This is a genomic window from Phyllobacterium trifolii, from assembly GCF_014192095.1.
In the GTDB taxonomy this organism is placed as follows: domain Bacteria; phylum Pseudomonadota; class Alphaproteobacteria; order Rhizobiales; family Rhizobiaceae; genus Phyllobacterium; species Phyllobacterium trifolii.
Window position 1 is genome coordinate 170175 of sequence record NZ_JACHXN010000001.1, and the last position, 404224, is coordinate 574398.

The 404224-nt window shown below is 56.1% G+C and carries 406 protein-coding genes, 10 tRNA genes and 4 pseudogenes (1 of these 420 running past the window's edge); 197 read left to right on the plus strand and 223 right to left on the minus strand.

Annotated features, from left to right (window positions below):
- From rpoB to FHS21_RS00910, 12 genes are all read right to left on the minus strand, one after another.
- Window positions 1-280, minus strand: partial view of a DNA-directed RNA polymerase subunit beta gene (gene rpoB / locus FHS21_RS00855; RefSeq protein ID WP_112531267.1) — the beginning only. It extends 3878 nt beyond the left edge of the window; only the first 280 of its 4158 coding nucleotides appear in the window; it begins with the start codon at window positions 278-280; the stop codon falls past the left edge of the window.
- Between the two features lie 186 nt (window positions 281-466).
- On the minus strand, window positions 467-844 hold the full coding sequence (gene rplL / locus FHS21_RS00860; protein WP_112531268.1) for a 50S ribosomal protein L7/L12: 378 nt from the start codon (window positions 842-844) through the stop codon (window positions 467-469).
- Between the two features lie 47 nt (window positions 845-891).
- On the minus strand, window positions 892-1410 hold the full coding sequence (gene rplJ, locus FHS21_RS00865) for a 50S ribosomal protein L10 (RefSeq protein ID WP_112531269.1): 519 nt from the start codon (window positions 1408-1410) through the stop codon (window positions 892-894).
- A gap of 344 nt (window positions 1411-1754) precedes the next feature.
- Complete coding sequence (rplA, locus tag FHS21_RS00870; RefSeq protein ID WP_112551524.1) at window positions 1755-2453, minus strand: 50S ribosomal protein L1; 699 nt, start codon at window positions 2451-2453, stop codon at window positions 1755-1757.
- 4 nt (window positions 2454-2457) lie between these two features.
- Window positions 2458-2886: a 50S ribosomal protein L11 gene (rplK, locus tag FHS21_RS00875; RefSeq protein ID WP_112531271.1), complete on the minus strand. Its 429-nt coding sequence runs from the start codon at window positions 2884-2886 to the stop codon at window positions 2458-2460.
- 142 nt (window positions 2887-3028) lie between these two features.
- Window positions 3029-3559 carry a transcription termination/antitermination protein NusG gene (gene nusG, locus FHS21_RS00880; RefSeq protein ID WP_112531272.1) on the minus strand — a complete coding sequence of 177 codons (531 nt, stop codon included), beginning with the start codon at window positions 3557-3559 and terminating at the stop codon, window positions 3029-3031.
- Between the two features lie 37 nt (window positions 3560-3596).
- On the minus strand, window positions 3597-3797 hold the full coding sequence (gene secE / locus FHS21_RS00885) for a preprotein translocase subunit SecE (protein WP_106716822.1): 201 nt from the start codon (window positions 3795-3797) through the stop codon (window positions 3597-3599).
- A 228-nt stretch (window positions 3798-4025) separates the two neighbouring features.
- A tRNA-Trp gene (locus FHS21_RS00890) sits at window positions 4026-4101 on the minus strand.
- Between the two features lie 116 nt (window positions 4102-4217).
- Window positions 4218-4823, minus strand: coding sequence for a hypothetical protein (locus FHS21_RS00895; protein WP_162713633.1), 606 nt, complete (start codon window positions 4821-4823; stop codon window positions 4218-4220).
- Window positions 4824-5593: 770 nt separating this feature from the next.
- Window positions 5594-6769 (minus strand): elongation factor Tu, encoded by a 1176-nt coding sequence (gene tuf, locus FHS21_RS00900; protein ID WP_114429373.1) that lies wholly within the window; start codon window positions 6767-6769, stop codon window positions 5594-5596.
- 89 nt (window positions 6770-6858) lie between these two features.
- A tRNA-Gly gene (locus FHS21_RS00905) sits at window positions 6859-6932 on the minus strand.
- A 122-nt stretch (window positions 6933-7054) separates the two neighbouring features.
- Window positions 7055-7139 (minus strand) — tRNA-Tyr (locus FHS21_RS00910).
- A 240-nt stretch (window positions 7140-7379) separates the two neighbouring features.
- Between FHS21_RS00910 and rlmB the strand changes: the two genes are divergently transcribed.
- From rlmB to FHS21_RS00950, 8 genes are all read left to right on the plus strand, one after another.
- A complete protein-coding gene (gene rlmB / locus FHS21_RS00915) occupies window positions 7380-8240 on the plus strand; it encodes a 23S rRNA (guanosine(2251)-2'-O)-methyltransferase RlmB (protein ID WP_112530957.1) in 861 nt (286 codons plus the stop codon).
- Between the two features lie 94 nt (window positions 8241-8334).
- Entirely contained in the window at window positions 8335-8928 is a 594-nt protein-coding gene (locus FHS21_RS00920) for a cytochrome b (protein ID WP_112530956.1), read from the plus strand.
- Window positions 8925-9518, plus strand: coding sequence for a YceI family protein (locus tag FHS21_RS00925; protein WP_112530955.1), 594 nt, complete (start codon window positions 8925-8927; stop codon window positions 9516-9518). The genes FHS21_RS00920 and FHS21_RS00925 overlap by 4 nt, the downstream gene beginning before the upstream one ends.
- Before the next feature lie 91 nt (window positions 9519-9609).
- Window positions 9610-9685, plus strand: a tRNA-Thr gene (locus FHS21_RS00930).
- 167 nt (window positions 9686-9852) lie between these two features.
- Entirely contained in the window at window positions 9853-10248 is a 396-nt protein-coding gene (locus FHS21_RS00935; RefSeq protein WP_158482206.1) for a hypothetical protein, read from the plus strand.
- Window positions 10249-10887: 639 nt separating this feature from the next.
- A complete protein-coding gene (locus tag FHS21_RS00940; protein ID WP_183660781.1) occupies window positions 10888-11112 on the plus strand; it encodes a hypothetical protein in 225 nt (74 codons plus the stop codon).
- 191 nt (window positions 11113-11303) lie between these two features.
- The gene (locus FHS21_RS00945; RefSeq protein WP_246410710.1) at window positions 11304-12077 is read left to right on the plus strand and encodes an NAD kinase; all 774 of its coding nucleotides are present in this window, start codon (window positions 11304-11306) and stop codon (window positions 12075-12077) included.
- 205 nt (window positions 12078-12282) lie between these two features.
- A complete protein-coding gene (locus tag FHS21_RS00950; RefSeq protein ID WP_183660783.1) occupies window positions 12283-13794 on the plus strand; it encodes a DEAD/DEAH box helicase in 1512 nt (503 codons plus the stop codon).
- A 22-nt stretch (window positions 13795-13816) separates the two neighbouring features.
- On the opposite strand, the gene FHS21_RS00955 is transcribed toward FHS21_RS00950, so the two are convergent.
- The gene (locus tag FHS21_RS00955; RefSeq protein WP_112530950.1) at window positions 13817-14137 is read right to left on the minus strand and encodes a TfoX/Sxy family protein; all 321 of its coding nucleotides are present in this window, start codon (window positions 14135-14137) and stop codon (window positions 13817-13819) included.
- Between the two features lie 10 nt (window positions 14138-14147).
- Complete coding sequence (sufA, locus tag FHS21_RS00960) at window positions 14148-14522, minus strand: Fe-S cluster assembly scaffold SufA (RefSeq protein WP_112530949.1); 375 nt, start codon at window positions 14520-14522, stop codon at window positions 14148-14150.
- A 107-nt stretch (window positions 14523-14629) separates the two neighbouring features.
- On the opposite strand from sufA, the gene FHS21_RS00965 reads away from it, so the two are divergent.
- Window positions 14630-15202 (plus strand): hypothetical protein, encoded by a 573-nt coding sequence (locus tag FHS21_RS00965; protein WP_112530948.1) that lies wholly within the window; start codon window positions 14630-14632, stop codon window positions 15200-15202.
- 151 nt (window positions 15203-15353) lie between these two features.
- Here the strand turns inward: FHS21_RS00965 and FHS21_RS00970 are convergent, their stop codons facing one another.
- The 7 genes from FHS21_RS00970 to FHS21_RS01000 all read right to left on the minus strand — a co-directional run bounded on the left by FHS21_RS00970 (window position 15354) and on the right by FHS21_RS01000 (window position 22257).
- Window positions 15354-15770 carry an SUF system Fe-S cluster assembly protein gene (locus tag FHS21_RS00970; protein WP_112530980.1) on the minus strand — a complete coding sequence of 139 codons (417 nt, stop codon included), beginning with the start codon at window positions 15768-15770 and terminating at the stop codon, window positions 15354-15356.
- A 5-nt stretch (window positions 15771-15775) separates the two neighbouring features.
- Window positions 15776-17017 carry a cysteine desulfurase gene (locus tag FHS21_RS00975; RefSeq protein ID WP_112530979.1) on the minus strand — a complete coding sequence of 414 codons (1242 nt, stop codon included), beginning with the start codon at window positions 17015-17017 and terminating at the stop codon, window positions 15776-15778.
- A gap of 32 nt (window positions 17018-17049) precedes the next feature.
- Window positions 17050-18321 carry a Fe-S cluster assembly protein SufD gene (gene sufD, locus FHS21_RS00980; RefSeq protein ID WP_112530947.1) on the minus strand — a complete coding sequence of 424 codons (1272 nt, stop codon included), beginning with the start codon at window positions 18319-18321 and terminating at the stop codon, window positions 17050-17052.
- Window positions 18322-18332: 11 nt separating this feature from the next.
- Window positions 18333-19088: a Fe-S cluster assembly ATPase SufC gene (gene sufC / locus FHS21_RS00985; RefSeq protein WP_112530946.1), complete on the minus strand. Its 756-nt coding sequence runs from the start codon at window positions 19086-19088 to the stop codon at window positions 18333-18335.
- 89 nt (window positions 19089-19177) lie between these two features.
- Window positions 19178-19384 carry a hypothetical protein gene (locus tag FHS21_RS00990; RefSeq protein ID WP_112530945.1) on the minus strand — a complete coding sequence of 69 codons (207 nt, stop codon included), beginning with the start codon at window positions 19382-19384 and terminating at the stop codon, window positions 19178-19180.
- Window positions 19384-20913, minus strand: a complete 1530-nt coding sequence (gene sufB / locus FHS21_RS00995) for a Fe-S cluster assembly protein SufB (protein ID WP_112530944.1) — start codon at window positions 20911-20913, stop codon at window positions 19384-19386. The genes FHS21_RS00990 and sufB overlap by 1 nt, the downstream gene beginning before the upstream one ends.
- 168 nt (window positions 20914-21081) lie before the next feature.
- Window positions 21082-22257, minus strand: coding sequence for a cysteine desulfurase family protein (locus FHS21_RS01000; protein WP_112530943.1), 1176 nt, complete (start codon window positions 22255-22257; stop codon window positions 21082-21084).
- Between the two features lie 195 nt (window positions 22258-22452).
- On the opposite strand from FHS21_RS01000, the gene FHS21_RS01005 reads away from it, so the two are divergent.
- Window positions 22453-23127: an alpha/beta hydrolase gene (locus FHS21_RS01005; protein ID WP_027231414.1), complete on the plus strand. Its 675-nt coding sequence runs from the start codon at window positions 22453-22455 to the stop codon at window positions 23125-23127.
- Here FHS21_RS01005 and FHS21_RS01010 read toward each other — a convergent pair.
- Window positions 23124-24254 carry an anhydro-N-acetylmuramic acid kinase gene (locus FHS21_RS01010; RefSeq protein WP_112530942.1) on the minus strand — a complete coding sequence of 377 codons (1131 nt, stop codon included), beginning with the start codon at window positions 24252-24254 and terminating at the stop codon, window positions 23124-23126. The two genes, FHS21_RS01005 and FHS21_RS01010, sit on opposite strands and share 4 nt — an antisense overlap.
- A 101-nt stretch (window positions 24255-24355) precedes the next feature.
- Here FHS21_RS01010 and tyrS point away from each other — a divergent pair, with 101 nt between their 5' ends.
- Complete coding sequence (gene tyrS / locus FHS21_RS01015; protein ID WP_112530941.1) at window positions 24356-25609, plus strand: tyrosine--tRNA ligase; 1254 nt, start codon at window positions 24356-24358, stop codon at window positions 25607-25609.
- A gap of 194 nt (window positions 25610-25803) precedes the next feature.
- Here the strand turns inward: tyrS and FHS21_RS01020 are convergent, their stop codons facing one another.
- Entirely contained in the window at window positions 25804-29067 is a 3264-nt protein-coding gene (locus FHS21_RS01020; RefSeq protein ID WP_183660785.1) for a YhdP family protein, read from the minus strand.
- Between the two features lie 270 nt (window positions 29068-29337).
- Between FHS21_RS01020 and FHS21_RS01025 the strand changes: the two genes are divergently transcribed.
- On the plus strand, window positions 29338-29811 hold the full coding sequence (locus FHS21_RS01025) for a peroxiredoxin (protein WP_112530939.1): 474 nt from the start codon (window positions 29338-29340) through the stop codon (window positions 29809-29811).
- A 117-nt stretch (window positions 29812-29928) separates the two neighbouring features.
- Window positions 29929-31212 (plus strand): M23 family metallopeptidase, encoded by a 1284-nt coding sequence (locus FHS21_RS01030; protein ID WP_112530938.1) that lies wholly within the window; start codon window positions 29929-29931, stop codon window positions 31210-31212.
- Between the two features lie 12 nt (window positions 31213-31224).
- Here the strand turns inward: FHS21_RS01030 and prfB are convergent.
- The 12 genes from prfB to FHS21_RS01090 form a co-directional block, all read right to left on the minus strand.
- Window positions 31225-32353, minus strand: a protein-coding gene (prfB, locus tag FHS21_RS01035; RefSeq protein ID WP_112530937.1) for a peptide chain release factor 2 whose coding sequence is annotated in 2 segments (ribosomal slippage) — window positions 31225-32283 and window positions 32285-32353 — 1128 coding nt in all. Because the reading frame shifts where the segments join, the coding sequence is not laid out codon by codon here.
- A gap of 105 nt (window positions 32354-32458) precedes the next feature.
- On the minus strand, window positions 32459-34918 hold the full coding sequence (locus tag FHS21_RS01040) for a penicillin-binding protein 1A (protein ID WP_112530936.1): 2460 nt from the start codon (window positions 34916-34918) through the stop codon (window positions 32459-32461).
- A 318-nt stretch (window positions 34919-35236) separates the two neighbouring features.
- A complete protein-coding gene (locus FHS21_RS01045; protein ID WP_112530935.1) occupies window positions 35237-35416 on the minus strand; it encodes a hypothetical protein in 180 nt (59 codons plus the stop codon).
- A 75-nt stretch (window positions 35417-35491) separates the two neighbouring features.
- Window positions 35492-35938, minus strand: coding sequence for a GNAT family N-acetyltransferase, cg3035/Rv0428c family (locus FHS21_RS01050; protein ID WP_183660787.1), 447 nt, complete (start codon window positions 35936-35938; stop codon window positions 35492-35494).
- Between the two features lie 10 nt (window positions 35939-35948).
- Entirely contained in the window at window positions 35949-37127 is a 1179-nt protein-coding gene (locus FHS21_RS01055; RefSeq protein ID WP_112530932.1) for a BaiN/RdsA family NAD(P)/FAD-dependent oxidoreductase, read from the minus strand.
- Window positions 37124-37918 carry a YdcF family protein gene (locus FHS21_RS01060; RefSeq protein ID WP_112530931.1) on the minus strand — a complete coding sequence of 265 codons (795 nt, stop codon included), beginning with the start codon at window positions 37916-37918 and terminating at the stop codon, window positions 37124-37126. Before FHS21_RS01060 ends, FHS21_RS01055 begins: the two co-directional genes overlap by 4 nt.
- A gap of 1 nt (window position 37919) precedes the next feature.
- Window positions 37920-38399, minus strand: coding sequence for a GNAT family N-acetyltransferase (locus tag FHS21_RS01065; RefSeq protein WP_112530930.1), 480 nt, complete (start codon window positions 38397-38399; stop codon window positions 37920-37922).
- Window positions 38390-39871 (minus strand): Asp-tRNA(Asn)/Glu-tRNA(Gln) amidotransferase subunit GatA, encoded by a 1482-nt coding sequence (gene gatA, locus FHS21_RS01070; RefSeq protein ID WP_183660789.1) that lies wholly within the window; start codon window positions 39869-39871, stop codon window positions 38390-38392. Before gatA ends, FHS21_RS01065 begins: the two co-directional genes overlap by 10 nt.
- 15 nt (window positions 39872-39886) lie before the next feature.
- Window positions 39887-40369: a GNAT family N-acetyltransferase gene (locus FHS21_RS01075; RefSeq protein ID WP_112530928.1), complete on the minus strand. Its 483-nt coding sequence runs from the start codon at window positions 40367-40369 to the stop codon at window positions 39887-39889.
- Window positions 40370-40377: 8 nt separating this feature from the next.
- Entirely contained in the window at window positions 40378-40665 is a 288-nt protein-coding gene (gene gatC / locus FHS21_RS01080; RefSeq protein ID WP_112530927.1) for an Asp-tRNA(Asn)/Glu-tRNA(Gln) amidotransferase subunit GatC, read from the minus strand.
- 90 nt (window positions 40666-40755) lie between these two features.
- Window positions 40756-42372 carry a hypothetical protein gene (locus tag FHS21_RS01085; RefSeq protein WP_183660791.1) on the minus strand — a complete coding sequence of 539 codons (1617 nt, stop codon included), beginning with the start codon at window positions 42370-42372 and terminating at the stop codon, window positions 40756-40758.
- A 48-nt stretch (window positions 42373-42420) separates the two neighbouring features.
- Window positions 42421-43125 carry a metal-dependent hydrolase gene (locus FHS21_RS01090; protein ID WP_112530925.1) on the minus strand — a complete coding sequence of 235 codons (705 nt, stop codon included), beginning with the start codon at window positions 43123-43125 and terminating at the stop codon, window positions 42421-42423.
- 97 nt (window positions 43126-43222) lie between these two features.
- Here FHS21_RS01090 and ruvX point away from each other — a divergent pair, with 97 nt between their 5' ends.
- Window positions 43223-43723: a Holliday junction resolvase RuvX gene (ruvX, locus tag FHS21_RS01095; protein WP_112530924.1), complete on the plus strand. Its 501-nt coding sequence runs from the start codon at window positions 43223-43225 to the stop codon at window positions 43721-43723.
- On the opposite strand, the gene FHS21_RS01100 is transcribed toward ruvX, so the two are convergent.
- The gene (locus FHS21_RS01100) at window positions 43687-44022 is read right to left on the minus strand and encodes a DUF6105 family protein (RefSeq protein WP_112530923.1); all 336 of its coding nucleotides are present in this window, start codon (window positions 44020-44022) and stop codon (window positions 43687-43689) included. The two genes, ruvX and FHS21_RS01100, sit on opposite strands and share 37 nt — an antisense overlap.
- 248 nt (window positions 44023-44270) lie before the next feature.
- Complete coding sequence (locus FHS21_RS01105; protein WP_246410714.1) at window positions 44271-45203, minus strand: LysR family transcriptional regulator; 933 nt, start codon at window positions 45201-45203, stop codon at window positions 44271-44273.
- A gap of 138 nt (window positions 45204-45341) precedes the next feature.
- On the opposite strand from FHS21_RS01105, the gene FHS21_RS01110 reads away from it, so the two are divergent.
- Window positions 45342-46205 carry an NmrA family NAD(P)-binding protein gene (locus FHS21_RS01110; RefSeq protein ID WP_183660793.1) on the plus strand — a complete coding sequence of 288 codons (864 nt, stop codon included), beginning with the start codon at window positions 45342-45344 and terminating at the stop codon, window positions 46203-46205.
- Window position 46206: 1 nt separating this feature from the next.
- Here FHS21_RS01110 and FHS21_RS01115 read toward each other — a convergent pair whose 3' ends face one another.
- Window positions 46207-47838, minus strand: coding sequence for an acyl-CoA dehydrogenase family protein (locus FHS21_RS01115; protein WP_162701972.1), 1632 nt, complete (start codon window positions 47836-47838; stop codon window positions 46207-46209).
- A 262-nt stretch (window positions 47839-48100) separates the two neighbouring features.
- Between FHS21_RS01115 and FHS21_RS01120 the strand changes: the two genes are divergently transcribed.
- From FHS21_RS01120 to dprA, 4 genes are read left to right on the plus strand one after another with little or no spacing between them, the layout of a single operon-like run.
- Window positions 48101-49066 (plus strand): aspartate carbamoyltransferase catalytic subunit, encoded by a 966-nt coding sequence (locus FHS21_RS01120; protein WP_112530921.1) that lies wholly within the window; start codon window positions 48101-48103, stop codon window positions 49064-49066.
- Window positions 49063-50349, plus strand: coding sequence for a dihydroorotase (locus tag FHS21_RS01125; protein WP_112530920.1), 1287 nt, complete (start codon window positions 49063-49065; stop codon window positions 50347-50349). The genes FHS21_RS01120 and FHS21_RS01125 overlap by 4 nt, the downstream gene beginning before the upstream one ends.
- A gap of 20 nt (window positions 50350-50369) precedes the next feature.
- The gene (plsY, locus tag FHS21_RS01130; protein ID WP_112530919.1) at window positions 50370-50984 is read left to right on the plus strand and encodes a glycerol-3-phosphate 1-O-acyltransferase PlsY; all 615 of its coding nucleotides are present in this window, start codon (window positions 50370-50372) and stop codon (window positions 50982-50984) included.
- Window positions 50981-52114, plus strand: a complete 1134-nt coding sequence (dprA, locus tag FHS21_RS01135) for a DNA-processing protein DprA (RefSeq protein WP_112551339.1) — start codon at window positions 50981-50983, stop codon at window positions 52112-52114. The genes plsY and dprA overlap by 4 nt, the downstream gene beginning before the upstream one ends.
- Here the strand turns inward: dprA and FHS21_RS01140 are convergent.
- Window positions 52082-52282: a hypothetical protein gene (locus tag FHS21_RS01140; protein WP_112530918.1), complete on the minus strand. Its 201-nt coding sequence runs from the start codon at window positions 52280-52282 to the stop codon at window positions 52082-52084. The genes dprA and FHS21_RS01140 overlap by 33 nt on opposite strands.
- A 327-nt stretch (window positions 52283-52609) precedes the next feature.
- Here FHS21_RS01140 and topA point away from each other — a divergent pair, with 327 nt between their 5' ends.
- The 6 genes from topA to rpmG all read left to right on the plus strand — a co-directional run bounded on the left by topA (window position 52610) and on the right by rpmG (window position 60618).
- The gene (gene topA, locus FHS21_RS01145) at window positions 52610-55222 is read left to right on the plus strand and encodes a type I DNA topoisomerase (RefSeq protein WP_112530917.1); all 2613 of its coding nucleotides are present in this window, start codon (window positions 52610-52612) and stop codon (window positions 55220-55222) included.
- Window positions 55223-55233: 11 nt separating this feature from the next.
- Complete coding sequence (gene rnr, locus FHS21_RS01150; RefSeq protein WP_112551338.1) at window positions 55234-57555, plus strand: ribonuclease R; 2322 nt, start codon at window positions 55234-55236, stop codon at window positions 57553-57555.
- The gene (locus FHS21_RS01155) at window positions 57555-57986 is read left to right on the plus strand and encodes a DUF983 domain-containing protein (RefSeq protein WP_112530915.1); all 432 of its coding nucleotides are present in this window, start codon (window positions 57555-57557) and stop codon (window positions 57984-57986) included. The genes rnr and FHS21_RS01155 overlap by 1 nt, the downstream gene beginning before the upstream one ends.
- Entirely contained in the window at window positions 57983-58720 is a 738-nt protein-coding gene (locus FHS21_RS01160) for an NUDIX hydrolase (RefSeq protein ID WP_112530914.1), read from the plus strand. Before FHS21_RS01155 ends, FHS21_RS01160 begins: the two co-directional genes overlap by 4 nt.
- Before the next feature lie 3 nt (window positions 58721-58723).
- Window positions 58724-59899: an MFS transporter gene (locus tag FHS21_RS01165; protein WP_112530913.1), complete on the plus strand. Its 1176-nt coding sequence runs from the start codon at window positions 58724-58726 to the stop codon at window positions 59897-59899.
- Between the two features lie 551 nt (window positions 59900-60450).
- Entirely contained in the window at window positions 60451-60618 is a 168-nt protein-coding gene (gene rpmG, locus FHS21_RS01170) for a 50S ribosomal protein L33 (RefSeq protein ID WP_008122896.1), read from the plus strand.
- An 82-nt stretch (window positions 60619-60700) separates the two neighbouring features.
- On the opposite strand, the gene FHS21_RS01175 is transcribed toward rpmG, so the two are convergent.
- Together FHS21_RS01175 and FHS21_RS01180 are read right to left on the minus strand one after the other, a co-directional pair.
- On the minus strand, window positions 60701-62080 hold the full coding sequence (locus FHS21_RS01175) for a PleD family two-component system response regulator (protein WP_183660795.1): 1380 nt from the start codon (window positions 62078-62080) through the stop codon (window positions 60701-60703).
- A gap of 18 nt (window positions 62081-62098) precedes the next feature.
- Complete coding sequence (locus tag FHS21_RS01180) at window positions 62099-62470, minus strand: response regulator (protein ID WP_008122893.1); 372 nt, start codon at window positions 62468-62470, stop codon at window positions 62099-62101.
- Between the two features lie 307 nt (window positions 62471-62777).
- Here FHS21_RS01180 and FHS21_RS01185 point away from each other — a divergent pair, with 307 nt between their 5' ends.
- Both FHS21_RS01185 and FHS21_RS01190 read left to right on the plus strand, forming a co-directional pair.
- Complete coding sequence (locus FHS21_RS01185; protein WP_112530911.1) at window positions 62778-63065, plus strand: DUF3572 domain-containing protein; 288 nt, start codon at window positions 62778-62780, stop codon at window positions 63063-63065.
- Between the two features lie 84 nt (window positions 63066-63149).
- Window positions 63150-64481 carry a DNA polymerase IV gene (locus FHS21_RS01190; protein WP_376772050.1) on the plus strand — a complete coding sequence of 444 codons (1332 nt, stop codon included), beginning with the start codon at window positions 63150-63152 and terminating at the stop codon, window positions 64479-64481.
- Window positions 64482-64585: 104 nt separating this feature from the next.
- Here the strand turns inward: FHS21_RS01190 and dnaE are convergent, their stop codons facing one another.
- The 27 genes from dnaE to FHS21_RS01325 all read right to left on the minus strand — a co-directional run bounded on the left by dnaE (window position 64586) and on the right by FHS21_RS01325 (window position 94532).
- Window positions 64586-68083: a DNA polymerase III subunit alpha gene (gene dnaE / locus FHS21_RS01195; RefSeq protein WP_112530909.1), complete on the minus strand. Its 3498-nt coding sequence runs from the start codon at window positions 68081-68083 to the stop codon at window positions 64586-64588.
- Window positions 68084-68465: 382 nt separating this feature from the next.
- A complete protein-coding gene (locus tag FHS21_RS01200) occupies window positions 68466-69149 on the minus strand; it encodes an ABC transporter ATP-binding protein (protein WP_112530908.1) in 684 nt (227 codons plus the stop codon).
- A gap of 1 nt (window position 69150) precedes the next feature.
- A complete protein-coding gene (locus FHS21_RS01205) occupies window positions 69151-70437 on the minus strand; it encodes a lipoprotein-releasing ABC transporter permease subunit (protein ID WP_112530907.1) in 1287 nt (428 codons plus the stop codon).
- A complete protein-coding gene (gene proS, locus FHS21_RS01210) occupies window positions 70434-71774 on the minus strand; it encodes a proline--tRNA ligase (RefSeq protein WP_112530906.1) in 1341 nt (446 codons plus the stop codon). The genes FHS21_RS01205 and proS overlap by 4 nt, the downstream gene beginning before the upstream one ends.
- 581 nt (window positions 71775-72355) lie before the next feature.
- A complete protein-coding gene (locus tag FHS21_RS01215; RefSeq protein ID WP_112530905.1) occupies window positions 72356-72625 on the minus strand; it encodes a DUF1467 family protein in 270 nt (89 codons plus the stop codon).
- Window positions 72626-72627: 2 nt separating this feature from the next.
- On the minus strand, window positions 72628-73032 hold the full coding sequence (gene mce, locus FHS21_RS01220) for a methylmalonyl-CoA epimerase (protein WP_183660797.1): 405 nt from the start codon (window positions 73030-73032) through the stop codon (window positions 72628-72630).
- 10 nt (window positions 73033-73042) lie between these two features.
- The gene (locus FHS21_RS01225; protein WP_112530903.1) at window positions 73043-74716 is read right to left on the minus strand and encodes a ribonuclease J; all 1674 of its coding nucleotides are present in this window, start codon (window positions 74714-74716) and stop codon (window positions 73043-73045) included.
- 20 nt (window positions 74717-74736) lie between these two features.
- Window positions 74737-75576 (minus strand): biotin--[acetyl-CoA-carboxylase] ligase, encoded by an 840-nt coding sequence (locus FHS21_RS01230; RefSeq protein ID WP_112530902.1) that lies wholly within the window; start codon window positions 75574-75576, stop codon window positions 74737-74739.
- Between the two features lie 7 nt (window positions 75577-75583).
- Window positions 75584-77020, minus strand: coding sequence for an NADH-quinone oxidoreductase subunit NuoN (gene nuoN, locus FHS21_RS01235; protein ID WP_112530901.1), 1437 nt, complete (start codon window positions 77018-77020; stop codon window positions 75584-75586).
- Between the two features lie 19 nt (window positions 77021-77039).
- Window positions 77040-78545 carry an NADH-quinone oxidoreductase subunit M gene (locus tag FHS21_RS01240; protein WP_112530900.1) on the minus strand — a complete coding sequence of 502 codons (1506 nt, stop codon included), beginning with the start codon at window positions 78543-78545 and terminating at the stop codon, window positions 77040-77042.
- Window positions 78545-80536, minus strand: a complete 1992-nt coding sequence (gene nuoL / locus FHS21_RS01245; protein ID WP_162701970.1) for an NADH-quinone oxidoreductase subunit L — start codon at window positions 80534-80536, stop codon at window positions 78545-78547. Before nuoL ends, FHS21_RS01240 begins: the two co-directional genes overlap by 1 nt.
- A 7-nt stretch (window positions 80537-80543) precedes the next feature.
- On the minus strand, window positions 80544-80852 hold the full coding sequence (gene nuoK / locus FHS21_RS01250) for an NADH-quinone oxidoreductase subunit NuoK (protein WP_112530899.1): 309 nt from the start codon (window positions 80850-80852) through the stop codon (window positions 80544-80546).
- The gene (locus FHS21_RS01255; protein ID WP_112530898.1) at window positions 80852-81484 is read right to left on the minus strand and encodes an NADH-quinone oxidoreductase subunit J; all 633 of its coding nucleotides are present in this window, start codon (window positions 81482-81484) and stop codon (window positions 80852-80854) included. The genes nuoK and FHS21_RS01255 overlap by 1 nt, the downstream gene beginning before the upstream one ends.
- A 202-nt stretch (window positions 81485-81686) precedes the next feature.
- Window positions 81687-82190, minus strand: coding sequence for an NADH-quinone oxidoreductase subunit NuoI (nuoI, locus tag FHS21_RS01260; protein ID WP_112530897.1), 504 nt, complete (start codon window positions 82188-82190; stop codon window positions 81687-81689).
- The gene (gene nuoH, locus FHS21_RS01265; RefSeq protein WP_112530896.1) at window positions 82187-83233 is read right to left on the minus strand and encodes an NADH-quinone oxidoreductase subunit NuoH; all 1047 of its coding nucleotides are present in this window, start codon (window positions 83231-83233) and stop codon (window positions 82187-82189) included. Before nuoH ends, nuoI begins: the two co-directional genes overlap by 4 nt.
- An 18-nt stretch (window positions 83234-83251) precedes the next feature.
- Window positions 83252-85333: an NADH-quinone oxidoreductase subunit NuoG gene (gene nuoG / locus FHS21_RS01270; protein WP_112530895.1), complete on the minus strand. Its 2082-nt coding sequence runs from the start codon at window positions 85331-85333 to the stop codon at window positions 83252-83254.
- Window positions 85333-85641: a pentapeptide repeat-containing protein gene (locus FHS21_RS01275; RefSeq protein WP_112551335.1), complete on the minus strand. Its 309-nt coding sequence runs from the start codon at window positions 85639-85641 to the stop codon at window positions 85333-85335. Before FHS21_RS01275 ends, nuoG begins: the two co-directional genes overlap by 1 nt.
- Window positions 85641-86261, minus strand: a complete 621-nt coding sequence (locus FHS21_RS01280) for a helix-hairpin-helix domain-containing protein (protein WP_112530893.1) — start codon at window positions 86259-86261, stop codon at window positions 85641-85643. Before FHS21_RS01280 ends, FHS21_RS01275 begins: the two co-directional genes overlap by 1 nt.
- 10 nt (window positions 86262-86271) lie before the next feature.
- Window positions 86272-87573 (minus strand): NADH-quinone oxidoreductase subunit NuoF, encoded by a 1302-nt coding sequence (gene nuoF / locus FHS21_RS01285; RefSeq protein ID WP_112530892.1) that lies wholly within the window; start codon window positions 87571-87573, stop codon window positions 86272-86274.
- 64 nt (window positions 87574-87637) lie between these two features.
- Window positions 87638-88807: an NADH-quinone oxidoreductase subunit E gene (locus FHS21_RS01290; RefSeq protein WP_112530891.1), complete on the minus strand. Its 1170-nt coding sequence runs from the start codon at window positions 88805-88807 to the stop codon at window positions 87638-87640.
- Window positions 88807-89997 carry an NADH-quinone oxidoreductase subunit D gene (locus FHS21_RS01295; protein ID WP_112530890.1) on the minus strand — a complete coding sequence of 397 codons (1191 nt, stop codon included), beginning with the start codon at window positions 89995-89997 and terminating at the stop codon, window positions 88807-88809. Before FHS21_RS01295 ends, FHS21_RS01290 begins: the two co-directional genes overlap by 1 nt.
- Before the next feature lie 42 nt (window positions 89998-90039).
- Window positions 90040-90648 carry an NADH-quinone oxidoreductase subunit C gene (locus FHS21_RS01300; protein WP_112530889.1) on the minus strand — a complete coding sequence of 203 codons (609 nt, stop codon included), beginning with the start codon at window positions 90646-90648 and terminating at the stop codon, window positions 90040-90042.
- A gap of 9 nt (window positions 90649-90657) precedes the next feature.
- Window positions 90658-91239 (minus strand): NuoB/complex I 20 kDa subunit family protein, encoded by a 582-nt coding sequence (locus FHS21_RS01305; protein WP_112530888.1) that lies wholly within the window; start codon window positions 91237-91239, stop codon window positions 90658-90660.
- Window positions 91230-91595: an NADH-quinone oxidoreductase subunit A gene (locus FHS21_RS01310; protein ID WP_112530887.1), complete on the minus strand. Its 366-nt coding sequence runs from the start codon at window positions 91593-91595 to the stop codon at window positions 91230-91232. Before FHS21_RS01310 ends, FHS21_RS01305 begins: the two co-directional genes overlap by 10 nt.
- A gap of 408 nt (window positions 91596-92003) precedes the next feature.
- Complete coding sequence (locus FHS21_RS01315; protein ID WP_112551359.1) at window positions 92004-93215, minus strand: MFS transporter; 1212 nt, start codon at window positions 93213-93215, stop codon at window positions 92004-92006.
- A 334-nt stretch (window positions 93216-93549) separates the two neighbouring features.
- Window positions 93550-93936, minus strand: a complete 387-nt coding sequence (locus FHS21_RS01320; RefSeq protein ID WP_112530886.1) for a hypothetical protein — start codon at window positions 93934-93936, stop codon at window positions 93550-93552.
- Between the two features lie 158 nt (window positions 93937-94094).
- Window positions 94095-94532: an SRPBCC family protein gene (locus FHS21_RS01325; protein WP_112530974.1), complete on the minus strand. Its 438-nt coding sequence runs from the start codon at window positions 94530-94532 to the stop codon at window positions 94095-94097.
- 123 nt (window positions 94533-94655) lie between these two features.
- Between FHS21_RS01325 and FHS21_RS01330 the strand changes: the two genes are divergently transcribed.
- The gene (locus FHS21_RS01330; protein ID WP_112530885.1) at window positions 94656-95726 is read left to right on the plus strand and encodes an adenylate/guanylate cyclase domain-containing protein; all 1071 of its coding nucleotides are present in this window, start codon (window positions 94656-94658) and stop codon (window positions 95724-95726) included.
- Window positions 95727-95775: 49 nt separating this feature from the next.
- Here FHS21_RS01330 and FHS21_RS01335 read toward each other — a convergent pair.
- Window positions 95776-95852, minus strand: a tRNA-Asp gene (locus FHS21_RS01335).
- A 190-nt stretch (window positions 95853-96042) separates the two neighbouring features.
- Between FHS21_RS01335 and FHS21_RS01340 the strand changes: the two genes are divergently transcribed.
- Window positions 96043-96118 (plus strand) — tRNA-Val (locus tag FHS21_RS01340).
- Between the two features lie 146 nt (window positions 96119-96264).
- On the opposite strand, the gene lon is transcribed toward FHS21_RS01340, so the two are convergent.
- The 3 genes from lon to FHS21_RS01355 all read right to left on the minus strand — a co-directional run bounded on the left by lon (window position 96265) and on the right by FHS21_RS01355 (window position 101134).
- A complete protein-coding gene (gene lon, locus FHS21_RS01345; RefSeq protein WP_112530884.1) occupies window positions 96265-98685 on the minus strand; it encodes an endopeptidase La in 2421 nt (806 codons plus the stop codon).
- Window positions 98686-99019: 334 nt separating this feature from the next.
- Entirely contained in the window at window positions 99020-100294 is a 1275-nt protein-coding gene (gene clpX / locus FHS21_RS01350) for an ATP-dependent Clp protease ATP-binding subunit ClpX (RefSeq protein WP_008120789.1), read from the minus strand.
- Window positions 100295-100504: 210 nt separating this feature from the next.
- Entirely contained in the window at window positions 100505-101134 is a 630-nt protein-coding gene (locus tag FHS21_RS01355; RefSeq protein ID WP_112530883.1) for an ATP-dependent Clp protease proteolytic subunit, read from the minus strand.
- 159 nt (window positions 101135-101293) lie between these two features.
- On the opposite strand from FHS21_RS01355, the gene FHS21_RS31805 reads away from it, so the two are divergent.
- A complete protein-coding gene (locus FHS21_RS31805; RefSeq protein WP_512699162.1) occupies window positions 101294-101722 on the plus strand; it encodes a UCP034077 family protein in 429 nt (142 codons plus the stop codon).
- A gap of 8 nt (window positions 101723-101730) precedes the next feature.
- Here the strand turns inward: FHS21_RS31805 and FHS21_RS01360 are convergent, their stop codons facing one another.
- The 4 genes from FHS21_RS01360 to FHS21_RS01375 form a co-directional block, all read right to left on the minus strand.
- Window positions 101731-102075, minus strand: a complete 345-nt coding sequence (locus tag FHS21_RS01360; protein ID WP_112530881.1) for a cupin domain-containing protein — start codon at window positions 102073-102075, stop codon at window positions 101731-101733.
- A gap of 4 nt (window positions 102076-102079) precedes the next feature.
- Window positions 102080-103366 (minus strand): O-acetylhomoserine aminocarboxypropyltransferase, encoded by a 1287-nt coding sequence (locus FHS21_RS01365; RefSeq protein ID WP_112530880.1) that lies wholly within the window; start codon window positions 103364-103366, stop codon window positions 102080-102082.
- A 263-nt stretch (window positions 103367-103629) separates the two neighbouring features.
- Window positions 103630-104067, minus strand: coding sequence for a CoA-binding protein (locus FHS21_RS01370; RefSeq protein WP_112551333.1), 438 nt, complete (start codon window positions 104065-104067; stop codon window positions 103630-103632).
- A gap of 24 nt (window positions 104068-104091) precedes the next feature.
- Window positions 104092-104640: a hypothetical protein gene (locus FHS21_RS01375; protein WP_112530878.1), complete on the minus strand. Its 549-nt coding sequence runs from the start codon at window positions 104638-104640 to the stop codon at window positions 104092-104094.
- 90 nt (window positions 104641-104730) lie between these two features.
- Between FHS21_RS01375 and FHS21_RS01380 the strand changes: the two genes are divergently transcribed.
- Window positions 104731-105171 carry a PaaI family thioesterase gene (locus FHS21_RS01380; protein ID WP_112530973.1) on the plus strand — a complete coding sequence of 147 codons (441 nt, stop codon included), beginning with the start codon at window positions 104731-104733 and terminating at the stop codon, window positions 105169-105171.
- A gap of 57 nt (window positions 105172-105228) precedes the next feature.
- Here the strand turns inward: FHS21_RS01380 and FHS21_RS01385 are convergent, their stop codons facing one another.
- From FHS21_RS01385 to FHS21_RS01400, 4 genes are all read right to left on the minus strand, one after another.
- Window positions 105229-105600, minus strand: a complete 372-nt coding sequence (locus FHS21_RS01385; protein ID WP_112530877.1) for a hypothetical protein — start codon at window positions 105598-105600, stop codon at window positions 105229-105231.
- 11 nt (window positions 105601-105611) lie between these two features.
- A complete protein-coding gene (locus FHS21_RS01390) occupies window positions 105612-106223 on the minus strand; it encodes a hypothetical protein (protein ID WP_112530876.1) in 612 nt (203 codons plus the stop codon).
- Window positions 106220-106450, minus strand: coding sequence for a hypothetical protein (locus FHS21_RS01395; protein WP_112530875.1), 231 nt, complete (start codon window positions 106448-106450; stop codon window positions 106220-106222). The genes FHS21_RS01390 and FHS21_RS01395 overlap by 4 nt, the downstream gene beginning before the upstream one ends.
- A 151-nt stretch (window positions 106451-106601) precedes the next feature.
- Window positions 106602-107033, minus strand: coding sequence for a winged helix-turn-helix transcriptional regulator (locus FHS21_RS01400; RefSeq protein WP_112530874.1), 432 nt, complete (start codon window positions 107031-107033; stop codon window positions 106602-106604).
- Window positions 107034-107122: 89 nt separating this feature from the next.
- Between FHS21_RS01400 and FHS21_RS01405 the strand changes: the two genes are divergently transcribed.
- Together FHS21_RS01405 and FHS21_RS01410 are read left to right on the plus strand one after the other, a co-directional pair.
- Window positions 107123-107938 carry an oxidoreductase gene (locus FHS21_RS01405; protein WP_183660799.1) on the plus strand — a complete coding sequence of 272 codons (816 nt, stop codon included), beginning with the start codon at window positions 107123-107125 and terminating at the stop codon, window positions 107936-107938.
- A 60-nt stretch (window positions 107939-107998) separates the two neighbouring features.
- Window positions 107999-109000, plus strand: a complete 1002-nt coding sequence (locus FHS21_RS01410; protein ID WP_183660801.1) for an NADP-dependent oxidoreductase — start codon at window positions 107999-108001, stop codon at window positions 108998-109000.
- A 109-nt stretch (window positions 109001-109109) separates the two neighbouring features.
- Here FHS21_RS01410 and FHS21_RS01415 read toward each other — a convergent pair whose 3' ends face one another.
- Window positions 109110-109763: a hydrolase gene (locus tag FHS21_RS01415; RefSeq protein WP_112530871.1), complete on the minus strand. Its 654-nt coding sequence runs from the start codon at window positions 109761-109763 to the stop codon at window positions 109110-109112.
- 152 nt (window positions 109764-109915) lie between these two features.
- On the opposite strand from FHS21_RS01415, the gene FHS21_RS01420 reads away from it, so the two are divergent.
- The 8 genes from FHS21_RS01420 to FHS21_RS01455 all read left to right on the plus strand — a co-directional run bounded on the left by FHS21_RS01420 (window position 109916) and on the right by FHS21_RS01455 (window position 115799).
- Entirely contained in the window at window positions 109916-110803 is an 888-nt protein-coding gene (locus FHS21_RS01420) for a LysR family transcriptional regulator (RefSeq protein WP_112530870.1), read from the plus strand.
- 285 nt (window positions 110804-111088) lie between these two features.
- A complete protein-coding gene (rplM, locus tag FHS21_RS01425) occupies window positions 111089-111553 on the plus strand; it encodes a 50S ribosomal protein L13 (protein ID WP_112551331.1) in 465 nt (154 codons plus the stop codon).
- Window positions 111554-111555: 2 nt separating this feature from the next.
- A complete protein-coding gene (rpsI, locus tag FHS21_RS01430) occupies window positions 111556-112035 on the plus strand; it encodes a 30S ribosomal protein S9 (protein ID WP_112530868.1) in 480 nt (159 codons plus the stop codon).
- Between the two features lie 113 nt (window positions 112036-112148).
- Window positions 112149-113105, plus strand: coding sequence for an agmatinase (speB, locus tag FHS21_RS01435; protein ID WP_112530972.1), 957 nt, complete (start codon window positions 112149-112151; stop codon window positions 113103-113105).
- Window positions 113106-113310: 205 nt separating this feature from the next.
- On the plus strand, window positions 113311-114246 hold the full coding sequence (gene argC / locus FHS21_RS01440; protein ID WP_112530867.1) for an N-acetyl-gamma-glutamyl-phosphate reductase: 936 nt from the start codon (window positions 113311-113313) through the stop codon (window positions 114244-114246).
- Entirely contained in the window at window positions 114239-115090 is an 852-nt protein-coding gene (locus FHS21_RS01445; RefSeq protein WP_112530866.1) for an aminoglycoside phosphotransferase family protein, read from the plus strand. Before argC ends, FHS21_RS01445 begins: the two co-directional genes overlap by 8 nt.
- Before the next feature lie 80 nt (window positions 115091-115170).
- Entirely contained in the window at window positions 115171-115410 is a 240-nt protein-coding gene (locus FHS21_RS01450; protein WP_210002326.1) for a type II toxin-antitoxin system Phd/YefM family antitoxin, read from the plus strand.
- Window positions 115410-115799, plus strand: a complete 390-nt coding sequence (locus FHS21_RS01455) for a type II toxin-antitoxin system VapC family toxin (RefSeq protein WP_112530865.1) — start codon at window positions 115410-115412, stop codon at window positions 115797-115799. The genes FHS21_RS01450 and FHS21_RS01455 overlap by 1 nt, the downstream gene beginning before the upstream one ends.
- Here FHS21_RS01455 and FHS21_RS01460 read toward each other — a convergent pair.
- Window positions 115796-116866, minus strand: coding sequence for a COX15/CtaA family protein (locus tag FHS21_RS01460; protein ID WP_376772056.1), 1071 nt, complete (start codon window positions 116864-116866; stop codon window positions 115796-115798). The two genes, FHS21_RS01455 and FHS21_RS01460, sit on opposite strands and share 4 nt — an antisense overlap.
- Window positions 116867-117079: 213 nt before the next feature.
- On the opposite strand from FHS21_RS01460, the gene FHS21_RS01465 reads away from it, so the two are divergent.
- Window positions 117080-117961 (plus strand): hypothetical protein, encoded by an 882-nt coding sequence (locus FHS21_RS01465; RefSeq protein ID WP_112530863.1) that lies wholly within the window; start codon window positions 117080-117082, stop codon window positions 117959-117961.
- A 129-nt stretch (window positions 117962-118090) separates the two neighbouring features.
- On the plus strand, window positions 118091-118309 hold the full coding sequence (locus FHS21_RS01470) for a DUF2842 domain-containing protein (RefSeq protein ID WP_112530862.1): 219 nt from the start codon (window positions 118091-118093) through the stop codon (window positions 118307-118309).
- On the opposite strand, the gene FHS21_RS01475 is transcribed toward FHS21_RS01470, so the two are convergent.
- Window positions 118301-118684, minus strand: coding sequence for a nuclear transport factor 2 family protein (locus FHS21_RS01475; protein ID WP_183660803.1), 384 nt, complete (start codon window positions 118682-118684; stop codon window positions 118301-118303). The genes FHS21_RS01470 and FHS21_RS01475 overlap by 9 nt on opposite strands.
- 71 nt (window positions 118685-118755) lie before the next feature.
- A complete protein-coding gene (locus FHS21_RS01480; RefSeq protein ID WP_183660805.1) occupies window positions 118756-119772 on the minus strand; it encodes a polysaccharide deacetylase family protein in 1017 nt (338 codons plus the stop codon).
- Between the two features lie 167 nt (window positions 119773-119939).
- Here FHS21_RS01480 and FHS21_RS01485 point away from each other — a divergent pair, with 167 nt between their 5' ends.
- Window positions 119940-121067, plus strand: a complete 1128-nt coding sequence (locus tag FHS21_RS01485; protein WP_183660807.1) for a GNAT family N-acetyltransferase — start codon at window positions 119940-119942, stop codon at window positions 121065-121067.
- Here the strand turns inward: FHS21_RS01485 and FHS21_RS01490 are convergent.
- Complete coding sequence (locus FHS21_RS01490; RefSeq protein WP_183660809.1) at window positions 121064-123301, minus strand: GumC family protein; 2238 nt, start codon at window positions 123299-123301, stop codon at window positions 121064-121066. The genes FHS21_RS01485 and FHS21_RS01490 overlap by 4 nt on opposite strands.
- 242 nt (window positions 123302-123543) lie before the next feature.
- Between FHS21_RS01490 and FHS21_RS01495 the strand changes: the two genes are divergently transcribed.
- The 5 genes from FHS21_RS01495 (at window position 123544) to FHS21_RS01515 (ending at window position 128313) form a co-directional block, all read left to right on the plus strand.
- Window positions 123544-124065 (plus strand): polysaccharide biosynthesis/export family protein, encoded by a 522-nt coding sequence (locus FHS21_RS01495; RefSeq protein ID WP_162701976.1) that lies wholly within the window; start codon window positions 123544-123546, stop codon window positions 124063-124065.
- A gap of 8 nt (window positions 124066-124073) precedes the next feature.
- Window positions 124074-125195, plus strand: coding sequence for a glycosyltransferase family 4 protein (locus FHS21_RS01500; protein WP_112530856.1), 1122 nt, complete (start codon window positions 124074-124076; stop codon window positions 125193-125195).
- Window positions 125196-125259: 64 nt separating this feature from the next.
- Entirely contained in the window at window positions 125260-126801 is a 1542-nt protein-coding gene (locus tag FHS21_RS01505) for an undecaprenyl-phosphate glucose phosphotransferase (protein WP_112530855.1), read from the plus strand.
- Window positions 126798-128066 carry an O-antigen ligase family protein gene (locus FHS21_RS01510; protein ID WP_112551328.1) on the plus strand — a complete coding sequence of 423 codons (1269 nt, stop codon included), beginning with the start codon at window positions 126798-126800 and terminating at the stop codon, window positions 128064-128066. Before FHS21_RS01505 ends, FHS21_RS01510 begins: the two co-directional genes overlap by 4 nt.
- A gap of 7 nt (window positions 128067-128073) precedes the next feature.
- A complete protein-coding gene (locus tag FHS21_RS01515) occupies window positions 128074-128313 on the plus strand; it encodes a hypothetical protein (RefSeq protein ID WP_112530853.1) in 240 nt (79 codons plus the stop codon).
- A 43-nt stretch (window positions 128314-128356) separates the two neighbouring features.
- Here the strand turns inward: FHS21_RS01515 and FHS21_RS01520 are convergent, their stop codons facing one another.
- A complete protein-coding gene (locus FHS21_RS01520) occupies window positions 128357-130519 on the minus strand; it encodes a mechanosensitive ion channel family protein (RefSeq protein ID WP_246410718.1) in 2163 nt (720 codons plus the stop codon).
- 207 nt (window positions 130520-130726) lie between these two features.
- On the opposite strand from FHS21_RS01520, the gene FHS21_RS01525 reads away from it, so the two are divergent.
- Window positions 130727-131047: a hypothetical protein gene (locus FHS21_RS01525; RefSeq protein WP_112530852.1), complete on the plus strand. Its 321-nt coding sequence runs from the start codon at window positions 130727-130729 to the stop codon at window positions 131045-131047.
- 140 nt (window positions 131048-131187) lie between these two features.
- Here the strand turns inward: FHS21_RS01525 and FHS21_RS01530 are convergent.
- Window positions 131188-131264 (minus strand) — tRNA-Pro (locus FHS21_RS01530).
- Between the two features lie 202 nt (window positions 131265-131466).
- On the opposite strand from FHS21_RS01530, the gene FHS21_RS01535 reads away from it, so the two are divergent.
- The 5 genes from FHS21_RS01535 (at window position 131467) to FHS21_RS01555 (ending at window position 134787) form a co-directional block, all read left to right on the plus strand.
- Window positions 131467-131718, plus strand: a complete 252-nt coding sequence (locus FHS21_RS01535; protein WP_183660811.1) for a hypothetical protein — start codon at window positions 131467-131469, stop codon at window positions 131716-131718.
- Window positions 131699-132292 (plus strand): hypothetical protein, encoded by a 594-nt coding sequence (locus tag FHS21_RS01540; RefSeq protein ID WP_183660813.1) that lies wholly within the window; start codon window positions 131699-131701, stop codon window positions 132290-132292. The genes FHS21_RS01535 and FHS21_RS01540 overlap by 20 nt, the downstream gene beginning before the upstream one ends.
- Before the next feature lie 58 nt (window positions 132293-132350).
- Window positions 132351-132686: a hypothetical protein gene (locus FHS21_RS01545; protein WP_183660815.1), complete on the plus strand. Its 336-nt coding sequence runs from the start codon at window positions 132351-132353 to the stop codon at window positions 132684-132686.
- A gap of 788 nt (window positions 132687-133474) precedes the next feature.
- Window positions 133475-134140, plus strand: a complete 666-nt coding sequence (locus tag FHS21_RS01550) for a nitroreductase (protein WP_183660931.1) — start codon at window positions 133475-133477, stop codon at window positions 134138-134140.
- A 74-nt stretch (window positions 134141-134214) separates the two neighbouring features.
- On the plus strand, window positions 134215-134787 hold the full coding sequence (locus tag FHS21_RS01555) for an NADPH-dependent FMN reductase (RefSeq protein WP_183660817.1): 573 nt from the start codon (window positions 134215-134217) through the stop codon (window positions 134785-134787).
- Between the two features lie 60 nt (window positions 134788-134847).
- Here FHS21_RS01555 and FHS21_RS01560 read toward each other — a convergent pair whose 3' ends face one another.
- Window positions 134848-135369 carry a GNAT family N-acetyltransferase gene (locus FHS21_RS01560; protein WP_183660819.1) on the minus strand — a complete coding sequence of 174 codons (522 nt, stop codon included), beginning with the start codon at window positions 135367-135369 and terminating at the stop codon, window positions 134848-134850.
- Between the two features lie 251 nt (window positions 135370-135620).
- Between FHS21_RS01560 and FHS21_RS01565 the strand changes: the two genes are divergently transcribed.
- The 6 genes from FHS21_RS01565 (at window position 135621) to FHS21_RS01590 (ending at window position 142224) form a co-directional block, all read left to right on the plus strand.
- Window positions 135621-136982 (plus strand): DUF1254 domain-containing protein, encoded by a 1362-nt coding sequence (locus FHS21_RS01565; RefSeq protein WP_210283308.1) that lies wholly within the window; start codon window positions 135621-135623, stop codon window positions 136980-136982.
- Window positions 136983-137229: 247 nt separating this feature from the next.
- Window positions 137230-140343 carry an autotransporter outer membrane beta-barrel domain-containing protein gene (locus tag FHS21_RS01570; RefSeq protein ID WP_183660827.1) on the plus strand — a complete coding sequence of 1038 codons (3114 nt, stop codon included), beginning with the start codon at window positions 137230-137232 and terminating at the stop codon, window positions 140341-140343.
- Window positions 140344-140452: 109 nt separating this feature from the next.
- The gene (locus tag FHS21_RS01575) at window positions 140453-140806 is read left to right on the plus strand and encodes a hypothetical protein (protein ID WP_183660829.1); all 354 of its coding nucleotides are present in this window, start codon (window positions 140453-140455) and stop codon (window positions 140804-140806) included.
- Between the two features lie 27 nt (window positions 140807-140833).
- A complete protein-coding gene (locus FHS21_RS01580) occupies window positions 140834-141598 on the plus strand; it encodes a membrane-anchored protein (RefSeq protein WP_183660831.1) in 765 nt (254 codons plus the stop codon).
- 45 nt (window positions 141599-141643) lie between these two features.
- The gene (locus FHS21_RS01585) at window positions 141644-141895 is read left to right on the plus strand and encodes a hypothetical protein (protein WP_112551317.1); all 252 of its coding nucleotides are present in this window, start codon (window positions 141644-141646) and stop codon (window positions 141893-141895) included.
- Window positions 141896-141912: 17 nt separating this feature from the next.
- Complete coding sequence (locus FHS21_RS01590; RefSeq protein ID WP_183660833.1) at window positions 141913-142224, plus strand: hypothetical protein; 312 nt, start codon at window positions 141913-141915, stop codon at window positions 142222-142224.
- 151 nt (window positions 142225-142375) lie between these two features.
- On the opposite strand, the gene FHS21_RS01595 is transcribed toward FHS21_RS01590, so the two are convergent.
- The 6 genes from FHS21_RS01595 to FHS21_RS01620 all read right to left on the minus strand — a co-directional run bounded on the left by FHS21_RS01595 (window position 142376) and on the right by FHS21_RS01620 (window position 146782).
- A complete protein-coding gene (locus FHS21_RS01595; RefSeq protein WP_112530843.1) occupies window positions 142376-142933 on the minus strand; it encodes a MerR family transcriptional regulator in 558 nt (185 codons plus the stop codon).
- Window positions 142934-143067: 134 nt separating this feature from the next.
- Window positions 143068-143388 (minus strand): integration host factor subunit alpha, encoded by a 321-nt coding sequence (locus FHS21_RS01600; protein WP_106716952.1) that lies wholly within the window; start codon window positions 143386-143388, stop codon window positions 143068-143070.
- Window positions 143389-143510: 122 nt separating this feature from the next.
- Window positions 143511-144482 (minus strand): beta-ketoacyl-ACP synthase III, encoded by a 972-nt coding sequence (locus FHS21_RS01605; protein ID WP_112551315.1) that lies wholly within the window; start codon window positions 144480-144482, stop codon window positions 143511-143513.
- Window positions 144479-145564 carry a phosphate acyltransferase PlsX gene (gene plsX / locus FHS21_RS01610; protein ID WP_183660835.1) on the minus strand — a complete coding sequence of 362 codons (1086 nt, stop codon included), beginning with the start codon at window positions 145562-145564 and terminating at the stop codon, window positions 144479-144481. The genes FHS21_RS01605 and plsX overlap by 4 nt, the downstream gene beginning before the upstream one ends.
- Before the next feature lie 76 nt (window positions 145565-145640).
- Window positions 145641-146210: a YceD family protein gene (locus FHS21_RS01615; RefSeq protein WP_183660837.1), complete on the minus strand. Its 570-nt coding sequence runs from the start codon at window positions 146208-146210 to the stop codon at window positions 145641-145643.
- Between the two features lie 14 nt (window positions 146211-146224).
- Entirely contained in the window at window positions 146225-146782 is a 558-nt protein-coding gene (locus tag FHS21_RS01620; RefSeq protein WP_183660839.1) for a ubiquinol-cytochrome C chaperone family protein, read from the minus strand.
- Window positions 146783-146907: 125 nt separating this feature from the next.
- Between FHS21_RS01620 and FHS21_RS01625 the strand changes: the two genes are divergently transcribed.
- Complete coding sequence (locus FHS21_RS01625; RefSeq protein ID WP_376772051.1) at window positions 146908-147432, plus strand: outer membrane protein assembly factor BamE; 525 nt, start codon at window positions 146908-146910, stop codon at window positions 147430-147432.
- Between the two features lie 57 nt (window positions 147433-147489).
- Here the strand turns inward: FHS21_RS01625 and FHS21_RS01630 are convergent, their stop codons facing one another.
- The 11 genes from FHS21_RS01630 to FHS21_RS01680 all read right to left on the minus strand — a co-directional run bounded on the left by FHS21_RS01630 (window position 147490) and on the right by FHS21_RS01680 (window position 159638).
- Window positions 147490-149643 (minus strand): sodium-translocating pyrophosphatase, encoded by a 2154-nt coding sequence (locus tag FHS21_RS01630; protein ID WP_112551310.1) that lies wholly within the window; start codon window positions 149641-149643, stop codon window positions 147490-147492.
- Window positions 149644-150239: 596 nt separating this feature from the next.
- Window positions 150240-150746 (minus strand): transcription antitermination factor NusB, encoded by a 507-nt coding sequence (gene nusB, locus FHS21_RS01635; protein WP_112530836.1) that lies wholly within the window; start codon window positions 150744-150746, stop codon window positions 150240-150242.
- 3 nt (window positions 150747-150749) lie between these two features.
- On the minus strand, window positions 150750-151211 hold the full coding sequence (locus tag FHS21_RS01640; protein ID WP_112530968.1) for a 6,7-dimethyl-8-ribityllumazine synthase: 462 nt from the start codon (window positions 151209-151211) through the stop codon (window positions 150750-150752).
- A 166-nt stretch (window positions 151212-151377) separates the two neighbouring features.
- On the minus strand, window positions 151378-151992 hold the full coding sequence (locus tag FHS21_RS01645; protein ID WP_112551309.1) for a riboflavin synthase: 615 nt from the start codon (window positions 151990-151992) through the stop codon (window positions 151378-151380).
- Window positions 151993-152002: 10 nt separating this feature from the next.
- A complete protein-coding gene (gene ribD, locus FHS21_RS01650; protein ID WP_376772052.1) occupies window positions 152003-153109 on the minus strand; it encodes a bifunctional diaminohydroxyphosphoribosylaminopyrimidine deaminase/5-amino-6-(5-phosphoribosylamino)uracil reductase RibD in 1107 nt (368 codons plus the stop codon).
- Window positions 153106-153588, minus strand: coding sequence for a transcriptional regulator NrdR (gene nrdR / locus FHS21_RS01655; protein WP_112551308.1), 483 nt, complete (start codon window positions 153586-153588; stop codon window positions 153106-153108). Before nrdR ends, ribD begins: the two co-directional genes overlap by 4 nt.
- Window positions 153589-153734: 146 nt before the next feature.
- Window positions 153735-155027 (minus strand): serine hydroxymethyltransferase, encoded by a 1293-nt coding sequence (gene glyA / locus FHS21_RS01660; RefSeq protein WP_112551307.1) that lies wholly within the window; start codon window positions 155025-155027, stop codon window positions 153735-153737.
- 175 nt (window positions 155028-155202) lie between these two features.
- Entirely contained in the window at window positions 155203-156483 is a 1281-nt protein-coding gene (locus FHS21_RS01665; protein WP_112551306.1) for a L,D-transpeptidase family protein, read from the minus strand.
- A 1006-nt stretch (window positions 156484-157489) separates the two neighbouring features.
- Window positions 157490-158005 carry a transcriptional regulator LdtR gene (ldtR, locus tag FHS21_RS01670; RefSeq protein WP_112530830.1) on the minus strand — a complete coding sequence of 172 codons (516 nt, stop codon included), beginning with the start codon at window positions 158003-158005 and terminating at the stop codon, window positions 157490-157492.
- A gap of 138 nt (window positions 158006-158143) precedes the next feature.
- Complete coding sequence (locus tag FHS21_RS01675) at window positions 158144-158572, minus strand: DUF6163 family protein (RefSeq protein ID WP_112530829.1); 429 nt, start codon at window positions 158570-158572, stop codon at window positions 158144-158146.
- 10 nt (window positions 158573-158582) lie between these two features.
- The gene (locus FHS21_RS01680; RefSeq protein ID WP_183660843.1) at window positions 158583-159638 is read right to left on the minus strand and encodes an enoyl-CoA hydratase/isomerase family protein; all 1056 of its coding nucleotides are present in this window, start codon (window positions 159636-159638) and stop codon (window positions 158583-158585) included.
- Between the two features lie 152 nt (window positions 159639-159790).
- Between FHS21_RS01680 and hemB the strand changes: the two genes are divergently transcribed.
- The 6 genes from hemB to FHS21_RS01710 all read left to right on the plus strand — a co-directional run bounded on the left by hemB (window position 159791) and on the right by FHS21_RS01710 (window position 164144).
- On the plus strand, window positions 159791-160828 hold the full coding sequence (gene hemB / locus FHS21_RS01685) for a porphobilinogen synthase (protein ID WP_112530827.1): 1038 nt from the start codon (window positions 159791-159793) through the stop codon (window positions 160826-160828).
- An 80-nt stretch (window positions 160829-160908) separates the two neighbouring features.
- Complete coding sequence (locus FHS21_RS01690; RefSeq protein WP_112551305.1) at window positions 160909-161379, plus strand: RDD family protein; 471 nt, start codon at window positions 160909-160911, stop codon at window positions 161377-161379.
- A gap of 50 nt (window positions 161380-161429) precedes the next feature.
- Window positions 161430-161849 carry a hypothetical protein gene (locus FHS21_RS01695; protein ID WP_183660845.1) on the plus strand — a complete coding sequence of 140 codons (420 nt, stop codon included), beginning with the start codon at window positions 161430-161432 and terminating at the stop codon, window positions 161847-161849.
- A gap of 114 nt (window positions 161850-161963) precedes the next feature.
- Entirely contained in the window at window positions 161964-162710 is a 747-nt protein-coding gene (locus FHS21_RS01700; RefSeq protein WP_112530824.1) for an arginyltransferase, read from the plus strand.
- Between the two features lie 9 nt (window positions 162711-162719).
- A complete protein-coding gene (locus FHS21_RS01705) occupies window positions 162720-163151 on the plus strand; it encodes a hypothetical protein (RefSeq protein ID WP_210283296.1) in 432 nt (143 codons plus the stop codon).
- Between the two features lie 90 nt (window positions 163152-163241).
- Window positions 163242-164144, plus strand: coding sequence for a DMT family transporter (locus FHS21_RS01710; RefSeq protein WP_183660847.1), 903 nt, complete (start codon window positions 163242-163244; stop codon window positions 164142-164144).
- A gap of 6 nt (window positions 164145-164150) precedes the next feature.
- On the opposite strand, the gene FHS21_RS01715 is transcribed toward FHS21_RS01710, so the two are convergent.
- From FHS21_RS01715 to parC, 4 genes are all read right to left on the minus strand, one after another.
- Complete coding sequence (locus FHS21_RS01715; RefSeq protein WP_183660849.1) at window positions 164151-167297, minus strand: efflux RND transporter permease subunit; 3147 nt, start codon at window positions 167295-167297, stop codon at window positions 164151-164153.
- Window positions 167294-168499 carry an efflux RND transporter periplasmic adaptor subunit gene (locus FHS21_RS01720; protein WP_112530966.1) on the minus strand — a complete coding sequence of 402 codons (1206 nt, stop codon included), beginning with the start codon at window positions 168497-168499 and terminating at the stop codon, window positions 167294-167296. Before FHS21_RS01720 ends, FHS21_RS01715 begins: the two co-directional genes overlap by 4 nt.
- A gap of 26 nt (window positions 168500-168525) precedes the next feature.
- Complete coding sequence (locus FHS21_RS01725; RefSeq protein WP_112530820.1) at window positions 168526-169248, minus strand: TetR/AcrR family transcriptional regulator; 723 nt, start codon at window positions 169246-169248, stop codon at window positions 168526-168528.
- A gap of 109 nt (window positions 169249-169357) precedes the next feature.
- Window positions 169358-171637 (minus strand): DNA topoisomerase IV subunit A, encoded by a 2280-nt coding sequence (gene parC, locus FHS21_RS01730; RefSeq protein ID WP_112530819.1) that lies wholly within the window; start codon window positions 171635-171637, stop codon window positions 169358-169360.
- Window positions 171638-171831: 194 nt separating this feature from the next.
- Between parC and FHS21_RS01735 the strand changes: the two genes are divergently transcribed.
- Window positions 171832-173031 carry an aq_1923 C-terminal domain gene (locus FHS21_RS01735; RefSeq protein ID WP_183660851.1) on the plus strand — a complete coding sequence of 400 codons (1200 nt, stop codon included), beginning with the start codon at window positions 171832-171834 and terminating at the stop codon, window positions 173029-173031.
- A 75-nt stretch (window positions 173032-173106) separates the two neighbouring features.
- Here the strand turns inward: FHS21_RS01735 and aspS are convergent, their stop codons facing one another.
- A complete protein-coding gene (aspS, locus tag FHS21_RS01740) occupies window positions 173107-174897 on the minus strand; it encodes an aspartate--tRNA ligase (RefSeq protein WP_183660937.1) in 1791 nt (596 codons plus the stop codon).
- A 149-nt stretch (window positions 174898-175046) separates the two neighbouring features.
- On the opposite strand from aspS, the gene rnd reads away from it, so the two are divergent.
- Entirely contained in the window at window positions 175047-176246 is a 1200-nt protein-coding gene (rnd, locus tag FHS21_RS01745) for a ribonuclease D (RefSeq protein ID WP_183660852.1), read from the plus strand.
- Between the two features lie 322 nt (window positions 176247-176568).
- Window positions 176569-177489 (plus strand): DMT family transporter, encoded by a 921-nt coding sequence (locus FHS21_RS01750; protein WP_112530815.1) that lies wholly within the window; start codon window positions 176569-176571, stop codon window positions 177487-177489.
- Window positions 177490-177716: 227 nt separating this feature from the next.
- Here the strand turns inward: FHS21_RS01750 and FHS21_RS01755 are convergent, their stop codons facing one another.
- Both FHS21_RS01755 and FHS21_RS01760 read right to left on the minus strand, forming a co-directional pair.
- Window positions 177717-178769 carry a serine hydrolase domain-containing protein gene (locus tag FHS21_RS01755; protein WP_112530814.1) on the minus strand — a complete coding sequence of 351 codons (1053 nt, stop codon included), beginning with the start codon at window positions 178767-178769 and terminating at the stop codon, window positions 177717-177719.
- 68 nt (window positions 178770-178837) lie between these two features.
- Window positions 178838-179602, minus strand: coding sequence for an HpcH/HpaI aldolase family protein (locus tag FHS21_RS01760; protein ID WP_112530813.1), 765 nt, complete (start codon window positions 179600-179602; stop codon window positions 178838-178840).
- 188 nt (window positions 179603-179790) lie between these two features.
- Between FHS21_RS01760 and FHS21_RS01765 the strand changes: the two genes are divergently transcribed.
- On the plus strand, window positions 179791-180750 hold the full coding sequence (locus FHS21_RS01765; protein ID WP_112530965.1) for a GGDEF domain-containing protein: 960 nt from the start codon (window positions 179791-179793) through the stop codon (window positions 180748-180750).
- A gap of 21 nt (window positions 180751-180771) precedes the next feature.
- On the opposite strand, the gene FHS21_RS01770 is transcribed toward FHS21_RS01765, so the two are convergent.
- Window positions 180772-181476: a class I SAM-dependent methyltransferase gene (locus FHS21_RS01770; RefSeq protein ID WP_112530812.1), complete on the minus strand. Its 705-nt coding sequence runs from the start codon at window positions 181474-181476 to the stop codon at window positions 180772-180774.
- A gap of 86 nt (window positions 181477-181562) precedes the next feature.
- The gene (locus tag FHS21_RS01775; RefSeq protein WP_112530811.1) at window positions 181563-181883 is read right to left on the minus strand and encodes a DUF1476 domain-containing protein; all 321 of its coding nucleotides are present in this window, start codon (window positions 181881-181883) and stop codon (window positions 181563-181565) included.
- Window positions 181884-182192: 309 nt separating this feature from the next.
- Between FHS21_RS01775 and purC the strand changes: the two genes are divergently transcribed.
- The 3 genes from purC to purQ are packed head-to-tail and all read left to right on the plus strand — an operon-like array spanning window position 182193 to window position 183885.
- Window positions 182193-182957 (plus strand): phosphoribosylaminoimidazolesuccinocarboxamide synthase, encoded by a 765-nt coding sequence (purC, locus tag FHS21_RS01780; protein ID WP_112530810.1) that lies wholly within the window; start codon window positions 182193-182195, stop codon window positions 182955-182957.
- Between the two features lie 19 nt (window positions 182958-182976).
- Entirely contained in the window at window positions 182977-183216 is a 240-nt protein-coding gene (gene purS, locus FHS21_RS01785) for a phosphoribosylformylglycinamidine synthase subunit PurS (protein ID WP_112530809.1), read from the plus strand.
- Window positions 183217-183885, plus strand: a complete 669-nt coding sequence (purQ, locus tag FHS21_RS01790; RefSeq protein ID WP_112530808.1) for a phosphoribosylformylglycinamidine synthase subunit PurQ — start codon at window positions 183217-183219, stop codon at window positions 183883-183885.
- 188 nt (window positions 183886-184073) lie between these two features.
- On the opposite strand, the gene ppx is transcribed toward purQ, so the two are convergent.
- Together ppx and FHS21_RS01800 are read right to left on the minus strand one after the other, a co-directional pair.
- A complete protein-coding gene (gene ppx / locus FHS21_RS01795; RefSeq protein WP_112530807.1) occupies window positions 184074-185582 on the minus strand; it encodes an exopolyphosphatase in 1509 nt (502 codons plus the stop codon).
- Window positions 185579-187810, minus strand: coding sequence for an RNA degradosome polyphosphate kinase (locus FHS21_RS01800; RefSeq protein ID WP_112530806.1), 2232 nt, complete (start codon window positions 187808-187810; stop codon window positions 185579-185581). Before FHS21_RS01800 ends, ppx begins: the two co-directional genes overlap by 4 nt.
- Before the next feature lie 522 nt (window positions 187811-188332).
- Here FHS21_RS01800 and FHS21_RS01805 point away from each other — a divergent pair.
- From FHS21_RS01805 to FHS21_RS01815, 4 genes are all read left to right on the plus strand, one after another.
- Window positions 188333-188716, plus strand: a complete 384-nt coding sequence (locus FHS21_RS01805; protein WP_112530805.1) for a cupin domain-containing protein — start codon at window positions 188333-188335, stop codon at window positions 188714-188716.
- 255 nt (window positions 188717-188971) lie between these two features.
- Entirely contained in the window at window positions 188972-189223 is a 252-nt protein-coding gene (locus FHS21_RS30400) for a hypothetical protein (RefSeq protein ID WP_112530804.1), read from the plus strand.
- 185 nt (window positions 189224-189408) lie between these two features.
- A complete protein-coding gene (locus tag FHS21_RS01810; protein WP_112530803.1) occupies window positions 189409-189654 on the plus strand; it encodes a zinc-finger domain-containing protein in 246 nt (81 codons plus the stop codon).
- Entirely contained in the window at window positions 189651-190928 is a 1278-nt protein-coding gene (locus tag FHS21_RS01815) for an FAD-dependent monooxygenase (protein ID WP_183660853.1), read from the plus strand. Before FHS21_RS01810 ends, FHS21_RS01815 begins: the two co-directional genes overlap by 4 nt.
- 3 nt (window positions 190929-190931) lie before the next feature.
- Here FHS21_RS01815 and FHS21_RS01820 read toward each other — a convergent pair whose 3' ends face one another.
- From FHS21_RS01820 to FHS21_RS01850, 7 genes are all read right to left on the minus strand, one after another.
- Window positions 190932-191096, minus strand: a complete 165-nt coding sequence (locus tag FHS21_RS01820; RefSeq protein WP_183660854.1) for a hypothetical protein — start codon at window positions 191094-191096, stop codon at window positions 190932-190934.
- Window positions 191096-191395, minus strand: a complete 300-nt coding sequence (locus tag FHS21_RS01825; protein WP_183660855.1) for a hypothetical protein — start codon at window positions 191393-191395, stop codon at window positions 191096-191098. Before FHS21_RS01825 ends, FHS21_RS01820 begins: the two co-directional genes overlap by 1 nt.
- A gap of 111 nt (window positions 191396-191506) precedes the next feature.
- Complete coding sequence (locus tag FHS21_RS01830; RefSeq protein WP_112530964.1) at window positions 191507-192310, minus strand: amino acid ABC transporter ATP-binding protein; 804 nt, start codon at window positions 192308-192310, stop codon at window positions 191507-191509.
- A 12-nt stretch (window positions 192311-192322) separates the two neighbouring features.
- Window positions 192323-193480: an amino acid ABC transporter permease gene (locus FHS21_RS01835; RefSeq protein ID WP_112530800.1), complete on the minus strand. Its 1158-nt coding sequence runs from the start codon at window positions 193478-193480 to the stop codon at window positions 192323-192325.
- A 2-nt stretch (window positions 193481-193482) separates the two neighbouring features.
- A complete protein-coding gene (locus FHS21_RS01840) occupies window positions 193483-194679 on the minus strand; it encodes an amino acid ABC transporter permease (RefSeq protein WP_112530799.1) in 1197 nt (398 codons plus the stop codon).
- A 102-nt stretch (window positions 194680-194781) separates the two neighbouring features.
- The gene (locus FHS21_RS01845; RefSeq protein WP_112530963.1) at window positions 194782-195810 is read right to left on the minus strand and encodes an amino acid ABC transporter substrate-binding protein; all 1029 of its coding nucleotides are present in this window, start codon (window positions 195808-195810) and stop codon (window positions 194782-194784) included.
- A 238-nt stretch (window positions 195811-196048) separates the two neighbouring features.
- Complete coding sequence (locus FHS21_RS01850; RefSeq protein WP_162701965.1) at window positions 196049-196843, minus strand: phosphatase PAP2 family protein; 795 nt, start codon at window positions 196841-196843, stop codon at window positions 196049-196051.
- A gap of 245 nt (window positions 196844-197088) precedes the next feature.
- Here FHS21_RS01850 and FHS21_RS01855 point away from each other — a divergent pair, with 245 nt between their 5' ends.
- From FHS21_RS01855 to copM, 3 genes are all read left to right on the plus strand, one after another.
- The gene (locus FHS21_RS01855; RefSeq protein WP_112530797.1) at window positions 197089-198264 is read left to right on the plus strand and encodes a cystathionine beta-lyase; all 1176 of its coding nucleotides are present in this window, start codon (window positions 197089-197091) and stop codon (window positions 198262-198264) included.
- Window positions 198265-198320: 56 nt separating this feature from the next.
- A complete protein-coding gene (locus tag FHS21_RS01860) occupies window positions 198321-198674 on the plus strand; it encodes a hypothetical protein (protein WP_112530796.1) in 354 nt (117 codons plus the stop codon).
- An 80-nt stretch (window positions 198675-198754) separates the two neighbouring features.
- The gene (gene copM / locus FHS21_RS01865) at window positions 198755-199141 is read left to right on the plus strand and encodes a CopM family metallochaperone (protein WP_112530795.1); all 387 of its coding nucleotides are present in this window, start codon (window positions 198755-198757) and stop codon (window positions 199139-199141) included.
- A 62-nt stretch (window positions 199142-199203) separates the two neighbouring features.
- On the opposite strand, the gene FHS21_RS01870 is transcribed toward copM, so the two are convergent.
- Entirely contained in the window at window positions 199204-199542 is a 339-nt protein-coding gene (locus tag FHS21_RS01870) for a BRA0787 family protein (RefSeq protein WP_112530794.1), read from the minus strand.
- Window positions 199543-199877: 335 nt separating this feature from the next.
- Here FHS21_RS01870 and FHS21_RS01875 point away from each other — a divergent pair, with 335 nt between their 5' ends.
- The 3 genes from FHS21_RS01875 (at window position 199878) to FHS21_RS01885 (ending at window position 201787) form a co-directional block, all read left to right on the plus strand.
- A complete protein-coding gene (locus FHS21_RS01875; protein ID WP_112530793.1) occupies window positions 199878-200720 on the plus strand; it encodes an FkbM family methyltransferase in 843 nt (280 codons plus the stop codon).
- 102 nt (window positions 200721-200822) lie between these two features.
- Entirely contained in the window at window positions 200823-201149 is a 327-nt protein-coding gene (locus FHS21_RS01880; protein ID WP_112530792.1) for a hypothetical protein, read from the plus strand.
- A gap of 122 nt (window positions 201150-201271) precedes the next feature.
- Window positions 201272-201787: a hypothetical protein gene (locus FHS21_RS01885; protein WP_246410719.1), complete on the plus strand. Its 516-nt coding sequence runs from the start codon at window positions 201272-201274 to the stop codon at window positions 201785-201787.
- 1034 nt (window positions 201788-202821) lie between these two features.
- On the opposite strand, the gene FHS21_RS01890 is transcribed toward FHS21_RS01885, so the two are convergent.
- Window positions 202822-203808 (minus strand): MlaD family protein, encoded by a 987-nt coding sequence (locus FHS21_RS01890; protein ID WP_112530791.1) that lies wholly within the window; start codon window positions 203806-203808, stop codon window positions 202822-202824.
- 182 nt (window positions 203809-203990) lie between these two features.
- Here FHS21_RS01890 and FHS21_RS01895 point away from each other — a divergent pair, with 182 nt between their 5' ends.
- Window positions 203991-204620, plus strand: coding sequence for a LysE family translocator (locus FHS21_RS01895; protein ID WP_112530961.1), 630 nt, complete (start codon window positions 203991-203993; stop codon window positions 204618-204620).
- A 101-nt stretch (window positions 204621-204721) separates the two neighbouring features.
- Window positions 204722-205231 (plus strand): GNAT family N-acetyltransferase, encoded by a 510-nt coding sequence (locus FHS21_RS01900; protein ID WP_112530790.1) that lies wholly within the window; start codon window positions 204722-204724, stop codon window positions 205229-205231.
- A 5-nt stretch (window positions 205232-205236) separates the two neighbouring features.
- On the opposite strand, the gene FHS21_RS01905 is transcribed toward FHS21_RS01900, so the two are convergent.
- Window positions 205237-205893, minus strand: coding sequence for a phytochelatin synthase family protein (locus FHS21_RS01905; RefSeq protein WP_112551288.1), 657 nt, complete (start codon window positions 205891-205893; stop codon window positions 205237-205239).
- Window positions 205894-206186: 293 nt separating this feature from the next.
- Here FHS21_RS01905 and FHS21_RS01910 point away from each other — a divergent pair, with 293 nt between their 5' ends.
- Both FHS21_RS01910 and FHS21_RS01915 read left to right on the plus strand, forming a co-directional pair.
- Window positions 206187-206426 (plus strand): hypothetical protein, encoded by a 240-nt coding sequence (locus tag FHS21_RS01910; protein WP_112530788.1) that lies wholly within the window; start codon window positions 206187-206189, stop codon window positions 206424-206426.
- A 137-nt stretch (window positions 206427-206563) separates the two neighbouring features.
- The gene (locus FHS21_RS01915; RefSeq protein ID WP_112530787.1) at window positions 206564-206773 is read left to right on the plus strand and encodes a hypothetical protein; all 210 of its coding nucleotides are present in this window, start codon (window positions 206564-206566) and stop codon (window positions 206771-206773) included.
- A 941-nt stretch (window positions 206774-207714) separates the two neighbouring features.
- Here the strand turns inward: FHS21_RS01915 and FHS21_RS01920 are convergent.
- Window positions 207715-208125, minus strand: coding sequence for a lysozyme inhibitor LprI family protein (locus FHS21_RS01920; protein WP_183660856.1), 411 nt, complete (start codon window positions 208123-208125; stop codon window positions 207715-207717).
- Window positions 208126-208518: 393 nt separating this feature from the next.
- Window positions 208519-209415 carry a LysR family transcriptional regulator gene (locus FHS21_RS01925; RefSeq protein ID WP_183660858.1) on the minus strand — a complete coding sequence of 299 codons (897 nt, stop codon included), beginning with the start codon at window positions 209413-209415 and terminating at the stop codon, window positions 208519-208521.
- A gap of 166 nt (window positions 209416-209581) precedes the next feature.
- Between FHS21_RS01925 and FHS21_RS31760 the strand changes: the two genes are divergently transcribed.
- Window positions 209582-211045, plus strand: coding sequence for an FAD-dependent oxidoreductase (locus tag FHS21_RS31760; protein ID WP_446686523.1), 1464 nt, complete (start codon window positions 209582-209584; stop codon window positions 211043-211045).
- 13 nt (window positions 211046-211058) lie between these two features.
- Here the strand turns inward: FHS21_RS31760 and FHS21_RS01935 are convergent.
- The 3 genes from FHS21_RS01935 to FHS21_RS01945 all read right to left on the minus strand — a co-directional run bounded on the left by FHS21_RS01935 (window position 211059) and on the right by FHS21_RS01945 (window position 211647).
- Window positions 211059-211135, minus strand: a tRNA-Arg gene (locus tag FHS21_RS01935).
- Between the two features lie 53 nt (window positions 211136-211188).
- Entirely contained in the window at window positions 211189-211494 is a 306-nt protein-coding gene (locus FHS21_RS01940; RefSeq protein WP_112527958.1) for an ETC complex I subunit, read from the minus strand.
- Window positions 211495-211570: 76 nt separating this feature from the next.
- Window positions 211571-211647, minus strand: a tRNA-Pro gene (locus tag FHS21_RS01945).
- Between the two features lie 308 nt (window positions 211648-211955).
- Here FHS21_RS01945 and yghU point away from each other — a divergent pair.
- Window positions 211956-212831 (plus strand): glutathione-dependent disulfide-bond oxidoreductase, encoded by an 876-nt coding sequence (gene yghU / locus FHS21_RS01950; protein WP_183660860.1) that lies wholly within the window; start codon window positions 211956-211958, stop codon window positions 212829-212831.
- A 54-nt stretch (window positions 212832-212885) separates the two neighbouring features.
- On the opposite strand, the gene FHS21_RS01955 is transcribed toward yghU, so the two are convergent.
- Complete coding sequence (locus FHS21_RS01955) at window positions 212886-213887, minus strand: diguanylate cyclase domain-containing protein (RefSeq protein WP_112527955.1); 1002 nt, start codon at window positions 213885-213887, stop codon at window positions 212886-212888.
- Window positions 213888-214040: 153 nt separating this feature from the next.
- Window positions 214041-214622, minus strand: coding sequence for an HdeD family acid-resistance protein (locus tag FHS21_RS01960; RefSeq protein ID WP_112527953.1), 582 nt, complete (start codon window positions 214620-214622; stop codon window positions 214041-214043).
- 339 nt (window positions 214623-214961) lie between these two features.
- On the opposite strand from FHS21_RS01960, the gene FHS21_RS01965 reads away from it, so the two are divergent.
- From FHS21_RS01965 to FHS21_RS01975, 3 genes are all read left to right on the plus strand, one after another.
- Window positions 214962-215822 (plus strand): Hint domain-containing protein, encoded by an 861-nt coding sequence (locus FHS21_RS01965; protein ID WP_112527951.1) that lies wholly within the window; start codon window positions 214962-214964, stop codon window positions 215820-215822.
- 281 nt (window positions 215823-216103) lie between these two features.
- Complete coding sequence (locus FHS21_RS01970; protein ID WP_376772053.1) at window positions 216104-216865, plus strand: potassium channel family protein; 762 nt, start codon at window positions 216104-216106, stop codon at window positions 216863-216865.
- Window positions 216866-216950: 85 nt separating this feature from the next.
- On the plus strand, window positions 216951-217334 hold the full coding sequence (locus FHS21_RS01975) for a YciI family protein (protein WP_112527949.1): 384 nt from the start codon (window positions 216951-216953) through the stop codon (window positions 217332-217334).
- 110 nt (window positions 217335-217444) lie between these two features.
- Here the strand turns inward: FHS21_RS01975 and hdaA are convergent, their stop codons facing one another.
- Genes hdaA through FHS21_RS01990 form a run of 3 tightly spaced genes read right to left on the minus strand, consistent with a single transcriptional unit; the run spans window position 217445 to window position 219888 of the window.
- Window positions 217445-218137 carry a DnaA regulatory inactivator HdaA gene (gene hdaA / locus FHS21_RS01980; RefSeq protein WP_112527947.1) on the minus strand — a complete coding sequence of 231 codons (693 nt, stop codon included), beginning with the start codon at window positions 218135-218137 and terminating at the stop codon, window positions 217445-217447.
- 34 nt (window positions 218138-218171) lie between these two features.
- Window positions 218172-219359, minus strand: a complete 1188-nt coding sequence (locus FHS21_RS01985) for an AI-2E family transporter (protein ID WP_112527945.1) — start codon at window positions 219357-219359, stop codon at window positions 218172-218174.
- Complete coding sequence (locus tag FHS21_RS01990) at window positions 219334-219888, minus strand: CDP-alcohol phosphatidyltransferase family protein (RefSeq protein ID WP_112527943.1); 555 nt, start codon at window positions 219886-219888, stop codon at window positions 219334-219336. Before FHS21_RS01990 ends, FHS21_RS01985 begins: the two co-directional genes overlap by 26 nt.
- Window positions 219889-220232: 344 nt before the next feature.
- Between FHS21_RS01990 and purM the strand changes: the two genes are divergently transcribed.
- Both purM and purN read left to right on the plus strand, forming a co-directional pair.
- Window positions 220233-221318, plus strand: coding sequence for a phosphoribosylformylglycinamidine cyclo-ligase (purM, locus tag FHS21_RS01995; protein ID WP_112527941.1), 1086 nt, complete (start codon window positions 220233-220235; stop codon window positions 221316-221318).
- Window positions 221315-221932, plus strand: a complete 618-nt coding sequence (gene purN / locus FHS21_RS02000) for a phosphoribosylglycinamide formyltransferase (RefSeq protein WP_112527939.1) — start codon at window positions 221315-221317, stop codon at window positions 221930-221932. The genes purM and purN overlap by 4 nt, the downstream gene beginning before the upstream one ends.
- Window positions 221933-221937: 5 nt before the next feature.
- Here the strand turns inward: purN and FHS21_RS02005 are convergent, their stop codons facing one another.
- From FHS21_RS02005 to FHS21_RS02015, 3 genes are all read right to left on the minus strand, one after another.
- The gene (locus tag FHS21_RS02005; protein ID WP_246410763.1) at window positions 221938-222192 is read right to left on the minus strand and encodes an addiction module antidote protein; all 255 of its coding nucleotides are present in this window, start codon (window positions 222190-222192) and stop codon (window positions 221938-221940) included.
- 47 nt (window positions 222193-222239) lie between these two features.
- Window positions 222240-222548, minus strand: coding sequence for a type II toxin-antitoxin system RelE/ParE family toxin (locus tag FHS21_RS02010; RefSeq protein ID WP_112527935.1), 309 nt, complete (start codon window positions 222546-222548; stop codon window positions 222240-222242).
- Window positions 222549-222621: 73 nt separating this feature from the next.
- The gene (locus tag FHS21_RS02015) at window positions 222622-224736 is read right to left on the minus strand and encodes a molybdopterin oxidoreductase family protein (RefSeq protein WP_183660863.1); all 2115 of its coding nucleotides are present in this window, start codon (window positions 224734-224736) and stop codon (window positions 222622-222624) included.
- Window positions 224737-224860: 124 nt separating this feature from the next.
- On the opposite strand from FHS21_RS02015, the gene FHS21_RS02020 reads away from it, so the two are divergent.
- On the plus strand, window positions 224861-225508 hold the full coding sequence (locus tag FHS21_RS02020) for a glutathione S-transferase family protein (RefSeq protein WP_112551282.1): 648 nt from the start codon (window positions 224861-224863) through the stop codon (window positions 225506-225508).
- Window position 225509: 1 nt separating this feature from the next.
- Here FHS21_RS02020 and FHS21_RS02025 read toward each other — a convergent pair whose 3' ends face one another.
- Both FHS21_RS02025 and FHS21_RS02030 read right to left on the minus strand, forming a co-directional pair.
- Window positions 225510-226307, minus strand: coding sequence for a hypothetical protein (locus tag FHS21_RS02025; protein ID WP_112527929.1), 798 nt, complete (start codon window positions 226305-226307; stop codon window positions 225510-225512).
- 88 nt (window positions 226308-226395) lie between these two features.
- Window positions 226396-227238: an EamA family transporter gene (locus tag FHS21_RS02030; protein ID WP_112527927.1), complete on the minus strand. Its 843-nt coding sequence runs from the start codon at window positions 227236-227238 to the stop codon at window positions 226396-226398.
- 163 nt (window positions 227239-227401) lie between these two features.
- Between FHS21_RS02030 and FHS21_RS02035 the strand changes: the two genes are divergently transcribed.
- The 4 genes from FHS21_RS02035 (at window position 227402) to FHS21_RS02050 (ending at window position 230202) form a co-directional block, all read left to right on the plus strand.
- Window positions 227402-228262 carry a 23S rRNA (adenine(2030)-N(6))-methyltransferase RlmJ gene (locus tag FHS21_RS02035; RefSeq protein WP_112527925.1) on the plus strand — a complete coding sequence of 287 codons (861 nt, stop codon included), beginning with the start codon at window positions 227402-227404 and terminating at the stop codon, window positions 228260-228262.
- 57 nt (window positions 228263-228319) lie between these two features.
- Window positions 228320-228766, plus strand: coding sequence for a hypothetical protein (locus tag FHS21_RS02040; protein ID WP_112527923.1), 447 nt, complete (start codon window positions 228320-228322; stop codon window positions 228764-228766).
- A 12-nt stretch (window positions 228767-228778) separates the two neighbouring features.
- The gene (locus tag FHS21_RS02045) at window positions 228779-229519 is read left to right on the plus strand and encodes a ribonuclease T2 family protein (protein WP_183660865.1); all 741 of its coding nucleotides are present in this window, start codon (window positions 228779-228781) and stop codon (window positions 229517-229519) included.
- Window positions 229520-229605: 86 nt separating this feature from the next.
- Window positions 229606-230202, plus strand: coding sequence for a glutathione S-transferase (locus tag FHS21_RS02050; protein WP_112528129.1), 597 nt, complete (start codon window positions 229606-229608; stop codon window positions 230200-230202).
- 56 nt (window positions 230203-230258) lie between these two features.
- On the opposite strand, the gene FHS21_RS02055 is transcribed toward FHS21_RS02050, so the two are convergent.
- The gene (locus FHS21_RS02055) at window positions 230259-230903 is read right to left on the minus strand and encodes an outer membrane protein (RefSeq protein WP_112527919.1); all 645 of its coding nucleotides are present in this window, start codon (window positions 230901-230903) and stop codon (window positions 230259-230261) included.
- Between the two features lie 502 nt (window positions 230904-231405).
- Here FHS21_RS02055 and FHS21_RS02060 point away from each other — a divergent pair.
- The 7 genes from FHS21_RS02060 to FHS21_RS02090 all read left to right on the plus strand — a co-directional run bounded on the left by FHS21_RS02060 (window position 231406) and on the right by FHS21_RS02090 (window position 236486).
- Window positions 231406-232173, plus strand: a complete 768-nt coding sequence (locus FHS21_RS02060; RefSeq protein ID WP_112527917.1) for an SDR family oxidoreductase — start codon at window positions 231406-231408, stop codon at window positions 232171-232173.
- Entirely contained in the window at window positions 232170-234269 is a 2100-nt protein-coding gene (gene uvrC, locus FHS21_RS02065; RefSeq protein WP_112527915.1) for an excinuclease ABC subunit UvrC, read from the plus strand. The genes FHS21_RS02060 and uvrC overlap by 4 nt, the downstream gene beginning before the upstream one ends.
- A gap of 109 nt (window positions 234270-234378) precedes the next feature.
- A complete protein-coding gene (gene pgsA, locus FHS21_RS02070) occupies window positions 234379-234963 on the plus strand; it encodes a CDP-diacylglycerol--glycerol-3-phosphate 3-phosphatidyltransferase (protein ID WP_112527913.1) in 585 nt (194 codons plus the stop codon).
- A gap of 43 nt (window positions 234964-235006) precedes the next feature.
- A complete protein-coding gene (locus FHS21_RS02075) occupies window positions 235007-235324 on the plus strand; it encodes a hypothetical protein (protein WP_158482180.1) in 318 nt (105 codons plus the stop codon).
- Entirely contained in the window at window positions 235321-235575 is a 255-nt protein-coding gene (moaD, locus tag FHS21_RS02080) for a molybdopterin converting factor subunit 1 (protein ID WP_183660867.1), read from the plus strand. Before FHS21_RS02075 ends, moaD begins: the two co-directional genes overlap by 4 nt.
- A gap of 3 nt (window positions 235576-235578) precedes the next feature.
- Window positions 235579-236052, plus strand: a complete 474-nt coding sequence (locus FHS21_RS02085) for a molybdenum cofactor biosynthesis protein MoaE (protein ID WP_112527907.1) — start codon at window positions 235579-235581, stop codon at window positions 236050-236052.
- Window positions 236049-236486, plus strand: coding sequence for an META domain-containing protein (locus FHS21_RS02090; RefSeq protein WP_112527905.1), 438 nt, complete (start codon window positions 236049-236051; stop codon window positions 236484-236486). The genes FHS21_RS02085 and FHS21_RS02090 overlap by 4 nt, the downstream gene beginning before the upstream one ends.
- A gap of 60 nt (window positions 236487-236546) precedes the next feature.
- Here the strand turns inward: FHS21_RS02090 and ndk are convergent, their stop codons facing one another.
- Together ndk and FHS21_RS02100 are read right to left on the minus strand one after the other, a co-directional pair.
- Window positions 236547-236969 (minus strand): nucleoside-diphosphate kinase, encoded by a 423-nt coding sequence (gene ndk / locus FHS21_RS02095; protein WP_112527903.1) that lies wholly within the window; start codon window positions 236967-236969, stop codon window positions 236547-236549.
- Window positions 236970-237067: 98 nt separating this feature from the next.
- Window positions 237068-237760, minus strand: coding sequence for a glutathione S-transferase family protein (locus FHS21_RS02100; RefSeq protein ID WP_112527901.1), 693 nt, complete (start codon window positions 237758-237760; stop codon window positions 237068-237070).
- Between the two features lie 66 nt (window positions 237761-237826).
- Between FHS21_RS02100 and FHS21_RS02105 the strand changes: the two genes are divergently transcribed.
- Window positions 237827-238339, plus strand: a complete 513-nt coding sequence (locus FHS21_RS02105; protein WP_112527899.1) for a DinB family protein — start codon at window positions 237827-237829, stop codon at window positions 238337-238339.
- Between the two features lie 91 nt (window positions 238340-238430).
- Complete coding sequence (locus FHS21_RS02110) at window positions 238431-240332, plus strand: ABC-F family ATP-binding cassette domain-containing protein (RefSeq protein ID WP_112527897.1); 1902 nt, start codon at window positions 238431-238433, stop codon at window positions 240330-240332.
- Window positions 240333-240340: 8 nt separating this feature from the next.
- Here the strand turns inward: FHS21_RS02110 and FHS21_RS02115 are convergent, their stop codons facing one another.
- Both FHS21_RS02115 and FHS21_RS02120 read right to left on the minus strand, forming a co-directional pair.
- Window positions 240341-241006: a GNAT family N-acetyltransferase gene (locus FHS21_RS02115; protein WP_112527895.1), complete on the minus strand. Its 666-nt coding sequence runs from the start codon at window positions 241004-241006 to the stop codon at window positions 240341-240343.
- Window positions 241007-241013: 7 nt separating this feature from the next.
- Entirely contained in the window at window positions 241014-242450 is a 1437-nt protein-coding gene (locus tag FHS21_RS02120) for an MFS transporter (RefSeq protein WP_112551273.1), read from the minus strand.
- 87 nt (window positions 242451-242537) lie between these two features.
- Between FHS21_RS02120 and FHS21_RS02125 the strand changes: the two genes are divergently transcribed.
- On the plus strand, window positions 242538-243203 hold the full coding sequence (locus FHS21_RS02125; RefSeq protein WP_312879828.1) for a helix-turn-helix transcriptional regulator: 666 nt from the start codon (window positions 242538-242540) through the stop codon (window positions 243201-243203).
- Here the strand turns inward: FHS21_RS02125 and FHS21_RS02130 are convergent.
- Genes FHS21_RS02130 through FHS21_RS02145 form a run of 4 tightly spaced genes read right to left on the minus strand, consistent with a single transcriptional unit; the run spans window position 243182 to window position 246335 of the window.
- Window positions 243182-243733, minus strand: coding sequence for a GNAT family N-acetyltransferase (locus FHS21_RS02130; RefSeq protein WP_112551271.1), 552 nt, complete (start codon window positions 243731-243733; stop codon window positions 243182-243184). The genes FHS21_RS02125 and FHS21_RS02130 overlap by 22 nt on opposite strands.
- On the minus strand, window positions 243730-244323 hold the full coding sequence (locus FHS21_RS02135) for a hypothetical protein (protein ID WP_112527887.1): 594 nt from the start codon (window positions 244321-244323) through the stop codon (window positions 243730-243732). Before FHS21_RS02135 ends, FHS21_RS02130 begins: the two co-directional genes overlap by 4 nt.
- Window positions 244324-244333: 10 nt before the next feature.
- Window positions 244334-244783: a DNA polymerase III subunit chi gene (locus tag FHS21_RS02140; protein ID WP_112551270.1), complete on the minus strand. Its 450-nt coding sequence runs from the start codon at window positions 244781-244783 to the stop codon at window positions 244334-244336.
- Between the two features lie 55 nt (window positions 244784-244838).
- Window positions 244839-246335: a leucyl aminopeptidase gene (locus FHS21_RS02145; RefSeq protein ID WP_112528127.1), complete on the minus strand. Its 1497-nt coding sequence runs from the start codon at window positions 246333-246335 to the stop codon at window positions 244839-244841.
- Between the two features lie 285 nt (window positions 246336-246620).
- On the opposite strand from FHS21_RS02145, the gene FHS21_RS02150 reads away from it, so the two are divergent.
- The 6 genes from FHS21_RS02150 (at window position 246621) to rsmA (ending at window position 254207) form a co-directional block, all read left to right on the plus strand.
- Entirely contained in the window at window positions 246621-247823 is a 1203-nt protein-coding gene (locus tag FHS21_RS02150) for an LptF/LptG family permease (protein ID WP_112551269.1), read from the plus strand.
- Window positions 247823-248911 carry an LPS export ABC transporter permease LptG gene (lptG, locus tag FHS21_RS02155; RefSeq protein WP_112527881.1) on the plus strand — a complete coding sequence of 363 codons (1089 nt, stop codon included), beginning with the start codon at window positions 247823-247825 and terminating at the stop codon, window positions 248909-248911. Before FHS21_RS02150 ends, lptG begins: the two co-directional genes overlap by 1 nt.
- 1 nt (window position 248912) lies before the next feature.
- Window positions 248913-251276 (plus strand): LPS-assembly protein LptD, encoded by a 2364-nt coding sequence (locus FHS21_RS02160; RefSeq protein WP_112527879.1) that lies wholly within the window; start codon window positions 248913-248915, stop codon window positions 251274-251276.
- A 140-nt stretch (window positions 251277-251416) separates the two neighbouring features.
- Window positions 251417-252370, plus strand: coding sequence for a SurA N-terminal domain-containing protein (locus FHS21_RS02165; protein WP_112527876.1), 954 nt, complete (start codon window positions 251417-251419; stop codon window positions 252368-252370).
- Between the two features lie 5 nt (window positions 252371-252375).
- On the plus strand, window positions 252376-253389 hold the full coding sequence (gene pdxA, locus FHS21_RS02170; protein ID WP_112528125.1) for a 4-hydroxythreonine-4-phosphate dehydrogenase PdxA: 1014 nt from the start codon (window positions 252376-252378) through the stop codon (window positions 253387-253389).
- Window positions 253386-254207 (plus strand): 16S rRNA (adenine(1518)-N(6)/adenine(1519)-N(6))-dimethyltransferase RsmA, encoded by an 822-nt coding sequence (gene rsmA / locus FHS21_RS02175; protein ID WP_183660869.1) that lies wholly within the window; start codon window positions 253386-253388, stop codon window positions 254205-254207. Before pdxA ends, rsmA begins: the two co-directional genes overlap by 4 nt.
- On the opposite strand, the gene gmk is transcribed toward rsmA, so the two are convergent.
- From gmk to fabD, 7 genes are all read right to left on the minus strand, one after another.
- Window positions 254204-254851, minus strand: coding sequence for a guanylate kinase (gmk, locus tag FHS21_RS02180; protein WP_112527872.1), 648 nt, complete (start codon window positions 254849-254851; stop codon window positions 254204-254206). The genes rsmA and gmk overlap by 4 nt on opposite strands.
- Window positions 254852-254853: 2 nt before the next feature.
- A complete protein-coding gene (locus FHS21_RS02185) occupies window positions 254854-255741 on the minus strand; it encodes a YicC/YloC family endoribonuclease (protein WP_112527870.1) in 888 nt (295 codons plus the stop codon).
- 50 nt (window positions 255742-255791) lie between these two features.
- Complete coding sequence (gene mltG / locus FHS21_RS02190; RefSeq protein WP_162701870.1) at window positions 255792-257018, minus strand: endolytic transglycosylase MltG; 1227 nt, start codon at window positions 257016-257018, stop codon at window positions 255792-255794.
- Between the two features lie 72 nt (window positions 257019-257090).
- Complete coding sequence (gene fabF, locus FHS21_RS02195; RefSeq protein ID WP_112527867.1) at window positions 257091-258353, minus strand: beta-ketoacyl-ACP synthase II; 1263 nt, start codon at window positions 258351-258353, stop codon at window positions 257091-257093.
- A gap of 105 nt (window positions 258354-258458) precedes the next feature.
- Window positions 258459-258695, minus strand: a complete 237-nt coding sequence (locus FHS21_RS02200) for an acyl carrier protein (RefSeq protein ID WP_091880344.1) — start codon at window positions 258693-258695, stop codon at window positions 258459-258461.
- Between the two features lie 261 nt (window positions 258696-258956).
- Complete coding sequence (fabG, locus tag FHS21_RS02205) at window positions 258957-259694, minus strand: 3-oxoacyl-[acyl-carrier-protein] reductase (protein WP_112527865.1); 738 nt, start codon at window positions 259692-259694, stop codon at window positions 258957-258959.
- Window positions 259695-259707: 13 nt separating this feature from the next.
- Window positions 259708-260652, minus strand: coding sequence for an ACP S-malonyltransferase (gene fabD / locus FHS21_RS02210; RefSeq protein WP_183660871.1), 945 nt, complete (start codon window positions 260650-260652; stop codon window positions 259708-259710).
- A 416-nt stretch (window positions 260653-261068) separates the two neighbouring features.
- On the opposite strand from fabD, the gene rpsF reads away from it, so the two are divergent.
- From rpsF to FHS21_RS02270, 12 genes are all read left to right on the plus strand, one after another.
- Window positions 261069-261494: a 30S ribosomal protein S6 gene (gene rpsF, locus FHS21_RS02215; RefSeq protein WP_106717052.1), complete on the plus strand. Its 426-nt coding sequence runs from the start codon at window positions 261069-261071 to the stop codon at window positions 261492-261494.
- Complete coding sequence (rpsR, locus tag FHS21_RS02220) at window positions 261494-261742, plus strand: 30S ribosomal protein S18 (RefSeq protein WP_008128538.1); 249 nt, start codon at window positions 261494-261496, stop codon at window positions 261740-261742. The genes rpsF and rpsR overlap by 1 nt, the downstream gene beginning before the upstream one ends.
- 201 nt (window positions 261743-261943) lie before the next feature.
- The gene (locus FHS21_RS02225; protein WP_183660873.1) at window positions 261944-262915 is read left to right on the plus strand and encodes a DUF2232 domain-containing protein; all 972 of its coding nucleotides are present in this window, start codon (window positions 261944-261946) and stop codon (window positions 262913-262915) included.
- Window positions 262916-262941: 26 nt separating this feature from the next.
- On the plus strand, window positions 262942-263511 hold the full coding sequence (gene rplI / locus FHS21_RS02230; RefSeq protein WP_112527859.1) for a 50S ribosomal protein L9: 570 nt from the start codon (window positions 262942-262944) through the stop codon (window positions 263509-263511).
- A 193-nt stretch (window positions 263512-263704) separates the two neighbouring features.
- Window positions 263705-264985: a cyclopropane fatty acid synthase gene (locus tag FHS21_RS02235; RefSeq protein ID WP_112551262.1), complete on the plus strand. Its 1281-nt coding sequence runs from the start codon at window positions 263705-263707 to the stop codon at window positions 264983-264985.
- Between the two features lie 275 nt (window positions 264986-265260).
- Window positions 265261-266754, plus strand: coding sequence for a replicative DNA helicase (locus FHS21_RS02240; protein WP_183660875.1), 1494 nt, complete (start codon window positions 265261-265263; stop codon window positions 266752-266754).
- Between the two features lie 4 nt (window positions 266755-266758).
- Window positions 266759-267925, plus strand: coding sequence for an alanine racemase (gene alr, locus FHS21_RS02245; protein WP_112551356.1), 1167 nt, complete (start codon window positions 266759-266761; stop codon window positions 267923-267925).
- Complete coding sequence (radA, locus tag FHS21_RS02250) at window positions 267925-269325, plus strand: DNA repair protein RadA (protein WP_183660877.1); 1401 nt, start codon at window positions 267925-267927, stop codon at window positions 269323-269325. The genes alr and radA overlap by 1 nt, the downstream gene beginning before the upstream one ends.
- A 41-nt stretch (window positions 269326-269366) precedes the next feature.
- Window positions 269367-269972 carry a CvpA family protein gene (locus FHS21_RS02255; RefSeq protein WP_112527851.1) on the plus strand — a complete coding sequence of 202 codons (606 nt, stop codon included), beginning with the start codon at window positions 269367-269369 and terminating at the stop codon, window positions 269970-269972.
- A 53-nt stretch (window positions 269973-270025) separates the two neighbouring features.
- A complete protein-coding gene (locus tag FHS21_RS02260; RefSeq protein ID WP_162713608.1) occupies window positions 270026-270256 on the plus strand; it encodes a hypothetical protein in 231 nt (76 codons plus the stop codon).
- Window positions 270257-270391: 135 nt separating this feature from the next.
- The gene (purF, locus tag FHS21_RS02265; protein WP_112527847.1) at window positions 270392-271885 is read left to right on the plus strand and encodes an amidophosphoribosyltransferase; all 1494 of its coding nucleotides are present in this window, start codon (window positions 270392-270394) and stop codon (window positions 271883-271885) included.
- A gap of 9 nt (window positions 271886-271894) precedes the next feature.
- On the plus strand, window positions 271895-272647 hold the full coding sequence (locus tag FHS21_RS02270) for an SDR family NAD(P)-dependent oxidoreductase (protein WP_112527845.1): 753 nt from the start codon (window positions 271895-271897) through the stop codon (window positions 272645-272647).
- Here FHS21_RS02270 and FHS21_RS02275 read toward each other — a convergent pair.
- Window positions 272644-273729, minus strand: a complete 1086-nt coding sequence (locus FHS21_RS02275; RefSeq protein ID WP_246410727.1) for a helix-turn-helix domain-containing protein — start codon at window positions 273727-273729, stop codon at window positions 272644-272646. The two genes, FHS21_RS02270 and FHS21_RS02275, sit on opposite strands and share 4 nt — an antisense overlap.
- A 206-nt stretch (window positions 273730-273935) precedes the next feature.
- Between FHS21_RS02275 and FHS21_RS02280 the strand changes: the two genes are divergently transcribed.
- Together FHS21_RS02280 and FHS21_RS02285 are read left to right on the plus strand one after the other, a co-directional pair.
- Entirely contained in the window at window positions 273936-274556 is a 621-nt protein-coding gene (locus FHS21_RS02280) for a hypothetical protein (RefSeq protein ID WP_162713606.1), read from the plus strand.
- A 43-nt stretch (window positions 274557-274599) separates the two neighbouring features.
- A complete protein-coding gene (locus FHS21_RS02285) occupies window positions 274600-275598 on the plus strand; it encodes an alpha/beta hydrolase family protein (RefSeq protein ID WP_183660879.1) in 999 nt (332 codons plus the stop codon).
- Window positions 275599-275617: 19 nt separating this feature from the next.
- Here FHS21_RS02285 and pssA read toward each other — a convergent pair whose 3' ends face one another.
- From pssA to FHS21_RS02310, 5 genes are all read right to left on the minus strand, one after another.
- On the minus strand, window positions 275618-276460 hold the full coding sequence (pssA, locus tag FHS21_RS02290) for a CDP-diacylglycerol--serine O-phosphatidyltransferase (RefSeq protein WP_112527839.1): 843 nt from the start codon (window positions 276458-276460) through the stop codon (window positions 275618-275620).
- Window positions 276461-276470: 10 nt separating this feature from the next.
- Window positions 276471-277169, minus strand: a complete 699-nt coding sequence (locus tag FHS21_RS02295) for a phosphatidylserine decarboxylase (RefSeq protein WP_112527837.1) — start codon at window positions 277167-277169, stop codon at window positions 276471-276473.
- A gap of 105 nt (window positions 277170-277274) precedes the next feature.
- Complete coding sequence (locus FHS21_RS02300; RefSeq protein WP_112527835.1) at window positions 277275-279161, minus strand: ABCB family ABC transporter ATP-binding protein/permease; 1887 nt, start codon at window positions 279159-279161, stop codon at window positions 277275-277277.
- 2 nt (window positions 279162-279163) lie between these two features.
- Entirely contained in the window at window positions 279164-279535 is a 372-nt protein-coding gene (locus FHS21_RS02305; protein ID WP_112527833.1) for an ArsR/SmtB family transcription factor, read from the minus strand.
- A 90-nt stretch (window positions 279536-279625) separates the two neighbouring features.
- Complete coding sequence (locus FHS21_RS02310) at window positions 279626-280873, minus strand: LysM peptidoglycan-binding domain-containing protein (RefSeq protein ID WP_112527831.1); 1248 nt, start codon at window positions 280871-280873, stop codon at window positions 279626-279628.
- 174 nt (window positions 280874-281047) lie between these two features.
- Here FHS21_RS02310 and FHS21_RS02315 point away from each other — a divergent pair, with 174 nt between their 5' ends.
- Window positions 281048-281653: an LOG family protein gene (locus FHS21_RS02315; protein WP_112527829.1), complete on the plus strand. Its 606-nt coding sequence runs from the start codon at window positions 281048-281050 to the stop codon at window positions 281651-281653.
- 17 nt (window positions 281654-281670) lie between these two features.
- Window positions 281671-282684, plus strand: a complete 1014-nt coding sequence (locus tag FHS21_RS02320) for a CorA family divalent cation transporter (RefSeq protein ID WP_112551256.1) — start codon at window positions 281671-281673, stop codon at window positions 282682-282684.
- On the opposite strand, the gene rarD is transcribed toward FHS21_RS02320, so the two are convergent.
- The 4 genes from rarD to cysS all read right to left on the minus strand — a co-directional run bounded on the left by rarD (window position 282681) and on the right by cysS (window position 287334).
- Window positions 282681-283577: an EamA family transporter RarD gene (gene rarD / locus FHS21_RS02325; RefSeq protein WP_162701878.1), complete on the minus strand. Its 897-nt coding sequence runs from the start codon at window positions 283575-283577 to the stop codon at window positions 282681-282683. The genes FHS21_RS02320 and rarD overlap by 4 nt on opposite strands.
- A gap of 192 nt (window positions 283578-283769) precedes the next feature.
- A complete protein-coding gene (gene cimA, locus FHS21_RS02330; protein WP_112527823.1) occupies window positions 283770-285383 on the minus strand; it encodes a citramalate synthase in 1614 nt (537 codons plus the stop codon).
- Entirely contained in the window at window positions 285380-285886 is a 507-nt protein-coding gene (locus FHS21_RS02335; protein ID WP_112527820.1) for a GFA family protein, read from the minus strand. The genes cimA and FHS21_RS02335 overlap by 4 nt, the downstream gene beginning before the upstream one ends.
- Window positions 285883-287334 (minus strand): cysteine--tRNA ligase, encoded by a 1452-nt coding sequence (cysS, locus tag FHS21_RS02340; RefSeq protein WP_183660881.1) that lies wholly within the window; start codon window positions 287332-287334, stop codon window positions 285883-285885. Before cysS ends, FHS21_RS02335 begins: the two co-directional genes overlap by 4 nt.
- Window positions 287335-287708: 374 nt before the next feature.
- Here cysS and FHS21_RS02345 point away from each other — a divergent pair, with 374 nt between their 5' ends.
- Window positions 287709-287876, plus strand: coding sequence for a transcriptional regulator (locus FHS21_RS02345; RefSeq protein WP_112527813.1), 168 nt, complete (start codon window positions 287709-287711; stop codon window positions 287874-287876).
- On the opposite strand, the gene FHS21_RS02350 is transcribed toward FHS21_RS02345, so the two are convergent.
- On the minus strand, window positions 287853-288467 hold the full coding sequence (locus tag FHS21_RS02350) for a LysE/ArgO family amino acid transporter (RefSeq protein WP_112527811.1): 615 nt from the start codon (window positions 288465-288467) through the stop codon (window positions 287853-287855). The genes FHS21_RS02345 and FHS21_RS02350 overlap by 24 nt on opposite strands.
- A 37-nt stretch (window positions 288468-288504) precedes the next feature.
- On the minus strand, window positions 288505-289269 hold the full coding sequence (locus tag FHS21_RS02355) for an SOS response-associated peptidase (protein ID WP_112527809.1): 765 nt from the start codon (window positions 289267-289269) through the stop codon (window positions 288505-288507).
- A 104-nt stretch (window positions 289270-289373) separates the two neighbouring features.
- On the opposite strand from FHS21_RS02355, the gene FHS21_RS02360 reads away from it, so the two are divergent.
- The 7 genes from FHS21_RS02360 to FHS21_RS02390 all read left to right on the plus strand — a co-directional run bounded on the left by FHS21_RS02360 (window position 289374) and on the right by FHS21_RS02390 (window position 293696).
- Complete coding sequence (locus FHS21_RS02360; protein WP_112527807.1) at window positions 289374-289799, plus strand: NUDIX hydrolase; 426 nt, start codon at window positions 289374-289376, stop codon at window positions 289797-289799.
- Window positions 289800-289886: 87 nt separating this feature from the next.
- On the plus strand, window positions 289887-290255 hold the full coding sequence (locus FHS21_RS02365; RefSeq protein WP_112527805.1) for a TIGR02301 family protein: 369 nt from the start codon (window positions 289887-289889) through the stop codon (window positions 290253-290255).
- A 102-nt stretch (window positions 290256-290357) separates the two neighbouring features.
- A complete protein-coding gene (locus FHS21_RS02370) occupies window positions 290358-290615 on the plus strand; it encodes a hypothetical protein (protein WP_112527803.1) in 258 nt (85 codons plus the stop codon).
- 13 nt (window positions 290616-290628) lie between these two features.
- Complete coding sequence (locus FHS21_RS02375) at window positions 290629-291438, plus strand: hypothetical protein (protein ID WP_112527801.1); 810 nt, start codon at window positions 290629-290631, stop codon at window positions 291436-291438.
- 100 nt (window positions 291439-291538) lie between these two features.
- On the plus strand, window positions 291539-291997 hold the full coding sequence (locus FHS21_RS02380; RefSeq protein WP_112527799.1) for a carboxymuconolactone decarboxylase family protein: 459 nt from the start codon (window positions 291539-291541) through the stop codon (window positions 291995-291997).
- 58 nt (window positions 291998-292055) lie between these two features.
- Window positions 292056-292853, plus strand: coding sequence for a sigma-70 family RNA polymerase sigma factor (locus tag FHS21_RS02385; RefSeq protein WP_376772057.1), 798 nt, complete (start codon window positions 292056-292058; stop codon window positions 292851-292853).
- A 54-nt stretch (window positions 292854-292907) separates the two neighbouring features.
- Window positions 292908-293696: a PhzF family protein gene (locus tag FHS21_RS02390; RefSeq protein ID WP_246410729.1), complete on the plus strand. Its 789-nt coding sequence runs from the start codon at window positions 292908-292910 to the stop codon at window positions 293694-293696.
- Here FHS21_RS02390 and FHS21_RS02395 read toward each other — a convergent pair.
- Window positions 293684-295018: a dihydroorotase gene (locus FHS21_RS02395; protein ID WP_112527794.1), complete on the minus strand. Its 1335-nt coding sequence runs from the start codon at window positions 295016-295018 to the stop codon at window positions 293684-293686. The two genes, FHS21_RS02390 and FHS21_RS02395, sit on opposite strands and share 13 nt — an antisense overlap.
- A 76-nt stretch (window positions 295019-295094) precedes the next feature.
- Between FHS21_RS02395 and ygfZ the strand changes: the two genes are divergently transcribed.
- Genes ygfZ through FHS21_RS02420 form a run of 5 tightly spaced genes read left to right on the plus strand, consistent with a single transcriptional unit; the run spans window position 295095 to window position 298604 of the window.
- A complete protein-coding gene (gene ygfZ / locus FHS21_RS02400) occupies window positions 295095-295946 on the plus strand; it encodes a CAF17-like 4Fe-4S cluster assembly/insertion protein YgfZ (protein ID WP_112527793.1) in 852 nt (283 codons plus the stop codon).
- Between the two features lie 12 nt (window positions 295947-295958).
- The gene (locus FHS21_RS02405) at window positions 295959-296603 is read left to right on the plus strand and encodes a YfbR-like 5'-deoxynucleotidase (RefSeq protein WP_183660883.1); all 645 of its coding nucleotides are present in this window, start codon (window positions 295959-295961) and stop codon (window positions 296601-296603) included.
- 4 nt (window positions 296604-296607) lie between these two features.
- Entirely contained in the window at window positions 296608-297123 is a 516-nt protein-coding gene (locus FHS21_RS02410) for a tyrosine phosphatase family protein (protein ID WP_112527790.1), read from the plus strand.
- Between the two features lie 2 nt (window positions 297124-297125).
- Entirely contained in the window at window positions 297126-298082 is a 957-nt protein-coding gene (locus FHS21_RS02415) for an NUDIX hydrolase (protein ID WP_112527788.1), read from the plus strand.
- 9 nt (window positions 298083-298091) lie between these two features.
- Entirely contained in the window at window positions 298092-298604 is a 513-nt protein-coding gene (locus FHS21_RS02420; protein WP_112527786.1) for a cupin domain-containing protein, read from the plus strand.
- Between the two features lie 3 nt (window positions 298605-298607).
- Here FHS21_RS02420 and panB read toward each other — a convergent pair whose 3' ends face one another.
- The 6 genes from panB to FHS21_RS02450 all read right to left on the minus strand — a co-directional run bounded on the left by panB (window position 298608) and on the right by FHS21_RS02450 (window position 304259).
- Window positions 298608-299423 (minus strand): 3-methyl-2-oxobutanoate hydroxymethyltransferase, encoded by an 816-nt coding sequence (panB, locus tag FHS21_RS02425; RefSeq protein ID WP_112527784.1) that lies wholly within the window; start codon window positions 299421-299423, stop codon window positions 298608-298610.
- A 23-nt stretch (window positions 299424-299446) separates the two neighbouring features.
- Window positions 299447-300292: a pantoate--beta-alanine ligase gene (panC, locus tag FHS21_RS02430; protein WP_112527782.1), complete on the minus strand. Its 846-nt coding sequence runs from the start codon at window positions 300290-300292 to the stop codon at window positions 299447-299449.
- Window positions 300289-301152: a carboxylating nicotinate-nucleotide diphosphorylase gene (nadC, locus tag FHS21_RS02435; RefSeq protein ID WP_112528121.1), complete on the minus strand. Its 864-nt coding sequence runs from the start codon at window positions 301150-301152 to the stop codon at window positions 300289-300291. Before nadC ends, panC begins: the two co-directional genes overlap by 4 nt.
- 11 nt (window positions 301153-301163) lie before the next feature.
- Window positions 301164-302723: an L-aspartate oxidase gene (locus FHS21_RS02440; protein WP_112527780.1), complete on the minus strand. Its 1560-nt coding sequence runs from the start codon at window positions 302721-302723 to the stop codon at window positions 301164-301166.
- Window positions 302724-302737: 14 nt separating this feature from the next.
- A complete protein-coding gene (gene nadA / locus FHS21_RS02445; protein WP_112527778.1) occupies window positions 302738-303811 on the minus strand; it encodes a quinolinate synthase NadA in 1074 nt (357 codons plus the stop codon).
- 229 nt (window positions 303812-304040) lie between these two features.
- Complete coding sequence (locus FHS21_RS02450; protein ID WP_183660885.1) at window positions 304041-304259, minus strand: hypothetical protein; 219 nt, start codon at window positions 304257-304259, stop codon at window positions 304041-304043.
- Window positions 304260-304392: 133 nt separating this feature from the next.
- Between FHS21_RS02450 and FHS21_RS02455 the strand changes: the two genes are divergently transcribed.
- Window positions 304393-305631, plus strand: coding sequence for an MFS transporter (locus tag FHS21_RS02455; protein ID WP_112527774.1), 1239 nt, complete (start codon window positions 304393-304395; stop codon window positions 305629-305631).
- Between the two features lie 54 nt (window positions 305632-305685).
- Here FHS21_RS02455 and FHS21_RS02460 read toward each other — a convergent pair whose 3' ends face one another.
- From FHS21_RS02460 to rpoZ, 12 genes are all read right to left on the minus strand, one after another.
- A complete protein-coding gene (locus FHS21_RS02460; RefSeq protein ID WP_112527772.1) occupies window positions 305686-305973 on the minus strand; it encodes a PTS sugar transporter subunit IIB in 288 nt (95 codons plus the stop codon).
- 29 nt (window positions 305974-306002) lie between these two features.
- Window positions 306003-306464 carry a PTS sugar transporter subunit IIA gene (locus FHS21_RS02465; protein ID WP_112527770.1) on the minus strand — a complete coding sequence of 154 codons (462 nt, stop codon included), beginning with the start codon at window positions 306462-306464 and terminating at the stop codon, window positions 306003-306005.
- A 21-nt stretch (window positions 306465-306485) separates the two neighbouring features.
- Window positions 306486-307892, minus strand: coding sequence for a PTS galactitol transporter subunit IIC (locus FHS21_RS02470; RefSeq protein ID WP_112527769.1), 1407 nt, complete (start codon window positions 307890-307892; stop codon window positions 306486-306488).
- Window positions 307893-308057: 165 nt separating this feature from the next.
- On the minus strand, window positions 308058-308825 hold the full coding sequence (gene recO, locus FHS21_RS02475; RefSeq protein WP_112527767.1) for a DNA repair protein RecO: 768 nt from the start codon (window positions 308823-308825) through the stop codon (window positions 308058-308060).
- Between the two features lie 15 nt (window positions 308826-308840).
- The gene (gene era, locus FHS21_RS02480; RefSeq protein WP_112527765.1) at window positions 308841-309782 is read right to left on the minus strand and encodes a GTPase Era; all 942 of its coding nucleotides are present in this window, start codon (window positions 309780-309782) and stop codon (window positions 308841-308843) included.
- Complete coding sequence (gene rnc, locus FHS21_RS02485; protein ID WP_112527763.1) at window positions 309782-310492, minus strand: ribonuclease III; 711 nt, start codon at window positions 310490-310492, stop codon at window positions 309782-309784. Before rnc ends, era begins: the two co-directional genes overlap by 1 nt.
- A gap of 7 nt (window positions 310493-310499) precedes the next feature.
- Window positions 310500-311282, minus strand: a complete 783-nt coding sequence (gene lepB, locus FHS21_RS02490) for a signal peptidase I (protein ID WP_112527761.1) — start codon at window positions 311280-311282, stop codon at window positions 310500-310502.
- Window positions 311283-311361: 79 nt separating this feature from the next.
- A complete protein-coding gene (acpS, locus tag FHS21_RS02495) occupies window positions 311362-311766 on the minus strand; it encodes a holo-ACP synthase (RefSeq protein ID WP_112527759.1) in 405 nt (134 codons plus the stop codon).
- Window positions 311763-312326 (minus strand): DUF2062 domain-containing protein, encoded by a 564-nt coding sequence (locus FHS21_RS02500; protein ID WP_112527757.1) that lies wholly within the window; start codon window positions 312324-312326, stop codon window positions 311763-311765. Before FHS21_RS02500 ends, acpS begins: the two co-directional genes overlap by 4 nt.
- Window positions 312327-312402: 76 nt before the next feature.
- Entirely contained in the window at window positions 312403-312981 is a 579-nt protein-coding gene (pyrE, locus tag FHS21_RS02505; RefSeq protein ID WP_112527755.1) for an orotate phosphoribosyltransferase, read from the minus strand.
- Window positions 312982-312990: 9 nt separating this feature from the next.
- Window positions 312991-315210, minus strand: coding sequence for a RelA/SpoT family protein (locus FHS21_RS02510; protein WP_112551241.1), 2220 nt, complete (start codon window positions 315208-315210; stop codon window positions 312991-312993).
- A gap of 161 nt (window positions 315211-315371) precedes the next feature.
- Window positions 315372-315770, minus strand: coding sequence for a DNA-directed RNA polymerase subunit omega (rpoZ, locus tag FHS21_RS02515; RefSeq protein ID WP_112527750.1), 399 nt, complete (start codon window positions 315768-315770; stop codon window positions 315372-315374).
- A 299-nt stretch (window positions 315771-316069) separates the two neighbouring features.
- Here rpoZ and FHS21_RS02520 point away from each other — a divergent pair, with 299 nt between their 5' ends.
- Window positions 316070-316645 carry a LabA-like NYN domain-containing protein gene (locus FHS21_RS02520; RefSeq protein WP_112527748.1) on the plus strand — a complete coding sequence of 192 codons (576 nt, stop codon included), beginning with the start codon at window positions 316070-316072 and terminating at the stop codon, window positions 316643-316645.
- An 11-nt stretch (window positions 316646-316656) separates the two neighbouring features.
- Window positions 316657-317310, plus strand: coding sequence for a uracil-DNA glycosylase (locus tag FHS21_RS02525; RefSeq protein WP_183660887.1), 654 nt, complete (start codon window positions 316657-316659; stop codon window positions 317308-317310).
- 3 nt (window positions 317311-317313) lie between these two features.
- Here the strand turns inward: FHS21_RS02525 and smpB are convergent, their stop codons facing one another.
- The 3 genes from smpB to FHS21_RS02540 form a co-directional block, all read right to left on the minus strand.
- Window positions 317314-317802 (minus strand): SsrA-binding protein SmpB, encoded by a 489-nt coding sequence (gene smpB / locus FHS21_RS02530; RefSeq protein ID WP_112527746.1) that lies wholly within the window; start codon window positions 317800-317802, stop codon window positions 317314-317316.
- 24 nt (window positions 317803-317826) lie between these two features.
- Window positions 317827-318708, minus strand: a complete 882-nt coding sequence (gene dapA, locus FHS21_RS02535) for a 4-hydroxy-tetrahydrodipicolinate synthase (protein WP_112527744.1) — start codon at window positions 318706-318708, stop codon at window positions 317827-317829.
- A 452-nt stretch (window positions 318709-319160) separates the two neighbouring features.
- Entirely contained in the window at window positions 319161-320228 is a 1068-nt protein-coding gene (locus FHS21_RS02540) for a calcium-binding protein (RefSeq protein WP_162701868.1), read from the minus strand.
- 1133 nt (window positions 320229-321361) lie between these two features.
- On the opposite strand from FHS21_RS02540, the gene FHS21_RS02545 reads away from it, so the two are divergent.
- From FHS21_RS02545 to FHS21_RS02555, 3 genes are all read left to right on the plus strand, one after another.
- Complete coding sequence (locus FHS21_RS02545; RefSeq protein ID WP_183660889.1) at window positions 321362-322462, plus strand: calcium-binding protein; 1101 nt, start codon at window positions 321362-321364, stop codon at window positions 322460-322462.
- Between the two features lie 427 nt (window positions 322463-322889).
- The gene (locus FHS21_RS02550) at window positions 322890-324998 is read left to right on the plus strand and encodes a lytic transglycosylase domain-containing protein (RefSeq protein WP_112527738.1); all 2109 of its coding nucleotides are present in this window, start codon (window positions 322890-322892) and stop codon (window positions 324996-324998) included.
- A gap of 4 nt (window positions 324999-325002) precedes the next feature.
- Window positions 325003-325887: an alpha/beta fold hydrolase gene (locus tag FHS21_RS02555; RefSeq protein WP_312879831.1), complete on the plus strand. Its 885-nt coding sequence runs from the start codon at window positions 325003-325005 to the stop codon at window positions 325885-325887.
- A gap of 204 nt (window positions 325888-326091) precedes the next feature.
- Here FHS21_RS02555 and FHS21_RS02560 read toward each other — a convergent pair whose 3' ends face one another.
- The 3 genes from FHS21_RS02560 to FHS21_RS02570 form a co-directional block, all read right to left on the minus strand.
- Entirely contained in the window at window positions 326092-326757 is a 666-nt protein-coding gene (locus FHS21_RS02560) for a helix-hairpin-helix domain-containing protein (RefSeq protein ID WP_112527736.1), read from the minus strand.
- Window positions 326758-326913: 156 nt separating this feature from the next.
- Entirely contained in the window at window positions 326914-327579 is a 666-nt protein-coding gene (locus FHS21_RS02565) for a BON domain-containing protein (protein WP_112527734.1), read from the minus strand.
- Between the two features lie 314 nt (window positions 327580-327893).
- The gene (locus tag FHS21_RS02570; RefSeq protein ID WP_112527732.1) at window positions 327894-329009 is read right to left on the minus strand and encodes a porin; all 1116 of its coding nucleotides are present in this window, start codon (window positions 329007-329009) and stop codon (window positions 327894-327896) included.
- A 402-nt stretch (window positions 329010-329411) separates the two neighbouring features.
- On the opposite strand from FHS21_RS02570, the gene FHS21_RS02575 reads away from it, so the two are divergent.
- From FHS21_RS02575 to FHS21_RS02585, 3 genes and pseudogenes are all read left to right on the plus strand, one after another.
- Window positions 329412-329741: a DMT family transporter gene (locus tag FHS21_RS02575; RefSeq protein WP_112527730.1), complete on the plus strand. Its 330-nt coding sequence runs from the start codon at window positions 329412-329414 to the stop codon at window positions 329739-329741.
- 81 nt (window positions 329742-329822) lie between these two features.
- Window positions 329823-330836, plus strand: a complete 1014-nt coding sequence (locus FHS21_RS02580; protein WP_112527728.1) for a porin — start codon at window positions 329823-329825, stop codon at window positions 330834-330836.
- Window positions 330837-331297: 461 nt separating this feature from the next.
- Window positions 331298-332101, plus strand: a pseudogene (locus tag FHS21_RS02585) (tyrosine-type recombinase/integrase); the annotation flags it as partial.
- A 50-nt stretch (window positions 332102-332151) separates the two neighbouring features.
- Here the strand turns inward: FHS21_RS02585 and FHS21_RS02590 are convergent.
- Complete coding sequence (locus tag FHS21_RS02590; protein ID WP_112528115.1) at window positions 332152-333330, minus strand: GAF domain-containing sensor histidine kinase; 1179 nt, start codon at window positions 333328-333330, stop codon at window positions 332152-332154.
- A gap of 335 nt (window positions 333331-333665) precedes the next feature.
- Between FHS21_RS02590 and FHS21_RS02595 the strand changes: the two genes are divergently transcribed.
- Window positions 333666-333995 carry a hypothetical protein gene (locus tag FHS21_RS02595; RefSeq protein ID WP_112527722.1) on the plus strand — a complete coding sequence of 110 codons (330 nt, stop codon included), beginning with the start codon at window positions 333666-333668 and terminating at the stop codon, window positions 333993-333995.
- Window positions 333996-334007: 12 nt separating this feature from the next.
- On the opposite strand, the gene FHS21_RS02600 is transcribed toward FHS21_RS02595, so the two are convergent.
- The 3 genes from FHS21_RS02600 to FHS21_RS02610 form a co-directional block, all read right to left on the minus strand.
- A complete protein-coding gene (locus tag FHS21_RS02600; RefSeq protein WP_112527720.1) occupies window positions 334008-334514 on the minus strand; it encodes a DUF2380 domain-containing protein in 507 nt (168 codons plus the stop codon).
- 780 nt (window positions 334515-335294) lie between these two features.
- Entirely contained in the window at window positions 335295-335885 is a 591-nt protein-coding gene (locus tag FHS21_RS02605; RefSeq protein ID WP_112527718.1) for a sulfocyanin-like copper-binding protein, read from the minus strand.
- A gap of 97 nt (window positions 335886-335982) precedes the next feature.
- Window positions 335983-337977 (minus strand): adenylate/guanylate cyclase domain-containing protein, encoded by a 1995-nt coding sequence (locus FHS21_RS02610; RefSeq protein WP_246410733.1) that lies wholly within the window; start codon window positions 337975-337977, stop codon window positions 335983-335985.
- Window positions 337978-338219: 242 nt separating this feature from the next.
- Between FHS21_RS02610 and FHS21_RS02615 the strand changes: the two genes are divergently transcribed.
- The gene (locus FHS21_RS02615) at window positions 338220-338372 is read left to right on the plus strand and encodes a hypothetical protein (protein WP_162701866.1); all 153 of its coding nucleotides are present in this window, start codon (window positions 338220-338222) and stop codon (window positions 338370-338372) included.
- 69 nt (window positions 338373-338441) lie between these two features.
- Here FHS21_RS02615 and FHS21_RS02620 read toward each other — a convergent pair whose 3' ends face one another.
- Both FHS21_RS02620 and FHS21_RS02625 read right to left on the minus strand, forming a co-directional pair.
- Window positions 338442-339254, minus strand: coding sequence for a class I SAM-dependent methyltransferase (locus FHS21_RS02620; protein WP_112527716.1), 813 nt, complete (start codon window positions 339252-339254; stop codon window positions 338442-338444).
- 146 nt (window positions 339255-339400) lie between these two features.
- Window positions 339401-340312: an alpha/beta fold hydrolase gene (locus FHS21_RS02625; RefSeq protein ID WP_112551226.1), complete on the minus strand. Its 912-nt coding sequence runs from the start codon at window positions 340310-340312 to the stop codon at window positions 339401-339403.
- 242 nt (window positions 340313-340554) lie between these two features.
- On the opposite strand from FHS21_RS02625, the gene FHS21_RS02630 reads away from it, so the two are divergent.
- Genes FHS21_RS02630 through FHS21_RS02640 form a run of 3 tightly spaced genes read left to right on the plus strand, consistent with a single transcriptional unit; the run spans window position 340555 to window position 343835 of the window.
- Window positions 340555-341013, plus strand: a complete 459-nt coding sequence (locus tag FHS21_RS02630; RefSeq protein WP_112528111.1) for a (2Fe-2S)-binding protein — start codon at window positions 340555-340557, stop codon at window positions 341011-341013.
- A gap of 3 nt (window positions 341014-341016) precedes the next feature.
- Window positions 341017-343173 carry a xanthine dehydrogenase family protein molybdopterin-binding subunit gene (locus FHS21_RS02635; protein WP_183660893.1) on the plus strand — a complete coding sequence of 719 codons (2157 nt, stop codon included), beginning with the start codon at window positions 341017-341019 and terminating at the stop codon, window positions 343171-343173.
- 11 nt (window positions 343174-343184) lie between these two features.
- Window positions 343185-343835: an Isoquinoline 1-oxidoreductase subunit gene (locus tag FHS21_RS02640; protein WP_112527710.1), complete on the plus strand. Its 651-nt coding sequence runs from the start codon at window positions 343185-343187 to the stop codon at window positions 343833-343835.
- 4 nt (window positions 343836-343839) lie between these two features.
- Here the strand turns inward: FHS21_RS02640 and FHS21_RS02645 are convergent, their stop codons facing one another.
- Window positions 343840-345318 (minus strand): pyridoxal phosphate-dependent decarboxylase family protein, encoded by a 1479-nt coding sequence (locus tag FHS21_RS02645; RefSeq protein WP_112527708.1) that lies wholly within the window; start codon window positions 345316-345318, stop codon window positions 343840-343842.
- A gap of 13 nt (window positions 345319-345331) precedes the next feature.
- Window positions 345332-346420 carry a PLP-dependent cysteine synthase family protein gene (locus FHS21_RS02650; RefSeq protein ID WP_112527706.1) on the minus strand — a complete coding sequence of 363 codons (1089 nt, stop codon included), beginning with the start codon at window positions 346418-346420 and terminating at the stop codon, window positions 345332-345334.
- Window positions 346421-346610: 190 nt separating this feature from the next.
- On the opposite strand from FHS21_RS02650, the gene FHS21_RS02655 reads away from it, so the two are divergent.
- Together FHS21_RS02655 and FHS21_RS02660 are read left to right on the plus strand one after the other, a co-directional pair.
- Window positions 346611-348584 (plus strand): transcriptional regulator, encoded by a 1974-nt coding sequence (locus FHS21_RS02655; RefSeq protein WP_112551348.1) that lies wholly within the window; start codon window positions 346611-346613, stop codon window positions 348582-348584.
- A gap of 63 nt (window positions 348585-348647) precedes the next feature.
- Entirely contained in the window at window positions 348648-351044 is a 2397-nt protein-coding gene (locus FHS21_RS02660) for a glycosyl hydrolase family 28-related protein (protein ID WP_183660897.1), read from the plus strand.
- Window positions 351045-351056: 12 nt separating this feature from the next.
- Here the strand turns inward: FHS21_RS02660 and FHS21_RS02665 are convergent, their stop codons facing one another.
- Window positions 351057-351431, minus strand: coding sequence for a hypothetical protein (locus tag FHS21_RS02665; protein ID WP_112527702.1), 375 nt, complete (start codon window positions 351429-351431; stop codon window positions 351057-351059).
- Window positions 351432-351639: 208 nt separating this feature from the next.
- Here FHS21_RS02665 and FHS21_RS02670 point away from each other — a divergent pair, with 208 nt between their 5' ends.
- On the plus strand, window positions 351640-352410 hold the full coding sequence (locus FHS21_RS02670; RefSeq protein WP_112527700.1) for a pyrroline-5-carboxylate reductase: 771 nt from the start codon (window positions 351640-351642) through the stop codon (window positions 352408-352410).
- Between the two features lie 44 nt (window positions 352411-352454).
- Here the strand turns inward: FHS21_RS02670 and chrA are convergent, their stop codons facing one another.
- Window positions 352455-353864, minus strand: a complete 1410-nt coding sequence (gene chrA, locus FHS21_RS02675; RefSeq protein ID WP_112551223.1) for a chromate efflux transporter — start codon at window positions 353862-353864, stop codon at window positions 352455-352457.
- Window positions 353864-354682: a chromate resistance protein ChrB domain-containing protein gene (locus tag FHS21_RS02680; RefSeq protein ID WP_112527696.1), complete on the minus strand. Its 819-nt coding sequence runs from the start codon at window positions 354680-354682 to the stop codon at window positions 353864-353866. Before FHS21_RS02680 ends, chrA begins: the two co-directional genes overlap by 1 nt.
- On the opposite strand from FHS21_RS02680, the gene FHS21_RS31120 reads away from it, so the two are divergent.
- From FHS21_RS31120 to FHS21_RS02690, 3 genes are all read left to right on the plus strand, one after another.
- Entirely contained in the window at window positions 354681-354803 is a 123-nt protein-coding gene (locus FHS21_RS31120) for a hypothetical protein (protein WP_281385840.1), read from the plus strand. The two genes, FHS21_RS02680 and FHS21_RS31120, sit on opposite strands and share 2 nt — an antisense overlap.
- Before the next feature lie 59 nt (window positions 354804-354862).
- Window positions 354863-355909: a DMT family transporter gene (locus FHS21_RS02685; protein ID WP_112527694.1), complete on the plus strand. Its 1047-nt coding sequence runs from the start codon at window positions 354863-354865 to the stop codon at window positions 355907-355909.
- 94 nt (window positions 355910-356003) lie between these two features.
- A complete protein-coding gene (locus FHS21_RS02690; protein ID WP_112527692.1) occupies window positions 356004-356525 on the plus strand; it encodes a hypothetical protein in 522 nt (173 codons plus the stop codon).
- Window positions 356526-356707: 182 nt separating this feature from the next.
- On the opposite strand, the gene FHS21_RS02695 is transcribed toward FHS21_RS02690, so the two are convergent.
- The 5 genes from FHS21_RS02695 to FHS21_RS02715 form a co-directional block, all read right to left on the minus strand.
- A complete protein-coding gene (locus tag FHS21_RS02695; protein ID WP_183660899.1) occupies window positions 356708-357646 on the minus strand; it encodes an adenylate/guanylate cyclase domain-containing protein in 939 nt (312 codons plus the stop codon).
- A gap of 213 nt (window positions 357647-357859) precedes the next feature.
- Window positions 357860-358855 (minus strand): zinc-binding alcohol dehydrogenase family protein, encoded by a 996-nt coding sequence (locus FHS21_RS02700; protein ID WP_112551221.1) that lies wholly within the window; start codon window positions 358853-358855, stop codon window positions 357860-357862.
- A 13-nt stretch (window positions 358856-358868) separates the two neighbouring features.
- On the minus strand, window positions 358869-359681 hold the full coding sequence (locus FHS21_RS02705; RefSeq protein WP_210283299.1) for an ATP-binding cassette domain-containing protein: 813 nt from the start codon (window positions 359679-359681) through the stop codon (window positions 358869-358871).
- A 62-nt stretch (window positions 359682-359743) separates the two neighbouring features.
- The gene (locus FHS21_RS02710; RefSeq protein ID WP_112527686.1) at window positions 359744-360685 is read right to left on the minus strand and encodes an ABC transporter substrate-binding protein; all 942 of its coding nucleotides are present in this window, start codon (window positions 360683-360685) and stop codon (window positions 359744-359746) included.
- A gap of 33 nt (window positions 360686-360718) precedes the next feature.
- Complete coding sequence (locus tag FHS21_RS02715; RefSeq protein ID WP_112527684.1) at window positions 360719-361741, minus strand: ABC transporter permease; 1023 nt, start codon at window positions 361739-361741, stop codon at window positions 360719-360721.
- A 194-nt stretch (window positions 361742-361935) separates the two neighbouring features.
- Between FHS21_RS02715 and FHS21_RS02720 the strand changes: the two genes are divergently transcribed.
- The gene (locus FHS21_RS02720; RefSeq protein WP_246410740.1) at window positions 361936-362775 is read left to right on the plus strand and encodes a GntR family transcriptional regulator; all 840 of its coding nucleotides are present in this window, start codon (window positions 361936-361938) and stop codon (window positions 362773-362775) included.
- On the opposite strand, the gene FHS21_RS02725 is transcribed toward FHS21_RS02720, so the two are convergent.
- The 3 genes from FHS21_RS02725 to FHS21_RS02735 form a co-directional block, all read right to left on the minus strand.
- A complete protein-coding gene (locus FHS21_RS02725) occupies window positions 362767-363741 on the minus strand; it encodes an aldo/keto reductase (RefSeq protein ID WP_112551220.1) in 975 nt (324 codons plus the stop codon). The genes FHS21_RS02720 and FHS21_RS02725 overlap by 9 nt on opposite strands.
- A 266-nt stretch (window positions 363742-364007) precedes the next feature.
- The gene (locus FHS21_RS02730; protein ID WP_112527678.1) at window positions 364008-364772 is read right to left on the minus strand and encodes an SDR family oxidoreductase; all 765 of its coding nucleotides are present in this window, start codon (window positions 364770-364772) and stop codon (window positions 364008-364010) included.
- A 471-nt stretch (window positions 364773-365243) separates the two neighbouring features.
- A complete protein-coding gene (locus tag FHS21_RS02735; RefSeq protein ID WP_112527674.1) occupies window positions 365244-366278 on the minus strand; it encodes a LacI family DNA-binding transcriptional regulator in 1035 nt (344 codons plus the stop codon).
- 164 nt (window positions 366279-366442) lie between these two features.
- Here FHS21_RS02735 and FHS21_RS02740 point away from each other — a divergent pair, with 164 nt between their 5' ends.
- The 10 genes and pseudogenes from FHS21_RS02740 to FHS21_RS02790 all read left to right on the plus strand — a co-directional run.
- Window positions 366443-367465 (plus strand): Gfo/Idh/MocA family protein, encoded by a 1023-nt coding sequence (locus FHS21_RS02740; protein ID WP_112527672.1) that lies wholly within the window; start codon window positions 366443-366445, stop codon window positions 367463-367465.
- Window positions 367466-367476: 11 nt separating this feature from the next.
- The gene (locus FHS21_RS02745) at window positions 367477-368373 is read left to right on the plus strand and encodes a sugar phosphate isomerase/epimerase family protein (protein ID WP_112527670.1); all 897 of its coding nucleotides are present in this window, start codon (window positions 367477-367479) and stop codon (window positions 368371-368373) included.
- A gap of 68 nt (window positions 368374-368441) precedes the next feature.
- Complete coding sequence (locus FHS21_RS02750) at window positions 368442-369650, plus strand: ABC transporter substrate-binding protein (protein WP_112527668.1); 1209 nt, start codon at window positions 368442-368444, stop codon at window positions 369648-369650.
- 74 nt (window positions 369651-369724) lie between these two features.
- A complete protein-coding gene (locus FHS21_RS02755; protein WP_112528105.1) occupies window positions 369725-370627 on the plus strand; it encodes a carbohydrate ABC transporter permease in 903 nt (300 codons plus the stop codon).
- A gap of 15 nt (window positions 370628-370642) precedes the next feature.
- The gene (locus tag FHS21_RS02760) at window positions 370643-371455 is read left to right on the plus strand and encodes a carbohydrate ABC transporter permease (protein ID WP_112527666.1); all 813 of its coding nucleotides are present in this window, start codon (window positions 370643-370645) and stop codon (window positions 371453-371455) included.
- Window positions 371456-371460: 5 nt separating this feature from the next.
- Window positions 371461-372528 (plus strand): ABC transporter ATP-binding protein, encoded by a 1068-nt coding sequence (locus tag FHS21_RS02765; protein ID WP_112527664.1) that lies wholly within the window; start codon window positions 371461-371463, stop codon window positions 372526-372528.
- A 512-nt stretch (window positions 372529-373040) separates the two neighbouring features.
- Window positions 373041-374000 (plus strand): sugar-binding protein, encoded by a 960-nt coding sequence (locus tag FHS21_RS02775; RefSeq protein WP_112527662.1) that lies wholly within the window; start codon window positions 373041-373043, stop codon window positions 373998-374000.
- Window positions 374001-374078: 78 nt separating this feature from the next.
- Window positions 374079-375620, plus strand: a complete 1542-nt coding sequence (locus FHS21_RS02780) for a sugar ABC transporter ATP-binding protein (protein WP_112528103.1) — start codon at window positions 374079-374081, stop codon at window positions 375618-375620.
- Between the two features lie 24 nt (window positions 375621-375644).
- Window positions 375645-376628 (plus strand): ABC transporter permease, encoded by a 984-nt coding sequence (locus FHS21_RS02785; RefSeq protein WP_112527660.1) that lies wholly within the window; start codon window positions 375645-375647, stop codon window positions 376626-376628.
- A gap of 80 nt (window positions 376629-376708) precedes the next feature.
- A pseudogene (locus tag FHS21_RS02790) lies at window positions 376709-376798 on the plus strand (DDE-type integrase/transposase/recombinase); the annotation flags it as partial.
- 22 nt (window positions 376799-376820) lie between these two features.
- On the opposite strand, the gene FHS21_RS02795 reads toward FHS21_RS02790, so the two are convergent.
- Window positions 376821-376912 (minus strand) — tRNA-Ser (locus FHS21_RS02795).
- A gap of 76 nt (window positions 376913-376988) precedes the next feature.
- Between FHS21_RS02795 and FHS21_RS31765 the strand changes: the two genes are divergently transcribed.
- The 3 genes from FHS21_RS31765 to FHS21_RS02810 all read left to right on the plus strand — a co-directional run bounded on the left by FHS21_RS31765 (window position 376989) and on the right by FHS21_RS02810 (window position 378630).
- Window positions 376989-377315, plus strand: coding sequence for a hypothetical protein (locus FHS21_RS31765; RefSeq protein ID WP_446686524.1), 327 nt, complete (start codon window positions 376989-376991; stop codon window positions 377313-377315).
- A gap of 474 nt (window positions 377316-377789) precedes the next feature.
- Entirely contained in the window at window positions 377790-378179 is a 390-nt protein-coding gene (locus FHS21_RS02805) for a DUF930 domain-containing protein (protein WP_112551216.1), read from the plus strand.
- Between the two features lie 82 nt (window positions 378180-378261).
- Window positions 378262-378630, plus strand: a complete 369-nt coding sequence (locus FHS21_RS02810; RefSeq protein ID WP_112527652.1) for a hypothetical protein — start codon at window positions 378262-378264, stop codon at window positions 378628-378630.
- Between the two features lie 43 nt (window positions 378631-378673).
- Here FHS21_RS02810 and FHS21_RS02815 read toward each other — a convergent pair whose 3' ends face one another.
- On the minus strand, window positions 378674-379012 hold the full coding sequence (locus FHS21_RS02815; protein ID WP_112527650.1) for a hypothetical protein: 339 nt from the start codon (window positions 379010-379012) through the stop codon (window positions 378674-378676).
- 236 nt (window positions 379013-379248) lie between these two features.
- Between FHS21_RS02815 and FHS21_RS02820 the strand changes: the two genes are divergently transcribed.
- Window positions 379249-379410 (plus strand): hypothetical protein, encoded by a 162-nt coding sequence (locus FHS21_RS02820; protein ID WP_162701865.1) that lies wholly within the window; start codon window positions 379249-379251, stop codon window positions 379408-379410.
- On the opposite strand, the gene FHS21_RS02825 is transcribed toward FHS21_RS02820, so the two are convergent.
- Window positions 379404-380090 (minus strand): CerR family C-terminal domain-containing protein, encoded by a 687-nt coding sequence (locus tag FHS21_RS02825; RefSeq protein WP_112527648.1) that lies wholly within the window; start codon window positions 380088-380090, stop codon window positions 379404-379406. The genes FHS21_RS02820 and FHS21_RS02825 overlap by 7 nt on opposite strands.
- Window positions 380091-380181: 91 nt before the next feature.
- Here FHS21_RS02825 and FHS21_RS02830 point away from each other — a divergent pair, with 91 nt between their 5' ends.
- From FHS21_RS02830 to FHS21_RS02845, 4 genes are read left to right on the plus strand one after another with little or no spacing between them, the layout of a single operon-like run.
- Window positions 380182-381216: an HlyD family secretion protein gene (locus FHS21_RS02830; RefSeq protein WP_112527646.1), complete on the plus strand. Its 1035-nt coding sequence runs from the start codon at window positions 380182-380184 to the stop codon at window positions 381214-381216.
- Entirely contained in the window at window positions 381213-382973 is a 1761-nt protein-coding gene (locus FHS21_RS02835) for an ATP-binding cassette domain-containing protein (RefSeq protein WP_183660905.1), read from the plus strand. The genes FHS21_RS02830 and FHS21_RS02835 overlap by 4 nt, the downstream gene beginning before the upstream one ends.
- On the plus strand, window positions 382973-384112 hold the full coding sequence (locus FHS21_RS02840; protein ID WP_112527642.1) for an ABC transporter permease: 1140 nt from the start codon (window positions 382973-382975) through the stop codon (window positions 384110-384112). The genes FHS21_RS02835 and FHS21_RS02840 overlap by 1 nt, the downstream gene beginning before the upstream one ends.
- Window positions 384113-384119: 7 nt before the next feature.
- Window positions 384120-385241 carry an ABC transporter permease gene (locus FHS21_RS02845; RefSeq protein ID WP_112527639.1) on the plus strand — a complete coding sequence of 374 codons (1122 nt, stop codon included), beginning with the start codon at window positions 384120-384122 and terminating at the stop codon, window positions 385239-385241.
- 26 nt (window positions 385242-385267) lie between these two features.
- On the opposite strand, the gene FHS21_RS02850 is transcribed toward FHS21_RS02845, so the two are convergent.
- The gene (locus tag FHS21_RS02850) at window positions 385268-385855 is read right to left on the minus strand and encodes a TetR/AcrR family transcriptional regulator (protein WP_112527637.1); all 588 of its coding nucleotides are present in this window, start codon (window positions 385853-385855) and stop codon (window positions 385268-385270) included.
- A gap of 182 nt (window positions 385856-386037) precedes the next feature.
- Here FHS21_RS02850 and FHS21_RS02855 point away from each other — a divergent pair, with 182 nt between their 5' ends.
- The 3 genes and pseudogenes from FHS21_RS02855 to FHS21_RS02865 form a co-directional block, all read left to right on the plus strand.
- On the plus strand, window positions 386038-387261 hold the full coding sequence (locus FHS21_RS02855; protein WP_183660907.1) for an efflux RND transporter periplasmic adaptor subunit: 1224 nt from the start codon (window positions 386038-386040) through the stop codon (window positions 387259-387261).
- A 36-nt stretch (window positions 387262-387297) separates the two neighbouring features.
- Window positions 387298-390516, plus strand: a complete 3219-nt coding sequence (locus FHS21_RS02860) for an efflux RND transporter permease subunit (RefSeq protein WP_112527635.1) — start codon at window positions 387298-387300, stop codon at window positions 390514-390516.
- A 670-nt stretch (window positions 390517-391186) separates the two neighbouring features.
- A pseudogene (locus tag FHS21_RS02865) lies at window positions 391187-391432 on the plus strand (hypothetical protein); the annotation flags it as partial.
- A gap of 68 nt (window positions 391433-391500) precedes the next feature.
- Here FHS21_RS02865 and FHS21_RS02870 read toward each other — a convergent pair.
- Window positions 391501-392022, minus strand: a complete 522-nt coding sequence (locus FHS21_RS02870) for a DUF1236 domain-containing protein (RefSeq protein WP_183660910.1) — start codon at window positions 392020-392022, stop codon at window positions 391501-391503.
- Window positions 392023-392185: 163 nt separating this feature from the next.
- Here FHS21_RS02870 and FHS21_RS02875 point away from each other — a divergent pair, with 163 nt between their 5' ends.
- Window positions 392186-393292, plus strand: a complete 1107-nt coding sequence (locus tag FHS21_RS02875; RefSeq protein WP_162713615.1) for a pyridoxal phosphate-dependent aminotransferase — start codon at window positions 392186-392188, stop codon at window positions 393290-393292.
- 37 nt (window positions 393293-393329) lie between these two features.
- Complete coding sequence (locus FHS21_RS02880; RefSeq protein WP_112527629.1) at window positions 393330-393695, plus strand: DUF423 domain-containing protein; 366 nt, start codon at window positions 393330-393332, stop codon at window positions 393693-393695.
- 95 nt (window positions 393696-393790) lie between these two features.
- Here the strand turns inward: FHS21_RS02880 and FHS21_RS02885 are convergent, their stop codons facing one another.
- Both FHS21_RS02885 and FHS21_RS02890 read right to left on the minus strand, forming a co-directional pair.
- Window positions 393791-394177 (minus strand): hypothetical protein, encoded by a 387-nt coding sequence (locus FHS21_RS02885; protein ID WP_112527627.1) that lies wholly within the window; start codon window positions 394175-394177, stop codon window positions 393791-393793.
- A 13-nt stretch (window positions 394178-394190) separates the two neighbouring features.
- The gene (locus tag FHS21_RS02890) at window positions 394191-394691 is read right to left on the minus strand and encodes a hypothetical protein (RefSeq protein WP_246410742.1); all 501 of its coding nucleotides are present in this window, start codon (window positions 394689-394691) and stop codon (window positions 394191-394193) included.
- 134 nt (window positions 394692-394825) lie between these two features.
- Between FHS21_RS02890 and FHS21_RS02895 the strand changes: the two genes are divergently transcribed.
- From FHS21_RS02895 to FHS21_RS02915, 5 genes are all read left to right on the plus strand, one after another.
- Complete coding sequence (locus FHS21_RS02895) at window positions 394826-395482, plus strand: TetR/AcrR family transcriptional regulator (RefSeq protein ID WP_112527625.1); 657 nt, start codon at window positions 394826-394828, stop codon at window positions 395480-395482.
- Window positions 395448-396611, plus strand: coding sequence for an isovaleryl-CoA dehydrogenase (locus FHS21_RS02900; protein ID WP_183660912.1), 1164 nt, complete (start codon window positions 395448-395450; stop codon window positions 396609-396611). Before FHS21_RS02895 ends, FHS21_RS02900 begins: the two co-directional genes overlap by 35 nt.
- A gap of 44 nt (window positions 396612-396655) precedes the next feature.
- Complete coding sequence (locus tag FHS21_RS02905; protein ID WP_183660914.1) at window positions 396656-398263, plus strand: carboxyl transferase domain-containing protein; 1608 nt, start codon at window positions 396656-396658, stop codon at window positions 398261-398263.
- Window positions 398264-398286: 23 nt separating this feature from the next.
- Window positions 398287-400293, plus strand: coding sequence for an acetyl-CoA carboxylase biotin carboxylase subunit (locus tag FHS21_RS02910; protein WP_183660955.1), 2007 nt, complete (start codon window positions 398287-398289; stop codon window positions 400291-400293).
- A 95-nt stretch (window positions 400294-400388) separates the two neighbouring features.
- Window positions 400389-400916 (plus strand): Dps family protein, encoded by a 528-nt coding sequence (locus FHS21_RS02915; protein WP_112527619.1) that lies wholly within the window; start codon window positions 400389-400391, stop codon window positions 400914-400916.
- A gap of 54 nt (window positions 400917-400970) precedes the next feature.
- Here FHS21_RS02915 and FHS21_RS02920 read toward each other — a convergent pair whose 3' ends face one another.
- Entirely contained in the window at window positions 400971-401207 is a 237-nt protein-coding gene (locus FHS21_RS02920; protein ID WP_158482185.1) for a hypothetical protein, read from the minus strand.
- A gap of 121 nt (window positions 401208-401328) precedes the next feature.
- Window positions 401329-401595, minus strand: coding sequence for a sel1 repeat family protein (locus FHS21_RS02925; protein ID WP_112527615.1), 267 nt, complete (start codon window positions 401593-401595; stop codon window positions 401329-401331).
- Between the two features lie 438 nt (window positions 401596-402033).
- Between FHS21_RS02925 and FHS21_RS02930 the strand changes: the two genes are divergently transcribed.
- Window positions 402034-402381 carry a DUF2147 domain-containing protein gene (locus FHS21_RS02930; RefSeq protein ID WP_112527613.1) on the plus strand — a complete coding sequence of 116 codons (348 nt, stop codon included), beginning with the start codon at window positions 402034-402036 and terminating at the stop codon, window positions 402379-402381.
- Between the two features lie 395 nt (window positions 402382-402776).
- On the opposite strand, the gene bla is transcribed toward FHS21_RS02930, so the two are convergent.
- A complete protein-coding gene (bla, locus tag FHS21_RS02935) occupies window positions 402777-403667 on the minus strand; it encodes a class A beta-lactamase (protein ID WP_246410744.1) in 891 nt (296 codons plus the stop codon).
- Window positions 403668-403864: 197 nt separating this feature from the next.
- Here bla and FHS21_RS30540 point away from each other — a divergent pair.
- Window positions 403865-403972, plus strand: a pseudogene (locus FHS21_RS30540) (GFA family protein); the annotation flags it as partial.
- Window positions 403973-404224 lie beyond the last annotated feature (252 nt).

The following is a 404224-nucleotide window of genomic DNA, read 5'->3' on the forward strand; positions in this document are numbered from 1 at the left end:
GCTGACGGCATTCGTCAACGTCGAATTTTGGAGCCTCGAACTCGTACTTGACGAATTCGAGCATGGAAGCGCCCGAGAAATCCTGGATCGGGAAAACAGACTTGAACACAGCCTGCAGACCTTCATCCAAACGCCCGCCCTTGGGCTCTTCCACCATCAGAAACTGATCGTAGGAAGCTTTCTGAACCTCGATGAGGTTCGGCATCTCTGCGACTTCCGGAATCTTACCGAAAAACTTGCGTACGCGCCTACGACCATTGAAAGAATGGGTCTGAGCCATCGTCGCTCCTCGTCTTTATGCCAGAAACTGGCCTGTTTCTTAAAACCGCTCATGCGGCCCCGTGAACGGGACAAAACCCGTTTCCTGAAAGCATCGAAATTGCCGTCAGGAAAAGGGTTCAGTACCGGATTCCCCGAGGGGAGTAGTTGGCGGGCAGATCGCCCTGCCCGCCAATCAGTGCAAGGCTTACTTGAGTTCGACCTTGGCGCCAGCTGCTTCGAGCTGTGCCTTGATCTTGTCAGATTCTTCCTTGTTAACGCCTTCTTTGACTGCCTTGGGAGCAGCTTCAACGAGGTCCTTGGCTTCCTTGAGGCCGAGACCGGTGATAGCGCGGACTTCCTTGATCACGTTGATCTTGTTAGGTCCGGCTTCGGTCAGAACGACGTCGAATTCAGTCTTCTCTTCAACTGCAGCAGCAACTGCACCACCGCCGGCAGCGGCAGCAGCAGCCACAGGAGCAGCAGCAGAAACGCCCCACTTCTCTTCAAGAAGCTTCGAAAGTTCAGCAGCTTCGAGAACAGTCAGGTTGGACAGGTCATCTACGATCTTTGCGAGATCAGTCATTTTGGTATTCCTTTACAAGGTTCGATATATTGACAGCGAGAACGGCCTTATGCCGCTTCGTCCTTCCGGGCATAGGCGCCAAAAACGCGGGCAAGCTGAGCTGCCGGTGCGTTGACGACCTGAGCAATGCGAGAAGCCGGTGTCTGGATCATACCAACCAGCTTTGCGCGCAACTCGTCGAGAGATGGAAGTGCAGCAAGTGCCTTTACCCCATCCGGATCGAGAGTTGTTGCTCCCATCGAACCACCGAGGATGACGAGCTTTTCGTTTCCCTTGGCAAATTCAATGGCGATCTTTGGTGCCGCTATCGGATCGTTGGAATAAGCAACGAGTGTCTGACCTGTGAACAGGTCAGCGATGCCTTCCGAATCCGTGCCCTGAAGAGCGATCTTGGCAAGGCGGTTCTTCGCGACTTTAACGGTGCCACCAGCATCACGCATCTTGGAGCGAAGGTCGCTCAGTTGCGCAACGGTGAGACCGGTATAGTGGGCCACGACAACTGAACCAGAGTCCTTGAAGACCCCATTCAGCCACGCGACGAATTCGCGCTTTTCCGCTTTTTCCACTGTCTCTCTCCATTTGGCAGAAACGCGAGATTGCGTCACTGCCGGGTTGCCTTTTGCTGCAAGCTTTCAGTCCGAAGACCGAAACCACACAGCACTTGAGGATCCTGTCCCCCCTGCTTCGCCGAGATCGGCTGCAAGCGAAAGGCAACTACGGTTCGAACCTTGTTCATCGGGCTAAGCCCTTTAACCAAAGTTTTTCCACGTCTCATGCGGGTTCTGACGAATTAAGGCGAACCACCCGCAATCTCGGACAGGATAACCGGACTTGCATCCGGTTATCCAGGCCCCGAAGGGCCTGGAATTCTTTTGTTTCAAACAGCTAAGCCTGAAACTTCAATCAACACTTACGCAATGCGTACTGTTGCTGGATCGATCTTTACGCCAGCACCCATCGTCGAGGAAATCGCGACGCGCTTGACGTAGTCACCCTTGGCGCCAGTTGGCTTTGCCTTGGTGACGGCATCGGCGAACGCCTTGATGTTCTCTTCCAGCGCCTTGGCATCGAAGGATGCCTTGCCGACGCCGGCGTGAATGATGCCGGCCTTCTCGACGCGGAACTCGACTGCACCGCCCTTGGAAGCCTTAACGGCAGCTGTAACATCGGTCGTGACCGTGCCAACCTTCGGGTTAGGCATCATGCCGCGTGGGCCGAGAACCTTACCGAGACGGCCAACGAGCGGCATCATGTCCGGTGTGGCAATGCAGCGATCGAAATCGATCTTGCCGCCATTGACGATCTCGAACAGGTCTTCCGCACCGACGATGTCTGCACCGGCAGCCTTGGCTTCATCAGCCTTCGGACCACGAGCAAATACGGCGACGCGAACTGTACGGCCGGTGCCATTCGGCAGATTGACGACACCGCGAACCATCTGGTCCGCATGGCGAGGATCAACGCCGAGGTTCATTGCAACTTCGATCGTCTCGTCGAACTTGGCAACAGCACGCTCCTTGACCATGGCAATTGCCGAGGTCAGGTCGTACAGCTTGTTACGGTCAACGCCTTCACGAACTTTCGCTACACGCTTTGATAGTTTTGCCATCGTCTTAGCCCACCACTTCCAGGCCCATCGAACGGGCAGAACCTTCAACCATGCGCATGGCGGCTTCAACGTCCGCTGCGTTCAGGTCTTTCATCTTCGCCTGCGCGATTTCACGCACCTTGTCGCGCGAGATCTTGCCGGCAACGACCTTGCCTGGCTCTTTCGAACCCGACTTCAGGTTTGCGGCCTTCTTGAGGAAGTAAGACACCGGCGGCGTCTTCATCGCAAATGTGAAGGACTTGTCCTGATAATATGTAATCACGACCGGAATGGGCGAACCCTTTTCCAGTTCCTGCGTGGCCGCATTGAAGGCCTTGCAGAATTCCATGATGTTGATGCCACGCTGACCAAGCGCCGGTCCGATCGGCGGGGACGGTGTTGCCGATCCTGCCGAAACCTGCAGCTTGAGCTGGCCTGCTACTTTCTTAGCCATAACTTCCTGCCTTTAATCAAAGTGCCGGATAACCGGCGGTTGCAGTTTGGTGGTGCGGATCGAAAGCCCGGCTAAAGGCTGCCTTACCTCCCACCATGTTTGCCGCTGACGCAGCAGGCGGCTTCAGAGAGCCGCCGATTGATCAGACTTTTTCAACCTGACCAAATTCCAGATCGACCGGGGTGGCCCGGCCAAAAATCGAAACCTCGACCTTGAGGCGCGAACGCTCTTCGTCGACTTCCTGTACAGTGCCGTTGAACGAGGCGAACGGACCATCGGCAACGCGAACACTTTCGCCAATCTCGAACGAGATTGAAGCTTTTGGACGCTCGACACCTTCCTGGACCTGCATCAGGATGCGGTCGGCTTCCTTATCGGAAATCGCAATCGGCTTGTTGTCCGAACCGAGGAACCCCGTCACCTTCGGTGTGTTCTTGATCAGATGATAGGCATCATCTGTCAGATCGGCACGAACCAGGACATAACCCGGAAAGAACTTGCGCTCGGCATCGACCTTGCGGCCACGGCGGACTTCGACCACTTTTTCGGTCGGCACGAGAATCTTCTCAAAAAGGTGCGACAGACCCTTCTGCCTTGCCTTTTCTTCGATCGACTCGGCGACCTTCTTTTCAAAGTTCGAATAGGCGTGAACGATATACCAGCGCGCGGTCATTGCTATTTCCCAATCCCGATTTTCTTGTCAGCCTGCGTTAACGACCAAGACCGAGAATCATATCGATTCCGTATGCCATCAACTGATCAGCTGCGAAAAAGAAAATCGCAGCAAAAAACGCCATTACCATCACCATCGCGGTGGAAATGAGCGTTTCGCGACGCGAAGGCCATGTGACCTTTGCGGTTTCAGCGCGCACTTGCTGAAAAAAAGTTATTGGATTCGTTTTGGATGCCATTTACCGCTCGTGCATGTCATGTTGCTGTAAACATGCTGTGCTGCAACTTAAACAACACCATCTGTCCACACCATTGCGGCCCGTAAAGCTGATCGTTCAGCTCCACGCACCGCGTGTCTGTTAAGCCTACATAGAACCGATTCCGGAAAAACACAAGGCCCCCGGATTCGTTTCTTTCCAAACATCTGCCCATTGCACCATCCAATCGTGCACCGGCAGACTATGTGTTGGCAGGGGAGACAGGATTCGAACCTGCGACCTACGGTTTTGGAGACCGCCGCTCTACCAACTGAGCTACTCCCCTATGTTCGGGGCGTACATTCCACAAAGCGGAGAGCTTTTCAAGTCCCAAAGGTATGATCAAGCTGTCATTGACAAACTTCTCGAACTGATCCCACTGCCGAGACGCTCGATAATTGTTTATTTAGTGACGATTGCGCTTAATTCAATACAGTTTGCTGGTTTTGGCTCTTGTGCGCAGGTGCTCGCGCTGGAGAAATCACCCACATCGCCGGGACCGGTTGTCATTCGAAAATTCAACAACTCATCATGGTCCAGAATGGAAATATCGCTTGCCGGAATTGAAAGCATTTTAGCGACAATGCCAGCGTCGACACCCATTTCATTGAAGTAAGCGTTGAGTCGTTTGCGATAACCTTTGGATAGTTCGGTTGTCTTGTACGTTCCGGTCGATCTACGCCCAATGATTTTCGTATCGACGATTTTCTTTTTGCCTTTTACGATCCGGTAGCGTGTCTGATATTTTACCATCGTTTTGGTAACTGTGGTGGTGATCTGATGGACACCCAGCTCTGCCCACAAACCGACAAAACGTTTGGAGCCGCCGGCAACGATAAATGGGCAAGCTGACATGCAGGCTGCCCAACCGGGATAGGCAAAGCCCGCATAGGCGCCATCCGAATATTTTGGCTTGCACCCTTTCTGGTCAGGATCACATTCATAGAAGCTGGTTTTTCCAACCGCAACGTCGAGCCCTCGCTTTCGGATCAAACGTCCTATTTCCATGGCCGCGTCCACCGCTCCGCCATTCGATTCTATCACAATGGGCAATCGCCGCTTGCCCAGCTGTCGCAGGACCTTGCGCAATCTTGAGGGGCTATCCGCTGTAATCGTACCTGAGGCCGCTATCCACTCGGGACAGGCTGGTTCGCAGCTTGCGGAAGCGTTCCGCACGATAGCAAATCGCATGGTCTGATCGGCGAGCTTGAAGGGCTTGGGAGCCTTGTCTGGCGCCGAAAGCTTCGCGGGAGCTTGCGGCTCAGAAGGTACAGCACTTTTTGCGGGGAGATCGGGTAATCGAACCGGCGTATAGGGTACAGAAGAAACCCCACTGTTCTTGGGGAGATCAGGAAGCCGAACGGGCGTATAGGGCTCAAAAAGCACCACGCCATTTTTTGGAGGCCGAACCTGCTTGGGGGGACGATTGGTCTCGGAGGGCACGAAGGAACGTCCCAATAGTCCGCCAGGAGTGTAAGGGCGGCTGATATTTCCTGGTGTGGTAAAGCCTGGCTGATCCTCCGCCATGGCAGCAAGCGCCGGTGCCGTCGCTATGTATTGCAGAACCAGGACCATCCGGGAGACGAGGAAGAAAAGCGGGTAGCGATATTTAACGGGTACTATCTGGAACACTCTAACTCCGCAAATATCTGGACTGGCTTTGCGTCAATTAGATACCAGAAGCTGTAACGGAGAGAAGTTAGACTTTGGTGCTAAGGCCAGCATAAAAAAGGGCGGCCCGATGGACCGCCCTTCCCGATTCTAACGATCAGAAAGTCTTATTCGATAATCGAAGAAACAATCCCAGCACCGACGGTGCGGCCACCTTCACGGATAGCGAAGCGCAGCTTCTCTTCCATGGCGATCGGCACGATCAGCGTCACATCAACTGCGATGTTGTCGCCGGGCATGACCATTTCCGTGCCTTCCGGCAAAGTCACAACACCCGTCACGTCGGTCGTGCGGAAGTAGAACTGCGGACGGTAGTTGGAGAAGAATGGCGTGTGACGGCCACCTTCGTCCTTCGTCAGGATATAGGCTTCTGCCTTGAACTTGGTGTGCGGCTTGACCGAACCTGGCTTGGCAAGGATCTGGCCGCGCTCGACGTCTTCACGGCCAACGCCGCGGATCAGCGCACCGATGTTGTCGCCGGCCTGGCCCTGGTCGAGCAGCTTGCGGAACATCTCGACGCCGGTCACCGTCGTCTTCGTCGTCGGCTTGATGCCGATGATCTCGACTTCTTCACCAACCTTGACGATACCGCGTTCAACGCGGCCCGTTACAACCGTACCACGGCCGGAGATCGAGAAAACGTCTTCGATCGGCATCAGGAACGGCAGGTTGATCGGACGCTCTGGCGTCGGAATGTACTTGTCGACTTCCGCCATCAAGGCACGGACGGCGTCTTCGCCGATTTCCTTGTTTGAGTCTTCAAGCGCAGCCAGAGCCGAACCCTTGACGATCGGAATGTCGTCGCCCGGGAAATCGTACTTCGACAGAAGCTCGCGTACTTCGAGCTCGACGAGTTCGAGAAGTTCGGCATCGTCAACCTGGTCGACCTTGTTCAGGAACACGACGATCGCCGGAACGCCAACCTGACGGGCAAGCAGGATGTGCTCGCGGGTCTGCGGCATCGGGCCGTCGGCAGCCGAAACGACCAGGATCGCGCCATCCATCTGTGCCGCGCCGGTGATCATGTTCTTCACATAGTCGGCGTGGCCGGGGCAATCGACGTGCGCATAGTGACGGGCTGGCGTCTCATATTCGACGTGTGCCGTCGAAATGGTGATGCCGCGCGCCTTTTCTTCCGGCGCTGCGTCAATCTGGTCGTACGGCTTGTACTCACCGAAATACTTCGTAATCGCTGCCGTCAACGACGTCTTGCCATGGTCAACGTGACCAATCGTGCCAATGTTGACGTGCGGCTTGTTACGTTCAAACTTGCTCTTAGCCATAACTGTCGTTCTCTCGTCATCACAACCGGTCTAGGGCCGGCACCATGTTTGTAGGTCAGACGAGACAGCGCGCCGTCCGTCAGCAAATCTGGAGCGGGTAGCGGGAATCGAACCCGCATATTCAGCTTGGAAGGCTGCTGCTCTACCACTGAGCTATACCCGCATATCTCGCTGATCCGTGCATCTTTTTGGACGCGGCAGAATACAGCAACACATAGATAGCGCATAACCGTTCCAAAACCGAATCGGGCTTTGAACTATGCGCCAGGCGGTCGGTTCCGGCAGTGGTGGAGGAGGTTGGATTCGAACCAACGTAAGCCAAGCTAACGGATTTACAGTCCGTCCCCTTTAACCACTCGGGCACTCCTCCGGTCACTGCCGATGGAACCGCGCCATTTGGCACTCTGCACACAACTTTCCGGAGATAACCGGGCGGCTGCTTGCGGAGGGCCTTATGCCGACTAGCCTCCATGGTGTCAACACTTCCCTGCAGAAAATGAACGGCTTGTGGAAATAGGCTAAAGAAATATGACGGCGGAGCAACCAGCACGCGCAATTTTCCGCCACAAGCATGTATCGCGAGGGGCCATGAACGGTTATATGTCGCGCCATGGCCGATCAAAAACCCACTCATACACAAAAAGATTCACACTACGCGACGCTGCGTCGCCAGTTCCGCGATCAAAAGGCCGGGGGAGCACCGCAGGCGGAGCGCGCATCACGGCCACCCGTCAGCGGCACGCCAGCGCCGGAAGGTCTGATACGACTCTACGGCTTGCATACGGTACGCGCAGCACTGGACAATCCGGCTCGCAAGATCAAGCGGATGCTCGTTACCAAAAACGCCCTGGACCGGCTGGAAATCACCAACACCGATGCCCTGCCCTTCGACGTTGACATCGTCGAGCCTCGCGCCATCGACAAGGAGACCGGCTCAGAGGCCGTGCATCAGGGCGTGATGATCGAAGCTCAACCGTTGAAGGCGCAATCGCTGAAAGCGCTGCAGGAGAGCCCGCTGCTGCTTATTCTCGATCAGGTGACCGATCCGCACAATGTCGGCGCTATCATGCGCTCGGCCGTCGCCTTCGGTGCCGGTGCTATCATCACGACGGCTCGCCACAGCCCGCAAGAATCTGGCGTTCTGGCGAAAGCCGCGTCTGGCGCCCTCGAACTCATCCCCCATGTCGAGGTACGAAATCTAGCTGACGCCATCGCCGAGCTACATGAAATCGGATTCATCACCATCGGCCTTGATTCGGAAGGGCCGTTAGAGCTGGAAAATACGATGTCCAAGGGCCGGATCGCCCTGGTGCTTGGCGCGGAAGGCAAAGGCCTGCGGCAGAAAACACGTGAAACCGTCACGCACCTTGCGCGGCTCGATATGCCCGGCGCAATCAAATCATTGAATGTATCGAACGCAGCGGCCATTTCGCTTTATGCAGCGCAGCGTTTCTTGAGCAGCAAAGATTAAATAAAAGACACGTTCGAATTTTTTTTGAGCAAGTAGTGTTCACCTCGCATCGGGACCATCGATCAACAATCGAATCCCGTCACGGAGTGTACATATGCTGCGCAACAACAAAGAGTCTTTCGGTCTTATATCGATCCTTTTCCACTGGGTCATCGCACTGATTTTCCTCGGTCAGATCCCGCTCGGTTATTGGATGGTAAGAACAAGCGATTTCACGCTGCAATTCAGCCTGTATCAATGGCACAAATCCTTCGGCTTTCTTGTTCTTGGTCTCTCAGCGCTCCGCCTTGTCTGGAAATTCGCGAACACTCGTCCAAGCGATCCCGCAACTATGGGCCCGTTGGAGCGTGCAACTGCTCACGCAGCCCATGTCATCCTCTATCTCAGCCTGTTCATTATACCGGTGACAGGCTGGGCCATAGCCTCAAGCTCGCCCCTGCAGATACCAACATTCATGTTCAACCTTGTGGTGATCCCGCCACTTCCGTTGGGCATATCCGACAGTGCGGAAGCGTTCTGGACCGCTATTCACGCTTATTTGGCCTATTTTTCCGCCGCAGTGGCCGTTGGTCACATCCTTGCGGCGCTGCACCACCATTTCTGGAAGAGGGATGCAATCTTAACGCGCATGCTCAATCCCCACCGCAAGGCGCCGGAGCGGCAGCTAACTCAGAAAGTCAAATCATGAAAACTACTACCCAACTGTTGTCGACGGTCACCCGGATCGCGATTGCTGTTACGCTTGCCTCCATCCCGCTCGTCGCAAAGGCCGATACACTCTCCCAAGTCGCCGGCAGTTACAAAATACAGCCGTCCTCCCGCATCGGTTTCTCGGTTGGGCAAGTGGGCGGCGGCGGAATCAAGGGAGACTTCAAGAAGTTCTCTGGCGTCTTCAAGCTCAACCCGACCAGTATTGGCCAGTCGTCAATCAACTTCACACTCTATCCGGATAGTGTTTCTACCGGGCAAGCTCGTATCGAGAATTTTCTGCGCTCCGACGCGGTTTTCGACTCCGCCAATTTCCCGACGATTACGTTCAAATCAACCCAGGTTACCCAAACCAGCCCGAATACCGCCGAGATCGCCGGGATGCTGACGGCGCGCGGCAAGACCAGCCCTGCAAGCTTTCAGGCGAGCCTGGCGAACCACGGCAAAAACTCGATAACCTTTCAAGTAGAAGGCAAGATACTTCGCTCGCGCTACGGCATGGATGTTGGCACGCCAATCTACTCCAACGTCGTCCAGTTCGATATGCAGATAGATGGCCAGCGCTCGTGAGGCGATCTTGTCGAACAGAAGACGCATTTATTTGGCGTAAACGACATTTTCCATTTTACAGATAGAAGGTTTGTGCTAAGCGGACGCCGCTGCCCTTGTAGCTCAGTTGGTAGAGCATCTGATTTGTAATCAGAGGGTCGGGAGTTCGAGTCTCTCCGGGGGCACCATTTTCTCTTGAAATGACAAGTGAACAGTGGCGGCGTTATCCGCCTCTGCCACTGTCGTGCTACCTCCATGGCCAATCATCGATGCCTTCAAGCGGCAAGGTTGTCGTCAACCTGTGCATGTTGCTATGATGTATTTGAACCAGCCGATTGGCTTATTGGAGGTTGCCATGACATCCGGAAGCAGCAAGACCGACAGTGAAGCCTACGAGTTGGCAAGCAGAACAGCCGATGCGCAACGAGCCAAGCTTCCCGACTGGCAGCGCAATCAAATCAGCGATGCCGATATGCAAACTGGAGAAACGTGGTTTGTTTGGGGTTTTTACGGCGCGATGACCGATGACATCGAGCGGCGGAGACGGCTGCTGGTTGCTTATGTCAACAACAGATATACCGACGGAAAGAGTAGCGAACAGCTCTTCGACGAAATCTCCAAAGCAGCGCAAGAAGGAAACCGTTTGTTCGATGCGATAGCGGCAGCGGGCGGTCAGGCGTACCGGGAAGGCGGCGACGGCCATCTGGCGAACATCGCGACAATCTTTCTGAACGTGAGCAGAAACCACTAGGCGGGCGCACGCTGAGGAAAAAATTAGCGAGACCCGCCATATGGGGCTTCTGCAAAAATGGGGAGGAAAAAGACGTAACGTTTGCGTCTCTTCTCCTCCCAGCTAGGCTGACCGTTAAATCGGGGTGCAATCAAGGTCGAAAGTCGGTCAGTGCGGCGAGAATACACCCGCTGCGGGTCGTGGTCTGTGTAGCCATACGGCTATCCACCGAAAGGCGTAATTCCGCCTCCTGCGCGGCTTTCTCAGAGGAAAAAGGGAGGAGAGAGACAAACGCATGGCGGGGGGATGCTGTGCGTTCGTAGATCTCTATCTCCTCCCAGTCCGGCCGATCAGTGGCGGGACTTGGGAGTCCTTCTGATCGACCGAGGCAATAATACAATGCAACATTGAGAACGTATGTGTGACAAAGGAACTCCCTATCTCAAGTTGCATCAATCCTAATGCTACAACTTGCCGGACGGTCGCCATAAGTCGTTTGGACGAAAGTGATGCTGCGCCCGCACAAAAACGTCCGACGCTTGCAAAAATATAGTGGTTATCAGCCTCCCCTACCCACTATGGGTTGATTTCAGACGGCCGAATCAGGTCAAATCCTCAAATGACGCGGTAACTGCGGCTGGAAGGATTGAAGAGATGACCATGAGCTTCGAGGAGTTTCAAGGTTCGCGTGATTACAGTGACGATCTCCATGCGGAAGGTTTGTGTGAAGGCGAAGGCTTCGTCTACGCCGATGGACTTTGTTGCATCGAAAAGAGTGGCGCCGTGTACTTGCTGCACAGCGATGGCCGGACACTGGTGAATGCCGATCTCGCCGAACTTGAGCGGGAACTGTATCAGCGATTTTATCTGGCTGCTGCGGCTTAGGCACCACGCTCGCAGCACATTGGAGATTCATTCATTGGCGGCGGCCACCTGTCGCCTGATTGACTTGCAACAGCATTCCTTCGGTGTCTTCCCGTAGCGCTGGCCATTTTCCAGAATGTTTTGCGGTCTTTTTGCCAGATCGCTTCCGGCGTGTTAGGCACGTTGCCAGTCGTTCGGATATGCAGGCAGTTATGAACCGGAAAATCGAAACATTTGCTTTTCTTTCCTCCGGCACGCCGGATTCAGACGCAGCATTGCATGATCTCACCAATATTTATGGGCAAGCCGAGGCCAAGGATGCCGATGTCATCATCGCGCTTGGCGGCGATGGCTTCATGTTGCAGACGCTGCAGAACTACATGAACCAGGGCAAAATGATCTATGGTATGAACCGTGGATCGGTCGGCTTCCTTATGAACGAGTTCAGCGATACCGCGTTGAAGGAACGGGTAGAAGCCGCGCAGTCGGAGACAATCCGGCCATTGAAGATGGTAACGGAGTCCGCCGAAGACGGTATGTTCACGGCGTTTGCGCTGAATGAAGTTTCTCTGCTGCGTCAGTCATACCAGGCGGCAAAGATCAGGATCAGCGTCGATGACAAGGTGCGGCTGGAAGAACTGATCTGCGACGGCGTCATGGTCGCAACGCCTGCCGGCTCGACAGCGTATAATCTTTCAGCGCAAGGACCCATCCTGCCACTCGATGCACGGCTCCTTGCCCTCACCCCGGTTTCCGCTTTTCGCCCCCGGCGCTGGCGCGGTGCACTGCTACCGAACAAAGTGACAGTGAGGTTCGATATCCTCGAGCCAGAGAAACGGCCGGTAAATGCCGTCGCCGATCATATGGAAGTAAAATCCGTTCTATCGGTCACAGTTGAAGAAGCATCTCAACTCAGGGCGACCATTCTGTTTGACAAGAACCATTCCTGGAACGAACGAATTCTCAAGGAACAGTTCCTTTATTGACAACATCAGAATAAAATGATGCACAATTGTAACGAACTCTTAAATCTGAGCTGATCCAAGAGTTGACTTTTGCTGGCATGCGCCGTAACGCCATTGTCAGCAAACGCTGTGCAAATCGAGAGTGCCTGATGCTTTGATGCAGATGACGCCCTAGCCGACAACAGGCATGCGCAGCACCGACTGCAGATAGAAAGTTAAATCTCCATTGACCACCTTTGCTGACCTGGGCCTTTCGCCGAAAGTGCTCGATGCTGTAGAAGCAGCAGGATATACAATACCAACACCGATCCAGCTTGGCGCGATCCCGCATGCGCTGCAGCGCAAGGACGTTCTTGGCATCGCCCAGACCGGAACCGGCAAGACCGCCTCTTTCGTTCTACCGATGTTGACGCTGCTTGAACAGGGCCGCGCACGCGCTCGCATGCCACGCACACTCATCCTTGAACCGACGCGCGAACTCGCGGCGCAGGTTGAAGAAAACTTCGTCAAGTATGGCAAGAACCATCGCCTCAACGTTGCGCTGCTGATCGGCGGCGTTTCTTTCGACGACCAGCTACGCAAGCTTGAACGCGGCGCTGATGTGTTGATCGCCACGCCCGGACGGCTGCTCGACCATTTCGAACGCGGCAAGCTGCTTTTGAGCGCCGTCGATATTCTCGTCATCGACGAAGCCGACCGCATGCTCGATATGGGCTTCATTCCCGATATCGAACGCATCTGCAAGTTGATCCCGTTCACGCGCCAGACGCTGTTCTTCTCGGCAACCATGCCGCCGGAAATTACCAAGCTGACGGAACAATTCCTGCATTCTCCCGTCCGCATCGAAGTTGCAAAGGCAGCGACGACGGCGAAAACGGTTGAGCAGCAGCTGGTCAAGTCAGGGAAGAAGGATTGGGAGAAGCGTGCGGTGCTGCGCGATCTCATTCGCGCCGAGGCTGACGGACTGAAAAACGCGATCATCTTCTGCAATCGCAAGAAGGACGTGTCCGAGCTTTTCCGCTCACTGGTGAAGCACGAATTCGATGCTGGCGCCTTGCACGGCGATATGGATCAGCGTGCGCGCACGACAATGCTGGCGAATTTCAAAGACAACAAGCTGAAGATTCTGGTCGCGTCGGATGTTGCGGCGCGGGGGCTGGACATTCCCGATGTCAGCCACGTGTTCAATTTCGACGTTCCGATCCATTCCGAAGACTACGTCCATCGTATTGGCCGTACAGGGCGCGCCGGACGCTCCGGCAAGGCCTTCACGCTGGTGACGCCAGCCGACGTCAAATATCTTGCGTCGATCGAAAAACTGATCGGCGAGGACATCAACTGGTACGATGGTGACCTTTCCACCCTGCCCGTCTCGACCGAGCCGGACGAAGCGCCGCGCCGTGGTCGCAATAGTCGCGACAAGAGCGCCCCAAAGCGCCGACCTCGCAATGAGGGCCGTGAACGCGAACGCCCGCAGTCCGAAATCGATATCATCGCAGCGGCTGAAAAGGCCAAAGACGTTGATGCGCAACCCATAATCGATGACCAGCCGATCATTCGTACCGCTGAGAAGCCGCAAAAAGCCGCGATCAAGGCGGAAAACGAGCAGCGCCGTGCCCGCGTTCCGCATTCCGAGCCGCGCCGTGATCACCGTCGCGACCGCGATGACATGGGTTTGGCACCGATTGGCTTCGGTGATGAAATCCCGGCTTTCATGCTGATTGACACCAAGGTCTGAATTTTTATTGCAGGCGCGAGCGTTATCTGGCGACACGCAGTGACGCTTCGTACGCCCGCTTTGCCCATTCCGTCATGATGTCGGGGTCATCGAAAGCATCTGCCGGGACAGACCAATAGGGCATACCGACGGGCTTCCTGCCCTCGCGGGCGTAGGTCCATTGGCGGCAGTTGGCTGCCTCAAATTCGGGCGCTGAGATTTTATCTGCCTTCAAGAGAATTTCGTCACTGACTTCGAGCGCAATGATGGTGCCCTCGAAATAGATGCCCTTGCCGCCAAACATGCGTTTGATCGTGACCGGCCCTAGTCCTGAAAACAAATCTTGAATTGCGTCATTATCCATGACGAAAAGGTCAGGAAGCGGCTGATGCCAGCGTTTCCGGCTTGGCCGGCGTCAATTCAACCGACTCTCCACAACCACAGGCTGAAGTCTGGTTTGGATTGTTGAAGACGAAGCCTGTGCGCAGCTTGGTCACTTCAAAATCCATCTGCGTGCCCAGGAGGTAGAGCACAGCTTCCGGCGCGACGAAAACCTTCGAGCCGTCTTTTTCGACCACATCATCACCGGCTTTTGCTTCGGTAACGAGATCGATCATATATTCCATGCCTGCGCAGCCGCCCTTCTTGATGCCGACGCGAATGCCGAGCGCGTTTTCGCGCGTCGCCACGATTTCGCCCACGCGCTGTGCGGCGGCGTCAGTCAACGTCATGACAGAAAAACGACCCATTTCTCATCTCTCTTGTTCGAGATCGCTGGAACGATCACTCGAATAACATAGTTAGTGTTACACAACCGTCACTGCAAGTGTTCAAACTGTTCAAGAGGGCTGAAAGCATGAATTATCGCCATCTCGTTCTTTGCAGCGCAGCAGTGTTATCGCTGCATATTGTACCAGGGCTCGCGCAAGAAGCGAAACAGCCTGAAGCAACCACGCCTGCACCCGCGGAAACACCAGTACCGAAGGAACAAGCGGCAACTGCAACGCAGACGCCCCCGGAATATCTTGATGATCGGAGCAACCCCGAGGCCCTGATCAAGTCGTACTACAATGCCATCAACAGGCAAGAATATGCTCGCGCCTACAGCTATTATGCTTCGGACAGCCCGCCGCAACCATTCCCGCAATTTCAGGCGGGATATGAAACCACCGCAACGGTCAGCGTGCTGTTTGGCAAGGCTGTCGGCGAAGGCGCGGCCGGTTCGGCCTATTGGAGCCAGCCAATGGCGATTAAATCCGAGGCCAAAGATGGTAGCGTCACGGTGTTCAACGGCTGTTATCGTCTAAGATTGGCAAACCCGGCGATCCAGGGCGTTCCCTACGTGCCGCTCTCCATATTGGACGGAACACTGCAGAAATCAGAGCAGCCATTCGAACAAAGCGTGCCGGAAGGCTGCGAAGCGCCTTAGAGCCTGCTTAGGGTGCGTTGAGATTTGCGATCATGACGAGTCGAAAACGGTGGTTTTCGAGAACCGGAGCGGAGCGTACTTGAAGTACGTGAGCACCGGATCGCAGAAAAATGCCTTTTGCAGATCGTCAGGGCGTGAATATCAACCCACCCTAATACCAGCCGACCGCGACTTGCGCCTCTTCTGACATGCGATCGGGCGTCCAGGGTGGATCGAATGTCATGGTGACATCGACAAAGCTCACGCCTTCTACGGCGCTGACTGCATCCTGCACCCAGCCAGGCATTTCGCCGGCAACCGGGCAGCCAGGTGCCGTCAGTGTCATTTCGATCTTGACCGAGCGGTCGTCCTCGATATCGATTTTGTAGACAAGACCGAGCTCGTAGATATCGGCAGGAATTTCCGGGTCATATACGGTTTTCAAAGCACCGATGACATCATCGGTCATCCGCGCGAGCTCATCCGCCGGGATAGCCGACACAGGCGCGGTCTCGACCTCAGCCTTTGTAGAACCGGTTTCAACGACCGGCGTTTCAGCTTTTTCCAGTGTCTCGACTTTGTCGGTCATCGTCATCACCCAAAGAATTTCCGCGCCTTTTCCAGCGCATCGGCGAGAACATCGATCTCGTCTCTTGTATTATACATCGCAAACGATGCACGGCATGTGGATGTTACACCGAAGCGTTTCAATAGCGGCTGGGCGCAATGGGTACCTGCCCGCACGGCAACGCCTGCACGGTCGATCACCATTGATACGTCATGGGCATGGATGCCCTGCAGTTCAAAGGAAATAATCGCACCCTTGCCCTTGGCATCGCCAAAGATACGCAGCGAATTGATTTCGCGCAGACGTTGGTGTGCATAGTCGCGCAAATCTTCTTCGTGGGCGAGAATAGCGGCGCGGCCGATCTTCTCGACATATTCGATCGCTGCACCAAGCCCGATAGCCTGGGCGATCGGCGGGGTGCCGGCTTCAAACCTGTGTGGCGGATGGTTATAGGTGACGATATCCTCCGTCACCTCCTCGATCATTTCGCCGCCGCCCTGGAACGGCCGCATCGCTTCGAGCATTTCCTTGCGCCCATAAAGCACGCCGATGCCCGACGGTCCGTAGATCTTGTGGCCGGTAAAGACGTACCAGTCGCAACCGAGATCCTGCACATCGACCGGCAGGTGCACCGCACCCTGACTGCCATCGACCAGCACCGGAATACCGCGAGCATGGGCGATGCGGACGATCTCCTTGATTGGCGTCACAGTTCCGAGCACGTTCGACATGTGGGTGATCGCGACAAGCTTCGTGCGGTCGGTCAGCCGCTTTTCGAATTCCTCGATGTGGAATGCACCCTGTTCATCGACAGGCACCCAGACGAGCTTGGCGCCCTGGCGTTCACGTATGAAATGCCATGGCACAATATTCGAGTGGTGTTCCATGATGGAAAGCACGATCTCGTCACCCTCGCCTATATTCGGCATGCCATAGCCATAGGCGACGGTATTGATCGACTCTGTCGCAGATTTGGTGAAAACGATTTCGTCGACCGATGCTGCATTCAGAAACCGGCGAACGTTTTCCCGTGCTTTTTCATAGGCATCGGTCGCAGCATTCGACAGGAAATGTAGCCCGCGATGCACATTGGCGTATTCGTTGGAATAGGTGTGTGTGATCATATCGATCACTGCACGCGGTTTCTGAGCCGAAGCGCCATTATCGAGATACACCAGCGGCTTGCCATAGACTTCGCGCGACAGGATCGGGAAATCCTGGCGAATTGCCTCTACGTCATAGCCGCTTTGAATGATCCTTGTATCCATGATAGCCGCGCTTTCCATATAAGTTCAGTCGATCAGACGTGTGCCGCGAGCCATTTGTCGAGAATGGCTTCAAGCGCCTCGACCAGTGGTTCGTTTTCCAGCTCTTCGACGATTTCGGCAACGAAAGCCTTGATCAGAAGACCTCGCGCTTCATTTTCCGGGATGCCGCGTGCACGCAGGTAGAACAGATGATTGCCATCGATCTCTGTAACCGTTGCACCATGGCCGCAGGCCACATCATCCGCAAAAATCTCCAGCTCCGGCTTGGCATCGAATTCGCCATCATCTGAAAGCAGCAGCGTATTGCATGCCATGCGGGCATCGGTCTTCTGGGCCATCTTGTTGACCTTGATCTGACCCTGAAACACCCCGCGCGCGCGATCAGTGACGACATTTCGGATGATCTGCACCGATGTTGTATTTTCGACCAGATGACCGAGTGTCATGGTGACGTCCGTATGGCTGTCGCCGCCGAGCAAGTTGACGCCGCGGAGCTGGAAGTCGGAACCTTCACCCTTTACCAGCACATGCACTTCCTGACGGACGAGCTTGCCGCCGGCATTGACGACGTAAACCGTCAATTTGGCATTCGAGCCAATCTTGGCAATGAACTGCGCCAACTGCGTTGCCTCGACACCCTGCTCGCGGAGGATGATCCACGTGATTTCGGCATCATCAGCGACTGTCACATTGCTGACGCTGGTTGAAAAACCTTCACCCTCGCCGCCGGTTTGGCGCTCAATGACTGTCGCCTTGACACCCTTGCCGAACTTGACCGGAAAACGCACATGTCCCTGGCCGCGAAGTTGGGCGTTCTGTAATTCGAGCGGCGTTTCCAGTTCTACGCCATCGGCAAAGGCAATCGCCCAGCCATCGGTGACATAGGCCGCATTGATCTGGCCGATCGCATCGTCGCCATCACGAATGGCAAGCTCGCGGATCACCGAGCCATCGGACAGTTTATCGCCGAACTTGGTGAATTCGACACCTTCGAGACGTGGATGGGTCAACGCAACGCCGTTGGAAACGGTCGCCACCGCAGATCCTGCGATAATCGCCGGCAAGGCGTTGGTTCCAGCTGTCCCGTCATAGGCGGGTACGCTGCGCAGCAATGTACGCAGATCAGTGTAGTGCCAAGCCTCGACGCGACGCGACGGAAGGCCCTGAGTCTTCAGCGCTTCAATGGCGTTGTCGCGGGCGCTGGCGATCTCACCGTCGCCCGGCAGCTCGCCCATCCGATCGACAAAAGCATCGACCAGTGCCGATTCAGCAGGTGTAGGCTGGCGTCCTGTATGAACATTCATGACGTTATTCCTCAGGCTGCCTCACCGATAATATCGGCATAGCCATTCTCTTCCAGCTCGAGTGCGAGATTCTTATCGCCCGACTTGATCACTTGCCCCTTGTAGAGAACATGGACAGTATCCGGCACGATATAGTCGAGCAAACGTTGGTAGTGGGTGATGACGATCACAGCGCGATCGGGCGACCGCAACGCATTGACGCCATCGGCAACGATCTTGAGCGCATCGATGTCGAGACCGGAATCGGTCTCGTCGAGAACGCAGAGCTTGGGCTCCAGCAGCTTCATCTGCAGGATTTCCGCACGCTTCTTCTCGCCGCCGGAGAAACCGACATTGAGCGGGCGCTTGAGCATGGCGATATCCATGTCGAGCGAGGTGGCTGCCGTCTTCACGCGCCCGATGAACTCGGGAATTTTCAGCGGCTCTTCACCGCGTGCCTTGCGTTGCGAATTCATCGCTACCTTCAGGAATTCCATCGTCGCAACACCCGGTATCTCCATTGGATACTGGAACGCCAGGAAAATGCCCTTTGCTGCACGCTCGGACGGGTCGAGCTCCAGAATGGATTCGCCATTGTAAAGAATGTCGCCTTCGGTGACTTCGTAGTCACTACGGCCCGCGAGAATATACGACAGAGTCGATTTTCCGGAACCATTCGGCCCCATGATCGCAGCGACTTCACCAGCCTTGACGGTGAGATTCAGGCCGCGAATGATCTCGGTGTCCGTGTCTGCGATCTTCGCATGAAGGTTTCTGATTTCCAGCATTGTACTACCTTTTAGATTCCGGGAATCAGCCTTGGCGATCCCTAACTTTTAATCTTTGTTCTGTCGGCCAATGACACGTGCCGTGCCGACTATGATGAGCTCTCGCCGCTGAGGGTCTTAAGGCGCTCGACCACAGATGCGAGTTCCTTGCGCGCTCTGATCAGTTCCGGCTCAAGTACGCTCTCGGTCGCGGTAGACGAACGTGCAATCGTATCAGTCAACTCGTCGATCACTTCGCCCAGCTCTTCGTAACGTCTGCGCAGCCTGTCGAGTGCGTCAGTGGTAATTGGTGCCATTATCCGACGCTCCCCTCAAGGCTGATGCCGATAAGCTTCTGAGCTTCAACGGCAAATTCCATTGGCAATTCCTGGATGACTTCCTTGACGAAACCATTGACGATGAGTGCAATCGCCTCTTCTTCCGGAATGCCGCGCTGCATTACATAGAACAGCGCATCTTCCGAGATCTTCGAGGTCGTCGCCTCGTGCTCGAATTGTGCAGTCGCATTCTTGGCCTCGATGTAGGGCACCGTATGTGCGCCGCAATCATTGCCGATCAGCAGCGAGTCGCACTGGGTGAAGTTGCGGGCGTTCTCCGCCTTGCGATGGGCTGAAACCTGACCGCGATAGGTGTTGTTCGACTTGCCCGCCGAAATACCCTTGGAGATGATGCGGCTCGACGTGTTCTTACCGAGATGCAGCATCTTGGTACCGCTGTCGATCTGCTGATGACCATTGGAAACGGCAATCGAGTAGAACTCGCCGCGTGAATTGTCGCCGCGCAGAATGACGGAAGGATATTTCCAGGTGATCGCGGAACCGGTCTCGACCTGCGTCCACGAGATCTTGGAATTGACGCCGCGGCAATCGCCCCGCTTGGTGACGAAGTTGTAGATGCCGCCCTTGCCTTCCGCGTCGCCGGGGAACCAGTTCTGCACCGTCGAATATTTGATCTCTGCATCGTCAAGTGCAATCAGCTCGACAACAGCCGCATGCAGCTGGTTTTCATCACGCTGCGGTGCCGTGCAGCCTTCGAGGTACGAGACATAAGCGCCTTCCTCGGCGATGATCAACGTCCGCTCGAACTGGCCGGTATCCCGCTCGTTGATGCGGAAATAGGTGGACAGCTCCATCGGGCAGCGCACGCCCTTCGGCACATAGACAAACGAACCGTCAGTGAAGACAGCCGAATTCAGCGTCGCGTAGAAATTATCCGAAACCGGAACAACCGTTGCGAGATACTTCTTCACCAGATCCGGATGTTCGCGGATCGCTTCGGAGATCGAGCAGAAGATGACCCCGGCTTTTGCCAGTTCGGCCTTGAATGTCGTGACCACCGAGACACTGTCGAACACAGCGTCAACAGCAACGCGGCCGGACTTGTAGACATTGTCGCTGGCTTCTTCATCTTCGTCGCTGGGGCTTGCCTCGCCAACCTTGCGCACACCCGCGAGGATTTCCTGCTCTTTCAGCGGAATTCCGAGCTTCTCATAGGTGCGCAGCAGTTCCGGATCGACATCGGCAAGCGACGTGGGACCGGTCTGGTTCTTCGGACCGGCGTAATAGACCATGTCCTGGAAGTCGATCTTTGGATAATTCACACGCGCCCAAGTGGGCTCTTCCATCGTCAGCCAGCGTTCATAAGCCTTCAGACGCCATTCAAGCATCCAATCCGGCTCATTCTTCTTGGCAGAGATAAAGCGAATGATATCTGCATTAAGGCCCTTCGGCGCCTTATCCATTTCGATAAGGGTTTCAAAGCCATATTTGTACTGGTCCACGTCAAGCGTACGGACCCGGTCAATGGTTTCCTGCACTGCAGGCATTGGCGTTCTCCATCCACGCGGGGTTCAAGGTCCCGCAGTTGCAAACGTCAAGGCAGTATGTCGTCTTGAATATCTGCCTCTATGTAGTGCGCAATCGCACGATTTAACACCGGTATTCACCGGATTTTTTTCAATTAACGGCGATAATCTGCCGATAATCGAATTTCTTTAGGCGGCATCGGCCGCGGCTGGTTTCGAGCGGTCGCGTCGCGCGACCATAATCTTTAGGGCTTCCAGAAAGAGCGCGATCTCCTCGTCACTGGTATCCGGCGCCGTCGAGACCCGAAGACCGCCTGTTCCATCGCCATATCCCATCGCCGCAAGCACCTGGCTTGGCCCGACTTTTCCGGATGAACAGGCGGACCCGGCCGATAGCGCGATTCCGGCAAGATCGAAAGCGATCTGAACGGTCTCCGCTTTCATCTCAGCCAGTGAAAACATCGTGGTGTTGGGCAGGCGGTCAACAGCCTCACCATAGATAGTTGCGTCAGGCGCTATCGCTCGAACGCTCTGTTCTATCATTTCGCGTTTTTGTGTTGGCCAGCCGCCAGAATCCAGACGTTCCTTGGCCACGCGTGCCGCAGCACCGAATCCGGCAATTAGTGGCAATGCTTCGGTACCGCCACGATGGCCCTTTTCCTGTCCACCGCCGCGGATGATGGGCTTCGGCATCACCAGATCAGATATGGTCACGATTGCGCCAACGCCTTTTGGACCGCCGATCTTGTGCGACGACAAGATGAGATAATCCGCAGTAGATGTTGTAATATCAAGCGGAATTCGTCCTGCGGCCTGCACCGCGTCAACAACTAAGAGCCCGCCAAATTCCTTCACCAGCGCACCAATCGTTTCGATCGGCTGCAAGACGCCAGTTTCGTTATTGGCCGCCTGTACGGCAACAAGCGGCAGCCCCTGGCTGCGATCATGGGCAACAAGAAGCGCACGCAGCTGCTCCAGATCAAGCAGGCCGCTCTGGTCAACACCAATTACGTCGACCTGATCTGCCGGAAACTGTCCGCCGGCAAGGATGCAAGGATGCTCGCTTGCGCTGACATAAAGCCGCGAAAGGCGCATCGCCGCCCGTCCCATCGTATAATGTGGCGTCAGGAGGGTTGAAGCTGCCTCGGTCGCACCCGATGTAAAGACCACATGATCAGGCTTGGAGTTGACCAGCGCGGCGACATCGCGGCGCGCAGCTTCAAGAATTGCCTTGGTCGCACGGCCTTCCAGATGAACGGATGACGGATTGCCGGTCTGCATCAGCGCATTGACCACAGCATCGCGCGCTGCCGCAATCAGCGGCGCACTTGCATTGTAGTCGAGATAGGCGCGATTGCGGGCCATGCTTCTCCTGATTCCTGTTCTTTTGGCAAAAAGCGCAATTTTCTTGAAATTCAGCCTCGTACCAGCCTATTAAGCCGGTTCGAGATTAGTTTTACACCAGTTTTGAACGGTTCTAAACTGGTTTTATGGTCGCTGTTGATTGCCGTCAAGCCCGGCTGGTCAAGAAGCGCCCAATTGGCGAAGACTGGAGTATATATGCCTGAGGTAATTTTCAATGGACCAGCGGGACGCCTTGAGGGCCGATATCAGCCTTCGACGGAAAAAAATGCCCCGATCGCGATTGTCCTGCATCCGCATCCGCAATTCGGCGGGACCATGAACAACAAGATCGTCTACGATCTGTTTTACATGTTCCAGCAACGCGGCTTTACGACCTTACGGTTCAACTTCCGTGGCATCGGCCGCAGCCAGGGCGAGTTCGATCATGGTTCAGGCGAATTGTCGGACGCCGCCGGCGCGCTTGACTGGGTACAGTCGCTCCATCCGGATTCCAAGACCTGCTGGGTTGCCGGATATTCCTTCGGCGCCTGGATCGGCATGCAATTGCTGATGCGCCGCCCGGAGATCGAAGGATTTATCTCGGTTGCGCCGCAGCCAAACACCTATGATTTCTCCTTCCTCGCACCTTGCCCTTCTTCCGGGCTGATCCTTCATGGCGATCAGGACAAGGTTGCACCGCCCAAGGATGTACAGGGCCTGGTTGATAAGCTGAAGACGCAGAAGGGTATCACCATCACGCAGAAGACGATGGTCGGTGCCAATCACTTCTTCTCGGGCATGACTGACGAGGTCATCGCGGAATGCTCCGATTATCTCGATCGCCGTTTGAATGGCGAATTGGTCGAGGCCAAGCCGAAGCGCCTGCGCTAGGCAGGTTTGACGAGCACGCCCCCGGACATGGGGGCGCTGCAACCGGTTGTCGTTGGCCAGGTCAACGGCAACCCGTCCAACGCCCGCACGGCGAGATAAGCCCAGGCTTCGGCCTCCATCGAATCGCCGTTGAACCCCAGATCCTCAGCAACGATAACCTTTGCCCCGGCATTGGCTGCGCCTTGCGTGAGATCGGCCATGATCGTCGCATTCTTGCGGCCGCCGCCGCAAATCACCCAGAGCGATGGTGTTTCTGGCGAATAGGCGCTGGCCCTGAGGATTGCATCGGCGGTCACTTTGGCCAAGGTCCGCGCGCCGTCTGAAAGTTCCATATCGCCCAGGTCGGCAAGCGTAAAATCATTGCGATCGAGTGATTTCGGAGGAGCGAGATCGAAAAACGGTTTCGCCAGATAGCGTGTGACCGCATGGCCTACCACCAACCCTTCGCTGGCAATCATACCGCCCGCATCGTAAGCGATGCCTGCCTTTTCGGAGACCCACTGATCGATCAGCGTGTTACCCGGTCCTGTGTCGAACGCGATCGGATCCGAATTGCTGGAAACAATGGTGACGTTGGAAATCCCGCCAATGTTAACGAAGACGACAGGCCTGCCATCGCTGAGTTCCGACGGAACCCGCGAAGCCAGCGCCTGATGATAGGCAGGCACCAATGGTGCGCCTTGCCCGCCATGCACCATGTCATTGGCCCGCATGTCATAAACGACGGGAATACCTGTCCTGTCAGCCAGCATTTTCCCATCGCCGAGCTGCACCGTCAGCGCCTGAAGCGGTCTGTGCAGGACTGTCTGACCATGAAAACCGATCACATCGACGTCGGCCTTGCCCAGCCCATGACTCGAAAGAAAAACCGAGACCGCATCGCCGTGACGCTTTGTCAGCTCTCTTTCGATCAGCCCAAGTTCACCTGGCCTCTCGTTTCTTGAAGTGATGGATTTCGCATCGTTGAGACTGGCTTCGATCCGGCGCTGGAAAGCCCGTTCGTAAGGCATGAAATCCGACGGACCGCGCCGTACTTCGCTTCCGCCATCCGTTTCCAGGTGCGCGATGTCGATTCCGTCCATCGACGTTCCGCTCATCAGGCCGATTGCGCGCCGTATCGTTGCCAAAGCACTGCCTTTCTTGTGATTCGATAGAGAATGATGTTAAACGGCTCCGTCTCTCACGGCACGCATTTCGTGCACGCCGATTCAATCTCAGGAAAATATCGATGTCTGCCTTCAAATCCGAATTTCTGCACACGCTTTCAACGCGCGGCTTCATCCATCAGACCTCCGACGATGCGGGTCTGGATGCTCTCTTCGCCAAGGAAACCGTGTCGGCATATATCGGCTTTGACCCTACAGCCTCCAGCCTCCACGCCGGCAGCCTGCTGCAGATCATGATGCTGCACTGGATGCAGAAGACCGGTCATCGCGCAGTGGCGCTGATGGGCGGTGGCACCGGTATGGTCGGCGACCCATCCTTCAAGGATGAGGCGCGCAAGCTGATGACGCCGGAGATCATCCAGAGCAATATCGATAGTCTCAAGAAGGTTTTCGCCAACTATTTGTCCTTTGGCGAAGGTCCGAAAGACGCGCTGATGGTCAATAATGCCGAATGGTTGTTGCCGCTCAATTACCTCGAGTTTCTGCGCGATGTCGGCCAGCATTTTTCCGTCAACCGCATGTTGTCCTTCGATTCGGTGAAGCAGCGGCTCGACCGCGAGCAGTCGCTTTCCTTTCTTGAATTCAACTACATGATCCTGCAGGCTTACGATTTCGTCGAACTGAACAAGCGCTATGGCCTGCGTCTGCAGATGGGCGGCTCTGATCAGTGGGGGAATATCGTCAACGGTATCGACCTCGGTCATCGTCTTGGCACGCCGCAGCTCTACGCCCTCACCTCGCCGCTTTTGACCACCTCGTCAGGCGCGAAGATGGGCAAGTCGATGAATGGTGCGGTCTGGCTTAATGCCGATCTGCTGAGCCCCTACGATTTCTGGCAATATTGGCGCAACACCGAAGATGCCGATGTCGAGCGGTTCCTGAAACTCTACACGACGCTGCCGTTGGATGAGATCAGCCGTCTGGCCTCGCTGGGCGGCGCGGAGATCAACGAGACCAAGAAGATCCTCGCCACAGAAATCACTGCATTGCTTCATGGCCGTCAGGCTGCGGAAGAAGCTGCGGAAACGGCCCGCAAGACTTTCGAGGAAGGCGCTTTGGCAACTAATTTGCCGACCGTCGAAATTGCAGGCAGCGACCTCGATGCTGGAATTGGCATTCTGACGCTTCTCGTCAAAGCTGGTCTTGCCGGATCGAATGGTGAAGCGCGCCGCCACATCCAGGGCGGTGCTGTGCGGGTGAATGATGCCAGCGTTTCCGATGAGAAGTCCCAAGTTGGGACGTCTGAAGTAACGGCCGAGGGCGTGATCAAACTCTCCCTCGGTAAGAAAAAGCATATTCTGGTGCGGCCGGTTTAAAAATAGCTGGCATTACTGCCATGCGTGGTTCGACGGGGCTCACCATGAGGGAGATTAGTGAACTGCAAAATGGTCAGCAACGTTGGAGATAATGTCTCCCTGCAATCATCAGCCTCCCTCATGGTGAGCCCCGTCGAACCACGCACAGCGGCGTTGCTACCCGGCAAAGTCCCAAGCCTGTGCAAGGCTGGCCTTTACTGAAACTCGAAGATCGAACGGAAAATACCCGGCGCGATCACCGAAATCGGATTGACGATAATCTGCGGCTGTTTCAATGGCCCGATCAACTTGTAGGTGATGCCGATCAACCCGCCATCGCGGCCATTGCCAAGGAAAAGGCCAAGGATCGGGACGTCACCGAAGATGCGGTTGATGCCGTAGGCGGGCATGAATGTACCTGTCAGTGACATGTTGCCCTGCGGATCGCTGAGCACGCCCTGGAACGTCGTGCCGATCGTCGAACCGCGGATAACGCCATTGGCAAGGTTGATGTAATTTGCGCCCTTTTCGATTTGCGAGAAACCGCGGTCGAACGTCACTTTCGACACGTCGATATTCTTTTTCACCGCATCGTTGAGGCTCGTACCATTGGGCGCTGTGGATACAAGCTTGGCCAGACGCGGTTCGTTGATTAGTGTAAAATCGCGCGCGTCGATCTGTCCCCGCAAAGGACCGTCACCCTTGGAATCGAGTGCAACATTGATGCTGCCCCCGGACATCTTGTCGTAAAAACCGAAGAAGCGCAGCACCGCGCCGGCATCTTTCGACTGCAGGCTGATCGAACGCGCACCGCTCTCTGAACTATCGGCTGCCACTACCTTCTGTCCGGTTTTGGTTACGGCGTTGAAGGCAAGACCCGAAACATTTGAGCCAACGCCCTCAAAGGACAGGGAGACATTGCCAAAATTTTCGGAGTAAAAACCGGTCACGTTATCGATGTCGGCGTTGACCAGCACGCGCTGCTTGCTGTCATTGCCTCCATTTTTTTTCTTGTCTGTTATCTGATTGAGCAAAGGGCGGGCGTCGAATGAACTGCCTTGCACACCGACCCGGTATCCATATTTGGTGCGGTCGACCTTTACCGCGATATCGTCACCGCGATTTAACCTGACGGTACCGAAGTCAGCCGAGGTCATGTCCCCATCCACGACATTCACATCGCCCTGCAAGCGGAAAGTGTCGCCGGAAATGTCAAGGTTGCGGATACTGGCGTTGTCCCCATCTTGCTGGAGCGAGAATTTTGCGGTCGCTTTTACGCCCGCTCCCTTGGTCCAACCGAGCTGTGCAAGTTTGATTTCGGCCTTCGTCAGGTCGGCGGTAGCGACCCGCGACCCATCAGCAGCCTTGTCGATTTCTACGGATATCGGGCCGGAAAGCAACGGATCTAGCGCCGGAAACAACGCGTTCCGGGTCTTGTCATCGAGTTGTAAAGTTACACTCTGTTCGCGCTTCGCTGTGTTTTTCCCTAAAGGCTCAAACATCGTCACTTCGGCCGGAATGCCATTCACCTGCGCGGTGGCCTCTATGCGCGCCTCATCCTGATTGACGGAAAGCGTTCCGTCAGCATCGGTTATCGTCTGCCCATCGATCTTTTTTGCGATCGAGACATTGGATAATTGCATGTCAGCGGACCATTTCAGGCTGCCGTCCGGTGCGTGCCGCGTCACCGGAAACGTCACGAGCACGTGTGCCTTCACATCGCCCTTTATGTCCTCCGGAGCAAAAGGAAGGTTCTTCAAGCCGTTGATGGGTTTAAACCCGATAAACTCGGAGACGGCGGAAGCGTCGCCAACAACATTCAAATCAAGGTCGGAGAGGACTGGACGCTGCGGCCCCCACGGAATGACAAGCTTTCCATCGACGATCTTCACCTCGCGATTGGCGGGCGTGATTGACGACCCCTTCTCTAGATTGATCGTCGTATAGGCGCCTCGAACGCTGATTTGCCCGGCGGCGTTCCGAACAGCCGGTAGTTCTCCGATAATATCAAATCCCGCGTCCGTGACATTGAAATCGACTTGAACTTCATTATCCTCGAGGGGTCGCGGCTTGCCTGGTCCGTTGAATCGTCCCGCCGGAAACGTCACTTTGATTGTGCCGTCCTTCGCCTCACCGTCGTGCATCTTATCGATAAGCCAGCGTCGAGCACCCGTAGCGACCCAGATGGGCCAGAGCTGCTTCACATCCGCGACCGGCATTTGAGGTATCTGCAGGTCAAGGTTCATCGCAGGTGAACCGCCGCCGAAAGTAACGCTGGCGTTGCCGGACAGCGAATTTTCCTTGTTTGCCAGCACTTCTATCTGCGAGACATCGAGGTGCTTCAACGCCAAATCATACCGGCCCGCAAGACGGGCATCGAAGGGAAGCGCCGGGACCGGAGAATCGGCAGGAGCTGATTTGGCGTCTTTCGTGGTAAGTTCGAACTGGTAACCCGGATTGGCCGCTGGCGCAGGAACCGGCGGCAGTGTCTCCGGTCCGATTGCTCCTTCGACAATACCCGTGAATCCACCGAAATGAATGTTCGACGGTTTGATAGCAATCTGGTCGACCCCGGATACGTGCTCGAAATTGATCTGTGATTCCACCGCCATATCTTCGACATTGCCGATCGTAACCGGGCCCTTGCCGATATTGAGCGCGCCCCAGACCCGTGAGGGCTCGGAAGCGGTCGCCGCCAGGCCATCCAGTTTGATCTCAGCCAGATTGTCGTAGGTTAGATAAGCGCCATCGGGCTTGATGCCATCGATGTCGGGGACAGGAGGCGTACCAAATTTTCCTGCGAGCGGAATCTTGCTGACAGCCAGCGAAAACGCTTCGATCTTCGCTCCGATCGCCGAACGCTTGGCCTGAGCATTGATATCGATTTGCTTTCCGCGCCACTCCACCGTGCCATTGATGGCAACCGGGCCACCGGTTTCCGATAGATCGAGATTGACGATGCGTAAACGTTCCGGCGCCCCGGCGAGCATAAAATCAAATGTTGTATCTGCAATGGAAATATCGCGCGTCTCGCGCTGATCGAGCAGCGATACCGCACTTTCGAGACCTGAAAAAATCGCCGCCGATGCACCGTCGAGATCGACAAGGCCGCGATCGTCCTTGGGCACCAAAGACATGAAATCGAACGGCACAACCGAGGTGACCTTGATCTGTGCGCCATCGAGTTCCAGCCGCTCGACCCGGATATTCCCATGTAGCAGGGGTAAGGTTGCGAGGCCGATACGCACTGACCTCACATTGTTTATCTGGATACCGCGTTTTGCATCGGTGATATTTACGTCTCGCGCCTCAAGTGCAACGTGGTGGCGCTGGTCTAGAGAAATTTGTGCGGAATTGATCGTGGCATCTGCGTCCGGCCCGAGAACCGTTTGCAACGCGGTTTGCGCGCGCTGTGTCAGCGCCTCTCCCCCAATGCCGACGCGTAATATGACGAAAGCGATGCCGGCCAACACCGCCATAAGGATGGCAAAGGAACATGTGGCACCGGCGGCGAAATGCAGCCGCGATCGCCTTCGAGGCGTCGCTACGGGAACCTCGTCTTGCTCGCAAGCAGAAGGATATTGGTGCAGTTTCGTGAAGTCCCGCTTTGTAAAGCGGACTCTTTTCGGTTTCTCTGTCAAATTCCAAAGCCAATTGAGGAATCAATTGGGAAACCGTAGACGATTCCCGCACCTCTCTATAGTTGCGTAAGTAGCGATCGCGTTCAATCATCAAAGAAAGGCATTCCTATGACTATTTTGGATATCGGTAGCACCCCGCCGGACTTCACCTTGCCGCGTGATGGTGGCGGTACAATCACCTTGTCGGGCCTGCGCGGAAAGCCTGTCGTTCTCTATTTCTATCCGAAAGACGACACGAGCGGCTGCACCCAGGAAGCGATCGAATTCTCCGGTCTCAGACCGCAGTTTGAAAAGCTTGGTGCGAAGGTCATCGGAATGTCGCCAGACCCCGTCAAAAAACACGACAAGTTCAAGACCAAACATGATTTGAAGGTCGATCTCGTTGCAGACGAAGACAAGGCTATCATCGAAGCCTACGGTCTTTGGGTCGAGAAGAGCATGTATGGCCGGAAATATATGGGCGTAGAGCGGACCACGTACCTCATCGATTCGGCTGGCAAGATCGCCAAAATCTGGAACAAGGTGAAAGTTCCGGGACATGCAGCCGAAGTGCTCGAAGCAACCAAGGCACTTGGTACCTGATTTGCCCGCTTTGGTTGCAATTTGATTGAAATACAGTGCAGTTGTCAGGATTTGTTAACCCTAACGGAGTGTAATCGCTGTATAAATTGAAGCTGCAAATCAACGGGCGTAGCCGCAATGAAGAAGCCTCAAAATACCAGCATCTTCGGCAGCACCAAAGAGCCTCACACGATTATTATCGCGCGGGGCGAAACCATCCGTCATTTCACCATCAAGCCGTGGATGGCATTTCTGGGTGGCACGCTCGCCCTTGGCTTCGCTGGCAGCTATCTTCTCGCGACATCCTATCTGGTCTTCCGCGATGATCTCATAACCGGCAGCGTCGCCCGTCAGGCACGCTTGCAACAGGCTTACGAAGACCGGATTGCCGCGCTGCGCATTCAACTCGATCGGATCACAAGCCGGCAATTGCTCGACCAGAAATTGATGGACGGCAAAGTCAGTGAGCTCATTCAACGGCAAAGGGCACTGAGCGAGCGGCATGACAAGCTTGCGCCCGTGCTGCAGCGCGCCGAAAAAGCCGGGGCCGTAGTGCCAGGAGAGGCCGACAATACTCTTTCGATGGATGGCAGCGGTCAGGACGTGGTGAATTCCGACGATGCAGAAGGCTTTTACGGCATCGATCCGATTATTACGGGACCAACGACTTCAACACGCAAGCCCGTGCCGCGCGATGACAAGGCCAAAACCAGCGTGGACAAGGCCGAGCTTCTGCTCAAATCCGTTGATCATTCCTTGACCGGGATAGAATCCCGGCAGACTCAGCAAATGCAGAAGCTCTCCAACAATGCCTATGAGAGCGCCGACAGGATTATGGAAGCCTTGGGAGCGGCCGGCGTCAAACAGGTCTCTGACGATGAAACTGCGGGTACCGGTGGGCCATTGCTGCTGGCAAGCACAAATCCGACATCCGGTTTCGACACAAAATTTGCCGATCTCGATGAGGCAGTACAGCGGCTCGAGAGTGCCAAGAGCCTTGCGAAATCCATTCCTATCGCCAATCCGGTCCCCGGAATGCCGGTTTCGAGCCCGTTCGGTTCACGCGCGGACCCGCTTCTTGGAATGATCGCGTTTCATTCCGGTATGGATTTTCGCGCCATATCGGGAAGCTCGGTGCATGTCACCGCCAACGGAACGGTGACCGCCGCCGATTATACTGGCGGCTATGGCAATATGGTTGAGGTCGACCACGGCAACGGACTTACAACGCGTTATGGCCATCTGAGTCTGATTCTCGTAAGCGTTGGCCAGCGCGTGAAACTTGGCGATACGATCGGCAAAGTCGGCAGCACCGGCCGCTCAACCGGTCCTCATCTGCATTATGAAGTTCGCAGAAACGGCAGCGCGGTTAATCCTGTCGGGTATCTGGCGATCGGCCGAAAGCTGGCAGCCGAACTTTAGCGCCAGCCTGAATCAAGCTATGTCTTCGACTTCGACATCCGATCCGTGCACGCGGTGGGCCAGAGCGGCCTCCATGAACATATCGACGTCGCCGTCGAGCACATCCTGCGGGCTTGTGCTTTCAACGCCGGTGCGCAGATCCTTCACCAGCTGATAGGGTTGCAAAACGTAGGAACGGATCTGGTGTCCCCAGCCGATATCGGTCTTGGAGGCTGAAATCGCATCCGCGGCCTGTTCACGCTTTTCCAGTTCCGCCTCATAAAGACGAGCGCGCAACATCGACCAGGCCGTCGCGCGGTTCTTGTGCTGCGAACGCTCTGCCTGACACTGCACGACAATACCCGTGGCGATATGCGTGATACGAACCGCCGAGTCGGTCGTGTTGACGTGCTGACCACCTGCACCGGATGCGCGATACGTATCGATGCGTACATCTGCTTCCGTTACAGCGATATCGATATTGTCATCGACGACCGGGTAGACCCAGATGCTCGAAAACGACGTGTGCCTGCGTGCATTGGAATCGTAGGGTGAAATACGGACGAGCCGGTGTACGCCGGATTCCGTCTTCAAGAGGCCGTAAGCATTGTGCCCTTTGACCAGGATGGTGGCAGATTTGATGCCAGCTTCTTCGCCGTTGTGGACTTCGAGCAATTCGACTTTCATGCCCTTGCGCTCGGCCCAGCGTGTATACATGCGCAAGAGCATGTTCGCCCAGTCCTGGCTTTCCGTACCTCCTGCGCCCGAATGTACTTCGAGATACGTGTCGTTTGCGTCGGCTTCGCCAGAGAGCAACGTATCGATTTGGCGACGGTCGACTTCCTGCTTGATCGCACGGATATTCTCTTCCGCCTCCGTCACGATCGACTTGTCGTCCTCCTCCTCGCCCATGGCGATGAGTTCGACATTGTCATCGAGAGACTGCGTCAGCGTACGAATCGAATTGATGCCGTCTTCCAGCTGCTGGCGTTCACGCATCAGCTTTTGTGCTTCCTGCGCGTCGTTCCAGAGTGTTGGGTCTTCGGCAAGCTGATTCAGATAGCCCAGGCGTTTGATTGACGTATCCCAGTCAAAGATGCCTCCTCAGCAGGCTTATGGCCTGCTTGATCTCATCGACTAAGGTCTCGATTTCGGCGCGCATCGGCAATCCGTTCCTTCTCTATGCTCAAATTTCGGCGGACCATATTGACTGGTCCGCGCGATGTAAAGTCTTGAGGTTTTCAGCGAATGCTTGGCAGCAAAGCGGTTAAAACAGGCCGCCGCCTCCGCCCTGTATCGCCCGGTTGACGTTCGGAGACTGCACGCCGACAGGCGAGCCCTCGGAGAACGTATCCATGCCGATGACGGAATAGCTGTCGGCAGGTCCTGTACCCGGCTTGAAGGCTTCCATGATCACATTTGGACCACCAGGCGATGCTCGCATGCCTGTCTTGCGATCGATCGGGAGGACAGCCATGCCTTCCGGTACGCGGAAATCAACGGAGCGCTGCCCCTGGAGCGCAGCTTCGGCAAAGTCCTTGAACACTGGTGCCGCAAGACCGCTACCGGTAAAACCGTGCCCCATGGGCGAAGGATTGTCATACCCAAGGTAGACACCGAAGACCAGATCCGGCGTGAACCCGATGAACCAGGCGTCTTTTTCATCGTTGGTGGTTCCGGTCTTGCCGGCAATCGGACGATTAAGGCTTTTCAGGATCGTCGCAGTCCCACGCTGAACCACGCCTTCCATCATGGAGGTGATCTGATAAGCGGTCATCGGGTCGAGCACCTGATCGCGATCGTCGATCAGCTCGGGTTCCGGCTGGTTTTTCCACTCGTCCGCCGAACAATTATCGCACTTGCGCTCGTCATGCTTGAAAATCGTCTTGCCGTAGCGGTCCTGTATCCGGTCGATCATCGACGGCGTTATCTTGCGACCACCGTTTGCAATGATCGAGTAACCCGTGACCATACGCAGAACCGTCGTTTCGCCGGAGCCAAGCGCCATAGCGAGAACCGGGAGCATCTTGTCGTAAATGCCGAACCGTTCAGCATATTCGGCCACAAGTTTCATGCCCATGTCCTGCGCCAGTCGCACAGTCATCAGGTTGCGCGACTGCTCGATACCGTAGCGCAATGTCGATGGCCCTGCGAATTTACCGCCGTAGTTCTTCGGCGCCCAGATTCCAAGACTACCGCCCTGATCGACGGAGATGGGCCCATCGAGCACAACGGACGCCGGTGTGTAACCATTGTCGAGCGCGGCCGAGTAGACGAAAGGTTTGAAAGACGAGCCCGGCTGACGCATCGCCTGCGTCGCCCGGTTGAATTCGGATTCAGCAAAGGAGAAGCCGCCGACCATCGCCAGCACGCGCCCCGTATGTGGGTCCATCGCCACCGCGCCACCTTCGATCTTCGGCACCTGATGCAGGTCGAATTCGGTATCGCTGCCGTCCTTCTTCTGAACGAAGATCACATCACCGACGTTGAAAACGCTCTCCAGAGACTTGGCAGTGGTGCGCTTTTCATCATTGAGCAAGCGGAAAGCCCATTTGACATCGGCCGCTGCGATGGTGCCCCTCTTGCGTTCAGTGACAAGCTTGTCCGATGCGTCGCGCTCCGGCTGGAGCCCTATGGTGGCCTGCTCCGGTGTCACCTCAAGAACGACGGCCAACTGCCAGTCGGGGACATCGGAAAACGCTTTTATCTCGGAAAGAGGAATGCCCCAGTCGCCGTTTGTCGAAATGGTCTTATAGGCGCCGCGATAACCTCGCGCTTCATCGTATTTGAACAGGCCGTGCTGCAGCGCTGCGCGTGCCTGCACCTGCATTTTCGGATCAAGCGTGGTGCGAACCGACAAGCCGCCCTCGTAAAGCGCATTTTCGCCATAGCGGGCGATGATCTGACGCCGCACTTCTTCCGTGAAGTATTCGGAAGCAAAGAGATAATTGCCGGTGTGGCGCGGCGTGACGCCAAGCGGTTCCGCCTTGGCTACTTTTGCTTCCTCGGCGGTCACATAGCCATTTTCAGCCATGCGGTCGATCACCCAGTTACGGCGTTCGACAGCCCGATCCGGCTGCCGGAACGGGTGATAATTCGATGGTCCCTTGGGCAGCGCTGCGAGGTAAGCGGCTTCGGCTACGGTCAGTTCATTGACTGATTTGTTGTAGTAAGTCAACGCAGCGCCGGCGATACCGTAGGAGTTCAAGCCGAAGAAAATTTCGTTCAGGTAGAGTTCGAGAATACGATCCTTGGAATAGGCCTGCTCGATGCGAAAAGAAAGAATCGCCTCCTTGACCTTGCGCCCGATGGTCTGGTCGTTGCTCAGGAGGAAGTTCTTTGCCACCTGCTGCGTAATCGTCGATGCCCCGACCGGCCGGCGTGAGCCCCAATTCTGCACATTGGTGATGACTGCACGGGTAAGACCAGCAATATCCACACCGGGATGCTGATAGAAATTCTTGTCTTCGGCCGAGATAAATGCCGCCTTGACGCGATCGGGAACTGCCTGAATCGGCAAATAGAGCCGGCGCTGGCGCGCGAATTCTGCCATCAACGAACCGTCGGACGAGTGAATACGTGTCATGACCGGCGGCTCATATTTCGCCAGCACTTCGTAGTCGGGCAAGTCTTTCGACATGTTGACAACGTAGAGCGCGACGGCACCCGCTCCCAGAAGCGCCATGACAGTGCCGATTCCGAAAAAATATCCGATCAAGCGTATCATTTGTATCCGGAACCCATTTCACCTGTTGGCATGTGCGTTACCAATGCATGAGCAGATCATGCAGATTGCATCGTGGAAGACACCAACCCCGAAAGTCTTCCCGGTCGGGCAATCGAATAGTGCAATGCCGGTAACTCGTTGACGCAATTGAGCGACAAATGTGACAAAGGCAAGGACAACCCGCGCGTGTTCACAATATAAATACCAATTGTGGGGTTTGGGCAACGCACGGAAGAGTAATTTTCTTTACAATCTTAAGGCAATGAGCGGTCGCAAGGGCCTCCACTGCCCCTCTCTTCGCTGAACAGTACGTATTGCCTAACTGGTCGTGATTCCGACTTTGCGCTGAATTTCTTCGGTGGTTTCCTTCACGAAGAAGGTTAACCCCGCCGTGGTTGTCACAATGTGCGTCCCTGTTCCATACGGGTTGAAAGAGACGACATGAGCGAAGTTAAGTGTAATGTGATCGCCATTGACATCAGTCAGATTGATCCACATGGCCGTACCTCCCTGCTTGCAACGACCGTTAGGTCGTAAACCAAGGAAGCAGGATTCCCTCGTCGAGGCAATGACTTACCAGAGATTTCTCCCGTCCAGCGTTTCCACCGGTAACGAACCTATATCGAAATTGTCGAAGAGGCTATGCCAGTCGTCGTTCATTTCCGTTTCAACGATAACATCATCGGACATGGCAGTGGTATGCGTAGCAAGCTCGCAAAGACGGACCGCGGACGCGCCCTCAAAGCCATACCCCTGTGCCGTCAGGGATTGGTCGAGATCGTCGGCGATCTGCGGCACACGAAAAATTGGCGTGCGTCCCAAGGACCGATACAGCGTCTCGGCCAATTCAATAACGCCTTTAGGCTTTTCCCGATGGCCACGCAGTGGATTGACCGAGTTGGTTCGGCGGATAGTTCCACCGGAAAAGCGCATTATCCATCCGCGATAGATCAGCTCGCGTGACGACGGCCACGCATTTCTGCATGCTTCCTCGACTCGCCAGTTCAGATCATCGTCCATGATAGCATTCCTATACGGCCTGCCCTGAAACCCAGCCAGATGACCACGCCCATTGGAAATTATAGCCGCCGAGCCAACCGGTTACATCGACAACTTCACCGATGAAATAAAGACCTTTTGTGGATCTGGTTTCCATCGTTTTCTGGTCAAGCATATCCGTATCGACGCCGCCGAGCGTCACCTCCGCTGTACGGTAGCCTTCGGACCCTGCTGGTCTGACTTGCCATTCATTGACCGATTTTTCCACGGCGAGAAGCTGTTTGTCAGAAAGGTCGGCCAGATGCATTTCTATACCGCTGTTTTCCGCGATCAGCTGTGCGAGGCGTTTTGGCAATAGTTCACTGAGCGCCGTCTGCAGCGCTTGCCGGCCGTTGCGGGTGCGTGCGGCGCGTAGTGCCTCGAAGACCTTGACGCCCGGAAGCATGGCAACAGAAATCGCATCGCCTTCCCGCCAATAGGATGAAATCTGCAAGATAGACGGACCGCTTAGACCGCGATGGGTGAAGAGCATGGCCTCACTGAACCTGATTTTGCCGTGACTGACGACTGCGTCGACCGAAATGCCGGACAGGGGTTTGAGCGGCGCCAAGGTATTTTCGTCGAAGGTCAGTGGCACCAGCGCCGGCCGTGTCTCGGTGAGCGAAAGCCCAAATTGTCGGGCAATATCGTAACCGAAACCAGTCGCGCCCATTTTCGGTATGGATTTTCCGCCGCAAGCAACGACAAGCGACGAACACCGTACGCGTTCGCCCGACAGATCGAGTTCAAATGCATCGCCTGATTTCGCGATGGAATCGACGGTTGTGCGCAAACGGAGCTCAACCCCTGCCCGTTTCATTTCCGCGACCAGCATATCGATGATCTGCCTGGCTGAGCCATCGCAAAAAAGTTGGCCGAGCGTCTTTTCATGCCAGGCAATGCCATGGCGATCAACGAGACCGATAAAGTCGCGCTGGGTGTAGCGGCGCAGGGCCGAAATGCAAAAATGCGGATTCTTGCTGATAAAGTTCGGGGGTGCCGCATTGAGATTGGTGAAATTGCAGCGGCCACCGCCCGATATGCGGATCTTTTCACCGGGCGCGGCGGCATGGTCGACAACAAGCACCGAGCGGCCCCGCTTACCTGCCTCAATGGCGCACATCATGCCTGCGGCGCCAGCACCTATGATGAGGACGTCCACCTGTTTCATGGCGATGGCAAAAGCTCGCCCGTCCGTCCCGTCAGCCGGTAGGCGACCAGTCCGATCCACTCCCTGAGCGCTATCGACACGTTCTGCAGTGAATCCTGCGGATTATCATGCGTAACGCCTATGCCCTCGTCACCCGAGGTCCGGTAATCGGATGGCCAAGGCACGACATCGAACCCGACCGTGCGAAAGATCCCCACGGAGCGCGGCATATGGAATGCCGACGTTATCAGCACCCAGGTCTCGCCGGGTTTCGGCTTCACCATTTCCTTCGTGAAAACCGCATTTTCATAGGTGTTGCGCGACTGGCTTTCCATGATGAGCCGATCCGGGGAGACGCCGAGCGCCGTCAGCAAACGGGGTGCCGTCACACCATCGCCCTCGCCCTTGAGCAACAAATTGCCCGATCCACCAGTCACGACGACCTTGACCTGCGGATGGCGCGCTGCAAGAACAGCCGCCTCGACAAACCGGTCACCGCTGGAGTTCATTTCATAACCGCCGCGGACCAGATTCACACCGCCCTCGAGGCCGCCACCGAGCACGATGATCCCGTCGATCTTCTCCGGCAACGAGGCCGGGCGTTGAAAACGGTCCTCAAGCGGATGCATCATCAGCGCACCCACCGACGTCCACGCACCAAGGCCGAGTATCAGAAACGCACCCGCCGCTGTCACCAGAGCGAAACGCCGCCGAGCCAGCAGCAGCAGAAAAAACGTCAGACCGATCAGCAATATGGAGAAATTCAGCGGCTCGGCGAAGAACCAGAGGATTTTTGACAGATTGAAGAACATTCTATCTCAGCTCCGCCAGCATTTTTACCTTGTCCATCTCACGCTCGAGGCTCGTTGACCACTCCGGCCCCTGTTCGATGACAGTGAAGCCTTCGCGCTCGTAGAGACGGATGGCCTTCACATTGCGTGCATGGGTACTGATCCGCGCACGCAAATACCCCGCATCACGAATATTGGCCATCAAGGTTCGGAGAATTGCCGAACCTATCCCTTGGCCCTGAACGACGGGGTCGACCCACAGATCGGAGATATAGTCGTTGTCCTCTTCCCGGGCGCCCCAGCCAAGCACGACCTTGTCCATTTCACCGACCAGAACGTTCCCGTAGGATGTTTCTGCGAAGGCGCGGAATGCCTTTTCGACGTGCATTCGCATGCCGGGCAATTCGGGTTCGAACGAAAAAACGTTTGACGCCCAGGCGCGGGCGCCGACCGCAGCGATGGCTGCAATGTCGGCTTCTATTGCACGCCTGACTACCACCATTTCGGAGCGTGGAACTTGCCTGCTGCCTGTTCGATGACATAGGCGGTCTGGAAAAGCGTTTCCTCGTCGAACGGCCGCCCGATCAGCTGCAGGCCAAGCGGCAGTCCGCGCGCATCGAGGCCAGCGGGGACAGCGATCCCCGGCAGACCAGCCATGTTCACGGTGACGGTGAAGATGTCATTGAGATACATTTTGACCGGGTCTGCCGCCATATCCTGGTCGGCAATGCCGAATGCGGCGGAAGGCGTGGCTGGCGTCAGGATTGCATCGACACCCGCGTGGAAGACGTCCTCGAAGTCTTTCTTGATCAGGTTCCGCACCTTCTGCGCCTGGAGGTAGTAGGCGTCGTAATAACCAGCCGAAAGCACATATGTGCCGATCATGATGCGGCGCTTGACCTCTTCGCCGAAGCCGGTGGCGCGGGTCCTTTCGTACATGTCGACGATGTCCTTGCCAGGGACGCGCAGGCCGTAGCGTACGCCATCATAGCGGGCAAGGTTCGATGAAGCCTCGGCAGGCGCCACGATATAATAGGCAGGCAGCGCATATTTCGTATGCGGCAGCGAGATATCGACGATCGAAGCGCCGGCGTCTTTCAGCCATGCAATGCCCTGCTGCCAGAGCTTTTCGATTTCTTCCGGCATACCATCGACGCGGTACTCCTTGGGAACACCGATCTTGAGGCCGGCAAGCGGCTTGCCGATGGCCGACTCGTAGTCCGGCACGGCTATATCGACCGAGGTTGTGTCCTTGGCGTCGACCGAAGCCATGGATTTGAGCAGGATCGCCGCATCACGCACGTCGCGGGCGATCGGCCCGGCCTGATCCAGCGATGATGCGAAGGCAACGACACCCCAGCGCGAGCAGCGGCCGTAGGTCGGCTTGATGCCGACAGTGCCAGTGAATGCAGCCGGCTGGCGGATCGAGCCACCAGTATCGGTGGCCGTCGCACCGGCGCAAAGCCGTGCGGCGACCGCTGCGGCTGAGCCGCCAGAGGAACCGCCGGGTACCAGGTCGGCGTTGGAGCCCTTGGCGCGCCACGGGTTCTTTACCGGACCATAGTATGAGGTTTCGTTCGACGATCCCATGGCAAACTCATCCATGTTGAGCTTGCCGAGCATGACCGCGCCATCCGCCCAGAGATTGGCGGTGACGGTCGACTCATAATGCGGCTTGAACCCGTCGAGGATATGCGATGCAGCCTGGGTGTGGATGCCTTCGGTACCGAACAGGTCCTTGATGCCAAGCGGAATGCCCTCGAGCTCTCCGGCATTGCCCGAAGCAAGACGCGCATCCGAAGCTTTCGCCATCTCCAGCGCCTTTTCCGGCGTGGTGACGATATAGGCGTTCAGCGCCTCGTTAGCGTTCTCGATCGCCTGGATATAAGCGCCAGTCAGCTCCGTAGCGGTGATCGCCTTGGCGTTCAGCTGCTCGCGCGCCTCGGCAATGGTGAGAGCGGTCAGATCGGTCATAGTCTTTTCTGGTCCTTATTGAGCTGGCGCGAGGGTCAGCCACTTTTCGTAAAATGCACTGTGTTCGGAGTCCGGATAGTCGAGCAGGACGCCGCAACGCGTGAACCCGGATCGCTCATATAGCCGGTAAGCGTCCGCAAATCCCTCGCCAGCGCCCGTCTCGAGAACAAGCCGTGTGACACCCTTTGCTTTGGCGAGTGTGGTTATGGCCTCGAGCAAGGCCGACCCGACGCGCTGACCTCGCACCGTCGGCCGGGTGAACATGCGCTTCACCTCGCCAACATGGTTTCCATGGTCTTTCAAAGCGCCGCAACCGACTGCCGCACCATTCCCGTCGCGCGCCACGAAAACCGTCGTATCTGCACCCGCCATCTGCTCCACAGACATCTTGAACTGGAACTCGATGGGCGACAGCGGCAATAGATGGTCATTAAGGTCGCTAACCAGCGCCCTGACGTCATCCTGCAGCGGCGTTTCAATGGCAACGGAAATAGCCATCGCTCCGCCTATTCCACGACTTTCGGCACCACGAAGAAATTCTCTTCATGGATCGGTGCATTGGCGACAATATCAGCCGCCTTTTCGCCATCGTCGACAACATCCGGGCGCTTCTTCATCGCCATGGGGGTGACGGACGTCATTGGCTCTACACCATCAACGTTCACTTCGTTCAGCTGTTCGACAAAGCCGAGGATGGTGTTGAGCTGCCCTGTCATACGGGCCGCATCGTCTTCGGTCACGGCAATACGGGCAAGATGCGCAACACGTTTGACGGTGGAAATATCGACAGACATTCGGGATTCCTGAAAATTCGGATCTTTGATTACGCAGCTATAGTGTCCGTTGCGGCCAAGCGCAACGGACAAGACGATTTGAAAATGGTGCTATTGCGGGGCTGGCGGGGCAGGATCCGAATTGTCCTCCTCGTCGTCAGGCACGATCACATTGTCATCCTGCGTTGGGTCGTCGGGCATCGTCGTCGTGTCGTCGTCGGGCGCCGTGACACCCGCACCGTCTGTTGCCGGATCGACGACGGGATCCGGGCCCTTCACCGGATTCCCGTTGACGCTCACCGATCCGTCGGATTTCTGGTCGACGATCCATTGTATGTGTCCGTTTGGCAGCAGCGTGCCGAAATCCTTGGCGAGTTTGGCGAACACGATGTAATTCTTGATCTCAGGCTCCTGTTCGGAGGCCGTCGTCAACCGAGAAACAACCGCATCGAAATTGCTCATCTCCCAGATGGTGTGGCTCTCCGGTTTCAGAGCTGTGAACGAGACCTCGCCTTCAACCGAAAGCTCGGTATCAGTTGTTCGGACAAAGCTCCTGTTAATCACCATCTTCGGCGGTTTGGCCATGAATGCGGCAGCCGTGTTTGCTTCAAATTCGCCGGAAAACGGCTTTGCACGGTTCAAATCCATGTCGGCGACTGCTGCCCGGACAACCGTGTCGAGATCAAGACCTTCCGTACCAAACACGAATTCCACATCAGTCGGCAAAAACGGCACGCTCCACGCAGGTATCGGCAACGCAGGATATCTGAGACCGTTGGTCCGCAGCGCATAGTGATAGCCGCCGCTCTTGCTGATGCCATCGAAGTCGATTTGCTGAGACATGGTCTTGGCGGCAAATGGTCCAATAGGAGTCTCGACGTTGAGATCGGAAAACTGGTACGCGCCCGAAAGCTTGTCCCAAAATGGCAGAGCGGCGAGGAACTTTGCCTTCAGATCGGCCTGCTCCTGATCCTTCAGCGTTGTCTCGTCTACATGCGCGATGAAAAATTTCCAGAGCTCCAGAAACTCCAGATTGCGAAGGCCCTTGCCTTCCGCATTGGCGCCGATCTGGCCGCCGCTCAGAACGATCTTCATCGGCTGCGCGGCAGTCGCGACATCTCCTGACGGCGGCGATTTGACAGTCACAGTCTCCAGAAAGTTTGTCGCGGAATGGTTGCTGCTGAAATTAACACCGCCGGATGGCGCAGCCATGCCAAGCACTTCACCCTTGGCCGAATTGACACTCGCTTCGACGTCCTGGGTAGGACTTGTCGTGTTCATTTTCACGGCGCCATAGGAAAACGACGCATTCGAGAAAGCGCCGATTTTGGGATCGAACGTTCCGTTGATATTCGCATTGTCAACGGACCACTGAACCGCCTCTCGCCCCTCCGGGGTTGTTACCTCGACTGAGCCACCGGGAATCGCAGTCGATGAGACATTCCAGGACCCGTCGGCAACTGGCTTTATCAGCAGGCTGTATTCACCGAAATCGCCCTTGAAATAATCCTGCTTGGGAAGTGTTTCGATCAACTTCGCTGTGCTGAAGGTAATGCGGTAGCTGTCTCCATCGGGGACAACCGAGACGATATTCTTCTCGATCGCTTTCTTTCCAAGATAGTTGGACAGGAGTTCGGTAAGCGCTTTTGCGCCGGAGACATCGACAGCCTGTGCATGCACCGGCGTCGTGGCAACCAGCAAACACGAGATCAGAAACAGTTTACGCACTTGCGCTCCAAGGATTGTGAATTGACGAACGTGCTGTAGCACTACGCGTCAAACCGTAAAATGCTCATTCGCGGTCGCAACGATAACTTCGCTTGTACCGCCTTCCATACCGGCGACGAATTTATCCGCCGTCTGATCGATGATCGGAAATGACCCGTAATGGCAAGGTATGACTTTGTTGAATTTGAAATAGCGCCGGCTCGCGAGCGCAGCAACTGCACCACCCATGGTGAAGCGGTCACCGATTGGAACGATACCGATTTCCGGCTGATGCAATTCATTAATCAGCGCCATATCGGAGAAGATGTCCGTATCGCCCATGTGATAAAGTGTCGGTTCATCGTCGAAATGCAACACAACGCCGTTGGCGGAGCCCAACGAATGGGAAACGCCGTCCTCGGTCATTTGTGCGGAAGAATGCAACGCGTTGACATAGGTTACCGTGAAACCGTCATAGGTAACCGTGCCGCCTGTATTGGTCGGATCAACGCGATTGACACCGCGCGAGCCGAGCCACGTTACCAGATCGGCATTACCGGTCACCAGCGCGCCTGTCTCCTTCGACAGATCAATCGTGTCGCCCACATGATCGCCGTGGCCGTGGGTCAGGATGATGTGTTTGACGCCCCTCGCGGCTTCCTTCACGTCCACGCCATTGGCGCTCGGGTTCCCGGTCAGGAACGGGTCGATAAGAATGGTATTTTTTGCTGTTTCAATCCGAAAGGCCGAATGGCCAAGCCAAGTAATCTTCATATCCATATTCCTTCAACTGCAAGTGAACCCTCGCCATAGGCTTCTATTGCCGGTATGTGACAATAAAGCGATCCATGAAAGTGCGGAACCTATCAAATTGACGGTACTGACAATTGAACAGCTCGAAGAGCACGTCGCGGATGGCAAGACGGTAGCCGGCCTTGACCTCGGTACAAAAACGATCGGCATCGCCATTTCCGATCGCGGATTCTCCTTCGCCAATCCCCGTCCCGTGCTGAGGCGCAGCAAATTCACCCATGACGCACAGGATCTGTTGAAGGCTTTGAGTGCTGACAATGTCGGCGCAATCGTCATCGGACTGCCGGTGAATATGGACGGCAGCGAAGGTCCGCGGGTGCAAGCCACCCGCGCTTTTGTCCGGAATATGGAAAAGCTGACCGAGCTTCCATTCGTTTATTGGGACGAGCGCCTGTCGACCGTTGCGGCGGAGCGCGCCTTGATCGGAATGGATGTTTCGAGACAGAAGCGCGCCGAGCGGATCGATTCAGCGGCAGCCGCCTTCATCCTGCAAGGCGCTTTGGACCGTCTGCAAACTCTGCGTCAGGAAGCCGATGTGGACGGCAATTCCTCGACATAGGTTGCTGCGGTTGCTGCACGTGCAGCACGCCAGGCCTGCACCCAGGCAATGATCTGGCGACGGCGGCGGAACGCTATCAGACACAGAACGAGGCCGGTATCGACGATGCAGGCACGTGCAACCAGTGGTGGAATCGTTTCGGGCGGAATGCCCAGGATGTTTCCGTAGATAGTGAAAACCTGATCGTGCATCTCGCGGCTGAAGAAAAACATGCCCATGCTCAGGTCATAAAGCGAGAGAAAATACCAACCCCACAGGAAGCCCAGAGGCCCAGCCCAAAAAATCAGGAAGCTGCGCATTCAGTTTCTCCTCGATCGAGCTGGTCTAATCATTTCGTCTTAACCCTGCGTTTTTGCAGTGCATTTTCAGGTTGTAGTGATATCGTTTAAGAAACTCACCGCAACGTAAACCTTTTGTTAAGGTTAATTTATAAAAATTTAATTCAAATTGAAGGCATTAGCGAGCCCCCTTCCGCGTCGCCGATGCGATTTTTTGGGTAGTCAGCAGATTTTTTGACAATGGAGGGCAGCACACGCAGCGCGTGCACTTATTTCGCTGCGATTGTCTCGGCGACGAAGTCGATAAAAGCGCGAACCTTCGCCGCCGGCAGATGACGCGAGGGATATAAAGCGTGCAGAGGAAACGTTTCGCCCTGCCAATCAGGAAAGAGTTCGATAAGAACTCCCTCGTCGAGCAAATCCTCAACACCTGTCGATTTAACGCGAGCAATGCCGACCCCGCCGAGGCAGGCACCCAACATTGTTCCAAATTCGGTGACCACCAATCGGCCCGCCGTTTTGACAGACACAATTTTTCCCGCTCGCCGGTAGTCCCAATTCCCGAGCGCTTCGCCGGTCAGAGAATCTCTGACTTGGATGCATTCATGACTCGCGAGTTCCAACGGATGAATCGGTCGTCCGAATTTTGCCAGATATGCTGGCGAAGCCAGGGTGATCGTGCGCGTTTCCAGCAGCTTGCGGACGATGAGAGAGGATGCAGGCGGCTGGCCAAAGCGCACAGCGATATCGAAACCCTCGCCGACGAGATCGCCGAGATGTTCGCGAGTAATCAGTTCCAGCGAAATTTCCGGATAGCGATCGAGAAAGCGCCCGATATGGGAAGCTAGCATCATCCTTGAAAAGAACGCATCCACGTTGACTCGCAGGCGGCCCCGCACAACAGCCGAAGATCCCGCAGTATGGGTGAAGGCGTCCTCAATACCCGACAGAAGAGGGCCAATCTCGGTATAAAGCCGGCGTCCCTCGTCAGTCAGGGTGACAGATCGCGTCGTCCGATCGAGCAACCGGACGCCAACGCTCCGTTCAAGCCGCGCCACGGCTCTGCTAACGCCCGATGGAGATAAGCCCAATGCGTCGGCTGCGCGGGCAAAGCTGCCAGCTTCAACGATTGCCGCCAACACACCAACATTGGCCACCAAGCGTCCGTCGAAAGCCATCTCACTGCCTGTCATATTATTCATGATCCAACGTCATGAATGATATGACATAATCGCACTTTCAGCAAGAACAATAGAGCCCTTATAAATCTGGCAGCAGATACTCGTCGGGAAACATTTGTCTCGATGTATCTCGAAACCCAGCAATGTCAGGAGATCTCGATGTACGCCATTACAGGAATAACGGGCCAGGTCGGCGGTGCGGTGGCGCGCACGCTTTTGGAGGCAGGCCAACCAGTCAGGGCTGTCGTGCGGAATTCTGAAAAAGGTCAATCGTGGTCGGCTAAGGGCTGCGAAGTTGCTGTCGCGGAAATGGAAGATCCGATTGCGCTCGCCGCTGCCTTCAAAGACGCTCGCGGCGTGTTCATATTGCCGCCTTCGGAATTCGATCCGGCACCCGGCTTTCCCGAGGCACGTGCCGTCATCGATGCAGTCTACAAGACGATCAAGCTAGCCCGTCCGGGAAAGGTAGTCGTTCTTTCGACCGTGGGCGCACAGGCAACGCAGCCGAATCTGCTGACACAAAGAACGCTCATGGAGCAAAAGCTCGGTACACTGGAAATTCCCGTGACCTTCCTTCGGCCGGGGTGGTTCATGGAAAACTTCGCTTGGGACATCCCGTCTGCGCGCGACAACGGCGTCATTTCGACATTTCTGCAGCCTGTCGACAAGACATTTCCCATGGTCGCTACGGCGGATGTCGGTCGCGTGGCAGCTGAACTTCTGCAGCAGGAATGGCAGGGACGGCGGGTCGTCGAGCTCGAAGCTGAACATCGTATCAGCCCAAGCGAAGCCGCAGCCACATTCTCCAAGATTTTCGACCGGCAGGTTCGGGTCGAAGCTGTCCCACGCGAGACATGGGCCAGTCTGTTCAAATCACAGGGAATGAAGGACCCTGTGCCACGTATTCAAATGCTCGAAGGCTTCAACGAGAGCTGGATCGACTTCGAAGGCGGAGAGCAAAACTCGCTGAAAGGCAAGGTTACCCTGGAAACCGTACTCAAGGGGTTGATCGAAGCCGCATAATTCAGCCCGCCGCCGGATAAAGAGAGCTGATAATATCCTTGGCGTTGTGGCGCGCATCGAGCATGCCGTAGGTTGTGCGCCACTGTCCGCCCAGACGGGTTTCGATGAAGGCGTCGGCGATATCTTCGGACTGCAGATGCCGCAGCTCCGCACCAGCGGCCGCGAGCGCCAGTTGCTCGGTCAATATGCGCGCTGCACCTTCATCGTTCTCGGCGACGCGCATTGCTGCGCGCAGGACTTCAACCGTCCCCTGCCCGCCACGCCCGAGTTGCGCGCCGATCCAGTTAAGCACTTCGTCGAAAAGCTGCGGACCGCGTTTCAGCACACGCAGCACGTCGAGTGCCATGACGTTGCCGGATCCTTCCCAGATCGCGTTGACCGGAGCCTCGCGGTAATAGCGCGCAAGATTGCCTTCCTCGATATAGCCATTGCCGCCGAGACACTCCATCGCCTCGTAGAGCATCGCAGGCGCAATCTTCGCCACCCAGTATTTGACAACCGGCGTCATCACACGCGCAAACGCAGCTTCGCCGCGGTCTTTTGCAGCATTGTCGAACGCTCGCGCCAAGCGAAGCGACAATGCTGTCGCGCCGGCCACGTCCAGTGCCATATCTGCCAGAACCCGCAGCATCAATGGCTTGTCGATCAGTGGCCCTTCGAAGACGATGCGATGCCGCGCATGGTGTACGGCCTCGGCCAAGCCCGCGCGCATCAAGCCGGCCGAAGCAATCGCGCAGTCGAGGCGGGTCAGCGTCACCATATCGATGATCGTCTTGATGCCGTCGCCGGGGTTCCCGACCATCTGGCCAAGCGCATTGTCGAATTCGACTTCCGAGGAGGCATTGGAGCGATTGCCCAGTTTGTCTTTCAAACGTTGAAAGCGAAAGCCGTTCGAAGAGCCGTCTGGAAGAATCCGCGGCACGAGAAAACAAGATAGCCCCTCACGCGCCTGCGCCAGCACCAGAAACGCATCCGACATCGGCGCTGACATGAACCATTTGTGGCCGGTGATACGATAGAACCCGCTTCCGGCCGGTTCCGCCTTTGTGGTGTTGGTGTGGACGTCGGTACCGCCCTGCTTCTCGGTCATCCCCATGCCGAGGGTGAGACCCGTCTTCTTCGCCGGCGATTTATTGCTGGAATCATATTTGCGCGGCAGGATCAGCGGTGACCACTCGCGATAGAGATTAGGCGCGGCCATCAATGCCGCCAGCGAGGCACTCGTCATGGTCAGGGGGCACAGATGCCCGCACTCCAGCTGCGACGTCAGGTAAAAACGCGCCGCGCGCGACTGATGACGCGATCCGGCTTCCGGCTTGCCGTCCTCCCATATAGATGAGTGCAGGCCTTGGCTCACCGACCGGCGCATCAATGCATGGTATGCCGGATGATAGTCGACGACGTCGATACGATGCCCCTGACGGTCATGCGTCCTGAGCTTCGGCACCTCGATATTGGCAAGCCTCGCCAGATCTTGTGCGTCGCCGGAGAGTACGAATTTGCCGTTCTGTTCCAGCTCCGTGCGCACGGATTGCGGCAATCGCTTGGTGATCTGCATCATCAGTGGATCGCCGAGATAGGCGTTGAGGCCGGTCATCGGTGGCGTCTGGTTGAGAACGTCGTGGGTTTTCAAGAAACTGTCCTGATTCAAATTTCAATGGTCGCGCAAAGTTTCTGCTGTGCGATTGACTGCGCGTCGAACTCTTTATGGGATGAAGACTCTGACAAGCGGTTAACTCGCTTAATATATGGACTCCCGCCCTTTAGTCGATATTCATCATTGCAAATCCTTTTCGCACTTTCAGCTTTTCCGATCAAATTATTGGGGAACGAAGCATGTTAGCGCGCAGACCGCTTGCGACAGCAGGGCATCGAGCCTATAGGGGGGACTTGATATGACATCAAAAGAGCCCCCTCTCCTGTTTCCCCATCGCCACTTGCTTGGCATCAAGGGCCTTTCGCCTCAAGACATCGTCCAGCTGCTTGATCTTGCCGAGAGCGAGATCGCGGTTTCACGCCAGTCCGAGAAGAAAAAGGCGACCTTGCGCGGCCGCACGCAGATCAATCTGTTCTTTGAGGCGTCGACCCGCACCCAATCATCCTTCGAACTTGCCGGAAAGAGGCTGGGCGCGGACGTCATGAACATGGCGGTCGGAAATTCCTCGGTCAAGAAGGGCGAAACGCTGATCGATACGGCGATGACGCTCAATGCCATGCGCCCCGATATCCTGATCATCCGCCATGGCTCGGCCGGAGCCGCAGCGCTTCTCGCGCAAAAGGTCGGCTGTTCGGTGGTGAATGCTGGCGACGGCGCACATGAACATCCGACGCAGGCGCTGCTCGACGCGCTGACGATCCGCCGCGCCAAGGGCAAGATCGCGCGGCTGACCGTTGCCATCTGCGGTGACGTTTTGCACTCTCGCGTGGCGCGGTCGAACATGATCCTTCTCAACGCCTTAGGCGCACGCGTTCGCGTTGTCGCCCCCTCGACCCTCCTTCCCGCGGGCATTGCGCATATGGGCGCGGAAGTCTTCCACACCATGGAAGAAGGGCTGAAAGAAGCCGACGTGGTGATGATGCTGCGGCTACAGCGCGAGCGCATGACAGGCTCATTCGTACCATCGGTGCGCGAATATTTCCGCTATCACGGCCTCGATCGCGAAAAGCTGAAATACGCCAAGCCCGATGCGCTGGTCATGCATCCCGGTCCGATGAACCGCGGCGTCGAAATCGCATCGGATGTAGCCGATGGCTCGCAGAGCGTCATCCAGGAACAGGTCGAGATGGGTGTTGCCGTGCGCATGGCGGTGATGGAAGCGCTGCTCGATCCCCGCCGGAATGCTGAAGGAGTGGCCGGATGAGCGCCGCCGTCCTGCAAAATGCCCGTATCGTCGATCCCTCGCGCGGGCTCGACGAAACCGGCACGATCATCATCGAGAATGACAGGATCGTCGCCAGCGGCGCCAATGCCCGCAATCAGGGCACACCTGAAGGTGCGACAATCATCGACTGCAAGGGCAAGGCGGTGCTTCCGGGTCTGGTCGATGCGCGCGTCTTCATTGGTGAACCCGGCGCGGAACATCGCGAAACCATCGCGTCTGCCAGCCATGCCGCGGCAGCGGGTGGTGTTACATCGGTTATCATGATGCCGGACACCGATCCGGTCATCGATAATGTCGCGCTGGTCGAGTTCATCAAGCGAACGGCCCGCGATACGGCGATCGTCAATGTTTATCCGGCGGCCGCGGTCACCAAGGGCTTGCACGGCGAGGAAATGACCGAAATCGGCCTGCTTCGTGAGGCTGGTGCCGTGGCGATTACTGAAGGCCGCAACTCAATCGCCAACACGCAACTGATGCGCCGCGCCCTCACCTATGCCCGTGATTTCGGTGTGGTCCTCGCGCACGAAGCACAGGACCCGCACCTCGGTAGCAACGGCGTCATGAATGAAGGGCTCTATGCAAGCTGGCTGGGGCTTTCCGGCACGCCGCGCGAGGCCGAAGTGATCCCGCTGGAGCGAGACATGCGTCTGGCAGCGCTGACGCAGGGCGCCTACCACGCTGCGCAGATTTCGACTGCCATGTCGGCGGACGTGATATCACGTGCCAAGCAGAATGGCCTGAATGTTACCTCGGCAGTTTCGATCAACCATCTCTCCCTGAACGAAAACGATATCGGCGAATTCCGTACGTTCTTTCGCTTGCAGCCGCCGTTGCGGCTCGAAGAAGACCGCCTCGCCATGGTCGAAGCGCTGCGCGACGGCACGATCGATATCATCGTATCCGCCCATGATCCCCAGGATGTCGATACCAAGCGACTGCCATTTGCCGATGCGGCAGCTGGCGCGATCGGCCTTGAAACGCTGCTTGGCGCGGCACTGAGATTGTACCACAACGGCGACGTCCCGCTGCTGCGCATCGTCGAAGCGATGTCCAGTGCCCCCGCCAGGATTTTCGACCTCGATGCAGGTTCGCTGCGCCCGGGTTCGAAGGCGGATATGACCATAGTCGATCTTGACGAACCGTGGGTAGTGAAGGAAGAAGATTTACGGTCGCGTTCCAAGAACTCGTGTTTCGAGGGCGCTCGTTTTCAAGGCCGGGTTGTACAGACATTTGTTGCAGGGAAGTCGGTCTTCACGATCTAATTCATCTAAGGGGACGATGCATGTCGGATTTCTTCAATGGGCAGGCAGGAGTTCCGCTCCTCCTCTTTGCGCTCGTTTTCGGCTACCTGCTCGGATCCATCCCTTTTGGTCTGATCCTGACCCGCATGGGGGGGCTTGGCGACGTGCGTAGCATCGGTTCCGGCAATATCGGCGCCACCAATGTGCTGCGCACCGGCAACAAAAAACTGGCCGCCGCAACATTGGTGCTGGACATGCTGAAAGGTACCGTGGCGGTGTTGATCGCCGGCATTGCCAGCCCTGAAGCAGCCATTGTCGCAGGCTTCGGCGCTTTCCTCGGCCATATTTTCCCAGTCTGGTTGAAATTCAAGGGCGGGAAAGGTGTCGCGACCTATCTTGGCGTCCTGCTCGGGCTGTTCTGGCAAGGTGCACTGATCTTCGCCGCCGTCTGGCTGATAGTAGCCTACACGTCTCGCTATTCTTCTCTCGCCGCCCTTGTCGCGGCCATCATCGTTCCGATTGCACTCTACATAATAGGGGTGCATCAGATCGCAGCGCTTTTCCTTGTCCTAACGATCATTGTCTTCATCAAGCATAGGGCCAATATCCAGCGTCTTGTCTCAGGCACCGAAGGCAAGATCGGCGCTAAAGGATGAATGAAGAAAAGAAGGGCATACGCCTTTCTGACAGCCAGCGCTTGAGCTGGCTTCGGTTGATCCGCAGCGAAAATGTTGGTCCCGCGACGTTCCGCGACCTGATCGTTCATTGCGGTTCTGCGAGCGATGCATTGGAAATGCTGCCCGAACTTGTCAGGCGCGGCGGCGGCGGCCGGCCAATTCGAATTGCCAGTTTGCAGGACGCTGAACGCGAAATGCAGGCGGCGACAAAAATGGGCGCCGTTTTCGTCGGCATTGGTGAGCCCGACTACCCCCGCTATCTTCGCCAATGCGACAATCCCCCGCCATTGGTCGCGATCAAAGGAAATCCCGAGGTGTTCAGGCTACCGCCCGTTGCTATCGAGGGCGCTCGCAACGCATCGTTGGTGGGGATCAAGTTTGCGCGGATGATCGCACGGGAGCTGGGTGAAGCCGGTTATGCGATTATCTCCGGTCTTGCACGTGGAATAGATACGGCAGCCCATGAGGCCAGCCTGGACTACGGAACAGTGGCCGTCATGGCAGGCGGGCTGGACGTCCCCTATCCCCCGGAAAACCTCAATCTCTATAAGGCGATAAGCGCGCGCAATGGGGCCGCGATCAGTGAAATGCCATTCGGTTGGGATCCCCGTGCCCGGGATTTTCCGAGGCGCAACCGTATTATCGCCGCTCTGTCGCTGGGCCTGGTTGTGGTTGAAGCCGCCGAACGCTCCGGCTCACTGATCAGTGCCCGGCTGGCGGGAGAACTTGGCAGGCTTGTTTTCGCGGTCCCTGGCTCTCCTCTCGACCCGAGGGCCAAGGGCACCAACGGGTTGTTGAAAAACGGAGCCATTGTGACAACCAGTACCGAAGACATATTAACTGCATTGACGCCACTGGTCGAACGGCCTGCTTTCGACGATGCAGCGTTTCTTGCACCAGATATGGATTTCCCGCCAATCAATCCACCCGACGAAACCGATCGGGACCGGTTCGTCAATCTACTCGGCCCCGTTCCAGTCGATATCGACGACCTAATCCGTACCAGCGAACTACACCCGTCGGTGGTAATGCTGATTCTGCTCGAACTCGATCTAGCCGGACGTTTGCAGCGTCACTCAGGCGGACATGTTTCGCTTGTTTACGCGTGAAGCTGTCCCCAGTTCCTTCTGCAACTGGTCACTGCTTTCGATATGTGCAATTTCTATAAGATACGCCAACATCTCCAGCCGGTTCGTTTTGGCCATTGCTCGTAACTCACCGAGCATTTGCTGAATAAATCTGGCGTTTTCAATTTGATCAATTCGACTTTCGCTCATAATTTGATCCTTAAATATAAATTTATATCGAAAATATGCGCTATACTTTGACTCAGAATATCTTAATTTATGCCTATATAAGCTGCTGTTTTTTATACTCTATATACGAAACCATAAATGACTCACACAGGAATTCACCATAGGCTTGAACCCATAAGGAAAATACCATTAATTGCATAAGTTATGCGAGCAACCATAGGTTGTAATTCACGATTTTTGATGTACAGACCTTGACGTTGTGTCGAAGCCTGTTCATTTCACAGGCCTGTTCCGAAGCTAAATTAGTGCTTTTGCAATCTGACAAGGGCAGGAAAGCTCAAATCTGTAATGAATGTTGTCGTCGTCGAATCGCCTGCCAAGGCCAAAACAATCAACAAATATCTCGGTTCGGGTTATACGGTCCTGGCCTCGTTCGGCCATGTGCGCGATCTGCCGGCCAAGGATGGATCGGTGCGCCCTGACGATGATTTCTCGATGTCGTGGGAAGTCGACTCGGCCTCGGCCAAGAGGCTAAGCGACATTGTCAAAGCTTTGAAAGAGAGCGACGGCCTCATTCTCGCAACCGATCCGGATCGTGAAGGCGAGGCTATTTCCTGGCATGTGCTCGAAGTACTGCAGCAAAAAAAGGCTATAGGAAAGAAGAGCGTCCAACGCGTTGTGTTCAACGCGATCACCAAGAATGCGGTGCTCGAGGCCATGGCCAATCCACGCGACATCGACATGCCGCTCGTCGATGCTTATCTCGCACGCCGGGCTTTGGACTATCTTTTCGGCTTCACCCTCTCCCCGGTGCTTTGGCGCAAACTCCCGGGCGCGCGCTCCGCTGGCCGAGTCCAATCGGTAGCATTGCGGCTTGTCGCGGATCGCGAAGCGGAAATCGAACGCTTTATCCGCGAAGAATACTGGAATATCGCCGCGCTCCTGAAAACACCGCGCGATGACGGGTTCGAAGCACGGCTTGTATCAGTCGATGGCAAGAAACTCGGCAAGCTCGATATCAAGAATGGTGAACAGGCCGGTGAGATCCGCGGCATGCTGGAAGGCGCGTCCTTCAAGGCAGCCTCGGTCGAGGCGAAGCCGATCAAACGCAGCCCTGGCCCGCCCTTCACCACATCGAGTTTGCAACAGGCGGCCTCCGGTCAGCTCGGATTTTCCGCATCACGCACGATGCAGATTGCGCAGAAGCTGTACGAAGGTATGGATCTCGGCAGCGAAACCGCTGGCTTGATCACTTATATGCGTACTGATGGCGTGCAGATGGCGCCCGAAGCCGTTCAGGCGGCGCGCCAGACGATCGGTAAGGTTTTCGGCGAAAAATATGTGCCGGATAAGCCGCGCTTTTACGCCACGAAGGCGAAAAATGCTCAGGAAGCGCACGAAGCGATCCGCCCCACCGATTTCAATCGGCATCCCAAGGACATGCGCCAGTTTCTTGATGCGGATCAGGCACGGTTGTACGAGCTGATCTGGAAGCGCGCAATCGCTAGCCAGATGCAATCCGCGGATATCGAACGAACGACCGTCGAAATCGATGCGCAAAATGGATCACGTTTCGCACAACTGCGCGCGACTGGCTCGGTCATCAGGTTTGATGGTTTTCTCGGTGCTTATACGGATCACCGCGAGGAAGAAGACGTCGATGAAGATGGTGGACGCCTTCCGGAAATCCGCTCCGGAGAGGCTCTGGCCCGCGAGAAAATCAACGCAACACAGCACTCGACTGAGCCGCCTCCGCGCTATTCGGAAGCAACACTCATCAAGAAGATGGAAGAGCTCGGCATCGGCCGTCCTTCCACCTATGCATCGACGCTCGCGACCCTTCGCGATCGCGAATATATAACCATCGACAAGCGCAAGCTCATTCCAGAAGCCAAAGGCCGGCTGGTCATTGCCTTCCTGGAAAGTTTCTTCAAGCGCTATGTCGAATATGATTTCACCGCTGATCTAGAAGAAAAGCTCGATGAGATTTCCGATGGAAAGCTGAAGTGGAAGGATGTTCTGCGGGCTTTCTGGACCGATTTCTTCGGCTCTGTCGATGGAATCAAGGAACTGCGCGTTACCAATGTGCTGGATGCTTTGAATGACCAGCTTGGCCCGCTCGTGTTTCCGCCGCGTGAAGACGGCAGCGATCCGCGTATCTGTCAGGTCTGCGGCACGGGCAATCTATCGCTGAAGCTCGGCAAGTATGGCGCGTTCGTCGGCTGTTCGAACTATCCGGAATGCAAATTCACGCGCCAGCTTGGTGGCAGCGAAGCGGCAAACGAAAACGGCAATGGCGGCGATGAGCCAAAACTGCTCGGCAAAGACCCCTATACGGACGAGGATATTACCGCACGCAACGGCCGGTTCGGGCCTTATGTGCAGCGTGGCGATGGCAAGGAAGCCAAGCGCGCCAGCCTGCCAAAGGGCTGGACGCTCGATGCGCTGGATCATGAAAAAGCTCTGGCTCTGCTCTCGCTACCTCGCGATGTAGGCCAGCATCCCGAAACGGCGAAGATGATCTCGGCCGGAATCGGGCGCTACGGCCCTTACATCACGCATGATGGGACCTATGCGAATCTGGAGAATGCGGAAGACGTGTTCTCGATCGGCCTCAACCGGGCGGTTACCGTGCTTGCGGATAAGCAGGCAAAGGGCCCGGGGCGCGGTCGAGGTACGCCTGCAGCGCTCAAGGATCTTGGCGAGCATCCCGATGGCGGCGTGATCACCGTTCGCGACGGCAAATACGGCCCCTATGTGAACTGGGGCAAGGTCAATGCCACGCTGCCGAAGGGCAAGGACCCGGCGGGCGTGACCGTTGAGGAAGCCCTTGCTATGATCGCTGAAAAGGCGGGCTCCAAGGGCACCAAGAAAGCACCGGTCAAGAAGGCAGCAGCGGCCAAAAAACCTGCCGCGAAAAAACCGGCTGCGAAGAAGACTGCAACCAAAAAAGCAAGTTAGGAAAAAATCGATTGGCACGCCGTATCTCTCCCCCCAACGGAAAAAAGCGGTCTGCCAATTCTGACGCTTCCGGTCGCGAACAGCATATGCCAAGCCGCGATGAGATTCTCCAGTTTATCAAGGAAAATCCGGACCTTACCGGCAAACGTCACATCGCCAAAGCATTCAATATCAAAGGTGATGCTCGTATTGCCTTGAAGGATATTTTGCGGGATTTGGCTGGCGATGGCTTGGTCGAAAAGCGCGCCAAGCGGCTCGCCGTACCTGGCAGCTTGCCGAGCGTGGCAGTCCTCGACATTACCGGACGTGACGGCGATGGCGGGCTGATCGCCAAGCCTGCTGAATGGGACGCAAACCACCAGGAACGGCCGCCTGTTGTTTTCATTCGCGCCTCGCGCAATCAGAAAGGTCCGACTCCCGGCGTGGGCGATCGTGTTCTGGCGCGTATTTTTCATGGTGCTGACCCTACCGGCCCCGTTTATACGGGACGTGTCATCAAGAAGATCGAGCATCGCAAGGACGCTGTTTTGGGCGTGTTGCGCAAACTCGACAATGGTGAGTGGCGCCTTGAACCCGTCGAACGGCGGCAAGTCGAACTCGCCATCGATCCTGCCCAACTGAACAACGCCAAGGCAAATGACCTCGTCGAAGTCGAGGTTTCAAAAGTCAGCCGCTACGGGCTTGCACTGGGCCGGATCACGCAGGTCGTGGGTTCCGTTGCGAGTGAAAAAGCCCTGTCGATGATCGCCATCCACGAGCATGAGATCCCGCATGTCTTTCCCGATAGCGTGATTGCCGAAGCGGAGAAAGCCAAGCCCGCGACTATGGCGCATCGCGAGGACTGGCGTCATGTTCCATTGGTGACCATCGATCCGGCCGATGCAAAAGATCACGACGATGCGGTCTGTGCCGAACCTGATCCGGACGAGAAAAATCCGGGCGGCTTCATCGCCACTGTCGCCATCGCCGATGTCGCGGCCTATGTAACCCCACGTTCGCAGCTCGACCGCGAGGCATTGAAGCGCGGCAATTCGGTGTATTTCCCTGACCGCGTCGTGCCGATGCTGCCTGAGCGCATTTCCAACGATCTTTGTTCGCTGAAAGAACTGGTGGACCGCCCTGCCCTTGCCGTCCGCATGATCTTTGATGCCGAAGGCCGCAAGATTTCGCACACGTTTCACCGCGTCATGATGCGCTCGCACGCCCGGCTCTCCTACCCGCAGGCGCAGGCAGCAATAGATGGCGCGACGGACGAGAAGACAGCGCCGATCCTCGATACGATCCTGAAGCCGCTCTGGGCGGCCTATGCCGTGCTCAAGCGCGGTCGAGACGCACGTGAACCGCTCGAACTCGATCTTCCGGAGAAGAAGATCCTGCTTACACCCGAAGGCAAGGTCGACAAGGTCGTGATCCCGCCGCGGCTCGATGCGCACAAGCTCATCGAAGAATTCATGATACAGGCCAATGTTGCCGCTGCCGAAACGCTCGAGCGCAAGAAACAGCCACTGATCTTCCGCATCCACGACGCGCCGTCGCTGGCCAAGCAGGAAACGCTGCGTGAGTTCCTGCGGACAATGGATATATCGCTGGCTCGCGGCGCAGAACTGCGTCCGAACCAGTTCAACCATATCCTGAAGCGCGTCGAGGGCAGCGAGCAGCAGGATCTCGTCAATCAGGTCGTGCTGCGCTCGCAATCGCAGGCGGAATACAACCCGGCAAACATTGGGCATTTCGGCCTCAATCTTCATCGCTATGCGCATTTCACTTCGCCCATCCGCCGCTATGCCGACCTTATCGTGCACCGCGCGCTGATCTCGGCATTGGGCCTTGGACCGGATGGCCTGACGCCGGACGAAGAAGCGGCATTGCCCGAAATCGCCGCCCTGATCTCGACATCCGAGCGTCGCGCCATGGCCGCCGAGCGCGACACTGTCGACCGGCTGATCGCGCACTATCTGGCGGACAAGGTGGGCAGCAGTTTCGAAGGCCGCGTCCAGGGTGTGACCAAGGCCGGCCTGTTCGTCTCCCTTGCGACATATGGCGCGGACGGGTTTATCCCCATTTCAACTTTGGGCGATGATTACTATCTTTACGACGAAACCAACCACGCTCTATCCGGCGAACGCAGTGGCAAGGGTTTCCGCCTCGGTGACGTTGTCGAGGTTCGTTTGGTCGAAGCCTTGCCAGTTGCTGGCGCATTGCGGTTCGAGATGCTTTCAGAACCGCACCCGGTGCCGAGCGGCGTTCGCTCGCACCACAAGGCAAAGCGTTTTATACGCGGAAACCAGAAGCGTCCGTCTACCGTATCGCGGGGCGGACGAAGAGGCAGGTAATGGCAGAACAGATTTTCGGCGCCGATACGGCGCCCGCGAGAGAGCGCCGGCCGGTGTGGCAGGCGATGTGGCGCGGATTGCGCTGTCGCTGCCCGCATTGTGGCGAAGGCAAACTATTTCGCGCTTTCGTCAAGCCGGTCGACCAGTGCGCCGTATGCGGAGAGGACTACACCCATCAGCGGGCCGACGATTTTCCGGCCTATATCACCATCACGATCGTCGGCCACATCGTCCTCGGCGGATTTCTGGCGGTTGAAACCCTGGTCATATTGTCCAATTGGGTGCATCTGGCCATCTGGGTTCCCTTGACGATCCTCCTGTCGATAGGTTTGCTGCAGCCGGTCAAAGGCGCCATCATTGGGTTGCAATGGGCAAATTACATGCATGGTTTTGGCGGCGAGACTGACGATCAGGAGCCACGGGAACAGTGAATGATCAAGGCAATGCCATCCCGATCCAAAAAGATAAGCCGGTAGTTCCCATCCGGCCACGCGATGCTGCTTCGCTGTTGCTCATCGACCGTTCCGGCAAGGATCTGCGCATCCTCATGGGCAAGCGCCATATGCGTCACGTGTTCATGCCGGGAAAATTCGTCTTTCCGGGTGGGCGGACGGAACCAGCGGACGGCCGCATATCCGCCATTGCCGAACTCTCCGATGTTGATCAAGCAAAACTGCTGACCGGCATGGGCAGTCGCTCAAGCGTTCAACGCTGCCGGGCACTCGCGCTCTCTGCCATTCGCGAAACCTATGAAGAGGCAGGGCTTCTTCTCGGACGCCGGCGTCCGGATGCCGTTTCGATATCGCACCCCGACTGGGCCGCTTTTGTCGAACGGAGGATTCTTCCTGACCTTTCCGTGCTGCGCTATTTCGCGAGAGCCACCACGCCGCCCGGTCGCTCCCGCCGTTTCGATACACGGTTCTTCCTTGCTTTTCGCGATGCCGTCGCCGATACCCTTCCCGAAGCAACCGGGCCATCACAGGAACTCGAAGAACTGTGCTGGCTGCCCTTCCATGAGGCCAACCAGCTGGATATTCCCGAGATCACCCGGACGATCATAATGGAGGCCGAGGCGATTCTTGCCGCAAATCCTGCCTTAGACCCGGGCAACGCCGTCATTCGTTACCGCATGAAATATGGACGATTCGTCCGAGAGGTTTTTTGATTTATGGATGCAACGCCGACCACTGACCAGACAACCGTCCGGTCTTCCTGGCGCGCGCTTGTCGCGGCCATCGCCACCATCAGTTCCGTTGGTGTCGCCATCGGACTTGGCATTCCACTCCTGAGCGTCATTCTGGAAAGCCGCGGCCATTCGGCCACCATGATAGGTTTGAACGCCGCGGTCGCGGGCATCGCATCGATTGTCGCCGCTCCTTTCGCTGCTCCCATCGCAGCACGGTTCGGTGTGGTGCCCACCCTGCTTGGAATGCTGCTGATCGGCGGCTTCTCGTTCGTCGGCTTTCACTTCTTTACCGAGTTCTGGATGTGGGTCGTATTGCGGGTTTTCCTGCATTTCGCGCTGACAATGCTGTTCATCCTTTCCGAATACTGGATCAATGCTGCAGCTCCTCCCGAAAAACGAGGACTGGTGCTTGGTATTTATGCCACCGTCCTTTCCGTGGGATTTGCGCTGGGGCCATGGCTGTTCTCGCGCATCGGCAGCGTCGGCATCATGCCGTTTGCTGTCGGCTTCGGCATCATCATTTTCGCCATGTTGCCGGTGCTTTTCGCGTGGAAGGAAAGCCCGGATTTCCATGAAGAGGAGCATGTTCCTTTCGCTCCGTTCATTTGGGCTGTGCCCACTGCGACGGCGGCCGTCTTTGTCTTTGGCGCAGTTGAAACCGGCGGCTTCGCGCTGTTTCCCGTCTTCGGCTCCCGCATTGGGTATAGCGAGGCAAATGCCGCGCTCCTTCTTACCACGATCGGTTTGGGCAATGTTCTCCTGCAAATTCCTATCGGTTTGCTCAGCGATCATGTCAATGATCGCCGCAAGATCCTGCTTGTCTGCGCGTTGATCGGCTTGGCGGGCATGTGCGTCCTGCCATTCATCTATTCCAACTGGTATCTCGTCGCGGGATTGCTGTTTGTCTGGGGCGGCGTTGTGGCCGGCCTTTATACGGTTGGCCTGGCCCACCTGGGCTCGCAGCTTACGGGGCGCGAGCTCGCCTCGGCCAATGCCGCCTTCGTCTTCTGCTACGCAGTCGGTATGCTAGTCGGTCCACAAGCCGTCGGTATCGGCATGGATCTGATGGGCCCCGCGGGCTTTGCAGTCGCCCTCGCAATATTTTTTGCGGCCTACGCACTTTTGGTGGGCTCACGCTTGATCAGCCGCAGAGGTTAGGGTTCGGGACTCTCAGCGAGTACAACTACAGCGCGCTTGGAATTATTCGCCACGGTGTTATATTGACCCCGGAGTGAGAGACGAGCTTTTGCCCGCCTCTCTCTTCCTTATCTTTGAAAGTGAACCCGGATTGCTATTGACCAGCTGGTCCGGGTTCTTTTCACAGTAAGGCTGATGCTAAACGGCAAATACCGCATAGATTCAACTCCAAGGTTGAAGGCAAGGCTCTTGCCGCAGTCGGGGGAGCCTATCTCCCCCGATACACCGGCTGGCTCGGTGTTGCTGCTTTTGCCTTCAAATCTCGAAGTTCGACTCATCGCGTGATTTGGGATACTCGGCAACGAACGCAGGGTTGAATCACATCTCGGCAAATGTGGCATGAGGTTGTCCTGCAGTGACGACATGCCGACTTATCGATTATATTGGTGGGATGACCCACCTAGGCTTGACTTTTCGCCCCGTTCGGTTAAGTGTCCGGCCGAATTTCCGCTTATGGCCACGTTGCTGGACTTGAATAGCGGTCCTCAATAATCAGAACAGGTAAACTGAAAATGGCCAAGGCTGCGAATATCAAGATCAAGCTTCTGTCGACCGCTGACACCGGTTTCTTCTACGTTACGAGCAAGAACAGCCGTACCAAGACGGAGAAGATGTCTTTCCGCAAGTACGACCCGGTCGCACGCAAGCACGTTGAATTCAAGGAAACCAAGATCAAGTAATCTTGTTTTTCCGGAAACAAAAATGCCGCCTTCAGGGCGGCATTTTTGTTTGCAAATTCCATGGCCTGTTGATGTTTATTTGTCAGGCCGCGGCCGACACAACGCGATTGCGTCCGGCAGCCTTTGCGCCATAGAGAGCGTCATCAGCACGCTTCAGCAGATTCTGCACAGTGTCTTCCTTATGCAGAACGCTGGCAATACCGATGCTGATTGTCACGGGAGCGCCGGTCCCGTTTTGATTGACAACAAAAGGTGTCGCTGCGACTTCGCGCCTGATGCGCTCGGCCACAACGGCAGCGAGCGCCGAATCGGTGTCCGGCATCACTATGAAAAACTCCTCGCCGCCATAGCGGCTCGCAAGATCGCTCCCGCGCACATTCCGTCGCAGGCGCCTTGCAAATTCCCGCAACACTTCATCCCCGCCGTCGTGACCATGCGTATCGTTTATCAGCTTGAACCGGTCGATATCGGTCATGAGAATGGACAAGGGCCGCCGGCGTTCTACAGCGCGCTTGAATAGGGTTGCCAGATGCGTCTCAAGATAGAGACGATTATGCAAACCGGTCAGGCTATCCGTCACCGCCATTTCGTAGGTCTTGACGACGCTGGCGCGCAAACCATCATGATAAGCTTTTCGTCGAAGCTGTGTGCGCAACCGCGCCAGCAATTCATTCGGGTTCAGCGGTCGCACCAGATAGTCGTTGACGCCCAATTCCAAGGCGCGCCGGATTAATGGCTCTTCACCCCGATCCGCCAAAAGGATGATAGGCAGCGACCGCGTGTTGTCGAGCGACCGCAATTGGGCGCAAATGCGCAGCGGGTCAAAATTTGTGAAGCTCGACGAGATGATCAGGCAATCATGGTTGCCTTGGATAGCGTCGAAGAATCCGGTTTGCGGATCCGTTTGAACATCGACGACCCCTTCGTCGGCCAATATACGCTGAATCCGCTCGACGCTTTCGGGTCGTTCGTCGATCAGCAGCACACGGGCGTTCTTGGCGCTGCCCTCGCTGCCAATTGGGAAACGCAAGATCGACTCCAATCCGACATCGCGGGTAGTAGCCACACGTAACCGCAGCTCGTCGGTCAGGTTCTTCAACCGCACCAAGCTCTTCACGCGCGCAAGAAGTTGCAAGTCATTCACGGGTTTGGTCAGGAAATCGTCAGCGCCGAAGTTCAATCCGCTAATGCGGTCTGTGTCCTGATCCAGAGCTGTGACGAGCACCACAGGGATATGTGCGGTAGAGGCTTGCGACTTCAGTCTGCGGCAAACTTCGAAGCCGTCCAACCCTGGCATCATGATATCAAGCAGAATGAGGTCAACATTGCTGTTCTCGCATATCTCCAAGGCCTGATAGCCGTCCGATGCCGTGACGACTTCATAATATTCCGCGCTCAGCCGTGCTTCGAGCAGCTTCACATTGGCGGGAACATCGTCAACGACTAGTATGCGGGCCGTCATATTTAACTCCCCTGACGGTCAAGCGTCGCCAAGATAAGATTTGATGGTTTCGATGAACTTCGGCACCGAGATGGGTTTTGAAATATAAGCCTCGCAACCGCCTTGCCGGATACGCTCCTCATCGCCCTTCATGGCAAAAGCAGTAACGGCGATGATCGGGATTACATGCAGGTCGTCGTCCGCCTTCAGCCACTTCGTGACTTCCAAACCCGACACCTCGGGCAGCTGAATATCCATGAGGATCAGATCTGGCCGATGTTCGCGAGCCAGATCAAGGGCTTCCAGCCCATTGCGGGTCCGGATGGTTTCATAGCCGCTGGCTTCAATAAGATCGCGGAAGAGCTTCATATTAAGCTCATTATCCTCGACGATCATCACTTTCTTTACCATCGGCAATTTCCTGTTGATCATGCTTGAAAGACGCGCGCCGTCCGTGAAGAACTATGGGACAAAGATCAGGTCGCAGCCCCAACTGTATGGATGCATTTGATAGCCTGTGATGATTGATGAAAAGGTAACTCTTCAGCCCAATCCCGAAATGCTGCTGATCATGTTTAACCAAGGATTTATTGAACATCTTCTTTTGATCATATTCAACCGGCTACAGCGAAATTTGGGCACACGAAATAGCATGTAAGACTGTAAGACGTACTATTCTGGGTTGCAGGACCCGGCAAACCATGGACAGGCGGTGTAAATGAGGAATCAGATCAATCTCGGCGACGCGGAAACCTTGGCAATCAATGCTTTGATATTCCTGGCCGACGACAGTGAGTTGCTTGCCCGGTTCCTTGCTTTGACCGGAATTACCGCCGATCAGATTCGGACGGCAGCCGGCGAGCCGGGATTTCTGGCCGGCGTTCTCCAGTTCTACCTTGGGCACGAACCGACGTTGATGCGTTATTGCGAGGCAACAGGAACTGATCCTGCCCTTTTCCAGGAAGCACTGCGGCTCCTTCCCGGTGGCCGGCAAGATATCGATTGAACGGTTAATAGGCTTCGGCTGGTCGTTGCAAGGTAAAGGCACCTTCGCTAAGGTCTGCTCGTTCCTTTTATGTTCCGGACCCCAATGGCAACCCTCAACGATCCGAGATTTGGTTTTTGCCGTGACTGTCTGGCGACCCAGACATCGGAGGGTAAACGCTGCCATGTCTGCGGCAGCCCCCGTCTCTTGCGCCATCCAGAGCTCTATAGCCTCAGCATCGCCCATGTGGACTGCGATGCGTTCTATGCTTCAGTCGAAAAGCGCGACAATCCGGAATTGCGAAACAAGCCTGTCATTATTGGCGGCGGGAAACGCGGCGTCGTTTCAACAGCTTGCTATGTAGCGCGCATCCATGGCGTGAAGTCAGCGATGCCGATGTTCAAAGCTCTGGAGGCTTGTCCGCACGCTGTCGTCATCAGTCCCAACATGGAAAAATATGCGAGGGTCGGTCGCGAAATCCGCCAGATGATGCGCGATTTGACTCCTTTGGTCGAGCCGTTATCAATCGATGAAGCCTTTCTGGATCTGTCGGGGACCGAGCGCCTGCATCACGATCCACCTTCCCGTGTGATGGCGCATTTTTCAAATCGTGTAGAACGAGAAATGGGGCTTTCCGTTTCGGTCGGCATTTCCTACTGCAAGTTCCTGGCGAAGATCGCCTCGGACTTCGAGAAGCCACGCGGCTTTTCTATCATCGGACAACAAGAGGCACCCGCTTTTCTCGCCGATAAACCGGTTACGATGATTTGGGGCGTCGGCAAGGCGTTCAACGCAACGCTGGAGCGCGATGGCATCCGCACCATAGGCCAACTTCAGACGATGGAACTTGGCCCCTTGATGGCCGCCTATGGAACGATGGGGCAGCGCCTCTACCGCTTGTCGCGGGGACTTGATACGCGCCGCGTCGAACCTGACAGCGAAAGCAAAAGTGTATCTGCTGAAACAACCTTCAATGAAGATATCGCATCACTTGAAGAGCTTACACCGATATTGCGGTCTTTGTCGGAAAAGGTCTCGAGGCGCCTCAAAGCGGCTGACATCGCTGGAAGGACTGTCGTTCTTAAATTGAAGTCTCGGGATTTCAAACTCAGAACCCGGAACCGGCAGTTGGCTGATCCGACACAACTGGCCGACAGGATTTTCCGCACTGGCTTTTCCTTGCTTGAAAAAGAAATCGACGGCACGCGATTTCGTCTACTCGGGATCGGCGTCAGCGACCTTGGTAACGATGACCGCGCTGACCCGCTCGACCTCGTCGATATTCAGGCGACTAAACGTGCGGTTGCCGAAACGGCGATAGACAAGCTTCGCGGGAAATTCGGCAACAATGCTGTCGAGACCGGATACACGTTCGGCAGGGTCAAATCTCGAGTCGAAGCTCTGCCAGATGATACGGATTCAAACGAAAACCGGTGAATATGAGACAAGACTCTCCGAATCTGGAACAAGAATGGTCAAATCTGGAACAAGAATTTCCACTCGGAATTGCAATTCAGTTGTGACTGGTTGAACTGCACCCCTCAGGCCATCTCGACTTCCACAATTCCCGGTATGGCTTTCATGGCACTTGCGACCTGCGGACCGACACGATAGCGGTTCGGCAATTCGATTTCGACTTCGGATGCACCGTTCTCCTTGATCAGGATCAGACTCACCACCTGGCCGTCGTTTTGCGGCACCAGATAGGGAGTAATGGCACTTAGCGGCTCGCTGGAACGCATATAAAGGCGCAGGGCCTTCTGCATGCGGGTCGCCTCGTCTTCGAGCGATTGGGCCGTCTGGATGCGCAGGCTAATGCCTTCCGGGCGGTCCTCGGCACCAACAGTGACCACCACCGACCGACCGGGCTCAAGTAGATCGCGGTACTGCGACAGAGCTTCAGAAAAGAGTACCGCTTCAAATTGTCCTGAGGAATCAGAGAATTGGATAATTCCCATCTTGTTGCCGGTCTTCGTCTTGCGCTCCTGCTTAGCCGTAATTGTCCCGGCAAGACGTCCAGCATTGGCGCCGCGCTTGACCGCCGCTGAAAACTCCGACCAGGTCTGGACGCGCATCTTTTCAAGCACTGCCCGGTACTCGTCGAGCGGATGGGCCGAGAGATAGAAACCCGCCGCTTCGAATTCCCGTCGCAACTTCTCGGCCGAAAGCCAAGGTGCAGCCGCGGGAAGTTGGATGGTTTGGGCACCTGCGGCCATTCCCCCGAATATATCCGCCTGACCGCTAACGCTGTCTTCCTGTGTACGTTGTGCATGGCCGATAATCCGGTCGAGCCCGGCAATCAGCGCAGGCCGTTCACGCCCGAAACAGTCGAAAGCCCCAGCATTTATAAGGCTTTCGAAGACGCGGCGATTGACGACACGCGGGTCGATCCGCTCGCAGAAATCCTCAAGGCTGGCGTAGGGCGTCGCACCGCGCTTCTCGACAATATGATCGACAGCCGCTTCGCCAACGCCCTTGATGGCCGCCAGAGAATAGAAGATACGGTTCTCGCCTACCTCGAACAAACGATAAGACGTATTGACCGATGGAGTGACGACTTCGATGCCAAGCCGTACCGCCTCCCGGCGGAAATCGTTGAGCTTGTCCGTATTGGACATGTCGTATGTCATTGATGCGGCAAGGAATTCCACTGGATAGTGGGCCTTCATGTAGGCCGTCTGGAATGATACGATCGCATAGGCGGCGGCATGGGATTTGTTGAATCCGTAGTCCGCGAACTTGGCCAACAGATCGAAGATGAAGTTGGCTTGCGGCTTGGTCACACCACGCTCGACGGCTCCATCAACGAATCGGACCCGCTGCATGTCCATTTCGGCACGGATCTTCTTGCCCATGGCACGGCGAAGAAGATCGGCCTCGCCGAGTGTATAGCCCGACATTTCCTGCGCGATCTGCATCACCTGTTCCTGATAGATGATGACGCCTTGGGTCTCCTTGACAAGATGATCGATCTTCGGATGGATCGATGCCATCTCTTCATCGCCATTCTTACGTGCATTATAGGTCGGAATGTTCTCCATCGGGCCCGGCCGATACAGCGCGACAAGCGCGATGATATCTTCAATCCGGTCGGGCCTCATGCCGATCAGCGCCTTGCGCATGCCGGTACTTTCCACCTGAAACACGCCGACCGTCTCACCGCGGGACAGCATCTCGTAAGTAAGTTTATCGTCGAAGGGCAGATTCGAAAGATCTACCGTGATATCGCGCCGCTTGAGGAGGTTGACGGCGGTCTGCAGAACGGTGAGCGTTTTCAGACCAAGGAAATCGAATTTGACCAGCCCAGCCTCTTCAACCATTTTCATGTTGAACTGCGTAACCGGCATATCCGACCGCGGATCGCGATACATCGGTACAAGTTCCGACAAAGGCCGATCACCGATGACGATACCCGCCGCGTGAGTCGACGCGTGGCGATAAAGCCCCTCCAGCTTCAAGGATATGTCGAGCAATCGCTCGACGACTGGCTCCTTGTCACGTTCCTCCCGCAATCGTGGCTCATCTTCGATTGCCTTGGATAGTGTTACAGGATTTGCCGGGTTTGCTGGCACCATTTTGGTCAGACGGTCGACCTGACCATACGGCATTTCCAATACACGTCCGACATCGCGCAATACGGCGCGAGCCTGGAGCGTACCGAAGGTTATGATCTGAGCTACCTGATCACGGCCATATTTACCCTGAACATAACGAATAACCTCATCGCGCCGCTCCTGGCAGAAGTCGATATCAAAATCGGGCATCGAGACGCGGTCCGGATTAAGAAAGCGCTCGAAGAGGAGGGAGAAACGAAGGGGATCAACGTCCGTGATCGTTAGGGCATAGGCGACAAGTGAACCCGCGCCTGATCCACGTCCGGGACCGACCGGGATATCATGAGCTTTGGCCCATTTGATAAAGTCGGCAACAATGAGAAAGTAACCCGGATATTTCATCCGGGTGATGATAGAAATCTCGTATTCCAGCCGTTCCGAATATTGCACGGCTGTATGGCCACCGGCTAGCCCCAAGGTCTGGATCCGCTGCGCAAGGCCTTCCCGCGCCTGACGCGCCAACTCATGCGCCTCGGCTTGCAACGCCGCTTCCGGGTCAGCACTCTCGCCCGTAAAGCGCGGCAAAATCGGCGCACGGTTCTTCGGATAGTAGGAACAACGCAGTGCGATCTCGACAGTATTCTCAACCGCCTCAGGCAGATCGGCAAATAGCTCCACCATCTCGTCTTCGCTCTTGAGATAGTGATCCGGTGTTAACCTGCGGCGATCGTCAATCGACAGAAGAGAGCCGGAGGCAATCGCCAAAAGTGCATCGTGCGCTTCATAATCAGCACTCTTAGAAAAAAACACATCGTTCGTGGCAACGAGCGGCAGTTCCAATTCGTAGGCAAGTTCGACTTGCGCTGCTTCCAACGCGCGATCGTAACCGCGATGACGCTGGAGTTCGACATAGACTCGATCGCCGAACAGCGATTTCAAATAGTTCAGCCGCTGCCGCGCACGATCAATCCGATCGTCCTTGATCGATTTTGCAATGGGACCTTCAGGACCGCCAGACAAAGCGATGATACCGTCCGTACGACCGTTGAGCCATGCCGACGTTATGTGTACCGGATCACCGGCCGCCGTTTCCAGGTACGCACGACTAACGAGGCGCACGAGATTGGCATAGCCTGCCTCCGTGGCAGCAAGGAGCACGAGTGGCGCCAGTCCCAGCGCTTCGCGTCGGTTGGCGCTGCGGCTTTCCTCCGCCTGGTCATGAAAGGCGATATCAAGCTGACAGCCGATAATGGGCTGCAGACCTGCCTTCGATCCTTTCTGGGCAAATTCAAGAGCCCCAAAAAGATTATTCGTGTCGGTAATCGCAATCGCCGGCGCCTTGTTGGCAACGGCGAGATCAATGACTTTCGGAACCTGCAGGGCGCCTTCAAGTAAGGAATACGCAGAATGGACTCGAAGGTGGACGAAGCGCAGCGCTTGTTTGCTCGCGACGCTTAGACTGCTGTTGGTCTGTCCATCTGCCAATTATCTGTCTCCGAAACCTGAACGGAGAAACTGATTCACCGCACATTTATAGTCGGACATGCGCGATGAGGTGTCCACCAGTATTGGGGATTCTCGTATTTCAACGGTGGACAAGAATCGGGATCGCAAGCACTCAAACGTTGAGTTGCAGTGATCTCGGCTTCGTCAGATTGCGCTCACCCACATTGCAAACGTCGCAATGAACAGGCTGACTGTAACGAATGACATAACATCCTGAAAAAGTTCGCTCATCGGTAAAACCCTTCTTAGTTGTCTGTATGTATATCTTTTGTTCTATTTTTGTTCCAAAGTCAAGCACACCCAACCACCCATTGGCGCTATGGTTTTCGAAATATTAATGGAAGGTAAAATGGAGTCGCGATCAGAGGTTGGTGATTTTGCCGTCCTTGAGCGTCACCCGCCTGTCCATGCGACGCGCCAGCTCGAAATTATGAGTGGCTATCATGGCTGACAGCCCCGACTGTCTAACAAGCGCTTCAAGTGCTTCGAACACATAGGAAGATGTCACCGGATCGAGATTGCCTGTCGGTTCGTCAGCGAGAAGCACCAAGGGTGCGTTCGCCACAGCACGGGCAATAGCCACGCGCTGTTGCTCGCCGCCGGAGAGTTCGCTGGGACGGTGCGAAGCACGCGCGCCAACCTTCATATAATCGAGTAGCTGCTGGGCGCGCTCGGATGCCACAGCTGGCTTCATGCCGCGGATTAGTTGCGGCATCATAACGTTCTCCAATGCCGTGAATTCAGGGAGAAGATGATGGAACTGATAGACAAAGCCGATGTCGTTTCGCCGTATGGCCGTACGCTCTTCATCGGAAAGCGAACCGCAGGACCTGCCGTCCAGAATAACATCGCCGCTGTCAGGCCGCTCCAGCAATCCAGCCGTATGCAACAGTGTCGACTTGCCCGCCCCGGAAGGCGCGACAAGCGCCACCATCTCGCCTTTGCCAAGCGAAAAGCTGGCGTCGTTGAGAATGACCAACTCACGGCCAATCTCGTCATAACGGCGGCCGACATTCGTCAGCTGCAAAATTGGCCCTGCCACCATTTTATTCGTACCTCAAGGCTTCAACGGGATCGAGCTTGGCTGCGCGCCATGCTGGAAACAGCGTTGCCAGAAATGACAGGACCAATGCCATGAGGATGACCGAGAAGGTCTCGTTGAAATCCATTTTGGCGGGCAAGGTGCTCAAGAAATAGAGTTCAGGATTGAACAGCGTGGTGCCGGAAATCCAGGAAAAGAATTCTCTGATTCGTTCGACGTTGAGGCATACAACGACGCCAAGAACCACACCTGCAATCGTTCCGGTCACACCGATCGCAGCACCCGTCATAAGAAAGATGCGCAGGATCGAGTTTCGCGTCGCCCCCATGGTCCGAAGGATGGCAATGTCATGCCCCTTGTCCTTTACCAGCATTATCAGTCCGGAGATGATATTGAGAGCCGCGACGAGAACGATCAGCGTCAGAATCATGAACATGACATTACGCTCAACCTGAAGGGCGGAAAAGAACGTCTGATTGCGCTGACGCCAGTCGGTGAGCATGATCGACCGCTGTGCCGCATCCTCGATCGGTTTCTTCAACGCGTCGATATTGTCCGGATTATCGGCGAATATCTCGATCGATTGAACCTTGTTTTCCTGGTTGAAATAGAGCTGCGATTCATCGAGCGGCATAAGTACGATCGATGCGTCATACTCGGACATGCCGATCTCGAATATGGCCGTAACTGGATAGGATTTGACACGCGGAGCCATGCCGAGCGGCGTCACATCCCCATCCGGAGATATCAAGGTAAGTTTATCACCGAGACCGAGACCCATATTTTCAGCCATACGCGTCCCGATAGCGACGCCGCCAGCCGTGTTGAATCCCTGAAACGTACCTTGGCGCACGTTTTTGGAAACAAGCTGCAGTTTCGCGATGTCTTCCTCGCGCAAGCCGCGCACCAGGGCGCCAGCCCCTGCCCCGACATTACCTTTGGCCAGCACCTGTCCCTCGACAACCGGAATGGCAAAGGAGACGCCGGGGACAGCGTCGACGCGTTTGATGACCGCATCGTAATCGTCGAAAGGCCGATCCATCGGCTGCATGATAACATGACCGTTGATGCCGAGGATGCGCGTCAAGAGTTCAGCGCGAAAGCCATTCATCACTGCCATGACGATGATCAACGTCGCAACGCCAAGCATGATCCCGGTAAAAGAGAATCCGGCAATCACGGAAATGAACGTTTCCTTGCGCCGGGCGCGCAAATAGCGCCAGGCGATCATACGTTCATAGGCTGAGAACGGCTTGGAACCGTTCGGCGCGGTGACTGCCTTTTCGCTCATAAAATTCCTGCCTGAACGCCTGCGAGCTTGTTAAGCGCAGCTTCAATACTCAAGGACTCACGCTCGCCAGTCGCTCGGTCCTTGATCTCGACCTCACCGGCAGCAACGCCGCGCGGGCCGACTATGACCTGTGTGGGCAGACCGATCAGATCCATTGTGGCGAACTTGGCACCCGGGCGATCATCCGTGTCGTCAAGCAGAGGCTCAAGGCCAGCATTTGTCAACGCATCGTACAATTTGGCCGAAACGGCGTCGCAGGCCGCGTCGCCGGGTTTCATATTCACAATACCCACACCGAAGGGCGCAACGGCTTTTGGCCAGATAATGCCGTTCTCGTCATGCGACGCTTCGATGATTGCAGCGACCACACGTGACGGCCCAATACCGTAGGAGCCCATTGAAACCGGGTAGTCCTTGCCGTCTGGTCCGGTTACCTTGGCGCCCATTGGTTCGGAATATTTCGTTCCAAAGTGGAAAATGTGGCCCACTTCGATACCGCGAGCAGCGAGTTGCTCCGAAGCACCGACCTTTTCCCACGCCGCCTCGTCATGCATTTCGTCGGTGGCAGCATAAGGCGTGGTCCAGCGCTTAACGATATCGGCAATCTGCGCATCATCATTAAAGTCGGTATCGGGATCGGGCACGGGCAGATCGAGATAGGCGCGATCGCAGAAAACCTGGCTCTCGCCCGTATCGGCGAGAATGATGAATTCATGGCTGAGATCGCCGCCGATCGGACCCGTATCGGCCCGCATGGGAATGACTTTGATACCCAGTCGCGAAAACGTACGCAGATAGGCAACGAACATGCGATTGTATGCCGCCTTCGCACCCTCAAAATCCAGATCGAAGGAATAGGCATCCTTCATCAGGAATTCGCGCGACCGCATCACCCCGAAACGCGGACGGCGCTCATCGCGAAACTTCCACTGGATATGATAGAGATTGAGCGGCAAGTCTTTGTAAGATCTGACGTAGGCGCGGAAAATCTCGGTGATCATTTCCTCATTCGTCGGACCAAAAAGCATGTCGCGATCACCGCGATCCTTGATGCGCAACATCTCGTCGCCATAGGCGTCATAACGTCCGCTTTCGCGCCAAAGATCAGCGGACTGGATTGTCGGCATGAGGAGTTCAATTGCACCGGAACGATTCTGCTCCTCGCGAACAATGGCGCTCACCTTGTTCAGAACCCGCAGACCCGCCGGCAACCAGGCATAGATGCCCGCCGATTCCTGGCGTATCAGACCTGCACGCAACATCAGGCGGTGGGAGACGATTTCCGCCTCCTTGGGGTTTTCTTTCAGGATGGGTAAAAGGTAACGGGAAAGCCGCATGGAGAATCACCAAATTGAACATCGCCTGAGTGCTTTAAGAATCAGGCAAAACCAAGTGCAAAAGTGATGTTTCTTTACCGGCTTCCCGGCGGATTGGGAACCCGTAATGCCAAATGAAACGGGTGGGGATTTATAAGAGATTCACTGCCTTGCTGGATTTGTAAGCAAAAAATGACAAGAACGAATATTTTTCGTGACATTTCGCAGGCAGTCCGCTATTTTTTTAATCATAAGGAGAAAGTAAGAATATTTCTGCTTTCCTACGCGGTCAAAGTCTTGGGAGGATGTGACCTGGGCGCGGTTTTCCGCAGCCGCCACGCAAGTGGATTTGGTCAGACGCGATCTTCAAAATGCAGGGTGAAAGCCTTGCATTTTTTTTGTCTGATTTTGTGGAATCAATACGTTACTGTATTTTCTTGAAGTAACATATAACTTGCCTCTTGGGCTTCAGCCTCCAACACTTCATTGTAAATAAAATGGCGGTAGGAACGATGTGAGAGATTACTGGTGCGCGCCGCCTCCAATTTCTTTAGCAAGCTAATTTGATTTTTTTCGTGGCGGGTAATTCTAACTGGCGAAATTCAGTCCAGTTGCGGGAAAAAAACCGGCAGATCGTTTACTCCGTAGCCCAGCACCTCATTCACGACATAGAAGATGGCAAATATGATTGTGGCCACAATCGTCGTCAGCAGGAAAACTCGGCCCATGCGGTGCTTATGCGGTGCGCTCGGCGTTGTTCCCAACGTCACATCATCTTCGTCAGCTTGTGTGCGAAGGCCAATTGGCAGCATTGTAAAAAGAGTGAGCCACCAAAATATGAAATACACCGCCATTGCTGTCGCGATTGGCATTCTTATTCTTGCTCCAGTTCAATCAGCGTTCCGCCAAAATCCTTCGGGTGAAGAAAAATAACGGGCTTGCCGTGCGCGCCGATCTTCGGTTCGCCATCGCCAAGAATGCGCGCACCCTGCTTTTTTAACCGATCGCGCGCCGCGTGGATATCGGGCACTTCGTAGCAGACATGGTGCATACCGCCTGACGGGTTTTTGGCCAGAAATGCGGCAATGGGCGAGTCTGCACCCAAAGGTTCCAGCAATTCGATCTTGGTGTAGCCAACATCGATGAAGACGACGGTGACGCCATGTTCTGGCAAAGCTTGCGGCTGTGTCAGGTTTGCCCCAAGCGTATCGCGATAAATCACGGAGGCTGCCTCCAGGTCAGGCACGGCGATCGCGACATGATTGAGACGTCCGAGCATGGGCGTTTCCTTATGGGCGGGTCACGAAAACCGTAACCACCGGCTTTTTACCCCAGACCTCATTGGCCGCGGCACGAACTGCCCTGCGCACTGCTTCGCGCACCATGGCAATATCCTTGCGTTTTTCGCGCGGAATACTTTGCACCGCACTCACCGCTGCATCGTACAGCAGATCCTCGAGCAGCTCACCTTCGGCGTCATTTTCCGGAAGCCCGATCGGAACGATTTCAGGGTCCTCCATGATGTTGAACTTCTCGTCAAGCAGCATCGAAACCGCAACATGTCCGACATAGGAAAGCTTGCGACGATCAACGATGCCAACCTCTTCCTCGTCGCCAATCAGCTTGCCGTCCTTGTACCACCGGCCAATCGGAGCTTGATCAATGATTTCCGCCCTGCCCGGCGCAAGACGCAGTACGTCACCATTACGCACCTGCGGCACCTCCGGAATTCCCGCCATCGCCGCCAGCGAACCCTGTCCAACGAGATGCGCGGCCTCGCCATGCACAGGTACAAGGATGCGCGGACGCACCCACTCATACATGCGCTTTAATTCATTGCGGCGCGGATGACCGGAGACGTGTACCAACTGATCGCCGTCGGAAATGATGTGGATTCCCTGCTCGATCAGCAGGTTCTTCGTGTCGATAATTGGCTTTTCGTTGCCGGGAATCGGGCGCGAAGAATAGATCACCGTATCGCCCGCCGATAATGCAACGTTGCGCATTTCGTCGCGCGCAAGCTTGGCAAGCGCCGCGCGCGGCTCGCCTTGGCTGCCAGTCAAGATGATCACCATGTTTTCGCGCGGGACGTAGCCGTAATCGTCTTCCGACAGGAATTCGGGAACGCCATCGAGATAGCCGAGTTCGCTGGCCACATCGATCATTCGCTTCATCGATCGGCCAAGAACCAGCGTTTGTCTGCCGGCATCGCGCGCTGCCAAAGCTATGGAGCGAATGCGCCCGACATTCGATGAGAAAGTCGTTATCGCAACGCGGCCACGGGCATTTTCTATGATCTCACGCAAGCTTTCGCCTACCTCGCGCTCGGACGGGGACTCACCATCGCGCAAAGCATTGGTGGAATCGCACATCATCGCGAGCACGCCCTCGTCGCCAAGTGCGCGAAACCGCGCTCCGTTGATGAGCGGTCCGAGCGATGGTTCCGGATCCATCTTCCAGTCGCCGGTATGAACTACCGTACCCAGCGGTGTCTTGATCGCCAGCGAAACGGGCTCGGGGATCGAATGCGTCACGGCAATCGCTTCGAACTCGAATGGCCCCACGTTAAAAGTCTCGCCTGCACGGTAAATGGTCACCGGAATGTTTGGCGCGCCAGGTTCCGACTGGCGCTTGGCAGCAAGCAGACCCGCCGCGAAGGGCGTCGCATAAACGGGAACGTTCAGTAAGGGCCAAAGGTCAAGCAACGCGCCGTAGTGATCCTCATGCGCATGCGTAATGACGATGCCCTTGAGATTGTGGCGTTCCGCTTGCAGGAAACGAATATCCGGCAACACCAGATCAGCGCCTGGAAGGTCGGGGCCGGCAAAGCTCACGCCCATATCGACTACAACCCATTCGCGTTTATGCGCAGGACCATAGCCATACATAGCCAGGTTCATCCCGATCTCGCCGACGCCACCTAGGGGCAGGAAAACAAGTTCTGCTTGATCGGAATTGGTCATTTATACTCCTAAACTAAAATCTACTCAGCGCTTGCCGACGCCACTGCACCAAAATGAACGTCGCCAGCGGCAATCCTTACCCGTTCGCCTTCATTGTCGCGAATGACAAAGCGGCAGTCTTCATCGATAGTCTCGAATATACCACGCAGCACCGCTCCGTCGACTCGGACGGCGACTTCGCTGCCCACGCCTGCCGCCCGTGCAAGCCAGCGCTTGCGAATCTCCGCCAGCCCCCGGCCTTCGCTCCAAATTCTGCTGTTTTCTTCCCATGCATCTGACAACGCCAGAAAAAGTGTTTCTGCATCGCAATTTGCGCCGAGCTTCATCAGCGAAGTAGCTGGATAAGGGACATCGTCAGGGTAGACGACTACATTGACACCAATACCAACAACAATCGCCAACCGATTGTTCGGCAGTTGTGTCGATTCCAAAAGAATGCCCGCAAGCTTTGCGCCGTCGGCCAAAAGATCATTCGGCCATTTCAGTTCAACTCGCAAAACGGATTTGCCGCTCCCGCGATTTCCTGCTCCATCGATTCCTACTTTGAATGCCGCCGCGGGACAAACAGCATCCAAGGCATCGGCAAGGGACAGCCCAGCGACGAAGCCAAGTGTCGCGGCGGTTTTCAGCTCGAAGTTTCCGGTCAGTAGCAGCGAAGCAGCAAGATTTCCATGTGAGGTCGCCCAGGCGCGTCCCCGCCTTCCGCGACCGCTCTCCTGCTGTTTGGAGACGATCCAAAGTTTTCCGGGATCGCCCGCCTGCGCACGTTCCAATGCCACGGCGTTGGTCGAGCCGATCGTATCGAATGCCTCCAGCCGAAAGCCGTCTTGCTCTGCCAGAGGCGAAAGTGAGAATCCCATCGGGCTCCTAGAAAAACGTCTTGGCGGCGGCGTTGGCAAACGTGCTGACCGGGCCGCCCACCAGGACGTAGAATAGCACCAGCATGCCAGATACTCCAAGGACAAGCCGCAACTCGCCCGCCATGGGAACGAAGGCGCCGACTGGTTCGTCGAACCACATGATCTTGATGATACGCAGATAGTAAAACGCACCGACGACCGACGCCACGATACCAATAATAGCCAGCGCATAAAGGTTGGCCTGCATGGCTGCGAGAAAAGTATACCATTTTCCCCAGAACCCAGCCAGCGGGGGAATACCGGCCAACGAGAACATCAGGATCGTAAGGATAGTCGCCATGATCGGATTCGTCCGTGACAGGCCGGCAAGATCGCCGATCGACTCGACATTGCCCTCCTTGCGGCGCATGGCAAGAATGAAGGCGAACGTGCCAAGTGTGGTGACCAGATAGATCAGCATATATATCGCGACGCCCCGCACACCGACGAGTGTACCGGCCGAGAGCCCGACAAGTGCGTAGCCCATGTGGCTGATTGACGAATAGGCCATAAGACGCTTGATATTCCGCTGGCCGATAGCAGCGAATGCACCAAGAACCATAGATGCGATCGCGATAAACACGATGATCTGCTGCCAATCATGGGTGATAGGCTGGAAGGTCTCAACGGCAACACGTGTAAACAGTGCCATGGCGGCCATTTTAGGTGCAGTCGCAAAGAAGGCGGTGACCGGCGTAGGCGCCCCCTCATAAACGTCCGGTGTCCACATGTGGAACGGTACCGCCGAAATCTTGAAGGCAAGACCCGCAAAGATGAATACCAGGCCAAACACAACGCCAAGCTGCCGCTCCGAGCTGCTTAGTGCCTGTGCAATGGCTTCAAAACCGGTGTGGCCTGTAAAGCCGTAAACCAGAGAAATGCCGTATAGCAGCATGCCCGAAGAGAGCGCACCGAGAACGAAATATTTGAGGCCAGCTTCCGTCGAGCGCGCGCTGTCACGGTTGATGGCAGCGACGACATAAAGTGCAAGCGACTGCAGTTCCAGACCAAGGTAGAGCGATAGTGTGTCATTGGCCGAAATCATCAGCAGCATGCCGAGCGTCGCCAGAAGGGCAAGAATCGGGAACTCGAACTTGTCGAACTTCTCCGATTTAGCAAAACCGACCGACATGACGAGCGTCACTATAGATCCGACCAAAGTCAGGACCTTCATGAAGCGAGAGAACGGATCGGTGACGAAAGCACGACCGAAGACGTGACCGTCCTGCGGGAACAGAACGACAAGCGCCAGCGCTACGAGTAAGATGGCTACCGTAAGACTGTTGACAAGCGAATAGGCCCGCTCCCCAGAAAACGCCCCGATCATCAGTAGCGCCAGTGCGCCCACCGTTATCAGGAGTTCAGGAGCCATGAGCGTCAGGTTGGCAATCATATCGGTCTGCATCGGCCTTGGCCTCTTCCTGCTATTTCAACGCCAGTGTGGCCGCTGACGAAAGCGCGTTATTATATTGATTGATCAGAGCGTGTACGGAGCTTGCCGTCGCATCAAAGATGGGCATCGGATATACGCCGTAGAAAATTGTCAGGATCACGAGCGGGTAGATCACTGCCTTTTCACGCGGCGACATATCCAGGAGCGACTTCAGACTTTCCTTGTCCAAGGCCCCGAATATGACGCGCCGATAGAGCCAAAGCGCATAGGCGGCCGAGAAGATGACGCCGCTCGTTGCGAAGAGGGCAACCCAGGTGTTTACGCGGAAAACGCCGAGCAATGTCAAAAACTCACCAATGAATCCTGATGTACCCGGTAGACCAACGTTGGCCATGGTGAAGATCATAAACACGACTGCATATTTCGGCATGTTATTGACAAGGCCGCCATAGGCCGCGATCTCGCGTGTATGGGTTCTGTCGTAGACAATACCGACGCAGAGAAACAGCGCGCTGGATACCAGGCCGTGAGACAGCATCTGGAATATTGCGCCCTGAATGCCCTGCTCGTTGGCTGCGAAGATGCCCATCGTGACATAGCCCATGTGTGCAACGGATGAATAGGCAATCAGCTTCTTTATGTCTTGCTGTGCCAGCGCAACGAGCGATGTGTAGATGATGGCGACCACGGAGAGCGTATAGATCAGTGGTGCAAAATCAGCCGAAGCGTTCGGGAACATGGGAAGGGAGAAACGTATGAAACCGTATCCACCAAGCTTCAACAGGATGCCAGCCAGAATGGCGGACGCCGCCGTCGGCGCTTCAACGTGGGCATCCGGCAACCATGTGTGCACCGGCCACATGGGCATCTTGACCGCAAACGAGGCGAAGAAGGCGAACCATAACCAAGTCTGCAACGACGCCGGGAACTTGTACGCAAGCAAGGTCGGAATATCCGTCGTACCGGCCTGCCAATACATCGCCATGATGGCAAGCAGCATCAGCACGGAGCCGAGCAAGGTATAAAGGAAGAATTTGAAGCTGGCATAGACGCGTCTCTTACCACCCCAGACACCGATAATGATGAACATCGGCACGAGAACGGCTTCGAAAAACACGTAGAACAGCACGATATCGAGCGCACAGAACACGCCAATCATCAGCGTTTCGAGAACCAGAAACGCGATCATATACTCCTTGACGCGTGTCTGGATCGCTTCCCAGCTAGCCAGAATGCATAGCGGCATCAGGAATGTGGTGAGGATGACGAACAGCATTGAAATGCCGTCGACGCCCATATGATAGGAAATTCCGGAGTCGAGCCAAGCAGCCTTCTCGACAAACTGAAAGCCGGCTTGGCCATTGTCGAAATAATACCAGATCGGCAATGAGAGCAGGAACGTAATGATCGTCGTCCACAGGGTCACATTGCGGATGTTGCGGCGCGCAGCATCGCTATCGTCCCGGATCATCAGGACAAGTAAGGCACCGACCAATGGCAGGAAGGTAACAGTCGAGAGAATTGGCCAGTCGGTCATCAGAAATTGCTCCCGAGCATCATCCACGTGACGAGTGCGGCGACCCCGACGAGCATCGCGAACGCATAGTGATAAAGGTAACCGGACTGCAGGCGAACGACCCGGTTGGTGACGTCAACCACGCGGGCGGAAATTCCGTCCGGACCATGCCCGTCGATCAGCCAGCCATCGCCCTGCTTCCAGAGGAACCGGCCAAGTGCCTTTGTCGGACGCACGAACAGGAAGTCGTAGAGCTCGTCAAAATACCACTTGTTGAGCAGGAACTGGTAAAGGCCAGGATGCTGTGCGGCGAGCCGTCTCGGTGTCTCGGGTGAGCGAATATAGAAGTACCAGGCAACGATGAACCCCACCGCCATCGCAAGGAAGGGCGACATCGCCACCAGGAATGGCACGTGATGATGCTCTTCGAGGATTTCGTTTTCCGGCCCCGTGAAGATCGCACCCTTCCAGAATTCGGCATATTCATGGCCGAAGAAATACTCGCGGAATATAACACCGGCGAACAGCGCGCCCGCCGCCAGAATGAACAGCGGAACCAGCATGACATAGGGTGACTCATGCACATGATGCATTACGTCGTGGCTGGCGCGTGGCTTGCCGTGGAAAGTCATGAAAATGAGACGCCATGAATAGAAGCTGGTGAAGATCGCCGCGACGACAAGAAGGATAAAGGCGTAACTGGCCATAGGACTGTGCGACGCGAATGCGGATTCGATAATCATGTCCTTCGAGAAGAACCCAGCCGTACCGATAAGTGTCCCTGGAATACCCAATCCTGTCAGGGCAACAGTCCCGACGATCATCATCCAGTAGGTTTTGGGGATCAACGTGCGAAGACCACCCATATGGCGCATATCTTGCTCATCGGAAACAGCATGAATGACGGAACCTGCACCAAGGAACAGCAGCGCCTTGAAGAAAGCGTGTGTGAACAGGTGGAAGATTCCTGCACCGTAAGCACCGAGACCCAAGGCAACGAACATGTACCCGAGCTGCGAACAGGTCGAGTAAGCGATCACGCGCTTGATATCATTCTGCACAAGGCCAACAGTTGCGGCAAAGAACGCTGTGGTTGCGCCGATGAATGTCACGAAAATCAACGCAGTGTGCGACAATTCGAAGATTGGCGACAGGCGGGCAACCATGAATACGCCGGCCGTAACCATGGTCGCAGCATGGATGAGCGCAGAAACCGGTGTCGGGCCTTCCATGGCGTCCGGCAACCAGGTGTGCAGGAGGAATTGCGCAGACTTACCCATCGCGCCCATAAAGAGCAGCAGGCAGGCAATAGTGATCGCGCCCTGTTTGTCGAGGGTATAGCCAAGGAAGTTCAGAACTGTCTGAGCACTCTCGGCAGCGCCCTCTGCCGGAAGATACTGCGCAGCGGAAGCAAAAAGCGTGTCGAACTGAACCGTATCGAAAAGCACAAACAGCGCGAATATGCCGAGCAGGAAGCCGAAATCGCCGACGCGGTTGACAACGAAGGCTTTGATGGCCGCTGCATTTGCCGAAGGTTTCTTGAACCAAAAGCCGATCAGAAGATAGGAAGCAAGGCCGACACCTTCCCAACCGAAGAACATCTGAACCAGATTATCGCCGGTCACCAGCATCAACATCGCGAAGGTGAAGAGTGAAAGATAGGCGAAGAAGCGCGGCCGATCCGGATCATGGTGCATGTAGCCGATCGAATATGTATGGACCAGCGCCGAGACAGTGTTGACGACAACCAGCATTACCACGGTCAGTGTATCGATGCGCAGAGCCCAGTCGAAGCTTAACGAACCCGACTCGACCCAGGGTGCAACTGGAACTTTGAACGCCTCGCCATGACCAAGTGCCACCGTTGCAAAAGCAATCCAGGACAGAACCGCGCAAACGATCAACAGTCCAGTCGTAACATACTCGCTCGCCTTCGCACCGATCGATGAGCCGAAAAGGCCAGCAATCAAAAAGCCAAGCAGCGGAAGGAAGACAATCGCCAGATACAGCATGCCCCCGTCAACCTTTCATCATGTTGACGTCTTCCACGGCAATCGACCCGCGATTGCGATAGAACACGACGAGAATAGCAAGACCGATCGCTGCTTCTGCAGCGGCAACGGTCAAGACAAACAGTGCAAACACCTGGCCGACCAAATCGCCCAGAGCAGCGGAAAACGCCACGAAGTTGAGGTTAACTGCAAGCAGGATCAATTCGACCGACATCAGAATGATGATGACGTTCTTCCTGTTGAGGAAGATGCCGAAGATCCCAAGCGTAAACAGCAGGGCAGAAACAGTCAGATAATGTGCGATACCGATTTCCATCATGACACCTCTGTCAGGCCCTTGCCTGTTTCAACCTGTTTGACCTCGATGGCCGTTGCCGGCGTACGTGCGACCTGCTCTGAAACATTCTGGCGCTTGATGTTCGGTTTGTGACGAAGTGTCAGCACGATCGCCCCGATCATCGCAACCAGAAGGACGAGACCAGCAATCTGGAAGAAGTAAACGTAGTCTGTATAGAGAATATCGCCGAGCGCCGCCGTATTGGTGCGCGTCGCTACGTCAGGCGTTGGCTGGAATGCCACTGTTCCCAGTTTCGGTGCAAAGACCGATCCGCCCAGAACGATAATCAGTTCAGCAGCAAGGATCAGACCGACGAGTGCGCCGATGGGTGCATATTGCAGCGCGCCGCTTTTCAGTTCAGCGAAATCGACATCAAGCATCATGACAACGAAGAGGAACAGAACCGCGACCGCCCCAACATAAACGACCAAAAGGATCATCGCCAGGAACTCGGCGCCGGTCAAAAGGAACAAACCTGCCGCATTGAAAAATGCGAGGATCAAGAACAGCACGGAGTGCACGGGATTGCGCGCCGCAATCACCATGAACGCACTGGCGACGGTTATGAAGGCGAATAGATAAAAAAACGCCGCCGCGATACCTGTCAGCATGGGTTCCCCCGATTTCCATTCCGGCAGGGCTTTCCTGCCATTTCTAACTTCTTCTTTACGCAATTCCGGACGGGAAACCGGTTCCCACTTTCCGGAATTGCTCTGATGCGATTCACGCGATTTCCGCGCGTTCGCAGCCTCTTAGCCCATGTTCCGGTCCGATAGAAGCTATCGTCCCAAGGACACAAGCGCGCACGCATTTTTACCGGTAAGGCGCGTCCATCGCGATGTTGCGCGCCAGTTCCCGCTCCCAGCGATCGCCGTTAGCGAGCAGCCGGTCCTTATCGTAGTAAAGTTCCTCACGGCTCTCCGTGGCGAACTCGAAGTTCGGTCCCTCGACAATGGCATCTACTGGGCACGCCTCTTGGCAAAAACCGCAATAAATGCACTTCACCATGTCGATGTCATAGCGCACGGTACGGCGGGTACCGTCATTACGGCGCGGGCCTGCTTCGATCGTGATGGCCTGCGCCGGGCAGATCGCTTCGCAGAGCTTGCAGGCGATGCAACGTTCTTCACCGTTGGGATAGCGGCGCAGCGCATGCTCACCGCGAAAACGCGGGCTGAGCGGACCCTTCTCGTATGGATAATTCAAAGTCGCCTTCGGAGCAAAGAACTGCCGCATCGACAGAAAGAACGCCCCGACGAATTCCAGAAGCAGAAGGGATTTGGCAGCTTGTGCCAAGGAACCGGTATTCGAACTCATGGCGTAAGACCCGTGATTTTAAGGAAGGCCGCCGTCGCGATGACCATGAAGAGCGAGATAGGCAAGAACACCTTCCAGCCCAGGCGCATCAATTGGTCATAGCGATAGCGCGGAACGAATGCCTTCACCATGGCAAACATGAAGAAGCAAAAGAACAGCTTAAGGAGGAACCAGACGACCCCCGGCACCCAGTTGAGGAACCACACGTCCACTGGAGGCAACCATCCGCCCAGGAACATGATGGTCATCAGTGCGCACATCAGTGTAATCGCAACGTATTCGCCAAGGAAGAACAACAGGAAGGCAGTAGACGAATATTCGATCATATGACCGGCGACCAGTTCCGATTCCGCTTCAACGAGATCGAAGGGCGGACGGTTGGTTTCTGCCAGTGCCGAGATGAAGAAGATGATGAACATCGGGAACAGACCGAGCCAGTGCCAATCCAGAAATGAGCTTGGCAGCCCGACAATCGTGCCCAGGCCATCCCTTTGTGAATTGACGATGTCTGTCAGGTTCAATGAACCGACGCAAAGCAGAACAGTGACGATGACGAAGCCGATAGAAACTTCGTAAGACACCATCTGCGCTGCAGAGCGCAAGGCGCCGAGAAAAGGATACTTCGAATTCGACGCCCAACCGGCCATGATCACGCCGTAAACTTCGAGCGAAGAAATGGCGAGGACATAAAGAATGCCAACGTTAACATTGGCGACCGCCCAGCCCTCGTTGACGGGGATAACCGCCCACGCTGCCATGGCAAGTACCGACGAAACCAGCGGCGCCAGCAGGAAAATTCCCTTGTTGGCGCCGGATGGAATGATCGGCTCCTTGACGACGAACTTCAGCAGATCGGCGAACGACTGCAGCAAACCGAATGGCCCAACAACGTTTGGGCCCCGACGCAGCTGAACTGCTGCCCAGATCTTGCGATCCGCATAGAGCAGATAAGCGATGATCAGCAGCATTACGACCAGCAACAGAAGTGATTTTCCGAGGATGATCAGCAGCGGCAGGATATAGGTTGCGAAAATTTCTTCCATGTCAGTTTTCTTCTCCGCCTACTCGGCCGCCTGCTTGAAGCCACTCTTGGCAAGCGCGGAACATTCGGCCATGACGGCTGATGCGCGTGCTATCGGATTGGTCAAGTAGAAATCCTTCACCGGCGATACAAAGGCAGTTTTCTCAACGGAACCAGATGCATTTGCCAGCTTCTTGACATCTGCAGGATCACCGGCCTCGATGTGATCGATCATGGCAAGATGCGGATACTCCGCGTAGAGGACAGAACGCAAGGCTGCCAGCGAGTCAAACGGCAATTTCTTGCCGAGCACATCCGACAACGCCCGCACGATCGCCCAATCTTCCTTGGCGTTACCCGGAGCAAACCCAGCACGATTGGTCATCTGCACGCGACCTTCCGTGTTGACGTACGTACCAGACTTCTCGGTATATGCCGCACCGGGCAGGATTACGTCGGCGTTATGTGCGCCCTGATCGCCATGAGTTCCGATATAAACTGTGAAGGCTTTGCTTTTCTTTTCCCAGTTCAGTTCGTCGGCGCCGAGAAGGAACAGCACGTCAAGCGCACCCTTCATCTCCGCGACTGTCTTGCCGTTTGTCCCCGGCACAAACCCGATGTCGAGCGCACCAACCCGGCTAGCAGCCGTATGAATGACACCAAAGCCGTTCCATTCGGCGCTGAGCGCGCCGGTGTCGGCGGCAATCTTGGCCGCAAGACCGAGCACGGACGCGCCGTCTGCACGGGATAGAGCGCCTTGCCCGATGACAACCATTGGGTTCTGGGCTTTCTTCAGTACAGACAGGAACTTCAGAGAACCGTTGGCGAGATCTGCTAAGGTCTCGGCACCGCTTCCAAGGTACTCGTATTTGTAGCGGAGATCAGCTTGCTCTCCTATCACGGCAATTGGCGTTCCAGCGGCCCGCCAATGTTTGCGGATACGAGCATTGAGCAATGAAGCTTCGAAACGAGGATTGGAGCCGATAATCAGGATAGCATCAGCAAGTTCGATGCCATCGATTGCCGGGTTGAATATATAGGACGCGCGCCCATTGGCAGTATTCAACACCGAACCATCCTGCCGTGCATCAATGTTTGGAGATCCAAGCGATTGCATCAGCAGCTTTAGAGCGTACATTTCCTCGACCGTCGCCAGATCACCGGCAACAGCGCCGATCTTGCTACCCTTCGTCTTGGCGACGGCTGTTTTGATTGCCTCAAAGGCTTCCGGCCAACTTGCAGCGACGAGGCGACCGTCCTTCCGGACATAGGGTCGATCAAGACGCTGGGTACGCAAACCGTCCCAGATGAAGCGGGTCTTGTCGGAAATCCATTCCTCATTCACCTGTTCATTGACGCGCGGCAGGATGCGCATCACTTCACGGCCCCGCGTATCGACCCGGATAGCCGAGCCGACCGCATCCATCACATCGATGGACTCGGTCTTGTTCAATTCCCATGGACGCGCCTGGAATGCGTATGGCTTGGAAGTCAGTGCGCCGACCGGGCAAAGGTCGATTACGTTACCCTGTAATTCGGACGTCATTGCATGTTCGAGATATGTGGTGATCTCGGCGTCCTCGCCGCGCCCGATCAGACCAAGCTCGGAAATGCCCGCGACCTCTGTCGTAAAGCGGACGCAGCGCGTGCAATGAATGCAGCGTGTCATGATCGTCTTGACGAGTGGACCGATATACTTGTCCTCAACGGCGCGCTTGTTTTCCTTGTAGCGCGAGGAATCGACGCCAAAGGCCATTGCCTGATCCTGCAGATCGCACTCGCCACCCTGATCGCAGATCGGGCAATCAAGCGGATGATTGATAAGCAGAAACTCCATCACGCCCTCACGGGCCTTCTTGACCATGGGTGTATTGGTGAAAATTTCCGGTGTCTCACCATTGGGACCAGGGCGCAGGTCGCGTACGCCCATCGCGCAGGATGCAGCCGGCTTGGGCGGCCCGCCCTTCACTTCAATCAAGCACATGCGGCAATTGCCAGCGATCGACAAGCGCTCATGAAAACAGAACCGTGGCACCTCTGAACCAGCCGTTTCCGCAGCCTGCAGAAGCGTGTAGTGATCCGGTACCTCGATTTCTTTACCGTCGACTTTGATCTTCGCCATTATTCTTCTCCGGCACGGTTGGCCGATTCATAAGCTGCAAACAGGTCTTTCACAGAAACGCCATTGATCATTCCTGCGAGCAAGGCGCTCTCAATCTTCACATTGCTCATGTTAACATTTCTGAACAACACATTGGAAAGATTGACATCCTCAATCTTTGAATTGCTCAAATTCACCTTTTCAATCACGGCAGCGGACAGATTGACGTTGTGAAAACGGGTATTCGACAAATTCACGTCATCAAATTTGGAATTGGCAACGCTTGCGTCGCGCACATCAAGTACGTCATGTGTCGCATGCATCTCCATCACTCACCTGCTCCGTTCGACATCATTAGACCATTTGCCTGTCCCACCCAGTCGTCACGAGAAATTCGCCCGCCAAGTTTGATCTGATCGTCAACCTTGGCTAAATCATCGACCGTCCATGCCGCTATTTGAGCATAAGTCCGAATACCCATGCCATTCAGGACCTGTTCAAGCTTGGGACCTATGCCGGAAATGCGCTTTAGATCATCTGCTGCGATCTCTGATGCAGTCGCAACGGCATGAGCCAATGGATTGGTTGCGATCGAGGTGTTCATTTTATTTGCAGGCATTTTTCCAATTGAAACGGTCGCCTTTTCCTTAATTGTCCCAGCTTTCTTGCGGATGATCGTCTTCAGCGCATCTATATCAGGCGAAGGTTGCGGCTCGGCTACACGCGATTGGCCGGGTACAGCGGTCAACCTTGTATTCATGTCGAATGCACTTGCCATTGCACCGGCCCAGAAACCCCATATCTGGCTGGCGACACCAAAGCCAAGCGCAGAAGCCGCTGCTGCTGCGCCAAGCTGAGGCGTCAACAAATTCGCCGCTGGCAACACATGCTTTGGCATCAGTGCCGCCCAATCGGCGCTGGAGTTCTTGGTTGTTCCGGTATCTGACATCGTCCTTCACCTATTCCGCAGCGACAAGCACTGGGCTCGCGGCGGCGTTGCGTGAAAATTCATCGATTCGGCGTTCGATCTCCGGACGGAAATTGCGGATGAGACCCTGGATGGGCCATGCAGCAGCATCACCAAGAGCGCAGATCGTGTGACCTTCGATCTGCTTGGTAACGTCAAGCAGCATGTCGATTTCACGTTTCTGAGCGTTGCCCGTAACCATGCGTTCCATCACGCGCCACATCCAGCCAGTCCCTTCACGGCATGGCGTGCACTGGCCACAGCTCTCATGCTTGAAGAAGTAGGACAGGCGCGCAATCGCGCGGACAATATCGGTCGATTTATCCATGACGATGACAGCGGCTGTACCGAACGACGATTTGACGTTGCGCAGTCCGTCGAAATCCATCGGGCAGTCCATGATGTCTGCCGCTGTTACCACGGGGCAGGATGCACCGCCCGGAATAACGGCCAGCAGATTGTCCCAACCGCCGCGAATACCGCCCGCATGCTTCTCAATCAGCTCACGGAACGGAATGCCCATGGCTTCTTCGACGGTGCAGGGGTTGTTGACGTGCCCGGACACCATGAACAGCTTGGTGCCGACATTGTTCGGACGACCAATGCTGGAGAACCATGCCGCGCCGCGGCGCAGGATCGTCGGAGCCACTGCAATGGACTCGACATTGTTTACTGTGGTCGGGCAACCATAAAGACCCATATTGGCCGGGAATGGCGGCTTCAGGCGCGGCTGACCCTTCTTGCCTTCCAGGCTTTCGAGCAGCGCAGTTTCCTCGCCGCAAATATAAGCGCCGGCACCATGATGAACGAAAATATCGTAATCCCAGCCATTCTTGTTGTTCTTACCAATAAGACCCGCATCGTAGCATTCGTCGATAGCGATCTGCAGCGCTTCACGCTCGCGGATATACTCGCCGCGGACGTAAATATAGCAAGTATGGGCAGCCATGGCGAAACCGGCAATCAGGCAGCCTTCGATCAGCGTATGCGGATCGTGCCGCATGATATCGCGGTCTTTGCAGGTGCCTGGCTCGGATTCGTCGGCATTGATGACGAGATAATGCGGACGGCCGTCGCTTTCCTTCGGCATGAATGACCATTTCAGACCGGTCGGAAAGCCGGCGCCACCGCGCCCGCGCAGGCCCGAGGCCTTCATCTCGTTGATGATCCAGTCACGGCCTTTGGCAATAATCCCCGCAGTGCCATCCCAGTGGCCGCGCGACATCACGCCCTTCAACGACTTGTCGTGAATGCCGTAAATATTATTGAAGATGCGGTCCTTATCAGCAAGCATTTCGCACCGGTCCTACTCTCTTCGTCCATTCTTGCGGATGCGAAATCTGCATCCACCAATCCATTTATCTCGGCTTCTTGCCGAAAACCTTGATGTACTCGGCTTTGCCGCCCTTGGCCAAGGCCTTGGCTTGCTTGACCCAGTCGTCTCGCTCGATGCGGCCGCCGAACTTCATATAGCTGTCGACCCAGTCGCGCTCGGCCCTCTTCCACGCCGCAACCTGCGCGAACGTATAGATGCCAAGCTCGTGCAGGAGGATTTCGAACTTCGGACCGACGCCGGAGATCATCTTGAGATCATCGACAAGCGCAGGTCTTTCGATACCGGCAGGACGATCCTTGTCCTCCAGCGAAACAACCTTCACGGGAGTCTTGATCGTCTGCACGGAAGGCTTTTCGCCCAGCGAACCTTCGGCCAGGGGGGGATTCTTGATTGTCCACGCGGCAGGTGCTGCAGCAGCAGCTGGCTTCGAAGTCGCCTCTTCCGCTGCTTTGGTCGTCTTCACCTTGGATGGTGATCTGATCGCGGCATTGGTTACTTCATCATGCGTAACAGGTTTACCAGCATTTGACGGCGGCACACTTGCCTTGTCCGAATTGGCAGCTTTCGCACGCTTGGGTTTTTCATCGCCATTAAGCGAAGTCAGGCCAGTCTGCGGTGCAGAGAAAATACGCTTGATTTGCGGTCCGACTGGTATGGAATCGCCCTTCCCGGCATCGAACGCATCAATGATTTCCTCGAGCCGTTCGGGCGTCAGATCCTCGTAAGTATCCTTGAACACCATGATCATCGGGGCGTTGACGCAGGCGCCGAGGCATTCGACCTCTTCCCAGGACAGGGTGCCGGACTCGTTCAGCTGAAACTGGTCATGATGGATCTTGTGCTGGCAGACCTTTTTAAGATCTTCCGAGCCACGCAACATGCAGGGCGTCGTGCCACATACCTGGATATGAGCGCGGGTGCCCACTGGCTTCAACTGGAACTGCGTATAGAACGTCGCAACTTCGAGGACACGGATCAGGGGCATATCGAGCATGGTCGCAACATGTTCAATCGCCGCCTTGGTAACCCAGCCATCCTGTTCCTGCGCGCGCATCAACAGCGGAATTACTGCCGACTGTTCACGGCCTTTTGGATATTTCTTTATTGCAAGCTTTGCCCAAGCGCTGTTTTCGCGATTAAACGCGAACGCTGCTGGTTGGACGTTATCTTCTGCGAGACGGCGGACGGACATTAACGATCAACCTCACCAAATACGATATCGAGCGAGCCAAGGACGGCGGAAACGTCGGCTAGCATGTGGCCACGGCAAATGAAATCCATGGCCTGAAGATGGGCAAAACCCGGCGCGCGTAGTTTGACGCGATAAGGCTTGTTGGAACCATCCGAAACGATGAATACGCCGAACTCGCCCTTAGGCGCTTCGACAGCGGCATACACTTCGCCAGCAGGCACGTGATAGCCTTCTGTGTAGAGCTTGAAGTGATGGATCAATGATTCCATCGAGCGCTTCATTTCGCTGCGTTTTGGCGGCACGATCTTGGCGGAGGTATTGGAAACAGGCCCTACCCGCTCCTTGCCAAGCAGCTGCTCTACGCATTGGCGCATGATGCGAACGGACTGGCGCATCTCTTCCATGCGGATCAGATAGCGATCATAGCAATCGCCATTCTTGCCGATCGGAATGTCGAATTCCATTTCCGAGTAGCACTCATAGGGCTGCGACTTGCGCAAATCCCATGCGGCACCGGAACCGCGAACCATAACGCCAGAGAAGCCCCAGGCCCAGGCATCTTCCAGCTTCACGACACCGATATCGACGTTGCGCTGCTTGAAAATGCGGTTCGGCGTAATCAGATCGTCAAGATTCTTCACCGTTTGCAAGAATGGATCACACCATTTGCCGATATCTTCAATCAGCTGGTCCGGCAGATCCTGGTGAACGCCGCCTGGACGAAAATAAGCAGCGTGCATGCGAGCGCCACAAGCACGCTCGTAGAACACCATCAGCTTCTCACGCTCCTCGAAACCCCACAGCGGCGGTGTCAGCGCACCAACGTCCAGGGCCTGTGTCGTGACATTCAAAAGATGCGACAGGATGCGCCCGATTTCCGAAAACAGAACGCGGATAAGCTGGCCGCGCTTTGGCACTTCGATCTCGAGCAGGCGCTCGACTGCTAGCGCATAAGCGTGCTCCTGGTTCATCGGCGCGACATAATCGAGGCGATCAAGATAGGGCACTGCCTGCAGATAAGTCTTGGCTTCCATCAACTTTTCGGTGCCGCGATGGAGCAAGCCGATATGTGGATCAACACGCTCGACTACCTCACCATCCAGTTCAAGCACAAGCCGCAAAACGCCATGTGCGGCCGGATGTTGTGGGCCGAAATTGATGTTGAAGTTGCGGACGCTGTGTTCAGTCATGGGTAAATTCCCGGTGGGCGGCGTCAAATGTTATCGGCACGCTCAATTTGTCTTCGCCTTCTCATCGCCCGGGAGCACATAATCAGTGCCTTCCCACGGGGACTGGAAGTCAAAATTGCGAAACTCCTGCCTCAGTTCGACCGGTTCATAGACAACGCGTTTGACCTCGTCGTCGTAGCGAACCTCAACGAAGCCGGTAAGCGGAAAGTCTTTACGCAACGGATGACCTTCGAAACCATAATCTGTGAGGATACGGCGAAGGTCCGGGTGACCGGAGAACAATACGCCGTAAAGATCGTAGGTCTCACGCTCGTACCAGTCCGCACCCAGATAAACCGGCGTCGCCGATGGTACTGGCGTATCCTCGTCGGTCGCTACCTTGACACGTATGCGCAAGTTCTGACGCGGCGAAAGCAGATGGTAAACGACATCGAACCGCGCGGCGCGCGATGGATAGTCAACGCCACTGATGTCGATCAGCGAGATGAACTGGCACTGGGCATCATCACGCAGGAAAGTCAGTGTCGCGATGAGTTCGCTGACCTCGACCTCAACAGTCAGTTCGCCATAGGCAAGCTCGACTGATTTGAGGGAGAAACCCGCCTTGTCTTTGAGATAGTTGCCAAGTTCACTCAATGCTTCTTCAGCCATCGCCGTGTCCTATCGCTCTATCGTGCCGGTGCGGCGAATTTTCTTTTGCAACATTAACACGCCATACAGAAGCGCTTCTGCAGTAGGCGGGCAACCCGGCACGTAGATGTCGACGGGAACGACGCGATCGCAGCCCCGCACCACAGAATACGAATAGTGGTAATAGCCGCCGCCATTGGCGCAAGAACCCATCGAAATCACATAACGCGGCTCGGGCATCTGGTCATAGACCTTGCGCAAAGCCGGTGCCATCTTGTTGGTCAGCGTGCCGGCAACGATCATCACGTCCGATTGGCGCGGTGAAGCGCGCGGCGCAAAACCAAAACGCTCAGCATCATAGCGTGGCATGGAAGTATGCATCATTTCAACGGCGCAGCATGCGAGGCCGAAAGTCATCCACATCAGCGATCCGGTTCGCGCCCAAGTAACCAGTGCATCAGCCGAGGTGACGAGAAATCCCTTGTCAGCGAGCTCATTGTTGATCTCACCGAAGAAAGCATCATCGGAACCAACCGGCTTGCCGGTGTTCGGATCAAGAATACCCTTTGGTTGTGGTGCTACGAGGGTAGTGTTGCTGTCGGTCAATCCCATTCCAGCGCTCCCTTTTTCCACTCATAAATAAAGCCGATCGTCAGGACACCCAAGAAGGCCATCATCGACCAGAAACCGAACCAGCCAATCTTGCCGAAGGAGATTGCCCACGGGAACAGGAAGGCCACTTCCAGATCGAAGATAATGAACAGGATCGAAACGAGGTAAAAGCGTACGTCGAATTTCATACGAGCGTCGTCGAAGGCGTTAAAGCCGCACTCGTAGGCCGACAATTTCTCGGGGTCCGGTGCACTATATGCGACCAGAAAAGGCGCAACCAACAGTGCCAGACCGATTACCAGCGCTACCCCGATAAAGATAACGATGGGCAGGTAGGAACTTAACAACTCGTTCATGATCCGTCTTTTTCCGCCTTGTGAACTCAGGCTGACAAGAATGCCATGTTATGCACATGACTGCCACAAATACGCGACAGATCACACCATTCTTGAAGAGGGTGCGATAGGCCGAGGGTTAGCGCGTTAGCGCCATGCGCGCAAGTGCAACAAAAATCGTGACAACGTCCATATATTGACTGCATGGGCTACCTGATTTGTCTGCAAATTGCCAAAATATGGCGTTTTTTCCCATATTACGCTTCAAAATCGCGTCAATTTGCTCTTTAGAACGATATTAATCTGCAGCGACCATCAGGAGACCTGCAACACGAGCCTGTGACTGCGACATTCGGTCCTACAAACGATTTAGGTAGAGAATTGTGTGCCTTTCAGCGCCATCCGTTTTAGCTGAGCAAAGCCACCTCATTAGAGACCAGCGAGCGGCTCGAGGCTGAGCCTTTCCCGTTCGTCGGAGTCGAGCCTGGCTTGGCCCGCTCTGCGGTCAAGAACCCATGAGCCAACAGCAACCAGAACGGCAATCACGGCGAGCGCTGATCCAACGAAAGGCAGATTTTGGTACGACACGCCCCAGGTCAGCGCCGCCCCGCCAATCCATGCGCCAGATGCGTTGCCAACGTTGAACGCCCCTTGATTGAGTGTTGCCGCCAGATTTGGCGCCTCTTCAGCCGTCTCGACCACCCGCATTTGTAGCGGTGGAACGATGACGAACGTCAAGACACCCCAAACGAATACAACAACGATTGCAGCAACGGCGTTGCCGCTGACTTCGGCGAAAATTGCGTGGATGAACATGAGCGCGACGAGCGTGCCAATGACAGTCGGCATAAGCTTCCAATCGGCAAGTTTGCCACCAATGATGTTGCCAACCGTCATACCTGCGCCAAAGAGCAAGAGCACCCACGTGACCGCAGATGTCGAAATGCCCGAAACATCAGTCAGGATCGGCTTTATATAGGTGAACACGGCAAAGAGGCCGGCGGATGCCAATGCCGAGATAAGCATGGCTAGCCAGACCTGCAATTTCCCAAGCACCTTGATTTCACTTATGAAGCCCCCACCCTTCTGTTCTTCCTTGGTTGCAGGGACAAGCAAAACGATAGCTACTACAGCAGCAATACCGATCGCCACCACCGCGTAGAAGGTTGCGCGCCAACCATAAATTTCCCCGAGCGCAGTTCCTGCCGGCACGCCGAGGATATTGGCAAGCGTCAAGCCTGCAAACATCAATGCGATAGCGCTGGCCCGCTTATGGCGAGGGACAAGATTTGCAGCCACCACTGAGCCAATTCCGAAGAACGCACCATGGCCGAACGCGGTTACCACTCGCGCAATCATGAGCATCCAGTAATTGGGCGCAATCGCACAGAAGAGATTGCCAACGACAAACAGCATCGCCAATCCGATCAGCACTGATTTACGCGGCAGCGCTGCCGTGGCGATCGCTATGATCGGGGCCCCGATGACAACGCCGAGCGCGTATCCGGTAACCAGCAGGCCCGCACTTGGAATGGACACACCGAGATCGGCCGCTACTTCCGGTAGCAAGCCCATGATCACGAACTCGGTTGTACCGATACAGAATGAGGCTATGGCAAGGGCTAGAATCGGTAGGGGCATGAGGCGACCGCGCATCTGGAGAAAGAACGATGCTGCATACAGTTGAAATGTTTCACAAATGATTTTTGTGCAATGCAGCAATGCATTTGCGCGGGTTCTAGCTACTCGGATATGGAACGCGTTTTAGTTTTGATCTTAGCAAAATCCTCATTCTTCAGATGGACACTCATGTTAATCTAACAGTTAGGTGCTCCATGACCCGTTACTTGCTACCATGCCTAGTGTCGTTTTGCCTGACGTATGTGCTGCTTTATCTCGTGAGCACATACGGCAATTCTCTGTCCGGCAAAAACGGCAAGAGGTGAACCATTATGGGCGCAAAAGCGCCGCGATCTTATGGCTTTGATCCGCAATATTCCATGAGAGCGCGCTTATTCTGTAACTCTGCATTCATGATGCTTTCAAAAGCGCGGATGTGCCGATCAACTACCCTCTGCGGTAGCGATGTCTCTTCGAGCGATTGCCGATAGCTGCTATATACCAGACTCTTCGGAAACAGATGATCGCCACACATTTCGTACGAAGCACGAGCCAGGGCAGCATAAGCAATATAGTCGGCATTCCTACGCGTGATGCCGTCTGCAACCATCTCCCGGATGTGAACTTCGAACTTCTCCTTAAACAGGATTTCAGCGTAGCTTCCAGCGTGAGCACCGCCTGATAGGGCGATGAACACGCCAATTCCAAACATCGCATGTCGTACTCTGATAGTTGTTGCCATTGATCGCTCCCTTCCAGTCAGGCCGAGCTCGCAAGTGCGTCTGCCACATATAATATCACTGCATGGCCATTACATGGAAAAAACCATCATCGGCGGAGAGACTACCAGCAAGCTCGGAGCTTCTTTGGCCATCTTCTATTTGACCGCACTTGTAGCCCTCATGCCTCGGGAGATGTATCAGGTCCTGGGTCGCCGCCAGCTGCTGCTACGGCCAGTCTGCGCAAATAGTGGTTCCAGCCCTTTTCGTGGCTGTCCCGTTCCTTCTCATCTGGCAGTCCGCCATGGGTGAAGCGCACCAGCGTTCCCCCATCCTTCTCGATGAGGTCGATCTCAATAAGGCCTGATCCCGGCGGCACATTCTCGTGGTCCTCCCAGCCGAAGCTGTAGGCCAGACGGTGGACTGGTATCACTTCCGTGAAATGCCCGCGAGCAGTGTGAGTATCGTTCATGCTGAGGAGATAAATGCCGCCCGGATGCGGCTCGACCGTCGCCTTGGTGCCCATCCAGCGCAATATCTTGTCGGGATCGGTGAGGAAGGCGAAGACTGTTGCTTGGGGGGCTGCGATCTCAATCTCACTGTGAAACGTCTCGGTCATCGGTGCTTCCTCCCGGTGCGGCTCGATGTCATTACAGCTTTGGCGCAATGTAAGCCAATCGAGATTTCGCGCAAGAAACAAAAGCTCGTGACAGGTGCCTGACATTGGCTGCATGATGACACTATGCAGCTGCCGTCCGCTCTTTCCTTTCTGGTTGACAAAGCGATTGATGCGCCAGACGGCGACGCATTTCTGACTGCGCTCGCCACACGACTCGTCGCCGACGGTATGCCACTGTCCGGCGGTGCGCTCACCCAAGCCGCGACGCACCCGGTCATCGAGCGGCGCACATGGCTGTGGCGCGCCGACACAGGAAGCGTGATAGAGGCACTGGCTTTGGCTAGGCCTCTCGATCTCGAGCATACCCATGTCGCTCGCAACTGGCTGGCCAGCATTGGCACCGGTGCCGTGCAGGAGGATTTCGCCGGCGGCCCCTCTGACGGCGCCGTGCTTGCCTGGACCGGCACTCGGCCATTCAGCGTTTCCGAATCGGAGTTGTTGCGCCAGGTTGCGCGCTTTGCCGCTGCACCGCTTGCCTTACTGGCCGCGCGTTCGACGCTAGCCGCCCTGCTGACGACTTACCTTGGCCGGCGCAGCGCGGCACAGGTTCTGGCCGGCCGTCTGCGGCGCGAGCCCGGTGAAACCATACGGGCAGCCCTGCTTTTTGCCGACCTTCGCGGCTTCACCGAGTTGTCGGAGTCGACCGAGCCGCAGGAGGTAATAGCCGCCCTCGACGCCTGGTTCGACCGCATCGCCGGCGCCGTCCATGCCTTCGGCGGCGAAGTACTAAAATTTATTGGCGACGGCGTGCTGGCGATCTTCCCGATCGGAGAGCGCGACGCTCCTGCTGCATGCGATGCGGCATTGCGCGCAGTCGCCGCTGCCCGCGCCGGGATGGATCACCTCCAATGGACCCGCGCTGCACAAGGCGCGCCGCCTCTGTCGTTCGGTATGGCGTTGCATCTCGGCGAGATGCTTTGGGGCAATATTGGCACTGCCGACCGGCTGGACTTCACAGCAATCGGCCCCGCGGTGAACCTGGTGAGCCGACTGGAGGGCCTGTGTCGGCCGCTCGGCCGCACAGTATTGCTCTCCGGAACCTTTGCAGCGGAAACGACGCAGTCGCTGATCCCGCTCGGCGAGCACAGGCTGCGCGGCATCGCTGCCCCGTGCGCGGTGTTTGCGCTGCGATAGTCAGCGGTCCCCAAAGGGAATTATCTACTTGAAATCACTGAGGGAAAAGTGGCGCGAGTGACGGGGCTCGAACCCGCGACCTCCGGCGTGACAGGCCGGCACTCTAACCAACTGAGCTACACCCGCGCACTTTCGTACCGTACTATTTGTACGGCGTGAGCGGTCGTTTAAGGGGTTCGCGGGGGTGTGTCAAGCACAACTGGAGATGAAAGATGCGATTGTGAAAAACTCATCCGACAAATCATAAAAGTGTCGCATCCCCTCTTGCCAATATCAGCGGAAACGCATAAACGCTCCGGAACGCACCCTTTGCGAAGGGCGATTAGCTCAGTTGGTAGAGCGCTTCGTTTACACCGAAGATGTCGGGAGTTCGAGTCTCTCATCGCCCACCATTCCCTCATCAGCATTCATTGACATCCGACGCGCAGGCTCGCCACCATAGGCATTGTGCCGTGTGCGCGCGTCATCGGATCGCCTCATTGCTTACGAATCAAAAAGGCCGGGCAATTTCTTGCCCGGCCTTTTCCTTCAACGCTGCTCAATGAGCGATCTGAGCGCCCGCTTCATCCTCGACGACCGAAGATGGCACGTGGGCCGGTTCGGTCCATTCGATTGGCTCCGGCTGGCGCACCAGTGCGTGCTTGAGCACTTCATTGGCGTGGCTGACTGGAATGATCTCAAGGCCGTTCTTCACATTGTCCGGAATCTCCACCAGATCCTTGGCGTTTTCTTCCGGGATCAGAACCGTCTTGATGCCACCGCGCAGTGCGGCGAGCAGCTTCTCCTTCAGCCCACCGATGGGCAGGACCCTACCCCGCAGCGTGATCTCGCCGGTCATGGCGATATCCTTGCGGACCGGAATGCCCGTCAGTATCGAGACGATGGCCGTGACCATCGCAACGCCGGCTGATGGACCATCCTTGGGCGTCGCACCTTCCGGCACGTGCACGTGGATGTCGCGACGATCGAACAGTGGCGGCTCGACGCCGAAATCGATGGCACGCGAGCGGACATAGGATGCCGCTGCCGAGATCGATTCCTTCATCACGTCGCGCAGATTGCCTGTTACCGTCATGCGACCCTTACCGGGCATCATGACGCCTTCAATGGTCAGCAACTCGCCGCCCACTTCGGTCCAGGCGAGGCCGGTGACCACACCAACCTGGTCTTCGCCATCGATCTGTCCAAATCGGAATTTCTCAACCCCGAGATATTCATCGATGTTTGCATCCGTGACCTTCACCGACTTCTTCTGAGTCTTCATGATTTCGGTGACGGCCTTGCGAGCCAGCTTCATCAACTCGCGCTCAAGGTTACGAACACCGGCCTCTCGCGTATAATTGCGAATGATGGCGCGGATAGCGTCCTCGGAGACAGAGAACTCCTTCGGCTGCAATGCATGATCGCGGATGGCCTTTGGCAACAGGTGCCGTTTGGCGATTTCCAGCTTCTCATCTTCCGTGTAACCGGCAATACGGATGATCTCCATGCGGTCCATCAAGGGACTTGGGATATTCAGCGTATTAGCTGTCGTCACGAACATCACATTCGAGAGGTCATACTCGACCTCGAGATAGTGATCCATGAACGTGGAGTTCTGTTCTGGATCGAGCACCTCCAGCAGAGCTGATGATGGATCGCCGCGGAAGTCCTGGCCCATCTTGTCGATCTCATCGAGCAGGAAGAGCGGATTTGACTTCTTCGCCTTCTTCATCGACTGAATGACCTTGCCGGGCATCGAACCGATATAGGTGCGGCGATGACCGCGGATCTCGGCTTCGTCACGCACGCCGCCAAGCGACATGCGAATGTATTCGCGGCCGGTAGCCTTGGCGATCGAACGGGCGAGCGAAGTCTTGCCGACGCCGGGAGGACCAACGAGGCAGAGGATTGGACCCTTGATCTTGGTCGAACGAGCCTGCACCGCCAGATATTCGACAATGCGATCCTTGACCTTGTCCAGGCCGTAGTGCTCGGTATCTAGAACTTCGTCAGCGAGGTTCAGATCGTTCTTGATCTTCGACTTTTTGCCCCACGGAATGGACAGCAGCCAGTCGAGATAGTTGCGAACGACGGTCGCCTCGGCGGACATCGGGCTCATCTGACGCAGCTTCTTCAGCTCCGCATTGGCCTTTTCGCGGGCTTCCTTCGACAGTTTCGTCTTTTTGATGCGGTCTTCCAGTTCGGCGGACTCGTCGCGGCCATCTTCGCCATCGCCAAGTTCCTTCTGGATCGCCTTCATCTGTTCATTCAGATAATATTCGCGCTGCGTCTTTTCCATCTGGCGCTTGACGCGCGAGCGGATACGCTTTTCGACCTGAAGAACGGAGATTTCCGATTCCATGAAGGACATGGCCTTCTCCAACCGCGCACGCACGGAAAGGATGGACAACATATCCTGCTTTTCAGGAATCTTGATCGCAAGATGCGACGCGACTGTATCGGCCAGCTTCGAATAATCCTCGATCTGTCCGGCGGCGCCAACAACTTCAGGCGAAATCTTCTTGTTCAGTTTTACGTAATTTTCAAAATCCGACACGACCGAGCGAGCAAGAGCCTCGATCTCGACCGGATCTTCTTCCGGTTCTGTGAGCGTCACGGCAGAGGCTTCGTGATAATCTTCGCGCTCGCTGAAACTGGTGATCTCAGCGCGGGCAATACCTTCAACCAGCACCTTGACCGTACCGTCTGGCAATTTCAGCAATTGCAGGACGTTGGCAATAGTGCCGACCGTATAGATCGCGTCAGCCTGCGGATCGTCATCCGCAGCGTTCTTCTGTGTGGCAAGCAGGATTTGCTTGTCGACGCCCATAACTTCCTCAAGCGCGCGAATGGATTTTTCGCGGCCAACGAAGAGTGGAACGATCATGTGGGGGAAGACAACAATATCGCGCAACGGCAGAACGGCATAAAGCCCGTTCTCGCCACCCGCCGGTGTCTTCTTGCTTGCAACCGTCATTTTATGTCCTTTCTCAGGCCATTCGGCCAGATCGCCACGTCCGGGTACCCTTTAAGCTGCATGGCCAAATCCAAAATCGAGATCCACTTTGGCGGCTCATGCATTGAGCGGCGTACTACCGTTTATGCAGCTTAACACTTACTTGGAGTGGAGGCCCGCTTGTTTCAAGCACCCACGCTCCAGGCTTATTCACAGAATCGTAATCTATCCTGCGCTCACGACAGTCCGAGCGCAATCGCTCGCAAGGCCATGCACAGAATTCGACCCAAATACAAAACAGAAAAGCTCCGCGAGACGCGGAGCCTTGCCGTTAGACTGCTCTATTTCCGATAGCTTACGCGGAAACATTGCCTTTTTCTTCCTTGCGCTCGGCATAGATATACAGAGGCCTTGAGTTGCCTTCGACGACGTCACCGGAGATCACCACTTCCTGGACGCCATCAAGCGTTGGCAACTCATACATCGTGTCGAGAAGAATCTTCTCCATGATCGATCGCAGACCACGCGCACCGGTCTTTCGAGCAATCGCGCGCTTGGCAATAGCCTTCAACGCATCCTCATGGAACGTCAACTCGACGTTTTCCATGTCGAACAGGCGCTGATACTGCTTGACCAGAGCGTTCTTCGGTTCGGACAGAATCTGCACCAGCGCGACCTCATCGAGATCCTCGAGTGTCGCGATAACGGGCAGACGACCAACGAATTCGGGGATAAGACCGAATTTCAGCAGATCTTCCGGCTCGAGTTCGCGGAAAATAGCGCCGACACGACGATCGTCCGGGGCCTTGACCGCAGCACTGAAGCCGATGGACGTCTTTTCACCACGGGCCGAGATGATCTTGTCGAGACCGGCGAAAGCGCCACCGCAGATGAACAGGATGTTGGTCGTGTCCACCTGCAGGAACTCCTGCTGTGGATGCTTGCGGCCACCTTGTGGCGGCACGGAAGCAACGGTGCCTTCCATGATCTTCAACAGCGCTTGCTGAACGCCCTCGCCCGACACGTCGCGTGTAATGGACGGGTTGTCCGATTTACGGCTGATCTTGTCGACTTCGTCGATGTAGACGATGCCGCGCTGCGCCCGCTCAACATTGTAGTCAGCCGACTGAAGCAGTTTCAGAATGATGTTCTCGACATCCTCGCCGACATAACCGGCTTCCGTCAGCGTTGTCGCGTCTGCCATCGTAAACGGCACGTCGATGATGCGGGCAAGCGATTGTGCCAGATAGGTCTTGCCGCAACCGGTCGGCCCAACGAGAAGGATGTTGGACTTCGCCAGTTCGACTTCATTGTTTTTCGATGCGTGGGCCAACCGTTTGTAGTGGTTGTGCACCGCGACGGAGAGAACACGCTTGGCATGGTTCTGACCGATGACATAATCATCGAGAACAGCCATGATTTCCTGCGGCGTCGGGACGCCTTCACGGGATTTCACCATCGAGGATTTGTTTTCCTCGCGGATGATGTCCATGCACAATTCGACGCATTCATCGCAGATGAAGACAGTCGGGCCCGCAATCAACTTGCGAACTTCATGCTGGCTCTTCCCGCAAAACGAGCAATAAAGCGTATTCTTTGAATCGCCGCCGCCGTTGCTGACTTTGCTCATTGCAGTTTCCTTTCAGTATCGGTCCCGCTCTCCCGGGTCCGCCACTTCCTCCAGGTGGAAGTGAATAGTCATTCGTAGAATAGGCTTCTCTAACTCACCAATGGCTTAACGTAACGTCTGCTCCGCTCTATGCAAGCTGCATGTGTGGCAGAAAGTCCGCATCGGGGTCAAAAAAACTTCATTTTTGACCCCGATGGGCGATTTAGCCGGTTACTTAGTGTCACCTTCGAGCACAGCGCGCGATTCAAGCACCTTGTCGATCAGGCCGAACTCGAGTGATTCCTGCGCAGTCATGAAATGATCGCGATCGAGGGTACGTTCAATCGACTCGTAGTCGCGGCCGGTATGCTTGACATAAATCTCATTCAAGCGGCGCTTCATTTTGATGATATCCTGGGCATGACGCTCAATATCTGACGCCTGTCCCTGGAAGCCACCTGACGGCTGGTGCAGCATGATGCGAGCGTTGGGAAGGACGAAACGCATGTCCTTCTCGCCAGCGGTAAGAAGCAGCGATCCCATGGATGCAGCCTGGCCGAAACACAGCGTCGACACGGCTGGGCGGATAAACTGCATCGTATCGTAGATCGCCATGCCGGAGGTGACGACACCGCCCGGCGAGTTGATATACATGTTGATTTCTTTTTTCGGATTCTCCGATTCAAGGAAAAGCAGCTGCGCGCAGACAAGCGTCGCCATGCCGTCCTCGATCGGCCCGGTTATAAAAATGATGCGTTCTTTCAGCAGGCGCGAAAATATATCATAGGCCCGCTCGCCCCGATTGGTCTGTTCGACGACCATTGGCACGAGATTCATAGCTGTTTCGATTGGGTCTCTCATCGGTGGGCCTCAGCGTTTTGGAGAATAAGGGGCTTAACCACCCCAGATTCGTGGAAGACTAACCGATACATAGGGCGTCGCCACCCGGTTTCGCAAGATGTTCAACACATGAACCTTGTCTGACCAAACTTCCGAACGTAACATGGCGTTTTTAGGCGTATGTTTCGGAGGTATATTTTGTTCATTTTCAATTGCAGAAAGTTTGGATTGTCAGTTCTGGTCTGTATAACGCTGAGTAGCTCATTGACGAATGCTAGCGCCCAGACCTCCACGTGCGGCAACCGGCAAGCAATCAATTCCCTGGATGAAATGTGGTCCGCACTTTACGCCTGTTGGCAGCCACCGGCTGACAGCAACGGGATGGCGATAACGTTGCGATTTTCTCTGCGCCGTGACGGGACTCTGATCGGTAAACCTGTGGCGACCTATTCGAATTTGTCAGGCGATGATTTCAAGAAAAGAGTTTTTGTTGCGTCAGTTATCGAGGCGTTGGACAAAGTCGTTCCTCTGCCACTAACCGATAGTATGGGAGGGGCGATTGCTGGACGACCTTTGGCGCTTTTATTCACGTCCGCGAGCGAAAGCTGACGCTTAGCTTATAACCTGATCACATATTCTTTGCGCGTCGTCTCGAGCACTTCCCAAGTTCCGCGGAACCCCGGACGCAGCACGAAACTGTCGCCGGCCTCGACACGCCACTCGCCACCATCCTCTTCGGTGATAATCGAACGACCGGAAAGGATGTGGCAGAACTCCCATTCGTCATAGGCGATGCGCCATTTGCCGGGTGTAGCTTCCCATATCCCCGCATAGATATTGCCTTCGGCTTCCTCGCAATTCCATGTGCGGAACTGGGGATCGCCAGAAATGACGCGCTCTGGATTCGGCGCGCCATGCTCGGGGTCGATATTGCCAAAATCTATTTTAACAAAACTTTTCATGGTGTTACCCTGCCTTTGCCAGCGCTTGTTCAAGATCGGCGATGACGTCCGCAACGTTCTCGATGCCGATCGAAAGCCGTACCACATTGGGACCGGCGCCTGCCGCGATCTTCTGATCGTCGCTGAGTTGCCGGTGCGTCGTCGACGCAGGGTGAATGACAAGCGATCTCGTATCGCCGATATTGGCGAGGTGCGAAAAGAGCTCCAGATGCTCGACGAGTTTGACGCCGGCGTCATACCCACCCTTCAAACCGAAGGTGAAAACCGAGCCCGCTCCCCTCGGAGAATACTTCTGCTGCAGTTCATTATAGGGATCGTCGGCCAATCCTGCATAGCTGACCCAACCCACTTTCTCATTTTGTTTCAACCACTTGGCGACTTCAAGCGCGTTGTCGCAATGGCGCTGCATGCGCAACGGCAAGGTTTCGATGCCGGTCAGAAGCTGGAAGGCATTGAACGGCGAGAGCGCTGGTCCGAGATCACGCAGACCGAGCACGCGGCAGGCGATGGCAAAGGCGAAATTGCCGAAGGTTTCGTGCAATACCACCCCATTATATTCGGGACGCGGCTGCGACAGCAGCGGGTAGTTTCCGGATTTCGACCAGTCGAAAGTTCCGCAATCGACGATGATGCCACCCATGGAATTGCCATGGCCGCCGAGAAACTTCGTTGCAGAATGTACAATGATATCAGCACCATAGTCTATCGGGCGGATCAGATATGGTGACGCCAGCGTGTTGTCGACGATCAGCGGAAGGCCATGCCGATGGGCGATTTTTGCGATGGCTTCGATGTCGGTGATGATGCCGCCGGGGTTGGCGATGCTCTCGACGAAGATAGCGCGCGTCCGGCCATCGATCTGCGCCTCGAATGCCGCGGGATCAGTCCCATCTGCCCAGCGCACCTGCCAGTCGAAGGATTTGAACGACTGGCCGAATTGGTTGATGGACCCGCCGTAAAGCTTGTCCGACGAGACAAAGTTATCCCCAGGCTGCATCAATGTGTGGAATATCAGAAATTGTGCCGCGTGACCGGATGCAACCGCCAGTGCGGCCGTTCCACCTTCAAGTGCCGCGACACGTTCTTCCAGTACCGCATTGGTTGGATTGGTGATTCGGCTGTAGATATTGCCGAACGCCTTCAGGCCAAACAGGGACGCCGCATGCTCTGCGTCATCGAAGACGAACGCCGTCGTTTGATAGATCGGCGTCACCCGCGCGCCCGTTTCAGGGTCGGGCCTGGCGCCGGCGTGGACCGCCAATGTTTCGATTCCGGGGGCCCGATGCGCCATGTTTGTCCTCCTGTTGCCAACCTTCCTACAAGGCTATGGGATTGCGACGCTGGGGCCAAGTGCGCATTTTCGCAACCAAGGACAATCTAATTACAGCCGGCGATTGAGATTCCTGTGCCATTTTCGGGGTTCTTGCATAGGAATCGTCACTTCTTGCATGAGAATCGCCTAAAAGCGTTTAACTCGTGCACCGGAACGGCACCCGGGCATTTCATTTTCAGCGCTCGACGAAAATGAATCTGCGCGGGCGGGAAAATCCCGTCCTAGACGCGCATGCCAAGCCGGGGAATTTCGATGGCCGGGCACCGGTTCATGACCACCTGGATCCCGGCTGCTTCCGCCTTGCGCGCGGCAGCTTCATCCCAAACACCGAGCTGAGTCCAGATCACGCGCGGCGGCGGTATGAGTGCAAGCGCCTCATCGACCACACCCGGAACGGCAGACGAGTTGCGGAAGACATCCACCATATCGATCGGCTCAGGAATGTCGGCGAGCCGTGCATAGACCCGTTGGCCAAGAATGGTCTTTCCCGCCTGCCCCGGATTGACGGGTATGACGTGATATCCTTGGCCGAGAAGAAATCTCATCACAGAAAAACTCGGCCGCGTTTCATTGGGCGAAGCGCCGGTCAAAGCGATGGTTTTGACCGAAGACAATATCTCGCGAATATAGTCGTCGGAATAGTGGTCATGTTCCTGCATCAGCACGCATATCCTGTTCTGCGTTTATCCGGGCGGCGCCGCCCAAAGTTCATAGAATGGTTTCAGCGTGCGCAAATGCTTCTGGACAATCGCCATGTTCTCCGGCGTCGGTTTTGCATTTTCGACCTTGGCAAGCCCGGTTTTCAATCCCGCGATCATATCGGACTTTTCCTGATCGGAAAGATTTGGCATGGCGGGAATTGCGGCGATCGCTTTATCCACTTCGGCGCGCGGATCGGGGTTGGTCACCCAATGATAGGTCACCATGATCGTATTGGTTGTATCTACCCAGTCCGAGAAGCTCGCAAAACCATATTCCGCTGCTTTCACATCGAGGATCGCCGTTCGTTCCGCGGTCTCCCCTCTGCCATCCACTTCACGTGCTGTCGCAGCCACGGGCGCAAACCCGAAAAGGAAACGTTTGATCGTATCCTCCGTCAGAGACACCGGTCGCTCCGGCAGACTGAATGTCTCAACAGCTTGTATCGGGGTTGTTGTCCTCTGTGTCGCGATAGTCCCCGCATAGGCAAGCGCGAAAACGCAGCATGCTGCGACCAATCCAGGCGGTTTCATAACGTCCTCCGTCTTGAAAAGACGATGCAGAAATAGGAGCGTCAAGAATAACAGTTAAGTGTAAAGAAAAAACAGCAAAGGATGGATTTTATGGCTGTAACGATGGACGTGGAGGCGTTGACTTCCTTTCTGGAACGCGAATTTCCACAGGTGAACGCGGAAGGAATGGCCTTCACGGTGACTGACGCGGGCGAAGGTTTTGCGTCCATGCGGCTCGATCCGTCAGACCGGCATTTGCGACCCGGCGGGACGGTCTCTGGGCCCACATTGTTCGCACTCGCCGATATCACCGCATATGTGGCGATTCTCGCGCAGATCGGTCCGGTGGCCCTCGCCGTGACAACAAACCTCAATATCAATTTCCTGCGCAAACCGGAAACGGGACCCGTCGATGCCAAAGCGACAATCCTCAAACTCGGCAAGCGTCTGGCGATTGTGGAGATTTCCATGACAAGCGGTTCAACAAGCGAACTCGTAGCGCATGCAACGGCCACCTATTCAATCCCGCCCCGCCCCGTGCCTTCGCAATAAGCCACTCTTCACCAAACAACCTTGCGTGTCTTCACCGGCTGCCGCCTACTTGGCCGTCTACTCCACAACCTGCACCTTTGCCGCAGCTCTTGTTATGGCGGCAGGCAGGGGCGAGCGGGCATCGAAGAAGGCCTGCACTTCATCGAAACTGGCGTAGCCGTCATGATTACCGTCGATCTGGTCAAAATGATCGGCGACAAAGCCCCAACCGGCATCGTTGGCGGCTTGCGCGGTCAAAAGGTGCCTGGACTTCGCCGCAGCCTCGAATTTGGCACGCAGTTCCTGATCGAGTTGCTTCTGGATCGAAGCCGCATCCTGCTTTTGCGGTTTGGCTCCAGGTTCCGGGTCCCAAATGCGATCCCCGGCATGGGTTGAACCGGCCATTGCGGTGAAGAGAAGCGCGATGATGATTGTGCGTGAAATGGTCATGGATCGCTCTCCTAATGTAGGGAAATGGCAGAGACAGGCGCACGCTGCGCCGGCGCGGCAGCGACAAGATCGCGGGCTTTGACAATTGTCGGCCCCGTGCCATACGGCGGCGCATCGTAGAATTCGTCGAGCGTCTTCTTCAGCGGCGCCCGCGCTTCTTCCGAATAGTAGATCATGTGCCCGCCCGCAAAATTCTTCACCGGAACCCGGTCGAGCAAGGTGCGATTTGTCGCCGGGTCGATGATCACGCCCTTGAGATCGAGTTCGGATTGGAAAAACGTTGTTATCGTATCGTAGTAACCAAGTACGGTGAGAAGCTTGAGAGAAGGCGCATATTTTATGCTTTCAACTATTCGTCGCGCGTATAGGCGGTGTAGAAGATAGAGGCTTGCGGGTCCTGTTTTTCCGGTTTTTTGGCAAAGGCGGTCAAATGACCTGGCCGAGGCTGTGTACCAGAAGGTCTTACCGTCCAGCATCATCTTGTGGCGCTTGACCGAAGGCTTCCCATCGACGGCAGCAACGAGTTGTGCATCCGCCGAGTCATCATATTTTGTTTTGTCCTCAAGCACAAAATCTTCCGGCGCAAAGATCGCATAAGCTTCCTCATCGAGCCCAATCCTCAACCTGTCTGCCGCCTCGAAAAGTTTCCCTGCGCCTTGAGCGCGGCCGCCTCTTTCCGTGCAAGCTCCAACTTGTCGGGCTTGACTAATGGCTGCTCCGGTTCGGGGTCGACATGCTTGAATACCGGCGGTACCGGGTCAGGGAAGGTACGCTCCGCCACTTCGCCTGGGGTATCCTTGCAAGCGGTCAGCCCCAAAAGGGCAATGCACAATAAAATTCTGAAAATCATCGACGCCTCTCAAAAATCCGCAAAAAATTGAGTTATGCGGATTTGAGGGAGGCGTGGTCAATTCAACGAAAGTTGCGCTTTGCCCATTATCTCATCAAGAGTTGGTGCTGATTCTTTATTAAGCAATCCCGTACCAGCATAATCGGGGCGGCTACCCGGGTAAGACAGTGCGAATGGCACGCGTACCAACCGGAGCGCCGGTCTCGCGGTCGATGGTGACCGGATCGATCTCCGTTCCAGTCTCGGCGTCGAAAAACCGCGTCACCTCGCCCCCGCCGCGATGCTTGCGTCCCCACGCGCCGATCGCAAACAGCACCGGCAGAAAGTCTCGGCCGGCTTCCGTCAGCACATATTCGTCCCGTGGCGGACGTTCGGAGTAGCGGCGTTTCTCCAGCAGCCCGTCCTCAGTCAGAGCTGAAAGCCGCGCCGTCAGCATCGTCGGCGCGATCTGGAGGCTCTTGCGGAATTCATCAAAGCGAGTGAGCCCCGCATGGGCATCCCGCATGATGAGCATACTCCATGCATCCCCCACAAGCGCGAGGCTGCGGGCGATCAGGCATGGCTGGTTTGAAAGATTTTTCATGTCGGTATCTTTTTGATAGTGACTTACTACTAAATTCATAGTAACTGATTGTTCATCGATATTCCACGACAAAATGAAAGCAGAAGGCAATGAACAAGACACAACCCCGCGTCGCCCTGGTAACGGGCGCTTCCTCCGGCATTGGGCTGGTAACGGCAAAAGCAATGCGGCGCGATGGCTACCGTGTATTCGGTACCAGCCGAAAGCCAATGTCGGATACCACGGACGGGATCACGATGCTGATCTGCGATGTGACCGATGACGCATCGGTGCAGGCGGCCGTCGACGATGTTCTCAGCCGCGCCGGGCGGGTCGATCTTCTCGTCAACAATGCCGGGATCGGGTTGCTTGGCGGCGCTGAAGAGTCCTCGGCGGCGCAGGCGAAGGCTGTGTTCGACGTGAACGTTTTCGACGTCCTGCGGATGACAAATGCAGTCCTGCCGGTGATGAGACGCCAGCGCAGCGGCCGAATTGTCAACCTGAGTTCAATACTCGGGCTCATCCCCTCTCCCTATAATGCCCTCTATGCATCGACCAAACACGCTATCGAGGGCTATTCGGAATCCCTTGACCACGAAGTTCGAACGCAGGGCATCCGCGTTGTACTTGTCGAGCCCGGTGTGACCCGCACATCCTTCGAAGAGAACATCACCCGGCCGGACCAGCCGCTTCCCGTCTATGAAACCATTCGTGCCAACGCGGAGAAGCTGATGCGCGAAATCATCGCGAAGGGTGACGCGCCGGAGGTGGTCGCCGCAACGGTCGTAAGGGCCGCCAATGCCGCATCACCCAAAAGACGCTACACTGCAGGCAAAGCGGCGGCGCAAGTCCGGTTTATGCGCCGCTTCCTGCCGGAGTCCTTCGTCGACAAGAACTTGCGGAAATTCAGCGGGCTTCCTGCCTGAGCGCCGATAGTGCCCCTGTTTGGCTTGCCCGCTGACCACCGAAACGAAAGTTGGCTCAAAATGAAATCATTCCTGATCGATCGTTATGTGAAAGGTGGGCCTCTTCGTTTCACGGAAAGTCCCGAGCCGGAGCTGCGTGAGAATGATGTGATGGTGGAGATTCGCGCCGCCAGTGTGAATGTTCTGGACAGCAAGATCAGAGATGGTGAGTTCAAGCTCATCCTGCCATACCGACTTCCGCTGGTCCTCGGCAACGATGTAGCGGGAGTCGTGGTCCGGGTCGGGGCCAATGTCCGGCGGTTCAAGCCCGGTGACGAGGTCTATGCACGTGCGGCGCAGGATCGCATCGGGACATTTGCCGAATATATCGCCATGGACGAGGCAGATGTGGCGATGAAGCCGAAAAACCTGACCATGGAAGAGGCCGCGTCCATTCCGCTTGTCGCCCTGACAGCATGGCAGGTGCTTGTGGAGCGTGCCAACCTGCAGAAGGGGCAGAAGATCCTGATCCATGCCGGCTCGGGCGGCGTGGGCACGATTGCGATCCAGCTTGCCAAGCATCTCGGGGCATATGTGGCAACGACCACAAGCACGGTAAACATCGATCTCGTCAAAAGTCTCGGCGCAGATGTCGTGATCGACTACAAGAAGGACAACTTCGAGGAGGTCCTACGGGATTACGATGTCGTATTAAACAGTCTCGGCACGGATACGCTGAAAAAATCCGTTGGCATGCTGAAGCCGGGCGGGGAGCTGATTTCGATTTCCGGTCCGCCGGACCCGGATTTTGCAAAGGAGAATGGTTCCGGCTGGCCGCTTCGACTGGTCGTGCGCCTGCTGAGTTTCGGCATCAGGAGAAAATCGAAACGCCAAGGCATCAGTTATTCCTTCCACTTCATGACGGCCAACGGCGCGCAGCTTGGTCAGATCACCTCCCTGATCGAGGCAGGTGTCATACGACCGGTAGTGGATCGGGTCTTCCCGTTCGAGAAGACAAATGAGGCGCTGGCGTACGTCGAGACTGGTCGTGCGAAGGGGAAGGTAGTCGTCGCTGTGAAGTGACGCCTCGGGCCAATAAGGGGGCCGCTCCATGACCGAGAGGGGGTGACGAGGTTCGAGAAGCAAACCGCTTTTTCGCAACGTCGCTCGAAAACCTTCACCCCCGCTCAGATCATCCTGCGTTGCTGGGTACAGGCGTGTTGAGCAGCTGCTGCTCCCAAAGATACGCGATGCCGCTGCCGCTCATATGCGAGATGAGCACTTCGGTCAGCTCTTCGACGTGCTCGGTGCGAGCCCAGTCACGCTGCCATTCGCCAGCAAGAGCCATCCAGGTCATCATGTTAACGCCGGCCGCGATCATCCGCTGTATGGCGACCTGGTGAGACTCGGTTGAACTTCCGCCCGATGCGTCGGTAATGACGGTCACGTCCCAGCCTTCGCCGGCTGCCTGAATCGCAGGCATCGCTACGCAAACTTCGGTCCACAGACCTGCGATGATCAATTGCTTGCGGCCGGTCGCCTTGACCAGGTCCACCACCTTCTCGTCCTCCCAGGTATTCACCCAGGTCCGATCAATCACTTCCTGCCCCGGGAAGACGTCAGTGATTTGCTTGAAGAGCTTGCCACCACGATCCGCTATCACGCTGGTGAGGATCGTCGGAACATTGAAAGCTTTTGCCAGCTTTGCCAGGGCGGTCGAGTTGTTGACCACTGCCTGAGGATCGTGGCTGTTCAGGTTCGCGAGCTGGTAAGGCTGGTGGTCGATCAGAACAAGTACGGAGTCTTCGGGACGTAGAAGAGAATCAAGGCCGTTACGAAAGGTCATTATTACTTCCTATGCTGTCGTTGTTAGTGAGGTTGGTTTGCGGGAAGACATGCGCCAAGGGCGACGTTGCCTAAAAGGGACATTGCCGTTCCCAGACACGATGCGGTAGTGTCGATTTGTGGCAAGCTGTGTCGCGAAATGGGGAACGCTGAATGGATATCGAAGAACTACGGACCTTCGTAGAAGTTGCTGATGCTGGAGGAGTTTCGGCCGCCGCGCTCCGGCTCGGCGTCTCCAAGTCGATCGTCAGTCGTCGGCTCTTCCGGCTTGAAGCCGAACTTGGCGTCCAGCTTCTTGCACGAACCACCCGCGGCGCTGCTCTCACAGAAGCCGGGGCCACGTTTCGAGACTACGCAGCAAGAGTCTCCGCCGAGATCGACGTGGCCAAGGAAACGATCCTACCCGCCGGTGACCTTCGCGGCCGCTTGCGCGTTGCGGTGCCGCTCTCTTTCGGACAGACCCACTTCGCTCCCATCCTCGCGGAAATGGCGCGACGCCACCCCCAACTCCAAATCCACACCTGCTACAGTGATCGGTTCGTCGATCTCATCACAGAGGGTTACGATTGTGCGATACGTGTGGGCTATCTTCAGGACTCCAACTTGATCGCAAGACGCGTCGGACCGATCTACGGGAAGCTCGTCGCGAGCCCGGACTACATCGAGGCGCATGGGTCGCCCGAAACGCCGGAGGAGCTCGTCGCTCATGAGGCCCTCATGCAGGGCACCGAAGCCTGGCAACTCATGGAAGGCGACAAGATCATCACGGTTCGTCCGCAGGGGCGCTTCAAGGCCGACAACGGCACTGCTCTCGTCGCCGCCGCGGCAGCAGGACTCGGGATCGCTTACCTGCCCGATTGCCTTACCCATGAATATATAGCCTCCGGCGCGCTTGTGCCGGTCATGGAGCATTATCCACCGCCTCCGGCAGGTGCATATGTCATCCGCCCGCCAGGTCAGCATCCCGCACGGAAGATACGGGTCCTCACCGAATTGCTGATCGAGTATTGCGAACCTGCTCCGCGTGAAAATGAGACTTGAGTCAGTCTTCTCGCTACAGCCCCCCATTCTTCCAGCGGTCAAATACTGCCCGAAATTATGTGGTAATATAATACCTTTTCAATAAGTATCTGTATTTGCTATGTTATTTCTGGTATGACGCGAAAATCGTCACTTGACGCGAGCGCCCGGCCCCTTTATTGAAACCCTCGACTGCGGTGGGTTCTCCCGCCGCTTTTCATTGTTATGCGAAAATTCAAGCTTCCGCATAACCCAAGCAACAAGAAAAGCCTTCTTTTATGAAGGATGATCTCAAGGACGAACACAATGGCTACCTTCACACAGAAGCCGGCAGATGTGACGAAAAAGTGGATCCTGATCGACGCCGAAGGTCTCGTCGTCGGCCGTCTTGCTTCCATCGTCGCCAACATCCTGCGCGGCAAGCACAAAGCAACCTTCACCCCGCACGTGGACGATGGCGACAATGTCATCATCATCAACGCCGACAAGGTTGCGCTCACCGGTAAGAAGTTTACCGACAAGGTTTATTACTGGCACACCGGCCATCCAGGCGGAATCAAGGAACGCACTGCCCGTCAGCTGCTCGAAGGCCGTTTTCCGGAACGCGTCGTTGAGAAGGCTGTCGAGCGCATGGTTCCCCGTGGCCCGCTCGGCCGTCGCCAGATGAAGAACCTGCGCGTTTACGCCGGTTCCAACCACCCCCATGAAGCTCAGGCACCTGAAGTCCTCGACGTTGGCGCGCTGAATTCCAAGAACAAAAGGAGCGCATAAGAATGGCTGAGCTCAACTCGCTCGCAGAACTCGGTACCTCTGCCGTCGCCCCGACGCAGGCCGCTGCACCGGTTCATGTACAGAAGCTCGATGCCAAGGGCCGTGCCTACGCAACCGGCAAGCGCAAGGATGCGGTTGCCCGCGTCTGGATCAAGCCAGGTTCCGGCAAGATCGTCATCAACGAAAAGGAATACGGCAAGTATTTCGCCCGTCCGGTTCTGCAGATGATCCTGCAGCAGCCGATCGTTGCTGCCAACCGCGCCGGCCAGTACGACGTTATCGCTACCGTTGCCGGTGGTGGTCTGTCCGGTCAGGCCGGTGCCGTTCGTCACGGCATCTCCAAGGCCCTCACCTATTTCGAACCTGCACTGCGCGGCGTTCTGAAAAAGGGTGGCTTCCTGACACGCGACAGCCGCGTCGTCGAACGCAAGAAGTACGGCAAGGCGAAAGCCCGTCGCTCGTTCCAGTTCTCGAAGCGCTAATATCGCTTTATATGGACACGAACAGAAAGCGGGCCTTCGGGTCCGCTTTTTTGTTGCGCTAAGACACGCGAATGAGCAAAACGCATATCGGATTGCAGGAACGGGAGCAGCAGATGCCATCGAAGTCCATCGACCATGCCTTTACAGCGCGCAATCTGACCAGCGCGGCCACTGATCCGACCCATGCGGGCGCCCTCTCCTTCATGCGCCGCCGCTATACGAAGAACCTGAATGGTGCCGAAGCGGTCATATGGGGCATTCCGTTCGATGCCGCTGTCTCCAACCGGCCCGGCGCGCGGTTTGGTCCGCAGGCGATACGGCGGGCATCGGCGATTTTCGACAATGATCCGCAATATCCGTTCCAGCGCGACCTGTTTGCCGATCTGGCGGTCGTCGATTATGGCGATTGCCTGCTCGACTACGGCAATCACCAGAAAACCCCAGCTACGATCGAGCGGGAAGCTGCAAAGATCATCACGTCCGGCGCGTTCCTTCTGTCGCTGGGTGGCGACCATTTCGTGACGTGGCCGATCCTCAAGGCGCATGCGGCAAAGCATGGTCCGGTGGCGCTGGTGCAGTTCGATGCGCATCAGGATACCTGGTACGATGACGGCAAGCGCATCGATCATGGATCCTTCGTTGGCCGCGCCGCGCGCGACGGGGTGATCGACCCTGCTCATTCGATTCAAGTCGGTATTCGCACCCATGCTCCAGACGATTGCGGGTTGAAGATCGTTTATGGCTACGAGGTCGAGGAAATGTCCGCAGCGGACATCGCCAAGCAGATCATTGCCCGGACGGCAGGCAGGAAGGTGTATCTGACCTTCGACATCGATTGTCTCGACCCGGCCTTCGCGCCGGGTACGGGAACGCCTGTCGCTGGCGGGCCTTCCTCTGCGAAGATACTCTCCGTTCTGCGGCATCTGACGGAACTGAACATTGTCGGCGCGGATGTGGTTGAGGTTGCGCCCGCCTATGACCATGCGGACGTGACGGCGATCGCAGGTGCCACAATCGCGATGTATTATCTGGGTATACTGGCAGAGCAGAAGGCCAAGCAAAAACGATGATGATCCTGGCAATGCTGCCGTGCGTGGTTCGACAAGCTCACCATGAGGTAGAACGGTGGGTTGCAAGATAACCGCCAATCTCCCAAATGAGGGTGATAACGTTGCAAGGTTAGTTCCCTGGTGAGCTTGTCGAACCACGGACAGCGCTAAAGCCAATTTGAAAAAACTGAGCTAATCTGAATTCAAAGCTTCCAAGGGCATTCCCATGAAACCGAAAATCTTCATCGATGGCGAACACGGTACCACCGGCCTGCAGATCCGCACGCGGCTTGCAGGCCGTGATGATCTCGAGGTGCTTTCCATTCCTGAAGCCGAGCGGCGCAACAAGGATATGCGCGCGGACTTTCTCAAGGAATCGGACGTCGCCATCCTCTGCCTGCCGGATGATGCGTCGAAGGAAGCCGTATCGATTCTCGAAGGGCATAACTCGACAAAGATCATCGATACCTCGACCGCGCACCGCGTGCATCCGGACTGGGCCTACGGCTTTGCCGAGCTCGACCGCGACCAGCGGCAAAAAATCGTCGATGCGCGGCTCGTCGCCAATCCCGGTTGTTATCCGACCGGCGCTATTTCGCTGGTTCGGCCGTTGCGCGATGGGGGCATCCTGCCCGGCGATTATCCGGTCACGGTCAATGCGGTCTCCGGCTATACCGGCGGCGGCAAGCAATTGATCGCACAGATGGAGAATCCGGATGCGTCTGATCATATCGACGCAAACCATTTCCTCTATGCGATGCCGCTGAAGCACAAGCATGTGCCGGAGTTGCAGGTGCATGGGCATCTGGATCGCAAACCTATCTTTTCGCCAAGCGTCGGACGTTTTGCACAAGGCATGATCGTTCAAGTGCCGCTGTTTACCGCGGACCTAGATGGCAATCCATCAATGGCGGATATCCATGCAGCGCTCAGCGCCCATTATGAGGGGCAGAACATCGTGCAGGTGGTGCCGCTGGCCGAAAGCGTTATGTTGCCCCGCCTCGATCCGGAAGAGCTGCGCGATACGGACATCATGAAGCTCTATGTGTTCGGTACTGAAGGCACCGGTCAGGTCAATCTCGTCGCCCTGCTCGACAATCTCGGCAAGGGCGCTTCGGGGGCTGCGGTGCAGAACCTGGACTTGATGCTTGGAAATGCTTGATGCAATAGCGGAGACTTTCCCACCGGAGTGGAAAGTCTTCTCCCCCGAACTCGTCGCCGAGACCGCCACCAGCCGGATCGTCAAGGTGCGGCTGGAAGATGGCGAGCCCGCAATCATCAAACATCTGACACCGCTCGGTGTGCGGGAAGAGTTGGGTGGCAGGCGCTATCTGGACTGGCACGACGGCAATGGCTGTATTCGTTTGCTGGCGCAGCGGGGTAATAACCTCCTGCTTGAATATGCCGGCGCGCGCACCCTGCTTGATCATCTCAACGAACACGGTGACGACGACGCGACGCAGATCTTTGTCAATGTGTTCCTGCGCCTCATGCAGTCGAAACTGCAAAACCGGCCCTTCCCCCCGGGACTCATACCGTTGCGGACGCATTTCGCCAGCCTGTTCAAGAGGGCTGAGGCGGACCGGACACGTGGGGTGAACAGCCAGTTCGTCGAAGCGGCGGCCGTTGCAGACATGCTCCTGAACAATCAACAAAACGTCCAGCCGCTGCATAGCGATCTGCACCACGAGAACGTACTGCGCGGGAAACGCGGCTGGCTGGTGATCGATCCCAAGGGCCTGATCGGCGACCCGATGTTTGACACCGCCAACATGTTCTACAACCCGCTGGATCGCGATGATCTGCGGATGAGCGAGCGTCGCATTGCAACCATGGCGCAGACGTTCTCGCAAGCTTTCAACCGCGATATAGAAACCATTCTGGGCTTTGGCATGACCCATGCCTGCCTCTCGGCCTCATGGCATGACGAGGACGGGAATTTCGACGAGTCGAAGCGCAGCCTTGGCGTGGCAGAGGCAATCCGGCGTGTGCTGCAAACAATTTAAGCCCGTATTGACCAAGTTGACCAAGTTGACCAAGTGGTGTGCCCATGGTACCTTTGGTCTACTTGGTCAAGGAGAGAATTGTGAACCAGATCAATCTCTATGATGCGAAGACGAACCTTTCAAGTTTGGTGGATCGTGCTGCGTCCGGCGAAGAGGTCATCATTGCGAAGAATGGTATCCCGCTCGCAAAACTCGGCCCTTTGCCGAAACAGCAGGAGCCGCGCAAGCCTGCTCATGCGCTCGGGATTTCCTATATTGCCGAAGACTTCGACGCGTTAGATCCGGAGATCGCAGCCCTGTTCAACGATGACACATTGTAATGCAGCTGCTGCTCGACACACATGTTCTTCTCTGGTGGGATGAGGGTGCCGACAAACTCGGCTCTGTAACCCGCGACGCAATTGCCAATCCTGACAACCAAATCTACATCAGCGCAGCATCGATCTGGGAAATCGCCATCAAAAGTGCCAAGGGCAAATTACGATTTTCCGGCTTGCCCCACGCAGCCATCGAGCGAAATGGCTTTTTGCCGCTCTCCATATCGCCGCATCATGCCGAACTTGCGGGGCACCTTGCTTGGTCACATCCAGACCCCTTCGACCGGATGCTGATAACTCAAGCGCAATCTGACGGTTTGATATTGGTCCACGCCGACAGTGTAATTCACACCTACAAGGAAGTCCCCCAGCTTTGGGCACGCGATACTTAGCGCTCAGCGACGACTTCTGTCTCACGCGGATAAGCGCCTTTGGTGCCGCGCCAATGGGCGACGGAAAACCCGAGAATGACAATGGCGAAGAACTGATGCAGCAGCCCGAGGCCGATCGGCACCTGCATCAAAAGCGTCGTGATGCCGATCGCCGCTTGCAGGGTTACCAGGACGACAAGAAGCACGGCGCGGCGCGCATGGGTGGTGCCGGGGGCTTGCCGGACTGTCGATACAGCCTGCCAGATAGCCGCGATCAACACGAAATAAGCAAAGCAGCGATGGACGAATTGCACTGTCTTCGGGCTTTCGAAGAGATTGTGCCAGATCGGCTGGATCGGGAAAAGATCGCCGGGGATGACTGCCCCGTCCATCAGCGGCCAGGTATTATAGGAAAGGCCTGCGTCAAGGCCAGCGACCAACGCTCCGAGATAAATCTGGATGAAGACAAAGAGCACGAACCAGCCGGCGAGGCGCTGAGTCTGGCGATTGGCCGGCGCTTCGGAGTAGACGGCAAGGCCGCGCGCCACATACATGACCGCCGCGAAAATGATGCAGGCGAGCGTGAGATGCGTGGCGAGCCGGTACTGGCTGACATCGACACGGTCGACAAGCCCCGAGGCGACCATCCACCAGCCGACTGCGCCTTGCAGAGCGCCAAGCGCCAGAATGAAGATCATGCGCGGCTTCAACCGGCGCTCCAGCCGGCCGGTGAGCCAGAAGAAGGCGAGCGGTAGCGCGACGAGAAAGCCGACGCCGCGCGCGAGAAAGCGATGCGCCCATTCCCACCAGAAGATTTGCTGGAACTCCGCAAGGCTCATGCCCTTGTTCAGCTGCTGATATTGCGGGATCTGCCGGTATTTATCGAATTCCTCCATCCATTGATCATGGCCGAACGGCGGTATGATGCCGTGGATAGGCTTCCATTCGGTGATGGAAAGGCCCGAGCCGGTCATCCGCGTTGCACCGCCGACGAGCACGATGGTCGCCAGAACGATCAGCACCAGATAAAGCCAGATGCGGATATATTTGCGGTTTCGCGCTTCGCGGTCCTGAACCGAGACGACCATGCCCTGGGATAGTGTATTGGCAGCCATGCAAGACGCTCCTTATTGCGCCGATAGGTGCAGCATAAGCGGTTGCATGACAAGCGCAGTTCACGCGACACGCCGTCGCGTCCAGGTCTGCGCCGTCACGAAGGCGTCATCGCTTATTCGCCACACTGCCAGAGCAATATTGCGCCTGGCATCGTGCCCGGCAATATCCCTTTAATCTGAGAGGTTATGATGTTTAATTGGTTGAAAATCGCAGCCGGCACGGCTGCCGCCGTCGTCTATATCACCTGTGCTGCTCAGGCTGCAGATGCGTTGGCGAGCAAGGAATACAAGATCCTGCTCACACCATCCCTCTTCGACAAGCAACCCGCAACAGTTGCCAATCAGTTCCTGGCTGATCTGAAAGCCCAACTGAAGACGGTAAATTTCGATCGCAGCGTTGACGGCAAGTTCACCGAAGATGAAACGCGCACCGTGCGCTTCTATGATTCGCCCGGCACCTGCCACCTGAATGCGTCGGGCTACATGCTACGCACACGCGGCGACGACGCGGCCAGTGAAATCACGCTCAAATTCCGCTCGTCCAGTCAATCGACGGCCGCGACCACTGATGTCAGCGGTAGCGTTTCAGGCGCCAAGACCAAGCTCGAAGACGACATCGTGCCGCCTTTCAAGGAAACCTTCTCGCACTCGACGACAGAACCGCTCGCTGCGACGAAAAAACTGAACAGTCTGGATGATGTAACCGGCCTCTTCCCCGCCATCAAATCACTCAATCTGCCAAAGAAGGATACTTTGAGTCTTGTCGGCAAGCTCGATATTACCGAACTTACCTATACCGGTGTCGATAGCGACCTTGGCGCAAAGGACGCGGATTTCTCGCTGACGCTATGGTATGTCGGTACTGCCGCAAAGCCTGCGATTGCCGAACTTTCCTTCAAGGTCAAATCCGATGGCGGGGTGTTTTCCGCCAAAGTGACCGACCGTTCGAAACTCATCTTCGACACGATGCGCGGCATGACCCAATGGGTGTCCAGCAGCAGTACCACGAAGACACAGTGGGTCTACCAATATCAGCCAGGATTTTGCTCAAGCGTAAAACTGCTTTAGGATTCCCCCGAAAAGGCTGGCCGCTCCGCCTGGAATGGCCAGCTTTTTATCACCGCAATGGCTTTTTTGCTTTCCGGCAGTTTTGTTTAACGTTAGAGGATGGCCGGAAAAGATAAACTGGATAGCGCAATGCCTGTAAGGCTGAAGAAACTCATCGGAACATTTCTGCTCGTGGCGCTCGTCTGCGTCTATGCAATCGTCGCAACGATCTTTGCCGTTGCGCTGCTTGGCAATTCCGGTCCGTGGGTTCACTTGCTCTATTTCTTCGGGACAGGATTCCTTTGGGTCGTACCGGCGATGTTCATCATCAGCTGGATGGAAAAGGCGCCGAAGAAGAATTCACCCTGATACTCGCTCGACAAGATGCGCGCGTGAGGGTGCCGGATCAAACCGATCGGCGAAATATTGCGTTTCGTTTGCCACAAGTCCTTCGTGGAATTCCATGATGCTCACCACATAAGACGGTACGCCGTCGTAAGTAAGCATATATTCAGTCACCCAGAGATCGCCGCCACCGATAATTCGCCGAACCGTAAAACGTTTTTTGTTTGGCTGGACGAACCGACTCTCTTGGATGTTGTTTCGCCCGCGAATCCGTTCGCCCGATTGAGGATAATAGAGCACGGCATCCTCGCGGTAGATTTCATGTTCGACCTTGAAATCGCTCGCGTCCGAAGCATCCCAATGGCGCTGCAGCGCCATTCGCACGGTTCGATCATCCATCTCAATCTCCCAACTACGCTGATTGAGGATACGCCTGTGGGGAGGCCCCGACAATGTGCCTAAAACCTGCTCTAGGCCTGGACCACTCGCCTTCCCGCATTGGCGATCGGCGTCGTCACGCCGCTCATCATCGTCCTGGCGTAGACCAGTTTCTGGAAGCGGCCGTTGATGGAGATGCGTGGCAGCGCCCACATATTGGCCCGATGTTCAGCGTGGATGGTGCCGTGCCGTGTCGTGACGGCGGAGACAAAACCTTCTGCGGCGGCTATCTCTGCTTCGCGTCGACCTGCAGCTTTCGAAGAGCCGTAGGGATAGGCGAAATGAGCCGGCCGCTTGCCGAGTTCTGCTTCCAGCATATCGGCGGACAGGCGCATTTCCTGCGCGACCATATCCGGAGTCAATTTCTTAAGGTTGTAGTGATGAACGGTATGCGCGCCGATCGTGCATAGCGGATCACTGGCGATCTGGCGCATTTCCTTCCAGTTCATGACGTCCTGATCGGCGGACGCGCCGCAGATCATTCCCTCCTGCGCACACATTTCACGAAGGACCGGCAACTGTTCCAACTCGGTCAGCGTGAACGAAAAATAGCGCATCAAGGAATGAAAAGTTGCGCGTTTTTGAAATAGAGTCCGGCAACGCCATTCCGGCCCGCCGGGGATCCTTATCGAATCTGCCTTGGCAATGAGTTTTTCGGCGATCTCCCACCAAAGTACCGCAGCACCCTCGATCAGGCCAGGAGCAGCATATATCGTGAACGGCGCATTGTGCTTCTGGAAAACCGGATAAGCGTGATTGAGGTTGTCGTTATAGCCATCGTCGAGCGTGATGGCGACAAAGCGCCGTTTGCCCGGTAGTCCAGCTTTGACGCGTTCAGCCATCTCGTCCATGGAGACGATTTCCGTGCCTTCGGATTTCAGCGACACGATGATTTGATCGAGAAAGACGGGCGTGATCGCCAGTGACCGGGTGACGCCGAGCGGACTGATACAATCCGGACGTACCCGGTGCAGCATGATGATGGAACCAAGCCCGCCAAAGCGGTCGCGTGTGCTTGAGGCAAAGCCGCTATGCCAAGCCAGTCTCATCACGGCTTTTCGTATCAAGTCAGCCGCGTGGACCATTCCTTCACCAATTCGCGTTATTTGAGATATCCGAGAGGTTGTGTTCATCAACTCTTGCGACTTAAACGTTTATATATGGTTGATCAACAAAACCTCGCCGCCTTTCGCATCTCCTCCAATGGAACGCAAGAATGTCCATCACTTCACGACAAGCAAAAATAATTGCACCGCTTGAAGCCAAAGCATTGTGGAATGAACTGGGCGAAGATTTTCTTGCCGGTCCAGCACAAACCGCCAACTGGTTTTCATTCTGGCAGTCGTGCGTCAATGCAGACTGTCTTGTGGCGGCGCTCTTTGAAGCGGAAAGGCCCGTTTTCCTTTTGCCGTTGGAGATTGTGAAAAGAGGTCCCGTCCAGATTGCCGCGTTTCCCGGCGGACCGCACGCTAATTGCAATTTTCCTGCACTGGCGACTGACGCGCGCATTACGGCAGCCGATCTCACCACTCTATTCAAAACATTGCGCAAAGCCCGGCCGGATATCGATGTTGTCTCGCTTGTACGACAGTTGGGCGAGCTTGACGGCAAAGCCAATCCGTTGATGCAGCTGCAACGTCGCGAGAATGCCAATGTCAGCCTGGGTATTACGTTGGATCGCGATTTTGAAATCGTGGTTGGCCGACACAATGCCAAACGCAAGAAGAAGAAACATCGTCAGAACACGCGACGGTTCGAGGATGCAGGCGGATATCGCATCGTGACGGCAACGACTCTCGTCGAGACCAACGCGATGCTCAACAATTATTTCGAGTGCAAGTCAGCGCGGCTCGCCAAGGCTGGTATCAAGAACACCTATGAACCCGCGGGAACCATGGAATTCTTCCAGCAGCTGTTCGCCCACGAAGTTCAATCGGCAATGCCAGGCTTTCAACTCAAAGCACTTGAAGTGGGTGGGCAGTATCGCGCGGTTCTCGGCAAGTCCTATGGGAGAAAACAAACGTTTATCGATTTCATCGGCATCACAGAGGATGAACTGGTCAGCGCCAGCCCCGGTGAGTTCCTGTTTTTCGAAGACATTCAGGACAGTTGCAAGACAGACCTTGCCGTTTACAGTTTTGGCATTGGCGACGAACCGTATAAACGCAGCTGGTCCGATATCGAAGTGCCGAGCTACGACACCGATGTCAGCCTTACGGCGAAGGGGCGAATGTTCGCAGGATATCTCGATGCGCGCGGCAAGCTGGTGCGCCGCATCAAGAAAAACGAAACCGTCTGGGCCGCGGTGAAAAAGGCCCGTTCGCGTCTCTTCGGTAAACGTTAGGCCGAACGTACAATCCGGCCGGAATCCAGGCGCAGATGCTCTTTTTCGAAGGGTGTCAGCAATTCGGGCTCAAGCAGCTTCGCGTCGTAAACAGCCTTGGCCGTAGCGGCTACGTCAGGATCGTCAGGGTCGACAACGCCGAGAATGAGTTCCGTTCCGTCGGCCAGCAAATGCTTCAGCTCGACAACAGTCGCCGGACCGGCATCGACAACGACAAGATCATAGGCCGACTGCAAGGCATTGAGGATCATCGGCAAACGGCCGACGGACTGCATGGCTTTCGCCGGGTCGTGATTGCCGAGCGGGATGATCTCGGCTTGCGAATAGTGATCCGGATGGATGACATCGCTGAAATGCTTTTCCGAAACCAGAAGATTGGTGATGCCCGGAAGGTTCTTGTCGTCCAGCATGGAACGGCCGATTTCGCCCGACCCCGTCATGTCGACGAGGATGACCCGCACGCCCCGGTCCGCAAGTTCGCGCACGAGCAGGATGGTCAATGCCGAGGCTTCATCGCCTTCCGGCGAAACCACCACGGCGCGGGCTGCGCCGCTCGCCATCAAACGCGTCGCGACATTGGCAATGCCCGAATGACCGGTGGGAATTGCCGGCGCTTCCGCTGGAGCCTCCACGGCCGATGTGTCCAATTCCGCCTGCTGCTCTTTCGCTTCGGAGACCGCCGGCTCTTCAGGCATTTCATGGATATCAGCGGCAAGGGGCGCGACCGGCTCTGCCATGGGCTGAGCGGCTTCGACGACAGGCCGAGCCGGTTCAGGGATATCGCGAACGGCCACCGGGGCTGTTATTGCTTCCGCAACGACTGGCTGCGTATTGGCCGCGGGGCGAAGCGCCTGCCCGCTGAACAGAGCCCGCAGCAAAGTGATGATGCTGAGGAGCAGCAGCGATGCAACGAATGCCGCAATCGTCATCGGGATCTTCTTCGGGAAGTACGGCTCGATCGGTCTGTCGGCGCGGGAGAAGATACGCGCATCCGCTGGCAGATAGCCGCGATCCGTGCGGGACGACGCTTCGCGATACCGGGTCAGGTATGATTCGAGCAATTGCCGTTGGGCGGTGGCTTCACGCTCCAGCGCGCGCAACTCTACCTCTTCTTCGCCCGCTTTCGAAGATTGCTTCTTCAACTCATTGAGCGAGCTCGTCAATTGGCTTTCACGCAAACGTGCGGTTTCCGCTTCGGCTTCGAGGCTGCCAAGCACCTTGCGCGCCTCGAGGCGGATCTGATTGTTAAGATCGGCGAGCTGCGAACGCAGTGCCCGGATGCGAGGATGGCCACTGAGCAGGGATGCCGAAAGATCGGCGATATCGTTGTTGAGCTGTACCTGACGCTCGCGCAGGCGCTGGATCAGGGGTGACGCCATGACAGCGGGCAGCGTTTCGACAGGTGCACCCTTGGCCAGCGCAGCACGGACACTCTGGGCGCTTGCCTCGCTTGCCGCCCTGTTTGCCCGTACGCGCGACAGTTCCGTGGAAAGCTCGGAAAGCTGCTGGGTGGCGAGAACAGCATTGTTCTGGCCGATCAGAAGGTCCGAGGAGCCACGATAAGCCGCTACCTTCGCCTCGGCATCCTTGACGCGCTGGCTGAGGTCGGCGATCTCCGGCTGCAACCAGCCAGCTGCATCGGTGTTTGCCCGGGACTTCGCAGATTGCTGCGTGGCGACGTATTCGTCCGCGATGGCGTTGGCGACCGATGCGGCAAGCGCCGGATCCTTGGAGGAGAACTGAATGACGATGACGCGCGAAGCCGCGACATTATAAACGAGCAAACGATCGCGTACGGACTGGAGAATATAGTCGTCACGCGTCTCTTCATCCGGATTGTTGCCGATACCAACAGCGCCAAACAGACGCGACAGCGCCGAGGGTTCAGCGCCAGCGGAAAGTTCGGGGTTTTTCGCGAGGTCGAGCTTGACGATAACGCGTTTCAGCAGATCGGACGAACCTATGAGTTCGACCTGGCTCTTGATACCCTCCTGATCCAGCACCGGACGATCGTCCGCCTGCTGGTTTGCCGGACGGGTGAAAACCGATTCACCCGTTTCGATGAGGATGCGGGTCTCGGCGCGATATTTTGGCGAGACCAAAGACATGAGTAGGAATGCCAGCGCCGTCAAAAGCAGCGAGCCGACGAGTATTCGCAGCTTGTTGCGCCACAAACTGGCAAACAACGCGCCTATATCAATGTCCACATCGTTTCCGACAGAGCTCGCGGGCATTCCAGAACACTCCAATACGAATGGTATAATGGTAAAGACGCATGGTAACCAGCGAGTTAAGAAGTTGTGGTATTCAACCACAGCGTGCAGTTACCTGCCTGGCGCTGCTAAACTTTACCAGCCATTAACCCTAATGAACTGATAATCCCGCACAGAATCGAGAAAACTTCTCCGCAACGTTTGTTAGGGTTCGTGACGTGTTCAGCAAGCAGATCTTTCTGGTGGCCATCGGCGTTGTTTCCATGACGCTGGGCGGATGCGCCAGTTACCGCCCGGCCCCGGCAGCGTTCAACGAAGCCATCAACAAGCCTTACATGCTGGACGCGGGCGACCGCATCCGGCTGACTGTGTTTGAGCAGGAAGGCATTACCAACACCTATAGCGTCGACCAGGCTGGATATATCTCCGTCCCGCTGATCGGCAGCGTCCCTGCGCGCGGCAAGACCATCCAGCAGATCGAAAAGGAAGTCGCCGCCAAGCTGCGCAAAGGTTATCTGCGCGATCCGGACGTCGCGGTCGAGATCGATCGCTACCGCCCCGTCTTCATCATGGGTGAAGTCGGTGCGGCCGGGCAATACTCCTACGTTCCGGGCATGACGGCGCAGAAAGCCATTGCCGCGGCCGGCGGCTTTACCCCGCGCGCACAACAGAACGACGTCGATATCACGCGGCAGTTCAACGGCGAAAGCCTGACCGGCCGCGTTACCATTTCCGATCAGGTGCTGCCCGGCGACACAATCTACGTGCGCGAGCGGTTTTTCTGATCACGGGAATGGCCGAAAAACCATCCCTTCGCATCGTTCACTGTTTTCGCGCGCCTGTGGGCGGAATATTTCGCCACGTGCGCGATCTCATCGAAGCGCAAGTGAAAGCCGGTCACAAGGTCGGCGTGATCTGTGACGCATCGACGGGCGGTGACTTCGAAGAAGCGTTGCTGGCAGGGCTGCGCGACAGACTTGAGCTCGGTCTCAAACGCATTGCCATGCAGCGCCAGATCGGTCCGGGCGATGCAATGGCGGCGCTGCGGACATACAGGATCATCAAGAAATTGCAGCCGGATGTCCTGCATGGGCATGGCGCCAAAGGCGGCACCTATGCGCGGCTCTTCGGCTCGTGGCTGCGGGTATCCGGTTCGCGCGTTGCCCGGTTTTACTCTCCGCACGGCGGCAGTTTGCACTACGATCCTAACAGCCTGCAGGGCCGTGTGATTTTCCGGGTCGAACGCGCGATGGAGAAGATGACCGACAGGATCATCTTCGTTTCCGCATTCGAACAGAACGTTTATACGAAGAAAGTCGGTGAGCCGCGGTGCGGCTTCGCGCTGATTTATAACGGCTTGGCAGACAGTGAATTCGAACCGATCGTGACATTGCACGACGCCGCCGATTTCCTTTTCATCGGCGAGATGCGCGTATTGAAGGGACCCGATATCTTCATCGCCGCCCTTGCGAAAGCGAACAGCCAAAGCGGCCAGAACCTGACAGCAGTCATGGTTGGCGACGGTAAGGATCGAACTCGCCTCGTCAAACAAGCCGGTGCAGATATCCGTTTTCTCATGCCGATGAAGGCGCATGAAGCATTCAGGCTGGCCAAAGTGGTCGTGATCCCTTCCCGCGCCGAGGCCCTGCCCTATATCGTGATCGAGGCTCTCGCCGCAGGGATGCCGGTTATTGCCAGTCGCGTCGGTGGCATTCCGGAAATTCTCGGCGATGATTCCCCTGCCCTGGTGCAGCCGGATGCCAATGATCTCGCGATCAAAATGACCTATGTCATCGGCGATATCAGAGCCTATAAGCAGATGCTTCCAAGTATCGGAACCCTCAAGCAAAAGTTCGGTATCGAGGCAATGGCTACGCGGCTGGAAGCCGAGTACTTCGCAGCATTAAAGCTTTAGATTCCTCAAGCCTTTCTTAGCGCATATGTGGTATTGACAGGCAATTCGGGCTTTCAGGTGAATCATGACAGACAGAAAAGCGGAATCAAAGCTTTCGCGCGAGGTTGTTCGCAACCTTACGCCCGACACGCCGCGCACTTCCAGCAAGAAGCCGGTGCTGAGCCCGGTCGCCTATCAGATCGCCTCGCAATATGCCAAGGACACCAATTCTCCGGTGATGATCAGCGGCATCATGCGGATCATCGAATTCCTGATCATCGTGCTGGCGGGCATTGCTGTCTTCATCATTTATGTCGGCCCGTCGGCTTACACGTTCCTGCACTATTCGCTTGCGATCCTCGCCACGGCAGTGGTCACGGTCATGCTCCTTGAGCTCACCGACAGTTACCAACTCGCCGTCATGCGCGACCCCTTCAGCAAGTTCGGAAAACTCATCCTCGTCTGGTCCGGCGCCTTCGCGATGATGTCGCTGGCGGCGTTTTTCCTCAAGACCTCGGAAGACTATTCGCGAGTGTGGTTTGGCACCTGGTACGGGTCTGGACTGATCCTTTTCCTGATGTTCCGCATAGTCATGTCGCGCCTGATCCGGCGTTGGGCCCGCAATGGCAAGATGGAACGGCGCGCGGTTATCGTTGGCGGCGGCAAGCCGGCGGAAGACCTTATCCGGTCGATCGAACAACAGCCCTATAACGACATTCGCATTTGCGGCGTTTTTGACGATCGCGATGCCAAGCGGTCACCGCCGATCGTCGCCGGTTATCCAAAACTCGGTAATATTTCCGAATTGATCGAGTTCGCGCGCATCGCCCAAATCGATATGCTGATCGTTTCCCTGCCGATCACCGCGGAAGCACGGGTACTGTCGCTCCTGAAGAAGCTGTGGGTTCTGCCCGTCGATATCCGCCTGTCGGCGCACAACAACCATCTGCAATTCCGCCCGCGCGCCTATTCCTATATCGGCTCCGTCGCCATGATCGACTTGTTCGACAAGCCGATCAACGACTGGGATTCCGTGGCCAAACGCGCCTTCGATATTTTCTTCAGCCTGTTCGGCTTGATCGTCTTCAGTCCGGTGATCCTCGCGACTGTCATTGCTATCAAACTTGAGAGCAAGGGACCGGTGATATTCAAGCAGCTCCGGCATGGCTTCAACAACGAGATCATCGAAGTCTGGAAGTTCCGCTCGATGTTCACCGAGATGTGCGACCCGACAGCGCGCAATGCAGTGGTCAAGAACGACCCGCGCGTGACCCGCGTCGGCCGCTTTATTCGCAAGACCTCGATCGACGAACTGCCGCAGTTCTTCAACTCGTTGATGGGAACGCTGTCACTCGTCGGGCCGCGGCCGCACGCGATCGCGGCGCATACCCGCAATCTCCTTTATAACGAGGTTGTCGACGGCTATTTCGCACGGCACAGGGTCAAGCCGGGCGTGACCGGTTGGGCGCAAATCAATGGCTGGCGCGGTGAAGTCGACACGGACGACAAGATCAAGATGCGCACGGAATTCGATCTTTACTACATCGAGAACTGGTCGTTGTGGTTCGATCTGAAAATCCTGTTCCTCACTCCCTTGCGACTTCTCAACACGGACAATGCCTATTGAGCGCGGCAAGTGATCAGAACCGGCAGGCCAGCGTCGATCACGCCGCAAAAAACCGCGCTCTGATCAAGTTGATTTCGACTTTTGCCGTGGGCTTCGGGGTTTTCCTCAGCGGCTTCGTCATCGATGAACCAGCGCCATACGAGCTCTACATGGCTGGCCTTATCGCCGTCTGGGCCCTGTTCGGCCTGAGATTGTCACGCACGGTCGCCGCCCTCCTCGCCATTCTGGTGGTCTTCAATCTCGGCGGCCTTGTCTCCCTCGCGCAGATGCCCGACCTCAAAGCGGCGCCAATGTACATCGCCGTTTCGCTTTTTCTCGGCTTTACGGCGGTTTTCTTCGCAGCGATCATCGATGCCGACCATCGCGTCCTGCGGGTCATCTTCAAGGCCTATATTCTCGCTGCGATCGGTACATCGCTGCTCGGTATCCTTGGCTATTTCGATGCCTTTCCCGGAGCAGAACTGTTCACGCGCTATGGCCGCGCAATGGGTGCTTTCCAGGACCCGAATGTTTTCGGACCGTTCCTCATGCTGCCACTTGCCTGGCTGGTGCATGGCGTCCTTGTGGGCAACCTTCGAGCGCTGCCGTTGCGCCTGATCCCGATCCTCATCCTGACGCTTGGTATCTTCCTGTCTTTCTCGCGTGCAGCCTGGGGAATGGCCGCACTGATCATTGCCGGCCTGGCCCTGCTTTTGTTCATCAGAAACCCCAATCCGCTGTTCCGGACGAGGATTATCCTGCTTGCAGGCCTTGCTGTCGTGTTTGTTCTGCTGGCTGTTGTCGTCGCGCTGCAGATCCCGAGCGTTGCCGACCTTTTCACCGCGAGAGCGCAGCTGGTGCAGGATTATGACGATGCGCAATTCGGACGCTTTGCCCGCCACTGGTACGGCCTGCTCATGTCAATCGATCATCCGCTCGGGATAGGCCCGCTGGAGTTTGGACCGATCTTCGGCGAAGATACGCACAATATCTGGCTGAAAGCGGCGCTGGACTATGGCTGGATCGGATTTATCAGCTATCTGACCCTTACCATGTTGACGCTGGGCCTCGGACTGCGCATCCTGTTTCGCGAGCGCCCCTGGCAACCCTTTCTGCTCTGCGCCTATCTTGTTTATATAGCGCATGTAGCCATCGGCAATGTCATCGACACCGACCATTGGCGGCATTTCTGGCTGCTCATCGGCATCATCTGGGGATGTGCCGCATTGGAGGTCCGCCACCAAAGAAATGGTCGTTTGCCAGTTCCTGATAGAAGAACGAATTGACCAGCAAATGATGCGTTTTAAAAACAACAAGAACAACTATTCGGACGCTGATGCCGAACTTATGCAGCGCGCCCTGGACTTGGCCGTCCGGCAGTTGAATGACCAAGACATATCAGACGACGAAATCAACACGCTGGCACGTTTTGTGCGCGCTGCCTTCATCATTGGCAATCGGGATGTGGAGTCCATGGCGAAGTTTGCGGTGAAGGCGGTTCTCATACGACGCAAGAGCCGCGCGAAGCGCTAGGGCCAGGACCAGATTAACAGGTTCTGACCCTAGGGTCGTGATCTCAATTCTCCTGCAGCTTAGCTGCTTCGGCAGCCTTTTTGCGGGCTATCGCGTCATTTGTGGCTGCCGCGGCGACATTTGCCGTATGATCCTCATTACCGGCAACCTGTACCGTTGGTGACGCAAAGCCGATGCCATTGGCTCCGAACGCTTCCCTGATCATGGCATAGGCGCGGCGGCGGATCGTGGACTGATGCCCCGGTTTTGTCATCATGGCGAAGCTCAGGTTGATACCGTAGTCGCCGAAAGCCTCGACGCCCTTCATCTTGACCGTCTCGATGATCTGCGGGCCGAATTCCGGATCCTGCAGCAGTTCGGCACCGACGGCTTTCACCAGCTTTTTGACCTTGGCGATATCCGTGTCGTAGCTGACCGAAATAAGGAATTTGTCGATGACCCAGTCACGGCTCATGTTCTGCACGGCACCTAACGTGCCGAACGGCACGGTGAAGATCGGGCCGCGATGGTGCCGCAATTTGACGGAGCGGATGCTGAAGGATTCGACTGTGCCCTTGTAGCTGCCGCTCTGGATATATTCTCCCACCCGAAACGCGTCGTCGGTCATGTAGAAGATGCCGCTGATGATGTCCCTGACGAGAGCCTGCGAGCCGAAGCCGATGGCGACGCCGAAAATGCCGGCGCCCGCGATCAACGGGCCGATTGCCACGCCGAGACCGGACAGAACCATCATCACGGCAACCGCAGCGATGAGCACAGCAAGAAAATTGCGCAGAATCGGCAGCAAGGTCATAAGCCGCCCGCTGCGGGCCAGCGCAGCTTCATCGCCGCCTTCGATGCGAGCTCGTTCGATACGCACGTTGATAAGACCTTTGAGCATATGCCAGATCAGATCTGCGGCGAGCAATATCACCACGCCGCCCAACACGCCGCGAATCATGCGGCTCGCGGCCTCGTCCTCCATCAATCCGATTGTGCGAAAACGAATGACAGCGCCGAGCCAGGCGACTGCAAGTATGATGATGATCACCCTTGCTCCCCGCTCAAGGAGGACTTCGAAGACCGGGCTCCTGGCTTTTGGCGCATCATCAGGGCCGGCGAAGAACGACTTTACGATTGTGCTGGTTGTCTTCAAAATCGGAGGCAGGATTATGACATAGATGCCGACCCAAAAAGCCAGGCTCATGCCGGCAACCCATAACAACCAAAGTACACATAGATAGAGTGTGAGCAGCCACTCCTTGGCGCGGTAGGCCCGGGATGCAACGGGGGCTTCCGGGCGTTTCCAGACGGTTTCCAGCGCCACCACCAAAAGGCCAAGGCCGAGTGTGTAAACAATCAGGCTCCTGACGTTGGGGCTGAAATTCAGCGCGGTCATCCATCCCGCCACCGCCCAACCTGTGAAGAAGATGCCCGTGAACCAGGCAACACGGCGATACCAGAACGCGGCCTGCACATCGTCCATTGGAATGAGACGCGCCACGATCACGCCGCCGTCTGCTTGCCTGCGGTCGGTTGCAAGCACAATGACGGCCAATCGCATGATCACGCGCCAGGCAATCAGGGCGACAAGCATGGGCAGGACAAGCATGGCCAGGAGTGGCGGCCACGTAAAGGCGAGGAAGGCACCGATACTGGCCAAAGCAAAGACGACCAGCGGTGCCATAGCGGCGAAAATCGATCGGCCGATCACATGATGCCGTTTGGGCGTATCTGCCTCGGTTGCGGCGGGCACCGCCATTTTCCGACTTGCCCGGGCGAGAATACGCCGAAAGACAAATTCGGCCCCGAAGCCGAGTGCAGCAAACGCAGCAAAGAGCAGCAGGATCGCCCCCGGACGTCGACCGTTGATTTCGGTCATGATCGTGGAGCGTGCCCCAGCAAATTCGCCGGGAACTGCCGGAATGGCCTGTGCGATGCCGCGCAAGTGCGCCCGAATGGCGTTCGACCATTGCATGAAGTCGCTTGCCGATGGCGCCACGGAATCCTCTTCCACCGCCGCAGGCGGAGCACCCTTGGCGGCGATCCATGCTTTGATTTCGGGGTCATCCAGAAGCTTCAAAAGCTCTTCGACTTTTTTGGGTGGCGGCTGGGTAGCCGCAGTCTGCGCCTGCGAAACTCCGGCAAGGCTCAGGAAAACAACGCAACTCAATGCAAGCAGGATGCGCATTTTGGCGGTCATGGCTTGAAACACGGCAGTACTCATGCGTTTGCCCCCGGACAGACGTTTTGGTATATTATGAACGCAATATAATGACCTGTCTCACGAATAGTACAGCATTGCGTGCATCGGAATAACGTTGCCGGCTCTATTTACCAGTTCCGCCAAAATAAATGGTGCCATGGCCGTCCCGCCCTATTGCTGCCAACCGTACAGGTTTACATATAAGCTCTGCCAACACGAGGAACGGTCATGACCCGGATCGAATACAGGTTGCATGCATTTGATCTCGCGAGCCCCTTCGGCTTCGCAGACGGCAATATGTTCGGTCACCTTTTGCGGGAAAAACTCGGAAAGCTCGCCCCGGACAAGCGGGCCGTTCTGATCGAATGCGTCAAAAGATTTTTGCTCCCCGCGCTGCCGCGGCGGATAAAGACTGTTCTGGTCGGCACGCACAATCCCATCCGCATTCCTGACGGCGAGACGATCGACGATATCGAGGATTTCACGGTCGGCATCAGGGAAGATCAGGTGCTGGAAGTGGCCGCGGAACTCGCTTCGAAACACGATTGATCCAAAAACACCAAACCGGATGCGCGGTTGAGGGCATTTCGGATTTTACGCAATTCCGGCCGCGAAACCGGTTCCCACTTTTGCTAGAATTGCTCTCGTCTGCTCCCGGAGCAGGCGTATAGCCGATATTGCGGCTATATTGGTCGGAGTGGCCGGATTCGAACCGACGACCCCTTGACCCCCAGTCAAGTGCGCTACCGGGCTGCGCTACACTCCGAACCGGGAAAAGCCCTAGATTACCGGGCTTTCTTTAGCAATACCCCAAATCACAGAAAAAGAACAAACTGCACACAAATGCACCTCGGAGAACGATCGGCTCGGAAAGTCCCACGGATGTTCCCTCGACGTTCCGCAATTGGCGTGCAAAGTTGCAAGATCAACTAGTGAGAATGGTACGATGCAGGCAGGGGTAGTGCAAAATGACGTTCGAACCACCACACATCAATAAGCTTTCGCGTACGAATTGGACGAAGGAATTTCTCTGTTTTTTATTCGTTGTCATAGTACTCGCACTCGGTTTTGAGCCTGGGTTTCAGTTAATTCGCGAGTTGATGGTTGGCGAGCGTTTTTCGGCATGGGCAACCCTTGCAGCGGCCGCGATCGGGTTTACTGCAGTTGCCTTTCAAACACGAAGAGGTTTTGAACACCTGATTGAAAAAAAACCAAGCTGAACTGGACCGTGAGGCGCGCGCCGATCAAGCAGAAATCGCGAGACGCTATATCGTCGATCAGCGCCGCGAAAAGCGGAAAATGCTGGCATCAGCCTTGGGTGGGGAGCTTTCAGCAATATCGTGGAGCGTTTCCAATTGCTTGGGTCCCATCAAGGAGGCAAAGCAGATGTTCGAAGCCATTGGTAACGCAAAGATCGGCCAGAATTTTGATACAACAGTAACGATGCCGAAGATTGATCCCATTGTTTACAAAGCCAACATCAGTGATCTTGGAGTACTTGGGCCATCCACCGCCGCCGACGTTGTTCATATTTACCAGCTGATTCTGGCTTCTCGGACGCCTGTTGAGAACGCATTGCTAACCGGCGCTCATCTCGCGAAAATGTTTGAACTACAGCATAGTGTTTTGGAGAAATGGATAGACAGTACCCAACACGTCCAGCAGAGGTTGCTGAGCGTTTTGAACAGCGAGATCGAAGATCCGGGACCTTTATACTTTGTAATGCATGCGGATGCTATTGCGGCCATGACCAGCGATCTTGCCCCCTTGGCTCGACGCAAAAAAGGCGAATAAAAGACAACCTGCCCCGTTTTCGCCCATAGTGATTATCCCCTGCCGGTCGGAAGTCCAGATGAAATATGCTATGGTTTGCTTGGAGGAACGGAGGGACAGAACGTTGCCCAATCACGAGGAGAAGATTGCGTCCTACAAAACGCTGATTGAGTTGCACTATAGTAATGTCGAGAAAGCACAATGGAGACTGTTTGAATTGCGAACCGGATCGATAGCGACTGCCGGGGATGAAGTCGCTTTCAGCAGGTCATTAATTGCAGATGAAATGTCCGAAATCCGCAAGCTGGAGATGCTTCTGAAGCGGCTTGAACACCCCAAGGAAAACGACACGACAGTGTTATGGCGTATGTTGCGTCTAGGGGGCAGTTTCGGCTGGAGCCGTAGAATAAACTGAATCGCTAGGCCTCATCTGGGGTGAGAAGAAGGAGGAGAGCAAGACAACGAGCCCCCACGCGGCTGTCTCTTCTCCTCTCTCTCCCCCAACTGGCCGCTTTAGCGGAGGAAACATTTGTCCCAAGACCGGGGTGCTAACAGCGGTCAGCGGGGTCAAGTTACACCCGATTTGGCGTGCCGTATAAATGGCTTTATGGCCAACCACCGAAAGGGGTACTCGCGAAAATTCGGGCAATCGCCGGGAGAGCTATTCAAAAAAATGGCCGAAGCGCCAAAGCAGTGCTTCACAGGGGACTGTGGAAATGCTTCGTCGGCTCCGGCCTATTGCTGCCAATGGGCATTGGGGTAGTTGAGTTCAGGCAGCAGCGGTAGTGTCGCCCACCCTCGCCCATGGGTCCAATCACACTTCCCCACCGCTCGAAACAAAGAGGGAGAAGAGAAGGCACATCGCCCCCAATCCTCCCCCAGATGGCGGGTTGTATAGTTTGGCATGCCATCACAACCAGCGCGGGCAATTTACACGAGTTTACGGGATTTCCACTTTATTTTTAACTTGTTATGCGGTGAGACTATTGGCCTTGACCCTCGCCCACATGCCCCTCGGACGCATCGATCCCTATATACGTTGGATATACGTCTCCTAGACCACGGTGTGATTACGTCTCCATTGAGAATGGAGATAATGAACCACATCACAAACGGAACAGGCAGGAGGAGACGACCATGAACATGGACAGTACCTCATACCCCGGCAGATCGAAACGAATGGCCGGCGGTATGGAGCCGATCATGGACGTATATGAAGCAGTCACAAGCCGACGGGCGGTGCGCGGATTCACCGACGAGCCTGTGTCGAGGGAGGTGCTTGAGCGCGTGCTGTCTGCCGCAGCTTGGGCGCCGTCCGGATCGAACATCCAGCCGTGGAACACCTACGTGATGACCGGCGCGCCGCTGGCCGAACTCAAGACGACCGCCGTCGAGCGCGTGGCCCACGGCGACCCCTGGGACAAGCGGCAGTACAAGATGTACCCGTCCGAGCTGAAGTCTCCGTACGCGGAGCGCCGATCCGCCTTCGGCAAGGAGCGCTACAGCGCGCTCGGCATTGCGCGCGAAGACTGGGAGGCGCGCCAGCGGGCAGCAATCGCCAACTGGAACTGTTTCGGTGCGCCCGCCGCCCTGTTCTGCTACATCGACTGTGACCTGGGCCGGCCCCAATGGGCCGACGTCGGGATGTATCTGCAGAGCATCATGCTGCTGCTCCGCGCCGAAGGACTGCACAGTTGCACGCAAATGGCGTGGTCGCAGGTTCGCGAAACGGTCGCGGAGGCCTTGTCGCCCCCGGACGGGCTCATCCTCTTCTGCGGCATGTCGATCGGATACGAGGACCCCGCAGTAAGTTCTCCCCGTACGGGCCGCGCCCCGCTCACCGAGACGGTCACTTTCGTCGGCGATTAGTTACTGGACAAGAGACCCTTCTATGATTCTTGCGTATGATACGTCCTTTATCATGCGAGATATTGGAGAACGCCATGACCACGCATAAAGTAGGCTATTTCATCGGCAGTCTCGCCAAGGGCTCGATCAATCGCAAGCTCGCCAAGGCGTTGGTGCGGTTCGCCCCGCCGGAACTTGAAATGTCGGAGATATCCTTCAAGGACCTGCCGCTCTACAGCTACGACTATGACGCCGACTACCCTCCGGCTGGCAAGGCATTCAAGGCGGCGATCGCGGCCGTCGACGCCGTGCTGTTCGTCACGCCCGAATACAATCGATCGATACCCGGCGGGCTGAAAAACGCAATCGACTGGGCGAGCCGCCCCTACGGCACCAACTCGTTCACACGCAAGCCGTCAGCGGTGATCGGCACGTCGCCGGGCGCGATAGGCACAGCAATCGCCCAGCAGAATTTGCGCAGCGTGCTTAGTTTCTGCAACTCTCCCCAGATGAATGCCCCGGAAGCCTATATCCAGTTTACACCGGGGCTGATCACCGATGACGGCGAGGTCACGAACGACAAAACCGCCGATTTCCTTCGCACTTTCATGCAGGACTTTCATGTCTTCATCGCAAGGGTTCGCTCGGTGCTGCCGAAAGATGCCTAGAGCTGGCCTACGCACCATCCTGGAAGTGCACTTGCTCCTGGATCTGATTCAACCGGCCGGTCAGTCGGGATCGGACACTCTCTCGAATAGTTCCACAGGATTGCCGCGATATGTCGTGGCTTTGAACATCTTGAAGTCCAGGCGTGCGGCGACGCTTTTCGAGGTATCGTTCCACATATCGATCATGCAAACTGTCCGGGTTGAAATTTTCCTGGAGTCGAACCAGACAAATACGGCTTGCATCGCCTCGGTTGCTATACCCCGGCCGTGGCGGGAATATTCCACCCTCCACATGGCCTCTGGAAAACCATCGTAGGGAACGCCGTGACCTCGATGAAAGTGCGCCAGACCCACCTCGCCGATCACAACGCCAGATATGCGGTCGACAATGGCAAAAGGGCCGAACTCAAACGTCGCCCAGTGTCCGATCCAACGTAGCAACCGATACCAGATATCTTCCTCGCTCAGTTGGGGGTGGCCGGGAGAACCGTCCGTCATCGGCTTGTTCACCCACACGGTCTTGTAGCTTTCAAAATCACCGATGACGAGCGGACGCAGGAGCAGACGGTCTGTTTCAATCATGGTTTTGCTTGCTACGTGATGGGTTTCGCAATTGAGTTTAATATCTGCATTCGAAGGTAGCGCCAAATTCTAAACGCGCATGCTCAATCTTTTGATCCGTGAATTAACAGTTACGTACTTGTTCTTTCCTCGCGGCGAGACTTCTCTTGATAAGACGGCATTTGAACGCCGCAGCATTTGCGACTTAAATCAACCGGGGGATCAAGTTCGTGACAAACATTACACGCCGAGGCTTTGCTTGCGGGATTGCTCTGATTCCGGCTTTACGCTTCACATCGGCGCTGGCCCAGTCCAGCGTCCCCCCCGAGGAGGCGCGCGCCATCGCCAAGGAAGCCTACATATACGGTTTCCCCATGGTGGACGACTACCGCATCGAGCACGCCTATTTCGTCGATACCAAAAGTCCAGAATACAAGGGGCCTTGGAACCATTTGGTCAACATTGCGCGAGTATACACGCCAGCCGATACGGCCATCCAGTCACCCAACTCCGATACGCCATACTCCTTCATCGGCTTGGACCTGCGTGCCGAACCCATGGTGCTCACCGTGCCGCCCATCGAGAAGCACCGATATTTCAGCATCCAGTTCATCGACGCATACACATTCAATTTCGCTTATATTGGTAGCCGTGCGACCGGCAATGATGGCGGTAGTTTCCTCGTCGCCGGGCCCGGCTGGAAGGGCGAGACACCAAAGGGCATCAAGGAGGTCATCCGCTCCGAGACGGAGCTTCTGCTTGCCGCCTATCGCACGCAGCTTTTCAATCCGGACGACATCGACAGCGTCAAGAAAATACAAGGCGAATACAGGGCCGAGCCGCTATCCAAATTCCTCGGCCAGCCCGCACCAGCGGCAGCGCCCGCCATCGATTTCATCAAGCCGCTATCCCCTGCCGATGAGAAGACCTCGCCCGAGTTCTTCAACATCCTGAACTTTGTCCTGCAATTCTGCCCGACCGATCCGTCCGAAACCGGACTCATGGCACGCTTCGCGAGGATTGGTGTCGGCGCGGGGAAGACGATCGACGTCAGCTCGCCCGAAATGAAGACGGCCATTGAACAGGGCATGGCCGACGCTTGGGTCGATCTTGAAGCTCTGAGCAAGCAGATTGATGCGGGCAAGATAACCTTCGGAGAACTGTTCGGCACGCGGGAATATTTGAAGAACAATTACCTCTACCGCATGGGGGCCGCCGTGCTCGGCATCTACGGCAATTCGAAGCAGGAAGCGATGTACCCGGTCTATGCGGTCGATACCGAGGGGAAGAAGCTCGACGGCGCGAGTAAGTACACCGTGCATTTCGAAGCGGACAGGCTGCCACCGGTCAATGCCTTCTGGTCACTTACGATGTATGAACTGCCACAGAGCCTGCTTGTCGCCAATCCGATCAATCGCTACTTGCTCAATTCGCCGATGCTGCCTCAATTTGTCAAGGACACCGATGGCGGGCTGACATTCTACATCCAGAACGAAAGTCCGGGCAAAGACAAGGAGCCGAACTGGCTGCCTGCGCCCAAAGGCCCATTCGTTATAGCAATGCGTCTCTACTGGCCCAAGCCGGAAGCGCTCGATGGTAGTTGGAAGCACCCGCCGATGAAGCAGACCACGTAGCAGTGGTACATCGCGCTTGATCACGGTGCATCTGTGCCTGCCCCAGCCATTAAGTAACAATTCCGCAACACCTTTCCCCAAAGATGAATGCTCGGCTCGATTGTATTCGAAAACTAAACCTTTCGACTTATAGTAGAGCTTTGACTCGCACGACTAATGACCGTTTTATGCATTTTCTAAAAGCCAGGTGCGGCAGAGGGGGATCCTTGACAGCTGCGTCCGAAGAAAAGGTGGGATAGGTATCGGCATGACTCTACGCAAAGCTCTTCGCGCATCGACTGCGCTGACCGTAGTCTCGATTCTCGGCATGGCTGCCACGGTCTCCCTCTCGATTTTCGACGAAGCAAATGCGCAGACGTGGAATGGGGCGGGGCCGGACTATGGTATCGGGACAAACTGGACGCCGAACGATGTACCGGACGCTGCCGGAGAGACCGCCACGTTTGATGACACTGGGTCAGCTCAATCAACGGTAAATCTTGGGGGAGTCACTTACTCGGTGGGCAGCTGGAACGTCAGCGGCATCACGACCTACTCAATGGAAAACGGCACCGTAAACTTTGTCACTCCTGGTGGAGGCTTGACGAACACGTCGTCGGGCGGCCTGGGAATATCAGCAAATATTACTGGTGTTGGCGGCGTAACGCAGGATGGCCCCGCTACGCTCTTTCTCCTGGGCAACAATACCTATAGCGGCGGCACGACCGTGTTGTCTGGCATAGTTGAAGCAAGGGGAACTGGCAGGCTTGGCACCGGTCCTGTGGTCGTCGGTGATCCCGGCGGTGGTGTTTCTGCGGAGCTGCAGTTGACCAATGGGTTCAATGCAGAATCACTGTCTATTACCAACAACACCACAGGAAACACAGTTTTCAATGGTGGGAACGCTGGCAGTGCCATCATCAGAAACAGTCAGGGCGGCGGTACTACCTTCATGAACAACAGCACCGCGGGTAATGCCACGATTACCAACGATGTTAGCATCGGCCAGCCAAGTGTCACGTTGTTCAGCGATACCAGCACGGCCGGGAATGCCACGTTTTTGCTGCCCGGCGGTGATGTCCGGTTTCAGGATAACAGCACGGCGGGGGATGCTAGGCTAAGCGGAACTGCAACAATTATATTCCAGCAGAATGCGACCGGCGGCAATGCTCAGATCAGTCTCAATTCCTTTACCGGGTTGATTCAATTTCTGGATAGCAGTACGGCGGGCGCGGCCACGATTTTGAATGATACTGGCAGCCAAATTCGGTTTGACGGCGCAGGGACGTCTGCCGGGACAGCCACCATCACCAATCGCGGCTCCTCTACAACACCGGCCGTCCAGAATTCGACAACGATATTCGACACCACCAGCACGGCGGGCAGCGCATCAATCATTAATGAGAGTGATGGCCGAACACAGTTCCTCGCGAGTAGTAACGCCGGAAGCGCCACGATCACCAACAATGCCGGGGGCGGCACGTTCTTCGAAGGCACCAGCACCGGCAACAGCGCACAGCTCATTACGGTCGGCACCGGTTTCGTAGACTTCTCGCGAAGCGCTTCTGCCGCGAATACTGCCGGCTCCATCGCGGGCAGCGGTGAATTGCGGCTCGGTTCCATTGATTTCACGGTCGGCTCAAACAATCTGTCGACCACATATTCCGGTGTGATCCAGGACGGGGGCGACAACGGTGGCACCGGCGCATCGCTGACCAAGACCGGTACGGGAACCCTGACGCTTTCCGGTATCAATACTTACACTGGCGGCACGACCGTCAATCAGGGAACGCTTTCCGTCAACGGCACCATCGGTGCCGTCAATGTTTTGAGCGGTGGGACGCTCGGCGGTATCGGTACGGTCGGCAGTACGGTTGTGGCCTCCGGTGCTACAATTGCTCCGGGCAACTCGATCGGTACGCTGAATGTCGCCGGAGACATAACTCTTGCTGCCGGCTCGATCTATAGTGTTGAACTCGCCGGCTCGGGCGCATCCGATCTGATCGCAGCTTCCGGCGTTGCGACCCTGCAGGGTGGTTCGGTCGCAGTCACGGCACTTGACCCGCAGACGAGCTACCAGACTGGACAGGTCTACAGGATCTTGACGGCACAGGGCGGCGTCAGCGGAGCATTCGATCCGAATGTGCTGAGCAACTCAGCATTTTTGAGCGCGACGATTCTCAACTCCGCCAATGCAGTGGATTTAACCATTGCGGTCCAGCAGACACCACCGAACCAGGGGCCTTTCGCGTCGGTCGCGCAAACCCGCAACCAGCTGGCGACGGCTGGCGCCCTTGATACGCTGGTTCAGAGCGGCAGCTCGCTGGCACTCTACAACAGCCTTCTCGTGCTCGATGCCGCCACGGCACGCGGAGCATTTGATTCATTGTCGGGCGAGATTTACGCTTCGACGAAGACAGCTTTGATCGAGGACAGCCGTTTCATCCGCGACGCTGCGATCAACAGGGTTCGCAGTTCCTTTGGCGGCGTGGCTACCCCTGCTCTGCCGGTCATGGCCTATGGCGAAGGCGGCCCAGAACTTGCTCCCGCAACAACCGACAAATTCGGCGTATGGGGTACAGGCTTCGGCAATTGGGGTTCGACCGACAGCGATGGCAATGCCGCGTCGCTCGACCGTACGACCGGCGGCTTTGTCATTGGAGCCGACGCACTCGTCTGGGAAAACTGGCGGCTTGGTATGCTTGCCGGATATAGCCGCACATCGTTCGATGTCGATGATCGCTCCTCGTCGGGGGATAGCGACAATTATCACCTCGGCGTCTATGGCGGCACGCAGTGGGGCAATCTCGGCTTCCGTGCCGGTGCAGCCTATACGTGGAGCAATATCGATACGCATCGCTCGGTGGAGTTCCCGGGCTTTTCCGAGGACCTGAACGCCGACTACGACGCCGGAACAGCCCAGGTCTTCGGTGAACTTGGCTACCGTATCGATACCAGCCGCGTCGCGTTCGAACCTTTCGCCAACCTCGCCTATGTTAACTTCCGGAGCGACTCCTTCTCCGAATCCGGTGGCGCAGCGGCACTATCCGCATCGAGCGAAACGACCGACACGACTTTCACCACGTTGGGTCTGCGGGCGTCCACCGATTTCACGATGGGAAGCATGTCGGCGACGGCACGCGGCATGCTGGGCTGGCGGCATGCATTTGACGATGTAACGCCGCAATCCCGCCTCGCCTTCACTGGAAGCGACGCCTTCACGATATCGGGCGTGCCAATCGACCAGGACGCCTTTGCAGTCGAGGCCGGACTTGATGTCAAGCTCACGCATAGCGCGACGCTTGGTCTGTCCTATAATGGTCAGTTCGGCAGCAAAGCACTGGACAATGGCTTTAAGGCCGACCTTTCGTTCAAGTTCTAAGAGCCTGAACGAAAATTCGCCATGAAGGGCTGCAAATGGCGTTTTTGCACCCCTAACGAATTTGCGTCGGGGCTTTAAGACGTTTGGCTCCGGCCTCTGAGGAAATACAATGGAACGGCCGGAAACAGAGCATATCGACCAGGATGCGAATCTCGACGCCTTGGCGAACTTTGTGGACTATTCAGGCATTAACCGCGATCGGGGCGGCAGGTGCCGTTTTGACGCCGACATCCTGTTCAGCAGCGACAGGACTGTTGACGAGCGCACGCGCGTCCATATCAGCTTTCGCGACGATGACGTTTCAGTGGTGCGCTTTACGGAGAAAGGTGAGTTGAACCCTGTCAATGTACATACGGAATTCAGACTTGCGTCATCCGTTTTCCGGTTTGAAGATGAAGAGCTGCAGATTTTCGGATCGTCACCGAAAGTTGGCCAATACAAGGTCCGTATTCGGCCATTGTAGAATTATTTCGGACTGGAGAACTACCGAATGACCGCTTCGTTTGCAGAAACCAAGCTGCTTCTGTTCCGGAGACTCAAATACATACTGCGCCGCCCAAAGCCTCCTGTGCTGGCCATTCCCTTTGCCGGACCAGTCTTGATTGTCGGCTCGGCTCCGGTTTCTCATAAGCCCATCGATTTTGACGAAACATTTCGTGTGATCACCATCAATGGTTCCCAGGCAGTGACCCGGAAATGGGGCATAGAAGTGCCCGACGTCACGCTCATGCAATACAGGCAGCTCGATGGCACGAACACGAACGCCGTCGAGGTTCGCCGCGTGCTCAAGGGAGAGCGCACAGGCATGCTTTACGTGCTGTTGTGGCGCAAGGGACTGGCGAGCCTGAACGAGCACCTCAACGCGTTTGACTATCACTATGACAGGGTTCAGATCGTCAACCGCTACGAGCGCATTGCGCTGGTGGAAAAAATCTGCGGGCTGAAGGTGCTTGAAGTGGATGCAATCTCCAAATGTTCGAACGGGGTGATCGCGGTACTCTTCGCGCTATTGAACGGCGCTACAGCCGTCATCATCAGCGGAATCAACCCGCAGTCGACGGGACATGTCTATAACCAGGAAAATTTGTCCCGCCTCCACGTCGAGATGGACAGCGAAATATTGTTGACGCTGCTGCGTCAGGGATATCCCGTTTATACGGCGGACCCCGAAGTAGCGAAGTCGATAGGATTACCGCTCTGGGAGGGCAAAGCGTCGATCAATTCCGCACCTGTCTCGCATTACCGCGGAACATAAGCGCTGACGATCCGTTATAGCCCTGTAATGAACAGGAGCTTCAAAATGGCAATGTTTTCCAGAAATGCAGATGATATCCAGGGCGACGTCGAGGCGCAGATCGCGGCCTTGCGCAAAGAGATTTCCAAGATTTCGGCCAGTCTTTCCGATTTGGGATCTGAACGATTTGACGAGATGAAGCGTTCCGCATCAAGGCAGGCTCGTTACGCTGCCGATACCGCCAAGGAGAATCCTGTGGCGACGGTCGCGATCATTGCGGCTGCAGCTTTGCTACTCGGGCTTTTCTCGCGCCGTTGATACAAGGATGACTTACCATGGACGACATGACCGAAGCTATGCAGGGCGAGACGGACAAGGAGAGACTACGCAGTGAGATCGCCGATTTGAAGCGCGATCTGGCGGCGATCACCAAAACCCTATCCGACCGCGGTATCGAATTCATCGATAATCTGTCGGATGACGACGAAAGCTCGACTTTCAATGAAATCAAGGAACGCGGGGCGCGCGCTGCAAGTGCTCTGGGTCATCGGGCTCAAAAAATTGCCAATACCCCAACACAAAATTCGGTGTCTACGCTGATGATCATCGCTGGCCTCGGCGTGATTATCGGGATGCTGGCTCGCTAGAAAAAAAATTATTTTTTGCGGAACCTTTGCGACGCATCTGCGTTTCTACAAAACTGGTCCCCCAACCAGCTAGGCTGCAACCCCACAGCCAACCCCGAGTCCCAGCTTCTGCTCCGGTAGAAGCTGGGCTTTTTTTTAGGACTATATGAATTCAGCGGACCTGATCAAGCAGACGCTTGCATTCAAGCAGATCAAACAGCGTTTCCTGAAGAAGTGTACGATTGTCTTTGGAGAGCCGTTTGCCATCGGCAGCAACCGGCCCCTCGTCGTCCCCCTTGATCAATCCGAAGAGACGTCTGCCTTGGGGCGCGGATTTCGACGTTCCCATGACGGCAGCTTCCTCGTCGGCGTCGACGCGATCCTGCTCGGCGGCAAGCGCTTCTTCCTGACGGGCCGAGGCCTGTTTTTGCTGGCTGATCGCTTCGGCTGCTGCAGTATCGCCGCTGCCGAGCGCTATGATGAATTGGGTACCGTTTTCCCGGAGAAGCCGTTGCACGCCCTTGATCGTATAGCCCTGATCATAGAGCAGATGGCGAATCCCCTTCAGCAGATCCACGTCCAGAGGGCGGTAATAACGACGGCCGCCGCCGCGTTTCATCGGTTTGATGTGCGTGAAGCGTGTTTCCCAGAAGCGCAGGACGTGCTGGGGCAGATCGAGATCTTCTGCAACTTCGCTGATGGTTCTAAATGCGTCGGGACTCTTGTCCATGATTTCACCCTCTCAGGAGAAATTCTGATTCGACCTCTATTTCAGCGGTTTATCGACCATTTTTCAAGCGCGGCGCTAAACTACACCACAGCAATCTTGCATCCGGAGCGTGCAGAACGCAAATTCAGCCATGTTCAGGCTGTTTTTTTCTTGCGCGTCTGGTGCGAGCGCAAAATTCGCTGCTTCAGCACGTTCGACGCCTTGAACGTCATTACCCGGCGCGGCAGGATTGGAACCTCTTCACCCGTCTTGGGATTGCGGCCGATGCGTTCGTTTTTATCTCGTACCTGGAACGTGGCGAAAGACGACAATTTGACGGTCTCGCCACGAACAATTGCGTCACACACTTCGTCGAGAATTGTCTCGACAAGCGAAGCTGATTCAGTTCGTGAAAGCCCTACCTTGCGATAGACCGCTTCAGCCAGATCAGCGCGCGTAATGGTCTTACCCCCCATACGATCTCAAAGCTCTCGTTTGTTGCAAAACTACCAGGTGACAGCGGAAGTTACAGAATGAAACCGGATCGGGCAAGCACGTTGAGAAAGTTCGTGAACTAATTCAATGCTTAACCTGCCTGCTACCACCGTAGCAGAACTGCACCCCACGTAAACCCCCCACCCATGGCTTCGAGTAGGACGAGATCGCCTTGCTTGATCCGGCCGTCGGCCACAGCGGCCGCAAGAGCTAAGGGTACTGAAGCAGCTGAGGTATTTCCGTGTTGGTCGACAGTGATGACGACCTTCCCGGCAGGCAGGTCGAGCTTCTTCGCGGTAGCGTCGATGATGCGCTTGTTGGCTTGGTGCGGGACGAACCAATCAATGTCCGCGGCAGTAATTCCTGCCTCGGAAAACGCCGCTTCGATCACATCGGTGACCATGCCGACGGCATGCTTGAACACCTCCCGACCTTCCATCCGCAGATACCCCACCGTCTGCGTCGTGGATGGTCCACCATCTACGTATAGTTTCTGTTTGTGCGACCCATCGGAACGCAGATTGGCGGTGAGGACGCCTCGATCCGAGGTCAGACCACGGCCCTCACCCGCTTCCAGAACAACAGCACCCGCACCATCACCGAACAACACGCATGTCGTGCGGTCTTTCCAGTCGAGGATACGGGAAAACGTCTCCGATCCGATGACCAGAACACGTTTGGCCATGCCGCCGCGAATATAAAGATCGGCGGTGGTCATCGCATAGACGAAGCCGGAGCACACCGCCTGCATGTCGAATGCAAAGCCGTGCGTCATGCCAAGGCGCGCCTGAATATCGACCGCGGACGCTGGAAATGTGTTGTCCGGCGTCGAAGTAGCCAGGATGATCAGATCGATATCGTCCGGCGTGAGACCGGCATTGTCCAGCGCGGCCCGTGCTGCTGCCTCGCCGAGCGAAGCCGTCGTCTCACCCTCACCAGCGATATAACGCTGGCGGATACCCGTGCGCTGGACGATCCATTCGTCGCTCGTCTCGACAATGCCTTCCAGATCAGCATTCTTGACCAGGCGTGCCGGCTTGGCCGCCCCTATACCTTTAACAACTGATCTGATCATTTAACTTCCTGTTGTATTTCGACTTCTGTGTCGTTGTCGGCTTCGTCCTTGAAGGCGACGCCGACCGGACCCTTGTGGAAATGCGTGAGATCCGCAGCGATCTTGTCGAGGAGCTTGTTGTGAGCCATGTCATAACCAACATCGATGGCGGAGGCAAAGCCCAGTGCGTCGGTGCCACCATGGCTCTTGATGACGACACCATTAAGGCCAAGGAACACGCCGCCATTGGTCTTGCGCGGGTCAAGCTTCTCGCGCAGACGGTTGAACGCGCCCCTGGCGAAAATATAGCCAATCTTCGCCATCAGTGTGCGGTTCATGGCCTCGCGCAGATATTGCGCATATTGCTTGGCCGTGCCTTCTGCCGCCTTGAGCGCGATATTCCCGGTGAACCCTTCCGTCACAACGACATCCACCGTGCCCTTGCCGATGTCGTCACCCTCGACGAAGCCGTAATATTCGAGGCTGGGCAACGGAATTTCGCGCAGGATACGCGCCGCGTCCTTGACGTCATCCTGCCCCTTGATCTCTTCCACGCCGACATTCAGAAGGCCAATCGTGGGGCGCTCGATGTCAAAAAGGGAGCGCGCCATGGCGGCTCCCATCACAGCGTAGTCCACGAGTTGCTGCGCATCGGCACCGATCGTCGCGCCTATGTCGAGTACAATGCTTTCACCGCGCAAAGTCGGCCATATGCCAGCGATGGCGGGCCGCTCGACATTTGCCATCGTACGCAGGCAGAACTTCGACATCGCCATGAGAGCGCCGGTATTGCCGGCGGAAACGCAGACATCTGCCTCGCCCGTCTTTACGGCCTCGATAGAACGCCACATGGATGATTTCCAGCGGCCGTTGCGCAAAGCCTGGCTCGGCTTCTCGTCCATACGCACGGACACATCGCAATGGTGGAACGTCGAGGCGTTGGACAATGCCTGATGTTTTGCCAGATGCGGCTGGACCTCTTCTTCTCGTCCAAAAATCACGAACCTGATATCAGGATGGCGCTCCAGCGCCGTTGCCATGCCGGGAATGACGATCGATGGACCGAAATCACCGCCCATGGCATCAATGGAAATTCTGATCACTCTCGATTGTCCTGTCCTGTTCAGTACGGATGCGCCTATCCGGGCGGCATTACTTATGCCGAGGACATACCACCAATCAAGTGTTCTGTTTCCAATCCTTCAGACCAGCGAACGGATTGGCAGGTTTTTCCGCCTCGTCCGCTTCGCCAAAACGCGCCACGACCGGTGGCGCATCCTCGATTTCGGGCTTGCGTGGATAGGGATCGATCGCAAGTTCAAAAAACTCCTCGGCGATAGCGCCTGCATCGAGCCTGTCGCCGGAAAACGTCTCCGGTGCATCGGGCCCCTCGGCGTCGATGATGAGTTCGCCATTCTCATCAAGCGGCAAACGGGCAAGCCGAGAATTTTCCGGCACGAAAAGCGTGTCGATCTCCGCATTGACGGTCGCATCGATCGGCTCCAGAGTTACGATACATGACTGGACGATCTCTGCTTTGATGGTACCCAGAACGCGAATGCCGTCCTTTTTCCAAGGCACGATCTGCAGATCGGCCTTGAACGATTTGACATCCTCCAATTCGTGAAAGTCGCGCAGTGCATCGCGCTCACGTTGATCGGCATCGATCTTTATCGTGACCCCTTTTTGCGGCAGGCGGTTGATGGAAACAGGAAAGCTTAAGGCTCCATCGGTTTTTCTTGTCGTCATCTTGCTTCCCCCTTTCAATTCCGCGGTGTTTCAAGAGCGCCCGCGTCAGGAAATATCACTTTCCCGCTTGCGAGTACTTCGTCAGGCTGGCTCTCCAGCAACCGGACCGCCCGTCCTACATAATCTGCCAGCGCAGCTGCGCCTGACCAGCTATCGCTGTCAGGCCGAATATTGCGCGCAAGCGCGGCAACCAAGGCCGGGTGATCGTTGGCTTCAAGCGCCTTGTCGTAGGATTCGATACGGCCGTAAAACATCCGCGCCAGTTTCTTCATGCGCTTGGGTACACCCGAATCCCCTATGCCGAGCTCGCGCAAGGAATGATCGACATCCCTGAAAAATTCGTCCGTCACTTCCTGGCCGATTGCTTTCAGTGCCGGGCTTCTGCCCTTGATACGCCTGACAAACAGATAAACATGCAAAGAGAGCATTTCATACCGGCCAAGCGGCGAATCCGGTACATCCAGGTCCGAATAAAAGTATGGCTGCCGCGCCGCTGCCACGATCGCATCGTAGAGGGCAATGGTAATCGCCTCATTTGCTTTGGCCTTGCGGCTGAATAGACTGAGAATCATGTAGTTAGGCCCTAACTTGAGTCTCCCATGCATCACGAGTCGCGTGTTGCATCGGACTTCAAGGTGGTTTACCGAAGTTCTGCGGGCAGCGAAAGACTTGCGCCCAGTTTGAAATGGAGATGTCGTTGCTGCAGCGGATTTTCAAGACCGGTTGTTCAAGGGAATACCTTCTCGCCGGAACCTTTTTATTGGCTACGGGGCTCGCTGGCTGCAATACTGCCAACCTCAATCCATCAGAGACACTGACACAGGGCTATGTCATTGACGACAAGGCGCTGGAGTTCGTTCCTGTAGGCTCCAGCCGTGAGCAGGTGATCCTGTCGCTGGGCAGTCCGTCAACGACAGCGACATTCGACAATGAGGTTTTCTACTACATCTCGCAAAAAGCTCATCGCAGCGTCGCCTTCATGCAGCCCAAGGTCACGGAACGCCGCATTCTGGCCGTCTATTTCGACAAGGACAGCAAAGTTTCCAGCGTCTCCAATTATGGATTGCAGGATGGCAAGGTATTCGACTTCATTTCCCGCACCACGCCGACAGGCGGCAAGGATCTCTCCTTCCTCGGCCAGTTGCTGCAAGGTGTCGGCAAGACCCCGTCAATGCCCTCTGCCTCAGGCACGCCCACCGGAGGCGCTCCGGATAACCCTTAAAAAACAAAACCCGCGAAACATGTTTCGCGGGTTTTTTTGTTGGGCGAGTATCAGCAATCAGTGCGCAAGCACGGCCAAAAGCAGCAAGGCAACGATATTGGTGATCTTGATCGCCGGATTGACAGCGGGACCCGCCGTGTCCTTGTAAGGATCGCCAACGGTATCGCCCGTTACCGACGCCTTGTGCGCTTCCGAACCCTTCATGTGGCGCGTTCCATCCTTGTCGACGAAGCCGTCTTCGAAGGATTTCTTTGCGTTGTCCCAGGCACCACCGCCTGACGTCATCGAAATGGCGACGAATATGCCATTGATGATAACGCCCAGGAGCGAAGCACCGAGAGCAGCGAAGGCAGAAGCCTTTGAGCCCGAAATCAACAGCACGCCGAAATACACGACAAGCGGTGCCAGCACAGGCAGGAGCGAAGGAACAACCATTTCCTTAATCGCAGCGCGGGTGAGAATGTCCACTGCCCTCGCATAGTCCGGCCGTTCCGTGCCCTGCATGATGCCTGGCTTTTCGCGGAACTGGCGGCGCACTTCCTCCACAACGGAGCCTGCTGCACGGCCAACTGCCGTCATCGCAATACCGCCGAAGAGATAAGGAATGAGGCCGCCGAAGATGAGACCAGCAACCACGTAGGGGTTGGACAGCTCAAAGTTGACGGCACCAATGCCTTTGAAGTAGGAAAACGCCGTCGCGCCGGCCTTATCGGCCTCCGCTATGAAGAACTTCAGGTCGTTCGAATAAGCGGCGAACAGCACCAATGCGCCGAGACCGGCAGAACCGATCGCATAGCCCTTGGTGACCGCCTTTGTCGTGTTACCCACCGCATCGAGCGCATCGGTAGACTTGCGCACTTCCGGATCGAGACCCGCCATTTCGGCAATACCGCCGGCATTGTCAGTGACAGGTCCGAAGGCGTCGAGCGCCACGATCATACCGGCGATACCGAGCATCGCTGTGACTGCGATGCCAGTGCCGAACAAACCCGCGAGCTGATAGGTCCAGATGATGCCACCGACAATGACAAGAGCTGGCAAGGCGGTCGATTCGAGCGAGACCGCAAGTCCCTGGATCACGTTGGTTCCATGACCGGTAACCGAAGCCTGCGCGATTGAATTGACCGGGCGCTTATTGGTGCCAGTATAATACTCCGTGATGACCACGATCAGCGCCGTCACCACCAGACCGAGTATTCCGCAGAAAAACAGGTTCCTTCCGGTGATCAACTGACCATCGACTGTACCTATCTCACCCCAGCCGACCGTTGCGGAAGTTGCCGCCGCAAGGCCGAGGATCGACAGAAGCCCCGTCACGATCAGCCCCTTGTAGAGAGCACCCATGATGGAGTTATTTGCGCCAAGCTTAACGAAGAACGTGCCGGCGATAGAGGTGACGATGCACGCGCCGCAGATGGCCAATGGGTAGAGCATGACCGCACTGAGGACAGGCGTTGCGGCAAAAAAGATTGCACCGAGAACCATGGTTGCGACAATCGTCACCGCATAAGTCTCGAACAAATCGGCCGCCATGCCGGCGCAATCACCGACATTGTCGCCGACATTATCGGCGATCGTCGCAGGGTTGCGGGGGTCGTCCTCAGGGATGCCAGCCTCGACCTTGCCAACGAGATCACCACCAACGTCAGCACCCTTGGTAAAGATACCACCGCCGAGACGCGCGAAAATGGAAATGAGGGAGGCGCCGAAACCGAGTGAGACAAGCGCGTCGATCACAGTGCGATCGGCGGGCCCATAACCCATCGGTCCAGTCAGTATCCAGTAATAGACGGACACGCCGAGCAAGGCCAAACCCGCGACCAGCATGCCGGTAATCGCGCCCGACTTGAAAGCGATTTCAAGGCCCGCGGCAAGACTGCGAGATGCGGCCTGTGCCGTACGGACATTGGCACGGACAGAAACGTGCATGCCGATGAAACCGGCAAGCCCTGACAGCACTGCGCCAATCAGAAAGCCGATCGCAGCCGTTCCGGTAAGCAGAAACCAGACTGCAAGGAAGACGACGACGCCGACGATGGCGATCGTGGTGTACTGACGTGTGAGATATGCCTGTGCGCCTTCACGAATTGCACCGGCGATTTCTTGCATGCGCGCATTGCCCTGGTCCGCCGCGAGCACCGATTTGGTGGCTAGAAACGCGTAGACAATAGACAGCAGACCGCAGGCAATGACCAAAAACAGTATTGTCATGCCACTCCCTCAGATTTTGACCGGAAAAACCCCTCCCCGGGTCACGTTCGGTACGGCACACAAAGAAATCCGCCAGGCCGGCAGAAACGCGACCGTATGTGTAAGGAGTAGCGAAGCAAATGTGAAAACGTCAAGGTCTTTCGCATCTTAGCGAAACGCAAGACGAAAGTAGGGCTAGCCGCCGCACGGATGGCAGGCCAATGTTCAAGGCGGCGTAGTAGTTGTGTGAGACAATGCGTGGATGCAATTTATAACGAACGAGTCAAATTGTTTGCGACGTTCGTGAATAGCGTAGGCGTCGCGATTTTTGCAGTTGGTGGCGTAGCTCCGATGGTGTCGGCTCTATATGGTCCTACCGGACCGACATTGCTCTTGGCTTCTGTCAGCACCATTTGTATCGTAGTTGCAGGTATCATACACTACAGCGCAAGCACTTTCCTCAAGAGGATGAGGCCGTGACCACTCTGCAAATGCTCTCGTTTTTTATAATGCCCGTGGCAGGTTTAATTCTTGCAGGCGCTGTACTTTTCTATGATTGGAAGTACCCCCCCAAGCATCATCGCCCTCACGACTCAAAATAGAAAATTAGAATTCTCTTAACGCCGTGGGCCTTTAACGCCCTTGCTCTCACCGCGAAGTTCAAAAGCCAGTCGATCCAGAACAGCATTGACTAGCTTGGGTTCTTCTTCCGAATAAAACGCCTTGGCGATGTCGACATATTCCGACACGATGACAGCCGTTGGGACATCAGCCTTGTTCTTCAGTTCCCAGATGCCGGCGCGCAAGATCGCACGCAGCGTCGAATCAAGACGTGACAGCGGCCAGTCCTCGGTCAGAGCCTGACGGATCATTGGGTCCAGCGTAGTCTGATCGGCAACGACGCCTGAGACAATGGCGCGAAACCATTGCGGGTCGGCATCGAGATATTGCTTGCCATCCACTTCCTTGCCGAGACGGTGTTCCTCGTATTCTGCCACGACCTCAAGCACGCCTGTACCCGCTACATCCATCTGATAGAGGGCTTGAACTGCAGCCAGCCGAGCAACGCCACGTTTATTCGCGGTCTTCACGAGAGGGCTTTGCTCGTCTTTTGGAGAAGGCATCGATCAGGCTCCGAGCTTGTCCTTGAGGGCAATCATGGTCAGTGCAGCGCGTGCCGCAAAGCCACCCTTGTCCTTGTCTTCACGCCGTGCGCGCACCCATGCCTGCTCTTCATTTTCGACAGTCAGGATGCCGTTACCGATGGCAATGCTTTCCTCGACAGCAAGGTCCATCAGCGCGCGGCAGGATTCATTGGCGACGATATCAAAATGATATGTCTCGCCGCGGATGACCGTGCCCAGCGCTACATAACCATCATACTCGGTCCCGCCATCCTCCGCACCATCAAGCGCAAAGGAAATGACAGCTGGCACCTCAAGTGCGCCGGGAACGGTAACGACATCATAGGTGGCATTGGCTTCATCGAGGGCCAATTTTGCACCATTTAGCAAGGCATCCGACAAATCTTCATAGAATCGCGCTTCCACGATCAACAGATGTGGCGCGTGCGTCTTTTTTTTCGACATGATAGCTCCGAAGGGAATAAATCCACCCCGATGGTCATCTGAAGCGATCGTCTGCGCTCCGGTGCTCATGAACCCAAAAGTTCACTGCGCTCCGGTTCTCGAAAACCGCATCAGCTAACCTGTCAAGGTGAATTTCAAAAGGTCTCTTTAGTTGTTGGTTCAGGTCCTAGGCTGATTTCGGATATTCTGCAAGCCGTGCAGCGTATCGCGCCATCTGATCTATTTCGATATTGACCTTGTCGCCAACCTTGCGATCGCCCCAAGTGGTCACTTCCAGCGAATGACGAATGAGGAGAACATCGAACTCGTTGCCATTGACACCGTTGACCGTGAGCGACGTACCATCCAGCGCGACGGAACCCTTCTGTGCGATGAACCGTGCAAGTTGCCCGGGCACACGCAGTGTGAAACGAACGGCATCGCCCTCGTCCTCACGCTTGATGATTTCCGCCATCGCGTCGATATGGCCGGATACGAGATGGCCGCCCATCTCGTCACCGAGTTTCAGCGAGCGCTCGAGATTGATGCGTGTTCCGGTCTTCCAGCCGGAAATGGTGGTAAGCCGCAGCGCTTCTTCCCAGGCTTCGGCCTCAAACCAGCGCGCATTGGAGCCTCTTTCGGGAAGGGTTGTTACGGTGAGGCAAACGCCGGAGCATGAAATGGATGCACCGATCTCGATCGTTTCCGGGTCGTAATTGGTCTCGACACGCAGCAGCACGCCTTCATTGAGCGGCTTCACCTGACCTATCCTGCCAATATCCGTTACAATTCCCGTAAACATCCGCGATTCCCTAGAGAGGTCTGACATATTCGCTGTAGCGATCTTCACCGAAGCGATATTCATGTGACAGGTTGAAACCACGAGCCATATGGGAGCGCAGTGCAGGCACTACAACCCCGCCTTCACTACCAATTGCAGACAGACCTTCGAACAGGGCCAGACGATCCACCAGATCTTCCTGCAGCAACGAGCCGGCGACGGTCGCACCACCTTCAACCATCAGGGTTGCCATGCCCTGTGCCGCAAGATCGTCCAGCAGCTCCGGCAGTGCGGTCGCACCGCAATCGGTTTCGGTCGCTAGGATGCGGCAACCAGCGGCTTCCAATGCTTGCCGTTTGGCTGAATCAGCTTCTGCATTGGCGGCGATCCAAACCGGAACAGTGCCAGCAGTTCTGACCAGAGAGCTATCAAGCGGTAAACGAAGCCGGCTATCGAGCACGATGCGGGTAGGAGAACGGGCCTCCAGGCCCGGCAAGCGACAGGTCAGCAGGGGATCATCGGTAAGAACCGTTCCGATACCGACGAGGATCGCATCGGACTCGGCGCGCATGAGGTGAACCTGCGCGCGCGATACCGGACCGGTGATCGCAACCTGCCCATGCCCCTTGTCGCCGATGAAGCCGTCGCTCGAAAGCGCAAGCTTTAGAGTTACTTCCGGGCGCTTTTTGGAAGATCGAATCAGGTAACCGGCGAGATAATCGGCGGCTTCTGCCCGAAGCACGTTTTCCTCGACTTCGATGCCGGCAGTGCGCAGGATGGCATAGCCCTTACCAGCCACACGTTCATCGGGATCGCTTGCGGCCGAAACCACCCGGATGACACCAGCCGTGACCAGTGCATTGGCGCAAGGGGGAGTCCTGCCGTGGTGGGCACACGGCTCCAATGTAACGTAGGCTGTGGCGCCTCGGGCTTTCTCGCCAGCTTCGAGCAGAGCCTGTGTTTCCGCATGCGGGCGTCCGCCTATGGCGGTAACTCCGCGCCCCACAATCACGCCGTCCTTGACGATCAATGTTGCGACGGAGGGATTTGTTCCAGTCAGCCCCTGATGGGTGCGTGACAAGCGAATGGCCGCTGCCATGTAGCGGTGATCAAGAACAGAAGCTGCCATCGGATTCATTCATCCTTGACAGGTTCGGCTGCTATGTCACCGGCGGTAATCTCATCGATAACATCGTGAAAGTCCTTGGCTTCGCGGAAATTGCGATAGACCGAAGCAAAGCGGATATAGGCAATGTCGTCGATGCCCTTCAGCGCGTCCATCACCAGCCGGCCAATCTCATCGGAGCTGACCTCCGGCTCGCCAGAGCTTTCCAGCTGGCGAACGATACCGGATACGGCGCGTTCCACTCGCTCGGGATCGACCTGCCGCTTGCGCAATGCGATTTCAACCGAACGCATCAGCTTGTCGCGGTCGAAAGCAACCTTGCGGCCGCTTTTCTTGACGACGGAAAGGTCACGCAGTTGCACGCGTTCGAAGGTGGTGAAACGTCCGCCGCAATCGGGACAGACGCGCCGACGCCTGATTACGGCACCATCTTCCGCAGGGCGGGAATCTTTCACCTGAGTATCTTCGGACTGGCAATAGGGACAACGCATCGATGAGCTCTCTGAACACGATTCTAAAATCGCTGCAAAGATAATGTCTTTCGGTGCGAGATTAAAGCGTTCCTGCGATACGAACTGTCAACCAATAGACGTAGGAGAACAATCTCCCCGCTGCCGGGGAGATTGTTGCCACCGTATTATCCAAGGTATGGATAGAGCGGGAAGCGGTCCGTCAGCGTAACGACCTTCTGCTGAACCGCTTTTTCAACGGCAGCATTCCCCTCGTCGGAATTGGCCACCTTGAGGCCGTCCAGAACTTCCGAAATCAGATTGCCGATTTCGGTGAATTCTGCCGCACCGAAACCACGTGTCGTTCCGGCCGGTGTGCCGAGGCGAACGCCGGACGTAACAAAAGGCTTCTCCGGATCGAAAGGGATGCCGTTCTTGTTGCAGGTGATATTGGCCCGTCCGAGCGCTGCTTCGGCACGTTTGCCGGTTGCATTCTTCGGGCGCAAATCGACCAGCATCAGATGATTGTCGGTGCCGCCGGAGACGATATCGAGGCCGTTCTTCTTCAAAGTCTCGGCCAGCGTTTTCGCGTTGGCGGCGACATTCTGGGCATAGGTCTTGAATTCCGGCTTCAACGCTTCACCGAATGCAACGGCCTTTGCAGCGATGACATGCATGAGCGGGCCACCCTGAAGCCCGGGGAACACGGCCGAATTCATCTTCTTGGCGATCTCCGGGTCATTGCTGAGGATCATGCCACCGCGCGGACCGCGCAACGATTTGTGTGTCGTCGTGGTGACGACGTGCGCGTGCGGGACAGGAGACGGGTGCACGCCAGCAGCAACGAGACCAGCAATATGCGCCATATCGACCATAAGATAAGCGCCAACGCTATCTGCGATTTCGCGAAAACGCTTCCAATCCCAGATGCGTGAATAGGCGGTGCCGCCGGCAAGGATCAATTTTGGCCTGGTCTCATGCGCTTGTTTCTCGATCGCATCCATGTCGAGGAGGTGATCGTCCTGGCGTACGCCATAGGAGACGACCTTGAACCATTTGCCGGACATGTTCACGGGGGAGCCGTGGGTAAGGTGACCGCCTGAATTGAGATCGAGACCCATGAACGTATCGCCCGGCTGCAGGAGGGCCAGGAAAACCGCCTGGTTCATCTGGCTGCCGGAATTCGGCTGGACATTGGCAAATTCGCAGCCAAACAGCTGCTTGGCACGCTCGATCGCCAATTCTTCCGCGATATCAACGAACTGGCAGCCGCCATAGTAGCGCTTGCCCGGATAGCCCTCGGCATATTTGTTGGTCATGATCGAGCCCTGTGCTTCGAGCACCGCGCGCGACACGATGTTTTCCGATGCGATCAGCTCAATCTCATGGCGCTGACGGCCAAGTTCCTTGCGGATGGAGCTGAAAATCTCCGGATCGATTTCTTCGAGCGATGCGTTGAAAAATGTATCTGCATTCGACATGGTGACAGGACCCTCATTTGCCGGTGGGGAATTCATAGGTAATTGCGGCGCATTATCATACTTAAATACCCAAGGCCAATGGCCGGTACGCGAAAAGCAATAGCCCGAAACCGCCCTAACAAAAAGACCGCCCGAAGGCGGTCTGTTTGTTAGGCATGTGGGCTGCTGCTACCGATCAGGTGTTCGTTCCGATCGACAGGGCGGCCTGCCCGTCCATCTCGTAGATATCATCGCGCAGGTGGACGACACCGTCGCCTGTCGACCAAGCGCTCACATAAACAAAATGCAAAGGCACCGGATTGGTGACTGCAATCGGCGTATTGACGCCGGTCTTAATTGTCGCTTCCATCGTCTGGCGATCCCAGCCCGGCGTGTCGCGCAACAGCCAGACGTTCAGGTCGCGAACGTTCTGCACGCGCACGCAGCCCGAGGAGTCGAAGCGCATAAGCTTGTTGAAAATGCCCTGCTGCGGCGTGTCATGCATGTAAACCGCATATTGATTCGGGAAGTTGATCTTCGTCGAGGACATGGCGTTGATCTTGCCCGGATCCTGGCGGAACATCAGCTTGACAGCATCGTCAGTATTCCAATCGATGGTCTCCGGCGCAATTTCCTCGCGTGTCTGCTCGTTGAACAGCCGGATCTTGTTGCGCGTCAGATAGGTCGGATCCTTGCGCATCAGCGGAATGATATCCTTCTGGATAATCGACTTTGGCGCCGTCCAGTAAGGATTGAGGATGACTTCCTGAATCTTGGAGTCGAGAATTGGCGTCTGGCGATCAATCTTGCCGACGATGGCTGTGTGGCGTTGGGCGACACGGCCAGTTTCCACGGCTTCGATCTGCGCTGCCGGAATGTTGACCATGACATAGCGCGGGCCCTGGTCGTCGCTGGCGAGCTTACGCAGGCGCTCAAGGTTGGTGTGCAGCTGGCCAAGGCGAATATCGGCCGGCACATTCATTGCCGCGAGCGAATATTGCCCCATGACACCATCGGCCGGGAGACCGTGACGTGACTGGAAACGCTTCACTGCGGCGTCGACATACGTGTCGAAAGAATTTGACAAGCCGGCTGTTTCGGCAAGGTCACCGGAAATCATCAGGCGCTTGCGCATGGCGGGAACGGAAGGATCAACAACGCCGAGCTGCAACTTTACCGTCGGCTGCACTGTGGGCCAGCCGCCGCCGCTGACAATCTGATTGTATGTATTGATCGCGCTTTCGGTGAACGAAACCGTCTCCGGGCTTGCGATTGGCTGAAAACCCGCAACTTTTGCACGTGTCGTCGAGCGAGCGTCAAACTGGTCATCCCAGTTACCGCGACGCGGAGCGGCAAGAATTTCGCCAATATCCGTCTGCTGTGCAAAGGCCGATGTTGTTACCGCGGCAAGACCAGCAGTTGCCACGCCAGTTAAAAAGGCGCGGCGATCAAGTGCTGATGATCCAAATTTCTTCATATTTTGTCCAACCCAACTGGAAATCTGCCGTCAACCCGCCGCTTACCAAGAAAAACAGCTTCGGTCGCGAAAATTATCAGGAACACTCTTAACAAACAGCAACATTCACACTGATCGCGCAATTGTGATGGTTCAAATGCCGACCAGCCCTCCGGCTGTCTATGGAACTTCACTGAATATGTGTTGTGGCATTTCCACGGCAATATGGCGGATTAATGACTGCGGGACGAGGGTCCTGACCCCATCCCGCTCTTGGCCAGAGTCTGTCATGTCGTGGCGAGTGGTCCTTGGCAACGAAACCTATGACTGAACAGGCCGTCTCTCGCTAACGTCTCCCCGCTCCTCCATGCCCGCCATGACCTCCCGACCCACCAGAGCCACCGAACTCATGATGACCATAGCCACCATTGTCATGAAGACCGCGATGATCGCCGATAGCTCTATCGAAGTTCCCGTCATCCCAAAACGGGATACCACCAGGTTGGTCATACTGGTAAGAATACCGACCGCCATCAGTACACATGCACGCAGATAACGGTAAGCCAGATAGTCCTATCACAGCGATGATAACTACAGATTTGATAGACATCGCACATCTCCTGAACGAAGTTACTATGCGGCGCTCGGCGAAGGATCTCGGTAGTGGCAGCGCAGTTCATCCCGGACGAGAACCGGAATAAAAGCCGGCTCAGCCGTGAAGGTTTTCAGACCTCGTGGGGGAATCTTCTGCACCACGTTATCGGGGCACGATCGTGCGCCATTCCCGAAATGGGTACACAAACCGCTCTCTACAACTCAGTTTGTTGTGATCGATATGTGAGGAGCACGCACGAGGTAAATTTGTGGAGCGCGATGCTCTGCTGTGAGAATTCAATGGTTAATATCTGGAGACAGTCGCGTTTGACCCCGCACCATCTAACTCAAGCATGAAACTCCTTGGTTTTAAACAAACAAAGCCCGCCTTCGTTTTGCGCGAAGCCGGGCTTTTGCTGTGGATTGCATGGTCTTACATGCGGTAGGCGATAGAGTCGTTCCAGAAGCGGTCGAGGCGCTGGAGTGCCTTGTTCATCGACTGGAATTCTTCCGCCTTGATGCCGCCGACATGTTCGATCGATGCGACGTGACGTTCGTAGAGACCTGCGACCAGTTCCGCGACTTCCGTTCCCTTTTCGGTCAGGCTGACCCGGACCGAACGGCGGTCGGTGCGTGAACGCTCATGGGAGATGAAGCCGAGCTCGACGAGTTTCTTCAGATTGTAGGAAACATTCGAGCCTAGATAATAACCGCGGCTGCGTAGTTCGCCGGCAGTCAGTTCCGCATTGCCGATGTTGAAAAGCAGCAACGCCTGGATGGCATTGATGTCGCTGCGGCCATTGCGGTCGAACTCATCCTTGACCACATCAAGCAGACGACGATGTAACCGTTCGACCAACTGAAGTGCTTCAAGATATAGTGTACGCAATGCTGTATCACTTGGTGTTGAACGCTGGCTCTCACCAGACTTTCTCTGTGTGTTGTTCATAGTACCTGCCTCACTGTTGTTTCGGTGTATTTTTCTCACCGTTGAGGAGACACTATCGAATACGCATAAAATTCGACTTAAAACACAGACTTAACAGTGCGTTACCGCGAATGAATCAATTTCAATCTTAATGAAGACTTACCTGATGGGCTTTGCGTGCTGGCGCTTCTGCACGAAAAGCACAATCCGGAAGAGAATATAAAGTAGCGCCACGCAGCCATGGACGATGGCGATCTGCGGCCTGTAGAAAAAGTAATTGGAGAAAACCGTGAACATCAGCGTTTCGCCCAATGCGGCCACAAACCATATGACCGGGCCCCAGGAGACCATCATCCACAACCCGGTCGACGCCACGGGATAGAGCATGGCAAGCGAGACGGTCGCGACCTTCCATTGCCATGGCATCAGGTCGAAGCGCCAGAGCATGCCTTCATAGTAGCCGCTGAGCTGCGCCCAATAGCCGACGCCTGCGACGAGGCAATAAATGGAGACAAGTCGCAGGAACCACACGAAGCCGAGTTGGGCCATTGTCGCGTCGAATGGCAGATGAGTCGGCCTATCGCTCATGTATGTCTATTCATGTCAGTTGTAGTTCCCGCTCGCCCAGTGATGCGAAATAGGCATCGACCATTTCGGGCGTTATATCGTCAATTTTCGCGGGCTGCCACACGGGCATATTGTCCTTGTCCACAAGTAGCGCACGTATACCCTCATAAAAATCATGGTTCTCGAGCATGCGGCATAGAATGCGGTACTCCATCTGCATACATTGATCCATGTCGAGATCGCGGCCGTCTTCGATCTGCCGGAACGTCACATGCAGGCTCGTCGGCGAACGGGTCTTGATGAGATCGAGGAGCTTTTGCGCTTCCTCGCTGCTATTTACGCCGGCGGCAGCCAGGCGGATCACGCAACCGCCCAGTGTTTTCGAATCGAACAGCACGCCGATCATATCGCGGGTTTTTTCGGGCGTTTCATAGTCCGGATTGATGGTTTTGCCGCGCAGTGCCGTTTCGGGATTGCCGGTTCTGATCAGGCTGCGCCGCAGCTTCTCCTTGTTTTCCGCCTTGATGGCGTGGGTGGCAATGCCACTTTGAAGGCAATCGCCCTGGCGGATACGGTTGCCCGTCAGCGCAAGATAAGTGCCGAAATGTTCGGGAAGATGCGGAAGAAAGGCACTTCCTCCAACGTCGGGAAAAAAGCCGATGCCGACCTCCGGCATTGCGAACACGATATTTTCTGTGACGATCCGATAAGAGCCGTGGACGGAAATTCCAACGCCGCCACCCATGCAGATACCATCGATCAGCGAGATATAGGGCTTCGGAAAGTGCCTGATGTAGGCGTTGAGGCGGTACTCTTCGGCAAAGAATTCATAGAAGGGCCGACCGGACCGGCCGGCATGATAGACCGCGAGAATATCGCCGCCAGCGCAAAAGGCCCGCCCCTCGCCCTCGACAAGGACACAATGGACGTCGGAATCGGACGACCACGCGACAAGTGCACGATGCATCGCGCCGACCATGTTCCGCGTCAGGGCGTTCAAAGCCTTCGGCCGCGTCAGGCGAATGAGGCCAGCCTTGCCTCGGTGCTCGAATACGACTTCTCCCTCGCCGCCGAAATCGATCTCCATGCTCCCCTCCGAACCTTCGTAACAGAGGTTAGGAAACTCTGGCACACCGCGTCAATGGATCACATCTAAGGCCGGGCATCTTGGTCAACAGGACGTTCCCTGTTAAAACAATTCCAAACAACGAGGAAATGCCAACGTTCGGCTGAGCAATCATGAACAAACATCCAACGTTTCAAACACGTGCGGCAAGAACAGTCGATGAAATCACGCAAGGCCGCCGCTTGCGACGCATGCGCAAGGCGGATTGGTCGCGACGTCTGGTTCAGGAAAACCAGCTGACCGTCGATGATCTGATATGGCCGATTTTCCTGTGCGAGGGCACGAACCGGCGCGAGGACATCAACGCCATGCCGGGTGTTCAGCGTTTTTCCGTCGATATGGCGGTGCGTGAGGCGGAGCGCGCGGCCAAGCTCGGCATCCCCGCTATCGCCACGTTTGCCAATATCGACGCGGACCTGCGCGATGATGCAGGTTCCGGCATTCTCGATCCCGATAATCTCATCAACCGTGCAACGCGAGCGATCAAGAGCGCGGTGCCGGAAATTGGCATGATCACCGACGTTGCGCTCGATCCTTTCACGAGCCACGGCCATGATGGCATCCTGCGCGATGGTATCATCGTCAATGACGAGACTGTCGAGCAGATTACCCGAGGCGCCGTGCTGCAGGCAGCAGCGGGTGCCGATATCATCGCGCCGTCGGACATGATGGACGGACGTATTGGCGCTATCCGCGATGCGCTGGACCAGAACGGCTTTCAGGACGTGGCGATCATGGCCTATGCCACGAAATTCGCCTCGGCCTTCTATGGCCCTTACCGCGAGGCGATCGGAACGTCAGGGCGTTTGAAGGGTGACAAGAAGACCTATTATATCGACCCGGCAAACAGCGATGAGGCGGTACGCGAGGCCGAGCAAGATCTGGCCGAAGGCGCGGATTCGCTTATGGTCAAACCTGGCCTGCCCTATCTCGATATCATCCGACGGCTGAAAGACACCTTCGCCGTGCCGACCTTCGCCTATCAGGTGTCAGGCGAATATACGATGATCAAGGCTGCCGGCGCCAATGGCTGGATCGACGAGGAGCGGGTCATGATGGAAACGCTCCTTGCCTTCAAGCGGGCCGGCTGCGATGGCATCCTGACTTATTTTGCACCGACTGTGGCGGAACGTTTGAAAGCCGGTTATTGAAATCTTATTGATATTTTGTTCTCGAATTCCCAATTTCAACGCAAACGCCAATGTGTCCGTCTTGTGAAACAGGAAATGAAATGAACACGAAGACCCTTGATGGCGAAATTGTCACCAACCGCCTCGATGATTGGCGGCTGTATCAGGGTGTGCGCACGAGCCGCATCTTTGCGTTCTTGATCGACTATGTGATCGTTTTCTTCCTGTGCATTCCCGTTGCGATCCTCATTGCCATCATTGGTGTGGCGACGCTTGGTCTCGGCTGGATACTGTATGGCATCATGTTTCCTGTTGTTGCCCTTGCCTACGTCGCAACGACACTGGGCGGACCACGCCAGGCGACAAAAGGCATGCAGATGATGGGCCTGAAGCTGGAACGGCTTGACGGGCAGAAGGTCGATGGCTTGCTTGCGATCGTTCATACCGTCCTGTTCTGGGGGCTGAATGTGGTCCTGACGCCGCTCATTCTGCTGGCAACACTGTTTCTCGATCGCAAACGCACTGTCCACGACCTTTTGCTCGGCACAGTTGTCGTTCGCGCTTATAACTAATCTCAAGGGCTCCTGATCTGGAGCCCTTCTCCATTTGGCTTGGTAATATCATGAACTTACGCTCCTCCGCGTTCGCTTTTGCGGCGCTTATACTCTATGGCCTTGGCACCACGACCAGCATTGCAGCGTCACCTGCAGGACGTTTTTGCGGCGAGATGATCTCCAGCGGGGACTATCGTGATGTGGAGACCAATCTGAATGTCGCCAGAGATGGCCATCTCTCCGGCACCTATGAACTCGATGAGCCGGATGGCCGCGTCGAAGGCAACCTGATAGAGAAGGACCTTGGAAGTGGCACGTCTCGCGCCCTCGTCTGGACTGACAAATATGGGACCGGGCTTCTCTACCTCGATTTCTCCAGTGATTTTGACGGCTTCAACGGAAGCTGGGGCGGCTCGGTCAATGGCAAGTTCGATGCGCCCAGCCATTCATGGAATGGCGCGCGCTGCGGCGGCGGTTCGGTCAGATAACAGCTACTGAACCTAACTCGCCCAAGACATACACATCTGAATACAATATAATTGAATTGACGTTTCAGGCGGTCATAGGATTCTATAGGTGTTACGACCGTCTCAGGACCTTGGATGACCCATCAGCCGCAGCAATCACCGCAGTTCTTCCTGACAGCGCCTTCGCCCTGTCCTTACCTGGAGGGTCAGCTTGAGCGCAAGGTCTTCACGCATCTCGTAGGCGGTCGCGCCGCAGAACTCAATGAGCTGCTGACACAGGGCGGCTTTCGTCGCTCGCAAAACATCGCCTATCGCCCGGCCTGCGAGAACTGCAGAGCCTGCGTATCGGTACGTATCCTGGCGGGCGAGTTCAAGCAGGACAAGTCCATGCGCCGGGTCTGGAACCGCAACCGCGATTTGATTGGGAATATCCACCACGCCGAACCTTCTACCGAACAATATTCGCTGTTCCGGCATTATCTCGATGCGCGCCACAACAAGGGTGGTATGTCGGAAATGACGGTGCTCGACTATGCGATGATGGTCGAGGATACGCATGTGCCGACACAAATCATCGAATACAGGCGGCGCGGACCGGATTCCTTCATTACCAAAAAGGGCGAAGGCGAACTCATCGCTGTCGCCCTGACGGACGTGATGGGGGATGGGCTGTCGATGGTCTATTCTTTCTTTAACCCGGAGCATGCAACCCGCTCACTCGGCACATTCATGATCCTCGATCATATAGAGCGCGCCGCGGCTGCCGGTTTGCCGCATGTCTATCTCGGCTATTGGGTCGAGGGCTCGCGCAAGATGCAATATAAAATCCGTTACAAACCGCAGGAACATCTCGGCACAAAAGGCTGGGAACGCCAGGATTAGATCGCCTCGATGAGCTTTGTACCAGCCAATTTTGTGCCCCCAGTCGGACTTGATGGGCAAGGCTTCCGGCTCGAGCCCCTCGGGCCGCAGCACAATCTGTCGGATCACCAGGCGTGGTCCTCGAGCATTCCCCACATCCTTGCAACGCCGGGTTTCAGCGACTGGCCGCCACTGCAAGGCATGAGTCTCGAAGCCAATCTTGGCGATCTCGAAGAGCACGCTCGCGATTTCACCAACCGCACCGGCTTTACCTATACGGTGCTGGAAGGTTCGCAGGTGATCGGCTGCGTCTACATCTATCCCTCAAAGCAAGACCCGGCGATAACGGTTGTGAAGTCATGGGTCACCGCCGACCGCGCGCATCTCGACACTCCGCTGTACGAGGCGGTTTCCGTCTGGCTCAAAACATCCTGGCCATTCGAGCACGTCCTGTATCGCTGAACTTCGGTTTACGTTCTTGCGGCCTCTGGACGAAGATTGTCCTTCCGGCTAGACCACGCGGCATAACAAAAATACGGGAAGCGCCGCCGCATGTCTCAACTTCATCTCGATCACCGCAAAGGTCTGCTTATCACTGGCCTCGGCGGATTGATCCTGTCCGCCGATATTCCCCTGCTGAGGCTCGGTGAAGGCGAGACGTGGTCGACGCTGCTTTTGCGCAGCGGCACGACATTTATCAGCGCTTTTGTCATCTGGGCGCTGTGGAGTCTTGCGACAGGCCGCGCGCGTACGATTGTTCCGGGCCGCGTCGGGTTTTTGGTCGCGGGCCTCTACGGGCTCACCTCGATCTGTTTCATGATCGCGGTCTACAATACGAAGACGGCTAACCTTGTCTTCATCCTGGCTTTCAACACCGTGTTTTCAGCATTGTTGTCCTGGGTATTCCTGAAAGAACGGCCGAAGACCGTCACATTCATCGCCATGTTCTTCATGCTGATCGGCGTCGGTATAATTGTTCGCGAAGGGCTATCGTCGGGCCATGTGTTCGGCGATCTGGTGGCGCTGCTGTCCACCTTCATCCTTTCGACGGCGATCACGGTCAGCCGCTCTTCGGGCAAGGATATGGGTTTCGCTGCGATCATCGGCACGATATTGCCGATGATCGTCGCCGCCTTCATGGTCTCGCAGAATGGTTACACCGTCGCAGTACCCGGCTGGATCATTTTCAACGGCGCGGTCGTGACGACCCTCGCCTTTCTCTGCCTCGCCGCTGGCCCACGGTTTCTTTCGGGACCTGAAGTTGCCATGTTCTATTTGCTGGAAACCGTGTTGACGCCAATCTGGGTCTGGCTGGTCTTTGCTGAAAAGCCCAGCGATCCGACCCTTGTGGGCGGGATCATCATCATCGCGTCACTTGTTGGTCATTCGCTTTGGCAGATGTATCACGTGCGCAAGAGGTCACGGATGGCAGGCCTGGTTCGCCATCCGATCTGATCTTACCTACTCTGCCGCCTCAATCGCAGGCTTCGAAGGAAGCAGGGGAACGGTGTGTATCCCGGGTCTAACGGTGATCCCCGGCTCATCCGGCTTGTTCGGACGGAACGACCAATGGAATACACTCGCTGTCCAGCGGCTGACATCATCCATGATCGTGTAGAAAGAGGGCACGAACACCAGTGACAGGACGGTCGAGATCAACAGGCCGCCAATCACCGCAATCGCCATCGGCGCACGGAATTCGCCGCCATCACCGAAAGCCATGGCTGCTGGCAGCATCCCGGCCGACATGGCAATCGTGGTCATGACAATCGGGCGGATACGCTTGCGGCCTGCATCGATGATCGCTTCATCGCGCGGTATGCCATGTTTCACCTCTTCGATCGCGAAATCGACGAGCATGATAGCGTTTTTGGTGACGATACCCATCAGCATCAAAATACCGATGACGACCGCCATGGAGACCGAATTATTGGTCAATAGCAGCGCGACGGCGACACCGGCGATCGACAGCGGTAATGACATCAAAATGGTGAAGGCGTGGAAAATACTGCCGAACAGCAGGATAAGCACGACGAACACCAGCATCAGGCCCATGATCATGGCATCGCGGAACCCGGCAAAAACCTCGCCCATGACTTCGGCGTCGCCGGTTTCCTGAATACGCACGCCTTCCGGCATGGATTTCGCCTCCGGAAGGTTCTTGACGATGGAGAGCCCCTCGCCGATCTCCTTTCCGTTCGCCATATTGGCGCCGACAACGATACGCCGTTCGCGATTAAAACGCTCGATCGAGGATGGTCCCTGCCCGAAACTGATCTGGGCAATGGATTCCAGTGGCACCACGACTCCCGATGGTGTGGTTACGGTCAGCGTACTGAGAATCGACAGATCGCGCCGCGATTCTTCGGTCAGCTGAACGCGGATCGGTATCTGGCGATCGCCGACGGTGTATTTGGCAAGGTTAGGATCGAGATCTCCTTGCGTTGCAACACGCAACGCATCCGACAGCGCTGTCGTGGAGATGCCCAGCTCCGCCAGCTTGTCCATGCGCGGCGTCACGATGATTTCCGGTCGATCAAGCGCTGCTGTCGACGAGACCGCCTGAAAGTCGCCAGTCGCGGTCATGGCACTCTGCAGTGAGCGAGCCTGTTCGGTGACCTTGTCGCCATTGCTGCCGATGACGCCGACAGCGAATTCCCGCTCGCCGCGATCATTGACGAAATTTGCCCGCAAATCAGGTACTTGCGACAGTTTGTTGAAAATATCGACCTCAACCTGCTTCTGCGTGCGTTCTCGCTCGCTCTTGTGGCTGAGCTTGACGATCATCGTTGCGCGGCGGGTGTCGAGGGAGCCGGTTGGCGAGGCGCCGCCGGTTATATAGGTTTGCTGGACTTCGGGAATTTCGCGTACCAGCGATGCCGCTTCGTCAGTTACCCGGCGTGTTTCATCGATGGGTGCGCCGGGCGGCAGCTCGAGACTGACGGCGACGCGCGCTTCATCCTGCGGCGGCACGAAACCAGCCGGCAGAAAGCCCATGGCCCAGATGGAGACGGCAAATATGGCCACCCCACTGAGCAACGTCAGCCATCGATAGCGCAGCGTGACGGTGAGGAAACGTGTATAGGCCTTGATCCAGCCGGTCTCCTGCTCACCGTGGTGCAGGCTCTTGCCATCGCGTAGAAGATAGGCCGTCATCATCGGCGTTATCAGACGGGCGACGAGCAGCGAAAAAAACACTGCGACGGCCACCGTCAGGCCGAACTGCTTGAAGTATTGCCCGGCGATGCCGCTCATGAAGCTGACCGGCGCGAAGACAGCGATAATGGTCACCGAAATGGCGATAACGGCGAGGCCAATTTCGTCGGCGGCTTCGAGCGACGCACGATATGGCGATTTGCCGGAACGCATGTGCCGGACGATGTTTTCGATCTCGACGATGGCATCATCGACAAGGATACCCGTCACCAGCGTGATACCAAGCAAGCTGATCAGATTGAGCGAAAATCCGAGCATGTCGATCGCCCAGAAGGTCGGGATTGCCGACAACGGCAAGGCGATGGCTGCAATCAGGGTAGCTCGGATATTGCGCAGGAACAGGAAGACCACGACGATCGACAACAATGCGCCTTCCACCAATGAACTCATTGCGGATTCATAATTGCCATAGGTGTAGTTCACCGAATTATCGATGATGCTGAAACGCGCGTCGGGATATTTCTGCTGCAGCTGATCCATTCGGGCTTGCACGAGCGCATAGACATCGGCATCGCTCGCACCCTTGGCGCGGAAGACGCCAAGCGATACCACCGTCTGGTTGTTCACACGCGCAAAGGACTTTGGCTCTTCATAGGCATCGGTGATCGTTCCGAGCTGATCGAGCCGTACGGAGCGTCCACCAGCAATAGGGATTTCCACCGCTCGCAAATCATCAAGCGTGCGCGAGGCGCCAAGCGTGCGGATCGTCTGCTGGGTGGTGCCGAGATCGCCGCGCCCGCCAGTCAGATCGGCATTCATCGACTTCAGCGCACGATTGACATCGGCAGCCGTCACACCAAGTGCGGTCAATCGATCGGGATCCAGCGCGACACGGATTTCACGCGTGACGCCGCCATAGCGCTCGACACGGCCAACGCCTTTCAGGCCCTGGATATCGCGGAGGATCTTGTCATCGACGAACCAGGAAAGCTCTTCCGACGTCATTGTCGGCGCCGAAACGCCGTAAGTCAGGATCGCAGACCCCTCCACGTCGACGGAATTGATTATCGGTTCCTTGATCGTTGCGGGAAGGTCATCGCGGATACGCGAAACTGCGTCCTTGACGTCGTTCAACGCTTTTTGTGTATCGACCTCGAGCCGAAATTCCACGAGCGTCGTGGAATTGCCTTCGGTCAAATTGGTCGTGACATTCTTGACGCCGGTGATATTCGCCACCGAATCCTCGACCCGCTTGGCGATCTGCGTTTCAAGTTCTGTCGGCGCCACGCCTGGATCGGTGACTGAGACCGAGATCAAAGGCACATCGATATTGGGAAAGCGTGTGATGGGCAGCTTCGCAAAGGCCATCAGGCCAAGCACCACCAGCACGACGAACAGCAGGATCGACGGAACGGGGTTGCGGATGGACCAAGCGGAAATGTTCCAGTTCATTTGATGGCCCCCGTCGCCTCGTCGGCTATCCGGACAGGCGTGACGCGATCGCCATTGGCTACGAACGTACCGGCACGCGCCACGACATCTTCGCCCTCGCCAAGGCCTTGCAGCACTTCGACAGCACGATCATTGCGAATGCCAAGTTCAACCTTGCGGCTTTCGATGACACCATCCTTGACCACCTGCACGAGCGCCGAAGTGCCATGGTAGACCACGGCAGAAAGGGGAACGTTGACGCCTTCACGACGGGTCAACTCGACTACCGCGCGGGCAAAGTTGCCGGGCCGGATCGATGCATTCCTGTCGAGCGCGATTTTGACCGAACCGAGACGCGAGCTTGCGGTGATCTCCGGCGATATCAGGCGGACACGGCCGGCGACAGGGTCGTCCAAGCCGGACACCCGGACGGAAACCGGCATGTTTTCTTTCAAGCGCGGCAGATCGACCTCAGGAATATTGGCCGCCAGCTCGAAATCGCGATCACGGGCGATGCGGAACAGAGGGCCGGCATTGAAAGAGACGATACCACCGAGAAGTGCATTGCGGCTCAAGACCACACCGCTTGCGGGCGCCCTCACATCGGCTTTCTCCAGTCGCAACAGGACATCGCGCTTTTGGGCCGCAACGAGCTGCAATTGCGACTTGGTGGCTGACAGAGCCTGCCGGGCCGTGTTGAGACGGGCATTGGCGCTGTCATGCGCGTTCGTGGCATTGTCCAGTTCCATTTTGGAGTTGATGCCCTTCATCGACAGGGCACGCGCCCGCTCCAGAGCTTCCTGAGCCTGGCGAACGGCAATCTCGGCGTCGACGATCTGCGCCTCGGATTGGGCAATGGATGCATCGGCCTGGGCGCGTTGCGCTTCGATCTGAGCCAGCTGGATTTCGAGCGAGGATTTATCGAGGCGCGCGAGGATATCGCCCTCTTTCACCACGTCGCCTTGATCGGCATTAAGCTCCAGAACAAGCAAACCGGCGACATCGGTACCGACTGCCACTTCCTGACGAGGCACAATAGTACCCGTAACGGTGAGCGTTGCGACCATTTCATTGATGCCGGCAGGGATGACATTGATGACCGGCGGCTTGGCTTCGTGAATTGCTGCCGTTTTCTCCTCTGCGAATCCGCTGGTGGCCGTGGACGATGAAAGGCCCAAGGCAAGAGCCAGGGAAATCAGTACTTTTTTGCTATTCTGGCTCATTGGAAGACCCGGGGTGAGAGCAATATTCATTTGTTTGCCAAAGATTTTGTCGGTCGCAGCAAGCCGACGGCGAGCGCGCGGAACACCGGCTCCAGCGCCTCAAGCGGTACGCCTTGCGCGGGAAAATTACGCATTATGATCCCCTCGCCCATGGCAGCCAGTGACGCCACAGCGAGGTCCAGATCGGTGACAGGATCGATCTCGCCGCGTTCCTTCGCTGCAGAAAATGCTGCGAGAAGCTCTTCGCGCATCAGGCCTTCATGAAGTTCACAGATGGCGGCAACGCTTTCGTTTCGCATGGATTCGGCGCGCACCTCGACGAAAAGACGGGCGCTGGAATCGCGAGGGCCTGGCCCCTCGTCATTCATCGACATCTTGCGTACGTGATCGAGGCCAACATTCGTGATGGCATCAACGATATTATTTGACTGCGACATCCGTGCGAGAATTTCCGCACTTTGCTGGCGGTGAGTCGCGGCGATCTTCTCGATGATCGCTTCTTTCGAAGGGAAATAACGATAGAGCGCTCCCGGGCTCATGCCGGCTTCCGAGCAGATCTCGTTCATGGAAGCGCCACGAAAACCGGAGCGTATGAAACAATTCATGGCAGCGGTGAGGATGCGTTCTTCCTGCGCCTCGCGATTGCGCGCTCGCTTGCCGAAGAGTTTGGCGACGAAACAACGAGGTTCGTCGTCCGCAGCATCCGCTGAAATGTTTGCAGCCTGCTTTGGCAGGACGTGATCAACCATAGAGCACCGAAAAAAGAGAGAACGTTCTCTCTCATTTACACGATGGACAATGGAAGATCAATACGAGAATGATCGCTCTCGTTTCATTTTCGACAAACTGAACGAGTCGTCAGGAAAACTTGCCGGAGCGCGGGAAACCCTTTGGCACCATGCGCCCTGCAGTCGCGCGCGGGCCAGCCCATTCCAGTAGTTCCAATTTGCCGCGGGTGAAGCTGCGGCCGGAAGCGTCCTGCCATGTCAGCCCCTGCTCCATCGTGAAAACGCGGATATCAGCGACGCCGCCATCCTTATAGCGTTGCAGACGAACACCCTTTCCGCGTGCAAGTTCTGGAATTTCGGTAAGGGGAAACACGAGCATCTTGCGGTTTTCGCCGACGATCGCAACGCTATCGCCGCTGATCGGGATGCAATGACGAGCTTCATCAGGCGCTTTGACGTTCATCACCTGCTTGCCCTTGCGCGTGTTGGCGATTACCTCGGCCTCGGGCACAAGGAAGCCATTGCCCACATGTGACGAAAGGAGCAGCTTTCGCTCCGGATTGTGCACGAAGGCCATCACGATATCCTGGTCGTTCTCCATGTCGACGATGATCCGGATCGGCTCACCGTGACCCCGCCCGCCCGGCAGGCTGTTCGCTCCGATGGTATAGAACTTGCCGCCGGTCGTCAGGACGAGGATACGGTCCGTGGTCTCGGCGTGGAAGGCGAGCTTGAGCTTGTCGCCCTCCTTGAAGGTCAGCGTCGAGAAGTCCGCCAGATGCCCCTTCATGGCGCGCAACCAGCCTTTTTCGGAGACGACGACCGTTACCGGCTCCTTCTCGATCATGGCATGGTGCATGTCTGTCAAATCATGCTGCGGTGCATCGGCGAAAGTGGTCCGGCGTTTGCCGAGGGGCGTATCCGCGCCGTACTTTTTCTGCATCTCGGCGATCTGCCAGGAAATCGTCTGCCATTGCTTGGCGTCGGATCCCAGCAGTTCCTCGATCTGCTTCTTCTCGCCTGTCAGGCCGTCAAATTCCTTGCGGATCTCGAATTCCTCGAGTTTACGCAACGAACGCAAACGCATGTTGAGGATGGCTTCAGCTTGGTTGTCGGTGAGTTCGAAGCGGCGGATCATTTCCTGCTTCGGCTCATCTTCCTCGCGGATGATGCGAATGACCTCATCGATATTGAGATAGGCGATCAACATGCCGCCAAGGATTTCCAGCCGGCGCTCGATCTCGCCAAGACGATGGCGGGAACGCCTTATGAGGACGTCCTTCCGGTGTTCTAGCCATTGCTTCAGCACATCGCGCAGCGACAGGACGTTCGGTACCTTGCCGTTCGAAAGCACATTCATGTTCAATGGGAAGCGCGTTTCAAGCTCGGTGAGTTTGAACAGGGATTCCATGAGGATTTCTGGATTGACGCTGCGGCTCTTGGGCTCCAGTACGAGGCGCACGTCTTCCGTGGACTCATCGCGCACGTCGTCCAGCAGCGGCAGCTTCTTCGCAATCAGCAGCTCGGCGATCTTTTCGATGAGCCGTGATTTCTGCACCTGATACGGAATTTCGGTGACGACGATATTCCAGGTGCCGCGCCCCTGATCCTCGACCTGCCAGCGTGCACGCAGGCGAAACCCGCCGCGCCCGGTTTTGTAGGCATCGAGAATGGCCTCCGGCGTCTCGACCATGATGCCGCCAGTCGGGAAATCCGGACCGCGAACTTTGGTCTTTAGCGGGTCCTCATCCTCGGTCTGCGACATCAGTTCTTCGACCGTCGCATCCGGATATTTGATCAGGTGCAGCGCTGCCGCACAGAGCTCCGACACATTATGCGGCGGGATGGAGGTGGCCATGCCAACTGCGATGCCCGAAGAGCCATTGGCAAGCAGATTGGGAAATGCGCCGGGAAGGACGATCGGTTCTTCGTCTTCCTCGTTATACGTCGGGCGGAAATCAACTGCGTCCTCAGTGATGCCTTCGAGCAGCAGCATGGCAACATCGGTCATCCGCGCTTCGGTGTAACGCATCGCCGCTGGATTATCGCCATCGATATTGCCGAAATTGCCCTGCCCGTCGACAACGGGATAACGCACGGCAAAATCCTGCGACAGCCGCACCAGCGCGTCATAGATCGACTGGTCGCCATGCGGGTGGAACTTACCCATGACCTCGCCGACAATACGCGCGCATTTCGCATAGGACTGATCGGGCGAGAGACGCAACAGGCGCATGGCATGCATGATGCGGCGGTGAACCGGCTTCAACCCGTCGCGCACATCCGGCAGGGCGCGGTGCATGATCGTCGATAAAGCATAGGCAAGATAGCGCTCTTCCAGCGCCGCCTTCAGATCGACCGGTTCCACATTATCATCGCCATTGTCTGGCGGAATCAGGCTTTTTCCCATGCCAATGGACTATCAACTCGCGGAATCGCGGGCAAGCAATGATTCGCCAAGATCACAGGCTGGTGGCGATCATTGCAACGTTCAATTGCATACACCTTGCGTCCACACCTCAAATCTGACTTTGTAACGCCCAAATTGCATCACAGTCTTACCGCTCCTGATGCGTTATGGTTGAAAACAACAGGGATCAAAACATGCCTCCAATCCATCCTGTGAAGTCGGGTTTGCGCGTTCTTGCAGCAGCCTCGGCTCTCTCCGTTTTATTTGCGGGTTCGGCCTATGCGGTCGATGGCGACGCGGTTGCAGCCCGCTTGAAGGCTCTTTATGGCGAACAGGGCGGTACGATGGAGTACAGCCATGTGGAAACGCATGACTCCACCGTCATTCTTCAGGACACGAAACTGTCGACCGCAGGCATGAAGGAAACCTTCAAAGTCGGCGATATTACGCTTAGCGACGTCACGGACGTGTCGGGAGGCGGTTTCAAGATCGGAACATTGGCTATGCCGGATATCAATTACACTCCGCCAGCCAAGCCAGACAGCAAAATAAGCGTTCAGGGAATCAACCTCCAGGGCATTACACTTCCACCCGAGGGTGCGGCGGAGCCATTGGCCAAGGTTTTTCAATACGAGAAAGCCGAGATCAAGCACATTGCTGTCAACGCCAAGGGCAAGGACATTTTCGCGGCCGATGATTTGATTACGACGATCTCTCCGCTGACAGAGACGTCTCCCATTACGTTCACGAGCAATGTCGCGAGCTTCAAGGCGGATCTCTCTGATGTCCAGGACCCAAAGACCAAAGACGCGCTGAAAGCGCTCGGATACGAGACCATTTCTGGAAAGATCGATGCCGCGGGGACATGGAATATGTCTGATGGGCGGCTGAATATGGAAAAAATGGACTTTGTCGCGGACGATGCTGGTACGCTTGGCATCAAGGTCGACATCTCGGGCTATACCCTCGATTTCATCAAGGGAATGCAGGAAGCCACCAAGAACATGGACGGCAAGGATGATAACGCCAAAAACATGGCCATGCTTGGCCTGATGCAACAGCTGAGCTTTACCGGTGCGTCCATCCGTTTCGATGATGCCTCGCTCACCAACAAGGTGCTCGACTATGTCGCCAAACAGCAAGGTGCCAAGCGCAGTGATCTCATCGGTCAAGCCAAGATGATACTGCCAATGGCGGCGGCGCAACTCGGCAATGCCGAATTCGCCCAATCGCTTGCGGCCGCCGTCAACGCCTATCTCGATGATCCCAAAAACATCGAGGTCAAGGCAGCTCCGGCAAAGCCGGTGCCCTTTGCGATTATCGCTGCCGGCGGCATGGCCGATCCGAAATCGCTGATCAAGACCCTCGGCGTCACGGTTAACGCAAACCAGTAATCGAAACTAATCAATGAAAAAGCCCGGCAGCAATGCCGGGCTTTTTGTTTTACTGGAGTCAGTTAGAAGAGGTTTTTAAAGCTCTTTCTTCACCGGATTGAGCCGAATGTTCAGATCGCGCAGCTGAGCCTGCGATACGTCCGACGGGGCATTCATCAAGAGATCATTTGCCTGCTGGTTCATCGGGAACATCGTGATCTCGCGCAGGTTCTTTGCGCCGACGAGCAGCATAACGATACGATCGATGCCAGCCGCCATGCCGCCATGCGGAGGCGCGCCATACTGGAAGGCGCGATAGAGAGCGCCAAAACGTTCCTCGACCGCCTCCCGCGAATGACCGACAGCCTCAAAAGCCTTGACCATGGTTTCCGGCAGATGGTTGCGGATGCCGCCCGAGGCGATCTCAAAGCCATTGCAGACCATATCGTACTGGAAAGCCTTGATCGTCAGCGGGTCCTGGTTTTCCAGCGCATCGATTCCACCCTGCGGCATGGAGAATGGATTGTGAGCGAAATCAATCTTCTTCTCGTCTTCGAGCCACTCGAAGAACGGGAAGTCGACAATCCAGCACAGCTTGAACTGATCGCGGTCGATGAGGTTCAGTTCTTCGCCGGCGCGTGTGCGGGCGGCGCCTGCAAAGGACACAAACTTCTTGGGATCGCCAGCAACGAAGAAGGCCGCATCGCCGTCGCCGAGACCGAGCTGCATGCGCAGCGCTTCGGTGCGTTCCGGACCGATGTTCTTGGCAAGAGGGCCTGCCCCTTCAAGGTTGTCGCCTTCCTTGCGCCAGAAGATATAGCCCAGGCCCGGCTGGCCTTCGCTTTGCGCCCAGGAATTCATGCGGTCGCAGAAAGCGCGCGAACCACCGGTTTTGGCCGGAATCGCCCAAACCTCGACCTTCGGATCGTTGGCGATCATGTTGGCGAAAACCTTGAAGCCGGAACCGGCGAAATGTTCGGTCACCGCCTGCATTTCGATCGGATTGCGTAAGTCAGGCTTGTCCGAACCATATTTACGCATGGCGTCGTCATAGGTGATCCGCGGGAATTCGTGTGTAACAGGCTTGCCGTCGGCAAATTCCTCGAAAACGCCGCGTAATACGGGCTCCATGGTCGAAAGCACGTCATTCTGCTCGACGAAGCTCATCTCGATATCGAGCTGGTAGAATTCGCCTGGAAGACGATCGGCGCGCGGATCTTCATCGCGGAAGCACGGCGCGATCTGGAAGTAGCGGTCGAAACCGGACATCATGATCAGCTGCTTGTACTGCTGCGGTGCCTGCGGCAGTGCGTAGAATTTGCCGGGATGAATGCGGCTCGGCACGAGGAAGTCGCGCGCGCCTTCCGGGGACGACGCGGTGAGGATCGGCGTCGAAAACTCGGTGAAACCGACATCGGTCATACGGTGGCGCATGGCGGCGATGATCTTGGTGCGCGACATGATGTTCTTGTGCAAACTATCGCGGCGCAGATCGAGGAAGCGATATTTCAGGCGAATGTCTTCCGGATAGTCGAGCTCGCCGAATACCGGCAAAGGCAGTTCCTTTGCGGCAGACAGCACCTCGATTTCCCGGGCAAAGACCTCGATCTCACCAGTCGGCATATTGGGGTTGATCGTGTCGTCCGTGCGAGCCTTGACCTCCCCGTCAACGCGAATAACCCATTCACCACGCACGGTTTCTGCCAGTTTGAAGGCTGGCGAATCCGGATTGGCAACGATCTGCGTCAAGCCATAATGATCGCGGATATCGATGAAGAGAATGCCGCCATGATCGCGGACGCGATGAACCCAGCCGGAAAGACGAACAGTTGAACCTACGTCCGATTTACGCAAGGCGGCGCAGGTATGGCTGCGGTAACGGTGCATGATAAGTGCCTCTGATAGTGGGATGGACATGCGTGGAAAGCCCCGCAAGCGGTCCAGGAATTTGCGCGGACAAGCGCATTTTGAGGGTGATTTGTCAAGATCAGGATTGGGACGGAGACAAACGCATATCCATTCGCTATAGAAATTTCATGACCATGATTACAACCACTGATCAGCTTGAACAGGCTGTTGCCGCCCTCACCCAATCCGATTTCGTGACAGTCGATACGGAATTTATCCGGGAGACCACGTTCTGGCCGGAGCTTTGCGTTATACAGCTCGCCTCGCCTGACCACACGGCGATCGTCGATGCTTTGGCGCCGGGCCTTGATCTTGCTGCGTTTTTCAAGCTGATGGCCGACGAAAAAATCGTCAAGGTTTTCCATGCCGCGCGCCAGGACATCGAAATCATCTTTCACCTCGGCAATCTGATCCCGCATCCCGTGTTCGACACACAGGTTGCGGCGATGGTCTGCGGCTTCGGGGATGCAATCGCTTACGACCAGTTGGTGCAACGGATCGTTGGAGCGCAGATCGATAAATCGTCGCGATTCACCGATTGGCGGCGGCGCCCACTCTCGGAAAAGCAGCTGGACTATGCGCTGGCCGACGTCACCCATCTGCGCGACATTTACCTGCATCTGAAGAGCAGTCTCGAAGCGGAAGGCCGCACCGAGTGGGTTCTCGATGAGATGAAGATCCTCACCGCACGCGAGACCTACGACATGCATCCGGATGACGCCTGGAAGCGGCTGAAGATGCGGCTGCGCAAGCCGGTGGAGCTCGCCGTCCTGCGCAGTGTTGCCGCCTGGCGCGAACGGGAAGCGCGCGAACGCAATGTGCCGCGCGGCCGTGTCATCAAGGATGACGCCATATACGAAATCGCCCAGCAACAGCCGCGCGATGCGGAAGCGATGTCGCGTTTGCGAACGATTCCAAAGGGTTGGGAGCGTTCGAACATGGCAACGGGCCTGCTCAATGCCGTCAATCTTGCGCTCGATCTGCCTAAGGAAGACATGCCGCGCCTGCCAAAATCCGTGCAGTCACCAGAAGGCGCAGGTGCAGCGGCCGAGCTTTTGAAGGTGCTGTTGCGGCTCGTTACCGAGGAGCACGGCGTTGCCGCAAAGGTCGTCGCGACCACCGACGAGATCGACAGGATCGCGGCGGAAGGCGATGCGGATGACATTCCGGCGCTGCAGGGATGGCGGCGCGAAGTGTTTGGCGAGAAGGCGCTGCAGCTCATCAATGGCGAGCTCTGCCTCAAATTCGAGAACAAGAAGATACGCGCCGTGGAATGGCCGGACGCCAAAACCGCAACCGAAAACAACCAAATTTCTACTGCCGATTGAAATTCTTGCGCCGGATTCGATGATTCTTGCATAGGAATCGATCATTCGTGTGCAGGATTCGCAAACTCTTGTGTGATTTCTGTCCCGGACCAAAACAGGTTTTCTCGAGACTTATAGTTCGGTCCTGATCGAAGCATCGAGCCACCGATTTCTTGCATGGATCATGTGCGTGGTTCGACAAGCTCACCATGAGGGAGAAGGGTTGATTGCAGTGATAATCGTTAAGGTTGCTGTTCTCGGCTCTTGCAACTCACTCACTCCCTCATGGTGAGCTTGTCGAACCACGCACAATATTCACGCAGCAAAAATTGAGTAAACCATCATGACCACATCGATGCTCCCTGCCCCGTCGCTCGCCAAAGAAGTTGCCCTCCTCGCCGTTCTCGCGACGCTCTGGGGCGCGTCCTACACCTTCATCAAGATCGGCGTCGAAACCATTCCGCCGGTCACCTTTATCGCGGCGCGGACGCTCATCGCCGGCGGGTTGCTTCTGGCGATCATAAAGCTGCGCGGACTATCGCTGCCACGAGACCCTGTCATCTGGAAGCGCTTTCTGATTCAGGCCTGCATCAACAGCGTCGTTCCGTTCACGCTCATCGCTTGGGCCGAGTTGACGGTGAATGCCGGACTTGCAACGATCCTCAACTCGACGACGCCGATCTTCGCCTTCCTTTTGACCGTCCTGATCACGCGTCATGAAGCCGTGACGGCCCGTAAGCTCTTCGGCGTGGTAGCCGGTGTCATCGGCATCAGTCTCATCATCGGTCTTGAAGCGTTTCACGGAGTGGGCAAGGAAGCGCTCGCGCAACTGGCGATTGTGGCCGCGACAATATCCTATGCCGCGGCGGCGATCTTCGGGAGAGGTTTCAAGGGGCTCGATCCGATGATGCCGGCCGCCGGCTCGCTCCTCTGCGGCGCGGTGCTGCTCATTCCGGTCAGCCTCGTCATCGACCAGCCCTGGACCATCGTGCCATCGACACACTCGATCCTGGCACTGCTTGGCCTGTCGATTTTTTCGACCGCCCTCGCCTTCGTGATCTATTTCCGGTTGATCCACACGCTGGGTTCAGTCAGCACCACATCGCAAGCCTATCTGCGTGTGCCGATCGGCGTCGGTATCGGCGTACTCTTCCTTGGCGAAAGCCTCAATCCGACCGCTTGGATTGGCCTTGTCTGCGTCATTGCGGGCGTCGCAGCAATGACGCTGCCGACACGCCGGAGAGCGGCAGTCACATCGGCTTGAAAAAGCCCATCCCTAGAGGGTTTCAAGTTTTGACTGAAACATACCTTCTACCGCTATCTCTCCTTCATCCCATCCCGACCTCTCCGTCATCCTCGGGCTTGACCCGAGGACCCACACTTTCTGAAGAAACACGAACACAGCACTTTGATTTGAGCATCCCAATGGGTCCTCGGGTCAAGCCCGAGGATGACGGAGAGGGATGTGCATTTCAGTCGAAACCTAGTGCACTAGCTGTCGAGCGCTTCAGCAGCAGGCACGATACGCTCGCGCACCACATCATGCAGCTGCCGTACATAACCCGATCGTCCGGAGGGTGTTGCAGGGTCGGACGTCATCACAACCACAAGCGAGACGTGCGGCACCACATAGATCATCTGGCCGCCATAGCCCCATGCGTAGTAGACCGGCTTGCCGCTGGCGGCGCTGGACACAAACCAGCCAAGCCCGTAGGCGTCGCCCGTAAACGGTGAACTTGTTCTCGGCTTCCACGATTCCTCGATCCATACCTTCGGTACTATCTGCCTGCCACCGCTTGCGCCAGATGCCAAAAACATTTCACCGAATGCGCGCATGGCCCGGGGCGAAAGCAGCATGTCGTTGCCGCCGAAATAGATGCCCTGCGGATCGCGCGGCCAAGGCGGGATATTGATTTCAAGCGGTTTGCCCAGCCACTCCCGGGCGTTCTCCAATGTCGAACGTCCGGTTTGGCGCGTCAACAACGCTGAAAGAAGGTGAGAGTTGCCGGTAGAATAGAGCATCCCGCCGCCGGGCTCATCGACGAACTCGCGCGACAGGGCATAGCGGACCCAATCATTGCTTCCGACCCAGCGGCCATAATTTGGCCCCGAGGTGCGATCGAGACCCGATTGCATCGACAACAGATTGCCAATCGTCACGGCCTGCAATCTTGGGTCGGCGTCGCGCGGCAACTTGTCCGCGAGCATGGGCGCAATGGGTTGATCCAGCCCTGCGAACACGCGGCGATCGATGGCAATCCCAATAAGCGTCGCGATAATGGTCTTGGAAACGGATTTCACATTCACCGGCCGGTCGGCGGCAGGGCCGCGAAAGACGTGTTCGAGCTCAAGATCGCCATGCCGCGAGATGATCAGGGCATGGAGGGATGGGAAGCCGTTTGCCGCCTCCATGATGGTGTCGATGGTAGCCTTGTCCAACTTGGCGGCAGCGGGTTGGGACATGGCCCTTCGCGGTGCCATGGCGATAGCGGCAAGAGACGTGATCAGGAATGCCCGGCGGCCGATTGGAGACAAGTTTTTCATTCGCCGAGATTGATGAAAGCGTTAAGCGGCAGCAACACACAAGCTCTCACATGCATGTGATCGTGGACCTACGCCTCGATCGCATCAAGGAACGTCTGCACGCCAAGGGTCAGATAGGCTGTGTCGACGGAAAGAGGAATATAGGTATAGCCGAGACCAGCGAAGCGTTTTGCCAGCGCTGGCGTCGCAGCGTAGATCGCGCAGAGCTTGCCTGCCGCCTTGGCCTTCGCGGCGATCTGCGTCAGCGGTTCGATGATGGCCTCGGAAGCTGCATCCACTTCCTGCCCGTCACTCCAGGCTATGGAGAAATCCGACGGGCCGACGAACACGCCATCGATACCATCCACCTCAAGAATGTAATCGAGCGCCTCATAGGCGGCGCGGGTCTCGATCATGGCGAAGGAAAGCGTCTCATCATTCACCTCGCGCAAATATCCGCCGGAGCCGCCAGCGCCATAGCTCGCGGGGCGTCCGCGCATCTGGCCCCAGGAGCGTTCGCCGAGCGGCGGGTATTTCATCGCGGCTGCAAAAAGCTTTGCATCATGAACGCTGTTGATCATCGGCGCGACGACGCCTTCGACACCGAAATCCAGCGCGCGGCTCGCCATGTCGAAACGACCGACCGGAATGCGCACCAGCGCATGTTTTTGAGCGCTGCGCAGGATGCCGGTGAGCGCGGCGACGCTCGCCGTATCGTGCGGGCCATGCTGCATATCGAAGAGCACAGCATCGAGCGGTGTGCGGGCAAGCGCCTCCATGGCAAATGGATCGGTCAGATGCGACCAGCCAGAATAAATGATTTCGCCGGATTTCAGACGCGATGCGAGCGACATGGGAGATTCCTCGTGTGGTGTTTTGCGCGAGTATGGGAAGCTGAGAGCAGACTGGTCAAGGGCGATGGTGAAATTCTGACATTTGCCAAGCACGTTTGGAACGAATGCGTGACGGAATCGATTGTAAGATCGAAATCGTGTAAACTAACCGTGATGTGAGTCCTATCACCAATGCAATTATGGTGCAGATGACAGTTTTCCATGATGGAAACGAGCAGAAATTCATAGAAGAGACTGGGCTAAGAGACGAAATTCTCTACAACCTCCTGCTATCGCAGGATGAGAGCCAGGTTCTCATCGCTCTTTACGACCAAAATGATGTTTTGCGCTACGCCAACAAGGGCTGGCGGGCGGCCTTCCATCTGGCGCCGGGGGAGCAGCCGAGCTGGGGCGATCTCATGCGGCGCAACTACGATGCCGGTCTCGGGACAGTGCTCACGACAAAGAATTTCGAAGAGTGGTTGATATCGACTCAGTCGCGACGCGGAAAGATACCGTTTCGTGCCTTCGAGACAGATCTGGTCGATGGCCGCTGGCTCTGGATGACAGAGACAGTCCAGGCGAATGGCTGGATGCTCTGCATCGCCAACGATATCACGCCATTACGCACGGATGATCGCCGCTTGCGGCAGGACCGCGATCTCGCATTGCGTGCTTCGCAGACGGACGAGCTGACCGGCGTCGGCAACCGGCGTTTCATCATGACCAGGCTCGAAGAACTGACACGGCGCGAATTGCCAGCCGACGGGGTCGTCAAAGGCTGTGTTGCGGTGCTCGATATCGACCACTTCAAGGCGATCAACGATCGTTACGGGCATCAGGCGGGTGACCAGGTTTTGCTCGATTTCGCCCGGCACGCGCACAGTTTCGTGCGGCGGCTCGATTGTTTCGGACGGATCGGCGGTGAGGAATTCATGCTGATCCTGCCCGACACCCCGCTCGAAACCGGCATCGGCATTCTTGAGCGCGTGCTGGAGCGGATCAGATTGGCCCGCCCTTTGCAGAACTGGCCGGACCTTGCTTATACATGTTCGGTCGGGATCACGGCATTGCGGGCGGACGATACGGCACAAGACCTTTTCGCCCGCGCTGACCTTGCGCTCTATGAGGCGAAGCTCGGCGGGCGAAACCATATCAGCGTAATTTGACGTGATGAATGGACCATGCGCCTAGACTCGCTGCACAAGCCATGCGCCCCAGAAAAGGCTCGAAAAGAAACGCAAAGGGGCTTCGAAACGCGCAGCCGACAGAAGCGAAAATACGGCTTCTTCGGATACAGGCGGGTCAGCGCCTTGCAGAATCTTTGCCATTTTCGCCTCTATCCCGGAGGAACTCGCACCATGCAGCCGCCATCGCTCAGCCCATGCCGCCATGAGCAAGGGCTGAGACGCATATGTGCGATAGTTGCCCGCGAGCACGAATGGCGCACCCGGCTTCAGCCGTATCGATATCTGTTTCAGGACATCGGCCTTCATCTGCGCGCCCGGCAGATGGTGCAGCACGCCGATCATCACCGCCGCATCGAATGGCTCTTGTGCCGGTATGTCGGAGACGTTGCCCAGCATGCACTGCACGCGGGTTTGAATGCCGGCTTCGGCAATATTCCTCTGCGCAAGCTCCAGCATCGGCTCGGATGGGTCGACTGCGATAAAATCCCAATTTGGCCCGAGCTTGGCTGAGGCGATGATCTCGCCCGCGGTTCCTCCGGCGCCTACGACCAGAATTCGAGCCGGTCGGTCATGGCCGAGATGTGCAGCCAGCATGCAGGCGGTAAGTTCGTGGCATGCATCGTAGCCTGCGAGTGCGATGCGGCTTTGGCGCGCATATTCATTGGCACGGACTGCGTCGAACTTTGCAGCGGAATCTTCTGGCACGGGGAATCTCCAAACGGCCGAGGCGTCCTATGGACAAAAAGCCGCCCAGTGGGCGGCTTTTTGCGGTTCTAAAGGGCGGCAGGAAATCAGGGAGCACCTTCGATCTGCTGTATCGCCTCGATCATCAGTTCTTCCATCTTGCGGCGGATGCGATGGTCGGACGTGTCGATACCGGCAGCATCGAAATCCGCACGGATCTTGCGGAAGACATCGTCGTCGCCGGCTTCCTGGAAATCAGCCTTGATGACCTCTTTCACATAGGCGTCGGCGGCTTCATCGGCCTTGCCGAGCTTTTCCGCCGCCCAGATGCCGAGAAGCTTGTTACGCCGGGCCTCCGCCCTGAAACGCACTTCTGCGTCATGCGCATACTTGTTTTCAAAGGCGTTTTCGCGATCTTGCATTGTCATCCTCTCTTGCTCCCGCAAATTGTGTCGTTAACTAGTAATACAGTCATGTATCAGGCGTTTTTCAGGCAGGTCCCGATGTTTTTGTCTTTGTCGATTCCCATATAACCATTCCGTGCAAAATCAAAAGGCTCAATCGACCATCCCTGCATCGACTAGTTTCATATTGTCGTAGAACCAGCATATAACCCATAAAACGGGGGAGCTCCATAAAGGATCATTGTAGAATGCTTGCTTTTGCGATAGTTAGCGCGCCAACATGACGGCCAAGACCCAAGGCCGACCGATAACTCCAATACCAGAGAATCCGCAATGAACCGTCGCCGCCGTGTCTACGAAGGCAAAGCAAAGATCCTTTACGAAGGACCAGAACCAGGCACACTCGTCCAGCATTTCAAAGACGATACAACTGTGCTTCACCCCAAGAAAACCCAAGTAATCGACGGCAAGGGCGTCCTCAACAACCGCATTTCCGAATATATATTCACGCAACTCAACCGCATGGGCATTCCGACGCACTTTATACGCCGCATGAACATGCGCGAGCAGCTGATCAAGGAAGTCGAGATCATCCCGCTGCAGGTCGTCGTGCGCAACATCGCGGCCGGCTCGCTGGCAAAGCGCCTCGGCATCGAGGAAGGCACCGTGCTGCCCCGCTCGATCATCGAGTTCTACTACAAGAACGATGAGCTCGATGACCCGATGGTCTCCGAGGAGCACATTACGGCCTTCGGCTGGGCTGCACCGCAGGAAATCGATGACATCATGGCGCTCGCCATCCGCATCAACGACTTTTTGAGCGGACTGTTTCTTGGCGTCGGTATCCAGCTCGTCGATTTCAAGATTGAGTGCGGCCGGCTTTACGAAGGCGAAATGATGCGTATCGTTCTTGCCGACGAATTCTCGCCGGACAGCGCCCGCCTATGGGACGCACAGACCAGCGAGAAGATGGACAAGGACCGGTTTCGCCGCGATATGGGCGGCCTGATCGAGGCCTATCAGGAAGTCGCGCGCCGTCTCGGCATCATGAATGAAAACGAACCGACGCGGCCTGCGGGGCCCGTATTGGTCAAGTAACACCGGAGAAGACAGATCGATGAAGGCACGTGTCACTGTAACCTTGAAGAATGGCGTTCTTGACCCGCAGGGCAAGGCGATCGTCGGTGCACTCGGCAGCCTCGGTTTCGAGGGTGTCGGCTCGGTTCGCCAGGGCAAGGTTTTCGACGTCGAACTTGATACGAGCGACAAGGCAAAGGCCGAGGCGAATCTCAAGGCAATGTGCGAAAAGCTCCTCGCCAATACGGTGATCGAGGATTATGCGGTGGAGCTCATCTAGATGAAATCAGCAGTCGTACTCCTTCCCGGCCTTAACCGCGACCGCGACATGATTGCGGCGTTGACGAAGATTTCCGGCGTTGCACCGCATACGGTGTGGCAGACGGATACGGAAATTCCCGACGTCGACCTGATTGTGATCCCCGGCGGCTTTTCCTATGGCGATTATCTGCGCTGCGGCGCCATCGCAGCGCGCATGCCTGTGATGGAAGCGATCCGCGAGAAGGCGAACAAGGGTGTCATGGTGATGGGCGTATGCAATGGCTTCCAGATTCTGGTGGAAGCCGGTCTCCTGCCCGGCGCGCTGATGCGCAATGCCTCGCTGAAATTCGTTTGCCGCCAGGTGAAACTCGAAGTCACCAATGCCAATACGCCGTTCACCCGCGGCTATTCGCATGGCCAGATCATCCAGTGCCCGGTCGCGCATCATGACGGCAACTATTTCGCCGACGCCGAGACGCTGGCCCGCATCGAGGGCGATGGCCAGGTGGTGTTCCGTTATGCCGAAGGCACCAACCCGAACGGCTCGATGAACGATATTGCGGGTATCATCAACAAGAACGGTAACGTGCTGGGGCTGATGCCGCATCCGGAGAACCTGATCGAAGCGGCTCATGGCGGCACCGACGGACGTGCGCTGTTTACGGGCGTGTTGGGGATCGCCGCCTAGGCCTGTCGGTATTCACGCTCTGACGGCCTGCAAATGGCGTTTTTCTGCGCTCCGGTGCTCACGTACCTTTAAGTACGCTGCGCTCCGGTTCTCGAAAACCACGCCATATGTCTCGCTGCAGCGACTTTCCAAACAGGCTCTAAAGGCGATGTTTGTAGCTATATGCCCACCGCGTCTCGTCGGCGTTTTTAGCTGATAACCATCTTGATATTCTTGCCCGTCAGCCTTGCCAGCTGCTGCAGGCGGCCCTCCGGCACATCGCCGATCAGGTCAGCCTTGCTCTTGTCGATCACAAGCTCGAGCCCTTCCGCCGTCGTCTTCCAGGAAAGCTTCGGAACCACACCTGACATGGATGCGGAAAACGGATAGGTGATACGCATGATTCCGGCGAGAATCTTCGAATATTCCAGCAATCGCGGCGTGGCTATGGCAGCAAGTTCCGGATCGGCAACACTAGTGGAAACGCCCTCATGCCGGAAGAAATTGGCGAGCGCGATATAGGCGCGTCCGGGATGATCGATGCCGATGAAGGAGGCGTTTGAAATCATGTTCAGCGCCTGGCTTCCGCGATAATCCGGATGCGCGCGCCAGCTGATATCCGCAACCAGACAGGCGGCGCGACGATAGCGTTTTTCATCCTCGGTTTCATCATAGCCAAGGGCGGCAAATGCCTCCCCACTCCAGTCTGCCAGCTCCCGTGCGTAGGACGGAGACCGGGCACGTAGAATAGCCAATTCGTCTGCTGCCGAGATCAGCGGGTCTTCCAGTTGCTCGCTCTCCGACAGGAGCGAGTAGAGGAAGCCCTCGCGCACGCCAATCGCCGAGAAGACGACCTTGGAGGGCCGCATCAACCGGATGGTTTCGAGAAGGGCTATGGCACCGTAGGACAGGAGCGAACGGCGGTTTTTGGAGACGTCCTCGATGCCGCGCATATAATCGAGATCGCCGGCCGCAACGAGCTTGAGGAAGCGTTGGGCTTCATCAAACGGGATCTCATAATGATGCATGACATGGAGCGGGTAGTGTTTTGCGCTCATGTGCAGCTTGGCGAGATTTCGCCATGTGCCGCCAACCGCATAAAAAGCCCTGCCCTTGCCATTGCCGAGCAGCTTGGCCGAGGCGAGATGTTTCCTTGCAATCTCCACAGCCTTGTTCAGATCGCCGTCGGACATGTCCTGCAGGCGCAATCCGCCGAGCGGAAGGGTGATGCCATCACCAATCTTCCTGCCCTTGACATCGACAAGCTCAAGACTGCCGCCGCCAAGATCGCCGGCAATGCCGTCCGGATCGTGGAAGCCAGAAATAATGCCAAGCGCGGAGAAATAGGCTTCTTCCCTGCCCGAAAGAACCTTTATCGGCTCCTTGAGTAACGCCTCGGCTTCCCGGATGAATTGTGAGCCGTTCTCAGCCTCGCGCGCTGCAGCTGTCGCCAGAACGTCCAGTGAAACTGCCCCGGCCTGATCGGCCAGCGCGCGAAAACGACGCAAAGCACGCAGCGCGCTTTGTACTGCCTTCGCATTCAGCTTGCCGGTTTTCGCCAGCCCCTTGCCGAGGCCGCAGAGTATCTTCTCATTGAATAGAACGGTGGGAGACCGGTTTACGCCTTCATACACCACCAAACGTACAGAGTTCGAACCGATATCGATGACAGCAGCTGGTTGACGCCCCTGCACGCGTCCTTGTGCAGCCGATATCATGCAGCCTTATTTCTCTTTGACCGCTTGCGATGCGCAATCAATCGCGGTGCTGAAGACTTCAGCGACTTGCCACGGCCTGAAAGGCTGGGATTTGTCATGAAATATTCCTGTGCGTTAAAAGCTTCTTCCCCGTCAGCAGGTGTGATCCGGCGCGACGTTCCGTCTGCTAGTAACTCGTAACTCTGCTGATTGTCGAGAAGGTTGGCCAACATAATCTGTGAAAGAACCTGTTGATGCACTGTTGGATTGGTGATCGGCACCAGCGTCTCGACGCGGCGATCGAGATTGCGGGTCATCATGTCGGCGGAGCCGAAATAAACTAGTGCCTTTTCCGACGGCATCGCTTCGCCATTGCCAAAGCAGAAGATGCGGCTGTGTTCGAGAAAGCGTCCAACGATGGATTTCGCGCGGATATTGTCAGAAAGGCCTGGAAGCTGCGGGCGCAGACAGCAAATGCCACGCACGACGAGATCGATCTCTACCCCTTGCCGGCCCGCGTCATAGAGCGCGTCGATGATTTCCGCGTCGACCAGAGAGTTCATCTTCATCCAGATCGAAGCCGGCCGCCCGGCTTTGGCATGAGCGATTTCCTCGGCAATGTGCTGCATGATGCGCGGGCGAAGCGTGATCGGCGAAACGGCAATGCCCATCTCGCCGGAAGGCGGCGTGTAGCCCGTGATGAAGTTGAATATCTGCGCCACATCGCGACCGATAGACGGCTCGCAAGTAAAGAATGACAGGTCGGTATAGATCTTCGCGGTGATCGGGTGATAATTTCCCGTACCCAGATGCACGTAACTGCGCAACTTCGCCTCTTCACGGCGCACGACCAGAGACATTTTAGCGTGGGTCTTCCATTCGATGAAGCCAAAGACGACCTGTACACCGGCACGTTCCAGATCGCGGGCCCAGCGAATATTGGCTTCCTCGTCGAAGCGGGCCTTGAGTTCGATAAGCGCCGTCACGGACTTGCCGGCATCGGCAGCATCAATCAGCGCACGCACGATCGGGCTGTCGTTCGAGGTACGATAGAGGGTCTGCTTGATCGCCACGACGTCCGGATCGGCTGCAGCCTGTCGCAGGAACTGGACGACCACGTCGAAGGATTCATAAGGATGGTGAACGACGATGTCCTTTTCGCGAATAGCCGCAAAACAATCGCCGCCATGCTCGCGCACGCGCTCGGGGAAACGTGGATTGTAGGGAACGAACTTCAGATCGGCACGCGGGATGCTGACGATTTCCGAAATCATGTTGAGCGCAAGCAGTCCATCGAGAACGCTGATGCGATTATCGGGAACACCTAGCTCGGTGGCGACGAAACTGCGCAGTGATTCCGGCATTTCATCGTCGAATTCGATGCGAATGACCTGACCGCGACGGCGACGCTTGAGCGCGGTTTCGAACAGGCGCACCAAATCCTCGGCCTCTTCCTCGACCTCAATATCACTGTCGCGGATGATGCGGAAAGTACCGGCACCTTTAACCTCGTAGCCGGGGAAAAGCCGGCCGGTAAACAGGCTGATCGCATCCTCAAGCGTGAGGAAACGGAAACGTCCCCTGTCATCCGGAATTTGGATGAAACGCTTTAGTGCCTGAGGCAGACGCAGCAAGGCTGTCATTGGACGATTGTCGGTGCTCCGGTTGAGGAGCATGGCGATCGAGAAACCGAGATTGGGAATGAATGGAAAAGGATGCGCCGGATCGATGGCAAGCGGCGTCAGAACCGGATAGATGGTTTCAAGGAAATGGTCTTCCAGCCAGGACTGCTCATTGGCGGTCAACCTGTCCGGACGAACGATCTCGATGTTTTCCTTCAGCATTTCCGCGCGCAAATCATCAAACCGGTGCTGCTGGGCAATCTGCAGCTTCACGACCTCATCGAGAACGAATTCAAGCTGTTCCTGGGGGGTGCGCCCATCGTCGCTGCGGTCTGAAACGCCAGCGCGTACCTGCCCTGCAAGACCGGCGATGCGCACCATGAAGAATTCATCGAGATTGGCCGCCGAGATGGAGAGGAAACGCAAACGTTCAAGCAATGGCTGATGCGTGTTCTCGGCTTCTTCCAGAACGCGGCGATTGAACTGCAACCAGGAAAACTCGCGGTTAACGAAGCGATCGACGCTTGCGTGCAAATTCGCCAGATCCACTTTTTCCAGGGCTTGTGGAATCGCAGTCGAATCCACTTTTTCCAGGGCTTCCGGAATCGCGGATGATTGTTCGTTCATTGGTATTCTCCGACAAAAACGTCCTGTTAAAAATGGAGACCATTCGGCGCCTTTGGAAATGGTCTTAGTATCCGTCTTGAAACTCTACTGCGGCGGTCATCTGACACGATTTTCTGCGCTTTCGGTGCTCACGTACCTTAAGTACGTTGCGCTCCGGTACTCGAAAACCACGCCATGTGTCTCGCCGCAGCGACTTTTAAGACGGACACTTAGGCGCTCACCCTAGACAAGTCTTTTGACAGTTTGATAGCAAGCGTCTTGAAATCGTCATACCAGTCAAATCGCACTCTAGGGCATCGGTATTGCGAATGACAGTCTTTCAGAAGGCACAACATTTTTCTTTGGGCACCGCAAACGTCTTGTCTGCGACCTCACGACGGGGAGTAAGGCAAAGCATCGATCTTGGCACCCCGCCATCTGCCGATATGTCAAAAGAGACGCGAATGACCACTTCGAACACAGACGCTTCTAATGCGGTCATGGCAATGTGGCGTAGGTGTAACTGAAGGAACGGAGGCTAAGATGAAGTGTCTGCGCGTTTACTCGACGGCCGACGGCGAGTCCCATTTCGATGAGGTCGAAATCCCGACAACCTCTCGACAGGTTCACCCTAATGCCGCTGCATTCGAAGTGTCAGCGAAGTACGCGGCGTCGGGCATCCGCTTCACTCATATTCCGGCGGGTGCGCGACAGGTCGATTGGCATACAGTGCCGGAGCGCGTGCTGACAGTGAGGCTTGATGGAGCTGCAGAATACCAGACAAGTGACGGAGATGAGAGGCACGTACCGGCCGGTAGCTTCGTCCTGTTTGAGGACGTGTATGGCAAAGGACACAAATCGCTACATTCCCCGCAAGAACAGACAGTGCTCTGGATTAGTCTGCCGCAAGGTCTCGAGAACCTCTGAACTTACTTACTTGTTAAAATAATTATCAAATTTAAGCTAAATTACACTTGGCATATTAACAATATCTGACAGATTGCCTCGACAATAGACGAAGATAATGGTCATCTATCAGCGGGGCAATGAATGCCCGTGGCCGGGACCGGCCGAGGGCAATGTTTAATCCGATGCCCAAACCTTTGATTGGACTTTTGATAACGTATCGGCGTTAACCTATTGGAATTCTTGCTTGAATGCATGAACTTCACTGGAGCGGCTATGGAAAAATTTATTTCCGTTCTTCGTGCCTTCGTCCTTATCGCACCATTTTTTGGCATCCCTTCGGCGCATGCCCAAACATTAAACGTCGGCCTGACAATTGTGCCCGCAGATCGCGCTGTCGTAACAGACGGGGCCCGAAGGCCCGACACCAAACGCAATGGTCATGTTCGCATTGTGGAATATGTCTCCCCGGGCTACGCAGCCATTCCAAAGTCCCGGCAAAAGGCATCGGCTTTTACTTTGAAATAAACCATTCAAGCAGTCCGGTTTGACTGGATAATTGACCTCCCGGCGGGACGCCTCCAGGATTCGCACTGTTTCGCGAATGCAGCGACAATACTGCGACATAGAACGCGTTTCCTTTGCGCGCCTTTTGTTTTAAGACAAAGCGAATGGGCGCTATGCGCGCTTGGCGAAGATTTCAGGAGCGAATAATGGCTGGACACAGCATCCCTCATTTCCAGAACAGCGCAGGACATGCGAGCATTGCCATCGGAGTGAAGGAATTCATGTGCGTCGGCGCCAATTCGCCTTTCGACCACCCGCATGTTTTCCTCGATCTCGGCGACGATAATGAGAAGGTGTGTCCCTATTGCTCTACGCTTTATCGATATGACGCATCACTTGCCGCCGATGTGACCGTTCCCGAGGGCTGCACCTATGTGGACGAGGCCGCTTGAAAGCAGCACTCATCGATCTGAAAACAGAACGAAACAGGCGAATACCAAATCCTGACCAGATCATCATTGCCGGTGCAGGTATTGCTGGCCTCACTCTTGCCCTTGCACTGAGCGCCAAGGGCTTTCACGTCCAGATATTCGAAAAAAGCGCGGCGCTCGCCGAAATCGGTGCTGGATTGCAGCTTTCCCCCAATGCGACGCGGCTTCTCGGTCGGCTCGGCGCGATGGAACAGCTGCAATACGCATCCGTCGAACCGCAAGCCGTCTGCTTGCAGGATGGAACAAGCGGCGGCGAGTTGCTGCGGTTGCCGATTGGCGAACAAGCGACGGAACGCTGGGGTGCGCCCTATATCGTTTGTCACCGCGCCGATTTGCAGAACACTTTGCTCACCCTCGCGCGCAGCCGGCCCAACATCGCCATACAGTTGCAGTCGACCGTGACGCAGCGCAAGGCAGACAGCCAGGGCATGCTCGTCCGCGTGCAATATCATGACCGCATCGAGGAACACCGCGGCGCGCTGCTGGTCGGCGCAGACGGCGTGTGGTCGAACCTGCGCACCGCTGTCTCCGACGCGGACCGTGCGCGTTATACCGGCATGGTTGCATGGCGATCATCACTAGGGGTCGATCAGCTGCCGGAATCGTTCAAGACACTGTTGCCACAAGGGGTCAACGTCGTCGCCTGGACTGGCTCCAACGCGCATCTGATCGCCTATCCTATCCGTTCGGGCCAGATGATCAATTTCGTAGCGGTTGCGCCCGACCATGAGGCCGGCAACCGATGGCCCGTTCCTGTCGATCCGGAGAGCCCGAGCCAGAATTTCATCCGGGAATTCGCCAGTTGGCATGTGGGACTACGCGATGTCATGCGAGCGGGTCGTCCCTGGACACCGTGGCGGCTGTTCGAGATGAAGAAATGCCGATTCCTGACCGAGGAGCGTGTGGTGCTGATTGGCGATGCTGCGCATGCCATGACACCTTATGCGGCGCAGGGTGCGGCGATGGCCATCGAAGACGCATGCGCATTGGCTGGCGCCTTGAGCGCGGATCGTGCCGCCTGGCCATCTGCCCTCGCCCGGTTCAGCAGAGCCCGGACGAAACGTATCAGCGCAGTTGTCAGGCGCGGAGCGCTCAACCACCTGGCCTATCATGCAAAGGGACCGGTGGCCGTTGCGCGCAATATCCTGCTGCGCAACCGTCCGGTGGAAAAGTTCATCGAGGGATTTGACTGGCTGTATGGATTTGACGCGGAAGAGCGAAAAGAACAGGTTTGAGTTTCATTCGGCCGGAGTGCCACGCAATCTTGCCATGGCTCGGGCAATTTCTTGCTTGGATGCTTCAGTCTCTTTCTGCAGTTGGTTCAATTCATGCCGACCAACGAGAAAGGCACCGATCCCCACCAGCGTAACCCAAACCATCGTATAAATGCTGTACTCCAGCATTACTGCCATCCATTTCTGAGTTTCGTTCTACCATACAGATGGAGCCCATAAGATACCATTGATGCCTGAATCATCATAGCGAAGACCGATATCCTTTCGAGCCAATCATAATGCTGGAAAAGCGACGGGTTTGTGATCATTCCCGCGATCGGCCCCAAAAAACCCACGACAAGCAGGGCCGTAGACAAACGATCAAATGCAGCCACCACATATTTGAGAACCTCGTTGTCGCGGATCTTGCGAGTGGCATCCAGCGCTTTGAGCTCTTCTTTTGTAAGATCCTGAAAACTCTCGTTCATTAGAAAAATCCCGATGAAATGGCTTTGTCAAAAATCTGGAATTGAAAATCGTAAAGAGACGGCGGCCGGTTTGGCCGCCGCAATAAATCGGGAAATTTCGTTCCAGGACTGCTAGTGCAGGATCTGGCTGAGGAACAGTTTCGTGCGCTCGTGCTGCGGGTTGTCGAAAAACGCTATCGGTTCATTCTGCTCGACGATCTGACCCTGATCCATGAATATCACGCGGTTTGCGACCTGACGGGCAAAGCCCATCTCGTGCGTGACGCAAACCATCGTCATGCCTTCTTCAGCTAACTGGACCATAGTATCCAGCACTTCCTTGATCATCTCCGGATCGAGTGCCGAAGTCGGTTCATCGAACAGCATGATACGCGGATTCATGCAGAGCGACCGGGCGATTGCCACACGCTGCTGCTGACCCCCGGAGAGCTGGCCCGGATATTTATTGGCCTGTTCCGGGATCTTGACGCGTTCCAGAAAGTGCATCGCCACCTCGTCGGCCTTTTTCTTCGGCATCTTGCGCACCCATATCGGAGCGAGCGTGCAGTTTTCGAGGATCGTTAGATGCGGGAAAAGATTGAAGTGCTGGAACACCATGCCGACTTCGCGGCGCACCTCGTCGATCTTTTTCAGATCACTGGTGAGCTCGATGCCGTCGACAAGGATTTTACCGCTTTGATGCTCTTCCAGGCGGTTGATACAGCGGATCATGGTGGACTTGCCCGAACCGGACGGACCCGCAATGACAATGCGCTCGCCGCGCATCACCTTGAGGTTGATGTCCTTCAGAACGTGAAAGTCGCCATACCACTTGTTCATGTTGATGATTTCAACGGCTACGTCCGTCTTTGAAACGTGGAGGAGCGAGCGGTCGACATGGATTTCTTCCGGGTCGATGATGTTTTCAGTGGTCATAAGCATAGCTCCTTAGCGTTTGTGCCCTGTATCGAGCCGGTTTTCCATGAATATGGAATAACGCGACATGCCGAAACAGAAAATCCAGAAGACAAATCCGGCGAAGATCAGGCCAGATATAGGTGTTTGCGGAGATGCCCAATTGGCATCGGAAAAGTGCTGTTTCACGGTTCCGAGCAAATCGAACATACTGATGACGGAAACGAGGCTCGTATCCTTGAACAGGCCGATGAACGTATTGACGATGCTCGGTATGACCAGCTTCAACGCTTGTGGCAGGATAATCAACCGCGTCTTCTGCCAGTAGCCGAGGCCAAGAGAGTCGGCTCCTTCATACTGTCCTTTCGGGATCGCCTGCAGCCCCCCGCGCACCACCTCTGCCATGTAGGCGGAGGCAAACAGCGCCACACCGATCAAAGCCCTAAGCAATTTGTCGAATGTTACCCCCGGCGGCAAAAACAGCGGCAGCATGTAGCTCGCCATGAACAAGACGGTTATCAGCGGAATACCGCGGATTGTCTCGATGAAGATGACGCAAAACATCTTGATGACTGGCAGTTGCGAACGCCGCCCCAACGCCAGAATGATTCCAAGCGGCAAGGAGACACAGATACCCACGAAAGATATGACCAGCGTAACCAGCAATCCGCCCCATAATGGTGTCTCGACGTAGGTAAGACCGAACCAGCCGCCCACGAGCAGGAAAAAACCGACGATGGGAAATATGAAGAAGAACGTGATCGCATTCGCCACTTTGTATGGTGCTTTGGGAATCAGCAGCGGGATGAGCAGCAGTACGAACATGATGCCGACGAGATTGACCCGCCAAATCTGGTCCTGGGGATAGGGCCCATACATGAACTGTTTGAAGTTGGCATTCACATAGGCCCAGCAGGCGCCTGACCATCCTTCCGGTTGGATACCGCCCTGCGCCACTGTCGCGCAAACGGACCGATCGGGTCCCACCCATGCCGCCTGGACAAACATCCAGTTGATTACCGGGGGCAGGTACCACGCAATGAGCAGAAGGGCGAAAATGGTCAGGGCGGCGTCAATCGGCGTGGCAAAGAGATTGATACGCATCCATCGGACGATGCCTCTCTCTGCCAGAGGCGGTGTCTGTCCCTGAAGCATCTCGGTACGGACAAAGCTTAAATTGCTATCCACCATGATCAGCGCTCCACCAGTGCCATTTTGGCGTTGAACCAATTCATGAAGAGCGAAGTCAGCACGCTAAGGCTGAGATATACGATCATGAAGATAGCCACCACTTCGATGGAGCGGCCAGTTTGGTTGAGGATCGTTCCGCCGACTGCAACAAGATCAGGATATCCGATCGCGACAGCCAGGGACGAGTTTTTGGTCAGGTTGAGATATTGGCTTGTCAGTGGCGGAATGATGATGCGCATCGCTTGCGGCACTACCACCAGGCGAGTGGTCGGACCAGCCCGCAGTCCAAGTGCATGAGATGCCTCGCTTTGCCCCTTGCCAACACCACGAATGCCGGCGCGGACGATCTCGGCGATGAAGGCAGCGGTGTAAAAGGACAAGGCCAGAAAGAGCGACATGAACTCTGGACCGATTTGAGAGCCTCCCCTCAGATTGAAGGCGCCGAGAACCGGGTAGTCGAATGACAGCGGAAAACCCTTGATGACCAAAGCCAGTAGTGGAAAACCAACGATGAGAGCCAATGCGGTCAAACCGACAGGAAATTGCTGGCCGGTCGCCATCTGCCGCTTATGCGCCCAGCGCCGGACAAGGAGCGCCCCGACGATGCCGGCAATGAGGCCAACACCGGCCAGCCAAGCGCCGTCCCCGAACACCGGTGCCGGGAAAAAGAAGCCTCGATTGTTCAGATACATGTTGAATGGCAGCGTGATGCTTTGCCGAGCCTGCGGAAGCACCGACAGAACACCCAAATACCAGAAGAAAATGACCAGCAATGGCGGAATGTTACGGAAAACTTCCACGTAGACGGTGCAAAGCTTGCGGATAAGCCAATTGTGCGAAAGGCGACCGATGCCGATGACGAAGCCGAGGATCGTCGCGGTGATGATCCCGGCGAAAGCAACTGTCAGCGTATTGAGAAAGCCGACCATCAAAGCCTTTAGATAGGTCGAGTCACTCGAATAGGCCAGAAATGGGCTACTGCTGATATCGAAGCCTGAGCGGCCATCGAGAAATCCAAACCCCGTTGCCAGGCGAGCACGTTGAAGATTGGCAATTGTGTTGTCGACGATCCAATAGCCGAGACCTGCTATTGCAAGCACTGCCACCGCCTGAAAGATGTAACCGCGGACTTTCGGATCGTTTAAAAGTGATACTTTGGCGCTGTCTTTGCCGACAGGCGTAATATCCTGCGATGCCATTGACCCCTCATTTCTTTTAAATGCTTGTTCTTATTATTTTTTATTATTGTAGGTGAGGAGGCCAAGCCTCCTCACCCGATTTTCTAAATTTATCGGGGCCGATCAGCGGATCGGCATTGCGTACTGCAGGCCACCCTTGCTCCATTGAGCATTGATACCACGTGCAATTTTCAACGGGCTTCCGGAACCCAGGTTCTTTTCGAAAACCTCACCGTAATTGCCAACGGCCTTGATGATGTTGACAACCCAATCATTGGTCAAACCAAGATCGGTACCAAGCTTGGTATTGGCTTCCTGGCCAAGAACACGCTTGATTTCCGGATTGTCGCCGTTCTTGACTTCATCAACGTTGGCCTGAGTGATGCCAAGTTCCTCGGCTGTCAGCATGGCATAGTGAGTCCAGCGAATAATGTCAGCCCATTGCGGATCACCCTGGCGTACGACAGGTCCCAGTGGCTCCTTTGAAATGATCTCAGGCAATACAATGTGATCATCCGGCGCCGTGAGTGCAAGGCGGTATGCATACAGACCTGACTGATCGGTCGTGTAGGCATCGCAACGTCCTGAATCATACGCCGCATTGACCTCTTCAACTTTCTCGAACACGACGGGATTATACTCCATCTTGTTGGCTTTGAAATAATCGGCAAGGTTGAGTTCCGTCGTCGTGCCAGCCTGCACACAAACAGACGCGCCAGAGAGCTGAAGCGCGGAATTGATACCGGAAAGCTTCTTGGAGTTGATCATGAACCCTTGGCCGTCATAATAGTTGACGCCAGTGAAATCAAAGCCCTGCGTATCGCGGCTGAGAGTCCAGGTTGTGTTGCGGATGAGAACGTCGATCTCGCCTGACTGCAACGCGGGAAGGCGGTCTTTCGCGGACAATGGCGTAAATTTGACCTTTGTTGCATCGCCAAAAACCGCAGCAGCAACTGCGCGGCAATAGTCGACGTCAAAACCCGACCACTCGCCTTTGTCATTCGGCGAAGCGAAGCCCGGAAGACCGGTGTTCACACCACATTGAAGGAAGCCCTTCTTCTTGACGTCGTCCAGCGTGGCAGCCGAGGCCGCGTTCGCCAGAAGGACGAACGCCGAGGCTGCCAGTGCGCCCTTCAAAACAAGATTTTTCATAACGATTTGACCCTTTAGGTTGGTGCCCATAGTTCCCACAGAGGAAAAATCATATTGGCGGATCGCTCCCCACGCCCCCAAAAAAAGGGCCCAATATGTCTCCCATTCACGCAGCTATCGAAGGCCATTCTGACGCTTTGGTCAAGCGGTAATCTTTGCTCAATATTATAGCAATGTTAGACTTTCGACTGCTCACGAAGAGATTTTTGGATCATTTGTTGTTCAGACCTGCGTTTTGTTACCAAAAACGCTCGCTGAACCGCATATCCGGCCAGAATTGGCTTTTCCCGAAGACGAAGGCTGTACGGCGTCCGGCCAAGAATCTGGCCAGCACAATCGTGAATAGAAAACCGAGTGTATAACCGGCCACGACATCTGTCGGATAATGAGCGCGGGCAAAGACGCGGGTCAAGGCGATGAACATCGTCGCCAGGATGATTGGTATGCGCCAGCGCGGGAACCACAGAGCCAGTACACCACCAACCGCGCCCATGGTGGTTGAATGACCAGATGGAAAACTCGCAAAATTATACCCCGCTACGAACGGTGAAAAACTGTTGGCCCCCAGCGTATCGATGAATTTTGGGCGCGCCCGGCCGATAAGAAACTTCGCAATATTGGTCAGTATCCCCGATAAAGCGATGGCCCAGAAAGCGAAGGTCGCCTGTGCATAGACGAGGCCAAAGCGGATACGCCGGTCTCGGGCAATATTCCCCCAATCGATGCCGATCAGGCACACGCCGATGACGAAAGCCGGAATGAGATACCATTGCGACAGGCCGATATCAGTCAGATGCCGCACACCATTAAGCGGCTCATAGGTCGACAGCGTGCGCGACAAGAGCGCGTCATAGGGATGAATCAGCAGAATGAGGAAGAAGATGAGAACGACAGCCATGAACATGCCGTTCGTCCACGCGGGCGGAGAACCCGGAAAAGCGGGAGAATTGATGCGGCGCAGAAAGCGGACAACGGACTGACCGACCCGGCCCAAGGCGGATTGCGTTTGCCCCTGATTGCGTGGCTTCGTCATCTTGTCTTTCCCGTCAATCAGCCTGCTCTCCTGTTGCAACAAGCACGCGGTGGCATTATCGACTTCTGCGACACCCGTCTGCAAATTCATCCCCGACGATCATCTGATGCGATTTTCTGCGCTTCCGGTGCTCACGTACGATGTGTACGCTGCGCTCCGGTTCTCGAAAACCACCTCAGCTGACACATCAGGGATGAATTTTCAAACGGTCTCTGACAAGGCACACAAAATATGGAGACGATCTCATGGAGAAGCAACCGGGCAAGGTGGCGCAAACCGGAATCAATACGAGGCTTGCCCATGGTGGCTATGATCCACGCGACTATCACGGCTTCGTCAATCCGCCGGTCGTCCATGCGTCGACTGTGCTGTTTCCAGATGCGCAAACCATGGCTAATCACAGCCAGCAATATACCTATGCCACGCATGGAACACCCACCACCGATGCTTTGTGCCGCGCGATCGATGAGCTGGAGGGCTCTGCCGGCACTGTTCTCGTTCCCTCGGGTCTTGCGGCAGTGACGGTACCGCTTCTGGCTTTCCTCTCGCCGGGTGATCATCTGCTGATGGTCGACAGCTGCTATGGCAATACCCGCCATTTCTGCAAAACCATGTTGAAGCGATTGGGTATCGAGGTCGAATTCTATGACCCGCTGGTTGGCGCTGGCATCGAGAAACTGATCAAGCCGAACACCCGTGTCATCTTCACCGAATCACCGGGCTCCAACACGTTCGAAATCCAGGACATCCCGGCCATCGTTGAAAAGGCCCATGCGGCAGACGCCATCGTCATGATGGACAATACCTGGGCGACGCCGATCTATTTCAAGGCGCTGGACTATGGCGTCGATATCTCGATCCATGCGGCGACCAAATATCCTGCCGGTCATTCCGATATCTTGATGGGAACCATTTCGGCCAATGAGAAATGCTTCAAGACATTGGATGCGGCGCATTCCGCACTCGGGCTCTGCGTGAGCGGTGACGATGCCTATCAGGTTTTGCGCGGGCTGCGCACCATGGGCGTGCGCATGGAACGGCATGCGGAGAGCGCGCTGGAAATCGCCAGATGGCTCGAGGCGCAGGACGGTGTCATCGAGGTGCTGCATCCCGGTCTTGAGAGCCATGCGGGAAACGCCTTGTTCAAACGCGATTTTTGTGGTGCGGGCGGAGTGTTTTCGATTGTCATCCAGGGCGGAGTTGCACAGGCACAAGCCTTCCTCAACGCATTGAGGATTTTCGGCCTGGGCTATTCGTGGGGTGGATATGAAAGTCTCGCGTTGCATGTCCATCTCGGCGGCCGGGAGATTACGGGCAAGAATTATGCAGGACCGGTCATCCGGCTGCAGATCGGACTTGAAGACAAGGCCGATCTTATTGCCGACATTGAAAACGGATTGGCCGCAGCAAAGACGGTTTGACGCGGATAAATACAAGGTGATTTCAATCCCGGTGACTTGACCGCTATAAGGGGCAAATGAAAAGGCTCGCTGCAATCCTCGCTCTTCTGACCGCGCTCAGCATTGGCTGGGTTCCGGTGTTTGCGGCGCCCGGCCGTCTGGCTGCAGAACTGGGTTTGCAGGACGTTGCGACCGGGGCTTCGCAGTCGTCTGGCCATATTCATCACACCCATGGCTGCGCCGGCAAACATCATTGCCCGGGGGACGTCAAACAACAGCATCCAGCGGTGTGTGCTGCCTGTATCGGCGTACCGGCAATCTCGTTTGTGGTGCCGGTCATCCCGCAACCCAAGATCATCATTCCGCGAGCCGGAGAATTGCCGCTTGTCGCGCTCGACAATGCGCCGCTCCCGCGCCCTCCCCGCATATAATTGATCATTCCTTTCATTTTACGCGCAGGTGAGCGGGCCACAGCCTGCGCCGGTTTGACTGGCCCATGGAAAGATCAACGATGAAAATCACATATATTCACAGTGCGGTGCTGATCTGCGCCCTCGCCTTTACCTCACCGGTGCTGGCGCAGGATCACACAACGCATAAAACCAAGCAGAACGACATGATGGCGATGCCCAAAGGCGATCAAAGCGCATCCTCCAAGGCGTTTGCTGAAGCCAATGCGAAAATGCACAAGGACATGGCAATCCCCTTTACCGGCAATGCCGACAAGGATTTTGTGTCGGGTATGATCGCCCATCATCAGGGTGCCATCGACATGGCCAAGGTCGAGCTCGAATACGGCAAGGATCCGGAAATCCGCAAACTGGCCGAAACGATCATCGCAGCACAGGAAAGCGAGATCAAACAAATGAAAACTTGGCTGGCCAAGAACGGCGGCTAAACAAACAAGAATCACCCGCCGGTTTTGGCCGGCGGGTGATTTTCACAAAACCATTTTCCAGTTTACTGGCGTATCTCGTTCGTTGCAGCGCGTTTCTGCATGCTCAACTGCCAAAGACTATGGGCGGCATCGGCATAGGTCGATGATCCGATTCTGAATTCGGCTGAACGCAAAGGCAACAAATCCTCCACGACGGCAAGCGTGCGCGCCGGAAGGATATCCGTGCAGGTCCATAGACGCCGGAACACAGCACTGATCGGGACCCGTTTCTCGTTGACGTCAATCTGGGGCTCTTCACTGCCGAGCTCCCAATCCTCCAAGGCGTCAATCGCATCCTGAAAGGCATTGTGCAATATGATGGGCGCATGGCCCTCATGAAGTGGGTGCAGCAAACCAGGCATTCCTGTCTCCTCACTCTTGTGTTGCAACTGCCGGGGGCTCCCGGAAGTGGAATCATAAGGGCGAGACGGCACTTATCGCAAGCCTAAACTGCTATACCATACCATTTTACTAGTCATTCTTGATTAAATTGAGTTTTCGCTACAGTTTTAAGTTCCGTCATTCAACCAAAAACTGCGCTCAATTGGCCATGCCTTTGAAAATACTTAATTTTCTAAGGATAGTAGTCCATATAACTCTAATTATTGAGTTGCGCTGGTCTGAGCGCATCGTCGATAACATCAAATAGAACTGCATTTTGCTTTTATCGATCATTGTTTTGAACTGGATTTTTTCAATGACCTATTTTCAACGCACGGCGGCGTTCGAGCCGCGACCAAATTTTTCGGCCAATTTCATACAACGTCTCGGTGGTTTTTTGACCGCCCGCATCCAGCCGCTTGCGGGGCGTTTTCGTTCTTTCAAAGCAGCCCCATGGAGTGAGCTAAGCAGTGCCTCGGACAGGCGTATCGACTTTGGTGAGCTCCCCGAAAGCGAAGTCGCGAAAGTTCGTCATATCCTGAGCACAACGGGCACATTTCGCGATAATGCGACATTGCTGGAACTCGGTGCCGGATCCGGAGTGCAGACCATCGAGATGGCAACATGCGGCGCATTTGCGCGCATACTCGCCGTCGAACCGGAGGCAGTCAATTTTTCGGCCTTGAAACGTAATGTCGACGACAACGACCTACGGAACACGGTTTCCTGCTTCCCATGTGCAGCTGGCGTCATCGATGGAATGGCCAATTTCTACGTGGGCCGCGACGACAAGCAGCGAAGCGGTATGAAACAGCGAAGGCCCAACGATACCAAGACCAGAATCCCGATCAACACGGTCGAAACCATCCTGCAGGACGCGTGCGTTCCGCTTGAAAAGATCGGTCTCGTATGGATTGATATCGAAGGCTATGAGGCGATCGCCTGCCTGTCCATGACCGCGCTCATGGAGCGCAATATTCCAATTTATGCGGTGCTTTCGCCGGAACTCTATCACCGCGATCATGGTTCGAGCTTCGTCCGCTATCTCGCCACATATTATCGCCGCTGCGTCTTGCTGACTGACGCCGAGCCACGAATCGTCAACGTAGCGGACATCCCCCTCGACCTGGGAAGCGTGCGCGTCCTGCTGATCGACTGACGTCGATTAACCAATTGGATGCTGCATTTTTCGCATCCATCTTGCCAAACTGGCGCCATTGCCGCATTCATGTCCCCTATTCGTTATCGAGGATATTGGCACATGACGACAAGGCACCTTCAGGTGATCATTCTTTCCGCGCTGCTCTCGGGCTGCGCAGGCATTCAAAGCCAGCTCGATAATGAAAAAATTTCATCCCTGCGTTATGACAATGTCGCCTGCCCCGCACTTGTGGCGCAGCGCAACCAGGCTGTGGCCGAGATCAGCCGGCTTACCAATGGCCGCGGCTACCAGGACCCGAACGTGGTCACCGGCTTCGGTCCCTTCCTGCCCGACTATCGCACGGCCAACCAGAAACAGGCCGGTGCCTTGCAGGGACAAGCCGATTCAATGACGCGGTCAATCGATCGCCGCAAATGCACCGGATAGCCCACCATTTGTTGATTTGCTTGAAGAATTATTGAATAATTTTCTCATATTTTCTCATCTGACAGAAGGATTTACAATCGGCCGCAAACGTTGTTTCGTGTTGCCACGTCCGGATTGAACATATGGACGGATCGCAACTTGGGGGCACGATCATGATCTTCGGTATGACGCCGTTTACACTTTTCCATGTGATTCTAAGCCTGATCGGTATTGTTTCAGGGCTGATTGTTCTGGCGGGTCTTATTGGCTCCGACAGGAAGGAAAGCTGGACGTTGATCTTCCTGATAACGACAGTAGCCACGAGCGTAACCGGCTTCCTGTTTCCCTATAGCGGCTTCACGCCGGCCATAGGGGTGGGTATCATATCTATGATCTTCCTCATCGCGGCGATCGTTGCGCTCTATATCTATCGTCTCGCCGGTTCCTGGCGCTCGGTCTATGTGGTCAGCGCAATCGTGTCGCTCTATCTGAATTGCTTTGTTCTCGTTGCACAGTCTTTCCAGAAGATACCTGCACTCAACGCACTTGCTCCGACAGGGTCAGAACCTCCGTTCGCGATTGTGCAGGGTATTTTGCTGGTGTTGTTCGTCATCGCGGGCTTTCTTTCGTTGCGACGGTTTCGCCCGATTTACGCCTAAGAGCTGAAGCCTTCAGACCTCGCGAAAACAGGTGCAAGCGGCGCCCTTTTCAAGGAACGCCGCTTGTTTCACAGCATGTTGATGATCTGCAAACGCAGACACGATCACCCGACGCTGCAAATCCAGTTGAATAACCGCAAAACTAAGCGTACACCTATTAGCTTAAGCGAATAGTTTGCTTTCAGCCTTTCGGATAAGCCCGCTAGGTCAATTGTTCTTCTAAGGGAGTGACAAATGGGAGACGTGACGCTTCATACCCCCCACAATGCCTGCTGCGCTACACCGCAGATTCTACAAAAAGTCCGCGAAGAAATGCCAAACAAGCCTACCAGCCCCAACAGGCTTTCGGACATTCTGAAACGAGCCAAAGGCGGTTTTGCGCATCGGCGTTTTAAGCAGCATACGAAATAGCCCGCGACGGAAGTCACGGCAGAATTGACATGAAGATCGCCGTGGCCGGGCTGCAGCGATCTTTCTGTATTTACCTTGTTATTTTTGTCCGCTTGCCTGCACTGCGGACTCACCGCATCATTATCGAGGCTCATCGATGGATGATTGATCCTATGAAGTGCTTTCGAGCTAGTTATATAGCCATTATTACTAAGTTGTTTTCGCACTGCCGCTATGGCCTGATGCGATCTGAGCCGTAGTTTATTGCAGCTCGAAGTCCTCTTAATCACTGTTTTCATTGGCAGATGTGGGAGGCACCAATGGAAGAGGATGAAAAAAAAGAAAAGGAGGATTATGCGCCCTACATGACGTCCATCTGGGGCTATCTCATAATCTTTTTGATCATCATACCAATTGTCTTGTATTTAGGCCGTCAGTTCGGAAGGTGAATTCTTGTGTCGTTAACGAGCTTCAATAAGAGGGCGAAGTCCCCCGCAACAATGACATATGCCCCATCGAATGATGAAAACGGGTACGCAGCCGATAATGGAATGAAGTTCTATCTGTACTGGCCGCCAGCGATGATCATGGTTCTCCTGGCCGTCGGAAGCTATGCTGTCGGAATGTATTTTTCCTAGAATTCCCTATCGGGGTGCTTCGTAATCGGGGGCAGTCTTGGTGGGCCCGAAGAAATATTTGTGCGGATCCTCCGCAATTTCGGAAACGCTGCGATCAATGCCTTCGACCGTGCGCCGGCTATTCGAGATGAAGCGCTGCGCATTTTTTAGCGGTTGACCCGTCAAATTGCTGAGATTGTTGAGGACGGCGACAAGCTGGGTATTCAAGTCCTTGGCTTGCTGCTGATAGGACTGAAGCTTGGAGCGTATTTCGCTGGCCGTGCTGTCCTTGTCGTCCGAAAGCTGCTTGTCGACCTTGGCCAATGTCTCATCAACGCGCACAGAAGACTTGTTGACCCGCGAGATGACGTCGCGCGCGTCATTCATAAGTTCTCCGACGCTGCGAGCCTTTTGGCCATACTCGTTTATCATTTCGGTTTTGCCGGCAAGGCCGTCGGTGAATTCCTTAGCCTGTTGAATGCTTGCAAGCAGCGGTCCCCGCGTTCTCGCGACGTATTCCTCGGTGGCGGTCGTCGCCTTGTCGACACGGTCGATCCAGTCCTGCGCAGTCTGTACCAGCGTCTTCAGCGACGATGGATCGACGTCCATACGTGCGATTGTGTCCTCCTTGTCCGCCTCTTCCAAAAGCCTTGGCTCATAGGCCTTGCCGCCCGTCAATTCGATGCGCGCCTGTCCGGCCAGTATTTCGAAGGCAAGTGTTGCCACGGTCGAGCGCGTGATCGGCGTGGTCGAGTCGATCGCAGTCTGAACGATAACGGCGTCTGGATTGGTCGAATCAATAAAGAGACGCTTCACCTCACCGACCTTCAGACCGTTGAAGAATACCGGGCTGTTCGCGGCCAAGCCTGTGACGGAACCTGGAACCCTGATTTCCAGCGTCGACGTTTCACGCGTATCGCCATAACGACCGACCCAGTAAAAGAATCCGAACGCCAGCGCACAGACGACAAGGCTGAAAACCGTAACGAGAAGATAGTTGGCCTTGGTTTCCATTGATTCTTTTGAGGCGACTCCACGGTTGGTATTAGCGATCCATTCATTACCGCCTTACGAGACGGCAAATCAATGGCGAACCAATATCGTTCTCGCCGGCTGATAATGTTGACAACTGAAAAAAGAGAATGATGTTTGACGCGAGTGGACTGGTAAAACTGGATTTGATCGGGGGGCGGGTCATGACGAACTTGACGATTTTGGCATTTGCATTGGTGTCATTCATCGGCATTGCAACACCAGGGCCGACCGTGCTGCTGGCGCTGACGAACGGCTCGCGTTTCGGAATCAAGGCAGCTTGTCTCGGTATGGCCGGCGCAGTGCTGTCAGATTTCGTCCTCATCGGCGCGGTGGCGCTGGGGCTCGGCGCCCTCCTCGCTGCGTCGGAATTCTGGTTCGCCGTGGTCAAGTGGATCGGCGTCGGCTACCTCACCTTCCTCGGCATCATGCTGTTGCGGTCCAAGGGAACGCTCGATGTCTTGCACACGGGAGGCAGTGCAGGCTCTTCATCGCGTGCAATATTTCTGAAGAGTTTCTTTGTTGCCGTGACAAATCCGAAGGGATATCTGTTTTTCTCGGCGTTTCTTCCGCAGTTCGTCGCGCCGGAATTGCCGCAGGTTCCACAATATCTGGCATTGGCGGTGACCTTCGCACTGATCGATTTCGCCGTCATGTTCGGCTATGCCGTTCTGGGTTCGCGTGCAGTGCGCCTGCTGAAGAAATCCGGTGCGCTCTGGCTTGACAGGATCTGCGGCGGCGCATTGCTTGCCCTTGCTGGTTCGCTCGCGTTCTATCGACGGGCGAACGCATAAGGTCCTGCCCCCGGCGCTTACACCAAAATAATTACCCGACGCGCAGCTGTCATGAACGAGTCTTATGATTCCGATGATTCTGCGCGTCGGGAAATTCAACAATGGACCATCACGACCTCAACCTGCGACCATTTCGCTTCGAAGAGATCGAAACGTTGCGATCGATAGAGAAATCCGCTCGCTTGCGTTATGCCGGATGGGACGGTCTCGAGATGGTGGTGGACGCTCCGTCTATCGCCGCGGAACGTTTTCTCAGTGGCGAAACAGTCGTCGCCGAAGTTGATGGTGAATGTGTTGGCTATGTCCTGATGCAACCGCTGGACGGCATGATGTACATTGCCAATATCATGGTGGCTGCCGATTTCTCCGGGCACGGCATCGGCGCAGCATTTCTCGATATGGCCAAATCCAGGGCCAGAGAGTTAAAACTATCCGGCGTTATGCTGACAACCTTCCGGGCACCGCGCTGGAACGGCCCATGGTTTCGTAAATATGGCTTTGAACCTATGCCGGAAGAGCGGATCGGTCCTTGTCTGCGGGCAATACTCGACCGTCACGCAACGGTTCTCGACATGTCGAAACGCGAAACGCTGTGGGTTGAATGGGCATAGATTATTCATTGTATTAGTAGCAGCCCGCGCTTCCTGTCGCCATCGAACGTGTCCATCGCCTTGAACAAACGTTCTCTCTTGACCAGCCAAGGCTTGTAGTTTTCATTCACGTCGAGAACGAAAACAGCGTCCTCCGCCTCCAGATATCCACCGATGGGCGAATGATGACCACCGCCGCCGCCGAAAATCTCTTCCCGGGTAAAGTTTATGATGTAGCGGCGATCCGGATCATTGGCGTGTTTCATATGCTCGTGAAATTGCTCGGCGGTCAGGTCGCGAATGACCGAGACTTTTCGCTCAGTATGGGCACGCGCGACTTCGGCGAGCTCGTCCAGGGTGAGCCCGATGATGCAGAAGCCTGTCCAGCATTTGCCCGTGCCTTCGAGGACCTGCGCTTCCGTGGTTTCCTCCTCGCCAATGGAGCGGAAAGCGTTTGCGATGCTTGCCGGGCCACAGCGGGAACCGTTGGACTGCCAGGTCACGTCTGAGTTGAATGCAGCGGCGACCGGAAGGCGCCATGCCCGCTCTAAAAGAGCCGGCGTACGGATTACCGATGCCTCTATTGCCGCGGGTGAAACACTGGATTGGCTGCCAATAAAAGCAGCGCCGCCGCCCAGCAGACCGGCGCACACGGCTAAACCGAAAATGAGGCCACGTTTCATCACCGGCACTCGCAGATTGAGCAAGGACGAAGGTTACCGTATGGAGTACGATGCAGCAAATTTTGGCTGTTCCTGCTCGTCGCCGGGTCTGTCAACGGCACGCTAGCGATTGAGGGCCCATCGCTCAGTGCGGAGCCTGAAATCGACCTTCATTGATCGCTATGGCTATAGAAATACTATTGACGCCGGCTCAAGTGAGTTTTTTCATATGCCGGTCGAGGGGTCTGTCAACGGCACACCAGCGATTGAGAGACGCACAAGTGCTCCCGCCATTGATGGTGAGAGGAGCCATCATGTCCCTGCATTTCTTTGAAAAACTCACCTATGACGAAGACGATTGGTGCATTTTGGAGGATGCCCACATCAGGGCTTGTGACCTTCTCGGCGAGCCGCCGGTGTCCTACAAAAATGCGGATCGCTTGGCACGCCACATCATGAAACTGTTCGATGCGGGCGTCCGCGACTTTGAGGTAATTGCGACGATTGCGGCCCATCGCGAAATCATCCTGGATCGCAAAGCCACATACCACTGATTGCAGCCTAAAACTCTCCTTATAGCTCTTGGTCAGCAGGATCGTCATTCCAACTGATTAGCCGCTGGTGAATTGCTCGGGACTATCCTCAGGAGTAGAATCCTACCCAAATAATAAGAAAAAGACTGGGTGGGGTCATGAGGAGAACTCGAAACTATACTGATTTTGAAGAAAGACGCACGCGGTCATTCCTGGTCAAGGTCTGCGATTATGGCGTTGCCATATTGTTGCTGGTCGGCGTCGGCTACTCGACTTACCTCGATATTGAAGCCCGTTTCAAGCCCAGCGCTCATGAGCAGTTGGCGGCAAAAGGCGTCGAAACCAACACCAAATTGGCGATCAAATAACTTCATTGCCTGATCAATTATCTCTCAGGCTAGGCGGTCTAGAAGGCGTGTTTGAGCTCCCGACGTCCTTTGGACACGCTGACGATCGCTCCGCTGCGCCAGCTTGACACGTATTGTCCGCGGGCAGACAATTTATCGTGGGGTCGCAGATCCTGCAGGTGGGGTTCGGGCGTAGGTGGCACACTTCGACGGCCCGAGCCTCACTGCCCCAATTTGAGGGCCGTCCGCTGTAGTAACAAATCACATCGCTTTTCCTGTAGAACCAACCCCTGAATATCCGTTGTGTAGGCGAGTCGACCGCCAAGTCGACAGAGTGTCCGGCGTCCATCATCCGAGCCCAAGGAGGGCGCCGGACCTCACCTAGCTCCCGATCGGCATCAGACTTAAGACTTTGCAAGACTGGACCTTAGTCCGAGCATTTGCAGGCATTTGGTCCATATTGCCATTGCCATTTTGAGAGTATTTTAGGAGCGTCGGCACCTCCCCCGGGCCGGCAAGGCCTGCTAAAGGATACCGCTTCTTTTTCACAGCAGACCAACCGACGCTCGATCCTCCGGTTATTTGCGTTCCGGAGGGTCGGGCTTTGGGCAGTTGCAAATCAACGGCCTGACGTAATCCAGTCCAAGCGCAATGGCCAAACGGCGGATATAGTCGAAGGTCTCTTATCCCTCAGGTCTTTGGTCATAATCAAATTTATCGAGCCCCAGATTAATTGTTATCTTCCGGAAATCATTACATAATTCCTTTGTGCCATCCACCCTAAGTGGCATGAGGCTCGGCGTTGAAGTGTGCGACCAAAATGTACTCCGCCGAGCCTCCTTTTTTAGCCACAGCAGCGGTGATGGATTGTCCGCCGAGGCGGTTGGAGCTCCTGTAACATCGCGCCAGGGGCAGGATGTCGCCCGCGATCACTCTGGTGATCCTTTGTTGCCTGGCGCTGGTCAATTCGAGGCCGGAACGGGGCAGCTCATATCGCCTTCCTGGCATTTCAGGTAACCCTCGAAGTTTTTGACACGCAATTGCGTGAGGTCGTCCATGCACTGCGCGACGAGCATTGGCAGCATGCTTCCTCCGGCAGCCAGTGAAGTCTGGAAATTGCACTCTGCATCACGAAATGTGTTCCAATCCCGCTGTGCCTGAACGAGAAGCTTCTTGGTACTTGCGTCGTCCTTCAGGCGGGCTTCGATTTGCGCGTAAAGCTCATTGAGCTTTTTGTCGGATTTACCGAGAGAAGTACCGGCGCACCGGTTCAAATCGTACTGAGTCTTGGCGTCGTCGTAGCACTTGTCTTGCGCAAAAGCGAAAGTCGGCATGGTCAGAACCATGGCGCCAGCCAGTGTCACGGTTTTCATCGATTGTCCTCCGTTTAGAATCCAAAAACAGCTCGTGCGCCTTCAGTAAAGCCCTTCATGATCCGGCTCATACTACTGACCTAAAGGTTCAACTTGCCAAAATGTTGCATGAAAGGGCGGCATAAGGCAAGTTTATCTCGATGCAGTTGGTCAAATTTTAAATTAGAATTTGCTAACAAATTCAAATCCTCCTCAATTCTATGTAACAGACGGATGGACGACTGATCACAAACGCCAAAACGAGACGCTATCTCGTCTGTTTGCCACAATTATTCTCGGAGCGGTGACTTTTATTCTTCCAATCCTGATGCAATCTGATACAGAAATTGATACTCAACTGTTGGATTATTGCCGAATGAGCTTGGCGTCGGATCGTCGTGAGACAACGCCTGGCTAGAGGGTTGCAGCTTCCACCAGCTGCCTTTCGATGAAGTCGACAAAGGCCCGGGCCTTGGCACTTGCCTGCCGCCCGGTTGGAAATACTGCCCACAGGTCAAGCAGGGGCAATGACCAATCCTGAAGCACGGGCCTTACCCGACCGGATTCGAGCTCCGGCGAGAACATCCACTCGGATGCGATGGCGAGCCCAAGTCCGGAAAGTACGGCTTCCCGGATGCCCTCTGCCGCGTTGACGCGGACACGGCCGCCCACTGTAACGGATGCCTGCCTGCCGTTTTGCTGGAACGTCCAGGCCGTTCCGCCGCCGCGCTGGTCGTAGACAATCGTTTGATGCCCGGCGAGATCTGCCGGCACAAGCGGCTCGCCCGCCGTTTCCAAATAAGACGGCGCGTCAAGAACCAAACGTTTGCACTCGGCCAGTTTCCTGGCGGTCAGGCTCGAATCCGTGAGTTGTCCCATACGCAAGGCTATGTCTATACCACCCTCGATCAGATCGGTGTTTCGATCGTCGAGGATAATGTCGACATCGAGGGAGGGATACTCGGCCAGGAAAGCGCCAAGGCGCGGCACCACATGCAGCCGCGCAAAGGTCACGGCGGCACAGATGCGGATGCGGCCTGACAAATTGGCGCCCGCGCCGCGGGCCGCCATATCGGCTTCGTCCGCCGCCTCGAGAGAGCTCCTTGCGTGTTCATAGAAGCTCCGTCCGGCTTCTGTCGGCGTCAGCCCGTGAGTCGAGCGGAGGAGCAGACGCACGCCCAGCCGGTCTTCAAGCTGCGCGACCGTTTTGGAAACAGCGGGTTGGCCAATGCGCAACTGTCGCGCGGCGAGGGAAAAAGACCCGGTATCGACGACACGAACGAATGTTTCCATGGACGTCAGGCGGTTCATGGTTATTCCCTTATGAGCGGACGATACCGTTTTGTATGCCGTCCCGCGCAAATCTAGCATTGCTTATTCCTGTTTGGAATAAACCATAGTCGTGCAGCATCGCTACTCTTGATCCCGGCCCCACGGCGTAATCAGCAAATCGGCATAAAATTTCAGGAGATCCACCATGTCCCAATCTGAACATTTCGACACCGTGATCCTTGGCAGCGGCCAGGGCGGAAAACAGCTTGCCTGGCATCTCGCCCGCTCGGGTCAAAAGGTTGCCGTCGTGGAACGTCGTTGGGTTGGCGGTTCATGCCCTGCAGTCGCTTGCCTGCCCAGCAAGAACGAGATCTGGAGTGCAAGGGTTGCGCACCTCGCTCGCAACGCCGCTCGGTTCGGTACGCTGACGGGGCCAATCAAGATCGACATGGCCAAGGTTCGAGGCCGCAAGCAGGACATGATCGACCGGGAGATCGCCTTTCACCTGAAGGCCTACAAGGAAAGCGGTGCGAAGTTGATCATGGGCAGCGGGCGTTTCGTTGAGCCCAAGACGATCGAGGTGGCGCTGAACGATGGCGGAATGCGGCTGCTGACAGGCAAAGAGGCTGTTATCAATGTCGGATCGCACGCAGCGATCCCGAACATTCCCGGACTTGAGGCAGCCCGGGCACTCACGCATATAGAAGCGCTGGAACTCGATTATGTGCCGGCCCATCTTATCGTGCTCGGCGGTGGTTACATCGGTGTCGAAATGGCGCAGGCCTATCGCCGTTTCGGCAGCCGCGTCACAATCATCGAACCGGGCTATCAGCTCATGAGCCGGGAAGACGCAGACGTTGCGACCGAGATGCAGCGCGTTTTGACCGGGGAAGACATTGAAATTTTGCTGGACGCTCAGCCCGTCAATGTCCATGGCCTTTCAGGAGATGAAGTCAGCGTTACCATTCACACGGCTTCCGGGGAGCGGACGATCACCGGCAGCGATCTGCTCGTAGCAACGGGGCGCATACCGAATACCGCCGATATCGGGCTTGAACAGACGGGCGTCGAGCTCGATGCCCGTGGCTTTATCCGTGTCAACGAGCGATTGGAGACGACAGCATCCGGTGTCTGGGCAATCGGCGAATGCGCCGGCAGCCCGCAATTCACGCACGTTTCCGTCGACGACTTCCGGATAGTCAGGGACAATATGGCGGGCGGCAATCGCAGGACAGATGAACGACTGGTGCCCTACGTCATGTTCACCGACCCGCCCCTCGCCCGCGTGGGTTTAAGCGAAGGCGAAGCGCAGCGGAAGAATATCCCGGTCCGCGTCGCAAATGCCGATGGGCAATGTGTTGCGGACGGAAGCGACGGACGAAACCGAGGGCTACATGAAAGTGCTTGTGAGTGTGACGGACGACAGGATATTGGGATTCACCATGATCGGCTCCGAGGCGGGCGAGGTAATGGCTGCGGTTCAGATGGCGATGCTGGCGGAACTTCCATATATGCGGATGCGCGATGCGGTTATTACCCATCTGACAATAGCCGAAGGGCTGGGACCGCTCCTCGGCGGCATCCCTCCACGCGCTGCAGGTTAGATCACGCAGCGAAGCAAATGGAGGGCGGGCAAACCTCGGGTTATTCCCGACGCTCAATCGACTAACTTATTGAAAAGATGGCGATCCCGACTGGATTCGAACCAGTGACCGTCGGCTTAGAAGGCCGGTGCTCTATCCAGCTGAGCTACGGGACCAATATGTGTTCCTGCGGAAAGTGATCTTCCCGGGAAAAATCGAAAACGCTATTTTAGTGCGTCCAAGGCTGCTTGCGGTCGAAGCGGAAGTTTTCGGAATAAGACACGATACGCCGGCGTGTTTCCTTGGGCTCGAGCACGACATAGTCGATGGCATTTTTCTGCGCATAAGCGATCGCCTCTTCTTTCGTCTCGAAAGTCAGGCGGATCTGGCTCTTCATGTCGCGCGATGAAGTATAGCCCATCAGCGGTTCAATCTTGCGTGGCTGCTCCGGCTCGAACTCAAGCGTCCAGGTATCGGTCTTTGCCTTGCCGGATTGCATTGCGGTCTTTGCCGGGCGGAAGATGCGTGCTGCCATTGAAGAGATTCCTTTGTCTGCAATCCCGATATATTACAGGCTTCAATTCAGTTCCAGCAGCATTTGCTTGGGAAAGTGGTCGGAGCGGCAGGATTCGAACCTGCGACCCTCTGGTCCCAAACCAGATGCGCTACCAGGCTGCGCTACGCTCCGTCCTTTGTTGACGCTGCTGTCCCTAGAGATATTGGCCTGAGAACGCAATAGCTCAAAACACGAAAAAAGCAGAAAACCGAACGAATGGTTTGCAAAGGCAACGTGTGACACCAAAAGTCCCACATAAATTGCAAACCTCACTGGTTTGGCCGATAGTCAACGATCGGCTTCTCGGCCCATCAGGTGGCGACTTGACAGAAAAGTGAAGTCGGGAACCACAAAAGTTGACCTTTTCGTCTAGTCATCACGAGCAATAAGGCTAGATCGATGGTCAACGCAATTCACCATCGAATCCCCGGAGTTTGCAAATGAGTGCTTCCAACGACTATACGCCGCCGAAGGTTTGGACTTGGACTAAAGAGAGCGGAGGTCGCTTCGCAAATATCAACCGGCCGATAGCGGGGCCGACACATGAGAAAGACCTGCCGATCGGTCGCCATCCGCTTCAGCTCTATTCTCAGGGTACGCCGAATGGTGTGAAGGTTACGATCATGCTCGAGGAGTTGCTGGCGCTTGGCCACCGGGGCGCGGAGTATGACGCCTGGTTGATCAATATCAATGACGGTGACCAGTTCGGTAGCGGTTTTGTCGCGGTCAACCCAAACTCCAAAATACCTGCTCTGGTGGATCGCAGTGGCCCGAAACCCATCCGGGTCTTCGAGTCCGGTTCTATCCTCGTTTATCTCGCCGAGAAATTCGGTGCGTTCCTTCCGACGGAAACGGCGGCGCGCGCCGGATGTCTGTCATGGCTGTTTTGGCAGATGGGGAGTGCACCTTATCTCGGAGGCGGGTTCGGCCACTTCTACGCCTACGCGCCGACCAAGATCGAATATGCAATCGACCGATTTGCAATGGAAACCAAACGCCAGCTCGATGTGCTCGATCGCCGCCTCGCGGAAAGCGAGTATTTGGGAGGCAGCGAATACACCATCGCCGACATGGCTGTCTGGCCCTGGTATGGCGGACTGGTCAAAGGTCGGCTTTATGACGGCGCGGAATTCCTTCAGGTGCAGGAATACAAGAACGTGGTGCGTTGGGCCAACCAGATCGACGAACGCCCGACAGTCAAGCGTGGCCGGATGGTCAATCGCACATCTGGTGAACCTTCGACCCAGTTGCGTGAGCGTCACGATGCGAGCGACTTCGAGACGAAGACCCAGGACAAATTGGCCGCCAAAGGCTGATTTTGCCTGCTGGAGAAGGGTTCTGCTGGCAGTAATGGCTTGCTGCCAGCTAGTTTATGCAGCTTTTTCGTTGGGGGTTCGCGCCGGATCGAAAACCTGAAAAGTGTTCCGTCCCGCAGCTTTTGCAGTATAGAGGGCGGTATCGGCATTCTTTACGATATCAGACGGCACACAGTCATCGATGAGCGCGATACCCACTGATGCCCCAAGCTTTGGTGACTGACCGAAAAACTCCAAAGGTTTGCTCAGAGAACCGACAATCCGCTGTGCAAGATCTGTAATCGCGTCCTGACCAAATTGGGGTCCCAGCAAAATGGCGAATTCGTCGCCGCCAATTCGGGCCACGACCTCAGCCTCGTGACATAGAGCAAGGAGACGATTGGCGACCTCTTTCAGGCACTCATCACCGACGGGATGCCCCAGGCTATCGTTGATAATCTTGAAACCATCGAGATCGATCAGGAGCAATGCGCCGCGCGGACTTTGACCGGCATCAGGTTTACACAAATCTGCAAGTCTCATCTGGAACTGGCTGCGGTTGGCCAGTCCAGTCAAAAGGTCGAAGTCTGCCAGATACCGCGTGCGGTCCAACAAGATCTTTTGCTCGGTGATGTCCTGTTTCATGCCAAAAATGCGGACAGGTACGTCATTTTCGGATTCAACCGTGGCGGTAATTCGTATCCAGCGGCGATTGCCCTGCACAGTTATGATTTCGGCATCCATTTCGAAGCCGCTGCGATCTTCAATTGCTCTTTTGCGGCGCCGCTGGAGTTCTTTCGCAGTATTCTCCGCATAGCATTCCACGATCTGGTTTCGATCAAGCTTCGCCCCGCGCGGCAAGTCAAAGATGTCATAGACCACGTCGGTCCAATGCAATGTCTCATCGGGAAGGCTGCACTCCCACACACCAATCCGGGCAGCGACCGACGCTCGTGCGAAGATTTTGCGACTGTGTTCCAGTGCAGTAGCCTGATCGCGGATTATGGATTCTTTAGCCTGTAACTCCGCTTTCAAGCGGGCAATGACGGCGGACTCGAGCAGCGGGACATCGGACATATATAACTCTGTTGCTTAGAGCGAGAGCGGGCATAGTGGCGCGAAAGTTGTTAATACACTTTATCAAGTGGCTTCGTCTCGCAGAAAATCGATGAGAGAATGCTGAAGCTTTGTCCGCCAGCCCGCCAAAGGGTGGCGGGAGCTTGAGTCGTCTCAAGTCGCCGGGCTTCGCCGCACCTGCCAGGCAAGTCGTGCAAGCGCACCGCCAACGCTGATCAGTTGAATTCCGAGCAGCAATCCGACGAGCCATAGCGCCGTGACCGGCAGGCTTGCCCAAAGCACCAGAGAGAGCAGGACACCGATGAGCCCGCTGGCCAGCACCCAGCCCCAATAGGGAAATGGACGGATCGTTAGCGCAAAGACGATCTTTGAGATGCCTTCGATCATGAAGAACACGATCAGGAGAAGCGTGACCGTCAGCAGGCCCTGCGCCGGATCACGCAGGAAGAGGAAGCCGATAAGGAAGGCAAGGATAACGGAGATGAGTTGCAGCCAAAAGTGCGGCACGTGCCGTGCTCCCACAAGGCTGATGCCCTGCGCAACACCACTGATGATCAACAGCCAGCCCAACATGATGATGACCGCTACCGACGATAAAATGGGATAGATGATCGCCAGGAAGCCTGCTACGACGAGAAGCGCACCTTGGATGAGGTACCACAACGAGTACCGCTTGACCGTTTCCCGCATGGCCGCACGGAAAACCTCCGCGGCCGAATCCAATGACATCGTCATGATCTGCTCCACTTCCCCAAGTGCCCCACCTACCGCCGAAATGGCCGTATTCGGCGATCCTGAATTCTGCATCGGCGACGAACAAGTACGTAACTGTAACACGTGTTACGGCTGATGTTTATCAACGGTATTCGCCATGGCACTGCAGCCAGCAAGTGGAAGTACGACCTCTCCTCCATAAGTGGTAGCACCCTCTCCCCGGACCTACCTCTTTTGACCTTGTGAGTACGCCGATTTCAGCAGTTCACGAGCACGAAGTCTGATGCCTTCTACATTGCAGGCTAATGTAAGATGAACCGTCACCAATCTTGAATGGAATAAATCGAGAGGGATGGGAATATGTCAACGAATTCAGAGCGGCACGTGCCACCCAGCCGGGCGAGACGTCACTTCCTCGGCCTGACTTTCGCCATCGGCGCCAGAGTTGCAGCGGCAAGCGCAGCCGCGATGATTATTCCTTCGTTGCCCGCTCAAGCCAAGGGCAAAGGATGGTGGGGAAAACATGGCGGCAACGACAATTCTGGTCGTGGCCCCAAGGGCGGCGGTGGCGGTAATAATTGTTTCCTCCGAGGCACATCGATTATGACCCCGGCAGGCGAGACGCCCATCGAGGAGCTCGGAATCGGTGATCTCGTTGAAACCGTGCGCGGAGAAACCCTGGCAATCAAATGGATCGGTCGCCGCCTTTACAAGAAGAGCGGCTCGTCCTGGCCTAAAAGCATGACGCCAATTCGTGTTTCCCGCCAAGCGCTCGATCAGCGGACGCCTCACAGGGATCTCTATCTTTCTCCCAACCACGCTCTGTTCATCGATGGCGTCCTCATCCGCGTAAAGGAGCTTGTTAACGGGATTTCGATCGTGCCCGCCCTTCCCGCAGAGCAGGAAAACATCGAGTATTTCCAGATTGTGTTCGATACTCATGAAGTGATCCTGGCCGAGGGTGCTCCTGCCGAGACATTCCTTTTCAGGTCAAACAATCATGAGAATTTCACGAACTTCGCTGAATATGATCGTCTCTATCCAGCCGACGGTCCGCGTCCTGCCATGACGCCTTTTGCGCCAGTCGTGGGGTATGAAGGTGGCCGACGGCATCTGAAGGCTCTTCTTCTTCTCGGGGTGTCTCCCTTTGTTCAGTTGCGTGACCCTGTCCGTGACATCTACGAGAGAATTGCGGTACGCGCCGGGCAACTGGTCAGTTGATCTGACAGGACGACGAACCCTCCGCACGGAAACGGCAATCAAGCTTGCGCATACTGTCTCATGCGCAAGCTTTCTTATGGTCTGTGTGATCAAACCGATCGGCCAGTTCGGCAAGATGAAAACGACGTGAACGTGTTCGGCGATCTCTTCAAACCGTTCTCGCGGGTCACGGCGATCGGACTGACGCTCATCTCTTCTGTTAGCGAAACTTTCGTTTGATGGTATTTGCAAACGAATTCTGCCTTATAGTTCCATGAGGTTGACGCGATGACAGGGTTGCCGTGAGCAGGTTGATATCGGAGCTATATGAGGGAAACACCAACAGGGCACACCGGTTCCGGTATGCGTTGTTGGCTTTCGATATCGCCACCGTCCTGTTCGTGATCGGCACATCCTTTCTTCCGCGGACCCAGGTCGTTGAATGGGCCGATACCGGCATTGGTCTGATTATTTTGCTCGATCTGGTGGCCCGCTTTTCGACCGGCGAGATGACGATGCGGTCAATCTTCCGACCCTCTACGCTTGCGGATTTTGCCGCCGTTTTCTCTTTTCTTGCGCCTCTTTCTGGTGAGGGTTTCGGATTTCTACGAATTCTTCGAACCCTTCGGTTACTTCACACCTATCAGGTTCTCGCACGACTGCGCGCTGACTTCCCGTTTGTGCGCCAACACGAGGATGCCTTGATCGCCGTCCTCAATCTTTTGGTGTTCCTGTTCATCATGACGGGTGTGGTTTACGAGACACAGCACCGGACCAATGCCGAGATCGCCAATTATGCCGACGCGCTGTATTTTACCGTCACTGCCCTCACGACGACGGGTTTTGGAGACATCACGCTCGAGGGGACGAGCGGCCGATTGATATCAGTGTCGATCATGATTTTTGGCGTAACGCTCTTCTTGCGTCTTGCCCAAGTGTTGTTTCGGCCAAATAAAGTTCGCTATCTATGTTCGACCTGCGGATTAAACCGGCACGATCCTGATGCAGTGCATTGCAAAGCTTGTGGAGCTATCGTCAATATCGAAAACGAGGGCGAAGGTTGAGCTCGATCAGGTAGTACATTCATAAATCTGTTAGAAATAGCCCCCAACCTGGCTGAACTTGACCGATACAATGGGAGGATAAAACGTGTTCTACGCCATCCTGGCCTATCACGAGGAGGAAGTGGTCGAATCATGGACCAAAGAGGAGGACGCGGCGCTGATGGCCGAACTGCTCGAGGTCAATCAGCGCCTCGTGCGCGAAAAGCTTTTGGGCCCGGCGGCACGGCTTGGTCCAACGCAGCGCGCCGTGACCTTGCGTGGCAAGGACGCAGGCGTGATCATCGACGGCCCTTTTGCCGAGACCAAAGAGCAGTTGCTCGGCTTCTATGTTGTGGATTGCCCGACGCTTGAGGACGCCGTTGCGGCCGCACGCGACCTGCGCCGTGCCAATCCGACTGCCGTTTATGAAATCCGGCCAATACTGCTCTATCGCCCGGGTGCTCCGCTGCTGCCTGAACAGGAGAGTTGATAAAGCGCACTAGAGAAATTCCGTTTTTCTCGAATCACGGAATTGCTCTAGCTCTTTGTTTTTACGCAATTCCGGAAACAAAACCGGTTCCCACTTTTGCTGGACTTGCTCTAGAGCTCAAACGCCGCCTGCCCCTCATCGCTCGCGGTGACGACGCTGGCGGCAAGAGCGCGGGTGATCCTCGATTTCTTTTCGAGTGCAACGCGGTCCAGCCGCTCGACAATGCGATTGGCCGTGGAGAGCGAGCGCTCGATATGGCTGACGAGGAAGTTGATGACGTTTGGATCAACAGCAATCTGCCGATCAGCGAAGAGCTTGTAGAGAACGCCCGCGAGTAGCGTGTCGTCCGGCTCGCCGATTTCTACCGTAGTCGCCGTTTTCAGGCGCGAGGCGAGATCCGGCAAGGTCACGGGCCAGTTGGCAGGCCATTTGCGCGAGGTCATCAGCAGACTGGAGCCGCTCTGGCGCACAGTGTTGATCAGGTGGAAAAGGCCGGATTCGTCGATCGGACCTGAGCCGATGTCGTCGATCAGGAATGGACCCCTCTCACCCGATGCGGTACCGATGCTGTGTGCATCGAGAATGATGGCATCAGATTCCGCTTTCCAGACGGCGGCAAGATGGGTTTTGCCCGAGCCTGTCGGACCGGCCAACACGACGACGGGCGATATCCAGCCCGGCCAGCGATCGACGATATCCACTGCAGCCATGTTGGATGCGGACACGATAAGATCGTCACGGGAATAGCCCGGTTCGTGGCCGAGATCGAGCGGCAGCTGGCGCGGTGTACTTACATCGGTCATGGAGCGATGAAATACAGCCAGCAACGCTGCACTGTCATCTGATTTCTTTGGTCTTGTCGCTTTTGCGATAGTCGCCTGTGTAGAGCGGGGATTGCTGATAGCGATGGATGACGAAGCGCACCAGAACGCCGACGGCGGCGGCGGTCGGCACGGCGATGAGCATGCCGGTGAAACCAAGCAGCGAGCCAAACGCGAACAGCGCAAACATCAGCCAGACGGGATGGAGGCCTACGGAGGAGCCCACGAGTTTCGGCTGAAGGATATTGCCCTCGATGAACTGTCCAATGCCGAACGCAAGAGCGACATAGAGAACATTGATATAGTCAGGCCAGAACTGCACCAGTGCGACGCCAAGTGCCAAAAGCAGACCGACCAGCGAGCCGACATAGGGAATGAAGCTGATCAGGCCGGCAAAGAGACCGATCAGCAGACCGAAGTTCAGCCCGGTAACCGTGAGGCCAACCGCATATATGATACCGAGAAGGAGACACACCGTGCCCTGCCCGCGAACGAAACCGGCGATGGCTTTGTTCATGTCGCGCGCTATGACGCGAACGGTATGGACGTGTTCACGAGGAACGAGCTTGTCGATCTCGGTAACCATGCGGTCCCAGTCGAGCAGCATATAAAACGCCACGACAGGCGTGACGACGAATAGTGCCACGACATCGATCAAGGTTTTGCCAGAACTCCAGATCGACTGCAGCAGGGTGGTAAGGAAGCCGGCGCCCTGCTGGAGAAGCGAATCCAGACTGCTGCGGATGACCGACGCATCGACACCTATGAAATCCTTCAACCATTGCGAGTCACGATTGGCGATGAGTTCCTGCAGGCGTGATACATAACTCGGCAAACGCACGATAAAATCGCTCATCTGCGAGGCCAGAACAGGCACGAGGATGATGAGCAGCAGCGCAAAGGTGACGACAAACAGGACGAGGATGACAATCGTCGCTAGCAGACGGGACAGGCCGAGACGTTGAAGATGGTCGGCGACCGGATCAAGAAAATAGGCGAGTACAAGTCCCGCGACAAAAGGCAGGAGGATCGATGAGAAGATATAGAGGAAAAACGCCAGGAAAAGCATCGCGCCTGTCCAGAATACGGCTTGGCGGCGCACGCTTGCGCCAAGCGTAGTGACCTGGACATCGACATGAATGTCTTTGTCCGGAATTTCGACCGGAACAGGATCCGTTTTAGTCTTGCTTATGCTCTTGCTCATATCCCGCCATGTGTTTCGTCCACGTCATGAGATAGGCAGTCGCGGAAGCTGCGGTCAAGAGGGCAACTATCCATACTAATACCATGCGAATGCCGGTGAGTGAAAAATCAAATGCAATATCCGCCAGTGTGACCGCGACAAGGATAATCTGAAACGCCGTATTCGCCTTGGACACCAGCAGCGGATGCATTTCCAACGGTTTGCCGATGACCGCACCGAGGAGCACCGCGCCTATAATGAAGATATCGCGTGAAACGACGATGACGACCAGCCAGACTGGCAACTCCTTGACAAAACCAAGCACCACAAACAGCGAGACCAGAAGGAGTTTGTCGGCGATGGGATCGAGATAGGCACCGAGCTCTGACCCTTGGTTGTAGCGCCGTGCAATGAAACCATCGATGCCGTCGGAGACGCCGGCGACAACGAAGCCTATCAGCGCGGCTCCGACATATCCCGACAGCAAGGCCATCACGATGAACGGAACGAGAATGAAGCGGAAGATCGTGATGTAGTTGGGAATTGTCACACTAGTGGTCCGATTTTGACATTCGTATCACATTTTTGCAAAGCCCGTTTGCGAATGTCAAAATCAAAGGACCACTAGCAAGACTATGCTTCTAGTGGAACTTTGAATTTGACATTTGAGTACGAGCATTGCGGCTACGTTGGACCCAAATGTCAAATTCGTTCCACTAGGTCCGCTTCCTTATGTAGTGTGTCTTAGCCTAAATGGAGAGAATGAGTGTGGTGCTCAAGCCCAAACGGCAGGCAAGATGTCGATAAGTGGCGTTTTCCTGGCCCTTGAGGTACTGAGACCTTGCAGCAGCGCCAGAGTCGTGCCATTTCGCGGGCAACAATCCGGAGCAGATCATGAATACCAAGAACGAGCCCGCCAAAGGTGGCAAAAATGGCCTTACCTACGCGCAGGCGGGCGTGGACATCGATGCCGGCAATCTGCTTGTTGAAAAGATAAAGCCGATCGTGCGTTCGACGCGCCGGCCGGGCGCCGATGGCGAAATCGGTGGTTTTGGCGGACTTTTCGACCTGAAGGCCGCAGGTTTTACCGATCCGGTGCTGGTCGCGGCCAATGACGGTGTCGGCACCAAACTCAAGATCGCCATCGATGCAGGCGTACATGACACCGTCGGCATCGACCTCGTCGCCATGTGCGTCAATGATCTCGTCGTCCAAGGCGCCGAGCCCCTGTTCTTCCTCGATTACTTCGCCACCGGCAAGCTCGATCCAGATCAGGGTGCAGCTATCGTCAGCGGTATCGCCGAAGGCTGCCTGCAGGCTGGATGTGCGCTGATCGGCGGTGAAACGGCCGAAATGCCGGGCATGTACCGCGACGGCGATTATGACCTTGCCGGTTTTGCCGTGGGCGCGGCTGAGCGCAATCAGTTGCTGCCATCCGGTGACATTGCCGAGGGCGATGTCATTCTCGGCCTTGCCTCTTCCGGTGTACACTCCAACGGATTTTCGCTGGTACGGCGCATTGTCGAGCTTTCGGGCCTTGGCTGGGATGCCAACGCGCCATTCAAGACCGGCACGACGCTGGGCGAGGCGCTGCTGACGCCGACGCGGATCTATGTAAAGCCGCTGCTCGCTGCCATTCGCGAAACCAATGCGATCAAGGCGCTGGCGCATATTACCGGTGGCGGGTTCCCGGACAATATTCCCCGCGTTCTGCCCAAGAACCTGACGGCGAGCATCGACCTGTCGGCCATCAAAGTTCCGCCCGTGTTTTCGTGGCTGGCAAAGACCGGCGGCGTCGAGCGCGATGAAATGCTGCGGACATTCAATTGCGGTATCGGCATGATTGCCGTTGTTGCGCCGGAAAAGGTGGACGCAGTCCTTGAAGCTTTGAAAGCACACGGTGAACAGGCTGTCCGCCTCGGAACAATGATTTCTCGAGCCGATGCGGGTGTCGTCTATCAGGGCACGCTGGCGCTGTGAGCACACCGAGGAAACGCGTCGCCATCCTGATATCCGGGCGCGGCTCCAATATGAGTGCGCTCATCGAAGCTGCAAAGAACGCAGACTATCCGGCGGAAATCGTTGCGGTTATCGCCAACATGACAGATGCCGGCGGGCTGGAAACAGCGCGGGCGCAAGGCATTCCGGCGGTTGCCATTCCCCATCGCGATTTTGCTTCGAAACGCGAACATGAAAAGGCTGTTTCCAAAGCGCTGCACGCTGCAAAGGCCGAATTGGTTTGCCTTGCGGGTTACATGAGAATTATCTCGCCGGAATTCGTAAGTGAGTGGGAAGGAAAGATGCTCAATATCCACCCTTCCCTGCTACCGCTGTTCAAAGGCCTCCATACGCATGAACAAGTGCTCGAAGCCGGAATGCGTGTGCATGGCTGCACGGTGCATTTCGTCACTGCGGGTACAGATGAAGGCCCGATCATCGCCCAGACCGTCGTGCCGGTGGAGAGCGGGGATACGACCGACACGCTCGCTCAACGGGTGCTTTCGGTCGAGCATGCGACCTATGTGCGAGCGCTCGCGCTGGTTGCAAGCGGCAATGCTGTGATGAAGGACGGGCGGACGGTTTTTACCGACTAGCCAGACTAAGCAGCGTCTTGATGGTCTTTCGATGTTCGGACAAAGGATAGGCGAAATCCCAGAGCCTCGGCAACTTTGGCAATCGTCGCCAATTCCGGATTGCCTTCGCCGCTCAAGGCTTTGTAGAGCGTTTGACGGGTAAGTCCGGTCTTGCGGGCAAGATCGGCAATGCCACGGGCTCTGGCGATGTCCCCCAATGCGCGGGCAATCTCTGAAGCAGTTCCGTCTTCGCAAACGGCCAACAAATATTCTTCGATCATCTCTTCCGAGTCGAGAAGTTCAACTGGATCGTAGGGACTCAGCTTTATCAAGATCGTATCTCCTTCAAATCCCTCGCCATTGCCTTTGCTCTTCTTATATCTCTGCTCTGCGTGCTCTTGTCTCCACCGCATAATAGAATGATCAAAATACTATCTTGCTGGGTGAAATAAAGCCGATAACCAGGTCCGCTATCAACTCGCATCTCACCGACATCGCCGCCAAGAAATTTACAATCACCGAAATTTCCGTCAGCCAATCTGTTTAGCCGCGACATTATTATTGCCCGCGCCCGCAGATCCCGCAAACCCCTGATCCAGTTTAAAAATGTATCTGTCTTCTCAACTGAATAACTCAAAAATGTAAACCATAGTTGTCAAAATGTCTAGATATCAAAAAATTTCAAAGCTTTAAAAAACACGTCCACAGTGTCACAAGTCTACCGCCAACCGCACCCAGACCTTGTTATCATGGAAAGCAGCGCCGCCATTGGGTGCGGGTGAATCAGCGCCGGTCAGGACATTGATCCCCTCGCCTCGCTCGAAAGCCGAATTGGCAAAGATGCCTTCAGAGATTACCACGCCGCGTTTGGTCACGGCCTGAATGCGCGCATGCACAACGACTTCGCCGCGATCATTGCCTATCGCAACGCGCGCGCCGTCTTCGATACCGAGTTCGGCCGCATCTTCCGGATGGATGAGCAGCTCCGGCCGCCTTTCCTTGACCACCGAAGTCGGGGTTTCAGAGAAGGTGGAGTTCAGGAAATTATGCGCAGGAGACGTCGCCAGGCGGAAGGGGTGCTTCTCATCGGCGATTTCGATTGCCTGCCAGTAGTCCGGCCATTGCGGCAATGTTTCGAACGGACCTTGCAGGCCCATCGATTGCGGCGGTCGGTTGGGCGACGGGCCGTTGCTCCAGTCCGGCTTGAAACGGAACTTGCCATCCGGCCAGCTGAACCCTTTTTCATAATGCGCCGTTTCGAAATCCGGCTGGATGTCGAGCCAACGGGTTTCCTTCAGCACGTCGAAGCTTGGCAAATTACTTGCGGCCATCATATTGTCGATGAGTGTCTTCGCGTCGAGATCGAAGCCGGGGAAATCACCCACACCGAGGCGTTTTGCCAGTTCGTTGATAACATAGAGGTTCGGGCGCGTTTCACCTGGACCATCGATCAGCTTTGGACCGAGCACGATGTGCTGCTGGCCGCCGCCACGATAGATATCGTCATGCTCCATGAACATGGTGGCCGGCAGAACAACGTCGGCGAGTTTGGCGGTGTCGGTCATGAACTGCTCATGCACGGCCATGAACAGATCATCGCGCAACATGCCCTGTTTCACCAGACGCTGTTCCGGCGCGACATTGGCAGGGTTGGTGTTTTGTACCAGCATCGCCATGACTGGCGGGCCGCCATAGAGCGCGGCCGGATCACCGGTGAGCGCCGGACCGATTTTGCACTGGTCTATGTGCCGGACAGACGGGTCGGCAAATGCACGGCCTTCGATCTCCCGCTTGTCCATGCGGAAAATACCTGAGTTCGAATGGAAGCCGCCGCCGCCCTCATATTTCCAGGCGCCGGTTACAGCCGGAATTGAGAGCGCCGCGTGCATGTTGACCGCACCGTTGCGCTGGCGGGCAAAGCCATAGCCGAGACGGAAGAATGTCCGCTTGGTTGTGCCGACGAGCCGGGCAAAATCTTCGATCTCGGCGATGGTGAGGCCGGTAATCGCCGCCGCCCATTCCGGTGTGCGGGTCTTCAGGTGCTGTTCCAGCCCCTTCGGATCGTCGGTATAGGCGTTGAGATAGTCCCAATCGGCAAGCCCGTCGCGAAACAGCACGTGCATGACGGCGCAGGCGAAAGCCCCATCGGTGCCGGGTTTGAGGACAAGCCCCAGATCCGCCTGCCGGACGGTGGCTGTTTCATAGATATCGATGGCGACAATCTTGGCGCCGCGATCCTTGCGGGCGCGGACGGCATGGGTCATGACATTGACCTGCGTCGCCGCAGCATTGGTGCCCCAGATCACGACACAATCTGACTTTGCCATTTCGCGCGGATCGACACCGCCGAGCTTGCCGGTGCCGGCGAAGAAGCCGGTCCAGGCCAGGTTGGTGCAGATGCTATCGAACTGGTTGGAATATTTCTTCGCATGACGCAGGCGATGGATCGAATCGCGCTGCACAAGACCCATGGTGCCGGCATAGTAATAAGGCCAGACGCTCTCAGAGCCGTATTCGGCTTCCGCTTTCAGAAACCGTTCAGCTATCAGATCGAGCGCCGCGTCCCAGCTCGCCTCTTTCCATACGCCCTCGCCCTTGGCGCCACCACGAATGACAGGCTTCAGCAGTCGTTCAGGATGATGAATGCGCTCGGCATAGCGGGCAACCTTGGCGCAGATGACCCCAGCCGTGTAGCTGTTCTCCTTGGCACCGCGTACGCGGCCGATATGGCCCGTATCGAGTACCTCGATGTCAAGGGCGCAAGTCGAAGGGCAATCGTGGGGACAGGCGGAATGGCCCGTGCGGAGCAGGACAGGTTTGTTCATGCGATATCCTTAGCGCAAATTCCGGCAGTCACAATGCTGCTTTTTGTCTTGGTGACAAGCTTGACGCGTGCATCCTCGCCTGATAGTTAAGCAATTACTTTAGTATTGTAATGGGAGAAATGAGATGTCGCTGAAGCTGTATTATCACCCGCTATCGTCATATTGCATGAAGGTCTTGACGGCGCTTTACGAGAAGGACCTGGCCTTCGAGGCGAAACTGGTCAACTTCGGCGATCCGGAAGAAAACGCACGCTTCACCGAGATGTGGCCAATCAGGAAGTTTCCGGTGCTGCAAGATGGTGCTCGCGACAGGCTCATTACGGAGTCCACACCGATCATAGAGTATCTGGAATTGCACTATCCAGGAAAGGCACAACTTCTGCCGACCAACCCCGAGATGGCACATGAAGCGCGCTGGTTTGACCGGTTCTTCGATCTGCACGTACACACGCATATGCAGAAGATCGTCGGGGACAAGCTGCGGCCGGAAGGCAAAAAAGATGGCTTCGGGGTGGAGGAAGCGGTCACAAAGCTGCGGACAGCTTATAGCGTCCTGGAAAGTAGGCTAAAGGACCGTATCTGGGCCACCGGGGATCAATATACCTTGGCCGATTGCTCCGCCTCACCGGCACTTTTCTATGCCAATCTCAATCTCCCGCTCGGAGCTGAACATCCGAGCGTATCGCGTTATTTGGAAAGGCTGATGAATCGGCCATCCTTCGCAAGAGCCATCGAGGAAGCAAAACCTTATTTCCACATGGTACCGAAGTGATTTAATTCAGCAGGTGCTGCACTCTTTCAATCGCCCAATGATAGAAACTTCCGGGTTCGGCAGGCAGGTCTGTTGGCTTTTTCTTGTGAATATGGAACCCGATGAAGTCTTTGTGACGTGTTGGTTCCAGGCCATATCTCGGGTCAAATATGCGAAGTGCATCCCGGCCCGTCCAATAGTAGAAACTCTGTTTCGGTGCAGCATCTGTGAAAAAACCGTGCCGGCGCGCCAGACGTGAGATGCCATCATTGCCAAAGACAGTATGGCCGATCATCGCCGTCGTGACTTCTTTGCCATTCCAGCGGGCCAGGGCCGGCTTGATCACCCGACGGTGAAAGCCGAGCCAATCGGGGAGAACTTCGGTTCCCTGGATATAGGCGACAAAATCGCTGATGATAGGATTATCCATTGGCAGATACAGTGCGGAAACACCCAGCCTCGTCAGGGTATCATGCGCGAGATATGGCTTGTCCGGCGATGGAAGAAACGGCTTCAGCAGGTAAACATCCGTATCGAGCCAAGCTCCCTGGTCATACTTCATCAACATAACCCGGAACAGATCGCTGAACTGGAGAATCGAAACACCGGGTGTCGTAGCCGGAAAATTACGGTTGATTCGCGCGAAGGTGTCACGAGGAAGGATTTGCTCGGCATCGTGAACTTCGATGCCAGCCGGAATGTTCTCGATATCGCCATATGAAAAAAGTCTTACGCGATGCCCTGCCAAGAGCATTGATGCGAGACATATTCGGTCAACGAAACGAAGAGATGGACCGAACCAGAAGGTGCAAATATCCAAGATTTATCCAAGTCTGAATAGGCCCGAGCAAAAATGCGTAACCGCAGATAGGGCGCACATCCAATGTTTGCCAGTAGATTACAAAAATTTAAGCCAGACGCATGACGGCGGCACCCATTGCGATCAAAGCTACGGCGGCAAGGCGCTTCGGCCCGACGCTTTCCTTGAGGATGAACGCCGAAATAGCCACCGCAAACAGGATCGCTGTTTCCCGCAACGCAGCAACCGCGGCGACCGGCGCCATGGTCATGGCCCAAAGCGCAAGGCCGTAGGAGCCAAGCGTGCCTACGCCGCCGATCGTCGCGAGACGCGTTCGCTTGAGGAAATGCGGCCACAATTCACCCGGACGCATGACCGTCGTCCAGACGAACAGCGGCACTGCATTCAGGACAAACACCCACATCGTATAGGAAGCCGGAGCGCCCGAATGACGAACGCCGACGCCGTCGATCAGCGTATAGGACGCAATCACCACCGCGTTGATGAGCGCAAGGATCGTGGTGGCGCGATTTGAGCCGGCCCGCCGCCGCGATTCCAGCGCAAGCGCAAGGACGCCGCCGCAGATCAGCGCGATTCCGGCCCACTTTTGCACGGAAAGCACTTCGCCGATCAGCGGACCGCTGGCGATGGCGACGATCAAGGGCGCCGTGCCGCGCATGATCGGATAAGCCTGGCTCATATCACCGCTGCGATACGCCGCCGCGACCAGCGCAAGATAGATGACCTGCGCGACACCGGAAGCAGCGAGGAAAGGCCAGCTTTCACGTGCTGGCGGTGTTAAAAATGGCAGGCAGATGGCCGCGATGATGCCAGCAGATGTGACGACGACAACAGTGTTCAGGAACTTGTTGCCCTCAGATTTGACAACGGCATTCCAGCTTGCATGCATGAGTGCTGCAAACAGCACGATGAGGACGACAGTTCCGGACATTATTGCTCACCCGCAGCACGCCAGCGATACGAGTGTGCCTGATGCGCTGTATGACAGATTTGTGTCGGATGGCAAATTCGATAAGCTGGAGTTCAACATCAAAGAAAATGATGAAGTACCAAGCCCGCTTGCGACCAGGCCCGCGTCATGAGAAAAGCCCAGCATGAACTACCGACACGCCTATCATGCCGGCAATTTCGCCGATGTGGTCAAACACATCATCCTGACGCGAATTGTGCTCTATCTCCAACGCAAGGAACAAGCCTTTCGCGTTATCGATACCCATGCGGGCATAGGCCGCTACGATCTCACGGGTGTCGAAGCTGGCAAGACCGGCGAGTGGCAGAACGGCGTCGGACGGCTGCTCGACGCCAAGATCGACGCCAAGGTTGCGGAACTGGTCCAGCCCTATCTCGATATCGTACGCGCCGAAAATGCGGATGGAGAGATGCGGCACTATCCGGGATCGCCGCTGATCGTGCGGCATCTCTTGCGCCGGCAGGACCGGCTTTCCGCGCTGGAATTGCATCCGGAAGATGCAGAGCTGTTGGCCGAGATATTCGAGGGTGACATTCAGGTCCGTGTGACCAAGCTGGACGGCTGGCTGGCGCTCGGCGCGCACGTGCCGCCGAAGGAAAAACGCGGGCTTGTCCTGGTCGATCCGCCGTTCGAGGTGATGGGTGAGTTCGACCGCCTCGTCGATGGGCTGGTGCGGGCACACAAGCGCTTTTCCGGCGGAACCTTCGCTTTGTGGTACCCCATCAAGGACCGGCAGGAAGTCCGGCGGTTTGTAGCCGCGCTGCACGATACGGGCATCCCCAAGATATTGCGAACCGAACTCATGATTCGCCCAATCTCACCGGAACCGCGGCTGGATGGCACCGGCATGATCATCGTCAATCCGCCCTATACGCTCGATGACGAACTGCGCACCGTACTGCCAGCGTTGTCGAAAATCCTCAGTGAAGAACAGAATGCGGGTTTCACGCTCGAATGGATACGCGGCGAGCAAGTTGACGCTTGACCGAAGGCAACGGCTGGTTGAGATTGCGACCAACGAGATTTCACGGAGAGTGATCCTATGACACGCGTATCATCGATTCTTGCTGCAAGCTTTGCCGTTGGCGCCGCGCTTGCATCGGCTACCGCTCCGGCGCGGGCCGCAGACTATGTGGAAAGCGGGCCCGGTTACGACGATACGTGCGGGCAGGCACGCGTCCTCAATCGCATCATCAACAGGTTTTCCTATCAGGTACGGCATGTACCAAATCTGCCTCAAGTTGGGATCCAGGATTTCACCGACGTGCGCCTGACTCACTTTGAGCCTAGCCGCGATCCGGACATGGATGCCGTAGCGCGCCATTACTGCCGCGCGACAGCACATCTCTCGGACGGTGGTCAACGTCCGGTTTGGTATCTGGTCGAAGAAGGCCAAGGTTTCGTCGGTATTGGCAATAATGTCGAATTCTGCGTTTCCGGATTTGATCGCTGGCACGTCTACAACGGCAATTGCCGCACCCTTTACTAATCAAGCCAAAGCATGCCGATCGGTAAGCTGGCTCGCTATGCGCTGTTTGCGGCTCTGATCGGCATTTCAGTACTTTCCTATCTGCGCGAAGAGAACGCGCCGGTAACGAACGCTCCGATCGAACCTTCTTCTGATACGCCGATGGAACGGCAGGCCGGGCAGCCCCCGTCACTGCCCTCCGGCACAGGCTTCGACTTCTATGTGCTCGCGCTTTCCTGGTCACCCAGCTATTGCGCGGCGGAGGGTCCGAACGCCAATCAGCAACAATGTTCGACAGGGCGCCCTTACGGATTCGTCGTACATGGGCTCTGGCCGCAATATGAACGGGGCTATCCGCAGGATTGCGATACGTCGCAGCCGCGCAACGTTCCCTATGCCCAAGCCAAACAATTGTCCGATATCATGCCGTCGCCCGGTCTCGTTACCTATGAGTGGCGTAAGCATGGCTCCTGCACCGGCCTCACCCAGCAGGACTATTTCTCCGTTATGCGCCAGGCGGTAAAGCGTTTTGCGATTCCAGCCCCTTACCGCCAGCCTACATCGCGCGCGCCGGTCAATCCGCAGATGCTGGAACGGGCTTTTGTTTCCGCCAATCCCGGACTTGCCAAAGACGGTATCGCGGTTACCTGCGACAGCGACTATCTCCGGGAAGTGCGCGTTTGCCTGACCAAGGATCTGAACTTCCGCCCCTGCCCTGAAGTCGAACGTTCCTCTTGCAGGCGGCGCTCGGTGGATATGCCTGCAGCGCAGTAGGTCGTGAGGCGAAAATGCCGCTCTTTGCGAAAACCAATGGCAGGTTTACGGTTCCGGCAACGAATCGCGATCAATGGGAGTCCACAGTGCCGAAAATTCTATATTCCCCCGCCTCACCCTACAGTACCAAGGTCCGCATGGCGGCGCTTTATGCGGGGGTTCCTGTCGAGAATGTGCTGGTGGACAGCAACGCCGAACCCGTGGAACTGGTCAGCGCCAATCCGCTCGGCAAGATTCCAACGCTTATTCTGGATGACGGCAAGGCAATCTTCGACAGCCGCGTGATCACGCAATACCTTAACCGCATGTCGGGCAACAAGATTTTCCCGCGCAATGCCGAAAAACGCCTTGAGGCCGAACAACTGGAATCGGTTGCAGACGGACTTTGCGATGTGCTGCTCGCGCACGTCTATGAGCGCCGCTTCCATCCGGAGGAAAAGATCCATCAGCCTTGGCTCGACCGCCAATGGGGCAAGGCAACCCGCGTGCTCGACCACCTCAACGCGGCGCCGCCGCGCCTTGGCAAGAAAATTCATGGCGGACATATCGCGCTTGCGGCCGCCCTCGCCTATGCGAGCCTGCGTTTTGAAGGCAAATGGGAAAAGGGCCGTTCGAAGCTCAAGCGCTGGCAAAAGCGCTTCGAGGAATTGCATCCGGACTTGGCGGCCCTTCTGCCGAAATAAGCGCAAAAAAAGAGCCGGGCAGTTTCCTGTCCGGCTCTTTTCAAATCAGTCGTGGCTTAGAACTTGTAACCAACACCGACACGAATCTCGTTCGTTGTCAGCTTGCTGGAAACGTCGTCAAGACCGCCGAGGTCGAAGTCTTTCTTGCCGTAATCGCTGTAGCGATATTCGACGCGGCCTACGATGTTCTGCGTGAACTTGGCTTCGGCACCGGCACCAACTGTCCAGCCGACGCGCGTGTTTGAATCACTGCCCGTATCCGAAGACAGCTTGCTGTTGGTCACGGCGAGACCGCCTGTGCCGTACAACAGAACCGGGTCAAGTGCGATACCGGCGCGAGCACGAACCGAGCCCTCTACACCCTGCTTAGCTTTGATGCCACCACGCGTCTCATCACCACCGGAGTAGCCGAGGTCGGCTTCACCACCGTAGACGAACTGGCCGTTCTGGAAGTTGTAACCACCGTAAGCGCCGCCCTGGAAGCCATCGGCGTTGATGTTGCCAGAATCGTCGGTCTTGTGCTTGTTCCAGCCGTAACCGCCATATGCGCCGAGGTAAGCGCCCGACCAATCAGCAGCAGCTGGTGCTTCGATAGGAGCTGGTGCAGGTGGCTGTTCCTGGATGGCGTCGGCGGCGAATACTGGAGCGGAGAGCGTGAACACTGCCGCAGTAGCGAGGATCGTTGTTTTAAGAGTGCGCATGGCAATCTCCTTTTTTAAACTCTTTTACACGGAGCGGGCACTGGTTGGGGGGAAGAACCAAGAATTGCATCCGCTTGACAGGGCAGACATTCGCTTTGCATTGTGGCGGCACTTGCGCCGCACTGTGAAAAGAAACTGTCGAGAAAATGGCGGAAATGCGATGTGTTTTTTATGCAACATCGAGAATTCTTCAATGATTTCAATGCGAATATAGTAAGCCGGTAACATAGATGCCAATCGATATTTGAGAGAAATTTAGTCGAAAGTCTCTCGATACTGCAGTGCAATATATTACACTTAATGGATGTTTAAGTTTTGCATTCGACTTGGATTTCAGGGGGATGTTGTGACGCTATTCGGCCTGCGCCCGCCTTGGCGCAGATAAACTTCGAGGATCGATTGCATCTGTTCACTACTGACACTGTTGCGGCCTTTCACTCTCGCGCTTTCACGCTGTGATCCCTATATTCGTGACTGAATCGCCGCATGAAGGAGCCACCACTTGAAGACTGATCAGCCCGTTGTTCTTGTAACCGGTGGCGCAAAGCGGATCGGCAAGGCGATTGTCAAGGATCTGGCTGCACATGGCTTTGCCGTGGCAATCCATTGCAATCATTCCCACGACGAGGGCGAAGAGCTTTTGACGGACATCTATGCTGCGGGTGGCACGGCCTGCGTGGTGCAGGCCGATCTCTCCGACAGCAATGCAGTGCGCCGCCTTGTTCGTGACGCACAGGATCAACTCGGGCCGGTGCAACTGCTGGTCAACAATGCCTCGATTTTTCAGGAAGACGGCATAGGCGATCTCGCAGATGACGTCGTATGGGACCGGCATTTCGCCGTCCATGTCAAGGCACCCGTGCTGCTTGCGGATGCGATGGCAGCGGCGTTGCCGGCAGGCAAGGATGGTCTGGTGGTCAATATGATCGACCAGCGTATCTGGAAGCTTACGCCGAAATTCATATCCTATACCTTGTCCAAATCGGCTTTGTGGACTGCCACGCAGACGCTTGCCCAGGCTCTCGCACCACGGATCCGCGTCAACGGTATCGCACCTGGGCCAACCATGCCGAGTGACAGGCAAAGCCAGGCCGACTTCGATCGGCAGGTGAGCACGCTCCTTTTGAAACATGGGCCCGATCTGTCAGAATTCGGCCGTACGATCCGCTATCTATGGGAAACACCATCTATTACGGGGCAAATGATCGCTCTCGATGGCGGGCAGCATCTGGCTTGGCAGACGCCGGATGTTTCAGGAATAGCAGAATGAACGACCCGGCAAATCAATCCAGCCCAAAACAGCTTCTTTCCGACGATGTGAAAGAAGACGATATCGATTTGCCTCTTGGTGAGGATCTGGACGAACCAATCGAGGAAAGCAACGAACCTGTCCGGGACGTAGCGGCCCTGATCAGTGCAATCGAATGGGATTCGACGATCGTCAGCGATGGAACAAGCGGCGCCGATGTGATCGCTGCGCTGGTCAAGCGCTTGCCAAACAAGCCGGGCGTCTATCGCATGTTCAACGAGGCTGGCGACGTGCTCTATGTCGGTAAAGCGCACAGCCTTAAGAAGCGTGTTTCCAATTATGCCCGCGGTCAGGGCCACAATAACCGCATCGCGCGGATGATCCGCGAAACCATGAAAATGGAGTTCGTCGTCACCCGCACAGAAACAGAAGCGCTGCTTCTGGAAGCCAACCTGATCAAGCGCTTGCGGCCGCGGTTTAATGTGCTGATGCGGGACGACAAGTCGTTTCCCTACATCCTGCTCACCGCCCCCAAGCAGACTGACCGGCGGCTTGCGCCTGGAATTTTCAAACATCGCGGCGCGCGCTCGAGCAAAGGCGATTATTTCGGACCCTTCGCATCAGCGGGCGCAGTCGGGCGCACGATCAATGCTCTGCAGCGTGCATTCCTTCTGCGTACCTGCACGGATTCGTTCTATGAAAACCGCACGCGCCCTTGCCTGCTCTACCAGATCAAGCGCTGTTCTGGTCCATGCACCGGAGAGATCAGCGAAGCGGACTATGACGAACTGGTCAGCGAAACCAAGGCGTTTCTTTCTGGCAAAAGCCAGGCGGTGAAGACGCATTTGTCGAATGCGATGCGCGAGGCTTCGGCAGATCTCGATTTCGAGCGGGCAGCCGTATATCGCGACCGCCTGTCGGCGCTGTCACACGTTCAGGCACATTCGGGCATCAATCCGCAATCGGTGGAGGAAGCCGACGTTTTCGCCATCTATCAAAATGGCGGGGTGACGTGTATCCAGGTGTTTTTCTTTCGAACCGGCCAGAACTGGGGCAACCGCGCCTATTATCCCAAGGCGGATTCGTCACTATCAGGCGCCGAAGTTCTCGGCGCGTTCCTGTCGCAGTTCTATGATGACAAGCCCTGCCCCGCGTTGATCATGCTTTCCGAAACCGTCGAAGATCAGGAATTGCTTGGCGTTGCGCTGACGGCGAAATCGGATCGCAAGGTCACAATCACAGTTCCGCAGCGCGGCGAGAAACGCGATCTGGTCGAGCATGCCCTCAGCAATGCGCGCGAAGCCCTTGGCCGCCAGTTGGCCGAGACGTCATCGCAATCGCGCCTGCTCAAGGGTGTGGCCGAGACCTTCGGTCTGGAGAAAACACCGCGACGCATCGAGGTTTACGACAACTCTCATATCATGGGAACCAATGCCATTGGCGCGATGATTGTGGCGGGTCCAGAAGGTTTCGTCAAAAACCAGTATCGAAAGTTCAATATCCGCTCGACCGAGATCACACCGGGCGACGATTTTGGCATGATGCGCGAGGTGATCGAGCGGCGTTTCAGCCGGCTGGTCAAAGAGCATGGTACGCCCGAAACCAAGGATGCGCCGGCGGAGGATGTGGAGATCGATGAATTCGACGATGATTCCGATGCTTTCCCGGCTTGGCCCGACATAATCCTTATCGATGGCGGTCAAGGTCAGATGAGCGCGGTGCGCGGTATCCTGCAGGAGATGGGCATTGCCGACAAGGTCACCGCCATCGGCGTCGCCAAGGGCGTCGATCGCGACGCAGGGCGCGAACGGTTCTTCATGGAGGGTAAGCCCTCCTTTACCCTTCCACCACGCGATCCGGTGCTGTATTTCCTGCAGCGCCTTCGCGACGAGGCCCACCGCTTTGCTATCGGCACGCACCGGGCCAAGCGCAAGAAAGAGATGGTAAAGAATCCGCTGGATGAAATCGCGGGAATCGGTCCTTCACGCAAGCGCGCTCTGTTGCATCAGTTCGGCACGGCAAAGGCGGTTTCGCGGGCGGCTGTCGAAGATTTGATGAAGGTCGACGGTATATCTGAAGCCATGGCCATTACAATTCGCGATCATTTTCGTACATAGGACTCTAACTATTGTAATCGGGACATAAATGCGCCCGACTCCCTATTGATGAGCTTGACGTTTGGCGGTCGAACCCTTTTGATCGGCACTGATTTGATTGGTTGAAAATATGTCCAAAAACAACGCCTACTCTCTGCCGAATATTCTTACCTATGCCCGAATAATTGCCGTCCCTCTTGTAGTGGTGTGCTTCTTTCTGGAAGGACGCCTGCAATCCAGCGACGCCGCGCGCTGGGGTGCTCTGGCGATCTTCGCTATTGCCAGCATAACCGATTTCCTCGACGGCTATCTGGCGCGCATCTGGAAGCAGACCTCGACCATCGGCCGCATGCTCGATCCGATTGCAGACAAGCTGCTCGTTTCTGCCTGTTTGCTGCTGCTGGCAGCCGATGGAACGATCGCCGGCTGGTCGCTCTGGGCTGCTATCATCATCCTTTGCCGCGAAATTCTGGTGTCGGGCCTGCGCGAATATCTGGCGGAACTCAAGGTCAGCGTGCCGGTGAGCCAGCTTGCCAAGTGGAAGACCACTATTCAGATGGTTGCCATCGCATTTCTGCTGGCGGGACCTGCCGGCGACGAAATCGTCCCGGTGATCACCATATTGGGTATTATTCTATTGTGGATCGCCGCATTGATAACGCTGTACACTGGCTGGGATTATTTCCGGGCCGGGCTGAAACACGTGGTGGATTAGAGCCCTTTCCAGCCATAGTGGCCTATTCTGACGGAGACATGTTGTGACAAGATCAAGCAAAGACAGGAAGACCCGCACCCTTCGTGCGGGCGAGTGGCTTGGCGTCGATATTGGCGCAACAGGGCCCGTCCCACTGGTCGAACCGCATTTCTCTCGAAATGCGGATAATTCGACCAGCGGGTTTGAAAGCTGGTTGGTTTGCTTTGCAAGCCAACGGCTGGGTTTCCGGCTGGCGGCCAACCACTTTGTCAGGCGGCTTCGTCCGATGAACCACATCGACCTCGCCACCTTCCGCGGGGATTGTCTCGCCATCCGCGAAACAGAATACGGCCAGTATGGCTGGAAAGGGCTCTGCCAATGACCAAACTCGTCTATTTCGCATGGGTGCGTGAACGGATCGGCAAGGGCGAGGAATATCTTGACCTTGAACCCTCGATCGTCACGGTGAATGACCTGCTGACCCATTTGAAGTCCCGCGGTGAAGAATATGAATCAGTGCTTGAATACCAGGATGTGATCCGCGTCGCGATCAATCAGGAACATGTCGAACACGATGCGCCGATCAAAGGTGCACACGAGATTGCGCTTTTCCCGCCGATGACCGGGGGATGAAGCATGAGCACGGTCGAACCACTCATCCGCATCCAGGCTGAGGATTTCGATACAGCCGCCGAAATTGACCGGATGACCAGGGACCGCCGCGGCATCGGCGCGGTGGTGACATTCAGTGGTCTTTGCCGAGATGAGGCCGGGACGCTGGCAGCGCTTGAAATCGAACACTATCCAGGCATGGCGGAGGTCGAAATTGGCCGTATCGCCGAAAAAACCCTGGACCGCTGGAGTTTAACGGGCCTGACCGTCGTCCATCGCTACGGTTTTATCAAACCTGGCGAGAACATCGTCCTTGTCGTCGCTGCCTCTGCCCACCGGCAAGCGGCTTTCGAGGCCGCATCGTTCCTGATGGACTATCTGAAAAATGCTGCCCCTTTCTGGAAGAAGCAGCACCTCGTCAGTGGTGAAGTCAGCGACTGGGTCGAGGCGAAGGCAACCGACGAGGAAGCGCTCAAGCGCTGGGAAAAAACCAAATGAACCGTGTCGCAGTCGGTTCCCTTATCATCGGCTTTCTGGCCGTCCTGGTACTGCTGGTTTTGTCATTCTCCGCTCGCAGTGACGAGCCGGGAGGGGAAATCAGGAATGTGACATGGCTTGCCGAAGACATCGACGGGCGCGGTGTCATCGATAATGCGCAAACGACCTTGACGATCAATGCCGACGGATCTGCGAACGGATCGGGCGGTTGCAATGGCTTCATGACCAGCGCCACGATTGCTGGATCCAATCTCTCTTTCAAACCAGCGGCTGCAACCCGCATGATGTGTCCGCCCGCCCTGATGGATCAGGAACAAAAGTTTTTTTCCGCGCTTGAACGGACGCGGTCCTACGCTATCGATGCCGACACCGGCAAACTGCTTCTGCACGACGCCGCCGGAAAAACCATCGCCCAGCTCGCGCAGAAAAATTGATTGATCCGATAAAAAAAGCCGGGCATTTCGCCCGGCTTTTCTTATTCGCGCAGCCGAGTATCAGCCGACGATTTCAGTACCGGAAAACCAGTAGGCGATTTCTTCTGCGGCAGTCTCGGGGGCATCGGAACCATGAACCGAGTTCTCGCCGATGGAGAGGGCAAAAATCTTGCGGATCGTGCCTTCGTCAGCATTGGCCGGGTTGGTCGCGCCCATGATTTCACGGTTGCGGGCGATGGCATTCTCTCCTTCGAGAACCTGAACGATAGTCGGGCCCGAGGACATTGACTCAACCAGCTCGCCGAAGAATGGACGCTCCTTGTGCACAGCGTAGAAGCCTTCGGCTTCACGGCGGCTCATCCAGACCCGCTTGGAAGCGACGACGCGAAGGCCAGCCTCCTCAAACTTCTGGGTGATGGCACCGGTGAGATTGCGGCGGGTCGCGTCGGGCTTAATCATCGAAAAAGTGCGTTCAATTGCCATGGAATGAAACCTTGTCATTTGGGGGAATGGTGGCGGCTCTATAGCGGGAGCAGGCCCGTTTGCCAATAGACCATTTGCCAATCCTCCCTTATGGCAGCTTACGCTGCAGCCTTGATCTCGCGTGCAACACCGCCATGCAGATCGAGACAACGCTCGAACCAGTCCTGCACAGGATCGCCTGCATCGAACAGTTTGTAAGATGTCAAAACGCGAACCCATTGAAAGGCACCGAATATAATGTAGTCGGCAAACAAGGGGCTTTCACCGCCAATGAACGGCTGGGATAGCAGCGTCTTGCGGATGGGCTCAAGACTTGCAGTAAACGCTTCGCGCTTCGTATCGCGCGTCGCTGCTACGTCCTCGAGCGTCCGGCCAAAGACTTTCTCACGGCTTTCGCGGAAATAGGCTTGGTTAGAGGTGTCAAGCAGATCGTGTACCGGCATCAGGATCACTACGTTGATGAAAGGGTGGATGATCATCTGCGACCAGCCTTCGACAAAGCGGGCCATAGCGCGGCCACCCTCGCCCTTGAACAGCGAAGGACGGTCCGGATATCTATCTTCCAGATAGAGGGCGATCGCAAAGGAATCTGCTACGAGCTTGTCTTCATCGCGGATAATCGGCACTTTGGCGGAATAGCCGTTCTCAAGTTTCGGTATCTCTTTAAAGGAGACGCGATTGCGATCAAATGGCAGACCTTTGTGCGCCAATGACATCACTGTTTTCCAGCAGTGTGGACTGAAAGGACGGCCTTGATCAGTGCCGACAAGCTCGTGCAAAATGATTGCCATCGCAACTGCTCCTTCTTCGGTTATTATGTCAATAATACTGACCTTTATTTACAGGAAGTCAACGTGATGGAACAGCATTTCAGGATGCTTGCCGCATATAATCGCTGGGTAAACCAACGGCTCTATGCCGCGGCAGCCGAACTCGACGATGAAGAATACCGGCGCGACGTGCGGGCATTCTTCACTTCGCTGCACGGCACCCTGAACCATCTGCTGGTGACCGATCGTATCTGGCTCTACCGCTTTACCGGCGAAGGCGATGCACCAAAGGCGCTCGATGCGACCCTTTTTGAAAAACTCGACGCGTTGAAGGCTGCACGGGAAAAAGAGGACGCGCGCATTATCGACTGGGTCAACAGCCTGGACAGCTCGGATATCGCCGGACGCTTCACCTATACAACGGTCAGCGACATGCGGACGATCAGTCAGCGTCTCGCGCCGGCGCTCTCACATCTCTTTAACCACCAGACGCACCATCGTGGTCAGGCGCACGCCATTTTGACAGCGCTCGGCAAAGCTGCGCCGTCCTTTGATCTCATCCAGTTCCAGCGAACGGAAGAAGGCAGACCTCATTCATAAGATGTTGTGACGTCTCTTTACCTCAAGCGCACGGCAGATATGCAACAGTACAGTCTTGCGGAAAAGCCATTTCCCGTGCAAAAGCGCGGCCATGCTTATTCTCGACGATATTTCCGTGCGTATGGCCGGCCGCCTGCTCATCGACCACGCCAGCTTGAATCTGCCATCCGGCACGAAGGCTGGCCTGGTCGGGCGTAATGGCGCGGGCAAATCAACGCTGTTCAAAGTCATCACCGGTGAGCTTCACGCGGAAACCGGCGATTTCTTCCTGCCGAAGAACATCAAGATCGGCCAAGTGGCGCAGGAAGCGCCGGGCACCGAGGATTCCCTGATCGAGATCGTGCTTGCCGCCGATACCGAGCGCACTGACTTGCTTGCAGAGGCTGAGACAGCCACCGACCCGCACCGCATCGCCGATATCCATATTCGGCTTGCGGATATCGATGCGCATTCCGCCGAGGCGCGCGCCGGTGCGATCCTCTCAGGCCTTGGCTTTGACGCGGAAGCGCAGAAGCGCCCGGCTTCATCATTCTCGGGCGGCTGGCGCATGCGCGTGGCTCTCGCAGCGGTCCTTTTCGCTGAGCCAGATTTGCTGCTCCTCGACGAGCCGACCAACTATCTCGATCTCGAAGGCACGCTGTGGCTCGAGGATTATGTGCGCCGTTATCCGCACACAGTGATCCTGATCAGCCATGACCGCGATCTTCTGAACTCCGCGGTGAACTCGATCATCCATCTTGACCAGACCAAACTGACGCTTTGGCAGGGCAATTACGATCAGTTCGAGAAACTTCGCAGTGAAGCTCTCGAATTGCAGCAGAAGCAGCGCGTGAAGCAGGAAGCACAACGGAGCCATATGGAGGCTTTCGTCGAACGTTTCCGTGCCAAGGCATCCAAGGCCAAGCAGGCGCAGTCCCGCCTGAAGGCACTGCAGAAGCTGAAGCCGATTTCGGCCCATATCGAAGACCACGTGATGCCGTTTCATTTTCCGGAACCGGAAAAAGTGGTTGCCTCGCCGATTATCGCGATTGAGAGCGGCGAAGTCGGCTACACGCCGGGCAAACCCATTCTCAAGCATCTCAATTTGCGTATCGATGCGGATGACCGAATTGCCCTGCTCGGCTCGAACGGCAATGGTAAATCGACACTGGCCAAGCTGATCGGCGGCCGCCTGCCCTTGCAAAAAGGCAAGATCACCGTGGCGCCGAACCTGAAAATCTCGTTCTTTGCCCAGCACCAGCTCGATGATCTGATCCCTGAGGACAACGCGATCGAGCATGTGCGCAAATTGATGCCGGACGCGCCGGAATCCAAGGTGCGCGCCCGCGTTTCGCGCATGGGCCTGGCCACGGTGAAGATGAACACGGCGGCAAAAGACCTTTCCGGCGGTGAAAAAGCCCGGCTTTTGATGGGTCTCGCAACCTTCCAGGGTCCGAACCTGCTCATCCTCGACGAGCCGACGAACCATCTCGACATCGACAGCCGTGAAGCACTGATGCACGCGCTGAACGATTTCGATGGCGCCGTCATTCTGATCGCGCATGACAGACATTTGATCGAAGCGACCATGGACCGGCTTTGGCTGGTGCGCGATGGCGGCGTTGCGCCCTATGACGGCGATCTGGATGCCTATCGCTCACTGGTTTTGGCCGATGCGAAAGCGGAGCGGTCGGGCAACAAGATCGTGGTCGAAGAGGGCCAGAAACTGAGCAAGGCGGAGCAACGCAAGCTTGCCGCGCAGAAGCGTGAAGCCTTGAAGCCTTTGCAAAAGAAAATCCAGGAAGCAGAGGCACAGGTGCACCGTTTCCAGAAGAAGATCGACTCGCTGCAGATTCAACTTGCCGACCCGGTCATCTATACGCGCGAACCCGCCAAGGCGACGCAGATCGGCAAGGAAATCGGCTATGCCAAGTCTTCTCTCGCCCGCGCGGAAGAAGAGTGGCTGACACTTTCCGGCGAATATGAAGATGCGATGACCGAGCTGGCGCAGTAGCGCCAGTTTCAAGCACCGGCATCTGGAATAACAGCGGTTGTGTAGAGGCAATGTACCTGCCAGCCGAGCGGTTCATAGAGTGCACGGCCATCAGGAGTTGCCACGAGTGCCGCGCGTTGTATGCCTTTTTCTCGGGAAAGCATTTCCAGCCGTTTCATGACAGACCGGCCGAGCCCCTTGCGACGATGGTTCTCATGGGTACTTATCCGGTCATAAACAGCCAAATCCCCGGGAAATGAGATCCTTCCCGTGGCTGCGACCTCCCCGCCCCTGTCAAGGACGTTGACGATGGTTACGCCGTCATACACCTGATGGTGATATACATAGCCATCCGGCAAAGCGCTGGTTTCGCCTTGCATGGGGCCGGACAGCAACATCATGAAGGCGGGAGATTGGATATGCCAACGCACTGGCAGATTCGGCTGGACAAGCTCCCGCGGCGCACAGACCTTCAGAAAGATCGCCGTCTCGGAAATGGCTTCGGCATGCTGACGGACCCAATCGGAATATTCTGAGAAAACATAGCGCCTCACCTGGTCCGGAAGACCGACTTCGACACGATAGCCCCCGTTCTCGAAAACGGGCGCCGCCACCTGCCGTGTCAGCGCCCATCCCTCGATCCATGTCCTGACGATTGCAGGATCGGCCTTCAAATCTCGCTCATCAATTGCCATCGGCGATCTATAGCCGTTTTTGCATTTCGATCGCCAGTAGAGTTTTCTTGCGCATTGGCAAGGCGAACCCGGCCACAAACGCACCAACGCCGATGACGGTCGAAACGGCAAAGACAATTATCGTGGCGTCGCGCAGGGCGGCCGGTGTCGTGGCTTCAGGATAGCCGACGGCGTTGGCAACGAGACCAGCGAGAGCGGCGCCGATCGCATAACCAACGGATTGCAGGGTCGGCAACAGGGCCGAGGCGCGATCACGTTCGCCGCTTCGCGCTGATTCCATGACCGACTGGCTGAGAAAACCCCAGCTGACACCAAAACCGGTGCCAATGGCGATCTGACCCAGCATTACGACCAGCGGCCAATCGACGAAGAAGCCGAAGACGATTGTAGCGAGGCCTGCGACGAGCAGTGTCGGTCCGAGCCGGATCAACCATGCACGGCGACGCTGGTCCTGTATGTTGGCAACGAGGATGGCAACAGTACTCCATGCAATGGCGAACGTGGCATTGAAGGCACCTGCCTTTGTCGGGCCGTAACCCCAGAGGTTCTGCAGGGTCATGACCAGGTAAACGGACGTGGAGGCTTGTGCAACCGGCATGAGCAGGACAATCCATAGGCCAATGCCGACAGTGGAATTCGGAGCGAAGGCATCGGATGGAAAGAGCGGTGTGCGGCTGCGCCGGTCGACGACGACTACCGAGGCGAGGACCACTGCGGCGCCCAGGACAAGCAACACTTGCGTCGCAACCGTCTGCATGATGCTGGCAAAGGCGACCAGCATGATGCCGAAACCGATGGCCGAAAGCCGCAGGAACGGTACGGACAGGCGTGCGATCTCGCCGGAAAACCTGGGCACGATATAGAAGACCAGTGCGATGAATATCAGGGCCAAAGGCACATTCACGAGGAACGCGGCACGCCACGACAGATGTTCAGTGAGCAATCCGGATACCAACGGCCCACCAAAGGCAGCCACCGCCCAAACGACAGCCTCCGCGCCGAAAACTTTGGAAACAAGCCTTGACGGGAAAAGTTCGGGAATAAGTGCGTAGCAAATCGCGGCGATGATGCCCTCGCCAAGTCCTTGAAACGCACGTCCGATCAGTACCTCGGTCATCGACGAAGCGAACGCTGCGATAAGCGTGCCCGCGAGAAACACCAGCGCGGCCCCCACTAGCGCCATCCTCGCACCTACTCGGGCCTTCAGCAATGCGCCACTGGCGCCGCCGACAATGGAGAGGACGAGATAGAGCGTGAAAGCCCAGGAAATAAGCTCGAGTCCGCCAATTTCGCGCACTGCTGTCGGAAGAGATGTGGAAACCAGGAAACCATTGAAGGCGAACAGCGCTACCCCAAGGCACAACGTCAGGGTCGCCGCCGAATATGAGGGGCTCAAGAGTTCCGACCAGCTTGTACTGCCGGTTTCTTCTGTCGTCTCGTGCATGGCATTTCCTCAATTTAACAAGTTTTATATTTTTATATTCCTCCAAATAAAACAAGCAATAGCTTTTTAAATTTTTCTTGCTATCGTATGTCTATGCAAGATCGCACGACAAATCGCATGCTCTATTCGCTGAAAGTGGCCGGAGCGCAGACGGCTTCGGCTCTTGGTAACAAGCTTGGCGTTACCTCTGTAGCAGTCCGACAGATGCTTGCACGTCTCCACGAGGACGGTCTCGTTGGTTTCGAGGACAGCCGGGAGAGTGTCGGCAGGCCCAAACGCTTCTGGCATCTCACCGACGCCGGAAACGCCCAGTTCCCCGACAATCATGCCGGATTGACAGCGGACCTTCTGGCGTCGGTGTCGGCGGTCTTTGGTGATGCCGGGCTTGACCAATTGATTTCCCATCGTGAGAAAACGACACTGAATCAGTACCGCGCGGCGCTAGAACCGATTGCTTCGCTAGAAGAGAAAGTCCAACACCTCGCAGAAATTCGTTCGGCAGAGGGCTACATGGCCGAAGTCAGCCGGGACGCGGGCGGCGATCTTGTCCTGATCGAGAATCACTGCCCTATCTGCGTTGCGGCCAAAGCCTGCCAGAAATTATGCCGGTCAGAGCTCGAGGTGTTTCAGGCGGCGCTTGGGCCGAATGTCGAGGTCAAACGCTTCGAGCATATATTGACAGGTGCCCGGCGCTGTGCCTACCGCATCGTCGAAAAGCACAATGAGGATCGTCAGTTGGCGATGAAGCTGTAAAGCATGGGGCTCATATAATTGTTGCCCACACGCCAGTAATCACGCAGCGGCCCGCCCTCGCATGCGAATCCAAGTCGCGTCACCAGCCTGATGGACGGGGCATTGTCGGGATGAATAACTGCTGCGATACGGTGGGTATTCAGCTTACCGAGGCAATGGGACATCACCGCTTGGACCCCTTCGCTCATTAGTCCCCGGCCGTGCCATTCCGATCGAAGAATGTAGCCGATCTCCAAGCGGCGATTGAGCGGCTCTCGGTGGTGATAATTGACCATGCCGATGCAATTATCGCTGTCCTTTTCGGCAACCGCCCAAGCGATGGATTCATTGGGTGACGTGGTCTTGGCGAGTACCCGTACCCAGCTCCGCGTTTCCTGAATATTCTTGCAGGCAGAAAAATCCCAATAGCGCACGAGATTTGCATCTCCAATACAGGCGTGGAGCCCGGCATCATCCTTTGGCTCGAACCGGCGTAACCGAAGTCTTTCGGTAAGGATCTTTGGAAAGGTCCCTGCCTGGTCCACCATCATCTGCCCCACTTGGGCGAAGGTGGCACATTGCTAGCTGCTGCCTTGCGACTGCGTCTCAGGCGAACGAGCCCAAAAAGACTGATCACAATCAGCGCGATGCCAGCTGGCATCGCTCGCCAGTCGACAACGGTCGCGGCCTTGCGCAAGACAAGATCAACCTCCGCCACCTCCAGGCCATCGAAATCGCCAGGTCCGATGGTGAAGACATAGTCGCCATCTTCCACCGGATCGATATCTCCGATGCTGTCGCGATAGACCTGCGGGCCCTGCGGTGAGCCCCTGTTGGCCGCTTTGCTGTTCTCGTAATTCAACGTCGTGACAAGAACGTCCTTGCCTTGCCGCGTGACGACGGCTGTCAGTGCCGAGCGCCCTATGGAGGGGACGAAATTTCGCAAAGGCTGCATGTCGACGAAGGCGCGCACCGGAGCGTCGCCCGCGGTCAAGGTGACGGTGACCGGTTTGTAGGGACCGGGACGGTCATAGACGCGCCATGACCCGATTTCTTCTCCCGAGAAATTGCCGACCACCCAAGGATATCCGATCCCGAGCACAATTCCAGCGATCAAGAGGAGTAGCAAAAGCAGACGCATCAACAGTTTCTCAAGCCTTCTTTTCCCAACGCCCTTCGGCGTTCTGCTGCCAGTAGGTCAAGTTGTGACCCTGTTCTTTCAACAGTTTCCACTGCGCCCTCGCCTGTTCCAGCTGCTGCTGGTCGTGGCCATCAAACATGAGAACCAACCGCTCATAGGCTTCGACATTCTGCGGCTCGGCGCCATCGACGAGAAAGCGCACGGTCGCGCTGTTGGCGTTGCCGTGGCCTGTCGTCAGGATAACGGGCTGTTCTTCCGGATGAGGCTCCTGGTCAGTCGCATGCGCAAGAAAAGACGCATCGGACCAGGTCCAAAGATGATTGTCGAGACTGTCGCGCCGCTCCTCGGAACCTGTCTGGATGACGACTCTCCATTTGCGATCGAGCGAACGCTCGACGAGACCCGGCAATGCGTTCTCCAGTGTCGATTCAGTCAGATGGTAGAAGAGAATTTCGGTCATGAGTGCAGTCTTGTGTGAAAGGACTGGCTCACGTCAAGCCAGTCCCTTTTAACTTCTACCCTTCGAAATTGTCGCGAACCAGCCTGTCGAGAAGGCGAACGCCGTAGCCCGAAGCCCAGGACTGGCTATACTCATTGGTTGGTGCGCCTATTGCAGTGCCGGCAATGTCGAGATGGGCCCAAGGCGTATCACCCACAAAGCGCTTCAGGAATTGTGCGGCAATGATTGCGCCGCCGTGACGCCCGCCAATATTCTTCATGTCGGCATTCTTGGTGTCGATGAGCTTGTCGTATTCGGGGCCGAGTGGCATGCGCCAGAGCCTTTCACCGGTTGCCTGGCCCGCATCGAAGAGCTGTGCGGCGAGCGCATCGTCATTGGAAAACAGCCCCGCCTGATAAACGCCGAGAGCCACCATGATGGCGCCTGTCAGGGTAGCGAGATTGACCATGAACTTGGGCTGGAAGCGATCATTGCAATAGTAAAGCGCATCGGCGAGGACGAGGCGCCCTTCCGCATCGGTGTTGAGCACTTCGATCGTCTGGCCCGACATGGACGTGACGATATCGCCAGGGCGCTGCGCATCCCCATTGATCATGTTTTCAACGATCCCGATGACACCGACGACGTTGACCTTGGCCTTGCGTGAGGCAAGTGCATGCATAAGGCCGGTGACTGCGGCCGCACCACCCATGTCGCCCTTCATTTCCTCCATGCCGCCAGCGGGTTTGATGGAGAGACCGCCGGAGTCAAAGGTCACGCCCTTGCCGACAAAGGCGATCGGCTTGTCTTTGCTTTTCCCGCCGTGCCATTCCATAATCGCGATGCGCGCCGGCCGTGTGGACCCTTGTGCGACACCGAGCAGCGAGCCCATGCCGAGCTTCTTCATGTCCTTCTCCGTCAAAATCTCGACCTTCACGTCGAGCTTTTTCAACTCTTCGACACGTTCGGCAAATTCGACTGGACCGAGAACATTGGCAGGTTCGTTGACCAGATTGCGAGCAAGAATAACGCCATCCGCCACCGCTTCGGCACTCGCAAATGCCTTTTTCGCGGCGTGAGGATCCGCTACCTGAATGGTAATGCTAGCGACGAACTTATCTTCCTTCTCGCTCTCGTCTTTGCCTTTTTTTGTTTTGTACTTGTCGAATGTGTAGGAGCGCAGAAGCATACCCAGGGCGAAATCGGCAGCGTTTTCGGCTGAGATATCTGTGCCCGGTAGAGCGAGGATCACCGAGACATTTTTGGATTTTCCGATTTTTGAAAATGCCGCGCCGCCGATTTTCAGCCAATCGTCGCCCTTGAGCTTGGCCGGATCGCCGCTACCTACAAGCACCAGCCGTTCCAGTTCTGTGCCATTTGGAGCGAGGGTAGATAGGCTCGTTGCAAGTTTTCCCTTGAAATCCGAGACGCTGATGATACGCGACAGCAATGCCTGTCCGACAACAGATTCGGCTTCTGCAGCTGCTTTGCCTTCAGCGGGAACAAGCAAGATTGCGGTGCCGCTTTCGACGGCTGCATATTTTGCGAAACTGATGGATGGGCGTTTGGACATGATATCTCCGGTTTGAACAAAAATGTGACTTTCATGATCATCGATCTTGATGAATGAAGGGGTGATCATGAAGGGATTGACTAAGACCTTGTTAACTAGCTTTCTTCGCCTATTTTTAGCCAAGCCTGACTAGATTGAACATATGTCGGGTTTATTGAACATGTAACGGGTTCGTCCCATAAAGCTCAAAATAATGCCTTGGCTCCCATGGCATAGATTGAACGGTCGGGCTTTAATGAACGGCTGGTCGAACAAGGTGGCGGAACTCTTTTTGCGAAACATGACATGCGCCTGATTGAGATATACATCTTGCGACGGATCGTCGTCATGTTTTTTGCCGTTCTGCTTTCAGCGGTCGGAATCACATGGATCGTACAGGTTCTCGGTCGTATCAATTTTCTGACGACCAGCGGACAGAGCTTCTACTATATTCTAAAATTCAGTTCCAATCTGCTTCCATCCGCCTTTCCCGTGGTGATGCCGTTTGCTCTGGTGATTGCCGTGACGCAAACGCTTTCGACGATGAACCAGGATTCAGAACTGGTGGTCATCAATGCGGCGGGCGCGCCACGCTCCGCCGTGATCCGTCCTGTCATGCTTTTTGCGATCGTCATCGCAGCTGCATCCTTCCTTATTTCCAACTTCGTCGTGCCGTATTCCCAGATGAACATGCGCCAAATGGTGGCCGAGGCGCGTGGCGATGTGATCAATCTCGTGGTTCAACAAGGCTCGTTCCGGGAAATCGATACAGACCTTTACCTCCAGATCGAGAACCGCGATTCCAATGGCACGATCCAGGGCCTGTTCGTTTCAGATTCGCGCGACAAGACGACGGATCTTATTTACTACGCCAAGGAAGGCCTTGTCGTCCAAACCGCCGATCAAGGCCTGCTGATCATGAAAGATGGCGAGGTTCATCGACGTGATGTGCAGACCGGCAATGTGTCCATCATCAAGTTCAATACCTATGCTCTTGATCTTGCGGCATTTCTTTCGTCGGACGACAAGGAGGCCACGATTTTTCCGAAGGACCGGCCTCTCGATTACCTCATGAATCCGGATCCGAACGACAAACAATATCAACAGCGTCCACTTCGCTACACTTCCGAGCTTTACAAGCGCTTGACGGACTGGATGTATCCGATCGTGTTTGCGTTGATCTCCCTCGCCGCAGCTGCTGACTCGCGCTCTCATCGCGAAGCGCGCATATCCGCGTCATTTACTGCCATAACGATTAGTCTCATTGTGTTCTGGCTGGGATATTCGACCGGGCAGAGCACGGACAAGAACGCTTCGATGCTGCCAATGCTCTTCGCAATTCCAATTCTCGCAGCGCTTTCCGCGATCTATGCGCTTGCAACCAATCGCCAGATCGGTATCCCGACAACGTGGAGTAACTGGTTCAAACGTACTTTTGAAAGCAGGCAGGTGGCATTTGCCAGCGCCGGAGCAAGATTGTTCGGTCGCAAGCGCGGAGGACACCGGTAATGATCGGCTGGACGCTCGGGCGCTACTTCTTCCTCCGCTATGTGACGATCACATGCTATTTCCTGATGGGCAGCTTTGCGCTGGCTCTGATCCTCGACTTCACCGAATTATCGGGAAAACTGTCTGCGCTGCCCGATTATTCTGCGATCCGTGCCTTTGGGCTGTCGGTGATGCGCATCCCCTATATCATGCAGCAGGTGTTTCCATTCATCGCGCTGTTTGCTGCGATGGCGACGCTTATTTCGCTCAATCGCAAATATGAACTGGTCGTCGCGCGTTCTGTCGGCGTTTCGGCCTGGCAGTTTCTTCTGCCTGCTTGTACGGGCGCGTTTCTTTTCGGCCTGGCGGCTGTGCTGGTCGTCAATCCGCTTGCTGCCTATGGTTTTGAGCGGAGCGAACAGATAACGGCAAACTGGCGCGCCGGAAAAGCCAATGATGTATCGGCAGATCGTGTCCCCTGGTTGCGGCAGAAAACCGAAGAGGGCGAAACGATCATCGGCTCCAAGTCGATCGTCAACCGTGGATTGCGTTTGGTCGACGCCGTCTTCATTCGACTTGACAAGAACCAGGACGTTACCGAGCGACTGGACGCCAAGAGCGCTGATCTGGATGACGGTTTCTGGCAGCTGAATCAGGTGACGAAATTTGTGTTGGGAGAGACGCCGGTTTCCTTGGAAACCGTGCGCATTCCAACCCATCTGCGCCCTGAATTCGTTGAAGAAAGCCTCGCGCGGCCCGAGACCATTCCTTTTTTTGAGCTGCGTAACAAAATTGCCGCAGCTCGCTCTTTTGGCTATCCAGCCAACGCTTTTGACATGCATTTCCAGTCTTTATTGGCTTTGCCGGCTCTGCTGATGGCGATGACTTTAATCGCTGCAACCGTTTCGTTGAAATTTGTTCGGTTCGGACAATCGGGGACGATGATTCTGGGTGGCGTCCTCGCAGGCTTCGTGCTTTATGTCGTCACTGTTGTGGTCAAGGCATTCGGGAATGCGGGATTCGTTCCGCCTTTCGTTGCCGCATGGACACCCGTGTTGATTGCAACATTTTTTGGGGTCTCCTTTCTGTTGCACAAGGAGGATGGTTAGAGTGGGATTGAATGTAACGCGCTCGGTGTTGCCGGCGTGGCTTGCACGGCTTGCGTGCAGCACGGCCTTGCTATGCCTTGCAGGCGGGATTTCGCTCCCAGCCTACGCCCAAACGGGTGATGCACTTGTTGGAAATGTAAAAACGGATCCAAACGCACAATTGCTGCTGGAGTCGGATGAGCTTGTCTATGACATCAACGCCAAGACCATTTCCGCGGTCGGCGGCGTGCAGATCGATTATGACGGAAACCGCCTCGTAGCGCGGAAGGTCACCTATGACCAGAATACCGGCCGCCTCAAAGCGGAAGGCAAGGTCGAGATCGTCGAGAAAGACGGCAACCGCATCTATGCGGAAAATCTCGATGTTACCGATGATTTCAAGGAAGGCTTCGTCAATGCATTGCGCGTTGAAGCAGCTGACAATACCCGCTTTGCAGCCGAGAGCGCGGAGCGCATCGGCGGCGAGCTGACGACATTCAACAATGGTATCTACACCGCGTGCGAGCCCTGCCGGGCAAAACCCGATCGGGCGCCGCTGTGGCAGGTTCGCGCCCAGAAAATCATCTGGAACGGCAAGAAGAAGACCATTCGCTTTGAGCGTGGCCGCTTCGAAATGTTTGGCATGCCGCTGGCATTCCTGCCGGCGTTCGAAATCGCCGACCCTACAGTCAAGCGCAAGAGCGGTTTCCTCATACCGAGCTATCGCCATGAGACGGAGCTCGGCACCGGCATCACAGTGCCCTATTTCTGGGCACTGGCTCCCAATTATGACCTGACGTTGCAGGGGACCTACTATACGCAGCAGGGTTTCCTGGGCGAGGCTGAATGGCGTCACCGGCTGGCCAATGGTCAATATACGATCAAGCTTGCTGGCATCGACCAGCAGGATCCTGGTGCATTTAACAGCATTGCCGGCGACCAGGTCGATTCAAATGCCACGACACGGGGAATGATCGGATCCACGGGCGCGTTCAACATAAATCCGCGCTGGACGTATGGCTGGAGTGTCTTGGCACAGTCGGATAAGGCTTTTGCCTATCGCTACGGCATCGAAAACTACGACAATTACAACATTACCGACCAAGTCTATCTGCGTGGCCTGCACGACCGCAACTATTTCGATCTCAGTCTCTACCGGTTCCACGTTCAAGAGGGTTTCGAAAATTCCGATCCGAGTTCCTCTGAGGAAAAGCAGCCCTGGGTTCTCCCGAGCCTGGACTATGCCTATACGCCTACGCAATCCGTTGCGGGCGGCGAACTCAATTTCAATTTGAATTTGCAGGCACTGCATCGCGACAAATTTGACGGAAATTTCAGCGGTGTCGATCGGACTGGTTACATAGCAGGCATAGAAGGTGACGATGGCCGTATTACCGGGGAAGCCGAATGGAAACGTTCGTTTATCACCCCAAGCGGATTGGTCATCACGCCCCTTCTCGCCCTGCGAGGCGATGGTGTTTATGCAGATGGTACGTTTGTCGAGTCCGACGGCAGTATCGGTGAGGTGCGTTCCAACGACTTCCGCGCGATGGCAACCGCTGGTCTAGAAACGAAATGGCCGATCCTGTTTACAGCCGCCAACTCGTCTCACGTGCTCGAACCAACAGCCCAGCTTTTCGTTCGCAACAACGAACCCTATGCGGGTGAGTTGCCGAATGAAGACGCACAAAGTTTCGTATTCGATGCATCGAATCTGTTCGAACGCGACAAGTTCTCCGGATATGATCGGGTGGAGGGTGGCACCCGTGCCAATCTCGGTCTCCGCTATTCCGGTACCTTCAACAATGGCTGGGGCTTAAATGGTATTGCAGGCCAATCGTTCCAGCTAGGCGGGCTCAATTCCTTTGCATCGCCAGATTTTGTCAATGCGGGTGCCGAATCCGGACTGGAATCGGCTCGTTCCGACTATGTCGCGATGATCGGTGCAAACAAGGGCGCGTTCAATATCACGACTGGCGGAAGATTCGATAAGGACGATTTTGAAGTCAAGCGTGCAACAGTGGCAACCACGACCGCTGGTAAATATGGCTCTGTTTATGTGAAATACGCTTTCATCGCCGCACAGGAAACCTATGGTTTCCCCGACGACCGCCAGGAAGTCACTGTCGGCGGACAGGCCAAGTTGACACCAAACTGGCGACTCCTCGGCTCTGCAACGTATGATCTTGTGTCGAGTACGCTCGTAAAGCGTACCGCTGCACTTGCCTATGATGACGAGTGTTTCACGTACAGCATGTACTACACTCAGGAGCAACCGGTAACTGTGAACAACGTCGAGGGCGATAAGACCTCAACGTTTGGCTTCAACATCTCCTTCCGAACCTTGTGGGGAATCGGCAAACCGGTCGATATCGGCGGGATCTAATCTTATTGTCTAAGCTGGCCGCACTTGCGGCCAGTCATGCTTTTGCCTTAGTAAAGCGACAATAAAGAGGAAATGAACATCAAAAGAAGAAAAACACGGTCCATTTCGCGAAAATGGTCCATGATTGGACAAGTTGAGAAATGATGGTGAGGAAGCATATTCTTGCAGCGGCGATGATCACTGCATTGAACTCTGTTCTGGCGGTTGGCGTGACATTGCCTGCTGCAGCAAGCGAGATCAAGATCGTCGTCAATGGCGTCGCTATCACCGACTACGATATTTCAAAGCGTGCTGCCTTTCTGAAACTTCAGCATAAAAAGGGCAACCTTACCCAGCAGGCGCGGGATGAGTTGACCGACGAGGCGCTCAAGCGCCAGGAATTGAAACGTCTCAATTTGCTTGTTTCTGACAACGAAGTGAACGACGCCTATACGCGTTTTGCTACCAACAACAAGATGACGCTTAATCAACTCAACGGCGTGTTGGACAAGTCCGGCGTGACGCCGCAGCACTTCAAAGAATATATCCGCATGCAGATGAGTTGGGGCCGTGCGCTCGCCACCCGTAACCGCACACAGGGTGGAACCAGGGTGTCCGAGCAGGACGCCGTGCAGCGCATGCTCAAGGACGGCGGTAAGAAGCCCGTCTCTACCGAATATCAACTGCAGCAGGTGATATTCGTTGTCCCTGCCAATAATCGCGGCATTCTCGCCAAGCGGCGAGGTGAAGCCAACGCCATGCGTGGCCGTTTCAACGGCTGCCAGACAACACGCGATATCGCCAAGGGTACGCTCGATGTCACAGTGCGCGATCTCGGCAAATTCGTAGAGCAGGAACTGCCGCCGGAATGGTCGAAGCTGGTCATAGCCACACCGGTCGGCCATGCGACGACGACCTTGGATACGGATAAGGGCGTCGAATTTCTCGGCGTGTGCGCGACCCGTCAAGTCTCCGACGATCGCGTGGCCCGCCTTGTCTTTTCCCAGGAAGCAACAGCCGCCGCGGGTGATGGCAAACCGGATGCATCAGCTGAGGCTGTCGACAAGAAATATCTCGAGGAACTGCGCAGCAAGGCGAAGATCGTCACTGAATGATTGGCATGAAAGCCGCTCTCGCCGTCAGTTCCGGTGATCCTTCGGGTATTGGGCCTGACATCGCGCTCGCTGCCTGGATACTGCGCAAGCACATGCAGCTTCCTGCGTTTTTTCTGCTTGCCGACGCGGAACTGATCGCCTCGCGCGCCGTACAGCTGGGAATGAATGTTCCACTGGAAATCACAACGCCTGAGGACGCGGCGGCTATATTCGATGAGGCGCTGCCAATCGTGCCGCTGAAGAACCGGCAATCGGATCAACCCGGCATTCCACTGGCCGAAAATGCGGCAGGAACGATCGAGGCGATTGAACAGGCCGTGGCATTGACGCTTGCAGGCCGCTCACGCGCCATGGTCACCTGCCCCATCGCCAAGAAGCCGCTCTATGAGGCTGGTTTCAAATTTCCGGGTCATACTGAGTTTTTGGCACATCTTGCCGGCGAGCACCTGGGATATGCTGTAACGCCGGTGATGATGCTGGCTGGACCGTTGCTGCGGGCAGTTCCCGTAACAATTCACATTGCCTTGAACAAGGTTCCCGCTGTTCTCGACACAGCGACGATCCTGACTGTCTGCCGGATCACTGCACTGGCACTCAAAAGTCAGTTCGGCATCGCCAACCCACGGCTTGCCATTGCCGGATTGAACCCGCATGCGGGCGAAGGCGGCAGTATGGGTACGGAAGACGAAGTCATCGTGCGTCCGGCAGTGGAAACGCTGTGTGCTGAAGGTATCGATGCGCGTGGACCTCTCCCGGCGGATACAATGTTCCATGCCGCTGCACGAGCCACCTATGACGCCGCCATCTGCATGTATCACGACCAGGCACTGATCCCTGCCAAGACGCTGGGTTTCGATGACAGTGTCAATGTTACGCTCGGCCTGCCCTTCATACGTACCTCACCGGACCACGGCACAGCATTCGATATCGCAGGATCCGGCAAGGCCAAGCCTGACAGCCTCATTGCAGCGCTGCGGCTTGCTGATGAACTGGCGGCAAACCGCACACTCGACACATGAGCATAGATAGCCTTCCACCGCTTCGCGAAGTTATCCAACGCCATGAGTTGATGGCAAAGAAGTCTCTCGGCCAGAATTTTCTGCTCGACCTGAACCTGACTGGAAAAGTTGCACGTCAGGCAGGCGATCTCAAGGATCAGACTGTCATCGAGGTGGGACCCGGCCCTGGCGGCCTCACGCGTGCCCTTCTCGCCCAAGGTGCCAATGTTATCGCCATTGAGCGCGATGAACGCTGTTTGGCTGCCTTGCAGGAAATATCCGATCATTACCAAGGCCGGCTTCGCGTCATTGCCGGCGATGCCTTGGATACGGATTTCTCTGGGCTAGCAGACGGCAGCAAGGTAAAGATCGTCGCCAATCTCCCCTATAATGTCGGCACGCAATTACTGATCAGTTGGCTACTTAGTGAACCATGGCCACCGTTCTATACGTCGCTGACGCTGATGTTTCAGCGCGAAGTGGCGGAGCGGATCGTCGCGCGTCCGGGTTCGGATGCCTATGGCCGTCTCGGCGTGCTGGCTGGCTGGCGAACCGAGGCGAAAATTACTTTTGACGTCCCACCGCAAGCATTCACACCGCCACCAAAAGTGACATCCTCGGTCGTCCATTTAATACCGCGTGTGGCCCCGCTCGCCTGCGATGCGGCAGTGCTTGGACGTGTCACCCAGGCTGCCTTCGGCCAGAGGCGCAAGATGCTACGGCAAAGCATCAAATCACTTGGCGGTGAAGCGCTGCTTGCCAAGGTCGGGATCGACCCGACACGCCGGGCGGAAACGCTGTCAATCGAAGAGTTCGTAGCGTTAGCGAATGCGCTCTAGTCCAGCTTTTCATCGAGAAGACTGCTGACGAAATCGAACAGACCCGGGCAGCGGTCTCGGCGCAGGCGTTCGGCGGTGACGATCGACTGGACTTGATGATAGGCGCGGTCCAGATCTTCGTTGACTATGACATAATCGTAAGAGCGCCAGCGCTCGATCTCGTTACGGGCGTTGTTCAATCGCATGTTGATGACGTCTTCAGCGTCCTCGGCACGCCGATGCAGCCGCTCTTTTAAATCGGCCATGGATGGTGGAAGGATGAAAATGCTGACTACATCGCCTTTCATCTTTTCCTGCAACTGCAGCGCTCCCTGCCAGTCGATATCGAAAAGCATATCCTGACCGTCCGCGAGCGCATTTTCCGCAGCCTCGCGCGGGGTCCCATAAAAATTGCCGTGAACTTCCGCCCATTCGATCAACGCGTCGCTGTCGCGCAGCCGTTCGAACTCGCGTGGCGAGATGAAATGATAATGGACGCCCTCGATTTCGCTGGGACGGCGTGCACGCGTGGTCACGCTGATCGAAAGCGCGAGCTCAAGCTTTTCCTTATCGTTCAGCAACAACCGTGCAATCGTCGACTTCCCCGCCCCGGATGGCGATGACAGGACAAGCATAAGACCACGTCTTTTGATGCTGTTGGGCATGACTACTCCAGATTCTGTATCTGCTCGCGCAATTGATCCACAACAGCCTTCAGGTCAAGTCCGATCGATGTAATCGAAGCCGCGTTGGCCTTGGAACAGAGCGTATTCGCCTCGCGGTTGAATTCCTGTGTCAGGAAATCAAGCTTGCGGCCTACACCGTTGCCTTCCTTCAGAAGATCACGGGCGGCGGTGACATGCATTTCCAGCCGGTCGAGCTCTTCCTGGATGTCTGCCTTCGTCGCAAGGAATGCCGCCTCCATATACAGCCGCGATTCGTCCAATGCGGGAGCGGCATCGAGCAGCAGCGAAACTTGTGCAGCCAGACGCGAGCGAATTGCATCAAACGAGCGGCTTGGATCAAGCCTTGCCTGTTCCACCAGCATCTCGATCGCGGCGATTTGTACAGTCAAAATCTCGCCCAGCGCCTTGCCCTCGGCCTGCCGATTGTGCGCCAGTTGAACCAATGTCTCGTCCAGAACCGCCAGTACTGCTTCTTCTATCTTGTGCTGATCTTCCGCATCGGCGGCCTCCTGTGGCGCCTCCAGGACCCCGCGAAGCGCCATAAGGCCCTCCGGCGTGGATGCTGCCAGACCGTAATCTTCGCGCAGACGTGCAGCGATCGCTGCCAGTTCCTTCAGAAGTGGTTCGTTGAGGATTGCCTTGGCAACACCCGAGCTGCGATCGACGGTAACGGCCGCCTGAAAATTACCGCGCTTGAAATGTTGGCTGAAAAGGATACGGGCCTTCTGCTCGATCGTTTCAAGACCTGCTGGCAGGCGAAACCGCACGTCGAGACCTTTGCCGTTAACCGACTTGATTTCCCACGAGATTTGCACCCCGGCGCTGTTCCGGAGGTGACGGGCAAATCCCGTCATGCTTTGCAATGACATGTCTACCCCCTGGAACGAAAGGCCCTGAACTTCCTCGGGCCTTTCCAGTATCAATTTCCGTTGTCTGCGTCCGGCGATGCATTCTTGTCACCGGTTGCCGCCTTGGCGGCCTCGTCGAGGCGATTCTTCTCGACCTCACGCCAGCGTTTCACATTATCATTGTGCTCTTCGAGCGTCTCAGCAAATACGTGTCCGCCAGTGCCGTCGGCAACGAAGTAAAGGTCCTTGGTCTGCGACGGATGAGCTACCGCTTCCAGCGCGTCACGACCAGGATTTGCAATCGGCCCGGGTGGCAAGCCATTGATCGTATAAGTGTTATAAGGCGTCGGCTTCTCAAGATCTGACTTCAGGATCGGGCGGTCCGACGGCTTGCCCTTGCCACCAAACAGGCCATAAATGATCGTTGGATCGGATTGAAGGCGCATGCGGTTGTTCAACCGGTTAATGAAGACGGCGGCAACGCGTGGACGCTCGTCCGCCTTGCCGGTCTCTTTTTCGACAATGGATGCGAGCGTCACAAACTCTTCAATGGTTTTCAACGGAGTCTTGGGATCGCGGCGTTCCCATATGTCTTCAACCAGCTTTTTCTGATCGGCCTGCATCTTCTTGATGAGTTCCTCGCGCGTTGTGCCGCGAGAAAAGCGCATTGTATTGGCAAAAAGCGAGCCTTCACTCGGCATGATTACCGGCAAGTCACCAACAAGCACTTCATCCTCACGCACCCGTTGGAAAATCTGTTCGACGGTAAGCCCTTCCGGAATCGTCAGCGAACGAAGCAGCGATTTTCCGCTGCGCAACAGATCCATGATCTCTCGCATGGACGCATGCGCCTTGATTTCGTACTCGCCAGCTTTCATGTCGCCCTGATGGCCATAGGCCTGAACGCCATATTTAAAGACCCGGGCGTCACTGATAATGTTACGCCTTTCCAGCCCGTCGGCAATCTCAACAATCCCGGTACCGCTCTTCACAACGTAGTTGGTTGTAACATCGCTAGGTCCAGGCTCATTGAACGCCAGCTTGCCAAAGTATACAGCGGCCGCGGCAGCAAGAACCACCAGAACGACAAGCGACAGCATGAAATTGGCAAAAACAACGATCTGGCTCCGAGCGCGACGCGAGCGTCGCTTCGGCAGAGGTGGCGGTGTACCCGGTTCAGGACGCAAGGCTTCGGAAGCCGATTGCGGGACAATCGGCTTGCGATCCGGCGCGTTGGCGGCTGAACCGTTTGTCTCTTCAGACTGCTGATCTGAGCTCACGCAAGCACCTCGGGACATGATACCGGCTGACGCCGGTAGAATCGATTGTGAATATGGCAAAAACGCGAGAGCGCTCCGCCAAGAAATCAATCACTGTTGATAACGCCGCATTACGAGCGAAGCATTCGTACCGCCAAACCCGAAGGAATTGGAAAGCGCGATATCGATCTTGCGTTCGCGCGGCTTGTGCGGAACCAGATCGATCTTCGTTTCCTTGGACGGCTTATCGAGATTGATCGTTGCAGGAGCGATATTATCGCGGATCGCCAACACGCAGAAGATGGCCTCCGTCGAGCCAGCGGCACCAAGAAGGTGACCGATGGAGGATTTGGTGGATGACATCGATATTTTCGAAGCGGCGTCGCCGACAACGCGTTCGACTGCTCCGAGTTCAATCGTATCGGCCATCGTCGAAGTGCCGTGCGAGTTGATGTAATCCAAATCGCCCGGGGTTATGCCTGCGCGCTTCAAAGCCATTTCCATAGAGCGCTGCGCGCCCTCACCACTCTCGGATGGTGCGGTGATGTGGTACGCATCGCCGGATAGGCCGTAGCCGATGATCTCGGCGTAAATCTTGGCGCCGCGAGCCAGGGCATGTTCCAGCTCTTCAAGGACGACAACGCCCGCGCCTTCACCCATCACGAAACCATCGCGGTCTTCATCATAGGGTCTCGAGGCAGTTGTCGGATCGTCGTTTCTGGCAGTGGACAACGCCTTGCATGCAGCAAAGCCGGCTAGCGAAATACGGCTGACTGGCGACTCGGTGCCACCAGCCACCATCACGTCGGCGTCTCCGAATGCGATCAAACGCGAGGCGTCGCCAATAGCATGAGCGCCGGTGGAACAAGCGGTAACGACCGCATGATTCGGACCCCGCAGCTTATGTTTGATCGATACCTGGCCGGAAGCCAGGTTTATCAAACGGCCGGGGATGAAGAACGGCGAGATGCGCCGGGGGCCCTTGTCGCGAAGTGTATAGCCTGCTTCTACAATGCCTTCGAGGCCACCAATGCCGGACCCGATCAAAACACCCGTACGGATCTGATCTTCATCGCTTTCCGGCGCCCACTTGGCATCCGCAAGCGCTTGGTCGGCAGCCGCAACAGCGTAAATAATGAAAGGATCGACCTTGCGCTGCTCTTTGGGTTCCATCCAATCGTCAGGATTAAATGTACCATCAGAGCCATCACCTACCGGAATACGGCAGGCAATCTTGCAAGGAAGATCTTCAACTTCAAATTCCGTCACACGCCGGGCGCCGCTCTGGCCGGCAAGAAGCCTTGACCAGGTTAGTTCAACCCCGGATGCGAGAGGAGAAACCAGCCCAAGGCCGGTTATGACAACGCGCCTCATGGCAGATCCTTAACTATCAAATGCAACATGATTGTTTCCGGCCCAACGCATGAACGAGCAAGGCTAAACACCTTATATCACGATCGCTGCGGGGCCGAACAAAAATCAGGCAGATGCTTTGTCGATGAACTTAACGGCATCGCCGACTGTCAGAATCGTCTCGGCAGCATCGTCGGGGATTTCGACGCCAAACTCTTCTTCAAAAGCCATCACGAGCTCGACAGTATCAAGGCTGTCGGCGCCCAGATCGTCGATGAAGCTCGCACCATCGGTGACTTTCTCGGCATCAACGCCCAGATGTTCAATAACGATTTTCTTGACGCGTTCTGCAGTATCACTCATGTGGAAACCTCAACCTGTTTGTTTTTTCCTATGCCTTGGTTAGCGGCACGGATGACTCTAATCAAGCAATAAGATGGTTGTTCCGCCCTGTTTAACAGCTAAAACACCCGTCCTTGCGGCTCTTTCCTTGCGGAACTGAAAGGACATCAAATCGATTTGACTGCCCAGACTGGTGCGCGACTTATCACGCTTTATTCACGGTCTCAATCTCATAAATGTGATTGAGACCGATACCGGTGGATACGATCGATGCAAACCCGATCAGATCATCGCCATGCCGCCGTTGACGTGAATGGTCTGACCGGTGACATAAGATGCTTCGCTGCTGGCAAGATAGACAACCGACGAAGCAACTTCGGCGCCCGTACCCATGCGACGCATCGGGATAGCAGACATGATGCTTTCTTTCTGCTTGTCGTTGAGCTTGTCGGTCATTGCCGATTCGATGAAACCCGGTGCAACGCAATTGACCGTGACGTTACGGCTGGCGATTTCCTGCGCCAAGGATTTGGAGAAGCCTATAAGTCCGGCTTTGGAAGCGACATAATTGGTTTGACCCGGATTCCCTGTCACGCCCACGACTGAGGTTATGTTGATGACGCGGCCATAGCGGCGGCGCATCATCGGATGCGTGAGTTCGCGAGTCAGGCGGAAAACTGCGGTCAGATTGACTTCAAGCACGTTGTCCCAGTCGGCATCGCTCATGCGCACGAACAGGCCGTCTTTGGTGATACCCGCGTTGTTGACGAGAATATCAACGCCACCAAGATCGGCTTCGGCCTTTTCGCCAAGCGCCTTGACCTCATCTCGATTGGAAAGGTTAGCCGGGAAGATCATGACCCGATCGCTAAAATCAGACGCCAGAGCTTCTAGCTTTTCCACACGGGTGCCATGGAGACCCACGATTGCGCCCTGTGCATGAAGTGCACGAGCGATTGCCTCGCCAATACCACCCGTCGCACCCGTGATAAGAGCCTTGCGGCCTGTGAGATCAAACATTGCGCGTTCCTTTTTAAGCGTTGAGGGCAGCAACAGCCGCATCGATGTCTTCTGGCGTGCCGACAGCAATACCGGATATGTCCTTATTAATACGGCGCGCAAGACCAGTCAGCACTTTACCCGCACCGATTTCGTAGAGCGTTGTGACCTCATTATTGCCAAACCATTCTACCGTCTCACGCCAGCGCACCTGTCCCGTCACTTGCTCAACCAGCAATGCGGCGATTTCGGTTGCAGACTTGACAGGCGCAGCGCGGACGTTGGCAATAAGCGGCACGACCGGATCGTTTTTGGCGACATTGGCCAGTGCGACACGCATGGCCTCAGCGGCGGGCTCCATCAAAGCAGAGTGGAAAGGAGCGGAAACCGGCAGCATGATCGCACGCTTGGCGCCTTTGGCGGATGCCAGCGCAGCCGCTGCCTCGACAGAGCCCTTCGCGCCAGAGATCACCAACTGACCGCCGCCATTGTCATTGGCGATCTGAACCGGACCTTGTTTCGACGCTTCGGCACAAATTGCTTCAACATCTTCGTGTTCCAGGCCGATGATGGCGGCCATGGCGCCCTCGCCCGCTGGAACCGCCTTCTGCATCGCATTGCCGCGAATTCGCAAGAGGCGCGCCGTATCGGATAGCGAGAATGTGCCGGCTGCACAAAGCGCAGAATATTCGCCGAGAGAATGACCGGCGACATAGGCAACCTTATCCTTCAAGGATACGCCCTTGGACTCCAGCACGCGAAATACGGCGATGGATACAGCCATCAGTGCGGGCTGGGCATTGGCAGTCAGCGTCAAAGTTTCTTCCGGGCCTTCCCAGATGATCGAAGACAGCTTCTCACCCAGAGCTTCGTCCACCTCGTCGAAAACAGCACGGGCCTCGGGGAAGTTCTCGGCCAGAGCCTTACCCATGCCGACAACCTGGCTTCCTTGACCCGGAAAGGTGAATGCAATGGACATAAGCTGCGCCTCCAAAGGTTGCTTACAGTGTGAATCTGTCGCGCGATGTGCCTACAGGCAAGCACGAAGTCAAGCTTTGATAGGGCGAGCGTATCGTCACCTTTACGTCGACAGAGCTTTTAGATTAGACATTCACCTCGTTTTACAGTTCAAACGCGCTCTTCCGCATAAAATTTCCAGGCGGGTTGCTTATTTGGGCATTTGCCCGTATAGAGCGCCCGTTCATTGCTCGGCGTCAGCTGGGGGCTGAACGGAGGGCCGGATTTCGATCCGTCGAAGCATAAGAGCTTCAGCCTCCCGTGTCTCCGCTCTCGATCGTCTCCATCAGCGTCCTTTCTTCGCCGGTCTCCGGCAGAGAGATTCGCAGAGGTTTACCGTTGATACCGGGCAATATTAACGAAGAAAGGCAAAGACAAATGGCTCTTTATGAACATGTGTTCCTTGCTCGACAGGACATTTCGCAGCAGCAGGTCGATGCGCTTGTAGAACAATACAAGGGTATCATCGAGACCAATGGCGGCTCAGTCGGGCGTATTGAAAGCTGGGGACTTCGTGCCCTCACCTATCGCATAAACAAGAACCGCAAGGCGTATTATTCGCTGCTCAACATCACTGCTCCTGCAGCAGCCGTTGCCGAGCTCGAGCGTCAGCAGCGCATCAACGAAGACGTCCTGCGTTTCATGACGATCCGCGTTGACGAACACGAGGAAGGCCAGTCGGCCATGCTCGCTCGCCGTGACGATCGCCGCGACCGCGACGACAACAAGTTCGGTGGCCGCGATGACGACCGTCCGCGCCGCCCACGCCGTCCGCGTGACGAAGCCGGTGAAGGAGCAGAATAATGGTTGATATCAATCAGATCCCGACCCGCCGTCCGTTCCATCGTCGCCGCAAGACCTGCCCGTTCTCGGGTGCCAATGCGCCGAAGATCGACTACAAGGACGTAAAGCTCCTGTCGCGCTACATTTCCGAGCGTGGCAAGATCGTTCCTTCCCGTATCACGGCTGTCAGCCAGAAGAAGCAGCGCGAACTCGCTCAGGCGATCAAGCGTGCCCGTTTCCTCGGTCTGCTGCCATACGTTGTAAAATAATAAAACTGAGGCGGTGGATTTCGATCCGCCGCCTCATTCCACCATCCGCGATGGGCGCGGGCCTGGTGGACCAAAGCAATTCCAGGAAAAGTGGGAACCGGTTTTCCGTCAGGGATTGCGTCAAAACAAATTGAAACCCGAGTTGAGGTAATGGTCTAGGGACCGCCTCTAACTGCTGAAACAAGCAGGACAGCGAGCGAAATGAAACTGACTGCAAAAGATATCGGCGTGGGTGTGTTGGCGGGCTTTGCCGCTGCACTGCTTTCGGTTGGCGTTATCACGCAATCGACCCTCGCCATGGCGCTATTGCTGTTTTCGCCGCTGCCTATTTTTGTAGCCGCTCTCGGCTGGGGTACGGCCGCCGGCTTGATTGCCGCCCTTTCCATGGCTGTCGCCGTCTCCGTGCTTGCCGCGCCAATGGCGGCCCTTATCGTTGTCCTGATCACAGCGCTCCCTGCCGCCGCGGCATCGTACTTCACCGGTCTGGCGCGCCCTGCCGATGAAATCGGTGGACCGAAGGACGTCATGGTCTGGTATCCGCTCGCCGATACTCTGCTGCGCCTGGCGCTGATTGTGGCAGCCAGTTTCATCGCAATCGGCGTGCTCGTCGGATTTGGCGATGAACTTGCAGGCGAACTGGCGAAATCACTGGGGCAGCAGCTTGCCGCAAGCAACCCTGAACTTGCCGCGAATGCCGACGTTGCGCAGAGCATGGCACTGTTTGTCGTGCGTGTACTGCCCGCTCTGCAGCCTGCCGTATGGGTGACGATAATCGTCGCCAATCTTTATCTGGCCCTGCGGTTGACGGCCGCTTCCGGCAAACTCCGCCGACCGCATGATGACTGGCCGCGGGCGCTGCGTATGCCTCGCTCCGCGCTTATCATCTTCGCCATCGTTTGCGCTGCTTGCTTTTTGCCGGGCGGTATCGGCTACGCCGCAACGGCAATAGCCGGCGCACTCGGTGCCGGTTTCACGATGGCGGGTTTCGCCATACTGCATGCAAGAACGCGCGGCGCACCATGGCGTCCGGTGGCACTATGGTTCGCCTACCTCGCGGTTCTGCTTTTCGCCTTCGTACTTTTCCTCTTCCTTCTTGCCGGTTTGTTCGACACGTCGCGCAACGCCCCGGTTTCGAAGGCTGCGAATACAACACCACCTAACAACGACAATTAACATTAGAACAGACAAGGATAATTCAAATGGAAGTCATTCTTCTCGAACGTATCAGCCGCCTCGGCCAGATGGGCGAAACAGTCAAGGTAAAGGATGGCTTTGCCCGTAATTTCCTGTTGCCACAGGGCAAGGCTCTTCGTGCCAACGAAGCCAACAAGAAGAAGTTCGAAGGTCAGCGCGCGCAGCTCGAAGCACGCAATCTCGAACGCAAGACGGAAGCACAGGCGATCGCCGAAAAGCTCGACGGCAAGTCATTCATCGCCGTTCGTTCGGCTGGTGAAACCGGTCAGCTTTACGGTTCAGTTTCGACACGCGATATCGCTGATCTGATCACCGCTGAAGGCTTCTCGATCAATCGCAACCAGGTTGAACTGAACACGCCGATCAAGACCATCGGCCTGCACAAGATCGTGCTGACACTACATCCGGAAGTCGAAGCAACGGTCACGATCAACATTGCCCGTACTGCAGATGAAGCCGAGCGTCAGGTAAAGGGCGAAAATCTTACATCCGCTGAGGCGATCTACGGTATCGAGGAAGTTCCGCTTGCGGATGAATTCTTCGATGAGGACGAAGAAGGCGAAGAAAACGCCTGATCTTTTTTCGATAGATCATTCTTTCGAATGATCTCATCAACATTTTGAAAGTACCCGGCAGCAGTGCCGGGTATTTTTTTGCTTTTCAGGAACAAAAAAACGATTAGATTTGTTTGTCCTACCACGCCCGACCACGGCTCACCTCCCGAGCCTGCTAATGGCCGAGCTCTATCGTCAATGATGGAGATTGTTCATGAATGCCATACTCAAAGCCGCGCTCTCGCGGATGATCTACACTGGCACTTTGGTTATCACAGACTCTACCGGTAAATCTCAAACCTTCGGTGATGGAACCGGAGAGCAATTCGCCTTCCGCATCAACAGCGCAGCGGCCGAACGAAAGATCGCATTCGACCCATCGCTGCATTTCCCTGAAGCCTATATGAATGGCGATATCGACGTTCTCGAAGGCGATATCTATGATGTCCTGAAGATTATCTTCGAAAATACCGGGGCGACTGTCGCCAAGGAACCCTGGATGTTGGCGATCGAAGGCATACGCCGTGCCACCCGCCGCCTGCATCAGATGAACACGCTGACTCGCGCTTCCAGCAACGTTCAGCGCCACTATGATCTCTCCGAAGATCTCTACAAGTTGTTCCTCGATACGGACATGCAATATTCCTGTGCCTACTTTGAACGGCCGGATGCCACTCTGGAAGAAGCGCAGCTTGCGAAAAAACGACACATCGCAGCGAAACTGTTGTTGAAAAAGGGGCACAAGACGCTCGACATCGGTTGCGGATGGGGCGGACTCGGAATCTACCTCGCCAAGCACCTCGAAGCCAATGTGACAGGTGTAACGTTGTCGCAAGAGCAATTCGGTATCGCCAACAAGCGCGCATTCGAAGAAGGCCTGACGGGAAAAGCGCAATTCACCCTTCAGGACTATAGAACGATCGAAGAGAGCTTCGACCGCATCGTGTCGGTCGGCATGTTCGAACATGTCGGTATCGGGCACTTCCCGGAATATTTCCAGCATACCGCGCGGCTTTTGAAGAAGGACGGTGTGTTCCTTCTGCACTCTATCGGGCGCTCGGATGGCCCATCCTATACAAACGCGTTCATCCAGAAATACATATTCCCGGGCGGTTATATTCCGGCACTCTCGGAAGTGCTGCCACACATCGAAAAGGCTGGTCTCGTTGTCACCGATATCGAGATTCTCCGGCTACACTACGCGGATACTTTGCGTATCTGGCGCGAACGATTCATGGCGAATCGCGAGAAAGCCAAGGCGATCTATGATGAACGGTTCTGCCGGATGTGGGAGTTCTATCTTGCGGCTTCGGAAGCGGCTTTCCGCTGGCAGAACCTGGTGGTGTTCCAGATCCAGCTCGCACACCGGCAGGAGGCCGTGCCGCTAACCCGGAACTATATCGAGAAGGAAGAAAAGCGGCTCAAGCGCCTCGAATGTGAACGCAGCTCCGCCAACAGCCAGGTGGAGACCAAGGAATCAGTCGCTGGGCGGTAAGTCCGACGATCGATTCAACCCTTAACATCATCGTCCATCCGCGGAGCGATTTGCGGATGGTTTTTTTGTGCTTTCCATGGCTACCAAATTGCGACATTCCGCGTTGCGGGTATACACTGTCATTTGCGAATCACGCGCCAAATCGGTGACTCTGAGTCAAGCTGTAAACATCCTGTTTTGTACTTCTTGCTGTGGATGGAAATGTATATTCCGCCTCTGCATTGCGCCGTTAAAAACGCCGTGGCCATAGTGATCCAAGAACAGGAAAATATAAAATGGCTGAAGCTACGGTACGCAAGATCAATGAGGCTCAAGGAGCGCTTTACCGCGAAGCCCCTAACAATATCGAGGCCGAACAGGCCCTGTTGGGCGCCATTCTCGTCAACAATGATGCGTTTTACCGTGTTTCAGACTTTCTGAAGCCGACCCATTTCAACGAACCACTGCATCGCAAGATCTTCGAAGTCACTTCCGATATGATTCGCATGGGCAAGATGGCGAATCCGGTAACCCTGAAGACATTCATGCCGGCTGACGCCAAAATTGGCGAAATGACGGTGATGCAATATCTCGCCCGTCTCGCTGCGGAAGCGGTAACGATCATCAATGCCGAAGACTACGGCCGGGCGATCTACGATCTGGCCACGCGGCGCGCTTTGATCACCATCGGCGAAGACATGGTCAACATAGCCTATGACGCTCCTGTTGATGTCGCGCCGCAAGGTCAGATCGAAGATGCGGAACGGCGCCTGTTCGAGCTTGCAGAAACCGGCCGCTACGATGGCGGATTTCAGACATTTACCGATGCGGTCAAGACTGCCGTCGACATGGCCAACGCGGCGTTTATGCGCGACGGGCACCTTTCGGGTATCTCGACAGGCATCCGTGCGCTCGATGCGCGCATGGGCGGCCTCCAACCATCTGACCTGATTGTCCTCGCCGGACGCCCCGGCATGGGCAAGACCTCGCTTGCGACGAATATCGCATTCAACATTGCCGCAGCGCATGAACCGGAACAATTGGCAGACGGTACGTTCAAGGCCAAGAATGGCGGCGTTGTCGGCTTCTTCTCGCTCGAAATGTCGTCGGAACAGTTGGCAACCCGTATCATTTCCGAGCAATCGGAAATCAGTTCCTCGAAAATCCGTCGTGGCGAGATCAGTGAAGCCGATTTCGAAAAGCTGGTTGCCTGCTCGCAGCATATGCAGAAGGTGCCGCTTTATATTGATCAGACCGGCGGTATTTCGATTGCCCAGCTTGCAGCGCGGGCGCGGCGGCTGAAGCGCCAGCGCGGCCTCGACGTTCTGGTCATCGACTATATTCAGCTCATGCAAGGGTCGTCAAAGCGCGCGTCGGAAAACCGCGTGCAGGAAATTACCGAAATCACTACAGGGCTGAAAGCGCTTGGCAAGGAATTGAACACGCCGATCATCGCCCTCTCCCAGCTGTCTCGTCAGGTGGAAAGTCGCGAAGACAAGCATCCGCAACTTTCCGACTTGCGCGAATCCGGTTCGATCGAGCAGGACGCGGACGTGGTGCTGTTCGTCTATCGCGACGAATATTACATCAAGAACAAGGAACCGAAGGTCGGGACGGAAGAGCATTTCAAGTGGCAGGCCGATCTCAACGAAGCTACGGGCAAGGCGGAAGTCATCGTTGCCAAGCAACGTCACGGCCCGACGGGCACGGTAAGACTGGCGTTCCAGGCGGAATTTACCCGCTTTACCGATCTTGCCGAAGATTCGCATCTTCCTGAACGGTTCGAGTGAACCTTTGACTGCCAAAAAGCCCCTGATCACCACGACCGGCGCAGATCCTCGGTTAGCCGGGGGGCGGCTAACAATCGATCTCGATGCGCTTGCGACCAATTGGCTATTCCTCGCCGAAAAATCGAAGCCTGCAGAGGCCAGTGCTGTCGTCAAGGCCGACGCGTACGGGCTCGGCATCGTGCATGTCGTACCGGCGTTGTGGCAGGTTGGATGCCGCACTTTCTTTGTCGCGCTGGCCGAGGAAGGTCTGCGGGTAAAAGCTGTCGCGCCTGATGCGCGGGTGTTTGTGCTCAACGGGTTTTTCGCCGAAGCATTCGAAGCCTACTGCCAATCGGACCTCATTCCCGTTCTTGGCTCGGTCCATGAGCTCGATTTGTGGAAGCACCTGAATTCCCGTCGAAAGGACAAGCTTCCGTTCGCGCTGCACGTGGACACCGGTATGAACCGTCTCGGCATTACCGTCGAGGAAGCCTTGACTTTCGCGGCTGATCTACGGAACCCAAAGCCGGTTCTACTGATGACGCACCTCGCTACGGCTGACGATCAAGCGCATGCGTTGAACCGAAAACAAATCGAATCATTTCAAAAACTTCGCGTGGCTTTTGCAGGAATTGAATCAAGCATTGCGAATTCCCCGGGCATTTTTCACGCGAGCATAGGTAAATATGAGCTTAGCCGCCCCGGCGTTGCCATGTACGGCGGCGAACCACTTTCCGCCGCCGCCAATCCCATGCGCCCTGTGGTGACGCTGGAAGCACGCGTTGTACAGATCCGCACTGGACTAAAGGGCGAGACCGTAGGTTACGGCGCTACCGCGACGCTTAAACGCGACACGCGTATTGCCGTTTGTTCGGTAGGCTATGCGGATGGTTATCTTCGTTCCGCATCGGGCAGCGGTGTGCCGTTGCGCGGCGCTGTACCCAACGGCGGCGTAGGCTTTGTTGCCGGGAGCAAAGTTCCGATTATTGGTCGCGTCACCATGGATCTTACCTCCTTCGACATCACTGATCTTCCATTGGATGCGGTCAGCCCAGGGGACTACGTCGAACTCTTCGGCCACAACATTGCGTTGGACGACGCTGCCCGCGCCGCCGGAACGATCGGATATGAGTTGCTTACCAGCCTTGGGAATCGCTATCACCGGCGCTATCTCAAATCCGAAAGTCATTGATGGCAAAGCCAAGAATTCAATTTATCTGTCAGAACTGCGGTGCAGTGCACACCCGCTGGGCCGGCAAGTGCGACGAGTGCGGCGAGTGGAACACCCTTGTTGAGGAAGGCACGGCTGGCGGTATCGGCAGCGGACCCGGCAAGCTCTCATCACGCAAAGGTCGTGCAGTAGCGCTGACCACGCTGTCCGGCGAAATCGAGGATGCCCCGCGCATCCAGTCAGGCATCGGCGAACTGGATCGCGTTACTGGCGGGGGATTCGTCCGCGGCTCCGCGATCCTCATCGGCGGCGATCCCGGAATCGGCAAATCCACATTGCTGACGCAGGCAGCTGCTGCCCTCGCCCGCCAAGGCCACCGCGTCGTTTACGTTTCGGGTGAAGAAGCGGTGGCACAAATCAGGTTGCGCGCCCAGCGGTTGCACGCTGCCGATACCGACGTGCTCCTCGCGGCCGAAACCAATGTCGAAGACATTTTGGCCACCATCTCCGATTCGAAGCGGCCAGATCTAATCATTATCGATTCGATCCAGACATTGTGGACAGACGCCGCCGATTCTGCCCCCGGCACAGTGACGCAGGTGCGGGCCGGCGCCCAAGCCATGATCCGCTATGCCAAGCAGACCGGCGCGGCAGTTGTTCTCGTCGGGCACGTGACGAAGGAGGGTCAGATCGCCGGGCCCCGCGTGATCGAGCATATGGTCGATGCCGTGCTCTATTTCGAAGGCGAAGGCGGCCACCACTACCGCATCTTGAGGACCGTGAAGAACCGTTTCGGTCCAACGGACGAGATCGGCGTGTTCGAAATGTCCGACAAGGGACTACGCGAAGTCGCCAATCCTTCCGAGCTTTTCCTGGGTGAACGCAACGAAAAATCGCCTGGCGCTGCGGTTTTTGCAGGCATGGAGGGCACGCGTCCGATACTCGTCGAAATTCAGGCGCTGGTTGCACCCTCGACGCTTGGCACGCCGCGCCGTGCGGTTGTCGGGTGGGATGGAAACCGGCTGTCGACGATTCTCGCCGTACTCGAAGCGCATTGCGGCGTAAGGTTCGGTCAGCACGACGTTTACCTGAATGTGGCCGGTGGATATCGAATAACCGAGCCCGCAGCGGACCTTGCAGTTGCATCTGCACTGGTTTCCTCAATTGCCGGTATTGCCCTTCCGGCAGATTGCGTCTATTTCGGCGAAGTCAGTTTATCTGGTGCGGTTCGCCCGGTGGCGCATGCTGTGCAGAGGCTGAAGGAGGCAGATAAGCTTGGGTTCAAGCAGGCTGTTCTTCCCAAGGGAAGCAACGACGTGGCAAAGAACGGCAATGCTCGTCTGACAGAAACCGCTTCGCTGCCGGACCTTGTGGCCCGGATTGCGGCATCTGGACCTGACAAGAGACAACGCGACGACTGACCAGATAGTATTGGCCAGACTGAATATGGGGATGAACTTAAATGCCAATAACGTTGCTTGACGGAATTCTATTGGGCATCACTCTCGTTTCGGCGGTTTTGGCCATGGTGCGCGGCTTTTCGCGCGAAGTTTTGTCGGTGGTTTCCTGGGCAGCTGCAGCGGCAGCCGCGTATCTGTTCTACAAGCCGGTCATTCCGTTCCTTACGCCCTATATCAGCAATGATACAATTGCCCAGATCGCAGCGGCTGGCCTCGTCTTCGTCGTTACGTTGATTGTCGTGTCGATCATCACAATGAAGATTGCCGATTTCATCATCGATAGCCGTATCGGCGCACTCGATCGTACGCTGGGTTTCCTCTTCGGCGCAGCGCGCGGCATCCTTCTCGTCGTTGTCGCCATGCTGTTCTTCAATTGGCTTGTTCCCGAGAACCAGCCGGCATGGGTTGGTCAGGCAAAATCCAAGCCGATGATCGATCAGCTGGGTACAAAACTGATCAGCCTGTTGCCAGAGGACCCGGAATCAACCATCCTCAACCGCCTGAAGCCCGGTACGACAGCGGCCCCGGATGCAGCGCCCGACGGCACCACCACAACACCGGAGCCGAAGGAAGACATTCCGCCGGAAGGGTCGACAAACCAGCCTTGATGCAGTTTAGAGCAAATTCCGACCATATTGGATCGTTCTGCCGGAGGGAATTCGTGGACAAGGTCAAGGGGTTTGGCGAGGCCGATGCCTTTCCATCGGACGAAGCCAAAACCCGATGGATTTGGCCCGAATTTCACCCGGCCCTTCGGGTTTCCGGCTGGCGGACACCCACTTTGTCGGGCGGCATCATCCGATGGAAAAACATCGGCCTCGCCACCCTCCGCGTGGATTGTCTCGCCATCCGCGAAACAGAACTGATTCAATATGATCGGAAATTGCTCTAAGAACACAACTGCGTCAATATTGGCATTTATCAGGCCTTGGCGTTTACTTGGTAATGCTCCATATACGTGGCATAATGCGAAATAGGCACAATTGACTCGATCCAAGGTAATCTTGGGGCGGAAGGGCTGGCGGTAATGACCGACATTTCTCGTAACGATAATCAATTGATGTCCCTTGATGACGACACACTGCATGAAGAGTGCGGTGTGTTTGGCATTTTGGGGCATCCCGACGCGGCGACGCTGACCGCGCTCGGGCTGCACGCCCTGCAGCATCGCGGCCAGGAAGCGGCCGGTATCGTCTCCTATGACGGGAAACAGTTTTGTTCGGAACGCCGCATGGGTCTCGTCGGGGACCACTACACCAATCCGGCAACCCTTGCACAACTGCCTGGCGACCGGGCCATCGGTCATGTGCGCTATTCGACCACTGGCGATACGGTTCTACGCAACGTGCAGCCACTTCTGGCCGAACTTGAGGTCGGCGGCATTGCCATTGCCCATAATGGCAATTTCACCAACGGCCTCACCCTGCGCCGCCAGCTTATTGCCGATGGCGCCATCTGCCAGTCCAATTCCGATACCGAAGTCGTCCTGCATCTCATCGCCCGTTCACGCCACGCCTCATCCAGCGATCGCTTCATCGACGCGATCCGCCAGATGGAAGGCGGTTATGCGATGCTCGCCCTCACCCGCACCAAGCTCATCGCTGCGCGTGACCCGATCGGCATTCGCCCGCTTGTGATGGGTGAACTCGACGGCAAGCCGATTTTCGCTTCCGAGACCTGCGCACTCGACATTATCGGTGCGAAATTCGTCCGCGATATCGAGAATGGCGAAGTGGTGGTCTGCGAAATCCAGGCTGATGGCTCGATCAGCATCGATACATACAAGCCGCAGAATCCGAAGCGCGAACGGCTTTGCCTGTTTGAATACGTTTACTTCGCCCGGCCGGACTCGGTCGTTGGCGGACGCAATGTCTACACTGCCCGCAAGAACATGGGCATCAATCTCGCCAAGGAAGCACCACTCGAGGCCGATGTAGTCGTTCCAGTTCCGGACGGCGGCACTCCAGCGGCCATTGGCTTTGCCCAGGCAAGCGGGATTCCCTTCGAGCTTGGCATCATCCGTAACCATTATGTCGGACGCACCTTCATTGAGCCGACCCAGTCGATCCGCGCCTTTGGTGTGAAGCTGAAGCACTCGGCCAACCGTGCCGTCATTGAAGGCAAGCGTGTTGTGCTTGTGGACGATTCCATCGTGCGCGGTACGACTTCGGTCAAGATCGTCCAGATGATCCGTGATGCCGGTGCGCGTGAAGTGCATATCCGCGTTGCCAGCCCGATGATCTTCCATCCGGATTTCTACGGCATAGACACGCCCGATGCGGACAAGCTGCTGGCCAACCAGTATGCGGACCTTGATGCAATGTGCGAATACATTGGAGCAGATTCCCTGGCATTCCTGTCCATCGACGGGCTTTACAAGGCTGTCAGCGGCGCCCCTCGCGATCCGCGCTCGCCGCTTTTCACCGATCACTACTTCACTGGCGATTATCCGACGCGGCTCCTCGACAAGGATGGGGCGAGTAACGTTCGCCAGTTCTCGCTTCTCGCAAATAACGGTTGAGTTCACTCTATGATTTCTGACGGCAGTTTTCGGCTGGATGGCAAGCTTGCGCTTGTCACCGGCGCATCGCGTGGCATTGGCTATTCACTCTCCAAAGAACTCGCTGCACGCGGCGCCCACGTCATTGCCGTTGCCCGCACGGTAGGCGGGCTTGAGGAACTCGACGACGAGATCAAAGCAGCAGGCGGAACCGCAACGCTGGTTCCCTTGGACCTAACCGACATGCCCGCCATCGACCGGCTGGGCGGTTCCATCCATGAGCGCTGGGGCAAGCTTGATATCATGGTCGCCAATGCGGGCATTCTCGGGACGATTTCGCCCATCGGACATGTGGAGGCGAAAGTCTTCGACCGGTTGATGGCAATCAATGTCACGAGTGTCTGGCGCCTGATCCGCACCACTGATCCTCTCTTGAAGCTGTCTGATGCCGGTCGCGCCATCCTGCTGTCGTCGGGCGTGGCACATACCGCTCGCGCCTATTGGGGACCCTACGCAGCTTCCAAGGCCGCTGTGGAAGTGATGGCGCGGACCTGGGCCGAGGAATCGCAACAGACGCGCCTTCGCATCAATTCCGTCAACCCCGGCGCAACCCGCACCGCCATGCGCGCACAGGCTATGCCGGGCGAAGATCCTGAGACCTTGCCCACGCCGACGGAAGTCGCCGCAAAGATCGCCCTGCTTTGCGATCCAGCCTTGGATGTAACCGGCAAGCTTTACGACGTGCGCGCCGACAAATTGCTGAGCTATAACGACCCGAGCTAACCAACGAGGCGAATGATCTTTGCTGTTTTCTCGTCGGTTTCTAAAGCGCGAGAGCGCCATGCCTTCGGGCTCATGCCGGTCACACGCAGGAACTCGCGATTGAAATTCGACTTGGTTTGAAAGCCGGCATCGAACATGATCCGCGTGATCGGCTCGTCTGTGTCAGTGAGCGAGCGGCAAGCTTCCCTCACCCTGTAATCATTCACATATTGCGAGACGCTCATCGATTTGACGCGGTTGACCGCGCTTGACACTTGCCGGACCGATAGGCCCATTTTCCGGGCAAGCCGGTTGAGATTGAGATCGACATCACGATAGAGCTTGCGCGATTGCATCAGATCGTCGAGAGAGGCTGCTATTTGCGTATCCTCAGCACTTGGCTGGCTTGTACGCCCGTCGTCCTCGACCTCGACGTCAGCCGGTGACTGGTTGGCACCCGCCACAGTTGCCGCTGTACCCAAAACCAGCAATGCAAGCACGTTGCCAATGGCGACAATCTGGCCGGAATGAATGCCGCCGGATCGCGCGAAGTCCAGGCTGATAATGATATCGATGACGGCCGAGGCAGCGATGGCGAAAGCTGTAACCTGCAAGGCACGATGAGAGTTGATCACCCCATCGAGGCGCGACGAGGCAAGAGCATCCGGACCTGCCGATGCCAGCCATGTAAGCGCAACGCCATAGCCCGCAAAGATCAGAATGAGCGCGAGAGAGATCGGTGCCGGCCAGAACGCGACCAGCGCCGCCACAAACAATGGCGGGAGCGCGTGCAGCCACAGCAGCGGCCGCTTTAAGGGAGAGCGCCCGGTACGCAAGCCCTCGAAGCTGAGCCAGGCCAGCGACGCGATAGCGGCTGCAAGCACGGCCTGGACCGGCAACACTCCCCTAAGGTCGTAGCCCCAACGCAAACCAATGACCATTGATTGCAAGGCATAGGCAGCAATCAGGCTAAAGAAAAATGGATTCAATACAGTCACTTCCCGCCGTCTGATCATCTGGATCAGAAGGATGAAAAGCAGCAACGCAACGACAAAGGGCAACGGAACAAAGATCATCGTCGAGACCACGGTAATTCGGAACATTACTATGTCCTGAATTGCGATCGCGGACGACCTGAAATGCAATCCAGGTCGAAAATACCAGTCACATGCAGCTTCCTGAGATCAGCGCTGATGATGGCGCCGAATCTCAGGAGAATATGATGCCCGGTTTTTTCGCTTCATTGATATTACTTTTAACAACACTCGGCCCCGTTGCGGCAAGGGCGGAACCAAGCAAACCGCTCGACATGGCAAACATCAAAACGGTCGCCATAACGGGAGAGGCAAGCCGCGTCGAGTTAACCACCACGGACACGCAGCCCTACGCCGCAACTATCTCCGGCAATCAATCGGGCTGGTTTTCGAACTGGTATTCGAGCTGGTTTTCAAACGCTTGCGAGACAGATACGACAACGGAAGTGAAAGATCAGACATTGCTGATCCATGTTGCGGAATCCCCTCTGATAAGCCTTTCCGATTGCGAAGTGCGCATCAACGTCAATCTGCCGAAAAACAGCGATATCAACATCCAGCAGCAAGCGCTTTACGCAAAATTGTCTGGCGAGTATCGCGGCATCACCATCAGCAGCAATGCCGCCGATTTCTCTCTCGACGGCTATGCATCAAGCCTCGACATCAAAGGCGATGCAGTCCGCAGCGACATGCGGTTCGAACGGACGAACCACAGCGAGACGATTCGGCTGGATTCACACGCCTTGGACGCAAGTTTCAGCTTCGTCAAGGATACGTCCATCAGCTACCTGATCGATGCCAAGGCCTCGTTCATCGACAGCAAGCGCGAAAGCACACCCGGGGCAAAGCCGTCAATCGAGATCAGGAGCGAGTATGTCCGCGCCACGATCCGGTAGCGCCTTCAATCATCATCAACGACATCCAAATGAGGGATCAACTATGAAAATTCTCAAGCTCGCAGCAATCCTTGCCATTACTGCTTTTAGCACGTTTCAACCGGCACAGGCCGCAGGTCTCAAATTCATCGAGGTGCCTTCCAATGGTCGTGGACCCGTTCTGACGGCTGCCGTCTGGTATCCGTGTGTTGGCAAGCTGGCACAGGTAGAAATCGGCTTCGACTATTCGACGGCTGTGCAAGACTGTCCACTCACAGGTGAAAAACTTCCGCTCATCGTGATCTCGCATGGTGTAGGTGGATGGTCCGGCAACTACCACGGACTTGCTGAAATGCTTGCCGATGCAGGATTTGTAGTCGCGGCCATCAATCATCCACGGGATAGCGGCGCATCGAAAACGAGAGATCCGAACGATATAGCCTCCATGACGCAGCGCCCTGTCGATATGACAAGGCTGATCGATTTCATGCTGGACCGCTGGTCAGGTGCACCACAGGTCGATCCCGCACGAATTGGCGTTTTCGGCTTTTCAAGAGGCGGCTTCACTGGCCTCGCCATGATTGGCGGCAACCCCGACTGGAAATTGCTGCTTGATAATTGCCCGACCTATCCGGGAAACCGCTTTTGCGAGCAAATTAACAGCTCGGCAATTGCTCCTTTGGCCGGTGATCCACGGATCAAAACTGCAGTGTTGGTTGACCCTGCGGGCGGTAGCCTATTCACCGCCGAGGGCCTGGGCAAAGTGACGGTTCCAGTCCAGTTATGGGCATCCGAATATGGTGGAGACGGTCTATCACCCAAAGATGCCGCAACGGTTGCGCATAACCTGCCCGCCAAGCCAGACTACCGCATCGTGCCAAACTCTGGCCATTTCTCTTTTCTTCCACCTTGCAGCCAGGAATTCGCGAAACTCGTGACCAGCTCCGGTGAGCCTGAGCTGTGCACCGACAGGGCAGGCTTTGATCGCGTGGCTTTCCACAAGCAGTTCAACGCAGATATCCTGGCCTTCTTCCGCAAAAATCTGATCGAAGCCGAGCAGTGAAACCCGCCTGGTTCCGAAATCAGGAAGGGGTTTCGGAACCAGCACTTTCAGCTTCTGCCAATGCGGTGCGATCTGCCGCTTCGTAGCGCTTCCATGCCCGTGCACTGAACGGTAGCGAGATGAAGAACGCAATTGCCGTCAGTGTTAGCGTTTGCCACGTGTAGCTCATCAGGAATGCCACGTAGACCACGATGAACAGGAATGTGGGCATGACCCAGTCCGAACGCAGCCTCGTTCCAGCGGCCTTGCCGCTATAGACCGGCAGGCGGCTGATCATCAGCACTGCGACACCGACGGTATAAGCGGCGGCCGCAAAGGCGATCGCACGCGTTGGCGCGAGACCGAGAAAGCCGAGATAGACCGGCAGCATGACGAGCATGGCTCCTGCCGGAGCCGGTACACCCGTGAAGAAATTGTTCTGCCAGAGTGGTTTGCCCACTACATCCAGCATCACGTTGAAGCGTGCCAAACGCAGGCAACATGCGATGCAGTACAGCAGCGCAGCTATCCACCCGAAGGAACGGGCCTGGTCCAGCATATAGGCGTAGAGGACCAGGGCCGGAGCGACACCGAAATTGACGATGTCGGCCAGCGAATCCATCTGTGCGCCAAATTTCGTGGAGCCCTTCATCATACGGGCGATACGACCGTCGATCCCGTCGAGAAATGCCGCGAGCAGCACCATGGACACTGCAAGTTCGTAACGATTCTCGAAGGCCAGCCTAATCCCCGTCAGTCCGGCGCAGATCGCCAGAACTGTAATCACATTAGGCGCGAGATAGCGCATCGGGATTCGCCGTCCGACTGGTCCGGTCGTCTGTGGTTTCTCGTCAAACAATGGATCGACTTCGGTCTCGGTCATGCGCCCTGCCTCAACTGATCCGCACCAACGGAGCGCTTGCAGCGCCACCGAATTCGGCAATGACGGATTCGCCGCCGACCGCAGTCTGGCCGATTGCGACGCGCGGCGTAAAGCCCTGAGGCAGATAAACATCGACGCGCGAGCCGAAGCGGATGAGACCGAACCGCTCGCCGATCGATATGGCAGTGTTTTCGTCGGCCCAGCAGACAATGCGGCGCGCTATAAGCCCGGCAATCTGCACGACGGCGATCTCACCATTTGGACCGTCAATCAAAAGGCTGTTGCGCTCATTCTCAGTGCTGGCCTTGTCGAGGTCGGCGTTCAGGAACTTGCCCGGCTTGTGCACGATCGTCGTTATCCGGCCGCGCACCGGGGCGCGGTTGATGTGGCAGGAAAAGACATTCATGAACACGGATATCCGGGTCATCTCCTTGTCGCCAAGACCAAGCTCGCGCGGCGGGATAGCGGGCCCAACAGCTGAAACGATACCATCTGCCGGACTGATCACCAGCTTATCATCGGTCGGGGTGACACGCTGCGGGTCACGATAGAAATAGATGCACCAAGCGGTGAGAATGAGACCAATCCAGAACAACGGTTCCCAAAAATAGCCGAGGACGATCGTCGCTCCGGCAAAACCGGCGATGAACGGGTACCCCTCCCGGTGGATGGGCACCAAGGTATTGCGTATGGAATCGACAAGACTCATTAATTTATTCCTGGTTGTGCCGGCAGCTCACCTTGCATGAAACGGCGAGCGCTCCAAGGCAAGTCGCGCGTTACTTATCGGAGATTGGCAGCTGGAGCAAACCATTCAAGCGGGCATAGCGGGCTTTCCACGTAGGATGACGCCAAGGTCGTCTTCCTGCTGTACACGGCGCAAACGCTCCTCAGCTTCCGTAGCCTCGCGCTGGCGGTTCCACATGGAGGCATAGAGCCCCTTCTTGGCCAAAAGTTTCGCGTGGGTGCCGCGCTCGGCGATCACTCCATCCTTCAGGACAATAATGTCATCAGCCGCGATGATGGTTGAAAGCCGATGGGCGATAACCAGTGTCGTGCGATTGCGACTGACAAGGTCAAGCGCCGACTGAATCTCATGCTCAGTGGCGCTATCGAGAGCCGAAGTCGCCTCATCCAAGATCAAAATAGGCGGAGCTTTCAAAATTGTTCTTGCAATCGCCACGCGCTGCTTTTCGCCGCCGGAAAGCTTAAGTCCGCGCTCCCCTACCATGGCGTCATAGCCTTCGGGCAACGTTTCAATGAAAGGACCTATCTGTGCGAGCTCTGCCGCATTGCGCATCTCGGCCTCCGTAGCAGTGATGCGCCCGTAGCGGATATTGTAGGCGATGGTATCGTTGAAAAGGACGGTATCCTGCGGAACCATGCCGATAGCCGATCGCAAGCTGTCCTGCGTCACGTCACGGATATCCTGGCCGTCGATGGTGATCGAGCCATTCTGGATGTCGTAAAAGCGGAATAGCAGGCGCGACAGGGTTGATTTGCCCGCACCGGAAGGCCCAACAATCGCTACGGTCTTGCCTGCGGGAACCTCAAAGCTGACGCCTTTCAGGATCGGGCGCTTCGGATCATAGGCGAACTGTACGTTGTCGAAACGCACGGCCCCGCGTTCGATCAGCAGCGGCTTGGCATCCGGCCTGTCCATCACCTCCTGCTCGACATCGAGTAGGTCGAACATCTGCTCGATATCCGTCAGACCCTGACGCACTTCGCGATAAATAAAGCCGATAAAGTTGAGCGGGACGGACAATTGCATCAGCATTGCATTGATGAAGACGAAATCACCCAATGTCTGGGTTCCGGCAATCACCTCCCTGCCCGACATGATCATCATGACCGCCATGCCAATACCGAAAATCACCGCCTGTCCAAAGTTAAGCCAGCCAAGCGACGTCCAGATGCGTGTCGCCGAAATCTCGTAGCGCGCCATGGCAGCATCAAAACGACCGGCCTCCATATTCTCATTGCCGAAATATTTGACAGTTTCATAGTTGAGCAGCGAGTCGATTGCCTTGGAGTTGGCGTCCGTGTCAGAGGCGTTCATGTCCCGGCGAATGCCGATGCGCCAGTCACTGGCTCTTACCGTGAACCATGTGTAGAGCCACACGGTCGCCACCACGACCGCCAAATAGGACATTCCGTATGTCACGGCGAAAATCACCGCCGTCATCAGAAACTCAATGATCGTCGGCGCCGTATTCAAGATGGTGAAGCGAACGATGGTTTCGATGCCCTTCGTTCCGCGTTCGATGATGCGCGAAAGACCACCGGTACGGCGTTCGACGTGGAAGCGCAGCGACAATTCATGCATATGAACAAAGGTCTTATAGGCAAGCTTTCGTACGGCATATTGGCCGACGCTGGCGAACAGTGCATCGCGCAGCTGGTTTAAACCCGCCTGCACGATACGTGCTGCATTATAAGCTGCCACGAGCATGAGCGGACCGACGAGAAGTGCCGGTATCAGATCAGATGCCTCGAATTTCCCATTCAAGGCATTTGTCGCCCATTTGAAAAAATAAGGAACCAGGATCAGGACCACCTTCGAGATGATCAGATACACGGAAGCCCAGACGACCCGCATTCTTAAATCAGGGCGTTCCATCGGCCACATATAGGGCCAGAGATTACGAATGGTCTGAAGGGTTTTTCCAGACTCGTCTGAGACGGTTTTGTTGGCCACTGTTAATCCTTGAAGACAATTTCGAGTTCGGGCAACGCTTGCGTTTCCCCGATGATTGTTCCTGGCGAGCAGCAAAGGCTTGCCATGTCGTTCACGAGTGCGGCCATACTGGCAAACGCTGCCGGATCGATGCTGTAACGAGAGCTCTGGCCGGACTGCTTGTAGCGGACAAGACCGGCATCGACGAGAATCTTCAAATGCTGCGATACGGTCGACTGTGCCAGATCAAGCCCGGCAACGATATCCTTGCAACAAGAAGTATCAAGGCATGCGAGCTGGCGGATAATGCGCAAGCGCGCTGGATGTGCCAACGCGGCGAGTATGCGCGCTGTATTGGCATCAGAATGATGTTGGAACGAGCCCGTGCATTTCATCGTTCATCGGCGATAAACGATATAATTTTCCAATGCAAGGAGAAATTGCGATTCTTTTTTTCGAAAACGGGCGTCAACAGCCCGTCTTTTCTATTGAACTACAGATTTATCTTTTTCTGGCAATGCGAAGATCTGCCCGGGGTAAATCATGTCCGGATTGCGGATCTGTTCCTTGTTAGCCAAATAGATAGTCGTGTAGCGCATGCCAGCACCATAGGTACGGCGTGAAATCTGCCAAAGACTGTCACCGCGGCGGATAATCACCGATCCATCGACGTTCTGCAGGGGAGTGCCCGCTTCAGCGACTTGCGGCGCCTGTTCGTCGGTTTGTGGTACAATCGCACCAGTCTCGGTTTGCGTATCGGCACCTGGAGTTGCCGGTGCGACAGCCGAGACACGCTCGCCGGCCTCGCGCTTGAACGGAACCGCGGCTCTGGCCACGACCGTCACGCCATCCTTGCCCAGCATATCAGCACGGATAATATAGTCTCCGACAGCCAGCTGCTGAACAGTCTGTACCAAAAACCGGCCATTGGGTGCTGTCTTTGTCGTTCCGAGCAGAGTGGAATTTGCGTAGACCTTTACTGCAGAGCCCGCTTGGGCATTACCAGCGACGAAAATCTTGCTGCCTTCGAGCTCGACTGCTTCGACCGTGATCAACGCTTTCTCTGCGGGAGCGAGGCCAGGCTTGTCGCCCTTGGGTGCAGCAACAGTTGTTGGCTGGGTGGATGAAGGCGCGGGTTCCACCGGCTCGGGCTTTGTGATCATGCGGCTGGGCTGGCCGGATTGTTCAACAAGAGCCAATACCTGACCAGTCTTTGACTCTGGAATGGAAACTATCGCCGTCTCAAGCGAAGTCATGGCGCTGCCGTCTTGTGTTGTTGAACGCAAGACAAGCTGGTAGTCGCCCGGCTTCAGCGGATTATCCAGCGCGATAACAAAATCACCATTCTCAGTCGATTTGGTCGTACCGATGACGCTTGAGCGCGACAAAAGGTCGACCGTCGCATTTTTTGCGGCGTTGCCGGCGATGACGATGGTGCCTGAGGGATCGACGCGCAGAACATCAAAAGTGGGCGCGCCATTATTTGCCGTCGCTGGCGGTGGAGCCGAAACCTGTCCGGAAGCAGCGTCTGTATCCGGTACGGTCGTCAGGGACTGAATTTGAGGTTCGGAATTTGCCGAGGGCGCTGCAGGCTGTGTCTGCACCGTTCCACTCATCACAGGAGCCGGTTGCTCCACAACGGGCTTGCCCGGCATCAGGCCAACATAGGCCGCAACAAGACCGGCAGCAACGACAGTACCAAATCCCAAAAGCGCAAATTTATTCTCGAACATCGTTCCCCGATCCTATTGTTCCTTTTGCTCTACCGCCTTTTCTGCCAAGCTACAAGAAAACCCTTTAGATTCAGACCCATTCTTTCGACGTATCCATAAAGCCGGCGTATGAAACTTTTGTCTCGCATTTGTACCGGCTTGACGTTTTGTGATGTGCAAGGCACCACTCATTGTATGAGCAAGATTCGATCCATTTGTGTCTATTGCGGCTCCTCACCGGGCCGCGACCCGATTTACAAACAAAGCGGCAAGCTTCTCGGCCAAACGATCGCTGAGCATGGGCTTGAGCTCGTCTATGGCGGCGGCACCAAAGGCATTATGGGCGCAGTTGCAGACGGAGTCATGTCTGCGGGTGGCAAAGTCACAGGAATTATTCCGAAATTCCTGATGAACAAAGAGGCCACCGAACACGCGCTTGGCCAGCTTTCAGAGCTTATTGTTACCGAAGACATGCATGAGCGCAAGCATAAGATGTTCGAGCGCTCGGACGCGTTCGTTACCTTGCCCGGCGGTATTGGCACTGTGGAAGAGATCGTCGAGATCATGACGTGGGCGCAGCTCGGCCGTCATCGGAAGCCTATGGTCTTCGCCAACATCAACGGTTTTTGGAATCCGATGCTGGCCCTCATCGAGCACATGAAAGCTGAAGGCTTCGTGCACACGTCACATTTGGTCAATCCGCTTGTGGTAGAGAAGCCGGAAGATATCGTACCCGCCATCCTCAATGCTGCTGCACGAGGTGACCGGGAAGGCAATGAAGCAATCATAGAGCGGCTGTAGCAAGCAAAAGGGGTCTCATGGCGGATAATATTACCCCCGATCCCTCAAGCAGCACACCCCTCATCCAAAGTGATGAGTTTGTCATCGCCCACAGCTTCCGCGATGACGGCACATTATTGCCATCCGCACATGCCGGAGCAGCAGAAAGTGCGTGGGTTTGGAAAAGCTATGGCCTTGCCGATGCGCGGGCAAGGCGCAATCTCGAAACTGACGAAAGCCTGCCGGAAGTTGTGCGGGAAGCATTGCTCTCCCCCGGCGACCAGTATCAGATCACCTATGAAGAGGGCTGGCTTTACGGTGAATTGCCGGATTTGCAGCACAAGCACTATGGCGATCCACGGGAGCTTGGTTATTTCCGCTTTGCCTTCAATGAGCGATTCTTCATCAGCGGACGCCGTCACCCCCTCCAATCGGTCGACGATGTACGTCAGGCTATTCTCGGCGGCAAGGTAAAGCCGAGATCGCCGATCGCTCTGTTCAACGCCATCTTCCGGCGTTTTCTCGATCTTCTAAAAATAGAGATCACCAAACTCTCGGAAACCCTGGATTCCATCGAGGATCATATCGTCGGCGAGAACTGGCAGGGCGAGCGGGAACGTCTCGTGCCTGTCCGGCGTCAGATCGTTGTGTTTCACCGCTACCTCACGGCGGCGACAGGTCTGTTCCGTCATATTGATCACGCCGATCGCCGGGTTTTTCCCGAAGAATTGGACGATCTGATCGAAGGATTGTCGCGCCGCGCGGAAACGTTGCATGCGGAAGGCGAACAACTGCAGCAACGTGCACGCCTGCTCCAGGACGAACTCCTGGCGAAACTCACGGATCAGTCGAACCGGTTTCTGTATGTCCTGTCGGTAATGACCGCGGTCCTTTTGCCAAGCACTGTCATAAGCGGGCTTTTCGGCATGAATACCGGTGGACTGCCGCTTGCGGAAAGTACACATGGATTCTGGCTTATTACTGCCTTGGCACTCGGTATTTCCGGTATGGTCTATCTCGTCGTGAGAAAGATCGGCGGATCGCGAAACTAATGCGCCGGTGCCAATCGCAGCTTTCGCGCCTCATACACCATTGACCAGGTGTAGATCGCAAGAGCTGACCAGATCAGACCGAATGCAATAAGCTGTACATGCGAGAACGGCTCGTCGAAGACAAAGATTGCTATGAAGAACACGATCGTCGGCGCAATATATTGCATCAAACCAATGGTCGTATAGCGCAGGAGCTTAGCGCCAAGGGCGTAGAAGATAAGCGGCACAGCGGTTGCAAGCCCTGCAAACAGCAACAGACCCGTGTCGTGCGGCGCCCCGTTGGTGAAGTGGCTGGTGTTCTGCGTCAGGGTCCAAGCAATGAAACCGAGCGAGGGAACGGAAAGTATTAGTACCTCGAGCGTGAAGCCCTGGATGGCGCCGATCGGCAAGGTTTTGCGAAAGAAACCATAAAAGCCAAAGCTGAAGGCGAGGACGAGTGAAATCCATGGGAGACCACCGGACGACACCGTCAACAGAATGACCGCGCATGCTGCCAAAGCTATGGCAACCATTTGCGCCTTCGAAAGGCGTTCGGACAGGAAGATGCCGCCAAGGACCACATTCACCAGTGGATTGATGTAATAGCCCAGTGCTGTATCTACAGTGTGATTATTGCCGATTGCCCAGACATAGGTGCCCCAGTTCACGGTGATCAGACTGGCGGTCAATATAGCCATGGCCAGCATGCGCGGGGTCGTGAAAGCGACCCTCAGATCGCCAAGCAACCCAAGCCACCAAAGCAGTACGACGGCAATGGGAACCGACCAGACAATACGGTGGGCCACCACTTCCAGCGCTGGTATATGCGCGACCGATTTCAAATAAAATGGCAGGATGCCCCACAACAGATAAGCACAAAGAGCGAAAATAAAGCCCTTCTTTCCATCCGACATTCCAATGAAAGCATCGGATGTCGAATTGTTGCCGGCTACGGCTCGATTGCTATCGATTTGTTGGGTCATGGTGCGAAGTCCTAGTCCCCGCGCGACATGCCGTCTATTGAATTCGACTGATCAATCGATCAAGCCATTTGATGTTTTCGCTCAAAATTGGGGCATGAATTCCCTAAAATGACAAAAAAATCTTTATTCAGCAGCTATTTTCCCTGCCAAATCCCGATTTTTCATCAATTTATAGACAATGGAATCCATTAACGCCTGGAAGGACGCGTCGATGATATTGTCCGAAACACCGACCGTCCACCAGCGCACGTTGCTGGAATCGGTCGACTCGACGAGCACACGCGTGATGGCCTCGGTACCGCCGTTCAATATGCGTACCTTGAAATCCGCAAGCACCAGATCAGCGATCTCATCCTGATAGCGGCCCATGTCCTTACGCAACGCCAGATCGAGTGCATTGACCGGTCCATGCCCCTCAGCGACGGACATCCGCGTCTCACCATCGACCTCCATACGGACAACGGCTTCCGAGACGGTCTTGATATTGCCATTTGCATCGAAGCGCCGCTCGACCATGCAGCGGAACGAGTCGACTTTGAAGAATTCGGGGACGGTGCCGAGCGTCCGTCGCGCCAAGAGCTCAAAACTGGCATCGGCGCCTTCATAGGCGTAACCCTCGGACTCATGTTCTTTAACGAGCGCGATTAGCGTATCGAGCCTTGGATCCGACTTGGCCACCGGAATGCCGCGACGTTCAAGTTCATTGATGAAATTGGATTTCCCGCCTTGGTCCGATACCATGACCTTGCGACGATTGCCAACCGTTTCCGGCGGTACATGTTCATACGTCGCCGGTTCCTTGATCAAGGCCGACGCGTGAATGCCCGCTTTCGTTGCAAATGCCGATGCGCCGACGAATGCACCTTGCGCATTGGGTGCACGGTTGAGCAATTCGTCGAAACTGCGTGACAGGCGGGAAAGCCCCTGGAGTTTCTCCAGGCTGATGCCCGTTTCGAAACGCTTCGACCAATTGGGTTTCAGCATGAGCGTCGGAATGATCGTCACCAGATTGGCATTTCCGCAACGCTCACCGATACCGTTGAGTGTGCCTTGCACATGGCGGACACCCGCATCGATCGCAGCAAGCGAATTGGCGACTGCCTGCTCCGTATCGTTGTGCGCGTGAATGCCAAGATGATCGCCGGGGATCAATTTTGTGACGGCACGGACGATTTCGGCGACTTCCGCGGGCTGGGTGCCGCCATTGGTATCGCACAGCACGACCCAGCGGGCTCCTGCACTGTAGGCAGTCCTGGCGCAGGCCACCGCATATTCCGGATTGGCTTTATACCCATCGAAAAAATGCTCGCAATCGACGATGGCTTCCTTGCCCGCGTCAACGGCGGCACGAACGGAAGCGTCGATGGACTCGAGGTTTTCCTCATTCGTGCAGCCGAGCGCTACGCGGACATGATAGTCCCAACTTTTGGCGACAAAGCATATGGTGTCGGCCGACGAACGGATGAGCGCTGCAAGTCCGGGATCATTGGAGACCGAGACGCCGGCGCGTTTGGTCATGCCGAAAGCCGCAAACTTTGCATGCTTTGTGCGCTTTTCGGCGAAAAACGCGGTGTCGGTCGGGTTAGCTCCGGGATAGCCGCCCTCGACATAGTCGAAGCCGAACTCATCCAGCATGGATGCGATGACTTTCTTGTCCTCAACCGAAAAGTCGATGCCAGGCGTTTGCTGGCCATCGCGCAATGTCGTGTCGAAGAGATAGATCCGTTCTTTTGTCACTCGCCCGCCTCCCCTCGCGACCCCGATGGCGGCCACTGTTCCGTGTCATGGTCGGGGTGTTGATAGGATATCATCGTTTTCAGGAATTCTACTGATTCCGCGTCGCTGTCAGATGTGTATCCGGGAAGTTTCGATAGATCATCAACGTAAGGCAGTTTGTCTTCGATGCCCCACTGAATGGTGGGCGCCAATCCTTCAGGTTCATCGAACGCACCGATAGCAAGTGCCGTGCCGTCCGGTGCTTCATAGGTCAGCGGCGTTCCGCAGTTTCCGCAAAAGCCGCGCTTGACGTGATTAGACGATTGAAACCGCTTGGGCTCGCCCCGTGTCCACTCAAAATCCGTGCCGCGCACTGATGTCAGGGGCGCGAAAAAGTTGCCGAAGGCTTTTTGACACATGCGGCAATGACAGATCGATGCATCACCGAGTGTACCCTCCACGCGAAAACGGATCGCACCGCATTGGCAACCGCCGGTGTAGACAGGCTTGTTATCCAGACTCATCGCTTCATCTCCCAGGTCGTGACGCGTTCGCCGGTCGCGGGATCTTTTCCATCCTTCAATTGAATGCCTTTTTCCAGCAATTCATCACGGATGCGGTCAGCCTCAGGGAAACTCTTGGCTGCAAGCAAAGACAGGCGATTGCGGATCTTGGCTTCGATTTCATTCTCGAGCTCGCTTGAGACGCTTTCTACGCTCAGATCAATGCCTAGCAGCGCGAACACAGCACGATACGCCTCTGGATCGAGGACGCGCGACTTCCTGATCGATGCCAGCCAATTGATAAGGCCTGGAGTTGCGAGGTCGTCAGACAGGATATCGATAGCCTCATCCGGAACGACACCAACGCCGGCATCGCCCACATATTCGCGGGCTTTGGCGAGGATGTTCTCTGCCTCCTCCAGCTTTCTGACACTGAAATCGATCGGCTCGCGATAGTTGGTCATGAGCATGGCAAGGCGCAGCACTTCGCCTGGCCATTTGCGGCCGCCGAAGGTGTCTGTCTCCAGCAATTCATGGATTGTCACGAAATTACCGGTGCTTTTGGCCATTTTCTGACCTTCAACCTGCAGGAAGCCGTTGTGCATCCAGACATTGGCCATCCGGTCGGTGCCAAAGGCACAGCAGGACTGGGCAAGCTCGTTCTCATGGTGAGGGAATACCAGATCGATGCCACCGGCGTGGATGTCGAAAATGTTCTTCGTCGGATCGTCGCATTGCAGTCCGCCGCCAAATGGTTCAAGCAGCTTCGCCATCGACATGGCCGAGCACTCGATATGCCAGCCCGGGCGGCCGACACCATCGATGCCCGCGGGCGATGGCCAGCCCGGCTCCCCTTGCTTGGAAGGCTTCCACAGAACGAAATCCATCTCATCTCGTTTGTAAGAGGCAACGTCGACGCGCGCGCCAGCGATCATGTCGTCAGATGAACGGCGGGAGAGCAACCCGTAGCGCGGGCCCTTGGCGGCGGCATTCATCGCCGATGGCGAAAACAATACGTGACCGTCCGCGACATACGCAACGCCACGCTCAACGAGGCGATCGATCATCGCCGCCATTTCAGCAATATATTCGGTCGCGCGCGGTTGAGACGAAGGCTGCAGATTGCCGAGCGCTGCCACATCCGCCTGGAATTGCTCGTTGGTCAGTTCAGTGACCTTGCGGATCGCTTCATTCAAAGGCAGGTCCGGATAATCGCGGGCGGCGCGAGCGTTGATCTTGTCGTCGACGTCGGTGATGTTGCGAACGTAGTTCACATGGTTTTCGCCGTAGATATGGCGAAGCAACCGAAACAACACGTCGAAGACGATAACCGGCCGCGCATTACCGATGTGCGCATAGTCATAGACGGTCGGGCCGCAGACATACATGCGCACATTATTCGGATCGATCGGCACAAAGGTCTCCCTCGTGCGCGTGAGCGTGTTGTACAGCTTCAGTTCCTGCGGCATGTCCTGGATCTCAAAATTCGGGTTTCATCGTCAAAACGAATATCATCGCGCTGGTCTGGCGACCGGTGCGTTTTGCATCTTTATCAGGATTTTTGAGACGAAAACGGCCGGGCCAGCGAGCGCTAGTTGATAATAATCCGACAGGTAATAATAATCGTTACGGGCGACGTTTTCATGCGGGCATTTATGATCGAGTGCGGGCAAATCGTCAAGCGCTGCCGCCAAAGACGCGGTGTTGCATTTTTGCCGACTTTACGATGGTTAATCTAAATTAACCGAATAGCCCAAAATCCTCCCGGAAAGTGCCTTCTTTCCGGCCAATTTGAACGGGAATCCTGATGCCTTAGACTTTAGGGGAATAAAGGACCAAACCCATGACCGATGCCCAGCAAACGGCAAAGCCGCGCGAAAGCGCCCGCGCCGACCATCTCACCTCACAATACCGCGCGATCGGGCCAGCTGCGATCCTTGCAGCCGTTCTCAGTACCGTTCGCCAACGCCCGCAATTGAAGTTTGCTTCAATTGTTCAGGAAACGGACTAACAGACTTAAACCAATGCCGGCCATGACGAGGCCGATCAAAACGTCAAGTACGCGCCACGCGGCTGGCTTGGCAAAAATCGGCTGCAACAGCCTCGCACCATAGCCGAGGCCGAAGAACCATATGAACGACGCAAGTGCGGCGCCTGCGCCATAGGCCGCACGGTGTGCGCCTTCAAAGCGAGCCGAGAGGCCGCCAAGCAGAACAACAGTATCAAGATAAACGTGCGGGTTGAGAAAGGTCAGCGCCAGAACGGTGCCGATCGCCACCTTCAAATTGCCGTTGCCGGAGTTCGCGGCCTTCAGTACCTCGGGGTGGAAAGCACGCCGGAAGGCAACCGAAGCATACCAGAACAAGAATGCGGCACCGCCGAGCGTCACGACCGAGATGAGGGTGGGCGACTGCGCGATCAGCGTCCCAAGGCCTGCGACGCCTGCCGTGATCAACAGGGCGTCGGACAGCGCGCAAATCAGGCTTAAGAGGAATACATGTTCTCGCAGCAGTCCTTGCCGCAATATGAAAGCGTTCTGCGCGCCGATTGCGATAATAAGGGACGCGCCAAGAAGGAAACCGGAGAGAGCGGCTGAAAACATCGGGTAGATATCCTGAAGAATAGTCGAATTTAAGGACCTAGAACAATTTCATCTGATTGTCAGGCTCCGGCGGTTTGACGCGTCCTGGCTTCTTCGCTTCGGCGAAAGTCTCGACGAACCGCTCCTGGATTTCCGAACCTGTGTTGTCAACCTTGTTGACCTTGTCCGATACAGGGATCGCTTCGAAGAAATCCGCCTGAGCGGGCCTCATGAGATCGGCGACATGGCGCGGTTCCTGCGTCTTGCAATCGAGCCAGCGTGCGAAATCTTTCTGCTCTATGACAACAGGCATGCGGTCGTGGATGAAGCGCAGATCCTCGCTGGCGCTTGTCGTCAGGATCGCACCAGTGTCTATTTCGGAGCCCTCTGCATTCGCCCACGGTTCATAAATGCCGGCGAATGCGATAGTTGCACCGTTGCGAGGCCGGACCCAATAGGCTTGCGAATTCCTGTTGCCGTCCCGCCGCCACTCGTAGAAACCCGAGGCCGGGATTAGCGCACGGCGGTGACGCATTGCAGTCTTGAACGATGCCTTCTCGATTGCCGTTTCCGAACGGGCATTGATCATCAGTGGATAATTTGCCGTATCCTTTACCCAACCAGGAATAAAACCCCACCGCACCAGAAGCGCCCTGCGATCAGGCCGGTTGCTGCCCGGCGGCGGTGTTTCACCGGCGATCACCATGAGGATCGGCTGTGTCGGCGCGATATTGTAGCGTGGCGGAAACGCCTCGAGCTCCATGAGCGCGAGATAGGCCGCGATCTCTTCCGGCGTTCCGAGGAGTGAAAAACGTCCGCACATGCAGTCAATGCCTGATTGTTTTTGGGAGTGGCGATCATCCGCATTTGCGATGCAGGGTCAAGGGTGGCCTTGTCAAAACTTCTCTTACCACCTACCCCTGACATATGGACCAAATCCCCCTCTCCGCAACTGTCGACGGCGTTTCGACCGTTTGCATCCGCGATCGGGCCTTCCTCTTGGTGGAGCGAGCACGCGAACCGTCAAAAGGCTGGCTGGCATTTCCGGGTGGCAGGAGAGAGCAAGGCGAGATGCCGCAAGAAGCGGCAATTCGTGAACTGCGTGAAGAAACCGGCATAACAGCAACAGAAGTAACTTATCTCACGACCGTCACCTTTGATTACTCGACGCCAGAATTTCCAGCGCCGAAACCTTTCCGCTTGGCTGTATTTTTGGCGCTTGATCCAATGGGAGAAGCAATCGCTGCGGATGATGCGGCGGCCGTGCACTGGCTCCGGGTGGAGGAAATGGCAAAATTTGACGTGACCGAGAGTGTTCTGGATGTCGTACGTGAATTGGCTGCCGGTTTTTAAAAGTTGAGGGTATTAACCACGGACGCCTTGAAGCTGCCTAGCTTTCAGGCAACAACCTTTTCGGGGAATTGGTCTCGGGGTTATCTCGTGCGGCGTATAATAGTAATCACAGCGTTTTTGACGGCAATCGCTACGGCCGTGCCAGCTTACGCGGTCGACCCTCTATATGAGGCAAAGCTCCTACGGTTGGCTGAGGTTCTCGGATCGATCCATTCGCTGCGGAATCTTTGCGGCGAAAGGAGCAATCAATGGCGGGATCGAATGGATTCGCTGCTCCTGGCGGAGAATCCAGACCCGGCACGCCGGGCTAAGTTGATCGCCAGTTTCAATCGCGGATATCGCACGTTCAACGAGACTTATTCAACCTGCACGAGCCAGGCGATTGCGGCGATTGACCGCTACCAAATCGAAGGAACAAGGCTTTCTTCGGAGATCGTATCGGGCTATGGAAATTAACCAGGCTTTAACTGTTGAAGCCAATGAACCGCATTTTAAACAAAACGTATGGTATTGTTTAGCGGTAGTTTAAGAATTGGCTTCGGCCAAGGATGGTATATCATGAACATGACATCAACAGACCTTGATAGGTTGGTTGCAGAAGAAAAAAAACTGGTTGCAATCGAATATCAGAATGAAGTCTGGGCTGATGGCACGCTTGAAGGTATCGAGCCTGAAATTATGGCCGAAGCCGCTTTTGCCACCGCATTGACCGAACTGATCCGTGATAACGGCGAAGTGTCCGCATTGGCCTTGCTCGATGGCTTGCGTGAACGTATTTCTGCGGGTGAATTTTCATCGAATCGCATTCTGCAATAACTGGTGATCCTGCATGCCTGAAAAGCACTTTTCCGCTTCCGCGATCGCCGGAACCTTTTTCCTAGCGGCAGCAGTTTGTGCTTTCTCCGTTCCGGCTTTCGCTGCCGGCGTCGATATGCCGATGCAACTCGCCTTGAGCGAGATCAAAAAAGAAGAGCTGCCCAAAGCCACTGAACCTGCGAAGCCCGGTGCCGAACAGAAACCAGCTGGCGAAACGCAGACCCAACCCTCCTCTCCCGAAAAGCCCGACGCAACACCGGAGCAGCCCGCAGAGGCACCGGCAGCGACGGATGATGACGGTGCTGCTGCGCAGAGCAATAATCCTGCCATGCCGAATGCCAAGGAAGGCGCAGCAGCGCCTCAGGTCGAATACGACATCGCCAAACTGCCTTTCCCGGTGCAGAAAATGCGCGAACTCATTCTGACTGCAGCCAAATCCGGATCGATCGAAGCGCTCCGTCCGCTGATCGGCTCGGGCGACGATGTCACCATGCTTTCGCTGACAGATGTCGATGGCGATCCGTTGGCCTATCTGAAAAGCCTCGCCGGCGATCCAGATGGCCAGGAAATTCTCGCTATTCTGGTCGATGTGCTTGAGTCCGGTTATGTGCACCTCGATGCCGGCACGGCAGACGAGCTTTATGTCTGGCCCTATTTCTTCGCCTATCCGCTCGACAAGCTTGACGCCAAGCAGAAGGTCGAACTCTTCCAGATCGTCACCGCCGGCGATTACGACGAGATGAAGCAATTCGGCACTTATGTGTTTTATCGCCTTGGCATCACGCCAAAGGGGCGCTGGCGGTTTTTCGTCACCGGCGACTGATCTTACGAAGATTCATAAAAAAGTTTGCCGGGATGTCACGTTCCGAAAGGCTGTCTCGTCTTGTGTACAGGCAACTGAATGCCGCATAAGGAGATAGACAATGAAACCAAGATTGAACCTCTACAATTTCCAAGAACTCATCAAGCCGATGCTCAAGATGGAAGAGAGCGTCGTTAGCAGCGGGCTGGAAATGAGCCTTATCGAGCTCGTCAAGATGCGGGCTTCGCAGATCAACGGCTGCGCCTTCTGCCTCGACATGCATTCGAAGGACGCTCGTAAGAAGGGCGAAACTGAGCAGCGCCTCTATTTGCTGAACGCATGGCGGGAATCGCCGCTCTATAGTGATCGCGAACGCGCGGCATTGGCTTGGACGGAAGCCCTGACTCTGATATCCAAGACCCATGCTCCGGACAACGTCTATGACGTGCTGAAGGAACAGTTCACCGAGGAGGAGATCGTCAAGCTGTCCATGTTGATCGTAACCATCAATGGGTGGAACCGCCTGGCTATCGGCTTCCGCTCGGTCCATCCGGTGGAAAAAAACAGTGCCGCAGCCTGACAATAGCGCCGAGACGTTCAATCGCCTCAGACCGCGTCTGACCCGCATTGCCTACCGTATGCTCGGGTCAGTCGCGGAGGCGGAGGATATCGTCCAGGAAGGCTTCATTCGCTGGCATCAGGCTGACCGGTCTGATGTTCGCAGTGAGGAAGCTTTCCTCGTGCGCACCATAACGCGGCTTTGTCTCGATCATCTGAAATCCGCGCGCGTTCGGCGAGAGACCTATGTCGGGAACTGGTTGCCGGAACCTATCTTTGATCCGAGCGAAGACGAGTCCGATAGCGATATTACCCTGACGCTGATGATGGCGCTGGAACGATTGTCGCCTCTGGAACGCGCAGCGTTTCTGCTCCATGACGTGTTCGGCCAAGATTTCAATCAGATTTCCGAAGCGATCAGTCGAGATCCAGCAACATGCAGACAGCTCGCGAGCCGCGCCCGCAGCCACGTCCAGAAAGCAAAACCACGCTTTCCGGTTTCGGATGAGCAAGGCAAGAATATCGCCGCTGCCTTTTTCAAAGCATCCCGCAGTGGCGACATGCAGGCCCTGCAGTCCCTGTTGGCAGACGATGTCGTGCTCTACGCCGATGGTGGCGGCATTCGCTTCGCTGCAATCGATCCGATCCATTCAATGGCGAATGTCTGCCTGTTCTTCGGTGACGTTTCGCGCCGGGCAGCCTATAATTTACCGCCGTTAATGCACGAAGGACTCATCGATGGCCTGCCCGGCTTTGTGACAGCGGAAAGTGACGGGATTCCGCAAACCACCGCACTAGAAATTGAGGACGGTAAGATCAAGGCGATCTACGTTGTGCGGAATCCTGAAAAACTTCGGCATCTCGACTTTGCGCATTGACCCTTGGCTGGCGTTCGTTAGCGTGGCGACCATCGCCCTCCAAGGATCTTATCCATGCGATCATTGACGATGTATCAGGTAGACGCATTTACCACCGAACTCTTTAGCGGCAATCCTGCCGCAGTGCTTGTCCTTGATGATTGGTTGCCAGTAGAGACAATGCAGGCGATTGCCAGCGAGAACAATCTGGCCGAGACCGCCTTTGTGAAGCCCAATGCGAGTTGCTGGGATTTGCGCTGGTTCACGCCAGTGCACGAGGCCGACTTCTGCGGACATGCGACGCTTGCGACGGCGCATGTCTTGGCAAACGAGCTCGGCGTGGAGGGCGAACTGGTATTTGAGACCAGGGTCGGCGCTTTGCGTGTCAACAGGAAGAAATCAGCATACCAGCTTGATTTCCCAAGCTTTCCGCCAGAACCGATTGGCGAAATTCTTCCACTGCTCAACGAAATCACTGGAGGCAACCACGTATCGGCATTCCAGAACTTCGAAAACGTCTTTGTTGTGTTGAAGAATGAGCAGGCGGTTCTCGATTTCGCCCCGGATTTACCAAAGATCACCCAACTCGATCCATTTGGGTTCGTGGTTACGGCAAGGGGCGACGAACACGATTTTGTTTCGCGTTATTTTGTTCCGCATGCGGGCATTCCGGAAGATCCGGTGACTGGCTCAATCCATGCCACGCTTGTGCCCTATTGGGCAGAAGAACTGGGTAAACTCAAGCTTTCGGCGTTTCAACGCTCGAAGCGCGGCGGACATCTGCTTTGTGAGCTCTTGGATGACCGCGTGCTGCTTACCGGTTCAGCCGTCACCTTTATGAAGGCTCAGATTTATTTGCCCTGAAGCGCCTCGCCGAACAACACCGGCTCGCCTTGGCCTGGTGTTACGATCTCGCCTTCCCACATGACCTTGTTGCCGCGGATGATCGTGCCGACCGGCCAGCCGGTTACCGTCTTGCCGTCATAAGGCGTCCAGCCAGCCTTTGACCCGACCTGCGCGTTGGTGATGGTTTCGCGCCGTTTCATATCGACGATGGTCAAATCGGCATCATAGCCGACCGCAATACGTCCCTTGCGAGCCATGCCGAACAAGCGGTTGGGGCCATGTGAGCTCAGATCAACAAAACGCTCGATCGACATACGGCCAGCGTTTACGTGGTCGAGCATGATCGGCACCAGTGTCTGCACGCCGGTCATGCCGGATGGCGAGGCCGGATAGGGTTTTGATTTTTCTTCAAGCGTGTGCGGGGCGTGGTCCGAACCCAGTACGTCCACAATGCCTTGCCCGATGCCCTTCCAGACGCCATCGCGATGCCGCGCGTCGCGTACCGGGGGGTTCATCTGCAGCAATGTTCCAAGCGTCGCGTATTGGCTGGCATCAAGGGTCAAATGATGGGGCGTTGCCTCGCAACTCGCCACATCCTTGTGATCACCGAGAAAGTCGATCTCCTCTGCGGTGGAAATATGGAGAACATGGATGCGCGCGCCGGTTTCGCGGGCAATGCGTACGAGGCGCTGGGTACATTGTAGCGCCGCGATCTCGTCGCGCCAAATGGGGTGCGAAGACGGATCGCCCGGAACGCGCAAACCTTCGCGTTCGCGCAGACGGAATTCATCCTCCGAATGAAAAGCGGCACGGCGGCGGGTGTTTTTCAGGATAGAACGCACCCCGTCATCGTCCTCGACGAGAAGATCGCCAGTGGAAGAGCCCATGAATACCTTGATGCCTGCAGCGCCGGGAAGACGTTCGAGTTCGGCGACATCATTTGCATTGTCGCGCGTGCCGCCGACCCAGAATGCAAAGTCGCAGTGCATGCGATGGTGGCCACGCCTAACTTTATCTTCCAGCGTTTCGGCGGAGGTGGTCAGCGGCTTGGTGTTCGGCATTTCAAAGACTGCTGTGACCCCGCCAAGTACGGCGGAGCGCGAACCGCTCTCAAGATCTTCCTTGTGCTCAAGACCCGGTTCGCGAAAATGCACCTGGCTGTCGACGACGCCCGGAAGGATATGCAAGCCAGTGGCGTCAATGATCTCGGCGGCTGAAGCGCTGCCAAGATTGCCGATGGCAGCAATGCGGCCGTTGACGATGCCAATATCGCGCAAGCCAACACCGTCCTGGTTGACGACAATCCCGCTCCTGAAAATCGTATCGAATGTCTGAGCCATTTGCTTTCCACTCCAGCCTTGCGAACGCGTCCCTTGCGGATTACGTAACAGGGACAGGAAAGGCAAGGGTGATCGAATGCCGCGGCTAAGTTTAAGTGGAAGAGCAGTCCTGACCGTTACGGGCGAGGATGCCGAAGATTTCCTGCAAAATCTCATCACCACGGATCTCGACACGCTGGAGCACGGCGATCTAAAACCTGGTGCCTTGCTCAATCCACAAGGCAAGATCCTGTTCGAGTTTCTCGTTTCACGGAACGGCGGTGGCCTGCGGCTTGATACACTGCAGACCTCTGCAGATGATTTGTTGAAGAGGCTGGCGCTCTATAAACTGCGCGCCAACGTGCAAATAGCCGTGGATTCAGAGTCACTTGTCGAAGTTTCCTGGGAAAATGAGTCTGGCGCTTCAGAAGCAGATTCAACTGTACGTGACCGACGCTTTCCCCAAGCGCTCAACGTTATGCGGCGCTATGGCGGCGAGCCTGCATCAGACGTTCCAGAAACAATGTGGACTGCGCTGCGCATCGCCCATGGGGTGGCGGAAGCACCGATGGATTATACTCTCGGCGATGCCTTTCCCCACGATGTTAATCTGGATCAGACCGGCGGCGTTTCTTTCAGGAAAGGCTGTTTTGTTGGTCAGGAAGTTGTCTCGCGCATGCAGCATCGTGGAACCGCGCGAAGACGTATCCTGATTGTGACGGGAGCCTCGGACCTGCCGGCTACTGGTACATCCATAACTGCCAACGAACGCGATATTGGCACGCTCGGCAGTGTTGCAGGATCATCTGGCCTTGGCCTCGTCCGGATCGACCGCGTAAAAGATGCATTGGATAGCGGCAACCCCATTCTGGCAGGAGATATTCCGATCCACCTTGCCATTCCCTCCGAACACCGGTTTACATTTCCCGAGGCGAAGCAAGAGGCCTGATCGGGGAATAGGATGCTGCGACCGGCAAAGCCGCAACCGAGCAATTTGAAGAAACCAGAATTTCGTGCCTGGCAGCGCATGCTCTCAGGGCGGCGACTGGATTTGCTTGACCCCTCGCCGCTCGATATTGAAATCGAAGACATCGCGCAGGGCCTGTCGCGTGTTGCGCGCTGGAATGGTCAGACAGTTGGTGAGCACGCATTCTCGGTGGCACAGCATTCGCTGCTGGTCGAAGAAATCTTCGGGAAGATCGTCCCGGAGGCGACCACGGAACAGCGCCTTACAGCTCTCCTACACGATGCACCCGAATATGTGATCGGCGACATGATTTCGCCGTTCAAAGCCGTTGTCGGTGGGGACTACAAAAGCGTCGAATTGAGGCTGCAACACGCTATTCATCTGCGCTTTTCGCTCGCGCCCGTCGTTCACCAAAGTTTACGTGCCCTGATCAAGCGGGCGGATGCGATTGCCGCCTATTATGAAGCGACGCGCCTTGCAGGGTTTGCGGAGAAAGAAGCTGTGCAGTTTTTCGGGCGTCCCCGCGGAATTGATCCGCAAGGTCTCGACTTGACGGCACTCGCTACCCAGAATGCACAAAATGCTTTTCTGCTGCGTTTTGCTATACTTAATGAGTCACGGGTACAGAGCCGGGGATAAGAACATGCCGCATATCGTTGTCTCTCCTCTGTCGCGCCTCGCCGAGTCTGCAACCCGTTTCGGCGCGCGTGATATGATAACGTTGATCAATGCCGATACGGTGGTGCCTCGCCCCGTAGAGATTCTCGAGACGCGTCACCTGTTTCTTGGATTCAACGATATTCTCGAGCCTGCGGAAGGCATGACTCACCCCGTGTCTGAACATATCACCCAGTTGATCGCGTTTGGCCAGCGCTGGGACCGCAAGGCACCCTTGCTCATCCACTGCTACGCAGGAATCTCGCGCTCGACCGCTGCAGCCTATATCACCGCGATTGCGCTTAATCCGGAGCTTGATGAAGTGCTGTTGGCGCAGAAATTGCGCCAGAATGCACCCTCTGCCACACCCAATGGCAGACTTGTAGCGCTCGCCGATGATATCCTCGTTCGCAACGGCAGAATGGTAGATGCAATCAAAGCGATCGGTCGCGGTGAAGAGGCCTTTGAGGGCATGCCATTCATTCTTCCGCTGACGGTGTAGACGTGACGGGCACACCCAATGCCGTTGAAATCAACCTGAGCGCCGCCATAGTGGCTGTAGCAAACAATGATCCGCTGATCTTGACCACACCTTCCAGCGATGACAACGAGCGCGACGAGCTGCCCTTCGGCCCGTTCAACCCGCTGTTGCATCGAACCTTCGAGACCGGATTGCGTGAGTGGGTGGCGGAGCAGACGCCTTTACGTCTTGGCTATGTCGAACAACTTTACACCTTCGGTGATCGTGGCCGCCACAAAACCGCTGAAGATCGCGACCTGCACATCGTTTCAGTCGGTTATCTAGCGCTCACGCGCATAACCGATGACGGAGATGCGCTTCGCAAATCCGGTGCTCGCTGGCGCAGCTGGTACTCGTTCTTGCCTTGGGAAGACTGGCGCGTCGGCAAGCCCGCCATGATCGACGAAACGATCCGCCCCGCTCTGCATGCCTGGGCCGACAAGAGTGGGCTTCCCGCGCGGCTAAGCCGTTTCCGGCTCGCCTTCGGAGACGATGGAATTGTGTGGGATGAAGAGCGGGTACTTGAACGTTATGAACTCCTGTACGAAGCGGGACTGATAGAGGAGGCAGCGCGGGATGGGCGGGCGGAAGGCACGCATCTTTCGCGCATCCTGGGACTTCCGATGAGTTTTGACCACCGGCGTATTCTCGCGACCGCAATCTCGCGGCTGCGGGCCAAGCTGAAATACAGGCCTGTGGTATTCGAGCTAATGCCTCCTACCTTTACACTGACCGCATTGCAGGAGACTGTGGAGGCGATTTCTGGCCGTCACCTGCACAAGCAGAATTTCCGCAGATTGGTCGAGACAACAGAACTGGTCGAACCAACCGGCGCAGAACAAACGCAGGCGCGAGGCAGGCCTGCAGCGCTTTATCGGTTCCGGCACAATGTGCTCGAAGAGCGCAGCGTGGCGGGGTTGCGCGTTGGTGGCAGGGGATAGGAGGAAGGGATGAACGACAAGCCGACATCGCTCAATGCCGAAGGAATATCCGAACCATTCGCATCGGAAAATGTTCCGTTGGAGGAATGGTCGAAAGGTACGCGCTATGGCACCAAATTTCGCTATCTTTCCGGATTCGGCGGCGCGAACCACGTTGGTGTTGCCCTGGAAGAGCTAGCGCCGGGCAAGGAATCCAACATGAACCATTATCATATGCTCGAGGAGGAGCAGGCGTTCATCCTCGAAGGTGAGATGACGCTGCGGCTAGGCGACAAGACATATCGGATGAAGGCGGGGGATCACGTCTGCTTTCCGGCCGGGCAGAAAGTCGGACATTCGTTTTACAACCACAGCGACACGCCCTGCCGGTTCATCATGATCGGCGAGAAAAACCCGAACGAAGTCGTTGTCTATCCCGAAACCGGACGCGTCGGCGTGCGATTACTGAGTGAAGGCTACGATAGTGCCGCCACTATGGAGTACTGGCAATGCGCCGATACCGAACAAAAGCCACGCAGCTAGTATTTATTTCAGTAGATAAACGTGCTCATCGCCCGGGAACTTTCGCGAACGGACGTCATCCGCGTAGGCCTTGACAGCTTCGTCGATTGCCGTGCCGACAGCACCGTAGACCTTGACGAATTTGGGCGGCTTCGGATTGTAGCCAAGCATGTCCTCAAGCACGAGAATCTGACCGTCGCATTCGACTGACCCGCCGATTCCAATCGTGGGGATAGCGATCTCGCGCGAAATCTCAGCCGCAAGCGGCTCCACAATTCCCTCAAGCACTACGGAAAAGGCTCCAGCGTCGCTGACCGCCTTTGCATCAGCCTTGATCAGCGGCCATAGTGCCGTGTCGCGGCCTTGTGTCTTGAAACCACCGAGCGTGTTGACGGATTGCGGCGTCAGCCCGATATGCGCCATCACCGGTATGCCGCGCTCGATCAGGAAGCGGATGGTGTCAGCCATGCGCACGCCACCTTCCAGCTTGACGGCACCGCAACCAGTCTCCTGCATGACGCGAGCGGCATTGCGGAACGCAATCTCGGGGCTCTCCTCGTAAGAGCCAAACGGCATATCGACCACGACCATCGCCCGCTTTGAGCCACGCACCACGGCACGGCCATGGGCGATCATAAGATCGAGCGACACGCCGAGCGTTGATTCCATGGCGTAAAGAACCATGGCGAGACTGTCGCCAACGAGGAGAATATCAGCGTGCTGGTCGACAATGCGCGCGGTGTTGGCGTGGTAGGAGGTCAACGCAACGATCGGCTCGCCGCCCTTGCGGACCCGTATTTCCGGTGCGGTGACCCGGCGAGTGACGATTTCCTGACTCATAGCTCCTCCTCCCACTCCCCCGTTCAGCCGATAACGCGCTGGTCGATCAGACGCACCTTGCCGAAGCGGACTGTCAACAAAATGACGACTGGCTGTTTGAATTTGCCCGAAACCGGATCAAGTGTCCGCGCATCGCGGATGTCGACAGATTCGATCTCGCCGCGCTTCTCGGTTGCCAGTACCGCGCGAACCGCATCGCGGATTGCCGACACGGAGCGCTGGCCTTGTCCGACCAGTTCTTCCGCCCGCATCAGCGATTTCGCCAGGACGACAGCAGCCTTGCGGTCGGCAGCGGTCAGCATGGCATTGCGTGACGAACATGCAAGACCGTCGTCTTCACGCACGGTGGCCACTCCGGTTATCTCGATTGGCATGTCGAGATCGGCCACCATCCGGCGGACGATCGTCAATTGCTGATAATCCTTCTCGCCGAAAAACGCATGGTCCGGTTGAACTATATTAAACAATTTGGTGACGACAGTTGTTACGCCACGAAAATGCCCAGGCCTGATCTTGCCGATCAGTATCCGGGACAGGACCGGGTTATCGACGATCGTATTGGCACCTTGGCGGTAAATTTCCGCAACGTCCGGCGTAAACACGTAGTCGACACCCTCGGCCTCGAGCTTGGCAAGGTCACCTGCCATGTCGCGCGGATAGGCGGACAAGTCCTCATTCGGTCCAAATTGCGTCGGGTTGACGAAGATCGAAACGACGGTGACATCGCAGGCGTTTTTTGAATGGCGAACCAATGAGATATGGCCGATGTGCAAATAGCCCATCGTCGGTACGAGACCGATGGATTTGCCTTTGAGGCGGTCAGCTTTGAGGGCAGCGCGCAGTTCTGCAATGGTGGCGATGACCTTCATTTGATTTCGATGTCCAGTCCGATATCCAGCGTTGGTGCTGCCATAGTAATTTTCGATGTCGAGATATAATCGACACCGGTTTCTGCAATCGCCTTGATCGTGTCAAACGCTATATTGCCGGACGCTTCCAGTTTCGCTCGGACACCATTGATTTTTACCGCCTTTTCAAGCAGTTCTGGCGCCATATTATCAAGAAGAATCACATCGGCATAAACGGAAAGCGCCTCTTCAAACTGCTTGAGGTCATCGACTTCCACCTCGATCTTGACGAGATGTCCAGCATAGGCGCGAGCAGCGAGAATCGCCTTTGCGACACCACCTGCGACTGCGATGTGATTGTCCTTGATCAGGATCGCATCATCGAGACCGAAACGATGATTGGAGCCACCACCGCATTTCACAGCATATTTGGCAAAGGCACGCATGCCGGGAATGGTCTTGCGTGTGTCGCAGACCCGGGCGTTGGTGTGGGCAATCATATCAGCGAATTTTGCGGTATAGCTTGCAATGCCGCTCAGATGCATGAGGAAATTGAGCGCGACGCGTTCGGCAGAGAGGATGGCACGGGCATTGCCTTCGATGCGCGCAATGTCCTCGCCCGGCTTGACCCTTGCACCATCCCTGACCAGCGTAGTGAATTTCAGCTCTGGATCCATTAATTCAAAGGCGGTGCGGGCAAAATCCATGCCGCAGATCGTACCGGCATCGCGGCTGGAAAGCACTGCACTGGCTACGGCATCCTCGGGCAGGGTCGCGTTGGTCGTGATATCCCCTGCCCGGCCGAGATCTTCGAGCAGGGCAGCACGCACGGCATCCTCGATCAACAATTGCGGCAGAGATGGTGGGAAGGCTTTGCGCATGTCTTCAGCCATCAGGCCAACTCCATCATTTCGTCCAGAGACGCCTCGGCATCGGACAATGTCAAAAATGTCCTGTGCTGCCACTCTGGGCGTTTCTCTGGAAAGTCAGTGCGGAAATGGCCGCCACGGCTTTCCTCGCGTCGCAAAGCACTGACGGCGACGAGCTTTGCCGTCGCCAAAACATTCCGAAAGGCCGCATCACGATTGGCTTTGTCCAACTCAAGAATAGTCTTCAACCCTTGAAGCATGCCTTTGCGGTCACGAACAACACCAAAACTGGCGCTCATCGTCTTGCGGAGTGCGGTCATCGCCGCTGTATCCGCTTCGGCGGCCAAATCGTCCCGATCGACCGAGCCTTTCGACCAATCTTCCGTATATTTCGCGTTACCCTTGCCGATCTTGGCGGCGATGCGCGCGGAAAACACGACGGCTTCAAGCAGTGAATTGGACGCTAGCCGGTTTGCCCCATGCGCTCCGGTGGAAGTGCATTCCCCGCAAGCCCAAAGTCCATCGATCGAGGTGCGCCCATCGGCGTCTGTCAGAATACCGCCCATGAAATAGTGCGCGGCAGGGATGACAGGAATGGGGTCGACAACAGGATCAATGCCGGCGTCGCGACAATACTTGTAGACTGTCGGAAACTCCTCGGCGAATGAGGCACCCACGGCCTTGGTGCAGTCGAGCCAGGCACCGCGACCAGCCATGACTTCAGCATAGATCCCGCGCGCCACCACATCACGGGGACCTAGTTCCGCATCGGGATCCAGCTTGAGCATAAAACGTTCACCGGCGCGATTGATCAGCGTCGCACCGTGACCGCGGAGGGCCTCCGTCGCCAAGGGTGCCGGGTCGTTATTCACATCCAGCGCTGTCGGGTGAAACTGCACGAACTCCATATCTGCCATCATCGCACCAGCTCGCGCTGCCATGCCGATACCCTCGCCGCGTGCTTCAGATGGATTGGTGGTAACGGCGTAAAGATGGCCGATGCCGCCGGTGGCGATCACAACCGCCCGTGAAGCCAGTTTTACCTGCGTGCCACGCCCCGCTTCTGTTCGCGCGATGACACCGGTTACTGCGCCTTTCTCAATCATCAGGTCTTCGACCACATACCCTTCCATCACCCTGATAGACGGCGTGTTTTCAACCGTTTTCACCAAAGCCTGCATGATCGCACGGCCCGCCATATCGCCGCGTACCCTGACGATACGGCTTTCAGAATGCGCTGCCTCGCGCGACACCTGCAGCCTGCCTTTGAGATCGCGGTCAAAAGGAACGCCGTATCCGAGCAGATCGTGGACGCGAGACGCCGCCTCGCTCGCCATCAACCGCGCGATGCTCTCATCGACGATACCGTCACCAGCGGCGACCGTGTCGGCGACGTGCTTTTCCTTCGTGTCGCCTTCCGAGACGGCAGCGGCAATACCCGCCTGCGCCCAGGCCGAGGATGCACCGCGGCCAATGGGTGCCGCCGCAAGCACGGTGACTGGCCGGGGAGCAACTTTCAGTGCACAAAAAAGTCCGGCAAGTCCGCCACCTATGATGATGACGGGATCGGAATGAGTGGACATCAGCTTTTCTCGCCTCAGTTCTTCAGATTGACCATACGCTCTACAGCGAGCCGCGCCCTTTCGGCGATCAGCGGATCGACGTGAATTTCTTCACGCATGTAGACCAGGCTTTCGAGAATGTTCGGCAATGTGATGCGCTTCATGTGCGGGCAAAGATTGCACGGCTTGATGAACTTTACGTCCGGCACTTCAGATTCGATATTGGAGGCCATGGAGCATTCCGTGACGAGTAGTACCTTGGCCGGACGATTGTCCTTCACATAGTCGATCATGCCTCGCGTCGAGCCGGTATAGTCGGCGATTGCCACCACTTCAGGCGGACATTCAGGATGAGCAATGATCTGGATATCCGGATCGGCTGCCCGATATGCGAGCAACTCATCCGCCGTGAACCGCTCGTGCACCTCGCAATGGCCTTTCCACGTCAATATCTTGACGTTCGTCTGTGCAGCAACATTCTGCGCGAGGAATTCGTCCGGAATGCACAAAACCCGATCGACGCCGAAGCTTTCGACAACTTGGACTGCATTGGCCGATGTGCAGCATATATCGCTTTCAGCCTTCACTTCAGCGGAAGTATTTACGTAGGTGACAATCGGCACCCCCGGATAGGTCTCGCGCAACAGGCGGACATCAGCCCCGGTGATTGACTCAGCCAGCGAGCAGCCAGCACGCATATCCGGAATCAATACGGTCTTATGCGGATTGAGTAACTTGGACGTCTCCGCCATGAAGTGTACGCCGCATTGAACGATGATATCGGCGTCCACACGTGTCGCCTCTTTGGCGAGCTGCAGGGAGTCACCAACGATGTCGGCCACGCAGTGAAAAATCTCCGGGGTCTGATAGTTGTGGGCGAGGATGACGGCGTTGCGCTGTTTTTTCAGGTGGTTAATCGCAGCCACATAAGGTGCGTAGACCGGCCATTCGATCCGCGGGATATGGTGAGCGACACGTTCGTACAGATGCTCGGTTTCAGCAGCGATCTCCGGTGTATAGGAAAGATCCGGCATCTTGAGAACGCCAAAACGATCGGCTGCAGTTTGACCGGACACGTGGTCAGTCTTGATGCGGGCAGCGCTGGTCATATCCACTTCCTCCTGGACATTCTTTCACTCGGCAAGTTGGCCGGGTTTTGGTCGTCGGCCATTTATACTCACTTTGAGCATATTTATGACCAAAAGAAAAACGGCAGGGCCGTCGCGAAATACATAGGGGATTATTTTGCTGGCTTCAAGGTTGATAATCGAGCTTTTTGTGACTCCCTGGCGGGAAGGATATGCTAGGTGCGCCTTGACGACCTTTCCATCCCTGGAATTACCCTCCCCTGGACTGACGATAATCGTTGTAGCGGCGCTCTTGCAAATAGCGTCTCTGCGGGCTGTCGCCACCGATACGCGGTGTGCAATCGGTAGACACCGTTGCATCGCGATCACTTGGCCGATCGCACCAAACGAGTGGACTGACATTGCCGGAGTTGGCGCAACCGCCGAGAGTGATAGCGCCGATCACCAGTGTCGGCAGAAGTAGTCTCATGAAATCAATCCCTTACTTGCTCAGGTCAGGACCCGAGATACTCATCAAACTCATTTATGTACCAATCAACTCAATTCAATTGATTGGGAGCACAAATGAGATAATCCTGCGCCTCCCATAAAAGGAGACGGCCATGCCACAGAACGAAGCAAGTGTCGCCCAGAAGTCCGGCGTGCCATGGCTCATCATCATTGCCGGCTGTCTCATTGCACTTTTGACATTCGGGCCCCGCTCCGCGATGGGATTCTTCCAGCTACCGATGCTCGCCGAGAAAGGCTGGGACAGAAGTACGTTTGGCATGGCCATGGCACTGCAGAACCTGTTCTGGGGTGCCGGACAGCCATTCTTCGGCGCGATCGCCGACAAGTATGGCACGTGGCGTGTGCTGCTTCTGTCAGCGCTATTCTATTCGAGCGGCCTGGCCATGATGGCTTGGGCCACATCGCCGGGCATTCTCTATGTCGGCGGCGGGGTCCTCGTGGGCCTTGGCATTGCCGCGGGTTCCTTTGGCGTCATTCTATCGGCCTTTGCGCGTAATGTTTCGGCAGCGAGCCGGACCTTCGTCTTCGGTATCGGCACAGCGGCAGGCTCCGCAGGCATGTTCGTCTTTGCGCCGATCAGTCAGGGCCTCATCGATCGATTTGGCTGGTCGGACGCGCTGGTCTGTCTCGGCCTGGCAATGTTGATTGTTCCAGTCCTTGCCATACCCCTGCGGGGCAATTCCTCAAGCGGCAGAACCAAGGAAGCTCAATACAAGCAGTCGATTGGCCAGGCATTGAAAGAAGCATTCGCACACAAGAGCTATCTGCTACTGACTACGGGCTTCTTCGTCTGCGGATTTCAGGTGGCGTTTATCACGGCACATTTTCCTGCCTATCTGGGCGACATTGGCATCGATGCTACCTATGCGGTATTAGCTTTGGCACTCATCGGATTTTTCAATATCATTGGCTCGCTTGCATCGGGCATGATCAGCCAGCGCTATTCCAAGCCGAAATTTCTGGCGTTCCTCTACCTTGGGCGTTCGATACTGGTCACGGCCTTTCTACTTCTTCCGCAAACAGGAACTTCCGTGATTGTCTTCGCGATCCTGATGGGACTGATGTGGCTTTCGACGGTACCGCCGACAAATTCGCTCGTCGCGATCATGTTCGGTACCCGCTATCTCGGCATGCTGGGCGGCATCGTGTTTTTCTCGCACCAGATCGGCTCGTTCCTGGGTGTCTGGCTCGGCGGGTATCTCTACGACCACTTCGGCAGCTATGATCCCGTCTGGTGGCTCGGAGTCGTGCTCGGTATATTCGCGGCTATTGTGCATTGGCCCATCGAAGAGACTGCCGCTGTACGCCCTGCCCTCCAGCCGGCGGAATAGACAAATCCGCCGTTCAAGCCAATGAACGGCGGATTTGTCTTGTGCAGTTCAGCCTCAATCTCTCAGAAGAGCTTCAATCTTGTCGAGCGCTTCCGCTTTACCGATACCTGTCAGAAACGCCAGTGTGGTGATGACAGGCTTGGCAAGGTCCTTTGGCAGCTGTGCGGTTGTGACAACGAGATCGACATCATCGATCTGTCCTGCCACTTCCGTCGTCTTGCACTGCCTCGAATTGAAGCGGATGCCACGCTCCTTCATTGCATCTTCGACCGCATGCGCCACCACTGTCGACGTGGCGATACCTGTTCCGCATGCAAAAAGCACGGTTTTCTGCCGAGTCATAGGTTCCCTCCCTGATTCTTGATGCAAACTTATCGCAGAAGGCGGGACACGTCTTCCACCGATTCGGATTGGATCAGCGCCGAAATAATCTCAGGTGACTGAATTGTGCCTGCGATCTCCTGCAACATTTCGATTTGCTTGTCCTTGTCGTTGAGGGCCATCAGGAAAACCACACTGACCTGCAGCTTTTCGTCCGGATCTTCCATATTGGAAAACGATACCGGTTCAACGAGTGTTGCAAGTGCCAAACCGGGTCTCAGCACATGTTCAGGATCTGTGTGTGGTACGGCTACGTTGTTGTCACCTCCGAGCGGCAAGCCCGTGGGCAACATAACCTCGCGGGCGATTACGGCATCGGCGAAGCTAGGTTTGACATATCCCAGCGCCTGCAGTCGATCAGCCAAAATGCGGATGACATCGTGGTCTGTCGCGGCCTTGAGCCCGAGGACAATTGCCCCGGGATCAAGATAGTTCATCAAGGCTTGCGCCATTCATCTACTCCACTGGTGCTATTAGACGGTTTCATCTGTCCCGAGATCGTCGGCACCTGCTGCGCGCTCCCACGCCGCGGTGTTGCGGCGATAGGCCCAGAAGGCTCCGGCAATGACAATTGCCAACACCGCAAGCCCAACTGCGCCGAGGTTTTGGATAAGAGCGATAACGACATAGGGTATCCACAGGAACCCATCGACAACGCTCGTGATCTGCACTGCATTTGCGGGCATCTGGAAGCCAGACGATTGGGCCGCAGCGGTAAAGAGCGGCGCAAGGGCATTGGCGACATAAAAGCCGACAGCCAGAGTGACAGTACCGACGATCACCATGCGGAAGACATTGCCCTTGAGAAGTGGCGCAGTCATGGCGACAAGGAACGGAATGACTGCAAGATCAGCAAACAGGATGACGCGGTTTCCGGGCAGAATGATCGACAGGATGATTGCGATCGGCACAAGAATGAGCGACGACGAGATTGCTGCGGGGTGGCCGATAAGAATGGCGGAATCCAGCCCCACCAGCAGTTCGCGATCGCCGGTACGTTTACGCACAAATTCCTGCGCTGCATCGGAAACAGGCAAAAGGCCCTCCATCAGGATCTTCACCATGCGCGGAAGCAGCAGCATGACAGCTGCCAGCGTCATGCCGGTCTGGAGTACCTTCGTGAGGACTACGCCGAAATCACCGGCATTATAATAGGCGATAATGCCAAGCACGAGGCCGATGATCAGACCGAGAATGACAGGTTCACCGAAAACACCGAAACGCCGTTCGAAGGTTTCGGTGTTGAGCTCGATCTTGTTGATCCCGGGAATGCGATCGATGATCCAATTGAGTACGATCGCAATTGGCAGAATTTGCGCCGATGCCAGATGCGGCACGGAAATACCCGGGATTCCGTAGAACTTTTGTACTGCCCTAGCGGACCAATCCGCAAACAGCAGGCAAAGCGCAACCATCAGCGCCGCGACGATCAAGCCGTAGGTGAGGCTGTTGGTCGCTGCGACGGCAAGCGAGCCTATGAACGCAAAGTGCCAGAAGTTCCAAACATCGACGTTCAATGTGCGGGTAAGTCGCGTCAATAGCAGCGCGATATTGACCACGATGGCGATTGGGATAACCCATAGGCCCACCGATGATCCAAAGGCGATCGCTGCGGCCGATGGCCAACCAACATCCACAATGTCGCGATGAATGCCGGTATTGGTGACTATCGCCTTGGCGACATCCCCAATCGACGTAAGCATCAGCCCGAGAACAAGATTGATACCGATGAAGGCAACGCCGATTGTAACGGCAGCCCGGAACGCCCTGCCCGGTCTCGCCCCCAAAACCAGCGCAATGATGAAAATTACAATTGGCAACAGAACGGTCGGTCCCATTGCGTCGACGGCGGCTTTCAAGCCGGTCAAGATAGTATCCATTCAATTCCTCCCCCGCAGTCCTCCTCGACCGCACATCACAGAACATTTGTATTCTGCAATGCATCAATGTGTACTCATATGCAATTTGCTAAGTCAACGCATGACTTTCGACTGAACACGGTTTGGCGAAATCCAGATCGCGAAGTTGCAGTTTTTCAACAAGTTTTAGAGGAGATGGCTGGTCTCGGAGGGGGAGATTGCCGAATTCGACAATGATCTGGCAACAGCATTCAGGAAGCCGTCGCGTGCTTCAGGCGGCTTTTGCGCCCGGGGTTCCCAGACATGCCGGGTGAAGAAAAAACTGGTCAGCCGGAACGCAGCGATGATTTCGGCAAGCGATCCAGCGCGCACGCTCGAGTTGACCATGAACGGAGGCATGGCAAGCAGCTTGTCCGCCCACGGCGCTCCGGCATCGCGCGAGACTGCACGTCCGGATTTCGGCGATACATAGGTCAGGTTCTGATCCGTGCCCGTGGAGGCGCAGCGTTTCAGATCCAGACCGAAACCCAGTTCCTCGAGCATCATCACTTCGAAGCGTACAAGCAGCTCCCCGGCAATCAATGTATCTTCGCAATGTTCGAGGATGATGGCCAGCGTTTCGAACAAATTCTGATGCGGATCGCGCTCCGGAAGCAATCGCAAATGCGCGGCCGCCAGCTGTAGCCCATAAAGCGCCACCGGCTGCTCTATCAATCGCGCAGCGGAAAAACTGACAGGCTCGACCTGCATCATGCCCAGATGTTCATCTATGCGCGCACGCCAGATGACGTCGACGCGATTGCCTGCCTGCAATAGCGGCTGCATGCGACGAGAACGCCCGCCGCGTACCAGTCCCATGTGACGGCCGTGCTCGCGCGTCATCAATTCAAGGATAGCACTGGTTTCCCCGTGCCGCCTCGTTCCAAGGATTATGCCCTCGTCATGCCATTCCATATAACGAGACTGGCGCTATGAGTTGGGGAATTCAAGGCCCATTTCGCGGTAACGCTCAGGGTCATTGCCCCAGTTGTCACGAACCTTGACGAAAAGAAAGAGATGCACTTTCTGATCGAGGATTTCCATCAGTTCCTTGCGCGCGGCCTGGCCGATGGCTTTGATCGCCTGTCCCTCGTGTCCGAGAACAATTTTCTTTTGGCTGTCGCGCTCGACATAGATCACCTGCTGAATACGAACGGAACCGTCCTTCTTTTCTTCCCAGCTCTCCGTCTCGATGTGTGACGAATAGGGCAGCTCATTGTGCAGGCGCAGATAGAGCTTTTCGCGGGTGATTTCTGCTGCAAGCATACGCATGGGCATGTCGGAAATCTGATCCTCCGGGTAATACCACGGACCTTCCGGCAAATTGTCGGCAAGGTATTTCAACAGATCCTTGCAACCATAGCCCTTCAACGCGGAAATCATGAACGTCTTGTCGAAATTGACCATTTCATTGGCCTTTTGCGCCAGTTCCAGCAGCTTCGGCGCCTCGATACGATCCACCTTGTTGAGAACGAGGATCACCTTGCGTTTCTTTTCATGGAGACTGCCGAGAATGGCTTCGGCCTCTTCGTCGATCCCTTGCTCGACATCGATGAGCACCAAAATGAGATCGGCGTCCTTGGCACCGCCCCAAGCAGTCGTGACCATTGCGCGGTCCAGACGGCGTTTCGGCTTGAAAATGCCGGGCGTATCCACCAGTACCATCTGCGTCTGCTCGTGAATGACGATACCGCGCACCAGCGCGCGCGTCGTCTGCACCTTATGGGTAACGATCGACACCTTGCTTCCGACGAGCTGGTTGACCAGCGTTGACTTGCCCGCATTCGGCGCGCCAATCAAAGCGATAAAGCCCGAGCGGGTTGGGACATCGGGCTTTGCGTCGACTTCTGTTGTCTGTTCTTGTTCGGTCATTATGGTTCTTCTTCCTGCGTCTTCTTACGAACGCCTTGACGATAAAGCAACGCAACCGCGGCTTCCTGTTCGGCAATGCGCTTCGAGCGGCCGATACCGGTCGCGGGATCGAAGCCTTTGACATCGACCTTCACCGTAAACTGTGGATCGTGATCCGGACCTATGCGGTCGACCACGCTGTAAATCGGTTGAGCGCCATTCTGCTGGTGCGCCCATTCCTGTAATTCTGTCTTCGGATCGCGCTGCGCCGAATTGATTTCGCGCGAGCGGGCATCCCAATAGTGCTCGATAAAAGGTTGCGCCGCTTCCAGTCCGCCGTCCAGATAAATCGTGGCGATCAGCGATTCAACCACGTCGGCGCGCAAGCTTTTGAGCCGTTTGTCCGCAAGGCCCTTCACATCGGAGCCAGTACGAATGAACTCATGCAGACCAATCTCGTCAGCAACCGACGCACAGGTATCGGCGTTGACGAGGGAGTTCAGCCGCAAGGACAGTTCTCCTTCCGTCGCGGTTGGATAGGCCCTGAATAGCAGTTCGGCGATCACAAGACCGAGAACCCGATCGCCCAGAAACTCAAGGCGCTCATAGTCGGACCCGGCCGAAGGGCGTGCACTTGCATGGGTAAGCGCACGCTCCAGACGACCGAGATCGCGAAAGGTGTGCCTGGTTTTTTCCTCCAGTCTGCGAACGGCGTCGGCGGACAGGCTCATTGGCTCATCAATTGTTCTGGACGGAGTTTGGAGTGCCGTTGACGCTGTGCAGCAACCGTCCGAAGCGAACCTCCGAGGGCCAGCGCCAAATCTCAAGCGGGCTTGCTTTTCCGGCGATCGAGAAGAAGATGATGTTGGCGCGGCCAACGAAATTCTCAAGCGGAACATAGCCGACGTCAAATCGGCTATCGCTCGAATTGTCCCGGTTGTCGCCCATCATGAAGTAGTTTCCTGCTGGAACAATGAATTCCCGCGTGTCGTCGCCCAGGCCGTTCGGCGTCAGATCAAGCGTATCGTAGGTGATGCCGTTCGGCAGCGTTTCACGATAGACGTCGACGGGCCGGTTGACCTCCGTCACGTCGGGATTGTCGATCTGGCCAACCTTCTCGCGCGGTACGGCCACATCATTGATGTAGAGTACACCACCGCGCATCTGGATTTTGTCACCCGGTAGTCCGATAACGCGCTTGATGAAATCAAGAGACGTATCATTGGGTTTGCGGAATACGGCGATATCGCCGCGTTTCGGCTCACCGCTCCAGACGCGTCCCGAAAACAGATCTGGCGCAAAGGGAATCGAATATTTGGAATAACCGTAGGAGAATTTCGAGACAAACAGATAATCGCCTTCAAGCAGGGTCGGCCTCATCGAGCCGGATGGGATGTTGAAGGGCTGAAACAGCAACGTCCGGATAACCAGGGCGAGCAGCAGCGCCTGCACGATAACGCTGATCGTCTCACCAAGACCACCAGAATTCTTCACAACAGCTTTGTCGCTCACGTGTCTCATATCTCCAAAAACCAAATGTGCCCCCTCTTAACCGCTGAACGCGCGGGGGGCAATGCCGCTCAATGCCGTTTGATTACGGCTATTCTTCGATTCTCTGCGCCTCGATAATCACAAATGCTTGTGCAAGGGGAAAATCATCGGTGATGGTCAAATGAATTCGTGTGGAACAACCGGCGGGCGTGATTGCCGAGAGCCGTTCCGCCGCTCCATTTGTTAGTTGCATGGTGGGTGCACCGCTTGGCAGGTTGACGACGCCCATGTCGCGCCAGAATACGCCGCGTGACAGGCCCGTGCCGAGAGCCTTGGCGCAGGCTTCCTTCGCGGCGAAGCGTTTGGCATAGGAAGCTGCTCGTTCTTTGCGGCGGTCAGACTTGGCCTGTTCAATTGGAGTATAGACCCGGTCGACAAAGCGACTGCCGTGCCGTTCGAGCGTCTTTTCGATACGCCTGATATCGATCAAATCGCTACCGATTCCAATGATCATGTCGGCTCGGTTGCCTTTTCCAGGCGGAATGCGGCCTTGTGCCGCCGATGCTGGAACTTTGCAACTGTCCAGCGCACCGGAAAATAGATGAGTAGCGCTGCGATGAGACCGAGCGGAACGGCTCCGATCAGCATGGGCTTGATCAGCGGTTGCCACAGAACAAGAAAGTCCAGATGCCTGAGCATGGCGCCGAGATGCGGTGGCAAGGGCTCTCCAGTCAGACTGCCACTCAGAACGAAGCGACCGACTTCCAGCGTAGCGGCCCAGATGAAAGGCAGAATCAAAGGATTACCCAAGGTTGTCCCGATAACTGCCGCAGCAATGTTGCCTCCGATCAACCAGGCTATAGTCAGGGCAACAGCAATGTGGACGCCGAGAAGCGGAATGAATGCAGCAAAGATGCCGCATGCAAAACCAGTTGCGATAGCGTGGGGTGTGGCTCGAAGTCTTAGGACACGCTTGCCGAAATAGCGTAAAGACCGACCGACGGAACGGCGAGGCCAAAGGGCCACGCGCAGCCGTTCCCGCAGACAAGGTTCTTTACGCCTCTTGAAGAGCATTTCTATTCAAGTCCTTCTGCACCAAAGCAACGTATACTTTGAATATGTCAAATCCGCTTTGGTTCATTTAGTTCATTCAGATGTTGCGACTACCGGGCTTAACAGGCGGAATTGCGGCAAGTTCAGGCGGAAGGTCATCGGCAGGATAGGCCGGCACTTCATATTCCGCCAGCGCTATCAATGGTACTCCCACATCACTTTTTCCAGCTGACCGGTCGATGATACACGCTGCTGCCAGTACATCCGCACCCAGCTCCTGCAGGCAAGTCACAGTTTCACGAATGGAAAGCCCTGTCGTCACGATATCTTCAACAATGACGACACGCGCACCCTTGGCAATCTCAAAGCGACGAAGCTTGAAAATACCATTTTCACGCTCGACCCAGATCGCCGGAACGCCCAGATGCCGTGATGTCTCGTAGGCCGGAATGATACCACCGATGGCGGGACCAACCACATAGTCAATTTGGCCAAGGCCGGCGCCTTCGATTTTCTCCGCGAGGCCACGGCAGACACGTTCGGTCTTGTCCGCATGCATGAAGACGCGTGCTTTCTGCAAGAAGATCGGGCTGCGCAGACCTGATGTCAGGATGAAATGCCCTTCCAGCACCGCCCCCGCTTCGCGAAACACGTCCAGAACCTCATTTGTATTCATTCCGCCTCTCTATCCACTAACGCGCTGTGCATCGCTGACGCATTTGCTCTCTTTAAGTTTTGACAATATCCGGTTGAGATGTTTGAGATTCCACACTTCGAGGTCAACGATCATCTGTGTGAAATCCGGGGCTGTACGGACCATCGAAAGATTGTGAATGTTTGTCTCGTTCTCAGCAATGATCTGCGCAATTTCCGCTAGTGATCCCGGCGCATTGATCGCCGAAATGTTTATGCGAGCCGGGAAACGATCGCGGCGGCTCTCATCTATATCCCAGCGAACATCGATCCAACGCTCCGGTTGATCGTCATAGGCCATCAGTGCCGAGGACTGGATCGGATAAATTGTCATTCCTGCGCCCGGCTGGAGAATGCCGACGATCCGATCGCCGGGAACCGCGCCTTCAGGCGAGAAGTGCACGGGCATATCCGGGCTAGCGCCTCGGATCGGCAGGGCGTTCGGTCCACCCGGTTCCAGACCAGCGGCCTCCGCACCCTCCGGCATCTTGAAGATCATTCCGGAAGTGTTGCGGAAATTCACCCAACCTTCCTCGCGGTCGGGAGCACTCGGCTTGGGCTTGGCGTCCTGATACTCCGGATAGACCGCTTTCATCACGTCGGACGATGGCAATTCACCACGGCCGACTGCAGCCAGAACATCATCGATTTCCTTGCGCGCCAGCCGAGGCAAACCCTTCTTCAATTCGTCGCGCGAATAGACCTTCCCTGCCCGCTCGAACGCCCGTTCAAGTATCTGCATGCCCAAGCCGGAATACTGCTTGCGCACAGCCAGCCGCGTGGCGCGGCGAATGGCAGCGCGCGCCTTGCCCGTGACAACGATCGATTCCCAGGCGGCAGGCGGTGTTTGTGCCTTGGAGCGGATGATCTCCACTTCATCGCCGTTATGCAGAACGGTCATCAGTGGCATGATGCGGCCATTGACCTTGGCGCCCACGCAGCTATCGCCGATATTCGTGTGCACAGCGTAGGCGAAATCGATGGGTGTGGCGCCGCGCGGCAGTGCAATCAGCCGGCCCTTCGGCGTGAAACAAAAGACCTGATCCTGAAACAGTTCAAGCTTCGTGTGCTCGAGAAACTCTTCCGGATTGTCGCCTTCCGCCAGCGCCTCGATCGTCTGGCGCAACCATGCATAGGCATTGGTTTCGGTCGAAATGACGTGGGGATTCTGTGCACTGCCGCGATCCTTGTAGATCGAATGCGCCGCGACACCATATTCGGCGATGTCGTTCATCTCACGGGTGCGGATCTGCAGTTCGACGCGCTGGCGCGATGGCCCAACGATGGTCGTATGAATCGAACGGTAATCGTTCTGCTTCGGTGTCGAGATATAGTCCTTGAACCGTCCCGGAACCATCGACCAGGTTGTGTGAATGATACCGAGCGCGTTGTAGCAATCAGCAACAGTATCCACGACGACCCGAAACCCGAAAATGTCCGATAGCTGCTCGAAGGAAAGACCCTTGCTCTCCATCTTGCGGAACACCGACCATGCTTTCTTCTGCCGGCTTTTGACACTGGCCTTGACGCCGTGTTTTTCGAACAGGCTGGAAAGATCGGTTTCGATCTGCTTCAGCGTCGCCTTGTTCTTCTCCATCAACTCCGCGAGCCGGTTGGTGACGGCGTTGAAGGCTTCAGGGTTGATGTAGCGAAATGCGAGCTGCTCCAGCTCCTCGCGCATGTCCTGCATACCCATGCGGCCAGCCAGCGGCGCATAGATATCCATCGTCTCTTCGGAGATGCGCAGGCGCTTGTCTTCGGGCACGTGGTGAAGCGTGCGCATGTTGTGCAGGCGGTCGGCGAGCTTGACGAGCAGGACGCGCACATCATCAGAGATCGCCAGCAGCAGTTTGCGCAGATTTTCAGCCTGAACAGCCTTTTTCGAGACAAGATCCAGCTTTTTCAGCTTGGTCAGCCCCTCGACAAGTTTGCCTATATCCGGGCCGAACAACGTGTCGATTTCCTGCCGTGTGGCCGAGGTATCCTCGATAGTGTCGTGCAGCAAGGCGATCGCGATGGTCGCCTCGTCGAGGTGCATGTCGGTCAGGATGGCAGCGACTTCCAGCGGGTGGGAAAAATACGGATCGCCCGATGCGCGCTTCTGGTGACCGTGCTTCTGCATGGCATAGACATAGGCCTTGTTAAGCAACGCCTCGTTGACGTCAGGCTTGTAACGCTGGACACGCTCGACAAGCTCATACTGACGCATCATGGATGGGGGTCTCCGGAGTTACACACAAACAGAATTTGGTCGAAGATAGAATTGTTATGCCGTCTATATGGTTATTGCGTTACCAACACGCAAAAATAATGCGCCGCAGAGACTGCGACGCATCAAAAAAGATTTGATGTAGAGACGTTTAAACCGGTCTCCTAGTAGTCGTCGCTCTTCTCGGGGGCTACCAGCCCTTCGATACCGGCCAACAGTTCTTCTTCCGACATCGAATCGAAGGAAACATTGTCGTCAGCTTCGGTCTCGACAGTCTCGGTCAGATCGCTATCAGCAGTAACCTGCGGCACAGCGACTGCTTCCGGCTCATCGACTTCCACATGCTTCTGCAGCGAATGAATCAGATCTTCCTTCAGGTCACCGGGTGAAAGCGTTTCTTCTGCGATTTCACGCAGAGCAACCACCGGATTTTTATCATTATCGCGATCGATGGTGATCGCTGCACCTTGCGAAATCAGGCGCGCGCGGTGACTGGCCAACAGAACCAGTTCAAAACGGTTCTCAACCTTGTCAACGCAATCTTCAACAGTGACGCGGGCCATAAACTGCCCCTTTCATTTTTAACTGAATTAGCGGATTAATGGGGACATAACGCGCTTGCGCGAAAAAAACAAGCAAAAGCGCCGAGAGTTCGCGCTACATGGAACGAATCCAGTGTGATACCTCACCGAATGTTGAGCACTTATGTCCAAAAACATATACAAATCTTCAATCAAGGTCTTGGCTTTTGCCCCAACCCGACGTAATTAAATATTCAACTTTCGTATAAGATCAGATCGGGCTTTGTTATTCTCCAGCTGATTTGAAATTGAAGCTCAGATTTTTGAAATGGAACGTTATTATGTTTGATCCCCGGGAAAAAATCGTCCTGTTTATCGATGGTGCAAATCTCTACGCAGCGTCCAAGGTACTCGGATTTGATATAGATTACCGCAAACTTCTCTCGGCTTTCCAGAAACGTGGTTATCTGTTGCGCGCCTATTACTATACTGCTCTGGTCGAAGACCAGGAGTATTCTTCAATTCGACCGCTGATCGATTGGCTTGACTACAATGGTTACAAGGTCGTGACCAAGCCTGCGAAAGAATTCACGGATTCTGCCGGCCGCCGCAAGATCAAGGGCAACATGGATATCGAACTTGCTGTCGATGCCATGCAACTTACTGATACGGTTGATCATTTCGTTATCTTCTCCGGTGACGGTGATTTCCGCTCCTTGGTTGAGGCACTGCAGCGCAAAGGCCGCAAGGTCAGCGTCGTTTCGACGCTATCGACGCAGCCGCCGATGATTTCGGACGAATTGCGCCGCCAGGCCGATCATTTCATCGATCTGACATCGCTGCGAGCCGAGATCGGCCGTGAACCGTCCGAACGGGCGCCGAGGCCGCGGGTTGAAGAAGAACAGGTCGATTATTGATCGCAACGGGTTTGAGCGTCGAACCCTCTCCCGATTGCCCCATATGTGTCCGCCTGCATGATTTCATCGCCGAATGGCGGGTGAAGGAGCCGGGCTGGCACAATGGGCCAGTACCCACGTTCCTCCCCGTCGAGGGCGTTCAATCAGTCAAGTTGCTCATCGTCGGACTTGCGCCCGGCCTGCGCGGCGCCAACCGCACGGGCCGGCCCTTCACCGGCGACTATGCCGGCGATCTTCTCTATAACACGTTGAATGAATTCGGCTTTTCGCGCGGCACGTTCGCAGCGCGTCCCGACGATGGCCTGCAGCTGATCGATGCGGCCATCACCAATGCGGTTCGCTGCGTTCCGCCGCAAAACAAGCCAGTCGGCGGCGAAATCAGCAATTGCCGGCGGTTTTTGACCCCGACCATCGAACAATTCGTCAATTTGCGCGTCATTGTCACCCTTGGAACCATCGCGCACCAATCGACGATCCGGGCCTTTAACCGGCCCGTAGCGAAGTTTCCGTTCAGCCATGGCGGGCAATCCGACATCGGCAATATCCGGATCTTTTCGAGCTATCACTGCTCGCGCTACAACACCAATACCGGCCGGTTGACGACGGAGATGTTCAAGGGTGTGTTCGCAGAGGTCAGAGCCTATCTCGATGATATCGCTGGATAAAACCTAGCCGCGCTCTTTCATAAGCCGTGATTTCTCGCGGTTCCAGTCGCGCTGCTTTTCGGTTTCGCGCTTGTCATGCAGCTTCTTGCCGCGCGCCACGGCGATCTCGAGCTTGGCCCGGCCTTGGTCGTTGAAGTAGAGCTTCAGCGGCACGACCGTCATCCCCTCACGATCCACGGACTGCGCCAGCCGCGACATTTCCCGCTTTGAAATCAACAACTTACGATGACGACGGGGCTCGTGGTTGAAGCGGTTGGCCTGCAGATATTCCGGAATATAGGAGTTGATCAGCCAGAACTCGCCATTCTCGAAACTGGCATAGCTCTCGGCAATATTCGACTGGTTGCGGCGCAGCGACTTGACCTCGGTGCCCTGCAAGACGATGCCAGCCTCCAGCGTGTCGAGAATCTCGAAATTGAAGCGCGCTTTACGGTTTTCCGCAATGATTTTGCGAACCGTGATGGGTTTTGAGGCAGTTTTTGGCTTGTTCATGCAATTTATATGGGATTCCGAACCTTAATTCACCAGGCCGGCGTGCCGCATCGCCTGATCGATACGATCGGCGGTATGGGCCTCGACCTGCACCATCGGCGAACGGAGCGCATTCTGCATCTTGCCAAGCTTCGCCAGCGCATATTTCGGCCCGGACGGGTTGGGCTCAAGGAACAGCGCCTTGTGCAACGGCATCAATTTATCTTGCAGTAACAATGCCTTATCATATTCACCAGCGAGCGTTGCCGCCTGAAATTCCGCGCAAAGCCGCGGCGCGACATTGGACGTCACCGAGATGCAGCCATGGCCGCCATGGGCGTTGAAGCCGAGCGCCGTCGCATCCTCGCCGGAGAGCTGGATGAAATCCTTGCCGCAGGTGATGCGCTGTTCCGACACGCGTTCGATCTTGCCGGTCGCGTCTTTGACGCCCGCTATGTTCTTGAAATCATTGGAAAGTTTGCCCATCGTCTCCGGCGTCATGTCGATGATCGACCGCCCCGGAATGTTATAGATGATGATCGGCAGCGACACGGCTTCGGCGATCGCCGCGTAATGGGCGTAGAGACCGCGCTGGCTCGGCTTGTTGTAATAGGGCGTGACGACGAGAATGGCGTCGGCACCCGCCTTTTCAGAAAACTCAGCCAATTCAATGGCTTCACGCGTATTGTTGGAGCCTGCGCCCGCAATCACCGGCACGCGCCCGGCGGCTTCCTCGATGCAAACCTCGACGACGCGCTTGTGTTCCGCATGGGACAGCGTCGGCGATTCACCCGTAGTGCCGACAGGAACCAACCCATTGGTTCCATTGTCTATTTGCCAGGAAACAAAGCCACGAAAGGATTTCTCGTCGAACGCGCCGTCCTGATCGAAGGGCGTGACGAGAGCGGTGATTGAGCCTTTCAGCATGGGAAACTCCGAAATAACAATGATCAGCCCCGCGACCCTAGCCGGTCGAGAGGTGGCGCACCATAGTCGCGCGGGCTTTTGGTTACAAGTTCCTTTTGGTGATGGAAATCATCAACTTGAGACAACTAAAATTCCCGCGCCGGTTGAAATTCTTGCACCGGAATCGAGGTTTCTTGCATGAGAATCGCCAATGTTTGTGTGAGTTCGGCATAAGTTCGCACCATTTGCGTATCCAGATCGGGACATGAGCGTCGCAAACATGCCAATTTCGGGCTTCGAATGGGTTCGAGGCGAAAATTAAAGAAACGACCGTTCAATTAAACTCTCATTAATATGATTCTACGGAAATACGCAGCCGAATGAGTACGGATGTCCTGACGGCGACACAGCCGCTCCCGACCGAACTGAAGCCGGGGCGGCAATGTGGAAAAATGCCTTGCGGTTGCACTACACTACAAGACAAAATCCCTGGCTTCATGATTGTAAATTGTGTCGGCAAATATCTTAAAATCAGCTCGACCGTCGCCATCGACATCACCCTCGATTTTGGAAGTGGTGGCTCTGAGCTGACCCGCGCTTTTTGAGAAGTTTGAACTGCCAATGAAGCTAAAGGCCTGCTCGCCACCTATAGTCGTATTCGCGTCAATCGCGGACACGTCAATGATGTCACTGAAGTCGGCGTGTAACTGATAGTCAAGTATGTAGTCACCGAGTGATGGCAGGATATCGTTGATAGAAGTGAAAACGAAAGTGTCGTTTCCCGCATCGCCATACAGGGTGTCAAGTCCGGCCCCCCCAGTAATCCGGTCGTTTCCGCCACCTCCATGGATGGTGTCGTTTGCGCTTCCCCCTTTGATGTCATCATTGCCTGCGCCGCCGTTCAAGTTGTCAACGCCATCACCCCCGTCCAAGATATCGTCTCCACTGCCGCCATTGAGCGTATCGCCACTAACTCCGCCCATGAGAGTATCGTTGCCCGCCTCCCCATTCAGGGTGTCGCCGCCGATGCCACCCACCAGAGTATCATTGCCGTCGCCGCCGTTCAGCCTGTCATCGCCGTCGAGGCCAAACAATTTATTGGCAAGGTTGTTGCCCGTAAGAATGTCGTGATGATCCGAACCAACGATGTTCTCGAAGCCGCTGAGGATGACGTCAATTGCAATGCCAACTCCTGCGCCGGACACCGAGCCACCCCCAATCGAATTGAGCGAGACCGTGACGCCACCCGTTGCCAGCGAATATCCTAACGCATCCTCCCCATCGCCCCCAGTCAGGGTATCGATGCCGCCGCCGCCCTCGATATAGTCATCACCTTCGCCGCCAAGAATTATGTCAGCGCCGCCGCCGCCATAGATCTGATCGTCATCGGCGCCTCCGTTGATTTCGTTGAGAAGGGGAAGCGGAGCTTCGATCTTGATGAGGTCATTTCCGCCGAAACCATTCACCAGCGCGATAGGAGTTTTAATGTGCATTTCGTCGTTGCCGCCAGTGCCCGTGGCGACATTGTCGGGCAGCGCCACCCATGGACCGTTGTAGATGCTCAAAAGATCGAATTCAAATTGACCAAGAGGCATGAGCTTGCCCTCCCCGTTCGGGCTGCATGGGCTGGTTTTCCCAGTCATGGACCTATCACCCTGCAACCAACGGTAGCACTATACACCACTTTGTAATCAATATTAAGTATTAAATTAAATAATATTGGTTATTAGTCTTTAAGTTTCTGTTAAACTTCTAACTGAATTAAATATTCATCAACATACATCTTATCTCCGCGAATAATAATAACTCACGGAAACCTGTCATTATTTATACAAACCGGCCGGCTCACCAGATTTAATCAATTTTCGAAGCATACAGGAGGAGGCAGCAAAATCTGTCCACGCCGCCGCCTCCTCCATGCGCGTCCCTCCCCGAGGACGTGCAACCCCGTCCATTCGTCGGCTTCACATATTTGCGAGGACGAAGCCGGCTGAGCCAACTGTTTCAGGCATCTCCGCCAGTACAGGATTGTGGGCGCAATTTCCCGCACAAGCGTCGATTGCCATGAAACAGCCGCCGTCCGCAGGGCATATTCATTCTTTGATCATGTCCCAAAGCGGCTCTGTCTTATCTGCAACAAAGAGAGATGCGAGAGGCGATGGTCTCTCGCTTTCCCTCTTGTGAACTTGGCTGTAGTGGCTTTTCAAACGGAGGACGGCGTCCAGTTCGGCCCCTTCTTTGCCCGTGAACTACCATCGACAGTCTTGCCCGCGCCGATCCTTGCGCAACGCGCCATAATTCCTTCCAGCAGCAGTAACGGCTTGAAGATGTCGCAATTCTATTGCTGACTAACCCATTTTTATTACTACGTTTGTAGTATAGTTTGTTGCTTTCTCATCCTAAAGGCGTATGGTTAATAGCGTTGGCTGCGGAGGTAGCAGGCCCTGGGGAGGACACCGGCCCATGCAGCCCGAAAACGGGAGTACATGGCATTGGATCCCTTCTATTTCGGCAGCAATTACTTGGACATTTATAACGGACCTTGGACCGAACGGACCATTCCCCGAGCGGCTGTTGCTTTCAATGGCCCCCATTCGATCCCAACGTCCCAAACAGCGGGAACGACAAGATCACGTTTACGCGCTCCGCCAGCCTCCTTGCCCTTGTCAACGGCTTGAGCGGCAACGACCTTATCGATGCCCACAACGTTGGCGGACTCGCAACTCTGCTCCCCCGCGTGCTCACCGGCGGCGATGGCAGCGACCAGATTTATGGCAGCAGCGGACTCGATACCATCACTGGCGGCAACGGCAATGATTTTATACAAGGAAACGGCGGCATCGATGTGCTCAATGGCGGCGCCGGTATCGACACGCTGAGCTACGAGAGCGCTACGGGCGGCGGCATCACGCTGACGCTCAATGCCTCTGGCGGGGTCAATATCGGCCAGTTCCTGCCCGGCACCAGCAACGCCGGGCTCGACGAAATCGGCGGCGGCTTCGAGAATGTCGTCGGCACCAACCAGGGCGACACGATCACTGGCAATGCCGCTGCCGGACCCGCTGGCAACAATATCCTTATCGGCCTTGGCGGCAATGACACGCTCAACGGCATGGGGGGTAACGATACGCTGATTGGCGGCGCTGGCGCGGATACGCTCAATGGTGGCGATGGGACCGACACGGCCGATTATTCGACGTCGCTCGCCGGAGTCCAAGTTCACTTGGGCCCAGAGAATACGGGCGGCGATGCAGAGGGCGATACGCTGAACTTTATTGAGAACATCACCGGATCGAATATCGTTATCGATGGTCCCGGACGGAATTTCGTTGACATAATTCGGGGCAACTCTGGAGACAACTTCCTGAGCGGAGGAGCGGGTGATGACGTTATCTTTGGTGGTGATGGGCAATCCCAATCCGCGTCTGGAACCGATATAATTTATGGTGGAGTAGGTGCCGATGAAATTTTTGGTAGAGATCCCGAGGGTGGGGCCGACACCTTTATCTACAAAAGCCTAACTGACAGTCTCCGGGATCGGTTCGCTGCCTCGCCAGATGATCAACTCGAATGTGATTTCATCCATCTGGATAACGGGGATATCATCGATCTATCGGCGATCGATGCCGACCCAAGTACGCCTCTTGTCAATGACGCGTTCTCAACGGAGCAGGTTAACCTCGGACACGAGTACCTCGAGCTTCGCCTCGGTAGTGGCAACTTGATTGATTTTTTCCTTAGATTCGAAGGCGGTGTTCCGACGATTATCCCTTGACACTGGCAACGCCTCCCTGCCTTGGTTTTAGGTGAGCAGACCGCAAGGCCAGGTGCACCTATTCGGGTCATCGTTCTAATTGTACTTCCATAGCCGCGAAACTTGCCCGCTCCGTTAACACACTGCTCCTTCGAAGCGACCGCCCGTCACGAACCTGTTACCGTTCAAATCCCACCTTTCCGGCTAACGCTTCGTTAAGAGTGCTTTCATACGTCCGCCATTATTATGCTATTGTCTTCGGATCAGGGGCCCCCAAGCGACTTCATGCGAATGCACCCTGATGGACATCTGATGCGATTTTCTGCGCTTCCGGTGCTCATGGACGAAATGTCCACTGCGCGCCGGTCCTCGAAAACCACACCAGCTGCCTCATCAAGCTGCATTCTCAAAAAAGTCGCCGATCCGCTTCAACATAACCGGTAGTTGTATGCTGAGAACTTCTGTTTTGCGTCATGTTCTTCTTGGCCTCACGCTCGCGTTGACGGCGTCGGCTGCGCACGCCCAAAATCCTGTGCCTTCGGCAGCGGTCCCGATCCCTACGCTGAAGCCTTTCGCCTCGACGCAAACGCGCGTCAGCCCGGCTATCCAGGCGGCGATGCATCCCGACCCGGTGACGACGGCGGGCATTGGCCAGCCGTCCAAGCCGACCGCTATCGCCGGGAGCCTGAAGAGCGGGCTCGACGCCATCGCTTCGGGAGACGTGCGGCGGGCGATCGGCATCCGCAACGGCTTGCCCTCGCAGGCGCTCGATCGGCATATATTGACCTGGGCGATCGGCCTTTCCAATGCGCCGGGCGTGCCTAGCTCCGAGATTGCGCAGGCCGCCGCAGAACTGCCGGGCTGGCCGGGCATGGCGACTTTCCGCAGCAATTCCGAACGGGCGCTTTTCAAGGAAAATCCGGCGCCTTCGGTGGTCATCGGCGCCTTTGGCAATACCGCGCCGCAGACATTCGAGGGCACGGTGATCCTCGCCCGCGCCTATGTGGCCAGCGGCAACCCGCGGGCCGCACGGCAAATCCTCGGGCCATTCTGGCGCACGAAGAAGCTCGACGACAATCAGGAAGCGATGATCCTCAAGGAGTTTTCCGCGGTCATTTCGCGCGAGGATCACCTGACGCGCATGCTGACCATGCTCTATGAGGGCAAGGTGAAATCCGCCGGGCGCGTGGCCAAGCTTGCCGGTGCGACATCGCTGTATCAGGCCTTTGCCGCCGTGCTGCAGAAGGCGCCTGATGCGGGCAAGAAACTGGCGCAGGTGGATGGATCCTGGGCGCAGAACGCCGCCTATATCTTCGCCAAGGCGCAATATTTGCGGCGGCAGGAGAAATACAAGGAAGCGGCGGAGACCATGGCTGCGGCGCCGCGCGATGCGGCTTCGCTGGTCGATCCGGATGCGTGGTGGACCGAGCGCCGGGTGCTGTCGCGTGAATTGCTGGACATTGGCGATGCCAAGCGCGCCTACCGCGTTGCCGCCTCGCACAGCGCCGAGACACCGGCCGTTGCGGCGGATGCGGAGTTTCACGCAGGCTGGGTGGCGCTGCGGGCGCTGAACGACGCGAAAACGGCGCAGAAGCATTTTGCCCGGATCGCCGAGATCTCGTCGAAGCCGATGTCGGCTTCGCGCGCCTATTACTGGCTCGGCCGCGCGGCGGAAGCCGGCAGCGCGGGCAGCGCCAGCGAGTATTATGCGCGGGCTTCCCGCTACGGCACTACGTTCTACGGGCAGCTTGCGGCGGCGAAGCTCGGGCAATCCGGGTTGCAGCTGCCCTACCCCAAGCCGACTGACGCCGAGCGTACGCGCTTTGCACAGCGCGAGGCCGTGCGTGCGATCCAGCGGCTGGAGGACACGGGTTACGATTCACGCGCGGCGATGCTCTATACGAGCCTGGCGCAGGAACTCGACAGTCCCGGCGAACTGGCGCTGCTGGCCGTGATGGCCGAGCGCAAGGGCAATCACTATGTCGCCCTGCGCGTCGGCAAGGCTGCGGCGCAGCGCGGCATCGATGTGGGCGCGCTGTCGCATCCGATCGGCGCCATCCCCGGCAATGCCAATATCTCCGGCTCCGGCACGGCCCTCGCCTATGCCATCGCCCGGCAGGAAAGCGAATTCAACCCGGCCGCCGTATCCAGCGCCGGGGCGCGCGGCCTGCTGCAGCTTCTGCCTGGAACGGCGAAAGGCGTCGCCACCCGCGCCGGCATGAGCTATTCGAAGGACCGGTTGACGACCGATGCCGCCTATAACGCGACGCTTGGCGCGAAATTCCTCAGCGAGCAGATCTCGAAGTTCGATGGTTCGTATGTGCTTACCTTTGCCGGCTACAATGCCGGCCCGACCCGCGCCACTGAGTGGGTGGCGAAATATGGCGATCCGCGTGGCAAGCCGCTCGACGAGGTTGTCGACTGGATCGAGCGCATTCCTTACACCGAGACACGCAATTACGTGCAGCGGGTGATGGAAAACTACGAGGTCTACAAGGCGCGGCTTACCGGAAACGCGCAGATCGAAAGCGATTTGACCGCCGGACGGCGCGGCTGATCGCTTGGTTTTTCGCGACATGTTCTACGATGCGCCGGATGGGTTGAAACTTTACGCGCGGGTGTATGAACCGGCGCGTGAAGTGAAGAGCCTGCCGCTGGTGTGCCTGCCCGGCCTGACGCGCAACGCCAGGGATTTCCACGAACTGGCGCTGGTGCTTTCGGAGCATCCGGAAACGCCGCGGCGCGTGGTCAGCTTCGACTACCGCGGACGCGGGCTGTCGGCCTACGATCCCGATTTCACCCATTATAATATAGGCACTGAAGCCGGCGACGTGATTGCGGGGCTCGGGGTGCTCGGGATCGATCGCGCGGTGTTCCTCGGCACGTCGCGTGGCGGGCTGATCATCCACATCCTCGCAGCGATCGCGCCGCAGCACCTTGCCGGCGTGATCTTCAACGATATCGGTCCGGAGATCGCGCCGGCGGGATTATTGCAGATCAGCCAGTACTTGAACAATCCGCGGTTGCCGAAGAGCTGGACTGAAGCGGCGGAAATCCAGCGCGCCGTGCATGGGGCCGCATTTCCGGCGCTGAGGGATGCGGACTGGGAGCGCTTCGCCCATGCGATTTACCGCGAGATCGATGGAGCTATCCGCCCGGACTACGACCCGAACCTCGTGAAAACATTGCAAGGCGTTGATTTTACGCAGAAATTGCCTGATCTATGGACGCAGTTCGATCTGTTGGCGCAATTGCCGCTGCTGGTCATCCGCGGGGAAAACACACCGCTGCTCGCACCTGAAACGGTCGAGGAAATGACACGCAGGCACCCGGCGCTGCAGGTGATCAACGTGGCAGGCCAAGGCCACGCGCCGATGCTGGAAACCGGGCGCCTGCCCGAGCTGATCGCAGCATTTGCCGCCGGGGTGGATCTACGCGCGGTTTAAGTTGAGACTTCAGATGCCGATTAACTCTCCCCTTGCGGGAGAGAAAGCGATTTCAGCATCTTAGCTCTTGCTAAGTGCTAGAAATTGCAAGTGAGGGGATTGTTCTTTATGCGCTCCAATCCCCTCTCTTGGGTTTTCTAAGGATTTAGCGAAAAGGCTAAATCCAGAAAACCCTTTCTCCCCCACAAGGGGGGAGATAGGCGCTCAGCCGCTTTTGCCAGTTCTCGCCGGCTTCGGTGGAGCTTTTTTCGGCGCCGCCTTCGGCTTTGCCTTCGCGACAGGCTTCACCAAGCCTGTGGCCTGCTTGACCCAGCCCTCGCGATGCGCGCGACCGGGAAAGCCGATTTCGTCGCTGACCCAGGCGGCTTCGTCGGAAGTCCAGCCAGCAATCTGATCGTAATGGAAAATACCGGCCGCGAAGAGTTTCGATTCAATCACGGCACCAATGCCATCGATGTCAGTCAGCTTGTCGGGCTTGCCGCGGCGTGCAGTCTTGAGCAACGCCGGGCGGTTCTTGTCATCCTGCCTTGGGCTTCGCACGATCTTCGCCTCGGCCTTTGCCTGGCTTTTCTTTGGCGCGGCCGTCTTGCGTCCTGATCTGCTGCGGCCCGCACCCGCAGGGTCTGGGGCGGGAACCGGTTCCGCCGGCGGAATCATGGCGGCGGCTTCTCTGGCAGATTTCTTCACATCGTCATTCGCAGGTGTACCGAGCAGCGACAGGGACGCTAGCCGCGCATCGGCCGCTCTGGTAGAGCTTTCAGAAATAGAATCTCTTTTTGCCGAGAACCTCTTGGAAACATTGCCTAAAATCGCGCCGATGATAAAGGCGGCGGCAATGAGGAACAGCGACGATAAAATGAACACCACCATGATTCGTTATCCCACCTTCGCAATCGAAGTCAGGCCTGGGTCGACCAGCCGACATAGAAACCGACAAGAACAGCAATCAGAAGAAAGAGCCAGAGCTCGCTGATCAAATACCACATGCCGTTGTCCTCCCAATGGCTGTTGGCTAATGGCTGTTGGCTAATTGTTGCTGGCGCTGGCCGGCACTTCCAATTTCACCTCGCCCGGCTTTCCATTGCCCGGAAGCGCCATGTGCAGAGCAGCATTCAAGCTATCATAACCATTCGAATTGGCAGCGGTACCCCTGATATTGTAGGTTTCGTCCGAAATTTCCACTTCGCCATTAGTCAATTGCGCCGCTTGCGCCAGCGCGAAATCGACAAGATCGAAGAAACCCGGCGGTGCGCCGCGCGCCACAGCCATTTCATCGAGAATTTCGATACCGGGCATGGCACTTTCCGCGGCGGCGAGGATCTTGGCGCGGGCATCGCCATAGGGAACGTTGCCCGAAAGCAGGATCCCTTCATCGGACTTGGTGACCGCGAAGGAAAACGGAACAGCCAAAGGCAAAAGTGTCGCCTGATTGTCGACGACGCGAACGCCCCTCGTCTCGCTCACAATTTTCAACGCCTCCGCGAGCGCTTCCTCGGATGGTGCAATTCCCTTTAGGACCAGATCGCGGCCATCGATTTCGGCGCTCGCCCAGGGATTGCCCGTCTCAAGCGCATTGTTGGCGGTCTCTGTGAGCTCACGGTCGATCGGATCTGTCAAAAACCACACAGCCAAGGCCGTCAGCAGCGCAATGGTGATGACGCCCGGCCAGAACCAGCTTTTGATCGTCTGCATATAGTCAATACTTTCTTATCTTGGAGCCCATCTTGAAACTCTGCTGCAGCGGTCATCTAACGCGATTTTCTGCGCTTCCGGTGCTCACGTACTTGAGTACGCTGCGCTCCGGTTCTCGAAAACAACGCCATATGCCTCGCCACAGCGACTTTCCAAACGAGCTCTTACCCGCAATCATGTCTGCCCGCTATTTATGGCCATTTCAACACAGGGGTGTGTCCGCGTGCCATAAACATTGTAGAGCACCAGATTTCCGGCAAAAGAAAACCCGGCAGCTTGCGCTGCCGGGTCCAAATCAACCAATCCGTGAAGGATTAGAAGTTGCGCTGGAAGCGGATGATACCGCCGAACGCGTCATCGTTGCCACCGGCATTAAGAGAGGCAGCTTCACGTGCACCGTCGAACTTGGTGTAGTTGATTTCTGGCGTGATTGTGAAGCCAGGAACCAGCTCGTAAGCTACGTTAAGAGCGAGAGCGTAGGTGCCTTCGTCTTCCCAAGCAGCCTGTGCGTTGATGGTTGCCTTATCGGTAGCCTTGACGGAGAGACCACCCCAAGCTGCCCAATCGCCTTCCCAGGTACCGAACCAGTTACGGTCATCGAGATCAACTGCGCCTGTATCCGGATCGAAGTTGTTGTCGTAACCGGACTGATAGCCACCCATCAAGAACATCGAGAACATCTCGTTGAACTTCACGTCCAAACGCAGCTTGCCAGCGAATTCTTCAACGTTGGAGTCATAGCCGACAACGCCGGAGACCTTGCCCCAACCCTGCTCGAACTTCGCACCAGCAAGAACGTGTGGCATGTAGTCTTCGATGACATAGTTGCCGCCGAGGCCGGTAACGTCGTCCTGACCCTGCTCAGCACCGATCATTGCGGAGAAACCATTGCCGCCAACGAAAGTGTAGCTGACCTGGTTGCTCTGGCCGGACTGGTAGTTGATCACGTCGTCGTTGATGATCGCGCCGGCATAATCTGTCCACGAACCGAAGAGTTCGTCAGCAGTACCGATGCGGAAACCACCGAGTTCGATCCAGGCCTGTGGCAGCGAACCGCCGTCATCAATGCCGTTGGTGTACTGGAAACGGCCCTGGATGTACGAACGCAGGGTGCCGAGCTCGGTTTCCGAACGAGCGTCGAAACGAACTTCTGCACGTGTACGCTTGTACCAGGTTTCGTTGTCCTTGGCGCCAACGTTGGTGCCGTCATAGACATTGTCGCCGCCAGCAGCGTCATAACGGACATAGCCGCTGATCTTCAGGCAGGTTTCGGTCCCCGGAATATAAAAGAAGCCAGCGCCGTACGCGTCGCAGACGCGAACGTATTCGACGGGCTCTGGTTCAGCAACAACGACTGCATCTGCAGCGCGTGCCCCTGATACTGCAACGAGAGCTGCAGCGGAGCCGATTAGAAGGCTCTTGATGTTCATTTCTGACCTCCAGTCAAAGTTAAAAATGGGTCTGGGCATTCCAATTTGGCTGAAGGACAACCTGTCCCCATCCCCTAAGTCCAAGAAGAAATGCGATGAACGCCCTTCCTCTCGACAGACCATACTCGCCAGCGCCGGGGTTTCAACCACGAATGTCCGCATCGGCACCCTGTGAGGGCTCTATGCCAGAGCGCTGTTGCACAAAAGCCACGAAATCGCCTCGGGTCCTGCAATATCTTTACCGCTCATTAATATTGGTAACCCGATTTTTAATAAAATCTTGACGGAACGTGGCGGGTTTGGAACTGCAAACACCCGAAGAATCGGCCATTACAGCGGTGTTGCTGGCCAATCGCTGAATCGAATCAACGATTTTCCGCTGTCCCTGAATGGTGATTTGACATGACATATCTCTACCTCCTTATCGCCATAGTCTGCGAAGTCGTGGCCACTTCCGCCCTTAAACAGGCGGATGGATTCACCAGGCTTTGGCCATCGCTCGTTTGCATTGCCGGCTATGGGGCGGCGTTCTACCTGCTTTCGATACTGCTCAAAACCATGCCCGTCGGCGTTGTCTATGCGATCTGGTCGGGTGCGGGAATCGTGCTGATCGCCGCCGTTGGCTGGTTCTGGTTCAAGCAATCGCTGGATATTGCTGCGATCGTCGGGTTGGTCCTGATCGTTGCCGGCGTGCTCATCGTCAATCTCTTCTCCAGCTCGGTCGGGCACTAAAGCCGGTTTTTGCTGGCCAATTGGTGCGCCAGCTATCCATTTTCCAGGAGCCTCCCGTCGAATCTTGACTGGAGGTCAGAAATGAACATCAAGAGCCTACTTCTCGGCTCCGCTGCAGCCCTCGTTGCAGTAACCGGCGCCCGCGCTGCAGACGCAGTCGTCGTCGCCGAACCCGAACCTGTCGAATACGTCAAAGTGTGCGATGCTTATGGTGCGGGATTTTATTACATCCCTGGAACCGAGACCTGCCTCAAGGTAAGCGGTTATGTGCGTTTTGATGTCAAAGCAGGTGACGATGCTTACGATGGCATCGGGTTTGACGGATACAATGTACGCAGTCGTGCATCGCTCCGTTTTGACGCACGCTCGGAAACCGAGCTGGGCACATTGCGCTCCTATGCCGAAGCTCGTCTTCAGTTCACCAATGCCGTCGACGAACAGTCTCTGCCAAACGCCTTTATCGAACTCGGCGGTTTCCGAGTCGGTGTGACGGATTCACAGTTTGCGTCGTGGACGGATTACACAACTGACATCATCAGCGACGATGTCGTCAGTTATGGACCATTCGAGACCAACCAGATCAACTATACCTTCACTGGCGGCAACGGCTTCTCCGCTTTGATCGGTGTTGAACAGGGCGCAGGCGATTTTGTAATCGACGATTACACACCGCATTTCGTTGCAGGTGCAAAATTTGCGCAGGGATGGGGCGGCGTTTCGGCGGTTGCTGGTTACGACTCCGTATCTGAAGAGTGGGCTGGCAAGGTCCGTTTGGACGTAAAGGCCGGCGATGCCGTCTCGTTGTTTGTCATGGGCGGTTACAAGTCCGATGGCGATGAAGCCAATTTCTATGGCTCCTGGAATGGCGACTATGCCGTCTGGGGCGGTGGGTCTTTCACAGTAACGGAGAAGGCGACTGTCAACGCGCAGGTCGGTTACGAAGATGCTGGCAAGATCGCTGCTGCGTTGAACGTGGTCTACGAAGTTGTTCCGGGCTTCAAGATTCAGCCTGAACTCAACTACACCAAGTTCAACGACGACTTTGTTCCGGAAGACGCTTTCGGCGGGATCGTCCGCTTCCAGCGCAATTTCTAAACATCTGATCAGCTGAACATCCAACGCCGGGTTTTTTCCGGCGTTGGCCTTCCCCTCAAACCATATTCACCATTCAATTTTCAGCGTTCGTAGAGCAACGCACACATTTAGCGAGAGAGGATTTTTAAACCGGTCGTGGACCGAGGAGTTGGTGACATGTTTGGACAACAACCAGCAAGGTTGGACGTTGATGAAGCCGGTGATGGTTTTATCAAACGGAAGTCTATTAGCCTAAAGTGGCATGGGCTTCTGGATTGCGCTTTCGGAAAAGACGGGTACAACTCGTCAGATATTTTTCCGATGTTTGTTTTATCGATTAGAGCGCAATCATTATGACGATCTCTGCCTTGGGTGTCGCCCCATCCCCGCCCGAAACGGCTTTTCCGGTCCGGTTCCAGTACGATCTCAGCTATGCTTCGGCGGATCATGGGATCAAACGATTGGTCAAGGAGCATTCTCTCAACAATCTGACGGCGCAATATATCAGTATTCTCTGGGATGAAGGTTCGCACAAAACCAATGTCCGGTCTTTCCTTGGAGAAATCTGCGAAATATTGGGCGGCGAGCGTTTCAGCGTTTTCACGCAAGAAATGCTCGATTCTGTGATCGGCACGCTACGCGAGCGCGGCAATAGCAATGCAACCATCAATCGAAAGATGGCTGCCTTGAGCAAGCTGCTGCGGAAGGCGTGTAAAATGGGCGACATCTACAATTTGCCAGAGTTCCGGCGCCAAAAGGAACGGCAGGGACGTATCCGCTTCCTTGAAGCCGAAGAGGAACAGCGGCTTTTCTCGGCGATCCGCATGCGTTGCGAAGACAGCTACAGGTTGAGCGTCTTTCTGGTAGATACGGGTTGCCGGCTTGGCGAAGCAATCGGCCTCAACTGGAACGACCTGCAGGACTCGCGCTCGACCTTCTGGCTGACGAAGTCCGGCCGCAGCCGCACGGTTCCTTTGACCACCCGGGTGAAGGAGGTCGTCCAGATCCCGCATGGCCGGTTGAAGGGTCCCTTCGCCATGCACACGCAAGTGCGTTTTCGCGCGATCTGGAACGAAGCCAAGTCGGAAGTCGGACTTGGGGCGGACGATCAGGTGGTCCCGCATATTCTGCGCCATACCTGCGCCTCACGGCTGGTGCGCGGCGGCATCGATATCAGGCGCGTACAGATCTGGCTCGGCCATCAGACCCTGTCGATGACGATGCGCTACGCTCATCTCGCGACCAATGATCTCGACAGCTGCGTGGCTGTGCTCGAACGCCATTGATGTGAATCAAAGTGGAGAATATCCGGCCCATGCTGGGCCTATCAGAGGCTCTATTGGTCCAGCGGCATGCGGAAGGTGAACCGCGTTTCTTCAGAGGTCGAGGAAACGTCCAGGGTCCCGCCATGCACTCGCGCAATTTCCGAGGCAATATAAAGCCCGAGCCCCAGTCCCTGCTGGCCGGCCCGCGCTTCACGCCGGAAGAACGGCAGGAATAATTGCGCCATTACTTCCGGCGGGATAGGTTCTCCTGTGTTGGAGACCCACAACTCAAATACGGCATTATCGATCGATGCGTTAACGCGAATGGGACCGTCCTCAGAACCGTGCATCAGGGCATTGCCGAGAAGATTCGACAGGAGCTGGCCAATCCTCATCCGGTCGCATTTCACCGGATCTTCGAAATCGAGATGCGCCTCGACGACATGGCTGGTCCGAACGGAAGCCAATTCATCGATGACCTGAACCAGTGTCGGCTTCAACGGTTCCTCATCGTCGAGTTCCAGCACCACGCCGCCGCCAAGTCTTGCGCGCGCCAGATCCAGCACGTTGTCGATCAGGCCCGACATGCGAACGACGCTGCCACGGATCAATTTGACGATGTTCGTCGCTTTCTCGTCCAACGGCGAGCGAAGCAGCATGCGCGTTCCGGAATCGATCGAAGCGACCGGATTGCGCAGATCATGGCCAAGCACGGCGACGAATTGTTCTCGAAATTCGGAAATCTTGCGCTCGTCGAGAAGGGCCGCCTCCGTCATCGCCAGACGCTCATTCGCATGCAGATGAAAGGCGATCAATTCGGCAAACAGTTTGAACATTCCGATGGTTTCGGGATTGTTGAGACGCGCCGGCCTTGGATCGATCGCGCATAGCGTACCGAACAACGAGCCGTCCGGGAGGATGATAGGCATGGAAATATAGCTTTGAAAACCATAGATGGCCGGCGTGTGATGAGTGGAATAGACTGGATCTTTCGCGACTTCATCAATAACCACCGCTTCGCGGCTATCGCGGATTTCATCACAGATCGTGGTCTTGACAGCCAGTTCACCGCCCGGCGTCAGGCCAAAACCGATCGCGTCGAGAATCTCGCAGGCGATCCAGCGATCGTCGGTTACCCGCGCAACGGCGGCAAAGCCCATGCCGGTGCTGCGGCAAACGACATCGAGGATCATTGGTACGGCATCAATCCGGCCGATCGCATCGATGTCGGCCTGAAAGTCATTGTTCATCAAAGCTTCCGATATTGCAGTCGCATCCAAATATAGAGCCTCCAGACGATAACGCCAATGCATGTGTCAAGGTCCGAGACATATCCGTTTTTGCGCGTGGGAAAAAGCGATATCGGCGTCCGGGCCCCAAGGGGCGGGCTCGAGGATCAGGATTGTTAATAGGCGAAGTACTTTCATGAGATGGCGTCATCTATCCAGGAAAAACTGCGCCGATATCAACTTCTTTCTGATTTAGTTATATAATACATCTGCATTACGGGTGTCTAATCTTGACGATTAATTGACGTTGCGTCACTCATCTGTAAGGATTTCATCCGGCACATCGGAGACCCTGTATGGCACTATGGTTGGATATACTTCGCGAGAAAAACGAACTTGCGGGGCAGCTGAGCGAAAAGATACCGAGGTTCCTTGCCTACGAGGGCCTGACGCTGGACCAGGCAACACGGCTGCACATTTTTTTAGAGAATCACGCGGAAGAAATGCGACGGTTGGCAAGGGAGATCGGCGCGGTCGATCTTATAGATGCGCTGCATGAAGCTGCCGATGCGCTCGACAGGATATTCTCGGACCTTGCTGCCGCGGCTGAGCTCAAGGTTGCGGAGCTTCGGCAGAAAGAGGCGCACGCCAAGGCGCCGCCCGCCCCGAAACTCGCGTACAACTGAGACGAGCGAGCATCATCCGCCGAATTGACAGCGATTGACGATCTGTCCCGCCGAAAATTTCGCGGCGCGGCGCCAGGATTCGTCCGTGTCGCCGCGGTAGGTGATCAATTCCCCACAAATCGCGCGCTGGTCGTCGACATTGAGCACAGAATATTTGACCCAGCCAATCAACGTGCTGGTCTTTTCGACGGCACCGATAACGACAAACCGCGCACCCGCCTGTTTGGCCTGCCGGGCAAGCGGTTCGAAACCAGGATCCGCTGCCGTGCATTGCGACGCCTCGCAAGGCAGCGTAACCAGTTTGAGCTTGCCGCTGGCAGCCAACTGATCGCGCAGAAAATCAGAAAGCGCCTTCAGCCTGCGCTTGTGCGTGTCGCTCTGATCGACCGGTTCACCGGAAGTGTCGAGAAAGTCAAAATTTGCCACTGCAACCGGCACTGTGGACTCGGCACGCGCCGGCGCAATAGCGACGACCATGGCACCGAGCACCATCGCCGCAAATGAGCCATGGACTGTCATTTCATCATCCTTTTTGGTGCCCAGAGCAAAGGATAGTTGAAATTGTAACGATGTCGAATCTGACGGCACATGGCTGCCGACAACTTCCCTTACCCCTTGACATCCCACGTTCACATTGAATTGATAAGGGACGGCTTAACGTCAAGAGGGCATTCATGCACGACGATGAAGAAGACGACAACATCATGCATTACACCACGCCAATGTGGTGCCATTTGCTCATTTTCGGCTTTGCTGTCTCGATCGCTGTCGGTATCTGCCAACTCTGCTCATAACGTTCTGGCAGCGGGTAAATGAACGGCCCCGGCCCTCACAAAACTTGAGGGGACAAAGCTGAGCCCGGCCTCGATGCCCGCAAGGGCATGGCTGAAACTGTGAAGCCTTAAAGCCGTCTAGCGATGTGTGCGCTGTGTCTGGAACGCGAGGAACAGGACGACAGCGACGGCGAGCAGAATAGAAAGATCACGCATAACCGTAACCTCCAAATGCGAATGGACCGCGCGTCGAACCCGCGCAGGCCATTTTTTCCGATGATCATTTCCGGCCGGTTCATCTGAAGTCCAGCCAGTAACGAGCCCCCTTGCGGAGACATTCGTAGAATAGCCGGAACGACATATGAAATCGATTGGAGCTTTGGTCCGGAAATATCAAAATCTTATAAAGGGACCTGTGGTCTTGCTGGCGGCAATTGAAACAGTCAAGTCTGCCACCAAGCGCAACCAGGCTGGCCGCCGGTCCAAAACCTCGACAAGCCAGAGGGCAGCGAAGGGTGGCGCAGATCTACGGACGTCCCGGAGGCTGATCCTGCGGAAACTTGTCGTCATGGACGACTGCTACGGCTTGGTCGAGGTTGTTTCTCACCTCGAAACCGATCCAGTGACCGTCCATCAGATGTGTTTGCCTCGCACAGGCGAGGAAATATTTTCCGGCCTGCAGAGCAACAAAGTTGAGTTGTCTTCGCTCCTTGTATTTGATTCCCTCTGGCGGATCGGTATGCGCGCCCCAGATCGCATCCTTGGCCGTCAGCTTCACCGGCATTTCTGACTGAGCATAGACCCTGGTCACCATCAGGCTATGTGGGAAAGACAAGGAGCCATTGATGAACGTGATCTCTACCGACCAATCCGCCGGGACGATAATCGTAAGATTGCCGCCCCAGTATCCGTTGAAGTCTATAATGTCTGTCCGGATGTTGTCCCTGCGATATCGTTCGACCTGATTCCAATCGGCAACGATCTCTATCGCCACAGTCTTGGCTGCGGGTACGTTCTTGATCCAGCTCGGGACGAAAGGCTCCGCCCCCAGTGCAATTCCAGGCAACAGTCCCAAAACGATGAAGGCGAGAAAGGTAATATGGGCACGGCACGCCATAGCAGAGCTCCTCCCGGGCGCGGTGTAGATCAATCCTTGATGAATAAAAATACTCTCAAATGAAGCGCCACACCAGCCAGCCGTCCTCGGATTGGCCCTATGTTCTAAGTTCAAAGAGTTCCGTCTGTCCGGTTCGTCCCTTGACGCTGACAACCTCGATCGGGACGAGATTAAACATGTTGCCAACCGCATCGCGGACTGCGCCGCTGACGAGGATCGACGTTCCATACTGCCGGTTGAGCCCCTCGAGACGCGAAGCGATGTTCACCGTGTCCCCAATGGGCGTGTATTGCCGACGTGTCTCTGCGCCCACGCTGCCTACCACAGCCGGTCCGGTGTGCAGGCCAAAGCGCGTGATAAGCTCGGGCCGACCGTCCGCGCAATTGGCGGCATTCATCGCGTCGATCGCAGCCTTCATCGCCAAGGCGCAGTGACAAGCATGTTCGACATGCCGATCATCGAGAACGGGAGCGTTCCACATAGCCAGAACGGAGTCTCCTATATACTGCACGATCGTCCCGCCGTGACGTTCGATAATCTCGTTGAGTGCTTCAAAATAGCTTGAGAGCAGAGCGACGACTTCTTCCGGTGAGCACTGCTCGGAAATGGTGGTGAAGTCTTGTATGTCGGTGAAGAGGACCGTGATGTCTTGCCGTGCTGCCGAGCCGACAGCCGATTGACCTGCAATGACGATCCTGCGCACAAGCTCCCGCGGCACGTAAAGCGAGAACGTCTTGATGGCCGTGCGTGCCGAACTCAGTGCTTTTGCCAGCGCGTTGACCTCGGATATCCAGGAATGTGCCGTACGACTTTCGCCGAATTCGAGTTCACCTATGTGCCTCGCTTCGTCGGCGAGTGCATAGAGCGATCTACTGATCAGCCGGGATATGATGAGCGCCGCCAGCACGCCTGCGGCAAGGAAAGCCGCGGCGATCGCCAGGTTGCGCTTCAGCGTACGCTCGACAGACGCCACAAGTTCATCGAGTGGTGCCGATATCACCACCGTATAACCGCCGACCAGCCCGGAGATGTCCTCGCTGAAGAACTGCGCCAGGTATTCACGCCCGTTTACTGGAAAACGGACCACATCGCCAGTCGCGGGACCCCCGCCCGAGGCGAGTAGAGTTGCGATTGCCGGAATGGCAGGATCGGCTTTTGCAAGGTCGGCAACCGAAACCTCCCGTCCTCGTCGAAGCTGCCCGCGGATTTCATTCATGACAGTCTTGTCGGAGTGGACGAGCACGCGACCTTTCCGGTCAAAGACATAGCCACGTGCCTCATTCGAGAGTGCGCTGACATCGACGATCTCCCCTAGGGTAAGCAGCAACACATCCGCTCCGATCACCACGCGATTGCCTGCACCCGTGGGCATCGCCAGTGTTATCGTCATGGAGTTGGTGGCCGCCGAGACATAGGGTCCGACGGAGATCGCCTTGCCGTTATCGACAGCTGCAACGTACCATGGCCGAATACGCGGATCGAACATGTCATCGCGATCCGCACGTCGATAGAGCTGGCTCGCATCCTTGTCATAAAACGTCCAGGTCGTATTGGGTGCTCCGCCAACCTGTGTGATCACGCGGACGGCAAATGCAGTCTCCTCGGAGGTGTCCAGGTTGGTGCGCCATTCCGGATTTGCGGTCACGTCGACAGCCTGCACGAAGCTACCGTCGGGATAGCCTGCATAGACGCTGTCGATACGGAAAGTCGACTGCAGGACTTTGAGCAGGAAATCGTGCTTTGCCTTCAAATCTTGTGGCGGTGCGGTTAGCATCTCCGGAACGACAGAGGCGGTCACCACTCCAGCATAACCGCTGTTGAAGACATTGCGGTAATCCTCGATCGCGCGAAGCCCGAGTTGGCCCATCTCGGCTTTACCGGCCGACAGTGCCGTAAACTTGCCCTGCGCGTAGGTCATCCATATGAGCGGTAGCGAAATGCAGGCTAACAGGCCGAGGATTACGACACTCAGATGCAGCCGCAAGGGCACAGCCCACGCCGAAAGGGCACCTTTCTTCTTGTTACCCCTAATCTGCATCGCGTAACGCCCCCCGGCCTGAGCACGGAACGCCTCTGCAGTATCAATCAGCATTGTGGGGCGAGAGCCGGGCGAGAAGGTAAATACCATTGCCGGCCGAAAAAGAACATCGCCCGACGCTCGATACAATGGATCAACTGTCATGTCCGCTGAACGATAGTAAAGCGGAGGTCGCCAAGTTCATGGCGTCTGGATTTATGAGTACACGCTCTAATTAATTTTAGTGAGGCGACGGTTTATTGAGGAGAAATAGTGGTTTCCGCACAATACAGAGAAACGAATCGGGGACCAGTGATATGCGGAATCGCGACATTGAACCTTTGGAACTTCGGGACTTCCTCGTGATGGCTGTGTTATTGGCAGCCGTCTTGTTTGTGTTGTGGGGAACAGTTCTGACGATCGGCAATACCCGGCATAATTTCGAGGTTCAGCCGGTCGTTGCGCGCTGATATTCACGCCATGACGGCCTGACCTGAAGCTCGACACGCCCCAGCACAAATTTCTCCAACAGAGCCGTTCTAGCGCACAGCGGCGACAATGTGGGCGCTGATACGGCCCTCGATGGCGCCGCTTCCAAACCGTTGCGCCAAGGCCTGTGCCACATGTTCTGTGACGGCCTCGAGACCGGATGGCGAGCGAGCTTCGATCTCGTTTCGCAGCGGCGTTCCCTGGCAAAGGGCGATCGCGGCATCGCGCGCCGAATTTGCGCGGCTGGTCTTCTCCAGCGTTTCGATGGTGATCGACCTGAAACCTGCGGCCGACAATTCATCGCGTATCGCCTTCTGATCCCAATAACCGTGCGGTGTTCTTGCCATGAAACGAGGCGGGTCGTCCGGAAACATCTCTTCCAGCGCACCTGTCACCACTTGGGTGAAATCGCTGGTCTCCAGCCTGTCCCATACATTGAAAAAGTAGTGCCCACCGGGCTTCAGGACGCGGTAGGCTTCCTTATGCCCCTGGACCTTGTCCGGGTAGAACATGACACCGAATTGACACGCTACGGCGTCGAACATCTGCGGCTCGAAGGGAAGCGCGAGGGCGTCCGCTTGCTGCCAGACGATGCGACCATCTTCGGGCTGCCTCGAACTTGCACGATCAAGCATCGGTTGGTTGAGGTCCGACGCGACGATCCGTGTTTCTGCGTTGAGCCGGGAAGCCATGGCCCGCGTCAGGACACCGGTGCCAGCTGCGATCTCCAGCACGTTTTGCGGCTTGAACCTGGCCACCCGGTCGGCGAGATCCTGCGCATAGGGCTCAAAGATCATCGGCACAATGAGCCGGTCATATATTTCCGGAATTGCCCCCGCGAAGATTTTGTCTGTCGCTACCATAGGCTGTCTCCCGCCGTTCTACACCGCCGGATAGTATATGCTTCTCGAAGCCACTGCGGAAGCGACAGTCGGGTGCGCGCTAACGGCGAAAAATTGGCCGGACAGAGACGACGATCCCTGTCCGGCCAAGTGCCACTAACCTTGCCTCAATTGGCTGCATTCACCAGATCGTCCCAGCTCTTCACCTTGTCCTGCCCGTCCAGAAACGGCATGACGGCTTCCGCCAGCTCCGGCGCAAAGAAAATGTCGTAATGCGTCCGGTTGGGGATGATCGCCAGGCGGTTCTGCGACATGGTCTCGCGCATCCAGCCCGCATCTCTCAAACCGCCGCCAAGCAGCTGGTAGAATTTGATTTCATGTTCGGGGCGGTACATGTCGCTGTCGGCGAAGACCAGCATCACCGGCATCTTCAGTTTCGCGACGTCGGCAGAGTAATCGTAGGGCTTGCGCATCAAATCACCCATCGCGCCAAGGAGCCGGGGGAAGTCCTCAGGTTTTGGAGCGACGGCGACATAGGATTTGTACATGGGCGTCTCCTTCATCATGTCGGCCATGCCAGCACCCACCTCCGCTTGCATCTTGATCATTTCGGGATAGAACCCGTCCTGCGCATAGCCTGCGGACACCAGCGCAACGCGATCGACAATTTCGGGGTGCTGTACGGCCAGCCGGAACGCCACTCCGCCACCGAACGAATAGCCAAGAACGTCGGCCTTGTCGTAGCCGAGCGACTTCAGGATCGTCGCCATGTCGTCCCCCATGGCTTCAAGGCTCATTGGGCGATTGCCGAGCTCTGTGCGGCCATGCCCCTGCAGGTCGACAGCGATAACCTGCCTACCCTCGATGAGGCGCGGCATGATCGGCTGGAACATACCAGTGGATCCAAGACCTCCATGCAGCAGGAGCAGCGGTGTGCCGGCACCTTCTCCCTGTATTTCATAATAGTAATTGATGCCGCCAGCTTCGACATGCCCGCTTTTTACCGCGGGTGCGGCGTGAGCCGATGTGATGGTCAATGCAACCGCCGCGAAAGCAATAAGGCTTGAAAGAATTTTCATGTTCGTCTCCTCGACAATGGGAACTTATGTGGGCCAATGCAGTTAAGACGAACAGTAACCAGAGCACCCGACAGCCTTCCGAAAATTATTTCAAGCTGGCGAGGTGCTTTCTGGTTCTGGTAGCAGAAACGTGTCTTGACCCCTCGCCGGACGCCTACCATGTTCGATGCAGCCTGGACGCTCAGGACAGACCAACTCAAGCCAGCACGCCCCACGTGCGCAGCCAGATGCGGGACACGAACATGATCACCTTCAAACTCAATGGACAAGAACGGACTTTCGACGGGGACCCCGAGACCCCGTTGCTTTGGGTCATTCGCGATTTCGAGAAACTCAGCGGCACGAAATATGGCTGCGGCATTGCCCAGTGCGGCGCCTGCACCGTCCACATGGACGGCACGACGCGCCGCAGTTGCATCACGCCGATATCAACGGTCGAAGGATCGGACATCATCACGATCGAAGGCATCGAAGGCAAGGAGGCCGAGGCCATCCACAAAGCCTGGGTTGCGATCGACGTGCCGCAATGCGGGTACTGTCAATCCGGACAGATCATGTCCGCCGTGGCGCTTCTGCAAACGACGCCGAAACCGACCGATGATGATATCGACGGCGCGATGGCGGGTAATATCTGTCGCTGCGCCACCTATCACCGTATCCGGCAAGCGATCCATAACGCTGCCGACACGATGGAGGGCTGAGCCATGACCATCCACAACATCACGGCTACACGCCGGTCGTTCCTCGCAGGTGCAGGGCTCGTCATCGGCTTCACGCTCGCGCCAAAAGTGTTTTCCGCACAGGCACTCGAAGGTGTTCCGGCCGGCGGTGCGGAGACGCTTTCGCCGATGAACGCCTTCGTCAAGATCGGCGCTGATGACACAGTTACAGTGCTATCGAAGCATATCGAGTTTGGCCAGGGTCCGTTCACCGGTCTGGCAACAATCGTCGCTGAAGAGCTCGATGCTGACTGGAGCCAGATGCGTGCCGTGCATTCACCGGCGGACGACAAGGTCTATGCAAACCTTGCCTTTGGGCTTCAAGGCACGGGCGGCTCGACCTCCATTGCCAATTCCTACGAGCAGCTTCGCAAGGCTGGCGCGACAGCCCGGGCCATGCTGGTATCCGCTGCGGCAGCGGAATGGAACGTTCCGGCAAGCGAGATCACGGTTTCGAAAGGCCGCATCAAGCACGACGCTTCCGGTAAGGAAAGCGGCTTCGGAGCACTGGCCGCCAAGGCCGCGACGCAAACCCCGCCTGCCGAACCCACGCTGAAAGACCCGAAGGATTTCGTGCTCATCGGGCAGGAACTTCCGAAGCTCGATACGCTCAGCAAGACCAACGGCACCGCCGTTTACACGCTCGATATAACTGCCGACAACATGCTCTATGCCGTCGTCGAACACCCCGCGCATTTCGGTGCGACGGTCAAATCCTTTGACGACAGCGAGGCGCGCAAGGTGCAGGGCGTCGTCGATGTCAAACAGGTGCCGCAGGGCGTCGCGGTTTACGCCGACAACACCTTTGCCGCATTGAAGGGCCGCGCCGCCTTGAAGGTCGAATGGGATCTCTCGAAGGCTGAAACCCGGTCCAGTGACCAATTGACGGCGGACTACACCAAGATGTTCGCAGAAACGGGCATTCAGGCAACGCATAATGGCGATGTCGACAAGGCATTCGGCGGACAGGGCGTACAATCGCTCGAAGCAACGATCGTTTTTCCGTTCCTCGCGCATGCGCCTATGGAACCGCTCGATGCGGTGTTCATCAAGAGAGCCGATGGATCGGTCGATGTCTATAACGGCGCGCAATTCCCCGGCATGGACCAGAAAACCGCTGCAAAGGTCTTGAACCTCGATCCTGCGAAAGTCCGGCTGAACACGCAGATCACCGGTGGCAGTTTCGGCCGCAAGGCGCAGTTCGGCTCGCCCTATATGCAGGAAGCCGCGGGTGTCTTTGCGGCGACCGATGGTAGACGCCCGCTGAAGCACATGTGGACGCGCGAGGACGACATTCGCGGTGGCTATTACCGTCCGATGTATGTGCACAAGATGCGCGGCGCCATGGGTACCGATGGCCAGATCGTCGGCTGGGACCAGACAATCGTCGGCCAGTCGATCATGGGCAAGGCCGACCTCGATTCCACGTCGGTGGAAGGCGCGTCCGACCTGCCATACACGATCCCGAACCTTCGCGTCATCGCGCACAATACCAAGCTGGAGATACCGCCGCTCTGGTGGCGCTCGGTCGGGCACACGCATACGGGCTTCGCGGTCGAGACCTTCGTCGATGAATTGCTGCAGAAGGTCGGCAAGGATCCGGTCGAGGGCCGACTGGCGCTTTTGAGCAAAGAGCCCCGGCATATGGGAACGCTCAAGAAGGTCGCCGAAATGGCCAATTGGGGTTCGCCAGTGCCGGAGGGCCGCCAGCGCGGTGTTGCGATCGTCAAGAGCTTCGACACTTATGTCGCGCAGATCGTCGAGATTTCGCTCGGCGAGGACGGCGCGCCTCGCGTGCACAAGGTATGGTGTGCCGTCGATTGCGGCGTTGCGGTCAATCCCAACGTCATCGCGGCGCAGATGGAAGGCGGCATAGGCTACGGTCTCGGCGCGGTGCTGTTCGATGCGATCACGCTTGGAGATGGCGGCAAGATCGTCCAATCCAACTTCCACGACTACCGGTCATTGCGCATCAACGAGATGCCGGCAATCGAAGTCGCGATCATCCCGTCGACCGAAAAACCGACCGGTGTCGGCGAACCGGGTGTCCCACCTGTCGGCCCCGCGGTTGCCAATGCATGGCGGCGACTGACCAATAATCCCGTCCGGCAGCTGCCGATCGTAAACGTGCTTTCGGCTTGAGGGGACAAAGGATGAAACGCAACATCGCTTACATCTCGCTCGCAGTGTGTCTTGCGGTCAATGGTGGGCTTGCTGTCTCGAGTATCTCGCGCGCCCAGGACAAGCCGGTCGTGGCAAAAGAGGAGCTGAAGCCCGCATCGTCGTTCCAATCGATCACCGATGAAAAGCAACGTTCGGTTGCGCTTTTCGAGGAGGCCGGCAAGGTCATCGAGCATCCGCGATGCGTCAATTGCCATCCGGCGAGTGACAGGCCACTGCAGGACATTTCCATGCATCCGCACCAGCCCCCGGTGTCGCGCGGTGAAGGCGGCATGGGCATGCCCGGAATGCAGTGCAACACCTGCCACGGGCCGGAGAATGTAAAAGTCATCGGGCAAGCCGAGACGATCAAGAGCATTCCGGGCAATCCGAACTGGCATCTGGCGCCCATCGAAATGGCCTGGGAGGGCAAGTCTCTCGGCGCCATCTGCAACCAGATCAAGGATCCGCAGCGCAATGGCGGCAAGAACCTGGACGAGATCGTCGAGCACATGGCGCATGACGATCTCGTCGGCTGGGGCTGGCATCCGGGCGACGGCAGGGAGCCGGTACCCGGAACGCAGGAAGCCTTCGGCGAACTGATCAAGGCCTGGGTCGCGACCGGCGCCGCCTGCCCTTCATAAGGCGTCAGCTTCTGCTGGCGATCTCGGCTCCCAGGCGCAATGTTTCGCGTATCAACAGGTCGAGATCGCCTTGGCGGGTGCGGTGATTGTTGATTGCGACACGCAGGCAGTGCTCGCCATGGACAGTCGTGTCCGAAATGGAAGCCGTCCCTTCCTCCTGCAATCTGAGCATGATCTCTGTATTGAGCGCCTTGAGCCGTTCGCCGGAAAACCCTTCAGGACGATAGCGATAGCAGACGATGTTGATGTTGGTGGTCGCTACCAGTTCGAGAAGCGGTTCGGCTTCCACCAGACTATTGAGATAGTGGCCCTGCCGGATGTTCTGGTCGATGAGACGCCCGAATTTCAGAACACCGTGTTCCTTCAGCGACATCCAGACTTTCAACGCGCGGAAACCGCGAGAAGTTTGCAGCCCGTAGTCATGCAGCCAATTGGCCGATGCGAGACCGCGCGACGTCATCTCCAGAAATTCCGGGGTCACCGCAAATGTCTCGCGGTGCGCCGCCGCATCGCGGACCAGCGCACAGCCGACTTCGAAGGGCGCATGCAGCCACTTATGCGGATCGAGCGCAACGGAGTCCGCGCGCTCTATGCCGGCAACGCGCCACCTGTTTTCGGGTGCGATGGCGATGAGCGCTCCAATGCAACCGTCGACATGGAACCAGAGCCCCTCCTCCGCTGCCAACGCCGCCAAACCTTGCAGATCGTCGAAGGCGCCGGTGTTGACGGTTCCTGCCGTTCCGATCACGCAGGCTGGCTGAAAACCTGCGGCGCGATCTTCCGCGATTGCCGCGCGCAATGCGGAAAGGTCAATGCGCAACTCATCGTCGGTGCCTATACGCCGGAGCGCGCGGTTCCCAAGGCCGAGCGCCTCCATCGCCTTGCGGTGGCAGCTGTGGATCTGGTCGGAACCGTAGAAACGCAAGGGTTTCTCGATCGCAGCGACGCCCTGCTCGCGCACGTCGATACCAGCCTTGGCGTTCCGCGCCACAGTCAGGCCGATGATATTGGCCATCGAGCCACCGCTGACCAGCGTGCCGCTGGCCGAGGCTGGCAAGCCCAGCATCTCCTTGCACCAGTTGACGACCTGTTGATCCATCAAAGCGGCGGCGTGATTGCCGCCGCCAAGGTTAGAGCCCTGAATGGCCGCCAGAAAATCACCCAAGGCGCCGGTAAAGTTGCTCGTGCCCATATACCACGACCAGAAACGCGGGTGGATATTTCCCATGGGATAGGACATGACCGTATCGGCCACCTCGCGGTAGACGTCAGCAAGCGGTGCCGGTGATTGCGGCAAGGGAGCGTCGAAGGAAGCCCTGACCTCCCGTGGCATGTCCTGCCAGACCGGGCGCTCGCGAACGTCGCGCAGGTAACCGACCGCATCGTCGATGACCTGATGCGACAGCGTCTGGACGCCCGCCCAGTCTTCCGGATCGAGCGTTTCTTCGGCATTCCTTGCTACCGGCTTGAGCGATGTGTCCATTTCACACCTCCGGTCATTCGGCAGCGAACTGGTAGCCGGGGGTCGAGCGCGAAAGCGCCGTTTCCTCTTCATCCATTTCGGCTTCGATCCCTTCGAAGAGCGGCGTCGTCATGTAGCGCTCGCCCGTATCGGGAAGCATGCACAGGATCACCGAGCCAGCAGGCGCCGTTTCGGCGATGCTATGCGCGACGGCAAAGGTTGCACCGCCGGAAATGCCGGTGAAAATGCCCTCTTTTTGCGCCAGCGCCCGTGCCCATTTGATGCCTTCCGGTCCGGGAATCGGCACGACCTGATCATAGAAGCTGTCGTCGATGGCTTCTTGCAGCACGAACGGAATGAAATCCGGCGTCCAGCCCTGGATAGGATGTGGTTCGAAGGCCGGATGACTGGCAGCCGGCGCGTTGCCCGCGCCCCGTTCCTGCGCCTTGCCGCTACCGAGCAGTTGAGCATTGGCCGGTTCGCTTAGAACGATCCGTGTTTCCGGCCGCTCGCGGCGCAAGACACGGCCAACGCCAGCGACAGTACCGCCGGTTCCATAGCCGGTCACGAAATAATCGAGCCGCGATCCGGCAAAATCATTGATAATCTCGCGGGCCGTCGTTGCTTCATGGATATCGGCATTGGCTTCCGTTTCGAACTGGCGTGCGAGGAACCAGCCGTTCATCTCCGCAAGTTCCACGGCTTTGCGGTACATGCCGAACCCTTTCTGTGCGCGGGGCGTCAGCACAACCTTGGCGCCCAGCATACGCATGAGCTTGCGCCGCTCGATGGAAAAACTGTCCGCCATGGTCACGACCAGCGGGTAGCCTTTCTGCGCGCAGACCATGGCAAGGCCTATCCCGGTATTACCGCTGGTGGCCTCCACGACGGTCTGACCCGGTTTCAGGGTGCCATTGCGCTCGGCTTCCTCGATGATGTTGAGCGCCAGCCTGTCCTTGACCGACGAAGCCGGATTGAAGAATTCGGCCTTCACATAGATTTTGGCATGATCTGGAGCGAGATTATTGATCCTGATTACCGGCGTATCGCCGACCGTGTCGAGAATGCTGTCGAAGAGGCGCCCGCGCCCGTTCGTCGTTCTGATTGTCGCTTGCGTTGTCATGATCCTTTTCCCCTATGGTTTTTTTGCGCAAATTGCGCCAGCCGCACCCAGCACGTACGGCGCCGGATGCAACTTTTCGATTTCCATGATAGAATAAAAACGTGGGGGCATCGTGGGAACAAGCGTGGAAACGCACGTGGAATCTGCATTGGTAGCGTTGACCGGCCATGCTGCCGGCGTTTGCGTGCGGATGCTTGGTCCCCTGACAATGATCCACAACGGGGTCCCTCTGGAACTTCCCGCGTCACGTAAGGTGCGCGCTCTTTTCGCTTATCTGGCGCTGACACCGCACGCGGTTGGACGCAGCCGCCTCTGCGATCTGTTGTGGGATGTGCCCAACGATCCCCGCGGCGAACTGCGCTGGTGTCTCAGCAAGCTACGCGGCGTCCTCAACGAACCGGGCCATCAAAGAATTGAGACCACCGACGACACGATCCGGCTCGATCTCAGTGGCTGTTTCGTCGATGCCCTTCATATTGCCTCGGCTGCGGAAGAAGGGATCGAGACACTCGACCTACCGCGATTGCGGGAACTTTCCCGGCACTTCGCCGGCGATTTCCTTGAAGGGCTGGAGATCGATCGCAGCCCGCATTTCAATCATTGGTTGATCGCCCAACGGCGCCGGTTCCGCTCCTGCCACGCTGCCGTGCTTGAGCATCTGGCCAAGAAACTGCCGGCAGACTCGGACGAGATTTCATCCATTCTGAATGCATGGGTCGGGCTCGCGCCATTCGACAAGCGCGCGCATCTGGCATTGCTGGCAACGCTTGCGGAGCGCGGGCAGATAGTAGAATGCGAAGAACACCTGGCAACCGCGGCAAGGTTGTTCGAATCGGAGGGACTGGACTTCACGCCGGTACGGGAGGCATGGCCCGCAATCAAGAACGGGCGACAGGCCACAACTGCAGGACACATCTACATTTCCGCCGCGCCGCGCATCGATTTGATTTCACCAACGCCCCCGATTGCCGATGCGGACCATCACGCGTCACTTGCGGTCATGCCGTTTGTGCTGGAGACAAACAGCGAGCTGATACGAGGCGGGCTAGCAGACGGCCTGACCCACGACATCATCACCCGCCTCGCCCGGCTGAAAAGCTTTTTTGTGATCGCGCGCGGTTCGGTTTTTGCGCTTGCAGAGCGAAATATCGGCCCGGAGGACGCGGGCCGTCACCTCAACGTGGATTACGTCGCCAGCGGCAGCGTGCGGTATCTGCAAAATCGCATTCTGGTGCGGGCGGAGCTTGTCGAGGTGCGAACCGCGCGCATCGTCTGGGCAGAGGTCTTCGATCACAAGCTCGATGATACATTTCTTGTGCTTGACGAGATCGGCAACAGGATCGTTTCGTCAATCTCCAGCGAAATCGAGCTGGTCGAGCGCAACCGGGCGATCCTCAAATCGCCAAGCTCGTTGAATGCCTGGGAGGCCTATCATCGCGGCCTCTGGCACATGTACAGGTTTACACGGCAGGAGAACGAGCTTGCGCAACACTTTTTCGGGGTGGCTGTGCGGCTCGATCCGACCTTTGCCAGAGCGCATGCGGGACTGTCATTCACCCATTGGCAGAACGCTTTTCAACGATGGGGCGACTACGCGAAAGAAAGTGACCAAGCTTACGCTGCGGCTGGCCAAAGCCTTATCGTCGACGATAACAATCCGGCAGCGCACTGGGCCATGGGTCGGGCTCTGTGGCTGCGGCATCGGCAGGATGAATCGCTTGTCGAACTTGAAAGAGCTGTGGAGCTCAGCCCGAACTTCGCGCTCGGCCATTACGCTCTGTCGTTCGTCCAGTCCCAGTCAGGCGATCCTACAGCGGCGATTGGATCGTCCGATCATTCGCGCCATTTGAGCCCGGTCGATCCGCTGTTGTTCGGTATGCTGGGGGCACGCGCCATGGCCCATGTTCGTCTCGGTCAATTCGAGGAGGCGGCGGAATGGGCACTGAGAGCAGCAGCGCGGCCCAACGCTCACGCCATCATTCTCTCCATCGCCGCGCACTGTCTGGCACTGGCTGGGCGGATCGACGAAGCGAAGGCCTTTGCCGCTTCCATACGCAAGACACTACCCCAGTATTGCGTCGATGATTTTCTTGCGACGTTCCAGTTCACACCCGACACCGAGGCTGTGTTCAGGCAAGGCGCCAAACGTATCGGATTGGCCTAGACAGGCCGAAATTCACGCCCTGCCATGACTTGAATTTCAGCATGCCGTCCTTCAGGGTAGGACATGAGCCGATTCACGAAATGTCTCGCCCTGATTGTAGTAGCGTGGGTCGGTACGGCACTTTTGCCGGAGGCATCCTGGGCAGAAGACAAAGCCGAGCCAATTGATTTCGGTTTTCCCGTACCCAACCCCGAGCCAGCGCTGCCACAAGGTGCGGACGCCTTCGATCCGCCGGTTTTCCCGGTAAGTCCGTCCGCGCCTGCTATCGCCGAAATATCGAGAACTGCCGACCACGACGAAATCGTCTTGATGACTGGCGTCGATCTGGATGGAACGACAAGCTTCGACGTCTTTTCCCAAGCGCCGTCTGGACAGGAAGGATCGGTGATCTCGACCCCGTCCTTGCGTGCCGATGACACCGCTGCGACCGTCCTGCTACCAGCACCCCTCCCCAATTGGTCGATGTATCTGATCCGGCCGAAACGCGATGACGCGGGCGGCAAGGCTTTCGCGATCAACCGAACGGAAAGCTGGTGGCTCGGGCCAAACAATGCTGTTCCAGGAGCAACGATTTCAGTCTATGGGCGCAATCTGGCGAGGTCCAATGGCACATCAGCATCGTTTATTTACATCAAGCCCGCCAACGGTGCCGGGAAGTATGTGACGCCGGTTTCAGTCAATCCCTTCAAGGTCGATTTCAAGGTGCCCAACCTCACGGCCGGGAGTTACGAAGTTTGGGTCCACAATGGCCATGGAGGTCGTTTCGGCTGGAGCGGTCCGTTGAACCTGGCCATCGCCGATCAATCTCCATGGGCCCGACAAGACCAGAAGATGCTCGACGTAGGGAGTTTTGGCGCAAAGGGCGATGGTGTGACCGACGATACCGCCGCTATCGAGGCGGCGTTGACAGCGGCGGCAAGCGTTGCGCCCGCCACCATACATTTTCCGGCCGGAGTCTACCTCATCGAATCGGTGCTCAGAGCGCCGGATAACGTGCACTGGCTTGGCGACGGCATGGATGCGACCGAAATCAGACTCGGCAAAAAGGTTTCGGGCAGCATGGTTGTCGATGCGAACCGCAATGCCCAGTTCGAAAAACTGACGCTCAATGCCAATGGCAATACCGGTTCTACCCCGCTGCTGTGGATACCCGGCGTCGAGAACCTGCGCCTGCAAGCCATGCGGTTGAAGGCTTGGGGCGCACCGGCTCTCGAAGCGCACGACGCATCGGGCCTTTATATCGACAGCTCGGAGCTGATCGAGAATGGATCGTTCTACGGCAATAGCCGCCAGATATTCATGACCAACAATCGCTTTCGCATGACGGGATATGGCGAGTCCGTGGTTGCACTTTGGGGCGGGCGCGAATTTTCGATGGCGGGTAACGATCTCGCCAATGCTGACGAAAACCGCGACGATGGACACGGCATTGGCCGGTTCTTTGTTGCCCAAGGCCACGCCGGGAGCATGGAAAACATGTATTGGGGCGACAATGTCTCGCATCAGGCCGCCCCGCATAATTGCAACAAGGTCGACTGCAATAAAGGTGAACAAATATGTTTCGAGATGGTCGGCAGCGAACTGAAGGACGGATTCAAGGCAGCCACCGCGAACACAGTTACGTTCTCCTCACTCTCGGCCTCTGACAAGGCCGGAGGCCAGGATCTGGTTATCGTCGGCGGCAGAGGTGCCGGCCAGCATCGGCGTATCGTTTCGGTAAACGACAACACGGCGACCTTGGACAAAGCCTGGAACGTCATACCAGATAGCTCGAGCCGGTTCGCCCTTGCGGCGGCGGCTTCACAGATGGCCATCTACAACAACACTTTCCAGGGCCGCCCAAGCTATTTCAAGCATGATTCCGACTCCACCGCCGTCCTGCTCTACGGCAATGTCTATGATGCCGTTGTTGACGGGAACAATATCTCGCAAATGCGTCATGGCATGATGACTGTCGCCTTGAGCTCGGCTAACGGCTTGAGCCCCTATTTCCTGCAATATTCCAACAATACGGTCAGCGACAGCAATAGCGGGCTTTATGCCGGCACGACCTTTACCGATTCAGGGGTTGCGGGTGTCTGGGGCGGTCTTGGCAACGTCTACCGCAAGAACACCTTCAACAGGCTCGCGCATATCGGCGTCGAATTTGAATCCTGGGGCTATAACGGGGCAGATTACAACGGAACGGTTTTTGAAGGAAACCGGTTCAGCAACCTGAAATTCGGCTTCATCGACGCTTTTCAACTCATGTGGACCTACACCGGAAGCTTCAAGGCGCCGCCGCTCTACAGTTCACGCAAATACAACACGATTCTCTACAAGAACATCTTCGAACGAGGATCGGCATTGGGCCCGGGCAGCGTCGGATTCAAGACACTGCAACCGAAGAACACATGGCTGAACATCGGTTCGACATGGACGGGCTTCGAGTCGGGCAACAAGGGCCCGGCCAGCAAGTAAATCAGGCGAGGATCAGCCCGGGCAAACGTCCCAGAAACCGGTCGTCCTGGCAGCGTTGGTATAATACCAGCAATAGCCGGAACGGGGCGGCGAGCCTGCAATCGCCACAGCCGAGGCACCCGCAACGAAGCCGATCGCTGCGCCTGCCGCAATCGCTCCGCCCGGCCGCCAGTAACGACGCGGATTGACGACGACGACCCCGCGCCGCACCGGCGGACGGACGACGGCGCCTCTGCGAACTGTCGACACGGCGGCACAGCCACGTGGACCGCAGCCAGCAACCGTTCGCCGGGCGGCGTCGGCAGACGATACCATCATCGGGCCGGTCACCATCATCAGCACCGCAAGCGTCATCGGCGCGTGTCCTAGAAATCCTGAAAGCTTCATCGGGTCCCCCTCGTTAGCTCGAATTTTAGCTGTGTGTGACAACGTCAAACGATCAAGGCCGTAGCACATAAACAGGAAGCGCCCATATTCCACCGGTTGCAAGCTGATCATATTATTGAGGGAGATGCACAGTCCCGATCCACTTTGCATGGTTCGGCGACTTGTTTGAGATATGCTACACGGAGACGTCAAAATTTTGCGGGGAACAATGAAACTAGGTTTTGTAGGAACGGGTGCCATTACCGAGGCCGTTATCACTGGCTTGATGAAATCGAGGTCCGATATCGAGGCTATCGTCGTCTCCCCTCGCAGTCAGGACGTTGCAGCGCGATTGGCGGAAATGTTTCCGATCGTGCGCGTGGGTCGTGACAATCAGGATGTCGTGGACAGCGCCGAGATCGTATTTCTTGCTGTAAGGCCGCAAATTGCCGAGGAAGTGGTGAAAGAACTCAGATTTCATGGACACCAGCAGGTGGTGAGCTTTATTGCTGCTGTCCCGATCGAATCCCTGGCCAGTTGGATTGGCGTGCCCGTAATCATTACCAGGGCGATTCCCCTGCCGTTTGTCGCTGCATTGCGCGGAGCAACGGCAATCTATCCGCCCAACGACGATATTGCTGACTTGTTCTCTTCGCTCGGGACTGCAGTGCAGGCAGAAGACCTCAAGCAATACGACCTTTTTGGCGCGGCGAGCGCGCTGATGGCCACATATTTCGGCCTGCTGGAAACAAGCGCCCGCTGGCTCGAAGCCGAGGGAATGCCCTATGATCAGGCGAGTATCTATTTGAAAGGGCTGTTTGGCAGTCTGTCCCATGTAACGGACGCATCAAATGAACAATCATTTGAGGCAATGGCTTCCGAGTTTTCGACAAAGGGTGGTCTGAATGAGCAGGTCTTCGCGGAGTTCAAGGAAAATGGCGGAACAAAGGCTTTGACGCTTGCTCTCGACTCCGTGCTGAAGCGGATCGAACAGAAGTGATTTAGCGGCACAGAGTGGCGGTCTGGATGCCTGTTACGAGGTCATTAGAACCGTGTGACCAACGTCCAAACCATCCCGGCCACAGCGCAGCCGATGAGCGTAAAGATGACGGATACTCGAAATCGAAACAATGCGAGTACAGCGGCGGCAGTCAAAAGCAGGGACGCAACATTTATCGACCGGAAGATTGGAATATCGAGCGAGAACCATCCAACACTGAAGGTTTCAACGTCTGCAAACAGCACGTGCAGACCAAACCAGATTGCCAGGTTTAAAATGACGCCGACAACTGCAGCAGTGATTGCAGACATCGCACCTGTAAGTGCTTTGTTGCCGCGCAAGCTCTCGATGAACGGTGCGCCAAGGAATATCCACAGAAAGCATGGGATGAACGTCACCCATGTCGTCAGCACCGCTCCGAAGGTTGCTGCAACCATTGGATTTAGGGAACCCGGAGCGCGAAAGGCACCCATGAAGCCAACAAACTGGACAACCATGATCAGCGGTCCCGGTGTCGTCTCGGCCATCCCCAAGCCATCGAGCATCTCACCGGGTTTGAGCCAACCATAGTGCTGGACCGCTTCCTGCGCGACGTATGCAAGCACGGCATAGGCTCCGCCGAACGTTACCAATGCCATCTGACTGAAGAAGATCGCGATCTTGGAAAAGACGCTGTCGAAGCCGAGAAAGGCGACAATGAGTGCGACAGGCATCAGCCAAAGTGCAAGCAAGATACCTGAGACCTTCAGCGACCAAACAAGGTTGGGCCGCGCGTGACGAGGGGTGATTTCACCAAGCGCCGAGTGTTTGTCTTCCAGCACTGCACTTGCTCCGGACTTATGGCCCCCACCGATCTGAAACAGCGGTGATCCGATCCGTCCGCCCATGTAGCCGATCGCACCCGCCATCAAGATAATCATTGGAAACGGGACATGAAGGAAGAAGATCCCCACAAAGGCGCATGCCGCAATTGCGACCATGGCTTTGTTCTTCAGAGCCCTCCCGCCGATCCGAAACACTGCTTGAAAAACCACTGCTAGCACTGCAGCCTTTAACCCGAAGAACAATCCTTCAATAACATCGACGCTGCCGAAGGCGACATAGATGTAACTGAGGCCAAGAATTGCGAGGAAGCCGGGTAAGACGAACAGGATACCGGCGACAAGGCCTCCGGCCGTCCTGTGCAAAAGCCATCCGATGTAGATTGCAAGCTGTTGTGCTTCCGGACCCGGCAAAAGCATGCAGTAATTCAACGCATGTAGAAACCGATGCTCTCCGATCCACCGCTTCTCGTCGACGATGATCCGATGCATAACCGCGATCTGACCGGCAGGACCGCCAAAACTCAGAGCGGCGACCCTTGCCCAGACCTTCACGGCATCCGAGAAGGAGATGCCGTGTTCATGTTCTTGCTCATCGGAGATTGCGCTGGACTTGCCGATAATGTCTGTCATCACACTGTCCGCTTCGTGGACGGCCAATTGTGTTTCTCGTCGGTCGCATCTCGGCTCCAGCGATAGAAGGCGTCGTAGAGCCCGACGCCAGCATTCAGCTGCTCGTGGTCATCCGCGAACATCCGCGACAGTCCAAGGGATGCTGCCAGTAGCCCGGGAGCTTCGGGGGCGAGATCAAGTCGCGCTGTATCGGCCCCTCTGACGATGGTCGCCAATCGCAGCAAGGGCTCTGACGACAAGCCGAATTCTTCGACCATCACATCGAAGGTGCACCGTTCATCGCGGTGGCTCCAGAAAACGCCTTCGATGTCGTATGGCGCCGCGTTGAAGCGTTCGGCAACCTCTACGACATCTGCCGGGGGGACGAACAGAAAGAGGGCATCCCGATCAACGAAGCGCTTGATCAGCCATGGACAAGCGATGCGATCGATCTTCGGTCGCGCTCGTGTCACCCAGACCGTACGGCCGGCGCTATCGCGAGCGGGTAATTTCGAAACCGGGATCACCGGGAAGCCAGATGCCAGCCATGCTTCGATCCCGCCCTCAAGAACATTGGCGTCGACTCCCGCTTGGCGAAGCAATGCGGCCACACCGTGACTTAGCTTTCGTCCCCGTTGGCAAATCACGATAACCGCATGACCTGCCACATGGTTGAGCCATTCTTGAACGTCGCTATGGCCGCGCCTTATTGATCCGGGGATCAGGCGTGGATCAGCGTCAAAGTCCTCATTGGTGCGGACGTCGACAAGCATAGGGCAGCTTGGGGTACCAACCAAGCGATAGAGTTTTTCAGAAGAAATTTCGAGAAGTGAAGTCATGACGCGTCCTCCATTGTTGCTTGGACGCGATACTTCGGCTGACGCCTTGTGGGGTGATCGCAACCCCATAGCCCAACATAATGTCATGTGGCTTGGCCGTGTCAAGTACGCCGAGCCCTAGCGGTAGTCCTCTGCGGCGCTTAAGATTGTTCCCAACCGGACGGCAAATGGAAAGACACAATGCGCATAGGACTTGATCATGGAGTACCAGCGGCACTGATGGCCGCAACCTTGTTCGGCATTGGGACACCTTTGGCGAAGCTGCTGCTGTCATCGGTCAGCCCCTGGATGCTTGCCGGACTCTTGTATCTCGGCTCTGGCTTGGGTCTGACGTTATATCGTCGGTTCACGAAGTCTCCAGCTGTCCATCTACCTCGTCACGAGTTGGTATGGTTCATTGGCGCTGTCACTACTGGCGGCGTTGTTGGACCAGTTCTGCTCATGGTTGGATTGGTCGGGATACCCGCATCGGGTGCTTCACTGCTGTTGAATGCCGAAGCTGTCTTCACAGCCCTCCTCGCCTGGTTCGTCTTCAAAGAGAATTTCGACCGACGTATCGCGCTTGGTATGATCGCAATTATGGCCGGAGCGCTGATATTGAGCTGGCCAAGCGAAGCCCATTTCGAGGGGTTCTGGTCGGCCTGTGCGATCTTGGCAGCGTGTCTTGCCTGGGGCATCGACAACAACTTGACCCGTAAAGTGTCCTTGTCTGACGCATCATGGATCGCATCGGTGAAGGGCCTTGTCGCGGGTTCGGTGAACCTTGGACTAGCCTTGTTGTTGGGTTCTCATTTGCCGCCTCTGCCCAATCTGATAGGTGCGCTCATACTTGGGTTCGTCGCCTACGGAATAAGCCTGGCCCTGTTTGTGGTGGCGCTACGGCAATTGGGGACTGCTCGAACAGGTGCGTATTTCTCAGTTGCTCCTTTTATTGGTGCAGTGCTTGCACTGGCGATGGGCGAGCCACTGACACCTTCGCTCATTTTTGCTGGCACCCTGATGGCAATAGGCATCTGGCTCCATCTTACGGAACAACACGAACACGATCACGTCCATGCCGAACTCGAGCACGAGCATGAGCACGTTCACGATCTGCACCATCAGCATGATCACCCGTACCCAGTCGCCGCAGGTGTCAGCCATAGCCATCTCCACAGACATCCTGCCTTGCGACACGCGCACTCGCATTTCCCGGATGCGCACCATCAACATCGGCACAAGTCGTGACGCAGTTGGATTGGGGCAGGTGTCCGCGCCAACCTTGACCCCATGCGTGATTCATAAGAAAGTCGGGCGACAACTTCTACGGAGAGGACACAGCATGGCCATCTCACGCAAGGAAGAGCTCCGAGCCCTGAACGCAGAAGAGCGTATTCTGGTGGAGAAGTCTCACCATCCCGCGTTGCAGGAGATGAGTGATGCTGACCTGTCCAACCTGGTGAAGCTTGCACGTCAACAGCGTGACAAGGCGCAAACGGAGGCTAACCGCCGCCGCCGCGAAATGCGCGGCAAGGCCGCCCCGAAGGGCAGTGCGGCTTCGGCCCGGGATGATGGATCTCAGCTGAAAGTTGCCGTTCTCGCGATGACAATGCGTAGGCTGAACACTGAAGTGGAGCGACGTCGCCGCCTGGCAGCCAGCATGACACTGATCGAAAACGCACGCAATGTGCTGGCCCTAAAGCAGCAAGCGCCGACAAGAGGCAATGAATTCAACACGCGGTATGCACATCAAGGCATGCGTGCGAATCCTAACACCAAGGTAAACAGCCTTATCCGGCCAATGGAACGTGGTCGGCAGCGCGCGGCTGCGCAGGTAGCACAGGCCAAGCGCGACGCACGCTGACAGCGTGCCGGAGCAATGCGATGTCTCTCAGGTCCCTACTCACCTTGGCTATCATCGGGTTGCTACTCGCTGGTTGCCTGCACAATGATGGCAAGCCATTTGAACCGTATCATCCACCGTGGGCGGAGAAATAGTAAACCCTGCCGCAAATCACCGGAGGTGCGAGCCTCCGCACACTGGTGTCAAGGTTCCGCGCGCCGGCGCGTAAACCATCGGATACTGCCGAGGACAGCCATCGCAAGCAATGGCCAGGTGGCCCAGAAAGTGCCCTGCCAGGAAAGCAGATTGATGCAGATGAGGGCAAAGCCAAAAATGGCGAGGGTCGCCAGAACCTGATCAACCTGTCGTATGGTGCGTACCCATGACAGTGCGGCCACGGTTATTATAGCGAGGATTGGCCACGGCGCCCAGAACTCGCCGTCCCACGACAGCAGATTGATGGCGACGATACCGGCTGAGACTGCGCCCAATATTCCGTAGTTGCGCCACTTTGTTACCACGCCGGAGCCAGTGTTGCGGGTGTTGGTGAGTTCAACGGTCTTTTCATCGGACGCGCCCCTGGCCGGAAAGGGCTCCTGTTGTGCAGAACGAGCACTATCTTCCCCGATCCTGACGGCATAGCTGAGCACACCACCTTCAACGTTCTTGACGGGCAGCTGTCCCAAGCATTCGAAACCCACCGCAACCTTGTTGCGCACGTGGTCGTACACCGTGTTTGATATGACGATGCCGCCAGCCGATGCAGATGCTTGCAGGCGTGCAGCCACGTTCACACCATCGCCGTAGATGTCGTCACCTTCGGCGATTACATCGCCAAGGTTGATACCGATACGAAACAACATGCGCGTGTCGTCGGGGCGGTCGGCGTTGTAGCCCGCAAGCTCGTTCTGCACATCGAGCGCTGCGCGGACCGCCTCGACCACGCTGGCGAATTCGGCGATCAGTCCATCGCCCCAGGTGTTGACGACCCTGCCGCCATGGATTTCGATCAACCGGGACATTGCATCGCGGTATTTTTTCAGGGTGTCGAGGGTTCCTTCCTCATCGGTACGCATCAAGCGCGTATAATCCTGAACATCCGCGGAGAAGATCGTCGTCAGCTTGCGACGCGTTCCGGTCATGGCATTGTACACTCCCAGCTCGATACCCGCAGGGGCCGCAAAGACACCCGTAGTCGTACGGACATTAACGGCTGGAGCCGGATGTGGGAAGAGTTAGGTCGTGAACCCATAAATCTGATGGAAATGGTATGAGGCCACGGCGTACGGCATCGTGGGAGACACACCCACAACTTTAAGCCACATTATTCTCTGGATGCAACCGTAGGCGCTGGATCAGAGTCTCACCACCGCCTTGATCAGTCCGGTCCTGTCCTGGGCGAGTTCGGGCAGGCGCTGCGGCAGGTCGGCCAGCGGCAGGATCACCGAGCAGAGGGCATCCGTGGAGATCTTGCCCTCACGGATGGCCGCCATGACGGTTTCGAAATCTGACTGGACGGCATTGCGGCTGCCGATGATGCGAGTTTCCCGCTTGTGGAATTCCGCGTCGTCAAAACGAATATGATCCTTCACGACGCTGACGAGCACATAGCTGCTTCCATGCGCGAGCAATGGAAAGCCTGCTTCTATCGCTACCGCAGCCCCCGTTGCATCGAAGACAGTGTCGAAGCCATCGGCGCGGTCGCCTTCAAGGATCCGCGACGTATCTTCATACGTATTCTGAAAATCGAAACTCTCGCGCGCCAAAGCCAGCCGCTGCGAGCTCAAATCCAAAAGATGAACCTCCGCGCCTGCGAGCCGCGCGAAAAGCGCGGTCCCGATGCCGATCGGTCCGGCGCCCGTGACCAGCACCCGGTCGCCGGCGGCGAGTCCCGAACGCGCCACCGCATGGGCCCCGATCGCCAGGAATTCGACCATGGCGGCCTGGATTTCGTCGAGTCCTTCGGCGGCTATCAGGTTGCCTGCCGGAACTGCGACGCGCTGGCAGAGGCCGCCGTCGCAATGAACGCCCAGCACCGCGATGTTCGAGCAGCAGTTCGGTTTGCCGCGCAGGCAGGCGCGGCATTTGTTACAGGCGATATAGGGATTGATCACGACAAGGGTGCCCGCCTCGATGCCGTCTACAGGCGTGACCAGCCGGCCACTGAGTTCATGGCCGATCACGCGCGGATAGCTGAGATAGGGATGTTTCCCGGCATAGATGTGATAATCCGTTCCGCAAATGCCGACTGCCGTGATGTCGACAAAGGCCGAGCCTTCCGGCAAGTCTACGGGAAGAGGCCGTTCGATGAGTTCGAACCGTCCGGGTTCGACGCAGGTGCCGCATAACATTCGTCTTCCTTCCTCAATTCGAACTCAGGCCGGTTTGTGGTGTCCTGGCCGCATTGCGCGGCCGCCAGCCGTCGGGCATCTCGCCCTTGATGATCAGGCTCAGCACATCATCCTTGGTTACTTCCTCGATGCAGTAGCCGCCGACATTGCGTCCCCGGTTCATCACAACAATACGGTCGCAGAGATCGAAAACGTCGTGCATGTCGTGGCTAATAAGAAAGATGCCGATACCTTCGCTCCGCAACTGCTTGATGAGATCGGCGACCATTGCTGTCTCGGCTGGTCCGAGCGCGGCCGTCGGCTCGTCCATGATGAGGATCTTCACCTTGAAATAAATGGCGCGGGCAATTGCAATGACCTGCCGCTGACCGCCGGACAATCGCGAAATCGGATCGCTCAGATTCTTGAAGTTGGGGTTGAGCCGATGCAGCACCCGGCGCGCTTCCTCCATCATGTTCTTGTCGTCAAGATTGCCCCATCGCGTCTTCAGCTCGCGGCCGAGAAACAGATTGGACGGAGCATCGAGATGGTCGGCGAGGGCAAGCGTCTGGTAGATGGTCTCGACCCCCTGACGTCGCGCGTCCTGAGGTGATAGGAACCGGACATCCTCGTCCCCCATCCTGATCGTGCCGGCGTTCGGCGCCATGGCGCCGGAGAGAATCCGCATCAGACAGGATTTTCCCGCGCCATTATGGCCCAGGACTCCAACGACCTCTCCAGGAAAGAGGTCAATCGACACGTCTTCGACTGCATGAACGCCGCCAAAGCTCTTCTGGATATTGATCATCTCGACCAGCGGCCGCGATCGTGTGACATGAGCATTCATGAGGTCTTCCTGAGGAAAGAGAAGGCAGAGGCCTGAGCCCCTACCTTCTCGCGGCCGGCCGTTCAGTACAGAACGTTCTTGGCCTCGGGAGCGGCGATATTGTCTTTGGTGACGGCGACAACGCCCGTATCGATCTTCGGCTCAGCCTTTTTGCCGCCGACGATGTCGAGAATGGCCTTCACGCCGAGTTCGCCCATCTGATACGAACCCTGGACCATGGTCGCGACGAGCGTACCATCCTTGACGAAGGCCTGCAGGTCTTCGTTGCCGTCAAAGCCGATGGCGACGACCTCGCCAACCTTGCCGGCCTGGACGATTGCACGGCCCATGCCGACCGCGGTCGGCTCGTTGGCGCCGAAGATGCCTTTGAGATCCGGATTGGCGGCGAGCACGTCGGTCGTCTGGTTGAGCGCCGTCGCCATCTGGGACTGCGAATAGTATGGCCCGACGATTTCCAGCTTGGAATTCGCCTTTAGATAATCGACGAAGCAGCCGACGCGACCGACTTCCGAGCCGACGCCCGCCACATAGGACATTACGGCCACCTTGCCTTCTTTCCCGACCTTGTCGATCATCATCGTCGCGGCAAGCTTGCCGGCCGCGCAGTTATCTGTCGAAAGGAAGGTCTGGAAGGTGCCCTTGCTGGCATCCGAGAGCGCGGAGTCGATGATCGCGACTGGGATACCGGCTTCGTTGGCCTTTTTGACGGCCGGAGCGAGCGCATCCGGATCCGACGGTGCGAGCACGATGCCAATCACGCCGCGGTTGATGGCGTTTTCGACCATGTTGAGTTCGTCGGCAATCGCGGACTCCGCCGCCGGGCCGTTGAAGGTCATCGTGTGTTCACTCTGACCGGCGATCGCGGCAGAAGCGCCCTTGTTGACATTCTGCCAGAAGTTCGAGTTAGTCGTCTTGACGATCACCGCGATTTCTCCCGCCATGACGGTGGCGGGCGTGGCGATTATTGTGCTTGCCAGAAGCAGTGCTTTCAAGGTCTTCTTCATAGTCTCCTCCTCTGATGAAAACAGTTTTGCCGGTTAACGGCGGCTTCTCAGCTGATCGACATAGACCGCCATGATGACGACGAAGCCGATGATGATCTGCTGGATGAAGGCTGAGACGCCGGCCATGTTCAGGCCGTTGCGCAAGACGCCGATGATGAAGGCGCCAATCATGGTTCCGGACACGGTGCCGACCCCGCCCATCAGCGACGCCCCGCCGATGACGGCCGCAGCGATCGCGTCGAGCTCGTACATGACGCCCTCATTGGGCTGGGCGGTAACCAGTCGGGACATCAAAACGATCCCGGCCAGTCCGGCGAGCGCGCCGGACATGACATAGGCGGCAAGTTTGGTTCGATCGACCTCGACACCGGAAAGCCGCGCGGCTTCCTCATTCGAACCAGTGGCATAGATGTGGCGGCCGATGGAACGCCGGCGCAGCATGAAGCCGACAGCAACGGCAACGACGACAAGCAGGATCGCCGGATAGGGAATTCCCGGAAAAATGACCTTGGGCAGCCCATTCGAACCCATGCCGATCATTCGGAAAAGCGAACCGTTGCCCAGCTTGCCGAACGCCTCGCCTAACTGCGAAATCGGAGCGGCGCCGGTGATCTGCAGGGCAGTGCCCCGCGCGATCAGCATCATGCCGAGCGTGGCGACAAATGGCGTGATGCGCATCTTCGTGACCACGATCCCATTGACGGCCCCACACAGAGCCCCGACCGCGATTCCCATAGCCATGCCGAGCGGTACAGGAATTCCGGCCTTGACGGCGAGCCCAGCTACGGTTCCGGAAAGCGCCAGTACCGAACCCACGCTGAGATCGATACCTCCGGTCACGATCACCAGCGTCATTCCGATCCCGAGCAGACCGATTACCGACGTCTGCAAGAGCACCGTCAACCCGTTGCCGACGCTCAGGAAGGCTGCATTGCCGAAGGAAAAAAATCCGACCAGCATGAAAAGCGTGAATAGCGCTGAAAGCTTATGCAGGGCGTCGGATGAAATTTTGACGCCAGCAAAAGGCACAGCAAGCCGATCCACTTCAACTGACATGACGCCCCTCCCTGAGCGGTATAAAATAATTAAATGCAGAATGCAGGTCAAAATATCCACTGTCAATTGTTTTTAATTATTGTCGACACTTGTCCTTTGGTATATTGGAGCAGAGACAGGAGGCTCTCGCGATGGCGCGGACGGACGAACGCTTCAGGGCAACTTTCAATGCGGTTCTCGAGGAGTGTTCCGCGTTGAAACCGGGTGATTTTCTGGCTTCGGAACTGGCGCTTGCCGCGCAATTCGACGTGAGCCGTACTGTGATCCGTTCAATCCTCGAGCGTTTGGATATGATCGGGGTAGTGCAATGGAGGGGACGCCAGAAAGCGCTCATTCGGACGCCCCGCCCAGACGAATGGCTGACGGTAAGTGCTAGCCAGGTTTCCCCCGAAGAGCTCGAACGTCAGTTTCTCTACTGGATCCTGCGCTTCGACGTGCCGCCGGGCACGCCGCTCAATGTCGCCGAACTTGCCCGACAGTTTCGGGTCAGCGTCCACGGCCTGCAGGAGTTTCTAGCGTCGCTCAGCCGGTTCGGCCTTGTCAAACGTCGGCCCAAAAACGGTTGGGAGCTGGTTGGATTCACTTCTGATTTCGCGATCGAGCTTTCCGATTTCCGAATGATGATTGAGCTCAACGCGATTTCACAGCTCATCGCGCTACCCGACAGCCACCAGATTTGGCACAGGATTGAGGAACTCGACGAGGCGCATCGCGCCCTGGCGGCGGCAATAGATGAGCGCTTTCACGATTTTTCCCTGCTGGACGAGCGTTTTCATCTAACGATAGGCAGCATCACGCGCAATCGCTTCGTCGCCGAGTTCCAGAAGGTGATCTCATTGATTTTCCACTACCATTATCAGTGGGATAAGAAGGACGAACGCGAGCGTAATGCAGCCGCAATCGACGAACATCTGAGACTGATCGCGGCCCTGAAATCGCGCGACGAAGCCTCAGCACTCGCGGCCGCGCGCGACCACCTTCGCACATCGAAGCAGACCCTACTCTCCTCGCTGCGCATTCACGCCCTATCCTAGCGGATCGAAGATGGCATCACCGCCCTCGGGCCACGGCGCATAGATCGCATCGAGATTGCGGATCAGGGAACGCGTTTGCGCGGTCCCCAGGAGCACCGATATGACCGCCGGGTGGGTCATCGCGTAGCGAAGTGCCGCGGTGGCGAGGGGTACCCCAAAAGACTCGGCGCGGCTTTGGAGTAATCGCGCCTTTTCGAGCATGTGCGGCGTCGCAGGCTTATAGTCGAACACGGCGTCCGGAACCGGCCCCGTCGCCAGGATGCCGGAATTGAATATTCCGCCGAGCACGAGGCTCGTATTCGATTTCCGGCATCGTGCGACAAGCGCCTCTTCCGCCGAGCGGTCAATTAGCGTGAGACGCCCAGCCAAAAGGATCACATCGAGTTCCGCCGCCGCCATCACTTCCAGGCAAACCTCGTTCTCATTCACACCAAGGCCGAACGCGCCGATGCGGCCTGCTTGCTTCAGCCATTGGAGCCGATCGATGCCGGTGCCCAACAAGTCGGCCATCTGCACCCCATGGCGGGCCCCATGGGTCAGGCGGCCGATGTCGTGCACATAGAGGATATCGATATAGGACGTCCCAAGCCGCGCGCAGCTCTGCTCGAAGGCGGCCTCAATACCGTCCCCAGAATAGTCGTAGCGAACGGCCATGGGTAGTGGCGCGATGAACCCGTCAGCCTGGTCCAGGGTTTCGCCGGGCGACAGGAGGCGCCCGACCTTGGTGGAGACGACATAACTTTGCCGATCGCGACCCTTGAGGAATCGGCCGAGGCGTAATTCCGAACGACCGCGGCCGTAGTGAGGCGCGGTGTCAAAATAACGGATACCCCTATCCCAAGCGAGCTGCAGCACTTGCGAGACGTCCTGCTCGCTGACGAGCTTATAGAGATTACCGATTGCCGAGCAACCGAATGCGACATCCGTGACGTGAACGCCCGTGTTTCCAATTCTCCGGCGATTCATGGGACTTTGTCTCCCTGCCCTTCATTCATTGATCCGACGAACTTCGTCATGGTTCGTCTCGAGCGGCAGAGCAGCCATTCGCTATTGTTTTTTATAATTTAAAACATAAGTCAAGCCTTTTCTGAGAACAATGCACATCCAGCGTGATGGAGAAACCGACCAATGGTCGCCGACTACGGTGCGCCGATCGCGGCGGATCAAGTCTATATTGCGGTAGACTGTGGTGTCAGGCCGAGGGATTGGCAAATCCCTCATCCTACAAACCGCTACCAGCAGGTGAATCCACCATCGACGACAAGGTCGATGCCCGTGACGAACGACGAAGCGCGGCTCGAAAGGAATACGGCGGGACCGATCATTTCCTCAGGCGTCGCCAAGCGACCCATCGGCGTATCCCGCGCAAATATCTCCACTTGGTCGGCAACTTCAGGCCGACGATTCATGGGTGTCAGTGTGTATCCAGGACTAATCGAGTTGACCCGAACACCACGGCCAATCCACTCCATCGCCAGACTCTTGGAGAGATGAATGACAGCGGCCTTGGACGAATTATAATCTGCCTGCTTCAGGTCGCGGTTGACGATCGAGCCAGATATGGAAGCGACGTTGATAATTGACCCCTTCCTACGGGGCAGCATTACGCGCGCTTGAGCCTGGCAAGACAGGAAAACGCCCGTAACGTTAACGTCATAGACCCGCTGCCAGTTCTTCAGCTCCAGCGTCTCGGCTTCGCCGCCAGCGCCGATGCCTGCGTTGTTAACAGCAATGGTCAACGGGCCAAGCTGTTTCTCAATTCGTTCGATCGCCCCAGAAAGGTCCTTCGCTGAGACTACAGTACCTTCGAACGTCAAGGTCTTGCGGCCCAGAGCACGAATCTTTTCTGCGGTCTGGTCCAAACCACCGTTTGAGCGATGGCCAAAACAGGCGACATCAGCTCCAGCCTCAGCTATCCCAATTGCTATGGCCTGCCCAATGCCACTGCCCGCGCCAGTAACGATGGCCACTTCACCCTGCAGATTGAATAGTTTCATTTTTCGCTCCCTCGATAGTTGCTGGCCGAATATTATCTCTGCCAGTCCGGACGCAAAACTTTGCAGCTCAACGGCATTTGAGCCAGTCCATCAAATCTCTTGTCAGGAGCCACGATGATTGCCTTGGTTGGGTCGATTCTCAAGTAGCGGAATGCCTGGTCCGTGATCGTGCTATGCGGCGAACCCCGCTAGGGGGCGGCGAATTCCAAGCTTTTGATGGATCGAGCCCCAGACCCTAACCGACGACCCGTCTCGAGCTCTACCAACACGTCTGCGATAGACCGCTGAGTAAAGTCGCCCCGGATCTTGTCATATCCTGCACGGCACCGGCTGCCATCTGCAAGCAATATCGGGTACCCTACCCCGGATCCGGATACAGGACCCGCAAATCCCTTGGGCTTCAGGCAGAGCCGCCGACGCTCCCCGAGGCATCTGATGACACCATCGAGATAACCAGCGACCTCTAACCAATCAGGTTCCATGCCAAGGACCATCGCTTTCGCCGGGTACCAATTCCATCGGCCAGACCAAGTCAATGCTGTCCTGCGGATAATTGCTCGCGAAAGCCGGCATGGTTGAAAGCAATGCTTCGGCTAACTTAATGCCGAGATCGCGGAGCGAAATCCGAAAACATGTGAGAGTGGGCGACAGGAAGCGACTTTGCGTGCTTTCGCGAAAACCAACGACGGCGATGTCCCGGCCGGGATGGATACCCGCTTCGTAGAAGCGCCGGTAAAGACCGATCGCCATGTTTTCATTCACCAGAATGACCGCGGTCGGCATCTGTTTCTGCGCCAGCATTGCGGTAGCAACCCGGTAACCGCCCTCTTCATTGCTGTTCGCCGGAAAAACAAGATCAGGATCGAAGCTGATGCCATTGGCGCTCAAAGCTCGTCTGTAACCTTCCAAGAAAACGTAGCCAAGATTGATATCACTGGCCGGTACGCCGATTGCAATTCGCTGATGACCGAATTTGAGCAGCCGGGCCACCGCGGTTGCCGCCACGCCTTCAAAGTCAAGATCTATCCAGGGATATTGGCCGCCCGTGGCGCTGCGCCCAAGCGTGACAAAGGGGATTTTCCGCTCGAGCAGGAATGTTATTCGCGGGTCATTGCGCATTGTCGCTGAAATAATCAATCCGTCGACGAACCGGCGTCCGACTATGCGGTTGAGATAGGCACCGGGATCCTCATCGGTTCCACATAGTAGAGCCACGAGATCGAGTTGATGCCGCCTGAATACGGATTGCACGCCTTCGAACACCGGCATGAAGAAGCTTCCGCCATTGTCGGCCGTTTCGATAGACGACTCGATCATGAAACCGATCGTGTTGGTGGTACCCTGTCGCAGGCTGCGGCCAGACTGGTTCGGAACATAGCCGAACTCTTTCGCCGCTACGAGCACACGCTCGCGGGTTTCGGGATTGACATCGGACTTGCCATTCAGCGCTCGCGAAACAGTTCCGATCGAAATATTTAGATGGCGGGCAAGGTCCCGAATACTCACACTTTTTTCTCCTTGGCGCGCTCGTTCTGAGGGCCGCCCCTCATAAAACACCGAAATGAGGGATTGACAAAATTAAAACTCCGATATGAAATCGTAAACGTTTACGGAAGCCATTTGCAATCGATTTCGTTGATTTTTGATGGTTTTCGTTGGGAGGAGAAAAAATGCAACGTGCCGTTTTAGTCGGCTGCGGAGCCATGAGCAAAGCATGGTTCGAGGCAGCCCGCACCATCGGCGATGTCGAGATTGTCGGCATCGTCGATCTCGACACCGGGCGCGCTGAACACCGCGCCAAGGAGTTCGGTTGGGAGACTGCCGCCATCGGCAGCAATCTACCTGATGTTCTTGGTCAAACCTCTCCCGACATCGTTTTCGATATCGTGATACCAGCCGCCAGGCATGCAACAGTTGCCACTGCGCTCGAGGCTGGCTGCCATGTTCTTTCCGAAAAACCAATGGCGGAAACTCTGGAGGAAGCGCGCGATCTTGTTCGCCGTGCGAGTGAGACAGGCCGAATTCATGCCGTCGTTCAAAACCGGCGATATCTGGCACAAATCCGGCGTATCCGCAGGCTTATCCAGTCGGGCACAATTGGCGACGTGACGAGCCTCCATTGCGATTTTTTTCTCGCTCCGCATTTCGGCGGGTTCCGCGAAGAGATGCGCCACGTTCTATTTCTCGACATGGCGATCCATACATTCGATGCTGCCCGCTTTCTTGCAGGAGACGACGTCAACGCCGTCTACGCCCGCGAGTGGGAGCCCGGCAACTCGTGGTACAGCCAGGGATCTTCAGCGGCTGCCATCTTCGAATTCTCCAATGGTGCGGTTTTCACTTATCGCGGCAGTTGGTGTGCCGACGGTTTGCGCACAAGCTGGGAGAGTGCATGGCGTGTCGTCGGCAGCAAGGGATCGATTGTCTGGGACGGATACGATGACATACGGGCCGAAGCCGTCGCCTCCGGCAGAGAAGGCCTGTTTTCTGAGGTGACCGCCGTCGATATCCCTCCCCTCGACGCGTCTGATCGTATCGGCGGTCACCTCGGAGTCATGCAGGATTTCATTGCAGCTACGCGCGGCGGTCCGCCTCCGGAGACCGTCGGCATGGAAAATATCAAGAGCCTCGCCATGGTATTCGGTGCGATCGACAGCGCCGAATCCGGACGACGCATCGAAATTACGATCTGAAGGAGTTCGAAGTGAGCAACACGGCAAAAGCCATCCGTATCGGTACCATGATCAAGGGTAATGCGCCCGACCCTGCTGCCTATGTCAAGAGCATATTGGCGCACGGTTTTGAAAGCTTCGAACCGTTCTTCTGGCAAGTGATGAACAAGGACCTGCCAAGACTTGCGGAGGAACTGAAGGAAGCGATCGGCGACGAGGATGTCACCATGTCGACACTGGGCATGTTCGGCAATCCGCTCGAGGATACAGAAATCGACCGTGAAACGTTGAAAGGTTGGGAAGCGCTCATCGACAATGCGCACCATTTCGGCGCGACGACGATTGCCGGATTTACGGGACGTGTTCGCGGTAAGCCAATCGAGGAAAGCTTACCCCAATACCGGAAAGTCTGGACAGAACTGGCCAAGCGTGCTGCCGACAAAGGTGTAAAACTCGCATTCGAAAACTGCGCGATGGACGGCAATTGGGCGAGCGGCGACTGGAACATCGCGCATAATCCCGACGCCTGGGAAATGATCTTCAACGAGGTTCCAGCCGATAATATTGGCCTTGAATGGGAACCTTGCCATCAGATGGTCTATCTGATCGACCCGCTGCCGCAAATTCGCAAGTGGGCACCGAAGATTTTCCATGTTCACGGCAAGGACGCGACGATCCGCTGGGAGGTCATCCGCGAGCACGGCATCTTCGGCAAGGAGAAATTCGTATTCATGCGCTCGCCGGGTTTCGGCGACACCAACTGGGTCGATGTGATTTCCGAACTGCGGCTTGCCGGGTGGTCGGGCTCGATCGACATCGAGGGCTGGCATGATCCGGTCTATCGCAATGAGCTCGAAATGACCGGGCAAGTGCATTCGCTCAACTATCTCAAGCAGAGCCGCGGCGGCTCATACGTCCCTAACCCCTGAAACTCGACACCGGCCAATCTTGCCGCAAAGAAGCAAGCAGGCCGAACCAGCAACAAGAGGAGGAAAGCATGAAACGAGTTATGAAATGGATCGCGGCTGCATCGCTGTTCATATCCGGTGCCGCTCAAGCCGAGCCGGTAACGCTGGATATCTGGACGATCGATCGCCCCGATCAGTACATGTACCTGCTGAAGGACGAGTTCGAGCAGTCACATCCGGACATCAAGCTGAACATCAAGACCGTTCAGTTTCGCGACATGGTCAACGATCTGGCGCGTGCCACAGCGACGGGTGAATCGCCTGACGTGACCTATATCGACAATCCCGAAGTCGCGCTCTTCGCCTCGCGTGGCTTGCTGCTGGATCTCAGCCCCATGCTCGCTGAATCGAAGGTCATCAAGAAGGACGATATTTTCCCCGGCCCGCTTTCCTCAGTCACTTGGGACGGGAAGATTTACGGCATTCCACGCGGCGCGAATACCATTGCGCTCTACTACAATGCGGACATGTTCAAAGCGAAGGGCCTTGACCCGGACAATCCGCCCAAAACCTGGGACGAGCTATACGCCGCCGCGAAGAAACTCAACGATCCGGCCAAGAATATCTATGGTTTGGCGTTTTCGGCGGTAGCCACGGAAGAAGGTACATTCCAGTTTTTGCCCTGGCTGCAGATGGCCGGCGGCGACTACAACAAGGTCGACACCGAGGGTGGCATCAAGGTTCTGGATTTCTGGGGCAAACTGCTGGACGAGAAGCTCGCATCTCCCGATACCTTGATCCGCAGCCAGTTTGACTCAACCGGTACCTTCAATGCCGGCAATGCAGCGATGGCCATTTCTGGCCCATGGGAACTACCTCGCATGGGACGGGAAGCAAAATTCGATTATCGCGCCGCGCTTTTGCCGATTCCCCAGGAAGGCGCCACACGCGCCTCTGCGCTCGGCGAAGGCGACAACGTTATCCTCGCCAAAAGCGAGCATCCCAAAGAAGCTTTTATCCTGCTGGAGTTTCTCTATAGCAAGATGCCCGATGTCTGGAACCGTTTTGGCTTTGTGCCTGCCGCAAATGTGAAGTCGAATGATCCAAAAACACCAGCCATCTATGCCGTCTTCGAGGAAAGCATGAAATATGCCCGCAATCGCGGTCCTCATCCTGAATGGCCCAAGATTTCCAAGGCGATTTACACCGCCATACAGTCATCGTTGACGCATCAGAGCGATGCGAAGACTGCGCTGGGTACTGCACAGAAGCAAATCGACGCTGTTTTGAACAAATAGGCTTCGACAATCGCTCCTTCGCGCATGCGGAGGAGCGAGGATTACAGGCTTGAAGCAGCATGCGGGAGGATACTGTGCAAGGCATCATCAGAACCATCCGGGACGGCAGCGGATTTGACATCTTGCTGCTTGGGCTTGCCCTGCTCTATCTCATCATTTTTTCGGCGTTTCCCATCATCTACAACATCATCATGTCCTTGCAGACGGTTGACATGTTCACGCTCACGTCATTCAACCGCCCATTCGTCGGCTTGCAAAATTACTACGATATTTTCTCCCAGCCGGTTGCACGTACAATCTTCTGGAACACAGTAAAGTTCGTGGTCCTCTCAATTGTGTTCCAGCTTTCAATCGGCTTCGGACTGGCGCTTTTCTTCCAACAGGACTTTCCGGGTGCCAGCTATTTGCGTGGCCTGTTCCTGGCCGGATGGATCATGCCCGCACTCGTCGTCGGCGCAATCTGGAAATGGCTTTTCGCCGGCGATTTTGGCGTTATCAACTATGTTCTGACATCCCTCGGGATTGCCGATGACCGCATTTTCTGGCTCTCGGATCCAAACGTAGCGCTCTATGCCGTTATCATCGCCAATATCTGGCTCGGCATTCCCTTCAACATGATACTGCTCTCGGTTGGCCTCGCGAGCATACCGCGCGATGTCTACGAGGCGGCCGAACTTGATGGCGCAGGAGCATTCGAGCGTTTTCGATCTATTACCCTCCCTCTGATGCGTGCGCAGCTTGGCGCGGTGATATCGCTCGGCGTTATCTTTACACTCCAACAATTCGACTTGATCGCTGCGCTCACACAGGGCGGCCCCGCTGACAGCTCGAATGTCGCTCAATATTGGTCGTGGCAGTTCTCATTCCAGACGTATGAGATTTCTCTTGGCAGTGCCGTCTCGGTTCTCATGATCATCTTCGTCATAGTGGTAGCAGCAGTTTATGTGCGCTCTACGCGTCATGAACACAGCTACTGAGGAAGGAGGACGCTGATGAAACGCTACGTTCTGCTCATCCTCGGTCTGGCCATGACGGCGATCTATCTGTTCCCGCTTTACTGGATGTATTTGACGGCCCTGAAAAGCAGTACCGAGATATTTCAGTATCCGCCTACATTCTGGCCGTCAGACACGCAGTGGAATTTTCTGGAGGTATGGAAGAGCCGCGACATGGGGAGGTACATCTGGAATTCGCTGCTCATCGCTACAGGTGTTACGATCCTTGCTACGACATTGGGAACTGGCTGTGCCTACGTATTATCGCGGGTGCGCAATGTCTGGATTGAAATTGCCCTCTTCGCGATCCTGATGATGCAGGTTTTGCCGTCTTCTTTGATGGTCACACCCATCTTCGTTATGTTCAACCAGATCGGTCTTTTAGCCAGTCCGCGCATCGCTGTTATTCTGGCGCAAACCGCCAAGGTCTTGCCGCTCTACATCGTCCTCTGCCGGGCAACATTCGTGCAGGTGCCGCGTGAACTGGAAGAAGCGGCGCTCGTAGACGGATCATCGCGTATCGGCGCATTCTTTCACATCATGCTGCCCCTGGCGCGTAACGGCATTCTTGTCACATCCGTGCTGATCTTTCTGCAGTCCTTCGGCGAATATGTCTATGCACGTTCGCTAATCGCCAAGAACGAATTGCAGACAGCAACGGTCGGATTGCAGACCTTCATGGGGCCGAATGCCAATGACTGGAACGGCATCATGACCTACGCGGCCATCTATGTGACGCCGATTCTAATCGTATTCATGCTCCTGCAACGTCGGATTGTCAGCGGCCTAACCGCCGGCGCACTTAAATGAGGTGAATGATGCTCCAGATCGAAATCGACCATTTGAACAAGCATTATGGCGGGTTTCATGCGCTCAAGGACGTCAACATTTCCATCAAACAGGGCTCGTTCGTCGCGCTTGTAGGTCCGTCCGGTTGCGGCAAGTCCACTTTGCTGCGGACCCTTGCCGGACTCGAGAAAACGAGCTCCGGCGACGTCCGGATTGCCGGACGGAGTGTCATCGGCAAACCGCCGCGTGAGCGCGATGTCGCCATGGTATTCCAGTCCTATGCGCTCTACCCGCACATGGATGTCGAGCACAATATGAACTATTCGATGCGCCTGAAACGTCGTCCGAAGGAAGAAATCTCGGAGCGCACGCGAACCGCTGCAGAAACCCTCGGCCTTGGCAATCTTTTGGATCGCCTGCCCAAAGCCTTGTCGGGCGGTCAGCGGCAACGTGTTGCCATGGGTCGCGCCATTGTGCGCAATCCGAAAGTGTTCCTGTTCGATGAACCTCTCTCCAATCTCGATGCGGCGCTGCGCGTCCATATGCGCAGCGAGATTCGCAAACTGCATGAGCGCCTGAACGCGACGTCGGTCTACGTCACGCACGATCAGGTCGAGGCGATGACCATGGCCGATCACGTCGTCGTTATGCGTGCCGGCGTTGTCGAGCAGCAGGGAAGTCCGCTTGATCTTTATGACCGGCCGGCGAACAGGTTTGTCGCCGGTTTCATTGGTTCACCGGCGATGAACTTCCTGCCTGCGACCGCAACCGAAAATGGTGCTTTGGTTCTCGACAACGACAGCACCCAGATAGGTTTGAATCGCCACATCGCTGCCGGTTGCAAGTTCTGGATCGGCATGCGGCCCGAACATCTTTCCCTGAAGCCCTGCGTGAACGACATGGCCATTGATGCGACCGTCACCGGCATTGAGTCGACGGGAAGCATGACCTTCGTGGTTTTGGAGGTCGCATCGCAACCAGTCGTTCTCGCCCACAGTGGCAGGCCCGAAACTCGCAGAGGTGACCAGGTCCGCTTGCATATCTCCTTGGATAATCTGCATCTTTTCGATCGCGAAACAGAGCTGGCAGCATAGCAGTCCGGCAGTTTGTATATCGATAGGCGATCATTGTCCGTGATGCCGGGCTGCGTAGAGCCACGGTCGTCAATGGTAAGCGTCCAGAGCGTATTCTCGCCATTGAGATTTCGCATGTGCTTTCGCATTGCCTGAAATGCATGGTCCGCTCCGGCATGTGGCGGCCGGAGGTTTGGCCTTTTCCCACCAACCTGCCTTCGTTTGCCGAGATGTTGGTCGCACGCGGCAAACTCGCAGAGACTGTCGAGGACGTGCAAACGATCATCAACACGGGCAATCGCGGACGGCTCTACTAATCTGTATGCCGAAACTGGGATAGGAGTAGAAGAGAACGCAATGATAATACTATATGATAATTCTATTTACTATTGAGAATCGGCTCATTAAAGTCTCCAGGCTGAATGGTGGAACGCCTTTCACCCGTTGCCGGTAACCATAGGAGGTGGCCCGGCTTCGATCACCGATTGAAAACTCGGATCAACGACTGCGTTGAGCCAAATGGGAGGTTAGACATGAAATCCGCAATATCTATTGCCGCACTTTGCGCTGCGTTGATGTTTAGCGCGTCAATGCCAACTATGGCCTATGCCGCCGACAAGCCAACGCTGGCTTTCGTGGTGAATGGGGCCTCCGATTTCTGGAAAGCTGCCGAGGCGGGCGTCAAGAAGGCGCAGGCCGAATTGCCCGACTACAACTTGGAGCTCAAGTATCCTGAGCAGTCCTCGGTAGCCATCCAGCAGCGTCTGATGGATGATCTCGTCACAGCCGGCGTCAAGGGCATCATGGTGTCGGCCGTAGATCCGAAGACGTCTACCGATGGACTCAACAAGATTGCGTCCGAGACCGCCCTGTTTACCACGGATAGCGATGCGCCTCAGACTAATCGCGTCGCCTATATCGGTTCGTCCAACGTCGATGCAGGCAAACAGGCTGCAGAAATCGCGAAAAAAGCCATGCCCAACGGGGGCAAGTGTCTCGGATTTGTCGGCCTGCTCGGCGCTGACAATGCCAAGGAACGCATCCAGGGCATGAAGGATGGTCTCGCAGGCACCAAAATTGAACTAGTCGATGTTCGCGGAGACGATATTGACCAGACGCGTGCCAAGAAGAACGTCGAAGACGCTCTGGTGGCTAGCCCGGATGTTACCTGCATGGTTGGCTTTTACTCTTATAATACACCGCGCATTTACGAGGCTCTCCGCGATGCAGGCAAGTTGGGGCAGATCACCGTCGTTGGATTTGATGACGATCCGATTACGTTGGGTGGCGTCAAGGAAGGCACTGTCGCCGCTACAGTCGTGCAGCAGCCATTCGAATGGGCCTATCAGGGTATGAAAATGATGGCCGCTTACCTTGCCGGTGACAAGTCGAGCATTCCGGACAACAAATTGCTGATTATCAAGACTGTGATTGTCGGCAAGGACGATGTCGATGCATACGCTGCCAATCTGAAAAAGATGGCTGGCAACTAGGCTGTTTTCGAACAAGAGCTTGACGCGATGACTGGCAATGGTTTTACCGCAACAGGTGGCGTTAATCGCGCCGAATCCATGCCGGGCACAATCGATACTTCTTCTGACGCACGTCATCAGGCAGCCTTCCTCAGCCTGCATGACGTGCGAAAGACCTATCCCGGGGTTGTGGCGTTGGATGGCTTTTCCATTGAGATCAGACCTGGCGAGGTAATCGGCCTTGTCGGCGAAAATGGCGCTGGCAAATCAACGTTGATGAAAATTCTGGGCGGTGTGGCGGCCCCGGATAGTGGTACGATCAGGATCGACGGAGTGGACCATGAACGCCTGACCGTCGAACACAGCCTCGAAGCCGGCATTGCCTTCGTACATCAAGAACTGAACCTCTTTGAAAATCTTGACGTTGCCGCCAATATCTTCCTTGGCAGGGAGCCCTTGCGCGGCGGCCCTCTGAAGCTGGTCGATCGCGCTAAATTGCGCGAGATGGTTTTACCACTCCTCAAACGGGTCGGCGCTAATTTTACGGCCGACACCCCCGTATCGGAATTGTCGCTAGCCCAGCAGCAGATGGTCGAGATTGCCAAAGCTCTTTCGATCAAGGCAAGGCTTGTTATCCTGGACGAACCCACCTCAAGTCTTCCTTTGGCTGAAACTGAAAAGTTGCTCGGCGTGATCAAAGGCCTAAAGGCAGAAGGTATTAGCGTTATCTTTATTTCGCACCGACTCCACGAGGTCGAGAGCGTCGCCGATCGAGTTATTGTCCTTCGAGATGGAATGCTGGCGGGCACACTTGCAACCGACGCCATTAATCACGACCAGATGGTCAAGCTCATGATAGGCCGTGCTTTGAAAGCCCGTACAAATACCTCGGAGCGCGAGGCTGGTGCAGTCGCGCTGTCCGCCAAGGGCATTCGCACAGCTGCTTACCCTCATCGGATCGTCGATTTGGACGTGCTGCATGGCGAAATCCTCGGGCTAGCAGGACTTGTAGGTTCGGGCAGGACTGAATTCGCCCGCGTTGTCTTCGGCATAGACAGGAGCCTTGGCGGAGAGCTTTATCTGGATGGCAAACATGTCCTGCTTTCTTCATCCGCTGATGCGGTGGCTAATGGCATCTTTCTCGTCCCCGAGGATCGAAAGCTGGCTGGCATACTCCTTGATTTCGCTATTGCACAGAATATTTCGCTACCTAATCTTTCGGCGCATTCGGCCAATTTGATAATTTCAGCCGCCAGTGAAAATGCGACGGCGGAAGCACAGAAAAGTAACCTTGGCATCAAGGCCCCATCGGTAAAAACGCGTGTCGGCACCTTGTCTGGCGGCAACCAGCAAAAAGTCGTTCTGGCAAAATGGCTGGCGATGAAACCGAGGATCATGATTTTCGACGAGCCGACTCGCGGGATCGATATTGGAGCCAAGGCTGAAATCTACAGACTCATGCAGGCGCTCGCCGACACGGGTGTCGCGGTCCTCATGATTTCGAGCGACATGGAGGAAGTCATCGGTGTTTCTGACCGCGTCGCAGTTATGCATGAAGGCCAGATTTCCGGCATTCTGGCCAAGGATCAACTTGATCAGGAGAATGTGCTTTTGCTGGCGGTGGGCAAGTCAGCACGATAGCATCTATAAGGGTTGGAGATCACGATGAATAAAAAAGATATTGGCTTGTTGATCCTCATAGTCGTCGTGGGAGCCGTTGTCGCAACAATCAATCCTCGTTTCTTGCTGCCCATCAATCTCGCCAATACGTCGAATCTCATCGGTCTCTTCGGTATCCTGTCGATAGGACAAGCGTTTGTTATCATAACCGGCGGTATCGAACTCTCGGTGGGTTCGTTAATTGCGCTACTCGGTGTTCTGTTCATCGATTTGATTGCAAATCATGGCATGGCTTGGCCATTGGCTTTCATACTCATCCTGGTTCTCGGTGGGCTCGTTGGCTTGGCCCATGGCTGGCTAATCACGCGGCTGAAGCTCCAGCCATTCGTGGTGACACTGTGTGGCTTGTTGATTTATCGCGGGATCGCCCGGTTCTATACTGCCGATGGGACCGCCGGCTTTGCTTTCGGCCAGAACTTTCCCACTCTTGAATTCCTTACGGCCGGCCGCACCTATGGCATTCCCAACAGCTTTATAGCACTTCTCATTATTATGGGCGTGACGTGGGTAGTATTGCACCGGTCAGTTTTCGGGCGTTATCTTTATGCCATCGGCAAAAATGAGGAAGCGGCAAGATATTCCGGGATCAGGACAGGTCGAATGGTGATGGCTGCCTATGTCATTTGCGGTGTATTGACGGCACTCTCGGCTATCTACTTTGCAATGTATACCCGCTCGATTTCCCCCGCCAGCCACGGCAATTTTTATGAACTGTATGCGATCGCGGCCGCCGTCCTCGGTGGCTTTTCGCTGCGCGGTGGTGAAGGGTCAATCGTCGGGGTAATTCTCGGCACAATACTGCTGCAAGAATTGCAGAATCTGGTCAATCTCCTCGGCATTCCATCGTCGCTCAATTTTGCAGTTATGGGAGGGGTGATCCTTATTGGCGTACTGGTCGATCAGCAGTGGGACGTTTTTCGAGCAAAACGCCGGTTGAACAAGGCTGCGCACTCGGCACCATCAAATTGAAAACGCTGAACACAGGTTTGGCTCGACCGAACGCATAATGTTCATAGGCCGTCATTTCGACCAGCGCTGTTGGCAGCGAGTGGCATATCGACGAGACCTACATCAAGCTCAGAGGCCAGTGGATGTATCTCTACCGGGCAATCGACAGCACAGGTGATACGGTCGATTTCTGGAACCATGAATATAGATTACTGGCGGAGAGGAAGGGATTCGAACCCTCGAGACCGTTTAACGGGTCTACTCCCTTAGCAGGGGAGCGCCTTCGACCACTCGGCCACCTCTCCGAGGACGCTGACTAAAGATGAAACCCCATGTTTGCAAGGATTTTGTTCCGCCTCACCCAAAAATCGCATTACCGGCATGGAGCCGAGATCAAAACCGCCAAGCGCTGTTCCAAACCAATATGCCGGCTTCCTTGGCGGCAGCGACGAAGGCAGTTCTCGCCTCTTCCACGCTCCCCGTCCCTTCCATGGCATCGAGGCAGGCACGCCGCGCTCTGGAAAGTTCTTTGCCGCGGTCGACTGGCCAATTCTGACGAAGGATTTCGGCGGCCTCAGCGACGGAACTCACGTTCTGCAGCTCACCAGTCTCATCAACTTCAATCGTGACAGCAAGAAAATCGAGGTTGGTCATGGTGGGTCAACGCACACAAATGGCACCTTGTTCCGCAAAGCAAAGTTCGACTAAGTGTTTCTAATCAATTCGATTTAGGTTATCCGTGCCCTCCTTTTGCCCGGCGGGGACAAAGAGATTTCGGTGAGTCCTCTTAGGTGGAATGTTTATATCATAACCCCGATTCGTTTTCTCCTAAGCGACCTGGGACTTTGCCATTCGGTTGCCGCAACACTCTTTGGAACCGCGTTTTTTTGGATCGTCAATCAATTCCCCCATCACCGCAGAAAAGTCCCCCTTTATATATTTCGCTACATCGGACCCCTTCCTGAAGCCAGGTCAGGCGCCAACCCGCAACGATGTCACCATTTTCGGCGGGCCATTCGTCAAGGATGCGTTTGGCGGCGCCATCCACGTCCGATGCACCGGAAATCACAGTTTGCAGGATATCGTTCAATTTTGTGGGCGCTGGGCCGGCAAGGGTTGGCTATTGGCATCACTTGCCGATATTGTCCGGCACCATTTGCAGATACAGGGGCCAATCAGAGCATGAAGAAGATTTTTGTTACGATTGCGCTGGCAGCTTTCGCGTTTCGTCCAGCATCAGCCATGAATTCGACCGAGGAGGCAGGCTTGAAGAAGCTCGATCCGCAAACCCGGCTGGAGCAGCGCTGCGATGTGGAGGCGATGGAGCGCATCCGCAAGGACGAGGGGAAGTTCAACCCGGATAAAGTGCTCGCATATGCCTTCGCCGATCCGACAATGGAAGACCACGCCATCAAGACACGCGGCGCTGCCTTTCGCAGCCGCGGCGAGTGGTACCACCTGAAATACAAATGCCAAACCAGCGCCGACAACATGAACGTCGTCGGCTTCAAATATAAAATCGGCGATCTCGTGCCGAAAAAGGACTGGAGCCAGCACCTGCTCGTACCCTAGCGTCAGGGCCCTTTCTCCAAATCGACCCTCTCGACACTACGACGCTGGTTGAATAGCCTGCGCGCCAGTGATGGGGGAACAGATGCGATTTTCAGTTTTGGCTATTGTATTGGTGGCTGCGATCTTGCCGGCATGCACGACAACGGGCGGCAATGTCAGCAAGAGCGGGGTAATCGCGGATGCGAAAAATCTCGTCATAGTTTCCTATCAGTGTCAGGACGCACTCGGACGCGAGCCGCATTACTCGGCCATCGAAAGCAGCGAAACCATTCTGAAGGGGCTCGGAAAATCAGCCGATGAGGCGGACAGTACCGTACGCGGCTGGCTCAGGGCGGTGATCGCTTCGCCGAAACAACCCGCCGACTATGATGCGAAAACCTGCAAGGACAGGTTGCTGACACTGGCTGAGAAGGTTCGCGTCGGCTACGAGGCTCTGTCGAAGCGTCGATGAAAAGGCGGCTCTATTAAGCCGCCCCACTTTCCCTAAAGTGCTGTTATTGCCAGCTCTTGCCTACGTAGCCGTTGCCATACCGCCCGCGGTTGTTTTGATAATACCGGTAGTTGCGATGATGCCGCCGATTGTCCCAATGCGACCGGCGCCAGTCACGGCGGTTGCTATAGTAATGACGACGCACGTCACGACGATTGTGATTCCAGTTGCGCCTGGAATGATGGCGCTTCCAATCTGCCCTGTTGTCGCGCACCTGTTCAACATTTGATGATAGCTGAAGGGTCGTGGGGGACACCGGCGCGGCTTGGGACGCGACCGCGGATGTCAACAACATTGCCAATCCGAGCATGGCTGCGGAGATGGCGTTCAGTATCTTGTGCATAGATTGTCTCCTGTGAAGTGATGCAACCATTAGGTGCACCCAGTACGATGAACTTGCAATGAACGACAAAGTTCCAAGCGTCCAGGATCTCGTCCTATGGTAATACGCCGCGTCTGGGGACGCCGAGACCATCCTCTTCGCATCTGTAAATGCCGGTTGCAAATCTTGAATGGCGAAGTGGGAACGGGCGCCCTATGTGATCGTTATAGGGGCGTCAACCCATTCGGAGAACCCACATGACGATACAAACTGTTCCGCAGGATGTTTACCGGCGCCATGAAAGAGAATGGCAGATGCTGCGGGAGGCAATTGCCAAGTCACAAAAGAAAACCGATGAGCCTGCCTACACTCCCCCCAAAGACAGGCACACAGATAGTTCCAAAGATATTCGTCAGTGATCGTCTGAGCGCAACGCAGCTGCCGTTGCCGTCAACCCGGCAAGGGCAAAGCGTTGAAAATGCTCGACGATCTGCTCCTGGACTTCAGGCTCGCCGGAGTTGAACCCCGGCAGCACCTGGGTAAATATCTGCCTGTTGCCGACGAGCAGCATGGCGAAGGGTGCGATGATATTCAGTGTACAACGCGTGACGACCGGGTCGTCATGCGGCCTGTCCAAAATCTCCCCTATAATGCCGGTTACAACAAGCTTTTTCGGTAGAATTTCCTGCTTCACAAGGACCGGAAATACCGATGACGGCGAGAGAATCTCGCGGCTGAGGACACGTAGCGCCCACGACGACGACTCGGGTCCGGTGATCCTGCGAGCGATCAGGCCGATGAGGCTTTTGAGTTTTTCGGTCGGCTCTCCAGGACTCTCTGCAAGCGCAACGAGCTTGTCATAGGTCAAAAGCCGACGATGGGCTTCTACAAGCACGTCGGCATAGAGGCCTTCGATCCCGCCATAGTAGTAGTTGACCGCTGCCGAGTTGCTGCCTGCCCTCTCGGCAATCTCCTTGCCGGTGGCACGGTCGAACCCCTTCTCGGCAAAAACTTCGCCAGCGGCTTCCAGAATCTGGGCTTTCGTTGTGGCGCCGTCTTCGCGGCGCCCGGGCAGTTTTCGCGGTGTCTTTCGGGCCATATGAGAACTCTATACGAAATTTGAAATTTTTGAAAGCTGAAATTCAAATTCAAATTTGACATATCGATATTTTTCGCGTTATGGTTGAGAGATGAATAAGCCGCTTCGCATCATCATCCTCCTTTTTGTTCTTGCCGCGATCGGCGGTGGGGCATGGTGGTATCTGCATCGGCCGGTGGCCAATGATGCTTTGACGCTTTATGGGAATGTCGACCTGCGGCAGGCAACGCTCGCCTTCAACGGCTCGGAGCGCATTGCGGGAATTCTCGTCGAGGAAGGCGATATCGTCAAAAAGGGCCAGGTTCTGGCGCGACTCGATACTAGCCGGCTGTCGCCGCAGGTGCGGGAGGCCGATGCGACTGTCGCCGCACAACGTGCGATGGTGATGAAACTCCGCAACGGCAGCCGTCCCGAAGAAATTGCACAGGCGCGCGCCAATCTTGCATCGGCCAAGGCGGACGCGGCAAACGCCAACATCCAATATGAGCGGCGGGCTGCACTGACCGCGACAGCTACGATCAGCAAACAAGACCTCGATACGGCAAAGGCCACAGCCGCAGTTGCGGACGCTAAAGTCGAAGTCGCGCAGAGTGCGCTCGATCTTGCCGTGGCCGGTCCGCGCGCCGAGGAACTGCTGCAGGCCGAAGCACAACTACGTGGCAATGAAGCCCAGCTTGCGCTGATACGGCAGGAGCTCGACGATGCGGAACTCGTGGCACCGTTCGACGCGGTGGTACGCTCGCGGCTTATGGAACCGGGCGAAATGGCAGCCCCGACGAAGCCCGTATTCTCGCTGGCGACCATCGGCACGAAATGGGTGCGGGCCTATGTCTCGGAAGTCAACCTCGGACATGTCCGTTCCGGCATGCGCGCCAAGGTGACATCCGACAGTTTCCCGGATCGCCCGCTTGATGGCTGGGTCGGCTTTATCTCGCCCGTGGCGGAATTCACGCCGAAGACCGTAGAGACCGAAGATCTGCGTTCGAGCCTTGTCTATGAGGTACGGGTTTTCGTCGAGGACAAGGACGATATGTTCCGGCTCGGCATGCCCGCCACTGTAAAGCTTCTGGCAGACGAAGCACCAAAGCCCGTAGTCGAACAAACGGAAAGCAAGACAACGCCATGAGCGGCGCCGCGCCAACCAGCCCCGTCACGGCGCGGACCATCCACAAGAGCTTCCGCCGCGATACGGGCGAGACCGTCAAGGCGCTGGAGGGAGTTTCCTTCGAAGCGCGGCAAGGAACGTTAACTGCGTTGGTAGGACCTGACGGTGCGGGCAAAACCACGTTACTGCGCCTGATTGCGGGGCTGATGGTCGCCGACAGTGGCGAGCTCTCCGTGCTCGGGATAGATGTCGCTGCCGATCCGCAGACAATACAGAACCGTATTGGTTACATGCCGCAGAAATTCGGCCTCTACGAGGATTTGAGTGTCCAGCAGAACCTCGATCTTTACGCCGACCTGCACGGCATCACCAGGGAACAGCGCAGAGAGATTTACCCGCGGCTGATGGAGATGACCGATCTCGGGCGTTTCACGCAGCGCCTTGCCGGCAAGCTATCCGGTGGCATGAAGCAGAAGCTCGGCCTCGCGTGCACACTGGTGCGTTCGCCGGAACTCCTCCTCTTGGACGAACCGACCGTGGGCGTCGATCCCCTGTCACGGCGCGAATTATGGGAGATCGTCACCAAGCTCGTGCGCGAGGACAAACTGACCGTCGTCGTCAGCACGTCTTATCTGGACGAGGCAGAACTCTGCGACCACGCCGTCGTCATGCATCAGGGCAAGGTTCTGGCGCAGGGAAAACCCGACGAAATCACAGAAAAAGCCAGTGACTGTGTTTTTATAGCCACGCCGGGGAAAGGCACTAACGCCCGGTCGCTGCAGGCCCTGCTGTTCCGGCTGGATGGCGTTGTCGATGCGGTGCCTGAAGCTGGCAAAGTGCGGGTGGTGAAACAACCGGACTTCAAGGACGACATCAAGCTTGACGGCAAAGCCATCAAACTTCAGCCGGTCTCAGCGCGCTTCGAAGATGGGTTCATGGTGCTGTTCGGCGCCGTAGCTACCAAGAGCCATTCCAGCGAGGTAGAACTCGAGCGGCCCAAGGCGGCAGCGGGTGATGAGATTTCGGTCGAAGTCCACGATCTGGTGCGCAAATTTGGCGATTTCACTGCGGTTGATCACGTCAGCTTTCAGGTGAAGCGGGGCGAGATTTATGGACTGCTCGGCCCGAATGGCGCCGGGAAAAGCACGACGTTTCGCATGTTGTGCGGGCTGATGCCGGCAACCAGCGGCACGCTGCGCGTTGCTGGTGCGGACTTACGCACCTCACGGGCCGAAGCCCGGCAGAAACTCGGATACGTGGCACAGAAGTTTTCGCTCTATGGCGATCTGTCCGTGGATGAAAATCTCGATTTCTTCGCCAGCGCCTATGGTTTGCGCGGGCAGAAGAAACGTGACCGCGTTGCCTGGTCGAAAGAGCAGTTCGAACTGGGTGATCTGGCAACGCTGCCGAGCGGACAACTACCCGGCGGTTTCAAGCAGCGCCTTGCCATGGCGGCGGCGCTCTTGCACGAGCCAGACATTCTGTTTCTGGACGAGGCAACCAGCGGCGCCGATCCGCTGGCACGGCGCGAGTTTTGGGGACGCATTACCGCGCTTTCCGAGCAAGGCGTGACGGTGATCGTCACCACACATTTCATGGAAGAGGCGGAATATTGCGATCGCATCATCATTCTCGATGCGGGGCGTAACCTTGCCGAGGGAACACCTGCCGAAATCCGTGCCCATGCCAAGGCGAAGAACGGCAAAGAACCGAACATGGAAGACGCCTTCATCGCCATTGTCGAGGAGTCCCGGCGAGACAAGAAGGAGGCCGCGTGATGGCCGCACCCTCGTCCCAGCATGGCCGCCTGCGCCGTATCCTCGCGCTGGTGCGCAAAGAGAGCTGGCAGGTGGTGCGCGACCCAAGCAGCGTTGCCGTCGGCATCGTCATGCCGATGGTACTGTTGATCCTGTTCGGTTACGGCCTGTCGTTCGACCTCAAGAACCTTCCCGTTGCGCTGGTCATGGAGGAATCATCAGCAGAGGCGAGCGCCGCGGTTTCCGGATTCGAACTGTCGGATTATTTCCAGACGTATCCGGTCAAGACCATGGCGGAGGCGGAGCGGCTGCTCGCGGACAAGACCGTCAGCGGCATCGTGCGCATACCACCGCAATTCGCCCGCGATGTGCAGAACGGCACGGCGGAAATTCAGGTCGTCGTCAATGGCAGTGACGCCAATACAGCCCGCATCGCGCTCGGCTATGCGCAAGGCGCGGTCGGCACGTGGCTGGCGCGGGAGGCAGCGCAAGGAATGGTCTTGAATTCCGGTGCATCGATCAATCTGCAGACGCGGCTTTGGTTCAACGAGGCCAATGACAGCACCTATTTCCTGGTGCCGGGGCTGATTGTTCTTGTCATGACACTGATCGGTGCGCTGCTGACGGCACTGGTGATGGCGCGGGAATGGGAACGCGGCACATTCGAAGCGCTGTTCGTCACCCCTGCCCGGCCCGGCGAAATTTTACTGGGCAAGACTGTCCCCTATTTCATCCTCGGTATGCTGGGACTGGCACTTTCAGTCATCGGCAGTCAGGTGCTCTTTGGCGTGCCCCTGCGCGGATCACTGTGGATATTGATCATCGTATCGATGCTCTATCTGCTGGTGGCGCTCGGTATCGGGCTTTTGATCTCCTCGCTCACCAAGAACCAGTTCATCGCCAGCCAGATCACGTTGATCGTCACCTTTCTGCCGGCGATGATGCTGTCGGGCTTCATGTTCGACATCAGAAGCATGCCTCTGGTGATCCAGGGCATCACCTACATCTTCCCGGCGCGCTATTTCGTCAGTGTGCTGCAGACATTGTTCCTTGCGGGCGATATCTGGGCCGTCATCCTGCCCAACGCGGCAGTGCTTGCGGTCATGGCAACCATTCTGATGACCGCGTCCCTTTTCGCCACGCGCAAGAAACTCGGGTGAGACGGCCATGAAAGAATCCTTCTTCCGGATAATCGCGCTGATCCGCAAGGAATTGCTGGCGATGTTCAAGGACCCGAAAAGCCGTATCGTGCTGGTGCTGCCGCCTATCCTGCAATGTCTGATCTTTGGCTATGCCGCGAGTTACGATCTCAACAATGTGCCCTACGCGGTTCTCGATCACGATCACAGCGCGGCATCCATAGAGCTGGTTTCGAAATTGGACGGCTCGGGCATTTTCAGCCGTGTTGCGACGTTGCAGCGGACATCCGACATCGATAAATTCATCAATGACGCCCGGGTTTTGCTGGTGGTGGTCATCGACCAGGATTTCGAGAGGCGGCTGATGGCCGGAATGCCGGCCAAATTGCAGATCATCGCCGATGGCCGCAATTCCAACACGGCCGGCACCGCGCAGAGCTATATCAATACCATCGCGACGGACTTCACCGCGCGATGGCGTGAGGAGAACGGCCAAGAAAGGAATAACGGCATCAAGGTAACCACGCGCGCCTGGTACAATCCCAGCCTTGAGACGCGGTGGTACATGATCCCGTCATTGATCGGTACGATCACCATGATGATGACGCTGATGCTGACTGCCATGTCGGTCGCGCGCGAACGTGAGGCGGGGACTTTCGACCAGCTGCTAGTCACGCCATTCAGACCGTCCGAGATCATGGTTGGAAAGGCCCTGCCCTCGATGATGGTCGGTCTCTCGCAGGCAACGACCATATTGCTCGTCGCCCAGCTATGGTTCCAGATTCCCTTCGAGGGTTCTTATTTCATGCTCTACCTGGGGCTGGTGCTGTTCCTCGCTGCGGCAGTCGGCATTGGCCTTTTCATCTCTTCGCTCGCAGGCAACATGCAGCAGGCAATGATCTACTCGTTCGTGCTGCTGATGCCATTCATGCTGTTGTCGGGTCTAACGGCGCCGATCGGCAATATGCCGGAGATCCTGCAGTATCTGACAATGATCAATCCGCTGCGCTATGCGATCAGCATTACACACCAGGTCTATCTGGAGGGCGCAGGACTGAGGCAATTGCTGCCGGAAATGCTTGCGCTGGTAGCCATCGCCGCGGTTACCCTGCCATTTTCGGCTTGGCTGTTCCGCAACAGACTGACCTGATGCATCAGGCTGAATTTGAAGGGTAGTTAGTTCGAGCCTGGAAAAGACTTCATGGCGATGTCGATCAGCCGGTAAAGCTCTTCCCGGCCAGCCCCGCTCGATGCCTGGACAGCAGTGCCTTGGGCGATGGTCAAGAGATAGCGGGCAAGATCGTCCGCATTGCAGTCGGCGGGCAGATCACCTTCACGCATGGCGCGTTCGAAACGCCGCGCCAGCGCCTTCTGCCCTATCTGGCGACGCTCGATGATGGTTTTTTGGATTGCTTCCGCGGCTTCACTGCAGCCCATCGCGGCATTGATACCAAGGCATCCACCAGGATTGCACTCTTCAGTCTGGGCATTGGCAAAACCATGCAATATATCCAGCGCAACAATCCGCGCGGTCGGCTGCTCCAGTGCCTTCCAGAAGAAGGCCATGTAGTTCTGCTCGTAGCGCTGCAGCGCCATGCGGAAGAGTTCTTCCTTGTTGCCGAAGGTTCCGTAGAGACTGGGCTTGGTGATACCCATTCCGTCGGTCAGGTCAGTGATGGACGTGCCTTCATAGCCTTTTCGCCAGAATAGCTCCAAAGCTGTCTGCAAGGCATCGTCCGCATCAAATTCCCTGGGCCGTCCCATGGACAACACTCCCTAAAAGAATTATACCGCTCGGTATAAAATTCCATTGACAGCTGTTACATCGCCGCCTTATATCAACCGTTCTATACCGATCGGTATAGAACGTCAATGCTCAATTCGATGATCGAATTCAGATTCGCCACCCTCCCAATGGCGGAAACTTTCAAAGCAGGATGACCACGATGTCAATCAGCACTTTAAGAAAAAGCCTCTATGCCAGCGCTCTGGTTCTGACACTTGCCACTGTCGGCGGCTCGCACTTTCTGGACATGCAGCAGAGCCGCGCGGAAGGCGAAAAAGGCCAGGCCGCGGCCGCGCCAGCCACCCCTGTTTCAGTTGCGGTGGTACAGCCAAAGCTCGTAACGCAGTGGAGCGAATTCTCCGGACGGCTTGAGGCGGTCGATGCGGTTGAAGTACGCTCGCGCGTCGCCGGCGCCATCCAGTCGGTTGCCTTCAAGGAAGGCGCGATCGTCAAGCAGGGCGACCTTCTGGTCAAGATCGACCCAGCGCCATACGAGGCAGAAGTTGCTCGCGCAAAGGCGCAGGTGGCCTCTGCGGAATCGAAGCTCGCTTATGCCAAGAGCGAACTTCAGCGCGGCAAGCAGCTCGTGACATCGCGCTTTGCGTCCCAGAGCGACTATGATCAACGTCTGAATGTTCAGACCAGCGCCGAGGCGGACCTCGAAGCGGCCAAGGCCGTGCTACAGACCGCCATGCTCAACCTCGACTGGACCGATATTCGCGCACCGATCAGTGGCCGGGTCGGACGTATCGAGATCACCCCCGGCAATCTCATCGCCGAGGGACCGAGCGCGCCATTACTGACGTCGCTGGTTTCAATCAGCCCGATTTACGCGAGTTTCGAGGCCGATGAGAACGTCGTCGCCAATGCGCTCGCCGATCTTCCCGAGGGCTTGAACAGCCGTGACTTCGTCAACCGTATCCCGGTTCAGATGGATGTGCACGGCCAGGACGGGATCACCGGCAAACTACAGCTGATCAACAACAGCGTCGATGCGACGAGCGGTACCGTCAAGGTTCGTGCGGTGTTTGATAACGCCAATGGCAAGCTGATGCCCGGTCAGTTCGCCAAGGTCCGCATGGGTCAGGCCAACGAGCGTAACGAATTGCTGGTTGACGAAAAAGCTGTCGGAACCGACCAGAACAAGAAGTTCGTCATGGTCGTCAATTCGAAGAACGTCGTCGAGTATCGCGAAATCTCGCTTGGCGCCAAGGCCGATGGCCTGCGGATCGTCACGGCTGGATTGCAGGCGGATGACAAGATCGTCGTCAATGGCTTGCAGCGTATTCGCCCTGGCTCGCTCGTTGCACCGGAGATGGTAGCGATGGGCAGCAAGGCTCCAGACCAGCAGGCGCTGGCGGACCAGGCCAAGCTCAAACAATAACTATCCAGAGCCCCGCATCGGGCAGGTGGAATTGATATGAATATCTCCAATTTCTTTATCGACCGCCCGATCTTTGCGGGCGTTCTTTCTTTTATCATCTTCCTCGGCGGTTTGATTTCGCTGACGACGATGCCCGTCTCGGAATATCCGGATGTCGTGCCCCCATCCATCGTGGTGCGGGCGCAATATCCGGGTGCAAATCCGAAGGTCATTGCCGAAACAGTCGCAACGCCGATGGAAGAGCAGATCAACGGCGTTGAAGGCATGCTCTACATGGGCAGTCAAGCGACGGCAGACGGCCAGATGACGCTGACTGTGACCTTTGCGCTTGGTACAGATCCGGACAAGGCACAGCAGCTGGTACAGAACCGCGTTTCGCAGGCGGAACCGCGCTTGCCGGAAGAAGTGCGCAGTCTCGGGATCACCACGGTCAAGAGTTCGCCTGACCTGATGCTGGTGGTCAACCTCATCTCGCCCAATGATCGGTACGACATCACGTACCTGCGCAACTACGCCCTGATCAACATCAAGGATCGCCTCGCCCGCATCAATGGCGTCGGCGATGTGCAATTGTTCGGATCCGGCGACTATTCGATGCGTATCTGGCTCGATCCGCAGAAGACCGCGGAGCTAGGCCTCTCGGCAACCGATGTTCTCAACGAGATCCGTGCGCAGAACGTGCAGGCTGCTGCCGGTACCATCGGTGCATCGCCCAACTCGAACAGTGTCGATCTGCAATTGACGGTGAACGCGCAAGGTCGGTTGCAATCCGAAGAAGAATTCGGCCAGATCATCGTCAAGACTGCCGCCAATGGCGCGATCACACATTTGAGTGACATTGCCCGCATCGAACTTGGCGCAGCCGACTATTCGCTACGCTCGCTGCTCGACAACAAGAGTGCCGTCGCTATCCCGATCTTCCAGGCACCGGGCTCCAATGCGATCCAGATCGCCGATGAAGTTCGTGCCGCGATGAATGAGATGAAGCTGACCATGCCGGAAGGCGTGGACTACGAGATCGTCTACGATACGACCCAGTTCGTCCGTGCTTCGATCGAGGCCGTCATCCATACGCTGCTTGAGGCGGTGCTGCTGGTCGTTCTGGTTGTTATCCTGTTCCTGCAGACGTGGCGTGCATCGATCATTCCGCTGATCGCGGTGCCGATATCGATCGTCGGTACGTTTGCGGTGATGCATCTGTTCGGTTTCTCGATCAACGCACTCAGCCTGTTCGGTCTTGTTCTCGCCATCGGTATCGTCGTCGATGACGCCATCGTGGTGGTCGAGAACGTCGAGCGAAACATCGAGAACGGTCTGGCCCCGCGGCAAGCGACGGTACAGGCGATGCGCGAAGTCTCGGGACCGATCATCGCGATTGCGCTGGTTCTGGTCGCGGTGTTCGTGCCCCTCGCCTTCATCAGCGGCCTTACGGGTCAGTTCTATCGGCAGTTCGCGCTGACGATCGCCATCTCGACGGTCATCTCGGCGTTTAACTCCCTCACGCTGTCGCCTGCACTCGCCGCTCTTCTGTTGAAGGGACACGACGCACCAAAAGACCGTTTGACGCGCTTCATGGACCTGACACTGGGCTGGCTTTTCCGCGGGTTCAATGCCGTGTTCACGCGGGGAGCCAACGGCTACAGCAAAGGTGTGCGCGGCGTTATTTCGCGCAAGACGATTATGATGGGGATTTATCTTGTCTTGATCGGCGCAACGGCATTCATGTTCAAGAGCGTGCCCGGCGGGTTCGTTCCGCCGCAGGACAAGCAGTATCTGGTCGGGTTCACACAGCTGCCGGATGGTGCGACGCTTGACCGGACGGAAGCGGTCGTCCGCCGCATCGGCGACATGGCATTGAAGATACCCGGTGTACAAAGCACGATTGCCTTCCCTGGCCTGTCCATCGCCGGTTTCACCAATAGTTCGAATGCCGGCGTTGTCTTCGTTTCGCTGAAACCTTTCGAAGAGCGCAAGACGCCGGACCTGAGTGCCGGTGCGATCGCCATGGCACTCAATCAGCAAATAGCCGGCATCCAGGAATCGTTCAGCGCCGTCTTCCCGCCGCCTCCCGTCCAAGGTCTCGGCTCGATCGGCGGGTTCAAGCTGCAGATCGAGGATCGCAATGGTCTTGGTTATCAGGCTCTCGACGACGCAACCAAGGCGTTCCTCGCCAAGGCGGCCACCGCGCCGGAGCTGACGGGCCTGTTCACCAGCTATCAGATCAATGTTCCGCAGCTCTATGCCGATGTTGACCGGGCCAAGGCACGCCAACTCAATGTATCGCTGCCGGAAATCTTCAACACGCTGCAGATTTATCTTGGCTCGGTCTATGTCAACGACTTCAACAAGTTCGGCCGCACCTATTCCGTCCGGATGCAGGCGGAGTCGAATTTCCGGGCCAAGTCTGAGGATATTGGCGATCTGAAGGTACGATCGGGTTCGGGCGAGATGATCCCGCTGTCGGCCTTGGTCAACGTCTCATCCAGTGCGGGACCGGATCGCGCCATGCGCTATAACGGCTTCCTCGCTGCCGATGTGAACGGCAATGCGGCGCCCGGCTACTCATCGGGCCAGGCGCGAGCTGCGGTGGAAAAGATTGCCGCCGACACCCTGCCGCCCGGGATCGGCTTCGAATGGACGGAGCTGACCTATCAGGAGATCATTGCAGGCAACTCGGCCTACCTTATCTTCCCGCTGTCGATCCTCCTCGTGTTCCTCGTCCTCTCGGCGCAATATGAAAGCCTGTCGCTGCCGCTGTCGATCATCATGATCGTGCCGCTCGGATTGCTTGCCGCCCTCACCGGCGTCTGGCTGACGGCGGGAGACAACAATGTCTTCACGCAAATCGGGCTGATCGTGCTTGTCGGGCTATCCGCCAAGAACGCCATCCTGATCGTCGAGTTTGCGCGGGAACTGGAGTTTACCGGGGCGACGCCATTCAAGGCTGTAGTTGAGGCCAGTCGTCTGCGGCTCAGGCCGATCCTGATGACGTCGCTCGCCTTCATCATGGGCGTGGTGCCTCTTGTCACATCGACAGGAGCCGGTGCGGAAATGCGTAGCGCAATGGGTGTAGCGGTGTTTGCCGGGATGATCGGCGTGACGTTGTTCGGCCTGTTCATGACGCCAGTGTTCTACGTGCTCATACGTGCGATGACCGGAAATCGACAGCTGAAGAGCCATCATGCCAGCACCTTCGATGGCGATTCCAGCCACAATTCGAGCGCGATTGCTCCTGCCGCAACGCCAGCCGAGTAACAAAAATCTCCAGCGGTGCAGAACCTGCACAGGTTCTGCACCGCTGGAGCTAAACCACTGAAACTGAAGATTTTCTCTACGTTATGGCAGCAGCATTTCATCGCCGGAAGAAGGCTATCACGGCACAGTTGAACAAGGATGAGAACTTTTTGGGTGACAAAAGGTTTCAAACTGTTACAGTTGCGTGACCAAGCCGAAATTCGGCACTGACGATCATGATCCTTCGGCACTTTCAAAGGATCGTCCAATCGGGAGCAGTCCTTATGAGCTTTGCCGCAGCAAACGACAACCGGAAGATCAGCGACGGGTTTATACCCTTCGTCACTTTTGTCATATGCACCCAGGTAGCAGCCACTATTCTGCTCGCTTTGCCAAATTGGTATTGAGGCCTCAACCCACGCCTGCGGGTTTTTCAATCCTGCCGATCCTGGCAGGAGCAATAATTATTCTCATGATTGCCGGTGTTTTTTTCGCGACTTGAGGCTGGTTTTGTAAGCCTCCCTCCCAATCCTATCATCCAACCAAAGTCTGGCTATTAAAGCTGCCAAGCAATTGGGATAGTGCGGTCAGGACCTTATCGATATGATGCAACTGCAAGCGCCAATATTTGAAACCTGTTCAGTAATATTTCTGGTGTTGATCGGGAATTAGCGGTCTGGCAGAGGAATCCATGAGACCATTGGCAGGATTAACTGTTTTGCTCACGCTCTTGATCACCGGCTGCGTCTCCATGACGCCGGAAGAGCGGCGCGCGCTCGATAACCAGACCTGTTCATCCTATGGTTTCCGGCGTGGGACCGATGCATTCGCAAATTGCCTGCTCAATCTCGATCTCGACAGGCGCGCCGCGAGCCGGGCGCAATTCGAACAGATGCAATTCAACACGCCGCTGATCATCTATGACAATCGCTATCGCTATTACCGGCACCGCGATGGTAAACACTCGCCCGCCGAAGCGCGGGCAAGTGTTATCGAACAGTATATTTACCTGACCCAGACGACGCGCCGTGTCTCACGTTCTATGAGTGCGGGACCATCTTGCACATATACGTATGAGTAGCGCGGCTGATCAGGCACGGCGACCAGCGGCACATCGTCAGGAATGACCGTGCCCATGGTTACGTCACCATCGATGACCACCGGATCAGTCGGATTGGTCTCTATGTAGGAGACAACGTCGTCCGGGATAGCTCCGTCATCGGGCGCAGCCCCAGCATTGTCCGACAGATAGACGACCTCGCGCTTCTCCATGGAGACGATCACGGGGCGGCCATCGACATAGATGTAGCCATAGCCCGGGCTCTCCGGAATTGGCCGCACCACGATTGTTTCGGGTACGACGTAACCCTGAGATAAGTCACCCTCTATAACAACTGGATCGGCCGGATGCGCGATGACATAATCCCGGGCAGACTGCGGCACTTCAACGACAACGCTATCCTGAGCGATCGCCAGACCGGAGGTGGCGAAAAACGCCGCTGCAGTCACTATAAAAACCTTTTTCATTATCCTGCCTCTCAATTGAACCTGTTTTGTCCCAGTGGGAGGGAAACCCCGCGACAATGGTTTGGTTCCGCTGAAAGACGATATGTGATCGCGACCTCGAACTGTGAGTTCGATGCAAAAGAGCGAAATTTTGCTTTTTGCCGGCACAAAAACTGATATCGCTGTGGACATGGAACCGCACCTGATCCCCCTGATCGACTCCCTGCCCTCGACTGTACCGTTCGTCGGACCAGAAGCGCTGGAACGCAAGCGCAACCGGCCTTTCAAAGCCCGACTTGGCGCCAATGAAAGCGGCTTTGGCCCAGCGCCTTCAGTCATTGCCGCCATACAAAGCCATGCCGGGGAGGCGTGGAAATACGCCGATCCAGAAAATTTCGACTTGAAGCATGCGCTTGCAGCGCATCTCGGCGTTGTACCGGCCAATATCGTCGTTGGCGAAGGCGTCGATACGTTGCTCGGACTCGCCGTGCGCCAGTACGTGCGCGAGGGCACACCGGTCGTCACTTCGCTCGGTGCCTATCCGACATTCAATTTTCATGTGGCCGGCTTTGGCGGAAGGCTGGTGACAGTGCCATACAGGGAGGATCGCGAGGACCTTGAGGCACTGCTTGCTGCAGTAAAGCGCGAACAGGCACCGCTCGTCTATCTCTCCAACCCCGACAATCCAATGGGGACGTGGTGGGCAGCGGCGGAGATCGAGCGCTTTATCGATGTGCTGCCGAAAAACACGATACTGATCCTCGACGAAGCTTACGGCGAAACGGCACCGGCGGACGCTCTGCCGCGGATCGATGTTTCGCGGCCGAATGTCCTGCGCATGCGCACCTTTTCCAAGGCATATGGGCTCGCCGGAATGCGTTGCGGCTATGCTGTCGGCGCCGGAAAACAGATCCTGGCGTTCGACAAAATCCGCAACCATTTCGGCATGAACAAACTGACACAGATAGCCGCCCTAGCAGCGCTAAAGGATCAAGATTATCTCAAGGCGGTGATTGCACGGATTGTCGCTGGACGTGAGCGGATCGTGCAGATTGCTGTGAAGAACGACCTTGCGGCGATTCCCTCTGCTACCAATTTCGTCACTATCGATTGCGGGCACGATGGGCCATTTGCCCTCGCCGTTCTCAACGCTCTGATCGACCGCGACGTTTTCGTGCGCAAACCAATGGCGCCAGGTCTCGACCGCTGCATCCGTGTCAGCGTCGGCCTTGACGAAGAACTTGATTATTTCGAACAACAGCTTCCGCAGGCCTTGGCCGCTGTAAAGTAGCCGGTGAGCCCGGACAAACCTGGAAACGGAGAATAGCTTGGATATCAATCGGGTTTTTGCCGGTCTCGGTGGACTGTTCGGGGCTGCAGGTATCGCGGCCTATGCCGCAGCGGCCCATAGTGCGGAAGGTCATATGGCCACGATTGCGCCGATCCTGTTTATCCACGCCCCCGCATTTTTAGCGCTGTCCATATTGGCAAAAGTCAGTCGGCCAGCCTATTTCGGCGCGTGGCTGCTGGTGATCGGGCTGTTGTTCTTCATTGGCGATCTCGTCTCGCTCGACTTTGCCGGTCACAGCCTGTTTCCGTTTGCGGCACCGCTCGGCGGCTCGCTACTTATTTTCAGCTGGATTGTTGTAGCGGCGACAGCATTCAAGGCGCTGGATTTCAAGCGCTTGGAATAATCGAAGCGTCATCATTGTCCCACGACAGTCGGTCGCAGGGTCTTCAGATATTGCGCTATTACTTATGACCGGCCCGAATGATGGGCCGGAGCAACTCAGTTGATTTTACGGCGTGAAATATTTGAAGACCCCGCCATGGCGAATATTGCCAATACGAAGCCAAGCAATTGCAACATTGTAGGAAGCTGGTCAATCCTGCCTTTCAGATAGGCGACACCCTCTTTCAAGCCTGAAACGTCTCCCTTCAAGCCCGAAACGTCTCCCTTCAGACCCGATACGTCCCCCTTCAGGCCTGAAACGTCTCCCTTCAGGATTGAAACATCTTCCTTCAAGCCTGCAATTCCATTGAGGATGACATCCAGTTTGCCGTCCATCTTCCCAAAAGATTTTTCCAGAAATGCGACGCGATGTTCCATATCTTCAAATGTGCCACCGCCATCGGCGGATTTCAAGCTCTCCAACCTTGTAAGTTTATGAGCCATGGCCGCCGCTCCCTTAACCTCCCCCCTTCAGCTTGGCATTGCACAACTTGTAGTAGTCGCCGCCTTTTTCGATCCAGCGCGTGCCGCCGAGCGTGCCGCCTTTCTTGTTCGCGTGGTATTGCTCAAGGCATGTGTGCATGCGGGCCTTGGCAGGTTTCTCTGCAGCAAATTTTTCGGCTATCGATGACGGAAACGTCGTCTTTCCGGATGGGGATCTGGCTACCATTTCGGCTTTTTTTGGCGTTGTTTCTGGCTTATCTTCAGTCGTCTTTGCTTTGGCCTCCGTCGATGCGGAGTTGGCTGACTCGTCAGCCGCCTCAGCGGGCGTGGTGCATTGGGCTTTACGGAATTCGCTCCACGAAACGCCTTCTGCTTCGCCGGCACTCTGCGCCGCCTTGTACTTGACGCTGCACTCCTTCATGCTCAAGGCATTTGCCGAAGGGATCAATGCCAGCGGCAGGAAAATTGCTGTAATCAGGGTAGCGAATAGACGAGAACTGCGTCGTTCAAACATGAAACCCACTCTGAAAATTGATTAATCGACTCCAATTGGCCGACCGTACATGCATCCCCGCCGCTCCTCCATCCATACCTTCGTCTAGCAACATGCCTCTTGAATTAATTGAACGTTCGTTTTATTAATTCGCCATGGCACGCACAACCGGATCAGATGGCGGAAGAACACGCAGCGCAATTGATATTGCTGCGAAGCATTTGATTGCCCGCGTCGGCTATGAAGCGATGTCGATGCGCCAGCTCGCGGACGAAGTGGGCGTGCAGCCCGCGGCCTTCTATCGCTACTACCCCAACAAGCAGGAATTGCTGTTTTCGGTTATGCGGGGACACATGGATCGTGTGCTTGCCGCCTGGGAAGCCGAGAGCCGCAGCGCTCATACGGCGCTGGAGAAGTTCTGCGCCTTCATTCGTTTCCATATCCGTTTTCATGTAGAGCGGCGGGACGACGTGCACATCGGAAATATGGAGCTGCGCAGCCTCAGCCCGGAAAACCGAGCCATTATCGTTGAATTGCGCGCGCGGTACGAGAACAGCCTTCGGGACATACTCGACGACGGCATGGATACACGCGAATTTGCCATCGATGACATTGCGCTGACAACCCGCGCCATTATCGCGATGATTACCGGTGTCATGGTCTGGTTCCGGACGGACGACAGGCTTAGTGTCGACGAGATTGCAGAAAAGTATGTCGAAATGGGACTGCGCCTTGTTGGCGCCAAGAAGATTGCGACAACTAGAACGGGAGGACGAAATGTACCAGTCGGGCCTAAGATTCGGAGTCTCTGAGGAAATCGAGGCACTGCGGGAAACGGTACACCGGTTTGCGCAGGCGGAGATAGCACCGCTGGCGGCCGAGACCGATAGATCCAATCAATTCCCCATGCACCTCTGGCAGAAAATGGGCGAGCTCGGCTTGCTCGGAATGACTGCCGACCCGGAATTCGGCGGGTCCGGCGTTGGATATCTCGCTCACACGATTGCGGTGGAGGAAATCTCCCGCGCCTCGGCGTCAGTCGGTCTCTCTTATGGTGCGCATTCCAATCTTTGCGTGAACCAGATCAACCGCTGGGGCACCGCGGAGCAGAAGGCAAAGTTTTTGCCGAAACTCTGCTCGGGCGAACATGTCGGCGCGCTCGCCATGTCAGAACCGGGTGCGGGCTCCGACGTCGTTTCGATGAAACTGCGCGCCGACAAGAAGAATGAGCGTTACGTTCTGAACGGTAACAAGATGTGGATCACCAATGGCCCGGACGCCAGCACGTTAGTGGTCTATGCGAAGTCCGATCCTGCCGCGGGCTCCCGCGGAATCACGGCATTTCTGATCGAGAAGGAATTCAAGGGTTTTACCACCGCCCAAAAGCTGGACAAGCTCGGTATGCGCGGTTCCAATACGTGCGAGCTTGTATTCGAGGACTGTGAAGTTCCATTCGAAAATGTACTTGGCGAAGAGGGCCAAGGTGTCAAAATCCTGATGTCGGGGTTGGACTATGAGCGCGTCGTGCTTGCCGGTGGACCTTTGGGAGTGATGGACGCCTGTCTGGACGTGGTTGTGCCCTACGTGCATGAGCGCAAGCAATTTGGCCAACCGATCGGAGAATTCCAGCTGATGCAGGGGAAGCTGGCAGACATGTACACGACGACGAATGCTTGCCGGGCATATGTTTACGCCGTTGCAGCCGCCTGTGACCGCGGCGAAACCACACGCAAGGATGCGGCAGGATGCGTTCTATACGCTGCAGAGAAAGCAACATGGTGCGCGCTTGAGGCGATACAGGCGCTCGGCGGCAACGGCTATATCAACGACTATCCGACCGGACGGCTGCTGCGCGATGCCAAGCTCTATGAAATCGGCGCTGGCACGAGCGAGATACGGCGCATGCTTATCGGCAGGGAAATGTTTGCAGAGAGCGCTTGAATCACCACCACTGCACCTAATCACTGCCGATAACAGGAGACCGCATGACCGTCCTCACCTCCCAGATCAGCACCACGTCCGAGAACTTTACCGCCAATACAAAACGAATGCAGGCACTGGTCGGTGATATCCAGGCCAAGGCGGAATTGGTGATCAAGGGTGGTACCGATGAGGCGCGCGAGCGCCACACGTCGCGTGGCAAGCTCCTCCCGCGTGATCGGTTGGCACAGCTTCTGGACGCCGGTTCGCCCTTTCTGGAAATCGGCCAGTTTGCCGCCTGGGATATGTATGAGGACACAATTTCATCCGCCGGTCTGATTGCAGGGATCGGCCGTGTATCCGGCAAGGAAGCGATGATCGTCATCAATGATGCGACCGTGAAAGGCGGCACCTATTATCCCCTTACGGTGAAAAAGCATCTGCGGGCACAGGAGATAGCGCTGCAGAACAATCTGCCCTGCCTCTATCTTGTGGATAGCGGCGGGGCCAATCTGCCCAATCAGGACGAGGTCTTTCCGGATCGCGAGCACTTCGGTCGCATCTTTTACAACCAGGCCAACATGTCGGCCGCAGGCATCCCGCAGATTGCGGTCGTCATGGGATCGTGCACGGCGGGCGGTGCCTATGTGCCCGCCATGTCGGAAGAAACCATCATGGTCAAAGGCCAGGCAACGATTTTTCTTGCGGGCCCTCCCTTGGTCAAAGCAGCGACAGGCGAAGAGGTTTCGGCAGAAGAACTTGGCGGTGCGGAAGTGCATACACGCGAATCGGGCGTTGCCGACCACTACGCCGTGGATGATGCGCACGCGCTCGCCATTGCCCGGCGTATCGTTGGAAACCTGAATCGAAAGAAGGAGATAGGGCTCGATCTTCGCAAGGTGATTCCGCCGCTTTATGATCCACATGAACTTTACGGCATCATACCGAGCGATCTGCGCCAGCCATATGATGCGCGCGAATTGATCGCCCGCATTGTCGATGGTTCGGAATTCGACGAGTTCAAGCAGAATTACGGCACGACGCTGATAACCGGTTTTGCGCATCTCTACGGCATGCCGGTCGGTATCATCGCCAATAATGGCGTGCTGTTTTCCGAGAGCGCGCTGAAGGGCACGCATTTCATCGAGCTGTGCACGCAGCGCGGCATCCCGCTGGTCTTCCTACAGAACATCACCGGGTTCATGGTCGGGCGTTCCTACGAGGCTGGCGGGATCGCCAAGGATGGCGCAAAGCTTGTCACGGCGGTCGCCACGGCGCGTGTGCCCAAGGTGACGATGATCGTCGGCGGTTCATTCGGCGCTGGCAATTATGGCATGTGCGGCAGAGCCTTCTCGCCGCGCTTCCTCTGGATGTGGCCGAATGCCCGCATTTCGGTCATGGGCGGCGAACAGGCGGCCACCGTTCTGGCATTGGTCAAACGCGAGGGTATCGAGCGCAAGGGTGGAGAATGGTCAGCCAGCGACGAAGCTGCATTCCGTGCACCCATCCTTGAGAAATATGAGCGTGAGGGTCACCCGCTCTATTCCTCGGCGCGGCTTTGGGACGACGGCATCATCGACCCGGCAAAAAGCCGCGAGGTGCTGGCGCTTTCCCTCTCCGCCGCGCTAAACGCGCCTATCGAGGAAACGCGCTTTGGCATGTTCAGGATGTGATGGGAGCGAAAACAATGACAAAAATGTTCTCCAGAATCCTCATTGCCAATCGTGGTGAAATCGCCTGCCGCGTTATCCGTACGGCGCAGAGAATGGGTATCGGCACAGTCGCAGTCTATTCCGACGCCGATGCGCACGCGCTGCACGTGGCGATGGCGGATGACGCTGTTTATATCGGCCCCTCGCCCGTCACCGACAGTTATCTGCGTGCCGACCACATCATAGACGCTGCCCTGAAAAGCGGAGCTGAGGCTATTCATCCTGGCTATGGGTTCCTTTCCGAAAATCCGGGTTTTGTCGATGCGGTGGTGAAAACCGGCCTGGTCTTCATCGGACCTTCCGCGGATTCGATCCGGGCAATGGGGCTCAAGGACGCTGCAAAGCGATTGATGGAGAAGGCCGGCGTCCCCGTCGTTCCGGGCTACCATGGCGAGGCGCAGGAACTGGTGGTGCTCGCCTCCAAAGCCCGCGAGATCGGTTATCCCGTATTGATCAAGGCGCGCGCCGGCGGTGGCGGAAAAGGCATGCGCAAAGTCGATAATCCCGATGATTTCGCCGAAGCGCTGGGGAGTGCGCGGCGCGAGGCCAAGAGCGCATTTGGCGATGACCGCGTGCTGGTGGAAAAGTACATCGCCAAACCGCGCCATATCGAAGTGCAGGTGTTTGGCGACAATCACGGCAATGTGGTGCATCTCTACGAGCGCGACTGCTCGCTGCAGCGCCGCCATCAAAAGGTCATCGAGGAAGCCCCTGCCCCGGGCATCACCGCAGAGGTGCGCTCTGCAATGACCAGTGCGGCCGTCAAGGCAGCGCAAGCGATCAATTATTCCGGCGCGGGCACGATCGAATTTATCGTCGATGCCACGGAGGGGCTAAAGCCCGACCGTTTCTGGTTCATGGAGATGAACACGCGGTTGCAGGTGGAACACCCGGTAACCGAGATGATCACCGGGCTCGACCTGGTAGAGTGGCAATTGCGTGTGGCGGCCGGCGAAAAGTTGCCGCTATCTCAAAAGCAAATCCCTCTCGACGGCCATGCTATCGAGGCGCGGCTCTATGCTGAAGATCCGGCGAAAAGTTTCCTGCCAGCCATCGGCACGCTGCACCATCTGTCGTTTCCCAATGCACTGCAGGACGGCGAGGTTCGCGTCGAAACCGGCGTTCGGGCGGGCGATACGATCTCGCCCTACTATGATCCGATGATCGCCAAGCTCGTGGTGCACGGCGCCGATCGCCCATCTGCGCTTGCCGCAATGGAGAGCGCACTGAGCCAAACGGAAATTGCCGGTACGACCACGAACGCGCCATTCCTGTCGGCGTTGATCCGCCATCAGGGATTTGCCGCCGGTGACGTCGATACAGGGCTGATCGACCGCGATCTTGCAGGATTGATCGTTCCCGTCGCGACGCCTAAAGGTGCGAAGGAACTGGCCATCCTTTCTGCCAGCGGTCTTCTGAAGCGACCGGCCCACGGTGATCCGTGGACGGCCCTGCGCGGCTACAGCCATCACAACGGGCTGGCTTATCCGGTCATGCTCGAAGAGGCCGGACAGATCGTGCGGTATGGTGTGTCAGTGCTTGGAGACGAGCGGTACGCGATTTCCGGTTCAGATGCTGTAGTCGAACTGCGTGTGCTACATGAACCGCAAGGCTGGCACCTCACCGGCAAGGGCATGAATTTGCGGGCGAAGACCGTAGCGATACCACATGGCGTAGCCATAGTCGCCAATGGGATGGCAACGACGTTCAGCATCGCCGACCCTTTTTTGCTCGCCGAACAGGCAGGCAATGCCGGAGACCGGCTTACGGCTCCGATGCCGGGCCTGGTGAAAGCCGTGCGCGTAGCGGCCGGTGACCTGGTCAAAAAAGGTCAGATATTGCTCGTACTCGAAGCTATGAAAATGGAGCACTCAATTACTGCGCCGCATGATGGCAAGGTTGCCGAGATTGTGTCCGAGAATTCACAAGTCAAAGAAAATTCCGCCTTGGTGCGGTTTGAGGAAGCACCTGCCGATACAACCAAGAATTGAGGCAGAAATGCTGGGTAACGCGTGCTAGAACTAGCGCGGCACTCGGCTGATCGAGTGTCTGTCGAAGCGTTTCCCTACGTCAAGGAGATCGACCCGTGGCTAAAAAATCCCTGCAGACCATCAAACGTGCTCCAACCGCTACCCCCAGCGATCTGGGCGGTAATGCAGTGCGCGATATCGCCGGAGCGGTGAATGCTCTGCTCGCAGACACCTTTGCAATCTATATGAAGACCAAGAATTTTCACTGGCACATGAGCGGCCCGCACTTTCGCGATTTCCATCTCATGCTGGACGAACAAGCGGAGCAGATCTTCGCGATGACCGACGTCCTCGCGGAACGGGTACGGAAAATCGGTGGCACGACGTTGAAGTCCATTGGACAGATCAGCGCTCAACAACGCATCCCCGACAACGATGCCAATTTCGTCACACCGGAGGATATGCTGGCGGAGCTGCGCGACGATAATAAGAGCTTCATTGGCTATCTGCGCCAGGTTCACGAGCTGTGCAGCGAACATGGCGACAGCGCCACGACAAGTATCATCGAGAACTTCATAGATGAGACCGAGCGCAGGCACTGGTTCCTGTTCGAAGCAACACGTGTCGGACCGGCCAGCGTCTAAGCGTAAGTAGCGAGCGAAACAAACTCCAGCTCTCCAAGCTGGAGTTTCCAAAGCTCAATCATTGGCCTTGACCGGCCGGGCCTTCTGGTCCCGGGCGTCGGCGATAAGCGCTTCAACTGCTGAAATGTTGAGAGATAACGTGGCAACTTTGTTCAATGTGTTGTTATCCGGAAATGCTTTTGACTTGGCAGACAACAATATCAGCTGTTTTTGAGCATCCGTTAATCGCGATAACAATCCTTCAAGATCGTCAAGCATCACTTCCCCGTCTTTGTCAAGAATCATACGCACTCACAGCAACACTCCATACGTGACCAGACAACCAATTGTATACCCACGGTTGCAAACATTACGATAACCCGTTGTGATTGAGTTCACAATATGGGATTTTGTGCAGAACGGATGCACGGTTTTAGTGGGAAGTCATCCATTCGCGCGCAGCACGCAGGGCCGCAGCGATATCGGGCTTCGACATTGACTGAGCAAGTTCCGCCCGCAGTTCTGCTGCCCGGTCGCACCCCTTGATGGCGGCAATATTGAACCATTTATGAGCTGCCACGAGATCGATAGCGCAATCCCGGCCTGTCGCGTACATAATTCCCATTTCGAAGAGAATATCAGTCTGTGCCGAACCTCCGGCGTGTCCGCTATCGGTATGCTGAAGATCAAAGCGTGCCATTTTACCAAATCCCTTGTTGAACCCGAACCGTTACTTGACGAAAGCCCTGTTAGACTTCTGAGAACCGCTTGTTTTGTTGTTTGGCGTGTTCTTTCGATGCTTTCGAGAATGCAGCATAGGCTTGAAATTGCTGTTAAAGGGCATGATTAACCGCGCACAAACAAAACAAAAACAACTCGTAAATTTCGGAATTTATTAAATATAACGCACCAGCAATTGCGGGCATTTGCCGAAAATTCTCGTAAAATGCAGGTGAGGGATTTCAAGCATTTGATAACCAAAGAACAGGTTTGCCAGGCGAGGAGCGATTATAATTTCCCGCCATTGCATGGCTGTAGGGATCAAAATTCTGTCGCAGATTACCTTGAATTACGTTTACGTGTGCGTAAGATGGCGATAAGCATGAATGACATGCATCCACGCGTTCGGGAGGAAAGTATGAAGCGCAAAATAGTGCTGGCCTGTGCCGGTTTCGTTCTCATGGCAGGCCCTGCCCTTGCGGAAGAGCCTATCGTTGGCTCTTGGAAGCGGCCAAACGGAACGATTATTCAGTATTCTTCGTGCGGCGGGGATTCCTATTGCGGAACAGTTTTGACGGGGGAATACAAGGGTAAATCGATTGGTTCAATGTCCGGCAAGGACGGATCCTATAAGGGCACGGTCAACAAACTCGACGAAGGCAAGACCTATAACGGCAAGGCGACGGCCAGCGGGAGTAAGCTCTCTCTCTCTGGATGCGTGATGGGCGGGCTGATCTGCAAAAGCGAAAGCCTGACCAGGCAGTAGACGAGTTCAATCGCCAGGATCAGATGCCGCTTGGCAATACGGCGGAAAATGTTATCTTGTCGTTGGAGCAGGAGGCAGGTTTTTACCCACCTCCCTTTTCCTAGTTTATCGAAAAGTGGACCCGGACGATGACTTGCCAGCCTGTCCGGGTTCTTTTCAATTCTAGGGTGACCCTAAACGGCATATACCGCATAGCGCACCTCCAAATCTCACAGGCAGGACCTTTGCCATGGTTGAGGTGGCCAATCCTCCTCAATGCACCGGCTGGCTCGGTGCGTTCTGCTTCGCCTACAAGACACCCAACACTTGGCTTGCTTTGCCTAAAGCGGCAACGAACGCAGGGTTGAATAAATGGCCCTTGCGATCCTTGCCGGGTTGTCCTTAAGTCTCTTCCATCAGATATTCTCGACTATCAGCTGCGCGACCTTCTTGTGAATGTCGTTGCGGCTGTCAGCCGTCCCTTTCGGGTCATATAGATACACGGCCAGAAGAATGGGCTTGCGGTTTGGAGGCCAGATGACGGCGATGTCGTTGGCCATCCCGCTGTCACTGGTTCCCGTCTTGTCACCGACACTCCAGTCCTTCGGAAGGCCGGCGCGCAAGCGTTTGTCTCCCGTCTTGCTAGCCAGCATCCACGCGGTGAGCTGATCGCGTGACGATTTGGATAATGCATCACCGAGAGCAGTCTTCTGCAGATCCTTGAGGATCGCTGATGGCGTGATCGTATCGCGGTCATCGCCAGGCTTTGCTTCGTTGAGTTCAGTTTCGCGCCTGTCCAGCCGGAATGTAGCATCGCCAAGGCTGCGCGCATATTTCGTCAGTCCCTTGGGCCCACCAAGACTGTCGAGAATGAGATTGCCGGCTGTGTTATCGCTCATCGTGATTGCGGCTTCGCAGATTGCTTTGAGGGGCATGCCCTTGCCAACATGCTTTTCGGTTACCGGCGAATAGGGAACGAGATCGCTCTTCTTGTAAGTGACAATCCGTTCCAGTCGCTCCTGCTCGTGATCCACGCGCGCAAGGACCGCCGCTGCCGCGAGAAACTTGAATGTGCTGCACATAGCAAAGCGCTCATGCTGGCGATACTCGATGCGATTATCGCTGCCGGTATCGTGTGCCGAAACTCCAAGGCGCGCACCGGCTTCCGCCTCGATTGCCTTGAACGCGCCGGCAAGGTCCATCCGGCTCTCCGGTGCAGCCTGTATTGACCTCTGCGACAAGGCGAGGACCGGCATCGTCAGGATTGAACCAATCAATGCCCCGCGGCGCGTGATACGACCACTCATTTCTCATCTCCATCTCCGACAAATCAAACAGCGAGGATTCTCGCCGCAGGGCAAGCTGATGTCCGAAATGGCAATTTCCAAGGAAAATTTGTGGCTCAAAAAAGTGGTGACAGCAAACTTGACCTTTGTGATCGCATCCATTATTAAACCAAAAGGTTATTTAACTATAAGGTTATGCATTTGCCTCGGAGGAAAGAGTGAAAAAGACGTATCACGGAAGCTGTCACTGCAGCGCTGTCCACTTCGAGGCCGACCTCGATCTCGACCAGGGCACGAGCAAATGTAATTGCTTGTGTGGTTGCCGCCCGGGATGCAAGAAGTTTTTGAACCTTTATGAACAGTGATCGAGTGCGGTCTTGTGTCAGGCCTCGTGGAAGCGGCCTGTCTGGCGCCGCGGGCCGGTATGGTGATCTGCGGATAGGGTCCTAATCTCGTCTGCGAGCCCAAAGGCTCAGAGCCATGAGCTGGTTTTCCCGATCCAGATCTGTTCGATCGTTTTGCCCATTCAGGTCATTGCCTTCTCACACTGCTTTACCGGTGATTGTCGCAGCGACGAT

Bases quoted from the DNA above. Each gene is read 5' to 3' on its own strand.
- FHS21_RS02730 (WP_112527678.1), bottom strand. From the start codon at position 364,772: ATGAAACTATTCAATCTGCAGGGTGAAGTGGCCATCGTTACTGGCGCG.
- FHS21_RS01880 (WP_112530792.1), top strand. From the start codon at position 200,823: ATGACGACAAGGCACCTTCAGGTGATCATTCTTTCCGCGCTGCTCTCG.
- FHS21_RS02120 (WP_112551273.1), bottom strand. From the start codon at position 242,450: ATGCACGAGACGACAGAAGAAACCGGCAGTACAAGCTGGTCGGAACTC.
- FHS21_RS01515 (WP_112530853.1), top strand. From the start codon at position 128,074: ATGATGCGTTTTAAAAACAACAAGAACAACTATTCGGACGCTGATGCC.
- FHS21_RS01535 (WP_183660811.1), top strand. From the start codon at position 131,467: ATGACGTTCGAACCACCACACATCAATAAGCTTTCGCGTACGAATTGG.
- FHS21_RS01240 (WP_112530900.1), bottom strand. From the start codon at position 78,545: ATGACCGACTGGCCAATTCTCTCGACTGTTACCTTCCTGCCATTGGTC.
- FHS21_RS01735 (WP_183660851.1), top strand. From the start codon at position 171,832: ATGCCTCCAATCCATCCTGTGAAGTCGGGTTTGCGCGTTCTTGCAGCA.
- FHS21_RS02725 (WP_112551220.1), bottom strand. From the start codon at position 363,741: ATGAATCGCCGGAGAATTGGAAACACGGGCGTTCACGTCACGGATGTC.
- FHS21_RS02130 (WP_112551271.1), bottom strand. From the start codon at position 243,733: ATGATGGTGGACCAGGCAGGGACCTTTCCAAAGATCCTTACCGAAAGA.
- rplM (WP_112551331.1), top strand. From the start codon at position 111,089: ATGGCTACCTTCACACAGAAGCCGGCAGATGTGACGAAAAAGTGGATC.
- FHS21_RS02040 (WP_112527923.1), top strand. From the start codon at position 228,320: ATGACACGCGTATCATCGATTCTTGCTGCAAGCTTTGCCGTTGGCGCC.
- FHS21_RS01630 (WP_112551310.1), bottom strand. From the start codon at position 149,643: ATGACAATACTGTTTTTGGTCATTGCCTGCGGTCTGCTGTCTATTGTC.
- nuoL (WP_162701970.1), bottom strand. From the start codon at position 80,536: ATGCTGTATCTGGCGATTGTCTTCCTTCCGCTGCTTGGCTTTTTGATT.
- FHS21_RS01460 (WP_376772056.1), bottom strand. From the start codon at position 116,866: ATGGTCGTCTCGGTTCAGGACCGCGAAGCGCGAAACCGCAAATATATC.
- rpsF (WP_106717052.1), top strand. From the start codon at position 261,069: ATGGCTCTTTATGAACATGTGTTCCTTGCTCGACAGGACATTTCGCAG.
- FHS21_RS01805 (WP_112530805.1), top strand. From the start codon at position 188,333: ATGAAGTGTCTGCGCGTTTACTCGACGGCCGACGGCGAGTCCCATTTC.
- FHS21_RS01405 (WP_183660799.1), top strand. From the start codon at position 107,123: ATGAACAAGACACAACCCCGCGTCGCCCTGGTAACGGGCGCTTCCTCC.
- topA (WP_112530917.1), top strand. From the start codon at position 52,610: ATGAATGTTGTCGTCGTCGAATCGCCTGCCAAGGCCAAAACAATCAAC.
- FHS21_RS02825 (WP_112527648.1), bottom strand. From the start codon at position 380,090: ATGGCCCGAAAGACACCGCGAAAACTGCCCGGGCGCCGCGAAGACGGC.
- FHS21_RS02310 (WP_112527831.1), bottom strand. From the start codon at position 280,873: ATGTTCGAGAATAAATTTGCGCTTTTGGGATTTGGTACTGTCGTTGCT.
- FHS21_RS01110 (WP_183660793.1), top strand. From the start codon at position 45,342: ATGTACGCCATTACAGGAATAACGGGCCAGGTCGGCGGTGCGGTGGCG.
- FHS21_RS02240 (WP_183660875.1), top strand. From the start codon at position 265,261: ATGGCTGAAGCTACGGTACGCAAGATCAATGAGGCTCAAGGAGCGCTT.
- FHS21_RS02760 (WP_112527666.1), top strand. From the start codon at position 370,643: ATGAAACGCTACGTTCTGCTCATCCTCGGTCTGGCCATGACGGCGATC.
- FHS21_RS01410 (WP_183660801.1), top strand. From the start codon at position 107,999: ATGAAATCATTCCTGATCGATCGTTATGTGAAAGGTGGGCCTCTTCGT.
- FHS21_RS02655 (WP_112551348.1), top strand. From the start codon at position 346,611: ATGCTTGGTCCCCTGACAATGATCCACAACGGGGTCCCTCTGGAACTT.
- FHS21_RS02715 (WP_112527684.1), bottom strand. From the start codon at position 361,741: ATGTCAGTTGAAGTGGATCGGCTTGCTGTGCCTTTTGCTGGCGTCAAA.
- FHS21_RS01040 (WP_112530936.1), bottom strand. From the start codon at position 34,918: ATGATACGCTTGATCGGATATTTTTTCGGAATCGGCACTGTCATGGCG.
- FHS21_RS01385 (WP_112530877.1), bottom strand. From the start codon at position 105,600: ATGACCATTTCACGCACAATCATCATCGCGCTTCTCTTCACCGCAATG.
- FHS21_RS02165 (WP_112527876.1), top strand. From the start codon at position 251,417: ATGATGGTGAGGAAGCATATTCTTGCAGCGGCGATGATCACTGCATTG.
- FHS21_RS01505 (WP_112530855.1), top strand. From the start codon at position 125,260: ATGACAGACAGAAAAGCGGAATCAAAGCTTTCGCGCGAGGTTGTTCGC.
- FHS21_RS01590 (WP_183660833.1), top strand. From the start codon at position 141,913: ATGGACGACATGACCGAAGCTATGCAGGGCGAGACGGACAAGGAGAGA.
- FHS21_RS02420 (WP_112527786.1), top strand. From the start codon at position 298,092: ATGAACGACAAGCCGACATCGCTCAATGCCGAAGGAATATCCGAACCA.
- FHS21_RS02280 (WP_162713606.1), top strand. From the start codon at position 273,936: ATGGCAAACATCAAAACGGTCGCCATAACGGGAGAGGCAAGCCGCGTC.
- FHS21_RS02815 (WP_112527650.1), bottom strand. From the start codon at position 379,012: ATGCACAAGATACTGAACGCCATCTCCGCAGCCATGCTCGGATTGGCA.
- FHS21_RS01830 (WP_112530964.1), bottom strand. From the start codon at position 192,310: ATGACCACTGAAAACATCATCGACCCGGAAGAAATCCATGTCGACCGC.
- FHS21_RS02610 (WP_246410733.1), bottom strand. From the start codon at position 337,977: ATGCTGATTGATACTGCAGAGGCGTTCCGTGCTCAGGCCGGGGGGCGT.
- FHS21_RS02270 (WP_112527845.1), top strand. From the start codon at position 271,895: ATGATTTCTGACGGCAGTTTTCGGCTGGATGGCAAGCTTGCGCTTGTC.
- FHS21_RS02910 (WP_183660955.1), top strand. From the start codon at position 398,287: ATGTTCTCCAGAATCCTCATTGCCAATCGTGGTGAAATCGCCTGCCGC.
- FHS21_RS02375 (WP_112527801.1), top strand. From the start codon at position 290,629: ATGCCTGAAAAGCACTTTTCCGCTTCCGCGATCGCCGGAACCTTTTTC.
- purC (WP_112530810.1), top strand. From the start codon at position 182,193: ATGAACCGTCGCCGCCGTGTCTACGAAGGCAAAGCAAAGATCCTTTAC.
- FHS21_RS00990 (WP_112530945.1), bottom strand. From the start codon at position 19,384: ATGGCACCAATTACCACTGACGCACTCGACAGGCTGCGCAGACGTTAC.
- FHS21_RS02100 (WP_112527901.1), bottom strand. From the start codon at position 237,760: ATGGCAATCATTTTGCACGAGCTTGTCGGCACTGATCAAGGCCGTCCT.
- FHS21_RS01895 (WP_112530961.1), top strand. From the start codon at position 203,991: ATGACGAACTTGACGATTTTGGCATTTGCATTGGTGTCATTCATCGGC.
- yghU (WP_183660860.1), top strand. From the start codon at position 211,956: ATGAGTGCTTCCAACGACTATACGCCGCCGAAGGTTTGGACTTGGACT.
- FHS21_RS02110 (WP_112527897.1), top strand. From the start codon at position 238,431: ATGCTTATTCTCGACGATATTTCCGTGCGTATGGCCGGCCGCCTGCTC.
- FHS21_RS00970 (WP_112530980.1), bottom strand. From the start codon at position 15,770: ATGACCGACAAAGTCGAGACACTGGAAAAAGCTGAAACGCCGGTCGTT.
- FHS21_RS01560 (WP_183660819.1), bottom strand. From the start codon at position 135,369: ATGATTGAAACAGACCGTCTGCTCCTGCGTCCGCTCGTCATCGGTGAT.
- FHS21_RS02320 (WP_112551256.1), top strand. From the start codon at position 281,671: ATGGCGGATAATATTACCCCCGATCCCTCAAGCAGCACACCCCTCATC.
- FHS21_RS02680 (WP_112527696.1), bottom strand. From the start codon at position 354,682: ATGACTTCACTTCTCGAAATTTCTTCTGAAAAACTCTATCGCTTGGTT.
- FHS21_RS02870 (WP_183660910.1), bottom strand. From the start codon at position 392,022: ATGAAAAAGGTTTTTATAGTGACTGCAGCGGCGTTTTTCGCCACCTCC.
- FHS21_RS02670 (WP_112527700.1), top strand. From the start codon at position 351,640: ATGAAACTAGGTTTTGTAGGAACGGGTGCCATTACCGAGGCCGTTATC.
- FHS21_RS00955 (WP_112530950.1), bottom strand. From the start codon at position 14,137: ATGGATAATGACGCAATTCAAGATTTGTTTTCAGGACTAGGGCCGGTC.
- lepB (WP_112527761.1), bottom strand. From the start codon at position 311,282: ATGAGACACGTGAGCGACAAAGCTGTTGTGAAGAATTCTGGTGGTCTT.
- FHS21_RS02620 (WP_112527716.1), bottom strand. From the start codon at position 339,254: ATGGTAGCGACAGACAAAATCTTCGCGGGGGCAATTCCGGAAATATAT.
- FHS21_RS02930 (WP_112527613.1), top strand. From the start codon at position 402,034: ATGAAGCGCAAAATAGTGCTGGCCTGTGCCGGTTTCGTTCTCATGGCA.
- FHS21_RS01200 (WP_112530908.1), bottom strand. From the start codon at position 69,149: ATGGTGGCAGGGCCAATTTTGCAGCTGACGAATGTCGGCCGCCGTTAT.
- FHS21_RS01395 (WP_112530875.1), bottom strand. From the start codon at position 106,450: ATGATTTTCAGAATTTTATTGTGCATTGCCCTTTTGGGGCTGACCGCT.
- FHS21_RS02710 (WP_112527686.1), bottom strand. From the start codon at position 360,685: ATGAAGAAGACCTTGAAAGCACTGCTTCTGGCAAGCACAATAATCGCC.
- FHS21_RS00920 (WP_112530956.1), top strand. From the start codon at position 8,335: ATGCTGCGCAACAACAAAGAGTCTTTCGGTCTTATATCGATCCTTTTC.
- FHS21_RS00935 (WP_158482206.1), top strand. From the start codon at position 9,853: ATGACATCCGGAAGCAGCAAGACCGACAGTGAAGCCTACGAGTTGGCA.
- copM (WP_112530795.1), top strand. From the start codon at position 198,755: ATGAAAATCACATATATTCACAGTGCGGTGCTGATCTGCGCCCTCGCC.
- FHS21_RS02035 (WP_112527925.1), top strand. From the start codon at position 227,402: ATGAACTACCGACACGCCTATCATGCCGGCAATTTCGCCGATGTGGTC.
- FHS21_RS01315 (WP_112551359.1), bottom strand. From the start codon at position 93,215: ATGCCCCTACCGATTCTAGCCCTTGCCATAGCCTCATTCTGTATCGGT.
- FHS21_RS01570 (WP_183660827.1), top strand. From the start codon at position 137,230: ATGACTCTACGCAAAGCTCTTCGCGCATCGACTGCGCTGACCGTAGTC.
- FHS21_RS30400 (WP_112530804.1), top strand. From the start codon at position 188,972: ATGGAAAAATTTATTTCCGTTCTTCGTGCCTTCGTCCTTATCGCACCA.
- FHS21_RS01855 (WP_112530797.1), top strand. From the start codon at position 197,089: ATGGAGAAGCAACCGGGCAAGGTGGCGCAAACCGGAATCAATACGAGG.
- FHS21_RS02645 (WP_112527708.1), bottom strand. From the start codon at position 345,318: ATGGACACATCGCTCAAGCCGGTAGCAAGGAATGCCGAAGAAACGCTC.
- purF (WP_112527847.1), top strand. From the start codon at position 270,392: ATGACCGACATTTCTCGTAACGATAATCAATTGATGTCCCTTGATGAC.
- FHS21_RS02780 (WP_112528103.1), top strand. From the start codon at position 374,079: ATGCCGGGCACAATCGATACTTCTTCTGACGCACGTCATCAGGCAGCC.
- FHS21_RS02135 (WP_112527887.1), bottom strand. From the start codon at position 244,323: ATGCGTCTGCTTTTGCTACTCCTCTTGATCGCTGGAATTGTGCTCGGG.
- FHS21_RS02775 (WP_112527662.1), top strand. From the start codon at position 373,041: ATGAAATCCGCAATATCTATTGCCGCACTTTGCGCTGCGTTGATGTTT.
- chrA (WP_112551223.1), bottom strand. From the start codon at position 353,864: ATGACAGACATTATCGGCAAGTCCAGCGCAATCTCCGATGAGCAAGAA.
- ppx (WP_112530807.1), bottom strand. From the start codon at position 185,582: ATGATATCGGCTGCACAAGGACGCGTGCAGGGGCGTCAACCAGCTGCT.
- FHS21_RS02295 (WP_112527837.1), bottom strand. From the start codon at position 277,169: ATGAGTCTTGTCGATTCCATACGCAATACCTTGGTGCCCATCCACCGG.
- FHS21_RS02650 (WP_112527706.1), bottom strand. From the start codon at position 346,420: ATGACAACGCAAGCGACAATCAGAACGACGAACGGGCGCGGGCGCCTC.
- FHS21_RS01180 (WP_008122893.1), bottom strand. From the start codon at position 62,470: ATGGTAAAGAAAGTGATGATCGTCGAGGATAATGAGCTTAATATGAAG.
- FHS21_RS02700 (WP_112551221.1), bottom strand. From the start codon at position 358,855: ATGTTATGCGGCACCTGCGTCGAACCCGGACGGTTCGAACTCATCGAA.
- purS (WP_112530809.1), top strand. From the start codon at position 182,977: ATGAAGGCACGTGTCACTGTAACCTTGAAGAATGGCGTTCTTGACCCG.
- FHS21_RS01665 (WP_112551306.1), bottom strand. From the start codon at position 156,483: ATGAAGAAATTTGGATCATCAGCACTTGATCGCCGCGCCTTTTTAACT.
- FHS21_RS01965 (WP_112527951.1), top strand. From the start codon at position 214,962: ATGTCAACGAATTCAGAGCGGCACGTGCCACCCAGCCGGGCGAGACGT.
- FHS21_RS01215 (WP_112530905.1), bottom strand. From the start codon at position 72,625: ATGCCAATCGCGACAGCAATGGCGGTGTATTTCATATTTTGGTGGCTC.
- ribD (WP_376772052.1), bottom strand. From the start codon at position 153,109: ATGAATCCGATGGCAGCTTCTGTTCTTGATCACCGCTACATGGCAGCG.
- mltG (WP_162701870.1), bottom strand. From the start codon at position 257,018: ATGTCCCGAGGTGCTTGCGTGAGCTCAGATCAGCAGTCTGAAGAGACA.
- rplA (WP_112551524.1), bottom strand. From the start codon at position 2,453: ATGGCAAAACTATCAAAGCGTGTAGCGAAAGTTCGTGAAGGCGTTGAC.
- nadA (WP_112527778.1), bottom strand. From the start codon at position 303,811: ATGACCAGCGCTGCCCGCATCAAGACTGACCACGTGTCCGGTCAAACT.
- FHS21_RS02550 (WP_112527738.1), top strand. From the start codon at position 322,890: ATGCTGAGAACTTCTGTTTTGCGTCATGTTCTTCTTGGCCTCACGCTC.
- FHS21_RS00895 (WP_162713633.1), bottom strand. From the start codon at position 4,823: ATGGAAATAGGACGTTTGATCCGAAAGCGAGGGCTCGACGTTGCGGTT.
- FHS21_RS01470 (WP_112530862.1), top strand. From the start codon at position 118,091: ATGCCTGTAAGGCTGAAGAAACTCATCGGAACATTTCTGCTCGTGGCG.
- FHS21_RS02805 (WP_112551216.1), top strand. From the start codon at position 377,790: ATGAAGAAGATTTTTGTTACGATTGCGCTGGCAGCTTTCGCGTTTCGT.
- FHS21_RS02695 (WP_183660899.1), bottom strand. From the start codon at position 357,646: ATGACCGGAACGCGTCGCAAGCTGACGACGATCTTCTCCGCGGATGTT.
- FHS21_RS01030 (WP_112530938.1), top strand. From the start codon at position 29,929: ATGAAGAAGCCTCAAAATACCAGCATCTTCGGCAGCACCAAAGAGCCT.
- FHS21_RS01155 (WP_112530915.1), top strand. From the start codon at position 57,555: ATGGCAGAACAGATTTTCGGCGCCGATACGGCGCCCGCGAGAGAGCGC.
- FHS21_RS01480 (WP_183660805.1), bottom strand. From the start codon at position 119,772: ATGAGACTGGCTTGGCATAGCGGCTTTGCCTCAAGCACACGCGACCGC.
- FHS21_RS02855 (WP_183660907.1), top strand. From the start codon at position 386,038: ATGTCAATCAGCACTTTAAGAAAAAGCCTCTATGCCAGCGCTCTGGTT.
- FHS21_RS02370 (WP_112527803.1), top strand. From the start codon at position 290,358: ATGAACATGACATCAACAGACCTTGATAGGTTGGTTGCAGAAGAAAAA.
- FHS21_RS01280 (WP_112530893.1), bottom strand. From the start codon at position 86,261: ATGTCAGATACCGGAACAACCAAGAACTCCAGCGCCGATTGGGCGGCA.
- FHS21_RS02460 (WP_112527772.1), bottom strand. From the start codon at position 305,973: ATGACTCGGCAGAAAACCGTGCTTTTTGCATGCGGAACAGGTATCGCC.
- FHS21_RS02055 (WP_112527919.1), bottom strand. From the start codon at position 230,903: ATGCGCACTCTTAAAACAACGATCCTCGCTACTGCGGCAGTGTTCACG.
- FHS21_RS02690 (WP_112527692.1), top strand. From the start codon at position 356,004: ATGGCCATCTCACGCAAGGAAGAGCTCCGAGCCCTGAACGCAGAAGAG.
- acpS (WP_112527759.1), bottom strand. From the start codon at position 311,766: ATGATCATTGGAATCGGTAGCGATTTGATCGATATCAGGCGTATCGAA.
- FHS21_RS01720 (WP_112530966.1), bottom strand. From the start codon at position 168,499: ATGAGCCAGAATAGCAAAAAAGTACTGATTTCCCTGGCTCTTGCCTTG.
- FHS21_RS02860 (WP_112527635.1), top strand. From the start codon at position 387,298: ATGAATATCTCCAATTTCTTTATCGACCGCCCGATCTTTGCGGGCGTT.
- recO (WP_112527767.1), bottom strand. From the start codon at position 308,825: ATGGAATGGCATGACGAGGGCATAATCCTTGGAACGAGGCGGCACGGG.
- FHS21_RS02845 (WP_112527639.1), top strand. From the start codon at position 384,120: ATGAAAGAATCCTTCTTCCGGATAATCGCGCTGATCCGCAAGGAATTG.
- FHS21_RS01825 (WP_183660855.1), bottom strand. From the start codon at position 191,395: ATGAACGAGAGTTTTCAGGATCTTACAAAAGAAGAGCTCAAAGCGCTG.
- FHS21_RS02705 (WP_210283299.1), bottom strand. From the start codon at position 359,681: ATGAATGCTCATGTCACACGATCGCGGCCGCTGGTCGAGATGATCAAT.
- FHS21_RS01190 (WP_376772050.1), top strand. From the start codon at position 63,150: ATGGCAACCCTCAACGATCCGAGATTTGGTTTTTGCCGTGACTGTCTG.
- nuoN (WP_112530901.1), bottom strand. From the start codon at position 77,020: ATGCAGACCGATATGATTGCCAACCTGACGCTCATGGCTCCTGAACTC.
- FHS21_RS00965 (WP_112530948.1), top strand. From the start codon at position 14,630: ATGAATTATCGCCATCTCGTTCTTTGCAGCGCAGCAGTGTTATCGCTG.
- FHS21_RS01230 (WP_112530902.1), bottom strand. From the start codon at position 75,576: ATGGGATTCTCACTTTCGCCTCTGGCAGAGCAAGACGGCTTTCGGCTG.
- FHS21_RS01870 (WP_112530794.1), bottom strand. From the start codon at position 199,542: ATGCCTGGTTTGCTGCACCCACTTCATGAGGGCCATGCGCCCATCATA.
- FHS21_RS02625 (WP_112551226.1), bottom strand. From the start codon at position 340,312: ATGAAAATTCTTTCAAGCCTTATTGCTTTCGCGGCGGTTGCATTGACC.
- FHS21_RS02255 (WP_112527851.1), top strand. From the start codon at position 269,367: ATGCCAATAACGTTGCTTGACGGAATTCTATTGGGCATCACTCTCGTT.
- lon (WP_112530884.1), bottom strand. From the start codon at position 98,685: ATGACGGTTGCAAGCAAGAAGACACCGGCGGGTGGCGAGAACGGGCTT.
- FHS21_RS02470 (WP_112527769.1), bottom strand. From the start codon at position 307,892: ATGGATACTATCTTGACCGGCTTGAAAGCCGCCGTCGACGCAATGGGA.
- FHS21_RS02355 (WP_112527809.1), bottom strand. From the start codon at position 289,269: ATGTGCGGACGTTTTTCACTCCTCGGAACGCCGGAAGAGATCGCGGCC.
- FHS21_RS01845 (WP_112530963.1), bottom strand. From the start codon at position 195,810: ATGAAAAATCTTGTTTTGAAGGGCGCACTGGCAGCCTCGGCGTTCGTC.
- FHS21_RS01640 (WP_112530968.1), bottom strand. From the start codon at position 151,211: ATGTCGAAAAAAAAGACGCACGCGCCACATCTGTTGATCGTGGAAGCG.
- FHS21_RS01295 (WP_112530890.1), bottom strand. From the start codon at position 89,997: ATGACTGAACACAGCGTCCGCAACTTCAACATCAATTTCGGCCCACAA.
- FHS21_RS02890 (WP_246410742.1), bottom strand. From the start codon at position 394,691: ATGTTTGAACGACGCAGTTCTCGTCTATTCGCTACCCTGATTACAGCA.
- FHS21_RS01360 (WP_112530881.1), bottom strand. From the start codon at position 102,075: ATGAAAAGTTTTGTTAAAATAGATTTTGGCAATATCGACCCCGAGCAT.
- FHS21_RS01765 (WP_112530965.1), top strand. From the start codon at position 179,791: ATGACAGTTTTCCATGATGGAAACGAGCAGAAATTCATAGAAGAGACT.
- FHS21_RS02125 (WP_312879828.1), top strand. From the start codon at position 242,538: ATGTCTATGCAAGATCGCACGACAAATCGCATGCTCTATTCGCTGAAA.
- rpmG (WP_008122896.1), top strand. From the start codon at position 60,451: ATGGCCAAGGCTGCGAATATCAAGATCAAGCTTCTGTCGACCGCTGAC.
- FHS21_RS01885 (WP_246410719.1), top strand. From the start codon at position 201,272: ATGGACGGATCGCAACTTGGGGGCACGATCATGATCTTCGGTATGACG.
- FHS21_RS01890 (WP_112530791.1), bottom strand. From the start codon at position 203,808: ATGGAAACCAAGGCCAACTATCTTCTCGTTACGGTTTTCAGCCTTGTC.
- FHS21_RS01680 (WP_183660843.1), bottom strand. From the start codon at position 159,638: ATGGAGATCGATTTCGGCGGCGAGGGAGAAGTCGTATTCGAGCACCGA.
- FHS21_RS02015 (WP_183660863.1), bottom strand. From the start codon at position 224,736: ATGAACAAACCTGTCCTGCTCCGCACGGGCCATTCCGCCTGTCCCCAC.
- FHS21_RS02785 (WP_112527660.1), top strand. From the start codon at position 375,645: ATGAATAAAAAAGATATTGGCTTGTTGATCCTCATAGTCGTCGTGGGA.
- FHS21_RS02500 (WP_112527757.1), bottom strand. From the start codon at position 312,326: ATGCTCTTCAAGAGGCGTAAAGAACCTTGTCTGCGGGAACGGCTGCGC.
- FHS21_RS01835 (WP_112530800.1), bottom strand. From the start codon at position 193,480: ATGGTGGATAGCAATTTAAGCTTTGTCCGTACCGAGATGCTTCAGGGA.
- rsmA (WP_183660869.1), top strand. From the start codon at position 253,386: ATGAGCATAGATAGCCTTCCACCGCTTCGCGAAGTTATCCAACGCCAT.
- FHS21_RS01275 (WP_112551335.1), bottom strand. From the start codon at position 85,641: ATGGAGATGCATGCGACACATGACGTACTTGATGTGCGCGACGCAAGC.
- rplK (WP_112531271.1), bottom strand. From the start codon at position 2,886: ATGGCTAAGAAAGTAGCAGGCCAGCTCAAGCTGCAGGTTTCGGCAGGA.
- pgsA (WP_112527913.1), top strand. From the start codon at position 234,379: ATGTCCAAAAACAACGCCTACTCTCTGCCGAATATTCTTACCTATGCC.
- FHS21_RS31765 (WP_446686524.1), top strand. From the start codon at position 376,989: ATGGAGCCGAGATCAAAACCGCCAAGCGCTGTTCCAAACCAATATGCC.
- FHS21_RS01700 (WP_112530824.1), top strand. From the start codon at position 161,964: ATGACCCATCAGCCGCAGCAATCACCGCAGTTCTTCCTGACAGCGCCT.
- FHS21_RS01555 (WP_183660817.1), top strand. From the start codon at position 134,215: ATGACCACGCATAAAGTAGGCTATTTCATCGGCAGTCTCGCCAAGGGC.
- rpsI (WP_112530868.1), top strand. From the start codon at position 111,556: ATGGCTGAGCTCAACTCGCTCGCAGAACTCGGTACCTCTGCCGTCGCC.
- FHS21_RS01960 (WP_112527953.1), bottom strand. From the start codon at position 214,622: ATGACGATGTCATTGGATTCGGCCGCGGAGGTTTTCCGTGCGGCCATG.
- FHS21_RS01520 (WP_246410718.1), bottom strand. From the start codon at position 130,519: ATGAGTACTGCCGTGTTTCAAGCCATGACCGCCAAAATGCGCATCCTG.
- FHS21_RS02020 (WP_112551282.1), top strand. From the start codon at position 224,861: ATGTCGCTGAAGCTGTATTATCACCCGCTATCGTCATATTGCATGAAG.
- FHS21_RS01475 (WP_183660803.1), bottom strand. From the start codon at position 118,684: ATGGATGATCGAACCGTGCGAATGGCGCTGCAGCGCCATTGGGATGCT.
- lptG (WP_112527881.1), top strand. From the start codon at position 247,823: ATGATCGGCTGGACGCTCGGGCGCTACTTCTTCCTCCGCTATGTGACG.
- FHS21_RS01915 (WP_112530787.1), top strand. From the start codon at position 206,564: ATGAGGAGAACTCGAAACTATACTGATTTTGAAGAAAGACGCACGCGG.
- nusB (WP_112530836.1), bottom strand. From the start codon at position 150,746: ATGCCTTCTCCAAAAGACGAGCAAAGCCCTCTCGTGAAGACCGCGAAT.
- FHS21_RS02520 (WP_112527748.1), top strand. From the start codon at position 316,070: ATGTTTGATCCCCGGGAAAAAATCGTCCTGTTTATCGATGGTGCAAAT.
- FHS21_RS01120 (WP_112530921.1), top strand. From the start codon at position 48,101: ATGACATCAAAAGAGCCCCCTCTCCTGTTTCCCCATCGCCACTTGCTT.
- FHS21_RS01185 (WP_112530911.1), top strand. From the start codon at position 62,778: ATGAGGAATCAGATCAATCTCGGCGACGCGGAAACCTTGGCAATCAAT.
- FHS21_RS01140 (WP_112530918.1), bottom strand. From the start codon at position 52,282: ATGAGCGAAAGTCGAATTGATCAAATTGAAAACGCCAGATTTATTCAG.
- FHS21_RS01675 (WP_112530829.1), bottom strand. From the start codon at position 158,572: ATGAGCGATAGGCCGACTCATCTGCCATTCGACGCGACAATGGCCCAA.
- FHS21_RS02275 (WP_246410727.1), bottom strand. From the start codon at position 273,729: ATGTTCCGAATTACCGTGGTCTCGACGATGATCTTTGTTCCGTTGCCC.
- FHS21_RS02640 (WP_112527710.1), top strand. From the start codon at position 343,185: ATGAAACGCAACATCGCTTACATCTCGCTCGCAGTGTGTCTTGCGGTC.
- FHS21_RS02885 (WP_112527627.1), bottom strand. From the start codon at position 394,177: ATGGCTCATAAACTTACAAGGTTGGAGAGCTTGAAATCCGCCGATGGC.
- glyA (WP_112551307.1), bottom strand. From the start codon at position 155,027: ATGTCGAATGCAGATACATTTTTCAACGCATCGCTCGAAGAAATCGAT.
- FHS21_RS01290 (WP_112530891.1), bottom strand. From the start codon at position 88,807: ATGTCCGTCCGCCGTCTCGCAGAAGATAACGTCCAACCAGCAGCGTTC.
- FHS21_RS01400 (WP_112530874.1), bottom strand. From the start codon at position 107,033: ATGAAAAATCTTTCAAACCAGCCATGCCTGATCGCCCGCAGCCTCGCG.
- argC (WP_112530867.1), top strand. From the start codon at position 113,311: ATGAAACCGAAAATCTTCATCGATGGCGAACACGGTACCACCGGCCTG.
- FHS21_RS02560 (WP_112527736.1), bottom strand. From the start codon at position 326,757: ATGGTGGTGTTCATTTTATCGTCGCTGTTCCTCATTGCCGCCGCCTTT.
- FHS21_RS02285 (WP_183660879.1), top strand. From the start codon at position 274,600: ATGAAAATTCTCAAGCTCGCAGCAATCCTTGCCATTACTGCTTTTAGC.
- FHS21_RS01045 (WP_112530935.1), bottom strand. From the start codon at position 35,416: ATGTGGATCAATCTGACTGATGTCAATGGCGATCACATTACACTTAAC.
- FHS21_RS01725 (WP_112530820.1), bottom strand. From the start codon at position 169,248: ATGGTTGATCACGTCCTGCCAAAGCAGGCTGCAAACATTTCAGCGGAT.
- FHS21_RS01125 (WP_112530920.1), top strand. From the start codon at position 49,063: ATGAGCGCCGCCGTCCTGCAAAATGCCCGTATCGTCGATCCCTCGCGC.
- panB (WP_112527784.1), bottom strand. From the start codon at position 299,423: ATGAGTCAGGAAATCGTCACTCGCCGGGTCACCGCACCGGAAATACGG.
- FHS21_RS01940 (WP_112527958.1), bottom strand. From the start codon at position 211,494: ATGGCAGCACGCATCTTCCGCCCGGCAAAGACCGCAATGCAATCCGGC.
- FHS21_RS01615 (WP_183660837.1), bottom strand. From the start codon at position 146,210: ATGACGACAAGAAAAACCGATGGAGCCTTAAGCTTTCCTGTTTCCATC.
- FHS21_RS01060 (WP_112530931.1), bottom strand. From the start codon at position 37,918: ATGTTCTTCAATCTGTCAAAAATCCTCTGGTTCTTCGCCGAGCCGCTG.
- FHS21_RS01600 (WP_106716952.1), bottom strand. From the start codon at position 143,388: ATGGGGGGTAAGACCATTACGCGCGCTGATCTGGCTGAAGCGGTCTAT.
- proS (WP_112530906.1), bottom strand. From the start codon at position 71,774: ATGCGGCTTTCCCGTTACCTTTTACCCATCCTGAAAGAAAACCCCAAG.
- FHS21_RS01925 (WP_183660858.1), bottom strand. From the start codon at position 209,415: ATGAACCGCCTGACGTCCATGGAAACATTCGTTCGTGTCGTCGATACC.
- FHS21_RS02200 (WP_091880344.1), bottom strand. From the start codon at position 258,695: ATGAGTGATACTGCAGAACGCGTCAAGAAAATCGTTATTGAACATCTG.
- FHS21_RS01900 (WP_112530790.1), top strand. From the start codon at position 204,722: ATGGACCATCACGACCTCAACCTGCGACCATTTCGCTTCGAAGAGATC.
- FHS21_RS01000 (WP_112530943.1), bottom strand. From the start codon at position 22,257: ATGGCCCGCAATCGCGCCTATCTCGACTACAATGCAAGTGCGCCGCTG.
- FHS21_RS02395 (WP_112527794.1), bottom strand. From the start codon at position 295,018: ATGGCTCAGACATTCGATACGATTTTCAGGAGCGGGATTGTCGTCAAC.
- FHS21_RS01860 (WP_112530796.1), top strand. From the start codon at position 198,321: ATGAAAAGGCTCGCTGCAATCCTCGCTCTTCTGACCGCGCTCAGCATT.
- FHS21_RS02850 (WP_112527637.1), bottom strand. From the start codon at position 385,855: ATGGGACGGCCCAGGGAATTTGATGCGGACGATGCCTTGCAGACAGCT.
- FHS21_RS01810 (WP_112530803.1), top strand. From the start codon at position 189,409: ATGGCTGGACACAGCATCCCTCATTTCCAGAACAGCGCAGGACATGCG.
- ygfZ (WP_112527793.1), top strand. From the start codon at position 295,095: ATGCCGCGGCTAAGTTTAAGTGGAAGAGCAGTCCTGACCGTTACGGGC.
- rpsR (WP_008128538.1), top strand. From the start codon at position 261,494: ATGGTTGATATCAATCAGATCCCGACCCGCCGTCCGTTCCATCGTCGC.
- secE (WP_106716822.1), bottom strand. From the start codon at position 3,797: ATGGCATCCAAAACGAATCCAATAACTTTTTTTCAGCAAGTGCGCGCT.
- rplI (WP_112527859.1), top strand. From the start codon at position 262,942: ATGGAAGTCATTCTTCTCGAACGTATCAGCCGCCTCGGCCAGATGGGC.
- FHS21_RS01465 (WP_112530863.1), top strand. From the start codon at position 117,080: ATGATGTTTAATTGGTTGAAAATCGCAGCCGGCACGGCTGCCGCCGTC.
- FHS21_RS00975 (WP_112530979.1), bottom strand. From the start codon at position 17,017: ATGGATACAAGGATCATTCAAAGCGGCTATGACGTAGAGGCAATTCGC.
- FHS21_RS01255 (WP_112530898.1), bottom strand. From the start codon at position 81,484: ATGCTGACAGGTATCGCGGCGGCGTTTTTTTATCTATTCGCCTTCATA.
- FHS21_RS01545 (WP_183660815.1), top strand. From the start codon at position 132,351: ATGAAATATGCTATGGTTTGCTTGGAGGAACGGAGGGACAGAACGTTG.
- FHS21_RS02305 (WP_112527833.1), bottom strand. From the start codon at position 279,535: ATGAAATGCACGGGCTCGTTCCAACATCATTCTGATGCCAATACAGCG.
- gatC (WP_112530927.1), bottom strand. From the start codon at position 40,665: ATGTCTGTCGATATTTCCACCGTCAAACGTGTTGCGCATCTTGCCCGT.
- nuoF (WP_112530892.1), bottom strand. From the start codon at position 87,573: ATGCTTGCTGATAAGGACCGCATCTTCAATAATATTTACGGCATTCAC.
- uvrC (WP_112527915.1), top strand. From the start codon at position 232,170: ATGAACGACCCGGCAAATCAATCCAGCCCAAAACAGCTTCTTTCCGAC.
- FHS21_RS02605 (WP_112527718.1), bottom strand. From the start codon at position 335,885: ATGGCGTGCCGTGCCCATATTACCTTTCTCGCCTTCATCGTTTTGGGA.
- tyrS (WP_112530941.1), top strand. From the start codon at position 24,356: ATGTCTGCCTTCAAATCCGAATTTCTGCACACGCTTTCAACGCGCGGC.
- FHS21_RS02315 (WP_112527829.1), top strand. From the start codon at position 281,048: ATGAGCAAGATTCGATCCATTTGTGTCTATTGCGGCTCCTCACCGGGC.
- rnc (WP_112527763.1), bottom strand. From the start codon at position 310,492: ATGAGCCTGTCCGCCGACGCCGTTCGCAGACTGGAGGAAAAAACCAGG.
- FHS21_RS01595 (WP_112530843.1), bottom strand. From the start codon at position 142,933: ATGGACAAGAGTCCCGACGCATTTAGAACCATCAGCGAAGTTGCAGAA.
- rarD (WP_162701878.1), bottom strand. From the start codon at position 283,577: ATGTCGGATGGAAAGAAGGGCTTTATTTTCGCTCTTTGTGCTTATCTG.
- FHS21_RS01415 (WP_112530871.1), bottom strand. From the start codon at position 109,763: ATGACCTTTCGTAACGGCCTTGATTCTCTTCTACGTCCCGAAGACTCC.
- nuoI (WP_112530897.1), bottom strand. From the start codon at position 82,190: ATGAGTTCGAATACCGGTTCCTTGGCACAAGCTGCCAAATCCCTTCTG.
- FHS21_RS02450 (WP_183660885.1), bottom strand. From the start codon at position 304,259: ATGAGACTACTTCTGCCGACACTGGTGATCGGCGCTATCACTCTCGGC.
- FHS21_RS02570 (WP_112527732.1), bottom strand. From the start codon at position 329,009: ATGAACATCAAGAGCCTTCTAATCGGCTCCGCTGCAGCTCTCGTTGCA.
- FHS21_RS02830 (WP_112527646.1), top strand. From the start codon at position 380,182: ATGAATAAGCCGCTTCGCATCATCATCCTCCTTTTTGTTCTTGCCGCG.
- FHS21_RS01090 (WP_112530925.1), bottom strand. From the start codon at position 43,125: ATGAAGATTACTTGGCTTGGCCATTCGGCCTTTCGGATTGAAACAGCA.
- FHS21_RS01320 (WP_112530886.1), bottom strand. From the start codon at position 93,936: ATGGCAACAACTATCAGAGTACGACATGCGATGTTTGGAATTGGCGTG.
- FHS21_RS01710 (WP_183660847.1), top strand. From the start codon at position 163,242: ATGTCTCAACTTCATCTCGATCACCGCAAAGGTCTGCTTATCACTGGC.
- FHS21_RS01605 (WP_112551315.1), bottom strand. From the start codon at position 144,482: ATGATCAGATCAGTTGTTAAAGGTATAGGGGCGGCCAAGCCGGCACGC.
- purQ (WP_112530808.1), top strand. From the start codon at position 183,217: ATGAAATCAGCAGTCGTACTCCTTCCCGGCCTTAACCGCGACCGCGAC.
- rnd (WP_183660852.1), top strand. From the start codon at position 175,047: ATGACCATGATTACAACCACTGATCAGCTTGAACAGGCTGTTGCCGCC.
- FHS21_RS00940 (WP_183660781.1), top strand. From the start codon at position 10,888: ATGAGCTTCGAGGAGTTTCAAGGTTCGCGTGATTACAGTGACGATCTC.
- FHS21_RS02045 (WP_183660865.1), top strand. From the start codon at position 228,779: ATGCCGATCGGTAAGCTGGCTCGCTATGCGCTGTTTGCGGCTCTGATC.
- FHS21_RS01620 (WP_183660839.1), bottom strand. From the start codon at position 146,782: ATGATTCTCAGTCTATTCAGCCGCAAGGCCAAAGCAAATGAGGCGATT.
- FHS21_RS01300 (WP_112530889.1), bottom strand. From the start codon at position 90,648: ATGGCTGAAGAAGCATTGAGTGAACTTGGCAACTATCTCAAAGACAAG.
- FHS21_RS02030 (WP_112527927.1), bottom strand. From the start codon at position 227,238: ATGTCCGGAACTGTCGTCCTCATCGTGCTGTTTGCAGCACTCATGCAT.
- FHS21_RS02385 (WP_376772057.1), top strand. From the start codon at position 292,056: ATGCTCGGGTCAGTCGCGGAGGCGGAGGATATCGTCCAGGAAGGCTTC.
- rplL (WP_112531268.1), bottom strand. From the start codon at position 844: ATGACTGATCTCGCAAAGATCGTAGATGACCTGTCCAACCTGACTGTT.
- FHS21_RS02900 (WP_183660912.1), top strand. From the start codon at position 395,448: ATGTACCAGTCGGGCCTAAGATTCGGAGTCTCTGAGGAAATCGAGGCA.
- rpoZ (WP_112527750.1), bottom strand. From the start codon at position 315,770: ATGGCCCGCGTCACTGTTGAAGATTGCGTTGACAAGGTTGAGAACCGT.
- ndk (WP_112527903.1), bottom strand. From the start codon at position 236,969: ATGGCAATTGAACGCACTTTTTCGATGATTAAGCCCGACGCGACCCGC.
- FHS21_RS02595 (WP_112527722.1), top strand. From the start codon at position 333,666: ATGGCACTATGGTTGGATATACTTCGCGAGAAAAACGAACTTGCGGGG.
- fabF (WP_112527867.1), bottom strand. From the start codon at position 258,353: ATGAGGCGCGTTGTCATAACCGGCCTTGGGCTGGTTTCTCCTCTCGCA.
- dprA (WP_112551339.1), top strand. From the start codon at position 50,981: ATGAATGAAGAAAAGAAGGGCATACGCCTTTCTGACAGCCAGCGCTTG.
- aspS (WP_183660937.1), bottom strand. From the start codon at position 174,897: ATGCACCGTTACCGCAGCCATACCTGCGCCGCCTTGCGTAAATCGGAC.
- nuoG (WP_112530895.1), bottom strand. From the start codon at position 85,333: ATGGCGAAGATCAAAGTCGACGGTAAAGAAATCGAGGTACCGGATCAC.
- bla (WP_246410744.1), bottom strand. From the start codon at position 403,667: ATGAGTGGTCGTATCACGCGCCGCGGGGCATTGATTGGTTCAATCCTG.
- FHS21_RS02510 (WP_112551241.1), bottom strand. From the start codon at position 315,210: ATGATGCGTCAGTATGAGCTTGTCGAGCGTGTCCAGCGTTACAAGCCT.
- FHS21_RS31760 (WP_446686523.1), top strand. From the start codon at position 209,582: ATGTCCCAATCTGAACATTTCGACACCGTGATCCTTGGCAGCGGCCAG.
- parC (WP_112530819.1), bottom strand. From the start codon at position 171,637: ATGGGAAAAAGCCTGATTCCGCCAGACAATGGCGATGATAATGTGGAA.
- FHS21_RS02750 (WP_112527668.1), top strand. From the start codon at position 368,442: ATGAAACGAGTTATGAAATGGATCGCGGCTGCATCGCTGTTCATATCC.
- FHS21_RS01550 (WP_183660931.1), top strand. From the start codon at position 133,475: ATGGACGTATATGAAGCAGTCACAAGCCGACGGGCGGTGCGCGGATTC.
- FHS21_RS01380 (WP_112530973.1), top strand. From the start codon at position 104,731: ATGGCTGTAACGATGGACGTGGAGGCGTTGACTTCCTTTCTGGAACGC.
- FHS21_RS02185 (WP_112527870.1), bottom strand. From the start codon at position 255,741: ATGTCATTGCAAAGCATGACGGGATTTGCCCGTCACCTCCGGAACAGC.
- FHS21_RS02350 (WP_112527811.1), bottom strand. From the start codon at position 288,467: ATGTTTTCAGCCGCTCTCTCCGGTTTCCTTCTTGGCGCGTCCCTTATT.
- smpB (WP_112527746.1), bottom strand. From the start codon at position 317,802: ATGAACAAGCCAAAAACTGCCTCAAAACCCATCACGGTTCGCAAAATC.
- FHS21_RS02360 (WP_112527807.1), top strand. From the start codon at position 289,374: ATGGACCAAATCCCCCTCTCCGCAACTGTCGACGGCGTTTCGACCGTT.
- FHS21_RS01705 (WP_210283296.1), top strand. From the start codon at position 162,720: ATGAGCTTTGTACCAGCCAATTTTGTGCCCCCAGTCGGACTTGATGGG.
- FHS21_RS01175 (WP_183660795.1), bottom strand. From the start codon at position 62,080: ATGACGGCCCGCATACTAGTCGTTGACGATGTTCCCGCCAATGTGAAG.
- ldtR (WP_112530830.1), bottom strand. From the start codon at position 158,005: ATGAACAACACACAGAGAAAGTCTGGTGAGAGCCAGCGTTCAACACCA.
- tuf (WP_114429373.1), bottom strand. From the start codon at position 6,769: ATGGCTAAGAGCAAGTTTGAACGTAACAAGCCGCACGTCAACATTGGC.
- FHS21_RS01100 (WP_112530923.1), bottom strand. From the start codon at position 44,022: ATGCGCAGCTTCCTGATTTTTTGGGCTGGGCCTCTGGGCTTCCTGTGG.
- FHS21_RS02820 (WP_162701865.1), top strand. From the start codon at position 379,249: ATGACGATACAAACTGTTCCGCAGGATGTTTACCGGCGCCATGAAAGA.
- FHS21_RS01750 (WP_112530815.1), top strand. From the start codon at position 176,569: ATGACCACATCGATGCTCCCTGCCCCGTCGCTCGCCAAAGAAGTTGCC.
- gmk (WP_112527872.1), bottom strand. From the start codon at position 254,851: ATGCCCAACAGCATCAAAAGACGTGGTCTTATGCTTGTCCTGTCATCG.
- FHS21_RS01020 (WP_183660785.1), bottom strand. From the start codon at position 29,067: ATGGCGGTGTTGGCCGGCATCGCTTTCGTCATATTACGCGTCGGCATT.
- FHS21_RS02225 (WP_183660873.1), top strand. From the start codon at position 261,944: ATGAAACTGACTGCAAAAGATATCGGCGTGGGTGTGTTGGCGGGCTTT.
- FHS21_RS02685 (WP_112527694.1), top strand. From the start codon at position 354,863: ATGCGCATAGGACTTGATCATGGAGTACCAGCGGCACTGATGGCCGCA.
- FHS21_RS01375 (WP_112530878.1), bottom strand. From the start codon at position 104,640: ATGAAACCGCCTGGATTGGTCGCAGCATGCTGCGTTTTCGCGCTTGCC.
- hemB (WP_112530827.1), top strand. From the start codon at position 159,791: ATGAACAAACATCCAACGTTTCAAACACGTGCGGCAAGAACAGTCGAT.
- FHS21_RS02925 (WP_112527615.1), bottom strand. From the start codon at position 401,595: ATGGCACGCTTTGATCTTCAGCATACCGATAGCGGACACGCCGGAGGT.
- FHS21_RS00925 (WP_112530955.1), top strand. From the start codon at position 8,925: ATGAAAACTACTACCCAACTGTTGTCGACGGTCACCCGGATCGCGATT.
- panC (WP_112527782.1), bottom strand. From the start codon at position 300,292: ATGAAGGTCATCGCCACCATTGCAGAACTGCGCGCTGCCCTCAAAGCT.
- nusG (WP_112531272.1), bottom strand. From the start codon at position 3,559: ATGACCGCGCGCTGGTATATCGTTCACGCCTATTCGAACTTTGAAAAG.
- era (WP_112527765.1), bottom strand. From the start codon at position 309,782: ATGACCGAACAAGAACAGACAACAGAAGTCGACGCAAAGCCCGATGTC.
- FHS21_RS02630 (WP_112528111.1), top strand. From the start codon at position 340,555: ATGATCACCTTCAAACTCAATGGACAAGAACGGACTTTCGACGGGGAC.
- FHS21_RS01755 (WP_112530814.1), bottom strand. From the start codon at position 178,769: ATGAAAAACTTGTCTCCAATCGGCCGCCGGGCATTCCTGATCACGTCT.
- FHS21_RS02895 (WP_112527625.1), top strand. From the start codon at position 394,826: ATGGCACGCACAACCGGATCAGATGGCGGAAGAACACGCAGCGCAATT.
- FHS21_RS01455 (WP_112530865.1), top strand. From the start codon at position 115,410: ATGCAGCTGCTGCTCGACACACATGTTCTTCTCTGGTGGGATGAGGGT.
- sufC (WP_112530946.1), bottom strand. From the start codon at position 19,088: ATGCTGGAAATCAGAAACCTTCATGCGAAGATCGCAGACACGGACACC.
- FHS21_RS01055 (WP_112530932.1), bottom strand. From the start codon at position 37,127: ATGAAACAGGTGGACGTCCTCATCATAGGTGCTGGCGCCGCAGGCATG.
- FHS21_RS02410 (WP_112527790.1), top strand. From the start codon at position 296,608: ATGCCGCATATCGTTGTCTCTCCTCTGTCGCGCCTCGCCGAGTCTGCA.
- FHS21_RS02390 (WP_246410729.1), top strand. From the start codon at position 292,908: ATGCGATCATTGACGATGTATCAGGTAGACGCATTTACCACCGAACTC.
- FHS21_RS01370 (WP_112551333.1), bottom strand. From the start codon at position 104,067: ATGCAGGAACATGACCACTATTCCGACGACTATATTCGCGAGATATTG.
- FHS21_RS01690 (WP_112551305.1), top strand. From the start codon at position 160,909: ATGAACACGAAGACCCTTGATGGCGAAATTGTCACCAACCGCCTCGAT.
- radA (WP_183660877.1), top strand. From the start codon at position 267,925: ATGGCAAAGCCAAGAATTCAATTTATCTGTCAGAACTGCGGTGCAGTG.
- FHS21_RS02150 (WP_112551269.1), top strand. From the start codon at position 246,621: ATGCGCCTGATTGAGATATACATCTTGCGACGGATCGTCGTCATGTTT.
- FHS21_RS01875 (WP_112530793.1), top strand. From the start codon at position 199,878: ATGACCTATTTTCAACGCACGGCGGCGTTCGAGCCGCGACCAAATTTT.
- FHS21_RS01645 (WP_112551309.1), bottom strand. From the start codon at position 151,992: ATGTTTACGGGAATTGTAACGGATATTGGCAGGATAGGTCAGGTGAAG.
- FHS21_RS02440 (WP_112527780.1), bottom strand. From the start codon at position 302,723: ATGTCCACTCATTCCGATCCCGTCATCATCATAGGTGGCGGACTTGCC.
- FHS21_RS01305 (WP_112530888.1), bottom strand. From the start codon at position 91,239: ATGGGATTGACCGACAGCAACACTACCCTCGTAGCACCACAACCAAAG.
- FHS21_RS01985 (WP_112527945.1), bottom strand. From the start codon at position 219,359: ATGAGCAAGAGCATAAGCAAGACTAAAACGGATCCTGTTCCGGTCGAA.
- FHS21_RS01910 (WP_112530788.1), top strand. From the start codon at position 206,187: ATGTCCCTGCATTTCTTTGAAAAACTCACCTATGACGAAGACGATTGG.
- nrdR (WP_112551308.1), bottom strand. From the start codon at position 153,588: ATGCGTTGTCCCTATTGCCAGTCCGAAGATACTCAGGTGAAAGATTCC.
- FHS21_RS02085 (WP_112527907.1), top strand. From the start codon at position 235,579: ATGAGCACGGTCGAACCACTCATCCGCATCCAGGCTGAGGATTTCGAT.
- cysS (WP_183660881.1), bottom strand. From the start codon at position 287,334: ATGCCGCAGGAACTGAAGCTGTACAACACGCTCACGCGCACGAGGGAG.
- fabD (WP_183660871.1), bottom strand. From the start codon at position 260,652: ATGTCCATTGCATTCACCTTTCCGGGTCAAGGAAGCCAGGTTGTCGGC.
- FHS21_RS01495 (WP_162701976.1), top strand. From the start codon at position 123,544: ATGACGCTGGGCGGATGCGCCAGTTACCGCCCGGCCCCGGCAGCGTTC.
- FHS21_RS02665 (WP_112527702.1), bottom strand. From the start codon at position 351,431: ATGAAGCTTTCAGGATTTCTAGGACACGCGCCGATGACGCTTGCGGTG.
- FHS21_RS01575 (WP_183660829.1), top strand. From the start codon at position 140,453: ATGGAACGGCCGGAAACAGAGCATATCGACCAGGATGCGAATCTCGAC.
- purM (WP_112527941.1), top strand. From the start codon at position 220,233: ATGAATACCAAGAACGAGCCCGCCAAAGGTGGCAAAAATGGCCTTACC.
- FHS21_RS02615 (WP_162701866.1), top strand. From the start codon at position 338,220: ATGCGGAATCGCGACATTGAACCTTTGGAACTTCGGGACTTCCTCGTG.
- FHS21_RS02905 (WP_183660914.1), top strand. From the start codon at position 396,656: ATGACCGTCCTCACCTCCCAGATCAGCACCACGTCCGAGAACTTTACC.
- FHS21_RS01330 (WP_112530885.1), top strand. From the start codon at position 94,656: ATGCAGCTGCCGTCCGCTCTTTCCTTTCTGGTTGACAAAGCGATTGAT.
- FHS21_RS01850 (WP_162701965.1), bottom strand. From the start codon at position 196,843: ATGACGAAGCCACGCAATCAGGGGCAAACGCAATCCGCCTTGGGCCGG.
- FHS21_RS31805 (WP_512699162.1), top strand. From the start codon at position 101,294: ATGTTTCGGAGGTATATTTTGTTCATTTTCAATTGCAGAAAGTTTGGA.
- FHS21_RS02345 (WP_112527813.1), top strand. From the start codon at position 287,709: ATGACCGATGCCCAGCAAACGGCAAAGCCGCGCGAAAGCGCCCGCGCC.
- FHS21_RS01760 (WP_112530813.1), bottom strand. From the start codon at position 179,602: ATGTCGCTCGCATCGCGTCTGAAATCCGGCGAAATCATTTATTCTGGC.
- nadC (WP_112528121.1), bottom strand. From the start codon at position 301,152: ATGCGCAAAGCCTTCCCACCATCTCTGCCGCAATTGTTGATCGAGGAT.
- FHS21_RS02660 (WP_183660897.1), top strand. From the start codon at position 348,648: ATGAGCCGATTCACGAAATGTCTCGCCCTGATTGTAGTAGCGTGGGTC.
- dapA (WP_112527744.1), bottom strand. From the start codon at position 318,708: ATGCTGAAAGGCTCAATCACCGCTCTCGTCACGCCCTTCGATCAGGAC.
- FHS21_RS02235 (WP_112551262.1), top strand. From the start codon at position 263,705: ATGAATGCCATACTCAAAGCCGCGCTCTCGCGGATGATCTACACTGGC.
- FHS21_RS01445 (WP_112530866.1), top strand. From the start codon at position 114,239: ATGCTTGATGCAATAGCGGAGACTTTCCCACCGGAGTGGAAAGTCTTC.
- FHS21_RS02140 (WP_112551270.1), bottom strand. From the start codon at position 244,783: ATGACCGAAATTCTCTTCTACCATCTGACTGAATCGACACTGGAGAAC.
- sufB (WP_112530944.1), bottom strand. From the start codon at position 20,913: ATGCCTGCAGTGCAGGAAACCATTGACCGGGTCCGTACGCTTGACGTG.
- FHS21_RS02380 (WP_112527799.1), top strand. From the start codon at position 291,539: ATGAAACCAAGATTGAACCTCTACAATTTCCAAGAACTCATCAAGCCG.
- moaD (WP_183660867.1), top strand. From the start codon at position 235,321: ATGACCAAACTCGTCTATTTCGCATGGGTGCGTGAACGGATCGGCAAG.
- FHS21_RS02335 (WP_112527820.1), bottom strand. From the start codon at position 285,886: ATGAGTCTGGATAACAAGCCTGTCTACACCGGCGGTTGCCAATGCGGT.
- FHS21_RS01310 (WP_112530887.1), bottom strand. From the start codon at position 91,595: ATGAACGAGTTGTTAAGTTCCTACCTGCCCATCGTTATCTTTATCGGG.
- FHS21_RS02090 (WP_112527905.1), top strand. From the start codon at position 236,049: ATGAACCGTGTCGCAGTCGGTTCCCTTATCATCGGCTTTCTGGCCGTC.
- clpX (WP_008120789.1), bottom strand. From the start codon at position 100,294: ATGAGCAAAGTCAGCAACGGCGGCGGCGATTCAAAGAATACGCTTTAT.
- FHS21_RS31120 (WP_281385840.1), top strand. From the start codon at position 354,681: ATGACGCGTCCTCCATTGTTGCTTGGACGCGATACTTCGGCTGACGCC.
- sufD (WP_112530947.1), bottom strand. From the start codon at position 18,321: ATGAATGTTCATACAGGACGCCAGCCTACACCTGCTGAATCGGCACTG.
- FHS21_RS02405 (WP_183660883.1), top strand. From the start codon at position 295,959: ATGCTGCGACCGGCAAAGCCGCAACCGAGCAATTTGAAGAAACCAGAA.
- speB (WP_112530972.1), top strand. From the start codon at position 112,149: ATGCCATCGAAGTCCATCGACCATGCCTTTACAGCGCGCAATCTGACC.
- FHS21_RS01485 (WP_183660807.1), top strand. From the start codon at position 119,940: ATGTCCATCACTTCACGACAAGCAAAAATAATTGCACCGCTTGAAGCC.
- FHS21_RS02740 (WP_112527672.1), top strand. From the start codon at position 366,443: ATGCAACGTGCCGTTTTAGTCGGCTGCGGAGCCATGAGCAAAGCATGG.
- FHS21_RS02590 (WP_112528115.1), bottom strand. From the start codon at position 333,330: ATGAACAATGACTTTCAGGCCGACATCGATGCGATCGGCCGGATTGAT.
- FHS21_RS01205 (WP_112530907.1), bottom strand. From the start codon at position 70,437: ATGAGCGAAAAGGCAGTCACCGCGCCGAACGGTTCCAAGCCGTTCTCA.
- FHS21_RS01025 (WP_112530939.1), top strand. From the start codon at position 29,338: ATGACTATTTTGGATATCGGTAGCACCCCGCCGGACTTCACCTTGCCG.
- FHS21_RS02465 (WP_112527770.1), bottom strand. From the start codon at position 306,464: ATGGCGCAAGCCTTGATGAACTATCTTGATCCCGGGGCAATTGTCCTC.
- FHS21_RS01005 (WP_027231414.1), top strand. From the start codon at position 22,453: ATGCCTGAGGTAATTTTCAATGGACCAGCGGGACGCCTTGAGGGCCGA.
- FHS21_RS02810 (WP_112527652.1), top strand. From the start codon at position 378,262: ATGCGATTTTCAGTTTTGGCTATTGTATTGGTGGCTGCGATCTTGCCG.
- FHS21_RS00945 (WP_246410710.1), top strand. From the start codon at position 11,304: ATGAACCGGAAAATCGAAACATTTGCTTTTCTTTCCTCCGGCACGCCG.
- mce (WP_183660797.1), bottom strand. From the start codon at position 73,032: ATGCTCGGACGTCTCAATCATGTCGCGATCGCCGTGCCTGACCTGGAG.
- FHS21_RS02115 (WP_112527895.1), bottom strand. From the start codon at position 241,006: ATGGCAATTGATGAGCGAGATTTGAAGGCCGATCCTGCAATCGTCAGG.
- FHS21_RS02455 (WP_112527774.1), top strand. From the start codon at position 304,393: ATGCCACAGAACGAAGCAAGTGTCGCCCAGAAGTCCGGCGTGCCATGG.
- hdaA (WP_112527947.1), bottom strand. From the start codon at position 218,137: ATGACCGATGTAAGTACACCGCGCCAGCTGCCGCTCGATCTCGGCCAC.
- FHS21_RS01775 (WP_112530811.1), bottom strand. From the start codon at position 181,883: ATGACAATGCAAGATCGCGAAAACGCCTTTGAAAACAAGTATGCGCAT.
- FHS21_RS01355 (WP_112530883.1), bottom strand. From the start codon at position 101,134: ATGAGAGACCCAATCGAAACAGCTATGAATCTCGTGCCAATGGTCGTC.
- sufA (WP_112530949.1), bottom strand. From the start codon at position 14,522: ATGGGTCGTTTTTCTGTCATGACGTTGACTGACGCCGCCGCACAGCGC.
- FHS21_RS02145 (WP_112528127.1), bottom strand. From the start codon at position 246,335: ATGTCCAAACGCCCATCCATCAGTTTCGCAAAATATGCAGCCGTCGAA.
- FHS21_RS02105 (WP_112527899.1), top strand. From the start codon at position 237,827: ATGGAACAGCATTTCAGGATGCTTGCCGCATATAATCGCTGGGTAAAC.
- FHS21_RS01695 (WP_183660845.1), top strand. From the start codon at position 161,430: ATGAACTTACGCTCCTCCGCGTTCGCTTTTGCGGCGCTTATACTCTAT.
- FHS21_RS01420 (WP_112530870.1), top strand. From the start codon at position 109,916: ATGGATATCGAAGAACTACGGACCTTCGTAGAAGTTGCTGATGCTGGA.
- FHS21_RS02765 (WP_112527664.1), top strand. From the start codon at position 371,461: ATGATGCTCCAGATCGAAATCGACCATTTGAACAAGCATTATGGCGGG.
- FHS21_RS01840 (WP_112530799.1), bottom strand. From the start codon at position 194,679: ATGGCATCGCAGGATATTACGCCTGTCGGCAAAGACAGCGCCAAAGTA.
- pdxA (WP_112528125.1), top strand. From the start codon at position 252,376: ATGAAAGCCGCTCTCGCCGTCAGTTCCGGTGATCCTTCGGGTATTGGG.
- FHS21_RS01490 (WP_183660809.1), bottom strand. From the start codon at position 123,301: ATGCCCGCGAGCTCTGTCGGAAACGATGTGGACATTGATATAGGCGCG.
- FHS21_RS01325 (WP_112530974.1), bottom strand. From the start codon at position 94,532: ATGACCGAGACGTTTCACAGTGAGATTGAGATCGCAGCCCCCCAAGCA.
- FHS21_RS01580 (WP_183660831.1), top strand. From the start codon at position 140,834: ATGACCGCTTCGTTTGCAGAAACCAAGCTGCTTCTGTTCCGGAGACTC.
- FHS21_RS01365 (WP_112530880.1), bottom strand. From the start codon at position 103,366: ATGGCGCATCGGGCCCCCGGAATCGAAACATTGGCGGTCCACGCCGGC.
- FHS21_RS01105 (WP_246410714.1), bottom strand. From the start codon at position 45,203: ATGAATAATATGACAGGCAGTGAGATGGCTTTCGACGGACGCTTGGTG.
- FHS21_RS01585 (WP_112551317.1), top strand. From the start codon at position 141,644: ATGGCAATGTTTTCCAGAAATGCAGATGATATCCAGGGCGACGTCGAG.
- gatA (WP_183660789.1), bottom strand. From the start codon at position 39,871: ATGACCGATCTGACCGCTCTCACCATTGCCGAGGCGCGCGAGCAGCTG.
- nuoH (WP_112530896.1), bottom strand. From the start codon at position 83,233: ATGGAAGAAATTTTCGCAACCTATATCCTGCCGCTGCTGATCATCCTC.
- FHS21_RS02600 (WP_112527720.1), bottom strand. From the start codon at position 334,514: ATGACAGTCCATGGCTCATTTGCGGCGATGGTGCTCGGTGCCATGGTC.
- plsY (WP_112530919.1), top strand. From the start codon at position 50,370: ATGTCGGATTTCTTCAATGGGCAGGCAGGAGTTCCGCTCCTCCTCTTT.
- FHS21_RS01525 (WP_112530852.1), top strand. From the start codon at position 130,727: ATGACCCGGATCGAATACAGGTTGCATGCATTTGATCTCGCGAGCCCC.
- FHS21_RS01800 (WP_112530806.1), bottom strand. From the start codon at position 187,810: ATGAACGAACAATCATCCGCGATTCCGGAAGCCCTGGAAAAAGTGGAT.
- FHS21_RS01920 (WP_183660856.1), bottom strand. From the start codon at position 208,125: ATGAAAACCGTGACACTGGCTGGCGCCATGGTTCTGACCATGCCGACT.
- pssA (WP_112527839.1), bottom strand. From the start codon at position 276,460: ATGACCGAGACCGAAGTCGATCCATTGTTTGACGAGAAACCACAGACG.
- nuoK (WP_112530899.1), bottom strand. From the start codon at position 80,852: ATGGAAATCGGTATCGCACATTATCTGACTGTTTCTGCCCTGCTGTTT.
- FHS21_RS02635 (WP_183660893.1), top strand. From the start codon at position 341,017: ATGACCATCCACAACATCACGGCTACACGCCGGTCGTTCCTCGCAGGT.
- FHS21_RS02565 (WP_112527734.1), bottom strand. From the start codon at position 327,579: ATGCAGACGATCAAAAGCTGGTTCTGGCCGGGCGTCATCACCATTGCG.
- FHS21_RS01905 (WP_112551288.1), bottom strand. From the start codon at position 205,893: ATGAAACGTGGCCTCATTTTCGGTTTAGCCGTGTGCGCCGGTCTGCTG.
- FHS21_RS01715 (WP_183660849.1), bottom strand. From the start codon at position 167,297: ATGAACTGGAACATTTCCGCTTGGTCCATCCGCAACCCCGTTCCGTCG.
- FHS21_RS01955 (WP_112527955.1), bottom strand. From the start codon at position 213,887: ATGTCCGATGTCCCGCTGCTCGAGTCCGCCGTCATTGCCCGCTTGAAA.
- FHS21_RS01225 (WP_112530903.1), bottom strand. From the start codon at position 74,716: ATGACCAATTCCGATCAAGCAGAACTTGTTTTCCTGCCCCTAGGTGGC.
- pyrE (WP_112527755.1), bottom strand. From the start codon at position 312,981: ATGAATACAAATGAGGTTCTGGACGTGTTTCGCGAAGCGGGGGCGGTG.
- FHS21_RS01065 (WP_112530930.1), bottom strand. From the start codon at position 38,399: ATGGTGGTAGTCAGGCGTGCAATAGAAGCCGACATTGCAGCCATCGCT.
- FHS21_RS02575 (WP_112527730.1), top strand. From the start codon at position 329,412: ATGACATATCTCTACCTCCTTATCGCCATAGTCTGCGAAGTCGTGGCC.
- rlmB (WP_112530957.1), top strand. From the start codon at position 7,380: ATGGCCGATCAAAAACCCACTCATACACAAAAAGATTCACACTACGCG.
- FHS21_RS01820 (WP_183660854.1), bottom strand. From the start codon at position 191,096: ATGCTGGAGTACAGCATTTATACGATGGTTTGGGTTACGCTGGTGGGG.
- FHS21_RS02005 (WP_246410763.1), bottom strand. From the start codon at position 222,192: ATGATCGAAGAATATTTGTTGGCCGTTTGCGAAGACGGAACTGCTTCA.
- FHS21_RS02840 (WP_112527642.1), top strand. From the start codon at position 382,973: ATGGCCGCACCCTCGTCCCAGCATGGCCGCCTGCGCCGTATCCTCGCG.
- FHS21_RS01050 (WP_183660787.1), bottom strand. From the start codon at position 35,938: ATGGACGATGATCTGAACTGGCGAGTCGAGGAAGCATGCAGAAATGCG.
- FHS21_RS02580 (WP_112527728.1), top strand. From the start codon at position 329,823: ATGAACATCAAGAGCCTACTTCTCGGCTCCGCTGCAGCCCTCGTTGCA.
- fabG (WP_112527865.1), bottom strand. From the start codon at position 259,694: ATGTTTGATCTCACAGGCCGCAAGGCTCTTATCACGGGTGCGACGGGT.
- FHS21_RS01165 (WP_112530913.1), top strand. From the start codon at position 58,724: ATGGATGCAACGCCGACCACTGACCAGACAACCGTCCGGTCTTCCTGG.
- FHS21_RS01075 (WP_112530928.1), bottom strand. From the start codon at position 40,369: ATGGCTATTTCCGTTGCCATTGAAACGCCGCTGCAGGATGACGTCAGG.
- FHS21_RS01500 (WP_112530856.1), top strand. From the start codon at position 124,074: ATGGCCGAAAAACCATCCCTTCGCATCGTTCACTGTTTTCGCGCGCCT.
- FHS21_RS02835 (WP_183660905.1), top strand. From the start codon at position 381,213: ATGAGCGGCGCCGCGCCAACCAGCCCCGTCACGGCGCGGACCATCCAC.